This window comes from Streptomyces sp. NPDC102514 (assembly GCF_055584525.1).
Genome location: NZ_JBVJLW010000005.1, coordinates 170084 through 584424, shown reverse-complemented (window position 1 = coordinate 584424; position 414341 = coordinate 170084). Strand labels below are relative to the sequence as shown.

Here is a 414341-nt window from a genome sequence, read left to right as displayed (position 1 = left end):
AGGACCCTAGACAAGTCCCATCGTTGCAGGTCAGGAGCACTCTCCGCTTATTTGATCAAGCCTCGGACGTCCCACCTCGTGAAAGCGCGAGGTTAAGGGCTGTCCCGTAAGTGATCTTCGAGCCGGTTGGGATAAGAGCCCCGCACACGGGTGACCGAGTCCTGATGGCAGGATGATCGGCCCGACGATCCTGAGGGGCCATGTCCGTGCACACCCCTGCCGACTACCTCGAACTGGCGCATGCCGAGAGCGACAGCGTCGTTCTGCATCGACTCGCGCGGTGTCCGTACCCCTTCGTCTGGCAGGCGCTGGCCGCCAATCCCTCCACGGCGCCTGGCACTCTGCTGGAACTGAGCACGGCCCAAGACAGCGCCTGGAACGACAACAGGCTCCTTTGCCTGCTGGCGGAACATCCGAGCGCGGACCACACCGTGCTGCGAGCCGTCCGTGACGCCGTGGCGGCGAAGCTCACCGAAGGCGAACGACCCTATGCCGCCGTACTTGTGCTGGCGGGACGGACGGAAGTGGCGGCGGCAGAAGTGCGACAACTCGGGACTTTGCGTGGGGCTTCTGCGCGTCTGCGCAGTCAGCTGGACCGGCACCTGGGGCTCCGTACTTGACCCGTGTCCATCCCGGTCGGCTCCAGGTGGAACGATCCTGGTGTGACTGCAGTGATCACGGCGTCGGGCCCGTCCTGGACAGGCCTTTTCACCGGGCTGAGCCCGCGCTGCTTCGGCAAGCTGGTGACCGCCGTGCGGCGCGAAACCGCTACCGAGCTCCAGCGTGGGCGGCCCTGGGGGCTCCCGCTCGAGGATCGCATCCTGCTTGTCACGGTCTACTGGCGAACGAACTTGACGATGCGCCAGATTGCTCCACTGTTCGGCATTTCGAACCCGGTACAGCGTGACCAACGCCCTACGGACCAGCGCATAACCGGCAAGTGCCTGATCACCGCCGGCGGCGGCCAGGTCGACCGCGCGCTGTGTCCACCACAGCGCCGCACGATCGTCTCCGGTCTCCTGCACCAGCCAGCCCACGTACTTGGCGTACCGGGAACCGAGCGCCAGCAGGCGACGCCTGGTGGAGCTGTCGCTCTGCGCCGACAACTCCCGCAGCGTGTGTGTCTGCGCGATCAGCACGGGCAGGAGCAGGCCGGGATCCACGGTCTGACCGAGTCTGCGGTAGTGCGTGAACAGGGAGCGTGAGGCTTCCAGCATGCCCGCGCCGGCGGTTGGGGAAGCCGGACCTGATCCGTCCAACCTCCAGGTCATCAGCGAGGCGACACCGGCATTCATCACCTCACGCCGGCCCACGGGCCCGAACGAGTTCGGGCCGTCCGATGACAACTGCATCATCCAGTTCTCCTCCTCGACCCGGCCCGGCGCCGACATGGCAGGTGAGTCGAGGGCGGCAGGGGTGCTCAGGGCGATCAGTGCCCCGTCGGCACCGAGTGCGGCGTCGCACAGCCGCGCGAGATCACGGCCGGGCGCCTTGATGCCCCGCTCGACCTTGCTGAGCTGCGCCTTGCCGTAGTGCACGAGACCGGACAGGTCCGTAAGGCTCAGTCCGGCTTCCAGACGCCGCTTCCTCAGTTCCTCGCCGAACGGGGTGGACGGATGTAGCGCGGGAACCTCCCGAACCCGGTCATCCGGGTCGAGGCGGTGCTGCACGAAAGAGTGCGGCACCAACTCCCGGACGGACAAGGCGATCGAAGCTGTTTCCCGTTTCCTTCTCCGACGCCGGGGCGCGGCAAGCTCATGCGGGGCAGTTGAGTTCCCCAAGGGCCGGTGCTCGTGTTTCCGGCGGCGGCTGGGGTGCCTTCGTTTCAATGCGTGCGAAAGGGCGCTTGGGCGCCTGAGCCGAGATGCGGTCCGTCCGACACCATGGATCCGCACGATGACTCAAAGGGAAGCACAAGGAGGTCTTCGGCGTGCCCCCGCCCACGTGGCTGGGCCCGCGGCACAGCCGACGAGCCGCTTTATTAGCATCGGTGCCCGGGGGGCCGCCAGCGGCGGTGGTGTCCGAGGCGCACACCGTCACCGAAAGCAGCGAGCCCCGGCAGCCGGGGGTGGTGCCGAGTGCGGTTGCCGTCGTCCGCGTACGCGAGCCCCGGCGCCAGGACGCTCGCCAGGAGCACCGCGGCGGCCGCCGCGCGCCTCAGCACGTGCGTGCCCCGTCCGGTACGTAGTCGGTCACCATCCAGCCGTTCGGCCACTTCTCCGCCGTCACCGGCGCGACGTAGAGGCGCGGCTGGTTCGCCGGGAGGGGAAGGACCTTGTTGGTGCGGGTGTCGATGGTCTGCCACTTCGACAGGTCGACGCAGTCCTCGATCGTTGCGGTCGGCAGCTTGGCGACCGCGTCGAGCGAGCTCACCTTCGCGTCGTGTCCGAGCTCGCCCCGGATCACGTGCGCTGTTCCTTCATGTGGGCCAGATCCGAACGGAACTTCGACAGTGCGTCGGTGCTTGCGTAGTTCTCCAGGTCGGTGCCCTTGGCAACGGCCTTCCCGTTCGAAGTTGCTCATCGGTCACCCGGTCTGTCCAGAATCCGAGTCTGTGATCCAGCGCCCTTCGGCGGAGTCGTGCACGTACGCCGGCCTCCCCCTGGTCCCGCTCGTGCGGAACGGCTTCCCGCCGTCCATGATCCGCACCGTCCCCGTACGGCCCCCGGCGCTCCACTCCAGCTCCAGGTACCAGCGGCAGTCGCAGCCCGCCGTCCGCGCGGAGACCAGCAGCTCCTCGGGGTCGGAGGAGGTGACCTTGTACGGGAAGGAGACGGCCGGGATCTTCCGGACCTTTGCGCCGGAGGCGTCAAGGCCGTCGACGGGCCTCGCGAGTGGGCGCGGTCGGTCGAGGTCCACGGCGAAGTGGCGCGGGGTGACGGCGCCGCCACAGCCGTTGTCCATCCGGTACGCGTTCCACGGCAGCGGCGCGGCACGGTCGACCACGCGCACGTGCAGGGCATGGAGGACGACGGCGTCGGACGGCGACCGGCCCTGGACCGTGACCCGCACCAGCGCCTCCCCGCCGTGCACGGCACCGTGCGTCCCGGCCCACGCCCCGGAGTCGGCCGCGACCGGCGGCGGGGCGACCGCGCGGGGGGCCCGGTCCACGAGGTAGGTGTGCCCGCAGCCGCCCTCCCAGAGCTGGGAACCGATGCTCCAGGTGAAGGGGAGGGGGGCCGCGGTCCGTCCCGGAGCGGTGGAAGCGGGACCGGGGGCGGAAGCCGTACGGGTTGGGTGGCCGAGCAGGGCGGCGGCGAGGGCGAGCACGACGAGGCCGACGGCGGCGGCGACGAGGAGGGGAGCGGGGGCGCCACGACGGGGGCGGGCGCGGTCCGCCTCCGGCGCGGACGGTTCCGGGTTCGATTCCGGCGCGGCCGACACGGCTGGCACAGGCGTGGGCGCGGGCGAGGCCGCTCGGCGGCGGGCGCGGTCCGCCTCCGTCCAGGCCGCCTCCAGGGCCCGCCGTTCCTCCTCGTCCGCCCCGCACAGCAGGGCGAGGCGGTCGACCACGGCGAACTCCTGTGGGACGGTCGCGCCCGAGCAGTAGCGGTGGAGGGTGGACGCGCTGACGCTCAGCCGCCGGCCCAGCGCCTCGTAACTCCTCCCGTCCCGCGCCTTGAGCGCGCGCACGAGCCCCGCGAACTCCTCGACGGCGGCGTCCTTCGGCATTCCATCCCCCTCGACCCTGCGTCCCACCCTCACGTCCTTGCACGTCAGCGGGGGTGGAATGGTTCCGGGACGGCTGGTGGGAGCGTGATCGTTGCAGCCGGCGGGCGCCGGCCCCACGCTGGTTGAGCACTGACCGAACGAATGACCCGACGGGGGATCCACCACCATGAACAAGCTCCGCACCGCGCTCGCCACCGCAGCCGCTGCCGCACTGGGCCTCGCGGCCCTCGCCGCAGCCCCGGCGCAGGCCGCTGCCCAGCCCGCCTTCCTCGCCGCCTCCCAGATGCCGCCGTCGTCGACGCCGTGGACCGCCACCCAGGTCTTCACCGGCGTCCCGGAAAACGGCGGCGTCCTCTGCGCTCCGTACAAGATCCCGGCGCAGAACACCCGCTACCGCGAGTTCAGCACCGAGCTCGACACCAACGGCGTCCAGGTCACCACCGTCGCCCGTACCGAGGCCGACGCCGTGAAGCTGGTCGACACCCTCCGCGGGGCCCTCGCCGGCTGCGGCCCCCTGCTGGAGCAGCAGAACCCGGGCCTGCAGGCCGTCAGCGCCTCCCACGGCAAGCTCGCCGTCGAGGAGGGCGCCTGGGTCTACAGCCTGGACACCGCCGACGCGCAGATCGGCATCTCCGACATCCACCTGTTCTCCGTCGGCCGCGACGGCCGCACCGTCACCCTCGTCCGCTGGGGCCAGATGGGCGACCTCGAGGACGCCCCGCTGACCGCCTTCCGCACCACGACGAAGACCGCCGTCAACAAGCTCCACTGAGCCGGGGCCCCCGAGGGCTGACCACAGCTCGACAGCGGCGCGGCCGGAACCCGGGCGCGCCGCTGTCGAGCCCACCTGCTCCGCCGGCGGCGACCACTTCCTGGCCTTCACCAGCATCGCCTGCACCCTCTTCTGCTAACGCAGACTCGCCAAGTGAGATGGTCTCTCAGCGTCAGGAACGTAGCCGCGCTTCCTGGAGCCGCCATGCCGAACAGCCGACACCGAAGAAGGCGACGATGTCGTTGCGATGTGCGGGCTGCTGAAGACGATCACCATCCGCATGCCACACACTCGCCGATGGCCGCGTCGGCGAACGCACCGACTCCGACCAGCCTGCGAACAAGGCAGAACGGCGGCGAGCACGGCACTGCACAGATCCATCGCCGCCCCCACCCGTACCTGCCCGGCCGGCAGGAGAGGACCATCGCTACTTGTCGACCGTGACGCTCGTTTGACGCTCCAGGCACTCACACGCAGGACGGCGAGCTGAGAAACTAGCTGTGACCTGGACTTTTCCGTGATCCGCTCAAGCCAACACCTTTCCGATGACGGCGCACGTGGAGTGTGTAGCGATCCTGGAGCCTGTCCCGAGAGGTGCCTGACCTGCGGTTTTGTGGATCTGGTGGGTTGTTCGACCTGTTTCCCTCCGTGTAGCGGTTCAATCGGGCGGGTCTCTCCTTGAGAGCTGTCTGACCTGCGAGTTCGATGAATGCGCTGCATCGGGGCGACGCTTCAGATGTCTCTTCGGGGATTCTTGACGCTCGGGCGACGCTCGTGATGGCGTCTCTACCGAGCCTTCGCGTGAGCGGTGCCGGCGACCGCTTGGTTCCGCGTTCGCGTGCGAACGCGTGCCGGTACGGGCAGTCCTTTTGCAGGGAAAACAGCAGGAGACGATCGTCCGGTATACGGTCCGTGCCCGGCTCACCTCTGGCTGCCGGGCGTTTGGTGCCGGGATCGTCGGAGTACGGGGCAGAGATGCGCTGTTTGGGGTCCAGTGACCGCCGTGCCCGCCTGAAGGCGGTACCGGAGATGCTGGAGGTCGTCCGGGTGAGCGGTTGTACCGTGTGTTGGCGGGGCAGTGGATCTTCGGGGTGGGCTCGGGCATCAAAAGGCAGGTTGCAGGACATGCTTTGGGCGGTTGACGTGTCTGTGTGGATCTCGTTCGGGTGAGGGGTGTCGGGTGGGTGCTGTCGTGGGCGGGTTGGACAAGGTGGAGGTTCGGCTCAAGTGGGATCCGAGTCCTCTGGGTGAGTCTCCGCGGCATCTCGACATTGTGGCGGCGACGTACGCGGCGGACGATCCGTTCGGTGAGCCGGTGTATCTGGTGCACTACGACAGTCGTTCACCGGACGGCACGATCAACATGAGCCGTCACAGCCAGACCGGTCAGGGATTCGGGTTCGTCGAAGAGATGTCGTTGGAGTTCGACCGCCTGTCCAGTGCCTACTCCAGGGTGGTCGTGGGCGTGGTCATCCACCAGGAGCCGGACGCGAGGACGTTCGCAGAGATGTCGAACGCCGGGATCGTGATCGTCAAGGGTTATCAGGAACTGCTCACGGACGACTTCTCCGGTGTGGCGCATGCGGCCGCGACGACCCTTGCGCAGTTCACTCGTGACGACTCCGGTCACTGGACCATGCACGAGATGATCCGGGGATCCGACAGTGATCCGGCCGTTTTCATGGCGGAGATGGGTGCGGTCCGCCCCTGACCGACAGGCCCGTCCTCTGGCGGCGGCGTCGTGCACGCGAGGACGCGGGCCAGGCAGGGTGGGAGGGGCCCGCGCGGCAGCAGCTCCGGTGCGCAGTCTGCGCACCGGAGCTGCTGCCTGAGGTGACCGCTGCCAGGACGGACGGCAGTAGGCTCCCGGTGCCCAACCAGGCCAGGCGCTCGTTCACGTATTTCGCAGGACTACCGAAACACGTCTCACCGCGTCCAACAGCGCTCCCGGTCGGGCCGCTGATGTCATCTGCCGCCGGGGGAGTACGGTGTGCGCGCTCTACCGGCGTACCGGCCCGGGACGGGATCCTGGCAGGGGGCGAAGGGAGCGTGTGCGGCGGTGTGCGGTGCCGGGCGCTGCTGCCCAGGGACGCGGGTCACGTCGGCGGTACTGCGACACGGTGTGCCGGAGCCAGCACTTGCGGTGGGTGCGGCGCCTGAGGCTGGGCGTCGGTTGCGGGTGACCGCGGCGGAACGGTGCCGTCCCGGCATGTACGGGGGATGAGAACACCGCGCATCATGCAAGACCTGCGCCGGTGTCGTACGCACCACCTTGCACGGCGGACACCCGTGACCGAGCTGGATCGGCGCCGGAGCCACCTTCGACAGGTGGAACGCTTCCGGTGTCGGGGCCTGTGGGCTGTCCTCGCATCAGGTGCGGTCTTGTCACTGGTCGGACTGCCCTGGCTCCTGGTGAGGGGGCCCTACGAGATTGACGGCGCGTACGTCGACGAGAAGGAACTGGCCAAGGGGTCCGCCGCCCTCGTCACCGGCCTGCGGACCGCCGTGGTGGCTTTCGCCGCGGCTCTCGGTGCCGGGATCGCGCTCCTTTGCACCGTGCGCACCTGCCGCCTCACCCGCCGCGGCCAGATCACCGGCCGTTTCACCAAAGTCCGCAATCTCAATGTGCTCGGCCGCCACAGCTCCACGGCCGGCGTCCCGGTCGCTGGTGCCCTGCGGCCCCTGCGCGCCCCGGATGCGCCGGGACTCGATGACGACGAGGGCGGGCAGTACTGGGCCGGGTACGGCTGCCGGGATGCCGGTCAGCCGTTCGGGGGCGTCCAGGCGGCCTCGGCTGCCTGGGCAGTGAGATGGGTGGGGAAGACCTGGTCGAGGCCGACGATGGTGAAAATCCTGCTGACCCTGTCGGGGACGGCGGCCAGGACGATGGTCGAGTGGGCGGCGAGGGCGACATTGCGGGCGGCGATCAGGATCGTGATGCCGGTGGAGTCGCAGAGGGTGAGGCCGGCGAGGTCGACGACGAGTTGCTGGCCCGGCTCGATGAGCAGGCCGGAGAGGACGTCGCGGATCTCGGGCGCGCTGTCATGGTCGAGTTCGCCGGCCAGCTCGATGACGGGGCCCGAGGAGGTGGTGCGGGTATCGACGCTCAGCCGGCTCACTGCTGCTCTTCACGGTCGGGGCGGGGCACGCTGATGGCCAGGACGGCGGTGTCGTCGTCCACCCCGGTGCCGAGGGTGTCGAGGAGTTCGCGGATGGCGCTGATCGTGAGCCGCGCTGTGGTGGGGGCCAGGGTGCGGCCGAAGTCGAGGAGGGCGTCGTCGCCGTAGCGGTCCCCCCGGATGGCGGTGTGGGCTTCGGTGAGGCCGTCGGTGTGCAGGAGCAGGGTGTCACCCGCATCGAGACGGAAGGTGGTGGTGATGATGCGGGCGTCGGGCAGGGCGCCGATGAGCTGGCCACCGGGGGTGGGCAGGTAGTCGGCGGTGCCGTCGGCGCGTATCAGCAGTGCGGGCGGGTGCCCGCCGCTGGCCAGGGTGATGGCGAAGCCGCCCTGGTCGCTGTCGGGGGTGAGCAGTCCGAACAGGACGGTGCAGAACCGGGGGTCGGTGCCGTTGTACTCGTGGTTCAGCACGGTGTTGAGGTTGCTCAGGACGGCGGCCGGGGTGGGGTCGTAGACCGCGGCGGCTCGGAGGGTGTAGCGGGCCAGGGAGGTGACCGCGGCTGCGGCGGCGCCCTTGCCGCACACGTCGCCCATGAACATGCCCCAGGTGCCGCCGCCGAGGGGGAAGAGGTCGTAGAAGTCGCCGCCGACCTCGTCGGCCGAGGCGATGTGGTAGTGCGCGGCCACGTCCAGACCCGGCACGTTGGCCAGCGCCGGCGGCAGGAGCGTCCGCTGGAACGCGGTGTTGATCCGCTGGAGGCGTTCGCGTTCGCGCTCGGATTCCTGGCGGGCGCGCAGAAGTTCTTGTTCGTAGGCGCGGCGGTCGCGGGCGTCGAAGACGCTGGTGCGGATCAGCAGCGGCTGCCCGCTGCTGCCGGTCTTGACCGTCGAGGTCACCAGGACCGGCAGGCGGCTGCCGTCGGCCGCCTTCATCTCCAGCGCGATGCCGCTGATCTCGCCCTGCATGTGGAGCAGCGGTGCGAAGTGCGTCTCGTGGTAAAGGCGTCCGCCGACGGTGAGCAGGTCGGAGAACTTCCTGCGGCTCACCAGGTCGTCGCGCTCGTAGCCGAGCCAGTGAAGGAGGGTGGTGTTGACCTTGGCGATCTGCCCGTCCAGGAGTGTGGACAGGTACCCGCACGGGGCGTTCTCGTACAGGTCCTCGGCGCTGTCCTCCAGCAGTGCGGAGAACGTCTGTTCATTGTTCGCGCGCTCATTCGGGTCGCGGTCTTGGCCGCCCTCGGTCTTGCACATCACCGCAACGCCGCTGCGAACGCGGTGATCGCCTCAGCGGTTTCCTCAGGAGCGCTGAGCTGGGGGCAGTGTCCGGTGGCGTTGAGGGTGACGAGCCGGCTGTCCTTTATCTGGGACTGTACGAAGGCACCGACCCCGGGCGGGGCGATGGCGTCGCTGGAGCACTGGGCGACCAGCGTGGGCACCCCCACCCCGGCCAGGTCGGCGCGGTTGTCGGACAGGAACGTCACGCGGGCGAAGACCCGCTGAATGTTCGGGTCGGTGGCGCAGAAACTGCTGGTCAGCTCCTCGCCCAGCTCGGGGCGGTCGGGGTTGCCCATGATGACGGGGGCCATGGCGCCCGACCAGCCGAGGTAGTTCGCGTCCAGGGACTGGAGCAGTTCCTCGATGTCTTCGGCGCTGAAGCCTCCCCGGTAGCCGGCCGCGGGGTCGTCGATGAAGCAGGGTGAGGGAGCGAGCAGGACCAGGCCCGCGAAGTACTCGGGGTGCCGGGCGGCGGCCAGCACGCCCATCATCGCGCTCACCGAATGTCCTACGAACGTCACCGGCCCCAGATCCAGCTCGCGGCAGATCTCCAGCACGTCCTCCACGTATCCGTCCAGGCTGGAGTACCGCTCCTCGCTCCACGCCGAGAGATCCGAACGACCCGCGCCCACGTGGTCGAAGACCACCACCGTGAAATCACGTTCCAGCACCGGCACCACCAGACGCCACATGTTCTGATCGCATCCGAATCCGTGCGCCAGCATCACCACCGGCCTGTCCGCCTGGCCGGACACCCTCACGCGGTTCCTGCTTCGCACGTCCATGCGGCACATCCTCGCAGAGACGCTGAAGCGAGAAAGTCGTCGTCTGAACTGGGTCACGAACGCGCAGAGCGATTCTCATAGATGTTCGTCTGTGAGTAGATGTTCATCTGTGAGAGTTCTGCGGGGGCCTCGCAGCGATCACGTTTCCGCAGGTCGCCGATGGACCTGCCCCCGACCTGTTCAGATTCCATGCTCACCGGCTCAGGGTTAACCGCTGCACCGCTGCACCGCTGTTCCCCGAAGCCGCGGCCTCCAGAGAACCTCCGAGAGGAGGAACACAGGTTCGCTCCGTCCGCCCGGCCGGGCCGTGGGCGAGTGAGGTGGGGGTCTGTCGCTGCCGGCTCTGGTCAGCTGCCGCTGGTGAGGGCGTCTTCGAGGGTGGGGTAGCAGTGGATGACGGTGTCGAGGCCGACGAGGTTCAGGACGCGGGCGACGGAGGGGGTCGCGGCGGCGATGCGCAGCCGTCCGCCGGTGGCGCTGACCGTGCGGTAGGTGCCGGCGAGGACGTTGATGCCGCTGGAGTCCATGAACGTGACGCCGCCCAGGTCGACGACCAGGTGCGGTGACGGCGTGCCGGGCTCGGTGTGCAGGGCGGCGGCGAGGCGGGGACAGACGTCGGCGTCGATCTCGCCTTTGACGGTCACGACATGGGTGCCGCCGGCGATGTGGTGCTCGATGGAGAGTCGGTGGTGCGGGCTGGCCTCGTGGATGATGCTCACCGTCTCTTCAACTGTTGCACTGGCTTAGAGTGCCGGGGGATGCGCCGCGATTCTGCCCTACCGATCGGTCACCACACACCGGTGGCGTCCAATGGCCGCTTTCCGGTGGTATGGGTGGCCTGATGGCGGGTACACGCGGGTGTTCAGCACATGACGAGGCGAGGGGCAGGGTGAGTTGGACTCCGACGGCGGCAGTGCCGGGCGTACGGTGCCCGAGCCCGGCCTGATACAGGCGGGCTACGCCCTGGACGGGCGGGACGGCTGTATCGCCCAGGCCCGCCACCACGCTCTGGCCTTCCTGGACCGGGTGTCCGGCGAGCAGGTGCTGGTGGTGCCGGCCCGTGCGAGGGATCTCACCCAGCTGGTCGTCAGCGAGCTGGTCACCAACGCGCTCAAGTACGCGCCGGGCCCGGTCCTGATGGAACTGGGGATCACCGCGGAACGGGTGGAGGTCATCGTGTGGGACAGCGAACCGGTCGCACCGGTGGCCCGCAGTCCTGATTCCGGCCGGATCGGCCAGCACGGTCTGGAGATCGTCGAAGCGGTCAGTGAGTACGTTGCCGTCTGGCAGGAACCGGTGGGCAAACGCGTCACGGCACGGATAGCCCTGCCGGACCCGCCCCCGTCATCCAGCGCCCCTCCCGCGATCGCCTGAGCCGACAGCCCACAGGGGACGTGTGCAGCGCGCTGCACCACGAACACGATCCCGCTTCCAGGATTCGTATGTCCTGCGGCGGGGTGCCCGGCATACGTTCGGGCACCCGCGGTCGCGGCGCCGGCGTTCTCGTTTCAGGGGCGCGCGGCTGTGGTGGCTTCCAGGAGGCTGGGAAAGATCCGGAACGCCCGGGTGGTTCCGGTGGTCGCAAAGACGCGTTCGGTGTGCGCGGTGAACGGGCCGGCCAGCCAGGGCCGCTGCTCCCTGAGGTGTCTCGGCTTGAGCAGTTCGTACAGCAGGGGTGTGGTCATGAACTCCACGCCGGACAGGTCGACGACGATCTGCTTGCCGGAACGTGCAGCGCAGGCGAGGGCCAGTTCGACCAGCTCCTGGTCTGCGGCGCCGCGTACTTCTCCTCGCAGAAGAACGACGAACAGGTCCGTGCCTTCCGACATCACCTCCACCGGGCTCGGCGGCGGGAAGCGAGGGTCCATGCCTTCATGGTGGTCCTGCCGGGCCGGAAGAATCCAACAATCGGCTGAACCGATCAGCGCATGGCTCGTGGTCCGTCCCTGACAGCGACAGCGCGGGGGCTGCTGCTGCGGGACGGCGGTGCACGCGGGGTGGTGCGGGTCAGGGTGGGCCGTCGTTCAGGTCGAGGTGGTCGTGGACGACGTCCTGGGCCACGTCGGTCAGGGGGCGTTCGCGGGTGAAGGCGTAAGCGCGCAGGCGGGCCAGGGCCTGATCGAGGGGTATCCCGAGGTGGACGCTCAGGACACCGGTGGCCTGGTGGACGACCGAGCGGTGCAGGGGAAGCTGCTGATGCCCGCCAGGGTCCTGGTGCGCGCCGAGGTCCTGGATACCGGCAGGGGCCAGAAGCTGGATGCCCACTGCTTCGGCCAGCACGAACCCCGGTCATCTGGCGACGGGAGAGGGGACCGGGGGCGGCCCGGTGGCCGGTCAGAACCCCCAGACGGATGGCACCCACCGCCAGCGGCAGAGCCACGACACAACGGCAGGACAGATCCCGGACTGCGGACAGCAGAGCGGGCCACGAATGCCCGGCCACTGCGTGCAGATCGTTCACCCTCACCGGTTCCCCGCTACGCGCGGCCCGCTGGCTTGGTCCCTCACCGAGGGTGTACTGCAGGTCCTCCAGGGCGATACCAGTCGTGTCGGCCGCCTCGAACCAGACCAGTTCGAGACCGGAACTGTCGAGCACGGAGACACTCACGCCATCGAGTCCCAATGCCCGGGCACACCGGGCTGCCGACAGCGCCGACAGCCCTTTCCCCGACGCCGCGGCGGCGGCCACAAGCGCGACGAGATCAGCAGCGGCCGGCATCTTCAGCTCCTTGTCTGCCGCGGGCCGAACCCGCTCGCCCCCGCACCTGCGAGCCGGGGGACGGTTCAGCCCCGCTCCGGCGGATCGGCCGGCAGGGCGAACACGTCAGCGCCCACCACACCCTCGATGTTTTCCATACACACGTGCTTCAACGGTTTCCGGTGTACGCGGGCATGAGCGCGTATCCGGGTGAACGCGGCATCCGTGGTGATGGCCAGGCGGGCCCTGAGCATCCCCTTGGCCTGCTCGATGATGATGCGGCTGTTGAGCGCCGTCTGCAGCTGCCCGACACGCTCCGCCTGATCACGGCTGAGCCGCTGGTGCAGGACACCGATCGTCGCCGCATCGGCCAGCGCCTGACCCAGACGCAGATCAGCGGCCTGCAAACCCTGACGGCTGGTGTGGAAGAGATTGACCGACCCGATGGTTTCCTCCCGCAACCGCAACCGCAACCGCAACGGCAACGCGGCCACCGACCGGAACCCGGCGGCACGCGCCGCCACGGTGAACCGGGGCCAGCGCCCCGCCGACGCACCGGCCGTCAGGTCCACCGGTCCGACGACGCACGCCTGCAGGCAACTGTCCCGGCACGGCCCCTCACCAGTCTCGACCTGCAACTCCTCCAACCGGTGAACACTGTCGGCGGAAGCGGTGACGTCCACCAGCCGCCCCAACGCATCGACCATGACCACCCCGGACGCGGACACATCCAGCAACCCGACCATGTGATCCGTCAGAACATGCAGGAAATCAACCAGATGGAACCCACCCACCCATGGTGTCCGCCAGCTCAAGAAAAGCCCGCGCCAGCCGTTCATCACGCTCCGGCTGCGCCACCCCGACCACCTCATCCGACCCCAGCCCGGGCCAGTCCGGTCCGGCACGACCAGGCCACACCCGCTTCGTCCCCCCACACTCATTGTGACGCCGCGAGTCCCTGCCCGGAACGCTTTCCCGCAGACACGACACACAGCTTCACCCGCCAACGCCACCCACTCGCCTCATCACCGCCCGAACCACCGATCCCTGCCCGGCAGGCCTCGCGCTGACGCTGGGACGTCGGACCGAGGAAGGCTGCAGGGGCGGCTCAGTGCGAACCCGTCTCCCCCTGCCGGCGTTGTGTGTGTGGGCATGCGCCCTGGTGCGGCGACGAGTTGGACGATTGAAAGGTCTGCTTTCCAGCAGCCGGTGACGGCTTCCCCGCGTGCGTTCCGCAACGGTCTACGAAATCGCCGGCCGGGAACGACGCCCAGTGCGGCCTGAACTCCCGTTTACAGTCCCAGGAAACCCCTGCTGCTCGCTGTCCAGATCGTGGTGCGTTGCTCTTCTGCACCGAGACGAGCAACTGAATGTGAACAGTCTCCCTGCCCAGTAAAACCCCAGCTCAGCAAGTGTCGACCCCGCGCCTGTGGGGATACCCCCCGTGGAGCAGGATGGTCCGTCCCGAGTCTTCCGGGACGGCCGGCGCGCCACATTCCACCGTGACCGTGAGGACAACAGCCGGCAACCGCTCCGCCCGATCCTGCGCCCACCGTCACCGAGACGCAGAAGGCGAAAGTCACGGTGACCGTCACGTCCGGTGTCGCCGAGCTGCAGGTGAAGACTCTCGCGAGGACGGCGTTACCGACGACGACATTGACAGCAGCAGCGTCTACTTCGCCAACTGCGCTGCGGCTCGCGCGGCGGGCGCTGCCCCCGTCCGCCGCGGTGAACCCGGGTGCGCGTCGCACCTCGACCGGGACGGCGATGGGCTCGGCCGCGACGCCTGAGCGACCTGATGTCGGCGTACCGGGTCGGCCCCTCAGCCGCGTGCCCTTCGTCCTCCCCATCTGTCGGGGCCAGGTGGGCCTCACGTTCCACGGCTTTGAGGCGGTGGTTGATTCGGTAGCCGGGTCCCTTGACCGGGGGGCGACGTGGCAGGGGAGGTCTTTGCGCGGTGGCGAGGACGGATGGGGTCAGCGGCGGGTGAGGCGGATGACCGGGATCTCGCGGTCGGTCTTGGTGGCGTACTGGGCGAAGCGCTTGGAGGCGGCGGCGATGCGCTGCCAGGCCCGGTCGCGGTCTGGGCCGTGGATCTGTTCGGCGCGGACCGCGACGGTGCGGCCGTTGTAGGTGATCTGCGCGGCGTCGGGGTGGGCGGCGAGGTTGGCGTACCAGGCGGGGTTTTTGGCGGCGCCGTTGGCGGAGGCCGCGATCAGCCAGGTCTCGCCGTCGGTAGTGGTGTCGGGGAACCAGCAGACCGGTGACTGGCGGGGCCGGCCGCTCCTGGCGCCGACGGTGGTGAGGACCAGGGCGTCGAGGCCGAACATTTTACCGCCGCCGTTGCGGACGATGCGGCGCATGGTGATCTTGTTGAGCCAGCGGACGGCGGTGCCGGGCTGCGGTGCCCCGTAGGTTCCGGGGCCGGTGGTGAAGCTCATGGGTCCTCCTCATTGCTGCCGGTGCGGCGCGGGCGGGGTGGGGGCGGCAGAGACGACTGAAGGTCACTTTATTGTCCGGGCACACTATGTGCCCACCCTGTGCTGCCATGTTCCCCCGGGTCTGGCTATACAACGACTTGGCATGCCGTTCGGCATGCACTTTTTCCGAAGCCGGAATGGTAGCGCAACTTTGATTGTTCGAACAACCAAGTACGGTATTTGGTGGCGGCCGGTCAGGCCGCAGCCACCGTGAGACCCCGGCCTTGCCGGACGATCTGAGGAGCAGGGACCATGTCGAAGGCGTTCGAGCCGTACGAGCTGGGCGGCATCCGCCTGAAGAACCGCATCGTGATGGCGCCGATGACGCGCAGCCGCGCCTATGGGGACGGGCAGAGCCCCACCGAGCTGATGGCGGCCTACTACGCGCAGCGCGCCGGTGCCGGCCTCATCATCACCGAGGGCACCCAGCCTTCACGTGTCGGCCAGGGATACCCCGACACCCCCGGCCTGCACACCGCCGAACAGGTGACGGCCTGGCGCCGGATCACCGACGCGGTGCACGCCGCAGGCGGCACGATCTTCGTCCAGCTGATGCACACCGGCCGTGTCGGCCACCCGGGCCTGTCCGGCCTGACCCCGGTCGGACCGTCCGCGATCGCCGCCGCCGGGCAGGTCTACACCCACGACGGCCCTCAGGACTTCGTGACCCCGCACGAGCTGACCGACACCGAGGTCCGCGCCACCATCGAGGAGTTCGCCGCCGCCGCCCGCAACGCGGTAGAGGCCGGCTTCGACGGCGTGGAACTACACGGCGCCAACGGCTACCTCATCCACCAGTTCCTCGCCCCCGGCAGCAACCAGCGCACCGACGCCTGGGGCGGCAGCCCGCTGGCCCGTACTCGCTTCGCCGTCGAGACCGCCAAGGCCGTCGCCGACGCGATCGGCGCCGAACGGGTCGGCCTGCGGATCTCCCCGGCCAACCCGCTCAACGACATGGACGAGAGCGACGCCGCCGACGCCACCTACACCGCGCTCGTCGAACAGCTCGCCCCGCTCGGACTGGCCTACCTGCACCAGATGGAGGCTCCCGACGCCGCCGACCTCGTCGCCCCGTTGCGCAAGGCATGGCCGGGCACCTTCATCCTCAACCCCTTCACCGGCCACGAGCCCACCGGCCCCGACGCCCTGCAGCTGATCGAGGACGGCACCGCCGACCTGATCGCCTACGGCGCCCTGTTCATGGCCAACCCCGATCTGCCGGCCCGCCTGGCCGGCGGCGGCCCCTTCGCCACCCCCGACCGCTCGAAGTCCTTCGGCGGTGACCACACCGGCTACACCGACTACCCCGCCCTGGGCTGATCCCCTCCGAGACGGGGCCAGGGCGCCGAGCAGGGACCCGGCCCCGTCCCCCACACTGGACGCGGCCCACGCAGTCACCGCAGGAGGAGCCCCGTGCCGACCACCCCCGACACCCCGGACAGCGCCTGCCCCACGAATGATGGGCAGCTCGGCCGCGCAGTCTTCCGCGTCGCCCGTCTCCACCGCATGCTCGCCGGCCAGCTCCTGCGTGAGGTCGGACTCCACCCCGCCCAGGAACTCGTCATGATGGAACTGTGGGAACGCGGCCGGATGCGCCAGGTCGACCTGGCGCAGGTCCTCGGCGCCGACGCCCCCACCGTCACCCGCACCGTCCGTCGCCTGGAACAGGCCGGCTTCGTACGCCGCGTCCCCTCCGATACCGACCGACGCTCCATGCTCGTCGAGCCCACCGCCGCCAGCCTCGCCCTGCGCGAACGAGTCGGACGTATCTGGCTCGACCTGGAGACCCGAGCCGGCGAAGGACTCACCGATACCGAACGCGACCAGGTCCTCGCCGTCCTCGGCCGCATCGAGACCAACCTCGCCCGCCACGCCGATCCCGACGGCACCGCCCCCCTCGACGACTGCTGACGACCACGGTCCACAAACCGTGCACGACCGACTCCCGACCGCAGGCACGAGACGGCCCGCGAGACCGGCGAAGCCGTCACACAGTCCACGGCCTGAAGACCGAGTTCTCCGACACCGAAGAAGCCGTCCCGACGGGCTCCGTGCACGCACTGGCCCACTTCTGGCAGTGGGTCGGCTCCGACGGGATCCGCGCCCTCACCGGCTGGAACGAATGCCGCTCCGCCTTCGCAGACGGGATCGAGGAACACCGCCTGGCGTACGAGGCCTTCATCCGGAACCGAACGGTCACCGCTGCGCGACCTGGGGCGTACGAGAGGAGTGGCGGACGGCCAGGTGCGTCCGGCTCGCCTGTCGGTCCGGGCTGCGGGCACCGGTCGGGCTGGCCCGAGGGCGCGGTCAGGGCGGGCCCGATCGGGGGCTCGGGGCGAAGCCCCGTGGCCCCGGCCGGCGGGGCGCTGCGGTTGTTTTTCCGCTTTCATCAAGTGGGCGGATCTGCTTGCCCGGTGCAGATAAGCAGCACAGAGTGGGTGGAGTCTCAGCCGGGGACAGGCTGTCCGCGGCTGACGACTGTCCGGGGCGGGCGGAGCGGAGGTCTACTGGAGTCATGATCGACGGCCGCGAGCCTTGCTGATTTCCTCTGCCGTCGCCGGGAGTTGCTGCGCCCGACCGACGTAGGTCTGCTTGAGGCCGTGCGACGGCGTACGCCGGGTCTGCGTCGTGACGAGGTAGCCCAGCCGGCGAACATCTCCACGGACTATTGCGCCCGCTTGGAACAGTGCCGCGGCGCGAATTCCTCCGAGGCCGTCGTGGCATCGCTGGCCCGCGCGCTGCGATCTCGACGAGCGTGATCACCTGCACCACCTGGCCGGCTTTTCCGCCCCGGTCCGTTGTTCGGGCGGGTACGTACGGCCTGGCGTGATGAGTCTGCTGGAGCGGCTTGACGATGTCCCGGCGTGCGTCGTCAGCGATCCGGGCGAGATGCCGTGGCAGAACACACTGGCCGTGACCACTTTGGGGTGGACCGGTGGACCGGTGGGCGCGGTGGTGCCGGCCGCTCGGCGAACATCGTCTGGCGGTGGTTCACCGAGCCTGCCCTGCGAACCTGCTTCTCGGAGGCGGACCGGCCACGGCATTCTCTGGCGCACGACAGCGATCTGCGTGCGGTTCTCGCACGGCGCGGGGGTGATGCCGATGTCACCGATTTGGTTCACGGCTTGTTGGAGCGCAGCGAGGAATTCCGGGCTTTGCGGGAGCGCCACGAGGCGGCGGTGCGCCGCTTCGACCAGAAGGCATTTCTGCACCCTGAAGTCGGTGTCCTGCACCTGACTTTCGAGTGCAGGTTCTACGTGACGAGGTCGAAGACCGAGGTCACCAAGGACGCCATCGCCACGATCGGCGGAGCCGGCGTCGCCATCGCCGAAGGTATCCTGTGCCCCCAGCTCAATCACCCCGTCGCCACCGGTGTCTGTATCGCCCAGGCCTGGACCTACACCCGGGCACCGGGGCTGTCTGGTCAGTGGTGGAAGCGCGTCGTTTTCTCCAGGGGCTCTCGGCCGACGGTAACCGTGTTGACCGGGGCTGCGGGGTCCGCGTAACCGAAGGCGATGCCGAAGAGCAGCTTTCCGCCGGTGACGCCGAGCGTCTCGCGCACCGTGTCGGCGAAGAAGCTCATCAGTGCCTGGGGGCAGCTGGCCACCCCGTAGGCGTTCAGGGCCAGCAGCAGCGTCTGCGCGTACATGCCGACGTCGGCGGTCAGCCGCGGGTCGCCGGAATCCGGTGCGAAGACCATCGCGACGTGGGGTGCGCCGTAGAAGCTGAGGCTCTGGAGGTCGTAGGCGGCGCGCAGTTCATGGTCGTCGCGGTCGATACCGAGAGCCCCGTAGAGGGCGGCGCCCATCGCCGCGCGCCGATGCTGGTGCGCCGGTGTGAAGGTGTCCTCGCTGAAGGGGAAGTCGACGGTCCGTCGCCCTGCCCGATGGGCGGCTGTGAGCGCCTCGGCGAGCGTGTCCCGTGCGGTCCCGCTGGCCACCTCGACCTGCCAGGGCTGTGTGTTGGAGTTCGACGGCGCGGCCCCGGCCAGTGCGAAGGCGGCCTCGATCGTCTTGGCCGGAACGGGTTCGGGCAGGAACGCCCGCGTCGCGCGCCGGCCTCGGATGAGCTGCTCCGCGGCACGGGGGAGCCCACTCGTCATCGTGGTCACGCTCTCTCCTTAGGTATACGTATGCGTTTACTCGGTGGAGCGTAGCCCAGGCCGCGGCGTCATGTAAACGCTGACGTATACTTCGGTGTATGAGTGACGAACCGGTACGCCGGGCCGGGCGGGGCGGCCGGGAACGGGTGCTCGCCGCCGCGGTCAGCCTCTTCGCGCGACAGGGCATCGCCGCGACGACGATGGAGGACATCGCGGCCGAAGCCCCGGTGTCGAAGCGGACCCTCTACGCGCACTTCCCCACCAAGGAGGACCTCGTCCTGGCCCAACTGGACCAGCTCCTGAAGTCCGGGATGACCATGCTCGAAACGCTGAGGCGCACCGACCTCCCGCCCCGCGACCGGCTCCTGGCGATGTTCACGGTGTGGCCGTGGCCGGACGGGGTCGTCCGGGGCTGCCCGTTCATCGGCGCCGCGGTCGAACACCCCGACCCCGCCGGCCGGGTCCACCACTTCGCACGCGAGCAGAAGCACGTGATGCTCACCCTGGTGACGGGCCTCATGGACGAACTGGGCATCGCCGAACCGGACCTGCTGGCAGAACAGTTCGTCACCCTCGCCGACGGCGTCTCCAGCCGCGCGATGGTGCTCAACGACCCCGACTACGGCCGCCACGCCCGCGCGGCAGCCGAGACCCTCCTGGAACACGCACCACGCCGCGCCGCCGACTGAACACCGCAGGCCCGGCCGGAGGAGGTCAGGCGGCGCACCCCACCCACGGAGCACGGGCGCAGCCTTGTTGACGTACCTGTGCCCGGTCGGGGCGGTCCCCACGGCGGCACCATTGTGGGGATCGGCCGCTGACGGCCGGTCGGCCCGGCATCGGGTAGAGCAGCAAGTACTGCATCAGGGAACGGTCGTGGAACGAGACATCAGGTAACCCCGCCGGATTCAACAGGTGCGTATCGGCGCAGGTCCGGCTGCCTGGTCGGGGATTCTGTTTGTGGACACCGAGGCTGGTGGGAGGGGGCCGGTACGGAGACGGTGACCTGGTCACACCGGGGACCGTGACTGCTCAAGTCGGCGTGGGGCAGGTGGCGTGCGCGCGGTGTCATCCCCGACAGGCCGCCCGACTGCCGTACAGGTTTGCCGGTGTGTCCGTGGCCACGCGCGGCCGGGTCGGCCTCCCGACCGCGCGCTACTTTGCCCGGCGCGTCTGCAGTGCGGCCAGGCACGCAAGTCCGGGGTCCGGGGACCTTGAGACCGCCGCCCACCTCCGGACGACTAGGTACATGGCCACTCCGGCCCGCCCACGGTCTCCGCGCCCCGCCATTGTCCCGTCGGACGATGCCCGACGGGTTCAGATTCAGGCGAAGACAGTCCTGAGGGCCTGTCCGTCTGCGACGGTCCCGCCCGCGCGGCGCGGCGAGTGGTCCGGGCGCAGCGCTGGGCAGCGCTGTTCAGCACCACCCGTGGTCACCGCACGCGGCGGGCTCTGGGGGCGGCCCCGTATGCCGACTGCCCGGCCTTCGCCCGTGAGCTGAGAGCCGTTGGCGTCGGGCAGTCGCCCCGCGCTGCAGGTTCCCAGTTCCTGAGCCGTGGCCGACTGTCTGCCGGAGCTGGGCTGGAGCCGCATCGCCGACGGCACGGCTCCAGCCCTCAGCGCTCCCGGCGTGTTGGGCGGGGCAGCTCCCCCGTGCCGTGCCCCGCCAGGAGGGCGCCTCGCGCGGGGACCGGTCCGGGGGAGTCCCGGTCCCCGCGTTCCCGGCCGTCGCCGCATCCGTCGAGGCCGGAGACTTCCAGCGTGCCACCGCGGGCATGCCCTGCCCGCCCGTCCAGGAGACGTAATCTCCCGCGCCCATACGGTGGTTGGGTCACGTACCCGCGGTCCGCGGTTGAGGGTACGAGCGCGGTGCTTACGGCATATGCTTGGATTTCGCCGGAAGGTGGCATGCGAGAGTGTGCCGGCGGTGAGTCTCGCGGGGAGACACACATGCACATGGACATCCTGACACCCGCTGTCCGCAGCAGGTACGACGCCTACGTGGAGCATCTGCGTGCCTGCCGCGAGTGCCCGCACGGCGCAGGACGGCGGTGCCCGGTGGGCACGCAGCTGGTCCGCCGTTACCTGGAAGCGATCAGGAGACTGAGCGCTCCCTCCGCGCTGTCGCAGAGACAGGGGGCGGCAGAAAAATGAAGCGGGCGACGCGCTGCGGCGCGTGCTCCTCAGCGTGACGGGCAGGCCGATAGCGCAACTCCCTGCGCACATGCCGGACACGGCGGCACTCCGGCGGAGGAACGGCTCGGGCAAGGGCGGGCCGGTGCCGCTGCGCAAAAGCGTCCCAGGCGCACACTCGGGCGACTCTCCGGGGCGGTTCGCGGATCCCCGAGACCACCGGGTCACCCGTTCATCCCGGGCTGTTGCGGCCGGGCTCGGGTCTTCGAGCGGCGTGTACGAGCTGGCGTTGCAGTTCGGCGTTCAGTTCGGGAGGCAACTGTTGGGTGCGGGCGAAGTCGACCACATGTTCCGCGACGGTCCGCAGTTTGACGTTGGTGTGCTGGGAGATCCTCCGCAGCACCTCCCAGCCCTGCTCCGGCGTCAGCCGTCCCACGGCGATGACGACGCCGATCGCCTGGTCCACCACCGCGTGCGAGTGCACCGCCCACTGCAACTGCGCATTCTCGTCCCGAAGTTCTTCCACTTGCTGTGCTGTGTGCTCCTCCACCGCATCAGGAGCGGCAGACGTGGCGTCGGCTGTCACTGTCGTCCCCTTCCTCATCGACCTCGGCACCAGAAGCCCGTATGAACTGGGCGATCTCGATTTTACGAGATGACCTACACCTCGACCACAGCCGTGACCTGTAGTGACCGGGGTGGGAGAAGTTCTTGGATGGACCGGATGTCCGGTGCCGCGATGTCAAGCCACGGTCGGGGTGTCGGCCTGTACCGAGGGCAGGGAGAAGCCGGAGACGGCCCGGTCACCAGGGCGGCCGTCGTCAATCGTTGGATCATGACTGCCTATGGGGGGCACAGGGCGCCCCGCGCGAGGTCTGAGCCCGGGGGAGTCTCGGATTCCCTCGCGCACTCCGGCCGTCGCCGCACCTGTGCGGCAGCGGCCCGACGTGCACTGTCCCACCGGTCCGAGCCTGTAGTGCGTGCCAGAGGGGGCCGGCGCTTGTCCGGGAACGGTCTGGCGGTCTCGGCTCGAGCAAGGCTCCCGTGCGAACCCCGTTCGTGATCCCTGTTGCTGGGGCAGAGCGCTTTCCGGGCGTGCACGGTGGGGCAAACGGGTGAGGGGCCAGCCGGTTGGCCGCAGTGGTCGTTGAACGGTCATGAGCGTTTTCGGTGACTGTTCGCCTCCAAATCCAGGTGCCCGGCGTGCCGCGCAGCTCAGGCCGCTTGCACGGCATGTGGAGTACGGCAGCACAGATGCGCCGAAGTCCGTCCGGGGACGGAGGAGTTCAGGTCTCCCCCGCGCGGACGGACGGCAGAGACCATGGCTGCCGTTTCCGGCGCAGGCCGCTGGACGGTCGCGGCGAGAGCGGTGCTGATCGTCTCCGCCACCCTCACGATCATCGCCGCGACGGTGTCGACCGTCCTGCGCGCCGGCTCCTGAAACCACGGCCCGCAGCACAGGTGCGACGCGTCATTCCTGTTGGGGGTTCGCACCCGTGGCGCACGGTCCGGTGGCACTGCCGTCCCTACCCGTGGCGCTCCGGGGAGGGGTGGCGGGAGCTGGCCCGACGGCGTCCTCGGGAACGTGGGGACCGCCTTCGTGCGCGGCGTCGCCGGCTTCTTGCATCTCGGTGCACCAGCGGCAGTCGGTGACGCACGAGGACGGGCTGTCTTGCCAGTAGGCGCCGAGGAGTTCGGCTCGCACACCGGAGGTGTATTCGTCACGTTGGTGCGGGTGCCGGCTCATGCCCGCCACAACCCCGGCACGGGCGGCGGGGTTGCTCCCGTCACGCCAGATCAGTGACTTCGTGATCAACCCGGGACACCAGGGCCGTCCTGTGAGGGGCCTCCCGGCACGCTCGCGTTGCGAAGGAGGCCTGTGACTACGAGCGCTACGCCGGGCACCGCGTCCGGGGGGAGTGCCTGCGGCACGATCGGCGGGGGACCGGCGCCGTCAGCCATACTCCGAACCGGCAAACCGCTGACAGGGCCGGCGTAGGCCGCCGGGAACGGTGGCCTGCCCGTCCGGCGGAGTTCTTGCCGTGGACGCGGACCGGGTCCTCGCCCTGGCTCGGGCCACTGCCCGTCGAAGCCTTGCACGGCGTCGGGTCGAGGCAGGTGGCGGCTACCACCTCGGGGAAGGCGGACGCCGGCGGTGTGCCGCGCCGGGAGTGCAGGATGACCTGGCCGCCGTCGACGCAGAGGAGTGCCTGGGAGTCGTCCTGCTCCGGCTTCGCGGCTGACAGCCTGTGGCCGGGACACGAACTGCCTCCGGCCGTCAGGCCGGAGGCAGTTCGCCGTCGGGTGCGGGCTATTGCGGGGCGATGGCGTTGAGGATCGCCGATGCGACGTGGTCGGCGGCGTTGCGGTGGCCGCGGGCGTTGGGGTGGACGAGGGACGGCCGGTCGTCGTGGTCGAAGATGCCCTCGACCCACTTGCCGGTATCACAGACGCTGTGGTTCTGGGACGAGTCGTAGAGGTCGACGAACGTGGTGGAGCTGTGGCCGTCGGCCGACTTCTCGATGGTCTTGTTGAGGGGTTCCAGGACGTCCTCGCGCAGCCAGTCCAGGTCGCCCTGGGTGATCGAGAGGAACTGGTGCTGGTCGTTGTACCGGCACTTCGACGCATCCCTGGGGATGATCGTGGGGTAGCCGACGGTCAGGATCTTGGCGTGAGGGCCCTTCTCGTGGAGCTTGGCGAGCATCTGGTCGTAGTCGCGGCTCACCTGGTTCAGCTTGCCGGGGATGCTCGCGGCCAGGTCGTCCTTGCACGGCGTGCCCACGCCGCCGCTGCCACCGCCCAGCTCCAGGCACTTGAAGAGGATGTCGCCGAAGCCGAGGGTGTTGCCGCCCACTCCGACGGTGATCACGTCGGTGCCGGGCTTGACCGCCTCGGACTGCGGCGGCACGGGAGGGAAGGGGTAGTCCGGGTCCTCGGGGAAGCCCGGCACGCTGTGGCCGATCGGCTGCTGGGCCCTGAACGTGACGTCCTGGATCGTGGCGGCGCCGCAGCTGACGTTGGTCAACTCGATCAGCGAGCCGAAGTCCCGGTCGATGACCTGCGGGTAGGACCGGTCGGTACGCTCGCAGCCGTCACGGGGGTATTCGAAGACGTCACCGGCGGCCGGGATGACCCCGGCGGTGTAGGAGTCACCCAGAGCGACCCACTCGTAGGACGCCGCCGCGGCGGGCTGCGCGCCGGCGAGCTGTACGGGGGCGAGGGCGCCCGCGGCGAGAGCGACGGTCGAACCCAGCAGTGCCAGGTGCTTGCGGAAACGAGCCACGAATCCTCCAGGTCTGACGGCGTTGGTGCCGCTACGACCATATGGAGGGCGTCACTCCATGTGCTAGATCCAATACGGACAGTCATTGAAGGATGATGAGATGCCCATCGTTTGCGAGTCGGTTCAGCGTGTCGACCGGATGCGTCTGACGCCCGACCGTCCCGGCACGGCAATTGTTCGGCGCACGGAGGAACGGGGCCGGCTCGCACGGTCGCGGCTCGGCCCGCAGCGCCCGGCGGATGTCCTGTTATCGATCAGGGCGGAGATCGACCCGCACCCCAGCACGACGGAGACACCGCGGCCCGGTTCCCGATCGTTCCGCAGGACGAAAACGAAAAGCGCACCGCGAAGTTCCGCGCCTCTCGCCCACACCCGCCGGGCAGAGCCTGGCGCAGTCGTCCCCGCATCGGCGGCCTGACAGTGTGCTTGCGCCGTGTGTGCGAACGCGGGTGTGGCGGTGGGCTGGTCCCGCGTGTCCCCGGAGTGGCCATGGTCGTTGCCCGGTCATGAAGAAGATCATGAGTGTCGCCGCCATCACGCTGGCCGCTGCAGGGATGGCTTCGCCGGCCGTCGCGGACAACGACAGCAACTTCGGGCCCGGCGCGAACGCCGCCGGCAGCGGGAACTTCACTGCTGCGGACGTGTGTATGCAGGAGCTGGCGGTGGTTCCCGCGCTGGCCGACTGGACGGGGGAGCACCGCAACAACTGCTCGAACGGCAACGTCATCGACCACGCCCGCTGACTCTGCCCGGACACAGGCCGTGGGTCGGACCTGACGGCTCGGCCGGCTGCTGTGGCGTCAGCGTTGTGGGGGAACACCCGGGCGGGGCGGCGATGGGGCGTCGGTGGCGTCCTGGACGGTGGGGAACTGTCGGAGGACGGCGTCGGTGCCGGTCATGTCGAGCAGGCGGGCCACGTTCGGGGGTGTCGCGGCCAGGCGCAGGTCGGTGCTGCGATGGAGCTGCAGCAGCAGGTTGAGGAATTCCGAGTCGGTGAAGACGACGTGTTCGAGGTCCAGGACCAGGACGGGCATGGCCGCGGCGGCTTCGAGGAGTCTGGTGCGGTGGGGGGAAAGGGTGTTCAGGTCGAGCTCACCGTGGATGGTGATCACCCATGCACCGCCGCGGGCGTAGCGGTCGCCCATCACGTCGAACACCGTGGCGGGCAGCGCGGATCGGCGGGGGTCGGGAGAGGACGGCGCACTCACCGGGACAGTATGCCGGGGTGCGCCGCGGGAGACGACCCTGCGTCGGCCGTATGTGCCGGTGTGCCCGGTCGGGGATCTGGGACCGCCGCCCGGTGGGGCGGCCAGGTGTCGGCCACTCCGGCCGGTCCACGCTCTCCGCGTCGTGCCGTCGTGCCGTCGGACGGTGCGCGGCGGGTGGAGATTCAGGTGAGGACGGTCCTGAGGGCCTGCCCGTCTGTGACGGTCCCGTCCGCGCGGCGCAGTGAGTGCCACGGAGGGCGGCGGGCACGGTGTGGATCCTGCCCTCCCCGCTGTCGCTCGGGGGAGCGCTGCGTGGGATTGCCCGGCGCCTCGCCGGGCATGTGATGTGTGAACGGCCCGCACCGCAGACTGTCGGTCCCTGCGTCGTGGTCGACTGTCTGCCGGAGCTGGGCTGGAGCCGCATCGCCGACGGCACGGCTCCAGCCGTCAGCCCTCCTGGCGTGTTGGGCGGGGCAGCTCCCGCGTGCCGTGCCCCGCCAGGAGGGCGCCTCGCGCGGGGACCGGTCAGGGGGAGTCCCGGTCCCCGCGTTCCCGGCCATCGCCGCGTCCGTCGAGGCCGGAGACTTCCAGCGTGCCACCGCGGGCATGCCCTGCCCGCCCGTCCAGGAGACGTAATCTCCTGAGGGAGTAGCTCACTAACGGCCCGGGTGGCCGGTCCCGGTCAGGAGGTCTGAAGGGCTCTGGCCGTCATGGTTCCGGAGCCGACCGGCCCGATCCTCAGTACTGTTCCCGTGAGGTCCGTTATCTGCTGCACCACGGCGTCTGTTGCGCCTCCGGGGGCCTTGGCCTCGATCTGGTAGGTCTCGGGGGCGGCGTCCGCGATCTCCACCTCCACCATGGCCCGGGAGTTCGGTGGCAGGGTCACCGCTGTGACGTGGCTCGTGCTGTCGTGGTGTACGGATACCGAGACCGGCCCCCGCACGGACGGTACCGTTCCCACGACGTCGGTCAGCGCGCCGGTCCTCGGCCGTATCAGGAACTCCGCCGCCCCTGGCTCGCTGACCTGGACGCCGAGCACATACCGGGCGATCGCGTTGGCCGGAGCGGAAGCCCATGCGTGGGAGAAGCTCATGTTGGACTTCAGTGAGGGATCCCATGCCTCGGTGACGATCGTGGCCTTCAGCTGATCCAGCATGTGCAGCCAGGAAGCCGTGGCCGTCGAGGTCATCAGCCCGATCGCCGCGTCGGAGCGGCCGAGCCGGAAGAGAGCTTGGAGCAGGAACTGCGATCCGTAGACACTGGCTTTCATCCCTCCTGAGGCCAGTGTGTCGCCGAGACGCTGGCGCAGGTCGTCGGGGAGGGAGTCGGCGACACCGAACGCGACGGGGAAGGCGGTGGCATGCTGGGCGCTGTGGGTGGTCCCGACGCCGTCGAGGAACTGGCCGGCGGCGGTGTCGAGCAAGGCGGTGGTCATGCCCGCAGCCAGGGCGTCGGCCCTCTCCCGCAGCAGTTCGGCGTCGTCCGTTCTCTTCAGTGCGGTCGCGCAGTTGGCCAGTGCTTCGAAGGCCGCGTACTGGAAGGCGTTGACGACGGTGTTGACGTCGGTGAACACGTAGCCGTCGCGGCATGTCGCCGGCCAGTCGACCATGTCGGTGGGGGCCGCGCCGGAGCCGGGTCCCTTGTGCACCAGACCGTCGGCGCCCAGGTAGGCGGTGAGGTTCTTCGCGGCGAGGAGGTCGTAGTCCTTGGCGAGTTGCCGGTCGTCCCCGGTGGCGAGATAGTCCTCCCACGCGGAGATCGCTGGCGACAGGCGGTATTCGGTGGGCCAGGTGCCCTTGCGCACCAGGTAGTCGTTGGACCAGCGGGCCAGTGCGTAGGAGCGCTGCACCGCGTACTCGGACAACTGGTTGATCAGCGCGTCCCCTTCGTAGGGAGCCCGCTCGCGGGTGGGGGTGTCGACGTAGATGTCGCCACGTGTCGCCTCGATGGAGTACCGGCACAGCTCCCAGACGCGGTCGAGGTCGGGGTCGGAACTGCTGAAGGAGGCGTCCGCGTCGTCCCAGTCGACCTTCCAGGCGCGTCCGGTCACAACGGCCTGCGACAGGTCGAGGGTTGTGCGCAGTTCGGCCCAGCGGAAACCGCGGTAGCCCCAGTGCTCGAAGCGCTGGGCACCCTCTCGCAGGGTCCACACCTCGCGGTAGGTGTTGCGGGCGCGCAGTGTGTGCCTGACGGTGCCGTCGGAATTCAGCTCTTCGCCCAGACGTACTTCGATCGTGGCTCCTGAGACGCCGGTCACCTGGAGTGCCAGGCCGCCGACGATCTCCCTGCCGAGGTCCACGAGCCAGCGGCCTGCGGCCACTTCAGTGACGGAGGCCGGCGTCACGTCGTGCGGACGGACGGGTTCGATCAGCGCGGGGACCAGACCATCGACCGACCCGCGGGATGCGGGAGTTTCCCAGTCGCCCTCGTCGAATCCCGGCTCGGTCCAGCCGACCGGCTCGTGCCGCAGGTCCCAGTATTCCTGCGGAGCCGTGTAGTTGCCGGTGCCCGCGCTGCCCTTCGCGGGCAGCAGGCCGTCCTGCCGGCGGGCTCTCCAGTCACCGCCCGACCCGAAGGTGTCCCGGGAGCCGTCGGCGTAGGTGATCTCCAGCTGGGCGAGGAACTTCTGTGTCGAGGTGGTGTAGCAGAGCGCGGCCAGAGCGTTGGCCTCGCCGGAGACGACGGTGTCCGTGATGTCGAAGACCTGGTAGGCGACTCCGGCGCCCGAGCGCACCGAGGCATAGGCCACCACGCTGCCGTTGCTCCACACCTTCGCCACGTACTGCCGGGTCGGGGACGGGGAAGTGGCCGCGAGGTAGAGAACGGCGGCGGCTATGTCCTTCTCGCCCGGGCTGTACTCGTTGCGCAGCAGCGCCCAGGTGTCGTCCTGGCCTGAGGACGAATAGAGGGAGGAGGCTCCGGCGGGGAAGGTGAGCGCCCCGTTCGTGACCGTTCCCCCGGCGAAGATGCCCGCGTCGGTGCTGAAGTCGTCATCGAACAGGACGGTGCCGTCCGCGCCGACGAAGGAGACCCGGTCGTAGAGCTGGGATTCGGTGGAGCCGTTGCGCAGACCGACGTTTCCGCTCGTGTAACGGGTGTCGCTGGTGGTGTCGACGACGGTCCCGTTCACCGTGGTGGTGAAGGTTGAGCCGGTCATGGCGACGGACAGGTCCACCCATTCCCCCGGGGTGACGGCGAACGGCAGCTGCACCTCGGCGAGCACGGTGTACGTCCCGTCCACACAGACGTGCTTGCGGAGGACGCCCGTGCTGCCGGCCCGCAACTGCCACATGTAGTTGTCGTAGACGCTCGCGGCACGGAACCACAGGCCGGCAGCCGTGGACGTGATCTTGAGGCGGGCGGTGAACGTACCGTCCGTGATGGTCTTTCCTGCGGGAGCCCAGATCGGCTCCGCCACCCATTCGTCCTCGATCGATGTCGCCAGCAGTGCGGGCGTCGACCACGCGGAGCGCGTCCTCGTCCAGCTGCGCACCCGCCACCAGTACGCGGTCCGGGCCTCCAGCGACGGCCCGGCATACGACACGGCGACGGAATCGGCGGCCGTCACCTTGCCCGAGTCCCACACCAAGTGCCCGTCGGCGAACCCGTCCGGTGCGGAGGCCAGTTGGAGCTGATACGCCTGCTGCACCGTCCCGGTGCCCAGGTCCGGCACCTGCCAGCTGAAGCGGAGGTCTCCTGCCGTGTCGGCTCCGAGCCCCTGCGGCAGGAGATCGGCCAACATGCCGGTGGGTGCGGTCGACCGTGCGCTCGCGGCAGCGCTCCCGGGGGCGGCCGAGGCCGGACCCGGCCGGGTCAGGATGACGGAAGCCGCGACGGCGCCGCCCAGTTGCAGAAGTCTTCGTCGTGGCAGGTCTCGGGACATGACAGCGTTCCCCGATCTGTGAAAGGTTTCAATCAAGTTGCCGGGAGATTAGAGCTCGGGGCTCCAACAGGTCAATATGCGTGCAGGTATTTAGTAAAGTCGGAAATTGAATCGTTCAATTTCTGGCCGCTGGGCACGACGGTTATCGGTACGCAGGAGCGACTGGGCGCTGCCGTGCGAGACGCACCGGCCGCCAGGGTGGGGTGGAGGAGCAGACCCCTTGGAGGGGGCAGAGGATTCCTGACCGGGGCTAGGCCCTGTCGTCACATTCCCGTCTGCCGGGCGACGCCTGGCACGCTCCCCCGGCCTCCGGCCGGGGGGACCCCCAGAGCACGCACCAGACGCCGCCCGGCCCGCCCTGCGGGCGGACGTCGGGAATGTGACGACAGGACCTAGGCCGGTGGCGTCGGCGGACGTTCGGGGGAGACTGGTCGTCGACGGACGCGGCACGCACATTCCTGGTTCAGGGAATCCGCCGCGCCGATGAGAGCACCGGACTGCGCAAGCGGGGCGTGACAGCCGCGGAGTGACATGACCGCCTAGGCGCACACCAATGGTGACGAACTGTCAGTTATGGACTGTCAATGACGAACTGTCAGTGGTGAACCACCAGTGGCGAATCTCCGGTCGAGGAACTGGCGGCCGACGTCCTCTCGGCGGATCTGGTCGAAGCGGCTGGTTGAGCGAGCTGATCCGGCCGTCGTGACGCTCATGTGACGCTCTGGGTGCCCTCATGCCCCTCGGTGACCTGAGAAAGCTGCTCTCACCTGGTCTTTTGCACATCTTGCTCAGGCTGATGTCTTTTCGATGACGGCGAACGTGGAGTGCGTGGCTGTTCTTGAGCCTACGGAAAAGGGCCTCTGAACTGCCGCTTTGCATTCCAGGTGATCGGGTCGACCTATTTTCGCCAGCGGAAGGAGTCGGCTGTGGATCTCGCGGGCGACGTAGCGATGAGGAATGCAGAATCTCGACGCTCAAATGACGCTGAGTACAGGAAGCCTCAACCTCGCGGAACTCTCCGGCCCCGGGCTGCGCGGTGTGGAGCCGTCGATAGGGGGCAAGGGCTCCGGTTCGGGGATCCGACTGCGCTTTGCCAGCGGCGGTCCGTGCCGCTACCTCGTCGCGCGCACCTTGGAACCGAGCACGTGGCCCGCCAGAGCCACAAAGGACTGCGCGGTCGTCAAAACTCTGAGTGGCTGACATCGCCTCACCTCGCCACGCAGATACCAGTCAGGTATCATTGCCGTATGGCGATGACACTTCGACTGCCCGACGACCTTGACGCGAAGCTCACCGAGCGGGCTCGTCGGGAGGGCCGCAGTAAGCAGGAACTCGCCATCGAGGCCATCCGCGACGCCCAGGACCGGGCCGAGCTGAAGGTCGATGACGTTCTGGTCGAGCTCATGGACAGCGATGCGGAGATCCTGGACTACCTGAAGTGACCGACGTGCGCTACATCCAGCTCGACGAAATCCTGGCCATCGCCCGTACGGTCAACGGTACGGAGCGCAGCGTGCGTGACATGGGGCTTCTGGTGTCAGCGATCGAACGGCCCCAGGCGAACGTGTTCGGAACCGGGTTTTATCCCACGCTGCACGAGAAGGCTGCAGCACTGCTGCACTCCGTCGCCCGCAACCACGCACTGATCGACGGCAACAAGCGCACCGCTTGGCTCGCCATGCGCGTCTTCCTGCGGTTCAACGGCGTCAGTGCCAGCACCGCCCCACCGCCCGTCTCCATTGCCGGCCCATTCGTCGAGGACGTTGCGCAGGACGACATCGATGTACCGGTCATCGCGAAGCGCTTGGCGGCCTGGTTACCCGTTTCCTGACGTTCGACGACGTGAGTGAAGGCAGGGCACGCGCGTGTCCTGCCCTCGTGCGTGGTCCTGCCCTGCTCGGGTCAAGCATCCGCAGCCGATTGCAGACGTCTGGCCAGTTGCCGTGGTTCTTCGGCAGGAACACCCATCGGGTACCGGCCTGGAGTCGAAGGCGACCGCGCCGGTCAAGCCGTTGGCAGGTCCCGCCGGTGGCCATCTCGCTTCGGCGTTCGGTTCGGGGGCAACGGCTCGGTCCACGCCCACTGCGCGTCAGCCAACGGCATGACCGGACCGACGGTCGACTGATCTGAACGAAATGGTCCAATACTTCAGCCGCCTCGCCCCCACCAGGTCGGGCAGCGAAATCCTGCTGGAGTGCCAGGTCACCGAAGGAAAGTCAGTGTTCGACGTCGAGAGTGCGGAGAAGCAGACACGGAAAGGGCGGCCCAGAACGGACTGAGGTCCGATTCGGGTGCGCCGTACGCTGCCGCCCGCTCTGATTGGATGGATTCTGCTCCTGATGTGATGGGGCTCGGTACAGTCGGCGGAGCCTTTTCGGCTGCCTTCTGAAAGGCCGCCGAAAAGGCTCATTACATCCGTCGGTTCAGCGCTTCTGACTCGGAGAAGTGGCGGGATGGTGAGCAGTGCCGTACACGTACTGGTTCACCATCTGCCTGGTCCGTGGGTCTGCGGACTGCTGGAACTGTGCATTGTCCGCCACCCGCCTCGTGGCCGCTTCACTGGCCTTGTACGCGGCTTCGAGCAGCGCGTCGTGCTTCGCGTCACTTGCGCGGAACTGAGCCGCCAGGGCGTCGTCCGCAGAGTTCCCACTCATGTTTCCGTCCTCCACTGTTCACGATCTTATGCTTTCGAATGTAGCTACGCCGGAGGCCAGTGAAGGGTTCAATCAGAATCCTGTTTGGAATTTTTGAACCGCCGGCACGCTCATGACGTAATGGAGGTCGCGTAGTTCGGCCGACGCGGGACACGGTTCCTCGACGTCTCTCCGGTCGACCGCCTTGTCGGCGGTGAAAGGCTTTCCACCAAGCAGGTTCTACTTCGTGATCCAGCCGTGTTTCTCCATGTGTCATGAGCCACGGATCTACGACCGGGCCGCGGTCAGGCTGCCCACTATCGACGGCGCGGATCCCATCCATCGCCGCTGAGCGTCGGCCTGCCGCAAGCTGGCGGATCCTGGCACCCCGTGGAGATCGCCGTACCTCCTCGCCCACACCCCGACGGACCTCGACTTCACCGAGCCGAAAAGACTCAAAGGGCCCTGTGGGCAGGGTAAATGGAGAATCGCGGCTGGCGTACTAGAGTTCGGTGTCCCGGCGCAGCGCACTCCGTAGGAGCCTCGCCCCGCGGCAGTCGGAGCTTGCCGCTCGGACTCGTGTCAGACCCTGACCGCCGTGCTGCGGGCCGAGGAACATGCGAGGAGGAGACCGGTTGGGCAGCGAGCTGCGGTTCAGTGTGCTGGGTCCTGTCAGAGGCTGGCGCGGAGCCGAGGAGGCTGAACTCGGCACGCCTCAGCAGCGGGCGGTCCTCGCCGCACTCCTCCTCGCCGAAGGCGCGCAGGTCGGTACGGCCGAACTAGCCGAGGCGGTATGGGGAGCCGGGCCACCCGCTTCGTCGGCCGGCGTTCTGCGAACGTACATCCACCGGCTGCGCAAGGCCGTCGAACCCGAGGACGCCACCACCGGGTCCGTGATCCGCTCCGTCGGCGACGGCTACCAACTGCCCACCTCGGCGGCCCGGACGGACCTCAGCACCTTCCGTGCTCTGCTCGCCGGCGCCGAACGGGCGCGGCAGGCGGGTGATCCGGCGAGCGTGGCACAGCAGTTGCACGACGCGCTCCGGCTGTGGCGGGGGACCGCGCTGGCCGGGATCCGCGGCGAGTACGCGCAGAACCAGCGACAGCGGCTCGACGAACTGCGGCTGTCCGCGCAGGCGCGGCGCATCACGGCCGAACTGGACCTCGGTTCCTGCACCGAGGCCGTGGCCGACCTCACCGAACTGGTCGCCGAGCACCCTCTGGACGAGCGGTTCAGGGAACTGCTGATGCACGCCCTGTACCGCTCGGGCCGGCAGGCTGCCGCACTCGACAGCTACCGCGAGGCACGACTACTGCTGGCCGAGGAACTGGGGGTCGACCCAGGCCCGGCGCTTCAGACCATGTACCAGCGGGTCCTGCGGGCCGACCCCGGCCTGCTCACCGCGCACCAGCGGTCCGCGCCCGCCGCCTGCGCGCCACCCTCGGTCGTCCCCGCCCAACTGCCGTCTCCGTTACCGGTGTTCGTGGGACGTGAGACCCAACTGGAGATGGTTCGGGAGCTGTCCGCCGGAGGCACGGCGGTCGTCGGCGCCGTCGCCGGCATGGCGGGTGTCGGCAAGACCGCCTTCGCGGTGCACTGGGCGCGGCAGGTGGCTCACCGCTTCCCCGACGGGCAGCTCCATCTGAACCTGCGCGGCTTCGAACCCGTCACCCTGCCCGTCAGCCACGAGGACGCGCTGCGCACCCTGCTGGAATCCCTGGGCGCCGACCCGCGGGCGCTGCCCCAGGGCACCGACGCGCTCGCGGCCAGATACCGCACCCTCCTCACCGGTAAGCGCGTGCTCGTGCTGCTCGACAACGCCCGTGACGCCGCGCAGGTCCGACCCCTGCTGCCCGGGGAGCCCGGCTGCCTGGTCATCGTCACCAGCCGCGACCAGCTCTCCGGTCTGGTCGCCGTCGACGGCGCCGTCCCCATCCACCTCGACGTGCTCTCCGTACCGGAGGCCCGTGCGCTGCTGGCCCGACGCCTGGGTCCGGCCCGCGTGGCGGCCGAACCGGAAGCGGTCGACGCCATCATCGACCTGTGCGCCCGTCTGCCGCTGGCGCTCGCGGTCGCCGCCGCCCGCGCGGCCATCCGGTCGGCCTTCCCGCTGAGCGCGCTGGCCGATGAACTGCGCTCCAGCACACGCCGGTTGGAGGCCTTCGAGAACGGCGACGCCCTGGCCGACGTCCGAACGGTGTTCTCCTGGTCGTACCACGCGCTCACACCTGACGCGGCCCGCCTCTTCCGGCTGCTCGCCCTGCACCCCGGACCCGACGCCACCCTGTCCGCCGCCGCCGGACTCGCCGGACTCAGCCTTCCGCGCACTCGCCGGCCGCTCGCCGAACTTCTCCGGGCCCATCTGCTGACCGAGACCGCGCCAGGCCGTTACGCCTCCCACGACCTGCTCCGCGCCTACGCCACCGAACTGGCCGAGGAGCGGGAACCGGCCACTGAGCTGCACGCGGCCCGTCGGCGCATGTTCGACCACTATCTGCACACCGCGCACCGGGCCGTCGCGCTGCTCAACCCGGCCCGGCGGCTCATCGAACTGGAGCCGGCGGCCGAGGGCGTACCCGTTGAGGAGTTCGGTGCCGACACGGACGGCGCCAAGGTCTGGATCGGCGCCGAGTTCCTGGTGCTGACCCGGGCCGTCGAGGCCGCCACCGCCCACCACTTCGATCACCACACCTGGCAACTCGCCTGGTGCATGGCCAACCACGTGCATGAACGGGGACGTTGGCACGACCTGCGGGCCCTGCGCCTTGCCGCACTCGACGCCGCACGCCGACTGGGTGACCGGGCCGCCGAAGCCGACGCACACCATGGCCTGGGTGTCGCCCTCGCCGGACTCGGACAGCTCCAGGAAGCACGGAACCACATCGAACAGTCCATCGAACTGTTCGATGTGGCGGACGGCGGAAGAGACCGCCCGGAGTGCTACGTGACCCTCGCCTGGGTGGCCGATCAGCAGGAGGACGTGAAAGCGGCCCTGGACGCCTCGCGGCAGGCCCTACTGCTCTACCAGGCCCAGGAACGCCGTGACCCGGGTGACGAGCGAGCCAGGACCGGCGTGGCCGCCGCTCTCAACGCGGTCGGCTGGAGCCTGTCCCGCCTGGGCCGCCACCGTGAGGCGCTCGACCGGTGCCGGGAGTCGCTGGACAGGTGGCTCGGCCTCGGGGAGAACATCCACGCGGCGCACACCTGGAACAGCGTCGGCCACGCCCACCACCGACTCGGCGAGTACGACGCGGCCGTCGCCGCCTACCACAATGCGCTGGAGCTGTACCGCGGCCACCGAGATCTTCCGTGGTTCATCGCGGGCAGCCTCAATCGCCTGGCCGACACCCACGTGAGCGCGGGTCGCTCAAGCGACGCGCGGCGTGCCTGGACCGAGGCGCTGGAGATCTTCGAAGAACTCGACCACCCCGACGCCGAGTCCGTCCGCACCGCACTGCGCCGCCTCGGCGAACCGGGCCCGGGGGAGGGGAAGCCTGCCTGACGACGCTCCCGCCGCCCGGGTACCGGGGGCGGTGAGTGAACCGCGGAAGGTGACCCAGCCGTAGGTGGTTGCCATGAGGAACACCCGGAGGCGAGCCGCCCTCCCGTCACCCCTGGCGTCGAGCGACCCCGATGACGTCCGCCGCCCACCCGCTGACCGGTACCCCCCGTCCCGGCCGCGGGAAAGCACGCCACCCATGCCCCCGGGCGGCCGACGAGTCCCGCCGCCGGGGAAGGCGCTCCGGCTTCCGCAGGTCGACGTGGTACGCGGCTTCGCTCTGCTGGGTATCTGCATGGTCAACGCCCCGGTGCTCGCGGGAGCCTGGAGCCTGACGGCGGGCCCGGCCGCGGCGCCGTGGGACCGGACAGCCGTCTGGCTGGTCACGGCCCTGTTCACGACCAAGTTCTATCTGCTCTTCGCGTTCCTGTTCGGCTACAGCTTCGTCCTTCAGGAGGAGGCGGCGGCCCGCGACGGCGTGCCCTTCGCCCGTCGCCATGCCCGCCGCCTGCTGGGCCTGTTCCTGCTGGGCCTCGTCCACGCCGTCCTGCTCTACCCCGGCGACATCCTCATGACGTACGCCGTTCTCGGCGCGCTCCTCTACGCGCTGCGGAGGCTGGACCCACGAGCCCTGCTGTGGACGGCTGGCGCCCTGGTCGCCTTCCTGTTCGGGGTGTTCGTCGTCGTCGGCGTCCTGGTGCTGAACCTCGACGACGCCGGGCAGGTCTTCGACCCGGCGCTCCAAGCGCGGCAGACCGCGGCCTACCGGGGCAGCATCGGCTCGGTCGTGCACGCCAACCTCGCCGCCTGTCGGCAGGCGTTCACCGGCGCGCTCCTCTACGGCCCGCACCTCCTCGCCGCCATGCTGACCGGCCTCGCCGCGGGCCGCAGCGGATCGCTGGACCCCGCGCGCCGCACGGTGGGCTCCCCCGTCCGGCGGCGCCTGCTCATGGCGGGCCTCGTGTTCGGCCTGCCGGGCGGCGTCCTGACGGCGATGTGCGGCAGCGGCTCCTTCGACGGCCGCTACTACTACCTCGGTCAGGCGGTGGACATCCTCACCGCGCCCGTGCTCAGCGCTGCCTACGCGACCGCACTGCTGTCACTGCTGCACGGCAGGTACGGCCCTGCGATCGCCGCGGCGATCGCACCGGCTGGCCGTACGACCCTGTCGCACTACCTCCTGCAGTCCGCCGTGCTGGCCTTCGTCTTCACCGGCTACGGCCTCGCCCGCTACGGCACCGTCGGCCCGGCCGCCCTGGCCTGCGGCTGCATGCTCCTGTGGATCACTCAACTCGCGCTCAGCGCACATCCGTCGGTACGTGGGCGATACGGTCCCGCGGAGGCCCTGTTGCGCCGTATCACCGGTGGCCGTCCGGCGACGCGGCGGGCGGCTCCTCGTGGTACTGACGGGTGAGGGACTTCCGAAGGGCCGAAAGGCCGTAGTGCACACGGGACTTCATGGTGCCCTTCGGGATGCCCAGAACCTGGGCGGCCTCCTCCAGGCTGCGGTCACGGTAGTACACCTCGAACAGGGCCCGCTGGTGGGCCGGGGACAGCGTGGCGAGCGCCGCACGCACCACCATGGCCGTCAGCACGCCCTCCTCGATGCCACCCACGCTCGCGTCGTACTCCCGCCACCCCTCGCTGTCGACCTCCCGGGGGCGTGTCCTCGCGCCGCGGTAGTTGTCCACGACGAGGTTGCGCGCGACCCGGAACATCCAGGGCCGCAGGTCGCCGTCCCCGCAGCTGCCGTGGGCGCGCCAGCAGCGCAGCAGCGTCTCCTGGACGATGTCCTCGGCCCGGACGGGATCGCCCCGCAGCAGGCGGCTCACGTAGGCGTGCAGGGCGAGGACCTGGGTGCGGTGGTCGGCCCGGCTCTCCTCGGCGTCCGGCTGACCCGATCCGCCGGACCCCATGAACGTCCAACTCATGATCACTCCTTGGGTGTCCGGACCGGGCCGAGCTTTGGCGCACGACGGCGCTCCCCGTCGGGCCACGCCCGTGTGGTGGTCGGCGGAGGTGGAGGGGGGAGAGGTAGGCAGAGGGGAGGGGGAGGCGGTCAGCGGATGAGCTCGGCCGCTCGCTCGCGTACGTCCGTGAGGTCCAGATAGGTGGCGGCCCCAGGGCATTCGGTGGACGTCCAGTCCCGGTGGCCGCCGAGGGCGGGACCCTCGGTGGACTTGCCGCTGGTGGGACTGACGTAGGTGACACCGGCCAGCGGGTCCAGCTCGTGCCGAGCGGCGAGGGACGCGGTCAGCCGCACGAGGGAGTCCCGCATCCGGGCCGACGGCTTCTCCTTCTCGAAGTCACCGAGCAGGGCGATGCCGATGTTCCCGGGGTTGAAGCCGAAGGTGTGGAACGCGGTGACGACCTTGTCGTCGGCGTTGTGCGCGGGTACACCGTCCGTGCCGCTGAACCGGCCCTCATAGATCATTCCCTGACGGTCAATCAGAAAGTTGTAGCCGATGTCCCCCCAGTCGTTGGAGACGGCGTGCTGCTCGTAGATCGCGCGTACGGTGGCGGCGGGATCGGGGTCGTCCACGGGGGTGGCGGTGTGGTGGACGGTGATGGCCTGCACAGGGGTGAAGCGGGTGGGCGAGGACTGCTTCCCGTCCGCGGCCAGGCGCTTCGCCTCGTCGGCACCCCAGTCCGCGCGGAGCAGCAGCCCGGGCGGCGGGAAGGCGACGCCGGACCCGGACGGTGCGGCTGACTTCGACGGGGTACCCGGCGTCGTGGTGCGCCCCTTCCGTCCGAGCCGCCCGGCGTCGATAGCGATCGCCTCGACGACCTTCACCCCGGCGTCGACGTCGAGCTGATAGCCGTAACTGCCCCGCGCCGGTACGAGAGCCCGGTGCGGCGGCGCCGTCGACCTGGTGCGCAGGATGTCGGGGTCCTTGCCGCACGGGCAACCGGCGGTGACGTCCTGCCAGTCGCCCGGCCTGCCGCTCCGGTCGATCAGCCGCAGCCGTACCCCGTGCGGGGACCCGGTCCAGGTGACACCGACCGCGGTGATCGGGAAGGAAGTCCGCTTCACCCCACGCCCCGGGGAGGCCGCCTGCGACACCCGGACCCGCGGCAGCGCGCCGCCCACCGGACCTCGGTGGTCCGAGGCCGTCCCGCCCGAGCCTGTCCCGCACGCTCCGAGCAGTGGCAGCCCGGCGGTGGCGGCCCCGAGGACCGCGAGGAAGCGCCGGCGGGACGCGGGAAGCCCGCGCTCCGCCGGGGTCCGGTGTCGGGGATACGTGTTGGTCACCATGTGCTCCGTCGGGATCGGCTGCCTTGTACCGACACCTACGGCGCACCGCGGAAAGTGAGTTCACTCCGTTTCGGCGAGCCAGGAGGGGACCGCGGCACCGATGACTCCCACGGGCGTCCGCGAGGGACTGCCGGGTGACACAACCGGCCTTCCGCAGTGGGTGGTTGACGAGTGATCCATGTCACCGGCGTCCGTTGAACCCCGGGGCTGAACTGCTCGATGTGTCTATCAAACCAGCGGGGAAACATGGGAGACAGTGAATGGCGATCCTGCGGCCACGTGCCACAAAAGCCACAAGTCATGAAGCGGTCATCAGGGCTCTGTACGCCGAGCACGGGAAGGCGTTGCTGGCGTACGCGACGCGCCTGACGGGGGACAGGCTGATCGCGGAGGACGTGGTCCAGGAGACGTTGATACGTGCGTGGCGTCATCCCGAGATCGTCAACGACCCGCAGGGGTCCCTGCGGGGCTGGCTGATCACGGTGACGCGCAACCTGGTGGCGGACCGCTATCGCGCGAAGGCGGCTCGTCCGACGGAGGTGGGCGAGAGCGAGGCGACGGTGCCGGTGCAGCAGGACCACGCCGAGAACGTCGTCGAGTCGGTCGTCCTGATGGAGGCGCTGGCCCAACTGAAGCCCGATCAGCGGAACGTGCTGATGGAGGTCTACTACCACGGGCGCAGTGCTGCGGAAGCGGCGGTGCGGTTGGGTATTCCGGAGGGTACGGTCAAGTCCCGTGCTCATCATGCGTTGAAGGCGTTGCGCAAGGTGTATGCGGGCAGGCCGGGCAGTGATGTTCAGTTGCGGAAGGTGGCAGTGTGACGACGCGGGAGCACTCCCATGACGGGCTTCTCGGCGCGCATGTGCTGGGCCTTCTCGATGCCGGTGAGCGGTCCGGGCTTGAGGAACAGATCGAGGCGTGCGAGGTATGCCGAGTGGAGCTGGCTGATCTGAAGGCGCTGGAGGCCGAACTCGGTGAGGTGCCACCTGAGTTCTTCCTGGAGGGTCCGCCGGAGGACGGTGATCTGCTGCTTCGGCGGACGTTGCGTCAGGCGCGTGCGGAGGAGGCCGTCGACCGGCGGCGCCGGGGCGTGCTGGTGGGTCTCGCCGCAGCGGTCCTCGCGGGGCTGCTCCTCGGCACCGGGTATGTCACCGGGCAGGCGCACACCTCACCCGACACACTCGCGTCCCGGTCCGCAGAAGGGGACGGGGGCGGAGCCTGGACGGGGTCGGCGACGGACTCGGCGACGCGGGCGACGATGAAAGTGAGCCTGACACCGGCCGCGGGCTGGGTCCGGATCGAAGCGACGGTCGGCGGCCTCCGGTCCGGCGAGAAGTGCCGGCTGGTCGTCCGGTCGAAGTCGGGCGAGCGCGAGATCGCGGGCAGCTGGGTGGTGGGGCGCCCCGGTGAGGGAGCCGCGGGGACGGGCCTGGACCTCTCCGGCTTCGCCGCCGTACCCCTGGAGCAGGTGGAATCCGTGACCGTCGAGAACGACCAGGGTGAACAGTACGTCGAGGTCGAGGCCTGACCGGGCCTCAGGTCACCGACCGACAGACCTCTGCCGACCAGCCCCTCAGCGAACCCTCAGCCTGGCCCACGCACGCGGGCCAGGCTGCCGTCGTTTTTCCGGGCACGTGTCGTCCCGGTCCCGGGCGGGACAGAACTCCACGTGGTCGGCCGCCGTATAGCCGTATGAGAGTGCTTCGTAGCCTTGTGTGCGAAAGGAAAACACATGCCGGACGCGGTCGACGGGACGTTGTTCCTGTCGGAGATAGACCATCTTCTGTGGTGCACATTCCAGGGAGTCTGGTATCCGGGCGGGTTCGACAGGTCGCGCGTGGTCGGTCCGGTGACCGACGCCTCGACACGGCTGCCCAGGTCCGCGACTCTGGCACTGCAGTACACGGAACGGAACGACCAACCTCCGTCGATCACGTGGTGCGACGGGACCGAGCAGAGCCTTCAGCAGCCATGGAAACCCTTGTGGGCCGTGGCCGTGCTGGAGGATCCGCGGACGGAGTCATGGGCGCGCGACAGATGGGCGCAGGCCAAAGCCGGTCGAGTCAGCCTCAGCAACATAGCGCCCTCCCCGCTGCCGCCGAGGAACATACCCACAGGCCCCAGTGTGCCCCTGGTCCCTCATGGGCAGCACAACGTGCAGCGGGTCAGCCAGTACGCCACGGTGTATCCGGCGTACCCGGTGGCCTACCCGGCGTCGTCCCGTCCGGTGGCACCGGCGCCGAGCCACAGCCGGCCGCAGTACGCGTACGCCTATCCGTACGGCATGCCGGTGGTCACCGCACCTCATGGTGCACCGGGCAGAGGAGCACGTTCCTGACCGGCTGAGCGTCGCCGGGGCCGGGTCCGGGTCCGGGTCCGGGTCCGAGCAGGGCGGAATCGTGCCGTCCTGCGCGGCCCGGCCCTTGCACTCCGCACCACACGGCTGAGCCCGGCATCGCCACCCTTTTTGCAGGTGGCGGTGCCGGGCTCGGGAACCCACCACGCTCCGGGCCCGGCCGCGTGGGTGATCAGCTCATCGCTGCTGCTGAGGCCCGCGCTGTTGCTGCTGTTGCCGCTGGGCGGCGTAGTACGCGTTGACCTCTTCCTGGGTGGGAGGCCGCTGGGTGCGCGTGGGCGCGGGAGGAAGCGCTGACGCAGGGCCGCCGTGGCCCCAGAACTGGTCGTGCTGGCCGGCGGAGTGCGCGTGCGCGCTCTCCGCGAAGTCGACTGCTCCGCCCACCATCTTCTGGAGCCTCACCCGGGTCTCCTCGTGGACGCCCACGGCGGCTCGGGTAGCCGGGCTCGGCCGCGCCCCGTGCTCCGGCACCCAGTACCCCGCCCTCTCCCCCGTGGCGACTGCGCGGTGCCCCGCATCGGCTGCGGCGCGGTCGCTCTTCCTCGCGAGGTAGGCCGGGGTCAGAGCGGGATCCATGAACGCCTCCTGGACGCTGTGGGATCCGCCCTCGCCGGCGACGGTCCTGATGCCCCTGATGGTCTCGCTCACGTCCCGTCCGACGGTCGGCTCTCCGTACGCGCCGTGCTGACGCAGGACGTTGTCGATGTGCTGCGCGGCCTCCCTGCGCGGCTCGCCCGGTCCGCCCGGAGCCTGTCCCCGCAGCTGGACGGTTGCCTGTACCGCCTGGGCCATGGCCCAGAGCGATCCGGGCCGAGGACCCGAAGAACTGGCCTGAGGCCGTTGAGGATCGGAATTTGACGCATGCGGCATGTGAATCGAACTCCTTCGGTGTGGAAGATCTGGTGCGGCATTGAGCCGGCCGGTGGAAACGTCTCGGTAGATCGTGTCCCTGCCGGCCGAGCTCCTTCACTCTCCACTACGCCGATGAATACGCCGACAGTTCAATGGATCCGGCCCGCATTCCTATTGAACCGATCGCCACGTTCCTGCGTTGCTGTATTCGGAACCGCATACCTCCGGGATTTTCGGAGGGCCGTCGAAGAAAGATTCTGTTTCGCTGATTGCGGGCTTATGAGGGGTGGAACTCAGCCCGTGTCCGCGTCCGCGCCGACGGTGGTGAGCAGTTTCTCCGCTTCGGCGCCCAGGCGGGGACCCGCGAGCCATTGCGTACTGCTCGGGCCCACCGAAGTGTTGCTGACGAGCACCAGCGTGCCGTCGTCCCGGCCCATGAACCAACCGCCGCCTGACGCACCGCCGTTCATCGTGCAGCCGATCCGGTACAGCGTCGGGTCCTTCTCGGCGATGGACAGCCTGCCGGGCCGGTCCTGGCAGGAGAAGAGCAGATTGCCGTCGAACGGGGTCTCCGCCGGGTAGCCCCAGATCTTGAGCGTGGGGATCCTGGTGATGGCCGGCGCGTCGAGCGCCACCGGTATCGCGTACCCGATTGCCTCCTCCAGGGACGCTGTGGGATCGCCCGAGCGACGGACGTGCAGGACCGCGTAGTCGTAGGCCGCGCCCGCCCCGCCGATCTCCTCGCCCTCCCGGGCCCAGCCGGTGGAGACGGACGCCCGGTCCGCCCACCAGACGCCCAGCGGCGAGATCTCCCGCGTCTCTGTGTCCGCGCTGCTCACCCCGGGCAGCGCCTTGTTGTTGTACGACGGCACGAACACGATGTTCCGGTAGAAGACGCCGGTCCGGCCGGTGTGCACGCAGTGGCCCGCGGTCCACACCAGGCTCGACGCACCGGGGTCCGCGGGGTCCGTCACCGCGGTCCCGGAGCAGACCCTGCGACCCCCGGGGGTGTTGAAGAACACCTTGCCCAGGACGGCCGCGTTCTCGACGTAGGGCGCCTGCTCGGGCTCCGCCGGAACGCCCTCCGGCTCCGGGTCGGACACCCGCGGGTCGATGTCGGCCTTGTCCGGCATCGCCATGTCGTAGGGGGTGGCCTCGGCCATGTCCGACGACGACCAGGTCTTCGGCTCGGTGAACTCACCGACATTGCCCGGGACCTCGGCGGGCGGACCCTGGCAGCCGGTGAGTGTGAACAGCAGGGCCGCTGTCACCCACAGCAGGACTCCCCACGGCCTTCCGGCCCTGCCGTCGGGCCCCTTCATCGCGTTTCCCCTCACGTGGTTGCCCTGCCTTCCTGTGCCGTTCCTGCGCCGTGCGGCTGTCCACCGTGCGGCGTTCTTCCGTGAACCGGTCGCGTTCCTGTCGCTGCCCCGCCTCCCGTCTCCGGTCGGCCTCGCCGTCGCGCGGCCCCGCTTCCGGTGCAACCGCGAGCGGCCATCTCCGTCGGGGAGGGAGTGCCTCGACGGAGATGGCCTGGCCTGCGGTCAGTGCCCGCGGCAGAGGGGGATATCAGGGATCACCGACCGGTCACTCGGTGCTGAACTCGCCGATGAAGACGGAGCGGGTCCGGTTGTCGAAGTCCTCCGCGGCGAGGTTCGCCGAGACACCGCGCTCCAGAAGAAGGGACTTTCCGGTGCAGTCGGGGCCGTCCCAGAGCTTGATCGGCTTGCCGGCCGACTGGTCGTCGTCCGGGCTGATCGAGGAGATGGCGCCACCCAGGGAGGTGTTCTTGCAGCCCCGCCCGGAGACGGTGCCGACCGCGCTCTCGGAGTCGTCCGGGTCGTCGGCGAACTTGTACCGACCGTCCACGGAGCGCTCGACCAGTTCCTTGGCCCCGCCGCCGGCCGAGCCGCTTCCGCCGGTGCCGTTCTCCTCGATCTCGGGCTCGGGCGCACTGCCGCCGTCCTGGCCTGCGCGCTGACCGTCGGGGGTCACGCCGAACCAGGTGCCGCCGACGCCCTGGCCGTTGGTGTCACCGGGGGCGGTGTCCTTGCTGAAGAGGTAGATCGGAGCCTTGCCGAGGGTGAGCTGGAAGCCCTTGCCCCGCTGGATGAAACCGACGTCGGACTTCTTGATGCCGTCGATGAACACCTTGCCCCCGGGCTTGACGAGATAGGGCGGCCAGGTCTTCTCGCACTCGTCGAAGCAGTTGGACTTCGACGGCTCGTCCTTGTCGAACCGGTAGAGAACGAAACCTGCGGCGTTCGTCACCACGGGATCCAGATCGCCCGCCGAAGCAGCCGACAGCTGCACCCAGTTGCGGATGACGGGACTCGACTGCTTGGACTGCTTCGCGGGTGCCGCGTTGGCGGCGAAGTCACCCGTGCTGAGATCGGCCTTGTTCTGCTCCGCCGTACCGTCCTTGAAACTCACCTCGTCCGCCGCGATCGACGTTTCCGAATCCTTCACCGCCCCCTCGTCCCCGCCGCCGCAAGCGGTGAGGAGAAGGGCACCGGCCATTACGGTCGCCGCAACGGTGGCCATACGAGTGCGATACATGGGAGAACCCCCGAGAGAAAGTGGTACTGAAAGTTCTGGTCTTTTCAGATCGGTTGACATCCGCAACACGGCTGCCGTGGCGGGTGGAGTTCTAAAAAGAACCCCGCGTTACTCAACCGTGACGAATGTGGGGTGTGGTGACGGACAGGGAGGTCAGAGCCGCACACCGTGATGCGCCAGATAGGCGACCGGGTCGATGTCCGAGCCGAAGACGGGTTCCGTCCGAACCTCGAAGTGGAGATGAGGACCGGTCACATTGCCGGTGGCCCCGGACAGCCCGATCCGGTGCCCGGCGGACACGGTCGCCCCCTGTCGTACGTCCAGCCGGGAGAGATGGGCGTACAGGCTGTACTCGTGCTCGGCGTGCCGGATCAGCACGTAGTTGCCGTAACTCGCGTCGGTGGCCGACATGAGCACCGTCCCCGGCAGCATCGCCGCCACGGGAGTGCCGACCCGCACCGCCAGGTCGACCCCCGTGTGATGACCCGTGGTCCAGTTCCCTGCCTGGGCGTAGGCGGAGGTGATCACATATCCCTTGACCGGCGCGGTCGCCGCGCCGGCCACCCGACCCGACCCCGACCCCGAGTTCCGGGGCTGCCCCGCACTCGGCGACGGTTCGGGCGTATCCGAGTCCGAGTCCGGGTCCGCGTCGGAGTCCGGCGGCGCCGCGACCGGGTCCGGGTCGCCACCCGGCTCGGAGTCCGCGTCCTCGTTCCCTGTCAGCTCCGGCGCCAGGATCACCCCGCCGTCGGGCTGCTCGTCGGCGTCGGCAGGAGGCATGACGCTCGCGGTCGGAAACGCCGGGAAGGTGGTGACGGTCGACAGGGGCGGCGCATCCCCGGCGGTGGTCCGCTCCCCGCCCGACAGGGCGAACGCGGCCACCGATCCGACGACGAGAAGAAAGCCGACACCGATGATCGCCAGGGTCTTCCGGTCGAGACCGAACAGGATCGCAGCAGAACCGGAGGAACGCGCGACACCGGGAAGAGGCGGCTCGGCGCGAAAGCGTGGCTCTCTCCGAAGCCGGGGCATTCTGGTGAATCGCGGGACACGCAGGCGAAAGCGCGACCGCTCCGGTGCCCCGAAGTCCGCGTCGGCCTGGAAATCCGCGTCCGGATCGACATCCGGTTCCTCGCTCTCGTCGCGGTCGGCCAAGAGATCGGGCCGGAGCGGCTGCCTGAAATACTCCACGGGAATCTCCGGACGTCGAGGCTCAGTTCGGATACTTCGGTGCGATGTTGTCGCTAGCCTCGGGCTGCCAGGACGAGATCTTCTCGTCGATCCCGTTGTTCGGACCCTCCGGATTCAGATTCGGCAGATAGGTCCGCGAGGGCATCTTGATCGCCGCGCCCCGGTAGTTCTTGTCGACGTAGAAAACGAGGTCGAGGTCGCTGAGATTCTGGATCGAGCTGATCTTGTCGTTCAGTTCGGTGCCGGCCTTGAGGATGGGCAGGTCCTGGCACTCACCGCGCAACTCGGGTTCCGTGCAGACGCTGACCACTGCCCGCTCCGTCGCCCGCCCGGCCACCTGCGGCTGCCACGAACTGATCTTGTCGTTCAACTCGACCGGGGACTGCGGGGTGCTGAGGTTGTCGATGGACTCATGGGGCTTGATCGTGATGGACGCGCCCGCGAAGTCATTCTCGGAGTAGAAGGTGATGCTGAAATTGTTGTCGTTCCGGATCGAGCTGGTCTTGTCGTTCCGCAGACCAGCATTGGCCGTGGCCACCGGCACAGATGCGCAGCGCTCGAAACCTGTGTGCTCGCAGATCTCGACCTTGAACTCACCCTGCGGGTTGGGGTTGTCCTCGAACGCCGGCAGGGGGATCGGCTGTTCCGAGACCGTGCGCTGCTCACCGCTCAGCGCCGCCAGGTCGGACTTCTTCGAGGGCTTGTCGGCACCCTTGTCGGACTTCTCCGCCCCGCAGGCCATGAGTCCGAAAGAGGCCACCAGAAGTGCCGCCGTGTACGCCGCCATTCGGGCCTGAGTCATTTCTGTTTCCTCAAGTGTGTGGATTTTTGTTTCCTTGACGAAGCCGCTTCGGATAAACCGGCGATGACTTCATGCCTCACAACGTGAACAGCCGACGGGCAGTTCAAAGAATTTTTTCCAGGGACGCCGCGAACGCGGGCGGAGTCACCTGGGCAAGCGTCGACAGACGCCGCTCGGCCGCCGCGTAGCGCTCGGTGCCGTCGGCTCCGCTGATCCGGTTCCACAGTGGCAGCAACCGCTTCCCGAGCGGCACGGCGGCGATCGGTGTCGCCAGCAACTCCCAGCTCGCCAGAGCACGTTCGATGTCCTCGCGGGCCCGGTCGTCGCCCTGCCGGTGCCGTAGCGCGGCCACCTGGAGCGAGAGCGTGATCGCCGCGGCGTGCTCACCCATCAGATGGGCCACATAGGCTTCGAGCGCGCGGGCCTCCAGCGTGTAGAGGTGATCCGGCCCGAAGCTATGAGCCGCCTGCCGTTCCAGCGCCGCCGCCTGGGCTTTGGCCAGCGTCAACTCACCGCTTGTGACGGTCTCGCAGACCAGCGCCACCCCGGCGACCAGTTCTTCCGGAACGGTGACCGGTCCCGGTCCCGGTCCCGGAGCCGGAGCCGGGAATGCGCTCGGGGTTGGGACGGGCCGTGCACCAGGACCCGGCGTGGGCCTCCTGACCATGGGCAGTACGGAGGTGTCGTACTCCTGGTACGGGCCGTGCCCCACGTCTCTCGCCGGCCTCGTACTCGTGGCCGAACTCGAACTCGAACTCGAACCCGTAGCCGTACCCGCGCCGGGCCCGTCCTGCGGTGAAGGTACGGCCGGTACGGCAGCTGGGGTCGCCGTGGGAGGCTGCGCCGCCGTGGGCGCCTGGGTCTCGTCGGCGGCATCCAGCGGCAGCGGATCCTCCAGCAGTTCGCTCGCGCCGTCCTCCCGCACCCGGATGCGCAGCACGAGGCGCCGCCGCTGGTCCAGGATCGACGCTTGCACCGGCGCCGCCCGGTCCAGCGCCCGCTGGTGCAGACGGTCGAGCACGACGGCCTGCGCGGCGTCGCCCGAGGCAGCCGTCGCGATGACCTCTCCGTCGACCGTCACGGCGCCGTCGGTGGAGATGAAGACAGGGCATGGCCGCTCGTAGAGCCGGTCACCCCGGCCCACGTCGGCGCCGGGGTCGGACTGCGCGTTCTTCGCGTCACGCCGGTCCAGTTGGTACATGGCTCTCACTGTCCTTCGGTGTCTTGGGCGGGCGGGGACGCGGGCACCGCGCCCTCGTAGATCGCGAACTTGGCCCGGATCGCCATCACGTACTGCTGGGAGGCGTTGGTCCGGGGAACACGGCCGGCCTCCAGCACGGCCTCCGGACCGGCGTCGTAGGCCGCCAGGGTCAGGCTCACCAGATCGCTGAGCGGTTCCGGACCCACCGCCGGCCGTACCTTCTCCGCCAGTTCACACATGAAGCGGCCCTGGGCCAGGACCGAGTCGGCCGCGTCCAGCGCTGAAGTCTCGCCGTTGTCGTCGTCGTCCTCGCCCAGCCGGGTGAACACGTCGGGCGGCAGTTGCGACACCCCCCGCTCGCCGTCGGGGCCGGTCCGGTTGCTCTGGAAGCCGGACTCCTGGTCGATCTGGGCGGCGATGACCACCGGACCGATGTCGGCGCAGAGCGCGCCCGCCTCGGCGATGGGGTCGGCCATGCCCTCCGGAACCGACTTCGGGTCGAACTCACCGCTCCCGTCGCCCTGGATGATCCCGGCGATCCGGTCGGGGTCGGGCCGCTCACCGGCATCGCCGCCCCCGTCACCTCCGCCGGTGAAGAAGAGGATCAACGCGATCAGTGGCGCGAACAGCACTCCGAAGCCGCCGATCACGAACACGGAGGAGATCGCCACGGCCATGGCGACGGGGGACAACAGGCACCCCAGACCGCCCACGGCCGCACCAGCCTTCACGGCGGTCCCCACGCCCTCGGCGCCGAGGCCTCCTCCGCTGTCTCCCGCGTTCCCGCTCACCGCTGCCACCTCTCCCGACGGTCTTGCCTGTGCTGCTTCGTGCGGCCGGATCCGGCACGCGCCCCGGCCTCGGGCGCGGGGAGCGGATCCGTTCGTGTTCGGCAACGGCCCGGACCGCCCGGGCGGTTCAATTCCGATCAATCGGATCCGGGAGTGAACTGTCCGCGGGACTTCGGCCGTAGGTGGCTGTCGTAGGGAGGTGTCCGGAGGCGAAAAGCTCTCCTCCGGACACCTCCGAAGCCCGGCACCTCGGCCCGACGGCCGCGCCGGACGACTGAACCCGGCCCCCGGCCCTCGCCGCCACGGGCAGGACGCCGTACGTCCGCACAGGTCCTCGGGCTCCCCGGATCGCCGTCACCGATCCGGTCCGGCGTGCCCGGAAACACCCCGAGCGGAAGAAGGAAGAGGGACCCGATGACCGCCACGGCCGCCACCCCCCCGACGGACCCCTGGGTCCGCGGCCCGGTGAGGGATCGTCAGCCTGAGCCCGAGCAACGGCCGTTCGTGCGCCCGGCGTCGAGGACCGACACCCCGGCCCCCGTGGACCGACCGAGTCCGCCCGCCGCGACCGCGCCGGCCGCTCCGGCCCAGGAGGCCCCGCCGGCGCCCGGCCGGGAGGACGCCTCACCCACCTCCGTCCTCACCCTGCCCCCCTCGATCCGGAACGCCCCGCCGCCCGCTGTCCGGGTCTCGCCCCCGCCCACCGCGGGCATCAGCTGGGTCGGCGCGCACGGCGGCGCGGGCGCGACCACGTTCGCGGGAGCGCTCGGCGGGACGGACATCGGTCATGCGTGGCCGGAGGTGGACCAGGGCGAACCAGGCGACATCGTGCTGCTGGCCCGGACCCATCTGGCCGGGCTCCAAGCCGCCTCCAAGGCGCTGGACTCACTGCGCACGGGCCGGCACCCCGCCGGGATACGGCTGGTGGCGCTCGTCCTGGTGGCCGACGCACCAGGTCGTCTGCCGCCCGAACTGTGGCGCCGGGTCAGGGTGTTGCGCGCCGCCGTGCGCACCTTCAGTGTGCCCTGGATCCCGCAGTGGCGGGTGGGCAAGTCCGCCCCCAAGGCGCCCCGCTCGATCGTGGAGCTCGCGGGGTTCATCCCGTCGCGCCCCGAGACCACCCCACCCCGCTGAGGGCTTCACGCACCGCTCGCCGTCGAAGGACCCGGCCCCGGTGAGAACACCGCTCGCCATCCCGGCCCCAGCCCCCTGACCCGAACCCTAGGACGGACCATGCCCCGCGCCACCGCCACCCACGAGGTCCTCGCCGCCACCTTCGACCCCGGCGCCGACGCCGACTTCCTCCTCGGCGTCCTTGCCTGGTGCGCCTCCGCCGCCGGTGTCGCGGGCGTCCTGCTCACCGGCATGCTCATGGCCCTCCAGCTGCGTCGAGGCGAACCCGGCGAGGGCGCCACCTACATGCGAGGTCTCTTCTTCGTGCTCGCCGGCTGCGTGCTCGCCGCGACCGCCGGACCGATCGTGCAGTTCCTCGGCCCCCTGGGGCTCTGAGCACGGTCCCCGGGCCACCCCGAGCCGTCTGCCACTCCCTCCTTCCCCTTCGCATCCTCACCTCCATCCATCAGGAGATCCGTCATGCTCACCTTTCTCGCCGCCGCCGTTCCCGACCCGCAGCGCCAGGCACCCGCCGCCCTCACCGACAAGATCGACCTCGTGCTCGGCATCGCCGCCTGGGCGGGTACCGCGGCCGGGGTGGCCGGCGTGCTGGTGACCGGCGCGATGATGGCGATCTCCGTCAAGCGCGGCGAGAGTTCGGAGCACATGAGCCGACTCGGCATGGTGCTGGGCGGCTGTGTCCTGGTCGCCACCGCCGGCCCTCTCGTCCAGTTCGTCTTCAACTGAATCGGCGAGGGCACCACACCATGTCCACCCCACCCGATCCCGGCGGAGCACCCGACCCCCAGGGAGCGCCGGTCGCCGACGCGAACGGCGGCCCCTCGACCGACGGCGGCCCTCCACCCACCCCGCTCACCCCCCTTCCCGCTCCCGCCCGCCACGACGGCGCGGATCCGTTCGCGGCACCCTTCTGGAAGCAGCGGGGCCGGCTGCTCGCCGCCGGATTCCTCGCGGCGGCCCTCGCCCTCTCGCTGCTCGCCCTCATCACCCGCCCCGACACCCCGCCGCCGCTCGAAACCGCCTCCGCGGCAGGACCGTTGACCCGGGGCGCCGCGGACTCCACGGGCCGCCCCACGGGCTGCGCCACCGACGACGGTGACCGCGCCGATCCCGGGGCGCCGCCCGCCGACCTGCGCTGGCGCACCCTCGGTGGCACCCGTGTACCCGTCTCGGCCGCCGCCGGTCCCACCCAGAGGACCGGACCGGTGCGGTGGTGCTTCGCCCACACTCCCATGGGCGCGGTCCTAGCCGCCCATGTCATCCCCGCTCAGATGACGTCGTCCGACTGGCGCGAGGTGACCCGGGACCAGGTGGTGGCCGGGTTCGGCCGCGACCTGTTCGTCTCCCAGCGCGGCTCGCTCTCGGACGCCCGCCTCAAAACCCGCAAGAACGGCAGTTACGCCGGATTCCTGCTCGCCGACTACGGCTCCGACGACGCCACCGTCGACGTACTGATCAAAAGCGCGGACGGGCCGTACTTCAGCACCTCGGTCCGGCTGCGGTGGAGCGGCGGCGACTGGAAGGTCCTGCCCGCCAACGACGGAGGACTGCACACCGAACTGACCTCGGCGGGCGGCACCGACGGCTACGTGCTCTGGAAGGTGTGACATGGCCTGCGAAACGGGCAGCGGCCCCGGCGACGTCATCAAGGGCTTCTTCGACTTCCTCGGTGACCCCATCGGCACGATCCTGGAGATCATCGCCAACAAGGTGCTCGCCGGAGCCATCGCGGTCTTCGGCGATCTCACCACCGGCATCCCCACCCTCGTCTCCGACGGGACCGCGGACCAGGTCAGCCGGCAGACCCAGTGGATCGTCGTCTACACCGCCGTCGGCTCGCTCCTCTTCGCCGCCGCGCGCATGGCGCTGGAGCGGCGCGGTGAGGCGGGCACCGTCGCCCTCAAGGGACTGCTGCGGGTGATCCTGGTGGCAGGTGGCGCGACCGCCGTCGTCACAGCCCTGGCGAGCCTCTCCGACCGGTACGCCGACCATCTCTTCGCCACCGGCGCCCAGCAGCAGCTCACGACCATCGGATGCAGCGGCGGCGACGGCATCCCGGCGGTACTGCTGCTGATCCTCGCGTTTCTGCTGCTCATCGCGGCGATCGTGCAGACCGTGCTGCTCTACGTCCGGCTCGGCGTCATGATCATCCTGCTGGGCACCCTGCCGCTGGCCGCCGCCGCGTCCATGACCAACTGGGGCGGCGGCTGGTGGCGCAAGCACATCGGCTGGATGATCGCCTGGCTGCTCTACAAGTCCGCGGCCGGTCTCGTCATCTTCGCCGGAAGCGCGATGCTCTCCAACGAGGGCGACAGCGGCATCCACGAGAAGATCGCCGGAATCGGGGTTCTGCTCCTGTCGGCCCTGGCCCTGCCCGCCCTGCTCAAGCTGATCGTCCCGGCCACGGCCGGGCTGGGCAGCGGCGCCCAGGGCAGCACCGGTGCCGCGGTCGGCGGGCTCGCTTCAGGCGCCAAGTCCATCGGCGGCGGAGGCGGTTCACCCGGCGGGATGTCCGGCGGCGCGGGACCCTCCGGGATGGCCGGACCCTCCGGCGCGGCCGGCGGATCCGGAGCCGCGGGGGCGGGCGGAGCGCGCGCCGCCGCGGCTGCCGGACCGGCGGGCGCCGCCGCTGCCGCCGCGATCAGCGCGGGCCAGTTCGTCGGCCGCGTGGCGGCCGGAGCGGTCGAGGGCGCGGACGGCGACCGGGGTCACAACAGGTGACCCACCGGTGCCGCACCCGATGACCCGGCGCTGCTCCGGCCGGTGACACCGCCCGGGTGCGGCGCGGCCCCGGCGACCGCGACGGCACGGCCCACGACACCGCCGTATCCGCACCGCACCCGCGGAGCCCTCCCAGCCCTCACCCCCCCCAGTGACCCACCACCACCCCAGCGACCCACCACCCCATCAACCCAGGAATCCCCATGTCGACGGATACGGTTGTCCATCCCACCTACGGGAACTGGCGCCGCCCCCGCCGCCCCGGACTCGGCCCGCTCGGGCTGCTCGGTACGTTCGGAGTGTTCGGCGGGCTGGTGCTCACCCTGCTCGTCTCCCTTGTCTCCCTCGTGGCGGCCCTGTTCGTCCTGCTCCCGCTCGCCGCGGTCATCGTGCCGCTCACGGTGCGCACCCGGGACGGCCGCAACCTCTACCAGTTGCTCGGCCTACGCGTCGGCTGGCTGCGGCGCCGTTCCAAGGGCTCCCACCTCTACGTCAGCGGCCCGCTGTCCACCCGCCCCGGTGGCCGGTTCCTGCCGCCCGGCCTGCTCAGCCGCCTCACCATGAGCGAGGGCCGCGACGCCTACGACCGGCCCTTCGGCGTCCTGCACCACCCGGGCCGCGACACGTACACCGTCGTGCTGGGCTGCGATCCCGACGGCGGGTCGCTCGTCGACCCCGACCAGACCGACGTATGGGTCGCCGCCTGGGGACAGTGGCTGGCACGGCTCTCCCAGGAGCCACAGCTCAAGGGCGCCTGCGTCGTGGTGGAGACCGCCCCCGACTCCGGCACCCGGCTGGCCAACGAGGTGCTGCCGAGGATCAAGGAGGACGCCCCCGCCGCCGCCAAGGCAGTGATGCGCGAGGTCGTCGAACGCTACCCGTCCGCCTCCTCCGAGATGAACACCTACATCGCCCTCACCTACGGTGTCCTCCCCGGCCAGCGCCGCCGGCAGTCCGAGATCGTCACCGAGTTGGCCATGCGCATCCCGGGCCTGCTCAGCGGACTCGTCGGCGCGGGCGGCGGCTCGGCCGCGCCGCTGTCCGCCGAGCGCATCGCCGAGGTGGTCCGCATCGCCTACGACCCCGACATCGCCGGGGACGTCCTCGACGCCCGCGCCCGCCACGGCGCGACCGGTCTGGTCTGGGAGGACGCGGGCCCCGCCGCCGCCATCGAGACCGTGGGCGCCTACCAGCACGACTCCGGGATCTCCCGTACCTGGCTGCTCACCCTCGCCCCGCGCGGCACCGTCAGCTCCAACGTGCTGCGCGGCTTGCTGGAGGCCGCCCCGAACACCCGCCGCAAGCGGGTCGCCCTGCTCTACCGGCCGATCGACCCGGCCACCTCGGCCCGTATCGTCGAAGCCGACCGCCGCGCCGCCCAGTTCATGGCGACCTCCGGCAAAGGCATGGTCCAGGCCCGCGCCGCCTCAGAGATGCGCGCCGCCGAGCAGACCGCCGCCGAGGAGGCCGCCGGCGCCGGGCTCGTGGAGTTCTCCCTCATGGTCACGGTCACCGTCGACACCCAGGAGCAGCTCACCGACGCCGCCGTCACCGTACGCAACCTCCAGGCCGCCGCCCGGCTCTCGCTGCGCCCGGCCGACCGGATGCAGGCCGCGGCCTTCACCTGCACCCTCCCCCTCGGCATCCTGCCCTGGGAGCACACCCTCGTTCCGCAGGCACTCCAGGAGGCACTGTGAGCAGCACCGGCCCCCGCTCCCCGGCGTCGAAGGTGCCGTCGGTCAGGCTGCCCGGCGCACGCGGCTGGCCCGGCCCCGGCGGCGGCGAGATCGGCCATCTGGACCCGCCCACCATGTGGCGCGCCACGACCGTACAGGCCTGCGGACTCTGGCCGTTCGCCGCCGGATCCGGCTCCCCGATGACGGGCGTGCCCCTCGGCCAGCACCTGAGCACCGGCGCCACCGTGTGCGGTGACCCCATCTCCTGGTTCACCAGGGCGCGTTACATCTCCAACCCGTCCCTGTTCATGCTCGGCATGCCGGGCCTGGGCAAGTCCACCCTCGTCAACCGGATGCTGATCGGCCTCGCCGCGACGGGAGTCGTGCCCCTGGTCCTCGGTGACCTCAAGCCCGACTACGCCGACACCGTGCGCGCTCTCGGCGGCCAGGTCATCTCCATCGGGCGCGGGGTCGGCGGCATCAACATCCTCGACCCGGGCGCGATGGGCGCCGCCGCCGAACGCCTCGGCGGATCGGCCGGGGAGAGCCTGGCCGCCGAGGCGCACGGCCGCGTCCTCAACATGGTCGCCGCGCTCATCTCCGTCGTCCGTACCCGCTCCATGGACGACCACGAACAGTCCGTCCTCGCCGCCGCCCTGCACCACCTGCGCGAACGCACCCCGACCGGCCGCGCACCGCTGCTGCCCGACCTGCTCGCCGTACTCCAGCAGGGTCCCGACCGGGTGCGCGCGGTCACCCTCGACCGAGGCGACGACGCCCGCTACCGCGATGCCGTCGACCCCCTGCACCGCTCCCTGCTCGGCATCCTCGACGGCCCGCTCGGCGACACCTTCTCCTCGCCGACCTCCACCCGCATCGACCCGGCCGCGCCCGCCGTGTGCATCGACATCTCCCGCATCGGCGAGTCCGACACCCAGCTCACCGCCGCCGCCATGCTCGCCGCCTGGTCCGACGGACTCGGCGCGGTAGCCGCCGCGCACGCCCTCGCCGACGCCGGACTCGCGGTCCGCCGCTGGTACTTCACCGTCCTCGACGAACTGTGGCGCCCGCTCCGGGCCGCCTCCGGCATCGTGGACCGCATCGACGCGCTCACCCGCCTCAACCGCTCCCTCGGCCTCGGCGACGCGAAGATCACCCACACCCTCAAGGACGCCGAGGCGCTCGGCAGCGAGTCCGACCGGGCCAAGGCGCGCGGCTTCGTCGAACGCGCCGGCATGGTCGTCTGCGCCGGGCTGCCCCGCACCGAGATGGAGGAACTCGGCCGTGTCGTGGGGCTGTCGGAGCGAGAGATCGATCTCGTCTCCTCCTGGTCCTCCCCGCCGGGCTGGGCCGTCACCGGCGGCCACGAGGAACCTCCCGGGCGCGGCAGGTTCCTCATCAAGGTCGGCGGACGCCCCGGCATCCCCATCAAGGTCGCCATCACCCAGACCGAACGCGATCTGCACGACACCAACAGCCGCTGGGCCGCGGCCAGTCCGCCGCGCCCCGCGGACGCCGGGCGCACCGCGTGAGCGCCCGCCCCCACCTCACGGGCAACGAACTCGCCCCCTGGGCGATCGTCGCCGTGGCGGCCGTGGCCCTGCTGCTCTCCGCCACCGTCTGGCTCGGTGGTACGACGGGCGCGGTGCTGACCGGCGCGGGCTGGAACCCGCCCCCCTTCGCCCTGTCCACCTTCGCCGAACTCGCCTCCCACGGAACGCGGAAAGCGTGGCCCGGCGCCTCGCCGCTCGCCGTGTACAGCGGTATCGCGGTGGCCTTCGCCGCGGTCGCCGCCGTCGTCGTCGCCCTGTTCACCGTCGTACGGGGACACCAGCGGCCCACCTCCGGGCTGGCCGGTGCCCGCGAACTGGCCTCGCTCGGCCCCGCCGGCATCGCCGCCCGCGCCCGCGATCTGCGCCCCTCCCTCAAGGGCCGCAAGGAACTCGACCCCGACGACACCGGCAACCTCCTCGGCGACCTCGATCCCGACGGTCCCGAACTCCGGTCCTCCTTCGAGGACGTGGAGCTGGACCTCATGGCGCCGCGCGCGGGCAAGTCCACAGGCATCGCCATCCCGCGGGTCCTGCGGGCCCGCGGCGCCGTCCTGCTCACTTCCAACAAGTCCGACGTGTACGCCGTGACGCGCGCCGCCCGGACCGAGGTCGGCCGGGTCTGGACGTTCGACCCGCAGGGCATCGCCCACGCCCCCCGCGAGATGTGGTGGGACATGCTCGCCGACTGCGCGACCATCGAGGGCGCCCGCCGCCTCGCCGGACACTTCGTGGCCTCCGTCAACGACGACTCCTCGAAGAAGGACTTCTGGATCTCCGCCGCCCAGAACACCCTCACCGCCCTCTTCCACGCCGCCGCGGGTGGAAAACGCCAGGTCACCGATCTGCTCGCCTGGCTCGCCGACCCGGCCGACCGCACCCCGATCGACCTGCTGCGCGACATGGGCATGCACGCCTTCGCCGAACAGCTCCAGGGCACCGTCCGGGGCGCCGTCGAGACCCGCGACGGCATCTACGAGACGGCCCGCCAGTGCGTGTCCTGTCTCCTGGACCCCGAGATCGTCGCCTGGGTCACCCCGCAGCCCGACCTCCCCGAGTTCCGCCCGCACGACCATGTCCTTACCCGCGACACCCTCTACCTCCTCTCCAAGGACGGCGGCGGCTCCGCGGCCGGGGTCGTCGCAGGGATCGCCGACGGCACCATGCGCGCCGGGGTCATGGCCGCCGAACGTATGGGCGGACGCCTCGACCCGCCCATGACCGCCGTGCTCGACGAGGCCGCGAACGTCTGCCGCATCTCCGATCTCCCCGACCTCTACAGCCATTTGGGATCCCGGGGCATCAACGTCGTGACACTGCTCCAGAGCTACCGCCAGGGCAGCCGGGTCTGGGGAGAGGCCGGTATGGACGCCTTGTGGAGCGCCGCCACCATCAAACTCCTGGGCGCGGGTCTGGACGACGCCGACTTCGTCGACAAGGTGTCCAGACTCGTGGGCCAGCGGGAGGTCAGCACGCTCAGCGTCTCCCGCAGCAAGGACGGCACCTCGCGCTCCACGTCGTACCGCCTCGACCCGATCCTCCCACCCGACCGCATCCGCGCCCTTCCCAAGGGGACCGCCCTCCTCCTGGCCACCGGCGTCAAGCCGGCCATGATCCGGCTCCGTCCCTGGTTCAAGGAACCCGGCGCGGAAGTCATCTCCGCCGCCGCCAAGGCCGAGGCGGACGCGATCACTCGCCGCGCGGCGGAGAAGTGGACGGGCCATGACGGCATCGAGTACTGACCCGGCGGCGGTCGCCGAGGTACCGGGCGCCGCGCGCACGGACGGCTGGGTGCGCTCCGCCCCCGCGTCGGCCCCGTCCGGCGGTGACCTGGCGACGCCGATCGCGCCGGTCCGGACCGCCCCGGTCCCACGGGCCGATCCGCGCACCCCGCCCGACCCGTCGACCGGTAACCCCTCTCAAGCGAGCGTGGCGGATTCGGCGCCCATGGACCCGCAACGCAAGGAGCCCGTGCCCTGGCAACCCGTGCCCGACGCCCCACCCCCCTCCGACGCCCCACCCCCCTCCGATGCTCCGCCGCTCCCTGAGGCTCCGCCGCCCCCCGACACCCCGCCCTTCGTCCTCTACAAGTCCGGGGGAGAGTTCGGTTCGGCGGTGTCCGATCTCGCGGTCTGGGTACATGGCCTGCTGCTCCCCGTCTACGGCCGCGAGATCTCCTCCACAGCCCCTTGGTGCCCCCGCTGGTACGAGCACATGGAGGCCATAGCGCAGCTGTACGGCCTGTGGATGGCCTGGCAGGACCTCACCGGCTCCGGCTCCCCGATGACCGGCCCCGCGATGTGGCACCGGGACCACCTGAGCCCGGTGATGAACTCGCTGCGCGACCCCTCCGGCGTCTTCGCGGGCTGCAAGCCGGGCCAGCACCGCGCCAAGGAGCCACCGCCTATCGAAGACCCCGCCGCCTGACGGCGCCCCGCCGGGTGGGATCGGGAGATCGGCGGTGCGGTTGGGTATTCCGGAGGGTACGGTCAAGTCCCGTGCTCATCATGCGTTGAAGGCGTTGCGCAAGGTGTATGCGGGCAGGCCGGGCAGTGATGTTCAGTTGCGGAAGGTGGCAGTGTGACGACGCGGGAGCACTCCCATGACGGGCTTCTCGGCGCGCATGTGCTGGGCCTTCTCGATGCCGGTGAGCGGTCCGGGCTTGAGGAACAGATCGAGGCGTGCGAGGTATGCCGAGTGGAGCTGGCTGATCTGAAGGCGCTGGAGGCCGAACTCGGTGAGGTGCCACCTGAGTTCTTCCTGGAGGGTCCGCCGGAGGACGGTGATCTGCTGCTTCGGCGGACGTTGCGTCAGGCGCGTGCGGAGGAGGCCGTCGACCGGCGGCGCCGGGGCGTGCTGGTGGGTCTCGCCGCAGCGGTCCTCGCGGGGCTGCTCCTCGGCACCGGGTATGTCACCGGCCGGGCGCGCACCTGGTGGAGCGGCGGAGAGAGCAAGTCCTAGGGGCGGGGTCGGGCGCCGGGGCCACGGGTCGGCCCGGCCCCTGCGGTCGGGGCCAGGCCGCGGTCGGTTCGTCCGCCGGTGCCGGCGCTCAGTGGTCGGCGGCGTCGGTCAACAGCTCGTGGTGCGCGGCGATCCGTTCCCTGAGGACGACCGCGGCCAGGTGGGGCGACAGCCGGAGCATGAACTGCTCCTCGGCCTGTCGCAGTACGTCCGAGACCAGGACCACGCGTTCGCGGCGCCGCACCGCGTGCCGGACCGTGGCCTCGGCGGCGGCTCGGGCCCGTCGCCAGTCGTGCACCGAGGCGGAGAGGGCGAGGTGGTTCTCGCGGAAAGCGGCCACACGGCGGCGGAGCAGCAGCTCCATGATTTCTGTCCATTGCATGCGGTACATATATGAACCAACGGTTCCGGACCCGGTTCGGGTCAATGCACGGCGCACATTTTTTCGCACCGCCCCAGGTCACTCGGCGGCAAGCCTGTTCCGGAGGGAATTGAGCGCGTAATGATGCCGGGATTTCACGGTGCCGACCGGTATCCCGACCAGGTCGGCGGTTTCCCGCACGCTGTGTTCCAGCACGTAGAGGTGGAGGACGACCTCCCGGTGCTCGGGGGAGAGGCCGTGCAGCAGGGCGAGGGTGTGCATGGAGGTCGCGACGGACTCGGCGTGGTCCGGCAGCGTCCTTTCCGGGCAACCCGTACCCAACAGTTCGTCCGAACCCACCAGTTCGTTGCGCGCCATGGAACTTCGTGACCGGTCGATGATCAGGCGGCGGGTCACCGTCAGCAACCAGCCGCGGATGGAGCCGGCGGTGGAGTACAGCCGTTCCGTGTGCGGCCAGGCCCGGATGAACGCTTCCTGGGCGATGTCCTCCGCGAGATGCCGGTCCCGGAGAATCTTCGCCGCGTAGGCGATGACGGCGGGGGAGTGTTCGGCCATCAGGGCGTCCAGCAGATCTGCGTGTGGCTCGGGTCTTGCGAGTGCCGTATCAGACGTATTCATCGTGCATCGGGTTTCTGGGGAGGAGCGGCGGCGACGGCCGCGTCAGGCGGTCGCCATTGCACGATCAAGGCAACCAGCGGCCTGTACATGTCCCGTTGACGACCTGTCTATGGATCGTGCGCGTGGGCCTCGAACCCCACTTCATGGGCCGTGTACGCCCAGTCCTGAACCCGGCGGGGTCTCCGGCCGTAGCACTCGATGAGGCCTGGGGCGCCCCGGGCCGAAGAGAGTTTTCCCCGGGGAAGGGAGGGGGCGTGGCCTCCGCAGCCGAGATCGCCGATGTTCTGTACGCGTACAGCCGTCGTTCCGGCAGGTTCACCGCGGCGGACCTGTTTTCGATCAAGCCCGAGATACCGCACGAACTCAAGTTCTACATTTCTCAGCTTCTGGTCGACCGTCTGAGCGAGGAAAGTCGAAAATTTTTCTTCATGGCCAGAATGGCGCGGCCCGCCGGCCGGGCGACTTCCCGATTTGATGTGCAAGTGAACCGAATGGTGGACGAGTACGACGCGCATCGTGAATTTGCCGCTGTCTGCCGGGAATTCAACAGGAAGGCCGCAGAGTGTCAGAGGGAGATCGACGCGGCGAGACGGGAGCAGTACGTCCGGAGAGAGGGCTTGACAGGACAGCGTTCCGCGGTGGAATCGCATCGGCCGCACGGGTCGTACCGGCCCGTTTTTCTGGAGCATCTGGGGTCTGCCGTCAATCAGCTGGAATCCACTCACGTCGGTTCGCTGAGAAAACTGGACGAGGTGAGAGCGCGCGTCCGCGAGGTGCTGAGCGGAAGCCAGGATCCGGCCGCGATCCGCAATCTCACAACCCGACTGGCGCAGCAGACACAGAACCTGGACGGTGCCTTGCGGAGAATGCGCCGGTCGGTGCAGGAAGCCCGCGATCGATTCCCCGAAGCGAGACTGAGCGCGAGCGACAGAGGGCTGCTGCGAGGGGAGCGGCCCACACCGCCGAACCCCGCGGGTGTCGGCGCAGGAACGGCGAGTGCGGCGGCCTGGAGAGCCCCTTCGCCCGCGAAGGCCCCCCCGTCCACCAGCGCCCCCTCGTCCCACACGGCGCCCCAGCCCGATCGGGTTCGCCGCACTCCGCAGGCGGGCCCGTCCTCGGCCCCCTACCGCCCGCCCCACGACTCGTCCCGTCCCTCGCGGCCGATCCGCTGACCGCGGTCGCGCCGTGCCGTCCCCGACCCCGCCCGCCCCTCGGGTCGAGGACAATCCCCCCTTGAGACACTGGAGATAGCTCACGGACGACGCGCCCGCACACGACGCGCACTGACAACGGGGAGAGGCCTCGACGTTGGAACAGCCCTTACGGTTCTCCGTGCTGAGCCCGGTCCGGGCCTGGCGCGGCGGGACCGAGGTCCCGCTCGGCCCGCCGCAGCAGCGCGCCGTGCTCGCCGAACTACTTCTGGCGGAGGGCACGCAGGTCTCGACGGCCGCGCTGTCCGAAGCCCTGTGGGGCCCCGACGCGCCCGCCTCCGCCTCGGCCGTCGTGCGCGGCTACATCCACCACCTGCGCAAGGTTCTCGACCCTGGTACGGACCCCGCGGTCTCCCTGATCCGATCCATCGGTGACGGCTACCAGTTGTGCTCCGCGGTCGAGCTGGACCTGCGCCACTTCCGGGAACTGAGTGCCCTGGCCGAACGGGCGCGCGGCGAGGGCGACCTCGCGGGCATGGTGAAGCTCCTCCGGGAGGCGACGGACCTCTGGCACGGCACCGCGTTGGCCGGACTCCGCGGTGCCCACGCCCAGCGACAGCGCCACCGCCTCACCGAACTGTGGCTGTCCGCGACCGCGGCCCGCCTCACCGCCGAACTCGACCTCGGAGCCACCGCGGAGGCCGCCGCCGAACTGGCCGAACTCGTGGCCGCACACCCCCTGGACGAGCGCTTCCGCGAACTGCTCATGCTGGCCTACTACCGTTCCGGCCGACAGGCCGCCGCCCTGGACACCTATCAGGAGGCGCGGACCCTGCTCGCCGAGGAACTGGGCGTCGACCCCGGCCGGGCCCTGCGGACCCTCCATCAGCGCATCCTCCGCGCCGACCCCCGCCTCCTCGACCCGCCGCCCGCCCCCGCGCCGATGCCCCCGCCCACACCGACCGCCACCCCTGTCCCCTCCCAACTGCCGCCGCCGCTGACGGTGTTCGTCGGCCGGGAGAGCGAACTCGCCCGAGTAGCGGCCCTGTCCGAGGACGGCACCGTCGTCGTCAGCGCCGTCGCGGGTACGGCGGGCGTCGGCAAGACCGCGCTCGCCGTGCACTGGGCCCACCGCGTCGCCGACCGCTTCCCCGACGGACGGCTCTACCTGAACCTGCGCGGTTTCGACCCGGTCGGCGTGCCCGTCGCCCCCGAACGCGCCCTGCGCACCCTCCTGGCCTCCCTCGGCGCCGACCTGCGCGCCCTGCCCCAGGACCTCGACGCCCTCACCGCCGCCTACCGCACCCACATCGCGGGCCGCAGGCTGCTCCTGCTCCTCGACAATGCCCGCGACGCCGCCCAGGTACGCCCGCTACTGCCCGCGACCCCCGGCTGCCTGGCCATCGTCACCAGCCGCAACCGGCTCGCCGGCCTCGTCGCCGTCGACGGCGCCCACCCCCTCCACCTCGACGTCCTCACCCCCGCCGAGGCACGCGCCCTGCTCACCCGACGCCTCGGCGCCGCCCGCGTGGAAGCCGAACCGGAGGCCGTCGACGAGATCATCGCCCGCTGCGCCCGCCTCCCGCTCGCCCTCGCCGTCATCGCCGCCCGCGCGGCCGCCCGCCCCGGCTTCCCGCTCGCCACCCTCGTGGCCGAACTCCGCTCCAGCGCCGCCGACATGGACGCCGCGAGCGTCTTGGACGCCTTCGAGGACGAGAGCGACACCGCCGCCGACGTACGAGCCGTGCTCTCATGGTCGTACCACGCCCTCACCCCCGAAGCGGCCCGCCTGTTCCGCCTCCTCGCCGTGCATCCCGGCCCCGATATCACCGCGCCCGCCGCCGCGAGCCTCGCCGGCCTCACCCTCGCGCACGCCCGGCGCCTGATCGCCCAACTCGTCCAGGCGCACCTCCTCGACGAGGCCACCCCCTGCCGCTACGCCTCCCACGACCTGCTTCGCGCCTACGCCGCCGAACTCGCCGAATCCGTCGAACCCCCCGCGGACCTGCGAACCACCCGCCACCGGGTGCTCGACCACTACCTCCACACCGCCCACGGCGCCGCCGGACTCACCAACCGCGCCCGCGTGCTCATCCCCCTCGCCCCGGTGGCCGAAGGAGTGCGCCCCGAGGACTTCGACGGCGACGCGGCGCAGGCGGCAGCCTGGCTCACCGCCGAACAGGCCGTCCTCATCGCGGCCGTTGCGCAGGCGGCCGCCCAACACCACCACACCCACACGTGGCAACTCGCCTGGGCCGTCGCCAACCACTTGCATCTGCGTGGCCTCTGGCAGGACGAGGAGGCCATGCAGCGCACCGCCCTCGACTCCGCGCGCCGACTGGCCGACCCGGTCGCCGAGGCGTATGCCCATCGCGGCCTCGGCCTGGCCATGGTGGGCCGCGGTCACTTCGGTCAGGCGGCGGCCGAGGCCCGGCAGGCCGTCGAACTCCTGATCGGCGCAGGCGACATGAGATCCGCCGCCGAGAGCTACCGCACCCTGGCCTGGGCGATGGAACAGAGTGGGGGCTTGGACGCCGCGCTGGAAGCCGCTCGGCGCTCCCTCGAACTGTTCCGCGCCTGCGAGAGCCGGTCCACCGACGCACTACGGCTCCGTACGTCCATCGCCTCGGCGCTCAACGCCGTCGGCTGGCACCACGTCCTGCTCGGCCAACACCGCCAGGCACTCGACCACTGTCGGGAGGCCCTGAGCCTGTGCCTGGCACTGGGCGACCACCTCAACGCCGCCCACACCTGGGACAGCATGGGCCACGCCCACCACCACCTCGGCCAGTACGCCGATGCCGTCACCGCTTTCGAACACGCCCTCGACCTGTACCGGCGCCAGGGCGACCTGCCCTGGTTCATCGCGGGCACCCTCACCCGCCTCGGCGACACCCACCGCGGCGCCGGGAACCCGGACGCGGCCCGCGCCGCCTGGACGGAAGCCCTGGCCATCATGGACGAGTTGGGCCACGCCGACGCCGAATCCCTTCGCCACCGGCTGGATCCCGAGTGGCATGGACGGGACCACCCGGCTCACCACGTCACCGATTGACGAGCGAACCCGTTCCGCTCGTTCGGCCGGGGCCGTCGCAGGCCGCTCCGGCACCGGTCACATGCTTCTGCGGCGCCGCACGTCCCGCGCCGCGGAAGCAGCCGCGGGCCCGGTGACCGAGTCCCGCGACAGAGCCGTGTCCGTGCCGCTCGCTCGCAACCCGGCGGACGACGCCACCCGAGTGCTCACCGCCAGCCCCGGCCGGGACGCCTCGGCGGATGTGGGGCCGCCGAGGCGCTGCGACCGTGACCGTGACAGATCCGCCACCGCCGTCCGCGTTCGTGCCGGGTATGTCGTCCGACGGGGGGCCGGAGCGGCGCTCGCGGTGGCCGTCGCCGCCCGCGCCACGTCCTGAGCGGAACCCTGGCTCGCGCGTCGACTCTCCGTGGACCGCTGCAGGTAGGCACGCACCCCGGCGCCGGCCGCGGCGCCCACCAGAGCGCCGGCCACCATCCCCAGGGGACCACCTGCGGCACCGAGGTACGCGCCGATCGCCGCACCCGCCACCATGTCCGGATGCTCGCGAACGAACTTCGCGGCACCGCTCGCGAGTTTCTTCGCCAGTTGCCATCCACGCTTGCCCAGGTCGAGCAGACGCCCGGCCGTGCCGCGAGCCGGTGAGGGGAGGGCGTCGGCCGCGGGGGCCGGTGGGGTGGAGGAGGAGGCGGTCGGGGCCGATGTCGGTGCAGGAGAGGGAGGGGCGGTGGGCGCCGAGACTGCGGCGTCCTCGCCGAACCGACCGTCCGCGGCGGACGTGACGGCGGCCTCGGGGCCGGGTCCGGCAGGGGGAGGGACCTGGGCACGCGATTCCTCCGGCGGAGTGGCCAACGATGCCGCGGCCCGGAAGTGGCGCTGATTGTCGTCCATGACCGTGGCCAGCTGTTCCTCGGAGGGCCAATGGGCCCACCCGCTCATCAGGAGCTTCTCGTCGGTCACCGTTGTTCGCCAGCCGTCGGTGGGTTCCTCACCGGGGCGGGGAAAACTTGGCATCTCGGTCCTCCGTCGATGAATCGTCTCGCGGTCCGGTCGGGCGAACTCGTACATGCTTGGCCGTCGACGTCGTGCGCCCTCATCGATGGCTACGGGCGGCCGCAGTGATCCGGTTCAATGAGATCCCGCGATCGGAACGTGCTGCGGGGAGTCCACACGTCTACGACCCTCTGGTCCGGTTCCTTCCGACGACGGCGTCGCCTCCTGCCCAGGGTGCCGTGGACCGGTGGTGCGGTGAGGCGGGGGAGCGCCGGGTGCCGTGGACCTGGCGGTGGGCCGCTTCGGCAACGCTCCGTGCCGCCGCGCCCCGAGCCGACGGGGAGCGGAGAGGGGCCGCGCGGGTCGTGAGGGCGTGTGACTCACGGTCCAGCGCCGAGGTCCAGGCGTCGTCGCGAAGGTGGGAGACGAAACTCGCCACCTTCGCCCGCCGGGACTGTGCCTCGGGTTCGGTGCCCTGTGCCGGCCCCCGGAACCAGCCACGTGACGACGGTGTGCTCCTCTCCGCGATGGCCAGCCGGGCGTCGAAGTGGGCCAGGACGCGCCGGGTGCCTTCATGGTCGTCGCGGACGCCCACGGCGGTCTGGGCCAGTCGACTCGCGCCGGTGACCCCTCGCAGGGCCTTCGCGTCGCGCTCCGCCTGCATCTTCACCAGGTCGAACGACGACTTGAGCAGCAGATCTGGAGCGCTCCCGCCCAGCTTGGCGACATAGTCCCGTTCCACGCGTCGCAGCGTCTCCAGACGGTCCTCCACCGTACGCAGGTAGTGCCGCGCCACGTACCGCCACTCCTCACCCGGTTCGAGCCGGACCGGGCGGCTCGTCGTCCCCCGGGTGCGTACGGCGGCGTAGTCCCTGAAGTCGGCGTGGTTCTCCTGGCTGAGGAACTCCCAGCCCTGCCCGCCCCGCCAGAGCAGGTTGGTCGACTCGGGGATCGACTCCGGTCCCAGGCTCTGGTACTCGCCGTCCCCGAACCAGTCCACCGGCCGTTCCGCCGTCCGGAACCGCTCCGCCGCCGCGTGGTTCGACGTCGGGGACTGGTAGTGCCAGGCGGTGAACTCGTCCCGGCCGTCCTCCTTGGTCACGGCGAGAGCGCATCCGTTCATCGCGGCCGTGAAGACGAAGTCCGCGCGGAAGTCCTGCGACGACTCCAGCGGTACGACGGTATGGCCCACGTTCTGTTGCGGGTTCGCCGAACTCCCTTGCAGGTAGGGGACGTAATGCGCCTGGACGTAGTCCTCGGCCGGACCCACCGGGGGCAGGGAGTGCTCCCGGAGCAGTGCGCCGAGCGCCGGGTCGACACGGAACGCCTCGGCGTACTTCTCCACGGCCGGTGTCAGCACGTAAGCCGGGCTTTCGCGGCCGTTCCCCGGCGGCGCGTGTGGTGTCAGGGTGAACCAGTGGCGGTCCTGCTTGTCCATCCAGCGCAGAAAGGCCGCATGATCCATCCCCTTGGCCACCGAGGAACTCCCCGCACCGCCCGAACCTCCGGAACCTCCCGAACTCCTCGCGCGCATGCCGTCCGCCATCCGCAGCAGCACCGTGTTGCTCCGGAGGAACTCCTTCGGAGCTGCGACGAACTCCCGGACCGCCCTCCCGCCGCCCCCGTTCCGTATGCCGGTGGTGTCGTGTCGTCCGCTGGGAGTGGTCATGGTCGGCCGGCCTGTTCGCGTGGGTCGGATACTTCCTGCCCGATACGACGGTCGCGCGGCCCACGACGTTCACCGCGGACGCCGGGTGCCTTCGCCGGCCGCGGTGAGCCGCCGGCGCCGCTCAGGTCTCGGGCGTCCTACAGCGAGCGGCCGGTCACGCAGTTCACTGGCTTCACACCACCCACGTGCCGGCGGGGCCGGCCGACCGAGCACGCGAGCTGACCGCCCTGCCCGATGCGGCAGTTCGACCTGACCGCCGAACCGGGAGACACGAGGGGGGCTGCGTCAAAGTTGTGGCCCGGGCGACCCGGTCACGCCGACGCCGAGCACCTTTCACGTCGGTGTTCATGACTTCTCTCAGGCTTCCCGGGCGCATCCTGCGACTGCTACGAGCGACCAGGACGGGGCATGGTCGACATGGAGGGGAAATACGTTGGCGAGTAGGTCGCCTCCGTCGATCTGCTGTGATCTCGGCCGGCGTAGGCAGCTCCTGGAGTCACCCTGAGCCGCGCATATTCAGCGGCGGAGTACTGAGGAATCTGCTGGCCCGGGAGGTGCTGCTGGCGATTCATCGCCTCCGCTGTAAGAGCCGCGGCCTTTTTCCAAGTATTGGAATTCTGCAATCCGGCATTCCGGAGTGTCTCCGCAAGTTCCGCGGTGACGGTCTCGTTGTGAACATGCGGAGTGGCTTGCGCGTAATTGATCCGCTGATCGACGTAGAGCCTCCACTGGGCATTGAGGTGGGGATCGTTTGCTGCAGTGGCTCGAAGCTTCTCCAGATTCGCATCGACCGCAGTGGTCTGACTTCTGTAGGAAGCTAGAAATTCCGGACTTTCCACGTTTGATGGTAGGTGCATGTGCGCGAAGTCCAGGTCCCGATCGTTCGGCCTGCTGTAGCCGCGATCCGCCCCGACATGCAAGGCCTCATGTACGGCCAGAGCTCTTCCGGTAGCCGGATTGGGGTGAGTATAGGTTGGATCGTATGTGATCTCGTATCCGGTCTCGGGTCGAGAGGCATGAGGCGCCTGCCCGCTCCCGGGCTGTGGCCTCAGAGAAGTATGAGCCAGCGAGCGTGCCGCGTGATCACGATATGCCGCTGTCTCGGAATCCGAACTGTCAGGACTGGAACGATTTCCCGTATTACCCGGACGCATTGCCGCGCCGGCTCTGTTCAGCGCAATGCGCTGCATTCGAATCGACTCGTCCATGTTGATTTCACCGGTTTCCCGTCGAGGCTGCATGAGCTTTCACTCAGCACAACGTCTAGGAGCCTGGAAGGGTTCACCCGACAATGCGGCCCTTTCCTCATCGGCCTGAGCCGGTCGGATGCAGGGTGACGACAGCCCGGACGAGGCGGGTCCGGATGGTCGGGCGTCGGACTCGCGGGCCGCGAGGAGATCATGAACGGTGCCGGGCGGGTACGGGCGCGGACGGCGATGAACATGCGGTGGGCTGCGTTCGCCGTCGACCAGTCTGCTCGGCACGCTGCTCGTCGACCGTGACGCTCGTTTGATGCCCCGGACACTCACACGCAGGACGGCGAACTGGGAAACGCACTCTGACCTGGGCTTTTCCGTGATGTGCTCAGGCTGATGTCTTTTCGATGACGCATCATGTGGAGTGCGTGGCGATTCTTGAACCGGTGGACAAGGGCGCCTGAGCTGGGGTTTTGCGGTCAGGGGTCCTGCGCTGCGCAGAGCCGGGAGTGCGGCCTGATCGCGCCTTTTGATGCGCACCGCCTGGCTCGCCGTGCGTGTCTTCCTGCGGTTCAACGGCGTCAGCGCCGGTACCGTCCCGCCGCTCGTTTCCGTTGGCGGCCCCCCGGCCCGGCGTACGGGTCCGGCCAGCGAGGCCGTGCCCATCGTGGCGCCGTGCAGGGCGAGGGGCCGTGGGCGGCGGTCCCGTGGGACGTCTGTGTGGATTAGTGAGAGCACCTGCGGGGCGACTAGGCCGCTGCCCGCGCCCTGCACCAGCCGGGCCGCGATCAGCCAGCCAGCGACGGGCGCGGCTGTGCAGGCCACCGAGCGGGCCGTGAACTACTGAGGTCGCGCTCAGCACCAGCGGCAGCAGGAAGCGTCGGCCGGTCACTGGGTCAGGGTCTCGGCTAGTTGCTGTGGGCGGGCTGCGAACGGGGTGTGGCTGCCTGGAAGTGTGTGGATGGTGAACTGCTCGGTCGGCAGGGCCCGGTCGGCCTCCGTGATCATCAGGTCTTGTGTGGCCGTCGGCAGTGCTCGGTCGTCCGCGCAGCGCAGGTAGGTGCGGGGGATGCGGCCCCACCGGGTCGTGGTCAGGGTGATGGGCGTGGTCGGGAGGGCGAGGGGCAGGTCGGGGCTCAGCGCGGAGCGCCAGCGGTCGAAGTGGTCGGCGGGCGTGTCGTGGTAGTGGGTCTGCCGCAACTCCTCGACGTACTCGGGGTCCTGAGACAGCGGATCGATGCGTACGGCGCCCAGTGCCTCGGGATCACCGAGGTTGAGGTTCTGGCCCCGTGCGGTGGAGTTCTCGGGCGCGCTCAGGTAGTCGAGGAACCGGGGGCGGCCCGCGGGGACGAACGCGGAGAGGTAGACGACCTGGTCGACCAGCTCGGGCGCGCGTTCCGCGGCCAGCGACGCGGGGCCGCCGCCCGCGCTGTGCGCGACGAGTACGACACGGCCGTAGCGGCGGACCCGGCGCAGTGTGTCCAGGACGGCATCGGCGCAGTCGTCCATCGTCACGTCGGCGAGCCTCGACCTCTCGGTCAGCAGACCGGGGCGGCCGGGCAGCAGGTATCCGCTGGGCAGGGGAGCGCCGAGGCCGTGTCCCGGCAGGTCGACGGCGACGCTCGCGGCACCGAGACCGGCGAGCGCCCGCTGCGTCGCCGCCCACTGCCATGAGCCGTGCCAGGCGCCGTGGACCAGGACGTAGACGGTGTCGGCAGGGGAGGAGCTGGGAGGGGAGGGAGGCATGGTCCCCATCTCAAGCGACCTTCGTCCGTTGATCCAGCAGAAGATATGGCACGCTGGGTGGCGATACCTTTTGAGTATGGAGTGGTGGCGGTATGGAAGCGCGGCATCTGCGGTACGCGCTTGCCCTCGCCGAGCACCGGCACTTCGGCCGGGCCGCCCGTGCGCTGGGTATCGCGCAGCCGCCGCTGTCCAAGCAGATCGCCGACCTGGAACGCGAGATCGGGGCCCGGCTGTTCGACCGTACGCGCCAGGGTGTGTTCCCGACCGCCGCGGGCGAGGCGTTCCTCGTCAGGGCGCGGCGGGCGCTGGAGGAGATGGCGGCGGCCAGGATCGACGCCGGACGGGCCGCGCGCGGCGAGACGGGACGGCTGCGGCTGGGGTTCATCGCCTCCGCGCTGCTGGACCCGCTCCCGGATGTCCTGGGCCGGTTCGGGCGTGAGCGGCCCGATGTACGGCTGGAGTTGCACGAGATGGCGTCCGGCCGCGGCACCGCCGCTCTCGTCGCCGGTGAACTGGACGTGGCGGTCACCCTCGGACCGCCCCGGGGCGCAGGCGCCGAGCATCTGGTGTCCGTCCCGGTCGGGCACGACCATCTGATCGCCGTGGTCGGCAGCACGCACCCCTACGCGGGCCAGGCGTCGGTGAGTGTGGAGCAGTTGCGCCGGCAGCCGTTGATCGTGGCCGCGTGGGAGGACGAGCCCGTCATCCACGCCGGGCTGCGCGTTCTGCTGGGCGAGGACGCGGCGGCGCTGGAAGGGGCCACCGTGGCCAGGGACGTGCACACGATCATGGGCCTGGCCGCCTGCGGGGTCGGGGTGGGCCTGGGTCCCTCCCGTATGCGGGAAGCCGCGCGGCCGGGGATCCGGTTCTGCGAGGTGACCCCTAGGACGGCGTTGCCCGATCTGGTCCTGTCCTTCGCCGAGCTGGACCGCTCTCCGGCGCTGGACGCCTTCCTCGATGTCGTCCGCCGGAACTGTCCCGACGTCGGTGCCGCACTCGATCTGCGGTTGGGCCGCCGGGTATGAGGGCTGGGACCGGCTTGCGTTGATGTGCCTCCCACCGTGGCGATCGTCGACGCCACCGGTGGTTCATCCGTCCCGTGATGCCCTCCACCGTGCCAGCGCCGCGGGCAGGTGTTCCTCTATATGGGCGGGCAACGGCTCGTTCTGCGTCGTCGCGATGAGGGCTTTCGCCACGTCGTGGACCTTGGTGTTGGAGTGCTGGGACACATGGACCAGGATCTGCCAGCCCTCCTCGGCGGTGCACGACCAGGCCGCCATCAGCACCCCGCGCGCCATGTCGACGATCGGCCGCCGCTCCAGAGCCTTCTTCAGCTGCTCCGTTTCCGCCAGGAGCTGCTCCCCGGTCGGCATCCTGCCCTCGGTGCAGCCGACTTCACGACTGGTCTCACGCTGCGTGCCGTGCGGGGGCCGTTCGACGAGGTCGCGCCGGGGGCCGGGGCGCTGGGAAGGGCGCATGGTGGGAACCTTCCCGTCCGTTGCTCGTCGACACATCGACACATCGATATGTCGGCAGTCCTGTGTCGGGGCCGGCGGCAGGCTCGCCTGTGTGCTGCTTACGTGCCGCTTGCCGCTTGCCGCTTGGCCCTTGGCGGTCCGCTTTGGTCAGCGGCCCAGGGCCTTGGCCAGTTGCTGCTTGTTCATCGACGAACGGCCGTCGATATTGCGCTTCTTCGCCTCCGCGTACAGCTGGTCCCTCGTCGGTCCCTGGGCGCCGCTGTGCGAGTGCTCGCCGCCGCGTTGCGGGGCCGACTTCTTGTCCTGTGTCGACGTCTTGCTTGCCGTCTTCGACTCGCCGGCGCGGGCCCTCTCCTTGTTCACGGTGCGTGCCGCGATCTCCTTCGCACGCCCCGTCGAGGTGCCGCGCTTCTCGGCGCTCTCCTTGATGTGCTCGTACTGGCGCTCACGCTTCGCGTTGGAACCCTGCGGCATGGCGAACTCCTCCCGGACCGGGTGCGGGTGGCTCGGCCGGACCCGCGTTTCGATGATGTCCCGCGTACCCCTCGGTCGGTTTCTCACCCGGAACACGCGTTTCCCGTCTCCCATCTGATGCGGCGCCCCACCGGAGGTGCGAGTGGACGGCGACCGAACGGATGAAGGCCCCGACGTTTCTCGACACGGTCGACACTGTCAAAGCTCTCGAACTCCTCGAACTCCTCGAACTCCTCGACGTTCGCAGCCTTCCTCGTGGCCCACGGATGCATCCCCCGTCCCCTGGCCCCGCTCCCGACCCCGGGCCGAACCCCAGCCCCCCGACCCCGGCCGACCCCGGCCGAACCCAGCCCCCGCCCACAGCAGAGCGCCCCCCTCCGCCCCTCCACCCGGCGAAAACGCCCCCCGAACGTCCCCCGAACGCCCCCGCGTACCCAGCCGGTTGCGTCAAGCGCTGTCACTCACGGTGTGTCGGTCGCTACGCTTGTTCCGGTGCGGGCGACCCCGTATCGGACCCGCATCGGAAGCGTCAGGAAGGCGGTGCGCGGCGACATGGGTGCCACTGTCAGGGGACTGCTGGACAGTCTGTCTCCAGCGGCGGACGAGGAAGAGCGGCGTGAGTGGGCCGGCGCCTGCGCGCACGCCCTCGGTCTCGGCGGGATCGCGGTCTCTCTGGGACGGGAGCTCGTGTGGTTCAGCGACAGCACCAGCGCACGGCTGGAGGATCTGCAGTTCGTCCTGGGGCAGGGCCCCGGTCTCCTGATCGAGGACGAGACGGAGGTACGGCAGGTGCCCGACCTCGGCCGGCTGCTGGCACGGCAGTGGCCGCAGTTCGCCGCCGAGGCGGAGGAGCTGGACATCGCGGCGCTCTTCGTCTGGCCCGTGCACATCGGAGCCGTACACGCCGGGACGATGACCGGATACCGGCGTACGCCGGGATCGCTCACCCGGCAGCAGCTGACCGAGGGCCGGCTGGTCGCCGACGCCCTCGCCGAGCAGGTCCTCCAGAACTGGCCGGCCACCTCCGCCGCACGCAACGGCCGCGGCCACACGGGCATGGTGGATCTGCACCGCGCCGAGGTGCACCAGGCCACCGGCGTCCTCAGCGCGCGCCTCGGCGTATCGCTGGCCGAGGCCCTGGACCGGCTGCGGAGCGAGGCCTACACCTCGGGCCGGACCCTGACGGACACCGCCCGGGACATCATCCGGCGGGAGCTTCCGCGATGACACCACCAGACCCGGTCGACCGCACGGAGGAAGCCCTGTGCGGGGGACAAGGAGCTTGCGCATGAGCAGGGAGCAGCACATCGCCCGCACTTTTGTGGAACTCGCCGACACGCTGGTGGAGGACTTCGACGTCATCGGGTTCCTGCAGCAGATGACGGTCCGCTGCCAGGAACTTCTCGATGTCACGGACGCCGCGGTCTTCCTGATGCACGCCGGCCCCCAGCTGTACAGCCCCGCGCCGTGCGACCCCAGCCCCGCCCTGGAGCGCGTACTGGAATGCGCCTGTGGTGAGGGGCCGGCGGTGGACGCCCACCGCACCGCCCGCGCGGTCGACGCGTACGGCCGGGGCGACGCGCACGGTCAGGGCGACGAGGCCTCCCAGTGCCGCGCACCTGCGGCAGGCCGGTTACTCCCTCGCCGTCGCCCTGCCGATGCGGCTGCGCCAGGAGACCATCGGCAGCCTGCTGCTCCTGCGTTCCGCCGACCGGCCCCTGGACGCCGACGACCTGGCCCTCGCCCAGACCCTCGCCGACGCCGCCACCATCGGTCTGCTGCACGCCCGCACCATCCAGCAGCAGGACACCGTCAACGAACAGCTCCACACGGCCCTGCAGAGCCGCATCATCATCGAACAGGCGAAAGGGTTGCTCGCCGCCCGCCGCAGCATCCCCCTCAACCAGGCGTTCGAGATCATGCGCCGGCACGCCCGGCAGCACCGGCTGCTGCTCAGCAAGGTCGCCCGGGACGTGATCGACACCGGCTCCACGCTGCGCAGCTCCGCCGTCCTGCCCCAGCCGAGCGCGGCCGACTCGGAATGACCACCGACCCCGCGTGACGACCGACCCCGCGCGCAGACCGGGCCGACTGCCGACCGGGCGGGGCGATGACCGGGCCGAGCGATGACCGTGGTGGCCGCGTGACGACCGGCTGACGACCGCTGACGACCGCGATGGCCGAGTGAGGTCGGGCGAGGCCGCGTACCACCGCCTCGGCGCGGACATGCTGCGGACATGGCGAGGTCGTGGCGCGGTCGTGGCGCGGTCGTGGCGTGGGCGGCTTCGCGAGAAGCGGGGCGGGCGCCCCGGCGTGTGCCGCTTACCGCCCACGCCGTCGTGCGCTTTGATCTGCGGAGGAAAGCGTCGCGCCGCGCAGGGCGCCGACGAGGCGACGACTCGTCGACGGAGTGCACGGCATGACAAGGAAAGCGGCCGGGAACGTGCCTGGGCACGCGGCGGGGAACGAGGCCGGCGAAGAGACGGGCGAGGAGCCCGGCACCCCCCACTGGCTCTTCGGCGACCAGCTCGGCCCCCATTTCATCGATCCCACGCGCGGCGGCCCGCGCCGGGACGCGCCGCTGCTGATGATCGAGGCCCGCAGCGTCCTGCGCCGACGGCGGTTCCACCGCGCCAAGGCCCATCTGATCCTGTCGGCGATGCGCCACCGCGCCGCCGAACTCGGTGACCGCGTGCGGTACGTCAAGGCGGACACCTACCGCCAGGGGCTGCGCGAGGCGGTGGGGGACGCCCGGGTGACCGTCCACCACCCCACGTCCCACGCGGCCCTGGCCTTCGTACGCTCCCTGCCGTCCGTACGTGTCCTGCCGGCCCGCGGTTTCCTCGTGACGCACGACGCGTTCGGGCGCTGGGCGGACGGCCGCGGTACGAAGCACCTGCGTCAGGAGGACTTCTACCGCTGGGTCCGCCAGACGCACGACCTGCTGATGGAGGGCGACCAGCCCGCCGGCGGGCGCTGGAACCTCGACCACGACAACCGGCAGCCCCCGCCGCGCGGCGCCACCGACCTGGGCGTCCCGGCCCCGTACCGCCCCCGCGAGAGCGAGATCGACGACGAGGTGCGGGCCGATCTCGACCGCTGGTCGCGCGACGGGGACGTCGAGTTCGTCGGCGAGGACGGGCCGCGCGGCTTCCCCGCCACGCGCCGGGAGGCACTGGCCGCGCTCCACCGCTTCGTCGAACACCGGCTGCCGACCTTCGGCGCGTACGAGGACGCGGTGCTCACCGGGGACGCGACGATGAGCCACAGCCTGCTCTCCTCCTCGCTCAACCTCGGCCTGCTGGACCCCGCCGAATGCGCCGAGCGGGCGGAGGCGGCCTGGCGGTCGGGAGACGTGCCGCTCAACAGCGCCGAGGGGTTCGTCCGGCAGATCACCGGCTGGCGCGAGTACGTCTGGCACGTCTACTGGCACTTCGGCACGCGGTACCGGGAGAGCAACACCCTGGGCCACCACGAGCCGCTGCCCGACTGGTTCACGGACCTGTCCCCGGACGGGACCGACGCCAACTGTCTCGGTCACGTCCTCCGGCAGGTCAGGGACACCGGCTGGACGCATCACATCCCCCGGCTGATGATCCTCGGGAGCCTCGCCCTGCAACGGGGGTGGGAGCCCGGGGCCGTCACCGACTGGTTCCACCGCAGTTTCGTCGACGGCTACGACTGGGTGATGGTCCCGAACGTGGTCGGCATGTCGCAGTACGCCGACGGGGGCCGCATGACCACCAAGCCGTACACGTCCGGTGGCGCGTACATCAACCGCATGAGCGACTTCTGCGGTTCCTGCCGCTACAAGCCGACCGTGCGGGTGGGCGAGGACGCCTGTCCCTTCACCGCGGGGTACTGGAACCTCCTGCACCACCATCGCGACCGGTTCGAGCACAACCCGCGGATGACGCAGGCTGTGCGGGGGCTCGACCGCCTCACCGATCTCGAAGCGCTGCTGGAGCAGGAGCGCGACCGCAGGGACTGAGGGCTGAGGGCCGGGCCCCGGCCCCTGCCTCGGAGAGGAACAGCACGTGGAGCCCGAACAGCAACCGCTCTTCGAGTGGTCGGACACCGTACCGGCGCCCGCGCGACCCGCGAGCGAAGGTGCGGCCGAGGCGGGCCCCGGCGGGCCCGCGGCCGGGTTGTACGCGTTCCGGGACAGCCCCCAGGCCCGCCGCATGCTCGACGTACGGGAGGTGTACGCCGAACCGGCGGCCCTCGACTCCCCGCGCGGGCAGCAGATCATGGCCCGGCTCCCCGGCGTACGGGTGACCGAGGTCGACGGCCACTGGCTCATCCCCTCCCTGCACGGCAACGACGGCAACATCGCCCGCTGGGTCCGCATCAAGACCGACACGCTCGTCCTCGGCGTCAAGCACAGCCTCAGCACACGCCCCAACGGCAGGTCGGCCGACTGGATCGCCCCCGGCCCCTCCAACGGCTGCGCGATGGCCTGCGCGTACTGCTACGTCCCCCGCCGCAAGGGATTCGCCAACCCCATCACCCTGTTCACGAACATCGAGGCGATCGTGGCCCACGTACAGCGGCACGTACGGGCCCAGGGCCCCAAACCGGAGCCCAACCAGTGCGACCCCGAGGCCTGGGTCTACGACATCGGTGAGAACGGTGACTGCTCCGTCGACGCCCTGGTCTGCGACAACACCGCGGATCTCGTCGCCGCGTTCCGCCGCCTGCCGACGGCGAAGGCGTCCTTCGCGACCAAGTTCGTCAACCCCGACCTGCTCGCACTCGACCCGCAGGGCCGCACCCGCGTGCGCTTCTCGGTCATGCCGACCGACGACGCCCGCCTCCTCGACATCCGTACGAGTCCGGTCCCCGAGCGCATCGCGGCGGCGGCCGACTTCCTCGACGCGGGGTACGAGGTCCACTTCAACCTCTCGCCCGTGGTGCTGCGCCCGGGGTGGGAGCGGGACTGGGCCGATCTGCTCCGCCACCTCGACGACGTCCTGCCCGCCCGGGTGAAGGAGCAGGCGGCGGCCGAGGTCATCATGCTGACCCACAACCAGGCGCTCCACGAGGTCAACCTGGGCTGGCACCCGCGCGCCGAGGACGTGCTGTGGCAGCCGGAGATCCAGGAGACCAAGCGTTCGCAGAACGGGGCGCTCAACGTCCGCTACGCCCTGGAGACCAAGCAGCGGGCCCTCGCGCGGCTGCGGGAACTGCTGGCAGCGCATGCGCCGTGGCTGCGCATCAGGTACGCCTTCTGAGGACGGTTCCGGGAGAGGTCCGGGAAAGAGTCCGGCAACAACCCCGGGAAAGGTTCCGAGAAGGCTCCGGGAAGGTTCCGGGTGAGAGAGGGAGCGGCGTGGTGCGGTTCCGGACGAGTGATCTCACGGGCCCCGGTTACGGCCGGCGCCGCCACGGCCGCGGCTTCCGCTACCTCGACACCAAGGGCAAGGCCCTCCCCGCCGGCCCGGAGACACGGCGCGTACGCGATCTCGTCATCCCGCCTGCCTGGCAGGACGTGTGGATCTCCCCGCACCCGAACGGCCACATCCAGGCGGTCGGCACGGACGAGGCCGGTCGACGCCAGTACCTCTACCACCCCCTCTTCCGCGAGAAGCAGGAAGCCGCCAAGCACACCCGCATCCTGGAGGTCGGCGCCGCGCTGCCCGAGGTGAGACGGCAGGTCGGCAAGGGCCTCGAAGGCTCGGGCCTGACCCGGGAGAGAGTCCTCTCGCTCGGCGTCCGCCTGCTCGACCTCGGCTTCTTCCGCGTCGGCGACGACCGGTACGCGAAGACGAACGAGTCCTACGGGCTGACGACCGTACGGCGGCACCAGGTCACCTGCGGCAAGGGCGCGGTCGGCTTCGACTACGCGGCCAAGAGCGGGCGCCGCTACTGCCGCGAGATCGTCGACGAACAGGTCTACAGCGGCGTCCGGGCCCTGCTGCGCCGCCGCGACGACAACGACCACCTCTTCGCGTACTGGGAGGCGCGCAGCTGGCACACGATCGACGCGACCGACCTGAACGGGCATCTGCGTGATCTCGCGGGCCTGGACATCTCCAGCAAGGACTTCCGGACCTGGCACGCCACGGTGCTCGCCGCCGTCGCGCTCGGGGTGTCGGCCGAGGTGGCGGACACCTCGCCGACGGCCCGGAAGCGGGCCGCCGCACGGGCGGTCCGCGAGGTCGCCGGCTACCTCGGCAACACCCCGTCCGTCTGCCGGGCCTCCTACATCAACCCGCGCCTGTTTGAACTCTTCGACGAGGGCAGGACCATCGCCCCCGCCCTCGCGTCCCTGGGCTCCGTCCCGGTGGCGGGCGCACTGGCCACACAGCCGGTGGAAGAGGCGGTACTCCGGCTGCTGAGCCGTTAGCGGCAGCCCGTCGGCCGCAGCCCGTCGGATGCCGCCCGAAGTGCGCCCTGCCATGAAGAGCCGGACAGTGGGGAGGGCCGTCCATTGCGGGGGCCGAGGTCGAGGGAGCGTACGGACCGTGACGAAGGACAAGGGCAGGGACAGGGACAAGAAGCTCAGCAAGGGGGACAAGGTCTCCTGGAGCAGTCACGGGCAGACCGTCCCCGGCAAGGTGAAGAAGAAGATCACGGGCCGCGCCGAGGTGGCGGGCCGTACCGTCGACGCCTCGAAGGACGAGCCGCAGTACGAGGTCGAGAGCGACAAGTCGGGCCGCAACGCCGTCCACAAGCCCGGCTCGCTGCGTAAGAAGAGCAGCGGTTCATGAGTGGCGGAGGCGGAAAGACCGACACGGATCGCGCGGACACGGTCAAGGAGTTCGGCGAGGCCGTCAACATGACGTCCGGTGCCCTCAAGAAGTGGCTGGACACGGACGACTCGAAGAGCGTGGGCCAGTCGGACGGCGGCGGCGAGAGCGTGGGGCACGCGTCCGGACGCCGTATCGTCCGCCTCCTTGAGAAGAAGAAGGCCGACCTGACCGACGCCGACGTCACCCACATGCGCAAGGTGGTCGGCTACGTGCACCGCCACCTCGAGCAACGCCCCTCGGGCGACGTCACGGACACGCCGTGGCGGTACTCCCTGATGAACTGGGGCCACGACCCGAAGGCGTGATCACGGCACCGGCGCGGCCGTCCGCCCGGTTGAACGCGAAACCCGGGTCGGTCCGGAGGGACCGACCCGGGCCTCTACCCCTGGTGAGCTACCGGGCTCAGACCAGGTCGAAGCGGTCCGCGTTCGAGACCTTGACCCATGCCTCGACGAAGTCCTTCACGAACTTCTCCTTCGCGTCGTCGCTCGCGTAGACCTCCGCGAGCGCACGCAGCTCGGAGTTCGAGCCGAAGACCAGGTCGGCACGGGTGCCGGTCCACTTGACCTCGCCCGTGGACGCGTCGCGGCCCTCGAAGGCGGTCTGGTCGGACGAGGTGGAGCTCCACGTCGTACCGAGGTCCAGGAGGTTGACGAAGAAGTCGTTCGTCAGGGTTCCCGGCTTGTCGGTGAGGACGCCGTGCGCCGACTGGTCGTGGTTGGTGCCCAGGACACGCAGACCACCGACGAGGACGGTCAGCTCGGGAGCGCTCAGCTTGAGCAGGTTCGCCTTGTCGAGCAGCAGGAACTCGGCCGGCAGGCGGTTGCCCTTGCCGAGGTAGTTCCGGAACCCGTCCGCGGTCGGCTCCAGAGCCGCGAACGACTCCACGTCCGTCTGCTCCTGCGACGCGTCGGTACGACCCGGGGTGAAGGGCACCTCGATGTCGACGCCGCCGTCCTTCGCGGCCTTCTCGACGCCCGCCGCACCGGCGAGGACGATCAGGTCGGCGAGGGAGATCTGCTTGCCACCGCTGCGCGCGGAGTTGAAGGACGACTGCACGCCTTCGAGGGTCCGCAGCACCGAGGCGAGCTGGTCGGGGTTGTTGACCTCCCAGCCGCTCTGCGGCTGAAGGCGGATGCGCGCGCCGTTGGCGCCGCCGCGCTTGTCGCTGCCACGGAAGGTCGAGGCCGAGGCCCACGCCGTGGACACCAGCTCGGAGACCGTGAGGCCCGAGGCGAGGATCTGGCTCTTCAGCTCGGCGATGTCCGCCGCGTCGACCAGCTCGTGCGTGACCGCCGGGACCGGGTCCTGCCACAGCAGGGTCTCCTCCGGGACCTCCGGGCCGAGGTAGAGGGACTTCGGGCCCAGGTCACGGTGGGTGAGCTTGTACCAGGCACGGGCGAAGGCGTCCGCGAACTGGTCCGGGTTCTCGTAGAAGCGGCGCGAGATCTCCTCGTACGCCGGGTCGAAGCGCAGCGCCAGGTCGGCCGTCAGCATCTTCGGCGCGTGACTCTTCGACGGGTCGTGCGCGTCCGGGATCGTACCGGCGCCGGCGCCGTCCTTCGCGACCCACTGGTTGGCACCCGCGGGGCTCTGCGTGAGCTCCCACTCGTACTCGAACAGGTTCTTGAAGAAGCCGTTGCTCCACTGGGTGGGCGTGCTCGTCCAGGTGACCTCAAGGCCACTGGTGATGGTGTCGCCGCCCTTGCCGGTGCCGAAGCTGTTCTTCCAGCCGAGGCCCTGCTCCTCGAACGTGGCCGCCTCGGGGTCGTCGCCGACGTTCTCCGACGGGCCGGCGCCGTGGGTCTTGCCGAAGGTGTGACCGCCCGCGATCAGGGCGACCGTCTCCTCGTCGTTCATCGCCATGCGGCGGAACGTCTCGCGGATGTCGCGGGCCGAGGCCACCGGGTCCGGGTTGCCGTTCGGGCCCTCGGGGTTGACGTAGATGAGGCCCATCTGGACGGCGCCGAGCGGGTTCTCCAGCTCACGGTCGCCCGTGTAGCGCTCGTCGTCGAGCCAGGTGGTCTCGGGACCCCAGTAGACGTCCTCGTCGGGCTCCCACACGTCGGCGCGGCCACCGGCGAAGCCGAAGGTCTCGAAGCCCATGGTCTCCAGGGCGACGTTGCCGGTGAGGATCATGAGGTCGGCCCAGGACAGGCTCTGGCCGTACTTCTTCTTCACGGGCCACAGCAGACGGCGGGCCTTGTCGAGGTTGACGTTGTCCGGCCAGCTGTTCAGCGGCGCGAAACGCTGCTGACCGGCGCCGCCGCCACCGCGGCCGTCGCTGATGCGGTACGTACCGGCGCTGTGCCATGCCATACGGATCATGAGCGGGCCGTAGTTGCCGAAGTCCGCGGGCCACCAGTCCTGCGAGGTGGTCAGCACCTCGGCGATGTCATGTTTGACCGCGGGGAGGTCGAGTCCCTGGAACGCTTCCGCGTAGTCGAATTCCTCACCGAGGGGGTTCGACACGGCCGGGTTCTTGGCGAGGATCTTCAGGTTGAGGCGCTCGGGCCACCACTGACGGTTGCCGCCGCCCTGGGTCGGGTGCGGGGCACGGCCGTGCGCGACGGGGCAGCCGCCCGTCTCCTGCGGCTCAGGGTCCGTGACGATCGCGTCATGGTTGTCGGTCATAAGGAATTCCTTCCGAACGGGGTGGATCGCATGCTCAGGAACTGAGGGGGGTGGAAGCGGTGACGCAGGCGGGGCACAGGCCCCAGTAGATGACCTCGGCCTCGTCGACCGAGAAGCCGTGATCCTGGGACGCTGTGAGACAGGGGGCGTGACCGGTCGCGCAGTCGACGTCGGCCACGACTCCGCACGACCGGCACACGAGGTGATGGTGGTTGTCCCCGACACGACCCTCGAAGAGGGCCGGGCTGCCGGGCGGCTCGATACGACGGACGAGTTTCACCGTGGTCAGCGCGTGAAGTGCCTCGTACACGGCTTGCAGCGAGATGTGGCCCACACGGGCCCGTACCTCGGTGGCGATGGCCTCCACACCGAGATGATCACCCGCCCGGACGGTTTCGAGCAGCGCGACACGGGCGGCCGTCACCCGCAGGCCGGCACCGCGCAGCTCTTCGGCGGTCGTCGGTGTCCCGGGGGCGGTCATGGACCCAACCTACTGACATAAACACGAACAGTTCAAGTAAACGAACGGTACAGGTTTAGGTGTGTGGGCTTGGGATGCCGTTCACCTGCCGGTGGGGGTGTCGGTGCAGGTCAGTGGGGGCCTTGTCCTGCAAGGGGTGTGGGGCTGTGGGGGTGGTGATTTGGGTGCGGGGCGGTGGGGGGTGGTGATTTGGCTGCCGGGCCGGTGGGGGCGGGCCGCGCAGTTCCCCGCGCCCCTCAAGGGGCTGCGCCCTTGAGTCGCGCAGTTCCCCGCGCCCCTTAAGGGGCTGCGGCCTTGCGGGGCGAGCCTGGGTCAGTACACGTCTCTGACGTATCGCTTTTCCGTTGCCAGCTGTTTGACGTATGCGGTGGCCTCCGCCTCGGGTAGGCCGCCGTGGGCGACCGCGATGTCCCGCAGGGCCCGGTCGACGTCCTTGGCCATGCGGGAGGCGTCGCCGCAGACGTAGAAGCGGGCGCCGTCCTGGAGCCAGGACCACAGCTCGGGTCCGTGTTCGCGCAGCCGGTCCTGGACGTAGACCTTGGCGCGCTGGTCGCGGGAGAAGGCGGTGTCCAGCCGGGTGAGGGTGCCGTCGGCGAGGAAGCCGTCCAGATCCTCCTCGTAGTAGAAGTCGGTCGCCCGGTGCTGCTCGCCGAAGAACAGCCAGTTCGGTGCCCGGTGCCCGAGGGCCCGCCGCTCCTCCAGGAATCCGATGAAGGGTGCGACGCCGGTGCCGGGCCCGACCATCACCATCGGGGTCGCCGGATCGGCCGGAGGCCTGAAATGTGGAGACCGCTGTACGAACACGGGTACCGGTGTCCCCGCCTCGGCATCGGCGAGAAAGGGCGAGCAGACCCCGCCGCGGGCCCGGCCGCCCAGATTCTCGTACCGCACGACGGAGACCGTGAGTGACACGTGGTGCGGGTCGGTGAGCGGGCTGGACGATATGGAGTACAGGCGGGGCTGGAGCCGCTTCAGGACGTCGGCCCACTCCTGGGCGCTCGCCCGCACCGGATGTTCGGCGATGACGTCGACGGCCTGCCGTCCCCAACTCCACCGCGCCAGGCCGTCCTTGTTGTCGGGCCGGAGCAGATGCTTCAACTCCCGTTTGTCGCCGGTGCGTTCGGCGACGAAGCGCAGCAGATCCGGGGAGAGCCGGGTGATGTCGAGATGCCGTACGAGGGCGTCGGTGACGGAGGTGTGCCCGACTCCGTTGACCTCGACGCCGGTTGAGGGGTCTAGCCCGGCCACGTCCAGCCATTCCCGCACCAGGGTGGACGAGTTGAGCGGCCGTACGCCGAGCGCGTCCCCGGCCTCGTACGTCAGCGGGATGTCACCGTTCCGGGTGTCGAAGGTGAACCGGCGTACTTCCTTGCCCGCCCCGGGCAGGCTGAGCAGCCGGTTCCCGACGAGCCGGGCGGTGACGGCGGCGGGTTTCCGCGACGCAGAAGACGCGGGGGCCGGTGCGGGTTCCGGGTCGGCTGCGAGCGCGCCGACCACCTGGTCGAGCCAGGCCCGCGCGGACGGCTCGTAGTCCGGCTCGCAGTCGGTACGCGGAGCGAGCCGTACCCCGCCCAGCTCGTCCAGCCGCTGGTCGAGCCGCCGTCCGTGCCCGCAGAAGTCGTCGTACGAGGAGTCGCCGAGCGCGAGCACGGCGTAGCGCACGCCGTCCATGCGGGGCGGCTCGGGCGACTCCTGGGCCAGGGCCGCCCAGAACCCGGAGCCGTTGTCGGGCGCGTCCCCGTCGCCGAACGTACTGGTGATGAGCAACAGGTCGGCCCCCGCGGGCAGTTCACGCGGGTCGGCGTCGTCCATGCCGAGGAGTGTGGCCTTGTGCCCACCGGCGACGAGCTGTTCGGCAGCCGCACCGGCGAACCCCTCGGCGTTCCCGGTCTGCGAGGCCCAGAGGACGACGACTTCGCGGACGGGGGCGGCGGCCTCGGTGGCCCGCGGGGTGTCGGCCGCACGGGAGTACATTCCGGCGAGAACACCGTTCACCCAGAGCGCGTGACCCGCGTCGAAGGGCGCGTCCGCCGGAAGCACGGGCACCCCGGGCGAGCCCGCGGGCAGCCCGGCGAGAAAGCCGGTGAGGTAGTGGCGCTCGGAGGCGGAGAGGCGGGGCGGGGGGCTGGGCTCCAGCCCGAAGATCCCTTCGGCCCCCGTACTGTCAGCTCCTCCGGCGCGCGCAACCTCAGCCCCTCCGGCGTTTGAGGGGCGGAGGTCCGGGAGTAGCGCCCCCGATGGGGTCCGGGGCGGCGCCCCGGTGACGGGAAGGGGCGGGGTGGGGGAGGAAACCCGGGTCAGAGCCACCGCGCACACCTTCAACTCCGGCTGGAACGACACAGGATCAACGGCGTCACTGGTGACGGCATTGACGCTCAGGTACTCCCCGAACAGGTCGTTCCAGTGAAACGGCGCGAACAGGTTCCCTGGCTGCACCCGGTCCGTCACCACCGCAGGCAGTACGGCCCGCCCCCGCCGAGAGGCGACCTCGACCCGGTCTCCGTCACCCACCCCCAGGGCCGCCGCATCCTCCGGATGCACCTCCACGAACGGCCCGGAATCAAGCTTGTTGAGTTTGGCCACCCGCCCGGTCTTGGTCAGCGTGTGCCACTGATGCTGAAGCCGCCCGGTGTTGAGCACGAACGGAAAGTCGTCGTCGGGCAACTCGGCGGCGGGCAGATGCGGCCGGGCATGGAACACGGCCCGCCCGCTCGCCGTAGGAAAAACAGGCCCCTCGTCCCCGGCGGACGACCCGACATACCGAATCGGATTCCGGTCGGGCCCCTCCACGTCCGCAGCCGGCCACTGCACGGAAGTCCCGCGCAACCGCTCGTAGGTGACCCCGCGCAGATCCCAGCCCGTCCCCGGATTCCAGGCCCGCTTGATCTCCTCGAAGATCTCCTCCGCGCTCGTGTACGAGAACCCCTTCTCGTACCCCATCTCGCAGGCCACCCGCGCGATGAGCCGCCAGTCCGCGAGTGCCTCGCCGGGCGGGTCCACGGCGGGCCGCGCGAGCGTGAGGTTGCGCTCGCTGTTGATGAGCACGCCCTCGGTCTCGGTCCACATCGCGGCGGGGAGCACGACATCGGCGTACGCGTTGGTCTCGGTCTCGGCGAACACGTCCTGCGTGACGACGAATTCGGCGGCTTCGAGGCCCTCGATGACCGTCCGGCGGTTGGCCACCGAGGCGACCGGATTGGTGCAGATGATCCAGCAGGCCCTGATCTCGCCGTCGGCCATCTTCTGGAACATCTCGACCGTGCCCCTGCCGACCCCGTCCTTGCGGAGGGTGTCGGGCGGCAGTTCCCACAGCTCCTCGACGAAGGCACGTTCGTCGTCGACGAGCACGGAGCGCTGCCCCGGCAGACCGGGCCCCATGTACCCCATCTCGCGCCCGCCCATGGCATTGGGCTGCCCGGTGAGGGAGAAGGGGCCGGACCCCGGACGGCAGATCGCGCCGGTGGCGAGATGCAGGTTGACCAGGGCGTTCGTGTTCCAGGTGCCGTGCGTGGACTGGTTGAGGCCCATGGTCCACAGGCTCATCCACTCGCCCGCCTCGCCGATCAGCCGCGCGGCCGTGCGGATGTCGTCCTCGGGGATACCGGTGATCTCGGCGACGGCGGCGGGCGGGTAGTCGGCGAGGAAGCCGGGCATCGCCTCCCAGCCCTCGGTGCGGGCCGCGATGAAGGCGGGATCGGTGTGCCCGTTCTCGTGGAGCAGATACAGCAGCCCGTTCAGCAGGGCGAGGTCCGTGCCCGGCTTGATCCGCAGATACAGATCGGCCTTGTCGGCGGTGGCGGTGCGCCGCGGGTCGACGACGATCACCTTCGCGCCCGCCGACTTCACCCGGTCCATCATCCGCAGGAACAGGACCGGATGGCAGTCGGCCATGTTCGAGCCGATGACGAGGAAGACGTCCGCCGACTCGAAGTCCTGGTACGAGCCGGGCGGCCCGTCGGCCCCCAGCGACAGCTTGTAACCGGCACCCGCGCTCGCCATGCACAGCCGCGAGTTGGACTCGATCTGGTTCGTCCGTACGAAGCCCTTGGCCAGCTTGTTCGCCAGGTACTGGGCCTCCAGGCTCATCTGCCCCGAGACGTAGAAGGCGAAGGCGTCCGGGCCGTGCTCGTCGATGACCGCGCGCAGCCGCCGCGCGGTCCCGGTGATCGCCGCGTCCACGGACACCGGTGCGGGCCCGGCCCCGCGGTCCTCCCGTACGAGCGCGGTGGAGAGCCGCCCCGGCGCCGCGAGCATGTCCGCGGTGGTCGCCCCCTTGGTGCAGAGCCGGCCGCGGTTCGCCGGGTGCGCCTTGTCCCCGGACGCCTTCAGGACCGTACGCCGTCCGTCGGGGCCCATGCCGATGTCGAGGACCATGCCGCAGCCGACACCGCAGTACGAGCAGACCGTGCGCACCTGGGAGGCGGGGGAGGACGGGGACGCAGAGGAGGGCGAGGGTGTGGGGGAGGACGAGGACATGGGGGAGGTCGTGCTCACGCGCTGCCCTTCGCCGGCTTTTCTCGGGGGCTCCGACTGTACGAATTGCCCGTTACGCCTGTGTCACATGGTGTGATCTTGAGGCGTTACGCCCGTCACACAACGGCAGTCGGCCCGGTGTGAGGGGTGGGTGCGCGGGGCAGCGCGAAGACCGGTGTGAGGGCCGGTTCGAGGGCCGGTTCGAGGGTTCAGCAGCCTACGGCGGTCGGCTGCGGACCGTGTCGCATTCGGCCGAACAGGTGACCATGCGCAACAATGGCCTGACAGTGGCCCGTGCAGGCAATCAGCACGATTCCGGGCACTGCTCAGGACAGCAATCAGGACAGCAATCAGGGCACGACAGGCGGGGGGAGCCGGTGAACAGCCACGACGTCACCGATGAACAGTGGGAAGGGCTCGCCCAGGTAGTTCCTCTGCGCGGGCGCGATGCCTGGCCGTCGGCGGTCGGCCATCGGGCGCTGCCGGACGCGGAGACCGAGACGCGGCGCCGTTTCGTGGTGCTGCGCATCAACATCTTCGCGGACGCCCGCGAGGTCGCGGAGACCCTGATGGCCGGAATTCCGGTTCTTCTGGATCTCACCAGCGCCGAGACGGACGTCGCCAAGCGTGTACTCGACTTCAGTACGGGTGTGGTCTTCGGCCTGGCGAGCGGGATGCACCGGGTCGACAAGAACGTCTTCCTGCTGACGCCGCCGGGTACCGAGGTGGCGGGGCTGATGCAGGGGGCCGGGATTCCCGGCGTGTGACGCTCCCGGCGCGGCCGTGTTCGGCGCGGGCTTCCGGCAACCTCTGCGACCGGGTACCCCGATCGTAGGAAGGTCCGCGGACGAAACGGTTCCGCCTCCGGGCGGAGTCCTACGGTCCGGATATGACCGTGTCTCCCCGCGTTCCCCGTCAAGGCGAAAAGATCGCGCAGTTCCCCGCGCTCCTGGGTGGGCCGGCGTCCCCCGTGAGGGGCGTGGGGAACGGCGCGGCCGACCACGACGAAGCCGCAGAACCGCGCAGGCCTCGGGTGCCTCGCGCGGAGGCGGTAAAGGCGGCAGAAGCGTCTCGTCCCGACCGGCCGTGCGTCACCGAGTTGCGGTTGTCCGCGTTCGGGGTGCACCGCGGGGCCGGGTTTCCGCTCGGGCCGCTCACTTTGCTGTGCGGGCCCAGCGGGAGCGGCAAGTCCAGTGCCCTGCGGGCGTACGAGGCACTGGCCCGGCTCGGCGGGGGCGCCGAACTCGGCGAGGTGTTCCCGGACGCGGCCGACTGCGTGCCCGAGCGGGCCCGCCCCGATGCCCAGCGGCGCCGCGGCTTCCGTATCGGCTGCACGGCGGACGGCCCCGAGGGCCCCGTACGACTCGATGTGGCCGTACAGGCCGAGCCCCGACTCCGTATCGTCGGCGAGCGGTTGACCGCCGGAGGGCGCACCCTGCTGGAGTCGGCCCTGCGGGACCCGGCCCGCCGGGCGGTGCAGGCGGCCTGGCACACCGCGGGCTCGTCCCTCGTGACGAGGGCGCCGCTTCCCGACGACCGGCTCGGCACCGCGCTCCTGCCGCTGCGGGTCGCGGGCCGGACGGACGGCCAGCGCCAAGTCCTCGCCGCAGCCGAGCAGATGGTGGTCGCGCTGCGGTCGGTCTTCGTGTGCGACCCGCTGCCCCGCGCCATGCGCGCCGACGCACCGCTCGGCGCGGGCAGACTGCTGCGCGGCTGCGGCAACCTCGCCGAAGTGCTCTGGCGTACGCGTTCCGAGTGCGGTCGGCGGCACGGGCTGCTGGTCGACGCGGTGCGGGCGGGGTGCGCGGGCCCGGTGTACGACGTACTGGCGGAGCCCGGGGCCGACGGAACGGGTGCGGGCGGCACGGTCCGGGCGCTGCTCGACCGGGGCGACGGACTGCGGACACCGCTCGGCCGCCTGGGGAACGGGGAACTGCGCTACCTCGCGCTGGCCCTGGTGCTGCTCACCGGGCCCGGCGTCCTGGAGGTCGACCCGGCGGGCGAGGTGCCCGCGGCGCTGCAGACGCTCACCGTCCTCGTCGACGGGTTCGACCGCGATCTGGACGCCCGGCAGCGCGAAGGGCTCGTACGGCTGGCGGCCCGGATGTGCGAACGGGGACACATCCGGCTGGTGGGAGCCGTGAGCGACGCGTCCTGGGCGGCTGAGGTCGGCGGGGTGACGGTGGTAGACCTTGCACCGTGACCGAACTTGATGTGGCGACCCTGCAGCGCCGACTGGCCGCGTTCGCCGCGGCGCGGAACTGGGAGCCCTACCACACGCCCAAGAACCTCGTCGCCGCACTCAGCGTGGAGGCGTCCGAACTCGTCGAGATCTTCCAGTGGTTGACGCCCGAGGAGTCGGCCCGGGTGATGGACGACCCGAAGAAGGCTCCCCGCGTACGGGACGAAGTCGCGGACGTGCTCGCGTACTTGCTCCAGCTGTGTGACGTCCTCGGGGTCGATGTGCTCGCGGCGCTGGACGCGAAGATCGACCGGAACGAGGGGAGATTCCCGGTGGCGGAGTGACGCACTCCGATCGGCCCGGTCGGCCGACTGCCGTCTGCCACCGACCGCTCGGCTCTGCCAACTCGACCAACTGCGCCAACTTCCCCCCTGTATGCCGAAAAGTGGACCAACAATTCCGATTGTCACTCTCCGGAGTTGTTGATCTGCTCATATTCGATTCCGTGTCCGCAGATTTCAGACTTCCTCTGGCTTTTCGTCCCGAGTCAGCTCACTCTGGGTAGTGGCAGGCGGAGTTCGGGCAGGCGTGTGCACAACGCGTCGGGACAGACGGGGACAGCGGATGGATGCGGTGCGGCTCATCGGTGCGAGCAGGTGTGCCCTGATGAGGAGCGGCGACGCCTCCGAGACGATGGCCGAGGCCTGGCAGGCGCAGGCCCTCGCCCAGGCGATAGGCAGTCGGCTGGCGGTGTCCGGACCTCCCGAACTACGGGGAGAGGCGCTGGGGTTGACGGAACTGGCCGGTCGGGGGTGCGGGGTGCTGGGCGCTCCGGCCCTCGATGTCAGCCTCTTGCGGGCGGCGCAGCTGACCGAGCTGGGGGATGCGCGAGGGGCGCTTCTCGAACTCGGCGGGTTGCTGGGAGAGGTGGGGATCGCGCTGGTGGGGATAGCCTGCGGGGCTGCCGACGAGGGGACGTACTGGCAGTGCATGGAGGCGATCGACGCGGCGGACGAGTCGCGGGACCGGGTGCTTGAGATGCTGCGAAGACTTGCGGTGCGGGATCAGGGGGCGGCGGCGGGGTAGTGAGCGGGGCGTTTTCCCTCGCCCCCGCCGCCCCTGCCCTTCCCGTCACTGTGTCCTCAAACGCCGGACGGGCTGGAAGGCACACGGCCGACGGATTTCACCCGACCGGGGACGCGGGCGACCGGCGGTACCGATGGCGCCGACCGGCGCACCACCGTGCAGGATGGAGGCATGGATCTTCGAATCTTCACCGAGCCCCAGCAAGGGGCGACCTACGACACCCTGCTCGCCGTGGCGAAGGCCACCGAAGACCTCGGCTTCGACGCCTTCTTCCGCTCGGACCACTACTTGCGCATGGGGTCCGTGGACGGGCTTCCCGGGCCGACGGACGCCTGGATCACCCTCGCCGGACTCGCCCGCGAGACCAAGCGGATCCGCCTCGGCACCCTGATGACCGCCGGTACCTTCCGCCTGCCCGGCGTCCTGGCGATCCAGGTCGCCCAGGTCGACCAGATGTCCGGCGGCCGGGTCGAACTGGGCCTGGGCGCAGGCTGGTTCGAGGAGGAGCACAAGGCGTACGGCATCCCGTTCCCGAAGGAGAAGTTCGCCCGCCTGGAGGAGCAGCTGGCGATCGTCACCGGCCTGTGGGAGACCAAGCCCGGCGAGACCTTCTCCTACGACGGCACCCACTACCAGCTCACCGACTCGCCCGCGCTGCCCAAGCCCGCGCAGTCCAAGGTGCCGGTGCTCATCGGCGGCCACGGCGCGTCCCGTACGCCGCGTCTCGCGGGCCGGTACGCCGACGAGTTCAACATGCCCTTCGCGTCCGTCGAGGACAGTGAGCGCCAGTTCGGCCGGGTGCGGGCCGCCGCGGAGCAGGCCGGCCGCAAGGGCTCCGACCTCGTCTACTCGAACGCCCTCGTCGCCTGTGTGGGCAAGGACGACGCCGAGGTGGCCCGCCGGGCCGCGGCGATCGGCCGTGAGGTGGAGGAGCTGAAGGCCAACGGCCTGGCGGGCTCCCCGGCCGAGGTCGTCGACAGGATCGGCCGTTTCGCGGAGATCGGCTCCCAGCGGATCTACTTCCAGATCCTCGACCTCGACGACCTGGACCACCTGGACCTCATCTCCTCCCAGGTCCAGTCCCAGCTCTGAGCGTTTGCGCGACGGGTGCCCCGCAGGGGCGCGGGGCCGCCGACGGCCCCGCGCCCTCGAAAATCCCTGCGTGCGGCAGAAGGGTTCGCTGTACGTTGGGCGGGCGCGCGGAAACGGCAGGTTTCCGCAGTTCAGAAGACGTTTCGAGGCAGACCAGTGTTCCTTGCGATCAGTGCGACCGGCGCCCCTGAGCGCCCTGCGACCGACCTCGGCCATCTCCTGCACAAGCATCCTGATAAGGCGCAGGAGTTCTCCACCTCCTACGGCAAGGCGCACGTCTTCTACCCCGAGGCGAGCCCGGAGCGCTGCACGGCGGCGCTGCTCCTGGAGCTGGACGCGGTGGCACTGGTCCGGCGCGGCAGGGGCAAGGGCCGCGGCGGAGCGCCGGACGCTGCTCTCGCGCAGTACGTCAACGACCGCCCGTACGCCGCCTCCTCGCTCCTCGCCGTGGCGCTGAGCAGCGTGTTCACCAGCGCGATGAAGGGCAGCTGCCCGGCGAGGCCGGAGCTGCCCGCGCGCCCGCTGCCCCTGCGCATCGAGGTGCCCGCACTGCCGGCGAGCGGCGGCCCCGGTCTCGTACGCGCGCTGTTCGAGCCGCTCGGGTGGACGGTGAGCGCGGAACCGGTGGCGCTGGAAACGGAGTTCCCCGAGTGGGGCGACTCGCGGTACGTGAGCCTCGTACTCGAAGGGGAACAGCGTCTCGCCGACGCGTTGCGGCACCTGTACGTCCTGCTGCCGGTGCTCGACGACGCCAAGCACTACTGGGTCTCCTCCGACGAGGTGGACAAGCTGCTGCGGGCCGGGGAGGGCTGGCTGTCGGACCACCCGGAGCAGGAGCTGATCACCAGCCGCTATCTGGCGCGCCGTTCGACGCTCACCCGGCAGGCCATGGAGCGGCTGGAACTCGTACGGCTCGCGGAGACGGACGACAGCGCGGTCGAGGAGATCGACAACGCCGTCGACGAACGGACGGACACCGAGGAGGCGCCCGTACCGCTCGCGGTCCGGCGGCGGGAGGCGATCGTCGCCGCGCTGCGGGCGGCCGGTGCCGCCAGGGTGCTCGATCTCGGCTGCGGACAGGGCCAGTTGGTGCAGGAACTGCTCAAGGACACGCGGTACACCGAGATCGTCGGGGTCGACGTGTCGATGCGGGCGCTCACCGTCGCCGCGCGGCGGCTCGGCCTGGACCGGATGGGGGAGCGGCAGTCCGCGCGCGTCACCCTCGTCCAGGGCTCGCTCGCCTACACCGACAAGCGGCTCAAGGGGTACGACGCGGCGGTGCTCAGCGAGGTCGTCGAACACCTCGACCTGCCGCGGCTGCCCGCCCTGGAGTACGCGGTGTTCGGTTCCGCGCGCCCCAGGACGGTGATCGTGACGACCCCGAACGTCGAGTACAACGTCCGCTGGGAGACCCTCCCGGCAGGCCATGTCCGGCACGGCGACCACCGCTTCGAGTGGACGCGCACCGAGTTCAGGGCCTGGGCGGGCGAGGTGGCCGAACGGCACGGCTACGGCGTGGAGTTCGTACCGGTGGGGCCCGACGACCCCGAGGTGGGCCCACCGACCCAGATGGCTGTTTTCGCACTGCGCGCACAGGACACGCGCGCACAGGACACGCGCGCACAGGACACGCGCGCACAGGACACGCGCGCACAGGACACGCGCGCACAGGACACGCGCGCACAGGACACGCACGTTCAGGACCCGAAGGAGGAGAAGGCCGCATGAGCGACAACGAGACCGAGGTGCGTACCCTGCCCGTCACCGACCTCTCCCTCGTCGTGCTGATCGGCGCGTCCGGGTCGGGCAAGTCCACCTTCGCCCGGCGGCACTTCAAGCCGACCGAGGTGATCTCGTCGGACTTCTGCCGGGGCCTCGTCGCCGACGACGAGAACGACCAGAGCGCCAGCAAGGACGCCTTCGACGTCCTCGGCTACATCGCGGGCAAACGCCTCGCGGCGGGCCGGCGCACCGTCGTGGACGCGACCAGCGTGCAGTCGGACAGCCGCAGGCAGCTGATCGAACTGGCCAGGAAGCACGACGTACTGCCCATCGCCATCGTGCTCGACGTGCCCGAGGAGGTGTGCGCCGAACGCAACGCCGCGCGCACCGACCGCGCCGGCATGCCGCGTCGCGTCATCCAGCGGCACATCCGTGAACTGCGGCGCTCGCTCAAGCAGTTGGAGCGCGAGGGCTTCCGCAAGGTGCACGTCCTGCGGGGCGTCGAGGAGGTCGAGACCGCCGAGGTCCGTACCGAGAAGCGGTACAACGACCTGACCCACCTCACCGGCCCCTTCGACATCATCGGCGACATCCACGGCTGCGCCTCCGAACTGGAGTCACTGCTCACGAAGTTGGGCTACGCGGACGGCGTGCACCCCGAGGGGCGTACGGCCGTGTTCGTCGGCGACCTCGTCGACCGCGGCCCCGACTCCCCGGGCGTCCTGCGCCGGGTGATGTCCATGGTCGGCTCGGGCGACGCCCTGTGCGTACCGGGCAACCACGAGAACAAGTACGGCCGCCACCTCAAGGGCCGCAAGGTCCAGCCCACCCACGGCCTCGCCGAGACCATCGCCCAGATGGAGCACGAGAGCGACGAGTTCAAGCAGCAGGTGCGGGAGTTCGTGGACGGACTGGTCAGCCACTACGTCCTCGACGGCGGCGGCCTCGTCGTCTGCCACGCGGGCCTGCCCGAGAAGTACCACGGCCGTACGTCGGGCCGGGTGCGCTCGCACGCGCTGTACGGCGAAACCACCGGCGAGACCGACGAGTTCGGGCTGCCCGTGCGCTATCCGTGGGCCGAGGACTACCGGGGTCGGGCGGCCGTCGTCTACGGCCACACGCCCGTGCCGGAGGCCACCTGGCTCAACAACACCATCTGCCTCGACACCGGAGCCGTGTTCGGCGGCAAACTCACCGCGCTGCGCTGGCCGGAACGCGAACTCGTCGACGTACCGGCCGAGAAGGTCTGGTACGAGCCGGTCAGGCCGCTGACCTCCGAGGCGCCGGGCGGCCACGAGGGACGGCCGCTCGACCTCGCGGACGTACACGGCCGCCGCGTCGTCGAGACCCGGCACGCCGGCCGCGTCTCCGTGCGCGAGGAGAACGCCGCCGCGGCCCTGGAGGTCATGAGCCGCTTCGCCGTGGACCCCCGCCTGCTGCCGTACCTGCCGCCGACCATGGCGCCCACGGCCACCTCGCGTGTGGAGGGCTACCTGGAACACCCTGCCGAGGCCTTCGAGCAGTACCGGGCCGACGGGGTCGAGCGGGTCGTGTGCGAGGAGAAGCACATGGGGTCGCGGGCGGTGGCGCTGGTGTGCCGGACCGCGGAGTCCGCGCGCGAACGCTTCGGGACGACGACCGGGGTCACGGGCGCGCTGTACACCCGTACGGGCCGCCCGTTCTTCGGTACCGATGGATCCGCCGCGGGTGCCTCCCTCACCGAGGAGATCCTCGGCCGGGTGCGGGACGCGGCCACGGAGGCCGGTCTGTGGGAGGAACTGGAGACGGACTGGCTGCTGCTCGACGCCGAACTGCTGCCCTGGTCGCTCAAGGCCTCCGGCCTGCTGCGCTCGCAGTACGCCGCAGTGGGCGCCGCAGCCGGGGCGGTGTTCCCGGGTGCGGTGGCCGCGCTGGAGAGGGCCGCCGCGCGGGGCGTCGAGGTGGGCGACCTGCTCACCAAGCAGCGGGAACGGGCCGTCGACGCGGCTGCCTTCACCGACGCGTACCGGCGGTACTGCTGGCCCACGTCCGGTCTGGAAGGAGTGCGGCTCGCCCCCTTCCAGCTCCTCGCCACCCAGGGCCGGAGCCTGGCGGCCGTACCGCACGACGAACAGCTGGCCCTGATCGACCGGCTGGTGACGGCCGACCCGTCCGGGCTGCTGAGCACCACCCGCCGCCTCTTCGTCGACACGGCCGACCCGGCGTCGGTCCAGGCCGGGATCGACTGGTGGCTGGAGATGACCGGCCGCGGCGGCGAGGGCATGGTCGTCAAACCCGTCCGGGCGGTGGCCCGCACGGCCAAGGGCCGACTGGTCCAGCCGGGCATCAAGTGCCGGGGCCGGGAGTACCTGCGGATCATCTACGGGCCGGAGTACACCCGCCCCGAGAACCTCGACCGCCTGCGAGGCCGCTCCCTCAACCACAAGCGCTCCCTCGCGCTCCGGGAGTACGCCCTGGGCCTGGAGGCGCTGGACCGGCTCGCCGACGGGGAGCCGCTGTGGCGGGTGCATGAGGCGGTGTTCGGGGTGCTGGCGCTGGAGTCGGAGCCGGTGGATCCTCGGTTGTAGGCATCCGATGCCGACAGGCAGGCGGCGCGGCGGACCAGTCGCGCCGCAACCGCTGCACGCGCCCTCAAGGGCACCTGGTTAACCGTGAGTTGCCATGCTATCTTCGCAGGTCGATCCAGCAGGTGTACCGACTCATGGGGGACAGTCGGTGGGGACAGGCGCGGGATTCGGCGAGCCCGGGAGCGATCCCGGCCGTGTGCGGGGACTTGAGCTGCTGGCCGAGCTGACGGAAGCTCTGTGCGAACTGAGCTGCCTGGACGACGGACAGACCCGCATGCAGTTCGGCCAGGTGCTCGGAGAACATCTGGGCAGACCCGTCGAGGCGCGGGGCATCAAGCTCCGCGACGACGCAGCCCTCTTCGCCCGCGTCGCATTGAGCGTGACAGGCGGTGAACGCGTACTCCTGTTGGTGGTGCGGGTTTACGAAGGTCCCATGGCGGCCACCGAGTTGGAGCGGCTTTTCTCCCCGGTGGTCCGCTCGGTGCCGGATGCGATGCCCTCCGGCCCGCTGTCCAGGGAGGACCAGCGCGCCGCGCGCAGCCGCCTGGACGCGGCAAAGGGCGCAGTGCCATCCATACGATTACGGGACGAACTGGTCCTGGAGCTGAACGGCCTCGACCTGCCGATGGGGCTTTCCGTCGGTCAACTCTTCACCTTCACCGTTGAGTTGAACGTCCAGTCGGACGGCCTTCCGCCCGCCGTCCTGCTCATGGACCTGGCGGCCGCACTCACCGAGACGTCCGATCACCGGACCGCCCTGGCCGGCTGGGCCAAGGAGTGGGCGCAGGAGGCGGACCTGTCCGAAGAGCTGGAGCGGCGCCGGGTACGGCGTGCCGCCGCCGCGTACGACCCGGAGATCCCCCGCTGCCTGGTCGTGTCCGTGGAGCCCGCGCGGGACGGATCGGATGAGGTCATGGTCCGTTCCTGGCTCAACACGACCCGCGGCCGGTGGAATCCGCAGCCCGGCGAACCCGGGACCACCCGGCTCGACGCCCTCGGGCCGGCCGTCGAGCGGGCTCTGTGCCAGGGAGCCCGTCTGTGGACGACCGACCACGACGCGTCCTCGGGTGGACGCGAACGGATACCGCCGTACGTGGAGTTCGTCCTTCCGTATGACCTCCTCAACCACGATGTGGCCGGGTTGATGCTCCGGATCGGCGACGCGGTACCGCAACCGCTCGCGCTGAAGCACCCGGTCCATCTACGCAGCCTGGAGCGGATGCGTACCACCGATGTACGGGTCCGGCAGCAGTGGCAGGAGCGCTGGCGCGGCCTCGGTGAGCGCGGGGTCGTGGTGCACGGCTGGAGCGAGTCCGATGTCAGGCGGCTGGACGAGTGGGGAACCGTGCTGGCCGGGGAGAGCGGTCACACGGCGGTGGTCATGGACGCTCCCGGCTCCGCTTCGCCTCTGGCCGCACTCAAGGCTGCCATCGCCGAGGGGATCGGGCTTGCTCTGTGGGATCGCCGGGGTGTTTTCCTTGAGGAGCGGCGGGAAGTGCTGACTGCCGTGTTCGCGTCAGTGCCGACGCCCACGCAGATTCCCCTGGCCATCCACCGTCTTCGCCTCAAGGCCGCGCTCAACGACAGCCGGCTCCTTCTGCTGGGGCGTCACGTCGCCTTCTTCTGGGACGACCCGAATCGTCGCGTCGACTTCCACGATGACCTAGACCTTCCCGCCGGCAAGGAGGCACCGACATGACCGAACTGGAGCAGACGGCCCCCAGTGACTGGCGCGTCTTTCACGCCACCGGACGTGCCCCTGACGCGTCCCCTTCCCGGCTGCCCGAGCCTCCGCCGTGGCGGCGGTTCCGTGGCGGTCCGCCCCAGCCGGCTCCGCCGGACGACACGGAGGCCGCCCTGCGGAGGCTGGGGACCAGCGGCGTGATCCAACAACTCGGCGCCAAGGAGACCGACATCGTCAACGCGGCACTGGTGCTGCGCCGGCCACTGCTGGTCACCGGCCCTCCCGGCATCGGAAAGTCCACCCTCGCCTATCTCATCGGGCGGGAACTCGGTCTGGGGCGGGTCCTCGAATGGGGCATCGTCAGCCGCACCACCCTGCGCGACGGCCTGCACACGTACGACGCCCTCGGACGCGCACAGGCGATCGCTGCGTGGCGGGCGGGACTTCGCGGTGAGGATGCGGCGGAGTTCGACGACGGTGCCGACGACACGGTTCACGGGACTGCCGCCGGGAGGGGGCGCGCGACCTCGGGAAACCGTCAACAGGCACCAAAGCTCGGGGAGTTCATTACCCTGGGCGCCCTGGGAACGGCTCTGCTGCCCTACGATCGTCCCCGTGTCCTGCTCGTGGACGAGCTGGACAAAAGCGATATCGACCTGCCCAACGACCTGCTGCACGTGTTGGAGAACGGAAGCTATGAGATCCCGGAGCTGGTGCGCGACGCCGCCGAGTCGGCCGTCGTGCACACCAGTGACCCGGGCGGACATGCCGTGGTGCGTGACGGCAGGATCGAGTGCCGGGAGTTTCCGGTCGTCGTGATCACCAGTAACGGGGAGAGGGAGTTCCCGGCGGCGTTCCGCAGGCGCTGTCTCCCGCTGGAACTGCAGTCGCCCACGCGGGAGCAGCTTCTGGCCATCGTGGTGAGTCATCTGCGGGAGCTTCCGGAGGGTGCGGAGTCCCTGGTCGACGAGTACCTGCACCGGGTGGGGGGTGGAGGTACGCATTCTCTCGATCAGTTGCTGAACGCGGTGCAGTTGACTACTCTGAGTGGTTCCCAGGTCGACAGTGCCGGGCGTAAGCTCGTTGAAATGCTCCTCCGCGATCTCGCGAAGGGCCGCTGAATTGACCGGCGTTCACTGGCAGCGCTCATCCGGGCACGGCGACGGGCCCCCCATCACCGGGGCGTCGTCCCTCTCAGCGTTGCCCGAAGCCGACGCGGACCCTGCACCGCACTGGAAAGAGCTGGCCGACGCCGTATGGCTCGCGGCCCACTGGGAACGCCACGCGCGGCACGGTCCCGACACGGGCGACGGTGCCGGTAGCGGTGATCCTGCCGCACGGGGTCCGGTCGGCACCACTGTTCGGCTTCCGCACGGCGGCCCGTCGGCCACCGACCTCGTACAGCAGCCTCCCGAGGTCGCTTCCGGTGACGGGGACCGCTCCGGTGACCCGTCGCTCCGGCCCGTTTCGTTGCCGGGCGGTGCATTCGGGGACGCGGTGACGCGGCCTCAGCTCTTATCCGATCCCGAGGGGTTCGAGGTCCTGCGCGTCGGCGGGCCCCTGCTGCCCGACGTCGAGGCGTCGTCCACAGGGCCTGGACCGGGCAGGGAGACGGCCCGACTCGCGCGCGCCTTGCACGGGCTCGGCCGCCGGGTACCGTCCCGGCTCACCAAAGAGCTGGACGAGGAGACCACCGCTGAGCGAGGAATCGTCGACGGGCTGTGGCTGCCCTTCCTGCGACCGGCCCTGACCTCCTCCTTCGACCTCGTTCTGCTGATCGACGACGCGCCCACCATGCGGATCTGGAGCGACTGGACCACTCGGCTGGCGCAGGCGGCCGAGGAGAGCGGGGCCTTCCGCGCCGTGCGCGTCGTCCGGGTCGCGGTCCCGCGCGCCGGAACGCCGACCGTGCGCCGCGGCACGGACCAGGCTCCGGCCGACCCCGCCGAACTGCTCGACGGAAGCGGCGATCGCGTCTTCCTCGTCGTCACCGACGGTCTGGCACACGGCTGGGCGGGGTCCGCGGCCGACGCGCTGCTCAGCCGGCTGGGCCGGGCGGGCCCCACCGCGCTCGTCCACCTGCTGCCGCCTCACCTGCGCCACCGCTCCTCGCTCGACCCCCATCAGGCGCTGCTTGCCGCCGGGGGATTCGGCGCGACCAACGAGAGCCTGGAGTACCGGCCGCCCGCTCTCGGCCCCGACCCGATGCGTCCACTGCCGGAGAGGGGCGACGGGGCCGTTCCCGTACCCGTGCTGTCCCGCAAACCCGCGTCGATCGCCGCCTGGGCCGATCTCGTCACGGGAATGCACGGGGTGTCCCGTGAGCTGCCCGTGGTCCTGGCCGGCACCCTCACGAAGGGGGCGCCCGCACCGGGACTGGACGCCCCGCGACACTTCGGCGCCGCGCCGGACGCGGTGCGCCGCTTCTTCGGTCTCGCGTCTCCGGCGGCGCGCCGGATGGCATCGCACATGGCCGCCATGCCCTTCGACCTGGAGCTGGTCGACCAGTACCGCAAACGTGTCACGCCGACCACCGGCGTCGACGATCTCGCCGAGATCCTGATGGGCGGTCTGATCGACTGGAACGGGGCCGGTGACAGGCAGCCGGAGTTCGCGGAGGGGATCAGAGAAGAGCTCCTGGCGACCGTGACCCGAACCGATCTCCACCTGACGGTCGACGCGCTGAGCGGCTTACCGGCGGCCGGCGAGCAAGGCGTCGCGCTGCGCGACGCACTGCGTGATCCGGAGGGCGCCGCGCTGCCCGATCCGACGGAGCGGGCCTGGGTGCTGGCCCAGTTGGCCGCCCTGCGTGCCCTGTCCGGTCCTCGTTACTCCGAACGTGCACAACGCATTGCACCGCAGATGCGACGATTCGCGGCTGCTGTAGCGAAACCTCCTGTTGCTGGTGCTTCGTCCGGTGCGGGATCGGGCAGTGAGAAACCCGAGTCGAGAGTCCCTGATCCTGATCCACCTGGAGAGCTTGTGGCGAGCCCGGTTACCGAAACATCCCTACCCGAGTCCCCGGAGGCTGAGCCCCCCATGACGAGCAGCACGGCCGGAACGCCGGCGACCGGAACACCGGTGATCGGAACACCGGCTCTCATGGTGAACGTTCCGCTGCGGAACACCTCGTTCGTGGGCCGGACGGAGCTCCTTCAGGCGGTGGAGAGGCGGCTGGACACCCAGGACACCGCGGCTGTGCTGCCGCACGCGCTGCACGGCCTGGGCGGGGTGGGGAAGTCGCAGCTCGCGCTTGAGTACGTCTACCGTCACCAGCGGGAATACAACGTGATCTGCTGGATCCCGGCCGAGCGGGAGAGCCTGATCCTGACGGCACTCGCGGGTCTGGCCGTCCGTCTGCGGGTGACCCCCGCGGGGCAGGACGGAAGCAACGCCCCGGCCGCCAACACGGCCGTACCCGCTGTCCTCGAAGCGCTGCGCACGGGATCGCCGTACGACAAATGGCTGTTGATTTTCGACAACGCCGAGAATATCGAACTGGTCCGCCGCTTTTTCCCCGGGAACGGCCCCGGGAAGATCATTGTCACGTCACGGAACCCCGAATGGGAAAGGGTGGCGGCGCCTCTTCAGGTAAATGTGTTCGAGAGGCAGGAATCGGTCGAGCTTCTTCAGAAGCGTTCCCCGGACCTCTCCGTGGAGGACGCCGACCTGCTAGCCGAGGCCCTGGGAGACCTGCCGCTCGCCGTGGAGCAGGCGGGAGCCTGGCGCGCGGTCACGGGGATGCTCGTCGAGGACTACATCGATCTGCTGGACCGGCGCAGTCCGGAGATCCTCCACCTGGACCCGGCCCCCGACTACCCGGTCTCCGTCGCCGCGGCGTGGGACATCTCGCTGGAGCGGATCAAGGAGAACAGCCCCGGAGCGCGAGAACTCCTGGACATCTGGGCCTGTATGGCCCCCGAGCCCATTCCGCTCTCGCTGCTGCGCAGGAGCCGCGGAATCGACATCTCACCCCACGTCGACCCCATTCTCGGCGAGGCCATCAAACGCGGCCGGGCCATTCGCGCCCTGACCCAGTTCTCCTTGGTAAAACTGGACCTCCGAGCCAACACACTGCAGATGCACCGTCTGCTGCAAAATGTGCTCCTCGCCAAGCAGGGGCCCGAGGAACGTGAGCGTATGCAAAACGCGGCCCACCAGCTTCTGTCGGCGGCCAAACCCGGCCACTACGCATCGTCGCAGGAATGGCCCGCCTATCAGGCGCTGCTGCCGCACGTGCTGAGCTCTCAGGCTGTGACGAACACGGACACGGATGTTCGTGAACTGGTCTACGACACCGCGCTGTTCCTCTACTTCTGGGGTGACCACGAAGGTGCCGCCGCCCTCGCGAGGCAGGCCCACACCGCGTGGCTCGACGCCTCCGGCGAGGAGGACATCCACGTCATCCGGATCTCGAAGATCCTGGCGTTCCTGCTGCGTATCGTCGGTGAGGCGGACGAGTCCACCCGGCTCAACGAGAAGGCGCTGGAGCTCTCGCGCCGAGGGGTGGTCGAGGAGGAGGACCTCATCGACTCCATGATCGAGCTGGCCGACGCGCGACGCTACCAGGGCAGGTTCGAGGAGGCCCGGGACCTCGGCCAGGAGGCCACCGAACGTGCGCGTGCCCAGTTGGGGCTGGACGACGAGATCGCGCTGCGGGCCGCGCACAGCTGGGGCGTGGACCTCCGGCTGTGCGGCCAGTTCCGCGAGGCGCTGCCCATGGACCAGGAGACGGCGCGGCTGCGCGAGGAGATGCTCGGCCCCGCCAGCTCTCTCACGTTGAACACGCTCAACGGCCTGGCGCTCGACATCCGCGAGAGCGGGGACTACCCCGGCGCCCGCGTGTTCCAGGAGGACGTGCACCGCCAGGCGCGCGCCGCCCTCGGTGACGACAACCCCCTCACGCTGCGCATCGCCGGTCACCTGGCGGTCTGCCGACGTCGTGACGGTGCGATCGCCGATGCCGCCAAGCTCTCCGACGAGACCCTGCACGCTTTCGTGGCCGGGTACGGGAGCAGCCACCCCGAGTCCCTCGCGATGGCGATCAACGTCAGTGTCGACCGGCGTCTCGCCGGCGACCTGGACGGTTCGCGGGCGCTGGGCGAGTCGACGCTGGCCGGCTGCACGAAGCGCTTCGGCTCCGACCACGCCTACACGCTGCTTCTGCAGGCCAACCTCGCCGCCACACTGCGCGGTCTCGGGGATCTCGCCCTCGCGCACAAGTACGAGGCCGACGCCGCCACCCGGCTCGCGCGGACACTCGGAGCCCGCCATGTGACGACACTGACGCTCGGCATCGGTCAGGCGAACACGGCATACCAGCAGCTGGAATTCGAGCGGGCCCGCGCGATCGACGAGGCCAATCTGCCGCTGCTGACCGAGGTGGCGGGAGCGGAACACCCGCTCACTCTTGCCTGTGCCTCGAACCTGGCACTCGACCTGAGGGGGCTGGGACGAGTGCCGGAGGCGGACGAGATGGAGCGGCGAGCGGTACAGGGCTTCGGGCGAGTGGTCCGGGAGGACCATCCGTGGCTCGTCGCAGTCCGTCTGCGCCGTCGGATCGAGTGCGACATCGCGCCGATGCCGCTGTGACACGGCGTCCCGGGCGGTTCGGCACGCCGTGCCGTCCGGGACGGGACGCGGTGCCGGTCACGTGAACGAAGCCGTACGGGAACCTTGAGGGGTGTCACGGGGGACACATGGCGACGGTCGTGTTCATTCATGGGACCGGGGTGCGCGAGCCGGGGTTCTCGGCCCTGGCAGGGCGGGTGGCCGCGGGGCTCGGGGCTCTGCGGGACGGACTTCGTGTCGTGCCGTACTACTGGGGTGGTCAGCACGGTGCCACGCTGGCCGGCGGTGGGTTGAGCCTGCCGCCGGAGGCGGGCGCCGGGCGTGGCCTCGGTGACGTTCCGGGCGGGTCGGACCCGGACGACGAGACGTCCGCCTGGGCGGTGCTGTACACCGACCCCGACGCCGAACTCGCCCTGGCGGCGGCGGAGACGGCATCGGCCACCGAACGCCCGCCGGGCTCCGTACCGCCGGAACAGCAGATGCAGGCGCTCCTGGAGAAGCTGGCCGCGCAGGGGGACGGCCCCGCCACCGAACTCGGCCCCGGGCTGGCGGATGCCGCGTCGGAGCTGGCCGCCCATCCCCTGCTGGGTCCCGCGGCCGCCGCGCTGCCTCCCGACGAACTCGCGGCCCTCGCGGCTCGCCGGCTCGTCGCCCGGGTCGTCGCCGACGCGCTGGAGGCCGACGATCCGCTCATCCCGACCGGTGACACCAGGGACGACGTGGTGGACCGCGTCGCCCAGGCGCTCGGCGCACCGCCCAGAGGCGCGGAACGAGGCCTGGGAGGAAGGCTGTTACGACTAGTGGGCCGCGGCGCCTCCCGAGCCGTCGTACGCCGACGGCGGGCTCTGACGGAAGCCGCCCACCCCGCGGCCGGGGACGTCCTGCGGTACCTCAGCAGGGGCGAGGCGGTCCGGGCGGACCTGCGTGAACTGGTCGCGGGCCTCGAACCGCCCGTCACCCTTGTCGGTCACAGCCTCGGCGGGATCATCGCCCTGGACACGCTGGTCACCGCGCCCCTCCCACAGGTCCGCCTGCTGGTCACCGCGGGCTCGCAGGCCCCGTTCCTCTACGAGCTGGGCGCCCTGCCCTCCCTCACGCATCCCGCGCCCCTGCCGTCGCACGTCCCGCTCTGGCTGAATCTGTACGACCGCCGCGACCTGCTCAGTTACCTGGGCTCCGGTCTCTTCGGCGAGCGGGTCACCGACATCGCCGTCGACAGCCGTCAGCCGTTTCCCGCGTCGCACAGTGCCTACTGGACCCATCCCGACGTGTACCGGCACATCGCGGACCGGCTGCCGTGACCGGCCCCGAACCGGCAGGGAAGGGGCAGGACCCGCGCCGGGTGCACGCCCTGATCGTCGGCATCGAGCAGTACGACGCGGGCAGTGCGTGGGACCTGCCCGGACCCGCCAGGGACGCCCTCGCGTTCCACCGACTGCTGAGCCTCGCCGGAGTGCCGGACTCCCAACTGCGCCTGCACCTCGCCCCCTTGCCCCCGTTCACCCCCGACATCCCCTACCGGCCCGCCGACCACGCGACCCTGCGGCGCGCGCTCGTACGGGAACTGGCCGCCGCCCAGGGCGAGGTGCTGTGGGTCTGGTGGGGCGGCCACGGGGTCCTCGACCGAGCGGACCACCTCCGGCTGCTGTGTTCCGACGCGACCACCGGGGACAAGGTGGCTCTCGACCTGGACACCGCCCTGGCCCGGTACGCGGGCGACGCCGTTCCCGCGCTGACCGAGCAACTGTGGCTGGTGGACGCCTGCGAGACCTTCGAAGAGGCGCTGTCCTTCCGGGACCCGCTGCCCGACGACGCCCTCCCGGTGGGGCGGCGCAACCTAGCACACAGGCAGTCGATGCTGCGGGCCGCGGGGCGCGGCCGGGCCGCGGCCAACGATCCCGTGCGTGCCACCGGCCTCTTCTCCGAGATCCTGCTCGACCTGCTCACCGACCGGGCCGAGGTGCTGCCCGCCCTGCCCGATCCGGAGGAAGTCTTTTCCGCCGTACGGGTCCGGGTGGCGGCGCTGCGCGAGGCGGGCCGGACGCTGCAGCATCCCGAGATCCGGCTGTGGAGTCCGCAGCGGACCGAGACGCTGCCGCCGGCGCAGGAGCGTGGCCCGTCTCCGCTGCTCCGGGCGGTGGAGGCGGTCATGGCCTACGACTGGACGGCGGATCCCGTCGAACGGCAGGCCGTCGTAGCCGCGTTGGGCCCGCGGATCCATGCGACGCTGCCCCGTCACAGCAAGGCGCGCACCGATGTCACCGGCATCCTCAACTCGCTCGGCCGTCGCCGTCCCGAGGACCTGTGGGAGCTGTTCGACGTCGTGGTGTCCGTCGACGACGACACCGGCAGAAGAACGGAACTCGCCGACGCCCTGCGGGAATTCGCGACATACCATGCCCAACGGCGTCGTCCGGGCTGATCAGGTGGCGTGATCGTACGGCTTTCCGACAAGGGCTGTGTTCGTCATGATGGACAGTATGCGGGGCATCGAGTGCCACTGCCTGAGAAAGGGATGCGCCTTGGACCAGTCGCATGCTCTGCACGACGCTCAAGCCGCCGCCCGCGAGCCGGTCGTCACGGCAGACGGTGCCCACGACTGGGAGTCCGAGCTGCCCGACCTCGCGACGCTGTCACTGGCCGCCCTCGACGGTCTCCCTCCGCTCAGCGACGATTCCCGTGTGCTCGCCGAGGTCCTGCGTGCCCGGGGCGGCGTAAAGGGCGGAGGTGAACCGGGGGGCAGAGCGGAGTGACGGTCCCTGCGCCCGACGCGCGTCCGTCCGCCCGACCGGAGGCCCCGGGAATGACCAGCAAGCAGTCCGACTCACCGCTTCGCATGCCGGGGCAGCTCTTCGACGAGCTCGCCGCCGGCGGGAGTTCGGCCGACGCCCTGACCTTTCTGGCGCGCAGTGAACGCGCGCGCAGACTGCTGCTCCTGCGCACCCTGCTCGTCCGTCTCGGCGCGCTGCCCACACCGCTCGACACTCCCGCCGACGCGTGGCGAACCGTCAAGGCCGCTGCGGACCGGGCCCCCGGAGCCGTCGACCGGCTGCTTCTCGCCCCGCAGACCGGCGGCTGGCTCGGCCACGTACTGCGTCGTCTGCACGGCAGCGCTGCGGGCGGTCCGCCGCTGTGGGCCGAGGCGGGCCACCTCTGCGCGCTGGCCGTGGCGGCGGCCCTGCGGGCCGGCACGGACGCCGACCTGAAGGTGCCGCTCCTCGACGGCGCCCTCGTCCTTCCCTCCCTGGGCCTGGCGCGGCTGCCCGGCGCACCACGCGGGCCGTCGGTCGGCCGGGCGACCGTGCGCGGCGGCGAGCTGACGCTCACGTCGGAGGTGGCGGACAGTCCGCCTGTCGTCCTCCGCCGTCCCACCGCCGTACTCGTGGGCACTGCGGGGGCCGTACCCGACATCGACCCGCACTGGACGCCGCTGCGCGTCCTCACGCTCCCGCGGCCGTCGGGAACAGCCTCCGTCACCCTGGACGACCTCGACCCCTACCGCGACCTCGACGACCCCCTCGCGCCCGCCCGGCTCCACGCCGGGGAAGCGACCGCATGGCAGCGGCTGTTCGAGGAGGCCGCTCTGATCGTTTCCGCCGGCGGTACGAACGGGCCCGGTCGCCTGGACGCCGCCGACATCCGCACCGTGGTGCCATGGGGCCGCACCACCGCACTGCCCGAGGCCCCGCCCACCGTGCGGCTCTCCGCCTCCAGCGGCGACTCCTACGCCGCCATGGTCATCGCCCGGCCCGCCGGTGCCCTCGCGCTCGCCGAAACGCTGGTGCACGAGTTCCAGCACAGCAAACTGGCCGCCCTGCTCCATCTGTTCCCGCTGCTCGACGACGACCGCGAGGAGCGCTACTACGCTCCGTGGCGCGGCGACCCCCGGCACCTCACCGGCCTGCTCCACGGCGCGTACGCGTTCACCGGCGTCGCGGGCTTCTGGCGTGACCGCCTCGCCGGGGCCCGGCGACCCGAGGAGGCGGAGGTGGCCGGCTATCACTTCGCGCTGCGCCGGACACAGAGCCGTCTCGTCGTGCGCACCCTGCTGACGAGCGGCCGGCTGACCGTCCAGGGCAGGGCCTTCGCGGCGGGGCTCGCCCGAACGCTCGACGGCTGGCTGCGTGAGCCCGTCCCGGCGACCGCTATCGCCCGGGCCCGCACGGCAGCGGCCCTGCACCGCACCGAATGGCGACTGCGCAACGTGCTGCCCCGGCCCGTGTCGTCGGCCTCACCGGGCGTGCTCGTACTCCGTACCGACCGGACGTCCTGGCCCGACAACCGCACCTACGCCTTCGCCGTGCCGCCCGCGGTCCCGCGCACCGCCGACGAGTATCTCGCCGCCGGTGATCCGGGGGCCGCGCTCACCCGGTACGGGGATGTCCTGACCGCCGACCCGGCGGACCCGCACGCGCTCGCCGGCTGGATCGTCGCCCGCGCCGCCCTCGGCGGAGGCCGCACGTCCCGCCGGATGCTGGCCCGCCCGGAACTCCTCCAACCGCTGCCCGGTGGTTGAGCGACCCGATGGGTGAGCGGCCCAATGGGCTGAGCCCGGTTCATCCCACCAACCGCAGCCGCCGCCCACAAACCCCCACCCGCACCGACTGCCCCCACGTGAGTTCCAGTGCGTCCCCCTCCATTCCGTCGCCGAATGCGATCAGGCGTTCGGATTCGGCGGTGAGGGTGAGGTGGGAGGTGGATGACAGCTGGCCCGCCACCTGGGACGTGCCGGTTGCCGGGGACGGCCAGGCCTCGCGGACGCACCACACCAGGCGGTCCTCCGTGGGGCGGGGGAGGGGCAGGGGGTTGCCTCGTTCCTGCCATACCGACCTGATCCATCCCGTCGCCCCCGTCCCCGTGCCCACCAGCACCCCGGAGGATGCCTGCGCCTCGGAGGGGGCCTGAGGTTCGGCGGAGGCCTGGGTTGCGGCGGTGCTTCTGCCGGTCGTGGAGGACCCGGACTCCTCGATTCCCAGGCGGTACCGGGCCGTCTGGTGGCCCGCCGCCCCCAGGTAGATCTCGTTCAGGGCGAGCAGCCGCTGCGTGTCGTCGGCGATCGCCTCGACCATGGTGAGTTCGTCCACGGACGTCGTGGCCGAGAGTGCCGCGGGCAGCAACTTGCCCGCGTCCGTGGGCCGGTGGCGTACCAGGACGCCCGCGTTGCGGCCGGGATCCGCGTCGATGCCCACCACCGGCTGGCCGCTGAGGTATTTGGCCGCGTTCGCCACCAGGCCGTCCTGGCCGACCACGACCACCACGTCCTCCGGGGCGAACAGGAAGCGGTCCAGGTCGGCTCGTTCGACACGGCTCTGACGCCACGTCAGGGGGATCGCCGCGGTCACGTCCGACAGCGCGCGCCTCGTGCGGCGGTGGCGTTCCGCGACCTCCTCGATGTCCCGGCCGCGGGAGGAGAGGAAGAAGGCTGCCTGCCCGTGCGTGCCGTGGTGGGCCACCAACTCGTCGTACTCCGTGGTGCGGTGGACCAGTACGATCCGCGGGGCGAGGCTCATGTGCCGTCCTGTACGCCCAGTTTGGCCAGCAGGCCGGTCAGCACGTCCGGCGAGATGGTCACGCTGTCGATGTTCGGCAGGTTCTCCGCGAGCCGCGTCCCGGTGAGGGCGTGCAGCGTGCTGACGTCGACGTCCGCGTGCACCCGCAGCCAGGCGGCCTGGGCCTGCGCCCGTGCCTCCCCGACCTCGCGCGCCGCCTCGGCCTCCGCCCGCGCGAGCCGTACCGTCCGCTCGGCCTCCGCCTTGGCCAGCCGCTCGGTCCGCCTGGCCTCGGCGTCCGCGAGCTGTACGGACCGTTCGGCCTCCGCCCCGGCGAGCTTCACCGTACGGGCGGCCTCGGCCTCGGCGCGTACCGCGTCCGCCGACGCGTGCTCCTCCGCTTCGCGGCGCGTGTTCGTTCCGCGCTGCTCGACCAACTGCTCCTCGCGGCGCGCGAGTTCGATCTGGCTCGCCAGTTCGTTCTCGGCGATCGCCCGTTCCCGTTCGACGGCCACGGCCCGCCGCTCGTACGTGGCGCGGTCCGCCTCCTGCTGGATCTGTTCGCGGGCCGGGGTGCGCAGGGCCCGCTCCACCTCGGGCTCCGGGCGCAGCGCCACCACGCGCACGGCGACCACCTCGATGCCGGTCGCGGGCAGCCGCGGCTCCGCCGCCAGCCCGGCCGCGACCCGCTCCCGTACCGACGCCACGCCGTCGACCAGCGCCGACGCCAGGGTCGTACGGGCCAGTACGTCCAGGGCGTGCTGCTGGGCCGACTCGGTCAGCAGGGTGCCCAGCTGCTCCAGCGGCGCGCCCCGCCACACCCCGGTGTCGGGGTCGATGGAGAAGTCCAGGCGGGCGGAGGCGAGTGCCGGGTCGCTGACGCGGTAGGTGACGGTCGCCTGCACCGCGATGTCCTGGAAGTCGGACGTACGGGCGTGGAAGGTCATCGCCAACTCGCGGTCGTCCACCGGCACTTCGGACAGCGCGGCGCTCAGTGCGCGGTACCAGAAGCTGAGTCCGGGTCCGTCGTGCAGCAGCTCCGCGCCGCGGTGGTGCCGGATGTGCGCGGTCGGAGCGCCGCGCAGGTGGCGCCACCCCAGGCGCCGGGTGATGTCGGCCATCGGATTCCCCTCTTCCCCCTCGTTTGTCGTCCGGTCGACGATAACCAGTCCTCCCCTTAATAGTCAATAGGACTATTAAGGGGAGGGGGAGTGTTCAGGCGAACGCGTGGGCGAAGAAAGTGCCGACCGGTGGGTCAAGCGGCCCTCCGGTGGTCAGGATGGAGTCATGGGATTCCACGTCGACTCCGAAGCCGGGCGGCTGCGCCGCGTCATCCTCCACCGGCCGGACCTGGAGCTCAAAAGGCTCACCCCCAGTAACAAGGACGCCCTCCTCTTCGACGACGTGCTGTGGGTGCGCAGGGCGCGCGCGGAGCACGACGGGTTCGCGGACGTCCTGCGCGACCGCGGCGTCACCGTCCACCTCTTCGGCGACCTGCTGACCGAGGCCATGGCCATCCCGGAGGCCCGGTCGCTCGTACTGGACCGGGTCTTCGACGAGAAGGAGTACGGGCCGCTCGCCACCGACCACCTGCGGGCCGCCTTCGAGAGCCTGCCGGCGGGCGAGCTGGCCGAGGCGCTGGTCGGCGGGATGACCAAACGGGAGTTCCTCGACGCGCACCCCGAGCCGACCTCCGTGCGCTTCCATGTCATGGACCTCGACGACTTCCTCCTCGGACCGCTGCCCAACCACCTCTTCACCCGCGACACCTCCGCCTGGATCTACGACGGCGTCTCCATCAACGCCATGCGCTGGCCCGCCCGCAGACGCGAGACCGTGCACTTCGAGGCGATCTACCGGCACCACCCGCTGTTCCGCGCGGAGGCCTTCCACGTGTGGTCCGAGGGGCAGGCCGACTATCCGTCCACCATCGAGGGCGGAGACGTCCTCGTCATCGGCAACGGCGCCGTGCTCATCGGCATGAGCGAGCGGACCACGCCCCAGGCCGTGGAGATGCTCGCCCACAAGCTCTTCGCCACCGGTTCGGCGCAGTCCATCGTGGCGCTCGACATGCCGAAGAAGCGGGCCCTGATGCACCTCGACACGGTGATGACGATGGTCGACGGCGACACCTTCACCCAGTACGCGGGCCTAGGCATGCTCCGCTCGTACACCATCGAGCCGGGCGTCGGCGACAAGGAGCTGAAGGTCACCGACCATCCGCCGGAGCACATGCACCGCGCGATCGCCGCCGCGCTCGGGCTGAGCCGGATCCGCGTCCTGACCGCCACCCAGGACGTGCACGCCGCCGAGCGGGAGCAGTGGGACGACGGCTGCAACGTCCTCGCGGTCGAACCGGGCGTCGTCGTCGCGTACGAGCGCAACCAGACCACCAACACCCATCTGCGCAAACAGGGCATCGAGGTGATCGAGATCCCCGGCAGCGAACTGGGGCGGGGACGGGGCGGACCGCGCTGTATGAGCTGCCCGGTGCAGCGGGACGGTGTGGGCTGACCGGCCCGGACGTGAGCCGGACGCGAACAGGGGGCCGTATAGAAATGTGGGTCGTCGTATAGAATTCCAAGAGTCCCTGTTTACGTAACTCTGGAGCGCCCCCATGGCGACAGTCCCGTACGCCCTCGCCGGCCGCCACTTCCTGAAGGAGCTGGACTTCTCGCAGGAGGAGTTCCGCGGCCTGATCGAGCTCGCCGCCGAGCTGAAGGCGGCGAAGAAGGCCGGGACCGAGATCCAGCGGCTGCGGGGCCGGAACATCGCGCTGATCTTCGAGAAGACGTCGACGCGTACGCGCTGCGCCTTCGAGGTCGCCGCCGCGGACCAGGGCGCGTCGACCACGTACCTCGACCCTTCCGGTTCGCAGATAGGGCACAAGGAGTCCGTGAAGGACACCGCGCGGGTGCTCGGCCGGATGTTCCACGCGATCGAGTACCGGGGGGACAGCCAGGAGGGCGTCGAGGAGCTGGCGGCCCACGCCGGGGTGCCTGTCTACAACGGTCTGACCGACGCCTGGCACCCGACCCAGATGCTCGCCGACGTGCTCACGATGGTCGAGCACTGCGACCGGCCGCTGAACGAGATCGCCTTCGCCTACCTCGGCGACGCCCGCCTCAACATGGGCAACTCCTACCTGGTCACCGGTGCGCTGCTCGGCATGGACGTACGGATCATCGCGCCCAGGGCCTACTGGCCCGCCGAGGAGGTCGTGGCACAGGCGCGGGAGCTGGCCGTGCTCAGCGGGGCGCGGATCACGCTCACCGAGGAGGTCGGCGAGGGGGTCCTTGGCGTCGACTTCGTCGCCACGGACGTGTGGGTGTCGATGGGGGAGCCCAAGGAGGTCTGGGACGAGCGCATCACCGACCTCGGCCCGTACGCCGTGACGATGGACGTCCTGCGGGCCAGCGGCAACGCGGACGTCAAGTTCCTGCACTGCCTGCCCGCCTTCCACGACCTGGGCACCAAGGTCGGCCGTGAGATCCACGAGCGGCACGGGCTCGACTGCCTGGAGGTCACCGACGAGGTCTTCGAGTCGGCCCACTCGGTCGTCTTCGACGAGGCGGAGAACCGGCTGCACACGATCAAGGCGGTCCTGGTGGCGACGCTGTCCTGAGCGGTGTCCGGGGGCCGTCGGCCCGGGGGCTGCGCGAGGCCGTCAGGCGGACCCCGTCAGTCGGACCCGGTCAGGCGGACCTTCGCTGGTGGGGGACCACCGGCAGCCGGAACCAGACCGCCTTGCCGGACTCCGTCGGGCGGTGGCCGCACGACGAGCTGAGGGTCCGGATCAGCAGCAGCCCGCGGCCGTGCTCCTGCCAAGGATCGGGTTCGCGCGACGGATCGGGGATCGTGAGGTCGCCCGGCGGGGACGGGTCCCGGTCGTGCACCTCGACCTGGCATCCGGTGGGCAGCAGCTCCACGACCAGCTCTATGGGCGCGTCGCCCCTGGTGTGCTCCACGGCGTTGGCCACCAGCTCCGCGGTGAGCAGCTCCGCGGTGTCGCAGTCGGCGGACAGCTCGATCTCCGCCAGCGCGGTACGGACCAGTGCGCGGGCGACCGGCACCGCCGCGACGGTGTGCGGCAGGGCGATGCGCCAGGAGGCTGGGGCGTGAGGCTCGTGCAAGGCGGATCCGTTCATGGAGCAGGATGTCCTGCTTTCAACTTTAGGAATGGTACGTCGCATCCCGACAGAGGCGCTCGGTGGGCTTTTTTCGGGACGTTCGGCCCGGTTCCGGGCTGTCTACCCAGAGGAACGGTTCGCCTCCCGGGACCGCTCCCGCCGTTACGGGGCTATCGACGAGTCGTGACTCGGTGACCGGACGTGTCACGACAGCAGAAGGCCGGGCACCTTGTCGCCGGTGCCCGGCCTCGTACGGTCCTGCGGTCGGATCGGGGGTCGAAACGGGGGTCGGATCGGTGGTCGGGCCGGTGGCCGGGTCGGCGGTCAGATCGTGGCGGCTGCCTCGCTCAGGTCGACCATGCCCGCCGTCAGCGTCGCCCCGTCCGCCGGGTCGATCAGGATGAACGCGCCGGTACGGCGGCTGTCGGCGTAGTCGTCGAGCGCGAGCGGCTCGGCGGTGCGCAGGGTGATCCGGCCCAGGTCGTTGGCGTGCAGCCCCGCCTCTCCCGCGGCCAGGCTCTTCACGACGGCCTTCACCGTGCGGGTCGTGTGTCTGACCAGCACGCGGTCGCCGACGTGCAGAGGGCGGTCGGCCAGATGGCAGACGGCGGCCCGGACGTCCCTGGTGAGCGCGGGCGCCGCCGCCCCACTGGTGATCATGTCGCCGCGCGAGACATCGAGGTGGTCCGCCAGCCGCAGGGTCAGCGACTGCGGCGCGTACGCCTCCCGCACCTCCTCGCCGAGTACGTCGATGCCCTCGATCGCGGACGTCCCGCCGGAGGGGTGGACGGTCACGCGGTCGCCCACGCGCAGCGAGCCGGAGGCCAGCTGGCCCGCGTAGTGACGGGCCTCGCCGTGCCGGATCACGTACTGGACAGGGAACCGGGCGGGTGCGCCCATCGGGTCGGCGCCGACCGGGACGGACTCCAGGTGCTCCAGCAGCGCGGGGCCCTCGTACCAGTCCATGTGCGCGGAACGGTCCACCACGTTGTCGCCGGCCAGCGCCGATACGGGGATCGGGGTGAAGCCCGGCAGGTCCAGCTCGGCGGCGTGGCCCGCGAAGTCCTCGACGATCCGGTCGAACTCCTTCGCCTCGTACCCGACGAGGTCCATCTTGTTGACGGCGAGCACGATGTGCGGGACGCGCAGGAGGGCGGCGATCGCGGCGTGGCGGCAGGTCTGCTCGACGACGCCGTTGCGCGCGTCGACGAGGATGATCGTCAGTTCGGCGGTTGAGGCGCCGGTGACCATGTTGCGGGTGTACTGCACATGGCCCGGGGTGTCGGCGAGGATGAAGCGGCGCTTGGCGGTGGCGAAGTAGCGGTAGGCGACGTCGATGGTGATGCCCTGTTCGCGTTCGGCGCGCAGGCCGTCGGTGAGGAGGGCGAGGTCGGGGGTGTCCTGGCCGCGGTTGCGCGAGGCGTGCTCCACAGCCTCCAGCTGGTCGGTGAGGACCGACTTGGAGTCGTGGAGCAGGCGGCCCACGAGGGTGGACTTGCCGTCGTCGACGGAACCCGCGGTCGCGAACCGCAGGGTGTCGACCGAGGAGCCGAGCACGGCCGTCGTGGGCTCGGCAGATCCGATGGTGCTGGTCATGGCTAGAAGTACCCCTCGCGCTTGCGGTCTTCCATCGCGGCCTCGGACATCTTGTCGTCGGCGCGGGTGGCGCCCCGCTCGGTGAGCCGGGAGGCGGCGATCTCGGTGATGACCTGATCGAGGGTCACGGCGTTGGAGTCGACCGCGCCCGTGCAGGACATGTCGCCGACCGTGCGGTACCTGACCTGCCGTTTCTCGATGGTCTCGCCGTTCTTGGGGCCGCCCCAGTCGCCGGCGGTGAGCCACATGCCGGCGCGCTGGAAGACGTCCCGTTCGTGCGCGAAGTAGATCTCGGGCAGTTCGATGCCCTCGCGGGCGATGTACTGCCACACGTCCAGCTCGGTCCAGTTGGACAGGGGGAAGACGCGGACGTGTTCGCCGGGGGCGTGGCGTCCGTTGTAGAGGTTCCACAGTTCGGGGCGCTGGCGGCGGGGGTCCCACTGGGAGAACTCGTCGCGCAGGGAGAAGACGCGTTCCTTGGCGCGGGCTTTTTCCTCGTCCCGGCGTCCGCCGCCGAAGACGGCGTCGAAGCGCTCGGCCTGGATCTTCTCGGTGAGGGGCACGGTCTGGAGCGGGTTACGGGTCCCGTCGGGACGTTCCCGCAACACACCACGGTCGATGTAGTCCTGTACGGAGGCCACATGGAGCCGCAACCCATGCTTTTTGACCGTGCGGTCCCGGTATTCAAGGACTTCGGGAAAGTTGTGTCCTGTGTCCACATGGAGCAGGGAGAAGGGCACCGCTGCGGGTGCGAACGCCTTCAGTGCCAGGTGGAGCATGACGATGGAGTCCTTGCCGCCGGAGAAGAGCACCACCGGCCGCTCGAACTCGCCCGCCACCTCACGGAAGATGTGCACCGCCTCGGACTCCAGCGCGTCCAGATGGCCCAGGGCGTAGGGGCGTACGGGCGCCCAGGAAGTCGTCGTCGAGAGAGTCACACCAACCCCCTGGCCGCCAGCACCGCGTGCACCGCATCCGCCGACTGCTCGGGTGTCTGCGACCTCGTGTCCAGCGCGAGTGCCGGGTCGAGCGGGGGCTCGTACGGGTCGTCGACGCCGGTGAGTCCGGTCAGCCGGCCGGCCGCCTGCCGCGCGTACAGGCCCTTCACGTCCCGCTCGCTGCACACCTCGACCGGCGTGGCGACATGCACCTCGATGTAGGGCGTCCCGCTCGCCTCGTGGCGTTTGCGCACCGCCTCGCGGCTATCGGCGTACGGGGCGATGACGGGGACGACGGCGAGGACGCCGTTGCGGGCCAGTACCTCGGCGACCAGGCCGATGCGCTGCACGTTGGTGTTGCGGTCCTCGCGGGAGAATCCGAGTCCCGCGGAGAGGAAGCGGCGGATCTCGTCGCCGTCGAGGACCTCCACGCGATGGCCCTCGGCGCGCAGCCGGCCGGCGAGGAAGCGGGCGATCGTCGTCTTGCCCGCGCTCGGCAGCCCGGTGAGCCAGACGGTGGCCCCCTGAGCGGTCGGGGGCTTCTGGCGGCCCCTTGCCGTGGTGGTCATGCGTGGTGTCCTTTCGCGGCGTCGGCAATGCGGTGCCGTTGTTCGGGAGGGGCAAGTTCGCTGAACAGGGCCTCCCAGCGCGGGTGCACCGCGTCCGGGCCGTACGAGGCCGCCGTCAGCACGGCCGCGACGCCCATGTCGGCGCGCAGCGCCCGGTCGCCCATCAGCCTGGCCATGGACTCGGCGAGCGCGTCGGGGTCCTCGGGCGGTACCAGCAGGCCGTCGACGCCGTGGGTGAGCACGTCCGAGGGGCCGGTCGGACAGTCGAAGGCCACCACCGGCAGCGAGTGGCTCATCGCCTCGATCATCACCATCGGCAGTCCCTCGAAGCGCGAACTGAGCACGTAGAACGAGGCTTTGGCGAGTTCGTCGTCCAGCCGGTCCGTGTGACCCATCAGGAACACATGGTTGTAGAGGTGGTGCTGCTCGATGAGCGCGCGCAGCTCGGCCTTCTTCTCGCCGCTGCCGTAGATCCTCAACTGCCAGTCGGGGTACGCCTCGACGAGTCTCGCCCACGCCGGAATCAGCAGGTCGAAGCCCTTCTGCGGGAACAGCCGACCGGCCGCCACCGCGATCTTCGACCGCTGGTCCGACGGAACCTGGTCGAGGGAGTGCACGGCGTTGGGGATGCGCACCACCCGTGCGCCGGGCAGCAGTTGCTCGTACTCCTCGCGGTCCCGTTCCGTCAGGACGGCGACCGCGTCGAAGCGCGCGTAGGTCTCCCGGATGCGTCGCTGCACATCACGCTTGTGCGTGCCGTGGTTCATGTGTTCCTGCGCCACCCGCACGACACCGCCCGTCGCGTGCTCCGCGGCGAGGAGGTTGAGCGCGGGCCGGGTGGTCACGAGGATGCCGTCGCGCAACGAGGAGAGGTACGCGATCAGCCGCTGCTCCACGTACCGGTTGAAGTACCGGTAGCCGAACTCGCCCGACGGGATGTGCCGTGCGGGCCGCTCGGTCAGCCGCCCGCGGCGCCAGTCCCGCCAGCGGCCTGCCACCCCCTGGCCGGGGGAGTGCGCGCTCTCGCGCAGGTCGACGACCGTGCTGACGCGGACGCGCGGGTCGAGCGGGAACTGGAGGTCGTCCCGGCGGCGCAGCGCGCTCACCAGCTCGACCTGCCAGCCCGCCTGCACCAGGGAGTTGGCCTGGTTCATCACCGTACGGATGGTGCCGCCGCGGCCGTAGGCGTGCAGCAGGAGATAGCGGACCTTCGGCCGTCCGTTCGTGTCCGCCCGGTGCCCGGTCGCGTCCGCCCGACGCCCGGTCGTGTCCACCCGATGCCCGGTCGACTGATGGCCCGTCATGAGGCGGCTCCCGTACGGCACTCCAGTGAAAGGTTGTCCTTCACCGTGTAGTACGGGCGCACGCGCAGACCGCGTACGTGCTGCTCGGGAAAGACCATGATCTTCTTCTTGCCGTGGATGTCGTCCAGTTGTCGTCCCGCCCTCAACCGGGTCTCGCCGTCGGTGAGATGGATGTCCCACTCCTCGATCCCGGGGGGGGTCCGGCGTCACCAGGTCGGCGAGGGGCAGCTCGCCCTCGAAGCGGTCGCCCTTCACCTGCGCGGGGTAGGCGAGCGGGCGGTCGGTGTGGCCGCGGCGGGTGAGCAGCAGCCGCCAGTCGCCCTCGGCGGGACGTCCGTGGATGCGACCGACGAGCCGTACCCGCCCGTCGCGCGGCCACACCTCCGCTATCTCGGCGTGCGGCTTCACGAGCTGTATCCCCAGGCCGTGCACATGGGCCGCAGCAGCTCCGGGATCTCGTCCTCGGCGGGCAGCGCGCGTCCGCTCTGCACCCGGCCGGTGCGGATCTTGTCCCGCCAGTCGCCGAGGCCCTTCACCACCTGGGTGCCGTCGCGGCGGCCGTAGTCGAGCATCGACGGTTCGAAGCCGACGCCGAGGAACGCGCAGAGGTCGCGCATCTCCTGCTCGGCGTCGGCGGTGAGGTCCTCGTAGCGCAGGGTGTGGTGGGCGGCGTCGCCGCCGGGGTGGCCGTCCGGGTGGCTGCCGCCGGCCGCCTGCCGGGCGTTCTCGACGGCCTTCATGTAGCGCAGGGCGTCGGCCGCGGCCTCGTCGAAGGTCCGCTTGTCGGGGTCGCCCTCGTGCCAGGACCGGGCGATGGACACCGGGTGGCGGAGCAGGAAGACGAAGCGGGCGTCGGGCCAGCAGTCCCGGATGCGCCGGTGGACGAACGCGTTGCTGGGCGTCTTCTCGACCAGGACGTCCTTGCCCGACCTGACCAGCTCCCGGTGCATGACCCGGTCCCAGAGCAGATGCTCCAGGTCGCCCCGCTCCAGGTCGAGGGCGCTCATGGCGCGCTGCGAGAGTCTGCTGCCGAAGTCGACCTCCAGACGGCGGATGTGCAACTCGTGCGGGGAGTGGAGAAGCGGGTGCGCGTTCAGGAGCATCCGCAGCAGGGTCGAGCCGGAGCGCACGGGAGACATGATGAAGACCGGCCGCCGCAGCAGCCGGTCCGTGGCGAGATCCCCGGGGGCCGGACATCGGTACACCGGCGTGGGCCGCTTGCCGGGTTTCGCCCCGGTCCCGGCCCTGTTCGGCTGTGGCGGCGCGGCGGGAGCGGCCCGGCGCACCTGAAGGCCGGTGGTGGCGGAGAGCGCCCGGTTCAGATTGCCCATCAGACTCATGGGTCCCGACGCTAGGTAAGGATTATGAGAAGAGGGATTGAGTGACCTGAGCGTTGCCTTAGCGACGAGGATTGTGTCTCACGTCACATGGGTTCGGGTTTCAGTGTGGTGTGGCGCCACATGTGGTGCGGCATCACATGGATTCGGGCCCGGATTCGGGCCTGGATTCGGGCCTGGATTCGGGCCTGGGTTCGGGAAGGCCTCCGGGTACGCCCGCGAAGGCCGCCCCGGCGTCCCGCAGCCGCTCGTGCAGGGCCCGGAAGACGGCGGCGGAGCGGGCTCCGGGCCACTCCGGGGGCAGCAGCGAGGCGGGCAGCCCCGGATCGGTGTATGGGAGGTGGCGCCAGGAGTCGAGGGCGAGCAGATAGTCGCGGTACGCCTCTTCCGCGGGGGTGTCGGCCCTGTTCTCCCAGTCGTGCAGCACGCGCGCGTGCCGGTCGAGGAACGCCTCGTGCTGCTTGGCGATGCCGGCGAGGTCCCACCAGCGCGCGACCGCCTCGGCCGTCGGCGCGTATCCCAGGTGCGCGCCGCGGAACAGATCCACGTACGCGTCCAGTCGCAGCCGTTCCAGCGTGTGGCGGGTCTCTTCGTAGAGGCGGGCCGGGGCGATCCACACGCCGGGGGCGGCCGTCCCGAAACCGAGGCCGGCCAGGCGTGAGCGCAGTACGTGACGTTTCTGCCGCTCGGACTCCGGCACGGAGAACACGGCGAGGACCCAGGTGTCGTCCTCGGGCGGCGAGGCCGCGTAGACCCGGCGGTCGCCGTCGTCGAGGAGCTGCCGCGCGTCCGGCGACAGGACGTACCCGGCGGCGCCGGTCTCTGTGCGGGCCGGCAGGAGCAGCCCCCTGCGTTTGAGTCTGGACACCGACGAACGTACGGACGGCGCGTCCACGCCGGCCGCGGCGAGAAGCCGGATCAGCTCGGCGACGGGTACGGGACCAGGGGTGAAGCGGCCGTACGCGCCGTAGAAGGTGACGATGAGGGACCGGGGGGCGTGCTGCTCGGACACGTTGATCACTCTAGATCGTCACCGTCACGCGAGATCACCATCCGGGGGCAGGGGCTCACTTTCCGTTCGTACGGAACGGCCTTGCGTGCGTGCCGGGTTGACGTTCTCGGGCCTGGTGAAGGCGCGCGGTACGTCGGCGCCGGGCCAGCCACTGTGGTGCGGCACCACATGTCCGGAGGCCTGTCGGTGTCGCATCAGAAGCGTATCGACTTCGTGACGGCAGTCAACGGGTCGCGATAGGGCGTCGGGGGCCGGGGAAGGTCGGGCCGTGACGTCGCGAGGGCCGGGGAGAGGGTCGGGGAGTGCCGGGGAGAGGTCAGGCGGCGATGGCCAGCTGCTCGACCGGCACCCGGTGCGGAGCGACGACCCGCCCGTCGGGCAGCAGCGCGCCGGTGTCGTCGAAGACGATCGCGCCGTCGCACAGCAGGTACCAGCCCTGCTCGGGGTGCGCGGAGACGATGTGCGCGTCGGAACGGTGCGCACCGTTCGAGCGGTCCGCGCGGTCGGAGCGGGCGGCGGACGGGCACGAAGACTGGTGAGAACACATGGTGAGCCTCCACGTGCGAGGAGTCGGGCGGCGTTTTCGTCGCCCGTATGGATAGACCATGCGCCCGCCGCGAACTCATCGGAACAGCCGGACGGGAACGGTGACAACACGCGGACAACACTCGGACGAGTCCAGGACGGACGGTGCGGACCTGTGGTGCGGACCCGTGGTGGGGACCCGTGGTGCGGGCCCGCCGTCAACTCGCCACCAAAGGGGTGAGGGTCACGCCCGCAGGTCCGCCGGGCCGGTACCCCTGGAGGCCCTCGCTCCACCCCCACTCCGGGAGGTACCCCGATGAGATTCCACCAGGTCGTCAGCTCGGCCACCGTCACGGCGGCGCTGCTGCTGCTCGCCGCCCCGTCCGCGGGCGCGGTGTCCGGGCAGGGCGGCTCCGCCGGACCGGCAGCCCCGGCGGTCGCGGCAGGAACGTCCCGGCTGTCGGAGACGGTGACCGTCGATCCGACGGGCCGCCTCGCCGCCGACGGCACCGTCACCCTGTCCGGCACGTACCGCTGTACGGGCGGCACCGGCCGGACCTTCGTCAGCTCCTCCCTGAGCCAGGGGGAGAGCAAGGTGCGCAAGGGCGTGGGCGGCACGCAGGCGGTGTGCGACGGCGCCGAGCACCGCTGGACGAACACGGACCGGACGGACCCGGGCCGCTTCGAACTGGGCGCGGCGACGGTCGAGGCGTCGGTGATGGAACTGCGCTCCGGCGGCCTGCCGCTCCCGATGTTCCACGCGGCCGCAGAACAGTCCGTGACGCTCGTGGCACCTGAGGCGTCCGAGATGTCGCCGGTCGTTCGCTGACGTCCGGTGATGCCCGCTGACGTCACGTCAACGGCGTCACGTCCCGGCCGTCCGCCGAGCGCACGCAGCTCGGCGGACGGACCGGAGGGTGGTCGGATCGGCGGCCGGACCGGCGGTCGTGGTCACGTTCCGGCCGTGGGCGTCCCCGTCCCCATCCCCATCCCCGTCCCCGTCGGCGCCGGTGTCGGCGTAGGCGTCGGCGTGAAGTCGTGCATGCCTCGCAGTGGGGAGCACACCACCCAGGCGGCGGCCAGGGACGTGCCCGCGGCGGCGATCCACAGCGTGCCCCTGATGCCGATGGACTCGCCGAGTACGCCTCCGAGCAGTGCCCCGAGTGTCACCGCGCCGAAGCCGACGAAGCGGACGGTGGCGTTCGCCCTGGCCAGCATCGCCTCGGGGCAGACCACTTGGCGGTAGCTGACCTGGGCGACGTTGTACACGACGATGCCGTAGCCGGTGACGAGCAGGCCGGCCAGTGCCGGGGTGAGGGCGAGCAGGGTGCCCCGGCCCGCGAGCGGTACCAGCAGCAGGGCCGGGAACGTGGTCAGCGGCACCAGCCAGACCGCCCGGGCCTGGCCGATCCGGCGGACGACCCGGTGCGCCGACAGCGCGCCGAGCACCCCGCCCAGGCCGAGGACGCTCAGGGTGGCCCCGGCCGCGGAGCCGCTGAGACCGAGGACGCCGGTCAGGAAGAGGACCTGCACGGCACCGAGCACACCGGCGAAGAAGTTGGCGGTCGCGGTGCAGCCGGTGATGGCGAGCAGGGTGCGGTGACGGGCCATGAAACGCAGCCCCTCACCCACCTCGGCGAGCAGGGGCGGGCCCGTGCCGTCGGGAGGGTTCGCCGGGTCCGGTTCGCGTACGCGGCGCAGCAGCAGACTGGACGTCAGATAGCCGAGGGCCGTCGCCAGCACGGGAGCGGCGGGCCCCGACAGCTGGACGAGGGAGCCGCCGATGCCGGGCCCGGTGATCTGGGCCAGGGACTGGCTGGACTGGAGGCGGGCGTTGCCCTCCAGGAGCCGGTCGCGGTCGACCAGGGCCGGCAGATGGGACTGGTAGGCGACGTCGAAGAGGACGGCGAGGATGCCGCACAGCAGGGCGACGGCGATGAGCTGGGCGACGCTGAGCAGGCCGCTCCACCAGGCCATCGGGATCGTGCACAGCAGCAGCGCCCGGCCGGTGTTGGCGCGCCGCATCAGCCGGCGCTGCCGGGCCCGGGCCACCCACACCCCCGCGGGCAGTCCGATCAGCAGGTAGCCCATGGTCTCCGCGGCGCTGAGCAGGCCCATCTCCAGCGGGGTCGCCGCCAGTGTGGTGGCGGCCAGCAGCGGCAGCAGGGCGTTGCCGACGTACGTGCCGAACTGGCTGACCGAGTCGGCCGCCCAGAAGAGCCGGAACGCACGGTGGTGCCGCAACGAGGAAGGCGGGGGCGGGGGCGCGGGCGCGGTGGCGGTGGGCGGCTCGCTCACCGCGTGGTCCGGGGAGCGGCGGCCACCGCGTCCGCGAGCACGTCCACGGCCCGGTCGATGTCGGCGGCCGTGACACCCGAGTGGGTGACCGCCCGGATGCGGCCCCGCCCCAGTTCCGCGAGGTGGACGCCACGGACGCGTGCCGCCTCGATGAAGGACTCGGTGGTGTGGGAGGTGCCCTCGTCGTCCACGGTGAAGAACACCATGTTGGTGCGCGGCGGCTCCGGGTCGAGCCGCAGGCCGGGGACGTCCGCGAGGCCGTCGGCCAGCCTGCGGGCGTGTGCGTGGTCGTCGGCGAGGCGGTCGGTCATGTCGGTCAGGGCGACGATCCCGCACGCCGCGATCATGCCCGCCTGCCGCATCCCGCCGCCGAGCATCTTGCGGTAGCGGCGGGCGGTCGAGATGGACGCCTCGTCGCCGACGAGCATCGACCCGATCGGCGCGGACAGCCCCTTGGACAGGCAGAACTGGACGGTGTCGGCCGGAGCGGCGAGGTCGGCGGCCGGTACGCCGAGTGCGAGGGCCGCGTTGAAGATGCGGGCCCCGTCCAGATGCAGGGCGACGCCGTGCCTGCGGGCGAGGGCGCCGGCCGCCGCGAGGTAGCCGGTGTCGAGGGGGATGCCGCCGCGGCGGTTGTGCGGGGTCTCCAGCGTGAGGACGGCGGGCAGTGCGAACTGGGGGTCGTCCCGGTCGACCTCGAACGCCTCGGCCACCGCGTCCAGCGGCAGGGTGCCGTCCTCGGCGGCGGCTATGGGTTCGTAGACGATGCCGCCGAACACCGAGGCGCCGCCCGCCTCGTAGACGTAGATGTCCGATTCGGCGCCGACGACGGCCTTGCCGCCGCGCGGGCTGTGGGTGAGGAGGGCGGCGAGGTTGGCCATGGTGCCGCTGGGCATCAGGCAGCCGGCCTGCTTGCCCAGCACCTTGGCCGACATGGACTCCAGTTCGGCGACGGTCGGGTCCTCGCCGTAGACGTCGTCGCCGAGCCGCGCCGCGGTGGCGGCGGCGAGCATCCGGGGGGTGGGCAGGGTGAACGTGTCGCTGCGCAGTTCCACGACGTGGCTCATGGCCGGGCTCCTCATGGTTGGCGGATCAGGGTCGACACGGCGTCGGCGAGCGCGCGTTCGGCGGACGCCCAGCGGCTCCTGCGGGCGTCGGCGGCGGCGCCGAGCCGGTCGAGGCGGTCGGCGGCGTCGTCGAGGGCGGCGGTCACGGAGGCCTCGGCGGGCCCGCCCCCGGCGTTCGCGGAGGCGGCGACCGAGTCGGGGTCGAGGCCGTCGAGCAGGTCGCGGTGCCGGTCGCCGAGGTGCTCGGCGGCGGTGGCCCCGAAGGAGCGGCCGGTGGCGAGGGCCACCCTGCTGATGTCGCCGACCGTGTGGTGGGCCGTGCGGAACGGCACCCCCGCCACGACGAGGCGCTCGGCGAGCGCGGTGGCGGCGGTCTGCCCGTCGGCGGCGCGCCGCCGCATGGTGTCCGGGTCGGGTTCCGCGCCCTCGGTCATCAGCCGCAGCAGGACCACGGCGTCGGTGGTGGCCTCCAGGGCGGACCACACATGGCCGACCGCCTCGGTGCCCACCGCGATCGCGTTGGTGTACCGCGCGGTCGACATGGCCGCGGTGGCCGCGGTGAGCGCGCCGAGCGCGCCCGCCGCCCTGCCCTGGATGTTCTCCAGCAGGAACGGGTTGCGCTTCTGCGGCATCATCGAGCTGCTGCCGACCAGGCTGTCGGGCAGGACGAGCAGCGGGTTCTCGGCACTGGTCCAGGACTGCAGGTCGTGCGCGGTCCGGGTCAGGAGCACACCGAGGACGGTGCACGCGGCGAGCAGCCGCAGCACCACGTCCCGGGACGCCACGGCGTGCAGGGAGTTGGTGAGGGGCTTGTCGAAGCCCAGCAGTTCGGTGGTGCGGGCCGCGTCGACGGGCAGGGTGGTGCCCCCGACGGCCCCGGCGCCGAGGGGGTTCTCGCCGAGTTCGCGGCCCGCGTGGTCGAGCTGGTCCAGATCCCGTACGAGGGCCGCGGCGACCCCGGCGAGGTAGTGGCCGTAGGTGATGGGCACGGCGGGCTGGTGGTGGGTGTAGGCGGGCATGACGGTGGTGTGCCAGCGGCGCCCCCGGTCGACCAGGGCGCGGCCCAGGGCGTCCGTCTCGGTGAGCAGCCGGTCGTAGGGGCGTCGCAACTGGAGCCTGAGCACGGTGGCGTTGAGGTCGTTGCGGGAACGGCCGCTGTGCAGGACACCGCCGGTCTCCTCGCCCAGGGTGTCCACGAGGTGGCCCTCGTAGGCGAGGTAGCGGCCCCGCGGGGCGGGGAGGTGCCGCAGCGGGGCGAAGTCCGCGGCCCGTAGGTCCTCGATGCCGGCGAGCAGCCGGGCGGCCGTCCCGCGCTCGATGACGCCCTGTTCGGTGAGCATGACGACATGGGCGCGGTCCACCTCGCTGGTGGGGCCCAGTTCGGCGGCCACCGGGTCCGGGGGGACCCGCAGATGCCTTTCGAAGAGGATCTCCGCGGCGGCCGGGTGCACGGCGGAGGTCAGACGTCCGGTGGCGGTGGCGGTGGCGGTCATACGGGGCTCTCCTCGGCGCGTCGCGGTCGTAGGGAGGTGCGCAGCCGGGCCAGCGCGTCCTCCGCCGCCCGCGCGGCGGAGGACGCACTGGGGGCGGTGGCGGTGGCGTGGCCGACGCGGTCGCGGTGGTCGTGCCGCGGTACGAGCGGGACGCCGCGGCTTCCCGTGAGGACCGTGGCGGTGACGTACCGCGGCGCACCGGCGGGGGCCGGGGGCGGATCGTCGAGCACCGAGGGTTCGTCGACCACGAGGAAGCGCAGTGCGGCGTGCCGCGCGCTGCGGGGTTCCAGGTCGGGCCGGTGGCCGAGGGCCGCGCCGACCTGGGCGGCGACCAGGTCGATCCCCAGGGCGGAACGGATCAGCTCGGGAATCATGCCGCCCGCGAGCCGTGGGTTGACCTCGATGAGCACGGGTCCCCGGGCGGCCAGCCGCAGTTCGACGTGGGCCGCCCCGTGGCCGAGGCCGAGCGCCTTCACCGCGGCCACGGCCGTGTCCGCGAGGAGCTGTGCCGTACCGGCGGGCACGGGAGCCGGTACGTCGTGCCCCGTCTCGACGAAGTGCGGGGCGGCGCCGAGGTGTTTGCGCACGACGGCGACGGGGGTGCGGCCGAACACCTCGACGGAGAACTCGGGCCCGTCCACGTACTCCTCGACGAGGAGGCCGGGGGCGGTCGGGATACCTCGCTCGTTGTGCGTACGGGCCAGCAGGCGGGCCGCGTGCTCGGCGGCCTGCGCGCGGTCGCGGCACAGGCGGACGCCGGTGCTGCCGGAGCCGTCGGCGGGTTTGAGGACCACCGGCAGTCCCGTGCGCCCGACGGCGTCGAGGACGGCGTCGGCGTCGGTCACCAGGGTGTGGGCGGCCACGGGCACGCCCCCCGCGGCGAGCGCCGCACGCTGGTGGCCCTTGTGCCGGCACCGGGTCACGGCCCTCGGGTCGGGCCCCGGCAGGCCGAGTGCGTGCGCCGCCTCGGCGGCGACGGGGACGAAGTAGTCGGAACTGGTGGTCACCCCGGCCGGCGGACCGGCGCCGAGCGCGGCGATCGCGTCGAGGACGGCCTGCGCGTTCGACGTGTCGGCCTCGACCACGGTGATGTCCTCGGTGCGGGCGTACCCGTAACGGCCGGGGTCCTCGGCCAGCAGCACCGGCCGGACCCCGAGGTCCCGGGCGCGCCGGGCGAACAGCGGCCCTGTGCCGGAGGTGTTGGACTCGACGAGGACCAGAAACGGCTCGGTCATCGCTGCTCCTCGGGAAAGGGGACGGGGCCCGGCCGGGCGGCGGCGCCGCGCAGGGCGTCGTCGAGGGAACGGCGGCGCCACTCCATGCGCGCCCACCCCCCGACGGCGTCACCGGGGTCGGTGACGGTGCGGGGCGCGGTGGCGGCCGGACCGTCCAGCAGGCCCCGCTCCGCGAGCCACTCGTCCCGGTAGACCGAGTCCTGGTAGCGGTGCCCCTCGTCGGGGAGGAAGGCGACCACCTGGGCGTCGGGGTTGCGTTCGGCGTACCAGCGGGCGACGAGGAAGGACGCGCCGCTGGTGGGGCCCATGTAGAGGGCGTGCCGGGCGTGCAGTTCGCGGGTGGCCCGGACGACCTCCGCGGGGCCCGCCCAGTGCACCTCGTCGTAGGCGTCGTGGCTGACGTTGGACGGTACGAGGCTGTTGCCGAGGCCGCGCACGACGCGTGGCCCGTCGGTCTGGCCGAAGATGGCGCTGGGCGAGGTGTCCACGCCGATCAGGCGCATGTGCGGCTGGGGCAGCCGCAGGAAGGCGGCGGTGCCCCCGGTGGACCCTCCGGAGCCGACCGGTCCGACCAGGCAGTCCACGGCGCCGACGGTCTCCGCGATCTGCTCGGCGACCGCGGCGTACGCGTTGGGGTTGTCCGGGTTGTCGTACTGGCCCGGGACGTAGTGGTCGGGGTAGACGCTCCGCAGTTCCTCCAGCCGGTCGAGCCGGGCCTGCTGGAAACCTCCGCGCGGGCTGGGCTCGGTGCAGATCTCGACCCGGGCGCCCAGCTCGCCGAGCCTGCGGCGCAGCGCGGGGTCGATGGCGGGGTCGCCGACGATGACCAGGGGATAGCCGCGCAGCCGGCACACCATCGCCAGGCCGAGGGCGAAGGTGCCCGACGAGGTCTCCAGGACCGTGGTGTCGGGGGCGAGTTCGCCGCGCTGCTCGGCCCGGTCGAGCATGAAGCGGGCCGGGAGCAGCTTCATCAGGGTGAACGCGGCGACGCACAGGTTGGGGCCGAGGCGTATGAGCCGCGGCAGGACGGTCGCCTCGACGACCGAGTCGCTGGCCGCGGGCAGAGTGGGTGATCTCATGGTCTCCGCTCTCAGTTCTTGGTGGTGAAGTACCAGGAGTCGCCGATGCCCAGGTCGGCGAGGTGTTTGCGGGCGCTGTCGGTGCGGGTGGCGAGATCGGGCAGGTCGGGGTCGAAGAGGAGTCCGGCCACGTCACCGCTGTGCGCGACCTGGAGCCCGGCCGCGCCCACCGCCTCGGTGACCCGCAGCAGGTCCGTGAGCTGGGGGACGGGCAGGTGGCGCTGGTTGAGGCGGGCGCTGGCGGTCGCCACCCGGCCGAGCAGGGCGACGTCACCGGTGCGGACGGCGCGGCGGGCCGCGCCGAGCAGTGGGCGGAACGCCTCGATCTCCCAGACCGAGTAGCGCGCGGGCGGCAGGGCGAGGGTGTCGGTGCCCGTGCTGTCCTCGCTGGTGCCGAAGCCGACGACGGCCAGCGGCATCAGCGGGCCGCCCAGTTCCTCGATGACCTCGCCCTCGCGGTGGGCGAACAGGACGGCCCGGTGGGCGTACATGAGTGCGTCGGAGGCGGTCTCGGCGGCGACGGCCAGGGCGGCGTACTGGGCGGGGCTGGGCCGGCGCCCGGCGGCGTCGTACACGGCTCCGATGGCCGCCACGACGTCGGCGGTGGAGGAGCCGAAGCCGCGACTGGGCGGGATGTTGCTGGTCAGGCCGAGGGTGCCGCCGGTGAGGGCGCCGCCCAGGGTGCGCAGGGCGAGTTCGGCGGCCCGGCCCGCCTTGGTCCGCCAGGGGTCGAGGACGGTGACCCCGGTGCTGGTGTCGGACGGCTCGAAGACGGCGTGGGACTCGTAGAGGGGGCACGGGAGGGTGATCAGTGCGCGGCGCAGGCGTCCGTCGGACTCGAAGACGCCCTGGAGGATCTCTCCGTGGTGGCCGACGCTGTGGTGGGTTCCCCGGATGCGGACCGCCGTCCCGGACGGTGCTGTGGACATGTCGTGCAGCATGGCTACCTCGATCGAGGGTCGGAGGTCGGGTGCTGGGGTGCGGGGGCGGTCACGAGCGGGTGGCCGGCCTCGGCGCGGTGAGTCGGGTCGCCCGCGCGGGCAGCGTGGGCACCGCCACGAAGCGGGCGGGGATCTGGTAGTCGGGCAGCGACTCGGCGAGGAAGTCGACGAGTTCGCCGTCGTCCGGGATGACGGAACCGGTGTGCGGTACGAGGTAGGCGTGGAGTTCGCCGTCGGCGCTGAAGACCGCCGCCTCGGCGATCCCGCGGTGCGAGGTCAGCCGGGTGCGGGTCTCGTAGGGCGCGACGCGGAAGCCCGAGACGGTCGGCCAGACCCCGGTCGGGCCGAGGATCTCGAAGCCGCCGGCGGCGGTGTGGCGGGCCCGGTGACCGGTGGGGGCGAACCTCGCCCCCGCGCCCCGTGCGAGGTGGAGTTCGCCGGGGACCCCGGCGGGCAGCGGCTCGCCGTGGCCGTCGAGGACGGCCGCGGCGACGCCGGGCACGGGGAGACCGACCGGCATCACGACCGCGGAGGGTCCCGGCACGCCGTCGTGCGGCCGGTACAGGGCCAGCGGCAGGTCCGGGGTGCCGAATCCGGTGGCGAGGCGGGCGCCGACGGGTTCGCGCAGGGCCGCGGGGTCGGTGTCGGCGCCGATCGCGAGGACGGCGTCGGCGCCGTGGGCCAGCGCCTCGCGGTGGTGCGCGAGCAGGGTGTTGACGGTGGTGTCGGGCAGGAGGAGCGCGGCGAACGGCTCCTGGCGCCCCGCGAGGAGCGCGGCCAGCGCGGCGGGCGAGGGCTCCGGTGTCCCGGTGAGGACGAGGGTGCCGCCGCGGGCCAGGGTGGTCCACACCTCGAGGAGGAACAGGGAGCTGTCGGCCGCGGCGGTCTGCGGGACGTGTCCCGCCCCGAAGCCGAGGGAGTCGAGTGCGGCGACCGCGCCGGTGAGTGCGGCGTGGGTGATCTCGGCCCGGCCCACCAGCGCCAGTACGTCACTGCCGGCCGGCCGGTGCCCGCCGTCCCGTCCGCCGGGATCGGCGGCCTCCGTCCGTCGGGTGGCGGCCTCGGTGACGAGCGCCTCCGTGGCCGCCGGTTCGGTTCCGGGGGCGAGGACCCGCGCCGGGACCCCGGTACGGGCGGCGGCCAGCAGCGCGGCCACCAGGTCGGTGCAGGGCGGCAGCCGCAGGGCGGCGGGACGTCCGGGTCCGGCGCCCAGGCGGGACAGCACCTCCGCCAAACGGTCGGCGCGGGCGCCCAGTTCGCGGTAGGTGACGGATTCCGGGCCCAAGCTCAGGGCCTTCCTGCCGGGGTGCTCGGCGATCTGCCGTTCCACCCGTTCCACCGGCGTGGGCCCGGCGGACGCGGCCTCGGCGGCCGGCGCCGCAGCCGCGCTGGTGAGCCGGAACCTGGACACCGGCAGGTCGGGCTCGTCGAGCGCGGTGCGCAGCAGGTCGCGGTAGGCGCCCACCATGCTCCGCATCGTCTCGGCGTCGAACAGGTCGGTGGCGTACTCCCAGATGATGGTCAGCGAGTCGTCCTCGCTGCTGGGGCGCTTGCCCACGCGCTGCTCGGCGCGGGGGATGGCGACGATGTTCAGGTCGGCCTTCGCGGACCCGTTGTGCCCCATGAACACCTCGCCGCGCAGCCCGGCGAAGTCGAGGTCGGGGACCGCGGAGTCGTGGAAGCTGAACATGGCGGAGAACAGCGGGTTGCGGGACAGGTCACGGGTCGGGGCGAGGGCCTTGACGAGCTTCTGCAGCGGCACGTCCTGCCAGCTGTACCCCTCGACCGCCGTGCCGTGGACCTGCTCCAGCAGCTGCCGGAACGTGGGATCGCCGTCGAGGCGGACCCGCAGCGGCACCGTGTTGACCATCATCCCGATCAGGCGCTCCGCCTCGGCGAGCCTGCGGTTGGCCACCCCGACGCCGAGCACGAAGTCGGTCTGGTCCGCGTACCGCGACAGCAGGGCGGCGAACGCGGTCAGCATCGTCGAATAGAGGGTGACCCCGAACTCCCGGGCCCGCTCCCGCAGCCGGTGGTACTCGTCCGGGTCGAGGGTCAGCCGTACGACGTCGCCGCGGAAGGTGAACTCCGGCGGGCGGGGCCGGTCGGTGGGCAGTTCGAGCGCCGCGGGGGCCCCGTCCAGGGCCTTCGCCCAGTGATCGAGATAGCGGTCCATCACGGGGCCGTCCAGCCAGGACCGCTGCCAGGCGGCGAGATCGGCGAACTGGAAGCGCGGCTCCGGCGGGGCTGCGGCACCCTCGGCGAACACGGAGTACAGAGCGGTGAGTTCCCTCACGAAGACCGCGAACGACCAGCCGTCGTGCACCAGATGGTGCTCCACATGGAGCAGCCGGTGGGAGTCCGGGGCGTCCCTGGCCACGACCCAGCGGGCCAGCGGGGGCGCCTGGAGGTCGAACGGCGTGGCCTGCTCCTTGGCCGTCAACTCCTCCCAGGCGCGCTCGCGTTCGGCCTCGGAGAGGGCGGAGAGGTCCACCAGGGGTACGTCGACGGTGACGGCGTCCATCTCCACGGGGCACTGCGCCGGCACCCCGTCGACCTCGCGGAACGCGGTGCGCAGGATCTCGTGGCGGCGGACCAGCTCGGTGAGCGCGGCGCGCAGGGCGGTCATGTCCAGGGGGCCGCGCAGGGTGAGCGTGGCCTGCATCCGGTACGCCTCGTTGAGCGGCGAGAGCTGTTCGAGGAACCAGACACGCTCCTGGGGGAAGGACAGCGGGATCGGCCGGGTGCGGTCCGCGTGCCGCATCGGGGGCACCTCGGGGGCCGCCTCGCCGTCGTCGAGAGGCGCGCCGCCGTCGACCAGTGCGGCGATCTTCCGTGGTGTGGCGTGGTGGAAGAGATGGGAGAGCGGGATGTCGGTGCCGTGGTCGCTGCGGATACGGGCGGCGAGGCGTCCCACCAGCAGGGAGTGGCCGCCGAGTTGGAAGAAGTCGTCGGTGGCGCCGGCGGGCGTCCCGCCGAGCAGCTCCGACATCAGCGCGGCGACGGCCTGCTCGGTGGGCGTGGCCGGTTCGTCGCCGCTGCTCACCCCGGACCTGTACGGCGAGGGCAGCGCCCGGCGGTCCACCTTGCCGCTCGGGGTGAGGGGCAGCGCGGGCAGCACGACCACGGTGGAGGGAACCATGTGGGCGGGCAGCGTGCGTGCGCACCAGGCCCGCAGGTCGGCGGGGTGCACCGGGGTGTCGGGGGCGGACACGTAGCCGACCAGGACGGTGCCGCGCGCCACGACGACGGAGTCCGAGACCGCGGGGTGCGCGCGCAGCACCTCGGCGATCTCGCCCGGTTCGACGCGGAAGCCGCGGATCTTGACCTGGTGGTCGGCGCGTCCGGCGTACGCGTAGCGCCCGTCGGGCAGGCGGCGGGCGAGGTCGCCGGTGCGGTAGGCGCGGCCGTGCCCGGTGGGGACGTACCGTTCCGCGGTCAGGGCGGGGCGGCCGAGATAGCCGCGGGTCACTCCGGCGCCGGAGACGACGAGTTCGCCGACCTCGCCGGGCGGCACCGGCAGCCCTTCCTTGTCCAGCAGGTCGATCCGGACGCCCGGCAGGGGGCGTCCGATGTCGGGCGTCCCGGATCCGCTCACCTCGCCCGTGGTGGCGACGATGGAGATCTCGGTCGGCCCGTAGGCGTTGAAGACGCGCCGGCCGCGGCCCCAGCGGGCCACGATCTCCGCGGGCAGCGCCTCCCCGCCGCAGACCAGCGTGCGCAGCGCGGGCAGTTCGGCCTCCGGGAGCGCGGCGACGACGGACGGCGGCAGCAGGGTGAAGGTCACCGCGAAGCGGTCCATCAGGTCCACCAGGCCGGGGCCCGGCACCACGCTGTCGGCATCGGCCAGGACCAGCGCGGCCCCGCCGGTCAGGGCGACGCCGGTCTCCAGGACGGAGGCGTCGAAGCTCGACGGGGCGAACTGCAGGACGCGTTCGCCCGCCCCCACCCCCCACTCGGCGCGCATTCCGGCGATGGTGGCGGCGACGCTCCCGTGTTCGACGAGGACGCCCTTGGGCCGGCCGGTGGAGCCGGACGTGTAGATGACGTAGGCGAGATCTCCGCGGCCCACGGAGGGCAGGGCGGCCGGAGCGGTCTCGTCGGCGCCCTCCGGGTCCAGGACGCGGACACCCGAGGGCAGCCGGCGGGCCGAGGACTCGTCCGCGATCACCAGGGAGACACCGGAGTCGTCGAGCATGTACTCCAGCCGGTCCTGCGGGTAGGACGGGTCGAGCGGGACCCAGGCGGCGCCCGCCCGCATGACGGCGAGCAGGGCGGTGGGCAGCGCGGGGCCGCGGCCGACGCAGACCCCGACCAGTCGGCCCCGGCCGACCCCGGCGGCCAGCAGCCGGTCGGCCAGCACCGCCGAGCGGCGCTCCAGGGCGCCGTAGGTCAGGGTGCCGCCCGACCACAGCAGGGCCGGGGCGTCGGGGGAGCGCAGGGCGTGCTTGAGGAACGCCTCGTGCAGCAGGGGGGTCTTCATCGTGTCGCACCTCGTTCGTGGTCCGCGGGAGTGGTGGCCGGGGAGGTCTCCGTGAGGAGCCGGCGCGCCTCGTCGTCGGACATCGCCTCGATCTCGGCCAGGATCAGGTCGTGGATGTACTCCGCCGTTCCGGCGACGGTCGGGCGCTCGAAGATCACGCTGAGCGGGAGCTGTGCGTCGAAGGCCTGCCGCATCCGGTTGACGGCCCGGGTGGCGATCAGCGAGTGGCCGCCGAAGGAGAAGAAGTCGTCGAGGACGCCGATGCGGGGCAGGGAGAGCACGTCGGCCCAGATGTCGGCGATGATCCGCTCGGTCTCGTCGCGGGGAGCGACGTGGTCCGCGCTCCGGTGGTCCGCCGGGTCGGGCTCGGGAAGGAGCGAGGGGCTGAGCTTTCCGCTGGCCGAGCGGGGGAGCGCGTCCAGCACGGTGACGGTCGAGGGCACCGCGTACCCGGGCAGCCGGGCGGACAGGTGCTCGCGCAGCTCGTGGACGGTCGTCCCGGTGTCGTCGAGGGCGACGTAGGCGGCCAGCCGCAGGTCGCCGGAGGGGACGCGGCGGGTCACCACCGCGGCGTCCGTCACCGCCCGGTGCTCGCGGAGCGCGGCCTCGACCTCCCCCAGTTCCACCCGGACGCCGCGCACCTTCACCTGGCGGTCCATCCGCTCCAGGTAGACGAAGGTGCTGTCCGGTCGCATCCGTCCGCGGTCGCCGGTCCGGTACACGCGCTCGCCGGGCCGGTAGGGGTGCGGGACGAAGGCGGCGGCCGTCTTGGCGGGGTCGCCCAGATAGCCGCGGGCCAGGCCGATCCCGGCGATGCACAGCTCGCCGGGGACGCCGGGCGGCAGGGGGGAGAGGCGGTGGTCGAGGACCAGCACCTCGTTGTTGTCCATGGGCCGGCCGAGGCTGACCGCGCCGGTGCCGTGGATGTCCTGGGGGCCGCAGACGTGGAACGTGGAGTCGATGGACACCTCGGTGGCGCCCCACGTGTTGTCCAGGCTGACCGTGTCGCCGAACGCGGCACGGAAGCGCTCCACGAGCACCGGGCGCAGCGCCTCGCCGCTGGACAGGACGCTGCGCAGGGTGCGGCGCAGCGCGGTGACGTCGTCGGGGGTGAGTTCTTCGAGGAAGAGGTCGAGGACGCTGGGCACGAACTGCACGTGGACGGCGCGGTGGCGGACGGCGGCGTCCACCAGTGCCCGCGGGTCGCGGTGCAGGCCGGGCGGCAGCAGCGCCACCGTGCCTCCGGTGATCAGCGGCCAGAGGATCTCGACGGCCGCGTCGTCGAACGGCAGGGTCGTCTTGTGCAGGACCGTCTCGCCCGGCCGCAGCCCGTGCCGGTGCTGCATCCACGCCATCCGGTTGACCCAGCCGCGGTGCGTGCAGGCCACGCCCTTGGGCCGGCCGGTGGAGCCGGACGTGTAGTAGACGGCGCACAGGTGGTCGGGGTGGACGGACACGGCGGGGGGTGCCGCCCGGTCGTCCGGGTCGACGGTGAGCGGGACGGCGCCCCCGGCGGTGACGGTGTCCGCGTGTTCCGGGACGGTGAGGCAGACCGGGGCACCGGCGTCGGTGAGCAGGGTGGCGATCCGGGCGGCGGGAGTGGCCGGCTCGATGGGCAGGTAGGCGCCGCCCGCCTTGAGGATGCCCAGCAGGCCGACGACCAGTGGGACGGAGCGGTCGATCAGCAGGCCCACGGGGATGTCGGGCCCGACTCCGTGGGCGATCAGCCGGCGGGCGACGGCGTTGGCGGCCGACTCCAGGGCCGCGTAGCTGGTCGTGGTGCCGTCGGCGTCGACCAGGGCGACCGCGTCGGGCTGTGCCGCGGCCCTGAGGGACACCAGTTCGTGCAGGGTGTGGCGGGGGGTGTCGACGGCCGGGCGCAGGGTCAGGGCGCGCAGGGCGTCCTGTTCCGGTCCCGACAGCAGCGGGATGTCGTCGAGGAGGGTGTCGGGCCGCTCGGCGACGTGCCGCAGCAGCCGCTCCAGCCACTGTCCCAGGCGCTCCACGGTGTCGTCGTCGTACAGGTCGGTGTCCCAGTTCACGCCGCACCACAGCCCCGCGGCACCCTGCTCGAAGCTGACGCAGAGGTCGTACTTGGCGCCTTCGTACGGCATCGGGAGTTCGGTCACGGTCAGGTCCGGCAGCTGCGGGGTGCGGCGGCGGCCGGTGCGGAAGTTGACCAGGATCTGGAACAGCGGGGTGCGGGAGGGATCGCGCTCGGCGCCGCTCTCGCCCACGAGCCGGTCGAAGGGGACGTCGGCGTGATCGAACGCGTCGAGCGACACCTCCCTGAACCGCTCCACGAACTGACGGAACGTCAACTCGGGTGCGGGCCGGCCCCGCAGGGGCAGCATGTTGATGAGGACGCCCAGCAGGCGCTCGGTCGCGGGGTCGTCGCGGCGCGCGTAGGTGGTGCCGGTGGTGACGTCCTGCCGGCCGGTGTGGCGGTACAGGACGCTCTGGACCGCGGCGGTCAGCAGCATCGCGGGGGTGGCCCCCGCGGAGCGGCCGAGCGCGACGAGCGGTTCGGCGACCTTCGGCGGCAGCACGAAGGCGGTACGCATCGCTCCCCGCCCGGCCCGTACGGCGGGGCGGGGCCGGTCACCGGGCACCTCGAAGGGGGTGAGGTCGGCCAGCGCGGTGCGCCAGTGCTCCAGCCCGGCCGGCTCCGCCTCGTCGGCGAGGGCGTCGAGGCGGGCGGCCACGGTGCGGTAGGGCTCGGCGGGCGCCGGGACGGGGGACGGGTCCCCCGCGGTGAAGGCCGCGTAGTCGGCGGCCAGTTCGTCGTAGACGAGGGCGCAGGACCAGTCGTCGGCGGCCACGTGGTGGATCGTGAGGACGAGGGTGTGCTCACGCTCGCCGTGGCGGATCAGCAGGGCGCGCACGGGCAGTTCGGCGGCCAGGTCCATCGGGGTGGCCGCCTCCTTCGCGAGGGCCGCGTCGAGCGCCCCCGCGTCGGCCGCCGTCGTCTCCCGCAGCCGAAACGCGTCCGGCGGGCGGACCACTCCGACGGGCCGCGCGTCCCCCGCGACGACACCGGTGCGCAGTACCTCGTGGCGGGCCACCAGGGCTTCCAGCGACCGGCGCAGCGCGTCGCGGTCGAGGGCCCCGGCGAAGTGCAGCCGGAGCGGGATGAGGTAGTCGGACGAGCAGCTGCTCAACTGGTCGACGAACCAGGTGCGTTCCTGGTCGCGGCTGAGCGGCACCTGGACCCCGGTGGGGCCGGGGGTGGCAGACATGTGCGATCAGATCCTCTCGGGCAGGGCGGCCGGGGCGGCGGGTGCGGGTGCGGAGGCGGGGACGGGCACGGGGGCGGGAACGGCGGGAGCGGGGGTGGTGTCGAGCACGGCGAGGCTGCCGCGCCCCCAGGCCGGCTCGGGCAGGAGGCGCCGGTCCTCCTTTCCGTTGGCGTCCAGGGGCAGCGCGTCGAGCGCCACGTACTCGGCGGGCAGCATGTGGCGGGGCAGCCGGCCGGCGAGGAAGCGGTGCACGTCGGCGGCGGACAGCGGACCCGCCGCACGCGGCACGACGTAGGCGACGACACGCTTGTCGCCGGGGGGCGCGACGCGTGCGGTGACCAGGCAGGCGCGCACCCCGGGCGCCTCGCAGAGCGCGGCCTCGATCTCACCGGGCTCGATCCGGAAACCGCGGATCTTGACCTGCTGGTCGGCGCGGCCCGCGAACTCCACGGTGCCGTCGGGGCGTTTGCGGGCGAGGTCGCCGCTGCGGTAGGAGTACCGGCCGGTCGCTGGGTCGGTGACATAGCGTTCCGCGGTGAGTTCGGGCCGGTCGTGGTAGCCGCGGGAGACGGTCTCCCCCGAGATCCACAGTTCGCCGGTCTCACCCGGCGGGAGGGGACGGCCGCGTTCGTCCATGACGTGCAGGCTCGTACCGGGCAGCGCGGTACCCAGCGGCAGCGGGAACTCCACCTGGTCCGGGTCGGTGAGCAGCCGGCGGCAGACGGCCACCGTCGTCTCGGTGGGCCCGTAGATGTGCGCCACCGTCAGCCCGGGATTGGCGCTCAGCACGCGCCGCACCCGGGGCGGGGACACGACGTCGCCGCCCGTGACGACGGTGCGCAGGGGCGCGAACGCCGTCGGGACGTCGTCGGCGATCCGGTGGAAGAGGCCCGCCGAGAGCCACAGGTCGGTCACCTTCTCGTCCACCAGGACCTCGGCGAGCTCCGCGGAGGTCAGCAGGTCGTCCGGCGGGAAGGCCAGGCAGGCCCCGCGCAGCAGCACCCCCCAGATCTCCAGCACCGACGCGTCGAACGAGAAGGAACTGCTCTGCAGCATGGTGCGGCCGGGCCCGAGCGCGGCGAAGTCCTGCCGCAGCGCGAAGGCGGTGACATTGCGCTGCTCGACCAGGACCGCCTTGGGACGTCCGGTCGATCCCGAGGTGTACATCGCGTACGCCAGATCGGCGGGCCCGGCCCGCACCGCGTCCAGGGCGTCGGCGGTGCCGTCGCTGGTGCCGTAGGCCGTGCCGTCGTCGTCGGCGTCCTCGCCGAGCGGGGCCGGATCGAGGACCACGCAGTCCGCGAGGGCGCCCGGCAGATCCTCGCCGGAGCTGCGGACCAGGACACGGATACCGCTGTCCCGGCGCATGTGCGCCAGCCGCTCCTCGGGATACGTCAGATCCAGCGGTACGTAGGCGCAACCCGCGCGCAGCACCGCCAGCGCCGCCACCACGAACTCGGGGCACGGGACGGCCGCCACCCCGACCAGTTCCTGGGGCCGGACGCCGAGCCGCAGCAGCCGGCGGGCGAGCCGGGTCGCCGCACGGTCCAGTTCGCCGTAGGTCAGCCGGGTGCCGGGCGCGCGCAGCGCCACGGCGTCCGGGGTGCGTACCGCCCACGTACGGAAGGCGGAATCGATCGTCACCATCGTGCGTCCTCCAGTCCGACCCCGAGGTCGTGCAGCAATTCGCGCAGGAAGTCCTCACCGGCGTCCGAGTTGGCCGTGACGACGAGCCCCAGGCCGCGGTCCGGGTCGGCCCAGGTGAGGGAGCGGAAGCCGGGGACACCTCCGGTGTGTCCGAACCACCGCCGGCCGCCGTACGGTTTGCCCGCCGTGCCCAGTCCGCCCGGGGTGCCGGGATGGGTGCGGAGCATCTCGTCCGCCGCCTCGGCGCCCAGGAGGACCGAGGGGCCGCCGGTGACCGCCCGCTGGATCTCGACGGCGACCCGGGCCAGGTCCCGGGGCGTGGACCACAGCCCGCCCGCGGCCGACTCCGGGTACAGGTGCCAGCCCTCCGGGTGGGGGACGCCCGCCGCGTCGTGGTTGCGGGCGACCGTGGTGCCGGGCAGCCGCGGGACGCGCGGCGCGAAGTCGCTGTCGTGCATCCCGAGCGGGTCCAGGACGAGCGAGCGCATCAGGGGCGCGAAGTCCTGACCCGTGACGTCCTGGAGCACCTGCTGGACCACGGTGTAGTTGCTGCTCGCGTACAGGTACGGCGAGCCGGGCGGGCCCACGGGCCGCACCGGCGGGGTGAGCGCCGGGGGACGGCCGTCGAGCACCTGCGCCAGCGTGGGCATCGGCCGGTCCGCGCGGTAGCCGTCGTAGGACTGCGCGCCCAGGCCCGCGGTGTGGGTGAGCAGGTGGCGCAGGGTGACGCCGTCCCCGGGCAGCCGCCAGCCGGTGAGCAGGCGGTTGACGTCGGTGTCGAGGTCGAGACGTCCGTCCTGGACCAGGGACATCACGCCCAGCGCGGTGACGTGCTTGCTGATCGAACCGACCTGGAAGACGGTTCGCTCGTCCACCTCGACGGGATCCTCGGCGCCGAGGGTGCCGAAGCCCCAGGCCCCCCGCAGGTCGCCGTCGGCGATCACCGCGATGCCCACGCCCGGGACCCGGTGCCGCAGCATCGGCAGCCTCGGCGCCGGAGTTCCGGCGAACAGCCGCCGCACGAACGGCTCGGCCGGCCGTCGCAGCGCCGCGGGCGGGGTGCCGCCCAGGTCGGTGAGATGCCGCAACTGCCGTTCGGCCAGGCCGCGTACGGTGCCGGCGTCGAAGTGGTCGGCCGCGTACCGCCACTCGATGTGCAGCTCGCCGCCGAGGACCGCCGCCTCGATCTCCACGAGGTGGGAGCGCCGCTGCGCGGGGTCGACGGGATCGCCGTACGTCCGGGGCAGCGGGCGCAGCAGGGCGTCCGGTGTCTCGACGGTGTCCCGGCGGCCGTGGTAGTTGAACGAGACCTGGGCCGGGGGCGCTCCGACGCCGCCCCCGCGCAGATACCGGGCGAGTCCTTGGCCGATGCCGCGTCCCGCGGGGGTACGGGTGTGCTCGGCGACCACGTCGATCCAGGCGTCCGTGCCGTCGGACCCGGGACGGGTGATCGTCAGGGGCTGCACGCTGGTGAACCAGCCGACGGTGCGGGTGAGGTCGACGTCGTCGAACAGCGGCTCACGGCCGTGCCGTTCGACGTCGATCACACAGGTGCCACCGCCGGTGGCCTCGGTGAGCGTGCGGGCCAGGGCGGCCAGCATGAGGTGTTCCGGTTCGGCTCCGCGCAGCGCGGCGGCCTGGCGCAGCAGGGCCGCCGTGGGCGCGGCCGGCAGGACCACCTTCGTGACACGGGTGCGGCCCTCGGTGTTGTCACCGCCCGGACCGTCCGCCGGCAGTGGTTCGACGGGTGGCCGCGGCAGCGCCCAGTAGGCGGCCTCGGCCTCGAACCCGGCGCTGCTCGCGTGCTCGTGGAGCCGCTCGGCCCAGTGCCGCACGGAGGTGGTCTTGGCGGGCAGTGCGCCTCCGCCGCACAGGGTGTTCAGGTCCTCGGTCAGGATGTCCCAGGACACGGTGTCGACGGCCACGTGGTGGACGACCAGCAGGAGTTGTCCCGACGGCCTGAGCAGGACGGCGCGCAGCAGGGGGCCGTGGGCCAGGTCGAGCCCGGCGTGCGCGGCCTCCACGGCGGCGTCGGTCTCCTGCGGGGAGTCCACGACCGTCAGCGGGTCGCCGTGGTCGTCGCCGTGGTCGCCGTGGTCGCCGTGCTCGCCGTGGTCGTCCGGCGGGGCCAGGTACTGGTGCCAGTCGCCTCCCCGGCGCTGCCAGCGCAGCCGCAGCGCGTCGTGGTGGTCGATCAGCGTGCGCAGCGCCGCCCGCAGGGTGTCGGCATCGACTCCGGGACGGGTTTCGAGGAGCCGGCTCTGGTTGAAGCGGTCCAGCGGCCCGAGTCCGGCGTAGTGGTGCTGGATCGGCCCGAGGGGCACCTCCCCGGTGACGGGGCCCTGTTCGGCGTGCACGGCGGTGTCGCGGCCCAGGGCCGCCGCCTCGTCGCAGGCCGCGGCGAGCGCGGCGATCGTGGGGTGTTCGAAGACCATCTTCGGGGTGAGGGACAGGCCCGCCTCACGCGCCCTGGCGACGGTGTGGATCAGCAGGATGGAATCCCCGCCCAGCGCACGGAAGTTGTCGTGCACCCCGATCCGCTCCACCTTGAGGACCCGGCACCAGATCCGGGCGAGGGCCTCCTCCGTCGGCGTACCGGGAGCCGTGTGGGACCGTGCCGTCGCCTGCCGGGCGGCGGGGTCCGGGTCCGGCAGAGCGGCCCGGTCCACCTTGCCGTTGGCGTTGAGCGGTACGGAGTCCAGGGCGACGAGGAACCTCGGCACCATCACGTCGGGCAGTTCGGCGCGCAGCGCGGCCAGCGTACGGTCCGGGTCGTCGTCCCCGACGGTGTAGCCGACGAGACTCCGTGCGGCGCCCACGGTCCGTACGTCGGCGACCGCGTCCCGGACACCGGGCGCCCTGCGCAACGCGTCCTCGATCTCGCCGAGTTCGACGCGGACACCCCCGAGCTTGACCTGGTGGTCGGCGCGCCCGGCGAACTCCAGGACGCCGTCGGCACGCCGGCGCCCCAGGTCGCCGGTGCGGTAGAGCCGGGAGCCCGGAGCTCCGAAGGGGTCGGGCACGAACCGCTCGGCGGTCAGCCGGGCCCGGCCGTGGTAGCCGCGGGCCAGCGTGGGCCCGCCGATGAAGAGTTCCCCGGTGACCCCGGTCGGCAGAGGCGCCATCGCCCCGTCGAGCACATGGACGGTGTTGTTGTCGATGGGCAGACCGAGGGCGACCGCGCCCGTGTCGCCGACGGCGTCCTCGGCGGTGCACACCCGGCAGGTCGAGTCGATGGACACCTCGGTGGCGCCCCACGTGTTGTCGAGGCTGACCCGGTCCCCGAACACTTCGCGGAACCGGCGCAGCAGGGCGGGCCGCAGGGCCTCGCCGCTGGTCAGGACGGACCGCAGCCGGGGCATGGCCAGGGCCCGCGCCGGGGTGAGGACGTCGAGGAACACCTCCAGCACACTGGGGACGAACTGCACATGCACCACGTCGTGCCGGGCGACGGCCTCGGCGATCGCGTGGGCGTCGCGGTGCGCGCCCGGCGGCAGCAGGACGACCTCGCCGCCGGTGATCAGCGGCCACAGGATCTCCACCGCCGCGTCGTCGAACGTGAGCGTGGTCTTGTGCAGGACCCCCTCGCCGGGGCGCAGCCCGTGCCGGCGCTGCATCCACGCCATGCGGTTGACCCAGCCCGCGTGGTGCGAGGCCACCGCCTTGGGCGAGCCGGTCGACCCCGAGGTGTAGTACAGCGAGCACAGGTCGGCGGGCAGCGCCTCCGGCCGGGGACCGGGGCCGGGTTCGGCGGTCCAGGCCGCGGGGTCGTCCAGCGCGAGGACGCTCGCGGCGACGCCCTCGGGAAGGGCCGCGCGCAGATGGCTCTGGGTGAGCACCACCCGGGCCCCGGCGTCGGCGAGGATGTACGCCTGGCGGCGGGCGGGGTGTTCGGGGTCGACGGGGACGAAGGCCGCCCCGGACTTCAGGATGCCGAGCACTCCCACGACGTGGTCGAGGGACCGTTCGGTGCACAGGGCCACCAGGTCGCCCGGCCGGACGCCCTCCAGGCGCAGACGGTGGGCCACCCGGTCGGCCCGGGCGTCGAGTCCGGCGTACGTCCAGGTGTCGGAGCCGAGCCGGACGGCCACGGCGTCGGGTGTGGCCGCGGCCTGTTCCTCGACGAGGGAGTGCAGGGTGCGGTCGGCCGGGAAGGCGGTCGTGGTGTCGTTCCAGGCGCCGACGACCCGGGCGCGTTCCCCCGCCGACAGCATCGGCACGTCGGCGACGGCGGGACGGTCCTCGGCCAGGCCGGTCAGCAGCTGGACGAACTGGGCGAGCAGCCGGTCCGCGGTGACCTGGTCGTAGTGGGACTTCTCGCAGCCCAGTTCGAGGGTGAGCCCGGCGGCCCGCATGACCTCCAGGACCAGGGGATAGCCGGTGTCGCGGACCTCGCTCTCGGCGACCGGGACGACCCCCGGCGGCAGGCCGCCGAAGCCGGTGTCCGTGAAGACGACCAGGCTGTCGAACAGCCGCCGTCCGGGCGCCACGTCGCTCGCCCGCTGGACGGCGGGCAGCGCGACGTGCGCCCGCCCGGCCACCTCGGTGATCCGGCGCTGCACCTCGCGCAGCAGCTCGGTGACAGGGGCGCCGGGGTCCACCTCGACGCGCAGGGGCAGGGTGTTCATCAGCAGGCCGACCATGCGCTCGATGCCCGGGACGTCGCCGAACCGGCCCGAGACGGTCGTGCCGAAGACGACGTCCCGCTCCCCGCTCGTCCGGCTCAGCAGCAGGGTCCACGCGGTGTGGACGAGGGTGCCGACGGTGACGTGATGGCGGCGGCCGGCTCGTTCCAGGGCGTCGCACAGGTCGGCCGGAAGGGTCCGCCGGGCGCTCCGCACGCCTTCGGTGGCGCCGGTGGGCCGGCTGCCGGGCAGGGGCGTGGGGCGGGTGAAGCCCGCCAGGTGGGAGCGCCAGTGGGCGTCCTCGCGCTCGGCGTCCTCGGGGGTGTCGTGCTCGGCGAGCCGGCGCAGGTGGTCCCGGTACGGGGGCGGGTCGGCGAGGACGGGCAGCCGGCCGGTCGCGCGCCGGCTGCGGTAGCTGTCGAAGGCCTCGGTGAACAGGGTGTGCAGGCTCCACCCGTCGAAGACGACGTGGTGGGTCGTCCACACGAAGCGGTGCCGGTCCTCGGCCACGCGGATCAGCAGGAAGCGGGCCGGCGGGGCGGCGCCGAGGTCGAAGACGGTCCGGCCCTCCGCCTCGGTGAGCGCCGCGACCCGTTCCGTACGCGGGTCCGGCGGGAGCGCGGACAGGTCGGTGTACCGGAAGCGGGGCGGCGCGGCACGCCGGACCGCCTGGACCGGGCGGGGCAGGTGCGCCCAGTGGAAGGTGGACCGCAGGATCGCGTGCCGGTCGACCAGGTGGGTCCAGGCGTCCTCGAAGGCCGCCCGGTCGAAGTCGCCCTCGATGTCGACGGCGAAGGCGCGGACGTAGTCGCCGGTCTCCGCCAGCGTGTCGAGGAGCAGCCCGGTCTGCATGGGCGACAGGGGCAGGACGTCCTCGGTGTCCTCCCTGCCCACGGTGTCCAGGAACCCGTCCAGGGTGTCGGCGTCCAGTCCGGTGAACCGGAACGGCTCGCTCACCACGGGTTCCGCCGCGGGCGCCGCGGAGCCGAGGCCCGCCAGCTCCGCCACCGTGGGGTGGGCGAAGATCTGCCGGGTGGTGACGGCGAGCCCGGCCTCCCGTGCGAGCGCGGAGACCATGACCGCCTTGAGGGAGTTGCCGCCCAGGGCGAAGAAGTCGTCGTCCGTCCCGATGCCGTCGGTGTGCAGGACCCGGGTCCAGATGTCCGCGAGGCTCCGCTCGGCGGCACTGCGGGGCGCGGTCCGCCCGGCGGTGCCCGTCGTCGGCTCCTCGGGGGCGGGCAGCGCCGCGCGGTCGACCTTGCCGGCCGGGCTGAGCGGCATCGATTCCAGGACGACGAGCCGGGCCGGCACCATCGCGCGGGGCACCTTGCCGCGCAGATACGTCCGTACGTCGGCGGGGTCGGGCGCGTCGCCGACGAGATGGCCGACCAGGAACTCCTCGCCCGCCGTGTCCCGGTGGACGGTGACGGCGGCGAGCCGTACGTCCGGGTGGCCGGTCAACGCCTCCTCGATCTCGCCGAGTTCGATGCGGTGACCGCGGATCTTGACCTGGTGGTCGTCGCGGCCGAGGAAGCGGATCCGGCCGTCGGCGCGCCGCGCGGCGAGGTCGCCGGTGCGGTACAGCCGGGCGCCGGGGCCGCCGAACGGGTCCGGCACGAACTGCCGCGCGGTCAGCGCGGGCCGCCCCAGATAGCCGCGGGCCACCCCCGCGCCGCCGAGGTACAGCTCGCCCGGCACCCCCAGGGGTACGGGCCGCATCGCCTCGTCGAGGACGTGGGCGGTGGTGTTGGGCAGGGGGAGGCCGATGGTCACCTCCTGCGCGCCCGGATCGACCTCGTCCCAGGTGGACCAGACGGTGGCCTCGGTCGGGCCGTAGACGTTGATCAGCCGGGGCAGGCCCGTACCCAGCTCGGCGGCCAGGGGCTCGGGCAGCGCCTCCCCGCCGACCAGGCCGACGGCGACACCGTCCGCCGCCCCGAACCCGGCGGCCAGCAGCAGCCGCCACCCGGACGGGGTGGCCTGGACATGGGTGACCCCGTGACGCCGGATCAGAGCGCGCTGCGCGGCGGCGTCCCAGCGCCCCTCCTCGGGGACGACCACGAGCCGGCCGCCCGTGGTCAGCGGCACGAACATCTCCACGGTCGAGATGTCGAAGGACAGGGCGGTGAGCCCCAGCCACACCTGGGGGCCGGCCGGGCGCAGGACATGCGTCATGGCGGCGGTGAGATGGGCGAGCGCCGCGTGGGTGACCTCCACGCCCTTGGGGCGGCCGGTGGAGCCGGAGGTGTACAGCACATAGGCCACGTCGTCCGGCCGCGAGGGCTCGAAGCCGCCCGGCTCCTCCGGGGACCCGGGCTCCGGCCGCTCCCCGGCGGTGTCACCGCCGTTGTCGTCGGGGCGGACCACACGCACCTCGGGCGGTACGGACGCCGGGAGCGGTTCGCCGCCCGCGAGCAGGACGCGTACCCCGGAGTCGGACAGCACGAAGGCGGTCCGGTCGTCGGGGTACTCCGGGTCCAGCGGCACGTACGCGCCGCCGACCCGCCAGACCGCGAGCACCGCGGCCATCATGGTCGCCGAGCGGTCGAGACGCAGTCCCACCCGGTCCCCGCGCCGCACCCCGGCGGCCCGCAGCCGCCGTGCCAGCCGCACGACCTCGTCGTCGAGCCGGGCGTACGACCACTCCTCGGCGGCCTCTGTGTCCTCTGCGGCCTCGGAGGCTTCGGCGTTTTCGGTGCCGCACACCACCGCCGTCGCGTGCGGGGTGCGTGTCGACTGCTCCCCGATCATCGCGGGCACGGTCCTGGCGGCGGGGAAGGCGTGCGCGGTGTCGTTCCAGTGGTGGACGACCCTCTCGCGGTCGGCGTCCGGCAGGATCGGCAGCTCGCCGACCCGGGCGTCGGGCCGCTCCACGAAGGCGGCGAGCAGACGGCCGAACGACGCCAGCAGGCGCTCGGCGTCACCGGAGTCGACGCGGAGGTCGTCGTGGATGAGCTGGAGGACGGCCCCGGCCGGTGCGAAGCGCACGTTCAGCATCAGCGGATAGCCGCTGCTCTGGTGCACGGGACCCATGCGCAGGCGCAGACCGCCCAGGTCGGCGCGCTCGGCGACCGCCAGGTTCTGCATGACCAGGATGCTGTCGAACAGCCTTCGGTCGCCCGGCACCTCGGACCAGTCGTGGATGTCGACCAGCGCGGAGTGCTCGACGTCGCGCAGCCCGGCGAGCTGCCCGGCGAGACGGCCCAGCCAGTCACCGAGCCGGTCGTCGTCCGCCCAGCGCACGCGCACCGGCAGGGTGTTGGACAGCAGCCCCACGACCTGCTCGACGCGCGGCAGGTCGACGGAGCGCCCGGAGACGGTCAGCCCGAACAGCACGTCGCGGCGCCGGCTCCAGCGGCCCAGCAGCAGCGCCCAGGCGCCCTGGAACACGGTGCCGGGTGTGCAGCCCCGCTCGCGGGCGAACCGGGTCAGACCCTCGGTCAGCTCCGCGTCCAGCGCGAGTTCGACGCTGCGGGCCGCTCCGGCGGGTTCGTCCTGCGGGACCTGCCGGACCACCGGGATCGGGGTGGGCTCGCCGAAACCGGCGAGGGAGTCGCGCCAGTAGCGTTCGACGGCGAGCGGGTCCTGTCCCGCCAGCCACTCCACGTAGGCGCGGTGGGGGACCGGTACGGGCAGGTCGCGCGGGGGGTGCCCCAGCCGGCGCAGCGCCGTGACGGTGGCGAAGACCTCGTTCAGGAGCGGGCCGACGCTCCAGCCGTCGGACAGGATGTGGTGGTTGTGCCACACCAGTTGATGGCTGTTCGGGCCGGTGCGGACGAGGTGGAACCGCTGGGGCGGGACGCGGAACAGGTCGAAGCCGCGCCCGCGTTCCTCGGCGAGCAGCTCTTCCAGGCGCCCGGAGAGGGCGTCCGCGGGGGTGTCCGTCCAGTCGAGGACGGTGAAGTCGGCCCGTACGGTGCGGTGGACGATCTGGAGCGGGCGGTCCAGGCCCTCCCAGCGGAAGGAGCAGCGCAGCGCGTCGTGCCGGTCCAGTACGTGCTGCCAGGCCGCGACGAGCGCGTCCTCGTCGAGGTCGCCCTCGATCTCCCAGCGGTACTGGTTGAAGTAGGAGTGGCCGCCCGGGTCGTGGAGGCTGTGGAAGAGCATGCCCGCCTGGAGCGGGGTGCAGGGGTAGATGTCCTGCACGTCCCCGGCGGGCAGTCCGGACAGGACGCGCTCCAGGCCGTCCCGGTCGAGGCCGGCCAGCGGGAAGTCGTCGGGGTCCACCCCGCCGGCCGCCGTACCGGTGTCCAACGGGACTGCCACGGCGGCGAGTTCGGCGAGCGTCTGGTGGGCGAACACCTGGCGTGCGGTGAACGCGTAGCCCGCTTCCCGGGCCTTCGACACGAGGTACACGGCGGTGACGGAGTCGCCCCCGAGGGTGAAGAAGTTGTCCTGCGCGGCGACCGGCGGGATGTCGAGCAGCCGGCTCCAGATGTCGGCCAGCACGCGCTGGACCCCGTCGGCGGGCGGTGTGCGCTCGGCGGGAGCCGCGCTCCGCGGGGCCGGCAGCCGGCGGCGGTCGACCTTGCCGTTCGGCGACAGCGGCAGGCTCTCCAGGAAGACGAGGACGGCGGGCACCATGGCGACGGGCAGGGCGGCCGTGAGGTGGCGGCGCAGCTCGTCCTCCGAGGCACCTCCGACGACATAGCCGACGAGCCGGGCCCCGGCGGGCAGCTGCTCCGCCACCACCACGGCGTGCGCCACGTCCGGGTGTCCTGTCAACCGGGCCTCGATCTCGCCGAGTTCGATGCGGTGGCCGCGGATCTTGACCTGGTGGTCGTCGCGGCCGAAGAAGCGGATACGGCCGTCCGGGCGCCGGGCCCCCACATCGCCCGAGCGGTACAGGCGTGCCCCGGGCGGTCCGAACGGGTCGGGCACGAAGACGCCCGCGGTCAGCCCCGGGCGCGCGTGGTAGCCACGCCCGACCCCGGGCCCTCCGATGTACAGCTCGCCCGGCACGCCGACCGGCACGGGGCGCAGGGCCGCGTCGAGCACGTACACGGTGACGTTGTCGACGGCCGTGCCGACGGTGATCTCCGCGGCCGGATCGGTGACGTCGTCGTACGTGGCCCAGACCGTGGACTCGGTGGGCCCGTAGCAGTTGAACAGGCGTCCGGCCCTGCGGCGCAGCTCCGCCGCCAGCGTGGGCGGCAGCGTCTCACCACCGGTCAGGGCGACCGCCAGGTGCGGCAGGCGGTCCGCCGCGGCGAGCAGGACCCGCCAGCCCGACGGGGTCGCCTGCACATGGGTGACCTGGTGCCGCCGGGCGGTCTCGACGGCGGTGCCGCCGTCGTGCGCGGCGCCCTCGGGGGCCAGGACCACCCGGCCGCCGGTGGTCAGCGGCAGGAACATCTCGACCAGCGCGATGTCGAACCCGATGCCGGTCAGGCCCAGCCACACGTCGTCCGGGCCGGCGCCCAGCCGCTGCGCGGTGCCGCTCAGGAAGTTGACGAGCCCGGTGTGCTCGATCGCCACCGCCTTGGGGCGGCCGGTGGAGCCCGAGGTGTACAGCAGATAGGCGAGGTCGGCGGGGAGCGTCGCGGGCCCGGGCCGGGCCGGCTCCGTGGACGCGCTGCGGTCCGCCGTGCGGTCCGCGGGGTCGGCGTGGAACACCGGCACCCGGCCGAGCCGCTCAGGCCCTCCCGGCTCCGCGACGACGAGCGCGACGTCCGCGTCCTCCAGCATGGTGCGCAGACGCTCGTCGGGATGGTCCAGGGGCAGCGGGAGGAAGGCGCAGCGGGCCTTCCACACCGCGAGCAGGGTGGCCACCAGCTGCTCGGAGCGCGGCAGGTGGACCCCGACCAGTGCGCCGGGCCCGGGGACGGCCGTGCGCAGCCGCGCGGCCAGGCGGTCCGACCACGCGTCGAGCTCGCGGTAGGTGAGGGACGCGGTGTCCGAGGTGACGGCCGTGGCGTCGGGCGAGGCGGCGACGGCGGCGGCGAACAGGTCGAGCACGGTGCCGTCGGGCGGTGTGGCGCCGGTGCTCTGGAAGCCGTCGACGACCTGGGCGCGTTCGGCCGCGGACAGCAGTTCCACCTCGCCGACGGTGGTGTCGGGAGCGGCGACCGCGCGGGTCAGCACCTCGACCAGCGAGTCGAGCATCCGCTCCACCGTCGCGGGCTCGAACAGGGTGCTCTCTCCCACCAGGTCGAGCCGGACGCCCTCGTCCAGGTTCGCCGCGACCAGCGACAGGTCCACCTTCGCGGACGCCAGGCCGATCCGTTCGCGCTCGACGGTGACGCCGGGCAGCTCCCACACGTGCTCGCGTGACTCGATGCACTGGTACATGACCTGGGACAGGGGGTTGCGGGACGCGTCCCGGGCCTGCCCGGAATCCGCCACCAGCTGCTCGAAGGTGACGTCCTGGTGCTCAAGGGCCCCGAGCACCACGGTGTTCATCCGGCGCACCAGTGTGGTGAAGCCCGGGTCGTCGGTGACGTCCACCGTCAGCGGCAGGGTGTTCGCCAGCATGCCCACGAGCGGTTCGGTGTCGGCGGCGACCCGTCCGGAGACCGGTGTCAGCACGGAGAAGCGGTCCTGTCCGCCGCTCCAGCGGTGCAGATAGCCGGCGAACACCGTCAGCAGGGCGGTGAAGAGGGTGACGTTGTGCCGCCTGGCGAAGTCGCGCAGCGCGGAACTCACCTCGGGCGACAGCAGCCGGCGGGCGCCGTGCCCCCAGAAGGACGGGGTGGGCGGACGTATGTGGTCGGAGGGCAGTTCGAGGACCGGGGGCACTCCGTCCAGGACCGAGCGCCAGTACGCGAGTTGGCGTTCCAGCAGGTCACCGGAGAGCCGGGCCGACTGCCAGGCCGAGTAGTCCGTGTACGAGGCGGGAAGCTCCGGCAGTGTCCTCGCCAGGTCCTGGCCGCCGGCTCCGCGCGTGCACGCCGCGTACAGGGCGCCGAACTCGCGGGCCAGCACACCGCACGACCACTCGTCGGCGACGCAGTGGTGCAGGTTCAGTACGAGGACGTGGGTGGTGTCGTCGCAGACCGCCAGCACGGCCCGGAAGACGGGGCCGCGCTCCAGGTCGAAGGGGAGCGCGATCTCCTCCTCGGCGAGCCGCACCGCCGCGGCCGCTCGCGCGGCCGGCGGCAGGTGCGTCAGCTCGACGGTCCGCAGCGGGGCGGGCCCGGGAGGCAGCGGGATCTGGCGGGGCGGGCTGTCGTCCCGGAACGTCATGCGCAGGGTCTCGTGCCGTTCCACCAGGGCGTCCAGCGCGCGGCGGACCGCGTCGCGGTCCAGCGTCCCGGTCAGCCGCAGTACGCGGTGGACGCTGAACGTGGAGTTGTCCGACAGGAGTCGGTCCGCGACCCACAGGTTGTGCTGGACGGGCGCCAGCGGGGCGCTCCCGGCGCCGGGGCGGCGCGGCACGGAACTCACGGCGCCCGGGGGCGCCTTCGCGGTGTCCGACCGCCCACGCAGCCGCTGTGCCAGCAACTCCCGCTTCGCGGAGGTCAGTTCCCTGTCCTCCGCGACCGACTCTCCCGCTCCGGCTGCTTCTTCGGTCCGCGTCGTCATGACGGTCGTCTCACCGGGCCTGACGGAGGCTGAGCGGCCGCATGTCGGTCCACACCCGCTCGACATGGGCGAGGCAGTCCTCCTTGGAGCCGGAGGTGCCCTCGTCGAACCAGCCGGCGGGCAGTTCCCGTCCCGTCGGCCAGACCGAGTACTGCTCCTCGCCGTTCACCACCACGCGGTACGTCTGCGCCACCATGCCTTCACCTCTCGAAAAGTCGTTACGGACGTGCGATCGGTACGGCCGGCCCTCACCGCGGGCCGGCCCGGAGCGGCCGGCTCCGAAGCGGCCGGCCCCCGGAGCGGGTCAGGCGGCCGGGCGCCGCAGCGCCACGAGGGCGAGCGACTCGGGGGTCCGGGACCTGAACAGGTCGCGGACGGTGATCCGGACGCCCAGTTGCGCGCTGATGAGGGACACGGCCCGGGCGGCCGTCAGCGAGTCGCCGCCGATGTCCAGGAATCCGCTGCTCGTGTCGGGCACCTCCTGTGCGCCCAGCACCTCTCCGAAGACCGTGGCGATCCGTACGGCGATCTCCCGGGCCTCCTCGGTCGCGCTGTCCACCGTCATATTCCGTTCCCTTCGGGCTCGAAGACTTCTGACTTCCGCAGCGGAGGGCGAATTCGCGATTGTTCGCATACGCCCCCGGTGCCTCATCACTGTGACTCCGGCGGGTAATTCGCCTCCAGTCCCCCGGCCCCTCAGCAAACTGCGCGACATGAAAGTGAGCGGGTCACATTTCACGCCCATGCGAGCAGAACAGGCCACGGAGACAGGGTTCGGAGAGGGAATCGGTATTCTGTTCCGCCGCTGTTCATCCGGCGGCCCGGAGCGGCCGGAGTCCTGGGTGAAGACGGCTTTACGGCAGCTCAGAGGTGGTCTCGGCCTCACATCATCGCGGTGTCCCGAGAATGCGTGTCTGGCGAAGGCTGCTTTCCCATGGAATACTCTGCGACCGCCGTCGAAGATATTTTCGCGCGCGCTCACGGCATCCGTACGAGGGCCGATTCACGCGGCCACCGCCGATGCCGATCGTTCGTCCGGCCGCCGTGCCCCGCGAACTGCCCGCCTGCGCTGTACGAGCATCCATCCGCGTGTTTTCCGGGGCGGCTTCACCACATTCTTCTCCGCCGACGTCCACGCGTGGTTCCAGACCAGAAGGCACTGAACCCGAAAGGCGACAGCCATGTTCCGTACCATGCTCAAGTCCAAGATCCACCGAGCCACGATCACTCAGTGTGACCTGAACTACGTCGGTTCCCTCACCCTCGACGCCGACCTGATGGACGCGGCCGATCTGCTCCCCGGCGAGCTGATCCACCTCGTGGACATCAACAACGGCAGCCGGCTGGAGACCTATGTGATCGAGGGGCCCCGGGGCAGCGGGATCATCGGCGTCAACGGCGCCGCGGCCCGCCTCGTCCAGAACGGCGACCTCGTGATCATCATCGCCTACGCGGCGGTGGCGGACGGGGACGCCTCGAAGGTGGAGCCCCGTGTGGTCTTCGTGGACGAGCACAACGAGATCGTGCAGTTGGGCGACGCCCTGGGTGCGGCGCCCGACGGCCACGGACTGATCGCCGGGGACACGGTGAAGACCGGCTGAGACAGGGCGGGCCGGCGCTTCACGAGAAGACCTCGGGAGCGCCGGCCACCGGCCCCGCCGTATCCCCGCCCGACCATGCCGGCCCTGTCCAGGGCCGGCTTTCGCGTGTGCGGGGTCCCGGCGGGGCCCGATCCCACCGGAACCGGCCACGAGCGACGCCCGCGTGGCCGTGGACGGCGACGACCGGCTCCCGGAACCGGACCGCATCCGGCCCGCAGCGGGCCCGCACCCCGCCGACGGCGTCCGTATTGCCATCGATTGCGGCCCCGTGGGTTTTTCGTTCACCCCCCGCTTTGGTGCCGGAGAACTTGGTGAATGGTTCCGTCGGTGGATTGTGGGACGGGCGCACACCATCCTGGAAGAGCGGAAGGGGAAACGGCCGGACACCACCGGACGGGACCTTCCAAACATTCCTCACTCTGAATTCTGGGAGAAACCATGAAGTCTGTCCGTGTGTTCGTGGCCACCGTTCTCTTCGCGCTGACCGTCGGCACCGTCGCTGGCACCGCCGCCGCCGACATGGGGAGCGCCGACTACACGACGACTGCTTCCGCCACGCCCGGCGACGACAGCGGCTGGGGTCGCATAGCCGGATGACCTGCAGGTACACACGGGGAAGTCGACCCGTGGCGAGTTCCGGAGTCTGTGATCCAGCAGGTCCCGGAACGCAGGAATCAGACAGAGAAAGGGCGCCCGACTCCGTGAGCAATAAAATACGGGATGCTGTCCGGAAAATTGGTGACCGGGAAAGAGAAGGACTCGGACATGTGGCGCGCGGGGACACCTACGGGGAGATCCCCCGGCGCTTGAATGTCAGTCCGCATGCCGTCGGAAAAACCACGGCGACCGGAATCTCGTTACGCGAACGCGCCGCGGGCGGCCCGCGTCAGCGGTCGGTGCCCGCACCGACGGAGGGAGCCCGGGAAACAGCTCCCTTCGCCGAGCTCCTCAAGCGGCACCGGGGCCGGTCCGGGCTGACACAGCAGCAGCTGGCGGACTTCGCCACGCTGAGCGTCCGGGCGATCCGGGACCTGGAGAGCGGACGGGTGCGACGGCCCCGGCGGGAGAGCGTGGGGCTGCTCGCCGACGCGTTGCGGTTGGGCGACACGGAGCGTCTGCAACTGCACGCCGCCGGAGGAAGCCCGGCGGACCTGCGGGTCTCCCTGTTCGAACTGCCCGCGCCGCCCGCCCTGCCCGAGCCACCGGCTCCGCCCGGCGCGCTGGTGGGCCGGGAAGCCGAACTGCAGGTTCTGCTCGATCAGGTGACCGTCCACGGTCACCGTCTGGTGAGCGTCGTCGGCATCGGGGGCATCGGCAAAACGCATCTGGTGCTCGAGGCGGCCCAGTTACTGCGCGCCAGGGGCTGGCGGGTCGGGTGGCACGCCCCGGCCGGAGACCCCCTGTGCTGTGGCGCGATCCCCGCGACCGGCCTCGGCCCCAACCCACACTCCAACTCCGGCTCCAACCCCAACTCCGGCTCCAACTCCGGCTCCGGCGAACGGCCGCCGGGTCCCGCCGGCTCGACCGACGACCTCGTCGAGGCGATCGGCGAGCGGTACGACCTGCTGGTGATCGACGGCGACGACGCCCCGGGCCCCGGCGGGGTCGACATCGGCGAACTGCTGCGGCGCCGGCCGGGACTGCGCGTCGTGGTGACCGGCCTGACACCACGACACCTGCCGGGCGAACGCGTCCTGCCGCTCACCGCGATGGCCGTGCCGGAGGAGACGCGGGACCACGACCACGCCCGGTTGAGCGAGGTCGCGTCCGTGGCCCTGTTCCTGTCCCACATGCGCCGTTCACGGCCGGGGTTCCGGCTCCGGCAGGACAACGCGCACACCGTGGCGGGGCTGTGCCGCTGGCTCGACGGCGTACCCAGGGCACTCGAGTACGCGGCGGGCTGGTGCCTGGTGTACCCGCCCGAACTCCTGCTGGCCAGGGCCGGCCGTGACTCCTCCCTCCTCTCCTCCCCGGCGGGCTGCGGCTGCCAGGACCTGCTGCGTTCCGTCGCGCGCAGCGTCGGCATCGTGGCCGAGCGCCACCGCCGGGTGCTGGCCGAGGTGGCGGACCGTCCCTACTGGACGGTCGCGGACCTCGGCCACCTCGTGCCGGATCCGGCCGCCGCCCTGCACGCGCTGCTGGTCCACGGCCTGGTACGGCCGGCGGGCGCCCGACTGCCGGAGCACTTCACGGCGCTGCAGCTGGTGCGGCTCCTGCACGGACGGGACCGCGTCCCGACGGGCGTGGCCCGGGCCGGCTGAGACTGCCGCTGCTTCTGCCTACCGGGGCCCACGGCGGCCCCTACGTTTACCCGTGTCTTGGCGGTCGATGAAAGGGACTGGAAATGGTCACCTGCCCGGAATGTGAGAACGCGGTGGTTCCCGCCGGAACACCGGTGATTGGCGAGATAGTGGAATGCGGTGAATGCGCCAGCGAACTGGAGATCCTCACGCTGGACCCGATACGGGCCGCCCTCGCGCCGGAGATCGAAGAGGACTGGGGCGAGTGAGCCGCGCCGAGCCGTTCGCGGTCCTCGCGTCCCGGGTACGGGCCAGCGAGAAGAGAATCCTCGAAGCCCTCTCCCGCAGGGGGATCGCCCATCGGCACCTCGACAGCCGCGAGTGGTGGCACCGACTCGGTGACCGCTTCCCCCATCCGATCGTGCTGAACAGGGAGATCGGGCTCGCCAGGGCGACGTACGCGGCCGACGCGCTGGAGGCGGCGGGTGCGACGGTGGTCAACTCCGCACGGGCGACAGCGCTGTGCGGCGACAAGTGGCGCACGTCCGCGGCACTCGTCGAAGCCGGACTCCCGACCCCGCGCACGGCCCTCGGGCTGACCCCGGAAGCCGCGCTGACGGCGCTGGAGAGCCTCGGCTATCCGGCCGTGGTGAAGCCGCTGCAGGGCTCGTGGGGCCGGCTGGTCTCCGCGCTGCCCGACCGGCAGACCGCGGAGACCGTGCTGGAGTACGTCGCCGCCCTGCCCTCACCGCAGGCGCGGATCGTCTACCTGCAGGAATGGATAGCCAAACCGGGCCGGGACATCCGGGTGATCGTGGTGGGCGGCGAGGCGCTGGCCGCGACCTACCGGCGCAGTGAGCACTGGCGGACCAACGTGGCGCGGGGTGCCGTGAGCGAACTGTGCCCCCTCACACCGGACATCACGAAACTCGCGGTCATGGCCGCGCAGGCCGTGGAGGCCGAGATCGCCGGTGTCGACCTGATCGAGGACGAGACGGGAGAGATCCTGGTCCTCGAGGTCAACCACGGCGTCGAGTTCTCCGGTCTCCAGCAGGCTCTCGGCGACACGGTCTCCGTCGCCGACCGGATCGTCGACCACCTCCTGGAGAAGTCACGCTCATGCTCCGAGTAGCGATCGTCGGGGCGTCCGGCTACATCGGCGGCGAACTGCTGCGGCTGCTGCACGGTCATCCACGGGTCACCGTCGTGGCCGCCACCTCCGACCGCCTGGCCGGACGCCGGGTCGACGGCCCCCACCCCAATCTGCGCGGCCACACGGAGCTGTGCTTCGTCGGCCACGACACTTTGCGAACCATCGATTTCGACGTACTCCTCCTGGCCGCTCCGCACCGGGAAACCATGGGAAGGATGGCCGAATTCCTGAAACTGGCCGGGACGGTCATCGATCTGTCCGGCGATTTCCGCCTGCGGGACCCCGAGATCTACGCGTCCTATTACGGGGTCCCGCACACCGCGCCGGAGCTGATTCCCGAATTCACCACCGGGCTGCCCGAATGGCATCGCGCCGAACTGGCCACGAGCGACCGGATATCCGTTCCCGGTTGCATGGCCACCGCCGGCATGCTCGCGGTCCGGCCGCTGGCCCGGGCGGGGCTGATCGAGGGCACGGTCCGGGTGGACGCCAGAACCGGTTCCAGCGGCTCGGGCGTCTCCGCCGGGGCCGCCGGCGCCCATGCCGAACGCAGCGGCGCCCTCCGCGTGTTCGCCCCCTCCGGGCACCGGCACGAGGCGGAGATCGCCCAGGCCACGGGGCACCCCGTGCGGATGACCGCCACCGGCGTCGAGGCGGTCCGCGGCGTGCAGGTGCTGTGCCACGTGAAGCTGGCGTCCGGCGCGTCGGAGAGGGACGTCAGGTCCGCGTTCCGCGCGGCGTACGGGAACGAGCCGTTCGTCCGGGTCATCGCCCAGCGGCAGGGCCTCTACCGGCTCCCGGAGCCGAAGATCCTGACCGGATCCAACTTCTGCGACGTCGGGTTCGCGGTGTCCGCGGACGACGGCACCGCGGTCCTGATCGGAGCCCTGGACAACCTCGTCAAGGGCGGCGCGGGCGGCGCGGTGCAAAGCCTGAACGTCCGCTTCGGCTGGCCGGAGCGGACAGGCCTGGAATTCACCGGACTGCATCCGAACTGACGTGAGGCTGATGAAGCGAATGCACGACATTCTCGTGGTCAAATGCGGCGGCAACGCCGCCGTGCGGTCGGAGGCGATCTGCGCGGACGTCGCCGCCGTGCACCGCGGCGGCAGGCCGGTGATCCTCGCCCACGGCGGCTCGGCGGACATCGACCGGCTCGCCGAACGCCTTGACGTACCCTCGCGCCGGCTCGTCGCCCCGGACGGGGTGTCGACCCGGTACACCGACGAGTCGACGCTCGAAGTGGTGCAGCTGGCGCTGGCCGGCTCCGTCAAACCCCGGCTGCTGGCCGCCCTGCGCGCGTCCGGAGCGGACGCGGTCGGGCTGACCGGCCTGGACGCCGGACTTCTCGTGGCCGCCCGCAAGCCGGCGCACCGCGCACTCGTCGACGGACGCCGGGTCATGGTCAGGGACGACCACTGCGGACGGATCGTCGCGGTCAACGACGACCTGCTGTCCACGCTGCTCACCGCGGGGCTGCTGCCCGTGGTGTCGCCGCCCGCCGTGGCCGAGGACGGCCGGGTGGTCAACGTGGACGCGGACCGCGTCGCCGCGGCCGTCGCGGGCGCCGTCCGGGCGAGCACCCTCGTGCTGCTCACCGGGGCGAGGGGGGTGCTGGCCGACCGGTACGACGAGGGGTCGGTGCTCCCCGTCTGCCGGGTTACCCGCCGGGGGGCGCCGCCGGTGGTCACCGGCGGCATGGGGGTCAAGCTGATCGCGGCCCGGGACGCACTGCTGTCCGGTGTGCGGCGCGTCCTGATCGCGGACGGCCGCAGGCCGCGTCCCGTCCAGGAGGCCCTGGCGGGCGCGTGCACCGAAGTGCTCCTGGAGGAAGAGTGACAAGGTTCTCCGACCCGGCAGCGGTCGAACTGCTGCAGGGCATGCTGAAGATCCCCTCACCGTCCTTCGAGGAGTCGGAGCTGGCCGCCCACGTCGTGGACGCCATGCGCGGCGCCGGTCTCACCGCGCGGATCGACGCGGCGGGCAACGCCGTCGGAGAGATCCGGCGCGGCCCGGGGCCGACGGTGATGCTGCTCGGGCACCTGGACACCGTGCCCGGGGACATCCCGGTGCGGGTGGACGGCGACCGCCTGTACGGCAGGGGCGCGGTGGACGCCAAGGGGCCGCTCGCCACGATGATCTGCGCCGCCGCCGGCAGTACCGGCTTCCGCGGCCGGATCGTCGTCGTGGGCGCGGTGGAGGAGGAGACCACGATGTCCCGGGGCGCGATGGAGATCCGCCGTACGCACGAGCCGCCCGACGCGCTGGTCATCGGCGAGCCCAGCGGCTGCGACACGGTCGTCCTCGGGTACAAGGGAAAGCTCGACCTGCGCTACCACGTACGGTGCGAGGCGACCCACCCCAGCAACGTCGTGCCCAAGGCGTCCGAACTCGCCGCCCGGGCCTGGACGGAGCTGCTGGACCTGCTCGGCCCCGGCGCGAGCCACGCCCGATTCGACAGCCCCGGCCCGACCCTGACGTCGATCGAGGGTGGACTGACCTCCGCCACCGCGGAGTTCAGCATCCGCATCCCGCCGGGCTTCGACGCCGAGGGCCTGGTGACCGCGCTGTCCGCACGGCTGGACCCGGACACGCTCCAGGTCGTCAACACGGTGCGCGCCTGCCGGGTCGGCCGCAACGACCCGGTGGTACGGGCGCTGTCGGTCGCGATCCGCGCACAGGGCGGCAGCCCGCGGGCCAAGGTGAAGACCGGCACCTCCGACATGAACACCCTGGCGGAGCGGTGGACCGTACCGATGGCCACCTACGGGCCGGGGGACAGCAGCCTGGACCACTCCGACCGGGAACACATCGAACTGTCCGAGTACCTGTTCGGCATCGGGGTGCTGACCCGTGCGCTGGCCGAACTGGACGAACATCTCCCCGGAGAGAACCGATGAGCGACGACCACGCGCGCACGGCACGGGAACTCGTCGTGCGGATGTGCGCCAACCCGGAGGGCGGCCACCTAGGCGGATCGATGTCCATGGTCGAGATCCTGGTGACGCTCTACCGCGACGTGCTGAGGATCGACCCGGAGCGGCCCCAGGCCCCGGACCGGGACATCCTGCTGCTGAGCAAGGGACACGGCGCGATCGGACTGTACGCCGTCCTGGCGGAGCGGGGCTTCTTCCCCGAGGAGCTGCTGGCGAGCTACGGCACCGCGGACAGCATGTTCACCGCGCACCCCAATCCGGCCGTCCCCGGGGTCGAGATGCCGACCGGGTCACTCGGCCACGGACTGCCGCTCGGCGTCGGCTTCGCGCTCGCCGCACGCTTGGACGGGAGCGACCGGCGCTGCTTCGTCGTGCTCGGCGACGGCGAACTGCAGGAGGGTTCCGTCTGGGAGGCCGCGATGGCGGCCGGCGCCCAGGGCCTGGACCGGCTGGTGGCGATCGTGGACCGCAACGGGCTCCAGATCAGCGGAGACACCGAGGAGACCATGGGCCTGGAGCCGCTCGGGGACCGCTGGCGCAGCTTCGGCTGGACGGTGCTCGACGTCGACGGGCACGAGCCGGACCAGCTGCGGGCGGCCCTGTCGCGCGTCCCGCACACTCCGGGCAGGCCGACCGTGCTGCTGGCCCGCACGGTCAAGGGCAAAGGGCTGCCCTACATCGAGGGCCAGGCCCGCAGCCACTACGTCCGGCTCACCGAGCGCGGGCACCGGCGTGCCCGTGCCGCGGTGCTGCGCGGCGAACGACCCCGAACGGAGACGACATGACCGTCGTGACAGCCGAACCCACCGTGTCGACCGGACCCACCGGACCCCCCGTGTCCACGGAACCCACCGTGTCCGCCGACGCCCGCGCGGCCCGGGAGGTGTACCGGGACGTCCTGGTCGAACTGCTCGGCCGGGACGAGCGTCATGTGTGCCTCGACAGCGACACCGGTCTGTTCTCCGGCACCGACTGGGGCGACGCCGCGCCGCGCTATCTCAACCTCGGTATCGCGGAACAGAACCTGATGGGTGTGGCGGCGGGACTCGCCAGGTCCGGCCGGATCCCCTTCGTCAACACCATGGCGACCTTCGCCGCCACCCGCGCGCTGGAAGCGGTGAAGCTCGACATCGCCTGGAACGACCTGCCGGTGCGGATCGCCGCCACCCACGGCGGACTCTCCGCCGGCCATCTCGGTTCCACCCACCACGCGCTGGAAGACCTCGGCATCATGCGGATGCTGCCGAACATGACGGTGCTGGTGCCCGCGGACGGTCCTGCCACCGAGACCCTGGTCCGGGCCGCCGCGGAGCTGCCGGGACCGGTGTACCTGCGCCTCGGGCGCGGCGCGACGCCGAGTCTGGCGCCGGGGGCGGAGCCCGTACGGATCGGGGTCGCGCAGCGCCTGCGCCGGGGCACCGACGTGACGCTGATCGCCACCGGACCGCACCCCGTGCTCACCGCGGTCGAGACCGCCGGTGAACTGGCCCGCGCCGGGATCGACGCGGCCGTGCTCAACATGCACACGGTCAAACCGCTCGACCGGGAGGCGATCGTCGAGGCCGCCACCCGCACACGCGGGATCGTCACCGTCGAGGAACACTGGGCGGCCGGGGGCCTCGGGTCCGCCGTGGCCGAGGTCGTGGCCGACCTCGGTGTCGCCTGCCCCGTACGGCGGGTGGCGGTCGCCGACCGGTTCGCCGCCGGCACCGGGGGGCACCGGCATCTGCTGGCGCGCAACGGCATCTCCGGCGCCGCGGTGACCGAGCACGTACGACGCCTGCTGGCCTGAACCCCGGCGCCGAACCGGCCGCGGAGGTCCGAACCGGCTCCCACCCTCACCGCACACCACTGCACCCCATGATCCGGAACCAGGATCATGGGGTGCAGTGGTGTGCGGTCACCGGGCGCCGAACGCCCCGGCCCATTCGGCGTCGGCGATCTCCGAGGCGCGTTCCCAGTGCGGTGTGTAGTCCGTCGTCGCGGCGACCGCGGCCAGCGTCTCGCGGTGCTGCCAGACCTTCTCGAACGCGTCGGCGTACCGGTCGAGCAACGGGCCCGAGTCCGGGTGCAGATGCGCCTTCTGGATCGTGAAGGAGTCGTCCAGGACCCGCAGGGTGGCCGGGAAGTCCTCGGCACGGTAGGGGCGGTCCACGACACCGGGCAGCGCCCACGGGTAGGCACCGAACCCGCGCCGGCCGGTGAAGACCCGCTGCGCGGGCAGCGGCTGCAGCTGGTACGGCACGGCGGGCACGCCCTCGGCACGCAGGGCCCGCTGGACGACCGCGCGCAGCGGGCCCGCGAACGCGTCGGCCAGTCCGAAGGCGGCGGGGTTCACCCGGATGCGAAGGATGTGCCAGGCATGGGTGCGGTCCTGCGGCACCTCGGGCACCAGGAAGCCGGGATACGCGGCCAGCCGCCCCAGCAGCCGGCGCACGTTCTCCTCGCGGACGGCCGTCTCGGCGGGGAGCCGCGCGAGACGGCTGCGGGTGAACGCCGCCTGCACCGCGTTCGGTTTGCAGTTCCAGCCCAGCAGATGCGCCACGTAACTGCGCTCGCCGCCCGCCGGAATGAGCTCACCGAACTGCCGCAGCATGGTCGCCCTCGTCGCCACGTCCGTGTCGTCGGTCGTGATCAGGCCGCCCTCACCGCAGGTCGCGAGGTTCTTGCTGACGTTGAGGCTGAAGGCGTTCACCGCGCCGAACGAGCCCACGGACCGGCCCCGGTACCGGGCGCCGTGCGCCTGCGCCGCGTCCTCGACCACGGTCACCCCGTGCCGGTCGGCGATCGCGGTGATCTCGTCCAGCTCGGCGGGCAGGCCGTGCAGATGGACCACGACGATCGCCTTGGTCCGGCCGGTGATCGCGGCCTCGACCGCCGCGGGGTCCAGGTTGAACGTGACGGGGTCGATGTCCACGAACACCGGGACGGCCATGAGGTGCAGCGGGGCGGTGGCGCTGCCGATGAAGCTCAGGGCGGGCACGATGACCTCGTCGCCGGGCTCCACACCCGCGGCGCTCAGCGCGACCGACAGCGCGGCCGTTCCGTTGCTCACCGCCACGCAGTGCTCCGTGCCGACGTACCGCGCCCACTCCCGTTCCAAGCCCGCGATCTCCTGCTCTCCCGACGAGGCGGTGGTGAACCGGCCGGACCCCAGGACCCGGTGGACCGCCTGCTCGTCCTGGTCGGTCACCATCGGCCAGGGCCTGATGCCGAGTTCTCTGGGTACGGCCCGGCCACCACCGAACATCGCAAGGTCGACCGTCGGCTGGACCGCCTGCTGGATTGTCACCGCTGAGCCTCTTCTCGATGTGATTCCGTCCGTACGTCGCGCATGTCATCGTCCGTGCGCTCCGTCGCGTCCGGCGGCAATCCCACCGGCAATTCAGCCGCGTTCCTCCGCGGCGCTCCTTCCAATTGCCGCTCCGACTGCCGCAGGCGCCGAGCGCCGCTCGCTAACTTCGTTCCTGATTCCAGACCGGACTCGGAATGAGGGAATACGTGACCAGCCCTTTCGATGAACCGAATTCGAGTGTGGCCGGGGAAACTCCGGTCACCCGGCACCAGCGCGTCCTGTGCCACCTGGTCGCCGACGTCCTCGGGGTGAGCGACGTCGGGGCCGACGACGGGTTCGTGGCGCTCGGCGGAGACAGCATCATCGCCATGCAACTCGTCAGCCGGGCACGGAAAGCCGGTCTGCGGATCACCGTCGGCGACGTGCTGACACGGCGGGACATGGCGGCGCTGGCCCAGACGGCCACCACGCCGGACCGGGAGCGGGCGCCCGTCGCGGACAGCGGCGTGGGACCGGTCGTCACCACGCCGATCATGCACTGGCTCCGGGAACGCGGCGGCCCGGTCGACACCTACAACCAGTTCGCGGTCCTGCGCACGCCGGCCGGGCTGACACAGCCCCGCCTGATCGCGATGACACAGGCCCTGCTCGACCACCACGACATCCTGCGCCTGCGGCTGTCCGTGCCCGGCGACGGGGCGGACTGGGCGCTGGAGACCCTGCCGCCCGGCGCGATCGACGCAGCCTCGGCCGTCCGGCGGACCGACGTGGCGGGACACCCCGGACAGGACCTGGCCGCGCTGGTACGACAGGAGTCGGACGCGGCCCGCGACAGGCTCCGCCCCCGGGAGGGCAACGTCCTGCAGGCCGTGTGGTGCGACGCCGGACCGGATCGCCGGGGCCTGCTCGCCCTGGTCGTCCACCACCTGGCCGTCGACTCCATCTCCTGGCGTGTCCTGGCCGCCGACCTCGCGACGGCCTGGCAGGCCGTCGAGAAGGGCGCCGCGATCGCTCTCGATCCGGTGCCGGCCTCGTTCCGCCGCTGGTCCCACGTCCTCGCCGAGCAGGCGCACTCACGGACCGCCGTCGCCGAACTCCCCGGCTGGCTCGACCGGTTGCGTCCCGGCGCCGCCCGGTTCGGCGACCGGGCGAGGGTCCCGGGGCAGGACCTCGAAAGCCGCGAGCGGAGCTTCACCGAGTCCCTGCCGGCCGAGTTCACCGAGGCGTTGCTGACCACGGTCCCTTCGCTGTTCAACGCCGGCATCAACGACGTACTCCTCGCCGGTCTCGCGCTGGCACTGGGCGACTGGCACCGCGCACGCGGCACGGCCGGGGACGGCACCGCACTGCTGCACCTGGAGGGCCACGGCCGGGAGGACGCGCTCGCGGAGGTGGATCTCTCCCGGACCGTGGGCTGGTTCACCAGCCTGTTCCCGATCCGGCTCGACCTGGGCGAGACGGACCGGGCGGAGCCGCACGCCGCAGGACCGGCGGTGGGCGACACGGTGAAGCGGATCAAGGAACAGGTGCGCGCGGTACCCGACAAGGGAGTCCGCTACAGCCTCCTGCGCCATCTGAACCCGGAGACGGGCGCCCTGCTGAAGGAGGCGGCCCAGCCGGAGTTCGTCTTCAACTACCTGGGCCGTTTCGAGGTCTCGGACGACACCGACTGGTCGGTCGTACCGGAGTACGGGACCGGTCTGGACGACACGGGATCAGGGATGCCCATGGCCCACAGCATCGAGGTCAACGCGGCCACGGTGGACCGGGCCGACGGTCCGGAGCTGCGGGCCACCTGGGCCTGGGCCGACAGCGTCGTGTCCGAGGCGGACACCCGCGAGCTGGCGCAGGCGTGGTTCCGGAGCCTCCGGACCCTGGTCGCGCACGCCCGCGAACCCGGAGCGGGCGGACTCACCCCGTCCGACCTGACCCTGAGCTCGCTCAGCCAGCACGAACTCGAAGAGATCGAATCCGATCTGCGGGCTTTCTGAGGAAGTTGACACTGAAGATGAACCAGTCGGTAGTCGAGGACGTCCTTCCCCTGTCACCCCTTCAGGAAGGCCTTCTCTTTCACGCGCTGTTCGACCGGGAGAAACACAGTCCGTACCTCGCGCAATTCGCGGTGGATCTCGACGGACCGGTGGATTCCGAGCTCCTGAAGGCCGCCGCGGACACCGTGATACGGCGCCACGCCACCCTGCGCTCCGGATTCCGGTACCGCAAGTCGGGTGAACCGATACGGGTGGTCCGCCGCGAAGTCCCGCTGGACTGGCGGGAGATCGGGACCGGTCAGGAGGACGCGGCGGAACGGATCGCCGAACTGACCGAACAGGACTGGGCCCGGGGCATCGACGTCGGCGGATCGTCGCTGATCAGGTTCACCCTCGTCCGGCACACCGCCCGCCACCACCGGCTGCTCGTCACCGCCCACCATCTCCTGCTGGACGGCTGGTCCTTCGCCCTGCTGTTCCAGGAACTCTTCGCGGTGTACTCGCAACAGGGCGGCACCGCCGGCCTGCCGCCGGTGCGTCCCTACCGGGACTACCTGGCGTGGCTGGCGCGACAGGACCGGGCCGGCGCGGAACGGCACTGGGCGGCGGCCCTGGACGGGGTCGCCGAGCCCACCCTCGTCGCGTCCGCCGATTCCCGGAGCGGTCCGCCGCCCGAGGAGGTGGAGGTGCTGCTGCCGTCGGGGACGACGGCGCTGCTGACCGCGCACGCCCGGCGGAACGGCGTCCTGCTCAACACGGTGTGCCAAGCGGTCTGGGCCATCCTGGTCGGCTCGCTCACCGGACGCGACGACGTGGTGTTCGGCTCGACGGTCAGCGGCCGTCCGGCGGAACTGACCGGCGCGGACTCGATGATCGGGATGCTCATCAACACGGTTCCGGTACGGGTACGGCTGGACCGGGCGGCCTCGGTGAGCGCGCTGTTCGAGCAGATCCAGGCGGGCCGCGCCGCGTCGCTCGACCACGATCACCTCGGCCTGACCGACATCCAGCGCCTGACCGGTCTCCCCACCGCGCTCTTCGACACCAACGTGGTCTTCGACAACTTCCCGATGCACGACTACCAGGTCGACTCGCCCGACGGCGAACTGCAGGTGGGCGTCACGTTCCGGGACAGCGCGCACTTCCCGCTGACCCTCGCCGTCGAACCGGGCGAGCGGCTCGCGCTGCGCCTGCACCACCGCCCGGACCTGTTCACCGCCGCACAGGCGGCCGAGCTCGCCGACCGGCTGGTGCTGCTGCTCGAACAGGTGGCCGAGGACCCGGACCGGCCGCTCTCCGCGCTGACCCTGCTGTCGCCCGAGCAGCACGACCTGGTCGTACGGCAGTGGAACGACACCGCGGCCGAACTGCCCGCGGTGACGCTCGCCGAGCTGTGGTCGGAGCAGGCCCGGCGCACGCCGGACGCACCGGCCCTGGTCGCGGCCGACGAGCGGCTCAGCTACGCCGAACTGGCCGGACGAGTGGACCGGCTGGCGGCGCGACTCGCCCACCGGGGCGCGGGCCCCGACCGGATCGTGGCCGTGGCACTGCCCCGCTCGGTGGAACTGGTCGTCGCGATCCTCGCCGTCGTCCAAGCCGGCGCGGCCTACCTTCCGGTGGACCTGGACCACCCCGCCGGGCGGATCGCCGCGATGGTCGCGGACGCCGGGCCGGTCCTCGTACTGACCGACTCGAAGAACGCCGCCGCCGTCCCCGGCCCCACACCGAAACTGCTGCTCGACGAACCGATCGAACCGAACGAGCCGGTCTCCGCCCGACCCGTGCGACCGCTCCCGGCGCACCCCGCCTATGTCATCTTCACCTCCGGATCCACCGGACGCCCCAAGGGCGTCGTGATCCCGCACGCGGCCATCGTCAACCGGCTGCTGTGGATGCAGGACCGGTACCGGCTCACCGGCGTCGACCGGGTCCTGCAGAAGACCCCGGCCGGGTTCGACGTATCGGTGTGGGAGTTCTTCTGGCCGCTGATCTCCGGGGCGGCCCTGGTACTGGCGAAGCCCGGCGGACACCGCGACCCCGCCTATCTCGCCGAGCTGATCCGGCGCGAATCGGTGACCGTCACGCACTTCGTGCCCTCGATGCTGCAGGCGTTCCTCCGGGAGCCCGCCGCGGCCGGCTGCACCGGCCTGCGCCGGATCATCTGCAGCGGCGAGGCCCTGCCCGCGGAGACACAACGCGAACTGTTCGCCACGCTCGGCTCCACCGAACTGCACAACCTCTACGGACCGACCGAGGCCGCCGTCGACGCGACCTACTGGCAGTGCCGCCGCGACGACGAGGGAAGTACGGTGCCGATCGGCCGGCCGCCGGCCAATGTGTCGGCGTACGTGCTCGACGGCGGGCTGCGGCCGGTGCCGCCGGGGGTGGTGGGCGAGCTGTACCTGGGCGGGATCCAGCTCGCCCGGGGATACGCCGGACGTCCCGCGCTGACCGCCGAGCGGTTCGTGGCCTGCCCGTTCGCGGCCGGGGAGCGCATGTACCGGACCGGCGACCTGGCCCGCTGGACCGCCGACGGGGAGCTGGAGTACGCCGGCCGCGCGGACGCCCAGGTGAAGATCCGGGGCTTCCGCGTCGAGCCGGGCGAGATCGAGGCGGTACTGGCCGGCCACCCCGAGGTCGTCCAGGCCGTGGTCCTGCTCCGGGAGGACCGGCCGGGCGACCAGCGCCTGGTGGCGTACGTCGTGACCCGGTCCGCGGGCCTCACGGACCTCGAACTCCGCCGGTTCGTGGCGGACAGCGTCCCCGACTACATGGTCCCCGCCGCGGTGGTCCTGATTGAGGCCATGCCGACGACGATGAACGGAAAGCTCGACCGGGCCGCCCTGCCGGAGCCGGACCGGACCGCGCACGCCGTACGGGAGCCGCGCAGTCCGCGCGAGGAGATCCTGTGCGAACTCTTCGCGGAAGTGCTCGGAGTGCCCCGCGTGGGCATCGACGACCACTTCTTCGACCTGGGCGGGCACTCCCTGCTCGCGCTCCGGCTGCTCTCCCGGATCCGGTCGGTCCTGGGGGAGGGCTTCGAGATCCGCGACCTGTTCGCCGAACCCACGGTGGCCGGACTGGCCCGGCTGACCGGAGCCGCGCGCCCCGCCCTGACCGCCCGTGCCAGGGCGGAGTCGGAGCCCGTGCCGCTGTCGTCCGCCCAGCGGCGGCTGTGGTTCCTGAACCGGATGGAACGCGACGAGGGAACGTACAACGTGCCCGTCGCGGTCCGGCTCACCGGAACGCTGGACCGGGACGCGCTGCAACAGGCGCTCGCCGACGTGGCGCTGCGGCACGAGAGCCTGCGCACGGTCTTCCCCGAGGAGGGCGGTGAGCCGCACCCGGTCGTGCTGGACTCCGTTCCCGCGATCGAGGTCGTCGAGGTGGCACCGCGGGACCTCGCCGGCGCCATGGCGGAGCGGGTCCGCCACCGGTTCGACCTCACCGCGTACGCGCCCGTCCGGACCACCCTGTTCCCGCTCGGCCAGGACGAGCACGTCCTGCTGCTGGTCGTCCAGCACATCGCGGCCGACGGCTGGTCCCTGCGCCCGCTGCTGCGGGACCTCGGCCTGGCGTACACCGCCCGCTGCGAGGGGAGTGCTCCCCACTGGGCGCCCCAGCCCGTGCGGTACGCCGACTACACGCTGTGGCAGCGGGAACTGCTCGGAGACGCCGAGGACCCGGACAGCCTGATGACCCGTCAGCTGAATTACTGGCAGGAGCAGTTGGCCGAACTGCCCGCGGAGCTGACGCTGCCGGTGGACCGGCCGCGCTCCGCGGTGGCGGCGCAGTCCGGCGGCACGGTGGCCATCGACTGGGAGCCGGAGCTGCACCGCAGGCTGCTCGAACTCGCCAGGTCCGCCGGCTGCACGCTGTTCATGGTGCTGCAGGCGGGATTCGCGGCGCTGCTGACCCGGATGGGCGCGGGCACCGACATCCCCTTCGGCACCCCGGTGGCGGGCCGGACGGACAGCGCCCTGGACGACCTGGTCGGGTTCTTCGTCAACACCCTGGTGCTGCGCACCGACACCGCGGGCGATCCCGGGTTCACCGAACTGCTGCGCCGGGTCAGGGACACCGACCTGGAGGCGTTCGCCCACCAGGACGTCCCCTTCGAGCGGCTCGTCGAGGTCCTGCGGCCCGAGCGGTCGCTGTCCCGCAACCCCCTGTTCCAGGTCATGATCCAGGTGCAGCACGGCGAGACCACCGCCGCGGACTTCGCCGGACTGGAGACCGGCCACGCCCCGGTGAGCTGGGACGTCGCGAAGTTCGACCTCAGTCTCGAACTGGTCGACGGGCGCGACGACCGGGGCGCACCGGCCGGCCTGACCGGCTACCTGGAGTACGCCGAGGAGCTGTTCGACCGGACCACCGCCGAACAGCTCGTGGCGCGCCTGCGACGGCTGCTGGAACAGGTGCTCGCCGCCCCCGAATGGCCGATCGGCGCCGTCGACGTCCTCTCCGACGGGGAACGGCAGCGCTTCCTCGCCGAGCGCCCCGTGCCCGTACCCGCGCCGCGGACCGTGTTCCTGCCCGACGCGTTCAGGGAGCAGGCCGCCCGCACCCCGGACGCGACGGCGCTGGTCTTCGAGGACACGGCGCTGACCTACGCCGAACTCGACGCACGTGCCACCCGGCTCGCCCGCCACCTCGTGAGCCGGGGCGCGGGCCCGGACCGGGTGGTGGCGGTGGCCCTGCCCAGGACCACGGACCTGGTGGTCGCCCTGCTGGCGGTACTGAAGTCGGGCGCCGCCTTCCTCTTCGTCGACCTGGCGTACCCGGCCCGCCGGATCGCCCACCTGCTGGCGGACTCCGCCGCCGCCCTGGTCGTCACCGACAGCGCGTCCGCCGGATCGCTGCCCGTCCACGAACCGGTGCTCGTCGACAGCCCCGCACTCGACGACGCGTCGCCGGAAGGGCTCACGGTCGCGCTCGCCGCCGACCATCCGGCCTACGTCGTCTACACCTCGGGGTCGACCGGCGTGCCCAAGGGCGTGATGGTGACGCACGGCGGGCTGGCCAATCTGCTCGCCTTCTACCGGGAGGAGGTCATCGCCACCGCCGAGCGGACCCGCGCCCCGGGACGCTGCCGCATGGCGCTCACCGCGTCCCTCTCCTTCGACACCTCGGTCGTCGCCCTGCTGTGGCAGGCCGTCGGCCACGAACTCCACCTGATCGGCGACGACACCCGCCGCGACCCCGCCGCCATGGCCCGGTACCTGGACCGGTGCGGCATCGACGCCCTCGACGTGATGCCCAGTTACGCCGAGGAGCTGATCCGGCAGGGGATGCTCGACCCGGACCGGACGCCGCCGGCGGTGCTGATGACCGGCGCGGAGACGGTGGGCGAGAAGTTGTGGACACGGCTCCGGGAGACCGCGGGGATCACCGTCTACAACATCTACGGACAGACCGAGACCACCGTCGACTCCCTCTTCTGGACGTCGGACGACGGCGACCGGCCCCTGATCGGCCGGCCGATCCCCGGTGTGGACGTGTTCGTGCTCGACCAGGACCTGCGTCCCGTCCCGCCGAAGGTGATCGGCGAACTGTACGTCGCGGGCGCCCAGTTGGCGCGGGGCTATGTGAACCGCCCCGGCCTCACCGCCGAGCGGTTCGTCGCGAACCCGTTCAGGCCCGGACGGCGCATGTACCGCACGGGCGACCTGGTCCGGTGGACCGACGACGGCGCGCTGGAATTCCTCGGCCGGGCCGACGACCAGGTGAAGATCCGCGGGTTCCGCGTCGAACTCGGCGAGGTCGGGGCGGCACTGGCCCGCCACGAGGACGTCGCGCACGCGGTGGCGGTCCTGCGCGAGGACCGGCCCGGGGACGCACGGCTCGTCGGCTACGTGCTCGCCCGGGACACGGAACCCGACGTACGACGGCTGCGCGAGTTCGTACGGCAGAACCTGCCGGACCACATGGTGCCCGCCGCGATCGTGGTCATCGACGAACTGCCGCTGACCCCGAACGGAAAGGTCGACGTCGCCGCGCTGCCGCAGCCGGTCTACCCCACCGGCACCCGGCGCGCACCGCGCACCCTCCGCGAGGAGCTGCTGTGCGGGCTGTTCGCGGACGTGCTCGGCCGTGACGAGGTGGGCATCGACGACGGCTTCTTCGACCTCGGCGGCCACTCCCTGCTGGCCGTGCGGCTGAGCAGCAGGGCGCGCTCCGTGCTGGGCGTGGAACTGCCGGCCCGGCTGCTGTTCGCCACCCCGACCGTGGCCGGACTGGCGGACAGCCTCGACGGAGCGCTCCCCGGCAGGCCCGCGCTCCGGGCGGGAAAGCGCCCGGACGTGCTGCCGCTGTCCTACGCCCAGCAGCGGCTGTGGTTCCTCGACCAGTGGGAGGAGACGGGCACCAGCTACAACCTTCCCGTCGCTCTGCGCCTGCGGGGTCCGCTGGACCGGGACGCTCTCGAACAGGCCTGGTCCGACGTCACGGACCGGCACGAGAGTCTGCGGACGGTCTTCGTCGAACAGGACGACCGGCCGGCGCAGTCGGTGCTCGCGCCGGGAGCGGTCCGGCCGGTACTGGCGCACCGCGAGGTGACCGAGGCCGGGATCGGGGCGGCGATCCGCGCTGCGGCGGACCAGCGGTTCGAGCCCGCCGCACAACCTCCCCTGGCCGCCGACCTGTTCACGACGGGACCGGAGGACCAGGTCCTGCTGCTGGTGTTCCACCACATCATCTGCGACGGCTGGTCGCTCGGGCCGCTCCTGCGCGATCTCTCCGCCGCCTACGCCGCCCGCACCCGGGGCGAGACTCCGCGGTGGGACGAACTGCCCGTGCAGTACGCCGACCACGCGCTGTGGCAGAGGGAGTTGCTGGGCAGTGAGGACGACCCCGACAGCCTGCTGTCCCGTCAGCTGACCCACTGGCGCGACCGGCTGGCCGGTCTCCCGGTCGAACTGGCGCTGCCCACGGACCGGCCGCGCCCCGAGATCAGCGACTACGCGGGCGGATCGGCGGACATCGAGTGGGGCCCCGACCTCCACCGAAGCCTGCTCGCGCTCGCCAAGGAGCACGACTGCACGCTGTTCATGGTGCTCCAGGCCGCATGCGCCGCCCTGCTCGGCAGGCTGGGCGCGGGGGAGGACATCCCGATCGGCACCCCCGTGGCCGGCCGCACGGACGACGCCGTCGACGACGTCGTCGGGTTCTTCGTCAACACGGTGGTCCTGCGGACCGACCTCTCCGCGGACCCGAGTTTCGCGGAACTGCTCCGCCGCGTCCGGGCCACCGACCTGGCGGCCTACGAGCACCAGGACATCCCGTTCGAGCGGCTGGTGGAAGAGCTGAACCCACCGCGCTCGCCCGGCCGCCACCCGCTCTTCCAGGTCATGGTCCAGCTCCAGCACGCGAGCGACGGTCCGCGGTTCCCCGGTCTGCGGGCGTCCGACTGGCCCATCCCGTCGACCACCGCGAAGTTCGACCTGGTCGTCGACGTGGAGGAGCGGCTCGACCAGGACGGAGCACCGGCCGGACTGACCGGGGCCCTGATGTACTCGACCGCGCTGTTCGACGCCTCGACGGGCGAGCGGCTCGCCGACGGCCTGCGCCGGCTGCTCACCCAGGCCGCCGAGGACCCGCGACGGCCGGTCGCCGATTTCGACGTACCACCTGTCCAGGACCGGCAATCCGACGACCGGCGCTCCGACGACCGGCGGTCCGGTGACGTCTCCGCCGGCATCTCCGGTGACGTCACCGCGCGCCCGGCTCCCTCGCGGGACGCGGCACCGGCCGCCACCGGGCCGCGTACGGCGACGGAGGAGGTGCTCGCCGGGCTGTTCGCGCAGGTGCTCAGCCTGGACTCGGTCGACGTCGACGACAACTTCTTCGCCCTGGGCGGGCACTCGCTGCTGGCGACCCAGCTGATCTCCCGGGTGCGCTCGACCCTGGGGCTGGAACTGCCGGTCCGCGAACTCTTCCGCGCCCCGACCGTCGCCGGGGTCGCCGTGTACCTCGCGACGGCCCGGCCCGCCCGGCCGGCGCTGCGGCCCGCCGCTGCCCGCTGACCGCGCGGGCGTTCACCGACAGACCTGGGAGACGGACCTCATGCTCACCATGTTCGGACTGGAACAGCTGGAAGAAGCGGTGTACCGGGAGATGCGCGGGTCGCCGCCACCGGTCGCCGACGAGATCGCCGACCGGCTGGCCGTCACGCCGGACCTGGTCCGTGCCTGCCTGGACCGGCTTCTCGAACTCGGCCTGCTGCGGCCCTCGTTCGAGGTGCCCGGCCGGTACGCGGTGGTGGACCCGGTCCTGAGCCTGCAGCAGTCGCTGGCCGGCCAGCACGAGGAGCTGATGCGCCGGCAGCGGCGGATCGCCGAGACCCATGCCGAGGTCGTCCGTCTGCTCGTGTCCGACGCCTCCGGCCGGGCGGGCAGGGCCGAGCAGGTCGAACGGCTCCTGGGGATGGACGAGGTGCAGTGCCGGGTGGACCGGCTGACGGGCGAGGCCACCCGCGAGGTGCTCACCTTCTGGCCCGGTGGCGCGCTGTCGGCGCCGGAACTCATGGCGGCGCGCCGCAACGACGCGGCGCTGCTGAGCCGCTCGGTGTCGATCCGGACCGTCGGCACGGACACCGCCTCCTACGACGCCGCGACGACGGCGCACGTGCAGTGGCTGACCGGCAACGGGGGCCGGTTCCGCCGCTCCGAGGCGCCGCTGCCGAGGATGACCCTGTTCGACGGTTCGGTCGCGCTGGTCCCCCTCGACCCGCGGAACGCGACTGCGGGCGCGCTCCAGGTCACCGACCCCGGACTCGTCGCCCCCATGGTCGCCCTGTTCGAACAGACCTGGTCGTCGGCCACCCCGCCGGACACCGGGCGGCCCGCGGCGGACGACACCCTGAACGGCAAGGAACTGGCGCTGCTCAGGCTGGTCGCCGAGGGGTGCACCGATGCCGCCGCCGCCGGCCGGCTGCATGTCTCGCACCGCACCGCCCGCCGCATGATGGCGGCCCTGATGGAGCGCCTGGGCGCCCGCAGCCGCTTCGAGGCCGGAGTCAAGGCCGCCAGGCTCGGCTGGCTCTGACCCCCGAGCGACCCCCGTGCGGGCCCGCGCGACCGGCGGGCGACCCCCGCGCGGGCCCGCCGCACCCACCTGTGACACCACTCTGAGAGGACCATCCCGTGAACAACCCGTTCGACGACGAAACAGGCTCCTACCTCGTCCTGACCAACGCGGAGCGCCAGCACTCCCTGTGGCCCGCGGACATCGACGTACCCGCCGGATGGTCCACCGTCTTCGGCGCGGCGACGCGGGCCGCGTGCCTGGCCCATGTCGAGGAGAACTGGACGGACATGCGCCCGGCGTCCCTCGTGGCCGCGATGAACGGGGCCTGACCGATGACAGCGAACGACATCGGTACCGCCGCGCCGACGCCCGCCGCGCCGACGCCCGCCGCGCCGACACTCACCGGGGCGTCACGGTGACCGGCGTACGGGACACCACGATGGTGCCCTTGCACCGGACGCCGCACGCCGAACGGACCCTGGTCGGCCTGAGCTTCTTCGGCGGCGGCACGGCCGCGTACCGGCCGTGGACCGCGCACCTGCCCCCCGCGACCGACCTGGTCGTGCTCTGCTACCCCGGCAGGGAGGGGAGGTTCGTCGAGCCCTTCGCCCGCGACTGGTCCGAGCTGGTGGACGATGTCGCGCACTCCCTGCGGGCGGCCGACCTCGGCCCGTACATCCTCTTCGGGCACAGCATGAGCGGCTGGACGGCCTTCGACGTCGCCGCCCGGCTGGAGCCGGACGAGGCGCACCGGCCCGAAGCGCTCGTCCTGTCCTCCTGCAACGCACCGGACCGCGGCCTGACCGACAGCGAACGCTCTCCCGCGGCCCAGGACGACGACGAGCGGCTGCTGGAGTGGATGGGGACGCACGGCCTGCTGCCCCCGCACGTCCGTGAGAACGCCGACCTGACCGAGGTGGCGCTGGAGCTGATGCGGGCCGACATCGCCGTCCGGGACACCTTCGTCCACAGCGGCGCCACGGTGAGCGTGCCGCTCCAGGTGTTCTCCGGCGCCGGCGATCCGCTGATCCACGCCGACGCGGGCCCCCGCTGGAACGGCCTGACCTCCGGCCCGTACCGGCACGACGTGCTCGGCGGCGGCCACTTCTACACCCCCGAGATCTGGCAGACCCTCCCGAGCCGGATCGCCCCCGTCCACGCCGTCGCATCCGGCTCTGCCTCCTGAGGAGTGACCTCGTGTCCCCAGTGTTCCCGGTGTCCTACGCCCAGCGGAGGCTCTGGTTCCTGAATCGCGTGGACGGCCGGTCGGCGGTCTACAACTGCTCCCTCGTGATCCGGGCGAGAGGTGACCTGGACCGCACAGCCCTGGCGGCGGCGCTCACCGACCTGGCGGACCGGCACGAAGTGCTGCGCACGGTGTACCCCGGGGCCGACGGCGAACCCGTACCCCGCGTGCTCGACCGACGGCCCGAGCTGGACGTGGTCGCGTGCGAGGAGGGCGAACTCGCCGACGCGCTCTCCTCGGCCGTCGACCGCGGGTTCGACCTGACGACGGATCTCCCGGTCCGGGCGACGGTGGTCACGACGGCGCCACGCGCACACGTACTGGCGCTGGTGATCCACCACATCGCCTGCGACGAGTGGTCCTGGGAGCCGCTGCTCACCGACCTGGGCACGGCCTACCGGGCCAGGGCCGCGGGGGAGTCCCCGCGGTGGACGCCACTGCCGGTGACCTACCCGGACTACGCGGTGTGGCAGCGGGAGCTGCTGGGCGACCAGGACGATCCGGCGAGCCTCCTCGCGACGCAGTTGTCCTTCTGGCGGGAGCAACTGGCCGGGCTGCCCGCCGAACTGGACCTGCCGTTCGACCGGCCGCGCCCCGCGGTGGCCGACCACCGCGGCGACCAGGTGCCGCTGAAGCTCGACGCCGAGCTGCACGGACGCCTGCTCGCGGTCGCCGCCGACCACGGCTGCACCACGTTCATGGTGCTGCAGGCCGCACTGGCGGTCCTGCTGTCCCGGCTGGGGGCCGGTACGGACATCCCGATCGGCACCCCGGTCGCGGGACGGCTCGACGAGGCACTGGAAGACGTGGTGGGTTTCTTCGTCAACACCCTGGTGCTGCGCACCGACGTGTCCGGCGATCCGACCTTCACCGAACTCCTGCACCGGGTACGGGACACGGATCTCGCCGCCTACGACCACCAGGACATCCCCTTCGAGCGGCTCGTCGAGGACCTGAACCCGCAGCGGTCACTGGCACGGCATCCGCTCTTCCAGGTCATGCTGACCCTGTCCAGGGGCGAGGAGGCCACGCTCGCGCTGCCGGGTCTCGAGTGCACCGAAGTGCAACTGGACGCGCAGGTCGCGAAGTTCGACCTGTCCGCCGACTTCCGGGAGAACCACACGCCGGACGGGAACCCCGCGGGCATCGACGGCTCCCTGGAGTACGCCACCGGCCTGTTCGACCGGGCCACCGCCGACCTCGTCGCCGATGCCCTGCCCCGGTTGCTGGGGCACCTCGTGTCGGCACCGGAACGGCCCACCGGCGAGGCCGACCCGCTCTCCGCCGAACACCGCCACCAGGTCCTCGACGTGTGGAACGACACCGCCGGGCCCACGGCGACGGCCACCGTGCCGGAGCTGTTCGAGGCGCAGGCCGCGCGCACGCCGCGGGCGACCGCGCTGGTGTGCGGGAGCACGAGCCTCACCTTCGCCGAACTCGACGACCGGGCCGACCTGCTCGCGCACCGGCTGCGCGCCCTGGGAGCCGGGACGGAACGGGTGGTCGGGCTGGCCCTGCCACGGTCGGCCGACTCCGTCGTGGCGATGCTGGCCGTGCTCAAGACCGGCGCGGCCTATCTGCAGGTCGATCTCGAATACCCGCAGGACCGGATCGCCCACATGCTGCGGGACACCGCACCGGTCGCCGTCGTCACGGACACCGCGACCGCCGCCGCGTACGGGTTCGGCGCGCTGCCCGCCGTGCTCGTCGACCGACTGGAGACACCGGCCGCTCCCGTCGCCGCCCTGGACTGCCGCGTGCTGCCGGAGAGCGTGGCGTACGTCATCTACACGTCCGGCTCCACCGGCCGCCCCAAGGGCGTGCTGACGCCGCACTCCGCGCTGAGCAACCTGTACACCTTCCACCGCGCGGGGCTGCTCGCGCGCACCGAGGCCGCCGCGGGCCGCCGGCTGAGGTCCGCCGTCACCGCCTCGCTGTCGTTCGACACGTCGTGGGAGGCACTGTTCTGGATGCTGGCCGGACACGAACTCCACGTGATCCGCGACGACATCCGGCGGGACGCCGCCGCGCTGACCGCGTACGTCAAGACCGCCGGGATCGACGTCCTCGACGTCACCCCCACCTACGCGGAGCATCTGCTCGACGAGGGCCTGCTGTCCGGACCGGGTGCGCCGCTGGTGCTGCTGCTCGGCGGGGAGGCCGCCGGGCAGGCCCTGTGGACCCGCGTACGGGAGGCGTCCGGGACGCTCTGCCACAACCTCTACGGCCCCACGGAGTGCACCCTGGACGCGCTGTGGTGGGACGCCGCGGACAGCCCGCACCCGCTGATCGGCAGGCCGATCGGCAACACCAGGGTCTTCGTGCTCGACGAGCGGCTGCGCCCCGTCGCGCCGGGCGTCCCGGGCGAGTTGTACGTGAGCGGCCCCGGCGTGGCCCGCGGCTACCTGAACCGCCCGGCCGCCACCGCCGAACGGTTCGTCGCCTGCCCCTGGGCCCCGGACGGGGAGCCGGGGAGCCGGATGTACCGCACCGGTGACCTGGTCCGCTGGGACCACCGGGGCAGGCTGGACTACCTGGGCCGCGCCGACGACCAGGTCAAGGTGCGGGGCTTCCGCATCGAACTGGGCGAGGTGGAGGCCGCGCTGGCCCGCTGCCCGGAGGTGGCGCAGGCCGCCGTGGCCGTACGCGAGGACGCCCGGGGCGACAAGCGGCTGGTGGGGTACGTGCAGCCGGCCGGGGACCGCGCGCCCGAGGCGCGCGAGCTGCGCGGGTGGCTGTCCTCGATCCTGCCCGACCACATGATCCCGTCGTTCTTCCAGCCGCTGGGACGGCTGCCTATGACACCCAACGGAAAACTCGACCGGGACGCGCTGCCGCCCCCGGACTTCACACACCGCCCCGCGTCCCGTGGTCCGCGCGGACCCTACGAGGACGTCCTCTGCGGGCTGTTCGCGGAGGTGCTGGGGCTGGAGCGGGTCGGCGCCGAGGAGAACTTCTTCGAGCTGGGCGGTCACTCCCTGCTCGCCACCAGGCTGCTCTCCCGGGTACGAGCGGTGCTGGGCGGGCACCTGACCATCCTGGACCTGTTCCAGGCACCCACCGTCGCCGAACTGACGGACCGGCTCGCCGACGGCACCCGGCACGACCCCCTGTCGGTGCTGCTCCCGTTGCGGACGGGAGCCGGCCGGCCCGCGGTCTTCTGCGTGCATCCGGCCGCCGGCATCAGCTGGGGCTACGCGGGCCTGCTCGGTCACCTCGACGCCGGTCACCCCGTCTACGGCCTGCAGTCGAGGGGCCTCACCGATCCGGCGGCGACCGGCCGCCCCTGGCGCGAGACGGTCGAGGAGTACGTGCGGCAGATCCGGTCCGTCCAGCCCGAGGGCCCCTACCGGCTGCTCGGCTGGTCCTTCGGCGCCGTGGTAGCCCACCTGCTGGCCACCGAACTGCAGTCCCAGGGAGCCGAGGTCGACCTGCTCGCACTGCTCGACGGCTATCCGCCCGACTCGATACCCGGCCACCCGCCCCTCGTCGACGGCGACTCCGGGACGTACACCGAGCTTCTGGAGTCCCTGGGGTACGACCTCTCCGAACTCGGCGGGGGACCACTGGGATACGAGGACTACGAGCGGGCGGTCCGCCGGCCGGGCAGCCCGCTCGAACGGCTGACGCAGGAGGAAGCCGCCGCGCTGGCCCGGGTGTTCGTGGACAACGACCGGATCTTCGAGGAGCTCCGGCCCGGGACGTACCGGGGGGACCTGGTGTTCTTCTCCGCCACGGAGGGAAGACCCGAGGACGCGCCGCCGCCGGAGTCCTGGCGCGACCACGTGACCGGCCGGCTCGAAGTGCACGAGATCGCCTGCGGCCACGGTGAGATCACCCAGGCGGAGCCGATCGCCCGGATCGGCGCCGTGCTCGCCGGGAAGCTCGCCCTGCTGGACGGTTCGCGGCCCACGGCGGGTGAACGATGACCGCCACGCCCCGACAGAGCCCCGTCGACCAGGACACGTCCCACGAGAACCCGGTCGACCAGGGCACGTCCCACCAGAGCCCGGTCGGCCAGGGCACGTCCCAGCAGAGTTCGGTGGCCGGACGTGAGTTCCGGTTGTTCTGGTTCGGGGAGACCATGAGCCTGCTCGGCAACGGGATCGCCGTGGTGGCGCTGCCCCTGGTCGCCGTCATCACCCTGCATGCCGACACCTTCGTCGTCGGCATGCTGACATCGGTCGCCTATCTGCCCTGGCTGATCCTCGGCCTGCCCGCGGGCGCCTGGGTGGACCGCCTGTCCCGCCGCCCGGTGATGCTGGTCTGCGACGCCGTCTCCTTCGTCACGTTCGTCAGCGTGCCGGCCGCGGCCTGGGCGGGCGTCCTCACCGTCCCGCACCTGCTCGTGGCCGCGTTCACCGGGGGTTGCGCGAACGTCTTCTTCACCACCGCGCACCGCGCGTATCTGCCGACCCTGCTCCGGGACGAGGAACTGCTGGCGGGCAACGCGCGCTTGCAGGGCAGCGAGTCGACGGCGGAGGTCATCGGCCCCGGCCTGGCCGGAGTGCTGGTGCAGGCCTTCGGAGCCGTCGCGGGACTGCTGGCCAACGCCCTGAGCTTCGTGGTGTCGTGGCTCTGCCTGCGGGCGATCCGGACGGCCGAGCCGCCGCCCCTGCCGGCCCCGGCGGTCCGGCGGCGCCGGCTGCGCACCGAGGTCGGCGACGGTCTGAGATTCCTGTTCCGTGACCCCATCCTGCGTACCCTCGCGGTCTTCAGCGCGGTGTCCAACATCGCGTTGACCGGCCTGAGTTCGATCGAAGTGGCGTTCCTGGTACGGACGGTCGGTGTCGGCGAGGCCGTCCTCGGCGCGGTGCTGACGTTGTGCGGCCTCGGCGGGGTCCTCGGCGTGCTGCTGTCCCACCCGGTGTCCCGGCGGTTCGGCACCGCACGGGCCGCGCTGATCTTCCAGGTCTGCGCCGCGCCCTTCACGCTGCTCTTCCCGCTGACCGGCCCGGGAGCCGGCCTCGCGTTCTTCGTCGTCGGCGGTGTCGGCGGCGGCGCGGGAGTGGTCGCGGCGAGCATCATCACCGACACCTTCCGCCAGCGGTACTGCCCACCCGACCTGATCGGGCGCATCAGCGCGAGCGCGGCCGTGATCAGTTTCGGCGCCATCGCCGTCGGCGGACTGCTCGGCGGCGCGCTCGGCGAACTGTTCGGCGTCCGGGAAACACTCTGGGCGATGAGCGGGCTGCAAGTCCTTTCGACGGCCATTCTGCTGTTCAGCCCGATACGGAAACTGCGCGATTTCCCCGAATCCGACCGCGCAATTCTTGCGGCCGAGGCCGAAAAGGCCGTGTCCTAAAGGGTCCTGGCCGTTTCCGCACACCGTCGAAGGCTTTTCTCGGCGGAGCGCATAAGTAAGATATTGATAGTGAAGAAAGAACGCAGAGAGAGTTCATCGAAGCGAGGTTTTCATGCAAGAGGGAAGCTCTTTGGAGCATCTTCCGGCCGCGGTTCTTCTGCGGGACGACCTGGATATCGATCTGCTGAACGCGGATCTCGCGGAGCTCAGCGGTTCCGAGTTCTGGGCATTGCAGCGGTCCTTCGAGGACGGCATCGTCGGGGAAGAATCCGATGTGGACTGGAAGGTCCTTTCCCTGCGCGCTCCGGGCGGGGACGTCCGGCGCACCGACCCCGGCGGTCCGGGACGTGACTGGTTCGCCGACACCCCCCTGATGGCGAAGGCGCCCTACCTCGGCCGGATCCTGTCCGAACTGGGCACCGAGCTGCGCAGCGTCCGGCTGATGGCCCTGGCCCCCGGGGTGTCCGTCCCGGAGCACTCGGACACCCCGATCGGCCTCCCCTACGGCTATGTCCGGCTGCACATCCCGCTGGTCACCAATCCCGGGGCCGTACTGGTGATGGACGGGACGGAACAGCGCTGGCAGCCGGGAACGCTCTGGTACGCCGACTTCGACCGGTCGCATTCCGTACGCAACGAGGGGGACCGGGCCAGGATCCACCTGGTCGCGGACTGCGCGACCAACGACAGTCTGCTGGCCCTGTTCCCGGAGAGCTTCCGGGCCGCGCTGCCGGCCAGCGACATCGCCTACTACCGGCCCGTCCTGCCCCTGACCCGGCCCGAACTCGCCGAGTTCGGCTGCCGCTTCGCCGTCCCGTTCTCCTTCATGGAGTGGGGACTCCAGGTGGTCGACGACCAGGAGAGCGACCTCGTCGCCGAAGTGAGCGCCGAGGACGACGGGCTCGTCCTGCGCGTCGAGGGACGCGCGCCCGTGGAACTGCTGCACCTGGGCGCCGGCGAGTTCCGACTGCTCGGCTGGAGCGAGGAACGGCTGCTGCGCCTCGACCTCTTCGACGACGGTCCGCGGGTGGAGTTCTCCACGCGGCGCGGACGCCGGCGCCAGGTGGTCGTCCGCCCCGCGCACCGGCTCGCCACGGTCTGACGGCCCGAGCCGCCGACCACCGTCACGGCCCACCCTCCGACGACCACCAGTCCACCCATTTCACGACCCTGCTTGGGGACAGCCATGCACACACTGACCGAAACGCCCGCCCTCGTCGAGAACGGATTCGCCCGCTGGGACCTCGCCGAGGAATTCGGGATCTCCGAATCGGACGCGTCCTTCCAGAGCCTTCGCGCCGAGTTCGTCGACCTGCCACCGGACCCCTACGCGACGGAGGAGGGACGCAACCGCCGCTACGCCCGCGGCGTCTTCCTCCCCTGGTCACGGGAGTTCAGTTGGATCCCGGACACGCACCTCGGTGAACAGGGCTGGATGAACGGCTACTGGCAGGCCGACCACAACCCCGACTACGTCGGTGTGGTCCGCAAGCTGCCCGCGATGAGCGAGTCCGCCCGGAACAACCCGATCATCCACGAGATCCTTTCCTTCGACTACGCCCAGACGCGCTGGTCGCAGGACGACGCGGCGTTCCCGCTGCACGTCGGGGTGCATCTGATCAAGCTGGCGGTGGACGACCCCGGGCACGAGGCCATCTCCTCGCCCAACGAACTCCACCAGGACGGCGAGCCGTTCGTCTTCGCGCACCTGGTCTACCGCCGCAACGTCATCGGCGGGTCGAACATGATCGCGCCGCCGAAGTACCGGGGCAAGCTGCCCGAGGACGTGCCCGCCGGCGAGGCCCTGGCCGAGTTCGAACTGACCAGGCCGCTGGAGTCGTACGGCGTCACCGACGAGAAGGTCAGCCACTACGTGGCCCCCATCAGGCGCGGGGCGGGACCGGAGACGGGCGAGCGTGCGGTGATCCTGGTCGACTTCACCCCGATGCGCCAGCACATCTGAGACGGATTCCGCACCATCCGACTGTCCATGTGAATGTCCGTGCTGAGCCGAGGAGGGCGAAAGCCCATGAAAGACAGCCGATCCCGGGCGATGTCCGAGATGCAACTGCTCGACTGCACCTTGCGCGACGGTGCCTACGCCGTCGATTTCGAGTTCGACGAGAATTTCGTGGTCGAACTTCTCTCCGGCCTCGACGAAACACCCGTTTCCAAGGTCGAGATCGGTCACGGGATCGGCCTGGAGGCCGAGCGAACCGGCGTGAAGGCGGGAAACATCGATCACTTCACCTGGTGCGAACTCGCCCGGTCGACACTGACCACGAAACCCTGGGGAATGTTCGCGCAGCCCGAGTTCACCCGGCCGGCGACGATCGCGCAGATGTGTGACCGCGGAATGTCGTTCGTCCGGGTCGGTGTGGAACCGGACCGCGTCCGGGACCAGCTGCCCTACCTCCGGCAGGTCTCGGACGTCTGCGGGGAGGTCTACCTCAACCTGATGAAATCCAGTGCCACGTCGGTCGACCGGCTGCTGGACATGCTCGACGGGGTCGGACCGGAGATCGCGGGAATCTACGTGGTCGACTCCTACGGCTCGATGACGCCCGAGACCGTCGAAAGCTATGTGAGCGCGGTCGCCGACCGGTACCCGGTCGTCGGCTTCCACGGTCACGACAACCTCGGCCTGGCCAACATCAACACCCTCACCGCCTTCCGGGCGGGCGCCACCGTGCTCGACGGGACGCTCCACGGCATAGGGCGCGGCTCCGGAAACGCCGCCATCGAATCCCTCGCCGGGATCGTCAGCGTCATGGACCGGGACCGGTTCGACTACCAGAAGCTCGCCGAACTCGCCGAACTCTGCCGGGTCAACATGAAGGTGATCGGCGAGGAACGCAAGATGCAGGTCCTCGGCGCGGTGATCGGCATCCACTCGGGCTTCTTCGGACTGGTCGAGGAACTCGCCGTCAAGTACGGGACCGACCCGGCCCGGCTCATGGAGGCCGCCGTCGGGGCGGCACAGGAGAGCCCGCGTGCCGCCGACTTCCAGGCGGCGGCGGCCAGGATCGCCGACCACGCCGGCCCGCGCTCCCTGCAGCTCGCCAACGCCAACTGACCGAGAGGACCGACGACATGAAGCTCGCCAGGAGCGGCAACGGGCAGGACGTCCTCGTGGGAATCGACGGCAGCTGGTTCCCGCTGCGGGAGATCGGCGGCTACGAGCAGGTCACCCGCATCGGGGACCTGCTCGGGGACCCGCGGTTCGGCGACCTGGAGGCACAGGTCAGGAGGCAGACGGCCGGGTCCGCCGGTGCCGCCGTCGACCTGTCCGACGCGGCGACCGTCGTCGACGACGACGCCGGCATCTGGGGTGCCGGACTCAACTACCGCCGGCACTCGGAGGACCTGGAGACCGAACAGCCCGGCCGCGGCCCCGGCTCGTACCTGCGGCCCGCCTCGTGCCTCATCGGCAACGGCGGAACCATCCAGCTCCCGACCCAGTCGCAACGGGTGACCGCCGAGGCGGAACTGGGCCTGGTCGTGGGCACCCGCTGCAAGGACGTCCCCCGCGACAAGTGGCGGTCCGTCATCGCCGGCGTGACGGCCGTCCTCGACATGACCGCCGAGGACGCCATCCGCCAGAACCCGCGCTACATCCCGTGGGCCAAGGGGTTCGACACCTTCTGCAGCATCGGCCCGGCCCTGGTCACCCTGGACGAGTTCCCCGACGACCGCCTGGACGGCGTCCGGATCGCCACCGTCAGGAACGACGAGACGGTCGCGGCGGCGACACCGCGCGACATGAAGTACGACCTGGGCTACCTCGTCGAGTACTTCACCATGGGCCGGACCCTCGCACCCGGAACGGTGATCTGCACCGGAACCCCCGGCGCCGTACAGATCAGGCCGGGGGACACCGTGCGCGCCGTGGTCGAAGGCGTCGGCACCCTCACCCACCCCGTCGGCTGACCCGACGGCCGCTGTCTCAAGCCCGCTCGGCCCTGCGCGTCGGCGGAGAGTGGAACTGGAGTCACATGTCCCTCATACACGCATTCGAACGCGTTCTGCGGGAGAACCCCGACAACGACGCCGTACGGACGGCCGACCGGACCGTCAGCTACCGCGAGTTCGACAAACTGACCCAGATCTTCGCGGACGACCTGTGCGCGGAGGTCGCCCCCGGCGAATTCGTCGGCATCGAGGCGAGCAGGGGGCTCGGCGCGATCACGGCGATGATCGGAGCGCTCCGGGCACGACGCCCGTTCGTGTTCCTCGACAGCCGCGACAGCGTGGCGTCGAACTCCGGGAAGGTGAAACTGCTCGGCGTCCGGCGGCTGGCCCGGTCGCGGGACGACGGCGAGCCCTGCCTCACCGACGTACCGGAAGCCTGGAGCGCCGGCGCATCCGATCCCGTGAGCGGACTCTCCGACGTCGAGGGCGAGCTCTGCTACGCCATCCACACCTCCGGTTCGACCGGCGAGCCCAAGTGCGTGCTGGTGCGCCCGGCCCCGCTCGCCGCGGTGGTCCGCGACCACGTCGAGCGGCTGTCCGTGGGGCCGGACTCACGGACCCTGCAGTTCGCCCGGCTGACCTTCGACGGGTGCATGACCGAGATCCTGTGGACCCTCACGGCCGGGGCCTGCCTCGTCGTGCTGGACGAGGCACGCCTCGCGCCCGGCACCGAACTGCGGCACACACTGGAGCACTTCGGCATCACCCACCTCAAGACCACTCCGTTCGCGCTGACCGCGACCGAGCCCAGCGGCGCGATGCGGCTGCGCCACGTGATCAACGGCGGCGGGGCGTGCCGGTCGGCGGTGGTCGCCACATGGTCCGAGGTGGCCGCGCTGCACAACGCCTACGGCGCCACGGAGACCACGGTGTGCAACCTGCTGACGGACCCGCTCGACCCGGCCGAGTGCCGGGACGGGGTGCCCCTCGGCGACGTGGTCGGCGACTGCGCGTACCACCTGCGCGACCTCGACGAAGGGGCCGCGCACACCCGGACCGCCGGCCCGGTGCGCCGGGGCGAGATCGTCATCACGGGCTCCGCCGTCGCCGCCGGCTACCTGACCGAACACGACGTGCGGCCGTTCGGGCCGGCGGGCGACGGAACGGAGTACCGGACGGGCGACATCGCCGAACTCCGCGACGGCAAGCTGTACTTCGTGGAACGCCTGGACCATCAGGTGAAGCTCCGCGGCTACCGGCTGGACCTCGGCGAGATCGAGAACACCGTGTGCCGGGCGGAGTCGGTCGTCGAGGCGGTCCTGGCCGTGGAGTCGCACGACGGCTCGGAGGGCGGCGGGGGCGACGCGCTCGTCTGCTACTACCTGGGCGACGCCGACCCGAGAGACCTGAGGCGCCATCTCGAAGGGGTCCTGGACCCGTACAAGATCCCCTCGGTGCTGCAGCGCGTCGAAGCGCTGCCGTACACCTCGAACGGAAAGATCGACCGCGAATCCCTGCGGGGAAGCCGCGTCCTGCGCGAGGACGCCGTGGCGACCCCCGTCCAGCAGGTGCTCACCCTCGTGGGCAGCCTCACCGGGGTCGGTGACGCCGCGCTGGACGACAACTTCTACGCCCTGGGCGGCAATTCGGCGTCGACCCTGTCGCTGGTCGCGAAGCTGCGCGAACTGGGCTGGCTGGACGCCGGGGTGCGCGACGTGCTGCGCGCGCCGGACCTGCGCGTCCTCACGGACCAGCTGCGGCAGCGGAGCGTGTAGTGCGATGTGCGGCCTCTGCGGCACCTACGCGCCGGACGGCGGCCTCGACCGCACCGCCACGGCGACCATGCACTCCCGGCTCCTCCACCGCGGACCCGACGAGACCTACTCGCTGAGCACACCCGTGCTGACGGCGAAACTCGCCCGCCTCGGCATGACCGCGCTCAAGGACGGCTGGCAGCCCGCCGAGGACAGCGGCGGGCGGTTCGTCGCCGTCACGAACGGTGAGATCTACAACGCCGACGAACTGCGCGGCCGGCTCGGCGTGACGCACAGCCCCAACCGCGTCGACGTGGCGGTCGTCCCCGAACTGTTCGCACGGCACGGCCCCGCCGGACTCCGCCTGATCGACGGGCAGTTCGCCACCGCGATCCTCGACCGTGCCGACGACACCCTCCACCTGGCCAGGGACCGGTTCGGCATCAGCCCGCTCTACTACACCGAGTCCGAGGGGCAGGTGCACTTCTGCTCGGAACTGGGACCACTGGTCCGGTCGGTGCCGGGCACCTGGCGGCTGGACCTCGGCGCGGTCGACCAGTACCTCCAGCTCGGCAACATCGTCGCGCCCCGCACCCTGGTGCGTGACGTCCACGCCGTACCGCCCGGCAGCGTGGTCCGGTTCGGCGGTGGCCGCGTACCGGAGACGGTCCGCTACTGGCGGTACGGCGAGTTCGGGACGGACGGGCCCCCGGTGACCGCCGAGGAGATCCGGCACGGCGTCCGGCGGTCGGTGCGCGACCGGCTCGGCGGCGACGTCGAGATCGGGGCCTGCCTCAGCGGCGGTTTCGACTCCTCCACGCTGGTCATGGAGGCCGCCGCGGCCGTGGAGAAACCGCTGCGGACGTACTCGGTGGTGTTCGGCGACGCCCTGCTGGACGAACACCGCTTCCAGCGCGAGGTGGCCGCCGCCGCGGGCAGCGAACACCTGGAGATCACCTGCCGGGACAAGGACATCACCGCCGAGTTCGAGCAGATGGTCCGCCGCTGCTGCTATCCGCAACGCGAGACCTACAACGTGGCGGCCCTCATGCTGTCGCGTGAGGTCCGGTCGAGCGGACTCAAGGGCGTGCTGTCGGGGGAGGGGGCCGACGAACTGTTCTTCGGCTACGACTCGTACGCGTTCGACGGGTACGGCCGCACACGGACTCCGAGCCGTGCGGAGAACGAGAGCGCGTGGGGGAGGGCCGACTTCTCCTGGGAGGTCGACTGGCGGCAGGTGGACCACCGGCGGTCGGACGCCCTGACCCCGGACGGCGTCGAAGCGCTCGACGGCCAGGAGTTCTGGCGGGACCGGCTCATTCCGTTCACCGACGGCGAGACCGCGAAACTCACCGCGATGCAGATGCGGTCGGTGGCCGACACCTCCGTCCAACTGGGAAGTCATCTGCTCGGCGACCACGGCGACGCGATGATGATGGCGAATTCCGTGGAAGGCCGCTATCCGTTTCTCGGAAATCCCGTGGTCGACCTCGCGCTGCGCACGGGCGACGACGAGAAAGTCGCCGATTTCGAAGGCAAGGCCTGCCTCAAGGCGGCCTATGCCGGCATCGTCCCGGACACCGTACTGCGGCGCGCGAAGCAGGGATTCACCGCGCACGGCCTGTCCGCGGTCGCCCCCGACCCCCTCATGGCCAGGTGGCGCGACCTGGTCGCGGCCAGCGGCGTGTTCCGTACGGACGCGCTCGAACGCATCGCGGCCCGCGGCGCCGAGGGCAAATGGGACACCCGGCTGAGTGTGATCAGCATCAGCATGGTGATCGACGAACTGGGACTGCGGAGCCCCGCGTAGCGATCTGCGTCCGCTCGACGATCCGCATCCGCGGCTGCATCCGGGTCCGCGTCCGGGTCCGCGTCCATATCACCCCCCTTCATGAATCAGGCAGAAAAGAATCAGGCAGAGAGGTCATTGCATCATGCTCACCGAAAGTCAGATAGCGGAATACAGGTCCGAAGGATTCCTGCTCCTCGAAGACGTCTTCAACGCCGGCGACATCGCCGCTCTGCGACGCGAGGTGGCCGACCTCTCCGCGACCGAGCACCCCGGGCGGATCTTCGAGGAGGACGGGACCACGGTGCGGGGCATCCACGGCTGCCACACCACGGGCCCGCTGTTCTCCAGGCTGGTGCGGCTGCCCGAGCTGCTCCTGGCGGCGGAGCAGATCCTTGAGAGCAAGCTGCACGTGTTCCAGTTCAAGGTCAACGCCAAGAAGGCGCTGCGCGGCGAAGTGTGGCAGTGGCACCAGGACTACAGCGTCTGGGGACCCAAGGACGGTATGCCGGAGCCGCGGGCGGTCAACGTCGCGCTGCTGCTCGACGACGCGACCGAGCACAACGGCCCGCTGCTGGTCGTGCCCGGCTCGCACCGCAACGGCGCGATAGCCCCGTGGCGTCCCGAGCCGGGGGACACCTCGCAGTGGGAGGCCGACCTGTCGTCGAAGCTGAAGTTCGCGCTGGACGCCGAGCAGATGGCCAAGGTGACCGCGGAGTCGGAGATCCGCTCCGTCACCGGACGCGCCGGGAGCCTGCTGTTCTTCCACCCCTGCATCGCGCACGGCTCCGGCGCCAACATGTCGCCCGCCGACCGGACCATGGCGTTCGTCAGCTACAACAGCGTCGACAACGAACTGCGCGAAGTACCGCACCCGCGCCCGGAGTTCGTGGCGTCGCGCGACTACCGGCCGCTGGAGCTCGTGGACGGCGGTCTGTTCGCATGAGCGACCTCGATGTCTCACTGATCCGCACGCTGGTCGACTCCCTCGCCCGGCACCGCGACGCGGTGGCCGTCGTCGACGACGGCGTCACCCACACCTACGCCGAACTCGACGAGCTGTCGGCCGAGATCGCCGGCGGCCTCGCCGCACACGGCATCGGCCCCGGTGACGTCGTCGACGTCCACTCGACCCGCTCGTGGTCCCGCTGCGCCGCCGTACTGGGTGTGTGGCGCGTCGGAGCCGGCGTCCTGTCCATCGACCCGGCCATGCCGCCCGCCTGGACCGGCAAACTGGTGAACAGCGCCGACTGCTCCATGATCCTGCGGGCCGAGGAGTGCGCACCGGTCGACGCGGGCGTCCCGGAACACACCTTCCGCTCGATCCGCGGAACCCGACGGGACGAGGTCGCGACCGGACCGGTCTGCTACGTCATCCCCACCTCCGGATCCACCGGCGAACCCAAGGCCGTCGCGGTGCCACCGGTCGTCCTGGCGGAGCTCGGCGACTGGCACGTCCGGCGATGGAGCCACGACCGCCCCCCGAACACGCTGCACATGTCGTCCATCGGATTCGACATGGTGTACGAGGACACGGTGGCGACCTGGCTGGCCGGCGCGACCCTGATCGTGGTGAACGACCAGGACCGGCTGGACCCCTTCACGCTGGTCGACATCATTCGCGAGTACGACGTCGCCCGGCTCTTCCAGCCGGTGGTCGGACTGCACGGACTCGCCACCGCCGCCTGTGTCGCGGGCGGTGGGATCCCGAGCCTGCGGGAGATCTCGGTGGCGGGCGAACAGCTCGTCATCAACGAGGAGGTGCGGCAGTTCTGCGCCGACGGTGACCTGACGCTGGTCAACCAGTACGGGCCGAGCGAGACCCATGTGGTCACCCAGTACCGGCTGACGGGCGACGTCACCGACTGGCCCGACCGGCCGCCCATCGGAACCGCCGTCGTCGACGCGGAGCTGCTGTGCCTCGTGCACGGCCTGCTGCGCCCGTTCGTGGCCGGCGAGACCCGGGAGCTGGTCATCGCCGGGAACTGCGTCGGGATCGGGTACGCAGGCGACGACGCGCTCACCGCGAAGAAGTTCCGGGAGGTCGAACACCGGGACGGCCGTATGCGCCGCTGCTACTTCAGCGGAGACCTGGTCACGTTCGACGGCGCCGACTTCCACTTCGTCTCCCGGCTCGACGACCAGCTCAAGGTGAACGGCTACCGGGTCGAGCCGGGGGAGGTGGAGTCCGTGATCGCCAAGGTCGCCGGGGTCCGCCGGGCCGCGGTCGTCGGGGTCAAGGTCGCCGCGTCCACCCAGCTGGCGGCGTTCTACACCCGCGCGACCGGCGCGGAGGTCGACCGGGACGACCTGATCCGCGCGAGTGCGGCCGGGCTGCCCAAGTTCATGGTCCCCCGGCACTTCATCGAGCTGGAGGAGCTTCCGTCGACACGCAACGGGAAGATCGACCGGGCGAAGCTCCGGGAGACGTTCCAGGAGCCCTCGGTGAGCCGAGTCTGACGCGCCACCCCCGTCCGGGCCGTCGTGAACGGACACCTGCCACGGCTGAAGGCGTCTCCTGGCACACCGAACGCGTCGAGGGACGCCTTCAGCCTCCACATCCGTCCGTATTACGCACACTCGTTCACTTATGAGTGTTTCGTTCACCCCCCGCTTTGGTGTCAGGGAACTTGGTGAATGGTTCAGCCGGTGGTCTCCGGGACGGGCGCCCCCCCATGCTGGAAGAGCAGAAGGGAAACGGCCGGACAACACCGGGCGGGACTTTTCCAGCATTCCTCACTCTGAATTCCAGGAGAAATCATGAAGTCTGTCCGCCTGTTCGTGGCCACTGTTCTTTTCGCGCTGACGGTCGGCACCGTCTCCGCCACGGCCGCCGCCACCGCCGCCGCCGACACCCGGAGCGCCGACGTCCGGGCGACGGCCTCCATCGAGCCCGACGACAGCGGCTGGGGTCGCGCTCCGCAGTGACCTGCGGGTACGTGCACAGCAGCCGGCCCGTGACGAGTTCCGGAGCCCATGCTCCGACAGGTACCGGAACGCGGGAATCAAACAGAGAAAGGGCGCTCGACTCCGTGAGCGATAAACTGCGGGAAGCTGTCCGCAAAGTCAGTGACCGGGAAAGAGAAGTGCTCGGACACATAGCGCGCGGAGCCACCTACGGCGAGATCGCCCGGCGCATGAACGTAAGTCCGCACACCGTCGACACCTACCTTCGCCGGATACGCGCGAAAACCGGGGCCCGGAATCGAATGCATCTGTTGCTGCTGGCGCTGTCGGTCGAGGGCTCCCTCATGAGCGCCATCGAGGACATGGGGCTCCTGGCGACGCCGAAGCTTCCCGACCGGCCCGATCTGCCCGACCTGCCCGACCGGGTTCAGGCCTGACCGGCGGTCAGGTGCGCCGCCGCGGGTGCCGGACGACACGTGAACACGTGACTGTCGGGACCGATCTCCGAGCGGCAGAATCCTCACCGCGGTCGCAGTGACCGCGACCTCGGTGACCGCGGTCGCAGTGGCGCCGAGACAGCACCTCCCCCCTTCCCTCCGTGTGTCCGTGCGTCGTGGCGCCCCGGCACACCTCATTCCCCCAGCATCGCCCGGACCTGCGGCGAGATCGGAGAACCGTGCCCGGACAGCGAGCTCTGAGCCAGCCGATCCAGTCCTTCGTCGAGGAGCTGGCGCTGTGCGTGGCGGCCAACGGTGCCAAGGGGCCGGCCCTGCTGTGGCCCGAGGATCCGAAGACCTTGTCGGCCCTGCTGGAGCTGCCCCGCCCGGCCCGTCCGGAGCCGGACGCCGAGTCCTCCGTGCCGGGCGGACCGGGCACGGAGGACCTGGCGGCCGAGCTGGGCCGCAGGCTGCAGCTGCGCGTGCGTCCCCTCTTCCGCTTCCTGTCGGCGGACTCTCCCGTCGTGGAGAGCGCGCCGAACGGCGCCGAGCGCACGGTCACGTTCCTGGAGGGGGCCTGCCGGTGCGTCCTGTCGCGTGTCGGTGAGGACCCGGCACCCGGCCCCTCGCACCCGCTGGGCATGCGGCTGCGTTCCGGCGGGACTCTCTTCGTGCCCCGGGACCACACCTACCGGCTGTCGGAGATCCACGCCCCGACCACCCTGCTCGAACTGCACCTGGAGGTGCCGGACTGACGGCGTACGCCCCCGGGGGCAGTCCCCGGGGACCGCCCCCGGATCGGCCCCGGACGGCCGCCGGATCAGGTCGGAGCCGCGGCGGGTGCCGCGTCCGGCTCTCCGTCGTCGTTCAGCAGCCCCCGCGCGGACACCGCGACGCCGGCCTGGAAACGGCTCTCGGCGCCGAGGGCCTGCATCATGTCGGCGATGTGTTTGCGGGTGGTGCGCAGGGACATGCCGAGCCGTCGCGCGATCGTCTCGTCCTTCAGCCCTGTCGCCAGCAGCTGAAGGATGGTGCGGTCCAGGTCCTTGGCGACCGCCTCCAGGCCGTCGGTGACCGCGTCGGAGAACGGCTGGGACTGCGACCACACCTGCTCGAACAGTTCGTACAGGAAGTGCACGACCGACGGCTCCCTGACCACCACCGCGCCCAGCCGGTCGTTGCGGTTGGTCATGAACGCGAGTTCCCGGTCGAAGATGATCATCCGGCCGACGAGCTGGTGGGCGGTCCGGTACTCACCGCCCAGTGCGCTCACCGTGGCCACGTACGCCTGGCTGGGGCTGTTGAAGCGGGCGGTGTGGTGGTAGACGGTCCGCATCCGCACCCCCCGGGCGAGCATCTGGCTGTCCCGCAGCAGTGCGTCCTGGAGCACCTCGGGCGGGCGGGTGCCGCCGGGCTGCACGGTGACCATGTCCTCGCGGCACTGCTCGGCCGCGCGGTTCAGCGCGGCCCGTACCTGGGTGAGCCCGGGTATGGTCTCCAGGTCCGTGGAGACACCGTGTCTGCCCTCCTGGTAGTCGGCCGCCAACTGGGCGAACTGGTCGCGGAAGACCCGCAGTTGCGTCTGCTGTTCGGCGATGGCCCGCTCCACCGGTGCGGTGGCCACCGCCGCGACGAGATGCGGGTCGACGGCCCAGAGCCGGTCGTCGTCCTCCTCGCCCCTGTGCACCAGGCCGATGCGGACGAGGTAGTCCACCGCTCCGCCCACCGCCGCCTCGTCGACACCCGTCTCCTCGGCCATCCGGGCCGGGTCTAACCGACCGTGCAGGGCCAGCCAGCGGTAAACGGCCACTTCCTCGGCGCCGAGTGTGTCCCCCACAGCGAAAACGTTGTCATCGGTCTGCTGGTTCGCCATCAGTCCTCCGCTCCTGATACCCACATGAACACGTGCCGCATCCTCATCGCACTCAACGTCTCCCGGCTGCCGCGTAGGGGCCGACCGGTCGCCCGCACGGGCTGCGGATCGCCTCGAACGGGACGGGCGACCGCGGAAGCAGGCTCATGGCTGGGAATCTAGTGGCTGGCGGACGCCTGGTCGATCAGGCCTTGTACGACGGCGAGTTGAGGATTTGCCTCGCCCTCTCCTGACCGGCTGGTCAGGAGAGGGCGGGGCGGCACCGTGCGTCGGTCAGATGTCGCGGAAGATCTCGATCTGCGCTCCCACCGAGTTGAGGCGTTCCGCCAGATCCTCGTAGCCGCGGTTGATGACGTACACGTTCCGCAGGACGGACGTGCCCTCCGCCGCCATCATCGCGAGGAGGACCACCACAGCGGGGCGCAGCGCCGGCGGGCACATCATCTCCGCGGCGCGCCAGCGTGTGGGGCCCTCGACCAGGACGCGGTGCGGGTCGAGGAGCTGGAGGCGGCCACCGAGGCGGTTCAGGTCCGTGAGGTAGATCGCGCGGTTGTCGTAGACCCAGTCGTGGATCAGGGTCTGGCCCTGCGCGGAGGCCGCGATCGCCGCGAAGAACGGGACGTTGTCGATGTTCAGGCCCGGGAAGGGCATGGGGTGGATCTTGTCGATCGGCGCTTCGAGCTTCGAGGGGCGCACGGTGAGGTCCACCAGGCGCGTGCGGCCGTTGTCGGCGAAGTACTCCGCCGTGCGGTCGTGGTCGAGGCCCATCTCCTCCAGGACCGCCAGCTCGATCTCCAGGAACTCGATCGGCACCCGGCGCACGGTCAGCTCGGACTCCGTGACGACCGCGGCGGTCAGCAGGCTCATCGCCTCGACCGGGTCCTCGGACGGCGAGTAGTCCACGTCCACGTCGATGTTCGGCACGCCGTGCACGGTGAGCGTGGTGCTGCCGATGCCCTCCACCCGGACGCCCAGCGACTCCAGGAAGAAGCACAGGTCCTGGACCATGTAGTTGGAGGACGCGTTACGGATGACCGTCGTGCCGTCGTGGCGGGCGGCGGCCAGCAGCGCGTTCTCCGTCACCGTGTCGCCGCGCTCGGTCAGCACGATGGGGCGGCCCGGTGTCACCTTGCGGTCCACCCGCGCGTGGTACATGCCCTCGGTGGCCGCGATGTCCAGGCCGAACCGGCGCAGCGCGATCATGTGCGGCTCGATGGTGCGCGTGCCGAGGTCGCAGCCGCCCGCGTACGGCAGCTTGAAGCCGTCCATGCGGTGCAGCAGCGGGCCGAGGAACATGATGATCGAGCGGGTGCGGCGGGCCGCCGTCTCGTCGATGGAGGCCATGTCCAGCTCGGCCGGGGGCACGATCTCCAGGTCCACGCCACCGTTGATCCACCGGGTGCGTACGCCGATGGAGCCCAGTACCTCCAGAAGGCGGTACACCTCCTCGATGCGCGCGACGCGGCGCAGCACCGTGCGGCCCTTGTTCAGGAGCGTCGCACAGAGCAGCGCCACGCACGCGTTCTTGCTGGTCTTGACGTCGATCGAGCCGGAGAGCCGGCGTCCGCCGACCACACGGAGATGCATCGGGCCGGCATAGCCGAGCGAGACGATCTCGCTGTCCAGCGCTTCACCGATTCGGGCGATCATCTCAAGGCTGATGTTTTGATTGCCGCGCTCGATACGGTTCACCGCGCTCTGGCTGGTGCTGAGCGCCTCGGCCAGCTGCGTCTGTGTCCAGCCCCGATGCTGACGGGCGTCACGGATGAGCTTGCCGATGCGTACGAGGTAGTCGTCTGCCATGACGGCAGGCTATCTCACATATGAGATGCCGCATCCGGAGGGGTCCGATGGGGTGACGGTGCCTCAGTGGCGCTTGGCGCGGGAGGTGCGACGCCAGCCGAAGGGGCCGGGGAGGTCCATCGAGGTCGTCCGGCGCCCCGTGCTGCTGTGCGTGTGCTTGGGGCCGTTCTTGCCGCCGGTGGTGACGGACCACGACTTCTTGTTGATGTTCAGCCGTACTCCGGGCAGGATCCGGAAGCTCTTGCGGAATGTGAGCGGCATGGGTGCCCCCTTCTCGTCGTCCGCCTCCGGGTACCCCGAATGCCGGTCGGTACGCCGAACACCCTTGCGGCCGGGCCGGGTTCGGGCCCACCCCGCCGGACCGGCCGGGCATCACTGAATCCATCGGGAGGGGGCACACGCCCTCCGGGCATGACCGTCCGGCGGTCATGTACTAGAGTTATCTCGACATCGAGATATCTGCCGAGGCGTGCCGCAGCCGCCCGAGACCGGTAAGGGTTACCTAACTTAGCCTGACCTTAGCGGATCGGCCAAGAGGGCGTGGCGGCAGGATGCGGTGGTACGCGCACATGAATGAAGGAGACTGTCGTGTCGGCGAACAGCTTCGACGCCCGTAGCACGCTCAGCGTGGGCGACGAGTCCTACGAGATCTTCCGGCTGGACAAGGTGGAAGGCTCGGCCCGCCTTCCGTACAGCCTCAAGGTCCTGCTGGAGAACCTGCTCCGTACCGAGGACGGCGCGAACATCACCGCCGACCACATCCGTGCTCTCGGCGGGTGGGACTCGCAGGCCCAGCCCAGCCAGGAGATCCAGTTCACGCCGGCCCGCGTGATCATGCAGGACTTCACCGGCGTGCCCTGCGTCGTGGACCTCGCCACCATGCGCGAGGCCGTGAAGGAGCTCGGCGGCGACCCTGCGAAGATCAACCCGCTGGCCCCGGCCGAGCTGGTCATCGACCACTCCGTCATCGCCGACAAGTTCGGCACGCACGACGCGTTCGCCCAGAACGTCGAGCTGGAGTACGGCCGCAACAAGGAGCGCTACCAGTTCCTGCGCTGGGGCCAGACCGCCTTCGACGAGTTCAAGGTCGTCCCGCCGGGCACCGGCATCGTCCACCAGGTCAACATCGAGCACCTGGCGCGTACGGTCATGGTCCGCAAGGGCCAGGCGTACCCCGACACGCTGGTCGGCACCGACTCCCACACCACCATGGTCAACGGCCTCGGTGTGCTCGGCTGGGGCGTCGGCGGCATCGAGGCCGAGGCCGCGATGCTCGGCCAGCCGGTCTCCATGCTCATCCCGCGCGTCGTCGGCTTCAAGCTGACCGGTGAGCTCACGCCCGGCACCACCGCCACGGACCTCGTGCTCACGATCACCGAGATGCTGCGCAAGCACGGTGTCGTCGGCAAGTTCGTCGAGTTCTACGGCGAGGGTGTGGCGGCCACGAGCCTCGCCAACCGCGCCACCATCGGCAACATGTCGCCGGAGTTCGGCTCCACCGCCGCGATCTTCCCGATCGACGACGAGACGCTGAAGTACCTGCGCCTGACCGGCCGCGACGAGCAGCAGGTCGCGCTCGTCGAGGCGTACGCCAAGGAACAGGGCCTCTGGCTCGACCCGGCCGCCGAGCCCGACTTCTCCGAGAAGCTGGAGCTGGACCTGGCGTCGGTCGTCCCGTCTATCGCCGGCCCGAAGCGCCCGCAGGACCGCATCGTCCTCGCGAACGCCTCGCAGAAGTTCGCGCAGGACGTCCGCAACTACGTCGAGGACGACGACGAGGCGGGCAAGGAGTCCTTCCCGGCCTCCGACGCCCCGGCCAGCAGCAACGGCGTACCGTCCCGCCCGACCACGGTCACGGCCGCGGACGGCTCGACGTACGAGATCGACCACGGCGCCGTCACCGTCGCCGCGATCACCTCCTGCACCAACACCTCGAACCCGTACGTCATGGTCGCCGCCGCGCTCGTCGCGAAGAAGGCCGTGGAGAAGGGCCTGACCCGCAAGCCCTGGGTCAAGACCACGCTCGCCCCGGGCTCCAAGGTCGTCACCGACTACTTCGACAAGGCGGGGCTCACCCCCTACCTCGACAAGATCGGCTTCAACCTCGTCGGCTACGGCTGCACCACCTGCATCGGCAACTCAGGACCGCTGCCGGAGGAGGTCTCCAAGGCCGTCAACGAGCACGACCTCGCGGTCACCTCGGTCCTCTCCGGCAACCGCAACTTCGAGGGCCGGATCAACCCCGACGTCAAGATGAACTACCTGGCCTCCCCGCCGCTGGTCGTCGCGTACGCCATCGCGGGCTCCATGAAGGTGGACATCACCAAGGACGCGCTGGGCACCGACCAGGACGGCAAGCCGGTCTTCCTCGAAGACATCTGGCCGACCGAGGCCGAGGTCAACGACGTGGTGGCGAACACCATCGGCGAGGACATGTTCAACAAGTCCTACCAGGACGTCTTCGCGGGCGACGCCCAGTGGCAGGCCCTGTCCATCCCCACCGGCAACACCTTCGAGTGGGACGCGCAGTCCACCTACGTGCGCAAGCCCCCGTACTTCGAGGGCATGACGATGGAGACCACCCCGGTCTCCGACATCACCGGCGCGCGTGTGCTCGCCAAGCTGGGCGACTCGGTCACCACGGACCACATCTCCCCGGCCGGTGCCATCAAGGCCGACACCCCGGCCGGCAAGTACCTCACCGAGCACGGTGTGGAGCGTCGTGACTTCAACAGCTACGGCTCGCGCCGCGGCAACCACGAGGTCATGATCCGCGGCACGTTCGCCAACATCCGCCTGCGCAACCAGATCGCGCCGGGCACCGAGGGCGGCTACACCCGCGACTTCACCCAGGCGGACGGCCCGGTGTCGTTCATCTACGACGCCTCGCGCAACTACATCGAGCAGGGCACCCCGCTGGCCATCCTGGCCGGCAAGGAGTACGGCTCCGGCTCGTCCCGCGACTGGGCCGCCAAGGGCACCGCGCTCCTGGGCGTCAAGGCCGTCATCGCCGAGTCGTACGAGCGCATCCACCGCTCGAACCTCATCGGCATGGGTGTCATCCCGCTGCAGTACCCGGAGGGCCAGACCGCCGAGTCCCTGGGTCTGACCGGCGAGGAGGCCTTCTCCTTCACCGGCATCACCGAGCTGAACGAGGGCACCACCCCCCGTACGGTCAAGGTCACCACCGACACCGGTGTGGAGTTCGACGCGGTCGTCCGCATCGACACCCCCGGTGAGGCCGACTACTACCGCAACGGCGGCATCCTGCAGTACGTGCTGCGCAGCCTGATCGCCAAGTAGGCGCGCCCCGACACGACACCGGAGGGCCGCACCCCCCCGCAGGACGGGGGGTGCGGCCCTCCGCTCTTGCCCTCGCGCCGTTCCCCGCGCCCCTGAAGGCTCGGCTGCGCCTTCGCCCCGTCAGGGGCGCGGGGAACGGCGCAGTCGTTTGCCTTTCGCCCTTAAAGGGGCGCGGGGAACTGCGCGGCCAGCCACGACGGACCCGCACTTTGCAGCGCGCCACAGTGGGCCCGCGCTTTTCAGGGGCTGCAAGCGGACGCGCAGACGCATGGCTCGGGCTCAGGTTGGGCACAGGGGGCTCCCAGGCGAAGGGGACAGGATCACCACATGTCTGGCACCCGAACCGAGCCCGTACGCGTGCTGATCGTCGACGACGAACCAGGTCTGACCGAACTGCTCTCCGTGGCCGTCACGGAAGCAGGCTGGCAGCCCTACCCGGCACCGGACGGCCGCTCCGCGCTGCGCGTGGCCCGCGCCCGCGCCCCGCACGCCGTCGTCCTCGACGGAATGCTCCCCGACCTGGACGGCATCCAGGTCCTGCGCCGGCTGCGCCAGGAGAACCCGAAGCTGCCCGTCCTGATGCTCACCGCGCGCGACGCGCTGGAACACCGCATCGACGGCCTCGCCTCGGGCGCCGACGACTACGTGACGAAGCCCTTCTCCCTGGAGGAGGTCGTACTGCGGCTGCGCGCACTGCTGCGGCGCTCGGGCGCCGAGGACCGCAGGTCCGGCGGTTCCGTACGGGCCCTCGGAGACCTGGTGCTGACCGAGGAGACCCGTGAGGTGCACCGCGACGGTACGCGGATCCAGCTCACCGCCAAGGAGTTCGACCTGCTCAGCCTGCTGCTGAGCCACCCGTGCCAGGTGCTGAGCAAGACCCAGATCCTCGACCGGGTGTGGAGCAGCTGCTTCGACGGCGGCGGGAACCTCGTCGAGGTCTACATCTCCAGCCTCCGCCGAAAGATCGACAAGGGGCGGACACCGATGATCCACACCGTCCGGGGCGTCGGGTACGCCATCAGACCGCCGGGGGACGGCAGATGAGGCCGCGTCTGCCGGAACGGCGTTCCCTGCGCACCCGTCTCCTGCTCTTCATCGGCGTCACCCTGGTCGTCGTCTGCGCGGCGATGGCGCTCACCACCGTCCTCGCCCAGCGCGCCTACCTGATCGGCAACCTCGACCAGCGCGTCACCGACGCCGCCGAACGCAGCCAGGGCGGACTGCAACGCCGTACGGGCGACGACACGGACCTCGGCTTCCTGAACGAACGCGGACAGGCGGTCGGCACGCTGGCCGCCCGTTTCGATGCCGATGCCGATGCCGACGGGACCGGACAGGTCATCGCGGCCCAGGTGGTCACGGACGACGGTACGCAGCAGACCCTCACCACCGCCCAGCGCGCCGCCCTGGACGGCATCGCCACCGACGGCTCCCTGCACACCCGTACGATCCCCGGCCTCGGCACCTACCGCGTGACCGCCATCGCGGGCGACGGCGTCCCCGTACTCACCGGGCTCCCGATGGACGACGTACAGGACATGATCGGCGGCCTCGTCCTGATCGAGGCCGTGGCGGGCGCACTCGGCCTGGCCGCCGCGGGCGTGGTCTGCGCCGTGGTGATACGCCGTCAACTGCGGCCGCTGGGCAGGGTGGCCGCCACCGCCGTCGAGGTCTCGCGGGTCCCGCTGGGCCGGGGCGCGGTCACCGGCCTCACCCGGGTACGCGAACGGGACACCTACCCCGGCAGCGAGGCCGGGCAGGTCGGCGCCGCGCTCAACCGCATGATCGACCACGTGGAGTCCTCGCTCGCCGAACGCCAGCGCAGCGAGGAACGCATGCGGCGCTTCCTCGCGGACGCCAGCCATGAACTCCGTACGCCCCTCGCGTCCATCGCCGGATACGCGGAGCTGATGAACCGCGGCACCCAGCGGATCGAGCCCACGCTGGCCTGGCGGCGGGTCTCCGCCGAGTCGGCGCGCATGACGGGCCTCGTGGAGGACCTGCTGCTGCTCGCCCGGCTCGACGAGGGGCGCCCGCTCCAGTCGTCCGAGGTCGACCTCGCGGCGCTGGTCGCCGAGGCGGTGTGGGACGCGCGGGCGGCGGGCGGCGGCCACGACTGGCAACTGGCGCTGCTCCTCGACACCCCCGCGCTCGTCCGCGGCGACGAGGCCCGCCTCCACCAGGTGGTGGCCAACCTGCTGGCCAACGCGCGGGTGCACACGCCCACGGGTACGACGGTCGTCGCGTCGGTGGAGGCCACGGAGGCGCACTGCGTGATCCGTGTCCGCGACGACGGCCCCGGCATCCCGGCGCACCTGCTGCCCGCGGTCTTCGAACGCTTCACCCGGGGCGACGTGTCCCGTTCCCGGAACACCCCCGCCGACGGCGGCTCCGGCCTCGGCCTCGCCATCGTCGCGGCCATCGCGAGCGCCCACGGCGGCCACGTAGACGTACAGAGCGTTCCGGGCCGCACGGAGTTCACGCTCACGCTGCCGCCGCCCCACGCGCTCGTGGAGGCACCCTCGGCGCCTCCTCCGACGGCACTGGCCACGAGCGACCCCCGCCCCGACCCCCACTGACCACCAAGCGTCCCGGACCCCACGGGCCGGAAGCCCCGCGCCCCTAAAGGGCGGGGCTGCGCCTTGGCCCGAGGGGCCTGCAGGCCGGAATTCCAGTGCGGGCGCGTGGCGGCTGGCCGCGCAGTTCCTCGCGCCCCTCAGGGACGGGGCTGCGCCTTGGCCCAAGAGGTCTGCAGGCCGGAAGTCCAGTGCGGGCGCGTTGCGGCTGGCCGCGCAGTTCCCCGCGCCCCTAAAGGGCGGGGCTGTGCCCCGGTCGAGGGTCTGCGGGCCGGGAGTCTTGTGCGGGTGTGTGGGGGTTGGCCGCGCAGTTCCTCGCGTCCCTCAAAGGCGGGGCTGCGCCCCGGCCCGGGGGTACGCGCCGTTTCCCGCGTTCCGGCCCTCGCCCCCTCAGGGGCGCGGGGAACTGCGCAGTCTGTTGCCTTTCGCCCTTAAGGGGCGCGGGGAACTGCGCGGCCAGCCACAACGCGACCCGCACTCGTACCCAACCCAACCCAACACCCCCCACCCCCCGCTTCAGCTGAGCCTCAGGTTGGCGGCCCACAGTCATTCCACGCGGCCGTCCGCCAGGGACCGGTCCACGGCGTAGAGGGAGCCAGCTGCGATGACCGAGCCCGACACCGAGGAGCCCGCGGAACAGCCGGCACAGCCGGGACAGACAGGGCGTCAGGCCCACGCGAGCCGGCGCAACTTCATGCGCAAGGTCTTCTTCGCCGGCGGCGCCACCGCCGTCGCGACGATGGGCGGCGCCGGCGCCTGGGCAGCCCTCGCCGCGGACGAGACCGACGCGACCGCGTCGGCCGCCCCGAGCGGCGCCCCCACCGGAGGTCCCGGCGGAGCGGGCGGTCCCGGCAACCAGTCCATCACCGAGGACTTCTTCGGCCTGACCACCGACGGCAAGAGGATCGACGACCTCTTCACGTTCCACTCCGAGGGCGTCACGACCGCCCCGGTGATCGCCGCGGCCAACGCCTTCCTGGCCGGGCTGAGCGCCACCCAGAAGTCGTCGACGCAGTTCACCGTGCACTCCACCGAGTGGCGGCTGTGGAGCAACGTCGACGCGTACGACCGCCAGGGCGTCTCGATCGCCGACCTCTCGGACGAGCAACAGGCCCTCGGCAAGGCCCTGTTGAAGTCTGCCCTCAGTGCCGAGGGCCTGGAGACCACGGAGAGGATCCGCAGGATCAACCAGGCCGCGGGGGAGGCGATCGACAACACGAACTCCTTCAACGAGGAGGCCTTCTACTACACGGTGATGGGCACGCCGTCCGCCACCGAGCCCTGGGGCTTCCAGTTCGACGGGCACCACCTGGTCATCAACTACTTCGTGCTCGGCGGCCAGGTCGTCATGAGCCCCTGCTTCTGGGGCTCGGAGCCGACCGAGATGGAGATCGACGGCACGACCGTCTCCGTGTGCAAGGAGGAGGTGAGGGCGAGCCTCGCCTTCATCAACTCCCTCACCGCGGCCCAGCGCGCGGTCGCGGTCGAGTCCACGACCAAGTCGAACGAGTCCATGAAGGCCGGCGCCTTCGCCGACAACGCCGTCCAGGAGTACACCGGCATCCGCGGCACGGCCCTCACCGGCGCCCAGAAGCTCAAGCTCCTCGGCATCGTCGAGGCCTTCACGGGCCGGGCCAAGGCCGATGTCGCCAGGGCCCGACTGGCCGAAGTGCGGGCCCACTTGAACGACACCCACGTCACCTGGTCGGGCGGCATCGCGGACGACTCCGCCTTCTACGTCCGGGTGCACAGCCCGGTCGTCTGGGTGGAGGTCGACTGCCAGGCCCCCGGCCCGCTCGCGGGCGCGTACGGCGCCTCGCAGGGCAGCGGCGCCACCCAGATGCACGTCCACTCCGTCATCCGCACCCCGAACGGCAACGACTACGGGAAGGAGCTCCTGCGACAGCACTACCTGACGTCCCCTCACCACCGCTGAGGGGACCCGGCGCCCCGGGCGTCCGAGAGTCACCCGTCATCGCGAGGGCCGCACCCGTCCGGGTGCGGCCCTCGCGCGTCAGCCGTTTACATGTGCATCGCGCCGCGCTAGCTTCGACAGCACGTGGGGTGGGAGCGCTCCCATTCCGGGTGGACCGGAACCCGCCCCGGGACCGCCCCCACCCCACACATCCCGCACGTACACCACGCGCACCCCACACGGCCTGTGAACGAAGGGATGGTCAGTACTGTCATGAGCCTGACAATCACTCCGGCCCCGCCACCCGAGCGCCCCCCACGCCCCCCACGCCGCTCACCGCTGCGCGGCTTCCCGCTTCCCGCCCGCGGCAGAGCCTTCCTCCTCATCCTGCTGGCCCTGGTCGCCACGGTCCCGGCCCTCGGTCTGGTCGTCTCGGCGGGCGGCGAGGCCGAGGCCCACGGCACCCCGATGAAGCCCGCCAGCCGCACCTTCCTGTGCTGGCAGGACGCGCTCACCGACACCGGTGAGATCAAGCCGATCAACCCGGCCTGCAAGGCGGCCCAGCAGGTCAGCGGCACGACGCCGTTCTACAACTGGTTCTCGGTCCTGCGCTCCGACGGGGCCGGCCGCACCCGCGGCTTCGTGCCCGACGGCGAACTGTGCAGCGGCGGCAACACCAATTTCACCGGCTTCAACACCCCGAGCGCCGACTGGCCGCTCACCCACCTCACCTCGGGCGCGACCGTCGACTTCTCCTACAACGCCTGGGCCGCGCACCCGGGTTGGTTCTACGTCTACCTCACCAAGGACGGCTACGACCCGACCAAGGCGCTCACCTGGAACGACATCGAGGCACAGCCGTTCCTGAGCGTCGACCACCCGCCGCTCAACGGCTCCCCGGGCACGGTCGAGGCCAACTACTCCTGGTCCGGGCGGCTTCCGGCGGGCAAGTCGGGCCGCCACCTCGTCTACATGGTCTGGCAGCGCTCGGACAGCGCGGAGACCTTCTACTCCTGCTCCGACATCGTCTTCGACGGCGGCAACGGAGAGGTGACCGGCATCCACGACCCGGGCAACCCGACCGAGCCCCCGGCCGGCGCCTGCTCCGCCGCCCGCCGTACGACGGGCAGTTGGTCGGGCGGCTACCAGTCCGAGGTGACCGTCACCAACAGCGGTGACGTGCCGCTGCTCGGCTGGATGGTCGACTGGTCACTGCCGACCGGGCAGTCCGTCGCCAGTCTCTGGAGCGGCAACGCCACGTACAGCGGCCAGAACGTGATGGTCCACAACGCCGACTGGAACGGGTCGCTCGATCCGGGCGAGAGCACGACGTTCGGTTACGTCGTCCAGGGCTCCGGAGGTGATACGGCGACCGCTCTGCCGTGCCGGCCGGGCTGAGCCGGTCCGGGACCGGCCCCGTACGCTCCGGGGGCGGGATTCTCCCGGGCTGCTCTGGGCGGACCCGGTGGCCGTAATCCACCGGGTCCGCGAGCCGGGCAGGTCGGGGGAATGCCTGGCCGGAGGGGATGAGGTCGTGCGGACCACGGACACGACAACGTTGTCCGGTGGTCTCAAAACGACTCTACCTCTCCAACGGAGCGCACAGGCAGCCCAGTTGGAATCTTGAGCCACTTCTGAGGTTGGTACGGTCTCCCGCGGGAGGGCTCATGAACGAGCGGGACACGGTACGGCACCCGGCTGCCGTCCGTCTGGCACTGGTGATGCTGCTGACGCTGGGCGGCCTCACCGGCTGCGGCACCCTCGCGGACACCGGGAAGAAGTCGTCGATCGCGGTGCCGGACCTGTTCTATCTCCGGCCGCACGGGGACGACTCCGGGCCCGAGAAGAAGATGCCCTTCCACGTCCAGGCCGAGGACGTACAGGCCAAAAGGGACTTCAGCACGCAGGACCACCGGCTCACCGTGGACGTCACCGGGTCGGGGCAGGCCGTACGGCTCAAGATCTCGGACATCCGCAAGAAGAACCCCCGCTGTTCCGGATCCGCCACCCGGGTCGTCTGCAAGGTGAGCGGCGTCTACAACAGTTGGTCCGACCTGGACCGGGTCTATCCGTACGCCGCCCCGGGAGGGAAGGCCGGCGACAGCGAGACGGTCCGCTTCCGCTTCAGTACGAAGCAGGGGAGGACGCTCACCGCCCGCACCCGGGTCGTCGTCGGCGAACCCGTCGTCAAGGTGCGTACGACGAAGCTGTTCGAGGACGTCGGGCCCGGCTCCGTCCTGCGCGCACCCCTCGTGGTCCGCAACACCGGGGAGGTGCCCGTGCGGGGCGTCGGGCTGATGCTCGCCGTCGGCAGCGGCCTGAGTTTCCAGGACCGGCACGGCAACTGCCGCTATCCGGGGGCGCAGAAGGGCACTCTCGCGGTGTGCGAGTTCCCCGGGCTGCGCATCCCCGCCGGGAAGGCGGTCGTCCTCCGCCCGGATCTGACGCTGGACGTCGCCACCACGCAGCTGTACACCTCGTTCAGCCAGCAGGCGTGGGCCCTGGACATGGGCCCCGCGCAGCACAGCGTCGTACCCGAGGGCGGCGACCCCGGCGACGGCCCGCGGCTGACGGCCGCGACCGCGAAGGGACCCGACCTGGAGGGGACGTTCGCCGGCGGTGACGTGGGGAGCGAGGTCCAGGTCGACACCCACGCCGACTTCGAGGTCCTCCCCGTCGAGGTGAGCGGCGCACGGGGCACCGAGCGTTCCGTGCGCCTGAAGGTGCGAAACAACGGGCCCGCCACCCCCGGGAGCACCAGACTGCTGTTCACCCCGCCACCGGGCGCCACCGTGGTCGAGCAGCCCGAGGAGGCCATCGACGAGGACGTGTACGAGCCCTCCTGCGAGCTGGACAAGGGCACGTACTCCTGCCCCGTGACGAGCGGGCTCGCAGCGGGGGAGTCGAGCACCTTCGAGTTCACGCTCCGGCTCGGCGGCCCGGGCGAGGGCCGTGTGCGGGTGATCGACACCGCCGACACCGATCGCCGCGACCCCGACCCCGCCAACGACACGGCACCGGTTACCGTCCTGCGGTAACCGGTGCCATGTGCGGGTGAAGGGCCGGGTCAGCCCAGGAGTTCCACCTCCGCGAGCGTCGCCTCACCGTCGAGGACCAGGCGGTACTTGGCGTACGTGCCGGGTGCCGTCACCGAGAAGGCCCGCGTCTGCTTGTCCCAGGCGAAGGACTGCCCGGACCGCTTGTCGAGGTCCTTCCACGTGGTTCCGTCGGACGAGCCCTGCAGGACCCAGCCCTTGGGAGCCTTGGCCCCGTCGGCCGACGTCAGCGTGTACTGCACCGCCTTGACCGGGTCGGCGGTCGGCAGGTCGGCGGACGTGACGGTGGCGTTCGTGTTCGACGTGTTGTCGAACAGCGGGCCCTCGCCCTTGACGGCGTCGGTCCGGGGAGCCGGCACCTTGTCGTCCTGCGTGATCGACACGGGCGCCGCGTTCTTGCCGGTGCCCCACGAGGACGGCTTCGACCCCATGTCGAACTCGACCACCGCGCCGCGCGAGAGCACCGAGTGCGGGAGCGAGGTCGACGTCCACTTCTTGCCGTTGACCTTCAGGCCCTGCACGTAGACGTTCTTCGCGCTGTTCTTCGGGGCCTTCACGACGAGGTCCCGGCCGTTCTCCAGGTGCACGGTCGCCTTCTTGAACAGGGGCGACCCGACGGCGTACTCGCCGCTGCCCATGACCAGCGGGTAGAAGCCGAGCGAGGAGAAGAGGTACCAGGCCGACTGCTCGCCGTTGTCCTCGTCGCCGTGGTAGCCCTGGCCGATCTCACTGCCCGTGTAGAGCCGCGAGAGGACCTCACGCACGTTCTTCTGGGTCTTCCAGGGCTGGCCGGCCGCGTCGTACATGTAGTTGACGTGGTGGGCCACCTGGTTGGAGTGCCCGTACATGCCCATGCGGACGTCGCGGGCCTCGGTCATCTCGTGGATGACGCCCCCGTACGAACCGACGAACTCGGGCCCGGCGGTCTCCGGGGTGCCGAAGTACGTGTCCAGCTTCTCCGCGAGACCCGACCGGCCGCCGTAGAGGTTGGCCAGCCCGCGCGAGTCCTGCGGCGCGGTGAACGCGTACCCGTAGCCGTTGGTCTCCGTGTAGTCGTAGCCCCACACGCGCGGGTCGTACTTGTCGGAGGCCACCCGCCAGTCGCCCTTGGCGTCCTTGCCCTGGAAGAAGCCGGCCTTCGAGTCGAAGAGGTTGACGTAGTCCTGGGCGCGGTTGAGGAAGTACGCGGCCTCCTCCTTGTACTTCTTCTTGCCGGTCTCCTTGTAGAGCGCCTCGCCCATCTTCGAGATGCCGTAGTCGTTGAGGTAGCCCTCCAGCGCCCACGACAGGCCCTCGTGGGTGTCGGTGCTCGTGTAGCCGATGAAGGGCGAGGTGGTCATGCCCTTGCGGCCGACGCCCGAGGAGGGCGGCACGACGGTCGCGTTCTTCACGGCCGCGTCGTACGCCGACTCCGCGTCGAAGTCGACACCCTTGACGTACGCGTCGGCGAACGCCACGTCGGAGGACGTGCCGGTCATCAGGTCCGCGTAACCGGGCGAGGACCAGCGCGAGGTCCAGCCGCCGTCCTTGTACTGCTGTACGAAGCCGTCGACCATCTCACCGGCCTGGCCGGGCGTCAGGAGCGAGTAGGCGGGCCACGTCGTCCGGTAGGTGTCCCAGAAGCCGTTGTTGACGTACACCTTGCCGTCGACGATCTTCGCGCCGGTGTGCGTCGGGGTGTCCGGGCCCGGCATCGCCGAGAACGGCGAGGCGTACTGGTACTTGCCGCCGACCTTCTCGAAGCCGGAGTTCGGGTACAGGTACAGCCGGTAGAGGCTGGAGTACAGCGTCGTCAGCTGGTCGGGGGTCGCGCCCTCGACCTCGACCTTGCCCAGGATCTTGTCCCACGCCTGCTGGGCGCGCGATTTGACCTTGTCGAAGGACGTGCCGTCCGGGATCTCCTGGCGGAGGTTGTCCTTGGCCTGGTCGATGCTGATGAGCGAGGTCGCGATGCGCAGGGTGACCGTGCGGTCCGCGCCGGGCTTGAACTTCAGATAGCCCTTGACGCCCGAGGAGCTTCCCTCGGTGACGGGCGCGTCGAAGGTCCCGTACACGAAGAGGCGGGTGGCGCCCGTCGACAGGCCGGACTTGACGTCCGAGTAGCCGGTGAAGGTGCCGCTCTCCTTGTCGAGGGTCAGGCCCGCCTGGTCCGTGACGTTGTCGAAGAGGACGTTCGCGTCGTCACCGGGGAAGGTGAAGCGCAGGGCCGCCGCGTGGTCCGTCGGCGTCATCTCCGTCTTCAGCCCGTTCTCGAACGTCACGCCGTAGTAGTACGGGCGTGCCGTCTCGTTCTCGTGCCTGAAGGGCAGCGCGCGGGCGGTGCGGCCCGTCTCCGGGGTGCCGGACGCGGCCGACGGCATCACCTGGAAGGTCTGCCGGTCGCCCATCCAGGGGCTCGGCTCGTGGCTCGCGCTGAACGCCTGGACGGTCGGCAGGTTGTCCGCGTTGTTGGAGCGCGCGTAGTCGTACAGCCAGCTCAGCGAACCCGCGTTCGTCACCGGGGTCCAGAAGTTGAAGCCGTGCGGCACGGCCGTGGCCGGGAAGTTGTTGCCGCGCGAGAACCCGCCGCTGGAGTTGGTGCCGCGGACGGTCGACGCGTAGTCCGAGAGATGCGCCTTCGGTTTCCCGGGCTTCTGCACGCTCAGCTTCACGTCGTCCAGCCAGCCGCGGAACTTGGCGGGCCCCTTCGGGGAGTCGTACGCGACCAGGATGCGGTCGACGGTCCGGCCGGCCGCGACCGAGCCGATCCGCGAGGTGACGTTGTTCCACTGGTTGACGTACAGCACCTTCGAGGCGCCCTGGCCCTGCGGTGTCAGCGCGAACCCGTGCTGGTCCTGGGCGCGCAGATCGCTGAGGTGGGTGCCGTCCGTGAAGGCGAGGTCGACCGACACGTTCGTGGCGTCGTAGTCCCGGTCGCCGTCCGCCATCGACGGGAAGATCCGGTACGCCAGCTCGGTGTCGCGGCCGACGGCCACGTTCACGTCGAAGACCTTGTTGTACGAGTAGGCGCGGCCCTCCGCGTTGTGGGTGCCCGCGTACCGCAGCGCCTTCTTGCCGGTGAAGCCCGCGCCCGCCTTGGCCGTCGGGGAGCCGCTCGGACCGCGGTCCACGAGGGAGAGCATGTCCTTGGGCGTCGGGTCCTCCTCGTCGCCCGTGGAGAACTGGACGTCGGCGAGCTGCAGGGCGTCGGAGGCGCCCTTGTTCTTGGTGATGTCGAGCCGGAAGTGCTGGTACTCGGCCGGTTCGCCGAGCTTGTACGACTTCGTCTGGAACCGCTCGCCGAAGGACTCGCCGGCCCGGGTGTCGAGGGTCTTCCAGTCCTTGCCGTCCGTGGAGCCCTGGAAGGTCCAGTCGACGGGGTCGCGCTCGTCGTGGTCGTTGGCCGACGTGAGCGCGTACGTGAGCAGCTTGACGGGGGCGTCCAGCTCGAACTCCACCCAGCCGGTGGGCGCGAAGGTCAGCCATTTGGTGCTGGGCTCGACATCGGTGAGGTTCTCCTTCACCTCGCCCCCGCCGGTGTTCTCGGCGCTCGCGCGGACCTCCGTGACGTGGTCCGTCACATTGCCGGGGATGCCGCTGCTGAACCCGCCGTCGACCCCCGAGGCGCGCTTGGTGCCGTCCGCCGTGGTGTCGACCGTGTTGAGCCAGTCGGGTGCGGGTTCACCCGTCTCGAAGGAGGAACCGAACTCCCGATCCGCCGCCGCTTCACCGGGACGGGCTACGGCGGCGCCCTGCGAGGCCACCACCAGTGCGAATGCGGCCGCTCCGAGGACCGCCGTGGAACCCCACCCGTGCCTCGTTCCGAGCCGGGATCTGTACAGAGACCCTTGCCGAGATCTGTGGTGCATGCGCCAGCACCCTCCCTGTCACGTGCGCCTGGACAACGTTGTCAAATTCGCTGCGCAGGTCCAGTAGGGAGTCAAGTGACCAGTGATGTCAAGGGTGTTGTATGTGGCGTACGGGGGTACCGCCGAAAGCCGACTCGACGGCCCCCTCGTGGGCCCACCTGTCGGCTACCTGTTCGGGCACTGATCGTTGCCTGATCACGCCCTGTGTGACAAGCCTGCGGGCAGCTCATATTTCCGCGAGGTCTCACTTCGGGAAAGAGTGTCGGCCAACTGTGCATTCGATCTTGCTCCGTTGGCGGGAAGTGGACTATACCTGTCGGCGTCCGCCCGATCGTTCGACCGGTCGCGGGCAGGTGGTTGCCGGCAGGCGAGGGGGCACGGCGAACAGCGACGTGCCGCGCATTCCTGCGGCTCCCGGTATTCCAGGCACGATCCAGCTCTACTGATGTTCCCTCGCTCAAGCGCCGGGCAGACCGTCCGACCTGTTTTTCCTGCCGGGGGACCGGGGGTTTCCCCCGGGTAATGCAGTACCAACCGCGGTGCCGGGGAGGGTCCGGTTCACCGCCTGAGTCCTGACGAAGGCGAGGACTTGAGCATGGGATCCACTTCCGCACACAACGACCGCGAGGGTGTCGGCCGGCGCGACCTGATCAAGCGGTCCGCCGCGCTCGGTCTGATCACCGTACCCACGATGGGCTTTCTGTCCGCGTGTGCCAGCGGCGACAGCGGCGGCGACGAAAAGGTCGACAAGGGCAAGAAGACCAAGGAGAACCCGCTCGCCGTCAATGAGACCGCGCCGCTGGAGATCGTGATCTTCGACGGCGGTTTCGGCACGCAGTACGCCGAGGACGCCAAGGCCGTCTACGAGAAGAAGTTCCCCAAGGCGAAGGTCAAGTTCTCCTCGACCCAGAAGATCCAGTCGGTCCTGCAGCCGCGCTTCAACCAGGGGACCCCGCCGGACCTGATCGACAACTCGGGTGCCGAGCAGATGGACATGGGTGTCCTGGTCGGCAAGAAGCAGCTCGCCGACCTCACCACGCTGCTGGACTCGCCGTCCTACGACGACCCGGCCAAGAAGGTCCGCGACACCCTGCGCCCCGGCATCGTCGAGATGGGCCAGTTCGACGGCGACCCGGTCTGGATCATGTACTACGCGTACACCGTCTACGGCGTGTGGTACTCCCAGAAGGCACTGGACGGCCTGGACGCGGAGTACCCGGAGACCTGGGACGACATGCTCGCGGTCTGCGCCAAGGCGAAGAAGAAGGGCATCGCGGGCTGGACGTACGCGGGCAAGTACCCGTACTACGTCCCCTTCTCGCTCTACCCGATGATCGCCAAGGTCGGTGGCCGTGAGGTCCTGGACGCCATCGACAACCTGGAGCCGAACGCCTGGAAGCACCCGGCCGTCAAGACCTGTTTCGAGGCGTACTACGAGCTGTACAAGAAGGGCTACATCCTCAAGGGCACCCCGGGCCTGGACCACATCCAGTCCCAGACCGCCTGGACCGAGGGCAAGGCGCTCTTCATCCCGAACGGCTCCTGGGTGGAGAACGAGGCGGCGAAGACCATGCCGAAGGACTTCGACCTCGCGGTGAACGCGCCCAGCGGCATCGACAGCTCGGACAAGATGCCCTTCGGTACCATCTGGGCGTCGGGCGGCGAGCCCTTCATCGTCCCCGCGAAGGCCAAGAACACCGAGGGCGGCATGGAGCAGCTGCGCATCATGCTCGGTGAGGCCTCGTCGAAGAACTTCACCTCGTCCGTCAAGTCGCTGACGGCCTTCAACGGCGGCACCGACGGCATCGAGCTGACGCCGGGTCTGAAGTCCGGGGTCGCGGCCCTGGAGAAGGCCGGCGACAACGTGGTCAACCCGCGCATCCAGGACTGGTACGTGGCGCTCCAGAAGGAGAAGATCGGCGTCGGCGGCCTCGGCGAGATGATGGCCGGCCGCCTCACCCCGGTCGAGGCCATCAAGAAGATCCAGGGTTACGCCGACGAGGCGGCCAAGGACGACAGCATCCAGCACTACAAGCACCAGTGAGCGCGGCCGGGGCCCCGGACACCTTCCGGGGCCCCGGTTCTCGTTGTGCGGCGTCGACGGCACCCCCCGCGGGAAGATCGGGTCGGTAGGAATGCAACACGGTAAATACCGTTTCATCGTGGGGTTCTTGACGGCCCCCCTGGCCATTTACGGCCTGTTCGTCATCTGGCCCTTCATCCAGTCCATCTACTACTCGTTCACGGACTGGAGCGGTCTCAGCCCCGAGTTCAAAATGGTGGGCTTCAAGAATTACACGAGACTGCTGGACGACGAGGTCTTCTGGAAGTCGTTGCAGCACAGCGTGATGCTGGTGGTGCTGCTGCCACTGGTGACGCTCACCCTGGCGCTGTTCTTCGCCTTCATGCTGAATGTCGGAGGACGGCGGCGGAAGAATGCCGCGATCACCGGCGTCCGGGGATCCGCCTTCTACAAGGTGGTCTACTTCTTTCCGCAGGTGCTGTCGATCGCGATCGTCGCGCTGCTGTTCCAGTTCGCCTTCAACCCCAACAGCGGTGCGATCAACTCGTTCCTGAAGGCGATCGGCCTGGACAGCGTGCAGCCCGACTGGCTCGGTGACCCGGACTTCGCCCTGTGGTGCATCTTCGCGGTCCTGGTCTGGTGCACCGTCGGATTCTTCGTGGTGCTCTTCTCCGCGGGAATGGCCTCCATCCCCAAGGACTACTACGAGGCGGCGCTGCTCGACGGCGCGAACCGCATCACGACCTTCTTCAGGATCACCCTGCCGCTGCTCTGGGACACCGTGCAGTCCGGCTGGGCCTACGTGGGCATCCTGGCGCTCGGCGCCGAGTCCTTCGCGGTCGTGCAGATCATGACCGTGGGCCCCGGCGGTCCCGACTACTCGACGACCGTCCTGCCGCTGTACGTCTACCAGAAGGCGTTCCGCGACGGCCAGGCCGCCTACGCGACGACGATCGGTGTCGCCCTGCTCTTCGTGACGCTGCTGTTCGTGGCGGTCGTGATGAAGCTGGGCCGGCGCGAGCGGCTGGAGTACTGATGCGAACCGAGTTCACCGAGCCGCGAGGAGGCCACGCATGAAGACGACCGACACGCCTCCCGCCGACACCACGGGGGAGCGGCCACCCGTCGCGAAGACGGCGCCCTCGTCCGCGCCGCGGGAGAAGGCCACCGGCAGGACGCTCAACGTCTTCTCGCACGGCTTCCTGATCCTCTGGGCGTTCATGGTCGCGATGCCGCTGCTCTGGGCGGTGATGACCTCCTTCAAGACGGACAAGGAGATCTTCAGCTCGCCCTGGGCGCTGCCCGACACGCTGCACTTCGACAACTGGTCGCGCGCCTGGACCGAAGCGAACATGAGCGACTACTTCCTCAACACGATCATCGTGGTGGGGTTCTCGCTCCTCGGCACCATGCTGCTGGGCTCCATGGCCGCGTACGTCCTCGCGCGCTTCGAGTTCCCCGGGAACCGCTTCATCTACTTCCTCTTCATCGGAGGGATGAGCTTCCCGATCATCCTGGCGCTGGTCCCGCTGTTCTACGTCATGCAGAACCTCGCCCTGCTGAACACGCTGCCCGGACTGATCCTGGTCTACATCGGCTACTCGCTGCCGTTCACCGTGTTCTTCATGACGTCGTTCTTCCGCACCCTGCCGACCTCGGTGGCCGAGGCGGCCTTCGTGGACGGCGCCTCGCACACCAGGACGTTCTTCCAGGTGATGCTGCCGATGGCCAAGCCCGGCCTGATCAGCATCACCATCTTCAACTTCCTGGGGCAGTGGAACCAGTACCTGCTGCCGACGGTGCTCAACACCGAGCCGGAGAACAAGGTGCTCACCCAGGGCCTCGTCCAGCTCGCCGTCAGCCAGGGCTACAAGGGTGACTGGTCCGGACTGTTCGCGGGCCTGGTGATGGCGATGCTGCCCGTACTGGCCGCGTACATCGTCTTCCAGCGCCAGGTCGTGCAGGGGCTGACCGCGGGGGCGCTCAAGTAACAGCCGGGTCATCGGTTCGGTTTGTGAGGGTGGTCCCGGATTGGAGCCGGGGCCACCCTCGCGTCACGGGCGCCCGCACCCCCCTCTCTTGCTCAACCTCTTGACGGGAGTCGACGCCAACGGCTCTGCTTAGAGTTCACTAGTTGGACATAGACGGGGTCTCACCGAGGCGACCCCGTACGCAGGAGGTCGTCGTGGAGACTCCGGGGTCGCAGTCGTCGCTGCACCGAGCCAATCTCGAACGGGTCGTACGTGCGGTGCGCCTGGCCGGGTCGCTCACGCAGGCGGAGATCGCGAGGACGACGGGCCTGTCCGCGGCCACGGTCTCCAACATCGTGCGGGAGCTGAAGGACGGCGGGACGGTCGAGGTCACCCCCACCTCGGCCGGTGGCCGAAGGGCCCGCAGCGTCAGCCTGAGCGGCGACGCCGGCATTGTCATCGGCGTCGACTTCGGCCATACGCATCTGCGGGTCGCGGTCGGCAACCTCGCCCACCAGGTGCTGGCCGAGGAGTCCGAGCCGCTCGATGTGGACGCGTCCGCCGCGCAGGGCTTCGACCGGGCGGAACAGCTGGTCAACCGCTTGATCGCGGCCACCGGCGTGGAGCGTTCGAAGGTCGCCGGGGTGGGTCTCGGCGTGCCCGGGCCGATCGACGTGGAGTCCGGCACGCTCGGCTCCACCGCGATCCTGCCGGGCTGGACCGGCACCAAGCCCGCGGAGGAGCTCCAGGGGCGTCTGGGCGTCCCCGTGCACGTCGACAACGACGCCAACCTCGGAGCCCTCGGGGAACTCGTCTGGGGGAGCGGCAGGGGCGTCCGTGACCTGGCGTACATCAAGGTGGCCAGCGGTGTCGGCGCCGGACTCGTGATCAACAGCAAGATCTACCGCGGCCCGGGTGGCACAGCGGGAGAAATCGGGCATATTACTCTTGACGAGTCCGGCCCTGTCTGCCGCTGCGGCAACCGGGGCTGCCTGGAGACCTTCGCGGCGGCGCGCTATGTGCTGCCGCTCCTCCAGTCCAGCCACGGCACGGATCTGACCATGGAAGGTGTCGTACGGCTGGCACGGGACGGAGATCCTGGCTGTCGTCGGGTGATCGCCGACGTCGGCCGACATATCGGCAGTGGAGTGGCGAATCTGTGCAACCTGCTCAATCCGAGCCGGGTGGTGCTCGGCGGTGATCTCGCCGAGGCCGGAGAGCTCGTACTGGGTCCCATCAGGGAGTCCGTCGGCCGCTATGCGATCCCCAGTGCGGCACGTCAACTATCCGTTCTGCCAGGGGCACTTGGCGGTCGGGCGGAGGTCCTAGGGGCGCTCGCCCTCGCACTGGGCGAGATGGGCGATTCAACCCTTTTGGACGGATCGCTCACTGCTGTAACACCTGCCTTCACTTAGAGAACGGATGGCAGCGTTGCCATTCCGTTAAGGATTTACTTCTTGACGTCGCACGTGCGGCCGAGTTGACTTCCAGCCACCTCGGCCGCAACGTCGCGGCCTCGTCAGGGAGGTTTCTGAAGTGAATACGCGTATGCGTCGCGCCGCCTTTGCCGTTGCCGCTGGTGCGATGGCCGTCTCGCTGGCTGCCTGTGGCAGCGCCGAGGAGTCCGGCGACAAGAGCGACTCCACGAAGTCCGCCGCCAAGGGCGACAACATCAAGGTCGGCCTCCTCCTTCCGGAGAACCAGACCGCGCGGTACGAGAAGTTCGACAAGCCCCTGATCGAGAAGAAGGTCAAGGAGCTCACGAACGACAAGGGCGAGATCGTCTACGCCAACGCCAAGCAGGACGCCACCACGCAGTCCCAGCAGGTCGACACGATGATCACCAACAAGGTGGACGTGCTGATCGTGGACGCGGTGGACTCCAAGGCCATCGCCAACGGCGTGAAGAAGGCCAAGGACGCCGGCATCCCCGTCGTCGCGTACGACCGCCTAGCCGAGGGCCCGATCGACGCCTACACCTCCTTCGACAACGAAGAGGTCGGCCGTGTCCAGGGCAAGGCGCTCCTGGAGGCCCTGGGCGACAAGGCCAAGCCCTCCGCGAAGATCGTCATGATGAACGGCGCGGTCACCGACCCGAACGCCGCCCTCTTCAAGAAGGGCGCCCTCTCCCAGCTCGACGGCAAGGTGGACATCGCCAAGTCGTACGACACCAAGGAGTGGAAGCCGGAGAACGCCAACCTGAACATGGAAGGCGCCATCTCGGCGATCGGCAAGGACAAGATCGTCGGCGTCTACTCCGCCAACGACGGCATGGCCGGCGGTATCATCACCGCCCTCAAGGCCGCGGGTGTCTCCAAGCTTCCCCCGGTCACCGGCCAGGACGCCGAGCTCGCGGGTGTGCAGCGCATCGTCTCGGGCGACCAGTTCATGAGCGTCTACAAGTCCTACCCGCAGGAGGCGGACGTCGCCGCGCAGATGGCCGTCGCGCTCGCCAAGGGCGAGAAGCTCGACTCCATCGCCAAGGACTCGGTCGACAGCCCCACCACCAAGGGCGTCCCGTCGGTGCTGGTCCCGGTCGTCTCGCTGACCAAGGCCAACATCAACGACACCGTCATCAAGGACGGCATCTACACGATCGACGAGATCTGCACCGCCAAGTTCAAGGCCGCCTGTGACAAGGCCGGCCTGAAGTAGGCAACGACAAGTCCCTTACCGCGTACGGGAATTCGGTCCACTGAATTCCCGTACGGGTCTGTGGTCCGCGAGAATGCGGTCCATGAGGGACGGTCGTACCCGAAGCCCCTCCGGCGCCCCGCAATCACCAGCCCCGCAGCTAGGGCGGGGCGCCGGACGGAACACTTCCACCCCCCAAACTCTTCTGCACAACCTCCCGCCGGGTCAGGCGGCGAAGGAGATGGTTAACGTGTCCGCTACGCCTGTTCTGGCGTTGCGCGGGGTCTCGAAGCGATTCGGTGCCGTTCAGGCGCTCACCGACGTAGAGCTCGAGGTCCACGCCGGTGAGGTGGTCGCCCTGGTGGGCGACAACGGCGCCGGAAAGTCCACGCTGGTGAAAACGATCGCCGGCGTGCACCCGATCGACGAGGGTGTCATCGAATGGGACGGCAAGGCCGTCCAGATCAACAAGCCGCACGACGCCCAGCACCTGGGTGTCGCGACGGTCTACCAGGACCTCGCGCTGTGCGACAACATCGACGTCGTCGGCAACCTCTACCTGGGCCGTGAGCTGAAGAAGCGCGGCATCCTGGACGAGGTCGAGATGGAGCGCCGCTCGCGCGAACTGCTCCAGACGCTGTCGATCCGCATCCCCAGCGTGCGCATCCCGATCGCCTCGCTCTCCGGCGGTCAGCGCCAGACCGTGGCCATCGCCCGCTCCATGCTCGGCGAGCCCAAGCTGGTCATCCTCGACGAGCCCACCGCGGCCCTCGGTGTCGAGCAGACCGCCCAGGTCCTCGACCTGGTCGAGCGGCTGCGCGAGCGCGGCCACGCCGTCCTGCTCATCAGCCACAACATGGCCGATGTGAAGGCCGTCGCCGACAAGGTGGCCGTGCTCCGGCTCGGCCGCAACAACGGCGTCTTCGAGGTCAAGGCGACCTCGCAGGAAGAGATCATCTCCGCCATCACCGGTGCCACGGACAACGCCGTGACCCGCCGTGCGGCGCGCAGCAACGGGGAGGCTCAGAAGTGAGCATCGACAAGACCTCCGCCAGCACGGACGAGCACGCCGTCGCGAACCCCGAGGCCGCCGCCGACGCGGTGACCGTGGTCGACCCCAGGCTGCTCGTGCGCGAGCAGGGCCTGGCCGGCTACGTCGGCGAGTTCAAGCGGAAGATGAAGGGCGGTGACCTGGGCTCCGTCCCGGTCGTCCTCGGCCTCATCGTCATCTGCATCATCTTCCAGAGCCTGAACTCGGCCTTCCTCTCCGCCGAGAACCTCAACAACATCGCCGTCGCGATGGTCGCCACCGGCATGATGTCGGTCGGCATCATCTTCGTGCTGCTGCTCGGCGAGATCGACCTGTCGGTCGGCTCGGTCAGCGGTGTGGCGGGTGCCATCACCGCCGTACTGAGCGTCACGCACGGTGTGAACGAGTGGCTGGCCGTCCTCATCGCCCTCGCGAGCGGTGCGGCCATCGGCGCGCTCCACGGCTTCTTCTTCGCCCGGATCGGCGCCCCCGCGTTCGCGGTCACCCTGGCCGGCCTGCTGTTCTGGCTCGGCTTCATGCTCCAGATCCTGGGCGAGAACGGCACGATCAACATCGACGGCGAGGGCGTGGTCGGCAAGCTGACCACGTACTACTTCTCGGACGTCGCGGCCGCCTACGGCCTCGCGCTCGTCGCCGTGGTGCTCTTCTTCGTCACCAGCTTCCTGGACAGCCGCCGCCGCGAGGCCGCGGGCATCCCGTCCCGGCCGCTGGGCGACCTGATCATGCGCACGGTCCTGCTCGCGATCGTGGCGTTCGCCGCGGCGATCATGTTCAACCAGTACAAGGGTCTGCCGCTGGCGCTGCTGCTCTTCATCCTGGTCCTGGTCCTGAGCGACTTCGTCCTGCGCCGCACCAGCTACGGCCGCAAGATCTTCGCGCTCGGCGGCAGCGTCGAGGCGTCCCGTCGTGCCGGTATCAACGTCACGGCGGTCCGTGTCTCGGTCTTCGCCCTGGCGGGCTTCTTCGCCGCCGTCGGCGGTCTGTTCTGGGCCTCGAAGATCGCCGCGGCCAACCAGAGCGCCGGTGCGGGTGACCTCCTGATGAACGTCATCGCGGCGGCCGTCATCGGCGGCACCAGCCTCTTCGGTGGCCGTGGCCGCACGTGGAACGCGCTGCTCGGTGTCATGGTGATCACCTCGATCCAGTACGGCCTCGCCCTGGAGGGCATCGCCACGCCGGTTCAGTACATGATCACTGGTGGTGTGCTTCTGGCCACGGTTGTCATCGACTCGATCACGCGCAAGACGCAGAAGACCGCGGGTCGCGCATAACGGTTTTGCGGTTGCGCGGCTGAGCCGGGACCGCCCGTCGGTGGGTAGCCGCGGGTGCGTCGTGGCTGGTCGCGCAGTTCCCCGCGCCCCTTTGGGGCCTTGAGTGCCCGGTGCCTTCACAGGCGCCGGGCACTTTTGTGCCGTCTGGGGCGTTTGGTGGGGGAGTCGGTGGGCGAGATGATTTACGGCCGATCGCGTGATGTATGACGCACAGCCCGGGCGTCGGCGCGAAAGACGGAACATTAGACTCGACAGGCCCGGGAAGCTCTATCGCTCTACCGCACGCAAGGAGGCACGGGTGCCGCTGCTGACCCGCATCAAGGGACCGCGCGATCTGGACCGGCTCAGCCTGGAGCAGCTGGACCAGCTCGCGGACGAGATCAGGACGTTCCTGGTCGACGCGGTGTCCAAGACCGGCGGCCACCTCGGCCCCAACCTCGGCGTCGTCGAGCTGACCATCGCACTGCACCGGGTCTTCGAGTCCCCCAAGGACCGGATCCTGTGGGACACCGGACACCAGTCCTACGTCCACAAGCTGCTCACGGGCCGCCAGGACTTCTCGAAGCTCAAGATGAAGGGCGGCCTGTCCGGCTACCCCTCGCAGGCCGAGTCCGAGCACGACGTCATCGAGAACAGCCACGCCTCCACGGTCCTCGGCTGGGCCGACGGCCTCGCCAAGGCCAACGAGGTCCTCCGCAAGGACGACCACGTCGTCGCCGTCATCGGCGACGGGGCGCTCACCGGCGGCATGGCCTGGGAGGCGCTGAACAACATCGCCGACGCCAAGGACCGCCCGCTCGTCATCGTCGTCAACGACAACGAGCGGTCGTACGCGCCCACCATCGGCGGCCTCGCGAACCATCTGGCGACCCTGCGCACCACCGACGGCTACGAGCGCTTCCTGGCCCGCGGCAAGGACCTCCTGGAGCGCACTCCGGTCGTCGGCAGGCCCCTCTACGAGACCCTGCACGGCGCCAAGAAGGGCCTCAAGGACTTCATCGCCCCGCAGGGCATGTTCGAGGACCTCGGCCTCAAGTACGTCGGGCCCATCGACGGGCACGACATGGAGGCCCTGGAGTCCGCGCTCGCCCGCGCCAAGCGCTTCGGCGGCCCGGTCATCGTGCACTGCCTCACCGAGAAGGGCCGCGGCTACCAGCCCGCCCTGCGGGACGAGGCGGACCGCTTCCACGGCATCGGCCCCATCCACCCCGACACGGGCCTGCCCGTGAAGGCCTCGGGCGCCGACTGGACCTCCGTCTTCGGCGACGAGATGGTCGCGCTCGGCAAGGAGCGCGAGGACGTCGTCGCGATCACGGCGGCCATGCTCCAGCCGGTCGGCCTGAAGAAGTTCGCGGACGCCTTCCCGAACCGCATCTACGACGTGGGCATCGCCGAGCAGCACGGCGCCGTCTCCGCCGCGGGCCTCGCCACCGGCGGACTGCACCCCGTCTTCGCGGTCTACGCGACCTTCCTCAACCGCGCCTTCGACCAGGTCCTGATGGACGTGGCCCTGCACAAGTGCGGTGTCACCTTCGTGCTCGACCGGGCCGGTGTCACCGGCACCGACGGCGCCTCCCACAACGGCATGTGGGACATGTCGATCCTCCAGGTCGTCCCCGGCCTCAGGCTCGCCGCGCCCCGCGACGCCGACCAGGTCCGCGCCCAGTTGCGCGAGGCCGTCCAGGTCACGGACGCGCCGACGGTGGTCCGCTTCTCCAAGGGCGCGGTCGGCCCGGCCGTACCGGCCGTGGGCCGCGTCGGCGGCATGGACGTCCTGCGCGAGCCCGGCACCGACACCCCGGACGTGCTCCTCGTCTCGGTCGGCGCCCTCGCCCCGATGTGCCTGGAGATCGCCGGTCTCCTCGACCAGCAGGGCATCACCACCACCGTCGTCGACCCCCGCTGGGTCAAACCCGTCGACGAGGCCATGGCCCCGCTCGCCGAGCGGCACCGCGTGGTCGTCACCGTCGAGGACAACTCCCGCGTCGGCGGCGTCGGCTCGTCGGTCGCCCAGGCCCTGCGCGACGCCGGCGTGGACGTACCCCTGCGCGACTTCGGCATCCCGCCGCGCTTCCTCGACCACGCCTCCCGCACGGAGGTCATGGCCGAGATCGGACTGACCGCACCGGACATCGCCCGGCAGGTCACCGGCCTCGTCTCCAAGCTCGACGGCCGGTACGACCAGGCCCACGCCACACCGGAGCCCGCCCGCGACTGAGACACGCCCGAGTGGGCCGGTTCCCGCACCCTTTACGGTGGTGGAACCGGCCCATTCGCGTTAAAACCCACGTGCCGGGGCATACGGACGACGCCCCCTCTCGATCATGTCGAGGACGACAAGCGTGGGAGGTACGCCCGTGAGCAACACCCTCTTCAGGACGAAGAAGATCGAGCAGTCCATCCAGGACACCGAGGAACCGGAGCACGCGCTCAAGAAATCCCTGTCCGCCCTGGATCTGACCGTCTTCGGCGTCGGTGTCATCATCGGCACCGGCATCTTCGTCCTCACCGGCACGGTCGCCAAGAACAACGCCGGTCCCGCCGTCGCCCTGGCCTTCGTGGTGGCCGGGGTCGTCTGCGCGCTCGCCGCGCTCTGCTACGCCGAGTTCGCGTCCACCGTCCCGGTGGCCGGCTCCGCGTACACCTTCTCGTACGCCTCCCTCGGTGAACTGCCCGCCTGGATCATCGGCTGGGACCTCGTGCTGGAGTTCGCGCTCGGCACCGCGGTGGTCGCGGTCGGCTGGTCCGGCTACATCGCCTCGCTGCTCGACAACGCGGGCTGGCACTTGCCCGCGGCGCTCAGCGGCAGGGAGGGCGCCGACGGCTTCGGCTTCGACATCCTCGCCGCCGCCCTCGTCCTGGTGCTCACCGGCATCCTCGTGGTCGGTACGAAGCTCTCCGCGCGGGTCACCGCCGTCGTGGTCGCCATCAAGGTCACCGTCGTCCTCGTCGTGATCATCGCCGGTGCCTTCTTCATCAAGGGCGACAACTACGACCCGTTCGTCCCGAAGGCGAAGCCCGTGGACGCGGGCAGCGGCCTCGACTCGCCGCTCATCCAGCTGATGTTCGGCTGGGCGCCCTCCAACTTCGGCGTGATGGGCATCTTCACCGCCGCCTCCGTCGTCTTCTTCGCCTTCATCGGCTTCGACGTCGTCGCCACGGCCGCCGAGGAGACCAGGAACCCGCAGCGCGACATGCCCCGCGGCATCCTCGGCTCGCTCGTCATCTGCACCACGCTGTACGTCGCGGTGTCGATCGTCGTGACCGGCATGCAGCACTACACCGAGCTGTCCGTGGACGCCCCGCTCGCCGACGCCTTCAAGGCCACCGGCCACCCCTGGTACGCGGGCTTCATCAGCTTCGGCGCCGCCGTCGGCCTCACGACCGTCTGCATGATCCTGCTGCTCGGCCAGACCCGGGTCTTCTTCGCGATGAGCCGCGACGGACTGCTGCCGCGCTTCTTCTCGCACGTCCACCCGCGCTTCAGGACCCCGCACCGGCCGACCATCCTGCTCGGCGTGATCATCGCGATCGTCGCCGGCTTCACCAGCCTGAGCGAGCTGGCCGAACTGGTGAACATCGGCACGCTGTTCGCGTTCGTCGTGGTCGCGGTCGGCGTGATCATCCTGCGCCGCACCCGCCCGGACCTGCCCCGCGCCTTCCGCACCCCGCTGGTCCCGATCCTGCCGATCGTCTCCGTCCTCGCCTCCCTGTGGCTGATGCTGAACCTGCCCGCCGAGACCTGGCTGCGGTTCGGCATCTGGATGGCCCTCGGCTTCCTCGTGTACTTCCTGTACGGCCGCTCGCACAGCCGCCTCGGCCGGGACGAGAAGGCGGCCGAAGCTCCGTAGGGGGTGGTACGGGGTTACGGGCGTACGGTCCTCGGGCCCGTGACCTCGGCGCCCAACTCCGTGACCCTGCGCCGCAGTTCCCGGTCCGCCGTGACCACCAGGCGCGCGCGGTCCGGGTGTTCGGCGACCAGCTCCACGATCCGGTCGTCCCCGCTGCCGGGCGCCGACTCGACCCGCACCCCGGGCACGGACGTCACGCCGCGGGCGCCGCCCTCGACCACGAGGACCAGCTCCAGGGGCCCCGCGAGGCCCGGGAGCCCCTCGTCGGCGTACGGGACGAGCCGGTCCCGTACGCGCTCCGCGGCGCCCCGGCGGTCGCGCCACCAGCCGTCGGGGACGGACCCCACGACATTGGCGGCGTCGACGATCACGAGCGGGGCAGCGTCCATAGGGCCAGGGTCGCACGGAGGGCGATCACACGACCTGATTAGAGTGGGGGAGTGTCAATGGTCCGCACATTCAACGGTGCCTGGCTCATACGCGGCCGGGACGGCAGACTCAGCGCCTACGCTCCACTGCGGGAAGCGGTGTGGTGCTGGGCCGAACAGCGTCCCGGCGGCCCCTGGACGGCACCCCGCGCGGTCGGCGGCGACCAGCGCCTCAACCCGGTGCTCGCCGTGGGCCAGGGAGCCGACTCCTACGCCCACCTGGTCTCCTGGCGTCCCACCGTGGCCGGGGAGGCGGGACTCGTCCACTCGACCCACTTCAGGCCGCACCTCGCCGCCCTCGACTGGAACCCGCTCGGGCACCCCAACGCCAAGGGCGGCCAGACCGGCGTACCGGCCGTCACCGTGGACGCCGAGGGCCGCGCCCACGTCTTCGTACGCAACAAGGGCGGCGGGGTCAGCATGCGTGGCCAGAAGGAGCGCGGGGGCTGGGGCCCCTGGCGCGACCTCAAGGGCCGCGAGGTCACCGGCGAACTCGCCGCCGTCACCCGCGCGTCCGGCCTCGTCGAGCTGTACGCGGCCACGCCGGCCGGCATCCTGCGCTGGACGCAGGCCGGTCCCGGCCACATCCCCGCCCTCGACGAGGAACCCCTGAAAGTGGCGGTCCGGCCGGGCACCCTGCGGGCGCTGACCACCTCCGACGACCACGTGACGCTGTTCTACACGGACGACAACGACACCGTGTGCGCGTGGCGGGCCGGCGCGGAGCCGGTGGAACTCCTCAACTGCGCGGGACCCGGGGCGGTTTCCGCGATCCGCTGCACCCTCGACGGCGTCGACTGCACGCTGCTCGCGCAGCGGTCGGCGAGTGGGCGGGTCGCCTTCGCGGCGTATCCCACCGAACAGGAGTCGGCGGGGGCGTGGTGGACGGACTCGGGTCCGGAGCTGCCCGCCGACGCGGTGGTGGCGCTCGCCGAGGACGAGGAGGGGCGGGTGGTCGCGGCGACCCTCGCGCCGTCCACGGGCGCGCTGCTCCTCACCCACCGCAAACCGGAACGGGGTTTGGCCCTGGAGGCCTGGCAGAGCGTTTGACCCGCCCCCGCCGCCCCTACCCGTTCCCGTCCACGTATGGGGGCTGCGCCCCCTCGCCCCCCGTTGTCCTCAAACGCCGGACGGGCTGGGGATCAGCCTCTCCGGCGTTTGAGGAGCGGGGGTTCGGGGGCTGGCCCCCGAGTCGGTGACGGGACGGGTAGGGGCGGCGGGGGCGAGAAGAGCTACGCCGGGACCGACGCCACGCCCGGTGCCAGGAACGGCTTCCCGTTCACTCGGGCCGAGACACCCTCACGGTCCAGGTACGGCGTGATGCCACCCAGGTGGAACGGCCACCCGGCACCCGTGATCAGGCACAGGTCGACATCCTGCGCCTCGGCCACGACACCCTCGTCGAGCATGAGCCCGATCTCCTGAGCGACGGCGTCGAGGACACGGGCGCGTACCTGCTCCTCGTCCAGCACGGAGTCGCCCTGCTTCAGCAGCGCGGCAACCTCGGGGTCGAGCTCGGGCTTGCCGCTGTCGTACACGTAGAAGCCGCGCTTGCCCGCCTTCACGACCGCCGCCAGGTTCGGCGAGACCGTGAAGCGGTCGGGGAAGGCCCGGTTGAGCGTCTCGGAGACGTGCAGACCGATCGCGGGACCGACCAGCTCGAGCAGCACCAGCGGAGACATCGGCAGCCCCAGAGGCTCGACCGCCTTCTCGGCGACCGCGACCGGCGTGCCCTCGTCGATGACGTTCTGGATCTCGCCCATGAAGCGGGTGAGGATGCGGTTCACGACGAACGCCGGGGCGTCCTTCACCAGGACCGCGGTCTTCTTCAGCTTCTTGGCGACACCGAAGGCGGTGGCGAGCGAGGCGTCGTCCGTCGCCTCGCCCCGCACGATCTCCAGGAGCGGCAGGATCGCGACCGGGTTGAAGAAGTGGAAGCCCACGACCCGCTCGGGGTTCTTGAGCTTCGACGCCATCTCGGTCACCGACAGCGAGGAGGTGTTGGTGGCGAGGATCGCGTGCGCCGGGGCGACCGCCTCGACCTCCGCGAACACCTGCTGCTTGACGCCGATCTCCTCGAAGACGGCTTCGATGATGAAGTCGGCGTCGGAGAAGCCCTCGGCCTTGTCCAGGACGCCCGTGACCAGGGCCTTGAGACGGTTGGCCTTGTCCTGGTTGATACGGCGCTTGCCGAGCAGCTTGTCGATCTCGGCGTGGACGTAGCCCACACCCTTGTCGACGCGCTCCTGGTCGATGTCGGTCAGCACGACCGGCACCTCGAGGCGGCGCAGGAACAGCAGGGCGAGCTGCGAGGCCATCAGACCGGCGCCGACCACGCCGACCTTGGTGACCGGGCGGGCGAGCGACTTGTCCGGCGCACCGGCGGGGCGCTTGCCGCGCTTCTGCACCAGGTTGAACGCGTAGATGCCGGAGCGCAGTTCACCGCCCATGATCAGGTCGGCGAGCGCCTTGTCCTCGGCGTCGAAGCCCTGCTGGAGGTCGCCGTTCTTCGCGGCGGCGATGATGTCGAGCGCGCGGTACGCGGCCGGGGCCGCCCCGTGCACCTTGCTGTCCGCGATGAATCGGCCCTTGGCGACGGCCTGGTCCCAGGCCTCGCCGCGGTCGATGACCGGGCGGTCGACGACGATCTCGCCCTTGAGGACGGACGCCGTCCAGATCAGCGACTGCTCAAGGAAGTCGGCGCCCTCGAAGAGCGCGTCGGCGATCCCCAGCTCGTAGACCTGCACGCCCTTGAGCTGCTTGTTCTGGTTGAGCGAGTTCTCGATGATCACCGAGACGGCCTTGTCGGCGCCGATCAGGTTCGGCAGCAGGGCGCAGCCGCCCCAGCCGGGCACCAGACCGAGGAAGACCTCGGGGAGCGAGAACGCCGGCAGGGACGCGGAGACCGTGCGGTAGGCGCAGTGCAGACCGACCTCGACACCGCCGCCCATGGCCGCGCCGTTGTAGTACGCGAAGGTCGGGACCGCGAGCCCGGACAGCCGCTTGAAGACCTCGTGGCCGCCCCTGCCGATGGCGAGCGCGTCCTTGTGCTCCTTGAGCAGCTCGACGCCCTTGAGGTCCGCGCCGACGGCGAAGATGAACGGCTTGCCGGTGACACCGACGCCGATGATCTCGCCGGCCGAGGCCTCCTTCTCGACCTGGTCGATCGCGGCGTCGAGGTTCGCCAGCGAGGCCGGGCCGAAGGTGGTCGGCTTGGTGTGGTCGAAGCCGTTGTCCAGCGTGATGAGCGCGAAGCGCCCGGCGCCGAACGGCAGCTCGAGGTGGCGTACGTGCGCCGACGTCACGACCTCGTCGGGGAACAGCTCCGCTGCGCCCTTCAGGAGTTCAGTGGTGGTGCTCACTTGTCGCCTCCGGCGTCCTTGTGGTGCGGGTTCTCCCAGATCACCGTGGCGCCCATGCCGAAGCCGACGCACATGGTGGTGAGGCCGTAACGGACCTCCGGGTGCTCCTCGAACTGACGGGCCAGCTGGGTCATCAGCCGGACGCCGGAGGAGGCCAGCGGGTGGCCGTACGCGATGGCGCCGCCGTACTGGTTGACGCGCGCGTCGTCGTCGGCGATGCCGTAGTGCTCCAGGAACGCGAGGACCTGGACGGCGAAGGCCTCGTTGATCTCGAAGAGGTTGATGTCCTCGATCGACAGACCGGCCTTCGCGAGGGCCTTCTCGGTGGCCGGGATCGGGCCGTAGCCCATGACCTCCGGCTCGACGCCCGCGAAGGCGTACGAGACGAGCCGCATGCGCACGGGCAGGTCGTGCTCGCGGGCGAACTCCTCGGACGCGATGATCGAGGCGGTGGCGCCGTCGTTCAGACCGGCCGCGTTGCCGGCGGTGACCCGGCCGTGCACGCGGAACGGGGTCTTGAGGCCCGCCAGGTTCTCCAGGGTGGTGCCCGGGCGCATCGGCTCGTCGGCGGTGACCAGGCCCCAGCCCGTCTCACCGACCTCCGCGTTGGTGTTGCGCACCGAGATCGGCACCAGGTCCTGCTGGATCTTGCCGTTGGCGTACGCCTTGGCGGCCTTCTCCTGCGAGCGCACGGCGTACTCGTCGGCGCGCTGCTTGGTGATCGTGGGGTAGCGGTCGTGCAGGTTCTCCGCGGTCATGCCCATGAAGAGGGCCGACTCGTCGACGAGCTTGTCGCTGACGAAGCGCGGGTTCGGGTCCACGCCCTCGCCCATGGGGTGGCGGCCCATGTGCTCCACACCGCCCGCGATGACGGCGTCGTACGCGCCGAAGGCGACGGAGCCGGCCGCGGTCGTCACGGCGGTCAGCGCGCCGGCGCACATGCGGTCGATCGAGTAGCCGGGCACGGACTGGGGCAGCCCGGCCAGGATGCCGGCCGTGCGGCCCAGCGTCAGACCCTGGTCGCCGATCTGCGTGGTCGCGGCGATGGCGACCTCGTCGATCTTCTTCGGGTCGAGTCCGGGGTTGCGGCGCAGCAGCTCCCGGATCGCCTTCACGACGAGATCGTCGGCGCGGGTCTCGTGGTAGATGCCCTTCGGGCCCGCCTTGCCGAACGGGGTGCGGACGCCGTCGACGAAGACGACGTCCCTGACGGTACGAGGCACGATGGCTCTCCTCCAGATGCGGATTGCACTACTGCGATGCGCTGAGCGCGCGCTCAGGACCCATGCTACTTACGGGTAACGTAGCTGCCCAGTCCCGGGGCCCGGAGCGTCGAAGGTCACACTCCCAGTGTGCCCGCGCCCCTAAGGGCACGGGGCGTGCCGGTTGCGTGATACCTGCGGGTCCGGTGGGGGTTGGCCGCGCAGTTCCCCGCGCCCCCAAGGGCACGGGGCGTGTCGGCCGTGTGATGCCTGCGGGTCCGGTGGGGGTTGGCCGCGCAGTTCCCCGCGCCCCTGAAAGCGCGGGGCGTGCCGGTCGTGTGAAGCCTGCGGCCCAAGGACCGAAAAGCCGGGGCGAAGCCCCGCTTTTCAGGGGCGCGGGGAACGGCGCGCTCGGCCACGACGCTCCTGCACTTGACGGACAAGGGGGACCCCCTCCCACCTGAGGGGCGCGGGGAACGGCGCGCTCGGCCACGACGCTCCTGCACTTGACGGACAAGGGGGACCCCCTCCCACCTGAGGGGCGCGGGGAACTGCGCGCTCAGCCACGACGCACCTGCACCTGACGCGCAAGGGTCACCCTGTCTCACCTGAGGGGCGCGGGGAACTGCGCGGCCAGCCCCCACCCGCCCGCGCCGTCGAGCGGACCGTCACCGAGGTGGTGCCGTAGACCCCCGGGGGGTCAGCACCGGTGTGGGGACCGGGTGGGAACCGCCCGGCTCCCCGCCCGTGATGACCCCGAACAGCGTTCGAGCAACCTCCGCCCCGAACCCGTGCACGTCATGACTCATCGCCGACAACGTCGGATGCGTGAGCCGGCACAGCTGCGAGTCGTCCCACGCCAGCAGCGACACATCCCCCGGCACGGACAGCCCCATCTCGGACGCCACCGACAACCCGGCCACCGCCATGATGTCGTTGTCGTACACGATCGCGGTCGGCCGATCCGAGGCGGACGCGGAAAGCAGCGACCGCGTGGCCCGCGCCCCCGCCTCCCCGGAGAAGTCGGTCGCCACCTGCCACGCCCCGCTCAGCTCCAGCCCCCGCGCCGCCGCGTCGAACGCGGCCGTACGGATCGCCGTGTGTCCGAGCGCCGCCGCCCCGCCCACCCGCGCGACCCTCCGGTGTCCGAGCGCCGCGAGATACCGGACGGCCTCCGTGACGGCACTCGCGTCGTCGGTCCACACGGAGGTGAGTCCGCCGGTCAGCGAGGGGTGTCCGACGGCCACGACGGGCATCCCGAGCCGTTCGACGGCGGCCACCCGCGGATCGTCGGCCCGGAAGTCCACCAGGATCGACCCGCTGACGTGTTTGCCCCGCCACCAGGAGTCCTGGAGCCCGACCTCCTCCTCAACGGTCCGCAGCAGCCGCAGCAGCAGCGAGCACGAGTGCTCGGTCAGGACGCTCTCCACGCCCGAGATGAACTCCATGTAGAACGGTTCGAGCCCGAGCAGCCTCGCCGGCCGGCAGATCGCGAGGCCCACCACGTCCACCCGCCGCCCGGCCAGCGACCGCGCGGCGAGGTTCGGTGCCCAGCCGAGTTGCCGGGCCGCCTCGAAGATGCGGTCCCGGGTCGCCTCGGACAGCCCCGGTTTGTGGTTGAAGGCGAGCGAAACGGCCCCTTTGGACACCCCGGCGCGGGCCGCGACGTCCTTGATCGTGACGCGGGACGGTGTCGTCATCGTGCGGGCTCCACGCAGTACAGGGCGGAGCGTACGGTCTCCGCGTCCGGTTGCCCCGGAGTCTCCCAGCCCCGTACGCCGATGGTCACCTGTTCGCCCGGCAGTAGCGTGACGAGCCCCCGGTCGGCCGCGGCGGAGGGCGACAGCCGGTCGGCCTGCAGCAGCAGGTCCCGTACGAGCGTGTGGGCGGTGACCGTGACCTCTCCCGGAACGTCGGCCGAGACGTCGAACCGCGGCCTGGGGTACGGGATCTCATGGTCGGCGGCAGCGAAGTGCAGCGCCCGCAGTCCACCCGGGCCTCCGCCAGGAACCCCATCCGAGTCCCCGTCCACGTCCACACTCCCGTCCATGCTCCCGTCCGCCACCAGGAACTCCTTCGGCCCCACCGGCACGAGATCCTCCGGTACCCGCAGGTCACCGACCGCCCGTGCCCCCGCCACCACCTCCACTCCGGCCTCCGCCACCACCCCGCCCTCCACGGACATCCGCCGCAGCACGACCCGGCACGCCCACGGCTCGGCCGACTGGTTGACCGCCGCCAGGACGAGCCCGTCCGGACGTGGCTGGAGCGTCAACAGCCGGTCCGCGTACAGCCGTTTCAGCTCGTGGTACAGCGGCTTCTCGCGGCCGTCCCCGTCGATCGCGGCCCAACTGGTGACCGGCCAGCAGTCGTTGAGCTGCCAGACGATCGTGCCCGCGCACACCGGCCAGTGCGAGCGCCAGTGCTCGATGCCGGTGGCGACGGCCCGTGCCTGGTTCACCTGCGTGAGGTAGTGCCAGTGGTCGAAGTCGGCTTCGCCGAAGCCCTGTTCGGGTACGGCGAAGTGCCGGGCGAGCCCGCGCGCCAGCTTCCCGTTGCCGTCGTCGGCCTTCTGGTGGTGCAGCATGCCGGGGGAGTCGGGGGCCAGGGTCTCGCCGGGCAGGGCGCGCCGCAGCGTGGCGTACGCGGGCGGTGCCTGCCAGCCGAACTCGGCCACGAAACGCGGCACTTCGAGCCGGTAGGCCGCGTAGTCCCGCCGGTTCCACACCTCCCACGAGTGATGGGTGCCGTGCGCGGGGTCGTTGGGATGGTGCTCCCAGGAGCCCGACCAGGGGCTGCCGGCCGTGTACGGCCGGGTCGGGTCCAACTCGGCGACCACACGCGGCAGTAGGCCGAGGTAGTAGCCCTCGCCCCACGATTCCCCGGCCAGCCGCCGCTCCCAGTCCCAGTCCCGGAAGCCCCACAGGTTCTCGTTGTTGCCGTTCCACAGCACGAGCGAGGGGTGCGGCATCAGCCGTACGACGTTCTCGCGCGCCTCGGCCTCCACCTCGCCGCGCAGGGGCTGCTCCTCCGGGTAGGCGGCGCAGGCGAAGGGGAAGTCCTGCCAGACCAGCAGGCCCAGTTCGTCGCAGGCGTCGTAGAAGTCCTCGCTCTCGTAGAGGCCACCGCCCCACACGCGTACGAGGTCCACGCCGGCGTCGGCCGCCTGGGTGAGCCGGGTGCGGTAGCGCTCGCGGGTGATCCGGGAGGGCAGGACGTCGTCGGGGATCCAGTTGACGCCACGTGCGAAGAGACGCTCGCTGTTGACGACGAAGGTGAACCCGGAGCCGTGCTCGTCGTCCCGCCGGTCCAGTTCGACGGTCCTGAAGCCCACGCGGCGACTCCAGGTGTCCAGCGCCCCAGTCGCGTCCGAGAGCAGCAACTCGACGTCGTACAGGGGCTGTTCGCCGTAGCCTCGCGGCCACCACAGGTCGGCGTCCGGCACCTCGACGCGGACGGCCGCGCTCGTGCCGACGACGTCCACGGCCGCCTCGACCCCGCCCACGCGGGCGCTCAGCGTCAGTCCGGCCTCCCCCCGTGACCGCTCGACCTCCACATGCAACTCGACGACGCCCAGGCCCTGTTCGACCGTCACCAGGGGGCGTACCCGCGCCATCCGGGCCGTCGTCCAGTGCTCAAGGCGGACCGGTTTCCAGATGCCGGCCGTCACCAGGGTCGGGCCCCAGTCCCAGCCGAAGGAGCAGGCCATCTTGCGGAGGTACTGGAAGGGCTCGGGGTAGGCGTTCGGCCGCTCGCCGAGCCGTCCGCGCACCGCCTCGGCCTCGTCGTACGCGGACCGGAAGTGGACCGACAGGCGCCCGCCGAGCCCCGTGACGTCGAAGCGGTACGAGCGGTGCATGTTCCGTACCGTGCCCAGGAGTCGGCCGTCCAGCCGGACCTCGGCGACCGTGTCGAGGCCGTCGAGGACGAGGTCGGTCTGCTCGTGCCCGCCGGGCTCCGGAGCGAGCGTCGTCTCGTACAGCCAGTCGCGTCGCCCCACCCACGCCACCTCGGTCTCGCCGCGCCCGAGGAACGGGTCCGGGACGAGCCCCGCCGCCAGCAGATCCGTATGCACGCAGCCCGGCACCGTGGCCGGCAGTTCGGCCCCGTCGTGCCGCAGGACCCATCCCTCGTGGATCGGCGTGACATCCAGCATGCGCACTCCTAAACCGGTATAGGCCAATGCCGACCGTACGGTGGTAATGCCTCTCGATCCTTGGCGAAATAAGGACTTTACCGGTTTAGTACCGGCTGCCAGAGTGCGGAACCAGCCATCCCACTCGTGCTCATCCGTCCCTGAACGGAGCTGGTGAAGATGAACCACCGCACGAAGATCGCCGGAAGCCTCCTCGCCGCCGCGCTGCTGGCCGCGGGCTGTACCGGAAGCGGAGGAACGTCGAAGGGCGCGGACGCCGAGGCCCCCGACGACCCGGCCAAGGTGTCCGGCACGATCAAGGTCCTCACCCACCGGACCGACCTCGTGCAGGACGGCACGATGAAGAAGTACGCGGCCGAATTCAACAAGACCTATCCGAAGGTCAAGGTCGAGTTCGACGCCCTCACGGACTACGAGGGCGAGGTCAAGATCCGGATGAACACCGAGAACTACGGCGATGTGCTGATGATCCCCGCCGTGATCAAGAAGAACGACTATCCCAGGTTCTTCGCCTCCCTCGGCGCCGAGACCGACCGCGCGAAGAAGTACCTGTTCACCGACTTCACCACGGTCGACGGCAAGGTCTACGGGCAGAGCCCGATGGGAGCCCTCCCCGGCTTCCTCTACAACAGGCGGATCTGGAAGGAGGCCGGGATCGCCGACTGGCCCACCACACCGGCCGAGTTCGTCGCCGGTCTCAAGGCCGTCAAGTCGAAGACCGACGCGATCCCGTACTACACGAACTTCAAGGACATGTGGCCGCTGACGCAGTGGACGTACATGGACGGCGCGGTCAGCTGCGATCCGCAGGCGACGTCCCGCCTCGCCGAGGGCGACCCGTGGGCGAAGGGCGAGGACCTGCGGGTCGCCGACACCCTGCTGTACGACATCGCGCGCGGCGGGCTGATCGAGAAGGACCCGACGACCACCAACTGGGAAGCCTCGAAGCCCAAGTTGGCCAAGGGCGACATCGCCACGATGTGGCTCGGCTCCTGGGCGATCACCCAGTTCCGGGCGGCGGCCAAGCAGGCCGGCGCGAACCCGGACGACATCGGCTTCATGCCCTTCCCGGCCCAGCGGGACGGGAAGTTCTGCGCGACCATGTCGCCCGACTACAACCAGGCCGTCAACATCAACTCCGACCACAAGGCGGCGGCCCGCGCCTGGATCGACTGGTTCACCGACACGTCCGGTTACGCGGCCGACAACCTGACCCTCTCCCCGGTCAAGGGCGCCCCGCTGCCCGCGGTGCTCCAGCCGTACGAGGACGCGGGTGTGAAGCTCATCGAGCTGGACGACGCGAAGGGTGCGGCGGTCAAGGAGATCGACAACGAGTCGGAGGTCGGCCTCTACAAGCCCGACTACCGCCAGGACCTCGTCGACCTCGCCCGCGGCGCCAGGAAGGGCAGCCTCGACGACTTCCTCGGCGACCTCGGCAAGCGCTGGGAAGAGGCGCGGAAGTCCACGGGGTCCTGATGACGGACACGACCGAGAAGGCGGCGCGGCCGAGGGAGGCCGCTCCCGCCGGCCGTCCGGCGCGCGCCCGTGCCCCGCGCCGGCTGCGCCTGCGGCGGGGCCTCACCCCGTGGCTGTTCCTCGCCGCGCCGCTGGTCCTGCTGATCACGTTCACGTACGCGCCGGTCGTCAACATGGTCGCGTACAGCTTCACCGACTGGGACGGCGTCAGCCCCGAGCTGAGCTGGACGGGCACCGGGAACTACGTCGAACTCTTCACCCGCCCCGAGCTGTTCGAGGTCTTCTTCGTCAGCGGCTACTATCTGGCCGCGTCCGTCGTGCAGATCGTCGTCGCGCTCTACTTCGCGACGGTCCTCAGCTTCAACGTGCGCTTCCGGAACTTCTTCAAGGGCGTGCTCTTCTTCCCGTACCTGATCAACGGGGTGGCGATCGGTTTCGTCTTCCTCTACTTCTTCCAGGACGGCGGCACCCTCGACTCGGTGCTGAGCCTGGTCGGCGTCCACTCCGACCGCGCCTGGCTGGGCACCCCGGTCTCCGCGAACGTCTCCCTGGCCGGGGTCTCCGTCTGGCGTTACCTGGGCCTGAACTTCGTCCTGTTCCTCGGCGCGATCCAGTCCGTCCCGGGCGAGCTGTACGAGGCCGCCGAGCTGGACGGAGCGAACCGCTGGCACCAGTTCCGGTACATCATCGCGCCCGGCATCAGGCCCGTACTCAGCCTGACCGTCATCCTCTCCGTCTCCGGCTCGCTGTCCGCCTTCGAGGTGCCGTTCATCATGACGGGCGGCGCGACCGGCACCGAGACCTTCGTGATCCAGACGGTGAAGCTGGCCTTCCAGTTCAACAAGACGGGGCTCGCCTCGGCGGCCGCGGTCGTCCTGCTCCTGATCATCCTCGCGGTGACCTGGGTGCAGCGACGCCTCGTCCCGGACGACAAGGTGGATCTCGTATGAGCCGTATGCCCCGCGTCTCGCGCGGTGGGGTCGCCCGGACCCTCACCTACCTGTCGCTGATCGCCGCGAGCGTGGTCGTCCTGCTGCCGCTCCTCGTCGTCCTGCTGACCTCCCTCAAGTCGGAGAAGGAGATGGCTAACGACAGCGGGGCGCTGCAACTCCCCGACGACCTGCTGAACTTCGACAACTACGTGACGGCCTTCCAGGACGGCCGGATGCTCTCGGCGTTCGGGAACACCGCGTTCATCCTGCTGTTCTCCGTCACCGGCACGGTGATCATCGGTTCGATGGCGGCGTACGCGATCGACCGCTACACCTTCCGCTTCAGGAAACCGGTCGTCGCGCTGTTCCTGGTCGCCACGCTCGTACCCGGCGTGACCACGCAGGTGGCGACCTTCCAGATCGTCGACAGCTTCGGCATGTTCGACAGCCGCTGGGCGCCGATCGTGCTCTACATGGGCACGGACATCGTCTCGATCTACATCTTCCTGCAGTTCGTCCGGTCGATCCCCGTCTCGCTCGACGAGTCCGCCCGGCTCGACGGCGCGAACGCCTTCACGATCTACCGGAAGATCATCCTGCCGCTGCTGAAGCCCGCGATCGCGACGGTGGTCATCGTGAAGGGGATCACCGTCTACAACGACTTCTACATCCCGTTCCTCTACATGCCGTCCGAGGATCTTGGCGTGATCTCAACGTCCCTGTTCCGCTTCAAGGGCCCGTTCGGAGCACATTGGGAGAACATCTCGGCAGGAGCGGTCCTCGTCATCCTCCCGACCCTGCTCGTCTTCCTGTTCCTCCAGCGCTACATCTACAACGGCTTCACGAGGGGCGCGACGAAGTAAGCCCCCGTCAGGGGCGCGGGGAACTGCGCGACCGGCCACGACGCACGGTCGGTCGGTCGCACAACCTCCCCACCACCCACGGCGAAGGGGCACCCCTGGAAGGGGCCGGACCCTACTCCTTGGCCTTGGCCTTCACAGCCAGCGCGGCAACCAGCACAGGCGTGACCTGAGCGACCTGCCAGGCCCGAGCCCCGTACCCCGCAAGAGCCGCAGCGACGGACGCCGCGTCCGCAGCGGCCGGCGGCTCCCAGCAGACCCGCCGCACCGTGTCCGGAGTGATCAGGTTCTCCTGCGGCATGTTGAGCGTCTCCGCCAGCGCGGACACGGCGGCCCGCGCCGCCGACAGCCGCGCCGCGGCGGCCGGATCCTTCTCGGCCCAGGCGCGCGGCGGAGGCGGCCCGGTGAGCGGCTGCCCCGGCTGCGGCAGCTCGGCGTCTGGCAGCTCCTTCGCCCGGTCCACGGCCGCCTGCCACTGATCGAGCTGGCGCCGGCCCATCCGGTGCCCGAAGCCGTTCAGCGCGGCGAGCGCGTGCACATTGGCCGGTACGGCCAGCGCGGCCTCGACGATCGCCCCGTCGCCGAGGATCTTGCCCGGCGAGATGTCCCGGCGGCGCGCCGCCCGGTCCCGGGTCTCCCACAGCTCCCGCACGACGGCCATCTGCCGGCGGCGGCGCACCTTGTGCATCCCCGACGTACGGCGCCACGGGTCCTTGCGGGGCTCCGGCGGGGGCGCCGAGGCGATCGCGTCGAACTCCTCGCGGGCCCACTCCAGCTTGCCCTGCCGGTCGAGCTCCTTCTCCAGCGCGTCCCGCAGGTCGACGAGCAGCTCCACGTCGAGCGCCGCGTAGCGCAGCCACGGCTCGGGCAGCGGGCGGGTCGACCAGTCGACGGCCGAGTGCCCCTTCTCCAGTACGAAGCCCAGGACGCCCTCGACCATCGCGCCGAGCCCGACCCGCGGGAACCCGGCCAGCCGGCCGGCCAGCTCGGTGTCGAACAGGCGGCTGGGGACCATACCTATCTCCCGCAGACACGGCAGATCCTGGGTGGCCGCGTGCAGCACCCACTCCGTTCCGGAGAGCGCCTCGCCCAGGCCCGACAGGTCGGGACAGGCAACGGGGTCGATGAGCGCGGTGCCCGCGCCCTCGCGGCGCAGCTGCACCAGATACGCGCGCTGGCCGTAGCGATAGCCGGACGCCCGCTCGGCGTCGACGGCGACGGGGCCGGTGCCCGCCGCGAACGCGGCGATCATCTCGGCGAGGGCGTCCTCGTCGGTGATCACCGGCGGAATTCCGTCGCGGGGCTCCAGCAAAGGGATCGGCGCCGGTTCGACGTCGTCCGGAGGAGCGCCTCCGGTGGTTCGCAGTGAACTGTCTGCTGCGGTCTCTTGGGCGTCGGTCACCTGTCAAGGGTATCTGTGTATGACAGACGCCCGTCGACGGAACGTTCCGTCGACGGGCGTCAGAGGGTCGTAAACCAGTCAGGTCGGTGAATCCTGCATCAGTCGAACGTCCTGGTTCGTGCGAAGGGGATGATCCGGTTCAGGCGGAGGGGATGGTTTCGGCGGGGGTCAGTGGATGATTCCCGTGCGCAGGGCCACCGCCACCATGCCGGCGCGGTCACCCGTGCCGAGCTTGCGGGCGATGCGGGCGAGGTGGCTCTTGACGGTCAGCGCGGACAGGCCCATCGAGACACCGATGGCCTTGTTCGACTGGCCTTCCGCCACCAGCCGGAGCACCTCGACCTCACGGCCGGACAGCTCGCGGTAGCCGCCCGGGTGGCTCGGGGAACCCGGGGGGCGGCGGTGCATACGGGCGGCGGCCGAGCCGATGGGGGCGACGCCCGGCCGGGTGGGAAGCCCGACGTTCGTACGGGTGCCGGTGACGACATAGCCCTTGACGCCGCCCGCGAGGGCGTTGCGTACGGCGCCGATGTCGTCGGCGGCGGACAGGGCCAGGCCGTTCGGCCAGCCCGCGGCACGGGTTTCGGACAGGAGGGTGAGGCCGGAGCCGTCGGGGAGATGGACGTCTGCGACACAGATGTCGCGGGGGTTGCCGATGCGGGGACGAGCCTCCGCGACGGACGAAGCCTCGATCACGTCGCGAACACCGAGCGCCCACAGGTGGCGGGTGACGGTGGAGCGCACGCGGGGGTCGGCCACGACCACCATCGCGGTCGGCTTGTTCGGGCGGTAGGCGACCAGGCTTGCGGGCTGCTCAAGGAGAACGGACACCAGGCCTCCTGGGGTGCGGGACGGGGGACCGGCTGTGGGGATGAAGCCGGGACGAACCGTGCTTTCAAGGTCACAGAGGTCTTCGGCATCAAACCCGTCCGCCTTTAGAGAATGATCACGATTTGGTGAGTAATAATGCGTGCAATTCGGACGCACGATCGATCATCCGAAGATCGAAACGAGTCAGCTCCGCTTCGATACGAGGCCGAAAGTGGTCGTATCGATAAAAGGGCAAACGTGTTTTCGTGCAGGCCGGGGGTGGTTCGGGGTCGGGTCCAGGGGGTGCGGGGGCGCGGTCGGGGCGTGGGCGCGGCGGGCCACCCTCCGGAGGTGCCCCGGAAGGGGGAGGCCGGACGGAGAGTTGACGGCGCCCCCCAGAACACAACTGAAGCCGCACCTCTCAAGAGGCACGGCTTCAGAAAGGCGCCCAGTCAGGGGCGCGGGGCTGTGTCATTGTGCGGCTCCGCCGCCTGGGCGCGACCAGCCACGACGGGCCTGCTTTTAAGGGGCGCGGGGAACTGCGCGACCAGCCACGACGTACCCGCGGACGGCATCCGGGCCGTCCGGCGGGGGGGTGAGGGACAGCGCCTAGCGGCTCTGCGGCCCCCGCCGCTGCGGCAGCGTCACCACGGACGCATCGCCCGGCGCAGCCGGCGGCAGCCCCGCGATCTGCGCGAGCAGGTCGCACCAGGAGGCCAGGTGCGACGCCGTGTCCGGAACCCCGCCCAGCCCCTCCCGCGGAGTCCAGGACGCCCGGATCTCGATCTGCGACGCGGCAGGGCGCTCCGAGAGACCCCCGAAGTAGTGCGAGCTGGCCCGCGTGACCGTCCCGCTGGGCTCGCCGTACGACAGCCCGCGGCCCTGCAGCGCACCCGTCAGCCAGGACCAGCAGACCTCGGGCAGCAGCGGATCGGAGGCCATCTCCGGCTCCAGCTCCGCACGGACCAGCGTCACCATGCGGAACGAGCCCTGCCAGGCGTCGTGCCCGGCCGGATCGTGCAGCAGGATCAGCCGGCCGTCCGCCAGATCCTCGTCACCGTCGACGACGGTGGCCTCCAGCGCGTACGCGAACGGCGCGAGCCGTCGTGGCGCCTTCGTCGGATCGATCTCGATCTGCGGCCGCAGCCGCGCGGCCCTCAACGCATCGACGGCGGCTCGAAAAGGCAGCGGAGCCGCCTCCATCGCATCCCGCTCCCCCTCCTTCGGGTCGTCCATTCCAGCGCCGTCCGACAGTCGTCCCTGAGCCGCAGCCATGCGGGGAAGATTAAGGGGAACAGAGCCTTTGCGCAGGGAGAGACACCCGTGCGCCGGACCACTGTCCGGATCGCGTTACCGAAAAGCGCCCCCGAACGCGCCGTTTCGCGACGGTACGTAACGGAGTGCGAGTCGGGGCGTCCCCGCGTCGGACCCCGGCTCCCGGTGCCTCCGGGCCGTGCGAGACTTTTCGTCGTGAGCGTTATTGACCGCCCCAAGGGCCAGCAGCCGACCGCGACATACGACTCCGCCTTCCTCAAGGCGTGCAGGCGTGAACCCGTGCCGCACACGCCCGTGTGGTTCATGCGGCAGGCCGGACGCTCACTGCCCGAGTACCTGAAGGTGCGCGAGGGCATCCCCATGCTGGAGTCCTGCATGCGGCCCGAGCTGGTCGCCGAGATCACCCTCCAGCCGGTCCGCCGGCACAAGGTGGACGCGGCGATCTACTTCAGCGACATCGTCGTACCGCTGAAGGCCATCGGTATCGACCTGGACATCAAGCCCGGCGTGGGCCCCGTCGTCGAGAAGCCGATCCGCACCCGCGCCGACCTCGACCAGCTGCGCGACCTGACGCCGGACGACGTCTGGTACGTCACCGAGGCGATGGGGCTGCTCACCCGTGAGCTGGGTTCGACCCCGCTCATCGGTTTCGCGGGTGCGCCGTTCACTCTCGCGAGCTATCTCGTGGAGGGCGGTCCGTCCCGCAACCACGAGCACACCAAGTCGCTCATGTACGGCGACCCGCAGCTCTGGGCCGACCTGCTCGACCGCCTCGCCGACATCACGGCCGCGTTCCTGAAGGTGCAGATCGAGGCGGGCGCCTCGGCCGTCCAGCTCTTCGACTCCTGGGTCGGCGCCCTCGCCCCCGCCGACTACCGGCGCTCGGTGATGCCCGCCTCCGCGAAGGTCTTCCAGGCCGTCGAGTCGTACGGCGTTCCGCGCATCCACTTCGGTGTGGGTACGGGGGAACTGCTGGGGCTCATGGGCGAGGCCGGCGCGGACGTCGTCGGCGTCGACTGGCGGGTGCCGCTCGACGAGGCCGCCCGTCGGGTCGGGCCCGGGCGGGCGCTCCAGGGGAACCTGGATCCGGCTGTCCTGTTCGCCCCCACCTCGGTCGTGGAGGAGAAGGCCCAGGAGGTGCTCGACGCTGCCGCCGGGCTTGAAGGGCATGTGTTCAACCTTGGGCACGGGGTGCTGCCGTCCATGAGCCCCGATGCGTTGACGGGGCTCGTGGAGTACGTGCACGCGAACTCGCAGCGCTGAGGTTCGACCGGATTCGTCTTCACCTGCGGGCCGCTGGGGGCTTGTCGCGCCGTTCCCCGCGCCCCTGGGGACGGCGCTCACCAGCGGTGGTGGGCCCTCCTGCCCCACAGGAGGCCGCGTGGTTGGGGTGGGGGCGGGGTGCCCCGGCGCAGGGGCCAGGCCAGGAGCATGCCGGTCAGGAAGCCGACCACGTGGGCCACGTACGCGACGGTGCCGGCCTCGGAGACGCCCCTGCCGGACGAGTACACCGCCTGGAGACCGAACCAGAAGCCCAGCACGATCCAGGCGGGCAGCCGCAGCGGCAGGAAGATCAGGAACGGCACCAGGACCCAGACCCGGGCCCGCGGGTAGAGGACCAGGTATGCGCCCAGCACCCCGGCGATCGCCCCGGACGCGCCGATCAGCGGGTCGGTCGAGTCCGCGTTGACCAGCGCGAAGCCGTAGGCCGCCGCATAGCCGCAGGCCACGTAGAAGAGCGCGTAGCGGATGTGGCCGAGGCGGTCCTCGATGTTGTTGCCGAAGATCAGCAGGAACAGCATGTTGCCGAGCAGGTGCACCCAGCCGCCGTGCAGGAACATCGCGGTGAGGACCGACAGTTGGGGTGACTTGTCGTAGCCGGGCGGGCCGACGGCACAGCCTTGAGCGACTGCCCCCGCCCCCACGTCACCGGTGGGGACCGTCGTCGGGAGCTGTCCGTGGATCAACTCCCGCGGTATCGCCGCCCACTGCTCAAGGAACGCGTGCAGCTGGCACAACTGCGACAGATGCGACGCACCGCTGTGGCCGGTGAGCGAACTCGCCACGCCCGGAGTGGCCAGGAAGACCACGAAGTTGGCGGCGATCAGCGCGTACGTCACATAGGGCGTGCGGCGGGCCGGGTTCACGTCATGGACGGGTATGACCACGGAAGAATCCTGCCCCGGTTCAGGCAGTCTGAACGGGGGCGGGGCCGCGTGCGTATGTTTCGGCAACCACCCGAGCCCCCAGCACCACGTGAGGAACAGGTCATGAACGACCGAGCCACTCAGCCGTTGATCGCCACGCCGGACGGCGAGGCGGAACTCGCCGTGGTACTCAGGCTGTCCTGGGAGGACGTGGCCGCGCTCGGCCAGGAGGCGGGGCGGCTGGCCGCGAGCATGCAGCGGCCCGTGACGCTGGACGAGGCGGCGAGTCATCGGCTGCGGGGGCGGCAGGCGGGGTCGCATGCGCGGCCCGCCGCCGCGTCGGCGTCGGCCATGCCGGCGGCTGCGCCTGCCGCTGTGGGCGGGCCTCAGGTTTCCGCCGTGTCCTCGTTGTCGCGGACGCCGGGGGAGCAGGCTCGGCAGGCCATAGAGAAGATAAATGGCAATGCGCAGGGGGCCTGAGGCTGTTGGTTTCGGCTGACGGCCGGTGGGGGCCGGTCGCGCAGTTCCCCGCGCCCCTGAGGGGCGGGGGCTGCGGTTGTGTGTCGGCCGGTCGTCGGCCCGCGCCGCCAATAGGGCCTTCGGCTCTATTGGGTCGTCCTGCGTACCGCTGTCACCGCCTTGCGGGCCGCTACCAGGATGGGGTCCCAGACCGGGGAGAACGGTGGGGCGTAGCCGAGGTCCAGGGCTGTCATCTGTTCGACCGTCATGCCTGCCGTGAGGGCGACCGCGGCGATGTCGACGCGCTTGGCGGCGCCCTCGCCGCCGACGATCTGGACGCCCAGGAGGCGGCCGGTGCGCAGCTCGGCGAGCATCTTCACCGTCATGAGGTCGGCCTTCGGGTAGTAACCCGCGCTGTTCGTCGACTCGATCGTGACCGCCTCGAAGCGCAGCCCCGCCCGGTGCGCGTCCTTCTCGCGCAGGCCCGTCCGGGCGATCTCCAGGTCGCAGACCTTGCTGACCGCCGTGCCGACGACACCGGGGAACGTGGCGTAGCCGCCGCCGGCGTTCGAGCCGATCACCTGGCCGTGCTTGTTGGCGTGGGTGCCCAGCGCGATGTGGCGCTCGCTGCCCGAGACCAGGTCGAGGACCTCGACGCAGTCGCCGCCCGCCCAGATGTTCTCGTGGCCGCGCACCCGCATGGCCAGGTCCGTCAGCAGCCCCTTGTGGTCGCCGAGCGGCAGCCCCGCTGCCGCGGCGAGCGTCGTCTCCGGCCGGACGCCGATACCGAGGACCACCACGTCCGCCGGGTACTCGCCGTCCTCCGTCGCGACCGCGCGCACCCGCCCGTCGTCACCGGTGAGGATCTTGGTGACCTCGGCGTCGTTCACCATGGTGATGCCCATGCCCTCCATGGCCTTGTGCACCAGGCGGCCCATGTCCGGGTCGAGCGTGGCCATCGGCTCCTTGCCGCGGTTGACGACCGTCACCTCGTACCCGCGGTTGATCAGCGCCTCGGCCATCTCCACACCGATGTAGCCCGCGCCGATCACGACCGCGCGGCGGCCCTCCGTACGGCTCAGCGTGTCGATGAGCGCCTGACCGTCGTCGAGGGTCTGCACCCCGTGCACCCCGGGGGCGTCGATGCCGGGCAGCGACGGCCGTACCGGCCGGGCGCCCGTCGCGATCACGAGCTTGTCGTACGACGTCCACGCCTCGGTCCCGGAGTCCAGATCGCGGGACCGCACCCGGCCGCCGTCGACATCGAGTTCCGTGACCTCCGTACGCATCCGCAGGTCGATCCCGCGTTCGCGGTGCTCCTCGGGCGAGCGGGCGATCAGCTTGTCCCGCTCATCGACCTCGCCGCCCACCCAGTACGGGATGCCGCACGCGGAGTAGGAGCTGAAGTGTCCCCGCTCGAAAGCGATGATCTCCAGTTCGTCGGGGCCCTTCAGCCTGCGTGCCTGGGACGCGGCGGACATGCCCGCCGCGTCCCCTCCGACGACCACCAGACGCTCTTTCGTACGGTTCTCGCGACTCATAGTCATACGAACACGCTACGGCGGTCCGGCATTTCAGTCCCGCTCAGGCTCGCCGTTCTCGGCCGCGGGGCCAGTCGCGGGCACGGGCGCGACGCGCGGTGTCCGGCCGCGCAGGAAACGTACCCACAGGAACAGCAGCAGTGCCGCTCCCACCAGGAACGGCAGTACCGCGCCCAGCGCCAGCGCGATCCAGCGGAACATGCCGACGAACGCGTCCCAGCCGCCCCCGAGCGCGTCGGTGAAGCTGGGATCGTCGTCCTCGGCGGCCTTCTTCACCGGTGTCTCGGACAGCGACAGCGTGATCGTGGCCAGGCTCGTACGGTCCTTCAGCGACGCCTGCTGGGCCAGCAGCGACTCCAGGTCGGCCTGGCGCATGCTCAACTCGCCCTCCAGGGTGACCACATCGCTCAGCTTGGAGGCCCGGTCCATCAGCTCGCGGATCCGCGCCACGCTGGCCCGCTGCGTCTTGACCCGGCTCTCCACGTCGACGACCTGCTCGGTGACGTCCTCCGCCTTCGCCTTGAGGTCGAGGAGCTTGCCCGAGCCCTCCAGTTCGGCGCGGACCTCCTCGTACCGGTCCGCCGGGACCCGCAGGACGACCCGGGACCGCTCGCGGCCCCCGGAGTCGCGGTCCGTGGTCTCGTCGCCGACCATCCCGCCCGCGTTCTCGACCACGGTACGGGCCTCGGCGAGCGACTTCGGCACGTCCTTGACCTGCACGGTCAGCGAGGCGGTGTGGATGATGTGGACGGCCGGCCCCGGCACCGGAGCGGCCTCCTTGCCCTTGGCGCCGCCCGCGCCGCTGTCGGCCGCACCGCCCGCGTCCGCCGCGCCCGCTCCCGCGCCCTTGGCGTCCGAGCCGGCGGCCTTGTCCATGGCCGAGCTGTCGGACCCGCTGTCGGCCGAACCCGTGCACCCCGTGAGGGCGAGGGCGCCGGAGAGCAACAGCGCCGAGAGGAGCTGTCCGGGGCGTGCGGAGCGGATCCGGGTCGTGCCGCTGTCCTTGCCGCCGCTCCTGCCACTGCCGTGTGTCCGCATGTCGGTGTACCCCCGAGGTGTCGTGATGAGCGTCGTGACGACTGACGTTCCTTCGACGCCCGGACCCCGCGGGACGTTGGCCCGATCCGGTCCCGAAGAGGTCACGGTCCGGCCTCGTCACGGACACCCCGGCCGAGGACACCCCGGTCACGCGCCGGGGCGCCGGGGGACCGGGAGACGGAGTACCGGGTCTGGGACAGTGGACACATGCACGCAGACACACGTACGGGCCCGGGTCACGTCGTCGTCATCGGGGGCGGCATCGCCGGTCTGGCCGCCGCGCACCGGCTGCTGAACGGCGGCGCGCGCGTGACCGTCCTGGAGGCCTCCGACCGGCTCGGCGGCAAGCTGCTGCCGGGCTCCGTCGCGGGCGCCCGGGTCGACCTGGGCGCCGAGTCGATGCTCGCGCGGCGGCCCGAGGCGGTCGCGCTGGCCCACGAGGTCGGCCTCGCCGACCGGCTCCGGCCGCCGAACACGGTGGGCGCCTCGATCTGGACGCGCGGGGCCCTGCGGCCCATGCCCAAGGGGCACGTCATGGGTGTCCCCGCGGACGCGGCGGCCCTCTCCGGGGTGCTCTCCGACGAAGGCCTGCGCCGCATCGAGCACGAGCGCGACCTGCCCCGCACGGAGGTCGGCGACGACGTGGCGGTGGGCGCCTTCGTCGCGGAGCGGCTCGGCCGCGAGGTCGTCGACCGGCTCGTCGAACCCCTGCTCGGCGGGGTCTACGCGGGCGACGCGTACCGCATCTCGATGCGTTCGGCCGTCCCGCAGCTCTTCGAGGCCGCCCGTACGCACGCCTCGCTCACGGAGGCGGTCCGCGAGATCCAGGCGAAGGCCGCGCGCAGCCTTCGGCCGGACCAGCCGGCGGGCCCGGTCTTCATGGGCATCGAGGGCGGCATCGGCCAACTGCCGCTCGCCGTCGCCGAGTCGGTACGGTCCCGAGGCGGCGAGATCGTCACGGGCGCCCCGGTCACAGAACTGCGCCGGGTCACGGGCGACGCGGCCGGCGGCGAACGGCAGGAGGGCTGGCGGGTCGTCACGGGCGACCGGACCCTGGTGGCCGACGCCGTCGTCGTGGCGGTCCCCGCGGGCGCCGCCGCCGCACTGCTCGGCGCCGAGGCCCCCGCCGCCGCGGCCGAGCTGGCGGCCGTCGAGTACGCGTCCATGGCGCTGATCACCCTCGCCTACCGCCGCGACGAGGCGGCCCTCCCCGAAGGCAGCGGTTTCCTGGTGCCGCCCGTCGACGGGCGCACCATCAAGGCGTCGACGTTCGCGTCCCAGAAGTGGGGCTGGATCGCCGAGGCGAACCCCGGCACGGTGGTCCTGCGCACCTCCGTCGGCCGGTACGGGGAGACGGAGATCCTCGGCCGCGAGGACGCCGACCTCGTCGACGTGTCCCGGCACGACCTGCGCGAGGCCACCGGCCTCACCGCGGAACCCCTGGAGACCCGGGTGACCCGCTGGGACGACGGACTGCCCCAGTACCCGGTCGGCCACCACGCGCGCGTGGCGCGTATTCGCGAACACGTCGGCAGGGTGCCGGGCCTCGCCGTGTGCGGAGCGGCGTACGACGGCGTGGGCATCCCGGCCTGCGTCGCGAGCGCGAACGCCGCCGTGGACCGGCTGCGGGGCGACGACCGGCTGACGCACGCGCTGACCGCCCACCCGGTGCAGAGCCTGCACGGCGGAGCGGGAGAATAGCCCCATGAGTGACGACGCCCCCATCACCGGCCCGGCCAGGACCCCGAACGCCGGCAAGAAGGCCAAGGACCTCAACGAGGTCATCCGCTACACCCTCTGGTCCGTGTTCAAACTGCGTGACGTGCTGCCCGACGGCGCTGCGCGCACCGGCTACGCGGACGAGGTCCAGGAGCTGTTCGACCAGCTCGCCGCCAAGGACGTCACGGTCCGCGGCACGTACGACGTCTCGGGGCTGCGCGCCGACGCCGACCTCATGGTCTGGTGGCACGCCGAGACCGCCGACCAGCTGCAGGAGGCGTACAACCTCTTCCGCCGTACGAAGCTGGGGCGCGCGCTGGAGCCGGTCTGGTCGAACATGGCGCTGCACCGGCCGGCGGAGTTCAACCGCTCGCACGTGCCCGCGTTCCTCGCCGACGAGACGCCGCGCGACTACATCAGCGTGTACCCGTTCGTGCGCTCCTACGACTGGTACCTGCTGCCGGACGAGGACCGGCGCCGGATGCTCGCCGACCACGGCAAGATGGCGCGCGGCTACCCGGACGTGCGGGCCAACACGGTCGCGTCGTTCTCGCTGGGCGACTACGAGTGGATTCTCGCGTTCGAGGCGGACGAGTTGTATCGCATCGTGGACCTGATGCGGCACCTCCGTGCGTCGGAGGCGCGCATGCACGTCCGTGAGGAGGTCCCGTTCTACACGGGCCGCCGAAAGTCCGTACCGGACCTGATCGCATCCCTGGCCTGACCACGGCCCTGGGGGCAAGCCCCCTAAGGGGCGCGGGGAACGGCGCAGTCTTTTGCTTTTAGGGGCGCGGGGAACGGCGCGACCGGCCCCCACCGGCCGGTACCGGACACAGAGCGCCAGCCACCCCTTCCGGGGCGGACCCCCGCAGGGGGTTGTATGCCGCCTGCGGCCCGGTGGGGGCGGGCCGCGCAGTTCCCCGCGCCCCTGAAAGCCCCTAGCGGGGCTTCGGGGGCTCGTGGGGGGCGCAGGTCGTCCGGGCGGCCGGGACCCGGCCTTCCAGGAGGTACGCGTCCACGTGGGCGTTCACGCACGCGTTGGACCCGCCCGCGATCCCGTGCGACCCGGACGCCAGCTCCGTGACCAGGGAGGACCCCGACAGCCGCCGGTGCATCTCCACCGCCCCGGCGTACGGCGTCGCCGCGTCCCGTTCCGCCGCGAGGACGAGCGTGGGCGCCAGCTCACCGGGCACCGTGCGCACGTCGAGGGGCCGTTGCCGCGGCAGCGGCCAGTACGCGCAGGGCAGGTTCATCCAGGCGTTGGACCACGTCTCGAAGGGCGCCGTGCGCGCGAGACGCGTGTTGTCGCGGTCCCAGGTGTGCCAGGCCCGCGGCCAGGGCGCGTCGTTGCACTCGATCGCCGTGTAGACGGCCTTGCTGTTCTCCTGGTCCTTCACCGAGTCCGGATGCGGCCCCGCCTGCCGGATCAGCGGCTTCGGATCGCCCTTCAGATACGCGGAGAGCGCCTGCGCGCGATGCGGCCAGTAGTCGTCGTAGTACCCGGCCTGCAGGAACGCCCCCTGCAACTGGCCGGGGCCGACCACACCGCCCGCGGGCTCGGCCGCGAGCCGCGCCCGTGCCCGCTCGTAACTGAGCCGCACCTCCTCCGCCGTGCGCCCCAGCCCGTACACCTTGTCGTGCCGGGCCGTCCAGGCGCGGAAGTCGGCCCAGCGGCTCTCGAAGGCGGCCGACTGGTCGAGGTTGTTGCGGTACCAGACCTTCGCCGGGTCCGGGTTCACGGCCGAGTCGAGGACCATCCGGCGTACGTGCGACGGGAACAGCTCCGCGTACAGGGCCCCGAAGTACGTGCCGTAGGACGCCCCCATGAAGGTCAGCCTCTGCTCCCCCAGGGCCGCGCGCAGGACGTCCAGGTCGCGGGCGTTGTTGACCGAGGTGAAGTGCCTGATCGCGCGGCCCGACCGCTCGACACAGCCCCGCGCGTACGCCTTCGCCCGCGCGACACGCTCCTCCTTGTACGACTCCGAGGGGTTCGTCGGCGACTGCGTGGGCCCCCTCAGGAGCAGTTTCGGGTCCTGGCAGGAGATCGGGGCCGAGCGGGCCACCCCGCGCGGGGCGTACCCGACGAGGTCGTACGCCGACGCGAGGCGCTTCCACTCCGGGATCATGCCGATCAGCGGGAAGTACATGCCGGACGCGCCGGGGCCGCCGGGGTTGTAGACGAGCGCGCCCTGCCGGGGGACGGACCGCTTGCCGTTCCCGGGGTCCTTGCCGGTCGCCCGCACCCGGCTGACGGTCAGTTCGATCTGCTTGCCGTCCGGGTGCGCGTAGTCGAGCGGGACCGTCACCGTGCCGCACCGCAGGGTGGCCGGGCCGTCCTCGTCCTCGGAACACGTCCCGAAGCGGATCCCGTCGGCGGCGGCGCGTTCGGCGGCGACCGCCGTGCCGCGCCGCTCGGCCCAGCCCGCCGAGGCGGCCTTGGCGCTTCCCGCGGGCGCGGTGGCGACGACGGCGGTCAGCAGCAGGGATCCGGCCGTTCCGAGGAGGACGGCAGCTCGCATCAGGTTCCCTTCAGTACACGACAGTAATAAAAGGGATATTTGGTTCGGGGCCCGGCGAAGTAAAGAACCGGCCCGCGGATGTCGGCCCAATGACCCCGATGCGCACCCGGCACGCGCCGGTGGCGCCCCCCCGGGGAGACGTGCCCTACAGATGCGGTTCGCGGTGTCCGAAAGCCGCCCGCAGGTTCGGTTCGCCGACCGCGCGGATGCCGCGCACGGCCACGGTGGTGAGGTACGTACGGTCGTCGCTGTCGGGGTCCGCCCGGTGGGTCAGGGAACTGAGCAGGTGCTGTCCGGCCGGGGACGCCCAGCGGGTGTAGGGGTGCACCTCGATCCGCGCGATGGCCAGACAGCTCATGGTGAGGATGAGGGGCAGCGTGAACCAGACGGCCACCAGCGCCCGCTCGTGCTGCGCCTGAGCGGGCATCAGCAGTGCGACGGCGGCCAGCGCCAGCACGGCCGCCGCGGCCGACCGCACCTGGGCCACGGCGCCCGCGACGGTGGTGCGCGCCCCGTCCGGCACGGCGAGGCCCGCCGCGACCAGCCGGTCGGCGAGCACGCGTACGGACTCCGCGGCGGCGGCGCTCGTGCGGACCGGCGCGATCCTCGACTGTCCGTCGGGTCCTATCGCGCCCAGGACGGAGCGCTCCATCTCGTCCCGGCCGCGCGGGTCCACGACGGTCGCCCAGCCGGTGTGGGCGAGCAGCAGACGGCGCTGGCGTGCCATCGACACGAGCGTCAGATCGGCGACCCGGGCGGGGCCGCCCGACAGGAACGCGGCCTCGTAGAGCGTCAGACCGCGTCCGTCGAGCGTGTGCGTGTCGTCCGCGGCGGCGGCGCGGACCGAGGCCAGGCACAGACGCGTACAGGCCGTGCCCGCCACGGCCCAGGCGAGGAGAAGGAGGAGGACCCAGAACATGCCGGATTTCTATGCGACGGAGGACCGGCCGCGCCACGGCTTGTTCACAATTTGGACGAAGCATCGCCATGGTGTGACGTTTCGCGTCGGCGGTACTTCGGTTGCTAGGACTTGTTGTCGCCGGTCTCCGCCCCGCCGTCCGCCGTGCCGTCCGCCCCGTCGTCCGATGGCCGGGCGGTCGCCGCCGGGGGCAGGGAGTAGGTCGGGGTGGGAGTGGCGGGGACCGGGGGACTGGGCGAGGACTTCGGGCCGGCGGGCGCGGGGGAGCGGGTGAGCGGGGGCGCGCTCGCGGAGGCCGCGTCACGGGCCAGCGCGTCGAAGTCGACCAGGCCGGTCGCCTCCAGGACCGTGATGTGGTCCAGCACCGTGGTGTTCGCGTCGTCGGCGAGGTCCCGGACGAGCGAGTTGCGGGTGCTCGCGCGGATCTGGGCGACCAGGCCGAACACCTTGCCGTGCGCGGCACGCAGGATGTTCGCGAACTGCCGGTCGTACTCCCGGCCCCGCGCCGCGCTCAGCGTGGCGAGCCAGGCGCGCTGCTGTTCGCTGGGCTGGTTGGGCAGTTCGAGGCCGAGCCGCGCGGCCACGCTCCGGACGCGGGCGTCCAGGAACGTATGACCCTCGACGAGGTGCTCGCCCGCCGTCCGTACGGCCCTGGTGGTGCCGCGGTCCTCGGCCTGCTGTCCGGCGGGCAGCTCCCACAGGCCCGCGAGCCGCACCTTGGTGACGAACTCGCGGTCCTGCGCGGACAGCGGTCCGAAACTCGTCGACACGCTCTCGGCGTTCAGGGTGTCCACGCCGGTGCCCGACCGGTCCGCGTACGACCAGATCGGGAAGACCAGCGCCACGAGGGTCGCCGTCAGACCCGCGATGATGAGCCCGGTACCGGTGAACAGCCCGCGGCCACTGATGGATCGCATGGTGCCTCCTGTTGCGGCACCGCACGATAGGGCCTGTCTGACAATTCCCGTCTGCCGGGCGACGCCATGCACGCCCTCTCGCCGCACCGGGCACAGAGCCAAGTACGTCCAGTACGAGGCTCTGCGCCCGGCACGGCGAGAGCACGCACCTGACGCCGCCCGGCCGCCCTCCGGGCGACGACGGGAATTGTCAGACAGGCCCTAGTGCGCTTCTGGTGGAGCTTGGCATATTACTTCGTGGTGTACGCCAACTGTGGTACGGGTTTGGACGAATGCAGTATGCGGTCCGGACAGGCCGGCTGGACCGGTCGGACCGGTGTTCTCGCAGGCGGGGGCGGTGCGGTGGGTCGTGCCGGGCGGCCGTCCTGGCTGGGGCCGCGCCGGGCCCGTACGGGATGTGCTGTGTGCCGGCTGGGTGCGTGCCCGCGCGGTCCGGTCGTCGCGGGGCGGCGCTGAGCAGGCACGGGGCCCGTTTTTCCGCACGCACGGGGTACGGCCGGCGCCCGGGTGAGCGACGTCACGGGTGACGAGGGCCCTCTACGCCTCCCGTCGACCGGTTCTCAACGCCTCAGCAGCACCCGGCGCGTGGCGCGCACCAGCCGGGCCGCCGACCGTTGCGAGAGCGGCACCGGGCCCGAACGCTCCAGCCACCAGTCGCTCAGCGCGCGCCGCACGGCCGGGTCCAGCAACCGCCCCTCGAACAGCAGGTGCTCGGCGAAGTCCAACGCGTCCCGCCGGTAGCCGTCGGTCATCGGGTGGCCGTGCGCGTACGCCAGGAACGCCTTCCGGTACGTCCCGGCCAGGATCTCCGGCAACTCCGGAGCGACCTTGGCCACGACATCGGCCCGCTTGCCGGCCAGCGCACGGGCCTGCACGGCCAGCCGGGTCCGGTCGAACCCCTCGGGCACGGGCGTCCCGGCGACGAGCGCGGACAGCAGGGCGGTCTGCGCGAGGGCGAGCCGCTGCCGGGCGGGGCCGGTGTCCGTCCGGGCCTCCTCGGGCGCCACGACGGCCGCCGGGCTGCCGCCGGCCGCCTTCGCGGGTGCGGCGGACTTCCGGGGCGCGGCGGACTTCTCGACCGTTTCGCGGATCGCGAGCAGTTCGCGTTCCAGCTCGGCCGGTTCGGGGAAGTTCTCGTCGCGTTCGAGGAGCACGCCCGGCGGGCGGACGCGGGAGGCCAGGTCGGCGAGCACGTCGAGGACGGCCGGGGGCACGGCGTGCGCGTGGCTGTCGTGCCAGACGCCGTCCCGTTCGAAACCGCCGGCGACATGGACGTACGCGATGGCCTCCACGGGCAGCTCGTCGAGCGCCCCGGCCGGGTCCTCGCCGCGGTTGACGTGGTTGGTGTGGAGGTTGGCCACGTCGATGAGCAGGCGTACGCCGGTGCGGTCGACCAGGTCGTACAGGAACTGGCCCTCGGTCATCTCCTCGCCGGGCCAGCAGATCAGCGCGGCGATGTTCTCGACCGCGAGCGGCACGGGCAGCGCGTCCTGGGCGATCCGGATGTTCTCGCACAGGACGTCGAGGGCGTCCCGGGTGCGGGGCACGGGCAGCAGATGTCCGGCCTCCAGCAGCGGCGAGGCGGTCAGCGCCCCGCCCGCCCGGACGAACGCGATGTGCTCGGTGACGAGCGGGGAGCCGAGGGCCTCGGCGCGGGCCGCCAGGTCGGCGAGCTTCCCCTCGGCGGGGCGCTCGGCGCCGCCGAGCCCGAGCGACACCCCGTGCGGGACCACGGTCACACCGCGCTCCCGCAGCCGCACCAGCGATTCGGGGAGATGCCCGGGGCAGATGTTCTCGGCGACGGCCTCGACCCAGTCGATGCCGGGCATGCGCTCCACGGCCTCGGCGATCTCCGGCCGCCACCCGATTCCCGTACCCAGGTTCCTCATCGTCCCCCTCCTCCACTCCGTCACCACGACTTCACCAGGACCTTGCGCGTCTCCTTCGACGGACCTGTGTTCCGGCGTGACGGGGTGATGGCCCCGTCAGACGGGGCCGAACCCATCGGCGGGGACGTTCAGAGCAACATTTGAGGTTCCGGCCGTCACTACGACGAGGGAGTGGCGTCCGGGTCCTCGGGGTCGGGACGGTTGGTGTTGACCGTGCCCGGGGCCCCGGGGGAGGGCCGTGACGTGGTGTTGATGTCACCGGTCGCCTCGGCGGGCGGTGCCGAACTGGGCACCACTCCGGGGACGGGTGCCGCCGGACCGGACGGGCTGGCCGTCGCTCCGACCACCGAGTCGTTCGCGATCGCCTCGAAGTCGACGGCGCCGGTCTTCTCCAGCACCGTGATGTGGTCGAGCACGGTCTGGTTGGCGTCCGAGGCGAGCTGGCGCACCAGCGTGTTGCGCGTCTGGTTCCGTACCGCGCCGATCGCCGGGAAGATCTTGCCGTGCGCGGAGCGCAGGAGGTTCGCCCACACCTTGGGGTAGTCCGCGTCGCTCGCGTTGGTCATCTGCTGCAGCCAGCCCTGCTGCTGCTCGTTCGGCTGGTTCGGCAGTTCGACGCCGAGTTCCCGCGCGATCCCCCGTACCCGCTTGTCGAGGTCGGTGTGGCCGACGATCAGGTGGTCGGCGGCCTCCTTCATCGCGGGACTGGGATTGCGTTCGAGGGCCTGCTGCCCGGCGGGCAGCTCCCACAGACCCGCCAGCCGCACCCGGACGATGAGGTCGCGGTCGGTGGCGGTCAGCGGACCCCACTTCGTCTGCACGGTCCCGGCGGCGAGGTTCGCCGGACCCGTTCCGGCGCGGTCGGCGTACGACCACACGGGGAACGCGAGCGCGCCGAGCGTTCCGACGAGTGCCACGATGACGAGGGCCGTACCGTTGATACGCCGCACAGGTGCCTCCGGATTTTTACCAACTGGTCGTTGGGAATCTGTACTTGGCCAGCGCCAGAAGATACGTGCGGGACGGCGGACATGTTCAATGGTTCGTGTCTGCTGTGTCACAGACCTCACACGGCTGCGCCACAGTCCCGTGCCGCGCCCGTGCCGGGCGGCAGCCCCCTACCGCCGGTCGAGGCGCAGGGCCGGGTGGTCGGCGACCACTGTGGACGAACCCGGGGCGATCTCCGTGAAGCCGGCGTCGCGGACCAGCGGCAGGCCGCTCGTGACGAGGCGTTCCCATCGCTCGGGGGCGGCCGTGCGGACGGCGAGCGGGAAGCCGGCCTCGCGCCAGGCCGTGCGGTCCTCGTCGGACAGCTCCCACCAGGCCAGCTGGGCGCCGTGGCCCGCCTGGGCCATCGCCTTGCCCGCCGACATGTCCAGGTCCGGGCTCAGCCACAGCACGGGAGTGGCCGTGTCGGTGTCCGCGGGCGGCGCCGGGTCGTCGAGGTCCGTGCCGGAGACCTGGAGGCGGGCCAGGTCCTTGGGCCAGCCGTCGAGCGGGACCGGGGGGAAGACCCGGACCTCGGCGGACTTGCCGGTGACCGTGACGCCGGGCAGGGCCTCCGCGCGGCGCCACTCCGCGCCGCGGGCCCGGCGGACGACCTTGCGGATGCGGGCGTCCTGCCAGTCGTGGACGGCCTGCGCCCACTCGCCCTCGCCGAGCGAGCGCTCGTCGCTGAGGAGGACCAGGACGGCGCGGGCGGCGGTCTCCAGGGCGTCCGTGCGGGCGGGGGGTTCGTTGCGTTCGATACGGGCGACCAGGGGCAGTACGAACTGCGGTGCGTCGTCTCGGGCGGTGCGTTCGTCCTGGAAGGGGTTGTGCGTTGTTCCGTCGCTGCTCACGTGCACCAGTCTGCCAGCCGGGGGGTGGGGGTGTCGGGGGTGGTGACGTGCGGGTCCGTCGGGGCTGGTCGCGCCGTTCCCCGCGCCCCTAAAAGACTGCGCAGTTCCCCGCGCCCCCAAAGGCAAAAGATTGCGCCGTTCCCCGCGCCCCTTTTTAGGGGCGCGGGGAACGGCGCAGTCCTTTACGCCGCGTCCAGGCGGGACAGTTCCTCCGGGGACAGGGACAGGCTCGCCGCGGCGACGGAGTCGCGGATCGTCTCCGGGCGGGAGGACCCCGGGATCGGGATCGTCACCGGCGCCTTCGCGAGGATCCACGCCAGGCACACCTGCTGTGGACTCACCCCGTGCGCATCCCCCACCTCCGCGAACACGGCGTAACGCGACCCCAGTTCACCCGCCTTCGAGATCCCGCCCAGCGGACTCCACGGCAGGAACGCGATGCCGAGTTCCGCGCACAGCTCCAGCTCCGGCTCGCTGGAGCGGAAGGCCGGCGAGAACTGGTTCTGCACGCTCACCAGCCGCCCGCCGAGAATCTCGTTCGCCAGCCGGATCCGGTCGGGGTCCGCGTTCGAGACACCCGCGAACCGGATCTTCCCCGCGTCCAGCAGATCGCGGATCGCGCCGACCGACTCCGCGTAGGGGACCTTCGGGTCCGGCCGGTGGAACTGGTAGAGCCCGATGGCCTCGACACCCAGCCGTTCGAGCGAGGCGTCGCACGCCTTCTTCAGGTACTCCGGCGAGCCGTTCAGCGTCCATGACCCGTCGCCCGGACGCAGATGGCCGCCCTTCGTCGCGATCAGCACGTCCGAGGTGTCGCCGCCGTAGGAGGCCACCGCGCGGGCGATCAGCGACTCGTTGTGCCCGACCTCGTCCGCGTCCCGGTGGTAGGCGTCCGCGGTGTCGAAGAGCGTGACACCCTCGTCCAGCGCCGCGTGCACGGCCGCGACCGAACGCGCTTCGTCCGGGCGCCCCTCGATGGACATCGGCATCCCGCCCAGACCGATCGCTCCGACCCGGACGTCACCGATGGTGCGTGTCTGCATGGAGGCTCCTCCTGGGGAATCATTCGGTACGTCCAAGGGTCCACCGTGACGTTTTTGCCGTCCAACAACAGAATGCGATCGCTTTGAGAGCCCCGGGCGATGAATCGCGTTCCGGTCTCAGGCGTCCGGCCGGATCAGCTCCGACACCTTCACGAAGCGGTAGCCGCGCTTGCGCAGCTCGGGAACGATCGTGCGCAGGGCCTCCTCCGTCGCCGGAGCCGCGCTGCGCGTGCAGTGCATGACGACCACCGAACCGGGCCGTACGCCGTCCAGCACCTGCCGCGCCACCGCCCCCGCGTCCGTCGCGAACGCGTCCCCGCTCACCACGTCCCACTGCACGGCCGTCACACCTGTGCCGCTCAGCGCCTTGAGCGCCCGCTTGTCGTAACAGCCGCCAGGGAAGCGGAAGTACGGCATCGGATGCTCGATCCCCGCCGTGCGGAACGCGGTGAACGCCCGCTCCACGTCCGCCCGCATCCCCGACGCGGGAACGGTCGGCAGCCCGTAGCAGTCCTCGGTGAAGGCGTGATGGCTGTAGGAGTGGTTCGCGACCTCGAAGAGCGGATCGCGCCCGATGGCCCGCGCCTGCCGGGGGTACTCCTCGGCCCACCGCCCCGTCATGAACACGGTCGCCGACACCTTCAGCCGGCGCAGGGTTCCGATCAGCCGCGGGTTGTCGAAGCGCTCCCCGGCGGCGGCCCGTGGCCCCTGGTCGGCCGTCATGTCGGCGTCGAAGGTCAGGGCGACCGTCCTGTCGCGCGCCCCGGCCGCCTTCATGAAGACGGGGGTCAGTCCGCCCGGGCCCGGGGCGAGCGTCGGCGGCAGGGAGGGCGCACTGGCGGCGGGTGCGGGGAGCGTGGCGGCGCGGGGGGCGTCGGGAGCGCCGCACGCCGTGAGGGCGACCGCGCCCGCGGTCGTCAGCACGCAGGCGGCGGTGGCCCTCTTCAGGAACAGGAAGGTGTTCACGCGGGCGACATTAACCGCATGAATGGGAAAAACCGGTTATATGACCATCAAGTGTTGCCCGGCTCAACCCAGCCCAGCCCAGCCCAGCCCAACTCAGCGCAGCCCGGCTCAGCCCTCCTCCTGCAGCCGCTTCCGGCACTCCTCCACATCGAAGTCCGGCTGCGGATACTGCGGGTCCAGCGCCGTCAGGTGCTCCAGCAGCAGCCGGCTGATCGCCCAGTTCCGGTACCACTTGCGGTCGGCGGGGATCAGATACCAGGGCGCGGTGTCCGTGGAGCAGCGTTCGAGGGCGATCTCGTACGCCTCCTGGTAGGCGGGCCACAGGGCCCGGTCGTCGATGTCCGACGGGCTGAACTTCCAGTGCTTGTCCGGGTTGGCGAGCCGGCGCAGCAGCCGCAGGCGCTGTTCCTCGAACGAGACGTGCAGGAAGCACTTCACGACGGTCGTGCCGTCGTCGGCGAGGGCCCGCTCGAAGTCGTTGATCCGGTCGTACCGGGACTCGATCTCGGTGCGCGGGGCCAGCTCCCGGACGCGGCCGACGAGGACGTCCTCGTAGTAGGAACGGTCGAAGATGCCCAGCTCGCCGTGGTGGGGGAGCTGCCTCCTGATCCGCCAGAGGAAGTCGTGCTCCAGTTCCTCGGGGGTCGGCGCCTTGAAGCCGCGGACCCGGCAGCCGACGGGGTTGAAGAGCCCGATGACGTGTTTGACCGTGCCGCCCTTGCCGCTGGTGTCCATGCCCTGGAGGACCAGGAGGACCCGGCGGTGGTCACCGGCGGTGCTCGCCGCCCAGAGGCGTTCCTGCAGTCCGGCGAGGGGTTCCGCCATCCGGGTGATGGCGGCGAGGCCGTCGGACTTGGACCGGGGCGCCGTCGCCCCGCCGGGGGTCGCCGAGGCGTCGTACGAGGAGAGGGAGATCCGTTCGCCGACCGGCAGGCGCAGTGCGTCGCGGACGGCGACGGCGCTCTCCCCGGCCCGGTGTGCCCCGGCCCCGCCGTCCTTCGTGTCCCGCCCGGCCTCCCCGGACCCGCTGTCCTTCGTGCCCTTCCTGCCCTTGCTGTCCTTCTTGGCCATCGCGCATCCCTTCGGGGCGGTTCTCTCGATCCTGCGCCGCGGGGGCGGGGGCCGCTACCCGCGGCGCACCCGCCCCCGGACCCGGCGACCGTCACGGCCGCCGGGTGCCCCGCTCGGCGCAGGTCACTACCTGCTCCAGGGCCCCGTCACCGCGAACGTCGTCCCCGGCGTGTAGCAGTTCACGTACATCGTCCGGCCGTCCGGCGCGAAGGTGACGCCCGCGAACTCGCCCCACTCCGGAGCGTCCGGCGTGCCGATGTTCTGCCGGTTGCGGGCCATCGGGTACACCTCGCCGCGCCGGGTCACGCCGTACACGTGCTGCGCGCCGCCGCCGTCCTCGCAGACCATCAGGCCGCCGCTGGGGGCGAGGCAGATGTTGTCGGGGGACTCGCCGGGCAGCTGTACGTCGGTGTCGGGACCGAAGACGATCACCAGTGTGAGCCGGCGGGCACCGGGGTCGTACCGCCAGATCTGGCCGTAGTGGTCGGCCGCGGAGCCCTCGCTGCTGTGCGCGAAGGAGGACACGAAGTAGACGGACGAGCCGCCCCAGTAGCAGCCCTCCAGCTTCTGCGCGTGGGTGATGCCCCTGGGGCCGAAGTCCTGGTCGCGGATGGGGGTCTCGGTGGCCAGCGGGTCCGGTACGTCGACCCACTCGATGCGGTCGAAGCTCGCCCCCGTCTCCTGGATCGAGGAGAGGTCCGGGACACCCGGTACGCGCATGGCCTGGAGACGGCCGCCCGCGCGGAGCGAACCGAGGCCGCCCTCGGGCTTGTTGGGCAGGAAGCGGTAGAAGAGGCCGAAGGGCTTGAGGAAGGCGTCCTCGGTCTCGTAGACGACGCCCCGCTTCGGGTCGACGGCGATCGCCTCGTGCTGGAAGCGGCCCATCGCCGTCAGCGGTACCGCCCCGGTGCGGTGGGGGTCCACCGGGTCGACCTCGAAGATGAAACCGTGGTCCTTGGTGTAGCCGTTCGTGCCGGCCCTGTCCTCGGTCTCCTCGCAGGTCAGCCAGGTACCCCAAGGGGTGTGCCCACCCGCGCAGTTGACGGCCGTACCGGCGATCGCGACCCGCTCGCCGACCACGTTGCCGCGCTGGTCGAGGGTCAGGGCCGTACAGCCGCCCTTGCCCATCGGGTCGTAGGTGAGGCCGTCGACGGTGGGGACGCCGATCTTGCCGGTGACGCGGTTCTCGTGGTTGCGGACCAGGTGGACACGGCCGTGTCTGCCGCCGAAGGCGGACATGCCGTCGTGGTTGCTCGGCACCCGGCCCTCGCCGGAGCGCAGTTCGTCGCCCTCGCGGGACAGCACCCGGTAACGGAAACCTTTCGGCAGGTCCAGCAGACCGTCCGGGTCGGGGAGCAGGGGGCCGTATCCGGAGTGGCCCAGTGCGGCGGCCGTACCCGTGAAGAGTTCCGAGACGGCACCGGTGAAGGCGATGCCCACTCCCAGGGCTCCGGAGCGGGCCAGCACTTCGCGTCGTGTTGCGGACATGGGGCAACCTTCCTGTTGGCGGACAGGAGTACGTGACCCGCTTGTGTGTATCACGTGGTCACGATCACGTGAACCACGCGCGTAGCGTGGCGTTCTCACGGGCCGTCGGACGACCCGGACAGCCCGAAGGGCCCGGTGCGGGACTCGTGGGGAGTCCCGCACCGGACCCCGGGGCGAACGGTTCCGGTGCCTATGGAGCCGGAGTGGTGACCTTCACCGGCTCGGTGCCCTTCTCGCTGTGCCGCTGCGACCAGTTCTCCAGTGCCGTCCGGCACGCGTGGTCCAGGTGGTGCAGCCCGGACAGGTCCACCGTCACCGGACGGTCCTTCGGCAGCGCCTCCAAGTCGTCCAGTATCTTCGGCAGCCGCAGGAAGGTGGCGTTGCCCGACAGGTACGCCTGTACCGGCCCCGCCCCCTTGTCTATGACCTCCAGCTTGATGTGCGAGGCCTCCCAGGCGGTCTTGGCGACGGCGAGCGCGAGCCCGATCAGCACGCCCTCGAACATGTTCACCGCGACGATCGACACGGCCGTGACCACCAGGATCAGTGCCTCGCCCCGGTGCCCGCGCCACAGCGCCACGATCGAACGCAGCGGGATCAGCTTCCAGCCCGCGTGCACCAGGATGCCCGCGAGCGCGGGCAGCGGGATGTAGGCGAGCACGGACGGCAGCAGCGCCGCGAACAGCAGCAGCCACACCCCGTGCAGCACCCGGGACGCCTTCGTACGGGCGCCCGCGGCCACGTTCGCCGAGCTGCGCACGATCACCGCGGTCATCGGCAGCGCGCCGAGCAGCCCGCAGACCGTGTTGCCCGCGCCCTGCGCCATCAGTTCCTTGTCGTACTCGGTGCGCGGCCCGTCGTGCAGCCGGTCCACGGCGGCGGCGCTGAACAGCGACTCCGCCGACGCGATCAGCACGAACGCCAGGATCGTGCCGAGCACGCCCACGCTCGCCAGCCCGCCGACGGCTTCGAGCCCCGGCAGCTGGATGGAGTCGAGCAGTCCCCGTACCTCCACCGTCGCCACCGGCAGGTCGAACGCCAGGGTCGCGAGCGTGGCGAGCGCCACCGCGGCCAGCGCCCCCGGCACCGTACGGACCTTCGCCGGCAGGTGCTTCCAGAGCACGAGTACGGCGACGGTGGCGGCGCCGAGCCCGAAGGACGTCAGCGCGGTGGTGGATCCGGCGGAGTCGGCGACCAGCCCCGGCAGCCCGGCGAGCTTGTCGAGACCCGAGGCAGGGGCCTCGGCGCCGGCCACCGAGTAGAGCTGGCCCGCGATCAGGACCAGGCCGATGCCCGCCAGCATGCCTTCCACGACGGCCACCGAGATGGCCCGGAAGTAGCGCCCCAACTTCATGGCGCCCATGGCGAGTTGGATGAGACCGGTGGCCAGCACGATGACACCGAGCACGGCCAGTCCGTACGCGCGCACCGCTTCGAAGACCAGCACGGTCAGACCCGCGGCCGGGCCCGAGACCTGCAGGCTGCTGCCGGGCAGGAACCCGGTGACCAGACCGCCCACGATGCCGGTGATCAGGCCGAGTTCGGCGGGCACGCCCGACGCCACGGCCACGCCCACGCACAGGGGCAGGGCCACCAGGAAGACGACGAGTGAGGCGGCGAAGTCCTGCCGCAGGAAGGGGAATCGAGGGTGCCGGCCCGGGTCCGTCCCGCCGTCGGTCGCGGGGGTGCCCGTCGCGGCGCTCACAGTGCCTCGAAGGAGTCGGAGCGGACGTCGTGCGCGAGGACGGACCCGGTGTGGACCTCGTAGAACCAGCCGTGCAGGCGCAGTTGACCGTCCGTCAGCCGCCGTTCCACGCACGGGTACGAGCGCAGTCGCAGGAGTTGGGTCAGGACGTGGTTCTGCACGGCCTCGGTGACGGTCGGGTCCTCGACCGCGCCGTCGGGGCGTGGGGTCGAGTGCGCGAGCCAGTCGCGGACGGCGGGTGCGGCGGTCAGGTCGTCGCCGCGTACCAGCGCGCCGACGGCGCCGCAGTGGGAGTGGCCGCAGACGACGACGTCCGTCACCCCGAGCACCTCCACCGCGTACTCGACGGTGGCGGCCTCGCTGGTGGGGTGCGAAGAGGTGTGCGGGGGGACGATGTTGCCTGCCGTGCGCAGTTCGAAGAGTTCACCGGGCCGGGCTCCGGTGATCAGGGCCGGGACGACCCGCGAGTCGGAGCAGGTGATGAACAGGACCTGCGGGGACTGGCCTTCGGCGAGTCGGGCGAACTCCTCCGGGCGGTCCGCGGACTGCTTGCGGAAGGAGCGTGCGTGATCGATGAGGGGCTGCATGTGTCAGTTCCTCCTGGCGCGCGTGAGGGCGCGTCGGTGTACAAAAACGGAGCGCATGCGGGTACGGCGACATGACCCCACGTCGACGCGCTCGGCGGACGTGGCGTGGTGAGGGGTGGGTCAGGTCGGAGTCGCTTCGTTCCCGGTGTTCAGGTCTGAGCCGGTGCTCTCAGCAGCGGAAGACCTGGAGCGCCGCCGAGGAGTGGCCCGCCGAGGATCTCGTCGTACGGTGGTGCGCCGCGGTGGCCGCGGTGTGCGACGGGTCCTCGTGGACGACCGCGACGTCCTTGCAGAGCAGGAGGCGCGCGGCGGCGGGAGCGACGTGGTCCGCGACCCGGATCCGGTCGCGGGTGCGCAGGGGACCGGTCGGTCCGTGCGAGTGCGAGGTGTCGCCACAGGTGACGAACTCGGCCGTGGCTTCGGGGCCGTCCCCGAGTCCGGCGAGCCGGGGTGTGTGCGCGGATGCGAACGCGGGTGCGAACGCTGTGGTGGTGGCGGAGAGCTGCAGGGCCAGCAGGACGGCGGCGAGAACGGCGAACAGTGTCCGGACCGTCGTACCTCGTCGCATGGGCCCCCTCTCGGCCGGTTCTCGGATCAGGTATTCCCTTGCTGACACGAACGTTAACGCGGGAAGTTGTTTGCTGGGTTAACTTAACGTTTCACCCTGAAGAGAGCCTGAAGAGGGCCGAAGAGCGTCGGTGGCAGGCCGGAAATCGCCGAGCGGCGGGCAGTTCTCCGAGCGGCGGGCAGGGACGGGCGACGGGCAGGTACGAGTGACGGGCATGGGGCGGGCGACGGGACGATCAGTCCTGTACGAGTCCCTTGGCGTCCCGCGCCAGTGCCGTGAGCCGGGAGATCGCGCGGAAGTACTTCTTGCGGTAGCCGCCGTTCAGCATCTCCTCGCTGAACAGCCGGTCGAACGGCATCCCCGAGGCGAGTACCGGCACCTCGCGGTCGTACAGCCGGTCGGCGAGGACCACGAGCCGCAGCGCGGTGGACTGGTCCGGAACCGGCTGGACGTCCGTGAGGCAGACCACCGCGATCCCGTCCGTCAGCGCGCCGTACCGGCTGGGGTGCACCCGGGCCAAGTGGTCGAGCAGATGCGGGAAGTCGTCGAGCGAGGCGCCCGGCGTCGCGTACGCGGCCTTCGTGACCTGCTCGTCCGCGTACGGGGCCGGGGCCTCGGGCAGTCCGCGGTGGCGGTAGTCGTCGCCGTCGATGCGCAGCGACCTGAAGTGGGCGGACAGGCCCTGGATCTCGCGCAGGAAGTCGACCGAGGCGAACCGGCCTTCGCCGAGCTTGCCCGGCAGCGTGTTGGAGGTCGCGGCGAGCGCCACCCCCGCCTCGACCAGCCGGGCGAGCAGGCTGGACACGAGGACGGTGTCACCGGGGTCGTCCAGCTCGAACTCGTCGATGCAGAGCAGCCGGTGGCCGCTCAGCGTACGGACGGTCTGCTGGAAACCGAGGGCGCCGACCAGGTTCGTCAGCTCCACGAACGTGCCGAAGGCCTTGAGTGCGGGCTCCGCCGGGGTCGCGTGCCAGAGGGAGGCGAGCAGGTGGGTCTTGCCGACGCCGTAACCGCCGTCGAGGTAGACGCCGCGGGGGCCCGCCGGGGCCTTCGCGGGCTTCCTGCCGAAGCCGAGCCCGAGGAAGCCGCGCTTGCCCGCGTCGGCCGGTGCACCGCCGAGACCCGCGGCGAAATCGGCCAGGACGCGCACGGCCTCGGTCTGGCTCGGCTGGTTCGGATCCGGGATGTACGTGTCGAAGCGGACCGAGTCGAAGCGCGGCGGCGGCACCATCTCGGCGACCAGCCGGTCGGCGGGGACGCGCGGCTCGCGGGCGCACAGGGACGACGGGGTCGCGTCGGCCATCGGGCCGAATCCGGAGGCGGTGGTGGAGGTTGACACGGTTCCCCAGTCTACGTCTCGTGCCAGACTGCACGACATGCGACGCCTGTTCCCTGTGACCGACGAGACAGCAGCCCCGGCCTCGGACGGGGTACCGGGTACACCGGGCACGACGACCGCGGCCCGGGAATGGGGACTCGATGAACTGGCCGACGCGTACGCCTATGCGGTGGACGTCGCGGGACCCGGGTCGGGTGTCATGGGACCCGGTGGGGGATCCGCGGGGCCCGGGTCGTGGCTGCGGGCCAACATGGTCTCCACGCTCGACGGGGCCGCTCAGCACGACGGGCGTTCGCAGCCGATCTCCAGCGCCGCCGACATGCGGATCTTCGGCACGCTGCGCGGACTCGCGGACGTCGTGATCGTCGGTGCGGAAACGGTACGGCAGGAGGGTTACCGGCCCGCGCGGGCCCGCGACGACTTCGCCGCGCGCCGGGCCGCGGCGGGACAGGGCCCGGCGCCCGCGATCGCCGTGGTGAGCGCGAGCCTCGACCTGGACTTCTCGCTTCCGCTCTTCACCTCGCCGCTGCTTCCCACGCTGGTGCTCACGGGGGCCGCGGCGGCGCCCGACCGGATCGCCGCGGCCGAGAAGGCCGGCGCGCGGGTCGTCATCGCGGGCGACGGCGCGGGGGTGGACCCCGCGCGGGCCGTCCGGGCGCTCGCCGACCTGGGCCTGTACCGGCTCCTGACGGAGGGCGGGCCCCGGCTGCTCGGCCAGCTGATCGCGGCCGGTGTCCTCGACGAGCTGTGTCTGACGGTGTCCCCGATGCTCACCGCCGGGAACGCCCAGCGGATCGCCGGCGGCCCGTCCGTCGCGGTGCCGAGCCGGTTCGAACTGACGTCCTTGCTGGAGGAGGACGGGTTTCTCTTCAGTCGTTACCGCCGGACCTGATCAAGGAACCGGGCCCGGACAAAGTAGTGGAATCGGCTGTTCCGGTTAGCTTTCGCCGGGCACACTGAAAATCGCAGTCCCCGTGCGGTCACGGGGCAGGATGGTTTCCGCAGGGGTCTACGAACGGCCCACGGACGAGAAGGGCGTTTGTCGTGTTCACGAGCGTATTGATGATCGAGAAGGCCCTCACCTCCGCGGACGTGGAATTCGTCACGACCTTGCACGGGGAGGAGGGCGTGGACTTCCACGTACTGCTCCAGCCCCGCGGCGACCAGGCGGACCGGCTCCTGCGCGCGATCGACGACGTGGCGCTCGGCGAGCTGGACGAGGCGGCCCGCGAGAACGAGACGCCCGAGGGTGCGGAGGCGGTCGGGCAGGGGCAGCGGGCCCTGGAGGTGTCGCTGGTGGCGCTGCGGGCCACCGGCAGTGCGGCGCAGGGGCGGCTGATCGAGGCGCATCCGCTGGACGCGTTGAAGGCGCTCGTCGACGAGGTGGGGGCGGACGAGGTCATCGTGCTGACCGATCCGCACTATGTGGAGGAGTTCTTCCACCGGGACTGGGCGTCTCGGGCGCGGCACAAGGTGGGGGTGCCGGTGTTGAAGCTGTTCTCGCACAGCAAGGTGTGAGTTCGGCTGCGGCTGGCTCGCGCTCCTGGACGCGCGGGTTCGGTGGGGGTTGCTCGCGCCGTTCCCCGCGCCCCTGAAAAACCGTGTTCGTCTGCGGGACGGTGGGGGCGGGCCCAAACGATTGCGCAGTTCCCCGCGCCCCTTGGGGAGGGGCTTTGCCCCGTCCCGCTCAGGGGCGCGGGGAACTGCGCGACCGGCCCCCACCTCGCGTGGGTGTAGCGAATAGGGTGGGGGCGCTCATCGTCACAGCCGCATCCTGGGAGAAACACGTATGGCACCCGGCCTTCCTACCGCCATGGATCGACCGCACTTCATCGGCATCGGCGGAGCCGGGATGTCGGGGATCGCGAAGATCCTCGCGCAGCGCGGGGCCGCGGTGGCGGGCAGCGACGCGAAGGACTCCGCGACCGCCGAGGCACTGCGCGCGCTGGGCGCCACCGTCCACCTCGGACACGCCGCGGACCACCTCGCGGCGGACGCCACCTGCGTGGTCGTCTCCTCGGCGATCCGCGCGGACAACCCGGAGCTGGCCCGCGCCGCCGAACTGGGCATCCCGGTCGTCCACCGCTCGGACGCCCTCGCCCGCCTGATGGACGGCCTGCGCCCCATCGCCGTGGCCGGTACGCACGGCAAGACGACCACGACGTCGATGCTGGCGGTCTCCCTGTCGACGCTGGGCCTGACCCCGTCGTACGCGATCGGCGGCGACCTCGACGTCCCCGGCTCCAACGCCCTGCACGGCGACGGCGAGATCTTCGTCGCCGAGGCGGATGAATCGGACCGCAGCTTCCACAAGTACGCGCCCGAGGTGGCGATCGTGCTGAACGTGGAACTGGACCACCACGCCAACTACGCGTCCATGGACGAGATCTACGAGTCCTTCGAGACGTTCGCCGGCAAGATCGTGCCGGGCGGGACCCTGGTGATCGCCGCCGACCAGGAGGGCGCGCGCGAGCTGACCCGACGGCTGCCGGACGCCGTCAGGGACACCATCGAGGTGGTCACCTACGGAGAGTCCGAGGACGCCGACGTACGCGTGCTGTCCGTGGTCCCGCAGGGCCTGAAGAGCGAGGTGACCGTCGAGCTGAACGGCTCCACGCTCACCTTCACCGTCTCGGTGCCCGGCCGCCACTACGCGCACAACGCGGTGGCGGCGCTGGCGGCGGGCGTGGCCCTGGGCATCCCCGCGGCCGAGCTGGCCCCCGCCCTCGCCTCGTACACGGGTGTGAAGCGGCGCCTGCAGCTCAAGGGCGAGGAGGCGGGCGTGCAGGTCATCGACTCGTACGCGCACCACCCGACGGAGATGACCGCGGACCTGGAGGCGATGCGGGCGGCGGCGGGCGACTCGCGCATCCTGGTCGTCTTCCAGCCCCACCTCTTCTCGCGCACCCAGGAACTGGGCAAGGAGATGGGCCAGGCCCTCTCCCTCGCGGACGCCTCGCTGGTCCTGGACATCTACCCGGCCCGCGAGGACCCGATCCCGGGCGTGACGAGCGAGCTGATCATCGACGCGGCGTGGGCGGCGGGCGCGGACGTGACGCCCGTGCACGACATGTCACAGGTACCCGCGGTGGTGGCGGGAATGGCGAAGCCCGGTGATCTCGTTCTCACCATGGGCGCGGGAGACGTGACGGACCTCGGACCCGAGATCCTGACCCGCCTGTCGAAGTAGCGGTACCTGAGTAGAGGGGTTGAGCTTTCATGTCGTACGACATCGAGAAGCCGGACGAGCAGTGGCGTGCGGAGCTGAGCCCGGCCGAGTACACCGTCCTGCGCCAGGCCGGCACGGAGCCGGCGTTCCGCGGTGAGTACACCGACACCAAGACGACGGGCGTCTACTCCTGTCGGGCGTGCGGAGCCGAGCTCTTCACCTCCACGGAGAAGTTCGAGTCGCACTGCGGCTGGCCGTCCTTCTACGACCCGAAGGACTCCGACGCGGTCGAGCTGATCGAGGACCGCTCCCACGGGATGTCGCGGACCGAGGTCCGCTGCTCCCGCTGCGGATCGCACCTCGGGCACGTCTTCGAGGGCGAGGGCTACGCGACGCCGACCGACCAGCGGTACTGCATCAACTCGATCTCGCTGAAGCTGACGCCGGCCGAGGGCTGACGAGGGCCCACGAGGCTCATTCGTCGAGCCTCGTGGCCAGCCGTTCCTGAAGGCGGGCGTGCCGGAACTCGTACAGGGCGCCCGCCTGCCGGAGTACTCCTCTGCGGTGGGCGTCTTCGAGGAACCGCATCAGCCGCCACGGCAACCGTCCCGTACCGCACAGCCACAACCGGGTGACGAGCAGCCAGCCCCAGGCGCTCAGGGCGATGGCGAGGGGGGCTGTGATCAGCCAGATCATGAACGAGGACGCGGCGAACGTAGTCTCCGGCCACAACCGCACCGCAAGGGCCGTGCTGAGGAAGCCGATCACCACGAGAAGGACACCGCGGCTGACAGCGGTCGCCCGGTCCGCGTGCAGACCGTCCAGTGGGGTGCCGGCCCGGGCGATGTCGGTGGGGCTGACCAGCCAGCGGTGGAGAGCGGCCGTCAGCCCGCTGATCAGGCCGAGGGAGAACGCGAGGATGACTCCCTCGTTCACGTTCCGGACCAGGAGCCGCTCGGGGGTACTCAGTTCCAGCCATCGGCGGCTGGCCGGCGGCAGTGTGTCCTCCAGGTCCCAGCTCTGCGCGAAGGTGCCGTCGGGCAGTTTCGCCAAGAGCTCTTCCTGACCCGGGTGTTGTCGCAGCTCGACCGGGTTGTCCAGGGTCTCGCAGACGCCGTCGCACCCTTGGGCGAACAAGGACATGGTCTCCGCGTACACACCCCCGTCGGTCCATCGCTCCACGGCCCAGCGGACGGGACCTGATGAGGACACCACGCGGGTGCCGTCCGCGAGCTTGCGGTGACGCCAGCCGTCGGCCACGAAAACTCTGCTGCCGTCGGCAGACGTGTGCCAGGAGCCGCCCGCGGGGGCGTCGTCCTGGGCCACGGAGGCCCGGGCGGCAAGCGTGGTGCCGTTGGTGACGCCGAACGCCAGCCCAAGCAGGAATCCCGCGGTCAGTCCCTTGACCAGGCCGCGCCCCACCGCGGTGAGCACCGAACCGCGCGGGCCGGCCCGACGGCCGGCGGCGGTCTGCCGTGGGGTGAGAACTCGGCCGACCGTTCCCGGGTTCTGCCGGAGCGCCAGGGCCACGACCAGTCCCAAGGACGCGCCGCAGACCACCCTGATGCGGATGGGGGCAAACAGTGCGGTGGGCACGAGGGCGCCGAACGCCGTGGCCGCCGCCACGACCAGCACCGCCAGACCGCGCCGGCGCCATGAGTGCGCGCCCCTTCCGGCCGAGAGCGGAATGGTGGTGGGGACCGGCTTTCCCAGCAGATCGAGCACCCCTAGAGCGGTGGCCACAGCGAGGCCCCCAGTCATGGCGAGGGCGCAGGCTCCCGCCCACTCCCATCGTTGGAGGAGAGCGGGATAGGGACTCAGACCGAGGTCCCTGGTCATGCCCACCACGAGTCCGAGCGGTATCGCCCCCACCAGTACCCAGACGAGTTCACGGGGTACGCGTCCACGCCGGGCTGTCGTGGGTCCGTCCGGTCCGTGGCCGCGTGTGCGATCGCTGTCGCCCCGCAGGGACAGTGCCTGTCCGACGCAGAGAGGAGTCAGCAACCCGGCGGTGATGAGGACCGTCCAGCCAGGCTGTGCTTCTGTCGTCAGCAGGATGATCGCCGCGGCGAGGGCTCCGACGACCAGCACGGGCCCCATCGTCCGCAGGGGCAAAGGCAGTTCGCGGCGCAGTTCCCACCAGGCGAGTTCGCGTGATCCCTGTCGCTCCAGGTGGCGGGCCAGGAAGCCGAGGGTGTCGAGCGCCGTGTCCACCCGGCCGCCTTCGTCCCGGAAGGCCGCCGGTACGAAGGCGTCCAGCAGATGCGCCTCCAGCTGCGCTTCCCGTTGCGCCCGGTCGTCCCACCTGCCGTCGTCGAGCAGCTCGGCCGGGTCCGCGTCGGTGTCGTCGTACGCGGTCCTCGCGAGGGTCACCATCAGCGGCGTGCGCAGTACGGCTCGTAACGCCGCGCAGGGGTGGGCGTCGGGCTCGGCGCGCAGGCGGTCGATCACCGGGTGCCAGGCGGTGGTGCGGGTGCCGCCGGGGCCGCGGACGGGACGGGCGGTACGCAGCAGATGGGCCGCCGCCGTCTCGAAGCCGAGGGGCTGCAGCTCCACGACGGCCGCCGAGGTGAAGACGTCACTGGATCGCACGACGTCGGCGTACACGGCCGAGCGGCAGGTCATGAGCAGTGGACGGCCGTCGTCGAGGTCCGTGTTCAGCCGGCGTACGGCCGCGGTGCGCAGCGGAGGGGCCATCTCGTCGAGCCCGTCGAGTACGGGGATCACCCGGCCGGCGTCGAGGAGTTCACGGGCCCAGGACGCACCGGGGTAGTGGCCGGCGATGTACCGCGCCAGCCAGGTGTCGAGGCTCTCGCTCTGCGGGCGCCAGTCCGACATCGACACCACCACGGGCACGGGCGCCCCCGCGTCCCGTGACGCGAGGACGTCCAGTGTGAACCGGACCGCGAGTACGGTCTTGCCGCTGCCCGGCTCGCCCAGGACGACGAGTCGCCGCGACGCCACGCGGTCCAGCGCGGCGGCGATGTTCTCCAGGCGGTCGTCCGGGGGTTCGGGTCCGTCCGTGCCGGGCTCCCGCGGATCGGCCAGCCAGGGTTCCGCGGAGGACCAGTGCACCGCGATGGGCTCCGGGTCCTGCAGGCGTCGCAGCCGCCACTCGGACTGCCACTGCTGTTCGACCGCCGCGGCCAGTTGCTCGACGCGAGCGCCCAGGACCTCGGCGGGTGAAGGGCGTCGTCCGCCGTCGGTGGAGGTGCGCACCAGATTCAGGGCGAGCCCCGTCGCGGCGATCCCGAATCCGAGGACGGTGGTCAGGATCGTGGTGTCGCCGAGTTCCCCGTTGACGACGGCGATGGCGAGCACCGCCGATGTCGCCACGAACGCGCCGCCCCACACCACGTACCGCACATGCCGCATAGCGCTCCCCCTCGCGCCTGCCAGTGCCTGTTCGGAGAATACGCCCGGGTGGCGCGGCGGGGCCCCGTCCGGCGGGGGTCGTACCGGGCCCGCCCCCGGGGATCAGGCCCGGGGGCGGGCGGTCCGTGTCGGACGCCGACGGTTCGTCAGACGTTGACGCCGAAGTCGGAGGCGATGCCGGAGAGCCCGGAGGCGTATCCCTGGCCGACCGCGCGGAACTTCCACTCGGTGCCGTGGCGGTACAGCTCGCCGAAGACCATCGCCGTCTCGGTGGCGGCGTCCTCGGACAGGTCGTAGCGTGCGATCTCGGCGCCGCCCGCCTGGTTGACGACGCGGATGAAGGCGCCCCGGACCTGGCCGAAGCTCTGGCCGCGGGCATGGGCGTCGTGGATGGAGACCGGGAAGACGATCCGGTCGACCTCGGCCGGTACGGTCGCGAGGTTCACCTTGACGGACTCGTCGTCGCCCTCGCCCTCACCGGTGAGGTTGTCACCGGTGTGCTCGACCGAGCCGTCCGGGCTCGTGAGGTTGTTGTAGAAGACGAAGTGCTGGTCGGACAGGACCTTGCCGGAAGCGTTGAGCAGCAGGGCCGAGGCGTCGAGGTCGTAGTCGGCGCCGGTCGTGGTCCGTACGTCCCAGCCGAGGCCGATGAGCACGGCGGTCAGGCCGGGCGCCTCCTTGCTGAGCGAGACATTGCCGCCTTTGGCCAGGGAAACTCCCACTGCGTACTCCTTCTCGATGTGTGCTCGATGCGTGAGGGACGGGGACCCGTCCGGGACCCCGGTATAAAATCTACAACACTGTAGAAAAAGGGGAAGAGGCGGCGCCTTCGTCACCACTTCGGCGGGCCGTACGGCCGTGAAGGGTGGGGCCGGAGGGGCACGGAGGCCCCTCCGGGGCGGGTGGGGTACGGTCCGGCCGCCCGGCGCCGACGCGTGGACGTCAGGGGCCCGACCGCCTTGCCTCGACGCGTGGGCGTCAGGGTCGGTTGACCCGCCTCGACCCCTGGACGTCAGGGTCGGCCGCCCTGCTTCGACGCGTAGGCCCCGTGGTCGGTCGCCCTGCCTCGGCGCATGAGCGGTCATGGGTGGTCGTCCCGCCTCGGCGCATGGGCGTCATGCGTGGTCGTTCGGCGTCGATACGATGGGCCACCCGTGTTTCGGAGTCGGCGGAAGGGAGACAGGGCGTGACGGACCAGCGGCAGCGTCCCCCGCGGCGGGGACAGGGCGAGCTGGAGGCCCAGATCCTGGCGGCTCTGCGCGCCGCGGACGGGCCCGCGACGGCGGGCTGGGTGCAGGAGCGGCTGGGTGGCGACCTCGCCTACACGACCGTCATCACGATCCTGACCCGGCTGCTGGCGAAGGGAGCGGTGACGCGTGAGCGCGTCGGCCGGTCCTTCGCGTGGACCCCGGCGTCGGACGAGGCAGGTCTGGCCGCCCGCCGGATGCGCCGGGTCCTCGACGGCGAACGGAACCGGGAAGCCGTACTCGCGAGCTTCGTGACGTCCCTGGAGCCGAACGACGAGCGACTGCTGCGTGAACTGCTGGCCCACCCCGAGGCGGAGAGGGAAGACTGAAGCCTCATGGGGGTGTTCGTCTTTCTGCCGCTGGTCCTGCCGTTGACGGCATGGCCGATCGCCCGGCTCGCCGAGCTGCGGCTGTATCCGCGGACCGCCACTCGCCTGCTGACCGGCCTCGCCGTGGTCATGGCGGTGTGCAGCACGGTCTGCCTGGGGCTGCTGATGGTGGTGGGCACGGCCCAGCTGCCCGGCAACCCGCTGCCCGACGGCTGGTCCGATCCCGAGGTGCGCGAGGCCGTGCCGTACGACGAGATCGCCGGGAAGCTGGCGATCCCGGCGCTCCTCGCGGTGCTGCTGGTCTGCGGGCGCACGCTGTGGCGGCACCAGCGGGTCCGCCGGCGCGCCCACCTGGCGCTCGCCGACCTGCCCGGCACCGAGGTGGCGGTCCTGCCCGACGAGGTGCCGTACGCGTACGCCCTCCCCGGCGGGCGGCGGGACCGGGTGGTGGTGACCACCGCGCTCCTCTCCTGTCTCGAACCGTCCGAGCGGCGCGCCCTGTTCGCCCACGAGCGCGCCCACCTCGCCGCCCATCACCACAGGTTCCTGCTCGCCGCCCAACTGGCCGCGCGCGCCAACCCGTTCCTGCGCCCGCTGTGCACCGCCGTGTCCTACACGGCGGAACGGTGGGCCGACGAGGAGGCCGCTCAGGTCGTCGGCAGCCGCCGGGCCGTGGCCTGCGCGATCGGCAAGGCCGCCCTGGTCTCCCGCGGCACCCCGGTGCCCACGCTCGCGGGCCTCGCCGCGCCGGGCCCGGTGCCGCGCCGGGTCGCCGCGCTGCTCGGCCCCGCGCCCGTGCCGCGCACCTGGCCGTCGGTGTTCACCTCGGTGGGCCTCGCCGCCTGGGGTGCGGCGGCCGGGACCGCGGTGTCCGCGCTGTCCTCCGCGAACTCCGCGGTGACGATGGTTCTCATCCTGCACGCGGCGACACCGCTGTGAGCGGGGGCCGGGCGGCCGGTCGGCGGGGTGAGTCGTACCCGCCTCCCGTCCGTATCTCTACATGAATGTAGAGTTTCGCCGTTCGGAGTAACGGGGGCGCTGGGCGCTCATGAGTCAGGGGCCGGCCGGAGAGTGCGGCCGAGCGCGGGAAAGGGGCGCCTGTGGGCGGTAGGGGACAGCGGCGGCACGCTCCGGCCGGAAGCAGGTCGGCGCGGGGGACGGGTTCGGCGCGGGCGGCGAAGCCGACGAGACTGACACGGCGGGGCCGGATCGTCGCCTGGACGGCGGGGGTGTTCGCGGTGCTCGTCCTCGCCTCGGCGGGGGTCGGCGCCTGGATATACCAGGACCTGAACGGCAACATCGGCGCCGCCGACATCGACAACAAGCTCGGCGGGGACCGTCCCGAGAACCTCAGTCCGGGGTCGAAGAACATCCTCGTCGTCGGCTCGGACAGCCGGGACGGGGACAACGGGAAGTACGGCAAGGGCCTGACCACCATGCAGTCCGACACCCTGATGGTGATGCACGTCCCGGCCAACCGGAAATGGGCGACCGTGGTGTCCTTCCCGCGCGACTCCTGGGTGCAGATATCCGCGTGCGAGAAGGGTGACGACAGCACCTCGACCCCGCACCACGCCAAGATCAACGAGGCGTTCGCGATCGGCGGTATCGGCGGCGAGGTCGCGGGAGCCGCCGCCTGCACCATCAAGACGGTCGAGGCCAACACCGGACTGCGTATCGACCACTTCATGTCCGTCGACTTCCAGGGCTTCAAGGGCATGGTCAACGCCCTGGACGGCATCGAGGTCTGCCCCGAGCAGGCCATCCACGACGAGAAGGCCCACCTGGACCTGGAGGCCGGCTGCCAGACCGTCAAGGACGAGGAGGCGCTCGGTTACGTACGCGCCCGGTACAGCGTCGGCGACGGGTCCGACCTCGGGCGCATCGGCCGCCAGCAGGAGTTCATGGAGGCGCTGGCCAAGAAGGCGCAGTCGAAGCTGACCAGCCCGACCTCGCTGTACGACTTCCTGCAGTCGGCCACGAAGTCCCTGACCACGGACGAGGACCTGGCCGGTATCAAGCCGCTGTACGGTCTCGCGTCCGAAGTGAAGGGCATCCCCAGCAAGAAGCTGACCTTCCTCACCGTGCCCAACTACCCGCGTGAGGCGGACGTGGCCGCCGACAAGGCCAACGTCGTGTGGCAGTACCCGCAGGCCGACGACCTGTTCACCTCCCTGGCCAAGGACAAGGAGGTCGACAAGAAGGCACTCCAGGCCGAGGCCAAGGACGACTTGATATACGCGTCCGGTGTCCGCGTCCAGGTCCTCAACGGCACCGGCGTCTCGGGGCGGGCCGCCGTCGTCGCCGCGAAACTGCGCCTGGCCGGGTTCACGGTCGTCGGCACGGGCAACGCCCCGGAGACGACCCGCGCCACCACGGCCACCTATCCGCAGGGGATGGGCGCGCAGGCGAAGGTGCTCGCGTCGCGGCTGCCCGACACGCGGGCCGCGCAGGGGTCGGACGCCGCCGCGGGCGTGGTGACCCTGACGGTGGGAACCGGCCTCGACCCCGACGGCATCCTGTGACCCATGCGGCATCCTGCGACCTGCCGGAACATGAGGGACGGGCGGAACATGCGGAACGGGCGGGGCGGCCGAGGCAGTCGCCCCGTCCGCCCCGCCCGTCCCGTCCGCCACGTCGGTCCCGCCCGTCCCGCCGTACGTCCGGCAGCGGTGGTTCTCAGAGGTCGAACTCGTGCGGCGGCAGGTCGAGGGTGAAGCACGCCTCGCGGACGACGGCCTGCTCGGTCTTGTCGAAGTCGCCGTCGGCGCCGCCGATGACGATGCCGATCTGGACCACGGCACGCGCCTCGGCGGGCTTCTTCTTGGCCTTGGCGATCTCCTGCAGCACGCTGACCTTGCCGAAGTCGAAGTCCGCGACGAGCTTGTCGAGGTTGGCGTCGAAGCGGCGCTGGAGGTCGTCGGCGGGGAAGTTCTGCAGCACCTCGTTGGTGGCGATGAGCTGGGCCACCCGGCGGCGCTCGGACGGGTCGATCGTGCCGTCGGCGGCGGCGACCAGCGCGCACATCGCCATGGAGGCGTCGCGGAAGGCACCGCTCTTGAGGTCGTTCTTCTTCGCCACCAGCTGGTTCTGCATCGTCGACGCGGAATCCTTGATGCGGTCCCACAGGGCCATGAGATCTCCGTACGTGTGAGAGGTGTGCCCGGTCGGCCTGGAACGGCCCGGGCATCGCTTATTTCTACAGTAGTGTAGAAATTGGCGGGGGTGTACGACTTCATGAAGAGGGAGCTGTAAGCGCGCGATGACGGATGACGCGGCCACACACTTACCCGGCAGCCGCCGTTCCCGGGCCGCCCTGGCCGCACGCTGCCGCGGTGTCACCGAGGCCCGCTGGTTCGCCGCCGCGGTCTTCGCGCTGATCATCGCCAACGCGCTGATCCTCGGCATCGAGACCTACACGGGCGTCGTCCACCGCTGGCACGGGCAGCTGAAGCTCGTCGAGCACTGCTTCCTGGCGGCCTTCACGGTGGAGATCCTGCTGCGCGCGGGCGCCCACTCGGACCGCCCGCGGGACTTCTTCCGCGACCCGTGGAACCTGTTCGACCTGGCCGTCGTGTTCTCCGCGTTCCTGCCCGTCGTCCGCGAGAACGGCACGATCCTGCGGCTGCTGCGCCTGGCCCGCGTCCTGCGCACGGCCAGGTTCCTGCCCCAGCTGCGCGTCTTCCTCGTCGCCGTGGGCCGCAGCCTGCCCGGCACCCTGAGCTTCCTGATCGTCGGAGCCCTGCTGCTCTACGTGTACGCGATGGTCGGCTGGGTCGCCTTCGCCGAGAGCGACCCCGAGCACTTCGGCTCCCTCGGCCGCGCCGTCCTCACCCTCTTCCTCCTGATGACCCTGGACGGCCTCGGCGACTCGGTCCGCGCGGGCCTGGAGATCTCCCGCTGGAGCATCGTCTACTACGCCTCCTACGTGCTGCTCGCCTCCTTCGTCCTCGTCAACGTGCTCATCGGGGTCGTCATCAGCTCCCTCGACGAGGCCCGCGACCTGGAGCGCGAGCAGGAGGAGGCGCGAGGCGCAGCCGGCGTACTCCCTGTGGTGCCGGTGCCGGTGCCGACGCCGTTGCAGCGTGCGGGGATCGAGGCCGAACGCGAGCTGCGCGAGCGGATCGTGACCGCGCGGCGGGCCCTCGACGACCTCGAAGCGAGCCTTCAGCGGGTCTTCACGCCCCCACCGCACGGAGCGGAAGGCATCGGCATCCCCTCGGACCCGGACCCCCTCACCCGTGAGCCGCATCCGGGGTGAACGCGCTCACAACCGGACCGTCGCCGGCCAGACGGTCACCGCGGCGGTGAGGAGGAGCGCGATGTTGAGGGCGATTCGCCGGTCCCCGAGCTTCAGGTGCACCCCGGTCGCGCCGATCTGCAGCACCACGAACCCGAGGGCCGCGGCCAGGGCCAGCCAGGGCGCGATGCCGGTCAGCGGCGGAAGGATCAGCCCGATCGCGCCCAGGACCTCGATCACGCCGATCGCCCTGACGGCCGGCATCGGCGTGCTGTCCACCCAGGCCATCATCGGGCGCAGCCCCTCACGGCTCCTGACCACCTTCACCCCGCCCCCGTAGAGGTAGAAGAGGGCGAGCAGGCCGGCGAGGATCCAGTAGGCGAGTCCGAGTGCGTCAGTCATGCCTTGATCACACTGCGGGGGCACCCCGGCTGTCCAAGACCCGTTCCGGCACCTCGATACCGTACGGGTATCAGTGGAGGTACCGCTCTGGCTATCGTGGCGCCCATGGAGCTACGCACGCTGCGCTACTTCGTGGCGGTCGCCGAGGAACTCCACTTCGGCCGGGCCGCCACCCGGCTCCACATGAGCCAGCCGCCGCTGAGCCGGGCGATCCGGCGCCTGGAGAGCGAGCTGGGCGCCGCGCTGTTCGACCGGTCCTCCGCCGGGGTCGCGCTCACTCCGGCCGGGGCCCTGCTGCTCGACGAGGCGCGCGACCTGCTCGGCCGGGCCGACCGGCTCCGCGAACGCGTGGCCGCGGCGGCCGGTGCCGCGCTCCTCACCGTCGGCATCCTCGGGGACAGCACGGACCCGGGCGCGCTCAGACTGGCCGCCGCCCATCGCCGGCTGCACCCGCACGTCGAGGTCCGCGTCCGCGAGACGGACCTCACCGATCCGACCTGCGGACTGCGCGCCGGAGCGGTCGACATCGCCCTGACCCGCGGGCCGTTCGACGAGACCGGGCTGGCCGTGCGCGAACTGCGGGCCGACCCCGTGGGGGCGCTGCTGTGCGCCGACGATCCGCTGGCCCGCCGGGAGAGCCTGAAGCTGGCCGACCTGACCGGCCGCCGCTGGTTCCGGTTCCCGGCGGGCACCGATCCGCTCTGGCAGTCGTACTGGAACGGCGGGGAACCCCGTGAGGGGCCCGTGGTGCGGGCGGTGCAGGAGTGTCAGCAGGCCGTTCTGTGGAACGGCACGGTCGGTATGACGCTCCTCGACCACGCGCCGGCGCGGAGGCTCACGGTGGTACCGCTGATCGACATGCCACCGAGCCGCGTGGTGCTGGCCTGGAACCAGGGCGACACGAACCCCGTACTCGCCTCGTTCGTCCGGACCGCGATCGCCGCCTATGCATGACAGGTGACAGGTGACAGGTGACAGGTGACGTGCGGTGGACGGCGGGTGATGGATGGCGGCTCCGCCCGGTAGTCTCCGGCGCATGCGGATCTCCGTCTCCTCGGACATGGACGAACCCGTGGCCCGCGCGCTGGTCGCGGAACTGCGCGAGCGCGGCCACGAGGTGCGGGCGTACGGGGCGTTGTCGCCCGGGGGCGACGCGCGGTGGGCGGTGTGCTCGGAGGCGGCGGCCCGCGATGTCGCCGCCGGGCGGGCGGACCAGGCGGTCGTGTGCTGCTGGACCGGCACGGGCGCGTCGCTCGCCGCGAACAAGGTGACGGGCGTACGGGCCGCACTGTGCACGGACGCCTACACGGCCGACGGTGCCCGCCGCTGGAACGACGCCAACGTGCTGGCCCTCGGGCTGCGGCTGACGTCCGGACCACTGCTCAGGGAGATCCTCGACGCGTGGTTCGGCGCCGAGCCCAGCACGGACGCCGACGACCGCGACAACGTGTCCCACGTGGCGGAGATCGATCGCGGCCGAACCGGCTCGTAGCCGGGGCGGGACGACCTCCGCCGTTCACAGCACCCTGCGGTGCACCAGCGCCGACAGCACCAGCGCGCCCGGCAGCAGCGGTATCCATACCGTCAGGACGCGATAGCCGACGACGGTCGCCGCCGCGACGCCCACGGGGGCGCCGAACGCGACCATGGTGAACACCAGCGCCGCGTCCACGGGGCCGATCCCGCCGGGCGCGGGGACGGCTCCGACCGCCGTACTGGCCAGCAGCAGGGCGAGGACCACCTGCGTCCACGACAAGGGGAGCCCGAGCGAGAAGCCGACCGTGGCGATCACGCTCCCCTGCAGCAGCGGGGTCGCCGCCGCCCCGCCCCAGAGGGCGGCGATCCGGGCGGGCCGCCGGTGCAGCAGCCGTACGTCGGTCAGGGCGGTGCGTACGCAGTCCACGGCCGGGCGGCGCAGCGGACGTACGGCCGTCACGAGCAGCACGGCCGTACCGAACCCGGCGGCGACGGACCCGGCGACCAGGGCCATGGTCCGTTCGTCCGGGACCAGTTCACCGAGGTGGAGCAGGTCCGGGTGGGCCACCACGAAGACCAGCAGCACCATCGTCTTGGCGATCGGTCTGACCAGGGAGTACAGCGCGAGCGAGGCGGTGGCCCGGGCCAGGGGGATGCCCCGGCCCTGGAGGAAGCGCAGGGTGACGGCGTGGGCGCCGATGCTCGCCGGGAGCACATGGTTCGCGGCACCGGCGGCGAACTGCGAGGCGAGCAGCAGTCCCGGCGGCAGCCGGTCCGGAAGGGCGCCCTGGCGTACGCAGGCGGCGGCCACCCAGCCCAGGCAGGTGCACAGGACCGCGGCGAGCAGCCACCAGGGGTCGGCGGCGGCCAGCCGGGCGGTTCCGTCGCGGACGGTCCGCCAGTCGGCCGCCGCCCATGCCGCGATCAGTGCCAGCGGGAGCAGGGTCAGGGCCCAGCGGACCGGGCGCCCGACCGCGGGGAGGCGGGAGGGAGCCGGATCGGGGGCGAGGACCGGGGAGAGCGGTGGAGCGGGGGCGGGCGTGGGGAGCGCCCGGGGGACGGATTCGAGCGGGAGCGAGGACACGGCGCACGTCGTCCTTCCGCGTCATACCCGCGCGGGGCGGGCGGACGGTCACGGCGAGGCAGGAGGGGACGGCCGAAACATGCCCACCCGGTGTGACGCCATGGTGTCCGCAAGCCGACGGGGCGTGGACGGCCCGCCGTCGCGCACACGGCTCCGGCTTCTTTGTTGTGCCCACGCCCACCAGGTCTCAAGCCACCCGCTGCCCTGCTCACCCCTGCCCTGCTCACCCCTGCGCTGTCCGGCCCGCCCGTTCTCAGGCCGGGCCGCCGGGCCGCCCGCTTCCGTCGCTCTGCGCCGAGGTCGCTATCAACTGGTCGATCAGCGCGATCAGTACGTCCCGGCACGAGTCCCGGTCCCGGGCGTCGCACAGCAGCACGTGCGCGTTCTCCGGCAGCGCCAGGGCCTCCCGGATCTCCTCCGGCTCGTACGGATGCTCGCCGTGGAAACCGTTCACGCCGACGACGAACGGGATGCCGCGCCGCTCGAAGAAGTCGATGGCGGCGAAGCTGGACTCCGGGCGGCGGACGTCGACCAGCACCACGGCCCCCAGGGCGCCGATGGCCAGGTCGTTCCACATGAACCAGAACCGCTGCTGCCCGGGCGTGCCGAAGAGATACAGCACGAGTTCCTGGCTGAGCGTGATCCGCCCGAAGTCCAGGGCCACCGTGGTGGCGTGCTTCTCCGGGATGCCGCCCAGGTCGTCGACGCCGAGGCCGGCCGCGGTGAGCGGTTCCTCGGTGCGCAGCGGCACGATCTCGCTGACCGAGCCGACCATGGTGGTCTTGCCCACGCCGAAACCGCCGGCGATCAGGATCTTCACCGTGTCGGGTGCTGAGGTCCCCTGGATGACGGGGCTAGAGCCGGCCAAGGCCGTCCCTCACTTTCTGCAGCAGGTCCAGGTCCGAGGTGCGGGAGATCTCACGCGGTGCCCGGGCGGTGATCCGGCCCGCCTCCAGCAGATCGCAGAGCATGATGCAGACCACGCTCACCGGCAGATCGAGCTGGGCGGCCAGTTCCGCCACCACGAGGGGCTTCGCGCACAGCCGCAGGATCCGCGCGTGCTCGGGCTGCGTCCGCGCGGCCCGGGCGGGCGGCGGATCCACCGTGGTCACCGACGTGATGAGGGTGAAGTCGGCGCGGCTGGGCCGGGTGCGCCCGCCGGTCAGCGTGAACGGCCGGACGAGACGGCCCGCCGAGTCGCCTCCGTTCACTTCACTCGCCGGAGTCGGTGGCGACGCCGGCTCGCGGAGCCGCGCTGAGATGCTCGCCGATCTTCTTCACCAGCATGTTCATCTGGTACGCGACCACACCGACGTCCGCGCCCCGGTTGGTGAGCACGGCCAGATGGGCACCGGGGCCCGCCGTGGTGAGGATCAGATAGCTGTTGGCCATCTCGATGAGCGCCTGCCGCACGGGCCCGCCGCGGAAGTCCATGCTGACGCCCTTGCTGAGGCTCATCAGACCGGACGCGGTCGCCGCCAGCCGCTCGGCGTCGTCCCGCAGGAACCCCGTGGACCTGCTGACGACCAGTCCGTCCTCGGAGAGCACGACGGCTTGGTTCACCTCGGCGACCCGGTCCACCAGTCCGGTGAGCAGCTGGTCGAGCTGACTGTGCGTGGCAGGGATGGGGCGTGTCATTTCTCTGTCCTTCATGAGCGGTCAGCGGGCGGAGTCGAGGTGACGGAAGCGCCTTCGGGTGCGGCTTCTTCCCCTTGGTCGTACGACGGATCCGCGTCGTTGTCACGTGCCTGGAGTGTTCCGCGCTGGAATCCGGCAAGGGAGGAGGCCGCGCGTTCCGCGGTGAAGTCGTCCAGGGAGCTGTCGGTCTCGTCGGCCGCGGAGTCCTCACGCAACTCGGCGGCCAGGCTGGTCTGCGGCACCCGGCGCGGCAGCGCCTTGAGGCCGTCGCGTGCGGGGAGGCCGCCCGGTACGGAACGGCCCGCACCGGCGTGCCCCGTGTCGGCACGGCCCGCGTCCGGACGGGGCCTGACGGTGCCGGCCCGTGCCGCGGGTACCTCGGCGCTCCGCGCGTGGGCGACGGGCTGCGCCTCCCTCGGGCGCTCGTGCGCGGGGCCGTCCGGCGTGCCGTCCTCGGCGCCCCCGGCGTTCTCGCTGTTCTCGAAGTCCCGCGCGGTCGCGCTCCTCGTGGCGACGGCGACGGCGGCCCGGACCGGTTCCCCGGCCGGCCTGCGCGCCTCGTCGGCTCCCCGCGTGCTCCCGGCTATGGACTCCGGGGACTCGCGCACCACGATCTCGTACGGGACCAGCACGATCGCGGTCGTGCCGCCGTACGGCGAGGGGCGCAGCGTGACGGTGATGCCGTGCCGGTTGGCGAGCCGGGCGATCACGAACATGCCGAGCCGCAGGTCGTCGGCGAGGGCCACCACGTCGAACTGCGGGGGCACCGCCAACTGGGCGTTGAACGACGCGTAGTCGTCCTCGGACATACCGAGCCCGCGGTCCTCGATCTCCACCGCGAGGCCCTTGGCCACCAGCCCGGCCCGTACTCCGACGGGGCTGGGCGCGGGGGAGTACGTGGTCGCGTTGTCGATGAGTTCGGCGAGCAGGTGGATGACGTCGGCCACCGCGGGCGGCGCGAGGAACACCTCCTCGTCGGTCTGCACCTCCACGCGCTGGTACTCGGCGACCTCGCCGACCGAGCTGCGCAGGATGTCGATCAGGGCGACCGGCTCGGTCCAGCTGCGGCCGGGCCGTTCACCGCTGATGATGACGAGGTTCTCCTCGTAGCGGCGCAACTGGCTCGCCGTGGAGTCGAGTTCGTACAGGCCCTTGAGGATCTCCGGGTCCTGGTGCTGGCGTTCCAGCGCGTCGAGCTTGGTGAGCTGGAGGTTGACCAGGTTCTGGCTCTGCCGGGCGATGCCGAGGATGACCTTCTGGAAACCGCGCCGGGTGTCGGCGAGTTCCACCGCGGTGTTGACCGCCGTGCGCTGGGCGGTGTTGAACGCCTGCGCCACCTGGCCGAGTTCGTCGCGGCCGTAGTCCAGCTCGGGCGTCGCGGACTCCACGTCGACCGTCTCGCCGCGGTCGAGGCGCGCCACCACGTCGGGCAGCCGCTCCTCGGCCAGACCGAGGGTGGCGATCCGCAGTCCGCGCAGCCGCCGGGACAGGGAGCGGGTGATGCGCCACGACATGAAGACGCACACCAGCAGGGCGACGAGTCCGGCGGCGCTCAGCGCGGCGGCCTTGATCAGCAGCGCCTCGGCCTGGTCGTCACTGCGCTGCAGCAGCGCCGACGTCTCCTGCTGGATCAGGGTGGAGTACTGCAGCCGGAGCTTGTCGTACGCCGTGGTCCAGCGCTTCTCCGCGTTCGGGAGGTCGATCCGTCCGCCGTCGCCGCCCTTCGCGCGCGCCGCGAGCACCTGCTCCTCGACGGTCTCCAGGGACTTCCAGTCGGAGCCCTGGAGGATCCGCTCGGTCTGTGTCTTGACCGAGCCGCGCAGCGACGGGATGAGCTGGTCCTCGACGAGGAAGCGCCGGGCGTTGACCAGTTGGGTGAAGTGGCTCCACGACTCGTCGTCGAGCCTGCCCGCCGGCCACACCAGGTGCAGCTGGGCGTCCTCCTGGGAGACCAGCTCCGCCGAGTGCTCCAGGGCGACGAGCGGGCCCGCCTGCGAGGTGAGTTCGCCGTCGTCGACCTGCGAGATCTCCTGGAACGCGTGGATCTGGTCGTCGATGATCGACGTGTACTGGTCCAGCGCCTGCTCGGGGGTGATGTCGGTGGGGTTGTCCACCTGCCCCCGGTAATACTCCAGGCTGCCCACCGACGCGATGACCGAGTACATCCGGTCGCGGATACGGGTGGGTGCCTCGCGGATCCGGTCGGACTGGCCGACCAGGGTCGCGATGGCCTTGTCGGTGCGTTCCCGCTGCGCGTCGAGGGCGCTGCGGGAGCTGTCGGGCGAGGCCAGCAGCACGGCCGACAGGCTGCGTTCCTTCTGCAGCGCCAGCGTCGCGTCGGTACCCATGGCCCCGGTCGACCGGCTGAGGCCGGTCTGGTCCCGCAGCCGCAGGCCCTCGGAGAACATCTGGATCGTCGTCACACCCCACATGGCGGCGAGGGTGACGCTGGGAACCAGGGCCAGCAGGATCAGCGAGAGACGTATGGAGCCGAGACGGCGGCGGGCGCCTGTCCGTGGAGACATCGTCGTCCTAGAGCGATCAGCGGTGAGCAGGGGTCAGTCGCGGGGGAGTTCGGGCGGTCGCGGGGGTGTCGGATCGTCGGCAGGGCAGGGCAGGGCAGGGGACGGCCGCGCGGGGTGAGCGCGTGTCCTGTACACACAGGGGGTCCGCAGGATGCTATCCGTACAAGTGACCGTACGCACCGTGAGTACCCCAAACCTTGTCATCGCCGTTATAAGGCGATCTCCGTTCGGGCAGCCCGGCGGGCGGTTCAGCGGGTCCCGTTGGCCGCGTACTTGGCCACCGAGGCGACGTTCTGCTTGGTGACGAACGCCGGTCCGGTGAGCACCGGTTCCTCCCCGCCGCCGCTGACGTTGCCGTTGGTCTCGTACAGCCAGAACGCGTCCACGGCGAGGTATCCCTGCAGGTAGGGCTGCTGGTCCACGGCGAACTGGACGTCCCCGCTCTGCACGGACTTGACGATGTCGTTGTTGAGGTCGAACGTGGCGATCTTCGCCTTGCTGCCGGCCTCCTTCACCGACTTCACGGCCGCGAGGGCGAACTGGGCGCCGTTCATCACGACTTCGTCGATGGTCGGGTCCTGGCGCAGCGCGGCGGCGACGGACTCGATCAGGGCGTCCTCGTCGGTGCCGTCCACGTAGACCAGGTCGGTACGGCCGCCGAAGGTCTTCTTCACACCGGCGCAGCGGGCCTCCACGGCCACGTTGCCGCGCTCGTGGATGACGCACAGGGCGTGCTTGGCGCGCAGCGAGTCCAGCTTGTCGCCGACGGCCCGGCCCGCGACGCTCTCGTCCTGGCCGAAGTACTGCATCAGGCCGCCCGGCTTCCAGGCGTCGATACCGGAGTTCAGGCCGACCACCGGGATACCGGCCGCCCTGGCCGCGGCGACCGCGCCCTTCATGGCTTCCGGCTTGGCGAGGGTCACCGCGATGCCGTCGACCTTGTCGGCGACCGCCTCGCGCACCAGCTTGGCCTGTCCCGCGGCGTCGGGGTCGCTCTGGTAGGCCAGGTCGATGCCGTCCTTGGCGGCGGCGGCCTCGGCGCCCTTGCGCACCCGCTCCCAGAACGCGTCGTCCGGGGCGCTGTGGGTGATCAGGGCGACCTTGATCCCGGAGCCGCCCGCCTTGCCCGCCGTGGTGGCGTCCGAGTCGGCCCCGTCCGAGCCGGTACAGCCGGACGCGAGCAGGGAGACGGCGGCGCAGGCTGCCAGGGCGGCGGTGCCGCGCGCGGATCTGCTGGAAAGGGGACGGGCGGGAGTGTGGGTCATGGGGGAACGGCACCTCGCTGTGCGGCCGACAAGCGGATGGGGGCGTCAAGTCGCTGTGACGGGCGGCAGGACGAGGTGCCGTCTGTCCGACTTTCGCTGGCCGGAGCCAACCGTGTGTGACGCCCGGTCGTCAAGTGAGTGACCGCATGGCCCGAGTTGTGCGCTTTTGATTTGAGGTGGAGATGAGGGACGAGGGTCGCTCCCGAAGGGGCGCAGGGAACTGCGCGGCCCGCCCCCACCGGCCCGCGGATGCCGTAGGACGGTCCGCAGGCCGGTTCCGCAGGCCGGCTTCACCAGGGATCAGCCCCGGCTGCACGCCGGATTCGCACCTGCTTACAGCGACAGCGTCATCCCTTGCGGGCGATCGCCCCGTACATCGCGATGTCCTCGTCCCGGACACCCTCTTCGCCCTGGCCGTCCGGAAGCCACTTGTGCACCTGGACGATCCCGGGCTCGACCAGCTCAAGACCGTCGAAGAACTCCTCGGCCTCCCCGATCGTCCGCAGCCGCATCGGCATGCCGCGCGCCGCGTACTCACGGGCGACCCGGCCGACCTCGTCCGGCGCGAACTCCGCCGTGCCGATGGTCATCGCCAGGTAGCTGCCCGAGGGCAGCGTGTCCAGCAGGCGCCGGACGATACCGACCGCGTCGTCCTCGTCCAGCACGAAGTGGACGATCGCGATGACGGTCAGCGCGACCGGCTTGTCGAGGTCCAGGGTCTCCAGGAACTCCGCGGAGCCCAGGACGGCCTCCGGGTGCTGGAAGTCGGCCTCGATGTACGACGTCCTGCCCTCGGGGGTGCTGGCGAGCAGCCCCTGGGACAGGGTGAGGACGATGGGGTCGTTGTCCACGTAGACCACACGGGACTCGGGCGCCACCGACTGGGCGATCTCATGGAGGTTCGGGGAGGTGGGGATGCCCGTCCCGATGTCCAGGAACTGGCGTATCCCCGCGCTCTCGGCGAGCCAGCGCACCGCGCGGTTCATCCAGTCGCGGTTGGCCCGCATGTGCACGGGCATGGCGGGCCACTCCCGCACCATGGCGTCACCCGCCTCCTTGTCGGCGGGGTAGTAGTCCTTGCCTCCGAGGATGTAGTCGTAGATGCGAGCCGAGTGCGCGCTCTCGGTGTCGATCCGGTCGGCAGGCCATCCGTCGTTGTCGGGCAACGCCGATCTCCCATCATGTCGTCGGTTCACGGTGAACGCTCAAGCACCAGCAGGAGTTTCGGAACAGCGGTCAGAGCAAGAAGTCGGCGCGGCCGGCCTTCACGCCCGCCAGGAAACTTGTCATCTCACGAGGGGTGAAGACCAGCGCGGGACCGTCGGGGTCGGTGGACTGGCGCAGCGCGACCCGGCCGTCGCCGAGCTTCTTCGCCTCGACGCAGGCGCCGCCCGCGTCGTCGCTCCACGGCTTGTACCAGCCGCGGTTGCCGAGTTCGCGGGACGGAATGCCGTTGCGTATGTGGTGGTGCACGTCAGAGCTCCTTGCGGATCGCACCGAGGAGGGCCTCGGTCTTTCTGGCGGGCGCCGACTGGGCGCCCAGCCGGTCCAGGGCCTCGCGGTAGACCACGACGTCGTCGTCCTTGTCCAGGTACACAGCGCCCACCAGGCCGCTGAGATAGACGATGTCGGGCAGCTCGCGCGCCCGGAACCGGAAGAGGTGGAACGCGCCGGCCCGCATGGCCGGGTGCGGACCGTTCGCGAACGGCATGATCTGCAACGTCACGTGGGGCAGTGAGTTGAGTTCGATCAGATGGTCGATCTGGGCGCGCATCACCTCGGGGCCGCCCACCGGCCACCGCAGCACCGTCTCGTCCATCACGATCCACACACGCGGCGGCGAGGGCTTGGTGAGCAGTTCCTGGCGCCGCATGCGCAGGGCCACGCGGCGGTCCGTCGCGTCCACCGAGGCGTGCGGGTTGCCGGCGCTCAGCAGGGCGCGCGCGTACTCCTCGGTCTGCAGCAGCCCGTGCACGAACTGTGCCTCGTAGGCGCGGATCTGCAGTGCCGCCTGCTCCAGGCTCAGATACGCGGAGAACCAGTCGGGCAGCACATCGCGGTAGGTGTGCCACCAGCCGCGCTTGTTCGCCTCACGGACCGACTTCAGGAAGGTGTCGATCTCCTGCTGGTCGGTCACGCCGTAGATCTGGAGCAGCTTCTCCGCGTCGGGGAGCCGCAGCCGGGCCACCTTGGCGGCCTCCATGCGGCGGATCGTGGAGTGACTGACCCCGAGCGCCGCACCGGCCTGCTCGAACGTCAGTCCGGCCCGGGTGCGCAGTTCCTCCAACTGTCTGCCGAGGATCATGCGCAGGACGGAGGGCGCGCCACCCCAGTCGGTCTCAGCGGTCACGCCTTACCCCCTCACAGCGGGCTTCGAGGTCGCAGTCTGTCACGATCACCCGTTCGACAGAGGAAGCATGCACCTGCTGAATTGCAATTTTCAACTTGCCGGTTGCGAGGTGATGTTGGCAGGTGTCACAGTAGGGCGTACCGTCACGGCCCGGTGAACGACCTGACGGCGCGGCCAAGTTGGGGGAGAACGGCACGCGCACCGTCACTGTCCGCAACGGGGTGTTCGCACCCCGCGGCGCAGCGGATCCGTGCGGTACCGGCACCGGTCTGACCCCCGGTGCGAAGGCAGACGAAAGGCGAACGGCGATGGCTCCGCCCTCTCTCCCCAAGCCATTGGGCCGACTGCCCGCGGACGAACACACGGAGAGCGCGACAGACGGCGCGCTCGACAGGACACCCGACAGGTCAGGCGTGTTCGGCCTGCCCCCGACCCCCGCCTCGGTCGGCCTGGCGCGCCGGAACGTGACCGAACTGCTCCGCGCGTGGGGCACGGATCCCGAGGCATGTGACAACGCTGTCCTGGTGACGTCCGAGCTGGTCACCAACGCGCTGACGCACACGGCGAGTGAGCGGATCGTGTGCAGACTGCGCTCCGACGGACAGCGGATCCAGCTGGAGGTCGAGGACCAGAACCGCGGTCTGTCGATCCCCGCCCAGCGCACCGCCCGACTCGACGACCAGGGCGGCCGCGGACTCATGCTGGTGGGCATGCTCAGCACCGACTGGGGCACGCGCGACACCGCGCACGGCTCCGGACGCGTGGTCTGGGCCGTCCTGCCGGCGCGTCCCACGACGGTTCCCCCGCCGTCCCCCCTGCCGTCGGACAGACGGGCACACGCCTCCTCCGGGCTCGTGTCCACCCCGCACCTCACCCGGCCCGCCCCCCACTCGGCCGAAGGATCTCTGCCTCATGGAACTGCAGCACGCCCCTGAACCGTGGTCGCGTACGACCGTGACGTCCCCGTCCCAGCGTCCGATCCGCCTGGTCATACCCGCACAGTTGCGCACCGGTCTGGGGTGTGACGTGGTGGGCACGTCCAGGGAGCACGGCGAACGCATCCTGGACTGTCTGCCCCGTATCGGCTGTGTCTTCGCCGACGAGTCCGACGACGGCTCCGCGGACGGCGGGCGCTGGTGGTGGGTCGTCCCCGCCGGATCCCACATCGGCGTCAGCTGGCCGCCCTCCGTCACCTACACGGTCGGCGCCCGCCGGGCCGACCCGTCGTGGACCCGGGCCCGCCGCGGCCGTTTCTCCGCGAAACCCCGGCTGATCCACAGCCCCGAGGGCGACTCGCCCTACACCCCGCCGATCCCCCTGTACTTCCTCGCGTGCCGTCTGGCGGGCCGCGTCCCGAGCTGGTCCCTCGCCGCGGGGGCCTGAGCGGCCCGCGGCCGTCCTTCCCGGCGTGAACGCCGACCGGCCGGGTGGTTCGGCTGCGGGCCGGTGGGGGCTCGTCGCGCAGTTCCCCGCGCCCCTCGAAGGCGGGGCTGCGCCCCGGCCTTCGAGTCCGGCCGCGCGCGAGCGCGCCTTCGACGTACACGTACGCGACGAGGTGAACGCCGTACGCGCCGCGCCGTGACACGAAATGATGTGACGCGACGCTCGGCGACGTGACGGGCGCGGGGGAGGACGGCGGGCGAGTGCCGGGTGACCAGGTGACGCGGGGCGAGGTCAGGGCCGTCGGCCCCGGGCCGGGTTCCGCGGCGGCCGTGGTCCGGGCCGTGACGTTCGCTCTGGTCGGCAGTGTGCTCGCGGCCGTCGGCCATCACGCGGTCGACGGCGGACAGGTGCCCTGGCGGTTCGTGGCCGCCCTCGCCGTCACGCAGTTCGTCGCCGTACGCCCCCTCGCCCGCCGCCGCCCGGGACTGCTCACGGTCGCCGGGTGCACGCTCGCCGCGCAGGGCGCGATGCATCTCGCGCTGGGCACGGTCGCCGGAGGCGGCCACCGCGGCACGGGCCGCACCGGTACGGAGCACATGGCTCACGCCGGCCATTCCGCGATGGCCGCGGGCGGCGGCGGACACGCCTGGCAGCACGCGGCCGGGGCGATGACGGCCGCCCACGTCTGCGCGGCCCTCCTGGTCGCCTGGCTGCTCCACCGGGCCGACGCGGCGGTCGCGGCGGTCCTGGTCGCCGGCCGTACGCTGCGGGCGCTCGCCGCGTCGGTACTGTCCCGGCTCCTGCCGACCGGTGGGGCCGCCGCCCACGAGCCGCCGCCCGCACCGCCCACCCGCTCCCTCGGCCGCCCGGCGGGAACGCGGACGACCACACTGGAACACACGCTGGTGCGCAGGGGACCTCCGGGACGTACGCCCGTCCCGCCCGTCCCCTTCACCCGGGTCCGGCCTGCGAGGCCCGCCCGGTTCCACCAGCAAGGAGTTCCCCCGTGTCCACGTCCATGCCCAGGCCCACGACGTTCACCAGGTCCTCGTCCGTGTCCACGAACCTTCGCCGTGCCGGGCTGACCGGCGCCGCCGCGCTGACGGCCGTCCTCGCGCTCGCGGGACCCGCCGCCGCGCACGCGGAGGTCGAGGCCGACAAGGCGCAGGCCCTCGCCGAGAACGTCACGCTCACCTTCGTCTCCGAGGCGGAGTCCGCCTCCGCGGGCTTCCGTGAGATGCGGGTCGTCCTGCCGAAGGGGATCGCACCGGCCGACGTGTCGCTCGACAAGGCCCCCAAGGGCTGGAGCCTCAAGGCCACCGCGGACGGTTACGTGGTCGGCGGTCCGGCGCTCAAGACCGGGGTCGACGCCGAGTACCGGGTGAAGGTCCGGCAGCTCCCGGACGCCGACGAGGTGGCGTTCAAGACCGTGGAGACCTACAGCGACGGTGAGATCTCCCGCTGGATCGAACTGCCCAAGGACGGGGAGGAGGGGGAACAGCCCGCCCCGCTCCTGAAGCTGAAGGCCGCGGCACCGGGCGCGACTCCCATCGCCCCCAGCTCGAGCGAGAGTCCGACCCCCAGCCCGACACCGTCGGCCGAAGCGACGCCGTCCGCGACCGCGACCACGGCCGCCGAGGCCGCGGACAAGAAGGACGACGACGGCTCCTCCACGGGGCTGCTCGTCGGCGGCGCGATCGCCGTGGTGCTCGTCCTCGGCGGCGGGGCGTGGTGGCTGACCAGGCGCCGCGCCTCCGCCACCGGCGGCTGACCCGCACCCGGCCCGTGGGACGCGCAACGCCCCACGGGCCGGGTGCAGGGCGGGGGCGCGGGCGGAGCCGGGGGCCGGTTCAGGGCTGGAGTCAGGAGCCGGTGGACGTGCGGCGTCAGGGACGCGGCCAGGGCCGCTCGTCCAGGTTCTCGATGTCCGTGTTGAACCGCTTGAGATACGCGGCGAAGGCCGCGACCTCCTCCGGGTCCCATCCGGCCATCACCCTCTCCAGCCCCTGGACGCTCTCCCGGCGGTGGGTGTCGAGCCGGCGCTCACCCTCCGCGGTGATACGGAACTTGCGGGCGATGCCGCCTTCGGGGTCCGCGATGCGTTCGACGAGGTGGGCGCGCAGCATGGCCGCGGTCTGCCGGTTGAGCGTGGAGGCGTCCAGGCCGAAGGCGTCACTGAGCTGGCCGATGGACATCGGGCCCTCCATCCGGATGCGGCTGAGCACGATGTACGCGCTGCGTTCGAGGCGACCGCCGTCCCGGGGCGAGTTCAGATAGAGGTGCCGCCCGAGCAGCATCGTCTCGAACTCGATCAAGTGCGTGGGCTTGTCCATGTCGGTCGCCGGTCCTTCCCCGGAGCTGACTCTCGCCCCGGCCTTGCGTCCGGTCCCGCGGCCAGGGGCATCAGACATGACATCAAATATGCATCCGACACGTATTGTGCATGATGCATATGCTCTTCGTGGACGGGGTGCGTGCGATGCGCGGGATGGACGAGATGGACCGGGTGTACGGAGTGGGCGGCGCCGTCGGGGAGTACGTGACCGGCGCCGACGTGTCCGTCTCCGTGCCCGCGCGCGGGGCGGGGCAGCACCTTCTGGTCGTGGTCCACGATCCGGCGGTCGCAGATCTGCTGACGACCACCCTGGAGTTGGCGGACTACCGGGTGACCGTCGCGCGTACCGGCGCCCAGGGGATGCTGCGGCTGGCGGAGGGCCGCTTCGACCTGGTCCTGTTCGACGTGACGGTCCCGGACGTCGAAAGCCTGGGGGAGAGCCGCCGGTTCCGCCCGGCCGACCGTCCGCCGGTCCTCTTCCTGGCCCCGTACGAGACGCTGGGGGCCCTGGTTCCCGAACTCGGCCTGGGCCAGGCGGACTACGTCACCCTGCCGTTCCGGATCTCCGAAGTCCTCGCCAGGGCCCATGTGTTACTGCGCGGCCGTGAGCCGGTGCGCCAGGGGCCGTGCTACGGCGATCTCGCGCTCAGTGACGCCACCTGCCAGGCCTGGCGCGGCCGGCGGGCGCTCGACCTGACCCCCGCCGAGTACCGGCTGCTGCGTCATCTGCTGGTCAACGCGGAGCGCGTGCTGTCGAAGGAACAGATCTGCCTCCATGTCTGGGGGGAGGCCAGGGCGGGCAACGCGATCGAGAAGCTCGTCTCGCGCGTGCGCCAGAAGGTGGACCAGGAGCAGCCCCCGCTGATCCATACGCGCCGGGGCTTCGGCTACCGCCTCGGTCACTGAGCCCTGCCCCTCCCGCGCCCCTGCCCCTCCCGCTCCCCCTGCCCTTCTCGTGGCGAGAGGATGTGATCCGGGTCACGTCAGCTTCCCGTCAGGTCACCGGCTGTGAGCTGTCAGTCCGTTCCGGTTGCATGTGATCACAGAGGTCGCCGTCCCCCCCCACATCAGAAGGACAGGTATGCCCCCCACCCCCCACACCTCGTCCGACACACCCGACCCCGGTGCCGCCCCTGGTGCCGACCTCGGTCCCGGTCCCGGTCCCGTGCCGGACGGGCTCGGGTTCGACCCGGACGCCCTCCGCGCCCGCTACCGCGCCGAGCGCGAGCGCCGTGTCCGCCCCGAGGGAAACGCGCAGTACCGGCGTATCGCGGGCGAGTTCGGCTTCTACGCGGACGATCCGTACGTGGAGAGCGCCGAGTTCACCCGGGAGCCCCTGCATGACCGGGTCGAGGCGGTCGTCATCGGCGGCGGCTTCGGCGGTCTGCTGGCCGGTGCGCGACTGCGCCAGGCGGGCGTCGGGTCGATCCGCGTCATCGAGAAGGCCGGTGACTTCGGCGGCACCTGGTACTGGAACCGCTACCCGGGAATCCACTGCGACATCGAGTCGTACGTCTACATGCCGCTGCTCGAAGAGGTCGGTTACGTCCCCGAGTGGAAGTACGCCCCGGGCGAGGAGATCCGGCAGCACGCGCGGGCGATCGCACGCCACTTCGACCTGTACGACGGAGCCTGCTTCCGCACCCTGGTCACCGAACTGCGCTGGGACGAGGCCGAGTCGGAGTGGATCGTCTCCACCGACCGCGGCGACCGCGTACGGGCCCGCCATGTGGTGATCTCCAGCGGCACGCTCAGCCAGGCCAAACTCCCCGGCATCCCGGGCATCGAGACCTTCACGGGCCACACGTTCCACACCAGCCGCTGGGACTACGCGTACACCGGCGGCGACGCGACGGGAAACCTCGACCGGCTCGCCGACAAGCGGGTGGCGGTGATCGGCACCGGCGCGACCGCCATCCAGGTCGTGCCCCATCTCGGCCGCGACGCACAGCAGTTGTACGTGTTCCAGCGCACGCCGTCCTCCGTGGACGTGCGCGGCCAGCAGCCCACGGACCCCCAGTGGGCCAAGTCGCTCGAACCGGGCTGGCAGCGGCACCGCAGGGACAACTTCCTGCGGACCGTGACCGGTTCACCCGCCGGGGACGACCTCGTGGACGACGGCTGGACCAACAGCGCCCGGCTGCTGCAGAACCTCATCCCGACCAACAACTACGCGGACCTCCCCACGGAGGAACGGGAGCGCCTGAACGAACTGGCCGACTTCCAGAAGATGAACGAGATCCGGACCCGTGTGGACTCCGTCGTCGAGGACCCGTCGACGGCCGAGGCGCTCAAGCCCTGGTACCGGTACCTGTGCAAGCGGCCCACGTTCAGCGACCACTACCTGGACACGTTCAACCGGCCCAACGTGACGCTGGTGGACACCGCCGACCACGGCGGCGTCGAGCGCATCACCGAGAACGCTGTCGTGGTCGGCGGTACCGAGTACGAGGTCGACTGCGTCATCTTCGCGACCGGCTTCGAGGTCGGCGTCTCCGGCATCCTCTCCGGCCGCCTCCCGGTGCACGGCAGGGGCGGCGCCCGGCTGCCCGACGACTGGCGGCAGGGGGCCAGGACGCTCCACGGCTTCTACAGCAACGGCTTCCCCAACCTCTTCCAGCTCGGCCCGCTGCAGAACGCCAGCGCCGTGAACTACGTCCACATCCTCGACGAACAGGCCACCCACGTCGCCGAGGTGGTCGCCGAGGCACGCGAACGCCGGGCGCGGTACGTGGAGCCGACCGTCGAGGCCGAGACCGCCTGGGTCGCCACGATCCGTGAGAAGGCCGCGGACCTCTACGCCTTCCAGGCCGAGTGCACCCCCGGCTACTACAACAACGAGGGCAGGCCCCGGCAGCGCAGCGAGTCGTACGGCGACGGTCCTGTCGCCTTCCACGAACTGCTCAGGCGCTGGCGCGCGGACGGCGGCATGGACGACGTCATCGTCGACGGGGAAGGCGGCCGGTGATGCGGCCGGTGACGACGACGGGCCCCAGCCGCTTCGACGACACCGGCAGGCAGCGGGTCACGAGCCGCCGCTGGCACACCGACCGGCTGAACCCGCCGAACCGGCTGTGGGGTTCGAACGGCGTCACCTTCGGCCCCGACGGACGGCTGTACGTGGCGCAGTTCCTGGCCGGCCGGATCAGCGCGGTCGACCCCGCCTCCGGGGACGTGGACGTCGTCGTGGAGCAGGACGGCCCGGTCCAGGCACCCGACGACCTCGCCTTCGGGGCGGACGGCTCGATGTACATTGCCGACCTGACACCGGGGCGCGTGTGGCGGCGTACCGCCGACGGCACGTACACCCTCGTCTCGGACGAGGTGCGGGTGCCCAACGGCATCACCTGCGTGGGCGACCGGCTCTTCGTCAACGAGATGAGGATGAACGGCCGCCTCCTGGAACTCTTCCCGGACGGCGGCGACCCGGTGGTCCTGACCGACGGACTGGCCCTCGGCAACGCGATGCAGCTCGGCCCGGACGGCTTCCTCTACTACCCGCACATGATCGGCAACCAGGTCTGGCGGATCCCGCCCGACGGAGGCCTGCCCGAACTGTTCGCCGAGCACGTCGACGACCCGGTCGCGGTCCGCTTCGACCAGGGAGGCGTCCTCGTCGTCCTCTCCCGCGGTCCGGCCGGCATCGTGACCCGTATCGACCTGGCCAGCGGGGCGCGTTCGGTCGTCGTCAGCGGGGTCGTCGGGCTGGACAACGCGGCCTTCGACGCGGAGAACCGCATGTACGTCTCCAGCTTCGGCAGCGGCGGCGTCACCGAGATGCACGAGGACGGCCGCACACGGGAGATCGTCCCCCGGGGCCTCAGCGGCCCCTTCGGGGTCACGGTCGACCTGCGGGGCACGGTGTACGCGGCCGACCACTACCGTCTCGCGAGCCCCGGCGACTCCGGTGCGGGCGACTCGAGCGGTGTGCTCACCCGCGAACTCCAGACCTTCGTGCACGGCGTCACCGCCGACGACGGGCTCCTGCACTTCGCCTCGGAGTACGGCGACATCCGTACGTACGACCCCGTGCGCAGGACCACGCGCGTACGGGTACGGGGGCTGGACCGGCCCACCGGGATCGCCGTCGCACCGGACGGGTCGCTCGTGGTCGCCGAGACGGGCGCGGGCCGGGTCGTACGCATCGACGGGACGGACGCCGTGACCACAGTGGCCGCAGGACTACGGCACCCCGTGGACGTCGCCTTCGACACCGAAGGCCGCTGTTACGTCAGCGACGACCTGCTAGGGGCGGTGCTCCGCATCGACGGTGAGGGTGACGGCGGTGACGGTGAGGCGGTGGCCGTGACCTTGGCCGAAGGGCTGGGCGCGCCGCAGGGTCTCGCCGTGCGCGGCGACGAGTTGTTCACGGTGGACACGCGGGACCGGTGTCTGCGGGCGGTCTCGCTCAGCACGGGGGAGAGCCGGATCGACGCCGAGAACCTCCCGGTCGGTCTGCCGCCGGGCATCACCCGCGCCGAACCCGCGCTGTTCGCCGAGGGCATGCCCGGTTCGCCCCGCGCCTTCGCCGGTCTCGCCGTGGCTCCTGACGGCACCCTGCTCGTCTCGGCGAACGGCGAGGGGAGTGTGCTGCGGCTGACCGCCACCGGCGCCGATACCGCCGATACAGGCGCTGCCGGCGGTGGCGGTCAGGGGGCCGGGCGGACGTCGTAGGGGCCGCCCAGCCCGCCCAGGCAGAACCGCCAGACCTCCTCGGCGGTCGCTGAGGAGGTCGCCATGTCGTCGTCGGCGGGCACGCGGTGGGCCCGCGCGGCGGACAGGACGGTCTGCACGACGAGCCCCGCCCGACGTCCGGGCGCCCCGGCGGGGACCACGTCGGCGCGGGCGGCCCGCTCCACCAGCTCCGTGAACACCGCGAGCAGCGGGACGTGCGCGGTCGCCACCTGCGCAGGGTGCGTCAGCAGCAGCCGCGGCCCGAAGTCGCTGAACAGCGCACGCCGGACGCCGGTTGCGGGGTGCGCCTGCTCGTACAGCGTCCCGACGGCCAGGCGCAGCGCGTCCAGGGGATCGTCCACGGAGGCGGCGGCCGACCGGATCTCGGCCGCCGACCGGGAGAGCGCGTCCTCGAACACGGCCAGCTGCAGTCCGTGCTTGCCGTCGAAGTGCTCGTAGAAGCTGCGCAGGGTCTGCCGGGAGTGGTCGACGACCTCCTGGACGGTGAACTCCGTCGTCTTCTTCTCGTCGACGAGCGCGTGCGCCGAGTCCACGAACCGCTGCGCGCGCTGGACCGCGCGCACCCGGGCGGTGGGGGTGGGCCGGCCGGCGCCGCGGGTGGACCGCTCGACGGCACGCCGGCGCCAGGCCGGCTCTTCGGGGGCAACTGCGCTCATCCGCGTCACGTTACGTCGCCTCCGCCCGGCGCGAACGGACTGCGGCTCTGTCAGTGGCATCGGCGATACTTGATCGAACCTTCCACTCCAGGGGGAGTACCGTGCCGCAGTCCCAGCCGCCCGACCCGGCAGCCACACCGTCGTGGCGGCTGCTCCTCGCCTACGTACGCCCGTACCGCTGGACGCTGTTGCTCGGTGCCGTGCTGTCGTTGCTGACCGGGGCCGCCGGGCTCGCGCTGCCGCTGGTGGCCAGGTCGCTGATCGACGACCTGGGCCGGGACCGGGCCATCACCGGCGCGCTGCTGGCCATGTCGGGGCTCGTCGTCGCCAACGCCATGATCGGCGCGCTGGGTTCGTACGTGCTGCGATACACCGCCGAGTCCGTCGTGCTCGGGGCGCGGCGGGGGCTCGTCTCGCATCTGCTGCGGCTGCGGATATCCGCCGTCGACAAGAGCGAGCCCGGGGACCTGATGGCCCGGATCACCTCGGACACCACCCTGCTGCGGGAGGTCACCACCGACTCGCTGGTGGGGTTCGGCACGGGCGGGCTCACCCTGCTCGCCACACTCGTGATGATGGGGTTCGTCGACCCCGTGCTGACGGCCGTCACCCTGGGCGTGGTCGTCGGCGCGGGCACGGTGATCGGTGTGATCGTGCCGCGCATCAACCGGGCCAGCCGGCGGGCCCAGGACGCGGTCGGGGCGATGGGCGCCTCGCTGGAGCGGACCCTGGGCGCGCTGCGGACCATCAAGGCGTCCGGCGCCGAGCACCGCGAGGAGCGGATCGTGCACGCGGCGGCCGAGGAGTCCTGGCGGCAGAGCGTGCGGGCCGCCAAGTGGTCGGCGCTCGCGGGGAACACGGCCGGACTCTCGATGCAGATCGCGTTCATCACCGTCCTCGCCGTGGGCGGCGCGCGGGTCGCGACCGGCGCCGTCGACATCGGCACACTCGTCGCCTTCCTCCTGTACGTCTTCTTCCTGATGTCGCCGATCCAGCAGGTCGTCGGAGCGGTCGCCCAGTACCAGACGGGCTCGGCCGCCCTGGCCCGTATCGAGGAGGCGCGCGGGCTGCCCGCCGAACCGGTCACCGAGCCCGCGCCGCTGCCCGGCCCCGGCGCCGAACCGGCCTCCCTGGCCTTCGACGACGTCCGCTTCCGGTACGCCGAGGACCTGCCGTACGTCCACCACGGCGTGACCTTCGCCGTACCCCCGCGCGGCATGACCGCCTTCGTGGGGCCGTCGGGCGCGGGCAAGACCACCGTGTTCTCACTCATCGAGCGGTTCTACGACCCCGACCGGGGCACCATCGCGCTGGACGGCCGCGACCTCACCGAGTGGGACGTCTCCGGGCTCCGGTCGGCCATCGGCTATGTCGAGCAGGACGCACCCGTCCTCTCCGGCAGCCTCCGCGACAACCTCCTGCTCGGCAACCCCGACGCAGACGAGGAGGAACTGCTCCGCGCGCTCAGGACGACCCGGCTCGACACCCTCGTCGAGAAGCTGCCGAAGGGCGTGGACACGCTCGTCGGCCACCGCGGCACCAAGCTCTCCGGCGGTGAGCGCCAGCGCGTCGCCATCGCCCGCGCCCTGCTGCGACGGCCCCGGCTGCTGCTCCTCGACGAGGCCACCAGCCAGCTCGACGCGGTCAACGAGGCCGCGCTGCGCGACACGGTCGCCGATGTCGCCCTGACCACCACGGTCCTGGTCGTCGCCCACCGGCTGTCCACCGTCACCATGGCCGACCGCATCGTGGTCATGGACGCCGGGCGCGTACGGGCCGTGGGCACCCACCGCGAACTCGTCGCGGGCGACCCGCTGTACGCGGAACTCGCCGCCACGCAGTTCCTCGCGGCCGACGACGACGCCCGCGCGCCGGAGAGCGTCTGAGGCACCCTCGGGGCCCGGCACGTACGGGCCGGGCGTGCTCGTACCGGCGACGGCGGCCGTCCCGTCGGCCCGTGGGACCGGGGTCCGTCTAAACCACCGTGAGCACGATCTTGCCCCGGATATGGCCTCGGGCGGCGCGTTCGTGCGCGGCGCGGGCATCCGCGAGCGGGTACGTGGTGTCGATCGCGACGCGCACCGTGCCCGCGTCGAGCAGGCGCCCCAGTTCGGCGAGTTGCACGTTGTCCGAGCGGACCTGCGCGGTCGAGACCGTGACGCCCAGCTTCGCGACCTCCTCGTCGTCGAACTCGCCCAGGAACACCGGGAAGAGGGCGCCGCCGCGCTTGAGCGTGCGCAGGAAGCGGCTGCTGTGGGGACCGCCGACGGTGTCGAGGACGAGGTCGGCGTCGTGCACGAGTTCCTCGGGACGACTCGTGGTGTAGTCGATGAACCGGTCGGCGCCCAGCCCGCCCAGAAATGATGCGTGCGCGCCCGATGCCACCGCGACGACCTCCGCCCCCTTCCACTTCGCCAGCTGCACCGCGAAGTGCCCCACGCCGCCCGCGGCGCCGTTGACGACCACCGTCGTGCCCGCGCCGAGCGCCGTCGGACGGTGCCGCGCCTCCTGGAAGGGCGACGGATGATCGTGCCCGACCTCGATCAGGAACTGCCACGCCGTCAGCCCGGCCATGGGCGCCCCGGCGGCGTGCACATGGTCGATTCCGGCCGGTTTGCGTGCGAGGTCCGAGGCGCGGGCGGCCACGTACTCGGCGTACGCGCGGCCGTCGAAACCGGGGAACCGCAGCAGCCCGAAGACCTCGTCGCCCACGGCGAGGCCGGACACGTCCGCGGCGACGGCTTCGACGACGCCCGAGACGTCCGTCCCCGGGATCACCGGCAGGCTGATCGTCGAGTCCGGCTCCCCGGGCACGCTGGTCAGTCCGCCGCGCAGATACCAGTCCGGCGGATTGACGCCGACCGCGTGCACACGGACGAGCACCTCGCCCGGCCCCGGCACGGGCACCGGCACCTCGTCGTGGCGCAGCACCTCGGGGCCGCCGTGCTCATGCAGCCGGATCGCCCTCATCGTGCGTGCGGTCGTACGCGTAGGCATCATTTTCCCCTGTCCATGGCGCGGGATAGACTTATCCGGATCAGCGATCCAGATAACTGGACCACTGATCCGAATATATGGACCACTGATCCGGATAGTCAAGGGGGACAGGTGCGCGCCGACGCCAGGAAGAACCGCGACCATGTGCTCGCGGTGGCGGGTGCCGCCATCGCCGAGCAGGGTGTCGACGTGTCGCTGCGCGACATGGCACGCAAGGCGGACGTCGGGCTCGCGACGCTGCTCCGGCACTTCCCGACGCGCGAGGCGCTCCTCGAAGCCCTGCTCCACACGAGTTTCGAGGAGCTGACCGCGAAGGCGGACGCCCTCGAAACGTCGGACTCGCCCGAGGACGCTCTCGTCGCGTGGCTGCGCGACTGCGTCGGATGGACCACCGAGTACCGGGGCGTGACCGTGCTGATGGCCGCCGCCATCGAGGACACCGGGTCCGCGCTCCACGCCTCGTGCGTCACCCTGCGCGCGGCCGGGGCGCGGCTCCTCACCCGCGCCCAGGCCGTGGGTGCGGCGCGCGGCGACCTCGACGGCACCGATCTGTTCGCGCTGATCGCGGCGCTCGCCTGGCTCGGCGACCAGCCCTCGCTCGCGTCACGCGCCGACCATCTCTTCGACGTGGTCGCGGGCGCGATCCTGACGAGTGCGGCGACGGGTGCGGCGGCGGACGGCGGCGCCACGGAGGGCAGTCCCTAGGGGAGGGCCAGGGTTCCGGCTCGCGGGATCGAGGGTTTTCCCCGTATCGGGGGGCGGGGATGCCGCCTATCGTCGTTCGGGCCACGTCCGAACCGTGGGTAACACCTTGAACGGTCGCCGCGCACAGCCGGTGGACGGCCGACCGGGAACCGATGCCACCCCCCACAGGGTGGGGCCGAAAGGCCCCGCAGGGGCGGCCGACGCGAGCGGGTGTCGGCCGCCCCTGCCTTTCGCCGGGCGGGCGCATACTTTCGGCGGCGCCTTTTCTCCTGTTGAGGGATGGTGCAACCGAAGCCTCGCGGGACAGGATGCCCGGATGAAGGGTGATCTGTTTTCCAGCGAGTACATGGTGCAGCCGGCCGCCACCGCGGGCATGAGCGTGCAGAACGCCAAGTCGATCAGGTACGCCGTCAACGGCGAGATGCTGGCCCGGCAGGGCGCGATGATCGCCTACCGCGGCAGTCTGCAGTTCGAGCGCAAGGGCCAGGGCGTCGGCGGCATGCTCAAGCGTGCGATGACCGGCGAGGGCCTGCCGCTCATGGCGGTGCGCGGGCAGGGGGAGGCGTGGTTCGCGCACGAGGCGCAGAACTGCTTCATCATCGACATCGACCCCGGTGACGTCTTCACCGTCAACGGCCGCAACGTCCTGTGCTTCGACGCCTCGTTGAAGTACGAGATCAAGACGGTGAAGGGCGCGGGCATGTCCGGCGGCGGCCTGTTCAACAGCGTCTTCACCGGACAGGGCAGGCTCGGGCTGGTCTGCGACGGCAACCCACTGGTCATCCCGGTCTCACCGCAGTGGCCGGTGTACGTCGACACGGACGCGGTGGTGGGCTGGACGGCCAACCTCCAGACCTCGCTGCACCGTTCGCAGTCCATCGGCTCGATGATCCGCGGCGGCTCGGGCGAGGCCGTGCAGTTGATGCTCCAGGGGGAGGGATTCGTCGTCGTGCGGCCGAGCGAGGCCACACCGCAGAAGGCCCAACAGCACTGACACGGCCGACCCGGCAGCCTTCGTCCGCGGCCGATGGGGGCCGGCCGCGCAGTTCCCCGCGTCCCTGGAGGGCGGGGAACTGCGCCCCTGCCCTCCAGGGCCCGTCCGCGCTCAGTGCTCCAGCCGTCCGTTCGTCCGTCGGCGCCACAGGATCGCGGCGGTGCCGGCGGCGAGCAGGGCGGCGGTGCCCGCGGCGGCGGGCAGGAGCAGGTCGGAGCCGGTCGAGGCGAGCGACCCGTCGCCGGTGGTGCCGAACGAGCCACCGCTCACCGAGCCACCGGTCCTGCCCGTCCCGGCACCCGTGTCACCGCTGTCGACCGTGCCGCCCGCGCTGTTCCCGTCGTCCGCGGGACCGTCGACGGGAACCGTGGTGCCCGAGTCGGACGGGCCGGTCGGTTCGTCGCTCGGGTCGGGGGCGGGGTCCGTGTCGCCGGGCGTCGGATCGGGCGACGGCGGCGGGGACTCGGGGTCCGTCGGGGTCGGTGTCGGCGAGGGGCTCGGCGGCACCGGCGCCTTGAACACGGTGAGCGAGGCGTCCGAGGGACTCGCCACGAACACCGCGTCGCCACCCGGAGTCACCGCGACGGACGAGCTGCCCAACTGGCCGTTGACGCCCGGCAGTTCGGCGCCCAGGTCGAGATCCTTGAGCGTCGCCGTGTCGTACACCGCGAGCTGCCCCACGCCGTCCCCCTCCTCCGGCGGGTTGCCCCAGTCCTGCCACACCGCGAACGCCCGGTCGGAGCGCGGGTCCACGGCGACATCGGCGATGGTGTCGCCCGGTTTCGCGTCGAAGGAGGCGGCCAGTTTCCCGGAGGCGATGTCGTACGCCTCCAGTACGGTGCCGCGCCCCGCCCACAGCACCCCGCGCCCGGTGTCCCACTCCAGGAAGGACACCGCCGCTCCGGTGCCGAGCGCGATCTCCTTGCCGTCCGGCGCGAAGTCGGCCGAACCGACCCTGCGCAGCACGCCGTTGGTGTTGTCCGTCACCCAGATCTGCCCGGCCGCGGTGTCCACGGCGAGCGGGCCGCCGGTGGCCGGCAGGGTGAGGGAACGCTCCACGGTCACCGTCGTCCCGCCGACGGCGACCTCCTCCAGTTTCGTCCCGCGGACGACCACCACCGTGCCGGCTTTCGCACCGGACTTGGCCTGCGTGATCGACGTACCGGTGAGCCAGCCGCCGCTTCCCGACGCGTCTCCGTCCTTTGCGGCGGCGATCCCGCGCAGTCCGACGAGGTAGTGCACCCCGTCGCCCGGCAGCGGTCCGGCGAGGCGTTTGCCCGGCAGTTGGGCGGGCGCGCCCGTGCTGCCGGGAGACGTCTTCACCCAGCTGAGCACGGTGTCGGAGGCCGGGTCGACCGCGTAGACCCCGGCCAGGCTGCCGTCCGGTGCACCGGCGACGGTGTCGGAGCCGACGTACAACTTGCCCGACTCGGGGTGCAGCAGCAGGTCGAGCGGTTTGCCGACGGTCGTGAGGCGGGCCGTCTGCTCGTACCCGTCGGCCGCGGGTGGGTCGTCGGCGCCGGCCGCAGGCGTGCCGACCGCGACGACGGAGAGGACAACCGCCGTGATGCCGGCCAGGGCGCCCGCCGCCCGGGGGCGGAGCGCATCGCTCCGCCCCCGGGTTCTGAGGGGCGCGGTCACGAGAAGGTGACCGGGAGGTAGACGTCGTACGAGCGGTTGCTGCTGCCGGTGTGGTCGGCGCGCGTCACGATCGCGCAGTCGACGTCCGTGCCGCAGACGGTGCCGGCGGCGATGTTCGGGTTCACGTGCACGCTCACGCCGAACGAGCCGCCGGTGCCGTAGGTGGAGCTGTTGGCGACCGTGCCGCCGCCGAGGTTGGACACCCAGTGCGAGGCACCCGTCGTGCCGGACTGGTCGGCGCCGCCCAGGCAGGGGGTCGGCCGGGAGGTGTACGTCGACGGGTTGCCCGGCTCGACACCCTCGGGGATCACACACAGACCGACGTAGACACCCTGGAGCGTGTTGTAGCCGCTGCCGGAGACGGTGACGTTCTGCCCGGCGGCGGACAGGCTGTCGGGGGCCGTCAGCGACAGGTTGTACGTCGTACCGCTCACCGTCACGGACCGCGTGGCGGTGGCGGCCGAGGCGGAGGTGGCGAGCCCGACCGTCAGCGCGGCGGCGGTGGCCCCGACGGCGGCGATACGGGCGGCACGGGAGAACAGGGCGGATCTCATGGGTAGTTGGCCTTTCGGAGGCGAAAACCACTTAGGTAAGGCAAACCTAAGTTGAAGGTCAACGGATCGTCAACCCGCGCCTCGTGGGCCGCAGGTGCCGGGAACGGCGCAAAGAGGTGTAGTGATCATGTCAATCGGCAGGTCATCATGCGCCCATGCCGACGCTCCAAGACCGTTCCCGCGCGGGAAGCACGGGCAAGCTGATCGCCTTCGCGGTCGCCCTGGTGATGACCGTCGTGGCGTGCGGCGGCGACTCCGACGACACGGACGCCGGCAAGGACGGGGGCGGAAAGGGGCTGGAGCGGTCGAGCGTCACCGTCGCCGCGCTGCCCCTGGCGGACGACGCGCCCCTCTATCTCGCCCGGGACCGGGGGCTGTTCAAAAAGGAGGGACTGGACGTACGCATCCAGCCCGTCCAGCAGTCCATCCAGGCACTGCCCGCCCTCTCCAAGGGCCAGGTCGACGTGATCGCGAGCGCGAACTACGTCACCTTCCTCCAGGCCCATGAGAAAGGCACGCTGGACCTGCGCATCCTCGCCGAAGGGGCCCGCGTCGCGCCGCACATGATGGACGTACTCGTGCCCGAGGACTCCGACATCCGCAGCGTCGCCGACCTCAAGGGCAAGAAGGTCGCCGTCAACATCCTCAACAACATCCAGTCCCTGACCCTGAACGCCATCCTCGGCCAACAGGGCGCGGGCCTCCCCGAATACCGGCAGATCGCCTTCCCCCAGATGGGAGTCGCCCTGGAGAAGGGCCAGGTCGACGCCGTGCACGCCGTCGAACCCTTCAACAGCGCCATCCAGAAGCAGCTCAACGCCCGCGTCCTCGTCGACGGCGGCTCCGCCCCCGTGGAGAACATCCCGATCAGCGGATACGTCACGACCGCCGACTACGCCGCCAAGAACCCGAAGACCGCGGCGGCCTTCCGGCGGGCGATCGCCGCGGCGGCCCAGATCGCCACCCAGGACCAGGACGCCGTCCGCGAGGAACTGCCCGAGTACACCAAGGTGACCGCGGCCCAGGCCGAATCGATCCGGCTGCCCGCCTACCCGGTGACCTCGGACGCGGCCGAGCTGCGCCGCCTCACCGAACTCATGAAGAAACAGGGCCTGTTGGCGAAGCCGATCGATCCGGGAACGTTGCTGGTCGAGTGAGGCGCCGACAGGAACTGCTGCTCGGCGCGCTCGGCGTGCTGCTCGCCCTCGGCCTGTGCGAGGCCGTCGGCAGGGCGGGCCTGGTACGACGCGACTACCTCCCACCCGTCTCCGAAGTCCTCGCGCGGGCCGTGGAGTTGGCGGGCGACCCGCTCTTCCTCGACGGGATCGGCGCCACCGTGCGCGCCTGGGCGCTCGGCCTGGGCCTCGCCTGCGCGATCGCCGTACCGCTGGGCCTGCTCCTCGGCAGCGTGCCCGTCGTCGACGAGGCGGTGCGCGCCGTCGTCGAGTTCCTGCGCCCGCTGCCGTCCGTCGCGCTGATCCCGCTGGTGTCCCTGCTGCTGGGTTCCGGGACGGAGACGAAGGTCGCCCTCATCACGTACGCGTCCGTCTGGCCGATCCTCTTCAACACCGTCTACGGCCTCGGCGAGACCGACCCGCTGGCCAAGGACACCCTGCGCGCGTTCGGCTTCGGCCGCCTGTCGGTCCTCCTGCGCGTCGAACTCCCCGCCACCGCGCCCTTCATCGCGGCCGGCGTGCGCATCTCCGCGGCCGTCGCCCTCATCCTGGCGGTCGCCACGGAGATCCTCGCGGGGTTCGGGGAAGGGCTCGGCATCTTCATCGCCCAGGCGGGCCTGGCGACGGACGGCACGCGGGATGTACTGGCGGGGGTGGTGTGGGCGGGGGCCCTGGGGCTGGTCATCAACAGCGTGCTGGTGTGGGGGGAGAGACGGTTGTTCCCTTGGACGCCGGAGCATCGGGGTGAGCGATGAGCATCTTTTCGCCCCCGCCGCCCCTACCCGTTCCCGTCACGCATGGGGGCTCCGCCCCCTCGCCCCCTTTGTCCTCAAACGCCGGACGGGCTGAAACGCTTTCAGCCAGTCCGGCGTTTGAGGACGAGCGCGTCAGCGCGATACGGGGGGCGAGGGGGCGCAGCCCCCATACGTGGACGGGAACGGGTAGGGGCGGCGGGGGCGAAGAACTCCGGGGCGAGGCCCGCCGGTGAGGCGCCTCAAGGCGGCGGCAACCCGCGGCCCCCTCCTGCGCTGGACCGTCCTGGCCACCGCGGTGGCCGCCTGGCAACTCACCACCCGCACCCACCCCACCGTCTATTTCCCGCCACCCACCGACATCGCCCGCCACACCCACACCCTGTGGTTCTCGGGCCCGCCCACCCACGCCTTCCTCACCCCCGCCGCCACCGAGAACATCCTCCCCAGCCTCACCCGCATGACCACCGGCTTCGCCCTCGCCGCGATCGCCGGTATCGCCCTCGGTACGGCCCTGGGCCGCTCCCGCCGGGCCCACGCCCTGTGCAACCCGGTCCTGCAGTTCGCCCGGGCCGTCCCACCCCCGGCCCTGGTGCCCGTCTTCGTCGTGCTCCTCGACTTCGGCACCCGGATGCAGGTCGCGTCGATCGTCTTCAGCGCCGTCTGGCCCGTCCTGATCAACACCGCGGAGGGCGTCCGCAACACCGACCCCCTGCGCGTCGAAGTGGCCGCGGTACTGCGGCTGACCAAGGCCGAACGGCTCCGGTTCCTCTTCCTGCCCTCGGCGCTGCCCCGCATCTTCGCCGGCCTGCGTCTGAGTCTTTCGCTCTGCCTCGTCCTCATGGTCTTCTCGGAGCTGCTGCCCGGCACGGCCAACGGCATCGGCTTCACCCTCACCGACGCCCAGTCACGCTCGGACCTGCTCACGGTCTGGGCCGCGCTGGTGCTGCTCGGCGCACTCGGATACGTACTCAACACCGGTCTGCTGGCGGTCGAGAAGCGACTGCTGGGCAGAGGGAACAGGTGACAGGACCGCATGCTGCGTCTCGACTCGCTCGGCCAGGGATACGGCGATCACCCCGTCCTGCACGACATCACCCTCACCGTGCCCGACGGCCAACTCCTGTGCGTCGTCGGGCCGTCCGGCTGCGGCAAGTCGACACTGCTGCGGACCGTCGCCGGGCTGCTCCCGGTCCAGCAGGGGAGCGTCTCCGTCGACGGGACGCCCGTCAGCGGTGTCCCCGACCGGCTGGCCGTCGTCTTCCAGGACTACGGACGGTCGCTCTACCCCTGGCTCTCGGTCCGCGAGAACGTCGCGCTTCCCCTGCGGCGGCGGGGACTCGGGCGCGCGGAGCGGCGGGAGGATGCCGAGCGGATGCTGGAACGGGTGGGGCTCCGCGGGGCGGGGCGGCGGTATCCCTGGCAGCTGTCCGGCGGTATGCAGCAGCGGGTCGCCATCGCGCGTGCGCTGGTCTGCCGGCCGTCGCTGCTGCTCATGGACGAGCCCTTCGGGTCCCTCGACGCGCAGACCCGGGAGGATCTGGAGGATCTGCTCCTTGAGGTCCATGAGTCCGAGGGGGCGACGATCGTGTTCGTCACGCATGACATCGACGAGAGTGTGTACGTGGGGGATCGGGTGGTGGTGCTGTCCGCCGGGCCCGGGTCGCGGGTGATCCTCGATCTGCCGGTCGCGCTCCCGGGCAAACGCGACCAGATCGCTACGCGGGGCTTGCCGGAGTTCGTGGCGCTGCGCGCAGAGGTAGGCAGAGCGGTCCGCTCCTGACCCCACCTTTTTCTCGCCCCCGCCGCCCCTACCCGTTCCCGTACCTGTGTCCTCAAACGCCGGACGGGCTGAAAGATGTCCGCCGGTCCGGGGACATCTCAGCCCGTCCGGCGTTTGAGGACCGGGGGTTCGGGGGCGGAGCCCCTGAGTCAGGTACGGGACGGGTAGGGGCGGCGGGGGCGAAAAAAGGCCCCACCCCTTCCCCCGCAGGCACCCCTTCACTCATCCGTTCACGCGATGGTGCGATCATCCACCCCCGCACGGATGCCCCCGAACAACCCCGGGTAGGCCCGGCTCATGACGCAGCCGTTCGAACTCCCCCACTTCTACACGCCGTACCCCGCACGGCTGAACCCGCACGTCGAAGAGGCCCGCACCCACACCACCCACTGGGCCCGCGGCATGGGCATGCTGGAGGGCTCCGGCATCTGGGAGCAGGCCGACCTCGACGCCCACGACTACGGACTGCTGTGCGCGTACACGCATCCCGAGTGCGACGGCCCCGCCCTCTCCCTCATCACCGACTGGTACGTGTGGGTCTTCTTCTTCGACGACCATTTCCTGGAGACCTTCAAGCGCAGCCAGGACCGCACGGGCGGCAAGGCCTACCTGGACCGCCTGCCGCTCTTCATGCCGCTCGACCTCGCGACCGCCGTGCCCGAGCCGCAGAACCCGGTCGAGGCGGGCCTCGCCGACCTGTGGGCCCGTACGGTCCCCTCGATGTCCATGGGCTGGCGCAGGCGCTTCGCCGAGTCCACCGAGCATCTGCTCAACGAGTCGATGTGGGAGCTGTCCAACATCAACGAAGGGCGGATCGCGAACCCCGTCGAGTACATCGAGATGCGCCGCAAGGTGGGCGGCGCCCCCTGGTCGGCGGGGCTCGTGGAGTACGCGACGGCGGAGGTCCCCGACCAGGTCGCCCGCTCCCGGCCGATGCGCGTGCTGATGGAGACCTTCTCCGACGCGGTCCATCTGCGCAACGACCTCTTCTCTTACCAGCGGGAGGTCGAGGAGGAGGGTGAGCTGAGCAACGGCGTGCTCGTCCTGGAGACGTTCTTCGGGTGTACGACGCAGCAGGCCGCCGACACCGTCAACGACGTCCTGTCCTCACGCCTCTACCAGTTCGACCACACGGCGCTCACCGAAGTGCCCGCGCTGGCCCTGGAGAAGGGCCTCACGCCGGACGAGGTACGGGCCGTCGCCGCGTACACGCGGGGGCTGCAGGACTGGCAGGCGGGCGGCCACGAGTGGCACATGCGGTCCAGCCGGTACATGAACGAGGGGGCGCTCAAGTCCTCGCCGCTGGACGGCCTCACCGGCCCCGGCACCTCCGCGGCCGACGTCGGCGCGCTGCTCGCCGCGGCCGGCGCGGACCGGCTGCGCGCGTACACGCACGTGCCGTACCAGAAGGTCGGCCCCTCGCTGCTCCCCGATTTCTACATGCCGTTCCAGGTCCGGCTCAACGCCGGCCTGGAGGGGGCCCGGCGGCGCATCACCCCGTGGGCGCACGACATGGGCATCCTCCAGGAGGGCATCTGGGACGAGGACAAACTCGCCGCCTACGACCTGCCGCTGTGCTCGGCGGGCCTCGATCCCGACGGCACCCCCGAGGCGCTGGACCTCAGCGTGCAGTGGCTCGTGTGGGGGACGTACGGCGACGACTACTACCCGATGGTGTTCGGGAACCGCAGGGATCTGGCCGCCGCGAAACTGTGCACGGCGCGGCTGTCGGCCTGCATGCCGCTCGGGGGCGAGGAGATCCCGCCCCCGGCCAACGCGATGGAGCGCGGACTCGCCGATCTCTGGCTGCGGACCACCGCCGCGATGACGCCGGACGCGCGCCGCACCATGCGGGCCTCGGTGGAGGTCATGACGGAGAGCTGGGTGTGGGAACTGAACAACCAGCTGCAGAACCGCATCCCCGACCCCGTCGACTACCTGGAGATGCGCCGCGCGACCTTCGGCTCCGACCTCACCATGAGCCTGTGCCGGCTGGGCCACGGCCCCGCGGTGCCGCCGGAGGTCTACCGCAGCGGCCCCGTCCGGGCACTGGAGAACGCGGCGATCGACTACGGGATGCTCATCAACGACGTCTTCTCGTACCAGAAGGAGATCGAGTACGAGGGCGAGGTGCACAACCTCATCCTCGTCGTGCAGAACTTCTTCGGCTGCGACTACCCGAAGGCGCTCGGCATCGTCCATGACCTCATGACCCAGCGCATGCGGCAGTTCGAGCATGTCGCCGCCCACGAGTTCCCCGTCCTGTACGAGGACTTCGGCCTCTCGGGCGAGGCCCGCGGGATCATGGAGGGCTATGTAGTGGAGCTGCAGAACTGGATGGCCGGCATCCTGAAGTGGCACTACGACTGCGGGCGTTACGGAGCCGCCGACCTGGCCCGCCGGGCCCACGGCTTCGTGCCGGGGCAGCTCCCGGAGCTGCCGTTCGGCAGTGTCTGGCGGACCGCCACGGCCACCGCCCTCTGACTCCGGGCGGGGGAGGCGCGAGCGCTGTCACCCGTTCGGGGATCGTCGCGAGCAGGTGCGAAGGGTAGGGCTCCGGCCGGAGGCGATCCATGGAACAGACAGTGCTGCGTCCCAAGCCGATGCCAGGTCAGGATCCGGGAGGTCAGGAACCGGGCGGCGGCGACCGCCCGTCCGGTCCGGGCCGTCGTCCGCACGCCGCACGGCGGCGCGGGCGACGGCTCACGACCCTGTTGTTCAGCCTGTTCGTCGGGACGGTCCTCGTGCTGTCGGGGGTCGGGCTCGGCACGATGGGCGCCACGGTGATCGGCATGAGCAGGCTCGCCGAGTTCCAGAAGCGGGCGGGCGCGCAGCAGGCGTCCGCCGCGTCCGAGGCGGCCGGTCGTACCGGGTCCGGTCCGGGCGCCGGGAGTCCGGCCGCGCTCGCGAAGCCGTCCGAGCGGTCGGCAGAGCGGTCGACCCTCGGTGTGGAGGCCGTCGACGCGTCAGGCGGCCCCGGCGCGCTCCTGGTCGGCGTGCACGCCCCCGGGCCCGGCCACACCGCGGGGCTCGTACGGGGTGACGTCCTGCTCGCCCTCGGCACGACCCGCGTCGACTCCGCCGCCGACCTCGCACGGGCCGTCGCCGCCGCCCGCCCCGGGGAGAAGATCGGACTCACCCTGCGGCACGCGGGCGGCGGCTACCAGAAGGTGTCGGTGACCCCGGGCGTCGTCACCTGACAGGCGCCACCGGGAGCGTCCCTTACCCGGCGACCCTGAAGTGGCTCGTCAACCGCCCCTCGTCGTCGAGCACATGAAAGGCGAAGCCGGGAGGCGCGTCCCGGTCCGCCGCGCCCTCGCCCTCCCAGGGCAGCCGCAGCGTCCAGGTCACCCCGGGCCCCACGACCAGCGGCCGGCCGGCGAACACCGTGGCCGCGGGCGTGTGGGCGTGACCCGTGATGATCCCGGCCACCCCGCTCCGGCGTTCCAGGAGGGCAGCCAGCCGCTCGGGGCCGCGCAGCCGGTAGGCGTCCGGCAGGGGGTGGTGCAGCGCCACGGGCGGGTGGTGGAAGGCGAGCAGCGCGGGCACCGAACCGTCCACCTCGTCGAGCGTCTCCTCGATCCAGGCGTACGTCTCGTCGTCCAGCTCCCCCTCGTCGCTGCCCGGCACGCTGGAGTCGCACATCAGGACGGCCGCGCCGTCGAGCACCCGCACGCTGTTCACCGGCCCCTCGGCCCCCGATGCGCCCGCCGCCGGTTCGCCGAGCAGTGCCTTGCGGTAGGGGCCGCGGCTGTCGTGGTTGCCCGGGCAGGTCAGCACCGGGAAGGGCGTGGCCGGGTCGTTCAGCCCGAGGAGACGCGCCGCCTCCTCGTACTCGGCCTCCGTCCCGTGGTCCGCGATGTCCCCGGTGACCAGCAGGGCGTCCACCCGCCCCGGCAGCTCCCACAGCAGGTCCCGCACCCGTTCGGCGCGCTCCGTCGCCCGTCGGGTCCCGTCCAGATGCAGGTCGCTGATGTGCGCCAGCACGAGCATGCTTCCGCCGCCTCCCCTGAATGCCTCAACTAATGGCTTTCCGTAATCCAAGCATTAGTTCTAATGGTTGGGCAATGGGCTGCCGTTAACGGGAAATGCGTTGCCGCGCCTCTCGCGCGGGGCCACGATGGGCCCATGTTCAGCACCCTTCTCGCCTTCCTGGGCGCCTGCACCCTGATCGCCGCCTCACCCGGCCCGAGCACCGTGCTGATCATCAGGCAGTCGCTGCGGAGCAGGCGTTCGGGATTCCTGACGGTGCTCGGCAACGAGACCGGCGTCTTCACCTGGGGCGTCGTCGCCGCGTTCGGCCTGACCGCGCTGCTCACCGCCTCCGAAGTGGCGTACGACGTGATGCGCGTCGTCGGAGCCGTCGTGCTCGTCGTCTTCGGCGTACAGACGCTGTGGCGGGCGCGGCACACCCGGGGCGGCATGGACGACGGCGGGACCCAGGAGGAGGCAGGGAGCGGCTGGGCCTCCTACCGGACCGGGCTGCTGATCAACCTCGCCAACCCCAAGGCGGCCATCTTCGCGATGTCCTTCCTCCCGCAGTTCGTCCCGAAGGGCGCCCCGCATCTGCCCACCATGCTCGGGCTCGCCGCCCTCTGGGCGGTCTACGAGGTCGGCTACTACAGCGTCTACGTGTGGTTCGTGGGGCGGATGAGGACCGTGCTGTCCCGGGCCGGTGTGCGGCGCAGGCTGGAGCAGGTCTCCGGCGGGGTTCTGCTGCTCCTCGGCGTCAGGCTGGCCCTGGACAACTGACGCCTTCGAAAGAAGCACCCCCGACCGGCTCGCGTCACCCCCGCCGTCCGGGCAGGATGCTGCCCGTGGCCCCTTTCCACCCGCGGCTCACCCCGCACCCCGCCCAGGGGACCGACCCACGGAGGACCGGATGACCGGCACACCCGAGCCCTTCACCACCGACGACTACCGGGCCCGGATGGAACGCGCCGCACGGGCCGCCGACGCGGCGGGGCTCGCCGGGGTGCTCGTCGCGCCCGGACCCGACCTCGTCTGGCTCACCGGCTACGCGCCGCCCGCCGCCACCGAGCGGCTCACCCTGCTGGTACTGGCCGCGGGGCAGGACCCCGTGCTCGTCGTGCCCACGCTGGAGGCCCCGGACGCCGAGAAGGCGGTGGGCGCGCCCGCCCTGAAACTGCGCGACTGGACCGACGGCAAGGACCCGTACACCACCACGGCCCCGCTCCTGGACGCCTCGGGCCGCTTCGGCGTCAGCGACAACGCCTGGGCACTGCACCTGCTGGGCCTCCAGAAGGAGCTGCCCGGCACGTCGTACGTCTCCCTCAGCGAGGGACTGCCGATGCTCCGGGCCGTCAAGGACGGCGCCGAACTGGACCGGCTGGCCGCCGCGGGCGCCGCCGCCGACGCCACGTACGAGGAGATCCTGAAGGTCGCCTTCGCGGGGCGCCGCGAGTCGGACGTCGCGGGCGACCTCGCCGATCTGTTGCGGCACTTCGGGCACGAGCAGGTGGACTTCACGGTCGTCGGGTCCGGGCCGAACGGCGCCAACCCGCACCACGAGGCCGGCTCCCGTGTCATCGAGCACGGCGACACGGTCGTCCTCGACTTCGGCGGACTGAAGCACGGCTACGGCTCCGACACCTCCCGTACGGTGCACGTCGGCGAGCCGGGCGTCGAGGAACAGCGGGTCCACGACGTCGTCCGCGCCGCCCAGCAGGCCGCGTTCGAGGCCGTACGGCCAGGGATCGCCTGCCAGGACGTCGACCGGGTCGCCCGTGCCCACATCACCGAGGCCGGGTACGGCGACCGCTTCATCCATCGCACCGGGCACGGCATCGGCGTCACCACCCACGAGCCGCCGTACATGATCGAGGGCGAGGAACAGCCCCTGGTGCCCGGCATGTGTTTCTCCGTCGAGCCCGGCGTCTATCTGCCGGGCCGCTTCGGGGTACGCATCGAGGACATCGTGACGGTCACCGAGGACGGCGGACGCCGTCTCAACGACACTCCCCGGGAGATGGCCGTCGTGAACTGACCACACCCGGCGGGCGCCGGACAGCGGCTCCCGCACCCCGTACTCCCCGACGGCGGACGGCGCGACCATGACCCAGGCAGCGACACCCACCGCGGACACCGTGCGACGCGTCGTCCGCTCCCTGCTCCAGGACTCCCCGCTCCACGACTCCCCGTTCCCGGACCCCCCGCCCCCGGACGGCGGCGGGCTCCGGATCGCGCCCGTCGCCGAGGGCGGCGAGCACTCCACCTGGTTCGTGGGCGCTCGGCATGTGCTGCGGCTCGCCCCGGACCGCGAGGCGTCCCGGCGCCAGCGGCGCGAACTGCGACTGCGCGAACTGGTACGCCCCCACATCGGCGTCGCCGTCCCGGTGAGCGTCGCCCACGGCGAATGGGCGAGCGGACTGACGTACACGTTCGACACGCTGATCCCCGGCGGATCCGGTGAGCGGCGGGACGTCTCCGCGGTGGGGGAGGCCGATCTGGCGGGCCTGCTCAGCGGACTGCGCGAGGTGCCGGGGCACCAGGCCGAGTCGCTCGGTGTGCCCCGCGCGACGCCCCGGTCCCTCGAAACGCTGCGGACCGCGGCCGAGCGGGCCGCCGAACGGCTCGCCGCCGCCGACGAGTTCGACGCCGCACGGCTGCAGCAGCTCACCGCGGGCGGGGTCGCGCAGCTCGCGGCGCAGCCGGGTGCGGCCTTCCTCGTCCATCACGACCTCAAGGGCGAGCACCTCGTGGTCAGTGGTGACGGGCGGGTCCGCGGTGTCCTGGACTGGACGGACGCGGCTGTCGGCGACCCCACGGAGGACATCGCGGGGCTCGCGGTGGCCGTGGGCGCGCCTGCGGCTGTCCGCGCGGCGACCCTGGCGGGGTATGGGGCGCGGCCGTGTCTGCGCGGCCTGTGGCTCGCGCGCTGCGACACGCTGACGCGGCTCGCGGCCGGGCTCCGTGACGGCTCCGACGGCTCGCTGCCGTTGCTGCGCGTGCAGCTCGCGCACGCGTGGGAGGCGATCCTGCTGGAACGCCTCACGGAGGACACGTGGTGATCCGCCTGCGGCCCCGGTGGGGGCGGGCCGCGCAGTTCCCCGCGCCCCTAAAAGACTGCGCAGTTCCCCGCGCCCCTAGGAGGGGCTGCGCCCCATCAGGGGCGCGGGGAACTGCGCAGTCTTTTGCCTTGAGGCGCACAGGGACGCGGCGCTCAACCCCCGGCTTTCAGGGGCGCGGGGAACTGCGCGAACGGCCCCCACCGGGGCCGCACCCGGGTTCAGCCCTGCAGCAGCACCACGCACGACTCCCCAGGTACCCCCAACAGCCCGTCCCCGCCGGGGACATCCACCGGCTCCCACGCGGCGAGCACCCGCGCGGGCCGCGTCCCCAGCGGAATGCTCACCCGCTCGGACCCGAAGTTCACGACCACCCGGACGTCACCCCGCCGGAAGGCGAGCCACCGCGCACTCTCGTCGAACGCGACCTTGACGTCCGCGAGATCGGGATCGGTGAGGTCGGCCTGGGTGTGCCGCAGAGCGATCAGCTCCCGATACCAGGCGAGCACCCGCGCGTGCACCCCCTTCTCCGGCTCGGACCAGTCGAGGCAGGACCGTTCACGCGTGGCGGGGTCCTGCGGATCCGGAATGTCCTCCTCGGCCCACCCGTGGGACCCGAACTCCCGCCGCCTGCCCCGCCGCACGGCGTCCGCGAGCTCGGGGTCCGTGTGGTCCGTGAAGAACTGCCAGGGCGTCCCCGCGGCCCACTCCTCGCCCATGAACAGCATCGGCGTGAACGGCCCGGTGAGTGTCAGGGCCGCCGCGCAGGCCAGCAGTCCGGGGGAGAGGGAGGCGGCGAGCCGGTCGCCCAGGGCACGGTTGCCGATCTGGTCGTGGGTCTGCGAGTAACCGAGCAGCCGGTGCCCCGCGACCCGCGTGCGGTCGAGCGGACGCCCGTGCCGCCGCCCCCGGAAACTTGAGTACGTGCCGTCGTGGAAGTAGCCCGCCGTGAGCGTCTTCGCCACCGCCGCGAGCGGGGCCCGGCCGAAGTCCGCGTAGTAGCCCTGCGCCTCACCGGTCAGCGCGGTGTGCAGCGCGTGGTGGAAGTCGTCGTTCCACTGGGCGTGCAGCCCGAGCCCGTTCTCCTTGCGGGGCGTGATCAGCCGCGGGTCGCCCAGATCCGACTCGGCGACGAGGAACAGCGGCCGGCCCAGGTCCCCGGAGAGCCCGTCGACGGCCGCCGACAGCTCCTCCAGGAAGTGGCACGCGCGCGTGTCGTACAGCGCGTGCACCGCGTCCAGGCGCAGCCCGTCGAACCGGTAGTCGCGCAGCCAGGAGAGCGCGCTGCCCAGCAGGAACGCGCGCACCTCGTCCGAACCGGGCGCGTCCAGGTTCACGGCCGAACCCCAGGGGGTGTGGTGCGTGTCCGTGAAGTACGGCCCGAAGACGGGCAGATAGTTGCCGGAAGGACCCAGGTGGTTGTGCACGACGTCCAGGACGACCCCGAGCCCCAGCTCGTGCGCCCGGTCGACGAAACGCTTCAGCGCCTCGGGGCCGCCGTACGGCTCGTGCACGGCCCACAGCGACACCCCCTCGTACCCCCAGCCGTGCTGCCCGGGGAACGGGCACAGCGGCATCAACTCGACGTGCGTCACACCCAGTTCCACCAGATGCCCGAGCCGCTCGGCCGCCGCGTCCAGCGTGCCCTCACGGGTGTACGTGCCCACGTGCAGCTCGTACAGCACGGCGCCCGGCAGCCCGCGCCCCGCCCAGTCCGCGCGCCAGGCGTACCGCTCCTGGTCGACGACCGCGCTCAGGCCGTCCGGTCCGTCCGGCTGCCGGTACGACCGTGGATCCGGCAGCACCGGACCGTCGTCCACCGCGAACCCGTACCGCGTGCCGTCCTGCGCCTCGGCCTCGCCCGTCCACCACCCCGGGCGCTGCGGATCGGGCTCCAACGCGCGCGTGGAGCCCGCGCAGTGGAGCGTCATGCGATCGGCCTGTGGTGCCCACACCTCGAACTGCACGGACGGTTCTCCCTCGTCTGCTCACCGTGACCTCGCCGGTCCCATGGTGCGTCAAACGAGATCAATTCACCTTCGGATCCCCTCGATCGGGCGACGCGAAACGGCCGTACCCGAAGTGCGCACTCCCCTGAAGTGCTCTGTTTTCTGGACACTCCGGCCGCGCTGCCAGACAATCGGCAGCGTGACGTCGTCCTCGGAGTTCCACACCTATCCCGCTCCCGCGCGGCTGTCGGACGTCGAGCGGGACAGGACGCTGAAGGCCCTGCGGGAGGGTGCCGTACTGGGAAGGCTCTCGCACGACACGTTCCTCCTGCGGATGGAACTCGCGTTCGCGGCCCGCACCTCGGACGAACTCGCCGCGCTCACTGCCGATCTGCGCACCGAGAGCCGCTGGTCGCGCCTGTTGTTCGGCACGGTCGAGGCGGTCTCCGGATTCTCCGTGCGACTGCGCAGAGCCTGGCAGGCCGAGCGGCTTCCCAAGCTGCTGCTGCCCCGGCCGGAGAGCCGGTACCCGCTGCGGATAGGCCGTGACCCGGCCAGCGGTCTGCGACTCAGCCACGAGACGGTGTCGCGGGTGCACGCCGAACTCACCCGCCAGGGCGGTCTGTGGGTGCTGCGCGACCTCGGCTCGACCAACGGCACGGCCGTGAACGGGCGGCGGGTGATCGGCGCGGCCGTCGTCCAGGTCGGCGACCAGGTCAGCTTCGGCCGGATGGTCTTCCGGCTCGCGGCGGATTAGGCCTACGGGCCCAGGGCGGCCCAAGTCCAAGTCCAAGTCCAGGCTCCGGGCCCGGCGGGCGGAAGCGCCGCTTCCGCCGAGACCGGCCCGAAGAAGCCCGACCGGTGTGCATATTTCTATCCGCACCGACTGTTGACGTACCTCCGCCGCCGTGACTCACTGTGTGTACACCATGCACACCAAGTGAACCGGTGGTAACTCGTTGCGGAGGTAAGACCCTGCCGCCACTCCTCCGCTACCCCACCGTCGACGAACTGGGCATCCGGGCCGCCGCGCTGGTCGACCGCCGCCCGCGGGACGCCCGGCTGCGCCAGGTGGGCACCTCCCGGGCCGGACTTCCGCTGCGGCTGCTGTCCGTCGGCCACGGCAGCCGCCACGTCCTCGTCGTCGCCGGCCCCCACGCCAACGAACCGGTCGGCGGCGCCACCGTGCTGCGCCTGGCCGAACGGGCCCTGGCCGACCCCCGGCTGTGCGACGGCGCCGACGTGACCTGGAACCTCCTGCTGTGCCTGGACCCCGACGGCTCCCGCCGCAACGAGGGCTGGCTGGCGGGCCCGTACACACTGGGCCACCACTTCCGGAACTTCTTCCGCCCCGGCTTCATGGAACAGCCGGAGTGGCTGCCCGACGGAGCCGCGGGGGCCGCGCTGCCGGAGACCCGCGCCCTGCTCGCCCTCCAGGACGAGCTGCGGCCCTTCTTCCAGTGCTCCCTGCACGGCGTCGACGTGGGCGGCGGCTTCGTCGAGCTGACCCGCGACCTGCCCGGCATGGCACCCCGGCTCGCGCACATCGCGACACGCCTGGCCATCCCGCTCGAACTCGCCCCGTACGACACGCTGTACTGGCCCGTCCTGGGCCCGGCGGTCTACCGCATCCCGCCCCCGACGCGCGGCGACCTCGCCGCGGCCATCACGGAGGCGGCCGTCGAGTCCACCTGGTTCCACCCGCAGCCGTACGGGACGGTGACCGCGGTCGTCGAGGCGCCCATGTGGGGCGTGGCGGCCGTACAGGACCCCTCCGCGTCCGCCGACAGCGAGAGCGCGCTGAGGGACGTCGCCCGGACCCTGCGCCACGACACGGCCCTCCTCCAGGAACTGCTGGCCCGGATCCGCCCCCACCTGAACACGGTGGGAGGCGGGGACGTCGACCGGCTCCTCGCGCCCGTCGACGACTACGTACTGGTCTGCCCCGGCCTCGCCGACTCCTGGGACCCCGACACGGGCCCGAACACGGACGCCGCGGGCGCCGTCCGCCCGCTGCCGCCGCTCACCACGTCCGGGCTGACCACGCTGCGCATCTCCGCCCGCCGGATAGCGCTGCGCACGGCGGGTCTGCTGCACCAGCTGGCGACCGCCGCCGGAGCGGACCCGTACGGCGCGGCGGACGACCTCGACCGGCTCATCGACGACTGGTGCGCGGACTACCACGACGGCCACGGGGCGCGCTGGATCCCGGTCGCGCGGCAGTCCGAGTACCAGGCGCGGGTGGTGCTCGCCGCGTTCGACCTGGCCCGGCAGCGAGGTCCCGTACGGGGTCCGGGGACGCGTGCGCCCGGCAGGTCCGCGACACGCGCCGAGGTGCCGTTCGAGTGAGTCGGGGTGGGCCGGGAGGCCCCGCGTGCCGATGCACAGGCAATGACGAACAACCAGAAAGCGACCGCGACGGTACGGGCCTTCCTGCTGGCCGCCTGCGCACTCCTCGTGGCGGGGCCGGTGCCGGCCCGGGCGGCTGCGCTCCCTCAGGCGCCCTCGGGCGACTGGCTCTATGTGACGGTCGCCCGCGGCGAACCCCGCTCCGGCGACCTCCGCGGCACGCTCCTGCTCTGCGATCCGCCCCGGGGACACGAGCAGGCCGTGCGCGCCTGCGAGGAACTGCGGGCCGCGCACGGCGACGTCGGCCGCATCCCGCTCAAGGAGACCTTCTGCACGATGGTGTACGCGCCGGTGTCCGTCTCCGCGCGCGGCGAGTGGGGCGGCCGGGCGGTCACGTACAAGGAGACGTTCGCCAACTCCTGTGTGATGGCGGCGCGGACGGGAGCGGTGTTCGCCCTGCCGCGCTGACACGGCCACCGGGACCGGGACCGGGACCGTGGCCGCGACCGGAGGAGCCTCACGGTGCCGCGTCCCGGGCGTGGCGTGCCGCGGCCACCACCGTGCGGCTCTGGAGCTCGACCTGCTGCTCCAGAGGCACCCAGCGTGCCCGGAAGCGCCGGGCGAAGGCCTCGCTCCAGGACCCCACGAGGTGTTCCAGGGCGGGCGCGGCACGGTCGTCGGCCTCCCGCAGCACCCGCAGGAGCATCGCCGCGGCCCGCAGCGGGAGCCGTCGGCCGAACGCGTCCACGCTGCCCACGTGCGCCATGGTGGTGTCCGCGGGCGGCGGCCGGACCCAGTCGACGGCCAGCCCGGGAACCAGCTCCAGCGCCCACCCGGCGGCCCGCAGCAGCGGCCCCGCGGGGCCCGGCAGACGCGGCAGCGCGTCGGTGAGGACGCTCTCGACCTGCCGGGCGTCCTGAAGGAGCCGGCGTGCCAGGCGGCCCATCGCCGCCGCGGGCGCGGGATGCGGAGTGGGATCGTCCACCAGGTCGCTCGCCCACATCGGGACCTCGACGACCGCGGTCAGACCGCCGTACAGATGGGCGCGGTACCAGGTGCTCTCCCGGGCGTCGTCCGGCATGCTCAGATACGCCGGATCCGTGCCGGGCGCGGGCATCACATGCACCCCGGGTCCGGAGGCCGGCCAGCCGGCGGCGTCCGAGGCGCCCGTCTCGACCGGGATGTTCAGCTCCGCAGCGGACTTGCCGAACGGCTCGGCCAGGCCCGGGATGTCCTTGGTGAGCTGCACCCAGCTGCCGCCGAGGTCGGTGCCGTGGAGCGTCACCTGGAGGTAGGGGCGCAGCTCGTCGATGACCCGGAAGAGGGCCAGGGTCTCGGGCGGCAGCCGGTCGGGCGGCAGCACCGAGGGCGACCACTCGGGCTGCTCGGGCCCGGCGGGGCGGAAGAAGCCGAGGTGGTAGTCGAGCAGGGTGCGCGGCGCCGGGGTCACATGGAGGCCGGCGCCGTCGGGGTCCGCGCAGAGCAGGAAGTGCCAGGAGGTGTCGTCCCGCAGCCGCCGCTCCCGCACGACGCGTTCGGCCAGCGCCAGCACGGTGGCACCGCCGACGGGCTCGTTCGCGTGGGCGCCCGCGACGATCAGCACCGCGCGCTCGGCGTGGCCCACGGACAGCAGACACAGCGGCCGGCCGGCGCGTGAGGCGCCGATCCGCCGGAGGGAGCACAGGCCCGGCCGACGGGCCGCCAGAGCCCGGGCGGAGCGTTCGAGTTCGGTCACACTGGGGTAGCGCAGCTCCGGCAGGAGACTCACCCCCGACTTGGTCCGCCCGGCGTCGCAATCCGCAGTACTCCACGGACTGGATGAACTGTCAAGTACGTCGAGGGGCGCCTCCGGGGAGCGCCCAGCAGCACTTACGGGTGTCCGGGGCGCCGATGTCACTCCGTACGGCGGACACGGCCGCGTCGGCGCCCCGGCGCCGCCCGTCAGCCGGCGGGCGCCGGATCGTCTCCCACCCGCTCCAGCAGCACCACGGGCAACCGTCCGAAAAGCGCCTCCACGCGTGCGTGCCCCGTGAACTCCCGTCCTGGGGCGAGCAGATCGGTCCAGCGCCCGGCGGGCAGCGGCAGTTCGGTGTCGCGCCAGCCGCCCTCCTCCTCCAGGCGCAGCGACAGCCGGGAGACGGCCGTGACCACCTCCGAGGAGCGCGCGAAGGCCAGACAGTGCGCGGCCCCCGGGCCCCGGGCGGGCAGCGGCTCGTACGCGGCGGACTCGCCGAACACCGCGGGCCGCCGCCGTCGCAGCCGCAGGGCCGCCGCTGTCAGCGCGGCCTTCTCGGCGGAGAGGGCGCCTGTGTCGTGCGGCGGGAAGTGCGCGGGCCGCCGGTTGTCCGGGTCCACCAGGGCCCGGTACTCGGCCTCCGTGCCCTGGTACAGGTCCGGCACCCCCGGCATCGTCAGCTGGACCAGGGCGGCCCCGAGGACGTTCGCCCGCACGTACGGCTCCAGGGACCTCCTGAACTCGGCGGCACTCTGTCCGGGCGCCCCGCACGGTCCCGCCTTCAGGAAGTCCGCCACGGCCTCCTCGTACGCGGGATCCTGCTCCGTCCACGCCGTGCCGAGTCCCGCCTCCCTGATGTGCTTCAGCAGTGCGTCCCGCAGCCGTTCACCGTCCGCGGGACCGAGCCCGACGGCGGTCTGCCAGGCGGCCCAGGCCACCTGCGGATCCGGCGCGGCCACCCCCTCGGCGGCCGTCCGCCCGGTCACCTCGGCGAGCAGGTCGGCCCAGCGCGAGGGGGCCTGCGTGAGCACGGAGATCGCGGCCCGTACGTCGGCGCTGCGCTTCGTGTCGTGCGTGGACAGCGCGGTGCCGGTCGCGGGCCAGTCGCGCTGCACGCGCGCGCAGTACGCGTGGAAGTCCTCCGGGGACACCGCGGGGGACCCCGGCTCGCCGCCCACCTCGGTGGCCGACAGCAGCGGTACGTACCGGTAGAACGCCGTGTCCTCCACGGACTTGGCCCGCAGCGCCGACGAGAGCTGCGCGAACCGGGCCCGGAACGCCGCGAACTCCGGGCCCTCGCCGACGCGCCCCAGCACCAGATCCCGTACGAGATCGACGGCCTGCGCCTCCTCGGGGATCTTGAAGGCCTGCTTCGCCTCCTGAGCGGCCTCCTCGGTGAGGACCGACGCGGCGTCCCCGGAGGTGTACGGCCGGTAGACCTCCAGCCGGACGAGGAGTTCACGCAGCGCGGTGCGCAGGGCCCAGGGGGCGCGGTCGCGCAGCACGGGGTCCGCGGACGTGCGGCACAGCCGGTCCGCCTCGCGGGTGAGCCGGTCGACCTCGGCGGCCAGCTCGTGATGGACCACCTTGTACGCGGCCCGCCGCACGGTCGCCTCCCAGACGCCCCCGCGGTCGGCCTGGGGTGCCGCGAACCGCCGGTACTGGCCGAGGAGTTCCCCTGCGCCCGCCGGGTCCGTGAGGACGCCGTCGATGTGCCGCAGCGCGTCGTAGCCGGTGGTGCCGGCGACCGGCCAGGCGGCGGGCAGCGGCTCGCCGTCCGCGAGGATCTTCTCCACCACCGTCCAGCGCCCGCCCGTCGCCCCGTGGAGACGCCGCAGATACGCGTCCGGGTCGGCGAGGCCGTCCGGGTGGTCGATGCGCAGCCCGTCGACGACCCCCTCGTCCAGCAGCTGGAGGATCTTGCCGTGGGTCGCGTCGAAGACCTCCGGGTCCTCGACCCGCACCCCGATCAGCTCCGAGATGCTGAAGAACCGCCGGTAGTTCAGCTCCGTACGGGCCAGGCGCCACCAGGCGAGCCGGTACCACTGGGCGTCCAGCAGCTCCGGCAGCGGCAGTTCCGCGGTGCCGGCCCGCAGCGGGAACGCGTGGTCGTGGTAGCGCAGGACGTTCCCGTCGACCACCAGGTCGCCCGTCACCGCGCCCACGGGCGCCCCGAGCACCGGCAGCAGGACGCGACCGCCCTGGGCGTCCCAGTCGATGTCGAACCAGCGCGCGTACGGCGAGTCGGGGCCCTCGCGCAGCACCTCCCGCAGGGGGCGGTTGTGGCGGGGGGACATCGCCATGTGGTTCGGCACGATGTCGAGGACGAGCCCCAGGCCGTGTTCGCGGGCGGTGCGCGACAGGGCCCGCAGGCCCGTCTCGCCGCCCAGTTCCTCACGGACGCGGGCGGGGTCCACGACGTCGTAGCCGTGCCCCGAGCCGGGGACGGACTCCAGGACGGGGGACAGGTGCAGATGGGAGACGCCCAGCCCGGCCAGGTACGGGACCGCTTGCGCGGCTGCGCGGAAATCGAAGTCCGGCTGGAGCTGGAGGCGGTAGGTGGCGGTCGGCACGACAGGAGTCATGGAACCGTATGTACCCGGCTCACGCCATTTCGTGTCACGTTCCCGTCTGCGGCCCCGGTGGGGGTGGCCCGCGCAGTTCCCCGCGCCCCTAGGAGGGGCTGCGCCCCATCAGGGGCGCGGGGAACTGCGCGAACGGCCCCCACCGGGCCCGCACCCGGAAACGGCGCATCCCGCGGAGCGCTACGCCGGTCGCTGCAGCACCACCATGCTCCGGTCGACCAGCGACAGCCGGTCACCCGCCTTCACCTTCGCCCCGGTCCCGGGCGCCACGCCCGCGGACCGGCCCGTGTCCACGACCACCTGCCACTGCCGCCCATGATTCACCGGCACCACGAACTCCAGCGTCTTCGGCGAGGCGTTGAACAGCATCAGGAACGAGTCGTCCGCGATGCGCTCCCCGCGGGGCCCCGGCTCGGAGATCGCGTTGCCGTTGAGGAACACCGACAGCGCCCGCGCCTGCGTGGAGTCCCAGTCGTCCTGGGTCATCTCCTCGCCGGCCGGTGTGAACCAGGCGATGTCCGACAGATCGTCGTGGGTGCCTTCCACGGGCCGCCCGTGGAAGAACCGGCGCCGCCGGAACACGGGATGCTCGCGCCGCAGCCGCACCATCGCGCGCGTGAACTCCAGCAGCTCGCTGCCGTCCTCGGGCCACGGCACCCAGGCCAGTTCCGTGTCCTGGCAGTACGCGTTGTTGTTGCCGCCCTGCGTGCGCGCGAACTCGTCGCCGTGGCTGAGCATCGGCACGCCCTGCGAGAGCAGCAGCGTCGCGGTGAAGTTGCGCATCTGGCGCCCGCGCAGTTCCAGGATGTCCGGGTCGTCGGTGTCGCCCTCGGCCCCGCAGTTCCACGAACGGTTGTGGCTCTCGCCGTCGTTGTTGTCCTCGCCGTTCGCGTCGTTGTGCTTCTCGTTGTACGACACCAGGTCGTGCATGGTGAAGCCGTCGTGGCAGGTGACGAAGTTGATGGAGGCCAGCGGGCGCCGCCCGTCGTCCTGGTAGAGGTCCGAGGACCCCGTCAGCCGGGACGCGAACTCGGCGAGCGTCTGCGGCTCGCCGCGCCACATGTCCCGTACGGTGTCGCGGTACTTTCCGTTCCACTCGGTCCACAGCGGCGGGAAGTTGCCCACCTGGTAGCCGCCCTCGCCGACGTCCCAGGGCTCGGCGATCAGTTTCACCTGGGAGACCACCGGGTCCTGCTGGACGAGGTCGAAGAACGACGACAGCCGGTCCACCTCGTGGAACTGCCGGGCCAGGGTGGCCGCCAGGTCGAAGCGGAACCCGTCGACGTGCATCTCGGTGACCCAGTACCGCAGCGAGTCCATGATCAGCTGGAGCACGTGCGGGGAGCGCATGAGCAGCGAGTTGCCCGTGCCCGTGGTGTCCATGTAGTAGGCGGGGTCGTCCGTCAGCCGGTAGTAGGAGGCGTTGTCGAGCCCCTTGAAGGACAGTGTCGGGCCCAGGTGGTTGCCCTCGGCGGTGTGGTTGTAGACCACGTCGAGGATGACCTCGATCCCCGCCTCGTGCAGCGCGCGGACGGCCGACTTGAACTCCAGGACCTGCTGTCCGCGGTCGCCCCAGGACGCGTACGCGTTGTGGGGGGCGAAGAAGCCGATCGTGTTGTAGCCCCAGTAGTTGTTGAGGCTCATGTCGACGAGTCGGTGGTCGTTCACGAACTGGTGAACGGGCATCAGTTCGAGGGCCGTGACACCCAGTTCGGTCAGGTGTTCGATGACGGCCGGGTGGGCGAGCGCCGCGTACGTGCCGCGCAGCTCGTCGGGCAGCCCCGGGTGCGTCATCGTGAGGCCCTTCACGTGGGCCTCGTACAGCACGGTGTGGTGGTACTCCGTGCGCGGGCGCCGGTCGTCGCCCCAGTCGAAGTACGGATTGACCACCACGGAGCTCATCGTGTGGGGTGCCGAGTCCAGGTCATTGCGCTTGCCGGGCGACGCGAAGTGGTAGCCGTACACCTCCTCGCCCCAGTCGATGCTGCCGCTTATGGCTTTCGCGTAGGGGTCGAGCAGCAGCTTCGCCGAATTGCAGCGCTGCCCCCGCTCCGGCTCGTAGGGACCGTGCACGCGGAAGCCGTACCGTTGTCCCGGCATCACGCCGGGCAGGTACGCGTGCCGGACGAACGCGTCGGTCTCGCGCAGCTCTATCGCCGTTTCCGAGCCGTCGTCGTGCAGCAGACACAGCTCGATCCGGTCCGCGGCCTCCGAGAAGACCGCGAAATTCGTTCCGGCGCCGTCGTACGTGGCACCGAGTGGGTACGCCTGTCCAGGCCAGACCTGCATGGATGCAACTCTTCCAGTTGTGCGACGTCGCAGAGGGCGACTCCCGCCCGAGTGTCCCCGAAACTGATGGAACCACCTAGGACTTACCTCCCTCTTACCGGTCGACCAGTGCATACGCGGTATGCCGAACCAGTGGGACTCGATCGACTCCTAGAGATACAGGGGGAGTAGGGGGAAATGTGCGCACAATAGTGCACCGCCATCTGGGCAAGGTGGTGGCGGGCGCGGCCATAGCGGTCGCCGGGACCGCCGTGATGGTCGGCATCACCCTGCCGGGCTCGGCGGGTGCGGACGACTCCGGCGGCCAGGGGACGGGCAGGACCGCGCAGACGGCGGGTCAGGCCCAGGAGCAGGGGCAGGGTCAGGGCGCCGTGCAGCCGGGCGTCGTCGAGCAGGCTCCGGCCGAGGGCGACCGGGGCAAGGGGCGCGACCCGCTCACCGACGACGAGACCGAGCGGGTCGAGAAGCTCGCCCTGGACCGCGGGCTCTCCCGCAGCAGCGAGAACGTCGCCGGCGACAGGGGGCCGCAGCGGATCACCGTCGACCTCTCCGAGCCCGAGGCGAGCGAACTGGACGACCCGAACGCGCCGCGCCGCGCCGAGGTGTCGTTCTACGACTACAAGGACGACTCGCTCGTCACCAGGACGGTGAACCTCGACACGGGCAAGGTCGAGTCGACCGACACCCAGCACGGCGTCCAGCCGCCGCTCAGCCGTGACGAGACCGTCGAGGCCGCGCGACTGCTGATCGCCGACCCGCTGGGCGCCGGACTGAGGGCCGACTACAAGGACGCGACCGGCAAGAAGCTGACCACTCCCGACCAGTTGATGCTCAACGGCATGGTCTTCCGGGCGGTCCCCGGAACGCCGGCCTCCGTCGCGGACTGCGGCAAGCACCGCTGCACGCGGCTCTTCGTGAAGGTCAAGAACGGGTCCTGGATCGACAGCCGTGACCTGGTGATCGACCTGAGCGCCCGCAAGGTCGCCAAGGTCGGCTGAGTCTCTTCGGTCCACCGGCCTCCGTCCATCGGTTCATCGGCCCCACTTCACCTTTCCCACTTTCCTGCTTGTGCAAGGGAGTCATTTCTTCATGCGCGTGAACAGAATCAGCCGCGCCCGCAGGCGGACGGCGGTCGGCCTCTCGGTGGTCGCCCTGGCCGCCGGCGTCACGACGGCCGCGGGACCGGCCGTCGCCGAGACCCGGACCGCCCCCGCGGCGGCTGCCGCCGCGGACTGCAGCGCGGCCTACAAGATCGAGCAGAAGCTCTCCACCGGCACCACCTGGACGATGTGCTGGCACTACGAGAGCGAGGCCGGGCTCGTCCTGGAGAACGTCTCGTACCAGCCCAAGGGCGAGGCCAAGCCGATACGGGTCCTCACCAGCGCCAAGCTCGCCCAGATCCACGTCCCCTACGACGACGGCTCGGTCGAGTACGACGACCTCACGGGCTTCGGCTTCGGACAGGGCCTGATGGAGATGGCCCCCGGCGAGTGCCCGGGCGGCACCATCAAGACCGTCAAGGTCCCGGACGCCTGGGACCCGGAGCACCCGAACGTCAAGGGCCTGTGCACGACGACGCGTTCGCGCGGCCACGCCTACCGCATGCAGGGCGACCAGGCGGGCAAGGTCTGGCAGCAGCAGGGCAAGGACCTGCTCGTCTACACGGTCAACCAGGTCGGCTGGTACGAGTACATGACCGAGTGGCGCTTCCAGGACGACGGCACGATCAACATGAACGTCGGCGCCACCGGCAGCCTCTCGCCCGGCGACTACGACGCCGGTGACGGCCGCGGCTGGCCGATAGGCAAGGGCGCCAAGTCGTACGCCACCAGCCACAGCCACAACGTCTTCTGGCGGCTCAACTTCGGCCTCGACGGCAACTCCAAGAACAAGGTCGAGCAGTACGACTCCGTGGTCAGCCCGCCGGCCGCGGGCGGCGAGGCCCCGCGCAACAAGACCACCCGCACCAAGGTCACCAAGGAACTCGCGGGCGACGCCAAGAACATGCGCTGGTGGCGTGTGGTCAGCACGACCGGAAAGAACAAGGACGAACACGCCCGTTCGTACGAGTTCGTCCCGGGCGCCACCTCCAAGTACCCGGGCCGCAGCTTCACCAAGCACGACATCTACTTCACCGAGTACAAGAAGTGCGAACAGTTCGCGAGCAACAACATCCGCAACTGCGGTACCGGAGGCGGCAAGTCCGTCGACAAGTGGGTCAACGGACAGACCCTCACCCACCCCGTGGCCTGGGTGAACGTCGGCTTCCACCATGTCGCCCGGGACGAGGACCAGCAGCCCATGCCGGTCCACTGGCAGGGCTTCTCGCTGGCCCCGCGGGACGTCACCGCTATGAATCCGCTCACTCCGCCGGAGCTGGCCGACCAGAACGGGCAAGTGGAACGCGGTAGTTGAGAAACGACCTGTCCATCCGGCTGCACCGCCGGCCGCTCCCGGAGTACCCTTCCTTGATCGTTGGCTGGGGGAGTGCTCGGGGGAGCGGAAGGCGGTGTGCGGGTGGGGTCCGGAGGGCTGGAGTTGCCCCCTGGTGACGGCGGTCACGAGGGGAGCTCCGCAGACGCCCCACCGGGAGCGGTGTCCCTCGCCCGGCCGATGGAGATCGGCGCGGAGCTGGACTGGGGCGCCGACGCCTGGGGCGAGGTGCGTACGCGCGCCCAGCGGGCCGGCCGGGCCTACATCTGGCTGAACCTCGTCGAACAGCGGCTGCGCGCGGTCGTGGCCGCTGTTCTGCGCCCGATCTACGAACCCGTGCACGGCGAGGACGACTGGGTGGTCGCCGCCGCCGGTCCCGCGGGGCAGGAATGGGTCCAGCGCGCCGTCGCCGTACGCGAAGTCAGCCGCCGCAAGGGCTACTTGCTCGACCCCGCCGACGACAACGTCCTGAGCTTCCTCACGCTGCCGCAGCTGCGCGAGCTGATGGTGCAGCACTGGCCGTGCTTCGAGCCGTACTTCGACGAGCGCCGGGACGTCGAACTCGCCCTGGACGAACTGGAAGTCACCCGTAACGTCGTCTCGCGCAACCGCGCGCTGTCCGAGGCCGTCCTTGCCCAGGCCGAGCGGGCCTCCGCGAAACTCCTGGAGATCCTCGGCGCGGGCAGCGACGTGCCGTCCGCCCGCCGGCTGCCCGTCGACGCCGTCGAGAACCTGGTCGGCGACCGGTACGCGGACGTGGTCGCCGTGCACTCGGACCGGGTACGGCTGCTGCGGCAGTTCCCCGCCGAGGACCTCTTCGGCGGCTCCCGGCGCCTGGACGCGATCGGGATCGGCCTGAACCTCCTCGTGCAGAACTTCTCCGGGCGGCGGCTCGTGCGGCTGGCCGAGTCCGGCTGCCGGACCCGGCTGCTGTTCCTGAACCCCGCGTCCAGCGCGGTGAAGCGACGCGAGCGCGAACTGGGCATAAAGCGGGGCGAGTTGAGCCGTTCCGTGGAGATGAACATCCTGCACATGCGGCGGGTGCGCGCCCGGCTGCGCGATCCCGGCGCCTTCGAGATCCAGGTCTACGACGAGACGCCCCGCTTCACGGCGTACCTCGTGGACGGGGACGGCTCGGACGGTGTCGCGGTCGTGCAGTCGTATCTGCGCCGCACCCGCGGGATGGAGGCGCCGGTACTCGTCCTGCGGGGCGGCGGTCGCGTACTGAAGCCGGACGAGGCAGGCGAAGAAGGTCTTTTCGGGACGTATCGCGAGGAGTTCGAGGTGGCCTGGGCGGATTCGCGTCCGGTGTCCTGACCTGCCCCGTTCCCCGGGTGACGCGGTGGCCGGTGATGTGGCTGCCGGTGGTGCGGCGGCCGGTGAGCGGAACGCGGCCCTCGGATTGTCAGTGGCCCATGGCATCGTGGAGATCACTGGGGGAACGCACCACGAAGAAGGGGGCCGGCATGGCTTGGCACGGGGAGCTGCTGATCGGCTTCGACCTGGAGACGACCGGGACCGATCCGCGCGAGGCGCGCATCGTCACCGGAGCGGTGATAGAGGTCCGCGGCGGGGAGCCCGCCGGGCACCGGGAGTGGATCGCCGACCCGGGGGTCGAGATCCCCGCGGACGCGGTGGCGGTGCACGGGATCAGTAACGAGAGAGCGGCGGCCGAGGGCAGGCCCGCCGACCAGGTGGCCGACGCGATCGCCTCGGTGCTCGTCTCGTACTGGCAGGCGGGCGTCCCGGTCGTGGCGTACAACGCGGCCTTCGACCTGACCCTGCTCTCCGCCGAACTGCGCAGACACGGACTGCCGTCACTGCGCGAGCGGCTCGGCGGGATCGACCCGGGGCCGGTCATCGACCCCTACACGATCGACCGCTCGGTGGACCGCTACCGCAGGGGCAAGCGGAATCTCGAAGCGGTCTGCGCGGAGTACGGCGTCTCGCTCGTCTCCGCCCACGACGCCACGGCGGACGCCCTGGCCGCGGCCCGGCTGGCCGCCGCGATAGCCGACCGCCACCCGAAGGTGGCCGCGCTCGGCCCCGCCGAACTGCACCGCCGCCAGATCGAGTGGTACGCGGAGTGGGCGGCGGACTTCCAGAGCTTCCTGCGCCGCAAGGGGGACGCGGAGGCCGTGGTGGACGGCGTCTGGCCCGTCCGGAACCTGACGGACCTGCGGGTCTGACCCGGGGTCAGCCGGCGCCGGGGCCGGCGATGCGCTCGACGCGCGGTCCGGCGAGCCGGGCGTAGTCGGCGCCGGAGACGACCAGGGAGCGGTCCAGACGGGCCGCGTTGAAGTAGAGGCGCGGCTGGGCCACGACGTCCGGGTCGGCGACGACTTCGAGGTCCGCGTCGAAGCTGAACGGCAGGACGCTGCCGGGCACGGAGCGGGCGAGCCGTTCCGCGGTGGCCGCGTCGCTGAACCCGGCGTAGCGGGCCGAGTAGAGCGCCTTGACCGCTTCCAGGTCCACGCGGCGGTCGCCGGGGACGACGGCGAGGACGTTGCGGGTGGTTTTCCGGTCGACCTTCACCCGCAGGACGATGCACTTCGCAGCCGCGGACTCCGGGTTGCCGCGCAGGGCGCTGACCGCCTCGGTGCTGCCTTCCGGCTCGTGGTCGATGAGCTCGTAGTCGACGGAGGCGCTGTCGAGAAGGGCGATCAGACGGTCGTAGGTGTCGTGGTTGTCGTGCTCGGACATGCGGGGTCCTCTGCGGGGCCCTGGCCGGGGCCGGAGTCGGGGTCAAGGTCGGGGTCGGTTCTGCTCTGCGGGTCCGCTGTGGCCGGCCGCGCAGTTCCCCGCGCCCCGGACGGGGCCCGTGGCGCCGCGGCCTTCGTCGCGCGGGCCCGGTGGGCGCGTTCTATCGCCTGGCCCCAGTACGTGCCGGCGACCAGGAGGGTCGCGCCCAGGGCCGTCAGGGGGGTGAAGTGGTCGCCGGCCAGGGCGATGCCCACCGCCGCGGCCCAGATCGGCTCGGTGCCCAGCAGGAGGCTGGCGCGGCTGGCCGAGGTGCGCTGGACGGCCCAGGTCTGCGCGAGGAAGGCGAACACGCTGCAGAACAGGGCGAGATAGAGCAGCTGGGCCCAGCCCGCCGCGCCCACGTGCACGAGGGCGGGCAGGTCGCCGGACGCGGGGATCAGGAACAGCACGGTGCCGACGAGGGTCTGCACGGTGGTCAGTCGCAGCGGCCGGACGGCACGTCCCACGGTGAGCCGGCCGACGAGCGCGACATGCCCGGCGCGTATCACCGCGGCGGCGAGCATCAGCAGGTCGCCGAGGCGGGGCGCGTGGAAACCGTTGCCCGACATGAGGAGACCGACGGCCAGCAGACAGACGCCTGCGGCCGCGTAGAAGGCCGGAGGGAGACCGCCGCTGCGGCCGGTGCGGTCCAGGAGAGGGGTGATCACGATGGTCAGGCTGATGATGAGTCCCGCGTTGGCGGCACTGGTGTGCGCGACGCCGTACGTCTCCACGACCAGGACGGCCGCCTGGGTGACGCCCAGGGGCAGACCGAGCCGGATCTCGTCGCGGGTCCACGGGCCCGACCTCCGGTCGGCGGCGACCAGGCCGAGACAGGCGAGGGCGGACAGGGCGTATCGCGCGAACAGCACCACCAGGACGGGCAGTACGGCGGTCGCCGTCTGGGCGGCCAGATAGCTGGAGCCCCAGACGAGAGCGACAAGGAGGAGTACCGCATCGGTACGGCGGGCATCGGGCACGCGCTCACCCTGCCCTGCCACGACTCTGAAGCACAGAGCCAACTTCTTAAACGATCCTTTAGCATCACTACATCGGGAGGGTCCCTGGCAGAGCAGGACAGAGGAGGGCTGAGGGCCATGGACGAGCGACAGCTGAGGATTCTGCGTGAGCTGGGCGAACTGGGCAGTGTCACCGCGGTCGCCGAGGCGCTGCTGGTGACGCCCTCGGCGATCTCCCAGCAACTGCGGCTGCTGCAACGCGCGATTCCCGTGCCGCTCACCGAGCGCCAGGGGCGGCGGCTCGCCCTCACCGATGCCGGACAGGCCCTGGCCGGCGCGGCGATCGAGGTGGAGACGGCACTGGAGCGTGCCCGGCACACCGTCGAGGAGTTCGTGGACCGGCCGGACGGGGAGGTGTCGGTGGCGGCCTTCCACAGCGGAGCCTCGGCGTTCTTCCCGCTGCTGCTGCGGGCGCTGGCCGCACCCGGCAGCCCTCGCCTCTCGCTCGCCGACGCGGACGTGACGCAGGACGACTTCCCGCCGCTGACCCGTGAGTACGACCTGGTGCTCGCCCACCGCCTCGAACACACCCCCGGCTGGCCGGGTACGGTCACCGCCACGACCCTGCTGCGCGAACCGCTCGACGTGGCCATGCCCGCCGATCATCCGCTGGCGGTCAAGCGGCGGCTCACCCCGCTCGACGTGGCCGACGAACCCTGGATCACCGCGCACGACGGCTTCCCGGTGGTCGCCACGATCGACGCGATCGCGACGGCCGCGGGGCGTCGGCTGCGGCTGGTCCACCGCATCAACGAGTTCGCCGTGGTCGCCGAGGCGGTCGCCGCGGGCGGGGGCCTCGCGCTGATGCCCCGCTGGACGATGCGCCCGCACCCGGCCCTGGTCCTCAAACCCCTCACCGGCGTCCGGGCCCGCCGCCAGATCGACGCCCTGCACCGCCCCGAACGCACGGCCCGCAAGGCGGTACGCACGGTTCTCACCGAACTGCACAGAGCGGCCGAAACGATCCGCACCCAGGCCTGAGAGCTCCGCCCCCGCCAGACCAAAAGACTGCGCAGTTCCCCGCGCCCCCAAAGGGCCAAAAGCAGGGGCGCAGCCCCGCTTTTAAGGGGCGCGGGGAACTGCGCGGCCGACCACGACGGACCCGCAGTCAACGCACCGCCTTTCAGGGGCGCGGGGAACGGCGCGCCCAGCCACGATGTGCCCGCAGGTGATGAACGGGGCAGGGCGGGGTAAGGCGCGGGGCGCCTAGAACGGGTGCCAGCGGACCGTTTCGTCGCCGTTGCGCAGGGACTCGACCCGCCGCTCGAACTCCGACAGCGCTCGAGGATTACTCGGCGCATGCTGCGCAACCCACGCACAGCTCGCGGTCTCCCGAGCCCCCCGCAACACCCCACACCCCTCCCACTCCCGCACATCCCACCCGTACACCCCGGTGAAGGACTCGTACGCCTCGGCGGACAGCCCGTACCGGTCGCGGGACAGCGCCAGTACGACCAGGTCGTGCTCCCGCAGGTCCGAGGAGAACGTCTCCAGGTCGACCAGCACGGGCCCGTCGACCCCGACATGCACATTGCGCGGCAGCGCGTCCCCATGGATCGGCCCCGCCACCAACGCGGGCGTGAGCGCCGCGGAGGCCGTGGCGAACCCGTCCCGCCGCTCCCGCAGGAACGCCGCGTCCGCCGGATCGATCACGTCCCCCGCGAGCCGCAGCCACCGCTCCACCCCACCCAGCAGCTCCCGGCGCGGCAGCGCGAACGCGGGGGAGGGCAGCGCGTGCACCACCCGCAGCAGTGCGGCCAGATCGCGCGGTTCGGCGGGGCGGACGGGGTCGGACAGCCGGTGCCACAGCGTCACGGGGTGACCGTCGACGAACCGCGCCTCGGGCTCGGCGGGCCGCACCGCCGGAACGCCCGCCTCGGCGAGCCAGAGCGCGACGGCCAGTTCCCGCCGCGCCCGGTCGAGGAGTTCGGTGTCGCGGCCCACCTTGACCACCAGGTCACCGAGGGCGAAGACGGCGTTCTCGCCCAGCGCGAGGAGCACCGCGTCCCGGCCGTCCCGCCCGGCCGGGCCGATGCGCGCCTCGGCGAGTACGTCCCGCGCCTGTGCCTCGTCCATCACTCGCCTTCCGTGAAGCCACCGGCCAAGCCTTCGGCCAAGCTCTGGGCTCCCACTGTTCCCGCTGTTCCCGCACACGTCGTCTTACGCCCACGTACGCCCACGTACGCCATTCTGCCCCGGGCCGTGGACACGACAGCACGCCGTACGCCGCCGGGGCGTCCCATCCGCACTGGTGGGGGCCGCCCGTCGGGCGCGCGTGCTGTCTTGACGCGGTGTCGCCGGATCACGACGATGACGGGGGCCACCGGGACGGCCACATCGACATGAACCGCTCAGAGGAGCCGATTCCGTGACATTGGCGACCGCAAGGAAGCGGTCAGCGAAGCCCTCGCCGCGGGCCGGCGGGGACGGCCGCCCCGTCGACCACGGCGCCTGGTTCCTGGTGCTGCCCGCGCTGATCCCGATCCTGGTGCTCAGCGTCGGCCCGCTCCTGTACGGCATCGCCCTGGCGTTCACCGACGCGCAGTCGGGCCGGACCGAGCCCACGCGGTGGATCGGCACCCTCAACTTCCAGGATCTGCTGCACGACACCCTGTTCTGGGAGTCGTTCCGGATCGGCCTGGTGTGGGCGGTCGGTGTGACCGTCCCGCAGTTCGTCCTCGCGCTGGGGCTCGCCCTGCTGCTCAACGAGGAGCTGCGGCTGCGCTGGCTGGCGCGGGCGCTGGCGATCATCCCGTGGGCGATGCCCGAGGTCGTGGTCGGCATCATGTGGCGGCTCGTCTACAACCCGGACGCGGGCATCCTCAACGAGACGATCCGCGATCTGGGCCTGGGCGACGGACGGGACTGGCTGTCGAACCTCGCGACCGCGCTGCCCGCGGTGATCGTCGTCGGCATCTGGGCGGGCATGCCCCAGACGACGGTCGCCCTGCTCGCCGGACTGCAGAACACCCCGCGCGAACTCCACGAGGCGGCGGCCATGGACGGCGCGGGCGCCTGGCGGCGGTTCCGCACGGTCACTTGGCCCGCGCTGAAACCGGTCGCGCTCGCCATCACGGCGCTCAACTTCATCTGGAACTTCAACTCGTTCGCCCTGGTCTACGTGCTGACCCAGGGCGGCCCCGGCGGCCGTACCCGGCTGCCGATGCTGTTCGCCTACGAAGAGGCCTTCCGCTACGGCCAGTTCGGCTACGCGGCGGCGATGGGATGCGTGATGGTCGCGGTGATCTCGGTGATCCTCGCCGTCCACCTGGTCGGCCGGCTGCGGGGAGGCGAGGACGCGTGAGGACGAGCAGAAGGGCCCGCGCGGGCCAGTACGCGGCACTCCTCGCGTATCTGGTCTTTCTCGCCTTCCCGTTCCTGTGGCTGATCTCCACGGCCTTCAAGCCGGCGCGCGAACTGGCCAGCCTGCATCCGACCTGGCTGCCGCAGGACCCGACCCTCGACAACTTCCGGCAGGCCTTCGACGAACAGCCGCTGCTGCGGGCCGCGTTGAACTCCCTGGTCGCGGCGCTCGGCGCGGCCGTGATCGCCGTACTGATCGCCACTCCGATGGCGTACGTCATGGCCCGGCACCGCACGCGGCTCGCGAAGGCGGCCACCGGCTGGGTGGTCGTCAGCCAGGCGTTCCCGTTCGTCCTGGTGATCATCCCGCTGTTCCTCGTCCTGAAGAACCTCCACCTGATCAACTCCGTGGCCGGGCTGGTCATGGTCTACGTGGTGTGGGCGCTGCCGTTCGCGCTCTGGATGCTCGTGGGGTACGTACGGGCGGTGCCGGCCGAGATGGAGGAGGCCGCCGCGGTGGACGGCGCGGGCAAGGTGCGGACGCTGGTCTCGATCACCGCGCCGCTCCTCGCGCCGGGCATCGTGGCCACGGCCCTGTTCGCGTTCATCACCGCCTGGAACGAGTTCTTCTTCGCTCTGGTGCTGCTCAAGACCCCGGAGAAACAGACCTTGCCCGTCGTCCTCACCCACTTCCTCGGCGCGGAGGGCGTGGCGGACCTCGGCCCGCTCGCCGCCGCCGCGTTCCTGGCGACCATCCCGTCGCTGGTCGTCTTCGCGCTCATCCAGAAACGGATCACGGGCGGCATGCTCGCCGGGGCGGTGAAGAGCTGATGCGTACGCGGATGCCGATGTCGATGCGGATGCGGAGGGGCGGGGGCAGAGGGTGGCTGGCCGGGCTGGTCGCCGGTCTGGTGCTCGTCGCGGGCTCCGGCTGCTCCGGGGACGGGGGCGGCTCCGAGGACGGGCGGATCACGCTGCGCTTCCAGTCGCTGGCCTGGCAGAAGGAGTCCGTCGACGCCAACAAGGAACTGGTGCGGGAGTGGAACGCCGCGCATCCGGACGTCGAGGTCGAGTACGTACAGGGCTCTTGGGACAGCGTCCACGACCAGTTGCTCACGTCCTTCGAGGGCGGTGAGGCGCCGGACATCATCCACGACGCCTCGGACGACCTCGCGGACTTCGCGTACGGCGGGTATCTCGCGGATCTGCGCGGGCTGCTGTCCGAGCGGCTCACGTCCGACATCCCGGGGCGGAGCTGGGAGACGACGACGTTCGGGGACGGGATCTACGGTGTGCCGTTCCTCCAGGAACCCCGGGTCCTGATCGCCAACGCCACGTGGCTCAAGAAGTCGGGGGTACGGATTCCCACCCCCGAGAAGCCGTGGAGCTGGGACGAGTTCAGGACGGTCACCGACCGGCTGAGCACCGGGGACGGGAAGTACGGGGTGGCCTGGCCGCTCAAGGAGCCCGTCTCGGCGACGCTCAACCTGTCGTTGTCGACCGGTGGGCAGCTGTTCCACCGCGGGGCCGACGGCAAGGTGCGGATCCGGTTCGAGGAGGGTGACGAGGTCGTGCCGCGGACCATCCACGACCAGGTCAACGTCGATGACAGCGCGTCGGGTTCGACGCTCGGCAGCGGCGGGTCCGACACGCTGCCCGGGTTCTTCGGCGGCAAGTACGCGATGGTTCCGCTCGGGTTCTCCTATCGGCAGCAGATCGTGCAGCAGGCGCCTAAGGGGTTCGACTGGCAGGTGCTGCCCGCGCCCGCGGGGGCCGACGGGCTCACCCAGGGGGTCAGTCCGCAGACGCTGTCCGTCGCCGAGGACAGCCCGCACAAGAAGGAGGCCGCGGCCTTCATCGACTTCCTGCTCCGGCCGCGGAACATGGTGCGGCTCGCGCTGGGGGACTGGATGCTGCCGACCGGGACGCAGGCGTTGCGGGATCCGGCGCTGCGGGGGGAGAAGGACGGGTGGGCCGTGGGGGCCGCGGTCGCGGGGGAGCTGCGGTCGGCTCCCGCGCAGTCCGTGCGGGGGTATCCGGAGTGGAAGGACAAGGTGGCCACGCCCGCCTATCAGTCGTACTACAGCGGGGCCATCGGGATGGGGGAGTTGCGGCGGCGGCTGGTGGGGGACGGGAACCGGGTGCTGGCGCGGTACCAGCGGTGACGGGCCGTCGGGCCGGGGGTGGGGTGGTGGGTTGTCGGGTGCGGGTCCGTCGTGGCTGGGCGCGCCCACGCGGCGGAGCCGCACGTCGATACAGCCCCGCGCCCCTGAAAAGCGGGTGGTGCGGCGGGTTCGTCGGGTGCGGGTCCGGTGGGGGCTTGTCGCGCAGTTCCCCGCGCCCCTGAAAAAAGCGGACGTCCTGGCGCGCGCACCCCGCGAAGAGGCAGTGGGGTTAATTGGATTGCACGAGACGTCTCGTCTTGTTTAAGGTCGGGGTATGACCATCCCCCGTACCGCCCCCGCCCACATCGCCATGTTCTCCGTCGCCGCCCACGGGCATGTGAACCCGAGTCTTGAGGTGATCCGGGAGCTTGTCGCCCGGGGGCACCGGGTCACGTACGCGATTCCGCCGGTCTTCGCCGAGAAGGTCGCGGAGGCCGGCGCCGAGCCGAAGCCGTGGACCTCGACCCTGCCGTCCCCCGACGACGACCCCAGCGCCTGGGGGAGCACGCTCCTGGACAACGTGGAACCCTTCCTCGCGGACGCGATCCAGGCGCTCCCGCAGCTCATCGAGGCGTACGAGGGCGACGAGCCGGACCTCGTGATCCACGACATCACCTCGTACCCGGCGCGCGTCCTCGCCCACCGCTGGGGCGTCCCCGCCGTCTCGCTCTCGCCGAACCTCGTCGCCTGGGAGGGGTACGAGGAGGAGGTCGCCGAACCCATGTGGGCGGAGCCGAAGAAGACCGAGCGGGGGCAGGCGTACTACGCCCGCTTCCAGGCCTGGCTGGACGAGAACGGCGTCGGCCTGGACCCCGACTCCTTCGCCGGCCGGCCCGCCCGTTCCCTGGTCCTCATCCCGAAGTCGCTCCAGCCGAACGCCGACCGGGTCGACGAGTCCGTGTACACCTTCGTCGGCGCCTGTCAGGGCGACCGCGCCGCCCAGGGCGAGTGGCGGCGGCCCGACGGCGCCGAGCGCGTCGCCCTCGTGTCCCTGGGGTCCGCCTTCACCAAGCAGCCCGCCTTCTACCGCGAGTGCGCGAAGGCGTTCGGCGCACTGCCGGGCTGGCACCTGGTGCTCCAGATCGGCAAGCACGTCGACCCGGCCGAACTCGGCGAGATCCCGGCGAACGTGGAAGTGCGCGACTGGGTCCCGCAGCTCGCGATCCTCAAGCAGGCCGACGTCTTCGTCACACACGCCGGGGCGGGCGGCAGCCAGGAGGGGATGGCGACCGCCACGCCGATGGTCTGCGTACCGCAGGCCGTCGACCAGTTCGGCAACGCGGACGTGCTCCACGCGCTCGGAGTCGCCAGTCGGCTGCCCATGGAAGAGGTCACCGCGGACAGTCTGCGCGAAGCCGTACTGGCGATCGCCGACGATCCGGAAGTGGCACGGAAACTCAAGGCGATCCAGGCCGAGATGGCGGCCGAGGGAGGAACTTCACGCGCCGCGGATTTGATCGAAGCGGAAATTCCCCAAGGGCAGCACAAGGCCTGACAGGACGTAGAACGCCTGCTCAGGTGACCCTCAGCGAACCCGGAATTCCCCCGGGTCACGGTTCCATGGAATTGGTGAAGCCATGGCGCACTTTGGATAACGGGAAGGTCATTAGATAACGCTCGGGTAACGCGGGGTCCGTCCTGTCGGGTCATGGATCGGGTTGCTGAGTTCGACCCCTGACCCCCACAGAAGGTTGCACGGGCATCTTCTTGTTCTTTTACCGAACAGGTTCTTAGCGTGAGGTGAACTCGATACGAACTTTGGGAAGTTGACCTATGCGCCGTGACATACCGCCCCTCGCAGAGGTGCGCCGCATCACCGAGAAGAAGCGGGACGCCTGGTGGACTGTGCTGCTCGTCGACCCGGTCGCCACCCCGCTGGTGCGGTTGACCGCGAAGTACACGCGGATCACACCGAACCAGATCACCTGGGGCGCGTTCCTGCTCGGCCTGGTCTCGGCGGCGTTCTTCGCGTTCGGTGACTGGCGGTGGCTGATCGCCGGTGCGTTCGTCTACCACCTGAGCTTCATCCTCGACTGCATGGACGGGAAGGTGGCCCGCCTCACCGGGCAGGGCTCGGTCTTCGGCGCCTGGCTGGACTTCGTCTTCGACCGCATCCGGGTCGCGGTGTGCGGCGTCGCGCTGATGGCCGGGCAGTACGACCGCACCGGCGAGACGATCTACATCTGGCTGGCCGCCGCGGTCGTCTTCCTCGACACGCTGCGCTACATCAACGGCTTGGAGATCTTCAAGATCCGCCACACCATGCGCAAGCAGATCAAGGCACGGGTGCGGGCGGCCCGGCGCGCGGAGAACTCCGCGGAGCTGGCCTTCATGGAGGACCTGCTGCGCAACAACCCCGAGGCGGACATCGAGCAGGACATCCGCCAGGCGGCCACGGCGACGGTGACGCCGGTGGGCGGCGCGGAGGCCGCGGAGATCGCGGAGAGCCCCGAGGTCGCCGCCTTCGCGGAGCGCGAGCACGCGGCGACGACCGCGCCGACGAGCGTGACCGCGCCGATGACCGCGACCCCGGCGACGGCGGTCACTGCGACTGCGACGGAGGCTGCCGAGGGCGAGGCGGGAGCCGAGGCCGAGGGTGAGGCGCAGACCAAGGCGCCGGCCCGCGTGATCGACCTGCACCAGGAGTTCAGGCACCGCTTCCCGGTCTATCTCCGCGCCCGCTCGTTCTTCCTGCGCCACCGCATCCGTACGCACCTGGTGAGCGGTATCGAGTTCCAGATGGGCGTCTTCATTCTCGGCCCGCTGTTCGACTCGGTCATCAAGGCGACCATCGTCTCCGGGGCCCTGCTCCTCGTCTTCGAGCTCGCCATCATCTACAAGCTGCTGCTCTCCACCCGGGACTTCACCCGCACGATCGACTCCTTCGAGCGCGAAGAGGTCCCCGCCGCGGCCTGACCGGCAGACCGCACGACCGGCAGACCGCGCGAACGGCAGACCGCGACACGGCGTATCGCGAACGGCAGCGGGGCCGGGGCACATGCCCCGGCCCCGCTGCCGTTCAGCGTTGCCGCTCCGTACGGAACCGGCCGGTCAGACGCCGACCCTCTCGCCCTCGACCGCCGGAGGCTGAGGCGGCTGCGGCTGCGTCGACGGCTCCTCGAACGACTCGTCGTGACTGAGGTCCGGCAGCCGGTTCAGCCACTTCGGGAAGTACCAGTTGCGCTCGCCGAGCAGGGCCATGACCGCCGGGAGCAGCACACCGCGGATGATCGTGGCGTCGATCAGGACCGCCGCCGCGAGGCCCACACCCATCTGCTTCATGGACTGCATGGACAGCGTCCCGAAGATCGCGAAGACGGCGACCATGATGACGGCGGCGCTGGTGATGACACCGGCCGTGGTGACGACGCCGTGCTGGATGGCGTCCCGGGTCGTCAGCCCCCGCAGCCGCGCCTCACGGATCCGGGAGACCACGAACACGTGGTAGTCCATCGAGAGCCCGAACAGGATCACGAAGAGGAACAGCGGCAGCCAGGTGACGATCGCGCCCACCCCCTCGGCGCCCACCAGCGACGCGCCCCAGCCGTGCTGGAAGACGGCGACCAGGATGCCGTACGCCGCTCCGACCGACAGGAGGTTGAGGACGATCGAGGTGACCGCGACCGTCAGAGAGCGGAACGACAGGAGCATCAGCACGAAGGCGAAGACCACGACGAAGACGAAGACCGGGGCCACCGCGCTGACGAGCTGGTCGTTGAAGTCCTTCGAACCCGCCACCTGACCGGAGATCGGGGCCTCCACGCCGTCGACCTTGCCGAGCGTCGCGGGACGGACCTCGTCGCGGAGGATCGTCAGGCTCTTCTCGGCCTTGTCGAGGTTCGAGCCGCCCACCAGCGGCACGTACACGAAGGCGATGTTCTGCGCGTCGTGCACCTTGACGTCGACCGGGCCGCGCGAGGCACCCGAACTGACCGCCTGGGCCCGGAAGTCGGCGAGCGCGGACTTCACCTCGGGCGAGTTGATGTCGTCGGCCCTGACGACCACCTCGGCCGGGTCGGAACCGCCGGGGAAGGCCTCGTTGACCCGCTCGTACGTCGCCACGATCGGCAGCGAGTCGCCGAACTCCTGGTCCAGCGTGAGGTTCTGGGTCTTCATGCCCAGCGCGGGAGCGGCGATGGCCACCAGGGCGCCCGCCGCGACGATCAGCGAGATCGCCGGCTTGGCCAGCACCACGCGCAGTACGGCCGTCCAGAAGCGGCTGTCGTTGCCGGAACCGGCCTTGCCGGGGCCGCCGTTGGCCTTGCGGCGCTTGTCCGGGTGGAGGAACGGGATCCGTCCCGTCTCGACGCGCTTGCCGAGCAGCGACAGGACCGCGGGGAGCACCGTGACCGAGCCGACCATGGCGACCGCCACGACCATCAGGGAGGCGAGCCCCATCGCCTTGAAGGTGGCGATCCCGGTGAACAGCATGCCCGCCATCGCCACGCACACCGTGACGCCGGAGACGATGATGGCCCGGCCGCTGGTCGCCGCGGCGATGCGCAGCGCGGTCTCGGGGTCCCGGCCCGCCGCGCGTTCCTCGCGCTCGCGCCGCAGATAGAACAGGCAGTAGTCGACGCCGACCGCGAGCCCGACCAGCAGCATCACGGAGCTGGAGGTGTCGTCCATCGGCTGGACATGGCTGACGATCATCATCAGGCCCATGGTGGCCATGATCGCGGTGATCGCGAGCAGGACCGGCACCAGCGCCGCGACCAGCGCGCCGAACGCGACCAGCAGGATGCCGAGGGCCACCGGCACGGCGGAGAACTCGGCCTGCTGGAAGTCGTCGCCGAACGCGTCGTCGAACGTCTTGTTCATGCTGGCGCCGCCGATCTCCTCGATCCGCACCGCCTCATGGTCCTTCTGGACCTCGTCCACGGCCTTCAGGACGGGCTCGACCCGCTCGCCCGCCGTGTCCGCCTCGCCGCGCATGTCGAACTGCACGAGCGCGCTGCGGCCGTCCTTCGAGATCGTCTTCGTGTCGTACGGCGAGGTCACGTCGGTCACCTTGCCGGTGCCCTCGACCGCCTTGATCACGGCGGCGACGGCGGCACGGAACTCGCTGTCGGTCGCCTTGAGACCCGTGCCCTTGGCCTGGAGGAGCACGGTCTCCCCGGCCGGCTCGTCGATGCCCGCCTGCTCCGCGATGGCCGCGGCCCGGCCCGTCTCGCCCCCGAGCTGCTCGCTGTCCTTGAGCTCGACCGTGCCCGCCGCCGAGCCGAGTCCCATCGCCAGAACGACGAACAGCACCCAGATCCCGACGGCCGCCCAGCGGTGCCGGGCGCTCCAGCCACCGGCCCGGGCCGCTATCCCCCGTACCCGCGTGTCTCGCTTCCCCATGACGGGCTTGCCCCCTTGTCCTGGGTGCCGACCGCCTGCCGACACCTTCCGCTATGAAGGTATGGCGCGGATAAGGGCCTCTCCTCGTGCTCTTTGGTGAAGTCCGGTGGTCGGAAGTCCTCCCCGCGGACCCCGCCACCTCCGCACTGAGGAGGATGAGAGGCCCTTACATGTAAAGCCGCCCCTCGGGGGTCGCGCCCGAGCTGACCGGTCGGTAACCTGCGGTGAGCCGGGCAGTCCCGGCCCGCCGGCCGTCGTGCCCACCCCCACGGGGCACGACGGCCGTCCTAAGGGGTCCTGTCAGTCGCTGGGCCTAGGGTGTGCGGATGACGATGGGGACGACGACGTACGCGGCGCTGCTGCGCGGGATCAATGTGGGTGGCAGCCGGAAGGTGCCGATGGCCGAGCTGCGGACCCTCCTGGAAGGGCTAGGGCACGGCGGCGTACGCACGTATCTGCAGAGCGGGAACGCCGTGTTCACCAGCGACCACGGCGACGAGGACTCCCTCGCCGAGGAGCTGGCCGGAGCCCTCGCCGACCGCTTCGGGTTCACCGTCGACGTGCTGGTGCGCGACCACGCCTATCTGCGGGCCGTCCTGGACGCCTGCCCGTTCCCGGCCGCCGAACTGGAGGCCAAGCAGCTGCACGTCACCTACTTCTCGGCGCCGGTCGACGCCGGACGCTTCGCGTCGGTCGAGCAACAGGCCTTCCTGCCCGAGGAGTTCCGCCTCGGCGACCGCGTGCTGTACCTGTACGCCCCCGACGGCCTCGGCCGCTCCAAGCTGGCGGAGAGCCTGGCGAAGCCCCGGGTGACGAAGGGCGTCGTCGCCACCACGCGCAACTGGAACACCGTCGTCAAACTCGTGGAGCTGACCGGTGAGTGAGCCCGCGCGCGCCGACGACGCGGCAGCGGCCGTCGAGGCGGCGATCGCGGGCGAGCTGCGCCTCCTGGACCCCGGGGTCCGCCGTTCCCCCGAGCTGGCCGGCGCGCTGCTGCACCCCGACTTCCACGAGTTCGGCGCCTCCGGCCGGCACTGGGACCGGGCCGCGATCATCGGCATGCTCGCCACGGAGGCGGAAACGCAGGCGGAGACGGGAGCGGTTCCTGTGTCCACCTCCGGGATGAGAGGCGTCCAGCTCTCGGCGGACGTCGTCCACCTCACCTTCGACACCGAGGGCGACGGCCGCCACGTACACCGGAGTTCGCTGTGGCGGCGGTCGGACGACGGATGGCTCCTGTACTTCCACCAGGGGACGCCGTTCACGGTGTGACAGGCTCGGGCCATGCGCTACATCATCATCGGAGCAGGGGCCGTGGGCGGGGCCATCGGCGGACGCCTCGCCGAGTCGGGACACGACGTGGTGCTCGTCGCGCGCGGCGCGCACCACGAGGCGTTGCGCGAGCGGGGACTGCGGCTCGTGACCCCCGACGGGGCACGCACCCACCGGCTGCCCGCGGTCGACGGCCCGTCGGCCCTCGGCGAACTGCGTGCGGAGGACGTCCTCGTGCTCGCCGTCAAGACGCAGGACAGCGTGGCGGCCCTGGAGGAATGGGGGCCCGCCCCGGTGGCGGGCGGCGGCACGGCGGCCGAACGGCTGCCGCTGCTGTGCGCCCAGAACGGCGTGGAGAGCCAGCGGCTCGCACTGCGCCGCTTCCACCGGGTGTACGGGGTGTGCGTGTGGCTGCCCGCCACCTTCGTCGAGCCGGGCGTGGTGTCGGCGGCCGGATCGCCCCTCACCGGCATCCTCCACCTCGGGCGCTTCCCGCACGGCACGGACGACACCGCGCGGGCCGTCGCCGCCGACCTGACCGCGTCCCGCTTCGAGGCGCCGGTCGTACCCGATGTGACGCGCTGGCAGTACGCCAAACTGCTCGCCAACCTCGCCAACGCCATCGAGGCGGTCAGCGGGGTCGTCGACAGCGAGGAGGCCCACGCGCTGCAGGGCCGGGTACGCGCCGAGGGCGAGGCGGTGCTCGCCGCCGCGGGTACGGCGTACGCCTCGCAGGAGGAGCAGAAGGAGGCCCGCGCCGACAAGATGCGCCTCGTACCGCTCGACGACGGACCGGCGCGCGGCGGCGGGTCGTCCTGGCAGTCGCTGAGCCGGGGCACGGGCACGATCGAGGCGGACTACCTGAACGGGGAGATCGCCCTGCTGGGGCGTCTGCACGGAGTCCCGACGCCCCTCAACGACCTGCTGCGACGCCTCGCGAACGAGTTCGCGCGACAGCGGCGGGCGGCGGGTTCGATGCCGGTGGCCGAGCTGGTACGGCTGGCCGACGCGGCGGTCGCGCAGGCCCTCCCGATCTCCGGTGCCGCAACTCCGTGACACACGGCCCTCCGTATCCCTAGGGTGATGGAGCGATTACGGGGTGGGGGGCCTGAATGGTCGGAAGACAGTTGCCGTCGTTGCCTAAGATGCGCAAGGACGCGGTCACCCGGCGGCTGTGCGCGTCGGTGCATCTCGACGCGGACTTCGCCCACGAGGCGGACCACCGGCTCACCGGGGACGGCCTGAACGCCATGGGCCCGGCCCTCGGCATCAACCTCGTCGCGCTCGCCCGGCACGCGCGCGTGGCCGTCAGGGCCCGCGCCGCGCTCGACCGTCAGCTCGCCTGGCTGTTCGCCGCGGGCTGGGCCGCGGTGCTCGCCGGACTGGTCGCCCTCGTCAAGGGCCACGGGCCGGTCGCGATGACCGCCGTGTACGGGCCGGTGGCCGTCCTGGCCGCCGCCTGGTGGCTCGTCCACCACGACCAGGCACGCGCCAGGGCCGCGGCCCAGGACGTCTACCGCAGCCAGGACAAGGCCGAGAACCTCGCCCCGGCCGTCGAACAGGAGGCGGAGGCCCGGCTGCACGACCTCAAGCGGGCCAACGTCATCCCGTACACCGACTCCGCGGAGCGCACCAACCCGTTCGTCGGCAGCGGCGACAAGATCAAGGAAACGCTCTGGCAGCCGATCGACGTCAGCAGGCCCGCGGACTCGCCCACCGGCGGCAAGCTCACCATCCGCCCCTTCGACGCCGTCGACCTGCACACCTATGTGGCCCGGGAGATGGAGGGAGTCTCCGGCCTCGACGGCCTGCGCGCCAGGAACCGCCTGTACGTCCTCGGCAGCAACGCCCTCCACCTGCCCGAGCTGCTGCCCGACCGCACCCGCCACCCGCGCGCCCAGATCCCCCGGCAGCTCGTCCAGGCCGGCCTGCAGAGCCCCGGCGCCGGTATGCGCACGTACCTCTGTCTCGAACGGGTCGGCGAGGGCGGCCGGACCATCGTCTCCATGTATCTGCGGGCGCGACTGCACCGGCCGAGCCTCACCTGGGAGGTCGCCGCGTACGCGATCCCGCCGCTGCACGGCCGCTTCCACCGGGTGGACCATCTGCCCGTCGCCCGCGCCGAGAGCTGGTGGAGCCTCGTCTCGTACGCCACCTCGCACGTCTGGCCCGAACTGCGCGGTGCCTCCCGGCGGCTGCGTGCCCGGCGCCGGTTCCACCGCGAGGCGGAGCGGGCCCTGACCAGGACCCGCCGCGAGATCAAGGAACGCCATCTGGTGTACGACTACGGGGCGTTCGACAGTCTGCGCGAGAGCCTCGGCGACTGGGACGCGGCCGGCTACTCGGAGAAGACCGACGCGCAGGACTTCCTGTTCCGGCTCCAGCAGGGCGTCCTGGTCGCGACCGAGCGCTTCCTCCAGGACCACAACGTCGACACGGGCTCGTTCGACAAGGCGCAGCAGATCATCAGCACCCAGACCTACAACATCTCCGGGGACATCAACGGCCCCAGCAACATCGGCAACCAGGGCCAGATCAACATGGCGGGCGGCCAGCCGCAGCAGGGGCAGGGCGGCCACCCGGGCGCGGGCCAGGGCGGCGGACCATGACCTGCCCCCGCCCCCTCGACGAACCCGCGCGTCCGGCGAACAGCACCCCTACCAGGAGCCAGGCATGAGCACCTTCAACTTCCACGGCAACATCAACGGCCCCTCCAACTTCGGGGACCACGGTCGTATCGAGGTCAACAACGGGGTCGACGCGGCCCAGTCGCTGCGCCTGGCCGCCGAACTCGTGGAGCGGCTGCGCACCGAGAACCCGCCCCTCGTCGCCCAGGCGGAGGTCGTACGGGGCGAGTTGGCGCGGGCCGGGCAGGAGGGCGCCGCCCCGGACCGCGGGCGGGTCCGCTCGGCCCTGGACACGATCTCCGTGGGCGTCGCGGCCGGCAGCGGAGGGCTCGCCCTCGCACAGGAGCTGAGCCGGGTCCTCGGCCTGTGAACCCGGCGCGGCCCCCTCACCCGTGATCCGGGGCGCTCACTTCGCCCGTACGACCGCGCGGGTGCCGTCCCCCAGGTCCAGTTCCAGGCCCGCGCGCAGCGGGACCGTCTGGCCGGGGCCGATCTGCTGGGACGTACCGTCCGAGCGCGTGCCCGCCCAGGTCCTGCTGCTGCGGTTCGCGATGCCGAAGCGGCCCGGCTTCGTGGGGTGTTCCACCAGTTCGGCCACCAGGCTCGCGTCCGAGTAGTCGTGCCGGGCGGGCTCCGCCTGCAGATGGTGGGCCTGCACGCGGGCCGCGCGCGGCAGCCGGATGTGGCGCTCGGTGCGCGGCGGGGGAGTGGTCACCGTCAGGCGCGGCGGCAGCACCAGCAGCGCCCCGCAGCCCCAGCACGGGCGGGACGCCTGCGGCTGGGGCTCGCCCGGCTCCGTCATGTTCTGCCGCCCGCAGGACGCGCACTCCACCACCGCGTCCCGTACCGCCCGCAGCGCGTCGCGCCACTCGGACTCCCGCACCCGGACCGCCGGATCGTGCAGCCCGGCCGTGAAGCTGCGCCGGAACAAGTCCTGGAGGGCGCCCGCGGAGGCGTCCCAGGTGGCCAGCACGGTCGCGTGCTCCATCGGGTCGGGCTCGTTCGAGTCGTCCGCCGGGTCGAAGACGAACAGCGGGTTCTTCCCGTAGAGCTTCCGCTCGGCGGCCTCGTCCAGACAGTGGATCGCCAACTCCCGCCTGCCCTTGAGCGGGTGATGGTTCATCAGGAACATGAACAGCAGCACGGCCAGCGAGTGCAGATCGGACTGCGTACCGGGACGGGCGCCCGGCTCGGCCCGCACCAGCTCGGGCGCCATGAACTCCATCGTCCCGGAGATCCCGCTCGCGTCGCCCTCCACCACGGCGTTGTCGTTGTCGCAGACGAGGATGTCACCGGTGTCCGGGTCGAAGAAGACGTTGCCCCAGGAGATGTCCCGGTAGGCGATGCCGCGCGAGTGGAGCGCCTGGTACGCCTCGACGGTGTAGAGGCACGCCGTCAGCAACGCGCGCGTGCTGGTGCGCAGTTGGCGGCGGAACAGCGCGGGCAGGCCCTTGAACCGGTCGGGCCGCAGCCCCATCAGATACCCGAACGATCCGTGGTGCCAGGGCACGTACGCCTCGGGCCACAGAAAGCGGTCGTCGTCGAAGTCGCGGGACACCAGCTCCCGTACGATCCCCTCCTGCTCCGGGGTCGCGCAGGTCGGGTAGTACCACTTGAGGGCCTTCTCGCCGGCGGACGTCTTCACCCGGTAGACCTCGCCCTGGCCGCCCGCCCCCAGCATGTCGACGACCTGGACCTCCTCACCGGTCTCCACGGTCAGGCGGGTGCCGCTGTCGAGCATGCCGGTCATCTAGGTCTCCTTCTTCGGTTCGGGTTCCGCGTCGCGGTCGGTGCCGGGCTGCGCGTCGGGCTTCGGCTGCGGGCGGGCCGCGTACGAGTGCAGGAGGGCCGCGGTCAGGGTCGTGTCGTCGCCGGAGTACCGGGAGGCGTGCCGCAGCCAGTCGGGCAGCGCGTCCCGCACCCCCTCGAAGCCCTCCGTCGCGAGCCGCGCGTCCATGTCCCCGACGAACTCCGTGAAGCCGTCGCCCGACGCGAAACTCTTCGACAGACCGTCCGTGGACAGCACCACGAGCCGCGGGATCCGCGCCTCCTCGAACACGGGCGCCCAGTAAGTCCGTACCGCGCGCCACGCCTGCGGAACGCACAGCGACTCGGTCTCGTCGCCCAGGTCGTCCTCGGCCGGGGCCAGCGGCCGGTCCACCGAGCCGTCGTGGCCCACCACCGCCAGATCGCCGTCGCCGATCTGCCAGGCCGTCAGGAGCCACGGCGTCACGACGGCGCCGATCAGCGTGGTCCCGTACAGCGTCAGCTTCTCGTCGGGGCCGGGCTCGGGCAGGCCGAGGTCGGCCACCGGGCGGTGCCGTGCCCAGTGCCCGAGGGCCGCCTCGCGCCAGGACTGGACCAGGGCGCGCGGCATGTCGTTGCGGGCGTAGTTCATCAGCCGGGCCAGCCCGCCCGGTTCGTGGCAGGCGTCGGCCGCCCGGCCGAACTCCGTCGCCAGCGCGACGAACCGGTCCACGGCGAACCGTGCCCCGAGCGCGCTGCGCGCGTGCGCGGCCGAGCCGTGGCCGTCCGCCACGGCGAGGACGAGGGGATCGGCCGAGGAACCGGTCCCGGAGAACGCGTACCAGTCCTGGTTCTGCCGTTTCCCGGTCCCCTGGATGCTTTCGGCGAGGGTGGCCCAGCGCCGTACGAGTGCCGTCACCACACGTCGTCGTCATCGTCGTCGTCGAGGACCGGCGGCGCGAACGGCTGCTTCGCCAGCGGGTCCCCCGAACCGGCGACCGGCTGCGAGGCCGCCTTGACCGCCGCCGTCGACGCCCAGCGGATCGCCGCCGCAAGCTGCTTGGGACTGTTGGCGTCCAGCGGCTGCAGCTCCGGATTGGCGAGGAACTCCTGGAGCACGGAGCGGTCGGCGTCGTGGCCGATGGCGATCGCGACCCGGACGGCCTTGCGCCCCCACGGTGTCGCGTCGATCGCCTTGAGGCCCGCCTTCCAGTCGTCGGTCGGCACACCGTCCGAGACCAGCGCGAGCACCGGCTTCAGGGCCCGCTGCGGCATCGGCGGGCTCTGCAGCTCGCGCGAGACCAGGTGCAGCGCCTCGCCCAGGTTCGTCATGCCGTCCACCTCGACGTCCTGCCAGGTGAAGTCGTCGACGGGGACGGGCGTCTGGTGGTGCCACGTGGCCGTCGTGGAGAACGTGACGGTACGCAGCAGCAGTTGGGCCGCCGGGTTGTCGTGGGCCACCGAACGCATCTCCGGGACGGCCTCCCTGATCGCGTAGTTGAGCCGGGCGATCTTCTCGCCCTGCATCGAGTACGAGCAGTCGAGCAGCCAGATGAAGTGGACCGGACGGTTCGCCATGGGCCCGCCGGGGATGTCACTCACTGCGTGTCCTTCCGTGGGGTGTGGATGGGTCGGTTCCGTGTTCGGGTCGGTCAGCTCGGTGCGCGTCGGTCAGCGCACCGCGTACAGGACGCCCGCGACGAGGAGCGCGCTCGTCAGGACCAGTGCGGTGACGAACAGGCCGAGGGCCATGCGCCGCCCCCACCTGATGTGCCGCGTCACGGTACTCATGCGGTCTCCAGCCTCTTCTCCTTCGGGCCGGCCGCCGGGTCGGGGCCGACCAGCCGTCCCGTGCGCAGGCCCGACGCGGCGAGCAGCCACAGCACGGGCTCGGCGGCCCGCCGCTGCTCGCTGTCCAACGCGCCCGCGCCGGTGGCCGCGTGGGCGCTGACGGCCCAGTAGCGGTCGGACCTGAAGTCGTGGCCGAGGGCGCGCACGAGCCCGCCGAGGCCGATCTCGGTGAGCCAGGTGTCGATCCGGGCCCCGGCCACCGGCAGGGAGTCGAGCTGGTCGAGGACGTCCCGCTTGGTGACGACCGTCGCCACGGACATCCTGCCGCGCCGCCCGGTGAGCGCCGACAGCTCGCCCGCCAGCCGCTGGTACGTCTCCCAGGGGCCCTGCGGCGAGGGCCGCGCGGCGGTGGCCCGGTCGGCGTCGGTGCCGCTCAGCTTCGTGCGTACCGTCGGCTCGGCGAGCACGTCCGCGACCAGGACGACACCGTCGGTGTGCGCGAGGTAGTGCTGGGCGCGCACCCGCTCGGCGTCCTCAAGGGACTCGCCCATCGGGTCGTACAGGTAGAGCAGCCGGCGGCGGCGCCCCAGCGTGACCGTCAGCATGAAGGCGCGGGGCTGGCCGCCGGTCGTGGCGTGCGCCCAAGTGCCCTGTGTCAGTGTCTGGTTGAGGGTGTTTGCGGTCTGCCGGTCGTCCGTCGACGCGTACTCGACCCGCAGATCGCTCCGCCGCGACCAGGCGTGCAGCCCCTCGACCATGGCGGCCATCAGCATCGTCTTGCCCGACGACGTGCCGCCGACCAGCGGCGCGTGCACGACCCGCGTGGTGCCCACCGCGTCCGGCAGCACCTGGTCGCAGTGCGGACACAGGGCGGTCAGCCGACCCCGGCCCGCGAGTCGGCTCGCGCCGAGCCGCTGTCCGCAGGAGCACATGTGCCGCAGCGCCCCGTACCGGCCGGGACGCAGCCGGGCGTGCGGCTTCCGGCAGCCGGGGCAGCGGTGCACCGCGAGCGGCACCGGCCGGTAGCAGCCCGGATAGGGGCACTTGACGCGGATCCGCAGGACCGTGGCCCAGCCGCGCTCCACGCCCCGCAGGACGAGCGCGGTCCCGGCGGCGCCCAGCCACACGAGGGCGAGCAGCAGGGCGAGGACCGCCAGCGCGAGCGCGAGGAACACGGTCGCGAGCGTGGCGGCCACGAGGGCGCCGAGGAACGTGCCGGGCGCGACGAGCCACATCCCCAGCTGCACGAACGAGTTGCGCTCGGGCAGCCCGTCGGCACGGATGCCGCGGAACAGTCTCGCGGTCGTGTGCTGGGTCCACCGGCTCGTGAACCGCAGCCAGATCACCCGGATGCCGAACCCGCCCGCCGTGGCCGCGTCCACCCACATCTGCCGCCACCAGTAGGCGAGTTCGGCCGGCTCGCCGCCACCGGAACCCGAACCGCTCTTGCCCCCGCCCCCGCCGACCACCGGGATACGGGTGTCGGTCACGCCCTCCTGCCGGGGGCCCAGGGCGGAGCACACCGCCCGCACCCCCAGGGAGAGGAGCTGCCACAGGGCGTTGCCGAAGCAGACGGCGCCCGCGACCAGCGCCAGGAAGCCGAGGACACACTGCGCGACCACGTTCACCGGTACTCCCGGCCGTCGCCCGGAGGGGGTGCCACGTCCCCGTACCGCGAGGACGGGTCGCTGTCCCTGCCCCCGTCCCGGCCGCCGTCCCTGCCGCGTCCGCGGCCGGTGAACCGGCCCGCGAGGCGGCCGAACGTACCGGGCCGGTTCCAGGCCCGGAAGGCGTCGAGCTTGCCGCGGCCCGCCCGGTCGAGGCTCGCCTCCACCTCGGCCAGATCCTCGGCGGGCAGCGCCCGCACGACGGGCCGCAGCACCTTGGCCAGCAGCGCGGCACACGTCTTGTCCCACGCCGGGTGCGCGCCCGCGTGCGAACTCCAGTCGCAGAAACAGTCGGCGACGTAACCGGGGACGGTACGCAGCCGGTCGCCCACCCGGTTCGACTGCGCCCTCCGCTCGTACGCGGCCAGCAGTGCCGTGTCACCGGAGAGGGCCAGCGCGTACAGCTCACCGGGCGGCGCCGAACCGCGCAGCAGCCGGCGCGCGAGGGCGCGGTGGACCCGTTCGAGGACCGGCGCGGGCACGGGGCGCGCGTTCGCGCCGAGCGCCGCCGCGCGCTGCACCCAGTCCAGCCCCTCGCCCTCGGTGCCGAGCAGCCCCGCGAACTCCAGCAGCAGCAGCGCCGCACGCTGTTCCGGCGCCAGTTCCGTGGTGAAGCAGCACAGCAGGTCGACGGCGAGCGCCGGGATGTCCCGGTCGTCGGCCGGCGCCGCGAGCGCGGCGTCGATCAGCAGGTCCCGGGTACCGGCCGCGCGGTGCAGATCGGAGCCGAGTGCGTTGAGCAGCAGACTCGCCTCCTGGCCCGTGGGCAGTACGCCGGGCCACACCAGGTCGACCGCGGTCCGCAGGACGGCCGGTTCGGTGTGCAACGAGACCCCGGCGGTACGCACCACGTCGTGGAACGCGGTCACCCGGTCGCCCACGCCGGTGGGCAGGGCGTTCGACGCGCACATCCGCAGATGCGGGAACCCCGGGTGGTCCCGCACGGGGAGCTCCGCGACGGCCAGCATCCGCGCGGCGGACACCGGCCGGTCGGCGGAGATCGCGTCGAGCGCGCCGAAGAGGGCGATCCGCAGGGTCGGATGCGCGGCGACGGCGTCGCGCAGCACGGCCAGCTCCTCCGGGCGGACGGGGGCGGTGGGGGCGACGGGGCCGACAGGCCGGGCGGAACCTACGGGGTTCACGGGACCGGCGGGGTCCATGGGACCGGCGGCGCCGAAACCGGCCTCGTACCCGGCTCCGGCCGTCCCGGCTGCCCCTTCCGCTCCGGGGTGCGCCGGGCCCGTACGGGTGCTCCACCAGGGGATCGCCCCGTCGCGGTCGGCGGTCGCCACCGGGGTACGCCGACCCGGGTACCCGGTGTCCGTACGGGGTTCCGGGCCCGTGGCGGAGGGGTGCGCCCGCGCCTCGGGGATGTCCATGAGGGCCTGGGCCAGCCGCGCCGCGAGGTCCGGGAGGAGGTCGGTGCAGTCGACCTCCAGCAGATCGGCGACGCGCAGCAGACCCAGCGGGCGCCCGGCCGGCGGCTGTGCCGGATCGGCGACGCCCGAGCGGATCGCGTACCCCAGCTCCGCGCCGAGCCGCGTCCGCGCCTCGGGGGTGAACGAGGCACCGTGGACGACGGGGACGGGCCCGTCGCCGCGCACCGCCGCCGTCAGCACCTGCGCGGCGAGCGGCGCGGAGACGAAGGCGGGCACCTGCCCGTCGAGGCGTTCGAAGAGGGAGGTCAGCCCCGCGACGAAGTCGGCCGCCGCCGACGTACCGGATGCCGTCCCGGATGCCGCACGGTCCGTCCGCCGGGCCTCGTCCGACGGCCGGATGTCGTCCGTCGGCCGTGCCTCGCTCAACGCCGTGACGATCTCGGCCAGTTCGCCCTCGGGCAGGCTGCCCGCGCGCTCGCGGACCCAGTGCGTGGCCGCCGTGAGCGCCGCCGGGGGGAGCGGGATGCGAGCCGTGAGCGCCGCCGCGGACAGTGGACCGAGGTCCGGCTCGTGGCGCCGGAACAGATCGGGCCTGCCCGCCCGCCACACCCGGGCGCACACCTCCGCCCACGGGTCCGCCACGGCCTCGGCGGACGTGCCGGGAGCGGCGGGCACGGGCGGCCGGGTGCAGTCGTGGACCCGGTGCCGATGGCTGTACGCCACGGTCTCCGACGACGGCAGTACGCCGATGATCTGCTGCCTCGCCTGCACGGGCCGCCGCGTGTACGTCGTGAAGGTCAGCCGGTGCGCCTGCTCGCGCGGCAGCACCGCGCAGGCCAGCGCGATCCACTGGGCCACGGCGGCGCTGTCCCGCTCCACGAGCACGACCTGCCCGGCCCCCGGGTCGTCCGCGACCGCCCGGACGTCCGCGAGGACCGCCGCGAGCCGGTCGGCACGGGACACCGCGAAGGCCACCAGCGCCTCGTGCTGCATGAGCCCCGACGGCTCGAAGCGGTCGATCGGCTCGGGCCTGCCGCCGTCCGGTGTCGCCCGGCCCCAACGCCGCGACTCCCAGGCCGCGATGGGCAGCGCACCGTCCGGCAGCCGTCCCCCGGCGGGCAGATGGAGGGCATGGGCGTGGAAGTTGCCCCACCGCCCGCTGTAGTCGACGCCCGTGTAGACGGAACGGCTCAGCAGCCGCCCGCCGTCGGAGAGTTCGCTGAAGCTGAACGCCGTGGGGAAGCCACTGAGTTCGTCGGCGTCCGGCCGCGCGGGGGAGTCCCGCGGCGGCTCGTACCCGATGAGCTGCTCCGCCTCTCTGAGCACGCCCTGTGGCACGTCCTCGCTGACCGCCGTGAAGCGGAAGCCGGACCCGCCGGGCCCGGGCGGCGCGGAGGTGTAGTGGAGCTGGGAGAGCGTCACCTGGACTGTCCTTTCCGTGCGTCGGTCACCGGCAGCAGCCCGCGCCGGGCCAGCAGCCACAGCAATGGATCCTCCACCCGCAACGGCTGCGGCCCCGACTTCGGTACGTCCGCCGGGGCGTCGGCGGGCGGTGGCGCACCCAGCGCCGAGAGACCGAACAGCGACAACTCCGCGAAGTCCCGCTCCAGTTGCCGGTACAGCGCTCCCGAGTCCCAGTCGGCGAGCTGGGCGCGCAGCTCCTCGTGCACCGCGAGCCGGTCGTCCTCGTCGAGCTTCCCGCCCTCGTGGGTGGCGCTGCTCAGCAGCGGTGAGTGCGGGTCGAGCAGTGGCCGCAGCATGTCCGTCTTCGTCACGGCCACCGCTATCGGTGTGCTGACCCGGCCGCGCGAGCCGCCCCGGCCGTGCGCCCGCAGCTGGGTCGCGAGATCCGCCGCGATCTGCTGCGGCGGTGTCTCCACGGCGGGCAGCGGCGGTCCGTCGCCGAGCGGCAACCGGTCGCGCACGGAACCGAGTTGCAGCGGGTCCACGAGCAGGATGATGCCGTCGGCCGCGCTGAGATAGCGGGTGTAGCGGTCCACGGCGTCGGCGCCCGCGAGGTCCTCGCCCGCCGCGTCGAAGAACACGAGGGTGGTGTGCCGGCTGCCGGTGCCGAGCCGTCCGCGCCGGGGCAGGCTCAGCCGGTACAGCAGCGGATCGTTGAAGCCCAGGGCGGCGGGCCGGGTCGCGTCCGGCAGCCGCAGCCGCTCGTACAGGTCCTGGGCCATCTCCTTGTCGCGCTGCTGCGTGCCCTGGCCCATCGCGGCGAGCGAGGCGTCGAAGGCCTGCCCGACCCGCCGGTTCAACTCGTTGACCAGCACGGCGACAAACGTGCTCTTGCCGGACGCCTTCGCGCCGACCAGCGCGATGATCCGGCTGTCCTGCTCGCAGTAGTCGCTGGGCAGATCGCTGTGGCAGGAGCCGCACACCCGTACCGTCGTGGTCACGCCACAGCCCGGACAGACGGCGGGGCCCGCGTTCGCGGCGGGCCGTAGTCTGGACACTGGTGAGCGCGGCCGGGTGAAGACCGGGCCGCGCATCCGGGCCGACGGGGGGATGCCCGGGCCCATGAACTCGGCCCACACGTCGTCGCGTTCGGGCCCGCACGGCTGGGAGCCGCGCACCCCGCCCGCGATCATCAGACAGCGGTAGGGCAGCCCGGCGGCGGACGAACGGGCGAAGCAGTAGGGGCAGATGACGGTCGTCATGGGTTCAGCGCACCACCAGGGTCGCGGGGGACGGTTCTTCGAGTCGTACGGACGTGGCGTGCGCGCCGAGCAGAAACCCGCGCAGGGTGTACGGGACGGGACAGGGGGCCGAGTCCAACTCGTGCTCGACCGTACGCAGTTCCAGCAGCTCGGCACCGGCGATCCTGAGCACGGTGGTGCCGTCCGCGGGCCCCCGGGGCCGAAGCGTGCCACTGCGCGCCACACAGACGAACTCCGGCAGCTGATCCGGCAACCGGGGCTGATTCTCCTCGGGGGAGGAGCCGGTGGCGGGGTCGGGGTCGGGAGCGGAGAGGGTGACGCGGATCAGGGGTTTGCCGCGCCGCAGCATCCGGCGCGGCGCGGGCACCAGGCGGTACGCGACGGACGCGTCCGGCGGCAGTTCCGTCTCGGCGGGCGACGGCAGCGCGACCACGGACCCCGAGGCGCGCGGCGCGGGCACCGCCCTGACCCGGACACCGCCCCGGCCCACCGGCAGCCGCAGGCCCTGACGCCGGTACTGGTGGGCGGCGACGGCCTGTTCGCCCGTGTGTCCGCCGCTCTCCGTCCAGCTGACCGTCAGCAGGCCGGTGCCCTCGGGCCAGTCCAGGACCACCTGCACCTGGCCGTCCGCCTGCCGCCGCGCGCTCAGCCCGGTCACGGCGACGGGCGCCTCCACGGTGACGGTCGGTCCGGCCACGGCACGTTCCCCGAGCACGGCGACGGCCGCGACCTCGGCGTGGGTGCCGGGCGGCGGACACAGCACCGGTTCGCCGTCGTGCGGGCGGCGCCACGGCAGCGGTCCCGGCAGCTCGGCGGTGGCCAACTCGGCGCCCAGCGAGGGTGCTTCGCCGGGCCAGCACACCAGCCGTACGTCCGTGGGCTCCTCGGGTACGCCGTCCTCGGCGCCCTCCCCGCTCTCGCCGCCCGTCCAGGCGAACCGGATCGCCTCGCCCTCGGCCGTGGCCGTGAGCGTCCGTACGGGCTCGGGCCAGCGGTGTGCCGTGCGGGCCGCCTCGACGCCCGGGGACGCGGCGGCCTGTCCCTCGGGTGTGCGGTAGTGGCAGACGACCCGGAAGCGGTGCCGGCCCGGCGGCAGCCCGGTGGCCGCGAACCGGTCCCTGTCGCAGGGGAGCGTGCCGGTCCGGCCGTCGGGACCGGTGTGCTCGACCGTCACCTCCGTGGCGCCGGGCGGTGTCCGCCAGGTGCCGTCGATCCGCTCCCGGCCGTCCGTCAGCGCGAGCCCGCTCACCTCGGGGGTGACCGGCAGCTCCCGCGCGACGAGGGGTACGCCGTCCACGCGGCCCTCGCGCAGGGGGAGCGCCACGTAACGCACCATGCTCCCGAGCGGGATCGCCCGGTCCTCCGTGCCGCACACGCCGCCCGTGCCTGCGGGCACCTGGCGCACTTCGCGGACCTCGGTGCTGCCGCGCCCGGTCCGCCGAAGCCGCAGGACGCGCCAGGTGATGCCGGGTTCCGTCGCGTCCCAGGTCAGCACCGCCGACTCCGGGCGCAGTGCGCACCGCAGCCGCCCGGCGCGGTCGTCGTGGCGGGGCCGGTGGATGCGTACGAGGCTGAACAGGGCCTTGCGGTCGTCCGCGGCGAGGCGCAGGGTCCGCAGATACTCCTCCGTCGCGGCCTCGGTGTCGCCCGCCTGCTCGGCGACACGAGCCGCGTCCAGCGCGGCGTCGGCGTGGCCCAGCCGCCGGGTGAGGGTGACCCGGAGCGCGTCGAGCGACGGGTCGCCACCGGTGGAGGGCAGCCGTTCCAGAAGTTTGCGCACGCGACGCAGCCGGTGTTCGGCCCACGCGTCGGCCAGCCCCTCGGCGGCGGTCCTTTGCGCCTTGTCCAGGACGGGGCGGACGCCGGCGGCGGCGGTGAGGCCTGCGGATTCGTCGGCGTGGACGCCCAACGCCCGTGCCGTGTCCGGGTGCCGGCCGCGCGGATGGTCCTGGAGGAGCCCGATCAGTTGGTACAGCAGGATTCTGCGCAGGGCCTGCGGGTCGGCGCGGTGGAGTTCGGCGAGGTCGTTCGCGAGGGTGGCCTTCGGGCCCGCGCCGCGGCCCAGGTCCGCCAGTAACGCGTGGTCGACGCGTCGTCGGCCGCGGGGGCCGAGCGGGACGAACACGCCGTCCAGGACGCGTAGTCCGGTGGTGGCGCCGGGGCCGGTACTGGGGCCGGGGTCGAAGAGTTCGCCCATGTGGCGGAGGCCGGCGGCGCGTTGGGTGGCCACGAGGCGGGTGTAGCCGGGGGTCAGGGGGGTGAGGGGGAGTGCGGACAGCGCTTGGGGCAGGCCTAGGTGATGCCCGAACTCCAGACCTGCCACCTGTACCGCTCCCCCGGTCGTGCCTGCGACCGACATCCCATCAGATTTGGTGGGTTTGGGGGAGTGACTTTCGCAATCCGGCGAGGTGGGAGGGGTTGTGTGTGCGGGGTGGTTCTGAAGTGAAGAGGGAGTCCGCCCCCGCCGCCCCTACCCGTCCCCGTCCACGCATGGGGGCTCCGCCCCCTCGCCCCCGATTGCGCAGTTCCCCGCGCCCCTGAGCCCCTCAGGGGCGCGGGGAACTGCGCAGTCTTTGTCTTTTAGGGGCGCGGGGAACTGCGCAATCGGTTAGGGCCACCCCCACCAGCCCGCAGGTGACCGTTCAAGCCCCCACGGCGGCCAGAGCCGACACCGCGGCGGCCGCGTCGTAGCGGGTCAGTACCACGCGTGCAACCTCCGGCGCCGCGCCCAGCACCGGCGCCAGCAGGTCCGCCTCGCCGGCGCCCCGTGCGACCCGATCCGGCAACCGCCCCGGCGCGAGGAAATACGGCGCCACGACCACCCGCGCACACCCCAGCGCACGCAAAGACCGCACCGCGTCCTCCGTCCGCGGAAGCGACGCGGCGGCGGAGGCGAACGCAGGCCGCACGGCGCACCAACCGGTCCGCCGCCACTCCCGCGCGATTTCTGCGATCACTGCGATCGCCCCCGGGTCGGTGGACCCCGCCGCGGCCAGTACGACCCCGGTCGAGGACTTGTCGGCGGGTGACAGCCCCGCCTCGTACAGCCGCCGTTCGAGCGCGGCCGTCAGCAGCGGCGACGGGCCGAGCACCTCGGCCTGCCGGATCCGCAGCCGGGCCGGTGCCTCGCTCAGCACCGACGGGATGTCCGCCTTCGCGTGGAAGGCGCGGGTCAGGAGGAGGGGGAGGGCGACGACGTCCCGTACGCCCTCCGCCGCGAGCGACTCCAGCTTGCCCGATACGGAGGGAACGTTGAACTCCAGGAAGCCGGTCTCCACGCGCACCCCGGGCCGCCGCGCCCGCACCTGGCGTACCAGGGCGTGCACGGTCGCGGCATGACGCGGGTCGCGGCTGCCGTGGGCGATGACGAGGAGTACCGGTTTCGACATGGAGGTCAGCTCTTCACCAGGAGACCACGGCTGCGCAGTACCCACCGCTCAAGGGGGCTGAAGATCAGCAGGTCGATGGCGATGCCGACGATCAGGATGAGGAGGATGGCGAGGAACACCATGGGCATGCTGTTGGCCGTACGGCCGTTCTCCAGCAGCTGGCCGAGGCCGATGCCCAGGTCGGGCGAGGACGCGATGATCTCGGCGGCCATCAGGGAGCGCCAGGAGAACGCCCAGCCCTGCTTCAGCCCCGCGAGATAACCGGGCAGCGCGGCCGGGATCACGACGTGCCAGGTGCCGCGCAGCCCCGTCGCGCCCATCGTGCGACCCGCCCGCAGGAACAGCGGAGGGACCTGGTCGACGCCGGACACGAGGCCGTTGGCGATGGAGGGGACCGCGCCGAGCAGGATGACCGCGTACATCATCGAGTCGTTGAGGCCCAGCCACAGGACGGCCGGCGGCACCCACGCCACCGACGGCAGCGACTGGAGTCCGGACAGGATCGGGCCGATCGCCGCGCGCACGAACTTCACCCGCGCGACCAGCAGCCCGAGCGGGGTGCCGATGACGAGGGCCATCAGGAAGCCCAGCAGACCGCGCGAGACGCTGGTCCAGATGTATTCGAGGAGCGTGCCCTCCAGCCAGGCCTCCTGGACCTCGTCCCAGACCGCGGACGGGGCGGGCAGCTTGTAGCTGTCGGTGACCTCGGCCCACACCAGGACCTGCCAGACGACCAGCACCAGGGCCACGGCGACGATCGGCGGGAAGATCTTCTCCACGAAGGTCCTGCGGAAGGGCGTCCGCTTCGTCTGGACGGTGTCCAGTGCGTCGAGACCGGCTTCGAGTCCGGCGAGATCGGCGCTCTGTCCGGCGCTCTCGTCCTCGTCGGCCCGGCCCGTCACGCCGCCGTCCTTGACGGCGCTCGTCTCAGTGCTGGCCATGGCGGCGGATCTCCCCACGCAGTTGTTCGGTGATCTCGACGGACAGTTCCGCCACGGCGGGGTCCTCGATCCGGCGCGGCTGCGGAATGTCGACCGTCCACTCCCGCGCCACGCGCCCCGGGCGCGAGGACAGCAGCACCACGCGCTCCGCGAGCCGTACCGCCTCGCGCACGTTGTGCGTCACGAACAGCACCGACACGTTCGTCTCGCGCCAGATCCGGGTCAGCTCGTCGTGCAGCACGTCCCGCGTGATGGCGTCGAGGGCCGCGAACGGCTCGTCCATCAGCAGCAGCCGGCTGTCCTGGGCGAGCGCGCGGGCCAGCGCGACCCGCTGCCGCATACCGCCGGACAGCTCGTGCACCCGCTTGCCGTACGCGCCCTCCAGCCGGACGAGCTGCAGGAGCTCCTCCGCCCGGGTGCGGCGGTCGGCCTTGGCCACGCCCCGCAGTTTCAGGGCGAGTTCGATGTTCTTGCCCGCGGTCAGCCACGGGAAGAGGGCGTGCTCCTGGAACATCAGGGCCGGGCGGCCGTCGGTGTCGATGTCGCCCGCGGACGGCTTGTCGAGCCCCGCGACGAGATTCAGCAGCGTCGACTTGCCACACCCGGAAGCTCCCAGGAGGGTGACGAACTCGCCGGGCGCGACATCGAGCGTGATGTCGTCCAGGACGAGCTGCTGCCCGGCGGGGCCGGCGAAGGACTTCGAGACGTGCTCGATCCGGGCGGCGTACTCCACCGACGTACCGGCTTCGGCTTCGGCGTTCTTGGCGAGGGCGGTTGCCACGGTCGTCACCTCCTGGGAACTCATGGGTCTGGGCCTGAACTCTCGGCTGTCCGGGCTTACTTGACGCCGAGACCGGCGTCGTCGACCGCGCTCGCGCCCTCAGCATCGAGGACCTTGTTCAGCGGCGTGAGGTCGTAGATGCCGTCGAGCTTGGGCTTCTCCAGCAGTCCGGCCTTCACCGCGTGCTCGGCCTCGGTGTTGAGGGTCGAGGCCAGCGGGTCGTCGGTGAACTGGATCGACTTCCACGCCGGGTCGATGACCTCGGCGGGCAGTTCCTTGCCGGACAGCGCCTTGAGCTTGGTGTTGGCGGCGGCCTTCGCCTCGTCCGGGTTGGCGTTGATCCACTTGTTGGTCTTCACCGAGCCGCGCAGCACGGCCTCGACGACGTCCGGGTGCTCCTTGAGGAACTTCTGCGACACGATGATGTTCGTGATCACGAACTTCTTGTCGGGCCACAGGTCGGCCTCGTCGAGCAGCACCTTCGCGCCCTCGGCGACCAGCTTGGACGCGGTCGGCTCCGGCACCCACGCGCCGTCGATGGACCCCGACTTGTAGGCGTCCGGCGTGATCTTGTTGTCCGTGCGGACCACGGAGACGTCGCCCTTGCCGCTCTGGGCGTTGACCTTCCAGCCCTGCTCGGCGATCCAGTTGAGGAACGCCACGTCCTGGGTGTTGCCCAGCTGTGGGGTGGCGATCTTCTTGCCCTTGATGTCCTTCGTGGACTTGATCTTGTCCGGGTTCACCACCAGCTTCACACCGCCGGAGGCGGAGCCGCCGATGATCCGCAGACCCTTGCCGTCGGTCGTGCTGTAGCCGTTGATGGCGGGGGAGGGGCCGATCCAGCCGATGTCGATCGACCCGGAGTTCAGCGCCTCGATCTCGGACGGACCCGCGTTGAACTGGGAGTACGAGGCCTTCGTGCCCCCGAGCTCCTTCTGCAGCAGCCCCTCCTGGTCACCCACGAGTGCGGTGGCGTGCGTCAGGTTCGGGAAGTAGCCGATCCGGACGGTGTCGGCGGAGAGCTTCTTGCCCTCGGCGGCGACCTTCGAGGTGTCCTCGTCCTTGTCGGAGCCGTAGCCGCAGGCGGCGAGGGTCAGGAGCGGAAGAGCGGCGGCCACGGCGATGCCGCGGCGAAGCAGTGTGGAGCCCTTGGCAGGCACGGGAGGGTTTCCTCTCGTTGGCCCGGCGGTCACGGTTCTTCAGGTCGTGGCCGGGAGGTCGGCAGGTCTTCGTCGTATCCGCGACGGCGGGCGGGGGGACGGGGCGCGCAGGCAGTGCGCGTACGTCAGCACGCACATCGCGCGACTCCGCCCTGTCCGGCGCCGAGGGCGCCGCTGCCGACGCGGCCGCCCTCCTTCGCGAACGTGGAGTAGAAGTCCGTGGTGACCGTCATGTCAGAAGTCCCACCCGTCCTCGTCCGCCTCGGCCCTGACCGGCTCCGGGGAGGCGAAGGACTCGCCGACCATGCCCGCGGTGAGCGTGGTGCCGTCGGAGGGGTCGATCAGGATGAACGAGCCGGTGCGCCGGGAGTCGGCGTACGAGTCCACCGGCAGCGGCTCGGCGGTACGGATCTTCACGCGCCCGATGTCGTTGGCGACGAGGTGGCCCGGGTGCGGGTGCAGGGACAGGTCGTCGAGGGTCAGCCGTGAGGGGATGTCCTTGACGACCGCCTTGACCGTGCGGGTGCCGTGCTTGAGCAGCACCCGGTGGCCGATGGTCAGCGGCGCGTCGGCCACGTGGCAGACCGTCGCCTCGATGTCCTGCGTGGTCGCGGGCGCGTCCTTGGTCGGCACGATCAGGTCGCCGCGCGAGATGTCGACGTCGTCCTCCAGGAGGACCGTCACCGACTGCGTCGTCCAGGCCAGGTCGACCGGCTCGCCGAGCAGGTCGATCGAGGCGATCCGCGAGGTGCGCCCGGAGGGCAGCACGGTGACCGCCTCACCGACGCGGAACGCGCCGGCCGCGATCTGACCGGCGTACCCGCGGTAGTCGGGGTGCTCGGCGGTCTGCGGACGGATCACGTACTGCACGGGCAGCCGCGCGTGGCAGGTCGCGAGGTCGTGGCTGACCGGGAGGGTCTCCAGGTGCTCCAGGAAGGTGGGGCCGCCGTACCAGTCCATGTTCGCGGACGGGTCCACCACGTTGTCCCCGGCGAGCGCGGAGATGGGGATGGCGGTGATCTCGGGAACGCCCAGTTCGGACGCGTACGCCGTGAACTCCTCGGCGATCGCGGCGAACACCGGCTCCTGGTAGTCGACGAGGTCCATCTTGTTGACGGCGAGCACGACGTGTGGGACGCGCAGCAGGGCGGCGATCGCCGCGTGGCGGCGGGTCTGCTCGACGACGCCGTTGCGCGCGTCGACCAGGACCACCGTCAGCTCGGCGGTGGACGCCCCCGTCACCATGTTGCGGGTGTACTGCACATGGCCCGGGGTGTCGGCGAGGATGAACCGGCGCTTGGCGGTGGCGAAGTAGCGGTAGGCGACGTCGATGGTGATGCCCTGTTCGCGTTCGGCGCGCAGGCCGTCGGTGAGCAGGGCGAGGTCGGGGGTGTCCTGGCCGCGGTTGCGCGAGGCGTGCTCCACAGCCTCCAGCTGGTCGGTGAGGACCGACTTGGAGTCGTGGAGCAGGCGGCCGACGAGGGTGGACTTGCCGTCGTCGACGGAACCCGCGGTCGCGAAGCGGAGCAGCGTCGTCTCGGACAGTTGCTCGACCGACAGCGGCTCGACGGGCTCGGTGGGCTCGATGGTGCTGGTCATGGTTAGAAGTACCCCTCGCGCTTGCGGTCTTCCATCGCGGCCTCGGACATCTTGTCGTCGGCGCGGGTGGCGCCCCGCTCGGTGAGCCGGGAGGCGGCGATCTCGGTGATCACGGCCTCCAGCGTGGTGGCGTCGGAGTCGACCGCGCCCGTGCAGGACATGTCCCCGACCGTGCGGTAGCGCACGAGGCGGGTCGCCACCGTTTCGCCGTCCTTGGGGCCGCCCCATTCGCCGGCGGTGAGCCACATGCCGGCGCGCTGGAAGACGTCCCGTTCGTGCGCGAAGTAGATCTCGGGCAGTTCGATGCCCTCGCGGGCGATGTACTGCCACACGTCGAGTTCGGTCCAGTTGGACAGGGGGAAGACGCGGACGTGTTCGCCGGGGGCGTGGCGTCCGTTGTAGAGGTTCCACAGTTCGGGGCGCTGGCGGCGGGGGTCCCACTGGGAGAACTCGTCGCGCAGGGAGAAGACGCGTTCCTTGGCGCGGGCCTTCTCCTCGTCCCGGCGTCCGCCGCCGAAGACGGCGTCGAAGCGCTCGGCCTGGATCTTCTCGGTGAGCGGCACGGTCTGGAGCGGGTTACGTGTTCCGTCGGGACGTTCCCGCAGCACACCACGGTCGATGTAGTCCTGTACGGAGGCCACATGGAGCCGCAACCCATGCTTTTTGACCGTGCGGTCCCGGTATTCAAGGACTTCGGGAAAGTTGTGTCCTGTGTCCACATGGAGCAGGGAGAAGGGCACCGCTGCGGGCGCGAACGCCTTCAGTGCCAGGTGGAGCATGACGATGGAGTCCTTGCCGCCGGAGAAGAGCACCACCGGCCGCTCGAACTCGCCCGCCACCTCGCGGAAGATGTGCACCGCCTCGGACTCCAACGCGTCCAGATGGCTCAGGGCGTACGGGCTGTCGGTCCCCTCCTCGGAGACGTCGGCGACGGTCGTCGTCATGCGAGACCCCTTTCGGCGAGCAGCGCGTGAAGCGCCGCCGCGGACTCCTGCACGGACTGGGTGTGCGACTCGATGCGCAGATCGGGCGACTCGGGCGCCTCGTACGGGTCGTCGACCCCGGTGAGCCCGGAGATCTCGCCCGCCGCCTGCTTGGCGTACAGGCCCTTCACGTCCCGCTCGCTGCACACCTCGACCGGCGTGGCGACATGCACCTCCAGGTACGCGGCACCGCTCGCCTGGTGGCGCTTGCGCACCGCCTCGCGGCTGTCGGCGTACGGGGCGATGACGGGCACCAGCGTCTTGACGCCGTTGCGGGACAGCAGGTCGGCGAGGAAGCCGATGCGCTGGACGTTCGTGTGCCGGTCCTCGCGGCTGAAGCCGAGGCCCGCCGTCAGGAACGTACGGATCTCGTCGCCGTCGAGCACCTCGACGCGGTGGCCCTCCTCGCGCAGCCGTCCGGCCAGCTCGTACGCGATGGTGGTCTTGCCGGCGCTCGGCAGACCCGTGAGCCAGATGGTGGCTCCGGTCACTTGGTTCTCCTGGTTCATCGAGGTCGTCGAGCCGGTCACGGTCGTCGCGGTCATGGTCAGCCGTGCAGTCCGCACTCGGTCTTGTTGCTGCCCGACCAGCGGCCGGCGCGGGCGTCCTCGCCCTCCAGTACGCGGCGGGTGCAGGGGGCGCAGCCGACGGACGGGTAGCCGTCCATGAGAAGCGGGTTGGTGAGGACACCGTGCTCGCTCACGTACGCGTCGACGTCGTCCTGCGTCCAGCGGGCGATCGGCGAGATCTTGACCTTGCGGCGTTTCTCGTCCCAGCCGACGACGGGGGTGTTCGCGCGGGTCGGGGACTCGTCTCGGCGCAGGCCCGTGGCCCAGGCGCGGTACCTGGTCAGGCCCTGCTCCAGCGGCGCGACCTTCCGCAGCGCGCAGCACAGGTCGGGGTCGCGGTCGTGCAGCTTCGGCCCGTACTCGGCGTCCTGCTCGGCGACGGTCTGCCGCGGGGTGAGCGTGATGACGTTGACGTCCATCACGGCCTCGACCGCGTCCCGGGTGCCGATGGTCTCGGGGAAGTGGTAGCCCGTGTCGAGGAACACGACGTCCACGCCGGGGTTCGCGCGGGACGCGAGGTGGGCGACCACCGCGTCCTCCATCGAGGAGGTGACACAGAACTGCTTGCCGAACGTCTTCACGGCCCACTGGAGGATCTCCAGCGCGGAGGCGTCCTCCAGATCACGGCCGGCCTGCTCGGCGAGCGCCTTCAACCCGGCGTCCGCGTCGCTGTCGGTATCGGATGTGGTACCGGTATCGGTCTGAACGGCCGTCATATCTCGTCCCCTCCACCGTCGTTGCGCTGAAGTCCACGGGTCAGCAACCCGAGGAACTTCAACTGGAAGGCTCGATTGCACGCTCCGCATTCCCACGCGCCGTGGCCCTGCTCGCCGGGACGCAGGTCCTCGTCGCCGCAGTAGGGGCAGTAGAACGGCGCCGCGCGTTCGCTCATGACAGGGCCTCCTCGGAGGCGCGGGTGGCCCACGCGGCGAAGCGCTCGCCGTCCTCGCGCTCCTCCTCGAAGCGCTTCAGGACCCGCTCGACGTAGTCGGGCAGGTCGTCCGCGGTGACCTTCAGGCCGCGGACCTTGCGGCCGAAGCCGGCTTCGAGTCCGAGCGCGCCGCCCAGGTGGACCTGGTAGCCCTCGACCTGGTTGCCCTCGGTGTCGAGCATCAGCTGGCCCTTGAGACCGATGTCCGCGACCTGGATACGGGCGCAGGCGTTCGGGCAGCCGTTGATGTTGATGGTGACGGGCTCGTCGAACTCGGGCATACGGCGTTCGAGTTCGTCGATCAGCGAGGCACCGCGGGCCTTGGTCTCGACGATGGCGAGCTTGCAGTACTCGATGCCGGTGCAGGCCATCGTGCCGCGGCGGAAGGTGGACGGCCTGACCCGCAGGTCGAGCGCCTCAAGGCCCGCGACCAGGGAGTCGATCTGGTCCTGCTCGACGTCGAGCACGATCATCTTCTGCTCGACGGTGGTCCGCAGGCGGCCGGAGCCGTGCGCCTCGGCCAGCTCGGCGATCTTCGTGAGGGTCGCGCCGTCGACGCGGCCCACGCGCGGGGCGAAGCCGACGTAGTGGCGGCCGTCCTGCTGCCGGTGCACGCCGACGTGGTCGCGCCAGCGGGCAAGGGGCTGGTCGGGGGCCGGGCCGTCGACCAGCTTGCGCTGCAGGTACTCGTCCTCCAGGACCTGGCGGAACTTCTCGACGCCCCAGTCGGCGACCAGGAACTTCAGCCGGGCACGCGTCCGCAGCCGCCGGTAGCCGTAGTCGCGGAAGATCGACAGGACGCCGATGTGGACGTCGGCGACCTCGTCGAGCGGGACCCAGGCGCCGAGCCGCTGGCCGATCTTCGGGTTGGTGGAGAGGCCGCCGCCGACCCAGAGGTCGAAGCCGGGGCCGTGCTCGGGGTGGTTCACGCCGACGAACGCGACGTCGTTGATCTCGTGCGCCACGTCCAGGAGCGGCGATCCGGAGACCGCGGTCTTGAACTTGCGGGGCAGGTTCGAGAAGTCCTTGTTGCCGATGACCCGGCGGTGGATCTCCTCGATGGCGGGCGTGCCGTCGATGATCTCGTCCTCGGCGATGCCGGCGACGGGCGAGCCGAGGATCACGCGGGGCGTGTCACCGCAGGCTTCGGTGGTGGACAGTCCGACGGCCTCCAGGCGCTCCCAGATCTCCGGGACGTCCTCGATGCGGATCCAGTGGTACTGGACGTTCTGCCGGTCGGTGAGGTCCGCGGTCCCGCGCGCGAACTCCTGCGAGATCTCGCCGATGACGCGCAGCTGCCGGGTGGTCAGACGTCCGCCGTCGATCCGTACCCGCAGCATGAAGTACTTGTCGTCCAGCTCCTCCGGCTCCAGGACCGCGGTCTTGCCGCCGTCGATGCCGGGCTTGCGCTGGGTGTAGAGCCCCCACCAGCGCATCCGGCCGCGCAGATCGTTGGGGTCGATCGAGTCGAAGCCCCGCTTGGAGTAGACCGTCTCAATGCGCGTCCGCACGTTGAGACCGTCGTCGTCCTTCTTGAACTGCTCGTTGCCGTTGAGCGGGGTGTAGTGACCCACGGCCCACTGGCCCTCACCGCGGTGACGGCTCACCTTGCGGCGGGGCGTTGCGGCAGCAGGATCCTGCGGAGTGGCGGCCATGGTTTCTACGTCCTCCGGGACAGACGGATGCGGCTCTGACCTGCGCGTACGAATACATACGGGCATGCGTGCGCGGCATTGCGCAAGTCGAGACAGGGGGGAATGTCGGTGGTGCTGGGCACGGGGGCGCGGCCCCTGGTGCCGTGGGTCAGCGGACCGGACAGATGGCGCTGGACATGCGGCCGAGGTCGACGTGCCGCCGACTCACCAAGGCAATCCCAGTTCCAGACATGACGGAAGCGTGTCACGGCGATCTGGACACAGTCCAGCTTCGTCCAGGATGCGGACACCCTTGTCCCGAGATGTGGGACAAGGGTGGTGACGGTCACAAGATCGGGTCCGGATCACATCCCGCCAGGTCAGCCGGTCTGTGCTCCGGGCCAGGGCCCGGGGGCGGCCACGTCCGGCTCCTCCTCCACCTTGGTGTCGAAGAGCTTGAAGCCGCGGCGCAGGTAGTTGTCCATCGCGTGCTCCCCGTCCTTGCTGCATGTATGCAACCAGACGCGCTTGGTCGGCGCCCGTCCCGGCCACCGGTCGGCCAGGTCCCAGGCCCGCGCGACCCCGTACGACAGGAGGTGTCCGCCGATGCGCCGGCCGCGGAAGGCCGGGATCAGGCCGAAGTAGACGATCTCCACGGCGCCGTCGTCCTGCGCCTCCAGCTGCAGGTATCCGGCGGGCGTCCCGTGGTCGTACGCGACCCAGGTCTCCACGCCCGGCCGGTCCAGCTCCTCCTGCCACCGCGCGTAGGTCCAGCCGAGCCGGTCCGTCCAGCGGATGTCACCGCCGACGGAGGTGTACAGGAAGCGGCTGAACTCGGGGGAGGGCACCTCGGCGCGGGCGATCCGGACGTCACCGTCGGGTGCGGCGGCGGGCAGCCGGTCTGCCGGAGCGGTCTGCTCCAGGGACCAGGTGGTCACAGCGATGCTCATGCGGGTCAGCGAACCACGGGGACGGGCTCCCCTCCAAAGCGGGATGCCCGTCCCTCCCGCGGGTCACTGCACGGAGTCGTCGACCGCCGACAGCGGGACCGAGTACAGCACCCGCTCCGGGATCGCCGGCGCCTCCCACGCGTTGTCCTTGTTCGCCGCCCACTCGGTGAGCGTCCACAGCTCGCCGGTCTCCTGCCAGTACGACAGGGACTCGGTGTGCTGGCCCCAGCAGGCGTACGACGTGCCGCCGTCGCCGCACTGCGCGGCCTTCGCGGCGCTCTCGTTCTGGCGCCAGAGCGTGCCGTGCCGGTCGCGGCTGCCCGGCGCGTAACCGGTGTACCAGTCGGCCTTGTCCGCCCCGTCCGGCTTGTGCGAGAGGACGCCCTGCAGCCCGACGGCCTTGGTCTCGTACGCCTCGTCGGCGTTCACGAGGTCACTGGCGTTGCTGCCGAGCAGGCCCGTGCGGTCGCTCGCGGTGCTGTAGTAGTAGCGCCAGACGCGGGCCGGTTCGGTGCCGCCGGAGCTGAACCACTCGTTCGCGACCAGGCTGTCCGGCGTCGAGGTGCGGTCCAGCGAGACCGACGCGAAACAGGGGCGCGCGTCGTTGTTCGTCGCGCTGCACGCCCCGCCGGTGAGGTTGTACGAGCCGATGGCCGGCAGTACGTACTGGTAGCCGCGCGCCGACCAGCCGCCGCTCACCTTGCCGACCTCGGTGCTGTTCACATCGGCCCGCAGGATGCGGTTCATGTCGAAGACGAACAGGGCGTTGTCGTGATCGGCGCCGTTCTTCGCGGTGACGATCAGCTTGTCCTGGTACCAGACCATGCCGCCGACGTGCGAGCGGACGGCACCGAAGTCCTTGCCGCCGGAGAGCGGGGCGACCAGCAGGACCCAGCGGTACTTGAGGTTCTTCGGGTCGTTCGCGTCGATGAAGGCGACCCGGGCCAGACCCTTGTCGGCGTCGGGCTCGCCCGCCTTGTGGTCGTTGTGGGTCCAGCCCGCCAGGATCACCCGGTCGGAGCCCCACCTGCCGTCGTTGTCGGCGTCCCCCGAGGTGGTGACGGACTGCGGCAGCCACTTCTGTGTCGTGGCGTCCCCGCTGTCCCAGCAGTACGCGCGGGACGCGGTGGGCTCGACGGGCAGGGCGGCCGACTCGGTCGCGTCGCAGTCGGCCTTGTTGCGCATCGGGTGGTTGGCGCTCCTGAGGACGGCGTTCACCCCGACGGACCCGCCCATCGAGCTCTGCAGGGTGTCCAGCGTCGACTCGGCGACCAGGTTCTCGTGCAGCTGCAGCTTGCCGATCTCGGACGACGAGGTGAGCGGCTTCAGGGGGCCGGGATTGTCGCTGCCGGCGGCCTGCGAGGTGGTGATGATGGTGGCGGCGGCGGTGAGGGCGAGGGCGGCCCCGGACAGGGTGGCCCGCAGGACACGCCCCTTGGTCCGGCGGCGATGTCTGCCTCGATACGTCATAGGTCCTCCCGTCGGCGGCCAACTGCCTCCTGCGATCCAGCGGTTGAGCCGGAGGAGACGGATGTGGGGGGCCGTGGGTTGGATGGTACGGCAGAGGGGGGCGAGCCAGGTCGAATACCCGGTAATAGGTCGGGATTGCGCCCATGGCTCCCCCGGAGGGAGGAGGATACCGTCGTCACCCCGGCAAGGGCTGCGCGCAACCCGCGTCCACCGGCCCGGTCGTGCTCCCCGCGACCCGTGAGCGCACCACCCCCGGAGCCGACGAATACGGAAGCAGGTCGCGAGGGTTGCCGGGGAGGAGCACCTGCACCTCGGCCGTCTCGCGGAAACGGTACGGCCGGTGTTCCAGGACGGCCCCCAAGTAGCGGCGTACACGCGACATCTCGGCCCGTACGGTCACCGTGCGGCCCGGGTCGCCGAACATGTCGTCGGCCAAGCCCGCGGCGCTGCGCCCGGTGCGGTGCAGCGCCAGCAGGTACAGCAACTCGGTGTGGCGCGGACTCAGCTCATGGGTCCAGGTGCCCGTACCGTCCGCCACGGTCACCGACCAGTGGCGCGGCTGCGAGACGTCCAGCTCGATCCGGGTGGCGCCGCCCGGTGCGCGGAGTCCGTCCGAGGCGCGGATCAGCCAGCCGTCGGTCAGCGGCTCCACCGAGCACGGGCCGAGCGACGGCAGCAGGATCCGGTCGGCGCCGGGCGCGGCGGGCAGCGCGACCCGGTCCAGATGCGGCATGCCCGTGACCGCGGCGGTCCAGCCGTCCCGGTCGACCACGAGGGCGCGGCCGGTGATCCGGGCGAGGACCGGCGCGGCCACCGAGCGCAGCCGGTCCAGCGCGGCCAGATGCCGCTCCCGCAGCCGCGCCTCGGCGAGCTTGGCCACCGAGTCGACCCACGCGAGGGTCGACGGATGCATCGTCTCCCAGGGCCCGCTGACGTCCACGACACCGATCAGCCGGCCGTCGCGCGGGTCGGTGATCGGTGCTCCCGTGCAGGTCCAGGTGGCGTGGGTGCGTACGAAGTGCTCGGCGGCGAAGACCTGGACGGGGCGGCGGACGACCGCGGGGGTGCCGATGCCGTTCGTGCCGACGACGTTCTCGCCCCAGTCCGCGCCGAGTTCGAACCCGAAACCGTCCGCCCTGTGCAGCACGGGCCTGCTGCCCTCGCGCCACAGCACCCGGCCCTCGCCGTCGGCCACGACCATGATGTGGCGGGTGATGTCCGCGACCGACAACAGCCCCTCGCGCAGCACCGGCAGGACGTGCCGCAGCGGGGACTCCCGGCGCCGGCGCTCGATCTCGTCGCGGTCGAGCAGTCCGGCGCGGAAGTCGTGGTCGGGGTCGACGCCGCTGCGCAGCATGCGCCCCCAGGACTCCCCGATGACCGGCCGCGGATCGAGCGGCCCCCGCTGGCCGGACAGTGCGGCGTCGCGCACCTCGTCGAGCACGCGGGCCGCCCGCACCGCGTTCCCCGCGGCCAGCCCTGCCACGTCCATGGGCGAGTGCGCCATCGCGTCCTCCCGAAATGCCTGAGCGGACAGCCGGCGGCTGTCGGACCGTCCCGGCGACGGGTGTCCGTCACCGAGCGCGACAATCCGAACACGCAGCGGAGATTCCATGCAGGGTTTGCAAGGTAAGAGCAGGGTGCGGAGACGTTGCAACCCTCTGCAACTCTGGTGCGACGCCCGGTGCCCGGCCGAAACTCTACGACGCACGGGGGTGGTGCCGTGTCGGCGCAGTACCACCCCCGTGGCGAAGCCGACCGGAAGACTGCCGGAGGCCGGTGCCGGGTCAGGAGACGGGGCGTGCCCGCTCCACCACCGACGCCAGGTCGAGGGTGTGCGGGAGCGTGCCCAGCGACGAGCCCCAGTCCCCGCCGAGCCGTGACGCGCAGAACGCGTCGGCGACCTCCGGCGGCGCGAAGCGCACCAGCAGCGAACCCTGCAGCACCACGGCGATCCGCTCGACGAGCCGCCGGGCACGCCCCTCGACGCCGCCCAGATCGGCGAGTTCGGTCAGCAGGTTCTTGATCGCGCCGTCCAGCCGGTGATCGGCGCCGCGCGCCAGACCGACCTCCCGGAGGTACGCGTTCAGGGCGGCCGGTTCCCGCTGCAGGGCCCGCACCACGTCGAGCGCCTGCACGTTCCCCGCGCCCTCCCAGATGGAGTTGAGCGGCGACTCGCGCAGCAGCCGCGGCATGCCGGACTCCTCCACGTACCCGTTGCCGCCCAGGCACTCCAGGGCCTCCACCACGACCGGCGTGCACCGCTTGGTCACCCAGTACTTGGCCGCCGGCACCGCGAGCCGCAGGAAGGCCCGCTCCTGCTCGCCGCCGTCGTCGTACGCGGCGGCGAGCCGCAGCGCGAGGGTCGTCGCCGCCTCCGACTCCAGGGCCAGGTCCGCCAGGACGTTCCTCATCAGCGGCTTGTCGACCAGCCTGCCGCCGAACGCCTCGCGGTGCTCGCAGTGGTGTACGGCCTGCGCGACGGCCTGCCGCATCAGCCCCGCCGAACCGAGCACGCAGTCGAGGCGGGTCGCGGCGACCATCCCCATGATGGAGCGCACCCCGCGCCCCTCCTCGCCGACCCGGCGCGCCCAGGTCCCGTCGAACTCGACCTCGGCGGAGGCGTTCGACCGGTTGCCCAGCTTGTCCTTGAGGCGCTGGATCCGGAAGACGTTGCGGGTGCCGTCCGCCAGCACGCGCGGCACCAGGAAACAGGTGAGCGCGTCCCGGCCGCCCTGCTCGCCCTGTTCGCCGGCGGGGCCCGCCTGCGCCAGGACCAGGAAGCCGTCCGACATGGGCGCCGAGCAGAACCACTTGTGGCCCGTCAGCTCGTACGTCCCGTCCTCGGCGAGCGGCCGCGCGGCCGTCGTGTTCGCGCGGACGTCGCTGCCGCCCTGCTTCTCCGTCATACCCATCCCGAACAGGGCGCCGGCCTTCTTGGCGGCCGGACGCAGGTCCTGGTCGTAGACGGTGGACGTGAGGCGTGGTTCCCACTCGGCGGCCAGCGCCGGGTCGGTGCGCAGCGCGGGCACCGCCGCGTGGGTCATCGACAGCGGGCAGCCGTTGCCCGCCTCGACCTGGCTCCAGACCAGGAACCCGGCCGCGCGCCGCACATGCCCGCCCGGCCGCGACCAGGCCGCCGTCAGCCCCGCCGAGACGCCCTTGCTGAGCAGCCGGTGCCAGGACGGATGGAACTCGACCTCGTCCAGGCGCTCGCCGTAGCGGTCGTGGGTGAGCAGCTTCGGCGGGTTCTCGTTGGCCAGCGCCCCCCACTTCTGGACCTGCGCGGATCCGGAGGTGCGCCCGAGGGCCGACAGCTCGCTGTGCGCCTCGTCGAGGAGCGCGGGATCGAGATGCCGCCCGACCGCCTCCACGAGGGCCCGGTCGGCGGTGAAGAGGTCGTACGCGACCAGCGGCGGAACCTGGTTGGTCACGGTGTGGGTGCGGGCTGCCATGTCTGCGAATTTACCCGCGGTGCGGCGATCGTCACCAAACTCCCGCCGCACCCCCCGTACGCCGGAGCGCCGCCGTCCGGTCAGGCCGGACGCGACAGCGCGGCCAGGTCGCCTGAGCCGAGGGTGTCCTCGCCGCGCTGGCTCACCGACCAGCTCGGGCTGTGGACGGTGTCGAGGTAGCGCTCACCGAGGTCGGGGGCTATCGCCACCGACGTGAGGTCCCGCGCCCCGTGCAGATCCATCCACGTGGACGCCCCGCTGACGACCGTGCCGGTGGAGCCGCCGAACAGGAACCCCCGTGCGGCCAGCCGGCGGCAGACACGGACGGTGTCCGTCTCCTCCACGTGCACCACGTCGTCGACATACGACTCGTCGAGCATCGGCGGACGTACGCCCATGCCGAGCCCCGGGATCAGCCGCGGACGCGCGGGCCCGCCGAAGGTCACCGAGCCGACGCTGTCCACCGCGACGATCCGCACCCGGCGCCGCCACTGCCAGAACCAGCGCGCGCAGCCCATCAGGGTGCCGGTGGTGCCGGCCCCGACGAACAGCACGTCCAGATCCGGGAAGCGGCGCGCGATGGCCGGCGCCGTGGTGCGGTAGTGCGCCCGCCAGTTGCTGTCGTTGGCGTACTGGTTGAGCCAGACGTACCGGTCGTCCGAGGCACACAGCGCCCGTACGTACGCGATCCGGGCGCCCAGGAAGCCGCCGTGCAGCGCGGGCTCCTCGATGACGTGGACCACGCTGCCCAGAGCTTCCATCATCCGCCGGGTCGCCGGGTTGCAGCGTGCGTCGGTCACGCACCGGAACCCGTAGCCACGGCTCGCGGCGATCACGCTCAGTGCCACGCCCAGGTTCCCGGACGACGACTCGACCAGGACGGATCCCGGTCGCAGGGCGCCGCTGCGTTCGGCGGCGTCCACCATCTCGGTGGCCGCCTTCATCTTGATCGACCCCGCGAAATTGAACCCCTCGCACTTCAGGAAGAGCGGCAGCCCCATCGTCGCCCGCAGGTCGACGTAGAGCTCGTTCTCGTTGAATTCCGAAGGATCGGAAATGACAGGCATGAGTCCCCCTCATTCATGCGGCCTTAGTGCGGCGCCGTGCCCACGTCCCGTGCGGCACGGCGCCCGCCGGTCAGCCGTGCCGGCGCAGCTCGTGGAAGAAGCCGTCCACGACGTGCGGCTCGCCCCGCCGGGCCACCTCGTCGTGGACGAACTTGCCGACCGCGAGGTCGAGGACCCCGAGGCCGAAGGGCGAGAAAATGACCGTCCGGTCGGCCGGCACGGTCACCCGCCCGGACAGCACGTCGTCCAACGTGCCGTCGATGAAGTCCCGGCCGCCGCTGAGGCGTTCGGCCAGATGCGGAGAGGTCTCCGCCTTCAGGCAGTGCTCGATGTCGTCCACGAAGTTGGCCGAGGCGAGCAGGATCTCGGGTGCCAGGTCGCGCAGCGACACATGCAGCACCAGCGGGGCGTGGTCGAACCACGCGAGGTCGTGGATGTGCGGTGCGCCCGCGACGGTGGCGAAGACCACCAGGTCGCTGGAGCGGATCAGCGACTCGGCGCTGTCGTGCACGGTGAGGCGGCCCTTGGCGCCCGACCGTTCCAGATAGCCGCGGAATCCGGCCGCGCTGTCCGCGGACAGGTCGTACACCCCGGTCTCCTCGAACGACCAGCCGGTGGCGGTGAGATGGGTGTGGATGTGGCGGGCGATCAGTCCGGTGCCGATGAACCCGACCCGGACCGGCCGGGTGCGGCCCCGGCTGAGCCGGTCGGCCGCGAGCGCCGCGGAGGACGCCGTCCGGGCGGCGTTGATGATCGACGCCTCCAGGCACGCGAACGGATAGCCCGTCTCGTGGTCGTTGAGGATCAGCACGGCCGAGGCCCGGGGCAGTCCGGACGCGGTGTTCTCGGGGAAGCTGGAGACCCACTTGATGCCGTCCACCCCGATGTCTCCGCCGATCGACGCCGGCAGCGCGATGATCCGCGACGACGGGCGGTCGGGGAAGCGCAGGAAGTACGACGGCGGGTTCACCGAGTCGCCGCCGCCGTGCAGCCGGTACACCCGCTCGACGAGGTCCGCGATCTCGGACTCCCGCCCCTCCAGCGCCTGCTGGACCTGCGAACCGGAGACGACGGAGAACGGGGGAGCGGTGAGCGTCCGCCCGGATGCCTCGGGTGCCCCGGACGCCCCGGGTGTCTGGGGCGCCCCGGCGGCCTGCGCCGCGTGTTCCGTGCCGGTCATGCGGTCCTCACTTCGGTCGTGGGGGTGGAGTCGGTCAGCCGGACCGGGTCGGCCAGTGCGGCGAGCACCTCGCGCGGGCCCTCGAAGGGCTCCCTGCTGTGCGCGGTGCGGATGTTGTCGACGATCATCAGGTCGCCGGAGCGCCACGGCTCGCGCACGGTGTGGGCCTCGTACACCGCGTTGATCTCCCGGACGACGTCCTCGCCGATCGGATCGCCGTTGCCGTGGCGGGTGTTGAAGGGCAGCCCGTCGGGGCCGTAGACGTCCACCAGGTACTCCCGCACCTCGGGGTCCATCGTCCACTCGTTGAGGAAGGCGATCTGGTTGAACCAGCAGAGCCGTCCCGTGACGGGGTGGCGGATCACCGCGGCGCGGCGCTGGCGGGTGTGCAGGGAGCCGTCGCTCTGCCAGGCGAACTCGATCGCGTGGCCCCGGCAGTAGCGTTCGACGGCGGCGCGGTCCTCGGTGCCGAAGGCCTCGCCGACCGACGCCCCGATCTCGTCGTTGTACGTCCGGGTGAGCAGCCAGCCCTCCCGGGCGAACCGCTCGGTGAGGCCGGCCGGCAGTGCGTCGAGCACGGTGGGCGCGTCGGCGACGGCGGTGGCACCGCCCCCGGCCGGCGCGTCGAGGCACGCGAACAGCATCAGCGCGGGGAACTCGACCGCGTAACTCAGCTCGTGGTGCATGCACATCTGCTGGTTGGGCGGCCACTTGGTGGAGGAGTACACGCCGTCCGCGTACGTCCGCCGCGGTGCGAAGGACTCCCGGTCGGGCATCAGCGCGGTGGCCAGCCGCCGGAACACCTCACCGGTCGTGTCCGGGTCGCTCAGCCCCAGTCCGCGGACCAGGACGCTGCCGTGCTCGGCGACCACGGCGCGCAGCGCGTCGCGGTGGACGGCCGCCCAGCCCGCCGTGTCCCCGGCCACGTCGGCGCGCAGGATCGGGGGGCTGCCGGGACTCAGGACGACGTCGGGCAGGAGCGTCGGAGTCGTGGACATCGTGTGGTTCCTTCCGGTCTCGCGCGGTACGGACCGCGCGCGGGTGTGCGTGGGGTCGTGGGCCGGCTCCTGCGCCGGTTTCCGGGCCCGTTTCCCGGCGTGGTTCACGACGCCTCCCTGGCCGGGGCGTCGAGCAGGCCCGCGAGGTCGGCGAGGACGGGGTGGCGGGCGACGTCCTTGAGGGTGATCGCCCGGTCCAGGGCGACCGCCAGCTTCACCGCCGCGAGGGAGGTGCCGCCGCGGTCGAAGAAGTGGTCCAGGCGGCCGATCCGGTCCTGCGGGACGCCCAGCACCTGCGCCCAGGCCGCCGCCAGCCGCAGCTCGCCCGGGGTGCCCGGCGCGTGCTCGCCGTCCCGACCGGCCGCACCGCTCCCGGCGGAGTCGAGATCCCCGGCGAGCGCGGTCAGCGTCTTGCGGTCGATCTTGCCGTTGGCGGTCAGCGGCAGGCTCTCCCGCCGGTGGACGGCCGACGGCACCATGTACGCCGGGAGCGACACGGCCAGCCGCTCAAGGACCGTCTCCGGGTCGAGCGGCCCGGACCCGGCGCAGAACGCCACCAGCCGGGTGCCGCCCGCGACCACCACGGCGCCGTCGCGGACGCCGTCCACCCGCAGCAGCGCGTTCTCGATCTCACCGATCTCGATGCGGAAGCCGCGGATCTTCACCTGGCTGTCCCGGCGGCCCAGGAACTCCAGTTTCCCGTCGGGCAGCCACCGGCCGTGGTCCCCGCTGCGGTACAGCCGCTCGCCCGGCCGGTACGGGTCGTCCCCGAAAGCGGCCTTCGTGCGCTCCGGGTCGTTGACGTACCCGCGGCCGACGCACACCCCGGAGAAGACGATCTCGCCGGGCGCGCCGAGCGGTACGGGGACCAGGTGCTCGTCGACCACGTACACGCGCACGTTGGCGACCGGCCGGCCGAGCGGGACCCGGTCCTCGTCCGGCACCCGGTCCATGACCTCGTGGTTGGTGTCGTCGGAGGTCTCGGTCAGCCCGTACGCGTTGGCCAGCCGGATGCCCGGCTCGGCCGCGAACCAGCGCTGGACGAGTTCCTTCTTGACGGCCTCCCCGGTGACCGACACGCAGTGCAGAGCGGGCAGTTCGCGCGGGCGCTGCTCCAGTTCGGCGAGGACGGCTTCGAGGTACGACGGGACGACCTGGAGCACATTGACCCCGCCGTCCGTGATCGTGTCCACGAACCGGGGGACGTCCAGGATCACCTCCTGGGCGACCAGCAGGGTCCGCCCGCCGACCAGCAGCGCGGAGACCAGCTGCCACAGCGAGATGTCGAAGCACTGGGGTGCCGTCTGCGCGACGACCTGCCCCTCGCCGACCCCCAGGTCGTCGATCTTGGCGAGGACGTGGTTGACGAAGCCCGCGTGCTCGCACATCGCGCCCTTGGGCTCGCCGGTGGAGCCGGAGGTGAAGTAGATGTAGGCGAGCTGGTCCGCGGCGACCGGGACACCGAGGTCGCCGTCGGCGTGGTCCTCCGCGTAGGCCGCCCCGACGTGCAGGACGTGGGCGCCGGTGTCGGCCGCGTCCAGCGTGGAGGTGCTGCCTTCCTCGGTCAGGACGAGTGCGCAGCCGGCGCGCCTGAGCGTCTTCTCGATGCGCCCGGCGGGGAAGTGCGGCTCGACGGGCAGATAGACACCGCCCGCCTTGAGGACCGCGAGGACGGCGGCCGTCCAGTCCAGATCGCGTTCCATGACGACCGCGACGACGCCCTCGGGGCGCAGCCCGCGGGCGAGCAGCGCCCGCCCGATGCGGTTGGCCCGCGCGTTCAGTTCGCGGTACGTCCACTCCTCGTCCCCCTGGACGGCGGCGACGGCGTCCGGATGGGCGGCCACCCGCTCCTCGAAGAGCTCGTGGACGCGGCGGTCCGGCAGTTCGCGGTGCGGCCCGGCCAGTGCGTCGAGCTGGAACCGGAGTTCGTCCTCGCCCAGCAGGCTGTGCCGGTCGTGCGCGGCGTCCGGTTCGGCGGCCAGCAGGCGGAGCGCGGTCAGGTGGTAGCCGGCGATGCGCGCGGCGGCTGCGGCGTCCAGGACGTCGGTGCGGTACCGCAGCCGCAGGGCGTGGCCCGCCACGCTGACGTGCAGCACGGCGTTCGCGGTGGCGTCGGTGGCGTCGGTGGCGTCGGTGGCGTCGGTGTCCGCGGTCCGTCCGGTGCCGTCGTCGTGGCCGTGCGGGTCGAGCACGGCCGCGAAGGGGACCGGGGCGCCGCCCGACTCCCGCGCGGGCGGCTCCCCGGCCGGTCCGTGGGCGGCCTCGCGGACCGCCAGGTCCGCCTGTGCCAGCAGGTCCCGCCAGGTGCCGGGGCCGACGGCCAGCCGGCGGAGCACCGGCGCCGCGCCCTTCGCGGTGACGTGGCCGGTGACGGCCTCACGCTCACCGGACAGGGCCGCGAGGACCTTGGCGTGTGCGGCCAGGAGCGCGGACGGCTCCGGCACCGGTCCCGCGGGCAGCGGAACCTCGTACTCCGCCGTGCCCGGGCCCGGGTCGAGCGTCCACCTCGGGATCGTGTCCATTCTGTGTTCCCCCCTGTGTTCCCGTATGTGCTGTGGTGCCTGTCGTGCGGTCAGGCGCGTCGTTGTTCGGCCGCCGGGTTCCCGCCCCAGTGCGCCCCCGGCGGTACCTCCTCGCCCTTCATCAGGAAGGAGTCGGCGGCCAGTACGGCGGCGTCCCCCACAGACGCGCCGTAGTGGACGAGCGCGCCGACGCCGAGCGTGACGCCGTCGCCGATCTCGATGTGGTCGGACTTGAAGGTGCCGTCCTCCTGCGAGTGCGACTGGATCTTGCTGTGTGCGCCGAGGGTGCAGTCGTCGCCGATGGCGGTGAGCGTGCGCTCGGTGATGTAGGCCCCGTCGTCGAAGACCCGGCGGCCGATGCGGACTCCGAGGAGCCGCCAGAGCAGGCTCTTGAACGGGGTGCCGTTGTAGAGGGCGAAGTGCGTGTCCGGGACCTTCCACAGCCGCTCGTGCTGCCAGAAGAGCGGGTCGTAGATGGAGTGCAGGCGCGGTTCCAGCGGCCGGAACCGCAGGATGATCCGCTCCACCAGCGCGTAGTAGACGGTGGTGAACGCGACCCCGGCGAGCAGGGACGCCCCGATCAGCAGACCGCCGACGGTGCCGTACTCCCCGTACAGGTCGAAGGCGGCGAAGCCGAGGACCATGAGGACGAACCAGTCGAACCACCGCAGGAGCAGGAACAGGCCCATGGTGTGCAGGTTGTGGCGGTTCTTCGCGGTGAGGCGGCGGTGCAGCTCGTCGCCCTCGCGGAGGTGGTCGAAGCGGGTGTCGCGCTCCACGGTCCGCGGGATCTCGAAGGGCGGCGAGCCCAGCAGGCCGACCCCTTCGCGGACCTCCCCGTCCAGCGGGACCATGACCTTCGTCGCGAGCAGGACGTTCTCGCCCGTGCGCCCGCCGACCGGGTAGGCGATGTGGTTGCCCAGGAAGCTGTTCGCTCCGATCGTCGCGCGCGAGACCCGGAACGACGTGCCCGAGAACTCGGCGTTCATGATCGAAAGTCCGTCGGCGACCATCGTGCCGCGCCCGACGGTGGCCAGGAACGGCGTCTCGTGCGCCACCCCGGTACCGAAGTTGGAGCCGGTCTGCTCGACGTGCGAGAGGTCGTACCCGATGGCCCGCAGGTAGTGGACGATGTACGAGCTGTCCCCGCACAGCCACTTGAAGAACTTGACGTTGGTCAGCCGCGCGACGGTCCGCTGCACCGAGTAGTGGAAGCCGTAGAGCGGGTAGACCCGGTCCGGCTCCAGGAACCGGTTCAGCAGCCGCGGGACCACGGTCACGACGGCGAGGCCGACCACGATGAAGCCCACGAAGAGCGCGACCGACAGGGCGAACGCCTCGGCGTAGAACCGCCCCGACGTGATGTTCTGCGTCTCCGGGTTCAGCAGCATGTCCAGCGAGGGCGCCACCGTCAGCAGCATGTACGTGCCCCCGACGAGGAGCGGCATGGTGACCAGGAGCGTCTGGAGGACGGTGGCCAGGCCGTAGCCCACCCGGCGCGCGGTGCCGCACTCCGCGGGGGCGACCCGTACGTAGTCCACGTCCGTGCGCTGCGCCGGCGAGCCGTGCCAGTGCTGGCCGGCCGGTACCGCGGCGCCGCCGTACAGCGCCGACGCGTGGCCGAGCTGGGAGCCGTCGCCCATGGAGGTGCCGATGTCGAGGACCGTGTTCTCGCCGACGAACACGTCCTGGCCCAGCGTGACCCGGCCGGTGCGGATGCGCCCGGCGTGCGCCTGGTAGCAGAGGAAGTGCGAGTCCTTGCGGATCACGGTGTTCGCGCCGACCGTGAACAGGTCGGTGCAGACCGGGAGCGCGTGGGAGAGGATCGTGACGTTCCTGCCGATCCGCGCGCCGAGGGCCCGCAGATACAGGACGTAGAGCGGGTTGCCGGCGAACAGGACCATCGGGTTCGCGTGCAGCAGCACCTTGACGGTCCAGAAGCGCAGATAGGCCAGGCTCCAGACCGGGAACTCGGTCTCCTTCCAGCGGCCGACCAGCACCCACTTGGCCACCACCGGCAGCGTGCACAGGCCGACGAAGACACCGCCTCCGAAGAGGGCCGAGCGCAGGTAGACGTCCACGACGCCGTCCCCGGCCGACACCCAGTCGTACCCCTGGGCGGTGACGAGCCCGGAGAGCAGGCAGTACAGCGCGAAGACCAGGAACTGCAGTGCCCCGCACAGGGCGTACCGGGCGCTGCTGCCCGCGGCGGGCGGCGCGGCCGGTTCCTGCGGTGGCGCGGGCTCCTCGGCCGGGACCTCGGAGAGCGCCGCCGCCAGGCCCCGGATCGTCGGGTGGCCGTACACGTCACGCATCGACACGGCCGGCAGGCCGGGGTGCTTCCTGACCCGGGCGCAGAAGTGTGCCATCACCAGGGAGTTGGCACCGAGGTCGTCGAAGAAGTGACTGTCGACGGGGACCTGCTCGGCGCGTACGACACCGGCGAGCACCTCCGCGAGGACAGGTTCGATCCCGTTCACCGGGTCGCGGGTGGTCACGGACCGCGCCGGAGCGGCGGTCGCGACCTCAGTGGGATTTCCCACCACTTGATCTCCTTGCTGGTGATTGCTCGTACTTGTGGACCGTTCGGAGTGTTTGGCACCTCCGGATGGGAATACGAAGGATTCACGCCCGCAGTTTCATCACGCACCCGAATTGGTGACGAAAGATGTTCTGGTGAACCACGGTGATTCCTGTGTGACTCCGGTGTGCCGGAAGATAGACTTGTTTCTCGCGCACGCTGTGTTGTGTCAGGGCAGGCGAGAAGAGGATGTTCGGGAAGTGTGTGAAGTGGCCGCGTGGAAAGGCGCAATGCAGCACGGCATGATCCGCGTGGTTCCCACGCGGATCACGGGTAACGCGGCTGTGTAGGACCCTCCTCCGGGCCCTTCTGAGTCCCCCCGTGTCGTGGTGCCACCGAGCCGTCCCCACGTGCCCAGCGCAATGCAATCCGAATTGTTTCGGCGTGCTCATGAACGGGTCAAGGGCGTTTCGGCCTATGGCGCTTTCTCGCTGTCCGATGCTTCAACGCCGGTCACCCTGAATGATCTCGTCCGACCGCGTCACCGGGGAACTCACCGGTGCACAGTGCATGCGTTGTTGCGTATTCCACTTCCGCAGGGCGGGTATTTCGGCCACGCGGTCATGACAGAAAAAGGGTTCGATTTCTGTTTACGATTACCGCGGAATTGCCGCCGCTTTTCCGCCGTATGACGGAACCGGACCGGTACCGTCCCGCCACCGGGTCGCGCGCGCCGCTCCCGCCACACCCGCTCCAGGTCGCGGTACCGGGGGATGAGTGCGACCCCGCGCGGCGGATACCTTTAGGGCGTGCAGCCAGCAAGTGAACCCCCTCAGAGGACGTCCGGTCGTCTCCACCGGGCGCGTGCCCTCTATCGGAACGTCTCGAAGCGCAGGACCGCCTGGCTGCTGCTCAAGGACACCGTGAACTCGTGCATCGAGTACCGGATCCTCGGACTCGCGGCGGAGGCGGCGTTCTTCACGCTGCTGTCCGTGCCGCCGCTGCTGCTCAGCATGATCGGCCTGCTCGGCTACGTCGACGACTGGACCGGCGCCGACACCATCGCCAGCGTGGAGACCAGCCTCCTGGAGGCCTCCCGCACGGTCCTCACCGACAAGGGCGTCACACAGATCGCCGAACCGCTCCTGCACGACGTGATGGAGGGCGGCCGCCCCGACGTCATCTCCCTGGGCTTCCTGTTCGCCCTGTGGTCCGGCTCCCGCGCGGTGAACGTCTTCATCGACACCATCACCGTCATGTACGGCCTCGACGGGGTGCGCGGGATCGTCAGGACCCGCCTGATGGCCTTCCTGCTCTTCCTCGTGGCCCTGCTGATCGGCTCGATCGCCCTGCCGCTGATGGTCGCGGGCCCCGACGCCGTGGTGAACGTCGTGCCCTGGTCGACGACCGTCGTACAGGTGCTCTACTGGCCCGTCGTCATCGTCCTGTCCGTCGTCTTCCTGACGACGCTCTACCACGTGTCGGTCCCGGTGCGCTCACCGTGGATCGAGGACGTCCCCGGCGCGCTCGTGGCGCTCACCATGTGGGTGCTGGGCAGCCTCCTGCTGCGCATCTACCTCACGAACACCGTCGAGGGCCCCACGATCTACGGCTCCCTGGCCGCGCCCGTCGCCGTCCTCCTGTGGATCGGTGTCGCCGCCTTCGCGGTGCTCGTGGGCGCCGCCGTCAACGCGGCCATCGACCGCGTCTGGCCCGCCGCGGCCACCGCCGCCGCCCGCGCCGTCAACGAACGGCTGCGCGCCGAGCAGGCCGCCGACCTCGTGGCCCGCGCGGCGGCGGCCCGCGCCGCGCAGGCCGAGGACGGCTACGACGACCCCGACGACCCGGACATGCCCTCCGAGTTCCCGGAGCGCTGGTCCCGCTTCCTGCCCCCGGAGGACGTCACCTCCCGGCTGCGCACGCACGTCAAGTCCACCCCCAAGAACAGCGGCGAGACACCTCCGCAGCAGTGACGGGAGCGGTGACGGCAGCAGTGACGGTCCGTCCCCGCCGCGAGGGCAGCGGGGACGGACCGGGGTAGCGGCCGGAGTGCCCGGGGCGCGTCAGACCTTCCACACGCCGTCCGCCGCGTGCTCCCGCGCGAAGTCCGCGAAGTCGCGCGGCGCACGTCCAAGGACCTGCCGTACGCCGTCCGTGGTCCGCGCGTTGTGCCCGTCGAGCAGCCCGTCGAAGACCTCCTCCATGAACGCGACCTCCTCGGCCGGCAGCCCGAACCCGGCCAGGATCTCCCCGTACTCCTTTGTCGGCACCGGCACGTAACGGATCTCCCGGCCCGCCGCGGCGGAGATCTCCGCCATGGCCTCCCGGAAGGACAGCAGCCGCGCCCCCGTGATCTCCAGCGTCCGCCCCGCGTACGAGGAGTCGGACAGGGCCTTCACCACGACCTCCGCGAGATCGCGCGCGTCGATGAACGGCACCGGCACCTCGCCCGCCGGGAACACGAACTCGCCGCCGCGCACCCCTTCCACCAGCAGGCCCTCGCTGAAGTTCTGGAAGAACCAGTCGGCCTGCACCACGGTCCAGGCGGCCCCCGACTCGCGCAGCGCCCGCTCGGTCGGCTCCGCCTGACGCTCCCCGCGCGCCGACAGCAGCACCAGCCGGCGCACACCGAGATCCTGGGCCCGCCGGGCGAACGCGGCGACGTTCCCGGCCGCGCCCGGCGCACCGACGTCCGGCGCGTACGCCAGATACGCCGCGTCGGCCCCGCGCAGCGCCTCGTCCCATGTCGAGGGGTCGTACCAGTCGAAGCGCACGTCACCACCGCGCGAAGCGGCCCGTACCCGGAACCCCGCGGCCCTCGCCGCCTCCGCCACCCGACGCCCGGTCTTCCCGGAGGCGCCCGTCACCAACACCGTCCCGTTGCGCGTGTTTTCCGTCATGCGCCCAGTCAACGACCGCACGCGGAAAGGGAACATCGCTGAACCTCTCGTTCCCATAAGAGCGCGTCTACTCTGATTCCCATGGACGCACTCGCAGGGCTTCTGGAGGGTCCACGCGCACGTGGCGCCTTCATGATCCGGGCGTGCTTCGAACCACCCTGGTCCCTTCGGATCGAGGACCGCGCCCCGCTCACCGTCATGCTGATGATCCGCGGCGAGTCCTGGATCACGCCCGACGGGGGCGAGCCCGTGCTGCTGCGGGCCGGCGACCTCGCCATCGCGCGCGGCCCCGACCCGTACACCTGCGCCGACGACCCCGCGACCCCGCCGATCGCGGTGATCCTGCCGGGCCAGGAGTGCACCTACCCCGACGGGCGCTCGATGCGCGGCCACATGGACCTCGGCGTCCGCACCTGGGGGCAGCGCCTCGACGGTTCCATGGTGATGCTGATCGGTACGTATCCGGTGCAGGGCGAGGTCAGCGGGCGGCTCCTCGACGCGCTGCCACCGGTCCTCACCCTGACCTCCGACGTGTGGGAGTGCCCGCTGACCCCGCTGCTCACCGAGGAGATCGTGCGCGACGAGCCCGGCCAGGAGGTCGTCCTCGACCGGCTCCTCGACCTGCTGGTCATCGCCGCGCTGCGGGCCTGGTTCTCCCGCCCGGAGGCCGAGGCGCCCGCCTGGTACCGGGCTCTCGCCGACCCGGTCGTCGGCCGGGTGCTGCGGCTCGTCCAGGACGACCCCGCGCACCCCTGGACGGTCGGCTCCCTCGCCACGAAGGCCGGTGTCTCGCGGGCCGCCCTCGCCCGCCGCTTCAGCGAACTCGTCGGCGAGCCCCCGATGACGTACCTCACCGGCTGGCGCCTCGCCCTCGCCGCCGACCGGCTGCGCGACACCGACGACACCCTGGAGGCGATCGCCCGCCAGGTCGGCTACGGCAGCGCGTTCGCCCTGTCCAGCGCCTTCAAACGGGTGTACGGGGTCAGCCCGCAGGAACACCGGACGCGGGCGGCCCGGCAACCGATCGGCGTAGCCTTCTGACTGTGGCCGAGCCGTACGCCGAGCAGCACTCCGAGCCGTCGCCGGCGCCGTACCGGGAGCGGGCGTCGCGGCTCACCGGCGCGGTCGTGTGGACCCGTACCGCCGTGCCGGGCGACGCGGCGCCGGTCCTGCCCGACGGCTGCATGGACCTGCTGTGGACCGAGGGCCGGCTGTTCGTAGCGGGCCCCGACACACGGGCGTACGCGAGCGGGACCGACGGCCCCGGAGGCGCGAGGCGGTACGCGGGGGTCCGGTTCTTCCCCGGAACCGCGCCCTCCTATCTCGGCGTGCCCGCCCACGAACTACGCGACCGGCGGGTCGACCTCGCGGATCTGTGGGACGGGGGAGAGGTGCGGCGGCTGACCGAGCGGGTCGACGCGGCGGCCGATCCCGCCGTCGCGCTGGAAGCGGTGGCCATGGGGCGGGCGGCCGACGCCGGTCCGCCCGATCCGCGGCTCCGGGCCGTCGTGGCGGCGCTGTCCTCGGGGGCCGCTGTCGCCCCGACCGCTGAGGAGGTGGGCTGGAGCGAGCGGCAGTTGCATCGGCGGGCGTTGGTCGCGTTCGGGTACGGGCCGAAGATGCTCGCCCGTGTTCTTCGCCTGCAGCGGGCGTTGGCGCTGGTGCGGGGTGGGGCCGCCGCGGCGGAGGTGGCGGTGGTCGCGGGGTTCGCGGACCAGGCTCATCTGGCGCGGGAGGTGAAGGAGTTGGCGGGGGCGCCGTTGGGGGTACTGCTGCGCCGTTGAAGGGGCGCGGGGACCTGCGCGATCTTTTGTCTTCAGGGGGCGCAGCCCCTGAAGGGGCGCGGGGAACTGCGCGACGAGCCCCCACCGGACCCGCACGTACCCCCCCGCAAGCTCCGGGGGCTGCGCCCTCGGAAGAGGGGCCGCTACCGGGCGAGGTGGGCGAAGAGGTCCACTCCGTTCTCGTCCGGGTCCTGGACGGTCGCGTAGCGCATGCCCCAGGGGGCGTCGAACGGCTTCAGTTCCGCCTTGTGGCCTGCGGCCAGCAGTGCCTCGTACGTGGCGTCGACGTCCGCGGGGCTGTCGCACAGGAAGGCCAGTGCCACCCGGCCCCCGCCCGTCGGCGGTCGCCAGTCGGGGTGGAACGAGCGGATCGTGTCCTCCGTGTCGAGCGCGAAGCGCAGACCGCCCGGCAGCTCCGCCTCGACGTGCGGCAAGCTCTCGGCACCCTCGGGGAACGTGAGACCGAGACGGCGGTAGAAGGCGAGCGACGCGGCCATGTCGGAGACGACGAGGCCGATGAGATCGAATCGTGGAGTCATGGGACCACCGTAGGGACCGTGATGGCGCGGGTCTTGAAGGAATCGGACGTACGGACAGGGCGGCGCACTCCGACGCCTTGTCGGGGTACGCCGCCCTGGGGCGGGACGAGGTGCGGGGGCCGGCCCGCGGTGCCATGCCGCCTACTTCGCGTCGCGGTTGAACTGCGAGGCCGACCACCAGTAACCGAGCGCCGCCAGACCCAGGCACCAGGCCACGGCCAGCCAGCCGTTGTACCCGATCTCGGTGCCGAGCAGCAGCCCGCGCAGGGTCTCGATCGCCGGGGTGAAGGGCTGGTACTCGGCGATCGGCCGGAACCAGCCCGGCATGGTGTCGGCCGGGATGAACGCGCTGGAGACGAGCGGCAGCAGGATCAGCGGCATGGCCATGTTGCCGGCCGCCTCGGCGTTCGGGCTGGCCATGCCCATCCCGACCGCGATCCAGGTCAGCGCCAAGGCGAACAGGGTCAGCAGCCCGAACGCCGCCAGCCACTCGACGACCGTCGCGTCGGTGGACCGGAAACCGATGGCCACACCGACGGCCCCGACGAGGACCAGGCTGGCGAGCACCTGCAGGACGCTGCCGACGACATGCCCGATGAACACCGATCCGCGGTGGATCGCCATGGTGCGGAAGCGGGCGATGATGCCCTCGTTCATGTCGGTGGCGACGGACACCGCGGCCCCGATCACGGTGCTGCCGATGGTCATCATCAGGATGCCCGGGACGATGTAGGCGATGTACTCGGAGCGGTCGGCGCCGCCGTCCCCGATCCCGGCGCTCATCACGTCGCCGAAGATGTAGACGAAGAGCAGGAGCAGCATGACCGGGGTGAGCAGCAGGTTCAGGGTGAGCGACGGATAGCGCCGGGCGTGCAGGAGGTTGCGGCGCAGCATGGTGGACGAGTCGCGTACGGCGAGGGAGAGGGTGCTCATCGGACGTTCTCCTTGATCTGGTCGGCGGTCTGGTCGGCCTGTTCGGCGGCCTGGTCGGGGACGGTGGTGTCGCCGGTGAGGGCGAAGAAGACGTCGTCGAGGTCGGGGGTGTGCACGGTGAGTTCGTCGGCTTCGATGCCGGCGGTGTCGAGCCGGTCGAGGACGGCGCGCAGTGCGCGCTGGCTGCCGTCGCTGGGGATCTGCAGGGCCAGGGCTTCGTCGTCGCGGGCGACGTCGTCCAGGGTGGAGGCGGCGGACCGGTAGGCGTCGGGGTCGGTGAAACGGAGCCGTACGTGCCCGCCGGGGATGAGCCGTTTCAGTTCCTCGGCGCTTCCCTCGGCGGCGATGCGGCCGTTGTTGAGGACGGCGATGCGGTCGGCGAGCTGGTCGGCCTCTTCCAGGTACTGGGTGGTGAGGAAGACGGTGACGCCGGTGGTGACGAGTTCGCGGATGATTCCCCACATGGTGTGGCGGCTGCGAGGGTCGAGGCCGGTGGTGGGTTCGTCGAGGAAGATGATGCGCGGGCTGCCGACGAGGGTCATCGCGATGTCGAGGCGGCGTTTCATGCCGCCGGAGTAGGTGGAGGCGGGCTTCTTTGCGGCCTCGGTGAGGTCGAAACGTTCGAGGAGTTCGGTGGCGATGCGCCGCCCCTCCTTCTTCGGCAGGTGGTGCAGGTCCGCCATGAGCAGCATGTTCTCCTCGCCGGTGATCAGCCCGTCGACGGCGGAGAACTGCCCGGTGACACCGATTCCGGCCCGCACGGCCTGCGGGTCGGCGCCGAGGTCGTGGCCGCCGACGCGGATCGCACCGGAGGCGGGGTCGGGGGAGACGAGGGTGGAGAGGATGTTGACGACGGTGGTCTTGCCGGCCCCGTTCGGGCCGAGCAGGGAGAAGACCGTTCCTTCGGGGACGACCAGGTCGATGCCGTCGAGCACGACCTTGTCGCCGTAGGACTTGCGCAGCCGGTGCGCCGCGATGGCCGGGTCGGTCATGAGGAATGCTCCTTCGGGAACTGCGGATCGGGGACTGGGGATCGGGGACCGCGGGACGCGAACTGTGAGGTGCGGCCTGTGAGTTGTGCGGGCTGTAAGGGCTGTGCGCGGGCTGGGGGTCAGAGGCTGCGGGCGGTGATGTCGCCGTACGACGTGGTCGCGCGGATGTTCAGAGCGGCGGCGGCGCCGTCGGAGTTCTTGAGCGCGTTGTCGATCCGGCCGAAGCCGGTACCGGCGTCCAGGGAGGCGGAGACCCCGCGGGCGGCGCCGACCGACACCTCGCCGGCCTCGGTGCGCAGCACGACCGTGCCGCGCACGGCCTCGGTGATACGGATGTCGCCCTTCTGGACGCTGATCTCCGCCGGACCGCCGAGACGGCCGACCGAGATGTCGCCGGAGAACAGGGTGAGGTGGGCCTCCGCGGTCTCGTCGAGCTTGACCGAGCCCTGCGCCCCCTCGAAGGCGACGTCACCCAGCCGTCCGACGCCGCGGAACTCGCCGGCGGCCGTCTTCGCCTCGACGTGGGAGCCGGCGGGGAGCTGGACGGTCACCTCGACGGACCCGGAGTTGCCGAGGATCCGGTTCTTCGCCGGTGCGGCCTCGATCCGCAGGACGCCGTCGGCGTAGGCGACCTCGATCTGCTCGGCCGCCTTCACGTCGCGGCTGTTCGAGGTGTTCGCGGGGAGGACCTCGACCGTGGTGTCGGCCCGGTCGGCGGCGATGAACCGGATGCGTCCCGCGGGGATGTCGAGGACGGCGGAGACGTGGCCGGTGGTGTCGAACTTCTGCATGGTGCTCTCCTCGGTGTGGTTGTCCGGTCGCCCGTTCGGCGTTTCCGACATTGGAAAAGCTACGTTGCGTTTACAGATGCGGCAACAGCCTTGTTGCATGTGAAGGCAGTAATGGCAGGCCATCAGTCATATTTCGTTGCGCTGACCGAGGATCTAACGCAACGGTACTCGCTGCCATCGTTGCAATGTGCTTGGAGTGAACGCTATGCTCGACGCGCCGGGCACGACCAGGAACGACGACCGAGGACCATGAAGGAGACCGCGATGCCGGGAGGCAGGCTCACTCAGCAGGAGCGCCAGCAGATCGCGCTGGGGCTGGCCGACGACCTCGCGTACGCGGAGATCGCCCGACGCCTCGACCGCCCGACCTCGACGATCACCCGCGAGGTCATGCGCAACGGCGGCCCCCTCGCCTACCGCGCGGACCTGGCCCACCGCGCCACCGAACACCGCGCCCACCGGCGCAGGGAGACCGCGCCCAAAGGCCAGGAAGCGCCCCCGCAGGCCCACGGCCGTGACGCCGAGGCCGTACGCGCGTACGTGGAGGTCTTCACCACCCTCCTCATGCAGTCGGGCCTGCCCAGGATGACGTCCCGGGTGCTCGCGCACCTCTACACCACCGACGCGGGCAGCCTCACCGCGTCCGAACTCGTCCAGCACCTCCAGGTCAGCCCCGCGTCCATCTCCAAGGCGGTCACCCTCCTGGAGAGCCAGGGCCTCATCCGGCGGGAGCGGGACGAACGCCGCCGCGAGCGGTATGTCGTCGACAACGACGTCTGGTACGACGGGATGATCGCCGCCGCCAAGTCCCACGCCCAGCTCGCCGAGACCGCACGGCAGGGTGTCGGCGTCCTCGGCCCCGACACCCCGGCCGCCGCCCGCCTCGAAGGCATCGCGCGCTTCGTCGACTTCGTGGGCGAGGGCATGACCCGTGCGGCGGAACAGGCACGCGAGGTCCTCTACACAAAGCCCGAACCGCCGACCCCGGCCGAACCGACGCGCTAGAGATCTGGAGCCCGTCATGGCAGCGCAGCACCGCTCGCCCTCGCCCCGCCCGAGGGTCCTCGTCTACACCCGCACCACGGACTACCGCCACGACTCGATACCCGACGGCACGGCCGCCGTCCGGTCGTTGGGGGCGGCGCACGGCTTCGACGTCCACGCGACGGAGGACCCCGACTTCTTCGACGCCCCCGTGGGCCCGTACGCGGCCGTCGTCTTCCTCTCCACCAGCGGTGACGTCCTGACGCCCGCGGGCCGGGAGCACCTGGCGGCGTACGTCGAGGCGGGCGGCGGGTTCGTGGGGGTGCACGCGGCGGCCTGCACGGAGTACGACTGGCCGTATTACGGCGAGCTGCTCGGGGCGCGTTTCGCCCGGCATCCCGAGTATCAGCCGGGCCGGGCGGTCGTGGAGGACCACGACCATCCGGCGACGCGGCATCTGCCGGCCGTCTGGGACTTCACGGACGAGTGGTACGACTTCCGGACGAGTCCCCGGGGTTCGGTACGGGTACTCCTCTCCGCCGACGAGACCTCGTACGCCGGAGGCAGCATGGGTACCGACCACCCCTTGTCCTGGTGCCACTCCCAAGGCAAAGGAAGATCCTTCTACACAGCCCTGGGCCACGCCCAGGAGTCCTACCAGGACCCCCACTTCCGTACCCACCTACTGGGCGGCATCACGTGGGCGGCAGCGCGCTAGAAAACACGGCGAACCACGGGGGCGCCTGACAGGCCCGGCCACGCTGCGGCCGGCCGCGCAGTTCCCCGCGCCCCTAAAGGCCCCGGGACTGCGGGGGCCGGTGCACCCGCCTGCTGGGCGGCAGCGCCCCAGAGGGCGCGGCGAAACCGCTGGGGTCGTTCGAGAAGTGCGGGCGCGTCGTGGCTGGCCGCGCAGTTCCCCGCGCCCCTAAAAGCCCCAGGACCGCGGGGCTTGGTGCACCCGCATCCTGGGCGGCAGTGTTCCAGGGGGCGCGGCGAAACTACTGGGGTCGTTCGACAGGTGCGGCCACGCTGTGGCTGGCCGCGCAGTTCCCCGCGCCCCTGAAAGTGCCACGGCCGCCGACCCGCCCTTAAGGGGCGCGGGGAACTGCGCGCTCAGCCACAACGCACCCGCACGATCCACACGACGCCCGCCGGCCTTGAAGCAGCTGTTGCTGATCCCGGGTTCTGCGTAGCCAGCCTTCGCGGGGCGGGGCGTGGTGCGACGGCAGAAAATCAGGCAGTCAGTGCCAGCTGGGTCCGCCTGACAGGCCCCGCGCTTGGTGCGTGCGTTTCGCGATCCAGCCCGCCATCGCCCGCACGCCGACGCCGATGGCCCGCTCGTCCGGAGAGAAGTCGGGGTAATGCGGATAGCTCGTGGTGATGGGCGTGCCAGGTGTACGGACACCGAGGAAGGTGTACGTGCCGGGGATCCGATTCAGGAAGAGGGCGAAGTCCTCGCCGCTGAAGGGCGGAAAGGCGGCACGGAGTTCGGTGACCATGTCCAGACCGACGGTGCCGCGCAGGTGGCGGGCGAGCAGGCGGGCGTCGTGTTCTGGACACACCATGGCGGGGAAAGGCTCGGCGGGAAAGCTCACCCCGGCCCCCGTATAGGGCATGGCCACTCGACGAATGCTGTCGCGCACCTCCACGTACCGTTCCTCCGGCCAGCAGCGGTAGGACACGCTCACCTTGGCTTCCTGCGCTGTTGCCCGGACGGCCACGAACCGGGCCAGCGGTCCGTCGGGGGTCCGGGCGTCGGCGACGATCCGCTCCAGGTCGGCCGGTGTCTGTGGCAGATCCACGGTTGCGAGCGCGCCCAGGTCGACGGCCAGGCGCCGCGCGGCATCGGGTGCGTCCGGGCCGGAGAGGGTGATCTCCGCCTTGTCCTGGCCCGGCATCCCGTAGCCCGGGGTCACAGCGAACTGGCCGACGGGGAACGGCCCGCAGTGCAGCGCATGGACCTCCTCGACGTGCTCGCGCTCCAGCACACCTGAGTCGATCAGCGTGCGGGCGCCGGACAGCGTCTCCTCCGCAGGCTGGAAAAGGAAGACCACCGTTCCGCTCAACTGCTGCCTCAGCCGCGCCAGGACCCGCGCGACGCCGATGCCCACCGTGGTGTGGACGTCGTGTCCGCACAGATGGGCCGGCGCGGAACCCCCTCCGACGATGTCCTTGGGCGGAACCGCGTCCATGTCCGCCCGGTAGGCAACGGTCCGGCCCGGACGCGAGCCCTGGAGGACCCCGACGACCCCGTGACCACCACCCACTCCGGTGGTGACGGCCAGCCCCGCCGCCCGCAGCTCCCGAGCCACCACAGCGGCCGTGCGCTGTTCCTGTCCCGGGGCCTCAGGGTGCCGATGGACATCCCGCCGCAGCTTGATCAGCACGCGGTCCAGACGTGCCGCCTCCGCGTCCACCGCCGCCTGCGTCACCGGTCCTCTCCACCCACCCGCGACGGCCTTCCCCATGCCTGCCCACACCATTCCCGCACCGGCCGCCGCTGTGCCGGCCAGTAACGTGCGGCGCGCGAGCGCGTGCTCCGTCGGACGATTCACTGTCACCCCTTCGACTCACGTCGTCTTGTGGGACACACGATCGCCGCGCACCGGTGTCATTGCCCATCCGGTGAGCCACCCTTCGGCGGAGGGGACAGCCACATCATGGGAAACCGCCGCGTCGAGGTCGACGCTCCTCCGGTCCCGGCCCCTCACCGTCGTTAATGGGGTGATCACGGCGAGCTGGTCGGACACACTGGTTCGATGCAGCGCGATGATGAACAGCCGTTGCCCGGCGGCAACGTGAGTGATGGTGTCGTTCGCGTCGGAGACACCGTTCGCCGTCCGGCCGGACCGTGGACTCCCTCCGTGCATGCCCTGCTCGCCCACCTGAACGAGGTGGGATTCAGCGCGGCGCCTCGCCCGCTCGGCATTGACGATCAAGGGCGTGAGGTCCTGACCTTCATGCCGGGACATGTGGTCTGGCCCGACCGGTTCTCGCTGATGGAACCCGCTCGACAACTGGCTCGCGTCGCACGCCTCGTCCGCGAATTCCACGATGCCGTACAGGACTTCACGCCCGCGCCCGGCGCGCACTGGCAGACCCTGATCCCTCCCGAGGGCGGCGACATCATCGCCCACAACGACCTGGCCCCCTGGAACCTCGTGGTCGCAGACGAGACGCGGTGGGCTTTCATCGACTGGGACGCGGCAGGTCCCGGGTCCCGTCTGGGGGATGTCGCCTACGCCCTTCACGGGTTCGTCCCGCTGTCCGCACATCCGGACTGGCAGCGCCCGGACGCGGTGCAACGACTGCGAGTATTCGCCGACGCGTACGGTCTCGATGAGTCCGAACGTCGGCGCTTGGTAGCTCTGTTGGGCCGCCGTACGCGTTCCATGCACGACTTCCTGCGAACTCAGGCAGCCCAAGGCGTCCAGCCCTGGACAAGGCTGTGGGCGGAAGGCCACGGTGACGCCTGGCGAAACGACGCCGAATACATCGAGCAACGCGAAGCCCAGTGGATGCACGCCCTGCTCGCCGACTGAGCTCGTCCTCCATGGCCCGATTCGGTCACGTGCGGCGATGATGCCGAGGCGCCCGGCCGTCTGGTCGTCCTGCCCACGCCGTAGCGGCTGGCAGGGCGCTGCTTCTCCGTGCCGAGCCGAGCGGGCTCCTGGGCCGGGCGGACGAGATGGGGGCGGACGTTTGTAAGCACTCCCTTGGGCTCCACTGCACGGACGGAAAGTGGCTCCACGGCGTAAGAAGTCGATCTGGCTCCACCCGGTGTACAGAGCTGCCCGCCATGCCCTCCTCGGAGTGAATGCACTGCGCCGTCCGCCGTGCGGCGGCGGCAGGGTCTGTGAGTCGATCACGGTCTTGTCGGGAGGCCGGGATGGGTTTGTCGCGGGCGGGACGGTATGCCGCGATCCGGAGAGACAAGCGTCTTGATCCGGATGTGTCGCAGCGGACGTCGGGCGAGAAGTACGGAGTTCACCGCAGGACGGTCCGTCAGGCGTTGAACTCGGCGGTTCCGCCGCCGAGGAAGAATCCGGCGCCGCGGGCGCCAGTGCTGGACCCGTTGCGTGACCACTTCAGCCTGCGCAAGATCGCACTCGGCACCTGCGACCGGCCTTACGGGACCGCTTGCCAGCATGAAAACGTCTGCGAGCCCAGGTCGGCCGAGGTGAGGACGGGGTCACTGCCCTTGGTCAGGTCCTCACGCCTCAGCGATGATCTGGGCCTTGAGCCGGTCATATTCGGCGACCGCGTCCGGCAGGTCATCGAAGAAGTCATCCCAGAAACCGGGTCGCTGCCACTCCTGGGGCGCCAGGGTCAGCCTGCCGTCGTCCAGTGCAGTGACCCAACAGGTCGGCATCCGATCGGACACGATCTCGAACATGGCTGCGTCCCACAGTCCAGGAACGTCGATCTCGTCTCGCCTCACACTGCGGTCAGGAAGGCGGAACAGGACGTGGGGCCGGGTGGCGGACACTTCGAGGACCGGGTACTCCTCGCCGATCCGCACGCCTGGATGCTCGCTCACTACTGTCGAGGTCCCGGGCTGGATGTTTTTGATGCATCGGACGATCACCGCTGCAGCCTATGCAGTTCCCGGCTCCGTCGGCTCCCGGCCTTCGGACGACGCCGGGTTCAGCGCAACGTGTCGGCGTACACCCGTAACTAGCCAGAGCCCCGTAGCTACTCAGGGCGGTACAACCGAAGGTGCTCAGCCTCGTCGGCCGTGACGAGGATGCTCGGCGTAATCGGGAGGCGATACGGGCGGTGGGTGCGGAACACTTGGCAGGGTGATCAAGATGGAGCCTGTCCTGGAGATGTGGACACCCGACGGCTTCGACCTCTGGCCTGTCGCTGAGATAGAACCGTTCAGCTTCCTGTCCCTCACCGGGGAGCTCTCACCCGCTGAGGTAGGGGCGGTGGTGATGCGTGTCGCCGACTACAACGACGTCGACTCCGATGATGGCCACGCACCGCTGACGGGCAACACAATCGGCTCCTTCTTGCACGGACTGCTCACACCTGAGGACGACATCGTCGCGCCCGGCGGTCTGCGAGTCATCGACACCTCCACCGGTGTCACCTTCCTGCCCGGCTGTTGTGACGGGCTGGAGAGCTGGCGCGACTGGCATCAGCTCGACGACGGCAAGCTGCTTGGGTTCGGCCACGAACCCGTGTCACCCGTTGCGGAGCGCTTCGGCGACACCGTCAGGCTCACTGTCAACACCGAGCAGCGAGAGAGTCCGGTGGTCACGCTGTCCGTCACCGAGTTCCGCCACCTGCTCGCCGGCGCCGAGTGCGACTTGGCCGACTTCCTCGCGCTGGCAGCCGACTGGACGGCCAGGCACCTGCCTGCCTACCGCACTCCCGTCACGGCCGCTCTCGCCTGCGTTCTCGACCTGCCCGTTCCGGCCGTGAGACCGGAGCCATAGGACGATCGGCTCGGCTTCGCTCAGGAGTGCCCACGAGAAGGGCGAGGTCGGGCAGGAGGGCGGTCGGTTCCGGCGCATGTATTTGGTCCCTGTCCCGGGTTGGTCAGGGAAGCGAACTTCCGCCCGGCCCAAGCGGCTGGAGGACTTCGACTTCAAGGAGAACCCCCAGCGTCACCCCCGATCTCGTCGGTAGCCTGTCGGCACCCTGTTGGACCCCGCCTGGGTCAGGGCGGGGCAGCCGCTCTGCTTGATCGGTGGTTCCGGCCCCGGCAAGTCCCACCTGCTGATCGGGATCGGCACCGCCATGCCGAGGCCGGGCTGAAGGTCCGTCACACAACGACGGTCGACCTGGTCAACGAGCCGGCCGAGGCCGCTGACGAGAAGAAGCTTTCGCGCACGATCGCCCGATACGGGCGGGTCGACATGCTCTGCCTGGACGAGTTCGGATATCTCGACCTGGACAGGGCCGGGGCGAAGCTGCTGCTCCAGACCTTCACCGAACGCGAGGAGCGACGCGCCATCGCGATCGTCAACGCGCACATCGTCGAGACCGGCACCGAGTCCTACCGGTTCACCCTCACCCAGACCGAACGCAGGCGGCGCCGCACCTGACCCCTGTCTTCGCCCTTGGCAAGGATGTCGCTGGAGTCCCCGCCTGAGGCCATCGGTGATCGGCCGATGGCAGGATCGTGTCCATGACGGTCGTATCCGGAGACCTCGAACTGACCATGGACGAACTGCGCGTTGTCGCGCACTACGCACTGGAGAGCGCCGAGGAGGTACTCCCTGTGTTCGAGGAAGCCAGCCCCGATGATCCTCGGCCTCGGGCAGCCATCGACGCCGCGCGCGAGTTCGTGAGCGGCGCCAGAAGAACCAAGCTGCAGCGCGTCACCTCCCTGGACGCCCACCGAGCGGCAAAAGAAGCGCCCACGGAGGCGGCGCGGCTAGCTGCACGCGCCGCCGGAGACGCCGCCTCTGCGGCTTATCTCCATCCGATCGCGAAAGGCACTCAGGTGGGGCACATCCTCAGAGCCGCCGCGAGCGCTGCTCGCGTTGGTGAACTGAACGCGCAAAACGATCCCGGCGTCGGGCTCCGGCTGATCGAGGAGGCACGACAACGCGCTACACCGGTCCTGATCGAGGTTCTGAACAGATACCCACTGGCACCTACCGGAAAGAGCCGGGCTGCACAGCTCATGACCATCCTGGACGCGTCCTTGCGCCTGCCGCGTCCAGCCGTCAGCTAGTCCCCTAGCTGACGGCCCTTGCCAACAACTGCGGCCGGCCTCTCCCAGGGGCGGGTTACTGCGCGGCCAGCCACCACCCACCTGCACGTCCCACCCAACCCACGCCACCCAACCCGAATTCACCGCGCCGCCGTACTCGCCCGCACAACCAACCGAGTGGACAGCTCGGTCCGAGTCCCCTCGGGCTGCTCCCCGGCCATCAGCCGCACCAGCAGCCGCAGCGCGACCCCCGCCATCTCGGAGACCGGCTGCCGGACAGTGGTCAGGGCCGGTGACGCCCATCGTGCCTCGGGCAGGTCGTCGAACCCCACCACGCTGACGTCGTCCGGCACGGACAACCCCCGCTCCGCGAGCGCGCGATACGCGCCCAGCGCCATCCGGTCCGAGCAGACGAAGACGGCCGTCGGCGGCTCCGGCAGGTCGAGCAGTTCCAGCATCCGCCGCTGCGCGGACCCCTCGTCGAAGCCGCCGTACCGCACGTACTCCGCCCGATGCCGCACCCCCGCCGCCGCGAGCGCCGACCGGTACCCCGCGACCCGCGCGCCACTGCACGTCCTGCGGCGGTGCCCCGCGACGACGGCGATCCGTTCATGGCCGAGCGAGAGCAGATGCTCGGTGGCGAGCACCCCGCCGTGCCAGTTGGCCCCGCCGACCGACACGACCCCCGCCGGTGGTTCGAGCGCCGGATCGATCAGCACGAACGGGATCCGGTGCTGATCCAGCCAGGCGTACTGGGGCACGGTCAGCTCGGCGAGGTGGAACAGCACTCCGGACGAGCCCCGGGTGGCGAGCTTGTCCAGCCAGCCGCGCTCCGGACGGTCGCCCCGGGTCGGGGTCAGCCCCGCCGAGACCACCACCTCAAGTCCCGCGTCCTGCGCCGCCTCCTCCACCCCGTGCAGGATCGCCCCGGCCCAGGAGCTCTCCAGCGAGTGCACGACGAGGTCGACGAGGCCCGGTGACTTCGCCGCGTCGAACCGGGGTCTGCGTACGTAACCGAGCCGGTCGAGTGCCTCCGTGACCCGGCGGCGGGTCTCCGGTGCCACGTCCTCACGGCCGTTGACCACCTTCGAGGCCGTGGGTACGGACACCCCTGCCTCGCGGGCGACGACCGCGAGGGTCGGCCCCGCCACGCTCCCGGTACGCACCATGGAGCCCACCTCTCCGGCCCCGTCCCGAGGGCCCGCGAAAGTTTCGGGTAGAAAGCGCTTCCTACAGCGGTCCCTACAGTAAGGCCGCCCGAACTCACCGTGGAAGACCGGGTACTCGGTGGAATTCCACGGATCCGAAAGTCTCGAAATGCCGGACATGCTGGTCGTGAGCGGTTCCAGGCACGGTTCGTGAGCGGTTCCAGGCACGGTTCGTGAGCGGTTCGGGGCGGCCGACACGTTCGGCTTCGGCACCCCGGGGCTGCGGAACACGAGGGTTCTGTGATGCGCTGACCGTGATGCGGTGAAGCGGTGAGGCGCGGTCCGCAGAGGCGGTTCGTCGCGGTGAGGAGGGGTTCGGATGGCTGAGGTACCTGCGGTGACCGAGGGTCCCGGCACGGCCGATGGTCCTGTGGTCGGCACCCCCTACGGGGCCGTGCGGGGCCGTTACGAGAACGGCGTCGCCGTTTTCCGGGGCATCCCCTACGCGGCCCCGCCCTTCGGCCCCCGCCGCTTCCGCCCGCCCGTCCCGCCCGAGCCCTGGGCCGGGGTGCGCGACGCGGGCGCGTTCGGGCCGACGCCGCCCAAGCCGCCGTACTCCGACGCCTTCGCGAAGCTGCTCGCCGACCCGGTCGTGCCGGGCGACGACTGCCTGAACCTCAACGTATGGACACCGGAACCGGGTCCCGGCGCCCGCCTCCCCGTCATGGTGTGGATCCACGGAGGAGCACTGACCCGCGGCTCGTCCGCGATCCCGGTGTACGACGGCCGGTCCTTCGCCCGGGACGGCGTGGTGTGCGTGTCCTTCAACTACCGCCTGGGAGTGGAGGGGTTCGGCCTGTTCCCGGACGCCCCCGCCAACCCGGGCCTGCGCGATCAGCTCGCCGCACTGGAGTGGGTACGGGACTCGATCGCGGAGTTCGGCGGCGACCCGGACCGGGTGACCGTCTTCGGTGAGTCCGCCGGGGCGATCAGCATCGGGGCGCTGCTGGCGAGCCCGCGCGCCCAGGGGCTGTTCCGGCGGGCGGTGCTGCAGAGCGGGGCGCCCGAGGTCACGGACCGGGACAAGGTACGGCGCCTGGTGCGCCGGATGGCGGCCCGGCTGAGGATCCCGGCGACCGCGCGGGCGTTCGCCGTCGCCGACCGCAAGGCCCTCGCGGAGGCGCAGGCGGAGGCCGGCCGCCGTGCGAGCCCGGTCGTCGGCGGGCCCGCGTTCGGCATCGTCGTCGACGGGGATCTGGTGCCGCGCGACCCGCTGGAGGCGCTGATCGAGGGCGATGCGGCCAAGGACGTGGAACTGCTCCTGGGCTGGACCAGCGAGGAGTACCGGCTGTGGCTCGCGCCGACCGGACTCGTCGAACGCCTCGACCGGCTCGGCCCGGTCGCCCTGACCGCCGCGAGGGCCCGCTGCCGCTGCGGCCCCGAGGTGCCGCGCGGCTACCGGCTGGCCCACCCCGGGGCGAGCACGGCCGATCTGGTGGGGCAGCTGGTCACGGACTTCCTCCTGCGCGTGCCGCTGCACCGGCTCGCCGACGCCCACCGGGCGGGCTCGCACGTCTACGAGTTCGCCTGGCCGTCGAACGTACCCGGCCTCGGCGCCTGCCACGCCCTGGAACTGGGCTTCGTCTTCGACACGACCGACGTACCCGAGGCGGCGATGCTCGCGGGCCCCGGGGCGCCGCAGTCCCTCGCCGACGAGATGCACGCGGCGTGGGTACGGTTCGCCGTCACGGGCGACCCGGGCTGGCCCGCCTGGGACGACACCCGTCCCGTACGGGTCTTCGGGTCGGGCGGGCCCGAGATCGTACGGGGCCCCCGGGACCGGGAGATGGCCCTGTGGGAGAACGGGTCCCCGGCCCCCACCGGAGCCGGGCGCACCCCGGCGTCGGCCGGGCCGGGCGCCCCGTCAAGGACGGTGGTGGGGCGACTTCGCAGGCCGGGCGCCATGCGGAGGATCTGACGACAACCCGCAACCCGCCTCGCCCGCAGCCGCACGGGCCGGACAAGCCGTGCGAGCCGTACAGGCCGCAAGCCACTCAAGGCGCCCAGGCCGCGCCCCGGGCCGGGACCGCGTCAGCGCACGGCCGTCGCCGGCTATCGCTGGGCTTCCCGGTCCTTGGTGCCCTTGGCGCCCTTGTTGCTCGTGCTGCTCGTGCTGCTCGCGGGGCGCTTGGTGCTCTCCGGGCGCCGGGTCAGGACGAGCGGGCCGCTCTCCGTGATGGCGACCGTGTGCTCGGAGTGGGCGGTGCGCGAGCCGTCGGCCGAGCGGATCGTCCAGCCGTCGGGGTCGTACACGATCTTGTCGGTGCCCGCGGCGAACCAGGGCTCGATCGCGATCGTCAGGCCGGGACGCAGCTTCCAGCCGCGACCGGGGCGGCCGTCGTTGGGGATGTGCAGCTCCTCGTGCATCGTGCGGCCGATGCCGTGACCGCCGAATTCGAGGTTGACCGGGTAGCCGTACTCCTTGGCGACCCCGCCGATGGCCGCCGAGATGTCCCCGAGCCGGTTGCCCGGCAGGGCGACCTCGATCGCGGCCTCCAGGGCGACCTCGGTGGCCTCGATCAGCCGCAGGTCCTCCGCGGCCGGGGTGCCGACGATGACGGAGAGGGCCGAGTCGGCGGCCCAGCCGTCGACCATCACCGCCATGTCCATGGTCAGCAGATCGCCGTCGCGCAGCTTGTAGCTGTGCGGCAGTCCGTGCAGCACGGCGTCGTTGACCGAGAGGCACACCACGTTGCGGAACGGGCCCTTGCCGAACGAGGGCTCGTAGTCCCAGTAGCAGGACTCCGCGCCGCGTTCCTTGATCCGGCGGCGGGCGTGGTGCTCCAGATCCATCAGGTTCACCCCGACGGCCGCGAGGTCACCGAGCTCTCCCAGCACCTGACCCAGGAACTGTCCGGTGACGTGCATACGCTCGATGTCTGCGGGAGATTTGTGCTCGATCACTGTGATCCTCGATTCCACGGGGCGGCCGACCGGTATATTTATACCAGAGGGTGGGGTGGTTGCCCGCCGGACGCCACCGCCTCTAGCATGTGCGCATGGTCCGCCATCCGCTCGCCCCAGAACAGATCGAGGCGGGCCGTCGTCTCGGGGCGGCCTTGCGCTCCGCCCGGGCCGGACGCAGTCCCGCCGAAGTGGCCGCGGCGGCGGAGATCTCGCCCGAGACCCTTCGCAAGATCGAGACCGGCCGCATGCCGACGCCCGCGTTCGGCACGATCGTCCGGCTGAGCGAGGTACTGGGCGTACCCCTGCCGGAGCTCGCCAGCATCTGGCGCACCGACCCCGCCCTCAGCGCGGCCTCCTGAACCCACCGGTACGCCTTTGCCCCGCTCACAGCGGTGAGCGGGGCGAAGACTTCAAGTGAGCCTGATCAGGTCAGGCCAGATCCGATCAGGGCAGGGTCCATTTCTGGTTGGCGTTGGTGTGGCAGGTCCACAGATGGACGGCCGTGCCGTCGTTCCAGGTGCCTCCCGAGGCGTCCAGGCACTTGCCGGACTGCGGGTTGCGGACGGTGCCGTCGGTCTGGGCGGCCCAGGTCTGGGCGCCCGAGCCGTTGCAGGTCCAGAGCTGGATCTTCGTACCGTCGGCGTTGCCTCCGCCGCTCACGTCCAGGCACTTGCCGAGTGCCCTGAAGGTGCCGTCGGTGCCTACGGTCCACTTCTGGGCGGCGGATGAGTTGCAGGTCCAGATCTGGACCTTGGTGCCGTCGGCGGTCTGGGCGTTGTCGATGTCCAGGCACTTGCCGTTGACGCCCTTCACCTCACCCGTACGGGGACCGGGCTCCTGCCCGCCGCCGTCGCGCTTGACGCGGATGTTGCGGAAGGACACGTCGTCGCCGTCACCGTGGTTCTGCAGTCCGATGTGCCCCTGCCGCAGACTCCGCACGGGGTCGGTGTTGGTGAAGTCGTTGATCTTCCGCCCGTTGAGGAAGATCTCCAACCGCTCACCGGTGACCCGCAGTTCGTACGTGTTCCACTCGCCCGGTGGATTCAGCGCCGCGTCCCGCGCGGCGAGGTCGGCGGACTTGAAGCCGTACACGGAACCCGTCGTGCGGTCCGCCGAGTCGGTGGAGTCGATCTGGATCTCGTACCCGTTGTTCACCGCCGACCACGGGTCGTCGGAGGCCGGGAAGCCGATGAAGATCCCCGAGTTGTCGTCCCCGGCCATCTTCCAGTCGAGCTTGAGGGAGTAGTCCCCGGTGAACTCCTGCGCGTTGTACCAGAACAGCCCCATCCCGCCCACGGAGGTGAGCGTGCCGTCCGCGAGGCTGAACTGCCCGGGACCGGCCTGCTTCCAGCCGGTGGTGGACGAGCCGTTGAACAGTGACGTGTAGCCGGTCTCCGGGCGGCAGTCCGCGTCGGTCATGCCGGAGGCCCAGCGGACACCGCCGAGGAGGTGGCGCCGGAAGGCGGGATCGTCGTACGACTCAGGGGTGTGGCCGCCGCCCGTGTAGAAGGCCCGGCCGCCCTGGTAGTCCTTGCACCAGGCGATCGGATGGTCGCCGGACATGTTCCCGCCGGAGTAGCTGGACTCGTCGAGCGAGGCCAGGACATGGGCGGTGGTACGGGGATTGGTGCGGTAGTTGTACCACTCGTCCGTGCGCTGCCAGGTGCTGCCCAGGTGGGCGGTGGCGTCGTGCGCCCGGTCCTCCACCTTGACCGTGGCGGACTGGATCGCCGGATGCGAGTGGAAGAGCGCGCCCGCCAGACCCTCGTAGAAGGGCCAGTCGTACTCGGTGTCGGCGGCGGCGTGGATGCCGACGTAACCGCCGCCGCCCTGGACGTAACTCTCGAAGGCCGTCTGCTGGGCGGCGTTCAGCACGTCACCCGTCGTCGACAGGAAGACGACGCTCTTGTACTGGGCGAGGTTGCCGGTCGTGAAGGTCGAGGCGTCCTCGGTCGCGTCCACGGTGAAGTTGTTCGCGCCGCCGAGGCCGCGCAGGGCCGCGATGCCCTCGTCGATCGAGTCGTGGCGGAAGCCCGCCGTCTTGGAGAAGACGAGGATCTTGTACGCGGGGTCGGCCGCCGCGAGTGGCGGCGCCTCGGCGGTCGCCGATCCGGTGACGGACCGGCCCACCGCGTCGGGCAGTGCGGTGGCCTGCGGGGTCAGACAGAGCGTGGCGCCCACGAACAGGCCGAGGGCCGCTTTCAGGTAAGTACGCATGGTCGGTCTCCTCCCTCCTACGGCAGGGTCCATTTCTGGTTGGCTTGGGTGTGGCAGGTCCACAGGTGGACGGCGGTTCCGTCGTTCCAGGTGCCGCCGGACGCGTCGAGGCATTTGCCTGACTGCGGGTTGCGGACGGTGCCGTCGGTCTGGGCGGCCCAGGTCTGGGCGCCCGAGCCGTTGCACGTCCACAGCTGGATCTTCGTACCGTCGGCGGTGGCTCCGCCGGAGATGTCCAGGCACTTGCCCAGGGCCTTCAGCGTGCCGTCGGTTCCGACGGTCCACTTCTGGGCGGCGGATGAGTTGCAGGTCCAGATCTGGACCTTGGTGCCGTCGGCGGTCTGGGCGTTGTCGATGTCCAGGCACTTGCCGTTGACGCCCTTCACCTCACCCGTGCGGGCGGCACCGCCGGAGGTGGTGAAGGAGAACTCGTCCACGTCGAAGAGCGCGCCGCTGCCGCCCTTGAAGACGAGGTACAGGGAGGTGGAACCGCTGGGCTGGTTGCTCAGCGTGGCCGTCACGTCCTGGAAGGTCTCCCAGCCGCCGGTCACCGGCACGGTCGCCGTGCCGAGCAGGGTGCCGGTCGTGGAACCGGCGCGGACCTCGATGGTGCCGCCCGCGCCCGCCGAGGAGACCCGGGCGGTGAACCGCGTCGCGTTGCCGAGGGCGTACGGCTTGAAGGAGATCCAGTCGTTGTTCTCGATGTTGCCGACGGTCTTGCCGCCGTGCGCGGGGGCGTGGGAGACGACGTCGACGCCCGAGGAGTCGCCGTAGTGCTCGCCCTGCCGGTGGCTGGGCTGGACGACGTGCTGGTCGTGCGCGGTCAGCGCGGGCTGGCCGCCGGCGCCCTTGTCGGTGTACTCGGCGTCGAGCACACCGAAGATGTTGGCGTTGGGATCGTGCTCGCCGTCCGCCAGGGTCTGCAGCGTGCCGGTGCAGCCGGTGGTCGAGGTCTGCGGATGGCCGTGGCTGTCGTGTCCGACGATGAAGGTGACCTTCACCTTCGTGCAGTCGATCGTGCCGTCGGTGCCGTCTTCGGGGTCGGTCACCGTCACCTTGAACGGGATGGCGTCACCGAAGTCGTGGATGCTGCCGTCCAGGGGCAGATCGAGTTTCACGGTGGGCGCGGTGTTGCCCACCGTGACCTGCACGGAGGCGCTGCCGGACTTGCCGGTGCCGTCCGTGACCGTCAGCGTGGCGGTGTACTGGCCGTTGGCCGTGTAGGTGTGGGAGGGGTTGGCGGAGGTCGAGGTGGAGCCGTCGCCGAAGTTCCACGCATAGCTCAGGGCGTCGCCGTCCGGGTCGGTGCTGCCGGCCGAGGAGAACGTGACGGCCAGCGGTGACGTGCCCGAGGTGACGTTCGCCTTCGCCTGCGCGGTCGGGGCGAGCCCGCCCGTGACATGGTCGATGCGGTACAGCGCGGAGTTCGCGTCGCCGTTGAAGTAGCCGGTGCCGTAGTCGAGGACGTACAGGGCGCCGTCGGGGCCGAAGGCCATGTCCATCACCTGGGTGCCGGTCCAGGGCATGGAGTTGATGGACTGCACGGTGCCGTCGGTGCCGGACTCGATGCGCTTGATCCAGCGGCGGCCGAACTCACCGGCGAAGAAGTCGCCGTCGTACTCCTGCGGGAACTTCACCTCGGAGGTGGAGTTCGCGTCGTAACGGTAGACCGGGCCGCCCATCGGGGACTCCGAGCCGTTGCCGAACTCCGGGACGGACGCGCCGTCGTACGGGATCCAGGCGGGCTGGACCGCGGGCAGGCTGGTGAGACCGGTGTTGTTGGGCGAATTGTTCGTTGGCGCCGCGCAGTTGAAGGCGGACCCGGAGGCGCCGGTGGCGAAGTTGTAGTCGATGTAGGCGTCGTTCTTGCCGGTGCAGTACGGCCAGCCGAAGTTGCCCGCCTTGGTGATCCGGTTGAACTCCACCTGCCCGCCGGGCCCACGGGTGGGACTGGCGGTGCCGGCATCGGGGCCGTAGTCGCCGAGGTAGACGATGCCGGTGGCCTTGTCGACGCTCATCCGGAAGGGGTTGCGGAAGCCCATCGCGTAGATCTCGGGGCGGGTCTTCGCGGTCCCGGAGGGGAAGAGGTTGCCGCTCGGTATCGAGTACGACCCGTCCGCGTTGACCTTGATCCGCAGGACCTTGCCGCGCAGGTCGTTGGTGTTGCCCGCGGAGCGCTGCGCGTCGAAGGCGGGGTTGCGGGTGGGGCGTTCGTCGATGGGGGTGTAGCTGTCCGAGGCGAACGGGTTGGTGTCGTCGCCGGTGGACAGGTACAGGTTTCCGGCCGCGTCGAAGTCGATGTCGCCGCCGACGTGGCAGCACAGACCGCGGGAGGCGGGCACATCGAGGATCTTCTTCTCGCTGGCGGGATCGAGGGTGCCGTCGGTCTTGAGGACGAACCGCGACAGCCGGTTGACTCCGTCGAAGGGGGCGAAGTCGGCGGCGCTGCCGTCTGAGGGGGCGTCACCGGAGGGCGTACTGAGCGTGGGCGCGTAGTACAGGTAGATCAGCCGGTTGGAGGTGAACCCGGGATCCACGGCAACGCCCTGCAGCCCCTCCTCGTCATGGCTGTAGACGTCCAACTTGCCCGCGACGGAGGTGGTTCCGGCCGCGTTCGTCAGACGGAGCGTGCCGTCCCGGGAGGTGTGCAGGACCGAGCGGTCCGGCAGCACCGCCAGGGTCATGGGCTCGCCCGTCTCGGCCACGCCCTTGGCGAGCGTGACCTGCTGGAACTCGACGGCGGCGGCTTTTGATCCGCCGGCCGGATCCGCGGGTTGCGCGGGTTGCGCGGCGGCCGGGGAGATGGGCAGCAGACAGCCGACGGCAACGGCCGCGGCGGTCAGCAGATGACGGACACGTCTGTGTCCGATCGGTTTCGTGCGCACAGAGGTCTCCCATGGTGGGGTGGGATGACGGCAGCCCTGACCGGACTGCCAAGCGGTGCACAGGCGCGCGCCGTCGCGCCGTCGTGACCGGTCGCAGCGAGCGCTATGACCGGTTCATTTCAAGGAAGTTAGCGACCTTTGTCGACGGCCGTAACCCATCGAGCACAAGTTCCCAACACTTTTTCCCCACCGAGGACAAAGTGGCTCGCCCGGCGTCGGGCTTCCCGTCAGGGGCGCGCGCTCGTGACGACGTCCACCAGGGCCCCGACCGGGGCGCGGGGAACTGCGCGACCAGCTCCCACCGGCCCGCGGCGCCGCGACAACCGCTCCACCCACCCCCGGGCGAAGCCCTACCTGGGCGGGGCCCCACCTGCCCAGGGCCCCACTTCCACCGCCGCAGCGATCCGCGCAATCCCCTCCGGCCCCACCCGGCAACACCCCCCGACCAGCCGCGCCCCCGCCCGCTCCCACCCGACAACCTCCTCCGGCGCGAACGTGGAGCGCCCCCGCCAGGCCCGCGCCCCCGCGTCCCACGTCTCCCCGCTGTTCGGATAGACGACGACCGGCTTCCCCGTGACCCGCGCGGCCGTCGCCACCGCCGCGTCCACGTCCTCGGGAGCGCAGCAGTTGACGCCGACCGCGATCACCTCGTCCGCGTCGGCGGCCACCGCGAACGCCTCCTCCAGCGACTGCCCGGCCCGCGTCCGCCCACCGGCGACGCTGTACGACAGCCACGCGGGCACGCCGAGCCCACGCACGGCCCTCACCAGGGCCCGCGCCTCATCGACATCCGGCACGGTCTCCAGGGCCAGGACATCAGGGCGGGCCCCGGCCAGCACCTCAACCCGGGGCCGGTGAAAACGCTCCAACTCATCCACGCTCAGCCCGTACCGCCCCCGGTACTCGGACCCGTCCGCGAGCATCGCCCCGTACGGCCCCACGGACGCCGCCACCCACAACGGCCCGCGCGCGCCCTTCGTCCCGGCCCGCCGCGCGGCCTCCCGCGCGAGTCCGACACTCGACTCCAGCAGTTCGGCCGCGCGCTCCCGGGAGATTCCGCGCCGGGCGAAGCCCTCGAAGGTCGCCTGATAGCTGGACGTGATCGCCACGTTCGCACCGGCCTCGAAGTAGGCGAGATGCGCCTCGGTGATCGCCTCGGGCCGCTCCACGAGCAGCCGAGCCGACCACAGCTCGTCACTCAGATCGTGCCCGCCGGCCCGCAGCTGATTGGACAGCCCACCGTCCAGAACGATGGTCCCGACACCGGAGGCAAGAACATCGACGAGGGAACGGCCTGCCGCACCGGAAGAACTGTCGCTGGTCATGCGTCGACGCTACACGCGGTCGGTTTTAATGCCGGGGTGGAGACGTCGTGGTGGGAAGAGTTGCCGGTGTCCGTGTGGGAGGAAGTCGACGGGTTCGTGCTGCGCGATCGCCAGTTGCAGGCGATCAAGGTCATGCTGGACGCAGTTCGGGTTCAGTGGGAGGGCGTTGAGACCCCGCGCCCCAATCTGTACGCCTGCCAGCACGTGGTGATGGCCCGCTACGAGGCGTTGGCCGATCGGATCGTCCGGCAGCCCGAGCCACCGAGGGATGTGGAGTCGCTGGCCGCTCTCATCGGCGGACTGCCGGGGAAGCCGGCCGCGGTCGAGACCGTGTGGGACGGGGACACGACCGGCTGGTTCGTGGAGCTCCTCGCCATCCTGGACGCACCGGCGAGCGAGGCCCGTCTGGCCATGATCCGTCATGGCTCGGACCTCCGTCTCTTCAACGGACAGGTGCCACCCTGGCCGGAGGCGGCGGAAGCCACGAGGACCGGCACCGCTCTGGCCGCCCGCTTCGGCGTGCCCTTCCACTTCGCGAGCCCGGACAAGCCCGATGACCAGGCACCCCGCTGGCGGACCTCGCCTGACGGCCGGAGCGGCTAGGGCCTGTCTGACAATTCCCGTCTGCCGGGCGACGCCATGCACGCACTCTCGCCGCACCGGGCACAGAGCCAAGTACGTCCAGTACGAGGCTCTGCGCCCGGCACGGCGAGAGCACGCACCTGACGCCGCCCGGCCGCCCTCCGGGCGACGACGGGAATTGTCAGACACGCCCTAGGGGTAAGTCACACGTCCTCGCAGGCCTCGGACGTGAACTCCGCTAGGGGGGCCGTGACGGCGGATTCGTCTCCGTCGTCCGAGACGGCGTCGTAGCGGACCATCCCCGGGGTCAGCCCCGCCCGGTCGCTCAGCGTGAACGAGACGCTGAGCGACGACGACGAGTTGTCCTTGGTCCAGCCGTAGAGGGTGTAGGTGGTCTTCGCGGTGAGCGGAGCGAGTGTCGTGTCGGTGGTCCAGCCGTCAGCGGGCGCATCGAGGGGCCAGGTGGTGAGACCGGCCGTGAGGGAGCGGTCGGCGGTCCAGGAACCGACCGTCTCCTCCTTGTCGGGGTCGGCGCCGTCCACGTAGAGGGTCGCGCCGTCGATCCGATGCCCGCACACCATCATGACGCCGAGCAGCCGGCCGTCGGCGGTCACGGAGACACCGGCGACGGCATCGACAGGAGCCGTGCACCCCGAGGCGGCCGCCAGGGCCACGCAGGCCGCACCGGCACCGACCAGACGCCGCCCCACCGACCGCGCACCCATCGACCGCGAAACTTTCGACCGCATAAGGCCCCCCTGCCCAGTGCCTGTTCACCGCCGTCACCGGTGCCGGAATCCATCCACGCGGATCGCACCCCCGTGCGTATGCGGATCAGCCGGTTCGGCCACGAAGCCCGCCGAAGCGAGGATTCCCAGGAGAGCATCCCGCATATGTTCGGAGGCGGCCCCCCAATGCCGGAAGACAGGGGGAAGGTTCGAGGGATCGATTCCCTTCTCGAAGAGGGTGATGGCGGCGTCCCTCAGCTCTGTGGATGTGCGCCAGTCCACGTACACGTCGCCCATGACAACGCGGTCCAAGTGCACCTGGGCTCCGGGCTCGTCGCATGGACCTGCGACGTCGTCGCCCCGGTAGGCGTGAAGCCCGGCACGGAGCAGCTCCCGGACCACCGCGGCGGCCACCTCGTCGCGTTCCGTGATCAACTCCGGCTCCGCGTGGAGTGGGATGCGGGATCCGTACTCGTTCGAGTTCAACTCAGGTCCGGCCAGTTCAGGAGGTTTTCCAGGGTCGTGCGGTCGCCTTCGGCTCGTGCGGTGTCCAGGGGGACGCGGCCGTGCAGGGTGAGCAGGAGTTCGCTCGCGGAGCCGTGGAGGGTGGCGTCCGCGGCACGTCCGTCGTCGGTGACGACGTGTGACCCCGACTCCGTGATGTCGAGGATCCATGACTCGCCCTCGGTCGCGTACAGGCCGATCCGGGCCGGCCCGTGCGGCCAGGACCCGGCGGTGCCATGGCTCACGCCGATGAACTCGGCGATCCCGTCGAGTGCCACAACCGCCGGTACGGGCAAGGGAGTTCCGGCGGCCAGCTGCGCGTCGAAGGCGTGGACAGCCGCCTCCTGGACCTGATGGCGCGCCACGGAACCGCTGTTCTCCGGGACGTCGGAGTCGCCCCACCACGTCCAGCAGTCCACGGCGGGCCCCGCGGCCCGCAGGGCGGCGATCAACTCCTCGGTGGCCGCGGCCGAACGCGCCGACAGGTCCACAGGCAGCGCGTCGTCCGCCGCCACGGCCGGAGGCTTCTCGCTGGGGCCGGCCGCGACCGCCGCCGCCCAGAACCGGTGCACCTGGATGACGTGTTCGACGAGTTCGCGCAGCGACCAGTCGGGACAACTGGGAACGCGGACATCCAGATCGGGAGAACCGGTGACGCTGCCGCGCAGGGCGGCGGAGCGGTCCTCGATCAAGGTCAGCAGATCTTCGAACGAAGGTGTCTGGGGCATCCCCGTTTCCTATCACCCGCCACTGACAGGGGGCCGATTCCGGCGAAGGTTCCGCAGAGGTTCCTACGGATCGCTCCCGACCCGTTGACCTCCCCGTAACACGCCCTTACCTTTTCGGCGTTCGGGATGACAGATGTTGTGCGAAATGCCGAACATTTCTGTTCGCTTTTGTGTCCCCCCACCCCGCCACCGCCATCCCCCGCCCCGAAGGAGCGTGCTTGAGATGAGACGCCTGTACGCCGTACTCCTCGCCCTCTGTCTGGCCCTCGCCGGTGCCCTCGGCACCGCGGGCCCGGCCCAGGCCGCCGCGCAGACCATCGCGAACGGCACGCAGTTCACCGACACCAACGGCAGCCCGGTGCACGCCCACGGCGGCGGAGTCGTCAAGGTCGGCTCGTACTACTACTGGTTCGGGGAGAACCGGAACTCCGACAACACCTTCCGGTACGTGGACGCCTACCGCTCCACGGACCTGAAGAACTGGGAGTTCCGCAACCACGTCCTGACCCAGGCGAGCAACTCGGAACTGGCGACCGCGAACATCGAGCGGCCCAAGGTCATGTACAACGCGTCCACCGGCAAGTTCGTGATGTGGATGCACAAGGAGAACGGCGTCGACTACGGCGAGGCCCGCGCGGCGGTCGCCGTGTCGGACACGGTCGACGGCAACTACACCTGGCAGGGCAGCTTCCGCCCCCTCGGCACGCACATGTCCCGTGACATCACGGTGTTCGTCGACACGGACGGCGCGGGATACATGGTCTCGGCCGCCCGCGAGAACTACGACCTGCAGATCTACCGGCTGACCGCCGACTACACCGGGATCGCCAGTCTGGTCGCCGACCCCTGGCACGGCGGCCACCGCGAGGCACCGGCCCTCTTCAAGCGCAACGGCGTCTATTTCATGCTGACTTCGGGGGCTACGGGCTGGAGTGCCAACCAGCAGCAGTACGCCACGGCCACCTCGCTCGCGGGCCCCTGGACCGCGATGGCGAACGTCGGCGACTCGACGACGTACAACTCGCAGACCGCCTTCGTCCTGCCCGTGCAGGGGAGTTCGGGTACCTCCTACCTCTACATGGGCGACCGCTGGGGCAACTCCTTCGGCGGTACGGTCAACGACTCCCGTTACGTCTGGCTGCCGTTGAGCTTCCCCAGCTCGACCACGATGTCCATGTCCTGGTCGCCGGAGGTCACCGTCGACACGGCCGCCGGGACGGTCACCGGGGCGAGTGCCACGTACAACTCGCTCATCGCCCGCCACTCCTCCAAGTGCGCCGACGTGACCAGTCAGTCGCTGTGGGCCGGTGCCCAGATCAAGCAGTACACCTGCAACGGCGGCACCAACCAGAAGTACTGGTTCAAGTCGGTCGGCAGCGGCTACTACCAGCTGGCCGTGCGCGGCAGTTCCCTGTGCGTGCAGGAGAACGCGAGCACCGTCACGCAGGAGAACTGCAGCGGTTCGGCCACCGCGCAGCAGTGGTCGCTCACCACCACCGGCTCCTATGTGACCATCGCGTCCCGCGCCACCGGCGAGTGCCTGGACGTGAACGGCGCGTCCACCGCGGACTCCGCCGCGCTCATCACGTACACCTGCAACGGGGCGACCAACCAGCAGTGGACCAGAGGGAGTTGAGTGGTCATGGCGAGACGTCTGTCGATCACCCTGCCGGCCGCGTTGGCCCTCGCCGCGGCTCTGTCCGCCACCCCGGCGCATGCGCGGACGCAGCAGCCGGGACCAGGGCCAGGGCCAGGGCTGGGGCTGGAGAACTGCACCGCCGGTGCCTGCCACTTCGAGGTGCCGCCCGGCACCTACGACGTGCGGGTGCGGCTCGGCGGTGAGGCCGCGGCCAGTACCGGTATCAGTGGCGAGACCCGGCGCACCCTGCTCGCCGAGACGCCCACCGGGGCGGGCGAGCCCGTGACCCGCGGTTTCACCGTGAACGTCCGTACCCCCGAGGGCGAGCCCACCGGACCCGACGGCACCGCCGGACTCGACCTGGTCGTCGGCGGCTCGGCGCCCGCGCTCGCCGACATCCGGGTCACCCCGGCGGCCGGCCGGCACACCCGGCAGATCCTCCTCGTCGGCGACTCCACGGTCTGCGACCAGCCCGGCGACCCGTACTCCGGCTGGGGCCAGCAGCTCCCGCAGTTCCTCCGCAAGGGGCTCTCCGTCGCCAACTACGCGGATTCCGGGGAGAGCACGGTCTCCTACCTCGCCGATCCACGGCTCTTCGCGACCGTGCAGCCGCTCATCCGCAAGGGCGACCTGGTCCTCATTCAGCTCGCCCACAACGACAAGCAGACGGACGGGCCGACATACCGCGCGAATCTCGAAACGCTCGTCGCGGGCGTACGGGAAAAGGGTGGCCGTCCGGTTCTGGTCACTCCCATCGTCCGTCGCTGGTTCAACGGCGACGGCACACTGAACAACGACACAGCCCTGCTGGTGAACGGCCTCGGAGTGGACCACCCGGCCGTCACCCGGTCGGTCGCCGCGGCCCACGACGTCCCTCTCATCGACCTCACGACCAGGACAAAGGCCCTGGTGGAGTCGTTGGGCGTCGAGGGTTCCAAGGCGCTGTACCTCTACAACGAGAAGCGCGACAACACCCACACCTCGGCACAGGGCGCGACGGCGTACGCCGGACTCGTCCGCGACGAACTCCTTGCTCAAGGCCTGGTGCCCGAGCGTCTTGTGAGGTGAGCTTGACGCCTGGGGCGTCCCGACCGGAACCGGGGCGTCTCAGGTGTACATCCGTGGGGCGCCCCACGGATGTACACGCCCGGCCCCCGGGACGGTTCGGCGGGGGCCGAAGCGTTCCGGTCCTAGCGTGGTGTCATGGCTTCCACCTTCGCCGCACTTCATCACCCCGACGCCGGTTCCCCGCTGCTCCTCCCCAACGCCTGGGACCACGCCTCGGCGGCGGCCCTGGCCGCGCAGGGCTTCGCGGCGATCGGCACGACCAGCCTGGGGGTCGCCGCCGCCGCGGGCCTGCCCGACGGTTCGGCGGCGACCCGGGACGCGTCACTGGCGTTGGCCCTGGCACTGGGCCAGGGCCCCTTCCTCCTCTCGGTCGACGCCGAGGGCGGGTTCAGCGACGACCCGGCCGAGGTCGCCGAGGTGGCCCGCGAACTCGCCGCCGTCGGGGCGGTCGGCATCAACCTGGAGGACGGCCGCGCCGACGGCACCCTGGCCCCCGCCGAACTCCACGCGGAGAAGATCACCGCGGTGAAGGCCGCCGTGCCGGGGCTGTTCGTCAACGCCCGCACGGACACCCACTGGCTGGGCGGCGGTGCGGGTGATGGCGGCGGCGGACGCGGTCCCGAACTCGGACGCGAGACGATCCGTCGCCTCGACGCCTATCAACTGGCGGGCGCGGACGGTGTGTTCGTCCCCGGGCTCAGCGACCCGGCCCGGATCGCCGGCCTGGTCGAGGCCCTCGACGTACCCCTCAACATCCTCTACTCGCCCGAGGGGCCGGCCCTTCCGGCCCTCGCCGAGCTGGGTGTCCGCCGGGTCAGCCTCGGGTCCCTCCTCTACCGGCGGGCCCTGGGAGCGGCCCTGGAGACGGCCGCGCTGATCAGGGCGGGGCTGCCCGTCGAGGGGGCCGCACCGACGTACGACGACGTGCAGGCGCTGGTTCGACCGAGCGGCCCCGATCGGCCCGGAGCCACCCCGTCCGAGGGGGCTTCCTGGTAGCGTTGATGCTTTCGTGGGTATGAAGCTCTGTGGACTCCGACCGGCGAGGGACCCAGGAATCATGGACATCCCCGGTAGTACGGGCAACACGGGTGGGAAGCGACTGGCCGCGGCCGTCGTGATGCGCAAGGGCCTCGTCCTGCTGGTGCGCCGCAGCGAGACCGAGCGGTTCCTGCCCCGGGTGTGGGGCGTCCCCTGCGGCAAGCTGGAGCCCGGCGAAAGCCCCGAGGACGGTGTCCTGCGGGAGCTCAAGGAGGAGACCGGGCTGCTCGGCGAGGTCGTGCGGAAGGTCGGCGAATCGTCCTTCATGAGCGAGTACCGCGGGCAGGAGACCAAGAACTGGCAGGACAATTTCCTGGTCAGACCGCTCTCCCGGCACATCACCCTCCCCGAGCCGGACCAGGACCACCGCTGGCTGAGCCCGGACGAACTGCACACCGTCGACATCGACGACTACAACGTCGACATCGTGCGTCAGGCCCTCACGAACCCGCGAACCAACGGATTCACGAACGTCTGAGCAGCTCCGCCAGCGCGTCGAGCTCGCCCAGGTAGTCGTCCACGTCCAGCGGCACCTTCGGTACGGTCCCCGGGTGGGGCCCCGCCGCCGTGAACACGTCGGTGTGCCGCCGCCGTTCGTTCCCCGTCTCCAGGAAGAGCGTCACCGTCGGCTCGGTCGTGTCGCACCACGCCCGGTGCAGGGTGTGCGCGGGCAGGGCGTAGCTGCTGCCCGCCGTGTACTCCGCGACCTGGGTCAGCTGCAGCCGGGCCGGACCCGTGGGCTCCAGCAGCCAGTCGGCCGAACCGTCCGCCAGGGACTCCTGATAGCGGTCCGCCTCGATCCCGCCGTCGACGGTGCCGGCGCCGCGGACGTCACCGCGAGGCGCGTACAGCTCCATCGCCAGTCGCCCCCGTACGACGGAAGAGGCAAGCGGGGAACGGTGGTTGTGGATGTCCTCCTTGCCGATCGCGCCGCGCCCCGGATGCCACAGATGGGCGCGCAGCATGTGACGCGGGCCGTCGTCGATGAGCAGGAGCTTGTCGAAACCGAGGACATGGCGGTACGAGAGCCGGGCGCAGCCGTGCGGATCACCTTCACCGGAGGCGAGTTCGGCGGCCAGCTCCAACAGGCGGTCGGGGGAACCCAGTTCGGCCACCACCGCGCGCGCCGCCGACATCCGTTCGTGTTCCGGCAGTTCGCCGTCCAGCGTCTCGGTCAGCAGTTGCCGCGCCGCCAGGACCTGTCGGCCACCCATGCACGTTCCTCCCGGCTCAGCCGTTCGCTCGCTGGATCAACGGTTGATACATCCATACGGCATGCGCCCGCAGTGCCGATAGGCCTTGATAGGTCATCCACATGGGGCGGCGCAGCTCATTGGTGTCGTCGCGCACCCAGGTCCATATGCCGTCGCTCTGCCCGGCGTACACGGCGCTCGCCGCGCCGTTCAGCAGCTCGCGCCACTCCTCCTCCATGCCGTCCTCGCGCGCCACGTCCCGGGCGCCGGGGGTGAGCAGGGCGCGGACGATCCAGGAGGCCGTGAAGTGCCGTACGTTCAGGACCTCGTGATGGGTCGGGTCGTCCACGCGCGGCCTGCGTATGTCCTCGCGGAGGTTGGACAGGTCGAGGCAGGCGTCGTGCGGGGCGTCCGGGCAGGCCAGCAGCCAGCGCACACCGTCCTCGCGGGCGGCGCGCGCGTTCACGCTCTCACTGCCGAGGGCCCGGGCCGCGCGGTCCAGGGCGACGACCGCCTGGGCCGTGTGCAGCGGGGACGGCGGCCCGTGCAGGGGTGCCAGCCGGTATCCCCAGCAGCGGTGGTGCCGGCGGCGCGGATCGGTGACCGCGCCTTCGACGAGGGCGTCACGCAGCAGGGGCAGTACCGCGGAGTCGGGTGCCGCACGCAGCAGGCCGCGCATCACGGTCGTCAGGACGTGCGTCAACTCGCGCCCGGTGCGGTCGAGTTCGTGGGTGAAGCGCGCCTCGCAGTGCGCCACCTCCTCGGCGAGCCGCTCCCGTGAGGCCCCGGCCCGTGCCAGCGCGCCCAGCACCAGGGCGGTCACCTCGGGGCGGGCCTGGGAGCCCTGCGTACGCGCCGACCAGCCGCCGTCCGGCAGGCGCAGCCGCCACAGCGTGTCGATCAGGTCGCCCGCGCCGACCCGCCCCTCGGGCATCCCCAGGTCGAGCATGATGTGCAGTCCGTACGCGGTGCCCATGGAGGTGGGCCGGCCGGGGCCGCTCTCGCCGAGGGAGTGCGGCCAGCCGGTGAGGCGTCCGCGTACGGGGTCGTCGACCACGCAGATCTGCTCGGCGAGCGTGCCGTACGCGGCGGAGAAGAGGTCGGGCAGTGGTCCGGGGACCGAGAGGGCCGCCCCGGACACGGGCAACTGACCGGTGACGACAGGCGAGTTGTTCTCACTCCTGGCCCGGAGCAGTGCCGCCGACAGCCAGGCCGCGACGGCCGTGCCGAGCCCGCTCACCACCGCGATGGAGTAACGCGCGGTCTGGCCACCGATGTTGTCCGGCAGGACACCCACCAGTGACTGGAACACCGCGTAGCCCGCGGCGGCGGCGCCGAGCCCGCCCAGCCAGCGGACGAGCCGGGCGGGGCGCGGCCCGTGCGGTATGTGCGGCTCGGGATCGGGTCTCAACGGGCCGCGACGGAGCTGTGGTTGGGACAAGGTCCGCTTCCTCCCCCCGAGGCGGCACGTGGCACCTGCGAAGCTTCCAGTCTAAGTGGTGGGCGGGACGCGTGGGGTCGCTCCGCCGGGCACCGGGGGTGAGGCCGCCTGTTCGCGGGGCCAGTGCTCCAGCGTGACGTGGAGGGCCTCCACCGCCCGGTCCCATGACGTCCGTACGTCCCTGGAGGCGCCGAAGGCTCCGGTCGCCTCCAGGGCGCAGTAGCCGTGGAACGTGCTGCGCAACAGGCGTACCGCGTCGGTGAGGTCGGGCTCTTCGAGGCCGTACGCACGCAGCATTCCGTGCGTGACCTCCGCGGTGCGGACGAAGGCGGGGGAGGTGGCCGCGAGGCTCTGGTCGATACGGATCTGCGTGGCCGCGTATCGGCCGGGGTGCTCCAGGGCGTACTGCCGGTAGGCGCCGGCGAACGCGGCCAGGGCGTCCTTGCCGGCGCGGCCGGCCACCGCGTCGGCGATGTGGTCGATCATCTCGGCGCCTGCGAGGAGGGCCATGCGGGTGCGCAGGTCGTGCAGGTTCTTGACGTGGGAGTACAGGCTTGCGTCCTTGACGCCGAACCTTCTCGCCAGGGCGGAGAGGGTGACGTGGTCGTAGCCTGCCTCGTCTGCGAGGTCGGCTGCGGCGGTGACGACCCGGTCGGTGGTGAGTCCGGCACGGGCCATTCTTGGGGCCCCTTCCTGGGGTGTGGGACGACCCCCAACAATAGCGAGCACGCGACTCTCCCCGGCCCCACCCCCGCCTCCGCCCCCGCCGCCCCTACCCATCCCGTCACCACATGGGGGCTCCGCCCCCGAACCCCCGTTGCGCAGTTCCCCGCGCCCCTGAAGGGCTGGGGGCTCCGCCCTCTCGCCCCCGTTTGCGCCGTTCCCCGCGCCCCTGAGGGGGCCGCCCCCGTCGCGATGAAAAGCCGGGGCGCAGCCCCGCTTTCCAGGGGCGCGGGGAACGGCGCAGTCTTTTGTCTTTAGGGGCGCGGGGAACGGCGCAGTCCTTTGGCTTTAGGGGCGCGGGGAACTGCGCGATCTTTGAGGCTCGCGCCCACCTACCCCAGGGGCGCGGGGAACTGCGCAATCCTTTGGGCCCGCCCCCACCGCAGCCGCAGACGGGACACCGACCCGGCGTCAGCCGATGGGGGCGTACAGGACTCCCAGTTTGTCTATTTCTGTGCCTGCTCGGCCCGTGAAGCCGACGATCTGCCAGCCGGTCGGGGCCGTGTACGTGACGGCGTCCGACGTGGCTGATCCCGCCGACACCGTACGCGACTTGTCCGTCGTGAAGGACGCCGAGAAGATCCGCGTCCGCCCGTCCTTCTGCCCCTGCGTGAGCTTCACCGACGTGAGGTGTTCACCGCCGGCGAGAGTGAGGGAGGCGGCGGTACCGCCCGTACCGCCATGGGTCAGGGACGTACCGCCGTCGAGGGTGAGCGACACCGCGTCCAGGCGGGAGCCGCCGCGAAGGGTCAGGGTGCGGGGCGAGGCCGCGCCCGGCAGGTTGTCCGCGTCGTTGAAGGCGGTGCCGTGCGGCCCGCCGAAGAAGTCGCTGGCCCGAAGCTTCGAAGGAAGGGTCCACGAGAAGTCGACGGTGTGCGGGAAGTGGTCGGAGAGATTGCCCCCGGCCGAGTCGAGGAACTTGGCCCACTCGTTGTTATAGCGGTTCGCGGCCAGGTTCACCAGGTTGCTGCCCCGGTAGAGGATCTTGTCGACCACCTCGCAGGAGTTGGTCGGCGCGGTGGTGGGGCAGACGAGCGCGTCGCTGCCCTGCGCGGGCGCGCTCCCGCCGCGCACCAGCTGGACCCACGCGTCGGTCAGCCCGTTCTCGCTCGCGAGGGTACGGATGTTGTCGCCCGAGCGCGTGTAACGGGTGTTGGTGTCACCCATGACGATGACCGCGTTACCGGCGGAGTTGGCCTGGACGAAGTCCGAGAGCTGCTCGATGTTGGCGCGCCGCGCGGCGAGCGCGTCGTCGGTGTCGTCGGCGTTGGTGTGCACGTTGTAGAGGTCGACGAAGACGCCCTCCGCGAGTCGCACCCGGGCGAGGGAAAAGCCCTTCGGGGTGAGGCAGTTGGTGCCGGTGCAGTTGTTCCACCCGACCCGTTCGAAGTCCTCGAAGGTGGAGTCCGAGAGGGTGTTGAGGCCGTCTCCGAAGGGCACACCGCCACTGGTCGCCGTCCGGTACGGGTGGTTGTCGCCCGCGTACAGCGCCGCGTGGTAGTTGAAGTCCTCCTGGACGTTCACGATGTCGTACGCGCCCAGCCGGGGAGCGAGCAGTGGGGTGTTCGTCGCCGGGTTGCCGGAGCTGAGCCCGTCGGGGAGACCCGCGACGTTGTACGTGAGGACGGTGAAGGTGCCGGAGGAGGGGGCGGCGGCAGCCGCAAGGGCAGCCGCGGGAGCGGTTGTGGCCGAGGCGGCCGTGGTGAGTCCGGCGACGGCCAGCGCGCCGGCCAGCAGGGTGCCGATGAGTCTTCTCATGGTGGGGGATGCCTCCAGGCAACAGAGAAAACGGGAGAGCGGAGAAGTCAACTAGTCTGGTCTACAGGGGCAGTTGGGGGAACAGTGACGGCAGAGGCGAGCTGCCGTGCCGGAGTCGCCCGCAGCTCACCCCCACGTCGTCCGGTGTTCATGTTTCGCATCGAGTCTCCATAGCGCGCGACCGCACCGGCGGCGCCGGACACAGGAGGCCGACATGGGGCACGGACACAGTCACGGGCACGGGCATCACCACCACGGTCACGACCACGACCATGGGCACGGCCACGACCACGGCAGTGCCCCGCTCCCCGCCGCCTTCGACACCTCCGTACCCGACGAGGCCCTGACCCCCGAGCAGCAGTCGCGCCGTTCCATGCTCCGCCGCGCGGGCCTGCTCGGTGCGGGGCTGGCCACGGTGGGAGCGTTCGGCGCGGCGGCGAGCGGGACGGCCGCCGCACAGACGGCGACCGGCGCCCGCACTTCGTCTTCCGGTGGCCGCAAGGGCAAGGGCTTCCTCTGGCTGGCCGGTGACCACCACATCCACACCCAGTACAGCAGCGACGGCAAGTACCGCGTCGTCGACCAGGTCCGGCAGGGTGCCAGGCACGGCATGGACTGGCTGGTCATCACCGACCACGGCAGCGTGGCGCACGCCAAGATCGGCGTCGACAAGGTGAACCCGGACATCAAGGCCGCCCGTGACGCGTACGAGGACACCCTCGTCTTCCAGGGCCTCGAATGGAACATCCCCGGCGCCGAGCACGGGACGGTCTTCGTGCACCCCGGCAAGAACGAGGTCTCCGTCCTCAAGCAGTTCGAGACGGACTACGACGGCAGTGTGAAGAACGCCTCCGACTCGACGCCCGCCAACGAGGCGCTGGCCGTCGCGGGTCTCGCGTTCCTCGGTGAGCAGGTCCAGCGCCGCAAAGTGAAGGACGCGCTGATGCTCGCCAACCACCCGGCGCGTCGCGGTGTCGACTCCCCGCACGAGATCCGCGCCTGGCGCGACGCGACCTCGCCGAGCCACCAGATAGCCGTCGGCTTCGAGGGCGCCCCCGGCCACCAGGCCGCCGGTCTCCCCGCCCCCCTCGGCATGGGCCGCGCGCGCGGCATCTACGACAACAACCCGAGCGCCAACTCCTTCCCCGGCTACCCGGCGGAGAGCTACCGCACCTGGGGCGGCTTCGACTGGATGACCGCCACGGTCGGCGGCCTCTGGGACAGCCTGCTCGCCGAGGGCAAGGCCTGGTGGATCAGCGCCA

Annotated in this window: 331 protein-coding genes and 4 pseudogenes (1 of these 335 cut by a window edge); 170 read left to right on the top strand and 165 right to left on the bottom strand. The window is 71.2% G+C overall.

Annotation, left to right across the window (positions count from 1 at the left end; all coding sequences use genetic code 11):
* Nucleotides 1-662 precede the first annotated feature (662 nt).
* A pseudogene (locus ACZ60E_RS16885) lies at nucleotides 663-890 on the top strand (helix-turn-helix domain-containing protein); the annotation flags it as partial.
* Nucleotides 891-1484: 594 nt separating this feature from the next.
* On the opposite strand, the pseudogene ACZ60E_RS16880 reads toward ACZ60E_RS16885, so the two are convergent.
* From ACZ60E_RS16880 to ACZ60E_RS16870, 3 genes and pseudogenes are all read right to left on the bottom strand, one after another.
* Nucleotides 1485-1670 (bottom strand): annotated as a pseudogene (locus ACZ60E_RS16880) (helix-turn-helix domain-containing protein); the annotation flags it as partial.
* Between the two features lie 487 nt (nucleotides 1671-2157).
* Nucleotides 2158-2406 (bottom strand): hypothetical protein, encoded by a 249-nt coding sequence (locus tag ACZ60E_RS16875; RefSeq protein ID WP_469441184.1) that lies wholly within the window; start codon nucleotides 2404-2406, stop codon nucleotides 2158-2160.
* 120 nt (nucleotides 2407-2526) lie between these two features.
* Nucleotides 2527-3672, bottom strand: a complete 1146-nt coding sequence (locus tag ACZ60E_RS16870) for a helix-turn-helix domain-containing protein (RefSeq protein WP_469441182.1) — start codon at nucleotides 3670-3672, stop codon at nucleotides 2527-2529.
* Between the two features lie 166 nt (nucleotides 3673-3838).
* On the opposite strand from ACZ60E_RS16870, the gene ACZ60E_RS16865 reads away from it, so the two are divergent.
* The gene (locus ACZ60E_RS16865) at nucleotides 3839-4444 is read left to right on the top strand and encodes a hypothetical protein (protein WP_469441181.1); all 606 of its coding nucleotides are present in this window, start codon (nucleotides 3839-3841) and stop codon (nucleotides 4442-4444) included.
* A gap of 1180 nt (nucleotides 4445-5624) precedes the next feature.
* Entirely contained in the window at nucleotides 5625-6155 is a 531-nt protein-coding gene (locus ACZ60E_RS16860) for a TerD family protein (protein WP_469441179.1), read from the top strand.
* Nucleotides 6156-6829: 674 nt separating this feature from the next.
* Here ACZ60E_RS16860 and ACZ60E_RS16855 read toward each other — a convergent pair.
* The 5 genes from ACZ60E_RS16855 to ACZ60E_RS16835 form a co-directional block, all read right to left on the bottom strand.
* Complete coding sequence (locus tag ACZ60E_RS16855; protein ID WP_469441177.1) at nucleotides 6830-7084, bottom strand: hypothetical protein; 255 nt, start codon at nucleotides 7082-7084, stop codon at nucleotides 6830-6832.
* Between the two features lie 122 nt (nucleotides 7085-7206).
* Nucleotides 7207-7563 carry an STAS domain-containing protein gene (locus tag ACZ60E_RS16850; RefSeq protein ID WP_469441175.1) on the bottom strand — a complete coding sequence of 119 codons (357 nt, stop codon included), beginning with the start codon at nucleotides 7561-7563 and terminating at the stop codon, nucleotides 7207-7209.
* A complete protein-coding gene (locus tag ACZ60E_RS16845; protein ID WP_469441174.1) occupies nucleotides 7560-8813 on the bottom strand; it encodes a SpoIIE family protein phosphatase in 1254 nt (417 codons plus the stop codon). The genes ACZ60E_RS16850 and ACZ60E_RS16845 overlap by 4 nt, the downstream gene beginning before the upstream one ends.
* Nucleotides 8813-9622 (bottom strand): alpha/beta fold hydrolase, encoded by an 810-nt coding sequence (locus ACZ60E_RS16840; RefSeq protein WP_469441171.1) that lies wholly within the window; start codon nucleotides 9620-9622, stop codon nucleotides 8813-8815. Before ACZ60E_RS16840 ends, ACZ60E_RS16845 begins: the two co-directional genes overlap by 1 nt.
* A 347-nt stretch (nucleotides 9623-9969) precedes the next feature.
* Entirely contained in the window at nucleotides 9970-10341 is a 372-nt protein-coding gene (locus ACZ60E_RS16835) for an STAS domain-containing protein (RefSeq protein WP_469441169.1), read from the bottom strand.
* Between the two features lie 175 nt (nucleotides 10342-10516).
* Between ACZ60E_RS16835 and ACZ60E_RS16830 the strand changes: the two genes are divergently transcribed.
* The gene (locus ACZ60E_RS16830) at nucleotides 10517-10996 is read left to right on the top strand and encodes an ATP-binding protein (RefSeq protein WP_469441168.1); all 480 of its coding nucleotides are present in this window, start codon (nucleotides 10517-10519) and stop codon (nucleotides 10994-10996) included.
* A gap of 134 nt (nucleotides 10997-11130) precedes the next feature.
* Here ACZ60E_RS16830 and ACZ60E_RS16825 read toward each other — a convergent pair whose 3' ends face one another.
* The 4 genes and pseudogenes from ACZ60E_RS16825 to ACZ60E_RS16810 all read right to left on the bottom strand — a co-directional run bounded on the left by ACZ60E_RS16825 (nucleotide 11131) and on the right by ACZ60E_RS16810 (nucleotide 13159).
* Nucleotides 11131-11490, bottom strand: a complete 360-nt coding sequence (locus tag ACZ60E_RS16825; protein ID WP_469441166.1) for an STAS domain-containing protein — start codon at nucleotides 11488-11490, stop codon at nucleotides 11131-11133.
* Between the two features lie 139 nt (nucleotides 11491-11629).
* Nucleotides 11630-11902 (bottom strand): ANTAR domain-containing protein, encoded by a 273-nt coding sequence (locus ACZ60E_RS16820; protein WP_469441163.1) that lies wholly within the window; start codon nucleotides 11900-11902, stop codon nucleotides 11630-11632.
* Between the two features lie 25 nt (nucleotides 11903-11927).
* Nucleotides 11928-12341, bottom strand: a pseudogene (locus ACZ60E_RS16815) (GAF domain-containing protein); the annotation flags it as partial.
* A gap of 65 nt (nucleotides 12342-12406) precedes the next feature.
* Nucleotides 12407-13159, bottom strand: coding sequence for a GAF and ANTAR domain-containing protein (locus ACZ60E_RS16810; RefSeq protein WP_469441161.1), 753 nt, complete (start codon nucleotides 13157-13159; stop codon nucleotides 12407-12409).
* Between the two features lie 615 nt (nucleotides 13160-13774).
* Between ACZ60E_RS16810 and ACZ60E_RS16805 the strand changes: the two genes are divergently transcribed.
* On the top strand, nucleotides 13775-14110 hold the full coding sequence (locus tag ACZ60E_RS16805) for an excalibur calcium-binding domain-containing protein (RefSeq protein WP_469441160.1): 336 nt from the start codon (nucleotides 13775-13777) through the stop codon (nucleotides 14108-14110).
* 186 nt (nucleotides 14111-14296) lie between these two features.
* On the opposite strand, the gene ACZ60E_RS16800 is transcribed toward ACZ60E_RS16805, so the two are convergent.
* Nucleotides 14297-14761, bottom strand: a complete 465-nt coding sequence (locus ACZ60E_RS16800; protein WP_469441158.1) for a nitroreductase/quinone reductase family protein — start codon at nucleotides 14759-14761, stop codon at nucleotides 14297-14299.
* Between the two features lie 291 nt (nucleotides 14762-15052).
* On the opposite strand from ACZ60E_RS16800, the gene ACZ60E_RS16795 reads away from it, so the two are divergent.
* From ACZ60E_RS16795 to ACZ60E_RS16785, 3 genes are all read left to right on the top strand, one after another.
* Nucleotides 15053-16120, top strand: a complete 1068-nt coding sequence (locus ACZ60E_RS16795) for an alkene reductase (RefSeq protein WP_469441156.1) — start codon at nucleotides 15053-15055, stop codon at nucleotides 16118-16120.
* Between the two features lie 93 nt (nucleotides 16121-16213).
* On the top strand, nucleotides 16214-16711 hold the full coding sequence (locus tag ACZ60E_RS16790; RefSeq protein ID WP_469441155.1) for a MarR family winged helix-turn-helix transcriptional regulator: 498 nt from the start codon (nucleotides 16214-16216) through the stop codon (nucleotides 16709-16711).
* Nucleotides 16712-17694: 983 nt separating this feature from the next.
* Nucleotides 17695-18306, top strand: a complete 612-nt coding sequence (locus tag ACZ60E_RS16785) for an MmyB family transcriptional regulator (RefSeq protein ID WP_469441153.1) — start codon at nucleotides 17695-17697, stop codon at nucleotides 18304-18306.
* Here ACZ60E_RS16785 and ACZ60E_RS16780 read toward each other — a convergent pair.
* Nucleotides 18225-18902 carry a nitroreductase gene (locus tag ACZ60E_RS16780; RefSeq protein WP_469441224.1) on the bottom strand — a complete coding sequence of 226 codons (678 nt, stop codon included), beginning with the start codon at nucleotides 18900-18902 and terminating at the stop codon, nucleotides 18225-18227. The two genes, ACZ60E_RS16785 and ACZ60E_RS16780, sit on opposite strands and share 82 nt — an antisense overlap.
* Before the next feature lie 98 nt (nucleotides 18903-19000).
* On the opposite strand from ACZ60E_RS16780, the gene ACZ60E_RS16775 reads away from it, so the two are divergent.
* Nucleotides 19001-19591 carry a TetR/AcrR family transcriptional regulator gene (locus tag ACZ60E_RS16775; RefSeq protein WP_469441151.1) on the top strand — a complete coding sequence of 197 codons (591 nt, stop codon included), beginning with the start codon at nucleotides 19001-19003 and terminating at the stop codon, nucleotides 19589-19591.
* A gap of 1261 nt (nucleotides 19592-20852) precedes the next feature.
* Nucleotides 20853-21056, top strand: a complete 204-nt coding sequence (locus ACZ60E_RS16770; protein ID WP_469441149.1) for a hypothetical protein — start codon at nucleotides 20853-20855, stop codon at nucleotides 21054-21056.
* A gap of 211 nt (nucleotides 21057-21267) precedes the next feature.
* On the opposite strand, the gene ACZ60E_RS16765 is transcribed toward ACZ60E_RS16770, so the two are convergent.
* Together ACZ60E_RS16765 and ACZ60E_RS16760 are read right to left on the bottom strand one after the other, a co-directional pair.
* Nucleotides 21268-21561 (bottom strand): ANTAR domain-containing protein, encoded by a 294-nt coding sequence (locus ACZ60E_RS16765; RefSeq protein WP_469441147.1) that lies wholly within the window; start codon nucleotides 21559-21561, stop codon nucleotides 21268-21270.
* A gap of 1785 nt (nucleotides 21562-23346) precedes the next feature.
* Nucleotides 23347-24318, bottom strand: coding sequence for an SGNH/GDSL hydrolase family protein (locus ACZ60E_RS16760; RefSeq protein WP_469441144.1), 972 nt, complete (start codon nucleotides 24316-24318; stop codon nucleotides 23347-23349).
* Between the two features lie 506 nt (nucleotides 24319-24824).
* On the opposite strand from ACZ60E_RS16760, the gene ACZ60E_RS16755 reads away from it, so the two are divergent.
* Complete coding sequence (locus ACZ60E_RS16755; RefSeq protein WP_469441142.1) at nucleotides 24825-25061, top strand: hypothetical protein; 237 nt, start codon at nucleotides 24825-24827, stop codon at nucleotides 25059-25061.
* A gap of 57 nt (nucleotides 25062-25118) precedes the next feature.
* On the opposite strand, the gene ACZ60E_RS16750 is transcribed toward ACZ60E_RS16755, so the two are convergent.
* Both ACZ60E_RS16750 and ACZ60E_RS16745 read right to left on the bottom strand, forming a co-directional pair.
* Nucleotides 25119-25526, bottom strand: coding sequence for an STAS domain-containing protein (locus ACZ60E_RS16750; RefSeq protein ID WP_469441140.1), 408 nt, complete (start codon nucleotides 25524-25526; stop codon nucleotides 25119-25121).
* Between the two features lie 682 nt (nucleotides 25527-26208).
* Nucleotides 26209-29409 carry a family 78 glycoside hydrolase catalytic domain gene (locus tag ACZ60E_RS16745; protein ID WP_469441138.1) on the bottom strand — a complete coding sequence of 1067 codons (3201 nt, stop codon included), beginning with the start codon at nucleotides 29407-29409 and terminating at the stop codon, nucleotides 26209-26211.
* Nucleotides 29410-30656: 1247 nt separating this feature from the next.
* Between ACZ60E_RS16745 and ACZ60E_RS16740 the strand changes: the two genes are divergently transcribed.
* Both ACZ60E_RS16740 and ACZ60E_RS16735 read left to right on the top strand, forming a co-directional pair.
* Entirely contained in the window at nucleotides 30657-30851 is a 195-nt protein-coding gene (locus ACZ60E_RS16740; RefSeq protein ID WP_107021548.1) for a ribbon-helix-helix protein, CopG family, read from the top strand.
* Nucleotides 30848-31240: a type II toxin-antitoxin system death-on-curing family toxin gene (locus ACZ60E_RS16735; RefSeq protein ID WP_469441137.1), complete on the top strand. Its 393-nt coding sequence runs from the start codon at nucleotides 30848-30850 to the stop codon at nucleotides 31238-31240. The genes ACZ60E_RS16740 and ACZ60E_RS16735 overlap by 4 nt, the downstream gene beginning before the upstream one ends.
* Before the next feature lie 592 nt (nucleotides 31241-31832).
* Here ACZ60E_RS16735 and ACZ60E_RS16730 read toward each other — a convergent pair.
* Entirely contained in the window at nucleotides 31833-32063 is a 231-nt protein-coding gene (locus ACZ60E_RS16730; protein ID WP_469441135.1) for a hypothetical protein, read from the bottom strand.
* 614 nt (nucleotides 32064-32677) lie between these two features.
* Between ACZ60E_RS16730 and ACZ60E_RS16725 the strand changes: the two genes are divergently transcribed.
* Both ACZ60E_RS16725 and ACZ60E_RS16720 read left to right on the top strand, forming a co-directional pair.
* Nucleotides 32678-35545, top strand: a complete 2868-nt coding sequence (locus tag ACZ60E_RS16725) for an AfsR/SARP family transcriptional regulator (protein WP_469441134.1) — start codon at nucleotides 32678-32680, stop codon at nucleotides 35543-35545.
* A gap of 292 nt (nucleotides 35546-35837) precedes the next feature.
* Nucleotides 35838-36956 (top strand): DUF418 domain-containing protein, encoded by a 1119-nt coding sequence (locus tag ACZ60E_RS16720; RefSeq protein ID WP_469441132.1) that lies wholly within the window; start codon nucleotides 35838-35840, stop codon nucleotides 36954-36956.
* Here the strand turns inward: ACZ60E_RS16720 and ACZ60E_RS16715 are convergent.
* Nucleotides 36901-37473 carry a sigma-70 family RNA polymerase sigma factor gene (locus ACZ60E_RS16715; RefSeq protein ID WP_469441128.1) on the bottom strand — a complete coding sequence of 191 codons (573 nt, stop codon included), beginning with the start codon at nucleotides 37471-37473 and terminating at the stop codon, nucleotides 36901-36903. The two genes, ACZ60E_RS16720 and ACZ60E_RS16715, sit on opposite strands and share 56 nt — an antisense overlap.
* 128 nt (nucleotides 37474-37601) lie before the next feature.
* Nucleotides 37602-38798 (bottom strand): peptidoglycan recognition protein family protein, encoded by a 1197-nt coding sequence (locus ACZ60E_RS16710; protein WP_469441126.1) that lies wholly within the window; start codon nucleotides 38796-38798, stop codon nucleotides 37602-37604.
* Between the two features lie 260 nt (nucleotides 38799-39058).
* Here ACZ60E_RS16710 and ACZ60E_RS16705 point away from each other — a divergent pair, with 260 nt between their 5' ends.
* Nucleotides 39059-39619, top strand: a complete 561-nt coding sequence (locus ACZ60E_RS16705; RefSeq protein ID WP_469441123.1) for a sigma-70 family RNA polymerase sigma factor — start codon at nucleotides 39059-39061, stop codon at nucleotides 39617-39619.
* Entirely contained in the window at nucleotides 39616-40326 is a 711-nt protein-coding gene (locus tag ACZ60E_RS16700; RefSeq protein WP_469441121.1) for an anti-sigma factor, read from the top strand. Before ACZ60E_RS16705 ends, ACZ60E_RS16700 begins: the two co-directional genes overlap by 4 nt.
* Nucleotides 40327-41331: 1005 nt before the next feature.
* Here the strand turns inward: ACZ60E_RS16700 and ACZ60E_RS16695 are convergent.
* The 7 genes from ACZ60E_RS16695 to ACZ60E_RS16665 form a co-directional block, all read right to left on the bottom strand.
* Nucleotides 41332-41946, bottom strand: a complete 615-nt coding sequence (locus ACZ60E_RS16695; protein WP_469441118.1) for a hypothetical protein — start codon at nucleotides 41944-41946, stop codon at nucleotides 41332-41334.
* Nucleotides 41947-42299: 353 nt separating this feature from the next.
* Nucleotides 42300-43328, bottom strand: a complete 1029-nt coding sequence (locus ACZ60E_RS16690) for a trypsin-like serine peptidase (RefSeq protein ID WP_469441116.1) — start codon at nucleotides 43326-43328, stop codon at nucleotides 42300-42302.
* Between the two features lie 265 nt (nucleotides 43329-43593).
* Nucleotides 43594-44475, bottom strand: a complete 882-nt coding sequence (locus tag ACZ60E_RS16685; RefSeq protein WP_469441114.1) for a hypothetical protein — start codon at nucleotides 44473-44475, stop codon at nucleotides 43594-43596.
* 243 nt (nucleotides 44476-44718) lie between these two features.
* A complete protein-coding gene (locus ACZ60E_RS16680) occupies nucleotides 44719-45756 on the bottom strand; it encodes a M23 family metallopeptidase (protein WP_469441112.1) in 1038 nt (345 codons plus the stop codon).
* Between the two features lie 22 nt (nucleotides 45757-45778).
* Nucleotides 45779-46558, bottom strand: a complete 780-nt coding sequence (locus tag ACZ60E_RS16675; protein WP_469441110.1) for a hypothetical protein — start codon at nucleotides 46556-46558, stop codon at nucleotides 45779-45781.
* 103 nt (nucleotides 46559-46661) lie between these two features.
* Nucleotides 46662-47759, bottom strand: a complete 1098-nt coding sequence (locus ACZ60E_RS16670) for a hypothetical protein (RefSeq protein WP_469441107.1) — start codon at nucleotides 47757-47759, stop codon at nucleotides 46662-46664.
* 5 nt (nucleotides 47760-47764) lie between these two features.
* On the bottom strand, nucleotides 47765-48550 hold the full coding sequence (locus tag ACZ60E_RS16665; protein ID WP_469441105.1) for a lytic transglycosylase domain-containing protein: 786 nt from the start codon (nucleotides 48548-48550) through the stop codon (nucleotides 47765-47767).
* A gap of 540 nt (nucleotides 48551-49090) precedes the next feature.
* On the opposite strand from ACZ60E_RS16665, the gene ACZ60E_RS16660 reads away from it, so the two are divergent.
* The 10 genes from ACZ60E_RS16660 (at nucleotide 49091) to ACZ60E_RS16615 (ending at nucleotide 58592) form a co-directional block, all read left to right on the top strand.
* Nucleotides 49091-49684, top strand: a complete 594-nt coding sequence (locus ACZ60E_RS16660; protein ID WP_469441103.1) for a DUF6668 family protein — start codon at nucleotides 49091-49093, stop codon at nucleotides 49682-49684.
* Between the two features lie 99 nt (nucleotides 49685-49783).
* Nucleotides 49784-50059, top strand: coding sequence for a hypothetical protein (locus ACZ60E_RS16655; RefSeq protein ID WP_469441101.1), 276 nt, complete (start codon nucleotides 49784-49786; stop codon nucleotides 50057-50059).
* Between the two features lie 84 nt (nucleotides 50060-50143).
* Nucleotides 50144-50410: a hypothetical protein gene (locus ACZ60E_RS16650; RefSeq protein ID WP_385830821.1), complete on the top strand. Its 267-nt coding sequence runs from the start codon at nucleotides 50144-50146 to the stop codon at nucleotides 50408-50410.
* A 20-nt stretch (nucleotides 50411-50430) separates the two neighbouring features.
* Nucleotides 50431-51291, top strand: coding sequence for a DUF8175 domain-containg protein (locus ACZ60E_RS16645; protein ID WP_469441099.1), 861 nt, complete (start codon nucleotides 50431-50433; stop codon nucleotides 51289-51291).
* A 1-nt stretch (nucleotide 51292) separates the two neighbouring features.
* Nucleotides 51293-52405, top strand: coding sequence for a hypothetical protein (locus ACZ60E_RS16640; RefSeq protein WP_469441097.1), 1113 nt, complete (start codon nucleotides 51293-51295; stop codon nucleotides 52403-52405).
* Between the two features lie 203 nt (nucleotides 52406-52608).
* Entirely contained in the window at nucleotides 52609-54102 is a 1494-nt protein-coding gene (locus ACZ60E_RS16635) for an SCO6880 family protein (RefSeq protein WP_469441096.1), read from the top strand.
* A 32-nt stretch (nucleotides 54103-54134) separates the two neighbouring features.
* A complete protein-coding gene (locus ACZ60E_RS16630; protein ID WP_469441222.1) occupies nucleotides 54135-55613 on the top strand; it encodes an ATP/GTP-binding protein in 1479 nt (492 codons plus the stop codon).
* On the top strand, nucleotides 55610-57373 hold the full coding sequence (locus ACZ60E_RS16625; protein ID WP_469441094.1) for a type IV secretory system conjugative DNA transfer family protein: 1764 nt from the start codon (nucleotides 55610-55612) through the stop codon (nucleotides 57371-57373). Before ACZ60E_RS16630 ends, ACZ60E_RS16625 begins: the two co-directional genes overlap by 4 nt.
* The gene (locus tag ACZ60E_RS16620) at nucleotides 57354-58058 is read left to right on the top strand and encodes a DUF4913 domain-containing protein (protein ID WP_469441092.1); all 705 of its coding nucleotides are present in this window, start codon (nucleotides 57354-57356) and stop codon (nucleotides 58056-58058) included. The genes ACZ60E_RS16625 and ACZ60E_RS16620 overlap by 20 nt, the downstream gene beginning before the upstream one ends.
* Before the next feature lie 153 nt (nucleotides 58059-58211).
* Nucleotides 58212-58592: a hypothetical protein gene (locus tag ACZ60E_RS16615; protein WP_469441090.1), complete on the top strand. Its 381-nt coding sequence runs from the start codon at nucleotides 58212-58214 to the stop codon at nucleotides 58590-58592.
* Between the two features lie 88 nt (nucleotides 58593-58680).
* On the opposite strand, the gene ACZ60E_RS16610 is transcribed toward ACZ60E_RS16615, so the two are convergent.
* Nucleotides 58681-58974, bottom strand: coding sequence for a hypothetical protein (locus tag ACZ60E_RS16610; RefSeq protein WP_469441088.1), 294 nt, complete (start codon nucleotides 58972-58974; stop codon nucleotides 58681-58683).
* Between the two features lie 78 nt (nucleotides 58975-59052).
* Entirely contained in the window at nucleotides 59053-59592 is a 540-nt protein-coding gene (locus tag ACZ60E_RS16605) for a sigma-70 family RNA polymerase sigma factor (RefSeq protein WP_469441086.1), read from the bottom strand.
* 254 nt (nucleotides 59593-59846) lie between these two features.
* Between ACZ60E_RS16605 and ACZ60E_RS16600 the strand changes: the two genes are divergently transcribed.
* Both ACZ60E_RS16600 and ACZ60E_RS16595 read left to right on the top strand, forming a co-directional pair.
* A complete protein-coding gene (locus tag ACZ60E_RS16600; RefSeq protein ID WP_469441084.1) occupies nucleotides 59847-60764 on the top strand; it encodes a hypothetical protein in 918 nt (305 codons plus the stop codon).
* Between the two features lie 136 nt (nucleotides 60765-60900).
* Entirely contained in the window at nucleotides 60901-63798 is a 2898-nt protein-coding gene (locus ACZ60E_RS16595; protein ID WP_469441082.1) for an AfsR/SARP family transcriptional regulator, read from the top strand.
* Between the two features lie 57 nt (nucleotides 63799-63855).
* Here the strand turns inward: ACZ60E_RS16595 and ACZ60E_RS16590 are convergent, their stop codons facing one another.
* The 3 genes from ACZ60E_RS16590 to ACZ60E_RS16580 all read right to left on the bottom strand — a co-directional run bounded on the left by ACZ60E_RS16590 (nucleotide 63856) and on the right by ACZ60E_RS16580 (nucleotide 69378).
* A complete protein-coding gene (locus ACZ60E_RS16590) occupies nucleotides 63856-64788 on the bottom strand; it encodes a hypothetical protein (RefSeq protein WP_469441081.1) in 933 nt (310 codons plus the stop codon).
* 160 nt (nucleotides 64789-64948) lie between these two features.
* The gene (locus ACZ60E_RS16585; protein WP_469441079.1) at nucleotides 64949-66436 is read right to left on the bottom strand and encodes a hypothetical protein; all 1488 of its coding nucleotides are present in this window, start codon (nucleotides 66434-66436) and stop codon (nucleotides 64949-64951) included.
* A 2084-nt stretch (nucleotides 66437-68520) separates the two neighbouring features.
* The gene (locus tag ACZ60E_RS16580) at nucleotides 68521-69378 is read right to left on the bottom strand and encodes an alpha/beta hydrolase (RefSeq protein WP_469441077.1); all 858 of its coding nucleotides are present in this window, start codon (nucleotides 69376-69378) and stop codon (nucleotides 68521-68523) included.
* 92 nt (nucleotides 69379-69470) lie between these two features.
* Here ACZ60E_RS16580 and ACZ60E_RS16575 point away from each other — a divergent pair, with 92 nt between their 5' ends.
* Nucleotides 69471-70403, top strand: coding sequence for a LysR family transcriptional regulator (locus ACZ60E_RS16575; RefSeq protein WP_469441075.1), 933 nt, complete (start codon nucleotides 69471-69473; stop codon nucleotides 70401-70403).
* Nucleotides 70404-70466: 63 nt separating this feature from the next.
* Here the strand turns inward: ACZ60E_RS16575 and ACZ60E_RS16570 are convergent, their stop codons facing one another.
* Complete coding sequence (locus ACZ60E_RS16570) at nucleotides 70467-70856, bottom strand: ANTAR domain-containing protein (RefSeq protein ID WP_469441074.1); 390 nt, start codon at nucleotides 70854-70856, stop codon at nucleotides 70467-70469.
* 147 nt (nucleotides 70857-71003) lie between these two features.
* Entirely contained in the window at nucleotides 71004-71330 is a 327-nt protein-coding gene (locus ACZ60E_RS16565) for a plasmid stabilization protein (protein ID WP_453791522.1), read from the bottom strand.
* Nucleotides 71331-71882: 552 nt separating this feature from the next.
* Here ACZ60E_RS16565 and ACZ60E_RS16560 point away from each other — a divergent pair.
* From ACZ60E_RS16560 to ACZ60E_RS16530, 7 genes are all read left to right on the top strand, one after another.
* The gene (locus ACZ60E_RS16560; protein WP_469441071.1) at nucleotides 71883-72557 is read left to right on the top strand and encodes an ANTAR domain-containing protein; all 675 of its coding nucleotides are present in this window, start codon (nucleotides 71883-71885) and stop codon (nucleotides 72555-72557) included.
* A gap of 287 nt (nucleotides 72558-72844) precedes the next feature.
* Nucleotides 72845-73375 carry an ANTAR domain-containing protein gene (locus tag ACZ60E_RS16555; RefSeq protein WP_469441069.1) on the top strand — a complete coding sequence of 177 codons (531 nt, stop codon included), beginning with the start codon at nucleotides 72845-72847 and terminating at the stop codon, nucleotides 73373-73375.
* 374 nt (nucleotides 73376-73749) lie between these two features.
* Nucleotides 73750-75321, top strand: a complete 1572-nt coding sequence (locus ACZ60E_RS16550; protein WP_469441067.1) for a cryptochrome/photolyase family protein — start codon at nucleotides 73750-73752, stop codon at nucleotides 75319-75321.
* Nucleotides 75322-75367: 46 nt separating this feature from the next.
* Entirely contained in the window at nucleotides 75368-76564 is a 1197-nt protein-coding gene (locus ACZ60E_RS16545) for a spore photoproduct lyase family protein (protein WP_469441065.1), read from the top strand.
* A 101-nt stretch (nucleotides 76565-76665) separates the two neighbouring features.
* On the top strand, nucleotides 76666-77679 hold the full coding sequence (locus ACZ60E_RS16540; RefSeq protein WP_384798471.1) for a DNA topoisomerase IB: 1014 nt from the start codon (nucleotides 76666-76668) through the stop codon (nucleotides 77677-77679).
* Between the two features lie 118 nt (nucleotides 77680-77797).
* The gene (locus ACZ60E_RS16535; RefSeq protein ID WP_384798468.1) at nucleotides 77798-78043 is read left to right on the top strand and encodes a hypervirulence associated TUDOR domain-containing protein; all 246 of its coding nucleotides are present in this window, start codon (nucleotides 77798-77800) and stop codon (nucleotides 78041-78043) included.
* Entirely contained in the window at nucleotides 78040-78390 is a 351-nt protein-coding gene (locus ACZ60E_RS16530) for a DUF3140 domain-containing protein (RefSeq protein WP_469441063.1), read from the top strand. Before ACZ60E_RS16535 ends, ACZ60E_RS16530 begins: the two co-directional genes overlap by 4 nt.
* Nucleotides 78391-78487: 97 nt before the next feature.
* Here the strand turns inward: ACZ60E_RS16530 and katG are convergent, their stop codons facing one another.
* The 3 genes from katG to ACZ60E_RS16515 form a co-directional block, all read right to left on the bottom strand.
* Complete coding sequence (katG, locus tag ACZ60E_RS16525) at nucleotides 78488-80719, bottom strand: catalase/peroxidase HPI (RefSeq protein WP_469441061.1); 2232 nt, start codon at nucleotides 80717-80719, stop codon at nucleotides 78488-78490.
* A gap of 34 nt (nucleotides 80720-80753) precedes the next feature.
* Nucleotides 80754-81200: a Fur family transcriptional regulator gene (locus ACZ60E_RS16520; RefSeq protein WP_469441059.1), complete on the bottom strand. Its 447-nt coding sequence runs from the start codon at nucleotides 81198-81200 to the stop codon at nucleotides 80754-80756.
* A gap of 312 nt (nucleotides 81201-81512) precedes the next feature.
* Complete coding sequence (locus tag ACZ60E_RS16515; RefSeq protein WP_469441219.1) at nucleotides 81513-85574, bottom strand: molybdopterin-dependent oxidoreductase; 4062 nt, start codon at nucleotides 85572-85574, stop codon at nucleotides 81513-81515.
* Between the two features lie 476 nt (nucleotides 85575-86050).
* Between ACZ60E_RS16515 and ACZ60E_RS16510 the strand changes: the two genes are divergently transcribed.
* The 6 genes and pseudogenes from ACZ60E_RS16510 to ACZ60E_RS16485 all read left to right on the top strand — a co-directional run.
* Nucleotides 86051-86440: a cell division protein SepF gene (locus tag ACZ60E_RS16510; protein ID WP_328493403.1), complete on the top strand. Its 390-nt coding sequence runs from the start codon at nucleotides 86051-86053 to the stop codon at nucleotides 86438-86440.
* Between the two features lie 122 nt (nucleotides 86441-86562).
* Complete coding sequence (locus ACZ60E_RS16505) at nucleotides 86563-87876, top strand: AAA family ATPase (RefSeq protein WP_469441058.1); 1314 nt, start codon at nucleotides 86563-86565, stop codon at nucleotides 87874-87876.
* Nucleotides 87873-88199: a nucleotide pyrophosphohydrolase gene (locus ACZ60E_RS16500; protein ID WP_385830917.1), complete on the top strand. Its 327-nt coding sequence runs from the start codon at nucleotides 87873-87875 to the stop codon at nucleotides 88197-88199. The genes ACZ60E_RS16505 and ACZ60E_RS16500 overlap by 4 nt, the downstream gene beginning before the upstream one ends.
* 280 nt (nucleotides 88200-88479) lie before the next feature.
* The gene (locus ACZ60E_RS16495) at nucleotides 88480-88941 is read left to right on the top strand and encodes a DUF6099 family protein (RefSeq protein WP_384798450.1); all 462 of its coding nucleotides are present in this window, start codon (nucleotides 88480-88482) and stop codon (nucleotides 88939-88941) included.
* A gap of 171 nt (nucleotides 88942-89112) precedes the next feature.
* Nucleotides 89113-90033, top strand: a complete 921-nt coding sequence (locus ACZ60E_RS16490) for an LLM class F420-dependent oxidoreductase (RefSeq protein WP_384798447.1) — start codon at nucleotides 89113-89115, stop codon at nucleotides 90031-90033.
* Between the two features lie 156 nt (nucleotides 90034-90189).
* Nucleotides 90190-91621 (top strand): annotated as a pseudogene (locus tag ACZ60E_RS16485) (3' terminal RNA ribose 2'-O-methyltransferase Hen1); the annotation flags it as partial.
* Here ACZ60E_RS16485 and ACZ60E_RS16480 read toward each other — a convergent pair.
* The gene (locus tag ACZ60E_RS16480; protein ID WP_469441216.1) at nucleotides 91505-91759 is read right to left on the bottom strand and encodes a hypothetical protein; all 255 of its coding nucleotides are present in this window, start codon (nucleotides 91757-91759) and stop codon (nucleotides 91505-91507) included. The pseudogene ACZ60E_RS16485 and the gene ACZ60E_RS16480 sit on opposite strands and share 117 nt — an antisense overlap.
* On the opposite strand from ACZ60E_RS16480, the gene ACZ60E_RS16475 reads away from it, so the two are divergent.
* From ACZ60E_RS16475 to ACZ60E_RS16440, 8 genes are all read left to right on the top strand, one after another.
* A complete protein-coding gene (locus ACZ60E_RS16475; RefSeq protein ID WP_469441055.1) occupies nucleotides 91758-94322 on the top strand; it encodes a polynucleotide kinase-phosphatase in 2565 nt (854 codons plus the stop codon). The two genes, ACZ60E_RS16480 and ACZ60E_RS16475, sit on opposite strands and share 2 nt — an antisense overlap.
* Before the next feature lie 196 nt (nucleotides 94323-94518).
* Entirely contained in the window at nucleotides 94519-96021 is a 1503-nt protein-coding gene (locus tag ACZ60E_RS16470; RefSeq protein WP_469441051.1) for a VMAP-C domain-containing protein, read from the top strand.
* On the top strand, nucleotides 96018-97127 hold the full coding sequence (locus tag ACZ60E_RS16465) for an AAA family ATPase (protein ID WP_469441048.1): 1110 nt from the start codon (nucleotides 96018-96020) through the stop codon (nucleotides 97125-97127). The genes ACZ60E_RS16470 and ACZ60E_RS16465 overlap by 4 nt, the downstream gene beginning before the upstream one ends.
* Nucleotides 97072-101598 carry an FxSxx-COOH system tetratricopeptide repeat protein gene (gene fxsT, locus ACZ60E_RS16460; protein ID WP_469441046.1) on the top strand — a complete coding sequence of 1509 codons (4527 nt, stop codon included), beginning with the start codon at nucleotides 97072-97074 and terminating at the stop codon, nucleotides 101596-101598. The genes ACZ60E_RS16465 and fxsT overlap by 56 nt, the downstream gene beginning before the upstream one ends.
* A 107-nt stretch (nucleotides 101599-101705) precedes the next feature.
* Nucleotides 101706-102878, top strand: a complete 1173-nt coding sequence (locus tag ACZ60E_RS16455) for a hypothetical protein (protein ID WP_469441044.1) — start codon at nucleotides 101706-101708, stop codon at nucleotides 102876-102878.
* Complete coding sequence (locus ACZ60E_RS16450) at nucleotides 102875-103999, top strand: caspase family protein (protein ID WP_469441042.1); 1125 nt, start codon at nucleotides 102875-102877, stop codon at nucleotides 103997-103999. Before ACZ60E_RS16455 ends, ACZ60E_RS16450 begins: the two co-directional genes overlap by 4 nt.
* 100 nt (nucleotides 104000-104099) lie before the next feature.
* Nucleotides 104100-104330 (top strand): hypothetical protein, encoded by a 231-nt coding sequence (locus ACZ60E_RS16445; RefSeq protein ID WP_384798424.1) that lies wholly within the window; start codon nucleotides 104100-104102, stop codon nucleotides 104328-104330.
* A 50-nt stretch (nucleotides 104331-104380) separates the two neighbouring features.
* Nucleotides 104381-106093 carry an HEXXH motif domain-containing protein gene (locus ACZ60E_RS16440; RefSeq protein ID WP_469441039.1) on the top strand — a complete coding sequence of 571 codons (1713 nt, stop codon included), beginning with the start codon at nucleotides 104381-104383 and terminating at the stop codon, nucleotides 106091-106093.
* A 40-nt stretch (nucleotides 106094-106133) separates the two neighbouring features.
* Here ACZ60E_RS16440 and ACZ60E_RS16435 read toward each other — a convergent pair whose 3' ends face one another.
* Both ACZ60E_RS16435 and ACZ60E_RS16430 read right to left on the bottom strand, forming a co-directional pair.
* Nucleotides 106134-107087 (bottom strand): hypothetical protein, encoded by a 954-nt coding sequence (locus tag ACZ60E_RS16435; RefSeq protein WP_469441037.1) that lies wholly within the window; start codon nucleotides 107085-107087, stop codon nucleotides 106134-106136.
* Complete coding sequence (locus ACZ60E_RS16430) at nucleotides 107084-108187, bottom strand: SPFH domain-containing protein (protein ID WP_385830925.1); 1104 nt, start codon at nucleotides 108185-108187, stop codon at nucleotides 107084-107086. The genes ACZ60E_RS16435 and ACZ60E_RS16430 overlap by 4 nt, the downstream gene beginning before the upstream one ends.
* A gap of 166 nt (nucleotides 108188-108353) precedes the next feature.
* Between ACZ60E_RS16430 and ACZ60E_RS16425 the strand changes: the two genes are divergently transcribed.
* Both ACZ60E_RS16425 and argF read left to right on the top strand, forming a co-directional pair.
* Nucleotides 108354-109580, top strand: coding sequence for an arginine deiminase (locus ACZ60E_RS16425; protein WP_453791544.1), 1227 nt, complete (start codon nucleotides 108354-108356; stop codon nucleotides 109578-109580).
* A 103-nt stretch (nucleotides 109581-109683) separates the two neighbouring features.
* Nucleotides 109684-110691 (top strand): ornithine carbamoyltransferase, encoded by a 1008-nt coding sequence (gene argF, locus ACZ60E_RS16420; protein ID WP_469441033.1) that lies wholly within the window; start codon nucleotides 109684-109686, stop codon nucleotides 110689-110691.
* A gap of 70 nt (nucleotides 110692-110761) precedes the next feature.
* On the opposite strand, the gene ACZ60E_RS16415 is transcribed toward argF, so the two are convergent.
* The 9 genes from ACZ60E_RS16415 to ACZ60E_RS16375 form a co-directional block, all read right to left on the bottom strand.
* Nucleotides 110762-111214: an ATP-binding protein gene (locus ACZ60E_RS16415; protein ID WP_384798406.1), complete on the bottom strand. Its 453-nt coding sequence runs from the start codon at nucleotides 111212-111214 to the stop codon at nucleotides 110762-110764.
* 306 nt (nucleotides 111215-111520) lie between these two features.
* Nucleotides 111521-112792: a sulfate adenylyltransferase subunit 1 gene (locus ACZ60E_RS16410; RefSeq protein WP_469441031.1), complete on the bottom strand. Its 1272-nt coding sequence runs from the start codon at nucleotides 112790-112792 to the stop codon at nucleotides 111521-111523.
* Nucleotides 112793-112794: 2 nt separating this feature from the next.
* Nucleotides 112795-113730: a sulfate adenylyltransferase subunit CysD gene (gene cysD, locus ACZ60E_RS16405; protein WP_469441030.1), complete on the bottom strand. Its 936-nt coding sequence runs from the start codon at nucleotides 113728-113730 to the stop codon at nucleotides 112795-112797.
* The gene (cysC, locus tag ACZ60E_RS16400; RefSeq protein WP_210889005.1) at nucleotides 113727-114299 is read right to left on the bottom strand and encodes an adenylyl-sulfate kinase; all 573 of its coding nucleotides are present in this window, start codon (nucleotides 114297-114299) and stop codon (nucleotides 113727-113729) included. The genes cysD (ACZ60E_RS16405) and cysC (ACZ60E_RS16400) overlap by 4 nt, the downstream gene beginning before the upstream one ends.
* Nucleotides 114296-115603 carry a glycosyltransferase family 4 protein gene (locus ACZ60E_RS16395; RefSeq protein WP_469441028.1) on the bottom strand — a complete coding sequence of 436 codons (1308 nt, stop codon included), beginning with the start codon at nucleotides 115601-115603 and terminating at the stop codon, nucleotides 114296-114298. The genes cysC (ACZ60E_RS16400) and ACZ60E_RS16395 overlap by 4 nt, the downstream gene beginning before the upstream one ends.
* Nucleotides 115600-115749, bottom strand: a complete 150-nt coding sequence (locus ACZ60E_RS16390; protein ID WP_469441026.1) for a hypothetical protein — start codon at nucleotides 115747-115749, stop codon at nucleotides 115600-115602. The genes ACZ60E_RS16395 and ACZ60E_RS16390 overlap by 4 nt, the downstream gene beginning before the upstream one ends.
* A gap of 258 nt (nucleotides 115750-116007) precedes the next feature.
* Nucleotides 116008-116943, bottom strand: a complete 936-nt coding sequence (locus ACZ60E_RS16385; RefSeq protein WP_469441024.1) for a sulfotransferase family protein — start codon at nucleotides 116941-116943, stop codon at nucleotides 116008-116010.
* 133 nt (nucleotides 116944-117076) lie between these two features.
* Nucleotides 117077-117961: a PaaX family transcriptional regulator gene (locus ACZ60E_RS16380; protein ID WP_469441022.1), complete on the bottom strand. Its 885-nt coding sequence runs from the start codon at nucleotides 117959-117961 to the stop codon at nucleotides 117077-117079.
* 307 nt (nucleotides 117962-118268) lie between these two features.
* Complete coding sequence (locus tag ACZ60E_RS16375) at nucleotides 118269-118499, bottom strand: DUF5999 family protein (RefSeq protein WP_469441019.1); 231 nt, start codon at nucleotides 118497-118499, stop codon at nucleotides 118269-118271.
* 294 nt (nucleotides 118500-118793) lie between these two features.
* On the opposite strand from ACZ60E_RS16375, the gene ACZ60E_RS16370 reads away from it, so the two are divergent.
* On the top strand, nucleotides 118794-119306 hold the full coding sequence (locus ACZ60E_RS16370; protein ID WP_469441017.1) for a DUF6299 family protein: 513 nt from the start codon (nucleotides 118794-118796) through the stop codon (nucleotides 119304-119306).
* 122 nt (nucleotides 119307-119428) lie between these two features.
* Here ACZ60E_RS16370 and ACZ60E_RS16365 read toward each other — a convergent pair whose 3' ends face one another.
* The 12 genes from ACZ60E_RS16365 to ACZ60E_RS16310 all read right to left on the bottom strand — a co-directional run bounded on the left by ACZ60E_RS16365 (nucleotide 119429) and on the right by ACZ60E_RS16310 (nucleotide 148673).
* Nucleotides 119429-120775, bottom strand: a complete 1347-nt coding sequence (locus tag ACZ60E_RS16365) for an MFS transporter (protein ID WP_469441015.1) — start codon at nucleotides 120773-120775, stop codon at nucleotides 119429-119431.
* The gene (locus ACZ60E_RS16360; protein ID WP_469441013.1) at nucleotides 120772-121842 is read right to left on the bottom strand and encodes a GntG family PLP-dependent aldolase; all 1071 of its coding nucleotides are present in this window, start codon (nucleotides 121840-121842) and stop codon (nucleotides 120772-120774) included. Before ACZ60E_RS16360 ends, ACZ60E_RS16365 begins: the two co-directional genes overlap by 4 nt.
* 11 nt (nucleotides 121843-121853) lie before the next feature.
* A complete protein-coding gene (locus ACZ60E_RS16355; RefSeq protein WP_469441011.1) occupies nucleotides 121854-123335 on the bottom strand; it encodes an argininosuccinate lyase in 1482 nt (493 codons plus the stop codon).
* Nucleotides 123332-124570 (bottom strand): ATP-grasp domain-containing protein, encoded by a 1239-nt coding sequence (locus ACZ60E_RS16350; RefSeq protein WP_469441009.1) that lies wholly within the window; start codon nucleotides 124568-124570, stop codon nucleotides 123332-123334. Before ACZ60E_RS16350 ends, ACZ60E_RS16355 begins: the two co-directional genes overlap by 4 nt.
* Complete coding sequence (locus ACZ60E_RS16345; protein WP_453791555.1) at nucleotides 124567-125649, bottom strand: pyridoxal-phosphate dependent enzyme; 1083 nt, start codon at nucleotides 125647-125649, stop codon at nucleotides 124567-124569. The genes ACZ60E_RS16350 and ACZ60E_RS16345 overlap by 4 nt, the downstream gene beginning before the upstream one ends.
* Nucleotides 125650-125660: 11 nt before the next feature.
* On the bottom strand, nucleotides 125661-126578 hold the full coding sequence (locus ACZ60E_RS16340; RefSeq protein ID WP_384798363.1) for a GHMP family kinase ATP-binding protein: 918 nt from the start codon (nucleotides 126576-126578) through the stop codon (nucleotides 125661-125663).
* Nucleotides 126579-126639: 61 nt separating this feature from the next.
* A complete protein-coding gene (locus ACZ60E_RS16335; protein ID WP_469441006.1) occupies nucleotides 126640-131073 on the bottom strand; it encodes an amino acid adenylation domain-containing protein in 4434 nt (1477 codons plus the stop codon).
* Nucleotides 131070-134312 (bottom strand): non-ribosomal peptide synthetase, encoded by a 3243-nt coding sequence (locus tag ACZ60E_RS16330; protein ID WP_469441004.1) that lies wholly within the window; start codon nucleotides 134310-134312, stop codon nucleotides 131070-131072. The genes ACZ60E_RS16335 and ACZ60E_RS16330 overlap by 4 nt, the downstream gene beginning before the upstream one ends.
* A 6-nt stretch (nucleotides 134313-134318) precedes the next feature.
* Nucleotides 134319-135959 (bottom strand): amino acid adenylation domain-containing protein, encoded by a 1641-nt coding sequence (locus tag ACZ60E_RS16325; protein WP_469441002.1) that lies wholly within the window; start codon nucleotides 135957-135959, stop codon nucleotides 134319-134321.
* On the bottom strand, nucleotides 135953-148108 hold the full coding sequence (locus ACZ60E_RS16320) for an amino acid adenylation domain-containing protein (RefSeq protein ID WP_469441001.1): 12156 nt from the start codon (nucleotides 148106-148108) through the stop codon (nucleotides 135953-135955). Before ACZ60E_RS16320 ends, ACZ60E_RS16325 begins: the two co-directional genes overlap by 7 nt.
* 10 nt (nucleotides 148109-148118) lie before the next feature.
* Entirely contained in the window at nucleotides 148119-148304 is a 186-nt protein-coding gene (locus ACZ60E_RS16315; protein ID WP_384798349.1) for an MbtH family protein, read from the bottom strand.
* Between the two features lie 108 nt (nucleotides 148305-148412).
* Nucleotides 148413-148673 carry an acyl carrier protein gene (locus ACZ60E_RS16310; RefSeq protein WP_469440999.1) on the bottom strand — a complete coding sequence of 87 codons (261 nt, stop codon included), beginning with the start codon at nucleotides 148671-148673 and terminating at the stop codon, nucleotides 148413-148415.
* Between the two features lie 616 nt (nucleotides 148674-149289).
* Here ACZ60E_RS16310 and panD point away from each other — a divergent pair.
* The 10 genes from panD (at nucleotide 149290) to ACZ60E_RS16260 (ending at nucleotide 157830) form a co-directional block, all read left to right on the top strand.
* The gene (gene panD, locus ACZ60E_RS16305; RefSeq protein ID WP_384798343.1) at nucleotides 149290-149709 is read left to right on the top strand and encodes an aspartate 1-decarboxylase; all 420 of its coding nucleotides are present in this window, start codon (nucleotides 149290-149292) and stop codon (nucleotides 149707-149709) included.
* A 438-nt stretch (nucleotides 149710-150147) separates the two neighbouring features.
* Entirely contained in the window at nucleotides 150148-150306 is a 159-nt protein-coding gene (locus ACZ60E_RS16300) for a hypothetical protein (protein ID WP_453791560.1), read from the top strand.
* Nucleotides 150307-150605: 299 nt separating this feature from the next.
* The gene (locus ACZ60E_RS16295) at nucleotides 150606-151970 is read left to right on the top strand and encodes a helix-turn-helix domain-containing protein (RefSeq protein WP_469440997.1); all 1365 of its coding nucleotides are present in this window, start codon (nucleotides 150606-150608) and stop codon (nucleotides 151968-151970) included.
* Nucleotides 151971-152053: 83 nt separating this feature from the next.
* Entirely contained in the window at nucleotides 152054-152218 is a 165-nt protein-coding gene (locus tag ACZ60E_RS16290; RefSeq protein ID WP_210888966.1) for a lysine biosynthesis protein LysW, read from the top strand.
* Nucleotides 152215-153081, top strand: coding sequence for a RimK family alpha-L-glutamate ligase (locus ACZ60E_RS16285; RefSeq protein WP_384798334.1), 867 nt, complete (start codon nucleotides 152215-152217; stop codon nucleotides 153079-153081). Before ACZ60E_RS16290 ends, ACZ60E_RS16285 begins: the two co-directional genes overlap by 4 nt.
* The gene (gene argC / locus ACZ60E_RS16280; RefSeq protein ID WP_384798331.1) at nucleotides 153069-154100 is read left to right on the top strand and encodes an N-acetyl-gamma-glutamyl-phosphate reductase; all 1032 of its coding nucleotides are present in this window, start codon (nucleotides 153069-153071) and stop codon (nucleotides 154098-154100) included. The genes ACZ60E_RS16285 and argC overlap by 13 nt, the downstream gene beginning before the upstream one ends.
* Before the next feature lie 19 nt (nucleotides 154101-154119).
* Nucleotides 154120-154941, top strand: coding sequence for a [LysW]-aminoadipate kinase (locus ACZ60E_RS16275; RefSeq protein ID WP_469440994.1), 822 nt, complete (start codon nucleotides 154120-154122; stop codon nucleotides 154939-154941).
* Nucleotides 154938-156002 carry a M20/M25/M40 family metallo-hydrolase gene (locus ACZ60E_RS16270; RefSeq protein WP_384798325.1) on the top strand — a complete coding sequence of 355 codons (1065 nt, stop codon included), beginning with the start codon at nucleotides 154938-154940 and terminating at the stop codon, nucleotides 156000-156002. The genes ACZ60E_RS16275 and ACZ60E_RS16270 overlap by 4 nt, the downstream gene beginning before the upstream one ends.
* The gene (locus ACZ60E_RS16265; protein ID WP_384798322.1) at nucleotides 155999-156823 is read left to right on the top strand and encodes a transketolase; all 825 of its coding nucleotides are present in this window, start codon (nucleotides 155999-156001) and stop codon (nucleotides 156821-156823) included. The genes ACZ60E_RS16270 and ACZ60E_RS16265 overlap by 4 nt, the downstream gene beginning before the upstream one ends.
* Nucleotides 156820-157830: a transketolase family protein gene (locus ACZ60E_RS16260; protein WP_469440993.1), complete on the top strand. Its 1011-nt coding sequence runs from the start codon at nucleotides 156820-156822 to the stop codon at nucleotides 157828-157830. Before ACZ60E_RS16265 ends, ACZ60E_RS16260 begins: the two co-directional genes overlap by 4 nt.
* A 108-nt stretch (nucleotides 157831-157938) precedes the next feature.
* Here the strand turns inward: ACZ60E_RS16260 and ACZ60E_RS16255 are convergent, their stop codons facing one another.
* The gene (locus ACZ60E_RS16255) at nucleotides 157939-159330 is read right to left on the bottom strand and encodes a DegT/DnrJ/EryC1/StrS family aminotransferase (RefSeq protein ID WP_469440991.1); all 1392 of its coding nucleotides are present in this window, start codon (nucleotides 159328-159330) and stop codon (nucleotides 157939-157941) included.
* A gap of 209 nt (nucleotides 159331-159539) precedes the next feature.
* Between ACZ60E_RS16255 and ACZ60E_RS16250 the strand changes: the two genes are divergently transcribed.
* The 18 genes from ACZ60E_RS16250 to ACZ60E_RS16165 all read left to right on the top strand — a co-directional run bounded on the left by ACZ60E_RS16250 (nucleotide 159540) and on the right by ACZ60E_RS16165 (nucleotide 188456).
* Entirely contained in the window at nucleotides 159540-161324 is a 1785-nt protein-coding gene (locus ACZ60E_RS16250; RefSeq protein WP_469440989.1) for a condensation domain-containing protein, read from the top strand.
* A gap of 17 nt (nucleotides 161325-161341) precedes the next feature.
* Nucleotides 161342-169348, top strand: coding sequence for an amino acid adenylation domain-containing protein (locus ACZ60E_RS16245; RefSeq protein ID WP_469440988.1), 8007 nt, complete (start codon nucleotides 161342-161344; stop codon nucleotides 169346-169348).
* Between the two features lie 40 nt (nucleotides 169349-169388).
* Nucleotides 169389-170369: a helix-turn-helix transcriptional regulator gene (locus tag ACZ60E_RS16240; protein ID WP_469440986.1), complete on the top strand. Its 981-nt coding sequence runs from the start codon at nucleotides 169389-169391 to the stop codon at nucleotides 170367-170369.
* A 98-nt stretch (nucleotides 170370-170467) separates the two neighbouring features.
* Nucleotides 170468-170680: an MbtH family protein gene (locus ACZ60E_RS16235; protein ID WP_384798306.1), complete on the top strand. Its 213-nt coding sequence runs from the start codon at nucleotides 170468-170470 to the stop codon at nucleotides 170678-170680.
* 110 nt (nucleotides 170681-170790) lie between these two features.
* On the top strand, nucleotides 170791-171537 hold the full coding sequence (locus tag ACZ60E_RS16230; protein ID WP_469441215.1) for a thioesterase II family protein: 747 nt from the start codon (nucleotides 170791-170793) through the stop codon (nucleotides 171535-171537).
* A gap of 20 nt (nucleotides 171538-171557) precedes the next feature.
* Nucleotides 171558-175526 carry a non-ribosomal peptide synthetase gene (locus tag ACZ60E_RS16225; protein ID WP_469441213.1) on the top strand — a complete coding sequence of 1323 codons (3969 nt, stop codon included), beginning with the start codon at nucleotides 171558-171560 and terminating at the stop codon, nucleotides 175524-175526.
* The gene (locus ACZ60E_RS16220) at nucleotides 175523-176902 is read left to right on the top strand and encodes an MFS transporter (protein ID WP_469440984.1); all 1380 of its coding nucleotides are present in this window, start codon (nucleotides 175523-175525) and stop codon (nucleotides 176900-176902) included. The genes ACZ60E_RS16225 and ACZ60E_RS16220 overlap by 4 nt, the downstream gene beginning before the upstream one ends.
* A 130-nt stretch (nucleotides 176903-177032) precedes the next feature.
* Complete coding sequence (locus ACZ60E_RS16215; protein ID WP_453791572.1) at nucleotides 177033-178004, top strand: aspartyl/asparaginyl beta-hydroxylase domain-containing protein; 972 nt, start codon at nucleotides 177033-177035, stop codon at nucleotides 178002-178004.
* 84 nt (nucleotides 178005-178088) lie between these two features.
* Entirely contained in the window at nucleotides 178089-178865 is a 777-nt protein-coding gene (locus tag ACZ60E_RS16210; RefSeq protein WP_453791573.1) for a 2OG-Fe dioxygenase family protein, read from the top strand.
* A 66-nt stretch (nucleotides 178866-178931) separates the two neighbouring features.
* Nucleotides 178932-179978: a beta/alpha barrel domain-containing protein gene (locus ACZ60E_RS16205; protein WP_469440980.1), complete on the top strand. Its 1047-nt coding sequence runs from the start codon at nucleotides 178932-178934 to the stop codon at nucleotides 179976-179978.
* 17 nt (nucleotides 179979-179995) lie between these two features.
* Nucleotides 179996-180832: a fumarylacetoacetate hydrolase family protein gene (locus tag ACZ60E_RS16200; RefSeq protein ID WP_469440978.1), complete on the top strand. Its 837-nt coding sequence runs from the start codon at nucleotides 179996-179998 to the stop codon at nucleotides 180830-180832.
* Nucleotides 180833-180897: 65 nt separating this feature from the next.
* Nucleotides 180898-182589, top strand: coding sequence for a non-ribosomal peptide synthetase (locus ACZ60E_RS16195; protein ID WP_469440976.1), 1692 nt, complete (start codon nucleotides 180898-180900; stop codon nucleotides 182587-182589).
* Nucleotides 182590-182593: 4 nt separating this feature from the next.
* Nucleotides 182594-184378, top strand: a complete 1785-nt coding sequence (asnB, locus tag ACZ60E_RS16190) for an asparagine synthase (glutamine-hydrolyzing) (RefSeq protein ID WP_453791577.1) — start codon at nucleotides 182594-182596, stop codon at nucleotides 184376-184378.
* A 124-nt stretch (nucleotides 184379-184502) separates the two neighbouring features.
* Entirely contained in the window at nucleotides 184503-185303 is an 801-nt protein-coding gene (locus ACZ60E_RS16185) for a phytanoyl-CoA dioxygenase family protein (RefSeq protein ID WP_384798276.1), read from the top strand.
* Nucleotides 185300-186817, top strand: coding sequence for an AMP-binding protein (locus ACZ60E_RS16180; protein ID WP_469440974.1), 1518 nt, complete (start codon nucleotides 185300-185302; stop codon nucleotides 186815-186817). The genes ACZ60E_RS16185 and ACZ60E_RS16180 overlap by 4 nt, the downstream gene beginning before the upstream one ends.
* 300 nt (nucleotides 186818-187117) lie before the next feature.
* The gene (locus tag ACZ60E_RS16175) at nucleotides 187118-187285 is read left to right on the top strand and encodes a hypothetical protein (protein WP_453791579.1); all 168 of its coding nucleotides are present in this window, start codon (nucleotides 187118-187120) and stop codon (nucleotides 187283-187285) included.
* A gap of 104 nt (nucleotides 187286-187389) precedes the next feature.
* Entirely contained in the window at nucleotides 187390-187701 is a 312-nt protein-coding gene (locus ACZ60E_RS16170; protein WP_384798267.1) for a response regulator transcription factor, read from the top strand.
* A gap of 239 nt (nucleotides 187702-187940) precedes the next feature.
* On the top strand, nucleotides 187941-188456 hold the full coding sequence (locus tag ACZ60E_RS16165; protein WP_384798264.1) for a hypothetical protein: 516 nt from the start codon (nucleotides 187941-187943) through the stop codon (nucleotides 188454-188456).
* Nucleotides 188457-188521: 65 nt separating this feature from the next.
* Here the strand turns inward: ACZ60E_RS16165 and ACZ60E_RS16160 are convergent, their stop codons facing one another.
* The 3 genes from ACZ60E_RS16160 to ACZ60E_RS16150 form a co-directional block, all read right to left on the bottom strand.
* A complete protein-coding gene (locus tag ACZ60E_RS16160; RefSeq protein ID WP_469440970.1) occupies nucleotides 188522-189574 on the bottom strand; it encodes a helix-turn-helix transcriptional regulator in 1053 nt (350 codons plus the stop codon).
* Nucleotides 189575-189847: 273 nt separating this feature from the next.
* The gene (locus ACZ60E_RS16155) at nucleotides 189848-191377 is read right to left on the bottom strand and encodes a helix-turn-helix domain-containing protein (RefSeq protein ID WP_384798258.1); all 1530 of its coding nucleotides are present in this window, start codon (nucleotides 191375-191377) and stop codon (nucleotides 189848-189850) included.
* A gap of 63 nt (nucleotides 191378-191440) precedes the next feature.
* Nucleotides 191441-191638: a DUF4236 domain-containing protein gene (locus ACZ60E_RS16150; protein WP_453791581.1), complete on the bottom strand. Its 198-nt coding sequence runs from the start codon at nucleotides 191636-191638 to the stop codon at nucleotides 191441-191443.
* Between the two features lie 327 nt (nucleotides 191639-191965).
* On the opposite strand from ACZ60E_RS16150, the gene acnA reads away from it, so the two are divergent.
* The 6 genes from acnA to ACZ60E_RS16120 all read left to right on the top strand — a co-directional run bounded on the left by acnA (nucleotide 191966) and on the right by ACZ60E_RS16120 (nucleotide 202209).
* Nucleotides 191966-194680: an aconitate hydratase AcnA gene (acnA, locus tag ACZ60E_RS16145; protein WP_107022185.1), complete on the top strand. Its 2715-nt coding sequence runs from the start codon at nucleotides 191966-191968 to the stop codon at nucleotides 194678-194680.
* 327 nt (nucleotides 194681-195007) lie between these two features.
* Nucleotides 195008-195724, top strand: a complete 717-nt coding sequence (locus ACZ60E_RS16140; RefSeq protein ID WP_453791583.1) for a response regulator transcription factor — start codon at nucleotides 195008-195010, stop codon at nucleotides 195722-195724.
* Nucleotides 195721-197259 (top strand): sensor histidine kinase, encoded by a 1539-nt coding sequence (locus tag ACZ60E_RS16135; protein ID WP_469440966.1) that lies wholly within the window; start codon nucleotides 195721-195723, stop codon nucleotides 197257-197259. The genes ACZ60E_RS16140 and ACZ60E_RS16135 overlap by 4 nt, the downstream gene beginning before the upstream one ends.
* Before the next feature lie 601 nt (nucleotides 197260-197860).
* Complete coding sequence (locus ACZ60E_RS16130; RefSeq protein ID WP_469440964.1) at nucleotides 197861-199192, top strand: DUF3500 domain-containing protein; 1332 nt, start codon at nucleotides 197861-197863, stop codon at nucleotides 199190-199192.
* 252 nt (nucleotides 199193-199444) lie between these two features.
* Nucleotides 199445-200569: a lytic polysaccharide monooxygenase auxiliary activity family 9 protein gene (locus ACZ60E_RS16125; RefSeq protein WP_469440962.1), complete on the top strand. Its 1125-nt coding sequence runs from the start codon at nucleotides 199445-199447 to the stop codon at nucleotides 200567-200569.
* A gap of 269 nt (nucleotides 200570-200838) precedes the next feature.
* A complete protein-coding gene (locus ACZ60E_RS16120) occupies nucleotides 200839-202209 on the top strand; it encodes a hypothetical protein (protein WP_469440960.1) in 1371 nt (456 codons plus the stop codon).
* A gap of 29 nt (nucleotides 202210-202238) precedes the next feature.
* On the opposite strand, the gene ACZ60E_RS16115 is transcribed toward ACZ60E_RS16120, so the two are convergent.
* The gene (locus ACZ60E_RS16115) at nucleotides 202239-205976 is read right to left on the bottom strand and encodes a GH92 family glycosyl hydrolase (RefSeq protein ID WP_469441211.1); all 3738 of its coding nucleotides are present in this window, start codon (nucleotides 205974-205976) and stop codon (nucleotides 202239-202241) included.
* A gap of 694 nt (nucleotides 205977-206670) precedes the next feature.
* Between ACZ60E_RS16115 and ngcE the strand changes: the two genes are divergently transcribed.
* The 9 genes from ngcE (at nucleotide 206671) to ACZ60E_RS16070 (ending at nucleotide 218875) form a co-directional block, all read left to right on the top strand.
* Entirely contained in the window at nucleotides 206671-208119 is a 1449-nt protein-coding gene (gene ngcE / locus ACZ60E_RS16110; RefSeq protein ID WP_384815328.1) for an N-acetylglucosamine/diacetylchitobiose ABC transporter substrate-binding protein, read from the top strand.
* A 91-nt stretch (nucleotides 208120-208210) separates the two neighbouring features.
* A complete protein-coding gene (locus ACZ60E_RS16105) occupies nucleotides 208211-209134 on the top strand; it encodes a carbohydrate ABC transporter permease (RefSeq protein WP_384815331.1) in 924 nt (307 codons plus the stop codon).
* A 37-nt stretch (nucleotides 209135-209171) separates the two neighbouring features.
* Nucleotides 209172-210089 (top strand): carbohydrate ABC transporter permease, encoded by a 918-nt coding sequence (locus ACZ60E_RS16100; RefSeq protein WP_384815334.1) that lies wholly within the window; start codon nucleotides 209172-209174, stop codon nucleotides 210087-210089.
* A 194-nt stretch (nucleotides 210090-210283) separates the two neighbouring features.
* Nucleotides 210284-211483, top strand: a complete 1200-nt coding sequence (locus ACZ60E_RS16095; protein WP_107022164.1) for an ROK family transcriptional regulator — start codon at nucleotides 210284-210286, stop codon at nucleotides 211481-211483.
* Nucleotides 211484-211616: 133 nt separating this feature from the next.
* Nucleotides 211617-212723 (top strand): substrate-binding domain-containing protein, encoded by a 1107-nt coding sequence (locus tag ACZ60E_RS16090; protein WP_384815353.1) that lies wholly within the window; start codon nucleotides 211617-211619, stop codon nucleotides 212721-212723.
* A gap of 220 nt (nucleotides 212724-212943) precedes the next feature.
* Nucleotides 212944-213735, top strand: coding sequence for an ATP-binding cassette domain-containing protein (locus tag ACZ60E_RS16085; protein WP_189777611.1), 792 nt, complete (start codon nucleotides 212944-212946; stop codon nucleotides 213733-213735).
* Nucleotides 213732-215024, top strand: coding sequence for a sugar ABC transporter permease (locus tag ACZ60E_RS16080; protein WP_384815339.1), 1293 nt, complete (start codon nucleotides 213732-213734; stop codon nucleotides 215022-215024). Before ACZ60E_RS16085 ends, ACZ60E_RS16080 begins: the two co-directional genes overlap by 4 nt.
* A gap of 298 nt (nucleotides 215025-215322) precedes the next feature.
* Complete coding sequence (dxs, locus tag ACZ60E_RS16075) at nucleotides 215323-217242, top strand: 1-deoxy-D-xylulose-5-phosphate synthase (RefSeq protein ID WP_469440956.1); 1920 nt, start codon at nucleotides 215323-215325, stop codon at nucleotides 217240-217242.
* A gap of 139 nt (nucleotides 217243-217381) precedes the next feature.
* Nucleotides 217382-218875, top strand: a complete 1494-nt coding sequence (locus tag ACZ60E_RS16070) for an amino acid permease (protein ID WP_453791588.1) — start codon at nucleotides 217382-217384, stop codon at nucleotides 218873-218875.
* A 14-nt stretch (nucleotides 218876-218889) separates the two neighbouring features.
* On the opposite strand, the gene ACZ60E_RS16065 is transcribed toward ACZ60E_RS16070, so the two are convergent.
* On the bottom strand, nucleotides 218890-219264 hold the full coding sequence (locus ACZ60E_RS16065; protein ID WP_384815346.1) for an NTP pyrophosphohydrolase: 375 nt from the start codon (nucleotides 219262-219264) through the stop codon (nucleotides 218890-218892).
* A 57-nt stretch (nucleotides 219265-219321) separates the two neighbouring features.
* Between ACZ60E_RS16065 and ACZ60E_RS16060 the strand changes: the two genes are divergently transcribed.
* Nucleotides 219322-220353, top strand: coding sequence for a hypothetical protein (locus ACZ60E_RS16060; protein ID WP_469440953.1), 1032 nt, complete (start codon nucleotides 219322-219324; stop codon nucleotides 220351-220353).
* A gap of 182 nt (nucleotides 220354-220535) precedes the next feature.
* Here ACZ60E_RS16060 and ACZ60E_RS16055 read toward each other — a convergent pair whose 3' ends face one another.
* The 4 genes from ACZ60E_RS16055 to ACZ60E_RS16040 all read right to left on the bottom strand — a co-directional run bounded on the left by ACZ60E_RS16055 (nucleotide 220536) and on the right by ACZ60E_RS16040 (nucleotide 228023).
* The gene (locus tag ACZ60E_RS16055) at nucleotides 220536-222665 is read right to left on the bottom strand and encodes a 3-hydroxyacyl-CoA dehydrogenase NAD-binding domain-containing protein (protein ID WP_469440951.1); all 2130 of its coding nucleotides are present in this window, start codon (nucleotides 222663-222665) and stop codon (nucleotides 220536-220538) included.
* On the bottom strand, nucleotides 222662-223888 hold the full coding sequence (locus ACZ60E_RS16050) for a thiolase family protein (RefSeq protein WP_384810035.1): 1227 nt from the start codon (nucleotides 223886-223888) through the stop codon (nucleotides 222662-222664). Before ACZ60E_RS16050 ends, ACZ60E_RS16055 begins: the two co-directional genes overlap by 4 nt.
* 647 nt (nucleotides 223889-224535) lie before the next feature.
* A complete protein-coding gene (locus ACZ60E_RS16045) occupies nucleotides 224536-225567 on the bottom strand; it encodes a LacI family DNA-binding transcriptional regulator (RefSeq protein WP_469440948.1) in 1032 nt (343 codons plus the stop codon).
* Nucleotides 225564-228023, bottom strand: a complete 2460-nt coding sequence (locus ACZ60E_RS16040) for a glycoside hydrolase family 2 protein (RefSeq protein ID WP_469440946.1) — start codon at nucleotides 228021-228023, stop codon at nucleotides 225564-225566. Before ACZ60E_RS16040 ends, ACZ60E_RS16045 begins: the two co-directional genes overlap by 4 nt.
* A 159-nt stretch (nucleotides 228024-228182) precedes the next feature.
* Between ACZ60E_RS16040 and ACZ60E_RS16035 the strand changes: the two genes are divergently transcribed.
* Genes ACZ60E_RS16035 through ACZ60E_RS16025 form a run of 3 tightly spaced genes read left to right on the top strand, consistent with a single transcriptional unit; the run spans nucleotide 228183 to nucleotide 231294 of the window.
* Complete coding sequence (locus tag ACZ60E_RS16035; protein WP_469440945.1) at nucleotides 228183-229499, top strand: ABC transporter substrate-binding protein; 1317 nt, start codon at nucleotides 228183-228185, stop codon at nucleotides 229497-229499.
* A complete protein-coding gene (locus ACZ60E_RS16030; RefSeq protein WP_469440943.1) occupies nucleotides 229499-230449 on the top strand; it encodes a carbohydrate ABC transporter permease in 951 nt (316 codons plus the stop codon). Before ACZ60E_RS16035 ends, ACZ60E_RS16030 begins: the two co-directional genes overlap by 1 nt.
* Nucleotides 230446-231294 carry a carbohydrate ABC transporter permease gene (locus tag ACZ60E_RS16025; RefSeq protein ID WP_469440942.1) on the top strand — a complete coding sequence of 283 codons (849 nt, stop codon included), beginning with the start codon at nucleotides 230446-230448 and terminating at the stop codon, nucleotides 231292-231294. Before ACZ60E_RS16030 ends, ACZ60E_RS16025 begins: the two co-directional genes overlap by 4 nt.
* Nucleotides 231295-231406: 112 nt before the next feature.
* Here the strand turns inward: ACZ60E_RS16025 and ACZ60E_RS16020 are convergent, their stop codons facing one another.
* The 3 genes from ACZ60E_RS16020 to ACZ60E_RS16010 form a co-directional block, all read right to left on the bottom strand.
* The gene (locus tag ACZ60E_RS16020; RefSeq protein WP_384810027.1) at nucleotides 231407-232693 is read right to left on the bottom strand and encodes an HRDC domain-containing protein; all 1287 of its coding nucleotides are present in this window, start codon (nucleotides 232691-232693) and stop codon (nucleotides 231407-231409) included.
* 168 nt (nucleotides 232694-232861) lie between these two features.
* Nucleotides 232862-233524 carry a response regulator transcription factor gene (locus ACZ60E_RS16015; protein ID WP_055514175.1) on the bottom strand — a complete coding sequence of 221 codons (663 nt, stop codon included), beginning with the start codon at nucleotides 233522-233524 and terminating at the stop codon, nucleotides 232862-232864.
* Between the two features lie 588 nt (nucleotides 233525-234112).
* Entirely contained in the window at nucleotides 234113-234739 is a 627-nt protein-coding gene (locus tag ACZ60E_RS16010) for a DUF3000 domain-containing protein (protein ID WP_384810045.1), read from the bottom strand.
* A 234-nt stretch (nucleotides 234740-234973) separates the two neighbouring features.
* On the opposite strand from ACZ60E_RS16010, the gene hemE reads away from it, so the two are divergent.
* Nucleotides 234974-236041 carry a uroporphyrinogen decarboxylase gene (gene hemE / locus ACZ60E_RS16005; protein ID WP_384810025.1) on the top strand — a complete coding sequence of 356 codons (1068 nt, stop codon included), beginning with the start codon at nucleotides 234974-234976 and terminating at the stop codon, nucleotides 236039-236041.
* 77 nt (nucleotides 236042-236118) lie between these two features.
* Here hemE and ACZ60E_RS16000 read toward each other — a convergent pair whose 3' ends face one another.
* Nucleotides 236119-236946, bottom strand: a complete 828-nt coding sequence (locus ACZ60E_RS16000) for a rhomboid family intramembrane serine protease (RefSeq protein ID WP_453791594.1) — start codon at nucleotides 236944-236946, stop codon at nucleotides 236119-236121.
* A 102-nt stretch (nucleotides 236947-237048) separates the two neighbouring features.
* Between ACZ60E_RS16000 and ACZ60E_RS15995 the strand changes: the two genes are divergently transcribed.
* A complete protein-coding gene (locus ACZ60E_RS15995) occupies nucleotides 237049-237405 on the top strand; it encodes a hypothetical protein (protein WP_384810023.1) in 357 nt (118 codons plus the stop codon).
* 125 nt (nucleotides 237406-237530) lie between these two features.
* Here ACZ60E_RS15995 and ACZ60E_RS15990 read toward each other — a convergent pair whose 3' ends face one another.
* Nucleotides 237531-238931, bottom strand: coding sequence for an FAD-dependent oxidoreductase (locus ACZ60E_RS15990; protein ID WP_384810021.1), 1401 nt, complete (start codon nucleotides 238929-238931; stop codon nucleotides 237531-237533).
* Nucleotides 238932-238958: 27 nt separating this feature from the next.
* Nucleotides 238959-239963 carry a DUF4349 domain-containing protein gene (locus ACZ60E_RS15985; protein WP_469440938.1) on the bottom strand — a complete coding sequence of 335 codons (1005 nt, stop codon included), beginning with the start codon at nucleotides 239961-239963 and terminating at the stop codon, nucleotides 238959-238961.
* 207 nt (nucleotides 239964-240170) lie between these two features.
* On the opposite strand from ACZ60E_RS15985, the gene hemG reads away from it, so the two are divergent.
* On the top strand, nucleotides 240171-241664 hold the full coding sequence (gene hemG / locus ACZ60E_RS15980) for a protoporphyrinogen oxidase (RefSeq protein WP_469440936.1): 1494 nt from the start codon (nucleotides 240171-240173) through the stop codon (nucleotides 241662-241664).
* 4 nt (nucleotides 241665-241668) lie between these two features.
* Nucleotides 241669-242406, top strand: a complete 738-nt coding sequence (gene hemQ / locus ACZ60E_RS15975; RefSeq protein ID WP_469440935.1) for a hydrogen peroxide-dependent heme synthase — start codon at nucleotides 241669-241671, stop codon at nucleotides 242404-242406.
* A gap of 214 nt (nucleotides 242407-242620) precedes the next feature.
* Here hemQ and ACZ60E_RS15970 read toward each other — a convergent pair whose 3' ends face one another.
* From ACZ60E_RS15970 to zapE, 14 genes are all read right to left on the bottom strand, one after another.
* The gene (locus tag ACZ60E_RS15970; RefSeq protein ID WP_469440933.1) at nucleotides 242621-244201 is read right to left on the bottom strand and encodes an alpha/beta hydrolase; all 1581 of its coding nucleotides are present in this window, start codon (nucleotides 244199-244201) and stop codon (nucleotides 242621-242623) included.
* A gap of 145 nt (nucleotides 244202-244346) precedes the next feature.
* Nucleotides 244347-245120 (bottom strand): TIGR04222 domain-containing membrane protein, encoded by a 774-nt coding sequence (locus ACZ60E_RS15965; RefSeq protein WP_384810013.1) that lies wholly within the window; start codon nucleotides 245118-245120, stop codon nucleotides 244347-244349.
* Between the two features lie 104 nt (nucleotides 245121-245224).
* Nucleotides 245225-246037, bottom strand: coding sequence for a DUF4142 domain-containing protein (locus ACZ60E_RS15960; protein WP_469440930.1), 813 nt, complete (start codon nucleotides 246035-246037; stop codon nucleotides 245225-245227).
* A gap of 560 nt (nucleotides 246038-246597) precedes the next feature.
* On the bottom strand, nucleotides 246598-247926 hold the full coding sequence (locus tag ACZ60E_RS15955; RefSeq protein ID WP_469440928.1) for an MbnB/TglH/ChrH family RiPP precursor modification enzyme: 1329 nt from the start codon (nucleotides 247924-247926) through the stop codon (nucleotides 246598-246600).
* A 158-nt stretch (nucleotides 247927-248084) separates the two neighbouring features.
* A complete protein-coding gene (locus ACZ60E_RS15950; protein WP_384810008.1) occupies nucleotides 248085-248876 on the bottom strand; it encodes a DUF4142 domain-containing protein in 792 nt (263 codons plus the stop codon).
* Between the two features lie 168 nt (nucleotides 248877-249044).
* A complete protein-coding gene (locus tag ACZ60E_RS15945) occupies nucleotides 249045-249767 on the bottom strand; it encodes a peptidyl-tRNA hydrolase (protein ID WP_469440926.1) in 723 nt (240 codons plus the stop codon).
* Nucleotides 249768-249949: 182 nt separating this feature from the next.
* Nucleotides 249950-250810, bottom strand: coding sequence for an aldo/keto reductase (locus ACZ60E_RS15940; RefSeq protein ID WP_384810004.1), 861 nt, complete (start codon nucleotides 250808-250810; stop codon nucleotides 249950-249952).
* 117 nt (nucleotides 250811-250927) lie between these two features.
* The gene (locus ACZ60E_RS15935; RefSeq protein WP_469440921.1) at nucleotides 250928-251776 is read right to left on the bottom strand and encodes a polysaccharide deacetylase family protein; all 849 of its coding nucleotides are present in this window, start codon (nucleotides 251774-251776) and stop codon (nucleotides 250928-250930) included.
* Between the two features lie 108 nt (nucleotides 251777-251884).
* The gene (locus ACZ60E_RS15930) at nucleotides 251885-252847 is read right to left on the bottom strand and encodes a PPK2 family polyphosphate kinase (RefSeq protein WP_469440920.1); all 963 of its coding nucleotides are present in this window, start codon (nucleotides 252845-252847) and stop codon (nucleotides 251885-251887) included.
* 126 nt (nucleotides 252848-252973) lie between these two features.
* Nucleotides 252974-254335, bottom strand: a complete 1362-nt coding sequence (locus ACZ60E_RS15925) for a PhoX family protein (protein ID WP_469440918.1) — start codon at nucleotides 254333-254335, stop codon at nucleotides 252974-252976.
* 190 nt (nucleotides 254336-254525) lie between these two features.
* The gene (locus tag ACZ60E_RS15920) at nucleotides 254526-256040 is read right to left on the bottom strand and encodes a SulP family inorganic anion transporter (protein WP_469440916.1); all 1515 of its coding nucleotides are present in this window, start codon (nucleotides 256038-256040) and stop codon (nucleotides 254526-254528) included.
* Complete coding sequence (locus ACZ60E_RS15915; protein WP_469440915.1) at nucleotides 256037-256627, bottom strand: carbonic anhydrase; 591 nt, start codon at nucleotides 256625-256627, stop codon at nucleotides 256037-256039. Before ACZ60E_RS15915 ends, ACZ60E_RS15920 begins: the two co-directional genes overlap by 4 nt.
* 169 nt (nucleotides 256628-256796) lie before the next feature.
* A complete protein-coding gene (locus ACZ60E_RS15910) occupies nucleotides 256797-257195 on the bottom strand; it encodes a hypothetical protein (protein ID WP_469440913.1) in 399 nt (132 codons plus the stop codon).
* A gap of 235 nt (nucleotides 257196-257430) precedes the next feature.
* Entirely contained in the window at nucleotides 257431-258534 is a 1104-nt protein-coding gene (zapE, locus tag ACZ60E_RS15905) for a cell division protein ZapE (protein ID WP_469440911.1), read from the bottom strand.
* Nucleotides 258535-258571: 37 nt separating this feature from the next.
* Between zapE and ACZ60E_RS15900 the strand changes: the two genes are divergently transcribed.
* From ACZ60E_RS15900 to msrB, 4 genes are all read left to right on the top strand, one after another.
* Entirely contained in the window at nucleotides 258572-259426 is an 855-nt protein-coding gene (locus ACZ60E_RS15900; RefSeq protein ID WP_469440909.1) for a pyrimidine reductase family protein, read from the top strand.
* A gap of 152 nt (nucleotides 259427-259578) precedes the next feature.
* On the top strand, nucleotides 259579-260052 hold the full coding sequence (locus ACZ60E_RS15895) for an indole-3-glycerol phosphate synthase (protein WP_453795141.1): 474 nt from the start codon (nucleotides 259579-259581) through the stop codon (nucleotides 260050-260052).
* Nucleotides 260053-260323: 271 nt separating this feature from the next.
* Nucleotides 260324-261724 (top strand): UDP-N-acetylmuramate--L-alanine ligase, encoded by a 1401-nt coding sequence (murC, locus tag ACZ60E_RS15890; protein WP_385835785.1) that lies wholly within the window; start codon nucleotides 260324-260326, stop codon nucleotides 261722-261724.
* 29 nt (nucleotides 261725-261753) lie between these two features.
* A complete protein-coding gene (msrB, locus tag ACZ60E_RS15885; RefSeq protein ID WP_384809985.1) occupies nucleotides 261754-262161 on the top strand; it encodes a peptide-methionine (R)-S-oxide reductase MsrB in 408 nt (135 codons plus the stop codon).
* Between the two features lie 16 nt (nucleotides 262162-262177).
* Here the strand turns inward: msrB and ACZ60E_RS15880 are convergent, their stop codons facing one another.
* Both ACZ60E_RS15880 and ACZ60E_RS15875 read right to left on the bottom strand, forming a co-directional pair.
* Nucleotides 262178-265078: an NACHT domain-containing protein gene (locus tag ACZ60E_RS15880; RefSeq protein ID WP_469440907.1), complete on the bottom strand. Its 2901-nt coding sequence runs from the start codon at nucleotides 265076-265078 to the stop codon at nucleotides 262178-262180.
* A 146-nt stretch (nucleotides 265079-265224) separates the two neighbouring features.
* Nucleotides 265225-265800, bottom strand: a complete 576-nt coding sequence (locus ACZ60E_RS15875; RefSeq protein ID WP_384809983.1) for a TerD family protein — start codon at nucleotides 265798-265800, stop codon at nucleotides 265225-265227.
* 464 nt (nucleotides 265801-266264) lie between these two features.
* Here ACZ60E_RS15875 and ACZ60E_RS15870 point away from each other — a divergent pair, with 464 nt between their 5' ends.
* The 3 genes from ACZ60E_RS15870 (at nucleotide 266265) to ACZ60E_RS15860 (ending at nucleotide 269179) form a co-directional block, all read left to right on the top strand.
* Complete coding sequence (locus ACZ60E_RS15870; RefSeq protein WP_384809981.1) at nucleotides 266265-266654, top strand: BlaI/MecI/CopY family transcriptional regulator; 390 nt, start codon at nucleotides 266265-266267, stop codon at nucleotides 266652-266654.
* Nucleotides 266655-266660: 6 nt separating this feature from the next.
* A complete protein-coding gene (locus tag ACZ60E_RS15865; protein ID WP_384809979.1) occupies nucleotides 266661-267593 on the top strand; it encodes a M56 family metallopeptidase in 933 nt (310 codons plus the stop codon).
* A gap of 161 nt (nucleotides 267594-267754) precedes the next feature.
* Nucleotides 267755-269179, top strand: a complete 1425-nt coding sequence (locus tag ACZ60E_RS15860) for an LCP family protein (RefSeq protein WP_469440904.1) — start codon at nucleotides 267755-267757, stop codon at nucleotides 269177-269179.
* Nucleotides 269180-269333: 154 nt separating this feature from the next.
* On the opposite strand, the gene ACZ60E_RS15855 is transcribed toward ACZ60E_RS15860, so the two are convergent.
* Nucleotides 269334-269789 carry a tellurite resistance TerB family protein gene (locus ACZ60E_RS15855; RefSeq protein WP_107021983.1) on the bottom strand — a complete coding sequence of 152 codons (456 nt, stop codon included), beginning with the start codon at nucleotides 269787-269789 and terminating at the stop codon, nucleotides 269334-269336.
* A gap of 127 nt (nucleotides 269790-269916) precedes the next feature.
* On the opposite strand from ACZ60E_RS15855, the gene ACZ60E_RS15850 reads away from it, so the two are divergent.
* Nucleotides 269917-270915: an ion transporter gene (locus tag ACZ60E_RS15850; protein WP_469440902.1), complete on the top strand. Its 999-nt coding sequence runs from the start codon at nucleotides 269917-269919 to the stop codon at nucleotides 270913-270915.
* Nucleotides 270916-270921: 6 nt separating this feature from the next.
* Here ACZ60E_RS15850 and ACZ60E_RS15845 read toward each other — a convergent pair whose 3' ends face one another.
* Nucleotides 270922-271296 (bottom strand): DoxX family protein, encoded by a 375-nt coding sequence (locus ACZ60E_RS15845; RefSeq protein ID WP_453795136.1) that lies wholly within the window; start codon nucleotides 271294-271296, stop codon nucleotides 270922-270924.
* A 105-nt stretch (nucleotides 271297-271401) separates the two neighbouring features.
* Between ACZ60E_RS15845 and ACZ60E_RS15840 the strand changes: the two genes are divergently transcribed.
* Nucleotides 271402-272250 (top strand): LysR family transcriptional regulator, encoded by an 849-nt coding sequence (locus tag ACZ60E_RS15840; protein ID WP_469440901.1) that lies wholly within the window; start codon nucleotides 271402-271404, stop codon nucleotides 272248-272250.
* Nucleotides 272251-272332: 82 nt separating this feature from the next.
* Complete coding sequence (locus ACZ60E_RS15835; protein ID WP_469440898.1) at nucleotides 272333-272788, top strand: RpiB/LacA/LacB family sugar-phosphate isomerase; 456 nt, start codon at nucleotides 272333-272335, stop codon at nucleotides 272786-272788.
* Between the two features lie 24 nt (nucleotides 272789-272812).
* On the opposite strand, the gene ACZ60E_RS15830 is transcribed toward ACZ60E_RS15835, so the two are convergent.
* The 9 genes from ACZ60E_RS15830 to ACZ60E_RS15790 form a co-directional block, all read right to left on the bottom strand.
* Entirely contained in the window at nucleotides 272813-273856 is a 1044-nt protein-coding gene (locus ACZ60E_RS15830) for a lysylphosphatidylglycerol synthase transmembrane domain-containing protein (protein WP_469440896.1), read from the bottom strand.
* Between the two features lie 253 nt (nucleotides 273857-274109).
* Nucleotides 274110-274724, bottom strand: coding sequence for a GTP-binding protein (locus tag ACZ60E_RS15825; protein ID WP_385835773.1), 615 nt, complete (start codon nucleotides 274722-274724; stop codon nucleotides 274110-274112).
* The gene (locus ACZ60E_RS15820; RefSeq protein ID WP_384809966.1) at nucleotides 274711-275067 is read right to left on the bottom strand and encodes a DUF742 domain-containing protein; all 357 of its coding nucleotides are present in this window, start codon (nucleotides 275065-275067) and stop codon (nucleotides 274711-274713) included. Before ACZ60E_RS15820 ends, ACZ60E_RS15825 begins: the two co-directional genes overlap by 14 nt.
* A gap of 1 nt (nucleotide 275068) precedes the next feature.
* The gene (locus ACZ60E_RS15815; protein ID WP_107021990.1) at nucleotides 275069-275494 is read right to left on the bottom strand and encodes a roadblock/LC7 domain-containing protein; all 426 of its coding nucleotides are present in this window, start codon (nucleotides 275492-275494) and stop codon (nucleotides 275069-275071) included.
* An 11-nt stretch (nucleotides 275495-275505) separates the two neighbouring features.
* The gene (locus tag ACZ60E_RS15810) at nucleotides 275506-278019 is read right to left on the bottom strand and encodes a sensor histidine kinase (RefSeq protein WP_453795132.1); all 2514 of its coding nucleotides are present in this window, start codon (nucleotides 278017-278019) and stop codon (nucleotides 275506-275508) included.
* Nucleotides 278020-278267: 248 nt separating this feature from the next.
* The gene (locus ACZ60E_RS15805; RefSeq protein ID WP_384809962.1) at nucleotides 278268-279284 is read right to left on the bottom strand and encodes a substrate-binding domain-containing protein; all 1017 of its coding nucleotides are present in this window, start codon (nucleotides 279282-279284) and stop codon (nucleotides 278268-278270) included.
* A gap of 347 nt (nucleotides 279285-279631) precedes the next feature.
* Entirely contained in the window at nucleotides 279632-280450 is an 819-nt protein-coding gene (locus ACZ60E_RS15800; RefSeq protein ID WP_384809961.1) for an SAM-dependent methyltransferase, read from the bottom strand.
* 70 nt (nucleotides 280451-280520) lie between these two features.
* On the bottom strand, nucleotides 280521-280757 hold the full coding sequence (locus tag ACZ60E_RS15795) for a DUF397 domain-containing protein (RefSeq protein WP_107021994.1): 237 nt from the start codon (nucleotides 280755-280757) through the stop codon (nucleotides 280521-280523).
* 1 nt (nucleotide 280758) lies between these two features.
* A complete protein-coding gene (locus ACZ60E_RS15790) occupies nucleotides 280759-281634 on the bottom strand; it encodes a helix-turn-helix domain-containing protein (RefSeq protein ID WP_384809959.1) in 876 nt (291 codons plus the stop codon).
* 308 nt (nucleotides 281635-281942) lie between these two features.
* Between ACZ60E_RS15790 and ACZ60E_RS15785 the strand changes: the two genes are divergently transcribed.
* The 5 genes from ACZ60E_RS15785 to ACZ60E_RS15765 are packed head-to-tail and all read left to right on the top strand — an operon-like array spanning nucleotide 281943 to nucleotide 284788.
* The gene (locus ACZ60E_RS15785; RefSeq protein WP_469440890.1) at nucleotides 281943-282569 is read left to right on the top strand and encodes an ATP-binding protein; all 627 of its coding nucleotides are present in this window, start codon (nucleotides 281943-281945) and stop codon (nucleotides 282567-282569) included.
* Nucleotides 282547-283017, top strand: coding sequence for a hypothetical protein (locus tag ACZ60E_RS15780; protein WP_384809956.1), 471 nt, complete (start codon nucleotides 282547-282549; stop codon nucleotides 283015-283017). Before ACZ60E_RS15785 ends, ACZ60E_RS15780 begins: the two co-directional genes overlap by 23 nt.
* Before the next feature lie 25 nt (nucleotides 283018-283042).
* Nucleotides 283043-283216 (top strand): hypothetical protein, encoded by a 174-nt coding sequence (locus ACZ60E_RS15775; protein WP_469440888.1) that lies wholly within the window; start codon nucleotides 283043-283045, stop codon nucleotides 283214-283216.
* 31 nt (nucleotides 283217-283247) lie between these two features.
* Nucleotides 283248-284102: a hypothetical protein gene (locus tag ACZ60E_RS15770; RefSeq protein WP_469441227.1), complete on the top strand. Its 855-nt coding sequence runs from the start codon at nucleotides 283248-283250 to the stop codon at nucleotides 284100-284102.
* Nucleotides 284036-284788: a DUF1775 domain-containing protein gene (locus tag ACZ60E_RS15765; protein WP_469441207.1), complete on the top strand. Its 753-nt coding sequence runs from the start codon at nucleotides 284036-284038 to the stop codon at nucleotides 284786-284788. The genes ACZ60E_RS15770 and ACZ60E_RS15765 overlap by 67 nt, the downstream gene beginning before the upstream one ends.
* Nucleotides 284789-284903: 115 nt before the next feature.
* Here ACZ60E_RS15765 and ACZ60E_RS15760 read toward each other — a convergent pair whose 3' ends face one another.
* Nucleotides 284904-285350 (bottom strand): MarR family winged helix-turn-helix transcriptional regulator, encoded by a 447-nt coding sequence (locus ACZ60E_RS15760; protein ID WP_384810041.1) that lies wholly within the window; start codon nucleotides 285348-285350, stop codon nucleotides 284904-284906.
* Between the two features lie 110 nt (nucleotides 285351-285460).
* Here ACZ60E_RS15760 and ACZ60E_RS15755 point away from each other — a divergent pair, with 110 nt between their 5' ends.
* The 3 genes from ACZ60E_RS15755 to ACZ60E_RS15745 all read left to right on the top strand — a co-directional run bounded on the left by ACZ60E_RS15755 (nucleotide 285461) and on the right by ACZ60E_RS15745 (nucleotide 290026).
* A complete protein-coding gene (locus ACZ60E_RS15755; protein ID WP_453795129.1) occupies nucleotides 285461-286258 on the top strand; it encodes a response regulator transcription factor in 798 nt (265 codons plus the stop codon).
* A 175-nt stretch (nucleotides 286259-286433) separates the two neighbouring features.
* The gene (locus tag ACZ60E_RS15750) at nucleotides 286434-288320 is read left to right on the top strand and encodes a flavin-containing monooxygenase (protein WP_469440886.1); all 1887 of its coding nucleotides are present in this window, start codon (nucleotides 286434-286436) and stop codon (nucleotides 288318-288320) included.
* Nucleotides 288320-290026, top strand: coding sequence for a hypothetical protein (locus ACZ60E_RS15745; RefSeq protein ID WP_469440884.1), 1707 nt, complete (start codon nucleotides 288320-288322; stop codon nucleotides 290024-290026). Before ACZ60E_RS15750 ends, ACZ60E_RS15745 begins: the two co-directional genes overlap by 1 nt.
* On the opposite strand, the gene ACZ60E_RS15740 is transcribed toward ACZ60E_RS15745, so the two are convergent.
* On the bottom strand, nucleotides 290002-290703 hold the full coding sequence (locus ACZ60E_RS15740; protein ID WP_469440883.1) for a TetR/AcrR family transcriptional regulator: 702 nt from the start codon (nucleotides 290701-290703) through the stop codon (nucleotides 290002-290004). The genes ACZ60E_RS15745 and ACZ60E_RS15740 overlap by 25 nt on opposite strands.
* Nucleotides 290704-290804: 101 nt before the next feature.
* Between ACZ60E_RS15740 and ACZ60E_RS15735 the strand changes: the two genes are divergently transcribed.
* Nucleotides 290805-292589, top strand: coding sequence for an ABC transporter ATP-binding protein (locus ACZ60E_RS15735; protein ID WP_469440881.1), 1785 nt, complete (start codon nucleotides 290805-290807; stop codon nucleotides 292587-292589).
* Between the two features lie 88 nt (nucleotides 292590-292677).
* Here ACZ60E_RS15735 and ACZ60E_RS15730 read toward each other — a convergent pair whose 3' ends face one another.
* Complete coding sequence (locus tag ACZ60E_RS15730) at nucleotides 292678-293700, bottom strand: NADP-dependent oxidoreductase (RefSeq protein WP_469440878.1); 1023 nt, start codon at nucleotides 293698-293700, stop codon at nucleotides 292678-292680.
* Nucleotides 293701-293811: 111 nt separating this feature from the next.
* Between ACZ60E_RS15730 and ACZ60E_RS15725 the strand changes: the two genes are divergently transcribed.
* On the top strand, nucleotides 293812-294405 hold the full coding sequence (locus ACZ60E_RS15725; protein ID WP_469440876.1) for a TetR/AcrR family transcriptional regulator: 594 nt from the start codon (nucleotides 293812-293814) through the stop codon (nucleotides 294403-294405).
* Between the two features lie 316 nt (nucleotides 294406-294721).
* Entirely contained in the window at nucleotides 294722-295399 is a 678-nt protein-coding gene (locus tag ACZ60E_RS15720) for an AIM24 family protein (protein ID WP_384809942.1), read from the top strand.
* Between the two features lie 111 nt (nucleotides 295400-295510).
* Here ACZ60E_RS15720 and ACZ60E_RS15715 read toward each other — a convergent pair whose 3' ends face one another.
* A complete protein-coding gene (locus tag ACZ60E_RS15715; protein WP_469440873.1) occupies nucleotides 295511-297040 on the bottom strand; it encodes a YncE family protein in 1530 nt (509 codons plus the stop codon).
* A complete protein-coding gene (locus ACZ60E_RS15710) occupies nucleotides 297037-297594 on the bottom strand; it encodes a hypothetical protein (protein WP_453795121.1) in 558 nt (185 codons plus the stop codon). The genes ACZ60E_RS15715 and ACZ60E_RS15710 overlap by 4 nt, the downstream gene beginning before the upstream one ends.
* Nucleotides 297595-297749: 155 nt before the next feature.
* On the opposite strand from ACZ60E_RS15710, the gene ACZ60E_RS15705 reads away from it, so the two are divergent.
* The 6 genes from ACZ60E_RS15705 (at nucleotide 297750) to ACZ60E_RS15680 (ending at nucleotide 304504) form a co-directional block, all read left to right on the top strand.
* Complete coding sequence (locus tag ACZ60E_RS15705; protein WP_469440870.1) at nucleotides 297750-298751, top strand: ABC transporter substrate-binding protein; 1002 nt, start codon at nucleotides 297750-297752, stop codon at nucleotides 298749-298751.
* Complete coding sequence (locus ACZ60E_RS15700) at nucleotides 298748-299524, top strand: ABC transporter permease (RefSeq protein WP_469440868.1); 777 nt, start codon at nucleotides 298748-298750, stop codon at nucleotides 299522-299524. The genes ACZ60E_RS15705 and ACZ60E_RS15700 overlap by 4 nt, the downstream gene beginning before the upstream one ends.
* Before the next feature lie 229 nt (nucleotides 299525-299753).
* A complete protein-coding gene (locus tag ACZ60E_RS15695) occupies nucleotides 299754-300548 on the top strand; it encodes an ABC transporter permease (RefSeq protein ID WP_453795119.1) in 795 nt (264 codons plus the stop codon).
* Nucleotides 300549-300557: 9 nt separating this feature from the next.
* Nucleotides 300558-301304, top strand: coding sequence for an ABC transporter ATP-binding protein (locus tag ACZ60E_RS15690; protein ID WP_469440866.1), 747 nt, complete (start codon nucleotides 300558-300560; stop codon nucleotides 301302-301304).
* A 297-nt stretch (nucleotides 301305-301601) separates the two neighbouring features.
* The gene (gene cyc2 / locus ACZ60E_RS15685) at nucleotides 301602-303788 is read left to right on the top strand and encodes a germacradienol/geosmin synthase Cyc2 (protein ID WP_469440863.1); all 2187 of its coding nucleotides are present in this window, start codon (nucleotides 301602-301604) and stop codon (nucleotides 303786-303788) included.
* An 89-nt stretch (nucleotides 303789-303877) separates the two neighbouring features.
* A complete protein-coding gene (locus ACZ60E_RS15680) occupies nucleotides 303878-304504 on the top strand; it encodes a PDZ domain-containing protein (protein ID WP_469440859.1) in 627 nt (208 codons plus the stop codon).
* Between the two features lie 22 nt (nucleotides 304505-304526).
* Here ACZ60E_RS15680 and ACZ60E_RS15675 read toward each other — a convergent pair whose 3' ends face one another.
* A complete protein-coding gene (locus ACZ60E_RS15675) occupies nucleotides 304527-305297 on the bottom strand; it encodes a phosphodiesterase (RefSeq protein WP_384816540.1) in 771 nt (256 codons plus the stop codon).
* 135 nt (nucleotides 305298-305432) lie between these two features.
* On the opposite strand from ACZ60E_RS15675, the gene ACZ60E_RS15670 reads away from it, so the two are divergent.
* From ACZ60E_RS15670 to ACZ60E_RS15660, 3 genes are all read left to right on the top strand, one after another.
* Nucleotides 305433-306056, top strand: a complete 624-nt coding sequence (locus tag ACZ60E_RS15670; RefSeq protein WP_469440856.1) for a LysE family translocator — start codon at nucleotides 305433-305435, stop codon at nucleotides 306054-306056.
* 130 nt (nucleotides 306057-306186) lie between these two features.
* Nucleotides 306187-307311: an aminopeptidase P family protein gene (locus ACZ60E_RS15665; RefSeq protein ID WP_469440854.1), complete on the top strand. Its 1125-nt coding sequence runs from the start codon at nucleotides 306187-306189 to the stop codon at nucleotides 307309-307311.
* Nucleotides 307312-307378: 67 nt separating this feature from the next.
* Nucleotides 307379-308335, top strand: a complete 957-nt coding sequence (locus ACZ60E_RS15660; protein WP_469440853.1) for an aminoglycoside phosphotransferase family protein — start codon at nucleotides 307379-307381, stop codon at nucleotides 308333-308335.
* Between the two features lie 218 nt (nucleotides 308336-308553).
* On the opposite strand, the gene treZ is transcribed toward ACZ60E_RS15660, so the two are convergent.
* Entirely contained in the window at nucleotides 308554-310299 is a 1746-nt protein-coding gene (treZ, locus tag ACZ60E_RS15655; RefSeq protein WP_469440851.1) for a malto-oligosyltrehalose trehalohydrolase, read from the bottom strand.
* Nucleotides 310300-310480: 181 nt separating this feature from the next.
* Between treZ and ACZ60E_RS15650 the strand changes: the two genes are divergently transcribed.
* The 3 genes from ACZ60E_RS15650 (at nucleotide 310481) to ACZ60E_RS15640 (ending at nucleotide 313098) form a co-directional block, all read left to right on the top strand.
* The gene (locus tag ACZ60E_RS15650) at nucleotides 310481-311038 is read left to right on the top strand and encodes an FHA domain-containing protein (protein ID WP_469440849.1); all 558 of its coding nucleotides are present in this window, start codon (nucleotides 310481-310483) and stop codon (nucleotides 311036-311038) included.
* A gap of 191 nt (nucleotides 311039-311229) precedes the next feature.
* Nucleotides 311230-312630, top strand: coding sequence for a M14 family zinc carboxypeptidase (locus tag ACZ60E_RS15645; RefSeq protein WP_469440847.1), 1401 nt, complete (start codon nucleotides 311230-311232; stop codon nucleotides 312628-312630).
* A 42-nt stretch (nucleotides 312631-312672) separates the two neighbouring features.
* Nucleotides 312673-313098, top strand: coding sequence for an SSI family serine proteinase inhibitor (locus ACZ60E_RS15640; RefSeq protein WP_469440846.1), 426 nt, complete (start codon nucleotides 312673-312675; stop codon nucleotides 313096-313098).
* Between the two features lie 49 nt (nucleotides 313099-313147).
* Here the strand turns inward: ACZ60E_RS15640 and ACZ60E_RS15635 are convergent, their stop codons facing one another.
* The 3 genes from ACZ60E_RS15635 to glgX all read right to left on the bottom strand — a co-directional run bounded on the left by ACZ60E_RS15635 (nucleotide 313148) and on the right by glgX (nucleotide 319239).
* On the bottom strand, nucleotides 313148-314398 hold the full coding sequence (locus ACZ60E_RS15635) for a M14 family zinc carboxypeptidase (RefSeq protein ID WP_469440844.1): 1251 nt from the start codon (nucleotides 314396-314398) through the stop codon (nucleotides 313148-313150).
* Between the two features lie 173 nt (nucleotides 314399-314571).
* Entirely contained in the window at nucleotides 314572-316950 is a 2379-nt protein-coding gene (gene treY, locus ACZ60E_RS15630) for a malto-oligosyltrehalose synthase (protein WP_469440843.1), read from the bottom strand.
* A gap of 180 nt (nucleotides 316951-317130) precedes the next feature.
* A complete protein-coding gene (gene glgX / locus ACZ60E_RS15625; protein WP_384799957.1) occupies nucleotides 317131-319239 on the bottom strand; it encodes a glycogen debranching protein GlgX in 2109 nt (702 codons plus the stop codon).
* A 179-nt stretch (nucleotides 319240-319418) separates the two neighbouring features.
* Here glgX and ACZ60E_RS15620 point away from each other — a divergent pair, with 179 nt between their 5' ends.
* From ACZ60E_RS15620 to ACZ60E_RS15605, 4 genes are all read left to right on the top strand, one after another.
* A complete protein-coding gene (locus ACZ60E_RS15620) occupies nucleotides 319419-320237 on the top strand; it encodes a Tat pathway signal sequence domain protein (protein ID WP_469440840.1) in 819 nt (272 codons plus the stop codon).
* 91 nt (nucleotides 320238-320328) lie between these two features.
* Nucleotides 320329-321654, top strand: coding sequence for a copper amine oxidase (locus tag ACZ60E_RS15615; protein WP_384799953.1), 1326 nt, complete (start codon nucleotides 320329-320331; stop codon nucleotides 321652-321654).
* 102 nt (nucleotides 321655-321756) lie between these two features.
* A complete protein-coding gene (locus ACZ60E_RS15610) occupies nucleotides 321757-322989 on the top strand; it encodes an SAV2148 family HEPN domain-containing protein (RefSeq protein WP_384799950.1) in 1233 nt (410 codons plus the stop codon).
* Between the two features lie 149 nt (nucleotides 322990-323138).
* Nucleotides 323139-323861 (top strand): 3'-5' exonuclease, encoded by a 723-nt coding sequence (locus ACZ60E_RS15605; RefSeq protein WP_384799947.1) that lies wholly within the window; start codon nucleotides 323139-323141, stop codon nucleotides 323859-323861.
* 7 nt (nucleotides 323862-323868) lie between these two features.
* Here ACZ60E_RS15605 and ACZ60E_RS15600 read toward each other — a convergent pair whose 3' ends face one another.
* Nucleotides 323869-324375 carry a YbaK/EbsC family protein gene (locus tag ACZ60E_RS15600; RefSeq protein WP_469440837.1) on the bottom strand — a complete coding sequence of 169 codons (507 nt, stop codon included), beginning with the start codon at nucleotides 324373-324375 and terminating at the stop codon, nucleotides 323869-323871.
* The gene (locus ACZ60E_RS15595; RefSeq protein WP_469440835.1) at nucleotides 324336-325394 is read right to left on the bottom strand and encodes a DMT family transporter; all 1059 of its coding nucleotides are present in this window, start codon (nucleotides 325392-325394) and stop codon (nucleotides 324336-324338) included. The genes ACZ60E_RS15600 and ACZ60E_RS15595 overlap by 40 nt, the downstream gene beginning before the upstream one ends.
* A 117-nt stretch (nucleotides 325395-325511) precedes the next feature.
* Between ACZ60E_RS15595 and ACZ60E_RS15590 the strand changes: the two genes are divergently transcribed.
* Nucleotides 325512-326414, top strand: coding sequence for a LysR family transcriptional regulator (locus ACZ60E_RS15590; RefSeq protein WP_384799938.1), 903 nt, complete (start codon nucleotides 325512-325514; stop codon nucleotides 326412-326414).
* 225 nt (nucleotides 326415-326639) lie between these two features.
* Here ACZ60E_RS15590 and ACZ60E_RS15585 read toward each other — a convergent pair whose 3' ends face one another.
* Nucleotides 326640-327509 carry a phosphotransferase gene (locus ACZ60E_RS15585; RefSeq protein WP_469440833.1) on the bottom strand — a complete coding sequence of 290 codons (870 nt, stop codon included), beginning with the start codon at nucleotides 327507-327509 and terminating at the stop codon, nucleotides 326640-326642.
* Nucleotides 327510-327801: 292 nt separating this feature from the next.
* Here ACZ60E_RS15585 and ACZ60E_RS15580 point away from each other — a divergent pair, with 292 nt between their 5' ends.
* The 5 genes from ACZ60E_RS15580 to ACZ60E_RS15560 all read left to right on the top strand — a co-directional run bounded on the left by ACZ60E_RS15580 (nucleotide 327802) and on the right by ACZ60E_RS15560 (nucleotide 333817).
* A complete protein-coding gene (locus tag ACZ60E_RS15580) occupies nucleotides 327802-328737 on the top strand; it encodes a carbohydrate ABC transporter permease (protein WP_385838769.1) in 936 nt (311 codons plus the stop codon).
* Nucleotides 328734-329567 carry a carbohydrate ABC transporter permease gene (locus ACZ60E_RS15575; protein WP_384799929.1) on the top strand — a complete coding sequence of 278 codons (834 nt, stop codon included), beginning with the start codon at nucleotides 328734-328736 and terminating at the stop codon, nucleotides 329565-329567. The genes ACZ60E_RS15580 and ACZ60E_RS15575 overlap by 4 nt, the downstream gene beginning before the upstream one ends.
* Nucleotides 329568-329596: 29 nt before the next feature.
* Entirely contained in the window at nucleotides 329597-330901 is a 1305-nt protein-coding gene (locus ACZ60E_RS15570; protein ID WP_469441205.1) for an ABC transporter substrate-binding protein, read from the top strand.
* 274 nt (nucleotides 330902-331175) lie between these two features.
* Nucleotides 331176-332396 carry a macrolide-inactivating glycosyltransferase gene (gene mgt / locus ACZ60E_RS15565; RefSeq protein ID WP_469440832.1) on the top strand — a complete coding sequence of 407 codons (1221 nt, stop codon included), beginning with the start codon at nucleotides 331176-331178 and terminating at the stop codon, nucleotides 332394-332396.
* Nucleotides 332397-332674: 278 nt separating this feature from the next.
* Nucleotides 332675-333817, top strand: coding sequence for a CDP-alcohol phosphatidyltransferase family protein (locus ACZ60E_RS15560; RefSeq protein WP_453795964.1), 1143 nt, complete (start codon nucleotides 332675-332677; stop codon nucleotides 333815-333817).
* 135 nt (nucleotides 333818-333952) lie between these two features.
* Here ACZ60E_RS15560 and ACZ60E_RS15555 read toward each other — a convergent pair whose 3' ends face one another.
* Entirely contained in the window at nucleotides 333953-336244 is a 2292-nt protein-coding gene (locus tag ACZ60E_RS15555) for an MMPL family transporter (RefSeq protein WP_453795888.1), read from the bottom strand.
* A gap of 326 nt (nucleotides 336245-336570) precedes the next feature.
* Here ACZ60E_RS15555 and ACZ60E_RS15550 point away from each other — a divergent pair, with 326 nt between their 5' ends.
* The 5 genes from ACZ60E_RS15550 to ACZ60E_RS15530 all read left to right on the top strand — a co-directional run bounded on the left by ACZ60E_RS15550 (nucleotide 336571) and on the right by ACZ60E_RS15530 (nucleotide 340513).
* Nucleotides 336571-337128 (top strand): DUF1697 domain-containing protein, encoded by a 558-nt coding sequence (locus ACZ60E_RS15550; RefSeq protein ID WP_385836002.1) that lies wholly within the window; start codon nucleotides 336571-336573, stop codon nucleotides 337126-337128.
* Nucleotides 337121-337516 carry a nuclear transport factor 2 family protein gene (locus ACZ60E_RS15545; protein WP_469440831.1) on the top strand — a complete coding sequence of 132 codons (396 nt, stop codon included), beginning with the start codon at nucleotides 337121-337123 and terminating at the stop codon, nucleotides 337514-337516. Before ACZ60E_RS15550 ends, ACZ60E_RS15545 begins: the two co-directional genes overlap by 8 nt.
* Nucleotides 337517-337528: 12 nt before the next feature.
* Complete coding sequence (locus ACZ60E_RS15540) at nucleotides 337529-338572, top strand: ketopantoate reductase family protein (RefSeq protein WP_469440829.1); 1044 nt, start codon at nucleotides 337529-337531, stop codon at nucleotides 338570-338572.
* An 89-nt stretch (nucleotides 338573-338661) separates the two neighbouring features.
* A complete protein-coding gene (locus tag ACZ60E_RS15535) occupies nucleotides 338662-340125 on the top strand; it encodes a hypothetical protein (protein WP_469441203.1) in 1464 nt (487 codons plus the stop codon).
* A gap of 64 nt (nucleotides 340126-340189) precedes the next feature.
* Entirely contained in the window at nucleotides 340190-340513 is a 324-nt protein-coding gene (locus tag ACZ60E_RS15530) for a hypothetical protein (RefSeq protein WP_384799905.1), read from the top strand.
* A 36-nt stretch (nucleotides 340514-340549) separates the two neighbouring features.
* On the opposite strand, the gene ACZ60E_RS15525 is transcribed toward ACZ60E_RS15530, so the two are convergent.
* The 27 genes from ACZ60E_RS15525 to ACZ60E_RS15395 form a co-directional block, all read right to left on the bottom strand.
* Nucleotides 340550-341893, bottom strand: coding sequence for a protein kinase domain-containing protein (locus tag ACZ60E_RS15525; protein WP_384799902.1), 1344 nt, complete (start codon nucleotides 341891-341893; stop codon nucleotides 340550-340552).
* On the bottom strand, nucleotides 341894-342808 hold the full coding sequence (locus tag ACZ60E_RS15520) for a protein phosphatase 2C domain-containing protein (protein WP_469440828.1): 915 nt from the start codon (nucleotides 342806-342808) through the stop codon (nucleotides 341894-341896).
* Nucleotides 342805-343467 carry a vWA domain-containing protein gene (locus ACZ60E_RS15515; protein WP_189770994.1) on the bottom strand — a complete coding sequence of 221 codons (663 nt, stop codon included), beginning with the start codon at nucleotides 343465-343467 and terminating at the stop codon, nucleotides 342805-342807. The genes ACZ60E_RS15520 and ACZ60E_RS15515 overlap by 4 nt, the downstream gene beginning before the upstream one ends.
* Before the next feature lie 209 nt (nucleotides 343468-343676).
* On the bottom strand, nucleotides 343677-345308 hold the full coding sequence (locus ACZ60E_RS15510; RefSeq protein WP_469440827.1) for a TRAFAC clade GTPase domain-containing protein: 1632 nt from the start codon (nucleotides 345306-345308) through the stop codon (nucleotides 343677-343679).
* Complete coding sequence (locus tag ACZ60E_RS15505; RefSeq protein ID WP_469440826.1) at nucleotides 345305-348148, bottom strand: GTPase-associated protein 1-related protein; 2844 nt, start codon at nucleotides 348146-348148, stop codon at nucleotides 345305-345307. Before ACZ60E_RS15505 ends, ACZ60E_RS15510 begins: the two co-directional genes overlap by 4 nt.
* Entirely contained in the window at nucleotides 348145-349392 is a 1248-nt protein-coding gene (locus ACZ60E_RS15500) for a TRAFAC clade GTPase domain-containing protein (RefSeq protein ID WP_469440824.1), read from the bottom strand. The genes ACZ60E_RS15505 and ACZ60E_RS15500 overlap by 4 nt, the downstream gene beginning before the upstream one ends.
* Nucleotides 349393-349396: 4 nt before the next feature.
* On the bottom strand, nucleotides 349397-351751 hold the full coding sequence (locus ACZ60E_RS15495; RefSeq protein WP_469440823.1) for a hypothetical protein: 2355 nt from the start codon (nucleotides 351749-351751) through the stop codon (nucleotides 349397-349399).
* A 283-nt stretch (nucleotides 351752-352034) separates the two neighbouring features.
* The gene (locus ACZ60E_RS15490) at nucleotides 352035-352781 is read right to left on the bottom strand and encodes a sirohydrochlorin chelatase (RefSeq protein ID WP_469440821.1); all 747 of its coding nucleotides are present in this window, start codon (nucleotides 352779-352781) and stop codon (nucleotides 352035-352037) included.
* Between the two features lie 5 nt (nucleotides 352782-352786).
* Nucleotides 352787-353722, bottom strand: coding sequence for an ABC transporter permease (locus ACZ60E_RS15485; protein WP_384799882.1), 936 nt, complete (start codon nucleotides 353720-353722; stop codon nucleotides 352787-352789).
* Nucleotides 353709-354527 carry an ABC transporter ATP-binding protein gene (locus ACZ60E_RS15480; protein WP_469440818.1) on the bottom strand — a complete coding sequence of 273 codons (819 nt, stop codon included), beginning with the start codon at nucleotides 354525-354527 and terminating at the stop codon, nucleotides 353709-353711. The genes ACZ60E_RS15485 and ACZ60E_RS15480 overlap by 14 nt, the downstream gene beginning before the upstream one ends.
* A gap of 32 nt (nucleotides 354528-354559) precedes the next feature.
* Nucleotides 354560-355663, bottom strand: a complete 1104-nt coding sequence (locus tag ACZ60E_RS15475) for an aliphatic sulfonate ABC transporter substrate-binding protein (protein WP_469440817.1) — start codon at nucleotides 355661-355663, stop codon at nucleotides 354560-354562.
* Nucleotides 355664-355897: 234 nt separating this feature from the next.
* Nucleotides 355898-357262 (bottom strand): sulfate adenylyltransferase subunit 1, encoded by a 1365-nt coding sequence (locus ACZ60E_RS15470; protein ID WP_384799873.1) that lies wholly within the window; start codon nucleotides 357260-357262, stop codon nucleotides 355898-355900.
* A 2-nt stretch (nucleotides 357263-357264) separates the two neighbouring features.
* On the bottom strand, nucleotides 357265-358206 hold the full coding sequence (gene cysD / locus ACZ60E_RS15465) for a sulfate adenylyltransferase subunit CysD (protein ID WP_469440813.1): 942 nt from the start codon (nucleotides 358204-358206) through the stop codon (nucleotides 357265-357267).
* Nucleotides 358203-358790, bottom strand: a complete 588-nt coding sequence (gene cysC / locus ACZ60E_RS15460; RefSeq protein WP_469440810.1) for an adenylyl-sulfate kinase — start codon at nucleotides 358788-358790, stop codon at nucleotides 358203-358205. The genes cysD (ACZ60E_RS15465) and cysC (ACZ60E_RS15460) overlap by 4 nt, the downstream gene beginning before the upstream one ends.
* A gap of 2 nt (nucleotides 358791-358792) precedes the next feature.
* On the bottom strand, nucleotides 358793-359530 hold the full coding sequence (locus ACZ60E_RS15455; protein ID WP_469440808.1) for a phosphoadenylyl-sulfate reductase: 738 nt from the start codon (nucleotides 359528-359530) through the stop codon (nucleotides 358793-358795).
* Entirely contained in the window at nucleotides 359527-359706 is a 180-nt protein-coding gene (locus tag ACZ60E_RS15450; protein ID WP_384799863.1) for a hypothetical protein, read from the bottom strand. Before ACZ60E_RS15450 ends, ACZ60E_RS15455 begins: the two co-directional genes overlap by 4 nt.
* Nucleotides 359703-361400: a nitrite/sulfite reductase gene (locus ACZ60E_RS15445; RefSeq protein WP_469440805.1), complete on the bottom strand. Its 1698-nt coding sequence runs from the start codon at nucleotides 361398-361400 to the stop codon at nucleotides 359703-359705. The genes ACZ60E_RS15450 and ACZ60E_RS15445 overlap by 4 nt, the downstream gene beginning before the upstream one ends.
* 148 nt (nucleotides 361401-361548) lie before the next feature.
* Entirely contained in the window at nucleotides 361549-361632 is an 84-nt protein-coding gene (locus ACZ60E_RS15440) for a putative leader peptide (protein WP_349817346.1), read from the bottom strand.
* A 127-nt stretch (nucleotides 361633-361759) separates the two neighbouring features.
* Nucleotides 361760-362329 (bottom strand): GNAT family N-acetyltransferase, encoded by a 570-nt coding sequence (locus ACZ60E_RS15435; RefSeq protein WP_384799857.1) that lies wholly within the window; start codon nucleotides 362327-362329, stop codon nucleotides 361760-361762.
* Nucleotides 362330-362392: 63 nt separating this feature from the next.
* Nucleotides 362393-363799 carry a hypothetical protein gene (locus ACZ60E_RS15430; protein ID WP_469440802.1) on the bottom strand — a complete coding sequence of 469 codons (1407 nt, stop codon included), beginning with the start codon at nucleotides 363797-363799 and terminating at the stop codon, nucleotides 362393-362395.
* Nucleotides 363800-363974: 175 nt separating this feature from the next.
* Entirely contained in the window at nucleotides 363975-365306 is a 1332-nt protein-coding gene (locus ACZ60E_RS15425; RefSeq protein WP_469440800.1) for a GAF domain-containing protein, read from the bottom strand.
* Nucleotides 365307-365586: 280 nt separating this feature from the next.
* Complete coding sequence (locus ACZ60E_RS15420; RefSeq protein WP_469440798.1) at nucleotides 365587-367254, bottom strand: acyl-CoA dehydrogenase family protein; 1668 nt, start codon at nucleotides 367252-367254, stop codon at nucleotides 365587-365589.
* An 80-nt stretch (nucleotides 367255-367334) separates the two neighbouring features.
* Nucleotides 367335-368321, bottom strand: a complete 987-nt coding sequence (gene sbnA, locus ACZ60E_RS15415) for a 2,3-diaminopropionate biosynthesis protein SbnA (protein WP_469440796.1) — start codon at nucleotides 368319-368321, stop codon at nucleotides 367335-367337.
* Between the two features lie 70 nt (nucleotides 368322-368391).
* Nucleotides 368392-369501, bottom strand: a complete 1110-nt coding sequence (gene sbnB, locus ACZ60E_RS15410) for a 2,3-diaminopropionate biosynthesis protein SbnB (protein WP_469440793.1) — start codon at nucleotides 369499-369501, stop codon at nucleotides 368392-368394.
* Entirely contained in the window at nucleotides 369498-370499 is a 1002-nt protein-coding gene (locus tag ACZ60E_RS15405) for a TauD/TfdA family dioxygenase (protein WP_384799839.1), read from the bottom strand. Before ACZ60E_RS15405 ends, sbnB begins: the two co-directional genes overlap by 4 nt.
* Before the next feature lie 104 nt (nucleotides 370500-370603).
* The gene (locus tag ACZ60E_RS15400) at nucleotides 370604-373021 is read right to left on the bottom strand and encodes an amino acid adenylation domain-containing protein (RefSeq protein WP_469440791.1); all 2418 of its coding nucleotides are present in this window, start codon (nucleotides 373019-373021) and stop codon (nucleotides 370604-370606) included.
* A 50-nt stretch (nucleotides 373022-373071) separates the two neighbouring features.
* The gene (locus tag ACZ60E_RS15395) at nucleotides 373072-375567 is read right to left on the bottom strand and encodes a Pls/PosA family non-ribosomal peptide synthetase (protein WP_469440788.1); all 2496 of its coding nucleotides are present in this window, start codon (nucleotides 375565-375567) and stop codon (nucleotides 373072-373074) included.
* A gap of 784 nt (nucleotides 375568-376351) precedes the next feature.
* Between ACZ60E_RS15395 and ACZ60E_RS15390 the strand changes: the two genes are divergently transcribed.
* Nucleotides 376352-377515 (top strand): YihY/virulence factor BrkB family protein, encoded by a 1164-nt coding sequence (locus ACZ60E_RS15390; RefSeq protein WP_384799833.1) that lies wholly within the window; start codon nucleotides 376352-376354, stop codon nucleotides 377513-377515.
* A gap of 90 nt (nucleotides 377516-377605) precedes the next feature.
* Here the strand turns inward: ACZ60E_RS15390 and ACZ60E_RS15385 are convergent, their stop codons facing one another.
* On the bottom strand, nucleotides 377606-378442 hold the full coding sequence (locus tag ACZ60E_RS15385) for an NmrA family NAD(P)-binding protein (protein WP_384799830.1): 837 nt from the start codon (nucleotides 378440-378442) through the stop codon (nucleotides 377606-377608).
* Between the two features lie 81 nt (nucleotides 378443-378523).
* Between ACZ60E_RS15385 and ACZ60E_RS15380 the strand changes: the two genes are divergently transcribed.
* Together ACZ60E_RS15380 and ACZ60E_RS15375 are read left to right on the top strand one after the other, a co-directional pair.
* Nucleotides 378524-379483 (top strand): AraC family transcriptional regulator, encoded by a 960-nt coding sequence (locus ACZ60E_RS15380; protein WP_469440786.1) that lies wholly within the window; start codon nucleotides 378524-378526, stop codon nucleotides 379481-379483.
* 2 nt (nucleotides 379484-379485) lie between these two features.
* Complete coding sequence (locus tag ACZ60E_RS15375) at nucleotides 379486-380226, top strand: helix-turn-helix domain-containing protein (RefSeq protein WP_469440782.1); 741 nt, start codon at nucleotides 379486-379488, stop codon at nucleotides 380224-380226.
* Between the two features lie 143 nt (nucleotides 380227-380369).
* Here ACZ60E_RS15375 and ACZ60E_RS15370 read toward each other — a convergent pair whose 3' ends face one another.
* The 4 genes from ACZ60E_RS15370 to ACZ60E_RS15355 form a co-directional block, all read right to left on the bottom strand.
* The gene (locus ACZ60E_RS15370; protein WP_453795516.1) at nucleotides 380370-380765 is read right to left on the bottom strand and encodes a VOC family protein; all 396 of its coding nucleotides are present in this window, start codon (nucleotides 380763-380765) and stop codon (nucleotides 380370-380372) included.
* Nucleotides 380766-380906: 141 nt separating this feature from the next.
* The gene (locus ACZ60E_RS15365) at nucleotides 380907-381698 is read right to left on the bottom strand and encodes an ABC transporter permease (protein ID WP_469440778.1); all 792 of its coding nucleotides are present in this window, start codon (nucleotides 381696-381698) and stop codon (nucleotides 380907-380909) included.
* The gene (locus tag ACZ60E_RS15360; RefSeq protein WP_469440776.1) at nucleotides 381695-382690 is read right to left on the bottom strand and encodes an ATP-binding cassette domain-containing protein; all 996 of its coding nucleotides are present in this window, start codon (nucleotides 382688-382690) and stop codon (nucleotides 381695-381697) included. The genes ACZ60E_RS15365 and ACZ60E_RS15360 overlap by 4 nt, the downstream gene beginning before the upstream one ends.
* 119 nt (nucleotides 382691-382809) lie before the next feature.
* Complete coding sequence (locus tag ACZ60E_RS15355) at nucleotides 382810-383481, bottom strand: DUF4097 family beta strand repeat-containing protein (protein ID WP_469440774.1); 672 nt, start codon at nucleotides 383479-383481, stop codon at nucleotides 382810-382812.
* Nucleotides 383482-383745: 264 nt separating this feature from the next.
* Between ACZ60E_RS15355 and ACZ60E_RS15350 the strand changes: the two genes are divergently transcribed.
* Together ACZ60E_RS15350 and ACZ60E_RS15345 are read left to right on the top strand one after the other, a co-directional pair.
* Nucleotides 383746-384486, top strand: coding sequence for a GbsR/MarR family transcriptional regulator (locus ACZ60E_RS15350; RefSeq protein WP_469440771.1), 741 nt, complete (start codon nucleotides 383746-383748; stop codon nucleotides 384484-384486).
* Nucleotides 384487-384502: 16 nt separating this feature from the next.
* Nucleotides 384503-385183: a ThuA domain-containing protein gene (locus ACZ60E_RS15345; protein WP_469440769.1), complete on the top strand. Its 681-nt coding sequence runs from the start codon at nucleotides 384503-384505 to the stop codon at nucleotides 385181-385183.
* 523 nt (nucleotides 385184-385706) lie between these two features.
* Here the strand turns inward: ACZ60E_RS15345 and ACZ60E_RS15340 are convergent.
* Nucleotides 385707-386948, bottom strand: a complete 1242-nt coding sequence (locus ACZ60E_RS15340; RefSeq protein ID WP_469441197.1) for a M20 metallopeptidase family protein — start codon at nucleotides 386946-386948, stop codon at nucleotides 385707-385709.
* A 276-nt stretch (nucleotides 386949-387224) separates the two neighbouring features.
* On the opposite strand from ACZ60E_RS15340, the gene ACZ60E_RS15335 reads away from it, so the two are divergent.
* Entirely contained in the window at nucleotides 387225-388007 is a 783-nt protein-coding gene (locus ACZ60E_RS15335; protein WP_469440767.1) for a phosphotransferase enzyme family protein, read from the top strand.
* 671 nt (nucleotides 388008-388678) lie between these two features.
* On the opposite strand, the gene ACZ60E_RS15330 is transcribed toward ACZ60E_RS15335, so the two are convergent.
* Nucleotides 388679-388987, bottom strand: coding sequence for a hypothetical protein (locus tag ACZ60E_RS15330; RefSeq protein ID WP_469440766.1), 309 nt, complete (start codon nucleotides 388985-388987; stop codon nucleotides 388679-388681).
* 289 nt (nucleotides 388988-389276) lie between these two features.
* Here ACZ60E_RS15330 and ACZ60E_RS15325 point away from each other — a divergent pair, with 289 nt between their 5' ends.
* The 3 genes from ACZ60E_RS15325 (at nucleotide 389277) to ACZ60E_RS15315 (ending at nucleotide 391156) form a co-directional block, all read left to right on the top strand.
* Complete coding sequence (locus ACZ60E_RS15325; RefSeq protein ID WP_469441196.1) at nucleotides 389277-389909, top strand: hypothetical protein; 633 nt, start codon at nucleotides 389277-389279, stop codon at nucleotides 389907-389909.
* Nucleotides 389910-390008: 99 nt separating this feature from the next.
* Nucleotides 390009-390521 (top strand): ATP-binding protein, encoded by a 513-nt coding sequence (locus ACZ60E_RS15320; protein WP_469440764.1) that lies wholly within the window; start codon nucleotides 390009-390011, stop codon nucleotides 390519-390521.
* Between the two features lie 83 nt (nucleotides 390522-390604).
* The gene (locus ACZ60E_RS15315) at nucleotides 390605-391156 is read left to right on the top strand and encodes a putative immunity protein (RefSeq protein WP_469440762.1); all 552 of its coding nucleotides are present in this window, start codon (nucleotides 390605-390607) and stop codon (nucleotides 391154-391156) included.
* 119 nt (nucleotides 391157-391275) lie between these two features.
* On the opposite strand, the gene ACZ60E_RS15310 is transcribed toward ACZ60E_RS15315, so the two are convergent.
* Entirely contained in the window at nucleotides 391276-392304 is a 1029-nt protein-coding gene (locus ACZ60E_RS15310; protein ID WP_453793383.1) for a LacI family DNA-binding transcriptional regulator, read from the bottom strand.
* 358 nt (nucleotides 392305-392662) lie between these two features.
* Here ACZ60E_RS15310 and ACZ60E_RS15305 point away from each other — a divergent pair, with 358 nt between their 5' ends.
* Complete coding sequence (locus ACZ60E_RS15305; protein ID WP_469440759.1) at nucleotides 392663-394261, top strand: carboxylesterase/lipase family protein; 1599 nt, start codon at nucleotides 392663-392665, stop codon at nucleotides 394259-394261.
* Nucleotides 394262-394395: 134 nt separating this feature from the next.
* Here ACZ60E_RS15305 and map read toward each other — a convergent pair whose 3' ends face one another.
* The gene (gene map, locus ACZ60E_RS15300; protein WP_469440758.1) at nucleotides 394396-395247 is read right to left on the bottom strand and encodes a type I methionyl aminopeptidase; all 852 of its coding nucleotides are present in this window, start codon (nucleotides 395245-395247) and stop codon (nucleotides 394396-394398) included.
* 95 nt (nucleotides 395248-395342) lie between these two features.
* Here map and ACZ60E_RS15295 point away from each other — a divergent pair, with 95 nt between their 5' ends.
* Entirely contained in the window at nucleotides 395343-395609 is a 267-nt protein-coding gene (locus ACZ60E_RS15295; protein WP_107016494.1) for a helix-turn-helix domain-containing protein, read from the top strand.
* A gap of 85 nt (nucleotides 395610-395694) precedes the next feature.
* Here ACZ60E_RS15295 and ACZ60E_RS15290 read toward each other — a convergent pair whose 3' ends face one another.
* The 3 genes from ACZ60E_RS15290 to mmuM form a co-directional block, all read right to left on the bottom strand.
* Complete coding sequence (locus ACZ60E_RS15290) at nucleotides 395695-397467, bottom strand: ThuA domain-containing protein (protein WP_384799794.1); 1773 nt, start codon at nucleotides 397465-397467, stop codon at nucleotides 395695-395697.
* 17 nt (nucleotides 397468-397484) lie between these two features.
* Complete coding sequence (locus ACZ60E_RS15285; RefSeq protein WP_469440755.1) at nucleotides 397485-400352, bottom strand: PQQ-dependent sugar dehydrogenase; 2868 nt, start codon at nucleotides 400350-400352, stop codon at nucleotides 397485-397487.
* Between the two features lie 350 nt (nucleotides 400353-400702).
* Nucleotides 400703-401677, bottom strand: coding sequence for a homocysteine S-methyltransferase (gene mmuM, locus ACZ60E_RS15280; RefSeq protein ID WP_469440753.1), 975 nt, complete (start codon nucleotides 401675-401677; stop codon nucleotides 400703-400705).
* Nucleotides 401678-401713: 36 nt separating this feature from the next.
* On the opposite strand from mmuM, the gene ACZ60E_RS15275 reads away from it, so the two are divergent.
* On the top strand, nucleotides 401714-402280 hold the full coding sequence (locus tag ACZ60E_RS15275) for a hypothetical protein (protein WP_469440752.1): 567 nt from the start codon (nucleotides 401714-401716) through the stop codon (nucleotides 402278-402280).
* 182 nt (nucleotides 402281-402462) lie between these two features.
* Here ACZ60E_RS15275 and ACZ60E_RS15270 read toward each other — a convergent pair whose 3' ends face one another.
* The 3 genes from ACZ60E_RS15270 to ACZ60E_RS15260 are packed head-to-tail and all read right to left on the bottom strand — an operon-like array spanning nucleotide 402463 to nucleotide 404219.
* Entirely contained in the window at nucleotides 402463-403008 is a 546-nt protein-coding gene (locus ACZ60E_RS15270; RefSeq protein ID WP_469440750.1) for a hypothetical protein, read from the bottom strand.
* A gap of 33 nt (nucleotides 403009-403041) precedes the next feature.
* The gene (locus ACZ60E_RS15265; RefSeq protein WP_469440748.1) at nucleotides 403042-403422 is read right to left on the bottom strand and encodes a hypothetical protein; all 381 of its coding nucleotides are present in this window, start codon (nucleotides 403420-403422) and stop codon (nucleotides 403042-403044) included.
* A 47-nt stretch (nucleotides 403423-403469) separates the two neighbouring features.
* Complete coding sequence (locus ACZ60E_RS15260) at nucleotides 403470-404219, bottom strand: maleylpyruvate isomerase family mycothiol-dependent enzyme (RefSeq protein ID WP_469440746.1); 750 nt, start codon at nucleotides 404217-404219, stop codon at nucleotides 403470-403472.
* A 223-nt stretch (nucleotides 404220-404442) separates the two neighbouring features.
* Here ACZ60E_RS15260 and ACZ60E_RS15255 point away from each other — a divergent pair, with 223 nt between their 5' ends.
* From ACZ60E_RS15255 to ACZ60E_RS15240, 4 genes are all read left to right on the top strand, one after another.
* A complete protein-coding gene (locus ACZ60E_RS15255; RefSeq protein ID WP_469440743.1) occupies nucleotides 404443-405855 on the top strand; it encodes an RICIN domain-containing protein in 1413 nt (470 codons plus the stop codon).
* 6 nt (nucleotides 405856-405861) lie between these two features.
* Complete coding sequence (locus tag ACZ60E_RS15250; protein WP_469440742.1) at nucleotides 405862-406926, top strand: rhamnogalacturonan acetylesterase; 1065 nt, start codon at nucleotides 405862-405864, stop codon at nucleotides 406924-406926.
* A 135-nt stretch (nucleotides 406927-407061) separates the two neighbouring features.
* Entirely contained in the window at nucleotides 407062-407922 is an 861-nt protein-coding gene (locus ACZ60E_RS15245; RefSeq protein ID WP_469440740.1) for an isocitrate lyase/PEP mutase family protein, read from the top strand.
* 61 nt (nucleotides 407923-407983) lie between these two features.
* Nucleotides 407984-408442 (top strand): NUDIX hydrolase, encoded by a 459-nt coding sequence (locus tag ACZ60E_RS15240; RefSeq protein ID WP_469440738.1) that lies wholly within the window; start codon nucleotides 407984-407986, stop codon nucleotides 408440-408442.
* Here the strand turns inward: ACZ60E_RS15240 and ACZ60E_RS15235 are convergent.
* The 4 genes from ACZ60E_RS15235 to ACZ60E_RS15220 all read right to left on the bottom strand — a co-directional run bounded on the left by ACZ60E_RS15235 (nucleotide 408429) and on the right by ACZ60E_RS15220 (nucleotide 413079).
* Nucleotides 408429-409178 (bottom strand): hypothetical protein, encoded by a 750-nt coding sequence (locus ACZ60E_RS15235; protein ID WP_469440736.1) that lies wholly within the window; start codon nucleotides 409176-409178, stop codon nucleotides 408429-408431. The two genes, ACZ60E_RS15240 and ACZ60E_RS15235, sit on opposite strands and share 14 nt — an antisense overlap.
* A gap of 16 nt (nucleotides 409179-409194) precedes the next feature.
* Nucleotides 409195-410598, bottom strand: coding sequence for a hypothetical protein (locus ACZ60E_RS15230; protein ID WP_469440735.1), 1404 nt, complete (start codon nucleotides 410596-410598; stop codon nucleotides 409195-409197).
* Nucleotides 410599-410649: 51 nt separating this feature from the next.
* Complete coding sequence (locus ACZ60E_RS15225; protein ID WP_469440733.1) at nucleotides 410650-411276, bottom strand: TetR/AcrR family transcriptional regulator; 627 nt, start codon at nucleotides 411274-411276, stop codon at nucleotides 410650-410652.
* A gap of 456 nt (nucleotides 411277-411732) precedes the next feature.
* Nucleotides 411733-413079, bottom strand: coding sequence for a jacalin-like lectin (locus tag ACZ60E_RS15220; RefSeq protein ID WP_469440732.1), 1347 nt, complete (start codon nucleotides 413077-413079; stop codon nucleotides 411733-411735).
* Between the two features lie 214 nt (nucleotides 413080-413293).
* On the opposite strand from ACZ60E_RS15220, the gene ACZ60E_RS15215 reads away from it, so the two are divergent.
* Nucleotides 413294-414341 carry the 5' portion of a PHP domain-containing protein gene (locus ACZ60E_RS15215; RefSeq protein WP_469440729.1) on the top strand. It continues 698 nt past the right edge of the window, so 1048 of the gene's 1746 nt are visible here — the first part of the coding sequence; its start codon is at nucleotides 413294-413296; its stop codon lies off the right edge, out of view.

Coding starts and splice junctions, on each gene's coding strand:
- ACZ60E_RS15535 (WP_469441203.1), top strand. CDS start 338,662: ATGCGCAAGGACGCGGTCACCCGGCGGCTGTGCGCGTCGGTGCATCTC.
- ACZ60E_RS15335 (WP_469440767.1), top strand. CDS start 387,225: ATGCAGCGCGATGATGAACAGCCGTTGCCCGGCGGCAACGTGAGTGAT.
- ACZ60E_RS15585 (WP_469440833.1), bottom strand. CDS start 327,509: ATGGACGAGGCACAGGCGCGGGACGTACTCGCCGAGGCGCGCATCGGC.
- ACZ60E_RS16325 (WP_469441002.1), bottom strand. CDS start 135,959: ATGGTGACGATCGATTCCGCCTTCCGTACGTGGGCGGTACGCACCCCG.
- ACZ60E_RS15745 (WP_469440884.1), top strand. CDS start 288,320: ATGCGGCCGGTGACGACGACGGGCCCCAGCCGCTTCGACGACACCGGC.
- ACZ60E_RS15305 (WP_469440759.1), top strand. CDS start 392,663: ATGGCTGAGGTACCTGCGGTGACCGAGGGTCCCGGCACGGCCGATGGT.
- ACZ60E_RS15900 (WP_469440909.1), top strand. CDS start 258,572: ATGCGACGCCTGTTCCCTGTGACCGACGAGACAGCAGCCCCGGCCTCG.
- ACZ60E_RS15290 (WP_384799794.1), bottom strand. CDS start 397,467: ATGCGTACTTACCTGAAAGCGGCCCTCGGCCTGTTCGTGGGCGCCACG.
- ACZ60E_RS16590 (WP_469441081.1), bottom strand. CDS start 64,788: ATGCCAAGTTTTCCCCGCCCCGGTGAGGAACCCACCGACGGCTGGCGA.
- ACZ60E_RS15240 (WP_469440738.1), top strand. CDS start 407,984: ATGGACATCCCCGGTAGTACGGGCAACACGGGTGGGAAGCGACTGGCC.
- glgX (WP_384799957.1), bottom strand. CDS start 319,239: ATGCAGGTCTGGCCTGGACAGGCGTACCCACTCGGTGCCACGTACGAC.
- ngcE (WP_384815328.1), top strand. CDS start 206,671: ATGGGATCCACTTCCGCACACAACGACCGCGAGGGTGTCGGCCGGCGC.
- ACZ60E_RS15315 (WP_469440762.1), top strand. CDS start 390,605: ATGACGGTCGTATCCGGAGACCTCGAACTGACCATGGACGAACTGCGC.
- ACZ60E_RS16715 (WP_469441128.1), bottom strand. CDS start 37,473: ATGAGTTGGACGTTCATGGGGTCCGGCGGATCGGGTCAGCCGGACGCC.
- ACZ60E_RS16670 (WP_469441107.1), bottom strand. CDS start 47,759: ATGTACCAACTGGACCGGCGTGACGCGAAGAACGCGCAGTCCGACCCC.
- ACZ60E_RS16340 (WP_384798363.1), bottom strand. CDS start 126,578: ATGTCCACAGCACCGTCCGGGACGGCGGTCCGCATCCGGGGAACCCAC.
- ACZ60E_RS16635 (WP_469441096.1), top strand. CDS start 52,609: ATGTCGACGGATACGGTTGTCCATCCCACCTACGGGAACTGGCGCCGC.
- ACZ60E_RS15235 (WP_469440736.1), bottom strand. CDS start 409,178: ATGGGTGGCCGACAGGTCCTGGCGGCGCGGCAACTGCTGACCGAGACG.
- ACZ60E_RS15440 (WP_349817346.1), bottom strand. CDS start 361,632: ATGTCTGGAACTGGGATTGCCTTGGTGAGTCGGCGGCACGTCGACCTC.
- sbnB (WP_469440793.1), bottom strand. CDS start 369,501: ATGACCGGCACGGAACACGCGGCGCAGGCCGCCGGGGCGCCCCAGACA.
- ACZ60E_RS15615 (WP_384799953.1), top strand. CDS start 320,329: ATGCGCGTGAACAGAATCAGCCGCGCCCGCAGGCGGACGGCGGTCGGC.
- cysC (WP_469440810.1), bottom strand. CDS start 358,790: ATGACCGCGACGACCGTGACCGGCTCGACGACCTCGATGAACCAGGAG.
- ACZ60E_RS15380 (WP_469440786.1), top strand. CDS start 378,524: ATGGACGCACTCGCAGGGCTTCTGGAGGGTCCACGCGCACGTGGCGCC.
- ACZ60E_RS15310 (WP_453793383.1), bottom strand. CDS start 392,304: ATGGTGCGTACCGGGAGCGTGGCGGGGCCGACCCTCGCGGTCGTCGCC.
- cysD (WP_469440813.1), bottom strand. CDS start 358,206: ATGACGACGACCGTCGCCGACGTCTCCGAGGAGGGGACCGACAGCCCG.
- ACZ60E_RS15805 (WP_384809962.1), bottom strand. CDS start 279,284: ATGACCCACACTCCCGCCCGTCCCCTTTCCAGCAGATCCGCGCGCGGC.
- ACZ60E_RS16335 (WP_469441006.1), bottom strand. CDS start 131,073: ATGAAGACCCCCCTGCTGCACGAGGCGTTCCTCAAGCACGCCCTGCGC.
- ACZ60E_RS15855 (WP_107021983.1), bottom strand. CDS start 269,789: ATGGCCCTGTGGGACCGCATCAAGGATTCCGCGTCGACGATGCAGAAC.
- ACZ60E_RS16010 (WP_384810045.1), bottom strand. CDS start 234,739: ATGGACGACCCGAAGGAGGGGGAGCGGGATGCGATGGAGGCGGCTCCG.
- cyc2 (WP_469440863.1), top strand. CDS start 301,602: ATGACGCAGCCGTTCGAACTCCCCCACTTCTACACGCCGTACCCCGCA.
- ACZ60E_RS16040 (WP_469440946.1), bottom strand. CDS start 228,023: ATGCTGGATGTCACGCCGATCCACGAGGGATGGGTCCTGCGGCACGAC.
- ACZ60E_RS15850 (WP_469440902.1), top strand. CDS start 269,917: ATGACGGATGACGCGGCCACACACTTACCCGGCAGCCGCCGTTCCCGG.
- ACZ60E_RS15470 (WP_384799873.1), bottom strand. CDS start 357,262: ATGACCAGCACCATCGAGCCCACCGAGCCCGTCGAGCCGCTGTCGGTC.
- ACZ60E_RS15480 (WP_469440818.1), bottom strand. CDS start 354,527: ATGAGTTCCCAGGAGGTGACGACCGTGGCAACCGCCCTCGCCAAGAAC.
- ACZ60E_RS16160 (WP_469440970.1), bottom strand. CDS start 189,574: ATGGCGAACCAGCAGACCGATGACAACGTTTTCGCTGTGGGGGACACA.
- ACZ60E_RS16605 (WP_469441086.1), bottom strand. CDS start 59,592: ATGAATACGTCTGATACGGCACTCGCAAGACCCGAGCCACACGCAGAT.
- ACZ60E_RS16655 (WP_469441101.1), top strand. CDS start 49,784: ATGCCCCGCGCCACCGCCACCCACGAGGTCCTCGCCGCCACCTTCGAC.
- ACZ60E_RS16705 (WP_469441123.1), top strand. CDS start 39,059: ATGGCGATCCTGCGGCCACGTGCCACAAAAGCCACAAGTCATGAAGCG.
- ACZ60E_RS16520 (WP_469441059.1), bottom strand. CDS start 81,200: ATGACCGCCCCCGGGACACCGACGACCGCCGAAGAGCTGCGCGGTGCC.
- ACZ60E_RS15485 (WP_384799882.1), bottom strand. CDS start 353,722: ATGGCCAGCACTGAGACGAGCGCCGTCAAGGACGGCGGCGTGACGGGC.
- ACZ60E_RS15550 (WP_385836002.1), top strand. CDS start 336,571: ATGACGATGGGGACGACGACGTACGCGGCGCTGCTGCGCGGGATCAAT.
- ACZ60E_RS15350 (WP_469440771.1), top strand. CDS start 383,746: ATGCCGGGAGGCAGGCTCACTCAGCAGGAGCGCCAGCAGATCGCGCTG.
- ACZ60E_RS15255 (WP_469440743.1), top strand. CDS start 404,443: ATGAGACGCCTGTACGCCGTACTCCTCGCCCTCTGTCTGGCCCTCGCC.
- ACZ60E_RS16200 (WP_469440978.1), top strand. CDS start 179,996: ATGAAGCTCGCCAGGAGCGGCAACGGGCAGGACGTCCTCGTGGGAATC.
- ACZ60E_RS16740 (WP_107021548.1), top strand. CDS start 30,657: ATGGCGATGACACTTCGACTGCCCGACGACCTTGACGCGAAGCTCACC.
- ACZ60E_RS16185 (WP_384798276.1), top strand. CDS start 184,503: ATGCTCACCGAAAGTCAGATAGCGGAATACAGGTCCGAAGGATTCCTG.
- ACZ60E_RS15270 (WP_469440750.1), bottom strand. CDS start 403,008: ATGCGGTCGAAAGTTTCGCGGTCGATGGGTGCGCGGTCGGTGGGGCGG.
- ACZ60E_RS16870 (WP_469441182.1), bottom strand. CDS start 3,672: ATGCCGAAGGACGCCGCCGTCGAGGAGTTCGCGGGGCTCGTGCGCGCG.
- ACZ60E_RS15430 (WP_469440802.1), bottom strand. CDS start 363,799: ATGACGTATCGAGGCAGACATCGCCGCCGGACCAAGGGGCGTGTCCTG.
- ACZ60E_RS15665 (WP_469440854.1), top strand. CDS start 306,187: ATGACCGGCACACCCGAGCCCTTCACCACCGACGACTACCGGGCCCGG.
- ACZ60E_RS16845 (WP_469441174.1), bottom strand. CDS start 8,813: ATGTGCAAGACCGAGGGCGGCCAAGACCGCGACCCGAATGAGCGCGCG.
- ACZ60E_RS15960 (WP_469440930.1), bottom strand. CDS start 246,037: ATGCGATCCATCAGTGGCCGCGGGCTGTTCACCGGTACCGGGCTCATC.
- ACZ60E_RS16425 (WP_453791544.1), top strand. CDS start 108,354: ATGGGATTCCACGTCGACTCCGAAGCCGGGCGGCTGCGCCGCGTCATC.
- ACZ60E_RS16290 (WP_210888966.1), top strand. CDS start 152,054: ATGGTCACCTGCCCGGAATGTGAGAACGCGGTGGTTCCCGCCGGAACA.
- ACZ60E_RS15250 (WP_469440742.1), top strand. CDS start 405,862: ATGGCGAGACGTCTGTCGATCACCCTGCCGGCCGCGTTGGCCCTCGCC.
- ACZ60E_RS16210 (WP_453791573.1), top strand. CDS start 178,089: ATGCACACACTGACCGAAACGCCCGCCCTCGTCGAGAACGGATTCGCC.
- ACZ60E_RS16575 (WP_469441075.1), top strand. CDS start 69,471: ATGGAAGCGCGGCATCTGCGGTACGCGCTTGCCCTCGCCGAGCACCGG.
- ACZ60E_RS15780 (WP_384809956.1), top strand. CDS start 282,547: ATGGAACTGCAGCACGCCCCTGAACCGTGGTCGCGTACGACCGTGACG.
- ACZ60E_RS15990 (WP_384810021.1), bottom strand. CDS start 238,931: ATGACTATGAGTCGCGAGAACCGTACGAAAGAGCGTCTGGTGGTCGTC.
- ACZ60E_RS16495 (WP_384798450.1), top strand. CDS start 88,480: ATGGATGCGGTGCGGCTCATCGGTGCGAGCAGGTGTGCCCTGATGAGG.
- ACZ60E_RS16180 (WP_469440974.1), top strand. CDS start 185,300: ATGAGCGACCTCGATGTCTCACTGATCCGCACGCTGGTCGACTCCCTC.
- ACZ60E_RS15360 (WP_469440776.1), bottom strand. CDS start 382,690: ATGACCGACCCGGCCATCGCGGCGCACCGGCTGCGCAAGTCCTACGGC.
- treY (WP_469440843.1), bottom strand. CDS start 316,950: ATGACTCCTGTCGTGCCGACCGCCACCTACCGCCTCCAGCTCCAGCCG.
- ACZ60E_RS16350 (WP_469441009.1), bottom strand. CDS start 124,570: ATGACCGAGCCGTTTCTGGTCCTCGTCGAGTCCAACACCTCCGGCACA.
- ACZ60E_RS16310 (WP_469440999.1), bottom strand. CDS start 148,673: ATGACGGTGGACAGCGCGACCGAGGAGGCCCGGGAGATCGCCGTACGG.
- ACZ60E_RS16320 (WP_469441001.1), bottom strand. CDS start 148,108: ATGACGACGCGGACCGAAGAAGCAGCCGGAGCGGGAGAGTCGGTCGCG.
- ACZ60E_RS16640 (WP_469441097.1), top strand. CDS start 51,293: ATGGCCTGCGAAACGGGCAGCGGCCCCGGCGACGTCATCAAGGGCTTC.
- panD (WP_384798343.1), top strand. CDS start 149,290: ATGTTCCGTACCATGCTCAAGTCCAAGATCCACCGAGCCACGATCACT.
- ACZ60E_RS16345 (WP_453791555.1), bottom strand. CDS start 125,649: ATGAGATCACCCACTCTGCCCGCGGCCAGCGACTCGGTCGTCGAGGCG.
- ACZ60E_RS15760 (WP_384810041.1), bottom strand. CDS start 285,350: ATGGACAAGCCCACGCACTTGATCGAGTTCGAGACGATGCTGCTCGGG.
- ACZ60E_RS16775 (WP_469441151.1), top strand. CDS start 19,001: ATGAGTGACGAACCGGTACGCCGGGCCGGGCGGGGCGGCCGGGAACGG.
- ACZ60E_RS15955 (WP_469440928.1), bottom strand. CDS start 247,926: ATGAGGAACCTGGGTACGGGAATCGGGTGGCGGCCGGAGATCGCCGAG.
- ACZ60E_RS16025 (WP_469440942.1), top strand. CDS start 230,446: ATGAGCCGTATGCCCCGCGTCTCGCGCGGTGGGGTCGCCCGGACCCTC.
- ACZ60E_RS15495 (WP_469440823.1), bottom strand. CDS start 351,751: ATGTCGGTCGCAGGCACGACCGGGGGAGCGGTACAGGTGGCAGGTCTG.
- ACZ60E_RS15940 (WP_384810004.1), bottom strand. CDS start 250,810: ATGCAGACACGCACCATCGGTGACGTCCGGGTCGGAGCGATCGGTCTG.
- ACZ60E_RS16795 (WP_469441156.1), top strand. CDS start 15,053: ATGTCGAAGGCGTTCGAGCCGTACGAGCTGGGCGGCATCCGCCTGAAG.
- ACZ60E_RS16060 (WP_469440953.1), top strand. CDS start 219,322: ATGGTCCGCACATTCAACGGTGCCTGGCTCATACGCGGCCGGGACGGC.
- ACZ60E_RS15965 (WP_384810013.1), bottom strand. CDS start 245,120: ATGTTCTGGGTCCTCCTCCTTCTCCTCGCCTGGGCCGTGGCGGGCACG.
- ACZ60E_RS16430 (WP_385830925.1), bottom strand. CDS start 108,187: ATGGCCGACATCACCCGGCGCCTGGGGTGGCGCCACCTGCGCGGCGCT.
- argF (WP_469441033.1), top strand. CDS start 109,684: ATGGCGACAGTCCCGTACGCCCTCGCCGGCCGCCACTTCCTGAAGGAG.
- ACZ60E_RS16565 (WP_453791522.1), bottom strand. CDS start 71,330: ATGCCGCAGGGTTCCAACGCGAAGCGTGAGCGCCAGTACGAGCACATC.
- ACZ60E_RS15260 (WP_469440746.1), bottom strand. CDS start 404,219: ATGCCCCAGACACCTTCGTTCGAAGATCTGCTGACCTTGATCGAGGAC.
- cysC (WP_210889005.1), bottom strand. CDS start 114,299: ATGACCACCACGGCAAGGGGCCGCCAGAAGCCCCCGACCGCTCAGGGG.
- ACZ60E_RS15985 (WP_469440938.1), bottom strand. CDS start 239,963: ATGCGGACACACGGCAGTGGCAGGAGCGGCGGCAAGGACAGCGGCACG.
- ACZ60E_RS16805 (WP_469441160.1), top strand. CDS start 13,775: ATGGTCCGTCCCGAGTCTTCCGGGACGGCCGGCGCGCCACATTCCACC.
- ACZ60E_RS15720 (WP_384809942.1), top strand. CDS start 294,722: ATGAAGGGTGATCTGTTTTCCAGCGAGTACATGGTGCAGCCGGCCGCC.
- ACZ60E_RS16150 (WP_453791581.1), bottom strand. CDS start 191,638: ATGCCGCTCACATTCCGCAAGAGCTTCCGGATCCTGCCCGGAGTACGG.
- mmuM (WP_469440753.1), bottom strand. CDS start 401,677: ATGACCAGCGACAGTTCTTCCGGTGCGGCAGGCCGTTCCCTCGTCGAT.
- ACZ60E_RS16490 (WP_384798447.1), top strand. CDS start 89,113: ATGGATCTTCGAATCTTCACCGAGCCCCAGCAAGGGGCGACCTACGAC.
- ACZ60E_RS16440 (WP_469441039.1), top strand. CDS start 104,381: ATGACCAGCAAGCAGTCCGACTCACCGCTTCGCATGCCGGGGCAGCTC.
- ACZ60E_RS15555 (WP_453795888.1), bottom strand. CDS start 336,244: ATGGGGAAGCGAGACACGCGGGTACGGGGGATAGCGGCCCGGGCCGGT.
- ACZ60E_RS15740 (WP_469440883.1), bottom strand. CDS start 290,703: ATGAGCGCAGTTGCCCCCGAAGAGCCGGCCTGGCGCCGGCGTGCCGTC.
- ACZ60E_RS15515 (WP_189770994.1), bottom strand. CDS start 343,467: ATGGCGAACCGTCCGGTCCACTTCATCTGGCTGCTCGACTGCTCGTAC.
- ACZ60E_RS16030 (WP_469440943.1), top strand. CDS start 229,499: ATGACGGACACGACCGAGAAGGCGGCGCGGCCGAGGGAGGCCGCTCCC.
- ACZ60E_RS16825 (WP_469441166.1), bottom strand. CDS start 11,490: ATGGACCCTCGCTTCCCGCCGCCGAGCCCGGTGGAGGTGATGTCGGAA.
- ACZ60E_RS15345 (WP_469440769.1), top strand. CDS start 384,503: ATGGCAGCGCAGCACCGCTCGCCCTCGCCCCGCCCGAGGGTCCTCGTC.
- ACZ60E_RS15435 (WP_384799857.1), bottom strand. CDS start 362,329: ATGAGCATCGCTGTGACCACCTGGTCCCTGGAGCAGACCGCTCCGGCA.
- ACZ60E_RS16720 (WP_469441132.1), top strand. CDS start 35,838: ATGGTCAACGCCCCGGTGCTCGCGGGAGCCTGGAGCCTGACGGCGGGC.
- ACZ60E_RS16085 (WP_189777611.1), top strand. CDS start 212,944: ATGGTTAACGTGTCCGCTACGCCTGTTCTGGCGTTGCGCGGGGTCTCG.
- ACZ60E_RS16530 (WP_469441063.1), top strand. CDS start 78,040: ATGAGTGGCGGAGGCGGAAAGACCGACACGGATCGCGCGGACACGGTC.
- asnB (WP_453791577.1), top strand. CDS start 182,594: ATGTGCGGCCTCTGCGGCACCTACGCGCCGGACGGCGGCCTCGACCGC.
- ACZ60E_RS15365 (WP_469440778.1), bottom strand. CDS start 381,698: ATGAGCACCCTCTCCCTCGCCGTACGCGACTCGTCCACCATGCTGCGC.
- katG (WP_469441061.1), bottom strand. CDS start 80,719: ATGACCGACAACCATGACGCGATCGTCACGGACCCTGAGCCGCAGGAG.
- ACZ60E_RS16330 (WP_469441004.1), bottom strand. CDS start 134,312: ATGTCTGCCACCCCCGGCCCCACCGGGGTCCAGGTGCCGCTCAGCCGC.
- ACZ60E_RS15370 (WP_453795516.1), bottom strand. CDS start 380,765: ATGACTCCACGATTCGATCTCATCGGCCTCGTCGTCTCCGACATGGCC.
- ACZ60E_RS15225 (WP_469440733.1), bottom strand. CDS start 411,276: ATGGCCCGTGCCGGACTCACCACCGACCGGGTCGTCACCGCCGCAGCC.
- ACZ60E_RS15755 (WP_453795129.1), top strand. CDS start 285,461: ATGATGCATATGCTCTTCGTGGACGGGGTGCGTGCGATGCGCGGGATG.
- ACZ60E_RS16140 (WP_453791583.1), top strand. CDS start 195,008: ATGTCTGGCACCCGAACCGAGCCCGTACGCGTGCTGATCGTCGACGAC.
- ACZ60E_RS16570 (WP_469441074.1), bottom strand. CDS start 70,856: ATGCGCCCTTCCCAGCGCCCCGGCCCCCGGCGCGACCTCGTCGAACGG.
- sbnA (WP_469440796.1), bottom strand. CDS start 368,321: ATGCCTGTCATTTCCGATCCTTCGGAATTCAACGAGAACGAGCTCTAC.
- ACZ60E_RS16745 (WP_469441138.1), bottom strand. CDS start 29,409: ATGTCCCGAGACCTGCCACGACGAAGACTTCTGCAACTGGGCGGCGCC.
- ACZ60E_RS16505 (WP_469441058.1), top strand. CDS start 86,563: ATGACCGTGTCTCCCCGCGTTCCCCGTCAAGGCGAAAAGATCGCGCAG.
- ACZ60E_RS15730 (WP_469440878.1), bottom strand. CDS start 293,700: ATGCCTACGCGTACGACCGCACGCACGATGAGGGCGATCCGGCTGCAT.
- ACZ60E_RS16370 (WP_469441017.1), top strand. CDS start 118,794: ATGAGATTCCACCAGGTCGTCAGCTCGGCCACCGTCACGGCGGCGCTG.
- ACZ60E_RS15925 (WP_469440918.1), bottom strand. CDS start 254,335: ATGTCCGCAACACGACGCGAAGTGCTGGCCCGCTCCGGAGCCCTGGGA.
- ACZ60E_RS15710 (WP_453795121.1), bottom strand. CDS start 297,594: ATGAGATCCGCCCTGTTCTCCCGTGCCGCCCGTATCGCCGCCGTCGGG.
- ACZ60E_RS16035 (WP_469440945.1), top strand. CDS start 228,183: ATGAACCACCGCACGAAGATCGCCGGAAGCCTCCTCGCCGCCGCGCTG.
- ACZ60E_RS15910 (WP_469440913.1), bottom strand. CDS start 257,195: ATGCGACGAGGTACGACGGTCCGGACACTGTTCGCCGTTCTCGCCGCC.
- ACZ60E_RS16465 (WP_469441048.1), top strand. CDS start 96,018: ATGACCGAACTGGAGCAGACGGCCCCCAGTGACTGGCGCGTCTTTCAC.
- ACZ60E_RS16710 (WP_469441126.1), bottom strand. CDS start 38,798: ATGGTGACCAACACGTATCCCCGACACCGGACCCCGGCGGAGCGCGGG.
- ACZ60E_RS15590 (WP_384799938.1), top strand. CDS start 325,512: ATGGACGAGCGACAGCTGAGGATTCTGCGTGAGCTGGGCGAACTGGGC.
- ACZ60E_RS16645 (WP_469441099.1), top strand. CDS start 50,431: ATGTCCACCCCACCCGATCCCGGCGGAGCACCCGACCCCCAGGGAGCG.
- ACZ60E_RS16610 (WP_469441088.1), bottom strand. CDS start 58,974: ATGCAATGGACAGAAATCATGGAGCTGCTGCTCCGCCGCCGTGTGGCC.
- ACZ60E_RS15425 (WP_469440800.1), bottom strand. CDS start 365,306: ATGGCGCACTCGCCCATGGACGTGGCAGGGCTGGCCGCGGGGAACGCG.
- ACZ60E_RS15570 (WP_469441205.1), top strand. CDS start 329,597: ATGCGGAGGGGCGGGGGCAGAGGGTGGCTGGCCGGGCTGGTCGCCGGT.
- ACZ60E_RS15670 (WP_469440856.1), top strand. CDS start 305,433: ATGTTCAGCACCCTTCTCGCCTTCCTGGGCGCCTGCACCCTGATCGCC.
- ACZ60E_RS15325 (WP_469441196.1), top strand. CDS start 389,277: ATGGAGCCTGTCCTGGAGATGTGGACACCCGACGGCTTCGACCTCTGG.
- ACZ60E_RS15500 (WP_469440824.1), bottom strand. CDS start 349,392: ATGACGACCGTCATCTGCCCCTACTGCTTCGCCCGTTCGTCCGCCGCC.
- ACZ60E_RS16130 (WP_469440964.1), top strand. CDS start 197,861: ATGACCGAGCCCGACACCGAGGAGCCCGCGGAACAGCCGGCACAGCCG.
- ACZ60E_RS15705 (WP_469440870.1), top strand. CDS start 297,750: ATGCCGACGCTCCAAGACCGTTCCCGCGCGGGAAGCACGGGCAAGCTG.
- ACZ60E_RS16100 (WP_384815334.1), top strand. CDS start 209,172: ATGAAGACGACCGACACGCCTCCCGCCGACACCACGGGGGAGCGGCCA.
- ACZ60E_RS15750 (WP_469440886.1), top strand. CDS start 286,434: ATGCCCCCCACCCCCCACACCTCGTCCGACACACCCGACCCCGGTGCC.
- ACZ60E_RS15680 (WP_469440859.1), top strand. CDS start 303,878: ATGGAACAGACAGTGCTGCGTCCCAAGCCGATGCCAGGTCAGGATCCG.
- ACZ60E_RS16865 (WP_469441181.1), top strand. CDS start 3,839: ATGAACAAGCTCCGCACCGCGCTCGCCACCGCAGCCGCTGCCGCACTG.
- ACZ60E_RS15845 (WP_453795136.1), bottom strand. CDS start 271,296: ATGACTGACGCACTCGGACTCGCCTACTGGATCCTCGCCGGCCTGCTC.
- ACZ60E_RS15930 (WP_469440920.1), bottom strand. CDS start 252,847: ATGGCCAAGAAGGACAGCAAGGGCAGGAAGGGCACGAAGGACAGCGGG.
- ACZ60E_RS16220 (WP_469440984.1), top strand. CDS start 175,523: ATGACCGCCACGCCCCGACAGAGCCCCGTCGACCAGGACACGTCCCAC.
- ACZ60E_RS15785 (WP_469440890.1), top strand. CDS start 281,943: ATGGCTCCGCCCTCTCTCCCCAAGCCATTGGGCCGACTGCCCGCGGAC.
- argC (WP_384798331.1), top strand. CDS start 153,069: ATGCTCCGAGTAGCGATCGTCGGGGCGTCCGGCTACATCGGCGGCGAA.
- ACZ60E_RS15880 (WP_469440907.1), bottom strand. CDS start 265,078: ATGCGGCATGTGCGGTACGTGGTGTGGGGCGGCGCGTTCGTGGCGACA.
- ACZ60E_RS16755 (WP_469441142.1), top strand. CDS start 24,825: ATGAAGAAGATCATGAGTGTCGCCGCCATCACGCTGGCCGCTGCAGGG.
- ACZ60E_RS16385 (WP_469441024.1), bottom strand. CDS start 116,943: ATGAGTCTGATGGGCAATCTGAACCGGGCGCTCTCCGCCACCACCGGC.
- ACZ60E_RS16515 (WP_469441219.1), bottom strand. CDS start 85,574: ATGGTCCTCGACATCGGCATGGGCCCCGACGGACGGCGTACGGTCCTG.
- murC (WP_385835785.1), top strand. CDS start 260,324: ATGGCACCCGGCCTTCCTACCGCCATGGATCGACCGCACTTCATCGGC.
- ACZ60E_RS16395 (WP_469441028.1), bottom strand. CDS start 115,603: ATGACGGGCCATCAGTCGACCGGGCATCGGGTGGACACGACCGGGCGT.
- ACZ60E_RS15840 (WP_469440901.1), top strand. CDS start 271,402: ATGGAGCTACGCACGCTGCGCTACTTCGTGGCGGTCGCCGAGGAACTC.
- ACZ60E_RS15970 (WP_469440933.1), bottom strand. CDS start 244,201: ATGCGAGCTGCCGTCCTCCTCGGAACGGCCGGATCCCTGCTGCTGACC.
- ACZ60E_RS15600 (WP_469440837.1), bottom strand. CDS start 324,375: ATGTCCGAGCACGACAACCACGACACCTACGACCGTCTGATCGCCCTT.
- ACZ60E_RS16780 (WP_469441224.1), bottom strand. CDS start 18,902: ATGACGAGTGGGCTCCCCCGTGCCGCGGAGCAGCTCATCCGAGGCCGG.
- hemG (WP_469440936.1), top strand. CDS start 240,171: ATGCACGCAGACACACGTACGGGCCCGGGTCACGTCGTCGTCATCGGG.
- ACZ60E_RS16275 (WP_469440994.1), top strand. CDS start 154,120: ATGCACGACATTCTCGTGGTCAAATGCGGCGGCAACGCCGCCGTGCGG.
- ACZ60E_RS15995 (WP_384810023.1), top strand. CDS start 237,049: ATGAACGACCGAGCCACTCAGCCGTTGATCGCCACGCCGGACGGCGAG.
- ACZ60E_RS16455 (WP_469441044.1), top strand. CDS start 101,706: ATGGCGACGGTCGTGTTCATTCATGGGACCGGGGTGCGCGAGCCGGGG.
- ACZ60E_RS16245 (WP_469440988.1), top strand. CDS start 161,342: ATGAACCAGTCGGTAGTCGAGGACGTCCTTCCCCTGTCACCCCTTCAG.
- ACZ60E_RS16690 (WP_469441116.1), bottom strand. CDS start 43,328: ATGAAGGGGCCCGACGGCAGGGCCGGAAGGCCGTGGGGAGTCCTGCTG.
- ACZ60E_RS16550 (WP_469441067.1), top strand. CDS start 73,750: ATGACAAGGAAAGCGGCCGGGAACGTGCCTGGGCACGCGGCGGGGAAC.
- ACZ60E_RS15765 (WP_469441207.1), top strand. CDS start 284,036: ATGCCCAGGCCCACGACGTTCACCAGGTCCTCGTCCGTGTCCACGAAC.
- ACZ60E_RS15245 (WP_469440740.1), top strand. CDS start 407,062: ATGGCTTCCACCTTCGCCGCACTTCATCACCCCGACGCCGGTTCCCCG.
- ACZ60E_RS16480 (WP_469441216.1), bottom strand. CDS start 91,759: ATGCGGCCTTCTCCTCCTTCGGGTCCTGAACGTGCGTGTCCTGTGCGC.
- ACZ60E_RS15445 (WP_469440805.1), bottom strand. CDS start 361,400: ATGGCCGCCACTCCGCAGGATCCTGCTGCCGCAACGCCCCGCCGCAAG.
- ACZ60E_RS16800 (WP_469441158.1), bottom strand. CDS start 14,761: ATGAGCTTCACCACCGGCCCCGGAACCTACGGGGCACCGCAGCCCGGC.
- ACZ60E_RS16205 (WP_469440980.1), top strand. CDS start 178,932: ATGAAAGACAGCCGATCCCGGGCGATGTCCGAGATGCAACTGCTCGAC.
- ACZ60E_RS16675 (WP_469441110.1), bottom strand. CDS start 46,558: ATGACTCAGGCCCGAATGGCGGCGTACACGGCGGCACTTCTGGTGGCC.
- ACZ60E_RS15835 (WP_469440898.1), top strand. CDS start 272,333: ATGCGGATCTCCGTCTCCTCGGACATGGACGAACCCGTGGCCCGCGCG.
- ACZ60E_RS15490 (WP_469440821.1), bottom strand. CDS start 352,781: ATGTCGAAACCGGTACTCCTCGTCATCGCCCACGGCAGCCGCGACCCG.
- ACZ60E_RS15865 (WP_384809979.1), top strand. CDS start 266,661: ATGGGGGTGTTCGTCTTTCTGCCGCTGGTCCTGCCGTTGACGGCATGG.
- ACZ60E_RS16585 (WP_469441079.1), bottom strand. CDS start 66,436: ATGACCACTCCCAGCGGACGACACGACACCACCGGCATACGGAACGGG.
- ACZ60E_RS16375 (WP_469441019.1), bottom strand. CDS start 118,499: ATGTGTTCTCACCAGTCTTCGTGCCCGTCCGCCGCCCGCTCCGACCGC.
- ACZ60E_RS16650 (WP_385830821.1), top strand. CDS start 50,144: ATGCTCACCTTTCTCGCCGCCGCCGTTCCCGACCCGCAGCGCCAGGCA.
- ACZ60E_RS16045 (WP_469440948.1), bottom strand. CDS start 225,567: ATGACGACACCGTCCCGCGTCACGATCAAGGACGTCGCGGCCCGCGCC.
- ACZ60E_RS16435 (WP_469441037.1), bottom strand. CDS start 107,087: ATGAGCCTCGCCCCGCGGATCGTACTGGTCCACCGCACCACGGAGTAC.
- ACZ60E_RS16300 (WP_453791560.1), top strand. CDS start 150,148: ATGAAGTCTGTCCGTGTGTTCGTGGCCACCGTTCTCTTCGCGCTGACC.
- ACZ60E_RS16560 (WP_469441071.1), top strand. CDS start 71,883: ATGGGTGCCACTGTCAGGGGACTGCTGGACAGTCTGTCTCCAGCGGCG.
- ACZ60E_RS15530 (WP_384799905.1), top strand. CDS start 340,190: ATGAGCACCTTCAACTTCCACGGCAACATCAACGGCCCCTCCAACTTC.
- hemQ (WP_469440935.1), top strand. CDS start 241,669: ATGAGTGACGACGCCCCCATCACCGGCCCGGCCAGGACCCCGAACGCC.
- ACZ60E_RS16315 (WP_384798349.1), bottom strand. CDS start 148,304: ATGGTGGCGCAGACGTACCGCGTGGTGGTGAACGGCGAGGAGCAGTAC.
- ACZ60E_RS16090 (WP_384815353.1), top strand. CDS start 211,617: ATGCGTCGCGCCGCCTTTGCCGTTGCCGCTGGTGCGATGGCCGTCTCG.
- ACZ60E_RS16415 (WP_384798406.1), bottom strand. CDS start 111,214: ATGAACGGATCCGCCTTGCACGAGCCTCACGCCCCAGCCTCCTGGCGC.
- ACZ60E_RS16730 (WP_469441135.1), bottom strand. CDS start 32,063: ATGAGTGGGAACTCTGCGGACGACGCCCTGGCGGCTCAGTTCCGCGCA.
- ACZ60E_RS15220 (WP_469440732.1), bottom strand. CDS start 413,079: ATGAGAAGACTCATCGGCACCCTGCTGGCCGGCGCGCTGGCCGTCGCC.
- ACZ60E_RS16065 (WP_384815346.1), bottom strand. CDS start 219,264: ATGGACGCTGCCCCGCTCGTGATCGTCGACGCCGCCAATGTCGTGGGG.
- ACZ60E_RS15400 (WP_469440791.1), bottom strand. CDS start 373,021: ATGGACACGATCCCGAGGTGGACGCTCGACCCGGGCCCGGGCACGGCG.
- ACZ60E_RS16770 (WP_469441149.1), top strand. CDS start 20,853: ATGCACATGGACATCCTGACACCCGCTGTCCGCAGCAGGTACGACGCC.
- ACZ60E_RS15405 (WP_384799839.1), bottom strand. CDS start 370,499: ATGTCCACGACTCCGACGCTCCTGCCCGACGTCGTCCTGAGTCCCGGC.
- ACZ60E_RS16355 (WP_469441011.1), bottom strand. CDS start 123,335: ATGACCGCCACCGCCACCGCCACCGGACGTCTGACCTCCGCCGTGCAC.
- ACZ60E_RS15455 (WP_469440808.1), bottom strand. CDS start 359,530: ATGACGGCCGTTCAGACCGATACCGGTACCACATCCGATACCGACAGC.
- ACZ60E_RS15295 (WP_107016494.1), top strand. CDS start 395,343: ATGGTCCGCCATCCGCTCGCCCCAGAACAGATCGAGGCGGGCCGTCGT.
- ACZ60E_RS16695 (WP_469441118.1), bottom strand. CDS start 41,946: ATGGCCCAGGCGGTACAGGCAACCGTCCAGCTGCGGGGACAGGCTCCG.
- ACZ60E_RS15810 (WP_453795132.1), bottom strand. CDS start 278,019: ATGTCTCCACGGACAGGCGCCCGCCGCCGTCTCGGCTCCATACGTCTC.
- ACZ60E_RS15640 (WP_469440846.1), top strand. CDS start 312,673: ATGACGAACAACCAGAAAGCGACCGCGACGGTACGGGCCTTCCTGCTG.
- ACZ60E_RS16840 (WP_469441171.1), bottom strand. CDS start 9,622: ATGGACGTGCGAAGCAGGAACCGCGTGAGGGTGTCCGGCCAGGCGGAC.
- ACZ60E_RS15540 (WP_469440829.1), top strand. CDS start 337,529: ATGCGCTACATCATCATCGGAGCAGGGGCCGTGGGCGGGGCCATCGGC.
- ACZ60E_RS15815 (WP_107021990.1), bottom strand. CDS start 275,494: ATGACACGCCCCATCCCTGCCACGCACAGTCAGCTCGACCAGCTGCTC.
- ACZ60E_RS16135 (WP_469440966.1), top strand. CDS start 195,721: ATGAGGCCGCGTCTGCCGGAACGGCGTTCCCTGCGCACCCGTCTCCTG.
- ACZ60E_RS16105 (WP_384815331.1), top strand. CDS start 208,211: ATGCAACACGGTAAATACCGTTTCATCGTGGGGTTCTTGACGGCCCCC.
- ACZ60E_RS16260 (WP_469440993.1), top strand. CDS start 156,820: ATGACCGTCGTGACAGCCGAACCCACCGTGTCGACCGGACCCACCGGA.
- ACZ60E_RS16810 (WP_469441161.1), bottom strand. CDS start 13,159: ATGAACGGCTGGCGCGGGCTTTTCTTGAGCTGGCGGACACCATGGGTG.
- ACZ60E_RS16125 (WP_469440962.1), top strand. CDS start 199,445: ATGAGCCTGACAATCACTCCGGCCCCGCCACCCGAGCGCCCCCCACGC.
- ACZ60E_RS15525 (WP_384799902.1), bottom strand. CDS start 341,893: ATGACCGGCATGCTCGACAGCGGCACCCGCCTGACCGTGGAGACCGGT.
- ACZ60E_RS15420 (WP_469440798.1), bottom strand. CDS start 367,254: ATGGCAGCCCGCACCCACACCGTGACCAACCAGGTTCCGCCGCTGGTC.
- ACZ60E_RS16240 (WP_469440986.1), top strand. CDS start 169,389: ATGCTCACCATGTTCGGACTGGAACAGCTGGAAGAAGCGGTGTACCGG.
- ACZ60E_RS16195 (WP_469440976.1), top strand. CDS start 180,898: ATGTCCCTCATACACGCATTCGAACGCGTTCTGCGGGAGAACCCCGAC.
- ACZ60E_RS15605 (WP_384799947.1), top strand. CDS start 323,139: ATGGCTTGGCACGGGGAGCTGCTGATCGGCTTCGACCTGGAGACGACC.
- ACZ60E_RS16410 (WP_469441031.1), bottom strand. CDS start 112,792: ATGACCAGCACCATCGGATCTGCCGAGCCCACGACGGCCGTGCTCGGC.
- msrB (WP_384809985.1), top strand. CDS start 261,754: ATGTCGTACGACATCGAGAAGCCGGACGAGCAGTGGCGTGCGGAGCTG.
- ACZ60E_RS16475 (WP_469441055.1), top strand. CDS start 91,758: ATGAGCGACAACGAGACCGAGGTGCGTACCCTGCCCGTCACCGACCTC.
- ACZ60E_RS15385 (WP_384799830.1), bottom strand. CDS start 378,442: ATGACGGAAAACACGCGCAACGGGACGGTGTTGGTGACGGGCGCCTCC.
- mgt (WP_469440832.1), top strand. CDS start 331,176: ATGACCATCCCCCGTACCGCCCCCGCCCACATCGCCATGTTCTCCGTC.
- ACZ60E_RS16620 (WP_469441092.1), top strand. CDS start 57,354: ATGACGGCATCGAGTACTGACCCGGCGGCGGTCGCCGAGGTACCGGGC.
- ACZ60E_RS15690 (WP_469440866.1), top strand. CDS start 300,558: ATGCTGCGTCTCGACTCGCTCGGCCAGGGATACGGCGATCACCCCGTC.
- ACZ60E_RS15660 (WP_469440853.1), top strand. CDS start 307,379: ATGACCCAGGCAGCGACACCCACCGCGGACACCGTGCGACGCGTCGTC.
- ACZ60E_RS15355 (WP_469440774.1), bottom strand. CDS start 383,481: ATGCAGAAGTTCGACACCACCGGCCACGTCTCCGCCGTCCTCGACATC.
- ACZ60E_RS15915 (WP_469440915.1), bottom strand. CDS start 256,627: ATGCAGCCCCTCATCGATCACGCACGCTCCTTCCGCAAGCAGTCCGCG.
- ACZ60E_RS16580 (WP_469441077.1), bottom strand. CDS start 69,378: ATGCCTCCCTCCCCTCCCAGCTCCTCCCCTGCCGACACCGTCTACGTC.
- ACZ60E_RS15560 (WP_453795964.1), top strand. CDS start 332,675: ATGCGCCGTGACATACCGCCCCTCGCAGAGGTGCGCCGCATCACCGAG.
- ACZ60E_RS16230 (WP_469441215.1), top strand. CDS start 170,791: ATGGTGCCCTTGCACCGGACGCCGCACGCCGAACGGACCCTGGTCGGC.
- ACZ60E_RS16155 (WP_384798258.1), bottom strand. CDS start 191,377: ATGGCAGACGACTACCTCGTACGCATCGGCAAGCTCATCCGTGACGCC.
- ACZ60E_RS15450 (WP_384799863.1), bottom strand. CDS start 359,706: ATGAGCGAACGCGCGGCGCCGTTCTACTGCCCCTACTGCGGCGACGAG.
- ACZ60E_RS16175 (WP_453791579.1), top strand. CDS start 187,118: ATGAAGTCTGTCCGCCTGTTCGTGGCCACTGTTCTTTTCGCGCTGACG.
- ACZ60E_RS15340 (WP_469441197.1), bottom strand. CDS start 386,948: ATGGTGTGGGCAGGCATGGGGAAGGCCGTCGCGGGTGGGTGGAGAGGA.
- ACZ60E_RS16360 (WP_469441013.1), bottom strand. CDS start 121,842: ATGAGCCACGTCGTGGAACTGCGCAGCGACACGTTCACCCTGCCCACC.
- ACZ60E_RS16120 (WP_469440960.1), top strand. CDS start 200,839: ATGAACGAGCGGGACACGGTACGGCACCCGGCTGCCGTCCGTCTGGCA.
- ACZ60E_RS15675 (WP_384816540.1), bottom strand. CDS start 305,297: ATGCTCGTGCTGGCGCACATCAGCGACCTGCATCTGGACGGGACCCGA.
- ACZ60E_RS16265 (WP_384798322.1), top strand. CDS start 155,999: ATGAGCGACGACCACGCGCGCACGGCACGGGAACTCGTCGTGCGGATG.